Source organism: Vibrio sp. STUT-A11 (assembly GCF_026000435.1).
Classification (GTDB): Bacteria; Pseudomonadota; Gammaproteobacteria; order Enterobacterales; family Vibrionaceae; genus Vibrio.
Genome location: NZ_AP026763.1, coordinates 1,555,120 through 2,016,492 on the forward strand (window position 1 = coordinate 1,555,120; position 461,373 = coordinate 2,016,492).

Here is a 461,373-nt window from a genome sequence, read left to right on the forward strand (position 1 = left end):
TTACCGAAATGCTCTCTTCAGATTCACGCTCTTTAGCGATAGCTAGTAGTTCAAGATCTTCGAGTCTGTCCATCATCATTTCGTACGCTTCGGCAGGTACGCAATAAAATGCTGGCTCATTTCGGTTTAGTACAGCAACAGGTTCGCCGTAAGCACTAGTTGCAACTTTCATAGGGTTAGCTTTCAACTCAGTAATGCTTGCAGCAACATCGGCTAAAATTCTAGTAGTCATATAATAGGTCTCTTAAGTGGTCTTTATGTTGGTCATTTTAGCCTCAACCAAGCGGTATAACAAGGCGTTTAAGACGGATTCCCAACGCTCGGCATTTTCGGTTTGCTTCATCTTTGGTGTTTACGGCACAATACTTCAAATGTAGTGGTATGCGTTGCTCACCACTTAACGCGGCGTTATGCATTAATGAGGAAAATATGTGTTATATAAATGGTAAAAGTGGATTCGAGGATTTAGTTGACAAGAATGAGTTCGACGAAAAAGTGAAATTAGCATTGCCGACAGCAATTGATAGGTATAACGAAAGTCGGTATTTTGCACAGTTGCTTTCAGCATTGAAACCTAATGAATCGAACATACCTCAAGCTAATTGGCTGTTAAGTGCTTTCTTTTCTGCTGTTATTTCTATTCGGGAAGCGGCTGAAATAGATATAACGTCGCGAGGCATATCGAAAAGTGACTTTAATAAAATGGATATTGCTAAAGAGTTTTACCTACCATCGGATAGTCCTGACCCCTATGAAAATGACCCTCTAGCCGTAAACCGAATGTTTCGCGATATAAGAAATCTGAGAGTTCATTTTGCGGTGCCTTTAGTAGAGATAAAGGATGGGAAGTGGAATCTACTCAAGATTGAGCAAAATACTTTTTTGAAATTAAAGCGTCGACAGACCACGGAGCAAGAAGCTACCGCTTTTTTTGAGTATAAGGAATCGAGTAGTTTTATTAAGGGGTTGTTTCAGCACTTGTTTGTTTTGTCGCTGGTAATTTCTAAGACAATCAAAGAGATAAATGCATAACAAGCAATTTAAGAGGGATTCACAACGCTCGGAATTTTGGCTTCTACTTCAAATTTAGTGTTTATGGCACAATGCTTTAGGTTGAGTGGTAGCGTTGTTCACCCCTTAATTGGGCGTTATGTGCATGCGTCTGTTTGAACAAGCTCGCAATGATTCTAGGTTTAGGGTGGCACTTTTCGTATTTCATAGAACAATCATGAGTAAAGGAGGTTCTATCATGCGAAAAATTGAGTTTATGGGGTTTCCCCGAGCACTTTCTATGAGTCTTGCGTCATTGTTTGGCGGTGTATCAGTATTGCTAGTAATGCAGTTTGCCTTTTCGATAGAGCAAAACTTGTTTACCTATGGTGCAGTTCTAGTTGGTGCTATTTTTCAGTACGTAGGGACGGTGAAAAGAAGTGAAAGCAACCTGACAACGGATAACGACGATATTTATCTATTTGGCATTCCGGCTGCTTTAAGGTGTCAAAGTTCAATTTTGGGGAAGCGATATATTCGTATCACGCCTTTGACCTCAAATGGGTATCATAGGGTCAGGTCTATGAGTCTTGGGTATCAAAAAATGACTGGCAGTTGATGTTGGAAAAATGCACATAACAAAGCATTTAAGAGTGATTCGCAACGCTTGGCGTTTTCGCTTCGCTCAAGTATAGCCAAGCGCCGCTCACACCTTAATGCGGCGTTAGGAATTTGTGTTTCTTATAGCCTTCAATCTCCCTTGATAGACTGGTAAGCATAGCCTAATTTAAAGTAGTCTCTCGGTTTATTAATATATTAAGGGGGGGGGGGGGGATGGAAGTGATATGGTCAATACCTGTTCTAGTGATAATTTGGTGGTGTTTATTTCAACTCCAAAGGTTGGGTGCTCTTGATCCGCATCATGTCGAAGCAACTCCGGGTAAATGGAGTACTCTAGTCAAGTCAGGAATCACTTTGTTTGCTTTACTTTTAATTCCTGGGCTGCATGAAATAAAACCTGAATGGGTTCCTTTCTTCTCGATGTTTGTTCTCGCCCAAACTGTTGCAGTAGCCTTTACCTCTCCAGACAAGTTTAGAGAGGACGAGCAACCAGATAAACTATTGAGGATATTGGAACCATATAAAAGTGCAATTGCAGGTGCATTTATAGCTAAGGTTCTTTCGATTGTTTTAGCGTTCGTTTTAGCTTGGCTTGTAGGTGACTGGTGGTTTCTAGCCCTTATAATTATCGGTTTTATGCTGATCAGTGGGAAAGGAATGACAGCCCTATTAGTTATTCAGGCAGAAGATGGCGAGTTCTCATCTTTAACGGAAGAGGAAAGAGTAAGTAAAATGCACGAATGGGCCCCAGTGATTTCCAAAGGAAAACTAGCATATGCGGTTGGCTGCTCTGCATTTGGTGTGGTTTTATTTCAGTTTGCTAATTTAGAACCCGGAAATTGGATGGGCTGGTCAGGTTTACTTGGTGGAGCTTTAGTGAACGGTATCCTGTCGAGCATTCATTCCTAACAAAGCATTTAAGAGTGATTCCTAACGCTTGGCATTCTTCATTCCATCTTTGGGTTAAGTGTTTACGGTGGTATGGTTTGGTTTCGTGGTCGCGTTACTCACACCTTAATGCGGCGCTGGCGGATCCCCTCATAATTCACCTAAGCCACAAGTGTGTGTGAGACGTTGATATTCCAACATAGCCCAATGATATTGGGATCCTTTTATTTGGTATCTCCGATGACAACGTACCTCTTTACCCAGTCTAGGGATGGATAGTACTCGGCGATGTTTGATGGTGTTGGCTTGGAAGTCATAATGCCATTGAGCTTGCATGGCGATTAAGCCATTCCACCACATGATGATTTCTGCCATTAGCGCCATGAGCAGCAGGATATCGATACGATTCGTACAGCGAGTTCGATTGTGGCGCAGTGCCAATCCGTAAGCGGGGCTTTTTAGATCTCGAAACGACTCTTCAATCTGCATTCTTTTGGCGTATAAGCGAGTGATTTTAACGCCATTCAATACCTGATTGGGGATGTTTGTTACTAGAAGCCAAGGCTCTTTTGCACCTTTGTGGAATACTTTTCCTGCTGAATGCTTTTGGCAGGTTCGGCTGTGTCGATGGGGTTTTCTGCCTTTAGGTTGACTCTTGTATAAGTAGGCAAAGCATGTGAGCGGCGAACGCCGTGCTAATTGGCTTTCCCCTAAAAACTGCGGCGTGTCAGTTGCCTGAGGATAGAAGGTCTTGTTCCATTGCCAAGGTGCATCACCACATTTGATCGAGACTTCGCCACGTACGCGTCCCAACCAGAACCAACCTTTATTGGCGACTTGCCGAAACCATGTATTTCTAAATCCAGCATCCGAGACAATGATAGGAGTGCAGCCTTCGGGCAGGAGCGTTTGAAGCTTATCGAGAAAGTATTGATGGCTCTTTGGAGAGTTGTAGTTTTTGTATTCAAACGCCTGCTCATAAAGCGTGACGGCTCGACCTTTAACGGCGACTGAAGCGCGCAATGTCATATAACGTAGCTGCTCACGAACATCTGACCAATCAACGAGCACCACAGGAAAAGGGTTGGCACGGGTAATAAAGGACGCATGCCACCTATAAATGGCGTCTTTTTCACGGTGTAGGTTGCGATTACCGAGCAATCGGTCGATACGTTTAATCGCATGCTTTACGGTGGTATCGGTGTCGAGTGCGCGCCCAATTTTGGTCAATGTGAGATCAGAGCCGTCGAGTACAGTTTTGGTTGCAAGCATCAGAGATCTCAGTCGTTTTTTGTGAATGTCAGGGCATTGATTCTCGAGAGTTTGCTGTAGAATTTGAATGTCGCGCATCGTTAGGGTTCCCTATTAAATCCATTTAATCAGGTGTGTTTTTGGCGAAATTCATTAGATCAGAATGAGCGATGCGCGTCTACTCATTGTTTTATATAGAAATTATGAGGGGATTCGTAAGAATGCGGCGTTATGTTCTAGGGAGAAATCAAGTGGTTGAACGGATTACTTACGAAAGCTTACCTCAAATCGCAGGGCCTTATGTCCATGCAACAAAGCACGATAAAACGCTTTATATATCAGGGCTTACAGCTTATGGAACAGAAGCTCAAACCTTTGGTCTGAAAGAGCAAACTAAAGAGATCTTGGAGCAAATCTCAGAAGTCCTTAGGTTAGAGAAACGCTTAAAAAGCGATCTGGTGAAACTGACAATTTTTGTTCGTGACATGTCAATGTTAGGCAGCATCCGAGAGCTACTTTTCAATTTCTATGACGGCAATTTACCAGCATGCTCACTGGTAGAAGTATCCAAGCTAATTCACGCGGATTTACAGATAGAAATTGAGGCCGTCGTAGCGCTGTAAGTACGAACATAACAAGCAATTTAAGAGGGATTCACAACGCTTGGCATTTTTGCTTCTACTTCAAATTTAGTGTTTATGGCACAATGCTTTAGGTTTGGGAGGTGGCGTTGTTCACCCCTTAATTGGGCGTTATATTTTTAATCAATTTTCGAGTCAAAATTATGGATGAAAGAAGTAGAGTTTATCTGGAGCAATACCTGAATTCTTTACCTGATGAAGTTGCTTCCAAATACACTTCGTTCAGCTCAGACTATTTCTGTGCAGATGAACACAATGCTAATCTCTGTGCCGAGTTAATCCTTCATGGTGAAAAGCGTGCATCATGCAGCTTAGACTATTGGTACAGTGAAAAAGGCGATCCAATGCCAGTTGTTGGACACCTTCAAGTGGTGACAAACTGGGATGGTATGCCGATTTGTATTATAGAAATGACGTCTGTAACCAAGCAAAAATACAGGGAAGTAACACCGGAGTTCGCGGCTTTAGAAGGTGAGGGTGATAAGACTCTAGCTTGGTGGCGGGAGGCGCATTGGAATTTCTTCTCGAAAGAGTGCGTAGAGCTAGGAATATCACCGTCGGAAGATATGTTGCTGGTTCTAGAGCAGTTCAAAGTGGTGTACAAATAAAAATATAACAAACAATTTAAGAGGGATTCCCAACGCTTGGCATTTTTGCTTCTACTTCAAATTTAGTGGTTACGGTACAATGCGTTAGGTTGGGTGGTAGCGTTGCTCACCCCTTAATTGGGCGTTAGTACTGGATTGGCATCAACGGTAAAATTTTCGGAGTTTATCGGTTTCTTTTCCTAGCTTTACACCTGGTTAAATGTGCCTTTCACGTTCTTTCCGGTGGCACTATATGAGTTGTGTTCGCGTTGATTTCACCGTTTACGGTTTCTAACTTTCGGGTTATTTCTTTGGTGTGGTTTCTTTGATGCTGGGAAATTTTCGTCAAACACTGAGTTTCTTTGGCGCGGTTGTTTAATCCTGAAGACCGTATCCTTTGCTAATTTGAAAACGGTGAAAATAGGTCAGTTAAGCAAGTTTTTCTTCTCGCCAACTTGCGTTTTGAGATTGAGTTCTAGTTTGGCAGTTGTCCCTTTAGCTTCAGCGTTTTAAGTCTTAATTTTCGTGCTATATTTCAATATCTTGGCATGTACCAAAGGTTAACGGGCAGCGTACTAACAAACAATTCAAGAGGGATTCGTAACGCGTGGCATTTTTACTATGCGTTAATTTTAGTGATTAAGGTGGTTTGCGGTGGCATCGGTGTTGCGTTACTCACCCCTTAATTGGGCGTTATAACCTTAGAGGGAAAAATGGAACTTAGAGCATTTGAAAAAGAAGACCATGACCTGCTTATCGGGTGGATCGACTCGGATAAATTGAATTATCAATGGGGTGGTCCAAACTTTGAGTTTCCATTGGATTCAGTGCAAATTTCTAAACATTGTTCTCAAGCGCAAGTGTTTCCCTTTATCTTCGTTGTTGCAGGTCAGAGTGCTGGCTATGTTGAACTATTCAAAGTTTCAGCGTCACATTTTAGAATTTGCCGGGTATTTGTTTCGGACGGCTTTCGTGGAAAGGGCATTTCAAAGCTCATGCTTGGTCAGTTAGTCGAGCTAGCAAAAGAAAAATACTGCGCTAGCTTACTGTCATTGGCCGTATTTGAACGAAACATAGTTGCGAGAAATTGTTATGAGTCTCTTGGTTTTACCGTGACATCGCGTGAAAATGGCTCTCGTTCTTTCGACGGTGAGGTTTGGGGTCTTTTACGCATGGAAAAACGGTTATAACAAAGCGTTTAAGACGGATTCACAACGCTTGGCATTTTTGGTTTAATTTGGCTTAAGTGTTTACGGCACAATGGCTTAGGTCGAGTGGTCGCGTTGTTCACCACTTAATGCGGCGTTAGTACTGGATGGGCATCAAAGGTAAAATTTCCGGTGTTTATCGGTTTCTTTTCCTTGCTTTGCACCTGATCAAATGTGCCTTTCACGTTCTTTCCGGTGGCACTATATGTGTAGAGTTTGTTGTCACTTCACTGTTTACGGTTTCTAACTTTCGGGCTATTTCTTTGGTGTGGTTTCTTTGATGTTGGGAAATTTTCGTCAAAAACTGAGTTTTTCTGTCGCTGTCGTTTAGTTCTGAAGCCCTTATCCTTTGTTAATTTGAAAGCGGTGAAAATAGGGCGGTTAAGCAAGTTTTTCTTCTCGCCAACTTGCGTTTTGAGAGTGAGTTCTAGTTTGGCAGTTGTCCCTTTAGCTTCCGCGTTTTAAGCTTCAGTGTTCGTGCTATATTTTAATATCTTGGCGTGTGCCAAAGGCTTTAAGGGCAGCGTACTAACAAAGCGTTTAAGAGGGATTTGGCACGCGTGGCATTTTTGGTTTGCAGTGGGTTCAGTGTTAAAGGCGCTGTGCGGTAGCTTTGGTGTTGCGTGCCGGCACCCCTTAACGCGGCGTTATATGCCAGATGAAGAAAGCCTAAAAATTCAGGTTAATAACCTTGGTGTTCAGCGTTGAGTTTTGGCCTTTGGGCGTCGAGATTTTTCAGTTTCAATTCTAGTTTTCTTTGGTTCGTGGCTCGCTTTCGGGCTGCCGGTCGCAGATGGTTTTATTCTTTGGTGCTGGTAATGCCAGGTCAATTTAGGCAACACCTGCTGCTGAAATTCAGCTCTGTGAAATTGCCTTTCTAAAAGCGGATTTGCTTGCTGAGAGGGCGCTTTCTCTGTTGTGGTGAGTCCTTGTGGTTTCAGTGAGTTTGTTGAAAGATCTCATTGTGAAATTGCCGTTCCAAAAGCACTTTTTGGTGTCGTCAGTCCGTTTTCTGCGGCGTTGAAAATTCCAAGTGGTTTCAGTGGCAAGTCGCCGCAAGTCTAAGCCTGACTTAAGTGCATCAAGGCACATAAAAATCATGGTTTCAAAGCTGGGCTTGGCTTAAAATTTCGGCTTAAACGATCACATATAACAAAGCGTTTAAGAGGGATTTGGCACGCGTGGCATTTTTAATATGCGTTGAGTTCAGTGTTTATGGCGCTGTGCGGTAGCTTTTGTATTGCGTGCCGGCACCCCTTAACGCGGCGTTAGTTTGCAAGAGGAAAAACGCAGCTATATCGCAAGATCTAGTGGTAAAAGCTCAAAGTCGAAATTTTCGTATCGGCGTTCAATTTCAGTGTTAACTAGCGTGGTGAAAATCCAAAATTGGCATCGTTTCAACGGTTGATTTGTTCTTTGGTGCGGCGACTTTTGGGTTAACTGAGTTGAACTTTTTTGCTGAAACTCTGCTCGTTGAGTTTGTTGGTACAAAAGCCGATTTACTCGCTGAAATGACGTTTTCTCTGGTGTGGTGGGTTCCACGTGGTTTCAGTGACTTTGTTGAAAGTCCGCATTGTGAGATTGGTTTTCCAAAAGCGCTTTTTGGTGTTGTGAGTTCGTTTTCTGCGGCGTTGTTTGTTCCACGTGGTTTCATTGAGTAGCCGCTTTGAGACCACGCCTGACGTAAGTGCATCAAAGCACATAAAGTTTATTGTTTGCAAAGTTTAAAATAACGTAAAATCAACGCTTTGGGTCTGCAAACTAACAAACTGCTCAAGAGGGATTCGCAACGCGTGGCATTTTCACTATGCGTTGAATTTAGTGATTAAGGCGGTATGCGGCGGCTACAGTATTGCGTTGCTCACCCCTTAGCAGGGCGCTGGCGGATCCCCTCATAATTCACCTAAGCCACAAGTGTGTGTGAGACGTTGATATTCCAACATAGCCCAATGATATTGGGATCCTTTTATTTGGTATCTCCGATGACAACGTACCTCTTTACCCAGTCTAGGGATGGATAGTACTCGGCGATGTTTGATGGTGTTGGCTTGGAAGTCATAATGCCATTGAGCTTGCATGGCGATTAAGCCATTCCACCACATGATGATTTCTGCCATTAGCGCCATGAGCAGCAGGATATCGATACGATTCGTACAGCGAGTTCGATTGTGGCGCAGTGCCAATCCGTAAGCGGGGCTTTTTAGATCTCGAAACGACTCTTCAATCTGCATTCTTTTGGCGTATAAGCGAGTGATTTTAACGCCATTCAATACCTGATTGGGGATGTTTGTTACTAGAAGCCAAGGCTCTTTTGCACCTCTGTGGAATACTTTTTCTGCTGAATGCTTTTGGCAGGTTCGGCTGTGTCGATGGGGTTTTCTGCCTTTAGGTTGGCTCTTGTATAAATAGGCAAAGCATGTGAGCGGCGAACGCCGTGCTAATTGGCTTTCCCCTAAAAACTGCGGTTTGTCAGTTGCCTGAGGATAGAAGGTCTTGTTCCATTGCCAAGGGGCATCACCACATTTGATCGAGACTTCGCCACGTACGCGTCCCAACCAGAACCAACCTTTGTTGGCGACTTGCCGAAACCATGTATTTCTAAATCCAGCATCCGAGACAATGATGGGAGTGCAGCCTTCGGGCAGGAGCGTTTGAAGCTTATCGAGAAAGTATTGATGGCTCTTTGGAGAGTTGTAGTTTTTGTATTCAAACGCCTGCTCATAAAGCGTGACGGCTCGACCTTTAACGGCGACTGAAGCGCGCAATGTCATATAACGTAGCTGCTCACGAACATCTGACCAATCAACGAGCACCACAGGAAAAGGGTTGGCACGGGTAATAAAGGACGCATGCCACCTATAAATGGCGTCTTTTTCACGGTGTAGGTTGCGATTACCGAGCAATCGGTCGATACGTTTAATCGCATGCTTTACGGTGGTATCGGTGTCGAGTGCGCGCCCAATTTTGGTCAATGTGAGATCAGAGCCGTCGAGTACAGTTTTGGTTGCAAGCATCAGAGATCTCAGTCGTTTTTTGTGAATGTCAGGGCATTGATTCTCGAGAGTTTGCTGTAGAATTTGAATGTCGCGCATCGTTAGGGTTCCCTATTAAATCCATTTAATCAGGTGTGTTTTTGGCGAAATTCATTAGATCAGAATGAGCGATGCGCATCTACTCATTGTTTTATATAGAAATTATGAGGGGATTCGTAAGAATTGGGCGTTATAAGCTTTCATTAAAAAATAGTCTGGAGAGTATTTTGTTTGTAACTCGTCAAGCTGAAGTTGAAGATTACGATTTCTTGCTTAATCTCAAGAAAGCGGCAGAATATGAGCCTATCAAAGCCATTTTTGGTTGGGATGAAAGTGTTCAAAGAGAGATTCATCACTGTGAGTGGGAAGAGTCTAAGCCAACAGTTATTGAAATTAACGGCTCCCGTGTTGGTAGCTACTTAGTACAGTTAAAATCTGACCATTTGTATTTTGGTCGCTTTTCCTTACTGCCAGAATATCAAGCCAACGGTATCGGTAGCCAAGTACTGAAATCTGTCATTGAACTTTCGGAACAAAAGTCGTTACCGATTAAACTTTGTTACTTGCAAGGCAATCGAGTAGGGCAGCTTTACAAAAGGTTAGGCTTTGAGGTCATAGAGCAGGACAAACAGTTCGTGCACATGCTCAAGCCACGCTTATAACAAAGCGTTTAAGACGGATTCCCCACGCTTGGCATTTTTGGTTTGGGTTCAGTCCAGTGTTTATGGCGTCCAAATTAAGTGTTGTGGTAGCGTTGCTCACCACTTAACGCGGCGTTATGCGCCAAAGATTGGATTTACATCCATACTCTTATGCAAGATTCTTATGATCTGGATGTTTTGGCTACCAATTTGCTGATAAAAAATCACATGGCTTCCTTGTGGAAATTTTCGGTAGCCATCTTTGATTTCATCACAAGTTTTACCGATATCAGGATTTTCAGCGAGTAGCCAAAATGATTCATCGAATTGTTTGAGATAAATATTTCGTTGCTCGCGACCCCACCTGCGAGAGGTAAATAAGGCAATATCTTTTAAATCGGATTTTGCCTTGTTGGTTAGTTGGAATGGTTTCATTTTCTTTCTTCGCTATCTAGTTCACTGATAAACGAATCGAGGTCATAATCAGCCAGACCACTTTCTTCACCTTCAACGAGCAGTTGTCGTAAAGTGTTCATTTTCGTTTCTTGTGTTTCGAGTAAACGTAGGGCGGAACGAATTACTTCACTTGCTGAGCCATAGCGTCCACTTTGGATTTGGCTACTAATGAAACCATCAAAGTGGTCGCCGAGAGTGATGCTAGTATTTTTAGCCATTGTAATCTCCTAATACCAAATAGTACCTAATTATGGTGTTAATTTGAGGTAATCGCAAGTGGCGCATAACAAAGCATTTAAGACGGATTCCCAACGCTTGGCATTCTTGGTTTGATTCAGCTTTAGTGTCGACTGCACAATGGATTAAGTGTGGTGGCATGCGTTGCTCACCACTTAAGCGGGCGTTAGTACTGGATTGGCATCAACGGTAAAATTTTCGGGGTTTATCGGTTTCTTTTCCTTGCTTTACACCTGAAGTAATGTGCCTTTCACGTTCTTTCCGGTGGCACTATATGACTTGTGTTCGCGTTGATTTCACCGTTTACGGTTTCTAACTTTCGGGCTATTTCTCTGGTGTGGCTTGTTTGGAGTTGAGAGATTTTCGTCAAAAAACGAATTTCTTTGGTGAGGTTGTTTAGTTCTGAAGCCCGTCTTCTTTGCTAATTGGAAAATGGTGAAATAGGGCAGTTAAGCAAGTTTTTCTTCTCGCCAACTTGCGTTTTGAGAGTGAGTTCTAGTTTGGCAGTTGTCCCTTTAGCTTCCGCGTTTTAAGCTTCAGTGTTCGTGCTATATTTCAATATGTTGGTGTGTGCCAAAGGCTTTAAGGGCAGCGTACTAACAAAGCGTTTAAGAGGGATTTGGCACGCGTGGCATTTTTGGTTTGCAGTGGGTTTAGTGTTAAAGGCGCTGTGCGGTAGCTTTGGTGTTGCGTGCCGGCACCCCTTAACTGCGCGTTATATTTTTATCATACATATTAAGGAGTAGATGTGAAAAACAGTGTAAGTTTGTCAGTCATTTTTCTGACAGTCTTTTCTTTGAGTGGTTGTGTGGGCGTAGTTCACACTTATGAAGGTCCCCAAAAGCCTGTAGAAGAGGTAGCTATTCTAAAAGGTGAAGTTACAGAATTCGCTGGTAGAAATTATCGTGTTGTTTTTGCTAGCTACAGCGATTTATCCAAAGATGAAAATGACTTTAAGGATGTCGGTGATGAATTTGTTGGATATCCGAAGGAAATTCATATGTTGCCTGGTGATTATTTCGTATTTACTAAATGTTTAGTTGGTAATGAATATGGATTTCCAACGGTAAAGGCTAGTGTTAAAGCGGGTGAAATATATAAGGTAAAATGTGGTCCAATTCCGGGTAAGTTAAGCAGTGTTGGAGCGATGATACAATTAGTTGAGCAAGAAGCGGAACAATAAATATAACAAAGCGTTTAAGACGAATTCACAACGCGTGGCGATTTCAGTTCAAGTTAGGTTAAGTGTTTAAGGTGCAATTGTTTAGGCTAGGTGGTGGCGTTTTTCACCCCTTAACAGGGCTATATGGATTCCCCGGTTGTCAAACATCCGCTAAACTTCAAGTAATGGGTTTTGGACTGCCGCTCTACATTCGGTCTTTATATCAACGATTCGCATACGTTGTGACCCTGATGACTTTGCGCGACTGCGTTGCCTTATTCGTTAGATGACATTTGGTATGTCCGCTGCATTAACAGGCTCTCCGCAAGTGGTCTTAACCTATCTCCATCCATTGCGTCTGCAGTGACCCGGTGGGTGTGTTCTCGTTACGCTGCTTGAGTTAGTGTTAACTTAAGCAGCGTAATTCTCGTATTCCGTTTGGTTGTGCAGCAGTGACCATATGATTCGGGCATTCTTTGCAGCCAGAGCCACGATGGCTCGGTTCATGCCCCGACGTTCAAGAATGCTGCGGCACCACTGACTCAACCTATCTTGTTTATCTCCCAAGTTGGCCAACACCGTTCGGGCACCATGAACGAGCAAAGTTCGTAGATATTTATCACCGTGCTTGGTGATTCGGCCTAACCTTGGTTTACCGCCAGTTGAGTACTGTTTTGGGACTAACCCTAGCCAAGCGGAAAAGTCTCGGCTCTTGTCGAACTGAGAGCCATTCTCTATCGACGCTAGTATCGCCGTAGCGGTTTGAGGGCCAATGCCTCTCACCTTCATAATCCGCTGAACATTGTCACTGACTTTAGCAAAATTATCGAAGACCTGTTCTGTGTCAGCAATACGTTGGTTTAAAGCTTCAAGATGATGGTAAGCGTCAGCAATAACCGTCCTAGCTAAATGAGGCAGTTCGTTTTCGGCGTCTTCGAGCATGAGGGGAACTTGCTTCATCAAAGAAGAGCGTCCGACCGGAATGATGAGACCAAATTCAGAAAGTATTGCGCGAATACGATTCATTAAAGCAGTTCGTTCACGAACCCAATGTTCTCTCATACGGTGCACCGACAAAATGGCTTGTTGCGCAGGGGATTTCACGAGTACGAGGCGGGTAGATGAATGTTGTACAGCTTGGCAAATAGCAACAGCATCATTGAGGTCATTTTTACCTTTTTTACGGTGTGGGACGACATACTTAACCGCCATGATGCGAGCATCATGGCCAAGCCCATGGAGTGTCCTTGCCCAGTAATGCGCTCCACCGCACGCTTCTAAGCCTATACGCATAGGTGGCATATTTGCTAATGTAGGCAGTAGGTTAGAGCGGATAACGGATTTATGCAGGATGACTTTACCTTACGAGTTTACGACATGAATACTGAAGTGATTTTTAGCTAAGTCGATACCGCTAAAATAAGAATAATCAGACATGGTGCCTCCAGTGCAAATAAGTACCACCTAAGTGTGGTCGATCCTCGGGAGGGGGAATCCATGTCATTCGTTAAGCGTATTATGGAGGCGTTATTGAGCGTTAAAAAAGACAATTTGGTGACCACTACATGATCAATTAACGAGAACGTTCGAGTTCGTCCGGCATTAGGAGAGCAGTGGCCTTTTTTAGTATGGTGTAGTGATGTGATGGACGCCTCAGCACTCAAGTTTCGCGGTATCTGCCAAACTTGATGCTGATAGTAAACCTAAAGGGCTGCCATTATGGATATAAAAGTTGTTGGAATTGATTTAGCCAAAAATGTATTTCAGGTCTGTGTTTGTCTTGTAGATCATTCAATTAAGAGTAATCAAAAAGTTAGACGCAATAAGCTACTCGATAAAGTAAGGCAATTTCCTCAAGGAACTTTAATTGCAATGGAAGCATGTGGGACCTCTCACTATTGGGGGAGGAAGTTCAAAGAGTTAGGCTTCGATGTTCAGCTAATTCCAGCCCAACATGTTAAGCCATTTGTCTCAAGCCAAAAGAACGATGCGAATGATGCTCTTGCTATATGTGAAGCAGCTTTTCGACCTAATATCCATAAAGTGCCAATAAAAACGGTAGATCAACAAGATATTAAATCATTACGCTGTGTTCGGGCCCGCTTAGTCCAAAACAGAACGGCGACAGTAAACCAAATTCGCAGTTTAGCAGGTGAATCTGGCGTTATTTTTAGTGCCGGAAGAATAAAACTTCAAGCGTCCCTGATAGATGCTTTAGAAGATGGAAGCAACGATCTTTCGTATACTCTCCGTAGCCTTCTTAAATCTCTATATGATGATTTATGCGCTTTAAATTATCGAATAGAGCAAATCGAGCGTGATATTAAAGCTCTTTGTCAAAATCAACCTCGCTACGAAGCACTGCTTTCAATTCCTGGATTTGGGCCATTAGTAACAGCGAGCTTTATTAGTGAGATAGGTTCAGGTCTACAATTCAAAAATGGCAGGCAGTTATCTGCATGGTGCGGACTGGTACCAACTCAATCTAGTTCTGGTAGTAAAATCCGCTTAGGGAGCATCACAAAAAATGGCAGCGCCGATCTGCGTGTGTTACTTATTCATGGCGCGAGAGCTGTAGGGCGTTTTGCCAACAAACGGCAAGATAAACTTGGGCAATGGTTCAACGCTTTAGCTGTCAGACAAGGTAAACATAAAGCTGTGGTCGCACTTGCGAATAAACTAGCTCGTATAGCATGGAAAATATTAACAGGAAGCCATGACTTTGACGTAAACAAAGCCTTTGCATAATAACCTCAAGAAAGTTTACATACACTGATGAACAAACGGTTAACCGTACCTATTGTAACCTGAGTTGACCAAGGCATTAAATGCCGATGTAGTGATTAGGCAATAGGTTTCGGATTTACATCAAGGCGCAGGCGAAAGAGTCTATAACGACGCCGAATATATGGTAGTGAACCAATCATTCAAAAGTGTTGTAAAAGCTGAGGCGTCCATATATGGTCAACAAATTCCGGACACTATCTTAAGTCTGTTTTGGCACTTACTGGCGACAGACCTTCATTTGCTTGATGAGGCCGTTGCACGATTGTAGTAGTTCATCAAGTAATAGCTGATGTCTTTCTAGCTTGAGTTTGGGTCAAATAACCCGTGGCTGTTACCCACTCGGTTTTAGGCTTCTAAATAACCTCTCCATTGGTGCATTATACCAACAGTTACCTCGACGACTCATACTTGGAGTTATACGAAATCGCCAGAGCCTTTGACGAAATTTACGACTGCCGTATTGGCATCCTTGGTCTGAATGGAACATCACGTTTTTAGGTCTCCCTCGTTGTTCCCAGACCATATCCAAGGCTTTAGAAGCTAATTCAATGTCAGGTTTATCCGACAAAGAGCACCCCACGACGCGTCGACTAAATAGGGCTAACACTACAGCGATAAAACTCCACTTCAAATCTCACCACATATAAGCAATATCACCACACTCGAGCTAAGCAGGTATAGCCTATACTAAAACGGAAGTTGGAAACCACTCGCTAATATGATTGCATAAAGCAGATATGCCTAAGCTGAGGTATAAATATGGAGTTAGGAAGGAAACAAGTCCCGGTTGGTGTCATTACTGAGATACATGGCCCAGTAACAGTGGTTGCCTGTGATACCTTGCCCCCCTTGCATCAGGCTTTATGTGCCAATGTCGATAATGAAACCTATCTCTTTGAGGTTCACCAGCATCTTGATAAGCGGCATCTCCGCGCCATTATTCTACATAAAAATTCTTCCTTGCATCGTGGCGTGACCGTTTATGATACCGGAGCTTCTCTTCATGTTCCGGTCACGCCGGATTGCCTTGGTCGCCTGCTCAATATTTTTGGTGAGCCGCTGGATGGCGGCAGTGAACTTAAGGCGTCAATGTTTCGCAATGTTCATAGTGCCCCTGTCCCCATTCATGAGTCTGTTGGTGCCGGAAACGTATTAGAAACGGGAATTAAGGTTATTGATCTTCTCTGTCCTTTCATTGAGGGAGCGAAAACAGGATTACTCGGTGGGGCAGGGGTTGGCAAGACGGTGTTAATTATGGAGTTCATGCACGCGATGGCTTCATTACATCAGGGCGTGTCGGTTTTTTCCGGGATTGGTGAACGGATACGCGAAGGCCATGAACTTTGGCACGCTATCCGAGATGCAGGGGTTCTGCCACAGACATTAATGGTATTCGGGCAAATGGACGAGTCACCAGGCGTTCGTTTTCGGATCGGGTTATCGGCTCTGACCTATGCGGAATACCTGCGCGATACCCTGAAAAAAGATGTTCTGTTTGTCATGGATAATATTTTCCGTTTTGTGCAGGCGGGCAGTGAAGTATCCAGCTTACTTGGGCGGATGCCAGCTACCGTAGGCTATCAACCGACGCTGTCGACAGATATAGCAGAGATACAGGACCGTATTCTTTCAACCAATAATGGCACCATCACTTCAGTTCAGGCTGTTTATGTTCCCGCTGATGATATGACCGATCCAGCGGTCAGTACCATCCTTAGTCACCTTGATAGCACGGTTATGTTATCTCGGGCACAAGCGGGTAAAGGTATTTATCCTGCGGTCGATGTTTTGCAGTCAAGCAATAAGCTCATGGATCGCCATACATTAGGTGAACGTCACTACAGTATTGCTGAAGGCGTCCGGGAACATTTGGCTCGTTACCATGAGCTGGAGGATATTATCACTATGTTAGGTGTCGGGGAGCTGTCTCAGGCTGATCGCACCATCATTATGCGTGCCCGTAAACTCCAGCGTTATCTGACCCAGCCATTTTGTACAACAGCAGCACATACCGGTATGCCGGGAGTATCCGTGCCGCTGGAAAGTACGCTTAATGATTGTGAACATTTTCTGCTTGGTCACTACGATGAAATACCGGAAGAACGCTGTTATATGCAGGGGAGTATGGAGAAGCAACTATGATGAAAAGTTTTGTACTCTGCCTGTTGGATGCAACGCATTCTGAAGAGATTGAGGGTGTCACTTCTTTTATGGGTGAGGACCAAACCGGTAGCTTCGGGCTGTTGGCGAATCACAGCCGTTTCATGACGGTTCTTTCTACGGGAATTGCCAAGTACCGTATGGGTGATAGTGACTGGAAATATCTGGCAGCGGCTGGTGGGGTGCTCTATTTTAAAAATAACATCCTAACATTATGTACTTACCGTTTTTTTTTGGACGATGATTATAGCCGTATTAGCCAGGCTCTGGAGCAACAATTGTTTGCAGAAGAAGAGAAGTCACAGACGTTTAAAGACAGCCTGCGCCACATGGAAGAAGAGGTATTTATGCGGCTGTGGGAAATAGGTAAAAGAGAGACACTTTAGTGCCATGCATAAACTTGATGATTTGAAAAAGAAAACTGAGCGTCAGGTTGACCGTATGAAGAAGGCCGAGCGCGAACGGCATACCCTCATAGGCCAAACTATTTATCTTGGCACGTTGGGGTTATTGCTAGCGTTACCCATTGTGGGAGGTGCTTATCTCGGCCATTGGATAGACAGCATGATAGAGGGATATTCGGTTCGCTGGACAATCAGTTTTATCTTGCTCGGCGTGATCGTTGGGATGATCAATGTCTACCTTTTAATTCGGCAATAGTGTGATGGATTTTAACTGTGATTAGATAATACCAACGTAGTGGGACGGTCATTATGATAGATAATACGGTAGTCACAACATGGGGAATCATTGGCGTGATCGGGTTGTTTGCCTGGTTTTTGTCACACCAGTTATCTATCAAACCCGGGCTGGTACAGACGGCTATTGAAGGTATGATTGCCAGTATTGAAAATGTTATTAGAGAGGTTGCGCCTCAGCACGTTAAAAGCCTGATGCCATTTATTGGTAGCCTATGGATATTCCTTGTTATCGCCAACCTGTGTGGGCTTATTCCGGGCGTTCATTCCCCAACACGTGATTTATCTGCGACGTCTGCTCTGGCAATTATAGTTTTTCTTTCTACACACTGGTACGGCATTCGCCTGCAAGGGATAAAGCTTTACTTAAGCCATTATGTCAAACCCAGCCCAATTCTATTGCCATTTCACCTTATCGGTGAAGTCACCCGTACGGTTGCTTTAGCGGTGAGATTATTTGGCAACATGATGAGCCTGGAAATGGCAGCCTTGCTATTTCTCTTGGTGGCGGGATTTTTGGCGCCAGTGCCAATTTTAATGCTCCATGTGATTGAAGCCTTAGTTCAGGCTTATATCTTCGGCATGCTCGCCCTCATTTATATTGCGGGTAGCCTACAATATCAACAACAGAAACAAGAAGGAGCCACTAATGAATGAATTATCAACTTTTGTGCTGACTTCCACAACTGTTGCCATTATCGGTATTTCTATTGGTGTCCTGGCACCGGCGATAGCCATGGGGTGGGCTGTGAGTCGGGCGATGGATGCTCTGGCACGTCAGCCTGAGGCTGAAAAATCAATTATGCGGACGCTTTTTATCGGGCTGGCAATGATCGAGTCACTGGCCATTTATGTGCTCGTTATTGTGTTGATTGTGCTGTTCCGTAATCCATTGCTTGAATACCTTTTAAAATAGCGTCTGCTAGCCACTCTATGATGGTTTATCACCCACGTTGAGGAGCAATTACTGTGGAGTTTAGCTGGACTACTTTTGTGCTGGAAATCATCAATTTTTTGGTGTTGATCTGGATTCTCAAACGCTTTCTGTTTAAGCCGGTAAAGGCGGTAGTTAGTCAACGCCAGGCCGATATTGATCAACAGTTACTTGAATCGCAACGACTGAATGAAGAATCGGCAGCACTGAAAGAAGAATATGAAAATCGCCTGGTTAATTGGGAGCACCAGTGTCAGCAGGCAAGAGACGCACTGCGCCAGGAAATTGATGCAGAGCGGGCATCCCAGTTGGAGCTATTGAAGCAGTCGATTGAGCAGGAAAAGAAAAAAGCACAAGTAGTTGAATCTCGCCAGCGTATGGAAGCGATTCGTGATAGTGAACAGCAGGCGTTACACCAAAGCGCTCAATTTGCGGCTGCTTTGCTTAGCAGAGCTTCTGGGCCTGAGCTGGAGGTCAGGTTGTTGGATATCCTGTTGGAAGATTTAGTTTCTCTTTCTGAGGAGCAAGCAGCCAGTTTGTTACACCAGTGGGGTGTGTTGCCTGACGTTATTGAGGTAAGCAGCGCTTATCCAATACCTGAACAAAAGCGGCAAGAGTTGGAAAAAGCCCTGACGACAGTCAGCCAATTATCCATCCCTGTTCAATATGATGAAAACCCTGAGTTGATCGCTGGATTGTTTATCACCATAGGTGCCTGGTGCTTGCGTGCCAATATAAGGGATGATTTACAAGGGTTTATGGAGTTTGCCTATGTTACCCGATGAAGACAAACTCAATAGCCCATTGGCACAGCAGGCGATGTGGCTCAAGGACTATAAACCGGGGTTACGCCTTGAAGAGCGGGGCGTCGTGCTATCCATTGGAGATGGTATTGCCAGGATATCTGGGCTCCCTTCAGCAGCGATGAACGATATCTTAACTATGGAGGATGGCAGTCAGGCAATGGTGTTTGACCTGACGGAAGAGCTGGTCAGTGCGGTTCTATTGCATGAAACCAGTTTGTTGACCGCCGGAACCTCCGTACATCACTCCAGTCATCCTTTAAGTGTCCCGGTGGGTGACAGTTTACTTGGCCGGGTTATTGATCCCCTGGGCAGTCCACATGATGGAGAAGCAGCCCCAATTCCATCAACATGGATGCGTCTCGATACGTTGTCGCCACCGATTATCAGCCGTGACTTTGTTAACGCGCCTTTGTATACGGGGATCAAGATCATTGATACTTTAATCCCGATAGGCAAAGGGCAGAGGCAATTACTGATTGGTGATGAAGGTCTTGGGCGCAGTGCTCTCGCTCTTGATACCGTGATTAACCAACGAGATAGAAATGTGCGTTGTGTTTATGTGCTCATTGGGCAAAGGCGTTCAACGGTCATTAAGACGATTGAGATATTACGAGAGTTTGGCGCGCTTGAATACACCACTGTCGTCGTTGCTGAAGCGAGTAGCTTGCCGGGATTACAGCATATAGCGCCTTTCGCTGGTTGTGCTATTGCTGAATATTGGATGCAGCAAGGGCATGATGTCCTCGTTGTCTATGATGATCTCAGCACGCATGCCAAAATTTATCGGGAATTATCATTGCTTCTGCGTCGTCCTCCGGGGCGAGAAGCCTATCCCGGTGATATTTTTTCCGTCCATGCTGGTTTATTGGAACGCACTACCTGCCTGAGTCCGTCTCATGGTGGTGGCAGTATGACTGCGTTGCCCATCGTTGAGACCAAACAGGGCGAAATCGCCGATTATATCCCGACCAACTTAATTTCCATTACTGACGGGCAAATCTATTTGGAACGAGGGTTGTTTTCAGCCGGTTTTCGTCCGGCCATTGATATTGCTCGATCGGTGTCGCGTATTGGCGGACAAGCGCAACACCCCAGAATCAAAGAAGAAGCCGGAAGTATGAAGTTACACTACCTGCAGTTTCTGGAGCTGGAGAGTTTTACCCGCTTTGGTGCACGGCTTGAGGCTTCTATGGAGCAAGCGATTAACCGTGGTCTGGTATTGAGGGAGATTCTCAAGCAAGATCAATTTTCCCCGCTTCACGAGACTTTTCAACTGGCATGGCTCGTCGCTTTTAATGATGGACATTTTAAGGATTGTGAACGAAAAGAAGTAGCGTCGCGTCTGAATACTCTCCAACAGGAGGTGAAGTCTTCCAGCCTGACCCTTGATAGCCCCAAAGATGAGTGGAGTGTAGCGGTCGCCAAATGGTTATCGCCTAACAACCTACAGGACAGTAAGTAATGAGCCGACGCCTGGACCTGGACAATCACCATCATAGTCTGAATGAAATTATAAAAATCTTAGATGCGATGAAAATGTTAGCTTATATGGAAACGCACAAGTTGAGTGCCTTCCTTGATACTCAACATCGCGCGCTGGATGCCATCAGTTCAGCGGCTAACGACCTTGTTAGTTTTTACCCAGGAGCCCAAATAAAAGAGTCTGAAGTCTTCCCGGTTTATCTTTTAATTGGATCCGAACGCGGCTTTTGTGGTGATTTTAACCAGGAAGTGGTGGATTATATTGAGCAACTGTTAACGATTCCTTCTAATGTAAAGCCAACTTTAATTATTGTTGGCCGTAAGCTCTATAACTTAATGCAAGACGATGTCGATGTATATGCGCAGATCGAGGGGCCTAATGTGGTCGAAGAAGTGCCAGCGGTTCTCGAACAAACGGTTCAGATACTGACAAAGATCCAGCAGAAACAGCCGCTGATGGGCTTATACAGTGTTTACCATAGTGGTGAACAGGGGATTATCACAAAAAAACTATTGCCACCATTTCAGCAGAAAGACCAACAGCCAGCGAATTTTCGGACTCCTCCAGAGCTCAACTTACCGCCAGCAGACTTTTTACTCAAAGTGGCTGAACAGTTTCTTTTTACTGCTCTGCATGAAATCGTTTATACCTCTTTGTTAGAGGAAAATCACAATCGAATCATGCATCTTGAAGGCGCGGTTAAACATCTTGAGAGTAAAGCGGATGAATTGACCCAACAATGCAATATATTACGTCGGGAAGAGATTACCGAAGAAATCGAAGTCATGTTACTGAATGCGAGCAGTTTTGACGATTTGCCTACTGGTTGAATACTCATGTGGTATCGAGGGGACACGCATCGCAACAGAGCGGTTACGGTTAAGCCCCGAATCGGCGAGGTATACCAGGTTTGTTCGCTTTGCTTTTCTATCACGAGTAGAAATGAAAAAGCCGATGGTGAGCCATCGGCTTGTGTGTTGCTATTGCTCTGTGTTTATAGCGATTGGGCAGATTACGCTTTTGCCTCTTCTGGCTTCGCGTCCGCTTCAGTATGAGTTGATTTCAACAAGCGGCTTGTAATGGTACCTGCCGTCATTGAACCTGAAACGTTAAGTGCAGTACGTGCCATATCGATTAGTGGTTCGATAGAGATAAGCAGTGCAGCGATAGTCACTGGCAAGCCCATAGCCGGAAGCACGATTAGCGCAGCAAAGGTTGCGCCGCCGCCAACACCCGCGATGCCGAACGAGCTGATCGTGATAATCGCAATCAGTGACAGGATAAAGTTGAACTCTAGCGGGTTAATACCCATTGTTGGCGCAACCATTACCGCAAGCATTGCTGGGTAAATACCTGCACAACCATTTTGACCAATCGTTGCACCAAATGATGCTGAAAGGTTAGCAATCGCTGGTGGCACGTTTAACTTAGTGATTTGCGCTTCTACGTTCAGAGGAATCGTTGCTGCTGAGCTACGTGACGTAAAGGCGAACGTCAGTACTGGCCAAATTTTCTTGAAGTATTCTGCTGGGCTAACGCCAACAAAAGAAACAAGGATACCGTGGACAACAAACATCAATGCAATCGCAACGTAAGACGCAACGATAAAGCCAAGCAGATTCAGAATGTCCGCTGCGCTTGATGTCGCAACCACTTTGGTCATCAATGCTGCGATGCCGTATGGTGTTAGCGCCATGATCATCTTAACTAAGCGCATGACGATAGACTGAGCCGCTTCAACGAAAGTGCGAATCGGTGATTCTAGTTCTGCTTTTTCTGCCATTACTTTGCGTGCTGCAATACCCGTTAGAACACCGAAGATAACAACCGCGATAATAGAGGTTGAACGTGCGCCTGTTAGGTCTGCAAATGGGTTAGTTGGAATAAAGCTAACCAGCATTTGTGGAATGGTCAGGTCGCTTACCGAACCAGCACGGCTTTCTAATACCGCAATGCGTGCCGTCTCGCGAGCACCTTCCGTCAGGCCTTCTGCCGACAGGCCAAACGCAGACGTAACGAAAATACCAATTAATGCTGAGATCGCCGTTGTGATAAGCAGGACTGAAATTGTCAGACCAGAGATCTTACCCAGCGAGCCGCCTTTTTCCAGTTTCACAACCGCTGAGATCATCGATACCAACACAAGTGGCATGATAACCATTTTCAGCAGGCCAACATAGCCACTACCAACGATAGCAACCCAAGAAAGGGTTTCAGAAATGACGTTACTGCCTTCACCGTGGATCAGTTGAAGTGCAAGGCCAAAAAGTGAACCAGTGACAAGACCAATTAAAACGAGACGAGAAAGTGTGTTTTGTTTTTGTTGCTGGTTAAAAAGAAAGAATAATATGCCAACAAAGACTGCAAGTGAGGCAATTACTGCAAAATTCATACTCTTACCTTAGTACTCAGTCAATATGCTGAGGGTTGTATACGAGGTGATAAAGGGGGCAGTAAGATAGCTTTCAATATATAACTTTTAAAATGATTAACGGGCATTAGATATATCAAAATGGAATATGTTTTGACGTAAGTGACCCGTTAGACCCCAACTCAGTGCGTACTGCTCTTCGTTTTGGCTACTCGTAGTGTCGCAATAAATCGAGCATTTCTCGCCGCTGCAGATAAATTATTGAGTCTTCCTGATAGCTAAAAATCTGATAAATCATGGCCTTGGCGACCACTTCCGCATCGATTGGAATAAAGTTAGAGAGTTTCCCCAACATGAACGGACGAATCACTCGAAAAATCCATTGCACGAATTTTTCGTCGTTTCTTGGCTTTTCACGTTGGCCAACGAGTGGACCCGGACGAACGAAAACCAATTCTTCAAACCCCATCTCTTCAATGTTGGCTTCCATCTGACCTTTGCAAGCCAGGTAATGTGAGGGGGATTTACTGTTCGCACCTAGGCTAGAAACAACAGCGACTCGCTTCACGCCGATCATTTTCATTTGCCTGGCAACGTTTGTCACAAGGTCGACATCAACCTTGCGCAAGTTCTCTTTACTGCCAGCTTGTTTGAGCGTCGTTCCTAAACAGATAAAGCCGATTTCCGGCGTCAGGTGTTGCTCATCCCAATTTAGAATAGAAAGATCAGCGTCTATCATCGGAACGATTTTTTGCTCAGGGTCTGAGATATCGGTAAGAGGGCGTCTGGAAAGTAAATATAATGTGTGGATACCCGGTTGGGACACCAATTGAGTAATCACTTTGCTGCCAACTAAGCCAGAGGCTCCAGCAATGATCACACAGGTATTATTACTCATGCCTCTTCTCCTCTATGGCTATGGCTATGGCAGCAGTGTGAGTTAATAGTAGCCGATTTCAATCACTTATACCCAGCTTTTACGTGGCTTGAGTGTAACAACACACATCGTTTTTGAAATAAGTTGGCTGCTTGTAAACACGGCATTACGGCTTTACCGAGCAAATCGACATTATTTGGCGAAAAGTCTTCGTAATTAGGAGAAAGTAGGTGAATTACCTTTAGAGAAAGGTACACTGTTTCTCTTTATCGTTTGAATTTGCGATATTATTTCGGCACACGCGAATCAAGGAAGAAAAATGAATGTAGACGTAAGCACACTTGCTCCTCTTGTTCGTTTAGGCGAGAGTGAATACGCCACTTTCTCGCTCGCTTGTCCCAATAAAATAAATACAAGGAACCAAACACATGGACCGCACTTTCGCCGCTGATATTCAAGCGCGTATTGATAACAAAACCAAACCAGTAGGATCATTAGGGCTGCTTGAAAAAGTCGCTCTGGAACTGGCACTGATACAAAGCCAAGATCAAAGCGCAGCGGTAGAACAAATCACAATTCGTCAGCCAACCATGCTGGTATTCGCTGGTGACCATGGCGTAGCCGAAGAGGGCGTAAGCATTGCACCTAGCACAGTCACACAGCAAATGGTCGCTAACTTTCTCGCTGGCGGTGCGGCAATCAACTGTTTTTGCGAGCTTAACCAAATTCAATTCAAAGTGATCGATTGTGGCATGTTGTCACCGATAGATACGCTGGTACCGGACTTTAAATCGCATCCGAATTTGATAGAGAAACGGTTGGGTAATGGCACTGCGAACTTTTCCAAACAAACCGCGATGTCTTTAGAACAAGTGGCACTTGGTTTGGAATATGGCGCGAAAGTGGCAGAACAAGCCATTTTGTCGGGTTCCAACCTGCTTATGTTTGGTGAGATGGGGATAGGCAACACAAGTTCTGCGTCGGCATTGTTAACCGCACTTAGCCCACTGGAAGTGGATCACTGTGTTGGATTGGGTACTGGCATCAATCAAGAACAGTTAAACCGTAAGATTAGAGTCGTTGCTCACGGTGTGGCGCGTTGCCATGAGCTCAGCACGAAAGAAGTGTTAGCCCAAGTTGGTGGTTTTGAAATTGTGCAAATGGTGGGGGCATTTTTAGAAGCAAAACGCCAGAAAACACCAGTATTAGTCGACGGCTTTATTGTTTCAGTTGCAGCATACATAGCCACGCTGCTTGACGAAGAGACGCGCGATTTTATGTTGTTTGCTCATTGTTCAGAGGAAGCTGGGCATAAGTTTGTTCTGGAGTATTTGCAAGCAGAGCCTTTATTGGACCTTGGTTTGCGCTTAGGTGAAGGAACGGGTGCAGCACTGGCTTTACCGTTGGTGAAAGCGGCAGCGCAATTTTACAACAACATGGCGAGTTTCGAGAGCGCGGGAGTAACTGTTTAGTGTCAGAAACACCACGCGATGCAAACAACGGTGGTTTGCGTTATCAATGGGAGCTATTTCTGTTAGCGGTTAGCTTTTTTAGCCGCTTACCTGTACCTGCAAACTTGCCCTACAGTGAATCTCGCATGAACCAGGCCGGGCGATACTTCGCGCTGATTGGTGTGGTGCTGGGCGTGCTGTGCGCAGCGACGTTTGCACTGTTGAGTTTGGTGTTTCCTGATCCTGTCTCGGTCGTCTTGACCATGGTATTTAGCTTGTTGCTGACGGGCGCATTTCATGAAGACGGCTTAACCGACATGGCAGATGGTATCGGCGGGGGTATGACCGTTGAGCGACGTCTGTCTATCATGAAAGACAGCCGTATTGGCACTTATGGCGCTGCAACTTTGGTTATGGCACTGCTGGCGAAGTTTGTTTTTTGGCGCGAGCTGGCTCATGAACCAAAATTTTTGCTCATGATTGTGGTCGCATACACCGCCAGTCGTGCTTTGGCGGCGACGCTTATTTACGATATGCCGTATGTCAGCGACAGCGATACCTCAAAAAGTAAGCCCCTTGCCAACCAACAGTCGTCATTAGAAGTGGCGATTCTACTGTTCACCGGTGGCCTTGTTACTTTGTTTCTTGGCGTTACTCAGGCCACAGTTATTGTGCTGATCTTAGCGGTATTTCGCTATGGTTTTAAACGATGGCTGACCAAAAGAATTGGCGGATTTACCGGCGATTGCTTAGGGGCTGCGCAACAGTTATCTGAATTGCTGGTTTATCTCACTCTCATTGCCTTTTGTCACACATCATGAAGCAACTAATATTAGGTGGAGCACGCTCCGGAAAATCCAAGTTAGCAGAACAAACCGCGCGGCAGGCTGCTGACGCTCAACACGCTTGCTTGCATTACGTCGCGACGGCGTTGCCGTTTGATGATGAGATGCCTGATCGCATTCGTCACCATCAAAAGCAACGTGGAGAAGGGTGGCAGGAACACGAATGTCCGCTGCATCTTGCTGATTTGCTATTAAGCTTTAATCACGATGATGTCGTTTTGATTGATTGTCTGACGCTGTGGCTGAACAACTGGATTTTCGAGCTGGGTGACGATTGCTCAAATGAAAAGTTAGAAGCAGAAGTTCATAAACTGGTGGAAGCGGTGTCTCACTCACAAGCGACGTTGATCTTTGTCTCTAATGAAGTCGGGATGGGCATCGTTCCACTTGGCGCGATTAGTCGCTATTTCGTCGATAATGCCGGCCGAATGAACCAACAACTTGCGCACGTGTGCCAGCGAGTTTCATTTGTTGCTGCTGGCTTACCACTGGTACTCAAAGCATAGGGCTCAATATCATGGAAACGCTTAACATCTATCTCATGCGTCACGGTAAAGTCGATGCCGCACCTGGGTTGCACGGTCAGTCTGATTTAAAGGTCAAAGAGTCCGAGCAGCAAGCCATTGCTCAGGCTTGGAAAGAACAGGGGCGTGAAGTCAGCGGTATCATTACGTCTACACTTTCCCGTTGCAGCGACGTGGCAGAAATTATCGGCGAGCAGCAAATGCTCCCTGTGAACGAAAATTCTGAACTAAGAGAAATGAATTTTGGCGACTTCGATGGTGTGCCGTTCGACATGCTGAACGATAACTGGAAAAAACTTGAGTCCTTCTGGCAATCTCCGTCACAACACACCTTACCCAATGCTGAGAGCCTTAACGCATTTTCACAGCGTGTAACTAGTGCTTGGTCTCAAATTATCAATGATATCAATGACAACCTGCTGATTGTCACGCATGGTGGCGTTATTAGAATGATTCTCGCTCATATATTAGACGTTGACTGGCGCAACCCTCGTTGGTATTCGACATTAGCGATCAGTAATGCGTCAATCACACATATAACAATCACTATTGATGACCAAATCTACGCCTCCGTTCGTTCGATAGGTGTACCTTTGATTGAGCATAGATAGTAAAAGTCACGGAAGAGGCCAATTTTATTTCCTAAAACAATTAAAATAGGGAAGGGTTGGCCAGATTACATAAAAAGGAAAGATAAATGACCACTCCAAGTTGGGACTTATCCATCGCATATCAGGATCTCGCTGATCAGCGAATTCAAGATGACATTGCTTTGGTAGAGCAATGTATTGAACTTCTCAATAAGCAGTCATTGGATTGCCAGAATGTTGAAGTGATGCAAAACGCCATTTTAACCAACGAGGCAGCAAATCGCTTATCACGTACTATTTTTAATTTCGCTAATTGCTATTCATCTGTTGATTCAAGAAACGCGGAAGCAAAAGCGTTGTTAGGGCGTATGACTCGTATTTTTTCTGAGTTATCGCAAGCATTCAGCGCATTTGAGTTAACGCTAACACACGCGGATGATGATTTTATTACGCGTGTTTTGAATCATGAAAATACAGATGTTAGTGGTCAGGCGTTCACCATTGAGAACTTAAGAAACCTGGCCGATACTCGTCTAAGCACCGAAGAAGAAAAACTGTTGGCAGCAATGAGTGTGGATGGTAAGTCTGCATGGGGTAAGCTGTACGACAACCTGACAGGCTCTCTGAAAGTGACCTTGGATTACGATGATGGAAGCAGTGAAGAACTTGGGTTTTCTCAGGCAGCCAGCATTCTTTATGGGTCTGAATTTAACCGACAAGAAGCGGCGTGGCGCGGTGTTCAAACTGCGATGGCCACACATCAAGAGTCTTTTGCTGCCATCCTCAACGCGCTTGCTGGTTGGCGCCTGACTGAAAACAAAAAGCGCTCGACAAAGCGAGAAGTCCATTTCCTTGATCCAAGTTTGCATGGCAGCCGCATTCAAGCGGAAACACTGGATGCGATGATGTCTGTGGCAAAACAAAGCCGCAGTATTGGTCAAAAAGCGGGTTTACTGATGGCTCAAGTGCATGGTTTAGATGAAATGAAACCGTGGAATCACCTTGCTGCGATGCCTGCCCTGAGTGGTAACGCTAAAGTCTACGATTTTGACGAAGCCATCAATGTGATTTGTGAAGCGTTTGAAACGGTAAACCCTGACATGTCAGAGTTTGTTCGAATGATGGTCAAGAACGGTTGGATTGACGCGAAGCCACACGCAAATAAGCGCTTAGGAGCTTACTGCACTAAGTTACCCGCAACGCGCACTCCATTGGTGTTTATGACCTGGAGTGGCAGTCGCTCAGACTTGATGACGCTAGCACATGAATTAGGTCATGCGTTCCATAACTGGGTTATCCGTGATTTACCGCTTTGTCAGACCTATTACCCAATGACGCTGGCGGAAACCGCTTCAATTTTTGCGGAAAACATCGTTCGCGATCATCTGATTTCAAAAGCTGAAAGTGTCGATGAAAAGCTGGAAATGCTATGGGAAGAACTCTCATCGACGATTGCGTTGATGATCAATATCCCAGTGCGATATGAATTTGAAAAAGCATTCTATGAACGCCGCCAAAACGGTGAACTGACTGCGCAAGAGTTTTGTGAGTTGATGTCTGAAACCTGGAAAGATTGGTATGGCGATGTGATGAGCGAAGCCGATCCGTATTTCTGGGCGAGCAAATTACACTTCTCAATCTCAGGTGTGAGCTTTTACAACTACCCATATCTGTTTGGTTTCTTATTCAGTAAAGGTATTTATGCTCAGCGTGAATCAAAGGGCGAAAACTTTTACACCGATTACATTAACTTGCTTCGCGATACAGGCAACATGACCGCCGAAGAAGTGGTTGACAAGCACTTGTCGATGGACCTGACACAACCTGATTTTTGGCATCAGAGTGTTGCTTTGGTTCAGCAGAAGGTAGATGAGTTTGAATATCTGCTTAATCAACGAGCCCAGTCAGCATAGTATTGTGATGGTGCATGAGCTCGACGCGAAAAATATCGTGAAATCATAATGATCTTGATCAGGGCTGTGTTAAAGTTCACAGCCTTATACCCAAGTGACTTGAGATGCCATTTGCACTAGGTTACTTGGGTATAACAATTTGTAATTGATTAACAAATAAGCGGTTTGTTGCTTGGTTTGAGTGTATGGCTCGAAACGGTATTGGATTTTCGTTGAAAATGTCGATTTCTACTCATAAGTGGGATCGCAGCAACAAAAATTCTTTGTACAATTTATTAACATACCCGCCGTGCAATTAAGGAGTAACGCATGACGAAGTCTTTCTTTCGCCAATCGTTTTTAGCTGATACGTTAGATATGCATATTGATGTAGAACCAGCAGAGCTGGCGCTATCTAATGGAGTGACACTAAAACTCTATCAGCGTGGTGTGCTAGAAGTGGTCCCTGAGAACTACACTCAGGAGACGAAAAACATCATTATCTCAACAGGTGTTCACGGCGACGAAACGGCACCGATGGAACTGGTCGATTCAATGATTAAAGACATTGAATCCGGTTTTATGAAGGTCGATGCCCGTTGTCTATTCATCATCGCTCACCCTGAGTCTACCTTGGCGCATACGCGTTTTCTTGAGGAAAACCTCAACCGCTTATTCGATGATAAAGGTCATACGCCAACCAAAGAGTTGGCTATAGCAGATTTACTGAAGTTGCACGTCTGTGACTTCTTTAAAGGTACCGACCCAGAAACGCGCTGGCATCTTGACTTGCACTGTGCAATCCGTGGTTCTAAACACTACACGTTTGCTGTGAGTCCTAAGACACGCCATCCGGTTCGAAGCCAAGCTTTAATGGAGTTCTTGGATAGTGGCCACATTGAAGCGGTTCTATTATCAAACTCTCCGGCGAGTACATTCAGCTGGTACAGTGCAGAAAACTTTAGCGCGCAAGCTCTGACAATGGAGCTTGGACGTGTTGCTCGAATTGGTGAGAATGATTTAGATAAGCTGACAGCGTTTGATTTAGCGCTGCGCAATCTAGTTTCAGGTACTAAAGCTGAGCATTTGCCTAAGCCATGCATTAAATATCGTGTTAGCCGTACCATTGTGCGTTTGCACGAAGATTTCGATTTTATGTTTGACGACAATGTTGAAAACTTTACGTCGTTTGTCCATGGCGAGGTGTTCGGTCACGACGGTGATAAGCCATTGATGGCTAAGAATGATAACGAAGCCATTGTATTTCCAAACCGCAAGGTTGCCATTGGTCAGCGCGCCGCTTTAATGGTTTGCGAAGTGAAAACCCGCTTTGAAGACGGCGAATTGGTATACGATTAAAGCAAAGCTTTCGGGCATAACGCGAAATATTCAGTGTAACGCTTCGAAGTCGTTGCAATTTACCGAGGCTTAACTGTAAGGTTAGGCCTCGTTTGTTTTTATCGGCTATTATGGATTTTCAACAACTTATCCTGAACAAGGAGCGTCGCTGGCAGCGCAATCTTTTGATTATGTCCGCCGTGCTCATACTACTCTCTGCCATACATTTGATGGTCGGAGAGATTTTCCTTTCTCCTTTTCAATCGCTTTCCGCATTCGAGCACAAGTTATTAGTGGATTTACGCTTACCAAGACTGTTGTCTGCTGCCATTATTGGCGCTGCGCTTGCTGTTTCTGGTGCAACACTGCAAGTGCTGCTAGGAAATGTCCTCGCTGAACCAGGTGTGCTTGGTATTTCCGGTGGCGCTAGCCTCGCCATGGTATTGGTGATGTTTGCGATTCCTACCTTACCGACGCCGCTGATCTTTATGCTGGCCGCCATCGCGGGCTCGATGTTGTTTACCTTAACCCTGGTTTCTATCGCACGAGTGATGCACCTGACAACCGCACGCTTGTTGTTGGTTGGTGTGGCGTTGGGAATATTCTCCAGTGCAATTGTTACTTGGGCATTCTATTTCAGCGATGATCTCAGCCTTCGCCAGTTAATGTATTGGCTGATGGGCAGCATTGGCGGAGCGAGCTGGTATCAGCATTCGGTGACTTTGGTGATGTTGCCTGTTTTGATTTGGCTGTGCTGTAAGGGCAAGCCGCTCGATAAGCTGATGTTAGGTGAGATCCATGCCACTCAGCTCGGCATCGATGTTCATCAAATGCGCTGGAAATTGATATTAGCGATTTCAATCCTTGTTGGTGGTTCGGTCGCTCTTGGAGGAATCATCAGCTTTGTTGGATTAGTTGTGCCTCATCTGCTGCGCTTGGCATTTGGTACCGAGAATCGATACTTGCTGCCGTTGTCTGCGATAGCGGGTGCTGCGTTGTTGGTGTTTGCGGATATCGGTGCGAGGTTATTACTCGACTCTGCTGAACTGCCACTAGGCGTAATGACCACGTCGATTGGTGCGCCTATTTTCATTTGGATGCTGGTGAAGAGTCATGATGCACGTTAAGCACATTGCGGTAGGAAACCGACTATTACCATTGTCGTTTGAATGCAACGCAGGGGAGATCGTGCATGTCGTCGGGCCAAATGGGTCGGGGAAAAGTACGTTACTAGCCGCGATTTCCGGCACGCTTACCAGTCACGATTCCGTGAGTGGTGAAGTGAGCGTTAAGAGCGGGGATTTACTCGCGATGCCTCTGTCGGAGCAGGCTTACCTGAGAGGGTATTTATGTCAGCAATCCAGACCAGTATTTAACGTCGATGTGTTTCAGTATCTCGCGCTGTCTTTACCTAGTGGGGTGAAGATCAGTGACAGCAAAGTGCGCGACGCGGTAAACGCAGTGATTGAGCTTGTTCAGTTACAGGATAAGTTACACCGTAGCATTCAGACGTTATCTGGCGGTGAGTGGCAACGCGTAAGACTAGCGGGCGTCTGCCTGCAGGTTTGGCGTAATATCAACCCGTATTCACAGTTACTGATTTTGGATGAACCTGCTGCTCCGTTAGATATCGCCCAAGAGGGGCTGCTCTATCAGCTGATTGCTGAAGTCGCTGCTCAGGGGATCGGGGTATTGGTCGCAAATCATGATTTAAACCGGACACTGAGGCATGCTGACAAGGTGTTGTTGCTTAGTAATGGCGTGCTGCACTCATCAGGTAAGGCTGAGGATGTGTTAACAGAAGAGGGGCTGGGTGAGGTTTTCAACACTCAGGTAAAAAGGGTGATGGTTGAAGAGAAACCGTATCTGCTTTTCGAATAGTTCCTTGGCTCTCAACTAAAAATCTATTGCAGTCATTCCAGCGAGCCTTAGCGAGACTAGGAATCTAGTATAAGCGCGCAGAGAAGCGTTATAAGTGTGCTAGCAACAAAACACCCAGTCATCCTGAACAGCGACGAAGGAGCCTGATTCAGGATCTCATTAACGAATGTGCTTGTGTTAGGGGGGGAGTTGTTTCTACTATGAGCTTGCTGTCAGGAGATTCCTGATGTCGCTAAGGCTCCTCGGAATGACGGTGACTGGTGAAAATAGATCGCTTATCAATCGATAGAATTAATAAGCGATTATCATTCCCCATCAGGTTCGTTTTGACTCTATCTAACCGTGGAGGCTTAGTTGGTCAGCGGCTTAAGGTCAGCCGGACGGTAGTAAACCGATTTTAGTACTTTGCCTTTACGTACCGTTTTGCCTTCAGATACAAAGTCTTCTGCACATTTGGCGATGATGTACTCACCCTGATGTACCGCCATCAGTTTGATGCCTTGTTCTGCGTAGAATGCTTCTGTTTCTGTGTATTCTTTTTCGTTGCGGCACACTTTGCTCATGTTGCTTGAGTGCACTTCGTCCCAGCAAGGGATAAAGTCGATACCACGGTTTACTGCAACGTTTAATAGCAGGTCAATCAAGTAACTTATCGCTAGGTTGTCTTCCACTTTGCTGTTACCAAGGTGTACAAGACGACCCATAAGAACGTAAACGCTGTCTACGATCGCGTCTGCTTGTTCTGTTTTACAATCTGCTTCTGCCAGCTCAGTCAGCTCTTCGATCGCCAAAGATGTGTGCAGCGTATCCGCCTGTGCATCCAGACTCGCTTCGTCAGCGACTGGAAGATCGAACGTGCTACGGAACTCGGTGATGTCACGGTATAAGTGATCAAAAATCTCTTGGGTTAGCTTTGACAGTTGCATTCTGATATCCATTGAATCGATTGAAGCGGTCATGATAACAAACCGCTCTTTATTCCCCAAGAGACAAGAGTCTAACTGACTATTAAATCTGCCGCTTGGAGTGAAGTAGGGTGCTGCTCTGAAGGTTATAAGCCGTAACTTATCTAAATAAATACGGGAACAACGTTTTGCGCTCTTCCTCTGAAAGGGCAGAAACACGCGCGATGTTGGTATCTGGGATTGACTCAGGATCAGGGTAGTGTTTCAACACCTTTTCCATGCTCTCTTCACGAATAAGATGGAAGATCGGATACGGCGAGCGGTTCGTCAGGTTCTCGTCGTCTTCTGGCTCGGCACCACCAAAACAGTAATCTGGATGGAACGTAGCCACCTGGAAAATACCTTCCCAATTTTGCTGCTTGATTAAGCCTTCAACCCAATCAATAAACAAGTTGTAGTCCCAGAAATCGTCGAGCATATTTGGAACAACGACTAAGGTCGTTTCCAGCTTCTCTGGCTCTGTGTTACTGAGTTCAATTAACTGCAACAAAATATCTTCCAGCAAGGCTTCTTCTTGAGACGCCTCACTAACGAAGATTTTAATTTGTTTTTTACGTTGAGGTTTGGCAGCAAACGGGCATAAATTCAGTCCGATAACGACATCATTCAGCCATTGATCCACTTGTTGGGTGATCGCGTTTAAATCTGTAGTTTGGTTTGTTGGTGTTGAGCGCGTTGACATACGATTTTTAAATCATTTTGAAAGTGGCGCAAGCATAGCAGATATACTAGGGGCTGTTGATCTTTTGAGCTGATTTTTGCAGCAGTTTGTGGGTTATTTATACAAGGCAGAGGCTTTGAAATGTAGTTGACCTACCTGATAAGCCGATAACGCAGTAGAAAGGAGCCACAAACGCTGCCCGAAGGGTTCGGCTAAAAGCGTTTTACTCTTTGTTGAGAGGTGTTTTGCTTAGAGTGACTAGGCTACAAACCTCTCGCCGCGATTAAAATGCTGTTATCTCGAACAAAATTTAACCGCAAAAGATCAACAGCCCCTAGGGTCTGTTGACCCTAATTAACTTCTTCTCAAGCTGGCTACTTCTTCCCTTTCCTTTGTGTCGTGTGTCTTTGTAATGCGTTTGAGATAAGCTATCGCGCTAAACATCGCTAGATAGACCACGCTACCGCCGATAAGTACTGTTGACCATCCGCCATGTTGCCAGCAGTAAAGCAGTAAGAATCCACCAAGACTGCCGCCCACATAGTAATGCACAAGGTATAGAGCCGTTGCGGTCGCTTTCGCGGTTGTCGCTTTTTGGCCAACCCAACCGTAAGCCAAAGTGTGGGTGAAGAAGGCTCCAAAGCTAATCAGAAGCAAGCCAAACAGCATGGCAGCCACACTTTCAATTGCCGCGATCCACATGCCGCTCATGCTGAGAATGGCACCTAAGAACATACCCAAAATAGACGAATAACGTTTACTCCAGTGGCCAGCGCAACGGGACGAGAACGTACCACCTAAATAACAAACGAAGATAAGTGATGCCAAGCCGACCGGCATGTTGTGCGGTTCACTAACCAATCTAAAACCCATTACTGAATACAGGTTAACGAATAGTGCGAAATTAAGGCCACCAACTAACATGGCGAACCATATACGCTGATTTTTGAAGTGACCTAAAATGGCGCGGTTTTGTTGTCTTAATCCACTCGAAGAAGGGGTGAAGTTACGTTGTTTTGGCAGCAAATAATGTACGAAAATTACGCCTAACAGGGTCACTACCATTATGGCTTCAATCGCTACATCCACACTGAAATTGTCAGCCAATAAGCCACCACTAATACGACCCACAATGCCACCTAATGAGTTGGCTGCAATATAAGTCCCTATCGCCATGGAGAAGGCGTGTTTATCGAGTTCTTCTGCCATATAGGCGACCGCTACGGCAGCAAACGCCGCCAATGCAACACCAATAAGGGCGCGGCAGATAACCAAAAACAGGAATGAATCACCAAGTAGCATCAGTGCAGACAGAACCGGGATAGCGAATAAGCCAGCCATCATGACCGGTTTTCGCCCAATGGTTTCAGACAATACTGCCATTGGTACCAGGCTGAAAGAGAGCGCCAGCGTGGATGAGGCAAACAACCAGTTTACCTGCGTTTCAGAAATGGCAAACAACTGAGCAAAGGTCGGCAACATAGGCTGCAATTGATATAAATTAGAGAAGACTAAGAATGAACCCAGCGCAAGCGCGAGCGTGATTCGTTTGTATTCTGGCGTGCCGAAGATGACCATTTGTCCTGCCTGCTGCGAGAGCGCAATATAAAGAAACTGTGATCAATCTATCAGCTAATCGTAAATTAAAAAAATATATTAAAAATATGGATACCATATATTTTTGATCTAGTGGAATCGAAGCAACTGAAACATTTCCTTGCTGTTGCAGAGCAAGGCAACATCACCCATGCCGCGAAGGTGCTGAACATTGCTCAGCCTGCCTTGAGTATCTCTATTAAAAAATTCGAGCAGTCTCTGGGAGTCACGCTGTTTCGGCGAGAAGATAAGAAGATTAGCCTAACCCAAGAGGGCGAAACCTTGTTGGTGCACGCGAAGCGGGTCATTCAGCAATTGCACGATGCACAGCTCGCGATTAACGAACTGAAAGGGTTGGCTAAAGGTGAGGTGCGCTTGGGTACGCCGTCGATGATGGGAAGTTACTTTTTCCCACGTATCGTTATGGCGTTTAAGAGCCGGTTCCCGGATTTGAAATTAACGCTGGTGGAAGCGGGCACGCATTCGATAAGAAGTATGTTGCTTGATGGGCGGTTAGATATCGGGGTGATAAGTTGTGACAATGTACCTGACGATCTTGAGACCGATCATCTGTTTACCAGCCAGATGGTTGCCGTTGTCGCGCCAGAGCACGAATTAGCACAGCGTGAATCACTCTCCTTTGATGAGTTTTTTGAACATGAATTGGTGATGTTCCAGCGTGGCTATTTCCATCGTGAGTTTTTAGACCAGGTGAGCGAGGAGCACGGCTTTACCATGAAGTCGTCATTTGAAACCAACTTATTGCCATTGATCCTCAGCATCGTAAAACATGAATTTGCGATTACGGCGTTACTCGAACTGGTCACTCAGCATGAAAAAGATGTGGTGGGGATTCCGTTTAATCCGCCAGTGACGCTCGATCTGGCGCTAGCATGGCGGAAAGACGGTTATTTATCGATTGCCGACAGAACGTTTATTGATTTTGTTAAACGTTATTTGTAGCCGGGTAAAAACTAGGAGCTGTCCCTAGTCACCTTTATACATCTTTTCGAAGTTTTTGGTGTTCCAGCCAATCATCAATTGGTCGCCAATTTTCAAGACTGGAAGCGAGCGGGCACCCAGCGCATCCAGCTCTTTACGGCCACGTTGCATTTTCGCGTTGCACAGGCGATAAGTGATGTTTTTCGAATCCAGATAACGTTGAGCATCTTTGCAGTGGGGGCATTTATCTTTGACGTAAAGAACGACACGTTTCATTGAATTTCTCTCCATTATCTTTGGGATGCGAAGTTTAACGGCCTTTATCGACAATTGAAAGGCGAAATCTATTGTCAAAGCGAGGGTGAAAGTGCTGATTATCTCAGGTATATTTAGCGCCTTTCCCTTGTCATAGCAGACTTTATACCATGCATCCGTCACTTCGATACATTCAGGGTTACCCTCCACACATTGTTGAGCAAGTTAGCTCGCTGGTTGACAGCGGTAAACTGGTTCCTTGGTTTGAAAAGCGCTATCCAGAACGTCATCAAATTAAAAGTGAAAAGGCGCTGTATGAGTACGCCATAGCGATAAAAAATCGTTACATGAAGAAAGCAGCACCGATCAGTAAAGTGGTCTACGATAAGAAAATTCACTTGATTAATAATGCGCTAGGGCTGCACAGCGTGATCAGTCGTAATCATGGTGGCAAGCTCAAATCGAAGAACGAGATTCGCATTGCGAATGTTTTTAAAGAAGCACCGGAGCCACTACTGAGAATGCTGGTGGTTCATGAACTGGCTCATACGCGAGAGAAAAACCACGATAAAGCGTTTTACCAACTGTGCTGTTATATGGAACCCGAGTATCACCAGTTAGAGTTTGATGCCCGTCTGTTTATGATTTACCTTGATTTAAAAGCGAATTTGAATGAAGAACAATAACCACACCGCTAAGCCAGAAAAATCTAAAAAAAATGCCAAGCCAAAGCAGAGTAGAGGCGATGCAAAAGGCGAAAAGCGCGTGAAGCAAAAAAACTCTACCAAAGCAAAGTCGCCAGTGGCAGCGAACAGCGATGTAGACTTCATTAAAGTAGCTAAAAGTGGATTACACGAACGTAATCAGCATCGTGGCCGCTATGACTTTAAAAAATTGACGGCAAGTGAGCCTCGATTAAAAGCCTTTGTGATTAAAAATCCGAACGGGGAAGACTCAATTAACTTCTCTGACCCAAAAGCGGTCAAAATGCTTAATAAAGCCTTGTTAGCCGCGCATTACGATATTGAATTCTGGGATATCCCCGAACACTATCTTTGCCCACCAATTCCAGGGCGTGCAGATTACATTCACCGTGTCGCTGAGTTACTCGATGGGGAAGTGAAAGGTAAATACCCGCATCACGATGTGCGAGCGTTGGACATTGGCGTTGGTGCAAACTGTATTTACCCAATTGTTGGAGTGACAGAATACGGATGGCACTATACCGGAAGCGACGTTGATCCTAGGTCAATTGAATCGGCTCAGGCAATCGTCGATGGCAATGTGTCACTAAATAGCAGAATCGAACTGGTTCGTCAGATGAGTCAAGCAAACATCTATCGCGGGGTAATTCAGCCGAATGAGCGTTACGATGTCACAACTTGTAATCCACCATTCCACCGTTCGGTAGAAGAAGCAGCGATGGGAAGTCAACGTAAAGTGGACAACCTTAGAGCAAACCAACGTAAGAAAGGCGTGAAACCAGCGCGTGCAAACACGACAAAACCAACGCTTAACTTTGGTGGTCAAAACGCAGAGCTTTGGTGCGAAGGCGGGGAAGCGGCGTTTATTCGTAAAATGGCTAACGAAAGCCAAGCATTCAGCGCCCAAGTGCTTTGGTTTACTACGCTGATTTCGAAAAAAGAGAATGTTCGTCCTATGCGCAAGCAGCTTGAGAAATTGGGCGTAAAAGCCATTCGAGTGGTAGAGATGAGCCAAGGACAAAAAATAAGCCGGTTTATTGCCTGGTCTTATATGGATAAAGAACAGCGAAAGGCGTGGCGAGCGCTTAAGTAGCCAAATAAGTAATGTAGCTCCCCTAAATCTTTCAATCTGTCAGTTCTTCATTCTCTCTGTAATCAGAGCTGACAGATTCTACTCAGCTATTCCCTGCGCATACTCCATTTTTGCTTTAAGCCTACAACACCACTTTCTATTTTGACGAACTTTCAGGGTGTTACTACTATTCAATAAACTCCCTTATATGAGTGAACAAACATGAAAGTAGGAATTGTTAGAGAATATTCTTCAACGGATAAAGTTGAAGAAGACGAATGTGTTGTGATGTTGGGGAAGGCGGAGCTAGTCGCTGGTGAGATCCGCATAAGTGGTAGCGGTGAAAGAGATCCAACCTCCAAACATGATGGGTATGCTTTGACGGGGTATGTCATGCTTCATCCTTCCGAATTTCAAAAGGTGGTCGATATGGCGCTTGAAGCTGGTGTGATCACGATAAATGTTGCTGATGGTAAATAGATGAGATTTGAAATGTGAGATTTAAGGTTTCGCCTTATCTTTATTTAACCACTGCCTGTTTCCACCCGTCAGCTCGAACTTACTTCGGTATTTAGAACTGACGGACTGCTTTATTTCAGCCATCCCTCTGTCATTTCGCATCAACACTCCCTCACAAGTAGATTATGTGTCTTCCCGTAGCAAAAGTTCCCAAAATGGCCTCTTCAAATCGAAAATCCAGAATAATGCAATATTGTATAGTCAAATTCGTAGTGTCGATCGCTAACTTACTGATTATCCTTTGAAGTACTCAAAAAAAGACGACATCATATTTGACAGAAAATGCAGGCTTGGTGACGTCTGAAAAATGTGGGTTGTTAGTCAGAGAGGAGTCGTAGTGAGATGAAACAAATACTAGCTTCAGTGTTACTCATTTTCGGATTATGTTGGGACTCTCTGAGTAGTACTCTTGACCTACCAGAATGTCAAATGTCACGTACTCTAGAAACACCAATTACATTCTTTATCTCAGATTCAGTTCAAAAAGATTACGAGTCATTTGTCATCGAAGATCACATTCAACGATGGATAACGTTTTCGAATAGCGCTTTGAGAAACTCATGTATTCCTATAAAACGGACGTTGGACAAAATTATCTATACTCCCAAAATTCTTGGGGAAGAAGCGGAAGAATTTAGCGTAGTGCACGATTTTTTAGCATATTACTACTCTAAAGAAGTTGAGCGGGTCAATGGCAGTAAAACGGGTTTTTATGGTCTGGTTTTCAAAAAAAACATCTCGCAATTTACAACCGATTGGTGTGGTGAAACTCATCCATCAGTGTATCCTCAGTTTTTTACAATTGGACTTACATGTAAAGATCATGTGTTAGAACATGAGTTAGGTCATTTGGCGTGGGCAAGCCATGATATGGAAACGCTATCGAACCAAACTGGTGGAATGCCATTTGATCTTTCAAAGCGACTCCCCTTAAGCTTAGCGAGTAAAATTACAGAGTATTCATATGGTTATATTTGTGGTGGCAAAGGTACCATCATGGCTTATGCGGATGAAACGCATCCTTTCTATTCATCACCAGAGATTAGTTATGAAAACATTGTTTGTGGCAATACGGCTTATGCAGACAATGCCAGAGTTCTTCGTGAGTATGCCATCGGTCTCATGGGTGAATAAAATAGCTAACAGTGTTTAAAGCAGATTCGCAACGGATGGCACTTTATCTGCCTTTTCTTCTCCCTTAACAGGGTTGTTATACATCTAGAGAGTTAAAATGAAAAATTTACGCAAGTTTATAGTGGTAGCTTTACTTGTGGCTAGCCCAATTAGTGGTATGGCAGCTGATAAACAGGAATCAGTAGAGCGTTTACTAGAGGTTATGAAAATTGAGGAACAACTTTCTGGTAGCTTTGATACAACAATGACACCAATCATCGAACAATTAACCAGTAACCTTCAGTTGAACAAAACTCAACAGGAGGAACTCGTTGACATTATTAGATATTGGTTCATCAATGATCTTGATCGGAAAAACATGATAGTTGAGATGGGTTCGCTTTATTCTCAGGCTTTCAGCCAACAAGAAATAGAATCAATTATTGAGTTTTACTCGACACCTGTAGGACAAAAACTTGTAGAAAAATCGCCAGCATTGATGCAAGCAGGCACTCAACTAGGATTGCAAGAAGCTGAGCGAGCTCGACCACAACTTATTGAGAAACTAAATCCTTTCTTCGAAAAGCACCAAATAAAATAGGCGTTGCCGAACAGACGGATTGATAATGCATCGTACTGGGTCGGAAACGTACACGCACTTTCACGCTAAAAATGGTTGCTAGATAAGTGTTCTCTAGCAACCAATCAATCCATACCAACTAGTCGTATTTCTTCGCCTAACTAGCCTTCATCGTTCTGACGAATGGTACGCCGTCGTTGTCACGATGAACACTCGCTTCCACTTGATAGATGTCTTTCACTAACTCTGTGGTTAAGACGTCTTCTGGCGAGCCTACGCTAACCAGTTCACCCTGTTTTATTACCAATAGATTATCGGCGTACTGCGCGGCGAGGTTGAGATCATGCAGTACCATGATGCTCACGTAGTTCTCGGCACGGGTTTGAGTTACAAGGTGATCGAGCAAAACATGTTGGTGATGAAGATCAAGCGCGCTGACCGGTTCATCAAGCAGCATAATTTGTGGGTTACGCATGATCGCTTGCGCGAACAAGATCATTTGACGCTGACCACCACTTAACGAGCTTACGTTACGGTTCGCTAAATGCGCCATACCAATACTGTTTAGTATTTGTAAACCTTCACCAAGTAATTTGTCATCGATACGCAGGCTTAAACTGTCTAAACGTCCCATCAGTACAACCTCAAGAACGGTCAAACTAACCTGTAAGCCGATGTCCTGTGGCATGTAGCCAAACTTGGCACGCCATGAAGAGAGAGACTTGTGATCCAGTTCATCACCGTAATGAGAAATAGCACCACTGGCCAGATTCACATCGCCAAAAATAGCTTTAAGCAGGGTGCTTTTACCTGCGCCATTTGGCCCTAGAACGGCCGTTACCTGACCTGGTTCCAGTTTGAAATTGAAGTTGTTGGCAAGGGTGAGTGACTCAATCTGAATATTTACGTTGTTCGCTACCAGCATTGTTAACCTCGCTTCACTAAAATCAACCAGAAGAAGAAAGGCACGCCAATAATCGCCGTAACGATACCGATCGGGAATAGTGCTCCCGGTACGATGATTTTTGACAAAACAGACGCACCAGAAAGTAAGAAAGCACCGATCAAGAAGGAGAGAGGCAAGAAGAAGCGCTGATCTTCACCCACCATAGATTTGGCCATGTTCGGCGCGACGATGCCTACAAATCCGATGATCCCAACGAAACTGGTGACAGTAGCCGTGATGACCGCGACGATAAACAGTGTTTTCAAACGTAAGCGAGTGATGTTCACGCCGACGCTTTTCGCTCGCTCTTCACCCAATCGAAGGGCGGTGAGTTTCCAGGCATCTTTAAGTAATAGAATCCCACCGACGAAGACAACAGCCGACGTAATCGCGACGGTGTTCCAGGTTGCTTTTGTTAAACTACCAAACAGCCAAAACAGGATCTGCTGGCTAAGCTCTGGAGACGATACAAATTGAACCAGAGACAAGAGTGACTGAAACAAGAACAGCAGAGCAATACCCGCCAGAATGAGTTGTCCCGAGCTGATATGACGTGCTGAGGCTAACGAGAAAAGAAAACACGCCGAAAGCATACAGCATAAGAATGCGCCCATCGGCACCGCGTAATAGCTGCTTAAGCCAAATGACCCCATATATAGAGTAATCGCAGCGCCAAAACCAGCCGCCGCAGCCATACCCAAGGTGTACGGACTGGCCATGGTATTATTGAGCAAGGTTTGCATCTCTGCGCCGCCCATACCGAGTGCGCCCCCAACAACAATCGCCATGATCGCGATGGGAAGCCTTAGCTCGGTCACAATGATTTGGGTTGATGGTTCAACTTGATATGGCAAACCAAGAAATTCAAAAAGAGAATGAAGAACTTTGGTCGCATCGAGTAAAGACGGACCTGTCATAATATCAAGAATGAAGGTTGTCAGAATGAGTATGGCGAAAACACCGATAACCAATATTCGACGTTTTTCACTCTTACGTTGCTGCTGGATGAGTTGTTCTAAAACTGCAGATTGCACGACTTACTACCTAATTACTATTTCGTTACGACCAGTAGAGAAGCCTACAGAGCTCGTGATAAGTTCGCAATACTAGCATTAATGATAGTTAGTTGCATTACTGTTAATAAAAGAATTACTATACGACGCGAGGGCGGGAGTGGCTCCGCCTGGGATATAGAATAAAAAGGAACCTTCTTGATGTTGAAATACTTATTAGCGCTTGCTGCTGTCTGCGTTAGCACGCTGTCTTTTGCCCAAACAATTACTGTTACAGATGTATTGGGTCGTGAAGTTACGTTTGAATCGCCAGCGAAAAGAGTAGTAGTCGGTTTTTACCCAGAAGATTATATGGCGATCGGTACCGAAGCGGCATATGACAATGTTGTAGGCATGTCTAAGTACATTTGGCAGGCGCGTTCATCTAGCTGGCAGGCGTATGTGTTACATCGACCATCACTTGATGATATTCCAGAAATTGGCCGTGTCGATACCAACGCGTTTTCCGTTGAGAAGGTAATAAGCCTAAGCCCGGATGTGGTAATGCTTGCGGATTGGCAGTTCAAAGCACTGGAATCAGACGTCGAGCGTATGAAAAGCGCTGGTATTGCGGTTGTGGTAGTGGATTACAACGCTCAAACGGTAGAGCGCCATGTTCAGACGACTAAGCTTATTGGCGAAATTACTGGCCAGCAAGAGCGAGCAGCTACGATCGCGAATGAATACCAACAGAATGTTGAGATGATCAGCGAGCGATTGGCAAAAGCAAATCTGGATAAACCGAAAGTTTATACTGAATATGGTGCGTCTGGAGTTAACGAAGTTGGCTACACATTCGGTAAAAACATGTGGGGCGCTATTGCGACAATGGCAGGTGGTGACAACATCTCTGCTCCATTCGTTGAGTGGTGGGGCAAACTGAACCCAGAACAGATCATTGCGGCAAACCCAGATGTAATCGTAATGACTGGTTACGAGTCTGGCAGTGCGGATGATTCGATGATCATGGGCGAAGGTGTTGACGAAGCGTTGGCAAAACAGAGATTAGCGGGATTTAAAAATCGTATTGGCTGGTCTTCTATTTCTGCGGTAAAAAATAATCGCATGTATGCGGCTTACCATGGTGCTTGCCGTACCATCATTGATGGCGCGATGATCCAGTTTTATGCCAAAATCATGTACCCAGATGTATTTAGTGATTTAAATCCAGAAGGCGCTTACAAAGATTTTTATGAAAAGTACCTGCCAATTAAACCCGCTGGTACCTTTATGACTGAGCTTTAATCTGAAGCATTAATCTCTATTGGGCCGAAGTGAGTCTTTCTTGATTCACTTCGGCTTTTTACTTTTTCAACTGACTTAAATTGAAATACCTGCAAGATCAAAACGAGCCTTTAACGGCTTTTCATGTCCCTGATACCAGCTTGCTGGCATATTTGGCTTGAGCTTTGCGTGCTCTTGTTTACTCACCACCACATAGTGCAAAAACGTGTCTAGTGTTTTCGCCATGGCGTCGAAAGACATTTCCCCATCTTTGCTCAGCGTTTTGAGCAAACCAACGACTGCGTCTTCCGGAACCAGAGGATCAATCACACTGTTTTTGCGAGCTTGAATTGAGCGTGATGCAGGTAATTCGTTACGCGCGGTTTCCCAACACGGCTTATTCGTTTTACTAACGAGGTTGTGTTTGTAGCAGTAAAAACTAAACAGGAAACGAGGGATGTTGTGCCAGCGTTCTGCCTGAACTTCCAGCCAAATGTGTTGAAGCTCGATATCAGCGTCGGTCATAGAATTCTACGAAGTTATCAAAAGTAGCACATTTTAGCGTGGGGTGGAGAGTCACGTCCAGAATGTGTTGGAGAATAGCGAATAGAAAGCCCTCGACTAACTCGGTCAGATTAACGAGTCATTCTGAACAGCGAGGCACGAGCGTGATTCAGAATCTACACTCCACGCTCTTTTTGCTAGAGTAATGATGAAAATTTCTCAGCACGCTGATACTAGATTCCTAGTCTCGCCAAGGCTCGCTGGAATGACGACGATGAATACAAATAGAACACATTCAATCTATCTAACCTTAAAGCGAGCGGCATTACCAACTAGTCCGAGGGCCTTTACATTAGGTAAGCGACACTTGCGTGACGTTATTTCACCAGGTAGTGCTTGATGAACTGAGTGATTTTCACCATATCGTCGACGGCGATGTACTCTTCCGTGGTATGCACTTTTGCCATCCCAGTAGAAAGGTTAACGGTAGTCAGGCCTTTCTTGTTGAAGTTGTTCGCATCGCTACCGCCACCTGTGCCTTTGGTAAACGCTTCGATGCCCATATCCGCGAATGCTGCTTTGATATCAGTAACGTGTGCATTGTCTTCTTCAATAACAAACGCGTCGTATGCACGTTTAGATTCGATGTCGACTTCTGCACCGTGTTTTTCTGCAACAGACTCAAAGGTCGAGATCATGTGGTTGACTTGTGTGTCCAATTTGTCGCCATTTAGCGAGCGCGCTTCGGCCACAATTTTTAGCTCAGGCATAACAATGTTGGTCGCCTGACCGCCATTTACCATACCGATGTTAGCCGTAGTTTCTTCGTCGATACGAAGGAGTTTCATCTGATTAATTGCATCTGCCGCTACCATGATTGCGCTGATGCCTTCTTCTGGCGCCAGACCTGCGTGCGCCGGGCGGCCTTTGATCGTCGCAACGATCTTTTGCTGGCCCGGAGCCGCCGTAACGATGGTTCCGATTGGGCCACCTGTATCAAGTACGATTGCCTCTTTTGACGTTACATGGGTCATGTCGAAGTACTCAGAGCCAAACAGACCACCTTCTTCATGCACGGTGAAAGCAAGTTCTAACGTTTTATGTTCAAGATTTTCAGCTTGAATGCAACGTACGGCTTCCATAATTGCGGCGATACCGGATTTGTCGTCACCACCAAGGATTGTATTGCCTTTGGAACGAATAATGCCATCTTCGATAATCGGTTCAATACCGATACCTGGAGTGACGGTGTCCATATGGCAGCTCATCAGGATCGAGCCTTCTTTTTTGCCTTCCAGGCGAGCATAAACATTGAAGCCATTCGAAATATGCTCCGGAACAGGAAGTTTGTGAACCGTAAAGCCTAACTCGCCCAGTTGCTCAGCCAGAGTTTCTGCGATTTGTTTTTCATTCATCGATTCACTGTCAATGCGAACCAGTTGGCAGAAGTGTTCAACTAGACGTTTTTGGTTAATTTGTGTCATTTGGAGGTCTCATCTTTCAGGGGCGAGGGCGCTAACGATGAAGCCAGACAACGTCCTCGAACGGAACAGAGTCGTTGTTATTACATACTGGAGAGTGATGGATACTGAGATGAATCAAAAAAGTTGGGTGCTTGACAGAACTATAACCAGACGTGCTGAGAAACTAGTCGCATTGTCATGTTCTTGAGGAAAGCAAGTATGAGATAAATGCGCTGGTTTAATCATAAGTGAATGATTTGTTTAAAACATCACCAGACTGCCAATAAATATCGCCACGGTAACAATCTGTTTACATGTAAGTGAAGTGCTTGAATTTAACATTGATAGTTTAATTTACTGAAAATTATGTGTTTTGTTGCGTTGTTTATACGTGATTGCTGATGAGGGTTTGTGCGTAACAAATATTTTACATTTGCAGCTTCGGAACCTGAAAACAGAGATTTTGGTTGATGTATTCCAATTTTCTTCCACCTGCGCCAAGTTAGAAAAATAGTTTAGAAACGCTGTAAACAAATTAATGACGCAAGGAGAAAGTCATGGTGGACGCATACAACCCATTAGGTACAGACGGATTTGAGTTTGTGGAATACACAGCTGCAGACAGTAAAGGCATTGAACAACTCAAAGCACTGTTTGTATCGTTAGGCTTTGCAGAAATCGCGAAGCACCGTTCGAAAGAAGCATGGTTATATCGTCAGGGTGACATCAGTTTTATCGTCAATGCACAACCTCATAGTCAAGCGGAAGGGTTTGCTAAAGTACATGGCCCGTCAGTGTGTGGTATGGCATTTCGCGTAAAAGACGCCACAGCGGCGCTTGAGCACGCAATACAAAACGGTGGTATAGAATACAAAACCGAAATTGGCCCGATGGAACTCAGCATTCCAGCGATTTACGGTATTGGTGAGAGCTTGCTCTATTTTGTTGACCGATACGGTAAGCAGAGTATTTACGATGTCGATTTCCGTTTTTACGATGATGCGCAAGAGCGTCTGGAGAAATCTGATGTGGGTCTTTACGAGATCGATCACCTGACCCATAACGTTAAACAGGGCAACATGGACGTATGGTCTGGTTTCTATGAGCGCATCGGTAACTTCCGAGAAATCCGTTATTTTGACATTGAAGGTAAACTCACAGGCCTCGTCAGCCGTGCGATGACCGCACCTTGTGGCAAGATCCGAATTCCTATCAATGAGTCCTCTGACGATAAATCGCAAATCGAAGAGTTTATCCGTGAATACAATGGCGAAGGCATTCAGCATATCGCTCTGACAACGGATGACATCTACCAAACCGTTCAAACGTTACGCGACCGTGGTATGGACTTTATGCCAACTCCAGATACCTACTACGAGAAGGTCGACCAGCGTGTTGAAGGGCATGGTGAAGACGTTAATAAGCTTCGTGACTTACAAATTCTGATTGATGGCGCACCGACGAAAGACGGCATCTTGCTGCAAATCTTTACCCAAACCGTGATTGGCCCGGTGTTCTTCGAGATCATTCAACGCAAAGGTAACGAAGGATTTGGTGAAGGTAACTTCAAAGCGTTATTTGAATCGATTGAAGAAGACCAAATTCGCCGAGGAGTACTGAACGATGCATAAATGGATCACATTCCCTCATCGGGAGGGAGTGTGCTCAAAGCAAGCACATGCTGATTTCCCGGAAGAGGCAATTTATGAACGTGAAGCGGGTCGAAGTGGATTCTTTGGCCCTGCTGCACATTTTCATCATCAACACGCGCCAACAGGTTGGTCTGAGTGGGAAGGCGAGTTGCGTCCACGAGCGTTTGATTTCAATCTCGTAGAGAAAGCCAGCCACATAACGCCTTGGGCGGTGCCACACTTACTGCATAACGCCAACTGTAAAATCCGTGTTTGGCGCATGGATGAAAAGATGGATTTTCTGGTACGAAATGCAGACGGCGATGAGCTGCTGTTTATCCACCAGGGGACTGCCGATCTTTACTGTGACTACGGGCACTTAAAAGTGAGTGAAGGGGATTATGTCATGATCCCGCGCTCCACGAGCTGGCGCTTAGAGCCAAGCGAGCCGATGTTCATTCTGATGATCGAAAACACCGATGCGGCTTATACCTTGCCAGAAAAGGGCATGGTGGGAAATCACGCTGTGTTTGATCCTGCGGTACTCGAAACACCGTCGATAAACGACCAATTCCGCGCGCAGTATTCAGAGAACAGTACTCAGGTACAGGTGAAGCGTCACGATAAAGTTAGCGTGATCACTTATCCGTTTAATCCGTTAGACGCGATTGGCTGGCATGGCGACTTAGCCGTAGTAAAAGTGAACTGGCGTGATATTCGTCCACTTATGTCACATCGTTACCACTTACCACCGTCCGCACATACTACATTTGTAGGAGCAGGATTTGTGGTGTGTACCTTTGTTCCTCGTCCGATAGAGAGTGATCCTGGCGCGCTTAAAGTACCGTTCTACCACAACAACGATGACTATGACGAAGTCTTGTTCTACCACGCAGGCGATTTCTTTAGCCGTGACAATATTGAAGCGGGCATGGTGACATTCCACCCAGCTGGATTTACGCACGGACCTCACCCAAAAGCCTTTAAAGCGGGTCAGGAATACAAGAAGAAGTTTACTGACGAGGTGGCGGTGATGATAGATACGCGCCACGCGCTTCAGCTCTCGGATGAACTGGAAAAGGTAGAAAACAAAGAATACGTCTACAGCTGGCAAGAAAAATAAGAGGCAAGGATGAAATTAGCAACCAAGAAAAATGGTACTCGCGATGGCCTGTTGATGGTCGTGAGTAAAGACTTAACTCGCTGCGTTCCAGCGACAGAAGTGTTCCATCCAAAAAATTTAGCGCCGACGATGCAAGTCGCACTGGACAACTGGGAAGCGGTAGCGCCGCAATTGGAAGAACTGTACACCGCACTTAACAGAGGAACGGTCGCAGGATTCGAAGAATTCGAGGCACACTATTGTGAATCTCCTTTACCAAGAGCATATCAGTGGGCAGATGGCAGCGCGTACGTAAACCACGTGGAGCTGGTTCGTAAAGCTCGTGGAGCAGAAATGCCTGAGAGCTTCTGGACAGATCCTTTGATGTATCAGGGTGGCTCAGATGCGTTTATCGGCCCTTGCGATAACATCGAATTTGCCAGCGACGAGTGGGGCATTGATTTTGAAGGCGAAGTCGCGGTAGTGACGGGTGATGTGCCAATGGGTGCGAGTATCGCCGAGGCGCAAGAATCGATCAGGCTCATCATGTTGGTGAACGACGTCTCGCTGCGCGGCCTGATTCCTGCAGAGTTGGCGAAAGGGTTTGGCTTCTTCCAGTCTAAGCCGTCATCCGCATTCTCTCCTGTTGCGGTGACACCAGATGAGCTCGGCGATGCATGGTACGAAAACAAAGTCCATTTACCATTGGTTTCGACCTACAATCACAAGCCATTTGGTTGTCCGAATGCTGGGGTAGACATGACATTCGACTTTGCGGATCTCATCGTCCATGCTACTAAAACGCGTCCGCTGTCTGCTGGAGCGATAATCGGCTCTGGTACCGTGTCTAACAAACAAGGTACTGAACATGGCACATCGATTGAAGAAGGTGGCGTCGGTTACTCTTGTATTGCTGAAGTGCGCATGATTGAAACCATACGCGATGGTAAACCGTCGACGAACTTTATGTCGTTTGGTGATGCAATCAAACTTGAGATGTTTGATGCAGATGGCAACAATATCTTCGGCTCGATTGATCAACAAGTTAGCCAGTACTTGAAGCATTAATACAGGGAAAATGAATGAGCGAACAGATCACGCTTTATGGATATTGGCGATCCTCTGCGGCTTATCGTGTACGCATTTGTCTGAATCTTAAAGAGATCCAGTATGAATCAAAATCGGTGCACTTGGTGCGTGAGGGAGGAGAGCAACACAGCGAGGAGTATCACAAACTGAATGCCTCTGAGCTGGTGCCAGTGCTGGTGGATGGTGAACTTCGATTAAACCAGTCTCTGGCTATTATTCAGTATCTCGATGAAAATTATCCGGATGTTGCTGTCATTCCAAAGCGTTCACCTTTGCGATATCAAGCGCTTTCCATGGCACAGGATATTGCCATTGAGATTCACCCTTTGAATAATTTGCGCGTCTTGCAGTACCTGGAAGGGGAGTTGGCGTGTGATGCAGAGCGTAAAGTCGCCTGGATTCATCACTGGATTAACAAAGGCTTTGCTTCATTAGAAGAAAAACTGGCAAACCATAGAAAATTGCATGGTGATTGTAAGTTCAGTCTGACCGATTCACCGTCTATCGTTGATATTTGCTTGGTACCGCAAGTGTATAATGCGTTGCGCTTTGGTGTTGATTTGGCCGCTTATCCGATAATCAACTCGATTGTTGAAGCCTGTTATCAACTTCCGGCTTTCATTGATGCCATGCCAGAGCATCAACCGGATGCCAATAGTTAGATCTTAGAGCTTAACAGATGCCTCTGTTAAGCTCATTTCCTACCCTGAATCTCACCATTATTGCAAAATTGTGCCGTTTTGTTGCTCTGGTCAACGTTTAGATTTAGGCTTGATCAACTTGTTGTTTTCGGCTCGTTTTATCTATGACCAACATCTTTATCATCGTAGTTCTTCTGGTTGTTTTTTTCTTCATTATTCAAAAATATGTGCTCAAGCATGATGACACCCGAGACTACTCATATTGCTCAAAAGGCGCTTTGTTAAGAGGGCAAGAAGCTGCGTTTTTCAATGCCTTAAGAACCGCTGTTGGCGATCACGCGGTGATATTTAGTAAAGTCAATATGTCCAGTTTGGTTGCGCCGAAGGATATTAAAAACAAACGGCAGCTTTTTGTGGCGAGTAACCGTATTTCCAGAAGCTATTTTGACTATGTAATTTGTGACCCGCGCACGTTAGAACCGCGAGTGATTCTAGAGCTGGATGATGGAAAGCCTCTTCATAAAGGCAAGGCTGCGCGACAAAAACTGCTGATTCACGTGTGTAAAACAGCCAATTTGCCACTAATTGGTACTTCGATAAAGCACAGTTACCAGGTAGGGCGATTGCGTCGTTTACTTGCGGCGCACATAGAATTGATCGAGCCGGGTAAAGAGGTGCGTTTTTGTAAAAAGTGCAGCAGCCCGATGATAATTAGGACAGCCAGTCAAGGTGAATTAAAAGGCCGACGCTTTTTCACTTGTAGCCGTCAACCAAACTGTACTTACACCGAGAACTACAACGTGGTGTTTGATGCTCCAGACGAATAACGATGGACGATTAGCAATCAACAAAATGATGAGTAAAAATTTTGCTTGTCTGGGGCTTTGACTTGTTTGAGTCAAAGCCTTTTTAGTAATTTGGAGCCAAGCATTCAGAGGTGATTTGGGTATAAGTCCTATACTTGGAAAAGAGAAACAAAAGTAGGTTAATGCTATGCGATATGGATGGATTTTTGCTCTGCTGCTGTTCGTTTCAAATGCCAATGCTTTTCCTAATTTAAAGCCGTTGGAATGCCAGCTTACTGATACACCAGAAGACCATTTTTTGTTTTATCGAGATCAAATGGTTTACCACAGCGAACAGTTTGTGATTTTTCAAAACTTCAAAGGGCGAGTTACAACTCAAGTGGATCTTAAAACTGGCGAGCTGATTCGCACCACTTATATCGGTGAACCTTTTGAGCCTAAATACCAAATTCTGTTCGGTTCTTGTCCTGATGTTTCCTATACCTTGCAGCTTTGGATGTTGAGTGAGGTACCTTATGATAACTAAGCAAAAATTCAAAAGTTACCTAGATCACATTTTTATACCCGTATTGGGTACGTTTCGCTTATAAATACGCCTGAAAACGGGTGTTGAGTTTACATTTTCGCCAAACGATTCAAAGTTAGTGAATTTATGCTTGCACCCCAGATAGCTTATGGCTAATATCCCTCTCGTTCCAGAGAAATGCGTCCGTAGCTCAGCTGGTTAGAGTACCGCCTTGACATGGCGGGGGTCGGTGGTTCGAGTCCACTCGGACGCACCATTCTGATTTGAATGGTAAGTAGGAACACAAAATTTGGGTCCGTAGCTCAGTTGGTTAGAGTACTACCTTGACATGGTAGGGGTCGGCGATTCGAGTTCGCCCGGACCCACCAAATTTTATGCAAAGCCCGCACCTCAGCGGGCTTCGTTGTATCTGGAGTTTACCTAGTCTCAGCTTAAATTTCCTCATCTTAGTTTTGCATATTTATGTACGCGATATGCAGTGAACCATACCTTATCGGGCACAATTGTGCCCATCTGTGCCCACGAGTTTGTCGATAAAATAGCCAATCAGGTCGTTTACGAAGATATCTGTGCATGTCGAAAAGCCTTTATTAATATCGTTGGATTAACTCCACAAGAATTTCGAAAGAGATTTTGCTTATTCACATTTTCCTGATTCTGGTTGAAACGAATCTGACCATGTCCGTTTCAGCTAGTTCTGTGTGATTACCAAGGGAGCCTGACACATAAATGCCCCATTCGGCGTTACACCTGACTCGTCTCTCTGTTCAACAAAGCATCATTTGACTTACTTTTTCTGATAACTGCCATGTGCTCTATATAATTAAGATAACCTTAATTTTTAAGTAAAGAGGCAATGGAATGTTTAGCTTAATACTTGGCTTAGTCTTGTTTCTTGGTGTTCACTCGATTTCTATCATCGCACCAGTGTATCGGGAGGCATTGGTTACGAAAAATGAGAAAGCGTATAAAGCTGTTTATACTTTGCTGTCGTTTTTAGGTCTCTATTTCATTGTTACCGGATATGGAGATCTCAGAGAAAATCCGAGCATTATTTATTTTGGTACTCAATCTTTCAAGCCGTTAGTGTCTATCCTGATGCTCGGTGGGTTCATCTTATTTTTAGCTCCTTATTTCCCCGGAAAAATTAAAGCTACCGCAAAAAATCCACAGCTTCTATCTGTGGTACTTTGGGCATCTTCCCATTTGTTAGTGAATGGGAATTTGGCAGATATACTGCTGTTTGGCTCGTTTTTAGCGTGGGCTATCATCGATATTGTTTCGATGAAAAAACGCAAACCAAGAGTCGTTTCACCTTTAAAGGCTTCTTGGATCAATGATGTGATAGTGATTGTGGTTGGAACGGTTGTTTATGCCATATTTGTTATGTTTTTGCACAGTTACCTAATTGGTATTCCATTAATGCACTGATGTTCGCTATTCCGGTTACTAGAGCCAAAATCAGTGTGAAAGGCAATGAAAAGCAGTTTATTGCCTAATTAGCAGAATGTTCCATAGGTCTATTCAATATCTGCTGGAGCCTTGAACTATAAGAAGGGAATTGTGAAATAGTATTGTGACCCGCTCCCGCAATGACAACCACATCTACCAGCTGAACGTCAAACTTAGCGATTAGCTGATCGGTTCTGGCCCGCAGGATCACCCGATCCTCTTCTGCAATGAAGATATAGGTTAGAGCCGTAATATCTTTTACCCTATCGGCAGAACGGTATTTGTCTTTGATTAGCCAGGAAATGGGGAACATCCAATAAATATCTTTTGCTACATTTTCAATGCTATCAAATGGCGTCACCAATATAAGCTTGTCCACTTTCTGATTAGCCGCCACGTATGTGGCAATACCTGAGCCCAGGCTCCGGCCCATCAAGGATATTGAATCATGGTTACCTTCAACTGACAGAAATATCTGCACAGCATCGTTATATAAAACCTTCTCCGTGGGCGTACCTAAATTAATACCATAACCCCGGTAAGGGATGAGGTAGATGGTATAATTGGGGGCTATTGCCTTGAAGAGTGGAATATTGGCTTCGATACTTTCAGCGTTTCCGCCGTAATAGATTAGCGCCTTAGTTTGGCCTTCATTGAGCACCCAACCACAAAGCTGTGCGCCATCAACTACGAAGCAGGTGTTCATCTCGCCATAAACTTCGCTAGCAAGCTGAGGGAAGTACAGAAACCGACGTTGCAGTGAGTAAAAGGTAAGAGTAAAAAGTGTGTAGCACACCACCAAGGCAACCAGCATGCTTTTCATTCCCATCACCTATCTTGTTTGATCTTATACCTATGATAGACGAGCCCATAAATAACGATATTGACCCCTACAGCCACAAGAGCCAGTAAAACCTGGACATCAAAGCGCAACCCTGCCGGATAAATAACAGGAATGAGATAGTGTTCGACAAACCCTCCCGGATAACCTTCGCTCCCTGCCGCATTCCTCAATTGGTTTTCCAAGGGGGTCAGAGGGCAGATCCAGCCTTTGAAACTGATCAGTGCAACCCACAGTGCCGCAGGAATATGGACAAACAGCATATAGACACGCCATAGCACCAGCAGGCCTCCGAGCAACGCGAAGATGATAAATAAAAGGTGAAGTATTGCGACAAGATCTGCCAGCGTTCGATAAATCATAAGCTATCCCTCCTTGCCTTGGTCAAGCGTAGCGTATCAAAGCGATAACCGTTAGCCACATTCAGATTCAGGGCTGGAAGTTATACCGAACAGTAACTTCTGGTTGTTAGATGTTGTCAACAATATTTGGGGACAGTAACAGCATCGAGACTAAATTTTTAGCCCACTCAACTTAAATCTATATTGCCCGATTCGAAGTTAGAAACAGTCATTGTCCTCATGTCGAATATCAGTTTTGTAATAATGGTAATGTCGATTTGAATGGGACTAAACTTTATTTTTTACTAGAGTAGGGTTTATAAGTGTTTGATTTGATGGTAAATAATAATTAAATGAAGAAATACATATCTATTATGTTTACATAGTGTATAGTGTCGGCAGCTCTCATCGTGAGCTATTGATAAAATATTTAGTTTAAGTTCTTCTCAGTTTCTTCGATTAACTTCGTCATACTTATCCTGCGATACCTTTTTCTTCATTCCTTATTTAGTAGCTTTCTTTTTAATTTAATCAATGTATCGAGATATAGATGTCAAATAAAACAACTGGTTCAGTAAAATGGTTTAATGAAACAAAAGGCTTTGGATTTATCACACCAGATAACGGTGGTGCAGATCTATTTGTTCATTTCAAATCAATTGCTAGCGAAGGTTTCAAAACGTTAGCTGAAGGCCAAAAAGTTTCATTTAATGTAGAACAAGGTAACAAAGGCCCACAAGCTGGCAACGTTACTTTAGTATAAACATTTCTAAAAAGATCTCTCCTATCTGGTGAGATCTTTTTTATTTAAAGATTTAATGAATATTCCAACGAATCAAGAAACCAATCGAAAACGTTGTGCTAGCACGAGAATAATAAAAGTTTGGGATCTATAAGGTAAAGAGCGATATGAAAAAGCCAGCAAGAAAATCGAATAATAAAACACAAAAAAACAACTTTGAAGAGCGATTTGCTCTTATGGTTAAACAATATCAAGAAGCTAAAGAAGTTCTTGAATCTATGGAAGAAGGTTCTTCAGAATATATAACTCAGAAACGAGTATGTGATAAACTATTTGCCAATGCTGAACGATATATTAATAGAAATTAATAAGCTTAAATAGTTTCCTTCTATTTTATATAAAATTGATCCAAATTATTTCTACTAATAAGTACTATCTCTATTATCCACTTAGTGTAAATGTTACTAAGTGCCACACGGATGTTGACCATACCCTTCAGCAAGGAGGTCAACATGAAAAGCTATGTTCAACCAAAATCCAAAACTGTGGAAGAAAACGACCGTTCAAGCTTGAAAAAACCTAAAGAATCAAAACGCAGCTAGATTGAAAATAGCGTAATTCAATTTGCGTTGTTGAACCTAACTATAGGCGGTAAGCAAAGGACAAACGGTTTATTGAGATTACCGTACCTCAACTAGGTACTGTATTAGAAAATGCTTTAACACTCACAGATCAGATTTCTCTTCTAGAAACACAAACTGAGGCTATTCTAATTCAGAAAAGCCTGTGCTCTTTTTGAACTAAAAACGTTGCTGTAGACGGAAACCTTTCTTAGCTGCCTAAATCAAATATGCCCCCAAACTTAGTTAGAACAAATGCTATTAGGACCTCTAAAAACTCATATTTGAATAAATTTATCTAATGTATTCTCTAGTAAGTGACTATTAGGACGCTTATCTGATTGTTCCGATGAAATCAATTGACACTCACTTTTCGAATTGAAAAGTTGAGCACCCTGGTAATTGAGTAACGAAGTCAGCACCCATCAACTTTGACGGTGTGTATACTCCTGCTGCTGAATGAGATTTTAATAGGTGTTCAGCAATGGCGAGCGAGCCTGTAACGGTCAGGTCGTAACCATTCGTTGTAAGGATACGTACGGTTTTCTTCATTCCCTCTGCATTTGTTGCTTCTCCCCATACATAAGTTTTGGTCTCTCCACGTTGGGCTTCGTCAGGTGGCATTAAAAGGCCATTCAAATTAGAAGAGATCTGGCGAATCAGAACTCGTCTAGAGCTATCACAGGAGTTGATGCAGCTTGCACTATTGAACCTAGCCATCGATAGCAAGTTAAGAGCGAGTGATTTACTAAAGTTACACGTGCACGATGTTTCTTCGCAAGGAGTGATTTATGAAAGGGTTCAATGCATCCAGCAAAAAACGGGCACCGATGTACACTATGAAATTACTCCGAGAACGCAACAAAGTATTAGCCGATGGATCTACTCAGCGCACTTACAGGCAAACAATTTTTTGTTTCCAAGCTATAGCCGTATAGGGCAACCTATCAGCTACTCATTTTATCGTTCTATTATAAGGAGCTGGGCGGTAAAACTCGGTTTAAATGCGGACTATTATGGTACACATTCCATGCGTCGAACTAAAGCTACTTTGATCTATGCCAGAACAAAAAATATTAGGGCGGTACAAATCTTACTTGGGCATTCGAAACTAGATAACACTGTTCGATACTTAGGAGTGGAACTGGAAGATGCTCTGAGGCTCTCAGAGCAAACGGAGTGCTGAAGTACTGATACAGGCTTTTCTTGCCTCTGAAAAGCCTGTGCCCCATTTCAATTCAGACCTTTCACTCACGATGTTCCTGAGTATCGAAGTTTGCCCTAATTTACCTAATGACTTATTCCCAGTTTAGATATATCTGAGTGCTATAGGTTTGGGCATATGACTACTGGCTAAACTATTCGGTAGGGAAACAGAGCTTATCTTTCTATTCGATAATTCTAGATAAGTTCGTTACATTATTTTTTCATTCGGTATAAGTGTATGAGAGTAATAAAGTATTGAACCGGAGAAAAAATTACCATACAGATAATGTGATAAAATTTTATACCAAAGAAAAATCAATGGATTAATATTTTTTTCTAAAGTTTTTATGCCAAAAGTATACGTTTATTATGATACTTAATTTTTTAAAATTGAATGTTCGGCAAATAATATCAATAAGTTATGTGATGTTAACGTGTAATTCTTTTAAGCTATCCGACAATAAGGATTTACTCGAGTATTTATGAAGTTTTGTGACGAAACGTTGGTTCCTCCAATACTGGCATTTTCTCATGGGGATGTAGAACCCCCTCATACTCATCAGTGCGCTCAATTTTTACATTCTTTAAACGGTGTTATTCGAGTGGATACACAACCAGAGTCGTAGGTTGTGAAAACGAATCAAGTGATCTGAGCAACAACTCTCCACTTTTTCGCTCAAGAAGTAAGAAAGAATTGTTAATTAAAGTGATAATGATTGTTGTTTGCATATTTTGGATGATCGAGTACTTTATGAGTTCTATGTCATATGTGTACTAATAAAGGAAAACCATGATTAAGGACTTGTTCATTGTTTTTTTCTTGGTGGTATTTGCAAATCAAGCAAAAGCTTCTATGGAGATTTTTGATGACTGTAATCATTTGGATGCAGGTGTTCACTACCAGTTAACACAGGAGAAGGGGTACTGTTTAGATACAAACTCTAATCAAAAGATAATCACTTTTGTAAACTTGTCATCAAAGCCTATCGAATCTGCAGATAGGCAGCTGAATGTCAGTTACCTTCTCCCGAATGAGTATGTCTATACGACCAGCAGGCTTGCTGTTTATCAATCAGAAAACATTGTGTTTTCGTTAGAACAGGAGGGTATTCTCATTGCACGAGACCGCGGGACAGATAATGATATTGTGCCTATGGCTCTTCCAGTAATACCTGTCATCTTTATTAGAGCTGCTGCTGCAGGAGCGACATTGGGGATAATGGATGCAGTAGCGACCGCACCCAACAACGATCCCACATTTCGTGATGTTGCTATTGGCGCTTTCTCAGGAGCATTAGGTGGTATAGCTGCACCGATTATGGGAGGGGGTTTTTTTGGTATTGTGTCAGCTGGTTCAATAGGTCTTTCTGCAAAGGGTGGATGTACATCATGCCACGATAAGTGACGTAAGAGATAAAAGGCAAAAAATGAATATTACAGTTATAATCCAAAAGATTTATGAGAAGCGTAGAGCCGAATGGGAAGCTCGAATGCTGCTGCCTTTTAGTAAAAGAGTAGTACGTTATAGTTTACCGTTTACTGTGGTTTTCTGCTTAGGAAGTAACGTTCTATTTTATGAAGGTAGTTGGGATATATCTAGGGTTATTAATCTGACGTTATTAATCATAATAGGTTCGATAGTTGTTGAATTGATAATGAGCAAAAAAAGTAAATACTAACCCTACGATTTCAGGAAAAGTGTAGAGTGTTCTGCACTTGTAGTAGTTTAGCAAAACTGACCACTACTTTGTAGTTATTTGGCGTGTTTGACATACAATATGTTATTTGAAAATTTGGCTGATTCCGTCCCATCGCAACTCGGAAATGTCCAATTTCGAGCTAGCTGAGGTGGGTCAATTCTTGAGGTGGGTCAATTCTGTGATAATGTCAAAGGCCCTAATTAGAAAAGGCCTCTGAACTTATGGGATTGTCACGATGCCATACGGATTAAGGGGAGCAGGTCAATCCCTCCAAGAGAGGGGCTGCCTTCTGGGAGAATGGCCACCCTCGGAATTTAGCGATAGTTTGCCAGAAGCTCTACGGCTCCAACAAGAAGTGGAAAAAGCGTTATGGTTATCACAAGCGTTCACACTCAGAAACCGCGATGTATCGAGTGAAGCAGTTGCTAGGTGGGGGTTAAGCCCGACACGTGAGCGAGTGTCACAAACCCCGTATTGAGTTATTTGTTGGTGCTCCAAGCCTAGTTCAAAAAAAGCCCCTCACTTCATAAAGTGAGGGGCTTTTGCGAGAGAATGCCTACTATACGGCTATCCTTCTAGCCTGTAATCCAAGCTCTAACGAACTTGATGTAGGAAGTAAAGGTGCTTCTCGTACTGATCGATAATATCTGCAATCAATTGGTTCTTGCTGTAACCACAGATATTGTATTGCTGTGAACCTTCTTGAAGGTAGACCTCAATGTAAAATTGCGAGTTAGTTTTTTGTTCACTGCGTTCGCCAATGAAAGATGGTGTCGTGGTTTCACGAGCCCAAGCACCGTACATAAAGTTTCTCTCATCGCCATGATCCACAAGCAACTCACAATGGTTATCGTTGATGTTGATATTCGTATCCAACCCTTTATTTTTGAATACATTGGCAACGTCATGCATAGCTTCAACGATATCATTGCGCAAGAATTTCATCACTTCAGGTTTTTGAGGCATGGTAATCAGTCTTTCTAGCTGCTGTTCCCAGCCGATTTCTTGTATTCTTGCTAGGCTGCTTGGTGTTGCCTGATTCAAGTGTTGTACGCTGTCACGTTTTATCATTTCCAAGCGTAGAGATTTGAATAAGCCGAATCCAACCAATAGTAACACTGGTGCAAATGGTAGGGCAGATGCTAATGACGCCGCTTGCAGCGCAGATAAAACGTTTTGTCCGCCCGCGATAATAAGAGCGGCTGCAACAAGACCTTCCGACACAGACCAAAAAATACGTTGTTTTACTGGTGCTTCGTCGCCATCCTTTGCGGTTAGTGTATCGATAACCAATGAGCCTGAGTCCGACGAAGTGACAAAGAAAGTAAAGATCAACAGCGTCGCAATAACAGATGAAATACTCGAAAGTGGTAATGCATCTAAGAAGCGGAACAGTGATGTCGGCGTATCTGCAAACACTTGGTCAACAAGCTCTGGCATACTTCCAGTCATGATTCCGTGTAAAGCTGTGTCACCGAAAACCGTGAGCCAAATAATAGTCACGCCAACAGGAACAAACAGAACACCGAGTACAAATTCTTTAATCGTCCGGCCACGTGAAATTCGAGCAACGAACATGCCTACGAAAGGAGACCATGCAATAAACCATGCCCAGTAGAATAGCGTCCACCCACCCAAGAATGAGTTGGTTTTATCACTTCCAACGTACGCAAAGCTATTGAATGTCATATCAGCAATCGATGCGATATAGCTGCCGACGTTTTGTGCCAAAGACTGGAATATAAACAGTGTCGGCCCGACAACCGCAACAAATACCAAAAGAACAACAGCAAGATTTAGGTTCCACTCTGATAAACGACGGATACCACCATCCAAACCTAAAACGACAGAGCACGTTGCCATCGTGGTGACAATAGCAATCAATACAAGTTGTGTGATTGTGCTAATTGGAATATCGAACAAGTAATTCAGGCCTGAGTTGATTTGTAAAACACCAAGCCCTAAAGATGTCGCGATTCCAAACATGGTGCCGAATACCGCCAAGATATCCACGGCGTAGCCAATCGGGCCGTAAATGCGGTTACCAATTACCGGATATAACGCAGAGCTTATTCTCAGCGGTAGGCCATGACGAAAGCTAAAATACCCTAGAGCGAGTGCAACAATCGAATATACACCCCATGCGTGAACGCCCCAATGGAAAAAGGTTTGTGTCATCGCATTGCGAGCAGCTTGGACGGTTTCAGGGTCACCGACAGGAGGATTAGCAAAGTGAAATACAGGTTCGGCTACGCCATAAAAAATTAGCCCGATACCCATACCAGCAGAGAACAGCATCGCGAACCACGACATGTAGCTATAATCAGGCTTGCTGTGATCTGGGCCTAGCTTAATTTTGCCGTAGCGGCTAAAAGCAAGGACGAGGGTAATGATAAGGTACAGTCCCATCGCGAGCAGGTAAAACCATCCAAATGTGTCGATGATCCATGATTGTAATGAGCCAAACCACTCGCCCGCAGTTTCAGGCATCATGATAGTAAAAAGAACAAACAGGACAATAAGGCCTGCCGATGGATAGAATACGGGAGGATTTATTCCTGCCATTTTTGGTTTTGTTGCTTCAGTAGTATTACTCATAATCAGAAGATTTCGTGAACCTCTTAGTTAATTAATGTAAACCTTTCCCATAAGCCACTCATGAGCGACGGCTTTTGTTTTTATATCGTTGTTATTGGTGTCTGCTTTTGACTGCGGAGAGGGTACAAGCTTGAATAGCCTTTAATAATTTGAGTTATCAACCAAACCGACAGCGATAGACTTATGTTCAGGAAGGTGCCTGATATAGCGGGTGGTATTGTGAGAGAAGAGGATATATTATGAAAACGATAAATTTTGATATGAGTATTATGAATCGTGATAGTAGATGCTGATAAGGCCCGGCCACTTGACCTAGTGTTGTTAAAAACTTTTGTACAGGTCATTGATAGTCAGGGATTTTCCCTAGCTGCTGAAGAGTTACATTTAGCGCAGTCTACGGTAAGTGCGCATATTAAACGACTTGAGACTATCATTGGCGAGGCGATTCTGGACAAAAAGAAACGTATCCCGACACCCACACCTTTAGGTATTAAGCTGTTGGCTCACTCCCGTCGGCTGTTGAATCAAAACTTATTAGCTTGGCAGGATATTTTTGAACGAAAGCTCGAAGGTGTCGTACGCTTGGGTATACCCGATGATTACTTGGTTTACATGCCCAAGGTGCTATCTGAGTTTGAACATCGTTTCCCTGATGTAGAGCTGCAGGTGTATTGTGGTCTCAGCGTTGAACTGCTGGATAAAATGCACGCCAAAATGTTGGATTTAGCCATAACAACAAGGCAACCGAACAGCCCCGGTGGAGAAGTCTTAAGTCGAGAGAAAACCGTCTGGGCTGGCGCTCAAGGTTTTCAAATACCGAAAAAAAAGCCTATCCCATTGGCAGTTTCTAAAGATGGAATGTGTACCTTTCGTCAGCGCGGGATTGAAGCGTTGAATAGCGCGGGTATCCCTTGGAGAATAGCCTACACAAGTGCAAGCTTATCTGGGCTAACCTCTGCGGTTGAGGCTGGGCTAGCGGTGACGATAGTTACACCTTCAATGCTCACCTCTGGCCTTCAAATATTGACCTCGAGCGACGGAATGCCCGAGTTGCCTGCCACAGAAATTGCTCTTCATATGCAACCTAGCACTTTCTTGAATGATGCCTCAGTAAAATTAGCTCAGACCATTAGGGAGCACATCAGCAGTACTAGCAAAGCTTAGGGGTCGATGCTAGAAACTTATAAAAGCTTATATCTTGATAAGTGACAAATTGGCCTTGTGAGTATTCAAGTTTTAGCTGAATGTCTCACATCGAAAAAGTTGTCATGTGTTACTGATTGTTTATGTATTTAACAATATTGACATATTATCTAGAAAGTAGGTAACTTGACGCTGTTAGTCGTGTTAGCGAATAATCAACTTGGAATAATTGTATGTGGTCAATAAAAAGACATATTTTAAAACAATTATTATGACAAAATTTTCAAGTGCTTATGGGCGTGTTCATGAAAATTAAACCATTGCCGCCACTTAATAGCTTGGTTGCGTTTGAAGCTGCGGCACGAAACTTGAGCTTCACTTTAGCTTCAGATGAACTTAACGTGACTCGAGGAGCAATAAGTCGTCAAATTCGTCAACTGGAAGAATACTTGGGGAAAGGGCTTTTCACGCGCGCGAACCGCTCTATCCACCTTACATCAACGGGCATCCAGTACTATCAAACAATCAGTGGCGCGCTGCTCGATATTGCTCAGGTCACTGGCGAAGTTAAAAAATGGCAAGGCGATCAGAAGATCACTGTAGTAACCACTAACGCTATGGCATCGCTTTGGCTTCTTCCTAAAGTAGCTGAGTTTCAAAAACATTATGACGACATTGACTTACGTATTCTGGCTTCTGATAATATTCTCGATTTACGTCGTCTTGACTCTGATTTCGCGCTTTATTATTGCCGAACACCGCCACCAAATATGAAAGCGACGTATTTGTTCCCTGAAGAGGTGTTTCCTGTCTGCAGCCCAGCCTATTTCGAGCGGATTGGTTCTCCAACAAGGTACGAAGAAGTGTTTAATAAAACGTTACTTTACCATGATGAATTGCAGAGTGATTGGTTAAGTTGGGAAGGCTGGTTTCCTGCGGTTGGTCTGGATGAAGTAAAACCTAAAAACCGAATTAATATTAACAATTATCCCATGTTGATACAGGCAGCGATCAATGGTCAGGGAATCGCTTTGGCATGGGGGTCTCTGGTAGATGACTACTTGAAATCTGGAGCTCTTGTAAGGCCTGTGGACCTTGTGTTGAAGACTCCATCTATGTTTTTAATGCTGGAGCCTGAAAGTAAAGGGTTAGTACCAAGCTCTGTTAAGCTATTTCGAGATTGGTTACTCAAGCAGTTGCCTGAAGAAGTTGGGGATAAAGGCTTAGTCTAGAGAGCGTTTAAGCGAATTATCCATATGGCCGAAGTGTGATCACTTCGGCTTTTTTATTATCTTGTAACTAGTTTTCAGTGCAGTAGTCACGACCGTCGGTACTACGCATTGCCCAGCAGAGCCATACTGTACTTAGATTCAACTGATTGGATAACAACAGGTTACTATTTGACCTTATAAAAAGTCATTTTATCGACCCACAAGGTAGTGTTACCACAGTAGGGTTAAGAAAGTGTTTCTTTGGTGTTTAAATTGTGTGGATCTTTCAAAGGCCTTCTTTTTGTATCAGGTTAACTTGTTTAATTTGATTTTGAAGGTGTTTGGATCTGTGCCGTTTATAACACTGCTCTTTAGTTAGTGGATTTAATTGTGAGTAAAGGAATTAAATAATGGCACTTAGTTACCCATCATTGAAAAACATAAATAGAAAAATTGGACCAGCTTTTGATAAGGATAATCAGTATAAGCCTGATGGTTCAATGAACGACAACGATAGGGTGGAGATCGGACCCACAGACTTGGCGTTCGATGAGTGGGCGAAACTAGGATTAACTCCCCCAAACTTGCAGAGAATGCGTGAATATCGATTGAGAAGAATAGTAGAGCAACTACAGGAGAGAGAGCTTGCAGGTGTATTGCTATTTGACCCTCTTAATATTCGTTATGCAACCGACTCAACTAACATGCAACTTTGGACAACCCACAATTTTGCAAGAGCATGTTTTGTTTCTGCTGATGGTTATATAGTGCTTTGGGACTTCCACAATTGTGAGCATCTCTCTGCGCATTTGCCTCTGGTGAAAGAAGTTCGCAGTGGCGCTTCATTTTTTTATTTTGAAAGTGGTGAAAAAACCCATCATCATGCAACCCGCTTTGTCACGGAGCTCAGAGGTATTGTTAAGCAGCACGCCGGTAACAATCGACGCTTGGCGGTAGACAAAGTTGAAGTTGCCGGTTTACGTGAGCTCGACGCTGCAGGTTTTACACTTGTGGATGGACAAGAAGTCATGGAGTTGGCCAGGTCGATAAAAAGCAACGATGAAATTAACGCAATGCGCTGTTCGATTGCTGCAACAGAACAGGCAATGCACCAAATGCAAATCATAGCTCAACCGGGTATGTGTGAAGCGGATATTTGGTCTGTGCTACATGCGGAAAATATTAAACGCGGAGGAGAATGGATTGAGTGCCGAATTCTCTCCTCTGGGCCTCGCACAAATCCTTGGTTTCAGGAGTGTGGTCCAAGAAAGCTTCAAGTAGGAGAGCTATTAGCGTTTGATACTGACTTGATAGGTCCATATGGTTTCTGTGCAGATATATCGCGAACTTGGTTAGTTGGGGATGGAGAGGCGACCGAGGAACAAAAGTATTTGTATCGAACTGCTTATGAGCACATTCAGCACAACATATCCGTACTCAAGTCTGGTATGAGTTTTACTGAAGTCACACAAAACGGTCTGTTATTACCAGCAGAGTTCCGTGCTCAGCGATACGGAGTCATGATGCATGGTGTTGGACTTTGCGATGAATATCCATCAATTCGTTATCCGGAAGATGTTGAGCAGTGGGGTTATTCTGGACAAATAGAGGCAGGGATGACATTGTGTGTTGAGGCGTATGTTGGTGCGGTTGGCGGCAAAGAAGGCGTAAAACTAGAAGAACAAGTACTGATTACTGAACAAGGTGCGGAAGTACTATCGACTTATCCGTTTGAGGCTAAATTACTCAGTTAGTATGAGACGGATTATCAAAAAAGCTGGAATCCAAGATTCCAGCTTTTTATGTTTTGAGTTTAAAGCAGCTTTCTGGTCTAGTTTGATGTTGCAGGTATTGTATGTTCAGTTTCAGCTGATTCACTACCTTGAGCAACGGGGGCATCAAGCTTTTCCTCTTCTGGCTGGACATGTTTCGGTAGCATCGCCCATGGTATCGGTTCACGACGGATACTGTAGAACAGAGTGATAGACATAACTGCCATAAAAATACCGATTGGGAAGCCTGCCAATATGGATGCGGCTTGAATGGCCTCTAAACCCCCAGCGTAAAGTAACACTCCAGAGATTGCTGCGATTAAGCATCCCCACAATATACGAATGAATCTTGGAGGCTCCGTCGCGCCGGCTGAGTCCAAAGTACAGAGGATTAGAGTGCCGGAATCTGCTGAGGTAATAAAGTAAGTCGCAAGTAGTAGGCATGCTAATACACTCAATACTTGGCCTAACCCTTCGGTGTCCATCGTTTTAAATAGTGTGAATAAGGCACTTGTCGTCTCTTTCTTAGTGGCTTGGAGCACCGGCCCACCAGTGAACTCTTCTGGCATCACTTTGTGATCTTTTATCGCACTTGCGAGTTCTTGTTCATACTGAATTCGCGCATTTTGTTCTTCTTTCAGCGCTGCGCCACCGAATACTGACATCCAGATGAAAGTGATTAATGTCGGAACAAGAAGCGCGCCACCAATCAGTTCACGAATGGTGCGACCCCGTGAAATCCTAGCGATGAACATACCAACGAATGGAGCTGTAACCATCCACCAAGGCCAGTAGTATGCGGTCCAGCTATTCTGCCATCCTGAATCGTTTTGTGTGTCACTCCAAAAACTTAGGCCGACGATATTTTGCATATAGTCGCCACTACTTTCTAACATGGTATTGATGATGTATCGGGTTGGCCCGACGAATAACACGACTAGAACGAAAATGAGTGAAAGAAACATATTCCATTCAGACAAGCGGCGAACACCACGCCCAACACCTGAAAGTACGGAGACTACGGCACAGCTACACAAAATTAAAATAGTGAATAACTGCGTACTGAGGCTCATGTCAAAGCCAAAAGCATGATGGAGCCCCGAATTAATTTGAATCACGCCCATACCGAGAACTTGGGCGATACCGAATGCGGTGATTGCAACGCTGAGTATGTCAACCGTATGACCTATTGGACCATATATTCTATCCCCTATAAGTGGGTACAGAACGGAACGAAGTGTGCAGGGTAAATTTTTGCGATAGGAGAAGTAAGAAAGTGCTAACGCAACAATAATGAAAATAGACCAAGGGTGTAAGCCCCAATGAAAAAAAGTCAACAGCATGGCTTTAGATGCTGCTTGATTGGTCAATCCTTCGGAGAATGGATTACTACTGTAGTGCCACATTGGTTCTGCTACGGACCAGAAAATAAGCCCTATTCCCATTCCGCCTGAAAAAAGCATCGCTATCCAAGCAAGATATCCAAATTCTGGTTTTTCTTCATCTCTTCCCAGACGAATATGCCCATATCGACTGATCATCAAATAGAGTAAAAAACCTACGGTTAACGATACCAGTGATATATAGAACCACTTAACGTTCTGTAGTAAAAGAGCGGATGATTTTTCGAAGTACTGTCCTGCTTGGTTAGCTAATATTGCACAAAAAAGCACAAACCCAATTACAATTAATTTTGAAGCGATCGTAACGGTGGGATTGAGTCCTTTTAGTATCCCTGACTTTGCTCGCATATGGTATCCCTCACATAGCGTTTTGAAAGAATTATTCTTTTGTTGTTTATTTGTTAAGCTTTTTTGAAGGTTAGAGACGTGCAATTATTGTGACAAGTGATTAATTGTCACGCATTGGTGATAAAAACTCACCGAATTAGTCTGTACAGGCGTTAATAAAGCATTCGCCGAGTTTTAATTTCTCATTGATAACTACAAGTGTTCGTTTATTAATCTTAAAAGTTATTTTACCCGTGAAATGTTAATAAATATACTGAAGTTTATTATCCAATTGTTGTTGCGATGTTCTTGGTTTATGCTGATAGATCAGGTGACGTTATTAATGTGATTTAGTTAATACGCTCTGACTTGGGGATAGATTGGATTCTCAAGTTCCTTATCCCAATTCTTATCTACCTTCATTAAATAAACATACTTATGGAACAAGTGTGTTACGAGTACGCCGCTGATGAACACTCCTGTATACGATCATTCTCCATGTAACGTGGCTTTCATTCTTACTCCTGGCTTTGCTTTTACTTCCTTTGCTTTGACGCTTGAGGCGCTAACGGTTGCAAATGAGCAAAGTAATGGTCAGCGTTACGAATACCACCTCTATAGCGGGGACCCAGATAAGTCTAAGCGTAATGTAACCAGTTCAAATCATGTTCCGATTGAGGTTGAAGGGCATTTCAGTGAGTGCGACACCGCTAGTCATGTAATTGTTTGTGCGCATAAAGGGGCATCAACGTATGACGATTCATGGCTATTGTCGAAATTACGTTCTTTACGTAAATCTGGAACCCAGATAGCAGCTTTGTCGGGTGGAAGCTTTATTCTTGCTCGAGCAGGACTTTTAGATGGACAGACCTGTACGTTGTTCAGAGATCAGTTACCTTTGTTCAAAGAGCTTTACCCTCATATTGGTATTCAAGAAAATATCTATACCGTTAATAAACAAATTTATACTTGTGCGGGAGGGATGACGGCTCTTGATATGATGTTGTACATCATAGGTAAAGACCATGGGCCAGAACTGGCAAAAGACGTAGCGAATCAATTTTGTTATGACAGCATTCGATCACCAGAAGACATGCAAAATACTCGGCGCTACTTAGAGTTACGTATGTTGTCACCTTCTTTAGGGGCGGCAATAGAAATTATGGAAAGTAATATTGAACATCCATACAGCATCCAGCAAGTAGCTGAGAAAGTTGGGACAACACCAAGAACACTCGAACATGTCTTCAAAACACACAAGGGAACCACGCCTGTCAACTATTACCTTCAATTACGTATAGATACGGCAAAGAAAATGATCGAGGAAACCCGTTTGCCCTTAAATACCGTAGCACAAGCGACGGGGTTCACATCGCAGAGCTATTTCACTAAGCGCTTCAGAGAGCGTTATAAAATAGCTCCAGGACAGTTACGTGCAATACTCGCATCACAATGATCTAAATCAACTTAAAACTCATAAATTTTTTCGTTTTTGTTATATAGAAACCTTGAAGGTGGCGACAGAATAGACAACACAACAAAGCCTCTCTGCAATAAGGACATTAAAATGAGTCAGCTATACGATATCCGTTTATCAAGTAAAGAAACCTCTTTCGATGAAATACCGTTAATTGATGTTGCTCCATTAATTGATGGTAGTAACCCAGCAGCTGTTGCCCGACAAATTGGGGAAGTATGTAAAAATGTTGGCTTTTTCTATGTAACGAACCACGGTGTTGCCAGTGCGTTAGTCGAGAAAACCTATGATATGGCAAAGCGGTTTTTTGAACTCCCGGAAGAGGAAAAAAATCAACTTAATGTGGCCAACTCTGGAGAAACGCTACGTGGCTATATTCCTCTCTATGGTGAGAATGTCGATCCGGAAAATACTCGAGATGTGAAAGAAGGCTTTGATTATGCAAAGCATGAGGAACAGGTATCGCCGTTCTTTGGTCCGAATCAAATGCCACACCAAATAGCTGATTTTAAATATATATGTGAGGAATACCACAGTGCGATGTTAACATTGGCTCATCAACTTATTGGCGGTATCGCATTGAGTCTTGATTTGCCAATAGATTACTTTGCAAAGAGCCAGCGCAAACCTATTACCATCCAGCGACTACTACATTATCCCACTCAACAAGGACAAGTGTATCAAGAAGAAATTGGTATTGGTGCACACACGGATTATGGTTTTCTAACAATATTGTCGCAAGATGATGTGGGAGGGCTACAAGTACGTAATCGCGCCGGAGAGTGGGTTGGTGCGCCGCCGGTTAAAGATGCGTTTATCGTTAATATTGGTGATTTGGTAGAAACGCTAACTAACGGGCGTTATACCTCGACTATGCATCGAGTGATTAATACCAGTGGAAAGCAGCGTTACTCATTACCTTTCTTTATGGATATGGATTTTGACGCGGTTATTGAGCCGGTCCCGACGTGTATCACTGACCAAGACACAACATTTATTCCTTATACTTGTGGTCAACACAAATTTAATCGATTCGCAGCTAGCTATACTCACCTCCAGCCAATGAGTGTTGCGTAATCTCTCCATTCCTCTAAAGCCAACTATTCTACTCCCTTTACCGGTTTGACATGTCTCTCTTCGTGTCAGACCGGTATTTTTACGCAATTATCTATTAGCATCTCTTTTTAAATCACTTTTTATCTATTACTCAGTGGCCACATTCATTGTTTTGGTGCATATGCAGCTATTGAGTTGACAAAAAGTCATAGGTAGCCATTAGAAAAGTCACGTAAATGCTTATTTTTGCACTGTCGATGGGCAGTTTTACTTATATTTCGTTTTGATGACAAAAACTCACCCATACCCTGCAAAAAAGTCGCTTGTTTGTTATCTGGTTGTTAATCACAATCAAAATTAATGTAAGGGGGCTGATTTTGGCTTTTTTAAAACCGCTGAGTTGAAAGGAAATTAAATATCCTATAAAGACAATGATTTATTTTTTCATTGGTAGAGTTATGGATAACCTGGCGTTTTTAAATACCTTACAAAAATGTAATTTTACCTATAACTTTTTACACAATACACTCGGTCTAGGTTAATAAAAGGTTGCATTTATCTTACTGGAACAAGTCTTTAGGAATATAAGTTCCGATGACAAATTAGATAGTGTCAAACAAATATATTCGATCGACCGGTCAAACACAGGGAGTGATTAATATTATGAGCAAGGTCAAAACACTAGAATTGATTAATCAACGCAAAGCAAGACATGCTCTTGACCGCGGTCTATATATTAACGATGAGGTATTTCAGCAAGACCTAGAACAGATCTGGTACAAAGAGTGGATATTCGCTGGTCATACTTTTGAAATCGGTAAAGCCGGTGAATATATGACGCTACAAGTAGGCCAGTTTCCAGTTCTTGTCGTTCGTGGAGAGAAAGGAGAGATACGTGCTTTCCATAATGTATGTCGTCACCGCGGCTCACGCTTATGCCAAAACTCGAAAGGTAAAAACGCAAAATTGGTTTGCCCTTACCATAAATGGACATTTGGTTTAGACGGCAAGCTGCTTTATGCGGGTAATATGGGTGAAGATTTCAACACGGCGGATAACGGACTAAACCCTGTTCATTGTGAAGTTGTTAACAGCTACATCTATATCTGTGTCGCCGACAATGCTCCGGACTTTGAACCATTCCGTCAAGCCATGTCACCTTTCACCGAACCACACAACTTAGAAGATTGTAAAGTTGCCTTCGAGTCGAACCTTATAGAGAAAGGTAACTGGAAACTGGTATTCGAAAATAACCGCGAGTGTTTCCACTGTGATGGAAACCACCCTGAGCTACTTAATTCATTCGTTGAAAACTTGTCGGTCGCTGGTGTTGGCGGTGCCGAAGACCCTGAGTTGGCTGAGCACTGGGATAAATGTGAGTCCGCAGGTTTGCCAAGCCGCTTAGTTATGGACGAAGACGGTCAATACCGTATGACTCGAATTCCACTTTCTCGCAAAGCAGTAAGTTACACGATGGACGGTAAGCCAGCGGTGTCCCGTCGCCTTGATAATACTGACGTTGAGAATATCGGTGCGCTACTTTACTTCTTATACCCATCGAACTGGAACCATTTCTTGGGCGACCACGCACTTAGCTTCCGCGTTCTACCACTTAGCAGTGGAGAGACACTGGTGACAACTAAATGGTTGGTACCAAAAGATGCGGTCGAAGGTGTTGACTACGATGTAGACAATCTCACTAAAGTTTGGTTAGCAACGAACGATCAAGACCGTGAACTGGTTGAAGAGACATTCCGTGGCGTTCAATCACCAGCTTATGTTCCGGGACAATTCTCCTCTGTTGCAGAAAATGGTGTTTGTCAGTTCGTTGATTGGTATTGCGAGACTATGAAACGTCGCTTGAGTGAAGACTAGTACATTTAATGCGTAGTTAAGCCGGGCGAGTGAGCATTCGTTTACTGGCCCGGAAAAGATGAAATACATGCCCAACATAAATTAGAGGCATAGAGACAGCAGAGTGACTGTCGGTGAGGATCTCCACATGATTGAATTCAATACATCAGACTTCATGAATCCCATGAAAACTCAAACGTGGGACAACGGACGCCACTTAGTGCGTTGTGTAAAAATTATTCCGGAAACGCATGATGTTAAAACGTTTACGTTTAGCATGAACCAGCCGGTACTATTTTTCTTTAAACCTGGTCAGTTTGTTACGTTGGAACTTGAGATTGATGGTGAACGTGTCATGCGCTCGTATACTATTTCTAGTTCCCCATCAATTCCATACAGTTTTTCGATTACCGTTAAGCGTGTTGAAGGAGGAGACGTTTCTAACTGGCTTCATGATCATTTACAGTCTGGTGATCAAATTGCAATTCACGGCCCAGTAGGTCAGTTCAACTGTCTTGATTTCCCTGCTGAAAAAGTATTGCTGTTGTCGGGTGGTGTGGGTATTACACCAGTTATGTCAATGGCACGCTGGTGGTTTAATACGGATTCTGAAGTGGATATGGTGTTTGCACACAGTGCTCGGACACCTAAAGACATCATCTACGCGAAAGAGCTCGATTACATGTCGACTCGCATTGATAACTTCAAGTTACACCTTATTTGTGAAGGAACTGATATTGGTGAGAGTTGGGGTGGCTATCGAGGTTACCTAAACCATCATATGCTGAAGTTGATTTCGCCGGACTTCATGGAGCGCGAGATCTTCTGTTGTGGCCCAGATCCATATATGAAAGCCGTGCGTAACATGCTAACTGACCTTGGCTATGACATGGAACATTACCACGAGGAGTCTTTCGGTTCGACACCTGTTAAAGATGCCAAAGTGGCTGAACGTCATGCAGATGAAGCGGAAATTGAAGAGATGTTACCTAAAGAAATGGTATCTCTCAGAATTCCTGAATCAGATATTCAAATCCCAGTTGAAGTTAATACCACTATTAATGAAGCCGCAGCGGAAGCTGGCGTCAATATTCCAAAAGCTTGTGGTCTGGGTATTTGTGGCGCATGTCGAGTGAAGGTCGTATCGGGTGATTGTGAAATGACTCACAACGGCGGAATATCTCAAGACGAGATAGATGAAGGTTACGTTCTTTCATGCTGTACAACGATTACCGGAGATCTTGAAATAGAAGTATAAGTGTTTTAATAAATATCAGCCCTTTCCTGGTGAATATAATAATTCCCTATAATCAGAGGCTGATTTAAATAGAGTAATCATAGAGCAAATAAATAAAGGGATTTATTATGGCAACTAAGATCAACACGTTTAAACATCGTCTAGCAGCGCTGTCTGCAGTGGTAATGGTGTCTTTATCAGCAGCAAACCCTGCATTTGCCAGTGAGGAAAAGCCTGGCGAAGGTGTTACCGTCAAACCAATATTTCCGCCAATCGCTGAAGAACGATTCCGTGGTGAAATTGTGGTTGCGGGTCTAAAAGAGCTTGGATACGAGGTTGAAGAACCGAAAGAGTCTGAATACCCGACTATGATGCTAGCTTTGAGCTACGGGGATGCGGATTTTACTGTACACCTATGGAATAACTTACACGACAACTTTTATCAAAGAGCGGGTGGCGACGACACCATGGTGAAATTGGGTACCATGATGCCAGGCGTGTTACAGGGATACTTGATCGATAAAAAGACCGCAGATAAATATAACATCGATTCTTTGGACGATTTTAAAGACCCAGCGATCGCTAAATTGTTTGACCGCAATGGTGACGGCACCGCTGATTTGACCGGTTGTACACCAGGTTGGGGGTGCGAATTGGTTATCGATCATCATATCGAGGCTTACGGTTTAGAAAAAACAGTAACTCATGATCGCGGGTCATATTTCGCCTTAATGGCAAATACTATTTCACGCTACAACGATGGCGAACCTATCTTTTATTACACTTGGGTACCGCAATGGATTTCTGGTGTTCTCAAAGAAAATCAAGATGTGACTTGGCTTTCGGTTCCGTTTACGAGCCTGCCAAGTGGTAAGAATGATATCAATACAAGTTATCAGGGAAAGAATCTAGGCTTTGCGGTTGATAGTGTTATGACGGTTGCTAACAAAGATTTTGTCGAAGATAACCCAGTTGCGGCTAAGTTTTTATCACTGGTGCAAATTCAGCCGGCTGATGAAAGTAAAGAGAACCTAGCGATGCGAAACGGCGAGAGTACAATTGAAGACATTCAGACTCACGCAGAAGTTTGGATCAGTCAAAACCAGGACAAGTTTAATCAGTGGATCAAATTAGCCAAAGCTGAACAAAAGTAATCTTTAATTAACACTCAATAAAAAAATTACACGGCTTATTATTATTAAATTGGCTTCCATGCGTAGGACTAAAATTAATTTAATAGGCCGTTTTTTAAACATATAAGTTAAATGCGATGCACTTATATTAAAAGGAGATTTTGTTATGAATTTTGAAGGAATATATACGCCGGTTATTACACCTTTTAATGCGGATAATACAATTAATTACGATGCTTATGTTGCTCAGGTAAAATATCTATCTGACTCAGGCGTGCAGGGTGTTGTCGTTGGTGGTACGACAGGCGAGTATTATGTGGAGTCTCTAGAAGAGCGCATCAAATTACTCCAGTTGGCAAAAGAAACCGTTGCAGAAAACGTACATGTTGTATTTGGCACTGGCTCGATTGATCCGGAAGATTCTATCGTTTTGGCAAAAGCCGCTGCAGAAAACAAAGCGGATGCAATTCTCGTTGCAACACCGCCATATTCGTTACCAACGCAACAAGAATTGGCAGAACACGCGCTGAACGTTGACCAAGCTGCAGGTCTGCCAATCATGCTGTATAACTACCCAGATCGCATGGGCGTTAATATGGAAAAAGAGTTTTTCGACATCGTATTTGCTAAGTCGTCTAACTTTATTTCAATCAAAGAAAGCTCGGGTGATATCAACCGCCTACATATGTTGGTTAACGATTACCCTGAATTACAAGTATCTTGCGGTATGGACGACCAAGCACTTGAGTTCTTCGCATGGGGTTGCAAAAGCTGGGTATGTGCAGGGTCAAACTTCCTGCCAACTGAACACTTAGCACTGTACCAATCTTGTGTCGTTGAAAACGACTTCGTTAAAGGACGCAAAGTAATGGCTTCAATGATGCCATTGATGAGTGTTCTAGAGCAGGGCGGTAAATTCATTCAGTGTGTTAAACAAGGTGTTGAAATTGATGGTCGCTTTGCTGGTGAAGTTCGAAAACCACTTAAAGGTTTAAGTGAAGAAGAAAAAGGTCAAATGGCTGACGTAGTAGGGACGCTAAAAGGTGCAATAGCAGCACTTTAATCGATAGGTTTAGAGCAAAGGAGACTGATTATGTCAGAATTATTGAGCCATTTAGAGTATCAAGCGATTGCAAAGCAGTTGCAGGTACCGACACAAAGCTTCATCGATGGTCGTTTCTGTGATTCATCCACTGGCAAGACTTACGCAACCGTAAACCCAGCAACGGGCGAAGAAATTGCTCAGGTAGCGGCTTGTGAAGCGGAAGACGTAGATAAGGCCGTTGCCGCCGCACGCCGTGCTTTTGATAGTGGTGAGTGGAGCCAGCGTCACCCTGCAGAGCGCAAAGAGGTGTTGAAAGCATTCGGTGAGTTGGTGCTCCAGCATGCTGATGAGCTTGCTGTGATGGAATGCATTGATTCAGGTAAACCAATCCAGGACTGCGTGACTATTGATGTTCCTGAGTTTGTAAACACGGTGAACTGGCATGCAGAATCAATTGATAAGATCTATGATCAAACTGCACCAGTAGGTAGCGAGGCGATGGCCATGATCGTTCGTGAACCAATCGGTGTTGTAGGCGCTGTGCTTCCTTGGAACTTCCCAATGTTGATGCTGTCTTGGAAAATTGCTCCTGCGCTAGCCGCCGGTTGTTCAGTTATCGTAAAACCTGCAGAACAGACTTCACTAACATCACTGCGTATTGCCGAGCTAGCGTCACAAGCTGGTATTCCTGATGGTGTATTCAGCGTCGTCACAGGTGGCGGTGCGGAAGTAGGTGAACCATTGGGCCGTCATGCAGACGTTGACATGGTGACCTTCACAGGATCTACTGTTACAGGACGCCGCTTCCTGAATTACTCTTCTGAGTCTAACCTCAAGAAAGTGGTACTAGAGCTTGGTGGTAAGAACCCTTGCGTTGTACTAAATGATGCAACTAACCTCGATAAAGTAGCAGAACATGTATTGTCTGCGGCATTCTGGAATATGGGAGAGAACTGTTCAGCAGCTTCACGTCTCATTGTTCAATCAGAAGTGAAGCCAGCTCTGATGGAAGAAATCTTGGCACAACTAAAATCTTGGAAGATGGGTGATCCGCTCAACCCTGAGAACCAGTTAGGTGCGATGATTGACAAGCGTCAGTTCGATAAAGTTTGCAGCTACTTAGAGCAAGGCAAACAGAAAGGCTATGAAGTATTGGCTGGTGGCAACAGCCAAGATGGTGCTTATATTGAACCAACGATTTTTGAAGGTGTCGACAACCAAGACGCAATTGCTCAAGAAGAAATCTTCGGCCCTGTTTTAGCTGTTATCACCGTTGATAGCGTTGAAGAAGCACTTCGTATTGCGAATGAAACCAGCTACGGACTCGCCGCATCGGTGTTTACTTCTAACAACGGTCAGGCGCTACGCGCAGCAAGAGCAATCAAAGCGGGTACCGTGACAGTGAATTGCTTCGGTGAAGGTGACCTCACCACGCCATTTGGCGGCTACAAGCAATCTGGTTTTGGCGGACGCGATAATTCAGTTCACGCTCATGATCAATACACAGAGCTTAAAACTATTTGGGTTGACCTTACACACGATCTGTAATGATTCTAACTAGGATTATATAGGTTATTAAAATGAAGACTCAGTGGCCAGAAGGCCACTGAGCACAATGCTTGATCAGCAGGCATGCGAGCAGGGAATAACGTATGCAAAAAAACATTAATGTGAAAAAGCTGCCTAAGGACACAGGGTTGGCAGCCTGGAACTCTATTCTTGGTGACCAAACGGTTTATCCGACTGTAGATAAAGATCTTACATATGATTGGGTTATCGTAGGCGCTGGGTTCGCTGGTATGGCGGCTGCACGGAGACTGACACAGTTAGTCGGACGCAACGAGACCATCGCAGTATTAGAAGCAAGTAAATTAGCTCATGGGCCAGCAGGTCGTAACAGCGGTTTTATGATTGATCTACCACATGAACTTAATTCTGAAACTTACTCAGGCGGTATGGAAGCAGACCAGCGTCAGATTAAACTGAATCGATTAGCCATTACGTTTGCCAAACAACTAGCTAACGAAGAGGGGTTTGATAAACAGGTTTTTGATCCATGTGGAAAAGTGACGGCGGCATGTACCAAAAAAGGCATTAATCACCTGAACTCTTATCGTAAGCATTTAGAAGCACTAAATGAATCTTATGAACTACTGAATGCATCACAATTACACGACTTAACTGGCTCCGAGTTTTATCAGCAGGGGTTATATACTCCAGGCGCGGTGATGATTCAGCCTGCTGCATTTATCCGTAATAGTGCCAGGGTTCTGACTAATAGTAGGGTCGATATTTTTGAGAATAGCCCTGTGACATCAATGTCTTTAGGCGACTTGCATACACTGACCACTCCTGGTGGTAAAGTTAAAGCGAAAAGAGTGATTTTGTCTGTGAATGGACATATTCAATCTTTTGGTTTTTTCCCTCGCCAGCTACTACACGTTTTTACCTATGCTTCAATGACCCGTAAGCTTACGCGTGATGAACTAAGCCGTCTCGGAGGCGCAGATGATTGGGGGATCTTGCCTGCGGATCCACTTGGTACGACAGTACGTAAAATTTCTGACTATAAAGGTTCAGGTGATCGTATCATTATTCGCAATCAAGCCACTCTCAATCAGTCTATAGTTACCAGTCAAAGTGACATGAAACGAGCCCAGGAGTTGCAAGATAAAGCATTTAATAATCGTTTCCCAACACTGGATAACGTAGATATGGAATATCGTTGGGGAGGACGACTATGCCTAACTTGGAACTCGGTGCCTGCATTTGGCGAAGTAGAAGATAGAGTGTACTCAGCAGCGTGTCAAAATGGTTTAGGAACCGTAAAAGGAACCTTATCAGGTATGATGGCAGCAGAGCTTGCTGTTTTGGGACACTCACATACACTGAATGACTTTTTAGAATATGACAAACCAAAGAAATTACCGCCAGAGCCTTTTCTAACCTTAGGTGCAAATGCGACTATGCGATGGAAAGAGTGGCAAGCTGGGTTGGAACTTTAATCTTTTGAGTATTTCTGTCTGCTTGTGTCTTCTTTAAGGGTAAATTTAGCAGAGCGAAAGCTCTGCATTTTTTTATGTGACGATCTGTTTATCAACCGTTTTTGTATATTTCTGAGTCATAAACATCGCTTTTTCTATAATTAAGTTGAAAAGTAAAAACAAAAAGGAGTTTTGAGTTTATAAATTTATCTAATTTGATAAATAGTGATTGATATCCAAATTTTTATTATTTGTCTTTATATCAAAGAAGTGAGAAATAAATGCAGTCTACGTCCCCGCGTCTTATTCAGCCAAAAACAGGCTCCTTACCTATCAGGATTGGTTTTATTCTCCAACCTCATTTTTCCTTAATGGCATTTACGGCAGCAATGGATGCTCTTATTACTGCGAATCTTGTGCATGAAACTGAACTATTTCAAATCCAAACATTTGGCATAGATTCGCGTAAGGTACTGAGTGATATAGGCATTGATATAGCGACCGATGCGACCGTACCATCATTAAACCTACATAATAGAGGCACATTAGACTGGGTCTTTGTTTGTGGAGGCTATAGATGTACTACTGAAGCCTCTTCAGCGCTTAGCGACTGTTTAATTTCGCTTAAAAAGCAGAATATAAAACTTGGTAGTTTGTGGAATGGGACGATTGCTTTAGCACATGCTGGTGTCGTTGAAGATAATACGATTTCTGCTGTCCACCCTAACAACCATCCTTACATCAATGATCATTTTCCAGAGATAAAATTATCTACGCATACTTATGAGGTTGATGAAGAGAGCGCTAGTTGTGCTGGGCCAAATAGTGCTATGGAAATGATGCTTGCGATGATAGATTCGCTGTTTAATAAGGAGTTAGTTCGAGCGATTCGAGAGATCTTAAGCTGCGATCAGGCTTCGGAAGGTCGACAGGCTATCTTACGTAGCACAGCAGATAAAGAGCAACCAGACGAAAAAGCGTATCCAGCACCGTTACAGGAAGCAATATCATTAATGGAATCCAATATTGAAGAGCCATTGACGCCAGATGAAATTGCAAGGTTTTCGTCTATGTCGCGAAGACAGTTAGAGAGGCTTTTTCAAACCCATTTGGATATTTCGCCATCACGCTACTACTTAAAATTGCGTCTAGTATTCGCCCATAAAGAGCTAGAAAATAGCAGCCAGTCTATCATCCAAATAGGGCTAAGCTGCGGATTTGTAAGTAGTAGCCACTTTAGCAATTGTTTTAAAGATTACTTTGGATACACTCCAACGAAACTTAGACAACGCTCAAGGCATTGTTGACCGAGTTCGTTGTCGCATAACGTGGCTTTTACCCTAATATCTTCAAGGAAGTCATCGAGATAATGCTAGTGCTGTACTACTGACTGTACTTGCTATAGGTGCTACTTTGTAGAACTCTGTCCTCAACAATCGAGGTAGGTAATTGGCTCACGGAATAGAGCAACCAGTCTCTAAAAGCGGCAAATGCTGCGTTTTGAGTTTTGGTTTCATCGTATACTAAGTAATGACACTTCTCGCGATAGATCAGCTCTTGTTTACCTACCTTTACTAACTTACCCTGCTTGATTAGATCGTCTACCAAGTGGTGCCAACCTAGGCAAATACCCTGATGGTTAAGCGTACTTTGTATCAGTAAGTTGTAGTCATTTGAGGTAAAACTATAGCTTCCTTGCAGTGGTGGCTCATTACCGGATTCTGTCAGCCAAACATCCCAATCAACATGTTCTGCAAGCTGGGCTCGACCATATGGGCTTAGGTTAAGTAGCTTTGAATTAGCCAAATTATTGGTATTCTCACAATCCGCGTGTTGCTTCAAATATTCAGGGCTACATACTGGATAAATGACGTCGTAAAACAGTGGGATGGAGGCATAGCCTTCACGTGGTGTGACTGTCTTGCTAATAAACAGATCGGGATGTGCACCAGGCTCTAAATTTAAAAAGTTGTTTGTGCTGATGACATTTACCTTAACTTCGGGGTGTTGAGCGCAAAATTGAGGTAGGTTTGATGTTAACCAAAGTGCTGAAAAAGCCGGTGAGCAGCAAATAGTCACTTCCTGATGCTGATCGTTGTGCTGATCGATACGTTGTGCTGCCTGGGCAATATTTACAAAAGACAAGTACGCAGCATCATAGAAAATACTGCCTTCTTCAGTTAGCTCTACAGTTCGACCAACTCTATTAAATAATTTAATGCCAAGCGTTGCTTCCAGTTCTCTAATTTGACGACTGATAGCCGCTTGTGTGACGCAAAGTGATTCTGCTGCACTAGTGAAGCTTTGATATTTAGCTGCCGCTACAAACGATCTAATCGCTCTTAGTGACGGCATCTTCATAAGTATTCTGTCAGGTTCTGTATGTTTCGCCATATGCTACTAATTCCAATCCTTGGCTAGTGTTTCGCCATCAACTCCTGAGGCCACCTTTCACGTTTAAAACGTACTAGAAATAGGTGGTCTCGGCGAAACTATATCTACGAACATATAATGCTTTTGTTTCTAGCGCAACAGGACTACCGCTCATTAAGAGAAAATAAAACAATGGGTTGAATGCGTTAATATTTGTGAGAATTCAAAGAACTATTAAGTAAATGATTACTTGCAGTTATGTTTTGCCTCTACGAAAAGTAGTTCGTCCTCAAATAAACATTTATGTAACATCAGTAACGGGTTTGACACATTGGATGTGTTTTAGCATGGGTTCGTAAAAACCATGGGCTAAAAAATCGATTGAAATAATTGAAGAGGGAACGGAGATGAATGATGAACAAGAAATTCTCGCTATAAAAGATGTTTTTAAGATATTTGGCGACAAGCCGGATATCGCGAAACAGATGTTAGATAGTGGGATGGGAAAAGACGAAATCTTTGAGAAAACTGGGCAAACCATCGGCGTTCTGAATGCCAACTTTTCTGTTAAGCGTGGGGAGATCTTCGTCATAATGGGGCTCTCCGGGTCCGGAAAGTCTACCATGGTGCGGCTGCTCAACCGTCTGATCGAACCAACTTCAGGAACCATAACGCTCAACGGTAAAGAAATAACTTGCTTAGGTGACCATGAATTGCTTGATGTGAGACGCAAAGAAATGAGCATGGTATTCCAATCATTCGCACTAATGCCTCATATGACCGTTTTGGAAAATGCGGCGTTTGGTTTAGAAGTCTCTGGAGTTGGAATCAAAGAACGTACAGACCGAGCAATAGAAGCTCTTGCTCAAGTAGGCTTAGCCGGACATGAGAAAAGCTATCCTCATCAACTATCTGGTGGTATGCAACAACGTGTGGGATTAGCCAGAGCCCTAACCAATGACCCAACTATCCTCCTCATGGATGAAGCTTTCTCAGCCCTCGATCCACTTATCCGCTACGAAATGCAAGGCGAACTCATTCGCTTACAGAAAGAGCAGCAACGCACCATTATTTTTATCTCTCACGATTTAGACGAAGCCATTCGCATTGGGGATCGGATCGCCATTATGGAAGGTGGTCGTGTAGTCCAGGTAGGTACGCCAAAAGAATTGATGATGAATCCTGCCGATGACTACGTAGCAACCTTCTTTAAAGGCGTTTCAAACACGAAATTACTCAAGGCAGGCGATATTGCAGACCAACAAAACAGCTGTACGATCAAAGTTAACGGCAAGGTTCATCCATTTGAAAATCTCGGTCAGGAATTTGGCTATTTAGTTGACGATGAGAACAAATTGAAAGGGGTGATATCGCTGGCAAAGGTTAAATCTTCGCCCGCTGAGGATACTAATCAATTACTCAAGTTAGCTGAAAAAGACTACCTATCGGTTCATACAGATACATCATTAGAAGATGTTATGAAACTGGCGACAAGCACATCATATTCACTGCCTGTTATCGCCGAAAACGGTGAGTTCCGTGGGTCTATATCGAAAGACCAATTGCTGAATTCATTAAGCCATTAACAGGGAGAATCTATTATGTTTGATATCAGTATACTTGACCCGTTCCAAGATCTTTCCTTACCCGTTGGCCAGTGGGCAGAAAGCATCCTTCAATATTTCGTACAAAACTTTCGTCCAGTGTTTCAGGCTATTCGATGGCCAATTGACATGGTCCTAGATTTTTCAGAAGACTTTCTTCAGGCGATACCACCTCTTATTGGTATTATTCTATCGTCTTTGCTTGGCTGGCAAATCGCGGGCAAGCGAATGGGGGCATTTTGCTTTGTAACGTTATTTTTCCTTGGCTTAATAGGCGTTTGGTCTGAAGCCATGACGACGTTGTCCTTGGTGCTAACTGCATTATTCTTCTGCGCTATCACTGGCATTCCAATTGGCATTTTGTGTGCACGCAGTGATCGTTTAGAAAAGGTCGTGCGGCCCGTTCTTGATGCGATGCAAACATTACCCGCTTTTGTTTACTTGGTTCCTGTTGTTATGTTGTTTGGGATCGGTAACGTACCTGGAGTATTAGTCACGATTGTTTTTGCATTGCCGCCTCTTGTACGCCTGACTAACCTTGGCATTCGTCAGGTTCCAGAAGATAAAATTGAAGCTGCACGTGCCTTTGGTTGTACGCCGCGTCAGATGCTGTTTAAGGTACAGTTACCGTTATCAACACCAACCATCATGGCCGGTGTGAACCAAACATTAATGTTGTCACTCTCTATGGTGGTGATTGCTTCGATGATTTCGGTTGGTGGTTTAGGGCAAATGGTTTTACGTGGAATCGGACGTCTTGATATGGCGCTTGCAACCACTGGTGGTTTAGGGCTTGTATTACTTGCGATTTATCTTGACCGTCTAACACAAGCCATGGGCGAGCGCTCAAACATTACAAATACGGGTCATTGGTATGAAACAGGGCCGGTGGGTTTATTGGTTCGTGCTTACCGCTCTGTATTTTCAAATCAGCCGGTTAAGTCTGTGCAATAAACATTTTCTAATCAGATGAATACATGCAGAAGCAGGGCCAAACGGTTCTGCTTTTTTCTGTCATTAGCTTGGGTAGATTGGTTGGAATACACTCAAAATTGTCAGTTTAACGCAACCTTAATCATTCCGTTGTTGTTCAGTCACTCAAGTGATCCAAACAGCACTAAATCGTACCTCCTTCAAAATTGGTTTCTTAACCTTGGTGATTCTATCTTGATGTAAAGACGAGTGAATTGTTAGTGTTTTTAACACTCAAACATCAAAAGCAAAACTTTAAAAACCTGGCTTGATGTATAAACGGTTCGAAAAGGAGAGAAATGAACATGAAACGCTTCGAAGGAAAAGTCGTATTGGTCACCGGTGGCCGGACAGGTATTGGCCGCGCGATTGCGATGAGGTTGTCTGACGAAGGCGCCATTGTAATCACGGCTCAAAGACGTAAAGATGAAGGCTTTGAAAGTATCGCTGCAGATTTCTCCGATCCTAACTGCCCGCAAAAGCTTGTTGAGGAAGTGGTGAGCCGCCATGGAAAATTAGACGTGTTGATCAATAATGCAGGCATGATGCAAGAAGCTAGCATCGAAGAGACGACGCTAGAAGACTGGCAGCGCAATATTACTGTTAATTTGACTGCGCCGTTTCTATTAATCCAGGCGGCGTTGCCGTATTTAAGACAAACAAAAGGCAATATTGTTAACACCGGCTCGATAGAAGGTTTAGCCGCGAATCCAAATCATACTGCGTATTGTACAACGAAAGCGGGGATTCACGGATTGACACGAGCAGTCGCTGTAGACGCCGGTAGTGATGGTGTTCGCTGCAATGCAATCGCGCCAGGGTGGATTAATACTGAACTAAACCAAGACATGATTAATAACTCCGCTGATGCCGAGTTATTTGCAGAAACGATCGGTCGCATTCATCCGCTTGGTCGCGCGGGAGAGACCGAAGAAGTCGCATCAATGGTCGCAATGCTCGCCTCTTCCGACGCTAGCTTTATCACAGGACAAATCTTCACCGTTGATGGTGGTCGGATGGCAAAGCTCAGCCTTCCATAACTGCAAGTTGGAATTAGAGAAAGTAGGGTTTACTAGCTGTTCAAAGTGCTTGTGATACTAACCTCTAAAACCCTTCTACGTAACGTAAATCGCTATTGGCCCATTGATTGCTTTAAGTGCAGAAATGGCCATATTGTCCCAATAGCATGCTTATCTGTCCCTATGGACAGTTTTAGCATTCTGGGAGATTCTTATAATGCTCCTATCAAAACAAAACACATAATGATTAACCTGGAGCAAAGTCATGAAAATCACTCAAATTCGCAATGCGACACAAATTATCGATTACGCAGGCAAAACGTTTCTAATCGACCCAATGTTGGCACCAAAGGGTATGTACCCTGGATTTGAAGGGACGGCAAATTCACATTTACGTAACCCAACAGTAGAGTTACCACTTTCTCTAGATGACATCATCAATGTAGACGCAGTTCTGTTGACTCATACTCACCCTGACCATTGGGATGAGACTGCTGTAAATGCAATCCCTAAAGATAAGCTATTGTTTGTACAGCATGAAGGGGATGAGGCGATTGTTCGTGGACAAGGCTTTACCAATGTACAAATTTTCTCAGAAGAGACAGATTTTCACGGTATTTCATTTACTCGTACCGTATGTCAGCACGGTCCTGAAGCGGCTTTTCAGCATGAGCAAATGGCAGAAATTTTGGGTGAAGTAACCGGCGTTATCTTCTCCCATAATGATGAAGAAAAACTGTATGTTGTTGGCGATACGATTTGGATCCCAAGCGTTGAAGAAACAATGAAAAAAGAGCGACCAGGAGTTGTCGTTCTTAATACAGGTTGGGCACATGTACTTGGCTTTGGTCCGATCATCATGGGCAAAGAAGACGTGTTGAAAACGCACCAAGTTCTGCCAGAAGCTAAAATTGTTGCGACACATATGGGTGCAGTGAACCATGTTTTGGTTACTACGCAAGAAATGCGTGATTACGCTCAAGCAAACATGATTAGTGATTTCGTCTTCGTCCCAGAAGATGGCGAGACCGTATCGTTATAAGCTTTATATTAGGGGGTAAGCATGAGCGCAGAAAAAAACATTGAACTGGTCAAATCTTTTTACCAGTCTATTGAGGATAATGATTATGACGCTGTGGCATCTATGTGTCATGAGCAGTTTACTTTTTATTCTCAAGTAGATACACCTTTAAATATTGATGGGTTCCTTGCTCAAGAGAAGGGAAATATGGATGGTTACCCAGGTTTTACTTTTCGCATACATGACATTTTTGCGCATGATGACAAGGTAGCCTGCTACATGATATTTGAAGGCGTTCATTCAGCGCCAATGCATGATATTCAGCCAACTCATAAGAAGGTGCGTTTCTCTTTAATGATGTTATTGACCATTAAAGACGATAAAATCATTGAAAAACGAGCGCACTTTAATGAGTCAGAGATAATGAAACAATTAGAAGTCTAGCGCTTGAGTATATAATTACAGAGTCGTGCATTATCGCGACTCTGTTTCTTACTTTGGAAAGCTTTCATGCACTCATCAGAAAATCACTCGATTCCTTCCGTAGCGGTTATTGTTATTAACCAATTCAGTCCATTTCATATTTCTGTTCCAAGCATTGTTTTTGGGCGTGATACGCTGAATGAAACGTTTTTCGACCTCAAATTTGTCGCGGGGGAGGAAGGTCCGATTTGGTCAGATATCGGGATGGAAATTCACACGGATGAAGATCTGAGCGTATTGGAACATAGTGATATCATCGTTGTACCTTACTGGCGAAGTGTGGATGAGCGCCCTAATCAAAAACTGATTGATGCTTTATGTGATGCGCACGCACGAGGTGCACTCATTGTCGGACTGTGCCTAGGTGGTTACGTGTTGGCATATGCAGGGTTGTTGTCAGGGAGAAGAGCAGCAACGCATTGGGAGTTAGAGCAAGATTTCATCCAGCGCTTTCCTGAAGTTTCACTCGATCCCAACGCACTATATGTTGAAGACCGTGGTGTTATTACTTCTGCTGGCACAGCTGCGGGGATTGATTGCTGTTTGTATGTCTTTCGGAAGTATTACAGCAGTGCGATAGCGAATCGAGTGGCGAGAAGAATGGTGGTACCGCCATACCGAGATGGAGGCCAAGCACAGTTTATTGAGCAACCTATTCCCGTGAGCACTTCCGACGCTCGTATTAATGCTTTAATGGATGAGATTAGAAGGAACATTAGTCACAAGTATACGCTGGATGAACTAGCGGATTCTGTGATGATGACGCGTCGTACTTTTACTCGAAAGTTTCACAAGGCGACGGGGATGGCATTTGGTGAATGGCTGACGTCTGAGCGACTCAACTTAGCTCAAGACCTTCTTGAGTCTACAGACTTATCAATTGACCAAATTGTTGCGAAAACCGGTTTTAGTTCTGTTCTCATTTTCCGTGATAAATTTAAAGAACGCTATGCAGTCACACCTACTCGATGGCGTAAAACGTTCCATCAAACGGTTTAGACTCAGAAAATCACTCACGCATGTTTAGGTTAGAAATCCTTTTTTGATATTGAAAGATAAGCCGCTGTTTTTTCCACCGTATTCAAATTCGGATACAAATCTAACCATTCTTTGGACTGGAATATGCTGCGTTTTCCTTCGTCTCTTTTGAACCAATTTCGCAACAAGAAACTGATTTTTTTTGCGTCACTAATGAAACATTTGTCCATCTGATTATTCGTTAAATCGAACTGGATTATTTGTTTTCTGATGTCCTGATTGAACTTCTCAAATATGTCCATATTTCACCACTGCGAGCTATAGAGTAGGGCAAGCAAAGGGTAATCTATATCCTAGATAGGAACTTTATGATTTGTGACCAGGTTGTGCTCATTTATCAACTGGTTATTTAATGACCCAATATAGGTAGAAGTCATTTTCAAGTTAACATACTGATTTTTCTTTTATACGATGTTCTCAAGCTTTTTAAATAAAACTAAACATGTCTTGACATGGTAGGGGGCGGCGATTCGAGTTCGCCCAGACCCACCAAATTTAGTTCTTCGTGAACAAACACAAAGCCCGCATTCGTGCGGGCTTTGTCGTATCTAGGTTTAACCAAATCCAGCCCAATGTTTCCCATCTGAACTTTGTCTATTTATAGGCGTAATGTGCACTGAGCCATTCCTTATTGGGCACAGTTAGGAACAATTGCGCCTATCTGTGCCCACGAGCTTGTCGCTTTTATCAACTATCGTTCTTTCTGTGTGCAGTATGTTTTGACTGATACTAGCTCTTTGCTTTCAGAAGCATTCGGCTTCAATAAACTGCCGATAACGAACGTAAGCATGCCCGTAATCATCGTCGGAACGATGGGGTGAACACCACCCATATCGGGTTTGATCCAAACTAAGCTGATGTATACACCAAGCCCAATGACCATGGAGCTAAACGCGCCGGTTGCCGATGCTTTTGACCAGTACAAACCAAGTACCAGCGGCCATAAAAATACGGCCTGCAAACCTCCTAATGCGACAAGGTTCAGCCAGATGATCATATCTGGGGGATTCGTCGCAGCAACAAAGACCAGACTGGCGAAGATAGCCGTCGTCCACAGTGAAATGCGGTTCAGTTTACTGTCTGCACGCTTGTCTTCAACAATCTGAGGATTGATATAGTTTATATAAAGGTCTTTCAGCAGCGTCGATGATGCCTGAATTAGCTGTGAATCGATAGACGACATAATGGCCGCCATTGGCCCTGCGAGAAAAATTCCGGCAAACATTGGGGTCAGAACCGTCATCATCAGTGTTGGCATTATTTGATCCGGGCTGGCAATCTCTGGCACGATCGCTCTTCCTAAGGCCCCGGTCAGGTGAGTCCCAAACATCAGCAATGCAATCATAATTGTACTGATCACCATACCTTTATGCAGAGAAGGGCTGTCTTTGTATGACATGCATCGAACAGCAGCCTGAGGTAACCCGATCACGCCAAAACAGACCAGAACCCAAAAGCTCAGGATAAACGGCTGGCTCAGGAAATGATCCGGACCATATGGTGTCACCAGAGCAGGGTCAATGGAGTGAAGTTTGGTGACCAGGTTTTCCAGACTCCCACCAGCATGAATAACACCAGCCAGCAGAACGATGGTGCCGATGACCATCATCACCCCCTGAACGGTGTCTGTCAGAACAACAGCCCGGAAACCACCAATAGTCGTGTATATGCCGACTGTACAGGCGAATAACAGTAGCCCATTCTGATAGCTGATCCCAAGCACAGTTTGCAACAGGCGGGCACCCCCAACAAATTGCACTACCATTGTTCCGAAAAAGGCCAGAAGCAGAGCAAGTGAAGAGAAGATCACGACTTTTCGGCTCTTAAAGCGGGCATATAACATATCATTGATCGTCAAAGCGTTATGGCGTCTTGCTTCTATCGCAAATTTTTTCCCCAGAACGCCCAGAGTCAGCCAGGTCGCTGGCAGCTGGATCATTGCCAGTAACACCCAGCCCAAGCCCATTTTGTAAGCCGCCCCCGGTCCGCCGATAAAGCTACTGGCGCTCGCATAGGTAGCGGCAAGCGTCATCGCGAGGACAAATCCTCCCATACTGCGGCTTCCCACGAAGTATTCGGTAAGAAAGTTCCCCGGCTTGTGATAACGGCGAGTCAGGAATGCCAGAGAGAAAACCGCAAAAAGGTAAATGCATAAAGGAATAATAAGCTGGCTATTCATAATGTTCGTCGTCGTATTTATCGAGAGGGATATCCTTATAAAGGTATTTAACCATTAGCGCGCATAGCACGGTAAAAAGGATTGGGCCAAGTACACATGACAATACAAACCACAGTGGCATGCCCCAGTATAATTGAGGGAGTTGCAGTTCGTCTTTTGGCGCAGAGAAAACATAGGCACCACAGTACCACCAGGCAAAGTAGCCCAGAGCAAGAAGTATCGCCCAACATGCTTCGCGATTAGCCTGATGGATAAGATCAGAGTTTTTTTGCATAAATTCACTGTTTAGTTAAATCGACTACCGTAGGAGGCATACTCTAAAACAATTGGACTAGAACATTAACAGGTGAGGCCTAATTTTCCATTTTTCAGTGGCTGAAGCTAGTAATGCTCATCGTCAGCCATCAATCAGGTGAACCTAGAGCGAATGCTCGATTTTGTGAACCAACCTTCTTTTATCAATTCAACCTGTTGATTATAAAATATAAGGTGGCTTAATAAAGCTTCAGCATTATGCTACTCACCCCATAACAAGGTGTTATATTTTACAAGGAGTGTAAATGAGAATTGTGAGTTTATTATCGATAAGTCTTTTAGCTTTAAGTGGTTGTGCATCAAAGCAGGAAGTTTATCTGACACAATCACCAATTAAAGTTGAGCGACAGGACTTAGAAGATTATTGGGTTCAGACATCTGAGGATTTTAGGTTCAGTTTAAAGCCACATATTGATGTGCCAAAAATAGATGGTTATGTACAAATTAACTATTTAATAGATTCGAATGGAGAGATATTTAACCCTACAATTGTAGAATCATCTCCCGAGGGGAAGTGGGACTTCATCGCGTTAAAGGCTTTGAGTAAACTAGAATATGTTTCGGCTGAATCTAACACATTAAAAGTACCTGTTTACGTGACTACTGAAATCAGTTTTCAAAGTAGATAAACTTGCCTAAAACGTTTAAGCCTTCTTTTATTAGACAATAGTATCGCTTTGGCTGTGTCAGCAGCCAATTTTTCGCAAACAGCAAAGTTATCGGATCGCGACGGCATTGCCCTAGTGCTATGCCAAATCTTTTCAAAGTTTATTATCAAGGTTAATTCCGAGCAGGGGTTTAGTTTTTATACCTAAAGGTATTACTATCATCAATAATTTCAATTTTTATCGGCACGGCGCCTTTTTTGATGTTGCCTATTTGCTCAAATGCTTCTTGTGAAAGGTCAATGACTCTGCCTTTTACAAAAGGACCTCGATCATTGATTTTGACATCTACCTTTTTGGCGTTTGCTGTATTGGTAACTCTCACGATTGTTCCAAAAGGTAAGCTTTTATGAGCCGCAGTATAAGCTCCTTTGTTATACCGCTCACCACTAGCTGTACGCTTTCCGTGAAACTTTTGACTATACCATGAAGCTTTACCAGTAAGCTGATGTGATCTTGAATAACTTGTCGTTTTATCCTGGCTTATGGCCGAGGCTGAGGAACACCCAACTAACAAGTTAAGGATCAAAGCGACAAAAATGAGGTTAAGTTTTTTCATGCGTTTTAGCTTGTTACACAACATGGTCAGGCTTGCCACTATTACATTAAGTCAGTAGAAAATTGAATGAGACAAGCGCTATCATTCAATACGATTACTGATTCTTTCATAGACTGCATTTAGTTTGGTCATGGGTAAGAAAATTTTTGGATCTTAAATTACCAACGTTAGGCCCTTTTGACGATTGAACGAGATGATTATTCAATTTGACCTATTTCAAGCTCCTCATCATTCGAACGCGTGACATAGTTTGCAGCCGCTTTCGTCTCTTCAAAAGCATTACGCATGGCAAAGCTAAAGTGAGCACGTTCCATTAGCCAATTTATATGGAGAGCTATGCATTTCGATAACACGCAAATAGACAGCAAGGAAAAGACATTTAAGTAAAGTGATCACTAGATAGATCAGTAACAATGAGATTCTTATTGAGCATTTGGTTAATAGTTAGCAATTTGATTATTTTTTGTGCTATAAAGGTGCTCGAATGACTCCCAAGCTGATTCCGGGAGTAGAATTGGAGTAAAGATATGGTTAAATGGTATAAGTTTTATAGTCTAGGTGCGCTGATTGTTTTGACAGGATGTAACCCTGTTGAGCAAGACATTTCCCAAGAAAGCTCAACCCGAAATGAAAAACAATTAGTTTATCCAGCTATGGCTGTACCGTTGCAACCGAATGCAATGGCAGAGGCTAATATTGCAAAACTAAATCATCTCCTGACAGATAAAGAACTCGACGATGAGGCTCGTGCAGAAATCTATTTAAAACGAGGTCTCTATTATGATGAGATAGGGTTAAGAGATTTGGCGAGTACAGACTATGCCAAGTCGCTGCAGATCAACCCTCAACAACCTGATATCTATAATCTGCTTGGGATGTACTACACCCAACTGAGTCAGTTTGATGCTGCCTATGACGCATTTTATTCATCTCTTGAATTGGATCCGAATAATAAGCAGGCCATCTATAACCGTGCAATTGCACTTTATTATGGTGGAAGACCGGAACTTGCACTGGAAGATATGAAAACTTTCCATGAGGACAACCCGAATGATCCTTTCCGTGCTATCTGGTTATACATTATAGAATCGGACGTTGATAAAACTGCAGCAAAGGCAAAGTTACAAGAGAGCTATAAAAACCGCACCGATGAATGGGGTTGGGTGTTAGCGGGTATACTGCTAAACGAAATAACTGAAGAACACGCTGTCAAACTGGTTACTAATAGCACAACAGATAATAAAGTGATGGCACAGCAACTTACCGAAGCTTATTTTTATTTAGGTAAGTATTATATGGAACATGGCGATATGAGCCGAGCGCTATCAGTGTACAAGTTAGCGATATCTTTGAACGTATGCAGTTATAATGAGCATAGCTATGCATATTTAGAGTTAGAGCGTATTTCAAAAGATTTTAAAGCTGCGAAAGAAACGGGTAATACAGAAAAATTTGTTAGTTTAAACTAAGTACCATTTGAAGATACCTAAATAGAAAAGGCGAACAACTCAATGAGTTGTTCGCCTTTTATTAATTCATATCAAAACCTGTCGTTTAGCGACCGTCTTCATTAACTCTGTAGTTGAAATCAACGTCAACAATGGCACGATACTCAACAGTACCTCTAGATACTGGGACTTCCTCAACCCTCACTTGAGCACTTTCTACATTCATACTATGTCCGACAACGCTTTGACCAGTAGGATTCAGTTTCCAACGTAACTGGTTGTCATTTGCGCTCGCTAGTGAATCGTACATATTGAAACCAGCATTGATCGCTTCTTCTTTACTAGCAAATGTATCTGAGTATAGTTTTTTGTTGTTTTGAACCATCCGTTCACCAGCGGTAGCGGTAAACGCAAAAAACATACATAAGATTGTAATTAACGCTTTCATAACAGTACCTTTTAATGAACAGGATATTAGGCACACACAAAGACTAAGTTCCCAATTCATTAGTTCTTGATATCATCCTGATAGTCATCTTCTTAAAACCTTCAAGCTTTCTGCTGTCTGAAAATGAAAAATCAGCTTTGACTTGCATGGATGTACTCCCAAAACAGAGGATCCATACTTAAAAAGTAGCACTAATTTGACCTCGATCAAGTTTTGTTGCTCATTAGTTGAGCGTTCTGTCATTAATGAGTATGGCGATAGGTGGCTATTTTTATTCTTATGTTCTTAGTGATGGCTTTTTAGTCGCTCAATGAGCCCACAGGAGCATCTGGTTTTAGAGTGAGAAGTGCAGTGAGTTTATGTCAGGCTCAGGCTTTTCCTTACCTTTCATACATTTGAAGAACAAAAATACCGCCCTTTACGGGCGGTATTTTGGTTATGGAAGTTGAGTAGAATAGGAGAATAAAACGTTGAAAACCGCAGGACATTAAGCCCTGCAAGCAAAAACCGGTTCGTTTTGCTCAACTATGTTTTCTTTACTTGAGCGAACCTCGAGTAAGTCCAGCTCTAAGTGCAGGGTTTCACTCGTTTTAAGTAAAATTTCTTGATTCAATTGAGGATGTTCGATTAAAGACAACCCATATGACGGAATCATCTCTCTAATCTTCTGCTTCCATTTATCCGAAGCCATCTCGTTACTGAAACAACGTTCAAGTAATTGAAGCATAATCGACGTTGAAACTGATGCACCTGGTGATGCGCCTAATAAGGCGGTGAGGCTACCATCTTCAGCGTGAACAAGTTCGGACCCAAGGTGTAATTCACCACCTTTACCTGGCACATGCTTTATGATTTGTACGCGCTGACCAGCTTGTACCAAAGACCAATCCTTGATGTCTGCCGACGGAAAAAATTCGCGCAGCGCATTCATTCGGTCTTCATTACTCTGTGTTAACTGGCCGAAGAGGTATTTAATAAGATCGAAGCTCTTCATTCCGACTTGCGTCATTGGCAGTAAGTTTGATGGGCGTACGGAATTAAACAAGTCTAATAAGGAACCTTTTTTCAGGAACTTACTTGAGAAGGTTGCAAATGGGCCGAATAGAACCACTTCTTTTCCATCTATGACTCGGGCATCCATATGTGGCACCGACATAGGCGGGGCACCGACAGGCGCTTTGCCATATACCTTTGCTTTATGGGCTCTAACGATGTCAGGCTTTTCGCTTACTAAGAATTGACCACCTACAGGAAAGCCACCATAACTTTTGGCTTCTTTAATCCCTGATTTTTGCAGCAGGGTAAGCGATGCTCCGCCTGCGCCTATAAATACATATTTGCTATGTATGGTGCGAGTTTTGTTATTGCTGAGATCCTTTACTTTTATTTTCCAGGTGCCATCGGGCTGGTGTTTCAGTGAACGGACTTCGTGTTGCAAGTTGAGTTTGAAGTTTTGATTTCTTTTCAGGGAATCAACCATGTGATGCGTCAGAGCACCAAAGTTCACATCGGTACCGAAACGGGAACGAGTGGCTGCAACAGGCTGGCTTGGATCGCGGTTTTCCATCAATAATGGAGCCCAAGAGCGGATCTGTTGTTTATCTTCGGAATAAACCATGCCATCAAAAAGAGCAATAGTTCGAAGCAATTTGAAACGTTTACGCAGAAACTCGACATTGTTTTCGCCAGTGACGAAACTCATATGGGGCACGCTTTTGATAAAGCTACCCGGGTTACTAATTGTGCCTTCCTCAACCAGATAGGACCAAAACTGACGAGATTGTTGAAATTGTTCATAAATATCAACAGCTTTACCTATCGTTACCTGGCCATTTGGCTTCTCTGGTGTGTAATTTGATTCCGCTAGAGAAGCATGCCCCGTTCCGGCGTTATTCCATGCGTTGGAACTTTCTTGAGCGATGTCATCAAGACGCTCAAACATTTCTATTGTCCAGTTGGGCTCTAATTGTTGGATGAATGTACCAAGCGTCCCGCTCATGATACCTCCTCCGATCAAGACAATATCAACCATTTTTTCTCTGTCAGAACTGAGCTGGTTTAATTCATTTATACCAGTTACGTTGTTCATTGGGGTGTAATCTCTCTCTAAAATAACAAGTAGTTGAAAGCGAGGGATACGTTATTGTCTTCAAAGTATTTTGTTTTCATTTTTTGTTGTTATTAACGATTGTGAAAATCGCTTGGATCGCTAAGTTTACTAGGTGCCTCCTGATTGAGCTCTGTTTAAACGTTTTACGATAAATACAGCCCGAAGATAAGTGATCGAGAATAATAAGGGCACTGACTGTACCACGTTGGGTAGTGAGATCGCCACCGTTGTAATGCTTGTGCAATGAAAAATTTGGCGGGCTAGCGGTAATGGTACAAGGGCTATGTGTTTTATTGCTGACTCGTGTGCAACTGAGCGAAAGTAGGATGTTGAATGGTTTTACCTGAGGGTTCAAAAAAGGCCCGGTTGAGATGCGGACCTTAAACAAGACAACGAAAATTACCGTTCAGGAGTTTCGAGTAATTTGATGACGCTCTCTACGGTGTTGTTAAGCGCCTCGCTGTTGTCGAGTTTACCAGAGCTTGCCGGACCAAGTGCACACGTATACAAAATCAGCTGCTTATCGAAAGGCAGATCGAGCTGCTCGTATAAGTCTTGACGGATTTTGGCGTGTTGTTCTGGTTCCTGGCTTGCAAGGCTAACTAGTGTGTCATAAATAAGATTTTTCATTGTAATTACGTTTCTTATTGTTGGGGGTGCATATAGTTTAGTGGTTTGCAAGACGAAAATCCGACGCTTCGGTCACATATCAACGGGTTTAACAGGTATTGGTGTAATTAGCTGGATGAATAATTTGGTGTGTTTTTTATTACTAGCAGTTTTCACTGCCCTAGTGGATTCGTTTGCACTAAAGCTCAAGGAATCATTAAAGTTTTGAGCAAAATCCACCTTGAGAAGCTTCTTATAAGCTTTAATGTACTGAGGTGAGCGAAACAAAAGGTGGCAATATGTTAAGTAAACTAAACAATCGTCTTTCTACCGTGGCAGAGCACATGGCAGACCTTGAATATCAGCTTGGCACTTACCTTCAACCGGGGCAGTATTCTTGTGTCGTGCAAGGTGAAGAGGTATTTCTCGAGTATCAGCACGATCTAGGGTTTGAGAACGCTTCTGGCCAAGCGGAATCGCTATTGAGATTGTTTAATATCCCGTTGAGCGGTGACGAGAGAAAGTTGCTGGTTGAGGTGACAGGTAAGGGCAACACAACCAAACTGCACTTGAATCTATCCTGCGAGAATGAAACTGACCTCTTGCTCAAGTATGTCTGCTCCGAGCTTTTGTCTGCGTTCCGTTCATTAGCAACGTGATAAAGAGAATGCTCAAAAATAAATGAAGGCACTGCAACAGAAAGAGTCATCGAGAGTGATGTAAAGCTCTCGATGAACAGAGTGGCTAGCGAAATTATTTCGCTCTTTTTGATACTTATTTGGTCAAAACCCAATTACGCTGGTGGATGGTTCTCAATCCAGTGTCTTGCAATGTCTTCACGGGTTGCTACCCAAACTGCGTCATGAGATTGAATGTAATCTAAGAAACGTTTTAACGCTTTGAAGCGACCTGGCTTACCAACCACACGACAGTGCAGACCGACCGACATCATTTTCGGAGTTTCTGAGCCTTCTTCGTACAGGCAGTCAAAGTGGTCTTTCAGATATTCAAAAAACTCGTCCCCGTGACTGAAGCCGTAAGGGGAGGAAAAACGCATATCGTTGGTGTCTAATGTATACGGGACCACAAGGTGTGGTCGTGTGCTGCCTGCGTTATTTTTGTCTGACACTTGTGTCCAGAAAGGCAGGTCATCACCGTAATAATCAGAGTCGTATAGCATGCCGTTTTGTTCCGCGACAAGTTCACGTGTATTTGGTGAATCACGTCCGGTATACCAACCAATTGGGCGTGTGCCTGTCAGCTCTTCGATGATATCCAGTGCTTGAATCATATGCTCGCGTTCAACGTCAATTGGCGTGTTCTGATAGTGCAACCATTTCAGGCCGTGACAGGCAATTTCATGCCCTTCTTCAACGATCGCTTTGGTGACTTCTGGGTTACGCTGCAATGCAGTAGCAACGCCAAACACGGTTAGTGGAAGCTCGCGACGTTTAAACTCGTTTAAGATTCGCCAAACACCGACACGGGAACCGTATTCGTAGAGTGACTCCATACTCATGTGTCGGTCATTATACGCTTCTGCTCCTGCGATCTCAGAAAGGAATGTTTCTGAATGCTCATCACCATGAAGTACGCAGTTTTCACCACCTTCTTCATAGTTAAGTACAAATTGCACGGCAATCTTAGCGTTATTTGGCCAGTTGGCGTGAGGAACGTTATCTCTTCCGTAACCGATATAGTCGCGAGGGTTATTTTCTTCCATAAAGTAAACCTTGATATTAAAAATATTTAGTGAAGTGTGGGATAGTTTTCAAAATCGCCCGCTTAATACAGAGCAACATATTCAAACCATCCCGTCATTCTGAACAGCGACGGAGGAGCGTGATTCAGAATCTAGTTTAAGAGTGCATTAATGTTAGGGTAGTTCTAAAACCTCACAGCATGCTGATATTAGATTCCTAGTCTCGCTAATGCTCGCTGGAATGACGAGATGAGCTAAAATTGGGGTTTCAACTCATAGGCTCGTTAAGCGATCAAAATCCGATAGCTGCTGTGTTGTCTTTATTATTGCGACCAGTGCTTGAATATACCGTGGATTGGCTTCACCAAAGGCGCTGCGTATTGGCCACTTTTCGATGTTGTTAGTTTGAGTTGGTGCAGAGACTCTGCGAGTTTCACTGCAGCAACAACGCCATCGATCACAGGTACGTTCAGTTGTTCTGAAAGCTCGTTGGCTAAGTCAGACATGCCAGCACAACCGAGTACGATGGCTTCGGCACCGTCTTCTTTGATCGCTTTACGGCATTCTTCAGCAAGTAGCTGATAAGTGTCCATACTTAGAGATTCAAGTTCCAATACCGGAATATCTGTCGCTCGAACACCGCTGCACAAGTGGTGGTAACCGTAACGTTGAAGAAGATGTTCACTAGCAGGTAACGTTCTGGTCATGGTAGTGACGACACCAAAACGGTAAGACACCAAACTCGCTAGCTGGAATGCGGCACCTGCAATACCAATCACTGGCTTGGTAGCAATTTCACGTGCCGCGTCAAGAGCAGGATCACCGAAGCAGGCGATAATGTGTGCATCGACACCTTGCTCTTCGCCAGTGCGAATCACATCAAGGAGCGCTGCAGCAGCGAGCGTTTCGTCAAATGCACTTTCAATACTTTCCGGGCCGTCAACGGGTGAAGACGCAATGATTTCTGTGCCAGGTAAGGCAACGGTTTGTGCGCTGACCGCGATTTTGTCTGTCATTCCCTGACAAGTATTAGGGTTGATCAAATTGATTTTCATTTTGTATTAGTCCGTTTCGCAAAAAAGTTGATGAAAATTAACCGGCTCTTTAGATTTCGATTCCAACTCCAATGACGATTTGATCACGACCAAGTGATGCTTCATCCATTGCTGAGCTTTTTCATCCTGAAAGTTGTCGAGCAGTTCTATAAGTTCTGAGTGAGAGCCACAGTCGCAGCTCACGCTATGTTTTGAGCCATACGCAGCGATGACCAGTGAAGAGCGGTAACAAAGCTGTTCAACAAACTCGGCCAATACGGAATTACCTGATTGTTTGGCCAGTTCATAGTGAAACTTAGCGGTTAGTTGGATAGATTCGGCTAAATCACCATGCTGGGTCGCTTTATCTTCCTGAGTAACAATGGAGCGCAAGTAATTAGACTGCTTTTCGTCCCAGTTACGAAGAATATCGGTGATCAGTAATGGCTCGAGTAAAATGCGGCTATTCAATACCTCTTCGGCTTCCTGTTTGCTTGGGCTGTTCACATGAGCGCCTTTATTAGGTTGAATAACCACAAATCGTTCAAGTGCTAACCGTTGCAACACTTTACGAATGCCAGTTCGGCTTACACCAAAAGCTTCTGACAGCTTGTCCTCAGGAAGACGCTCCCCAGGTTCAAGTTTGTGCTCAACAATTGCTTTCAATATTTGTTGATAGATTTTTTCATCGTTTGACATAGGTAATCGACCCAAATTTTTTATCCAACCCAACAAAGCAATATGTATACCACTAAACAAGTCTGCATGCACTATTGTATACAATCTTATTATAAATGTTTGCCTGTTATAGCCTCTTTATTGTTTATCTATTCAAATTACTTGACCAAAAGGACAGGTGAGTTGAGTATATATGCACTGCTTGTGGCACCAAAAATGTGCACTATGGTCAAATCTGGTGCGCTATAAGGGCGATTTCATGGGGCAAGTTTCACCAATTCGTTGTATGGCGGGGGGTTTCAGAATTGGCACGCTAATTGTATTTGGGATTGTATACAATTAGTAATGGAGATAAGCACATGAAAAAGGAATTACCTGTTAGCCCAAGGCTAAGCAACGAGGACCTAGCGCCAGAGAAGGAACAGAAGTGGGGCTGGTATAGCATCTTCGCGTTTTGGATGTCAGACGTGCACAGTGTAGGGGGATATGTATTTGCAGCGAGTTTATTTGCGCTTGGATTAAATGGTATCCAAGTGTTCATCAGTTTGTTAGCGGGGATATCAATTGTATTAGTATTTGCCAACTTGATGGGTAAGCCAGGACAGAAAGCGGGTGTTCCGTTCCCTGTCGTCGCTCGTATGTCGTTTGGTGTGTTTGGTGCGAATATTCCAGCTGTGATTCGAGGCATTATTGCTGTCGTTTGGTACGGTATTCAAACTTACTTAGCATCAAGTTCGTTCATTATCTTGCTGCTGTACTTCTTCCCATCGATGGAGAGTTTAGCAAATGACTCGTTCCTAGGTTTATCTTACTTAGGTTGGGTTGGCTTTAGCTCAATGTGGGTACTGCAAGCAATCGTATTTATGTTCGGTATGGACATGATTCGTAAAGTAATTGATTGGTCTGGCCCTGCGATTTACATCGCGATGTTTGCCCTTTGTGCATACATGATCAATCTGGCAGGTTGGGAGAACATCAGCTTTAACCTAGGTAAAGAAACACTGGTTGGTTCTGAAGCAATCATTCAGATGGTCATCGCTACAGCATTGGTTGCAGGTTACTTTGCGGGTCCAACACTTAACTTTAGCGACTTCTCTCGTTACTGTTCAAGCTACAAAGACTTGAAGATTGGTAACTTGTTGGGTCTGCCACTGAACTTTATTGTGTTCTCTCTGTTCAGTGTGGTTATTGTGTCAGCATCGATTCCAGTTTTTGGTGAGATGATTGTTGACCCGGTTGAAACAGTTAAACGCCTTGATTCTGGCTTAATCACGGTTCTTGGTGCATTGACCTTTATTTTCGCGACAGTCGGTATCAACATTGTGGCGAACTTTGTTGCACCAGCGTTCGACTTCTCGAATGTGTCACCACAGAAAATCAGCTTTAAAATGGGTGGTTTCATTGCAGCGTTTGGTTCAATCCTACTGACTCCTTGGAACCTGTTTAACAACCCAGAAGTGATTCACTACACAGTTGACGTTCTGGCCGCGATGATTGGTCCACTATACGGCATCATCATTGTTGACTACTTCATTGTGAAGAAAGGACAAATCGATGTCCCATCGCTTTACACTGAATCGCCACAAGGTCAGTACTGGTACAAAAACGGCGTTAACATGAACAGTGTTTACGCGCTAGTGATAGCAAGTGTCGCTGCCATTATTGCGACCTTCTTTGTCACTGAATTAGCGAACTACGCGTTGTTTATCGGTGGTCTGATTTCAGCAATCGTTTATAAGCAGCTGATGCAAAAAAAATTGTTTTGGGTATCAAAATCAGCTTTAGCAAAGCAACAATAAAGAACTTTATGCGTGGCTTTAATTTGAATTAAATCGCCAACCTAAAGATAAAGTAAACAAGTAACTCATTAGCTGGTTACTTGTTTACTTCAAAGGAATGAGAAGAATGGAAATCGATCAACGTATTTATTGTACCCAAGGGCCTGATTACCTGCCGGCTTTAAAACAAGGCTCACTGAATGGGTTGAGTTTTGTCTTTAAAGATCTGTTTGACGTAGAGGGTTTTGTCACTGGTGCAGGAAATCCTAAGTGGCTAGAGACGCACAACAAAGCAGAAAGCTCTTCTCCACTTATCATCTCGCTTCTGAACGAGGGAGCAGAGTGCAAGGGCCGAGTTCAAACTGATGAGTTGGCTTACAGCCTGAATGGTATTAATGTTCACTATGGCACGCCTGTCAATCCTTTGGCACCTGACTGTTTACCGGGTGGTTCTTCAAGCGGCAGTGCTGTTGCGGTAGCGAAAGGCGATGTTGATTTTTCTATCGGAACAGACACTGGTGGTTCAGTACGTGTTCCAGCGAGTTACTGCGGCCTTTTCGGCTTACGCCCAACCTTGGGGCAGTTGTCATTGGCAAACAGTTTCACTCTGGCAGAAAGCTTCGATACTGCTGGTGTATTTAGCCGAGACCTATCAACGCTGAAAAACGTGTATGCATGTCTTGGCCCTGAAACTCAGACTCAAACTGTCGCGAAAACACTGATTTTGGATCAAAGCTTGTCAAAAACTCTGGGAAATGAACGCCTAGAGGAACTGAAGCAGTGGGCTGACAGTGCAAATATTCAGCTTGAATTCAGCAATGCTCTGCAAGACGCAGGCTATGACTTGGGTGACTTGAGTGCATTATTCAGAACTATTCAAGGTTATGAAATTATTGACCGCCATAGCGCGTGGCTTGATGAGTGGCAACATACACTGGCACCTGCAATACAAGAACGAGTTGTATGGGCGCGTACCATTTCGGCTCAGGATTATCGTGAAGGGAAAGAACAACAAGCGAAGTTTACCAGCTGGCTGGCTGAGCAACTTGCGGACAAGGATACGTTGTGGGTATTACCAACCACCCCAGGAAAATCACCTAAACTCACGACTCCAGACGCAGACTTAGCGCAATATCGCTCTGATCTTATGGGTCTAACCAGTCTCGCGGGTTTAAGTGGATTCCCTCAACTTCATATTCCAATGACTAACATTACAAATGGACCTTGTGGTGTGTCATTGCTTGGTTCTACTAACAGCGAATACGACCTGATTGCGACGGCGTCGTCTTTAATCAAAGGAGAGTCTTAATGGTGTTTCAAACCGCATTTACCGCCCCACATCACAAAGCAACGGAAGTGGGAAAACAAATCTTAGAAAAAGGCGGAACGGCTGCTGAAGCAATGGTCGCGGCTGCATCAATGATTGCAGTGCAGTACCCGCATATGAACAGTATTGGCGGTGACGGTTTTTGGTTAATCAGTAAACCGGGAGAAGCGCCAGTTGCAATCGATGCGTGTGGAGCGGCGGCACTATCAATCGACCCTGACTACTACCGCTCACTGGGAAGTGAACTGCCTGAAAAAGGTGGCGAAGCCTGTATTACCATGGCAGGTACAGTCGCCGGTTGGCAAAAAGCGCTGGAAATCGACGGTGGCAAACTGCCTTTAAGCACTCTGTTACAACCTTCTATTGACGCTGCACGAAACGGCATTGAAGTTACACAAAGCCTTGTCGATGCGAGTGTAAAAACCTTTGAGCGCTTAAAAGATGAAGCTGAATTCAGCCGTTTGTTCCTTGATAACGGTGAAACCTTAAAACTTGGTGCAACAGTGGTCAACCCAGCTCTGGCAAAAACGCTGGAAAGATTGGCAGAAGTAGGCTTGGATGACTTCTACCAAGGTGAAATTGCAGCGCAAGCAGCGAAAGAATTGCAAGAGGCAGGAAGCCCGTTAACCATCGAAGACTTTCACCAACACGATGCGCTGGTTACCACACCTTTGACTGTCGAGACATCAAAAGGTCAGCTTTATAACCTGGGTGCACCGACTCAAGGATTGGCATCGTTATTAATTTTAGCGATATACGATCGCTTAGCATCGCAAGCAAACTCAGAACTAGACCATATTCATTTGCTCGTCGAAGCGACAAAGCAAGCATTTATCATCCGCGACAAGGTCGTTACCGATGAGCGCTATTTAACTAAGCCACTGCAAGAGTACTTAGATGAAAGTGTGGTGGCTGAGTGCGCAGAGCGTATCTCATTAACCCAAGCGCAGCCATGGCCTTATCAGGCAAAACCGGGCGACACTATCTGGATGGGCGCAACCGACCAATACGGCACAATGGTGAGTTTCATCCAGAGTGTTTACTGGGAGTTTGGCTCTGGTGTGGTACTTCCATCAACCGGAATTATGTGGAACGTCAGAGGCAAAAGCTTCTCGCTAGATAGCGAAAATCACAATGCTTTAGTACCTGGCAAAAAGCCGTTCCATACCCTGAACCCAGCTTATGCTGAGCTTAAAGATGGCCGCCGCATTGTATACGGAACCATGGGCGGAGAAGGGCAACCGCAAACTCAGGCATGTTTATTCAGCCGCCACATTTACCAAAACATGTCTCTGCAACAAGCGGTGTCTATGCCACGATGGCTACTGGGCAGAACTTGGGGCGATGCGACAAACAACTTAAGACTTGAAGAAGACTTGTACAGCGAATACGGGCAAACATTAACGCAGATGGGCCACCAAGTGACTCAGGTTGAAAACTTGAGCGAGCTGATGGGACACGCGGGAGCAATAACCCTAGATCAGCAAGGACAGGCAGACGCAACGAGTGACCCTCGCAGCGATGGCGATATATTTTTAGGAGAGAGATAATGACAACTCAAACGCTATTTGAAACTTTGAACCCACCACAACGTTTGCTAATGGGTCCAGGCCCAATTAATGCCTATCCACGTGTGCATCAAGCCATTTCACAGGCTTTGATCGGTCAGTATGATCCGGTTATGACTGGCTACATGACGCAGGTTCAGTCGCTATATCGCGGTGTATTCGAAACTCAAAACCAACAAACTATGCTGGTAGATGGCACGGCTCGCTCAGGTATCGAAGCGGTACTTGTCTCAGTCATTAAGCCGGGCGACAAAGTACTTATCCCTATTATTGGTCGTTTTGGTCACCTGTTGGCTGAAATCGCGAACCGTGTTGGCGCAAAAGTACAAACCATCGATGTTGAATGGGGTGAAGTGTGTCCACCGGAACTGGTTGAAAAAGCGATCAAAGAGTTTCAGCCAAAACTACTGGCGACGGTCCAGGGTGATACTTCAACAACCATGAATCAGCCTCTGGCAGAGTTTGGTGAAATCTGTAAACGTCATGGCGTGTTGTTCTACTGTGATGCCACTGCATCGATTGCTGGTAATGAGCTTAAAGTCGATGAATGGAATCTTGATGCGGTTTCAGCTGGCCTACAAAAATGTCTTGGCGGTCCTTCTGGTAGTTCTCCAATTACGTTGAGCGATCAATGTGCGGACCTTATCAACCGTCGTAAACACGTCGAAGCAGGCATTCGTGCAGATCACCACACCGCTGGTGAAGAAGAAATCATTCGTTCTAACTACTTCGATTTGTCGATGATCATGGATTACTGGGGTCCTGAACGTCTTAACCACCACACAGAAGCAACCAGTATGCTTTACGCAGCACGTGAATGTGCCCGCATCTACCTTGAAGAAGGCGCTGATAACGTGATTGCTCGCCACAAGCAAGCGGGTGAGGCAATGGCGTGTGGTCTGCAAGCGATGGGCTTAGAGCTGTTTGGTAACCAGAAGTACAAAATGAACAACGTTGTCGGTGTCTACATCCCTAAAGAAGTGGATGGCAACAAAGTGCGTCAAGAGTTGCTTAATAGTTTTGGCATTGAGATTGGTACGTCATTTGGTCCATTGGACGGCAAAATCTGGCGCATCGGTACCATGGGCTACAATGCACGCCAAGAAGCGGTATTAACCACACTTGCAGCGCTGGAAGCGATCCTTATCCGCAATAAAGCCAAAATCATTCCGGGCCAGGCAGTGATTGCCGCGATGGAAAAATATGTTTAACGCCATTGGAGGGTGAATCAAGGATGAGCAAATTGGATGCCCAACGCATTATGGAACGTGCCGATCAACTGGCTACGTTTACCTCGATGCAAGATGGATTAAAGCGTACTTACTTATCGCTGGAGCATAAGCAGGCGCACCATCAACTCGGCGAATGGATGCAGCAAGCCGGGCTTGAAACATGGCAGGACAGTGTTGGGAACCAGTGGGGAAGGAAGGTATCTTCCAACCCTACCATGCCAACGCTAATTATCGGCTCTCACAGTGATACTGTTGCAGATGCGGGAAAATATGATGGAAACCTGGGGATACTCGTTGGTATTTCCTCGTTGGCGCAGCTCAAGAATGTTGAGCTGCCATTTCATGTCGATGTTGTCGCGTTTGCCGATGAAGAGGGCACCCGCTTCAACAGCACATTGATTGGTTCGAGCGCAGTTGCGGGTGTATTTGACCAAAACTGGCTGTCCCTGAAAGACAGCGATGACGTGACAATGTCACAGGCTATGGTTGAATTTGGTCTGTCTCCGCAAGAGGTCGGCAAGGATAGCCGTTCGCCAGATGAAGTGATGGCTTACCTGGAAGTGCACATTGAGCAAGGCCCTGTACTTGAAGCTCAGAACCAGCCTGTTGGTGTGGTGACTGGTATCGCCGGTGCGAAACGTTTCCAGTTTCAAGTAAAAGGCTTAGCAGGTCACGCAGGTACAGTTCCAATGGACATGCGTTTGGATGCCTTGTGTGCTGTGGCTGAAATGATCACTGCCATTGAGCAATATGGCAGTGAAAACAACGTCGTAGCGACAGTCGGTAAATGTGAAGTCGCACCTGGTTCTGTGAATGTTATTCCTGGTGAGGTTAACTTTACTTTAGACGTTAGAAGCCTGGAACAGTCAGATCTTGAGCGTGCTTGTGATGACCTACTGACGTCACTTAACGCGATTGCTGAGCGCCGTGAAGTAAGCTTCTCGGATAAACTGCTGTACCAAGCGAGTGCCGTGCCGTGTAACGCTTCACTACAAAGCCAGTGGGGTGACATTGTTGAGGAAGTGACTGAGTCTGAACCGGTATTTCTACCAAGTGGTGCTGGACATGATGCACTTGCGATGGTGCACTTAACGGACGTTGCAATGCTGTTTGTCCGTTGCGATAAGGGCATTAGTCATAACCCACTGGAAAGTGTTCAAGAGGATGACGTCGCGGTTGCTCTGCAATGTTTGACGCAAATGATCCTCGCTCAGCAGGAGCGCGAAACCGATGGAAACTAAACAACCACTGACGCATTCCGTTGTGCTGGGGATCGCAGGAAACTCGCCGGGTTATTTGGCACAGACCGGAGAGATCGCCGCGTTCAGCGAACAGCAAAAAGCCCAACAGCAGGAAGCACAGCGCCCACGAGCGCTGTTTCCTATGTTTGTTCGTCAACTTAGCGACTCTTATCTCGGACAGATGCCTTTCAGCTCATCTAAATTGGTGTTGCCTGAAGAGCAAGATGCCAAGGTTCAGATGGAGCCTGAGGTTGCGATTAAATGCAGCGTTACCTATACAGAGCAAGGCTTGGTTGCCGCTCTTACCCCTTTTGCGCTGACGTTAATCAACGATGCAACCTACCGCAACAAAACGGTATCTAAGCTAGCTGAGAAGAAGAACTGGGGCGCTTTTAGTAAGGGGATTGCCGAACTAGAGCTTCCTGTTGACTCATTTTCTGAGCAGACACCGCTTGATCATCTCAGATTGTGCGGCTTTCATAGCCGGAATGGGCAATGGCACTTGTGCAGTCAAGATGTGTCGGTGACGGAGTATAACGTTTTCTACCACTCCCTGACGGATTGGCTGGTGGAGACGATCAATAACCAAGCCGATGATGGCGCTATGCATAATACGCACAGTTTGTTCGTTGAAGCGAATCAACCAAGTGAAATTACTATTGCGATTGGCGCACCGTGTTATACAGCGTACGGTGAAGACCATCAGTTGCTTGATGGTGACCGGGTAGTTGTTTGTGTATACGATGACAGAGAGCACCAGTTAAGTGATATTGAGGCCATGATAGACTGTCCACCAGATCAGTGGCTAACTGCTTCGAGTATGATGTGGTTAGCGCAAACGGTTTATAAGAAACAATAAAATAATTAGCAAGGTAACAAAGAACGATGAAAACACAACGAGATCTGGCCAGCGCATTCTTTCGCATTGGCTTGTTTGGATTCGGCGGCGGCCCCACGATGATCCCTTTGGTTCATAAAGAAGTGGTCGACAATTATAAGTGGATGAGTGACGACGAGTTTGCCAACGTACTCGCCATTGGCAACACGCTACCTGGCCCAATTGCGACTAAAATGGCGGGTTATATCGGCTATAAAGTGGGTGGCAAGATAGGCTGTATCAATGCAGTTTTCATGACAATTATCCCACTGATTATCGTCATGATTGCGGGTTTAGGTTTACTCAACGAGTACCGCGATAAGCCATGGGTAGCGGGTATGGCTCAAGGGGTTTTACCGGTTGTGTCGTGGATGATGGCCAAGCTGACTTATGATTTCTTGCTCAAGGGTTATAAAGCACTCGGTGCAATTGCAACCGGTATTGGTATTGCGCTGTCTGTTTTGTTTATTGTGGTATTGGGTGTTCATCCGGGGCTGGTTGTAGCGGCAGTGCTACTTGCAGTATTGGTGAAACCAGACCCAAAGCCTAGTGCCGCAGAGCAAAACCTAAAACCAGAAAATAAAAAGGGATAAGCATGCAACTTTATATCGATATCTTCTTAGCATTTTTTATTCCTAACATTGTCGGTTATGGCGGTGGTCCTGCAATCATTCCTCTAATCGAGGCACAAGTGGTTGGCCAGTATGGTTGGATGAATGCCAGTCAGTTTGCCGAAGTCCTCGCTTTAGGTAACGCGCTTCCAAGTCCGATTGCGACAAAAATGGCGGGCTACATCGGTTATGAAGTTGGTGGAACGATTGGCGCATGTATCGCCGTGTTCGCGACGGTAGCACCTACCATCATCATCATGGTACTTGCGATGAGTGTGCTGTACAAATACCGCAACTCGCCAAAAGTAAAAGCGTTAGGTGCATGGGTACTGCCGATCATTTTCACTTTGATGCTATTGCTGAGCTACAAGCTGATCATGTCTGGTGGTGAGGCTGGCTGGGGACATTTTGCGTTGCTATTTGTCGTCGCGGGTCTGTGTCTGGAAAAATTCAAAGTCCATCCAACTTATGTGATTTGCGCAAGTTTAGCCTATGGTGCCTTCTTGCTGTAGTTTGCGCTTGTTTAAACAGACTGTGTAAATATTTAACTGGGCCGATACAAACGTGTATCGGCCCAGTTTTTAACGCATCCTTAATTCTTATCTTCAAAACTCACTTCATCGCCAATCCGACAAACTTTTTCACCACTTGCTAGTCTTTCTAACAAAACTGACACTTCTGCTTTAATACCAGGCACTTAAAGACTCTTATAGAGTCATTCCAGCGAGCCTTAGCGAGACTAGGAATCTAGTATCCGCGCACTGAGAATATAGAGAAATACCTTTGATCACCAAGTGCTCTGCTAGAAGATCCTGAATCACGCCTCTTCGTCGCTGTCCACAATAACGGTAGACTGGAATATTCTGCTCACTATTAAGTGAACGGGATTACACCTCCCTTTGCATTACAACTTCTCATCATTATCTGTCTCCTTGCTGTTACAGACATGTAACTTGCTCGCTTAAAAATCGAGATTTGCATCACTAAATATTGGCGAAATCTGCTCAATTTAGCTGTGCTCATAGCCCAATTTATCGAGGTGTAATTATATAAAAACAAGTTAAAACAACATAGTGCACTATGTGCACCTAAAGTTGAGTTGCGGTTGTGGATATAGCCGCTCTGCATGTACGTTTCAGTAACAAAATAAAAACATTTACACGGCCTGACTCCTTCAGAACGCGAATGGGTAGGCTTTTCCCTAGCGATCTACGTGATCAAATAGGGTTCCGATAACTTGAACGTACCTGGAGAATTCAAAGTGACAGTATCCACTTCCCAAAGCACAGTCTCGACTGCCTATTATGATTCAGAAGTGATGATTATTGGGGCTGGTCCAGTTGGTTTAATGATTGCGAACTATCTTGGCGCCCAAGGCATTAACGTAACGGTAATTGAACAACTGCCTACACTTATCAATTACCCACGCGCGATTGGTATTGATGATGAGAGTCTAAGAACGTTTCAGGCAGTAGGGTTAGCTTCAGAAGTAGTCCCTTACACAACGCCATATCATGCCATGCGCTTCCTCACCCCGAAAGGCCGTTGTTTTGCCGATATTCAACCAAATACTAACGAGTTTGGTTGGTCGAGAAGAAACGCTTTTATTCAGCCAAAGGCCGATCGAGCCCTTTATGATGGCTTAGAGCGATTTTCGAATGTCAATGTGCTGTTCTCACGTGAATTGGTTAATTTTGGTCAAGATGATGAACGTGCATGGGCAAACCTTACTAACGATAAAGGTGAAGAAGAACAAGTCTCTGCCAAGTACATGATTGCATGTGATGGCGGTAATAGCTTTGTCCGTCGTAACCTAAACATCTCGTTTGATGGTGAAACCGCCCCAAACCAATGGATCGTTATGGATCTGGAAAATGATCCAATTGGTACGCCTAACATCTATCTATGTTGTGACGCCGAACGTCCATATGTATCCGCAGCATTGCCACAAGGCATTCGTCGCTTTGAATTTATGGTCATGCCGGGTGAAACTGAAGAGGAACTCAGCAAGCCAGAAAACATGGATCGCCTGTTGAGCAAAGTGTTGCCATCAACAGAAAACATCAAATTTATCCGTCAACGTGTTTACACCCATAATGCTCGTCTTGCGGGAAAGTTCCGTGAAGGTCGAATCCTGCTAGCAGGCGATGCGGCGCACATTATGCCAGTTTGGCAGGGGCAGGGTTACAACTCAGGTATGCGTGATGCGAATAACCTGGCGTGGAAACTGTCTCTAGTGGTTAAAGGGCTGGCGGCCCCAAGTTTATTAGACACCTATCAACAAGAACGTCGTGACCATGCGAAAGCGATGATCGATCTGTCAGTTTTAGCCGGTAAGGTACTGGCTCCAGCTAAAAAATGGCAGGCAACGTTACGTGATGGCGTATCCTGGCTGTTGAATTATGTGCCACCAGTTAAGCGTTACTTTGTCGAAATGCGCTTTAAACCAATGCCTAAGTATCATCAGGGTGTGGTTGTTGAAGCTAAGCCTGCACTTAAAGACTCACCGGTGGGCAAACTGTTTATTCAGCCTATGGTTCGAGTGGGTAATGAGATCAGCAAACTTGATGATGTCATCGGTCAAAGCTTCGCAATCATCGCATGGGGCACCGACCCAATGCAGGGATTGAGTGAAGCAGAGATCCAACACTGGCAGCAACTCGGTACCAAGTTTATTCAAGTAGTTCCTTCAGTGCAGCTTAAGTCTCAGATCCAGACACATCCAGATGTGCTTTGTGTTGGAGATGAAACCTATGCGCTGAAAGATTGGTTCGGTCGCTACCCAGCTTCTGTCGCCATTATCCGACCTGATCGATTCGTTGCGAGTATTGCTATTCCACAGTCGATCAACTCAGTCTGCCAACAAGTACGTAAAGCGCTCAGCACAACTACTGTTCTGCGTGAAACTGCATCGAAAGTAGGTGCGCACGACAAGAAGGTAGCGTGATATGAGTAACGTCTATTTGCACTGTTTGTCGCATACACCGTTGGTTGGTCACTTTGACCCGGCACCAGAGGTTCTCAGTGAGGTTAATAGCGTTATTGAGGACGCTAAAAAGCGCATTGATGAGTTTGAACCAGAGTTGGTGATCTTGTTTTCCCCTGATCATTACAACGGATTTTTCTACGATGTTATGCCGTCGTTTTGTATCGGAACGGCCGCTCATGCGATTGGTGATTTTGGTACTTTAGCGGGACCGTTAAACGTACCTCAAGAGCTTGCTGAAGGGTGTGCGCAGTATGTATTAGCGAAAGGGGTGGACGCAGCGGTTTCTTACAACATGCAAGTAGACCACGGTTTCGCTCAACCTCTGGAGTTTCTGTTAGGCAGTCTTGATCGCGTTCCGGTTATCCCAGTGTTCATCAACGGTGTTGCGCCTCCAATGCCTGGTTTTCAGCGTGCTCGCTTATTGGGTGAAGCCATCGGTGAATACGCCAAGAGCTTAAACAAGCGCGTGCTATTTCTGGCTTCCGGCGGTTTATCGCACCAGCCGCCAGTACCTGAGCTAGCCACTGCCAACGAGCATATCGCAGACCGATTAAAAGGCAGCGGTCGCTATCTTCCTGAGGATGAGCGTATTGCACGAACCCAACGAGTCATTAATGCCGCCGTTGAATTTGTTCAAGACCAAAACACGTTACATCCACTAAACCCCGATTGGGATCGCACCTTTATACAGGACCTAGCCAATGGGCACATAAGCAAACTGGATGCGATGAACAATCAGGATCTATCAGATATTGCCGGTAAGTCCACTCATGAAGTGAAAACCTGGGTGGCGGCATGCGCGGCACTGTCTGTCTACGGACCTTACAAACCTGAAGGTTGCTATTACCGCGAGATACCAGAGTGGATCGCCGGATTTGGCTCTATGAGTGCAACCACAACAAATAACACAAAAGCAAAAGCTGTAAACGAGGAGTATAGCAATGTCTAATCTAGTTTTTACTGAACAAGAGACAAGCAAATTTGTTCATATTGAGGAAGGAGACCTCAACCTCAAACTGCATTACAACGATTGTGGCGAGGGAAGTGAAGTCGTGGTCATGCTACACGGCTCAGGACCAGGAGCGACAGGTTGGGCGAACTTTAACCGCAACATACAGCCTTTAGTTGCAGCGGGTTATCGCGTCATCCTTCTTGACTGTCCGGGTTGGGGCAAGAGTGACTCGATTGTTAATACTCAATCTCGTTCCGACCTCAATGCGACAGCATTGAAAGGTGTGCTGGATGCACTGGATATTGAGCGCGCGCATATAATCGGTAACTCCATGGGTGGGCACTCGGCGGTCGCATTCACTCTCTCGTACCCAGAACGCGTAGGTAAATTGATTCTGATGGGTGGTGGTACTGGCGGTGCTAGCTTGTTCACCCCTATGCCAGCAGAAGGTATTAAGCGCCTAAATCAACTTTACCGCGAGCCAACTATCGAAAATCTTAAAGAGATGATGGATATCTTCGTGTTTGATACCAGCGACCTGACTGAAGAACTATTCCAGACGCGTTTGAACAATATCCTGGCTCGCCAAGATCATCTTGATAACTTCGTTAAAAGCATCGAAGCCAATCCAAAACAGTTCCCGGATTTCTCTGCTCGATTAGGCGAGATTAAAGCCGATACTCTGGTCGTTTGGGGTCGTCAGGACCGTTTTGTTCCGTTTGATACCAGCTTACGTTTGATGGCAGGCATCCCTCAGGCGCAACTGCACGTTTTCAACCAGTGCGGTCACTGGGTGCAGTGGGAGCATGCTGATACGTTCAACCGATTGGTTGTCGACTTCATTAAGCATTAAGGAGAGAACCATGTCTGACAAGATAGAACAACTGGCACAGAGACTGCGTGAAGCAGAGCTGCAAAACCTGCCAATCTCTCCACTGCGTGACGAGATCGAAGGCGCTGGTGTACAGCAAGCTTACGCTATCCAACGTATGAATGTATCCGTAGCGGTCGAGCAAGGTCGTCGCATCGTCGGGCGTAAAATCGGTCTGACTAACCCTAAGGTTCAGGCACAGCTGGGCGTTGATCAACCGGACTTTGGCACTCTGTTTTCCGACATGTGTGTCGGTGACAATGAAGTGGTGCCATATGAAGCGGTCTTGCAGCCAAAAATTGAAGCGGAAATCGCACTGATTTTGGCGAAAGACTTACCGCAAAGTGACCCGACTATTGCCGAAGTGATGGACGCGATTGGCTGGGTAGTACCGGCTTTAGAAATCGTTGGTAGCCGTATTCGTGACTGGGATATTAAGTTTGTTGATACCGTGGCGGACAACGCTTCCAGTGGCTTGTATGTGTTGGGCGGACCAGCGCGTACAGTAGACGGTCTGGATTTTCGCGGCGCAACCATGACGATGTCACGCAACAACGAAGTCGTATCTCAAGGTGATGGCTCAGAGTGTCTTGGTAACCCATTAAATGCAGCAGTTTGGCTGGCTCGTACCATGAGCGCATTCGGTGAGCCATTACGTGCTGGCGATGTGGTATTGACAGGCGCGTTAGGTCCGATGGCAGCGGTGCAGCCAGGTGACAGATTTGATGCCGAAATAACAGGAGTTGGTCGAGTGTCAGTCTCCTTTACCGAACAACAGGAGAGTGAAAAATGAAAACCATGAAGGTAGCGATTATTGGCTCAGGCAACATCGGCACAGACTTAATGATAAAAGTGCTGCGCAATAGCCAACATCTAACCATGAGTGTCATGGTCGGGATTGACCCAGAATCTGATGGCCTGGCGAGAGCCCGCCGAATGGGAGTCACCACTACGCATGAGGGTGTGGAAGGTTTGATCAAATTGCCAGAGTTTAATGACATCGATATCGTTTTTGATGCGACGTCGGCTAACGCGCACGTCAGTAATGATGCCCTTCTGCGTGAGGCAAAACCGGGAATTAAGCTGATTGACTTAACCCCGGCTGCGATCGGTCCTTATTGCGTACCCGTCGTAAACCTTGAGCAAAACCTATCGAAGAACAACGTGAATATGGTGACGTGTGGCGGGCAGGCAACGATTCCTATTGTCGCGGCTGTAGCACAAGTGGCCACCGTGCATTATGCAGAGATTATTGCATCGATCAGCAGCAAATCGGCAGGGCCGGGTACTCGCGCTAACATTGACGAGTTTACCGAAACCACTTCTCAAGCCATTGAAACGGTGGGCGGCGCGAAGAAAGGCAAGGCGATCATCATTCTTAACCCGGCAGAGCCTCCTCTGATGATGCGCGATACCGTACACGTATTATGCGATAGCCAGGATGAAGACAAAGTCCGTGCATCAATCGAAGAAATGGTCAGCGCGGTTCAAAGCTATGTGCCGGGTTATCGTCTAAAACAAGCGGTTCAGTTTGAATCGATTTGCGAAGACAAGCCAGTTACGCTTCCGGGTTACGGTAAGTTCAGTGGGCTTAAAGTCTCCGCCTTTATTGAGGTCGAAGGTGCTGCTCATTATTTCCCTGCTTATGCTGGCAACCTCGATATTATGACTTGTGCGGCCATGGCGACCGCAGAACGTATCGCTCAATCTTGTCTGAACCAATAAGGAATACCCTCATGAATGAACAAAAACTGTATATCTCAGATGTGACATTGCGTGATGGTTGCCATGCGGTTCGTCACCAGTATTCCATTGAGCAAGTTAAATCGATAGCGCGTGCGCTTGATACCGCCAAAGTTGACTCTATCGAAGTCGCTCATGGTGACGGCTTACAAGGCTCTAGTTTTAACTATGGCTTTGGCTCTCATACCGATCTCGAGTGGATTGAGGCGGTTGCTGAAGAGTTGAGTCACGCTAAAGTCGCGACGTTACTTCTGCCGGGAATTGGTAGTGTTCACGATCTTGATAACGCTTATAACGCAGGGGCGCGGATCGTACGTGTTGCGACGCACTGTACCGAAGCGGATGTATCCCGTCAGCACATTGAACATGCCCGCAAGCTAGATATGGATACGGTTGGCTTTTTAATGATGAGCCACATGACCTCGCCACAGAACTTAGCGCTGGAAGCGAAAAAAATGGAAAGCTACGGCGCTACCTGTATTTACGTGGTGGACTCGGGCGGTGCGATGACCATGCAGGACATTCGTGATCGCTTCCGCGCACTGAAAGAGGTGTTGGACCCGCAAACCGAAACCGGTATTCACGCTCATCACAATTTGAGCTTGGGTGTCGCTAACAGTTTGGTGGCGGTTGAAGAGGGCTGTAACCGGATCGATGCGAGTTTATCAGGCATGGGCGCGGGGGCAGGTAATGCGCCACTAGAGGCCTTTATCGCTGCGGCAGACAAACTTGGCTGGAACCATGGCACCGATTTATATGCATTGATGGATGCTGCGGATGACATTGTGAGACCACTGCAAGAGCGCCCGGTTCGTGTTGACCGTGAAACGCTTGCACTTGGCTATGCCGGTGTTTACTCGAGTTTCTTGCGTCATGCTGAGCGTGCTGCAGAACGTTACGGTCTGAATACCGTGGATATTCTGGTTGAGCTAGGTAAGCGACGCATGGTCGGTGGGCAAGAGGATATGATCGTCGATGTTGCGCTTGATTTGCTGAAAAAACGATAGTCGTTCCCTCTGTAACAACACTCATTAAATAATAAATATTAAGAGCCGGTACTCCATGCCGATACCGGCCATCCCTACATGGAGTGAGGAATATGTCTGATCCAAAACGTGAAGCAGAGTTGAAACAGAAAAAACGTGAAAGCCGCCGAGCGGTGATTTCAAGTTATCTTGGTTCAACCGTCGAATACTATGACTTTCTGTTATACGGAAGCGCAGCAAGTCTAGTGTTTCCAGCATTGTTCTTTAGCGACTTAGACCCAAGCATGGGTATTATTCTGTCGTTTCTTACCTTGGCAACTGGCTATATTGCCAGACCAATAGGCGGGCTGCTTTTTGGTCACTTTGGCGATAAGTACGGCCGAAAGCAAATCCTGTTCATTACCCTGATGGTGATGGGGATCGTGTCTATCCTGATTGGCTTGCTACCGACGTACCAAACCATTGGTATCGCAGCGCCTATCGCTCTTCTTGCACTGAGAATTTTGCAGGGTCTGGCTGTTGGCGGGGAATGGGCTGGTGCAACCCTGATGGCGATGGAGCACTCGGGTAAAAAGTCCAAAGGTTTGGGCGCCAGTATCGCTGTTTCAGGTGGACCTTCAGGCGCTGTACTGGCGACTCTGGTTTTAGGTGGATTTTCATTAATGCCAGAAGAGCAGTTTATGAGTTGGGGCTGGCGTATACCATTCCTATTGTCGGCATTACTGGTTGTGATTGGCTTGTACATGCGTCACAGGGTCACAGAGTCACCTGACTTCGAACAGGCAAAGGCTAAAGAAGCACAACAATCAGAATCCGCTAGCGTACCTATTGTTGAGCTGTTCCGTAGTTCATCGAAAGAGATTGGCTTAGGCACTTTATCTGGCATCGCTCCACTTTTTATTCAATCCCTGTTGGCGACCTTTGCGCTTACTTACGCGGTATCCATTGGTCACAGCCGCAGCGATGCCTTATTAATGCTGACGATTGCCAATACGCTGCATATATTCACCATTCCTTTAATGGCTGCCGTTTCCGATCGCTACGGTCGTCGTCCAGTCATGCTTACTGGTGTCGTACTGGGTATGATTCTGATTTGGCCGATGTTTGAGCTGATCAGTCATGACAACCCATGGATGATGTTGCTTGGCTTTATCATCGGCAACCCAATTATTCAAGCCGTGATGTATGGACCAATGGGCGCCTTTATCAGTGAGAAGTTTACTACCCGTACTCGTTACACTGGGTTGTCGCTAACTTATCAGTTAACTTCACTCATTGGTGCTGGTTTTACGCCAATTATCGCTCAGGCCCTACTTGATCAAGCCGGTGGTGGCACAAATACACACTACATCGCGATGCTGTTCTGTGTGTTGTGTGCAGTAACGGGTATTGGTGTTTACTTATCTAAAGAAACGGCCAACGTTAAACGAGACCCGGTATCAGTACACACTAAGGCGAAAGAAGCGATATAAACACCCCAACAATGTTGTGTGCTTAAAAACCAGTCATGTGACTGGTTTTTTATTGCTGTACGGGATAACCAAAACGAATGGTATTTTCTGAAACGCCTGATTCAATTTGTTTAGCAACATCTTGTAAATCTGCCAAATAGTTTTCTGCCGCTTTCTCTATCGACATCGCTTTAGCTATGTAAACCAGGTTCAGACAGCCAAGCAAGCGGTCCTCGTCATGGATAGGAACGGCGATTGCCGCGATTTTATTTTCCTGCTGCCAGCTCTGGTTATTCTCGCCATAACCCTTTTCTCTGATATGTTGCAGTATCTTGTCTAACTCTTGTGGCTCTCTGGCCAATTGATATTCAGGGCCATCGCGTTCAGCGAGAATGGTAAGAATATTGCTCCGTTCGTTTTGCGGACAAAAAGCAAGATACGTCAGCCCGCATGCAGTTTGTAAGATAGGCAAGCGGCGTCCTACCATTGCGCGGTGAAATGATAAACGGCTGTAACGGTGTGTCGTTTCGCGGATGACCATGGCATCGACATCCAAAGTCGTAATGTCGGTGGGCCAGACCACTTTTTCTAGTAAACCTCCAAGTAAGGGAGCAGCGACTGCAGAGATCCATTGTTCATCTCGAAATCCTTCACTTAACTCTCGCACCTTCATGGTCAAACGGAAGCTATTATCCGAGTCGCTGTAACGGACATAACCCTCCCTTTTGAGGGTTTCGAGTATACGTTTGGCGGTCGTTCGGTGAATTCCACTTAACTCAGAGAGCTGACGTACGCTTGCACCACCATCAAGACGGTTAAGTATATTGAGCAGGTATAGCCCACGGGTTAACCCCTGGACGGTTTTATAGTTAGATGATTGGTCTTGGCTCATGAAAGATTACAGCTTGTTTGACGTTGCGTTCCAGAATAAATGATTTTACTGGCTAGGACGTTGCGCTATGTGGCGTTAATCCATCTTCATCTATCGGCAAAGTAGGGGAACTTGTTCGTACGGTTGCAATGCAGGATTCCCTGAAAGAGTCACTCAACGATACCTGATACCAGCGTAAAGTAATAAATCAGGATGTCATTGATTGGCATCGAGTTTAAGAAATAAGCATTGTGTTGTTAACCATGGGTTAAAACTAATTTAATGATTGCAATGACTTGGGTTAGTATGGATATAAAACAGTATAAAGGATTAATCGTTTTGTCGAAACAAGTGGTGATTTTGCTTCACGGTGTCGGAAGCAATGGTAAAGACTTAAGTGCGCTGGGTGATTTCTGGAAGCCTGTACTGCCGGATACGGTATTTTTGTCTCCTGACGCGCCGTTTCATTTTGATCAGGGTGGAGAAGGGTTTCAATGGTTTAGTCTGATTGGAGTGACGTCTGAAAATCGCCCGCAACGAATTTATCAAGCCAGAAAGAGTTTTGATGAGACGATTAACCGGATTTTCTCCGAGCAAGGCATTGATCCGGACAGAGACAAGGTCGTGTTTGTTGGCTTTTCACAGGGATCGATTATGTCTTTAGATGCGTTGGTGCGTAGTCGCTATCCGCTGGCGGGAGTTGTCGCGTTCTCGGGGCGTCTTTCTTCTCCTCAACCTCATGAAAAAAATTACCAGACACCCGTGTTTCTTGTGCACGGAAAAAGTGATCCTGTTATTCCATGGTCAGAAAGTGAAAAAGCGAAACAGCAATTGACGGACTTAGGGTTTAACGTGGAAGCTCGTTATGAAGATCACACGCAACATACTATTTCCCCAGAGGGAGCCAAGGCTGCGGCGGAATTTATTCAGAAGTGTTTTAGCGAATAATCCGTCATTTCCCAGATAACGTCGGCACTTTTACTGTGTTAGTAAAAGTGCTCAAGGGTAGGATAGTCAGACTGACTTATGCTCGCTCTAATATTCTAATTGATACACTTGCCGCAGAAGTTCGATTATCGACATCGAGCTTCTTATAAACCTGTTCGAGATGCTTGTTTACGGTTCGAGGACTCATCTCTAAAATTTGCGCGATTTCCCAGTTTGTCTTTCCAAATGAAAGCCAGTAAAGCACTTGTGATTCTCTTCTGGTTAAACCCAAATGGGTTTGAAGATCTTTCTCTGAACCGTTTTGCTTGGGCGTCGAAATACGAACCAGCGAATGGATACGGTTGTAATCACCCGCGTAACTGGCTTCTAACGGAGGAGAAAACTGTTTTAAGGTGAGTGGGGTATCTGCCGGGGACTGCATCAACCAAATGGCAATATCTTGTTGGATCTTTTGCCATGTTTCTGAAAAGTCGTCACCCAGTGAAGAAAGTAACTCCTGAGCATGAGGCGTCGCCCATTCCAGGTTCCCGTTACTGGAGACACAAAAAATATATTGTCCTGCATAATCTAAGGCAGCTTGGGCCGACTTTGCCAGACGGGCAGATTGGCTATGGACCTTGATTCGGGCGAGTACTTCATCGGGAACGACGGGTTTGGTGATGTAATCGGTGCCGCCGGATTCAAAACCACGCATGACATGTTTCGAGTCATTTAATCCCGTCATAAAGATAATAGGCGTCGAGGGTAAAAGTTCTTTTAGCCGAACACAGGTATCAAATCCATCCATCTCTGGCATGATGGCATCAAGCAAGATCACGTCGGGCTGGACTTTTTGAACAATAGTCAGTGCCTGAACACCGTTAAGCGCGACGAGTACCGTAAGCCCAGCCTGATTCAACGTGGCGTTTAACATGCTGAGAGATTCAGGCGAGTCATCCACGACCAACACTGTGATGTTATTGCTTGTTATAATGCTCATTAATCATTCCGTTTATTTGCTGGATAATATTGTTGAAGTTACATTCCTGCAGTTGTTGTTTTAGCTTCTCGAACCAATCGCTATTCCTAGTCAGACCTTGTTCAATCTTTTCTAGCTCGCTGCTCACTCCAGACATAAAACCAATTTCTGCGTATTCACGTAGCTTAACCAATTGCTCATAAGCCGGGATTGCTTGGTGCTGTACGTGCACGGTCTCCTTATTGATGTCTGATGCTTGATTACTGGTTTCATCATAAAGCCAATCAATGTCGAGTAAGCGATTGAGCTTGGCAAGCAGCATGGGTACAGAAACCGGCTTAGTTAAATAGTCATTATGGTAACGTTGTAGCTGGTTATTGGTTTCCAGTTCTTGAATGTTAGCGGATAACATCAGGATTGGTTGGCGGAAGTCTTCCTTGCGCAATTGGATCGCCAGTTGCCAGCCATTTACTTGTGGCATAAAAATATCCAGCATAAACAGATCGACATGATGCTGTTTCACCAGCTTGAGAGCCTGTGGCGCATTCTCTGCCAACAAAACATTAAAGCCCAGAGGCGTCAGAATTCGAGACATCAATTGACGTTGATCTTCGATATCGTCAACGATCATGATCGTTTTTCGGTCCCCGTTGTAGCCAATCACGGCATCGCTTAAAAGCTCCGGCTCAGGACGTCCATCTTTTACTTCTGGAAGCATCAGCTTTAATACAAATGCACTGCCGTAGTCGACTTTACTGGTGCAGGAAATTTCACCGCCCATGATCTCCGCTAAAGCATTCGAAATAGTTAATCCCAGCCCGGAGCCATGAATCGCTTCGGTCTTTTGGTTTTTAATCCGTTCGAATGGTTTAAATATCAGCCCCAAATCTTGCTCAGATAAACCAATGCCTGTGTCTTGCACTGTAAAATGCACCACCTGATTGCGATAGCTCACTTTGAAAATAATGGTGCCTGTTTCGGTATATTTGATCGCGTTGCCCAGAAGATTGATGAGTATCTGGCGTAAGCGTTGTTTGTCTGTTGCAACGAACGTCGGTAAGTAACCGAAGGTTTCAAATTCAAACTCCAGCCCTTTACGTTTTGCTTGCATGGAAAACATATCGACGAGCTGTTCCAGCAGTGCGGTGAGACTGAACTCGTCACGGTGCAGTTCTAAGCGTCCCGCTTCAATTTTTGAAATCTCTAACAAGCCTTCAATCATGTCCGACAGGTGTTTGCCATTACGTTTTAACACCTCGGCATATTGTCTTGTTTGCTTGTCCAGTTTGTTGTCCGAGCTCAGCAGTTGAGCATATCCAAGCAGGATATTTAAAGGTGTGCGTAGTTCGTGGCTTAGGCTCGCGAGGTATCGGCTTTTGGCGTTATTCGCCGTTTCTGCTGAACGTTTCGCTTGCTGCAATGCCTGAGAGGTTTTGTGGTGCGCGTTCACCTCTTTAGTCAGTAGCGCGGTATGCGATTTTAACTCTTTGACTGCAGTTCGGTTACTTGTACGAGCTAAAACGAACAACCAACTGATGATGCCAATGGGAATAAGCAGCAGAGCAAACGCATTAATTAATCCATTTGAAATGGAATCCATGTGCACTTGTTCTAGCTGTGGGATTTGAGAATATGCCAGTGCCAGAATACTTCCCATCGCTAAGCTTACTGTCAGCATAACAATGACGAAGTGTGCAATGGTTGATGAAAGCCGATTTACCCAGGTGGAAGAAAAGTAGGGCGAAAGTATCTGCTTTAATTGTGCACTAAAGGTTGCATCAGGACGGCAGTTATCATGACAGCGCACATCCAACGAGCAGCATAGTGAACAGATATGACCCCCATACGCTGGGCATAGTGCCATATCTTCATGCTCAAAGGTGTGTTCACAGACTGAGCATTGGTGTTCCTCGTCGCCACTGGATACGATGATATCGTTACGTACCAAGTAATAACGGCTCTTGGTAAGCAATGCGATGATTGGCACCGTCAGAAACGGCAACGCAAAAGCGATGTATGAGGCAAAGGCTCTGGTGGTTTCTCCGTAGAAATCGAGGTGTGCCGTAATACCGAACACGGATGCAATCAGCATAGAACCCACGCCGACTGGATTAATATCGTAGAGTTTAGAACGCTTGAACTCGATGGTTTTTGGACTCAACCCCAAAGGCTTATTGATCACCAAATCTGCGACGATTGACCCTATCCATGCCAGTACCAACACAGAGTAGACTTGCAAAGTTTGTTCAATGAGCAGATAAACGCCAAGCTCCATCAGAAGTAGGGCGATCAAAACGTTGAACACCATCCACACTACTCGGCCGGGGTGATGATGGGTGAGGCGAGAGAAAAAGTTGGACCAGGCGAGAGAACCTGCGTAAGCATTCGCCACGTTGATTTTTAACTGAGAAATAATCACGAACAGACCAGCGGCCAGTAAAGCCAGTTGGGTGTTGTCCGAGGTATAACTAAACACAGTAAAATACATATGTGCAGGATCGCCGGCAAGATTAGGCAGCACGCCGTGACTGATGGCTAACCAGGCTAGAAAGCTACCCAACACGAGCTTCATTGATCCAAAAATCATCCAACCGGGGCCGCCTAACAGCATGGCGCTCCACCATTTCAGCTTTCCGCAACGCTCTTTAGCTGGAAGGAAACGTAAAAAGTCCACTTGCTCGCCGATTTGAGCCACAACCGCAAGCAGTACTGCTGAGGCTGAGCCAAAAAGCAGCCAGTTGAACTCGACGCCAACATCGTTTACCCCTGTGTAACTCAGCCATTTATCAATCTTGGCGTCTTCATGAGTAAAAACGTAGATCAAAGGTATGATTTGCAGCATCAGCCAAATGGGTTGAGACCACATTTGAAAGCGCCCGATATTGGTAATCCCAAGTACGACAAGAGGAATAACGAGGACGGAGCTGATCACGTAAGCGATCGCCAGAGGAATATCGAACAACAATTCGATTGCCATCGACATGATCGCCGCTTCCAAAGCAAAGAAGATGAACGTGAATGAGGCGTAAATGAGCGAGGCGATGGTAGAGCCGATATAACCAAAACCCGCCCCTCGGCTAAGTAGATCAATATCAACACCGTGCTTCGCGGCGTAATAACAGATAGGTATACCAGAAAAAATGACGACCAAAGCAACAGCGAGAATCGCCCAGAGTGAATTGGTGACACCGTAATTGAGGGTGATCGTTCCACCAAGTGCTTCGAGCACCAAAAACGAAACGATACCGAGTGCGGTATTCGCAATCCAACTGGCCGACCATTTTCGTGCACGCTTAGCAGTAAAGCGCAACGCGAAATCTTCGAGTAGCTCGTTACCGACTAATTTATTGTATTTACGTCGGGTTACGGTGACTTTTTGTATAGAGATAACTCTTCATCCTTGAGAATTAACAGTGTCGTTTGAGTACAAGCACTTTTCAATTTGGTGGCTCAAACTATCAAATGCACGTCCTGTGCACCTTGTACGCGCGCAATTATAGCTCGCATTTATTTTTCCACCTATGCGTAATTATACGTAGTTTTTATGCACGAACCGCGCATATTCAAACTTTCCATTCTGGTCAATACTCAAACTCGTTCATTTAGTCAGCAGGATTTATCCATTGGATAAGTAACATCGCGACGTGAATTAGTATTTGTTATCAACAAATTAGTGAAAGGAAGAAGACAAATGAAACGGAATTTCTTGGCGACTTCGGTATTAGCGGCATCATTACTGAGTGGATACGCAATGGCAGAAGACACCATCAAGGTCGGTGTACTTCACTCTCTATCAGGCACCATGGCAATCAGTGAAACAACACTCAAAGACACGATGTTGATGCTGATTGATGAACAAAATAAAAAAGGTGGCTTACTAGGTAAAAAACTTGAGGCGGTGGTTGTGGACCCAGCTTCTGACTGGCCTTTGTTTGCGGAAAAAGCGCGCGAATTAATCTCGAAAGACAAAGTCGACGCAGTATTTGGTTGCTGGACGTCAGTGTCTCGTAAGTCTGTCCTTCCTGTTTTTGAAGAGCTCGATAGTCTATTATTCTACCCAGTTCAGTACGAGGGTGAAGAGTCTTCGAAAAACGTATTCTACACGGGAGCCGCGCCAAACCAACAAGCGGTTCCAGCGGTTGACTACCTACTTGATCAAGGCGTAGAGCGTTGGGTTTTAGCTGGAACAGATTACGTTTACCCGCGCACTACCAATAAAATTCTTGAAGCATACTTAAAAGAAAAAGGCGTGGCTGAAGCCGATATTATGATCAACTACACTCCATTTGGTCATTCTGATTGGCAGTCAATCGTTTCAGATATTAAAAAATTCGGCTCTACAGGTAAGAAAACAGCAGTGGTTTCTACCATCAACGGTGACGCTAACGTACCGTTTTATAAAGAGTTAGGTAACCAAGGTATCTCAGCAGATGACATTCCAGTAGTGGCATTCTCTGTGGGTGAAGAAGAGTTGTCCGGTATGGATACCTCCGCTTTGGTTGGCCATTTGGCGGCATGGAACTACTTCATGAGCGTTGAATCCGACGTGAATGACGAGTTCATCGAAAAATGGCACAAGTTCATCAAGAACGATGAGCGCGTAACCAACGATCCAATGGAAGCGCATTACATTGGTTTCAACATGTGGGTTGAGGCAGTGAAGAAAGCAGGTACAACCGACCCAGCTGTTGTTGGTGATGCGCTTGTCGGCGTGACCGTTCCTAACCTGACTGGCGGTTACTCCGCAATGATGCCTAACCATCACATCACTAAACCCGTTCTTATCGGCGAAATCCAAGACGATGGCCAGTTTGAAACGGTATGGAAAACGTCGGGGTTAGTGGCTGGTGATGCATGGTCGGATTTCCTTCCGGGTTCAAAAGATCTCATCTCGGATTGGCGTCAACCGTTATCTTGCGGTAACTACAACACCAAAACTGGCAAATGTTCTGGTCAAAACTTCTAAGTTGACCATCACGCTCTCATAGCAGAGTTCAATCGTTAAACGTTAGTGACAGTGCCTTTAACTCATACGTGGCACTGTCACTTATTCGAGTCTTTTGTTTATTTTTCCGTTCACTCGAGAAGAATATTCGTTTAACCAGAGGTTTGCCTACGATGTTTTACGCATCCATCTTTCTGCGACTTACACGATTTTTATATTCGACATTTTATTCAGCGTCGAGCGTTATCGTTGTTCTTTTTAGCCTTTTTTTATCTTCTCAAACTCTAGCCTCAACGACAGGGTTAGAGAGCGAGCTACAACGCCTAGCGACACGCGACTATAATCAAATCAGTCAAGCGGTTACCAACATTGGAGAGAGTGGCGACGAACGTTCAATCCAAGTTCTCGAACTCCTATTCAGTGGCGATATTTATCTTGATAAAGAATCTAAGCAACTGGTCAAAGTTGTGGAGAAAAAGGGCAGTAAATATTTAATCACGCCACTTTTTGCTGAAGAGACAGCAGAACCTCAGTTAGTCAAACGCCGCTCAGTTAAGAAAATTGGCATTAATAACCAAATTCGTGGCGAGATCAAAGCCCAGTTGGCTGCGCTGAATATTCGCCATCCCGAGCCAAGTACGCGTATCAACGCGGTCACACAGTTGATGGGTGACTTGAACGAACAAACGTATACCTTGCTAGAAAAAGCGAGACTTAGTGAAGAAGACTCGGATGTCCAACAAGTTTTAGATACAGCGCTAGCGATATATCAATTAGAACATTCGAGCGACCAAGCGGCACAAGAAAAAGCCATAGCAACGCTGGGTGATAGCTATCAGCCAACCGCGCGTAATGCACTTACCCAATTTTTAGCGACAGAGCCCAATGAAGCACTAACCAATGCGACAAACAAAGCGCTCGGTTTAATAGAACAACGAGTCAGTCTGGCACATTTTGGTGAAACCTTGTTTTTTGGTCTGAGCTTAGGTTCCGTTTTGGTGCTTGCCGCGATTGGTCTGGCGATTACGTTTGGTGTCATGGGCGTGATTAACATGGCACATGGTGAACTGATCATGCTTGGCGCTTACACAACTTATGTGATTCAAACGTTGATGCCGAATCATATTGGCTGGTCGATCGTTGTTTCGATACCTGTGGCATTTTTAGTTTCTGCAGCAGTGGGCATATTGATTGAGCGAGGTGTGATTCGCTTCTTATACGGACGACCGTTAGAGACCTTACTCGCTACATTTGGTATCAGTCTGGTTTTGCAACAGACTGTACGCACGATTTTCTCTCCACTTAACCGTTCAGTATCAACACCGGACTGGATGCAAGGTGTGATTGAAATTAACCCTCTTCTGAGTCTGACCCTTAACCGTTTCTACATCATCATCTTTTGTTTGATCGTGTTTGCGCTGCTATTTGCGGTGCTACGTTACACCCGATTGGGGATTGAAGTTCGCGCCGTTTCACAAAACCGCAGCATGGCAAGAGCAATGGGCGTGAAGTCAGAATGGGTTGATGCTATGACCTTTGGGCTTGGTTCAGGCATTGCAGGTATTGCCGGTGTCGCGCTAAGCCAACTGACCAACGTGGGACCAAATTTAGGCCAGGCGTACATCATCGATTCATTCATGGTGGTGGTATTCGGGGGCGTTGGTAACTTGTGGGGAACACTGGTCGCTGGCATGTCGTTGGGTATTGCTAACAAAGTAATGGAGCCGTGGGCAGGGGCCGTTCTGGCGAAAATCCTGGTGCTGGTATTTATCATTCTATTTATTCAGAAGAAACCCCGAGGCTTGTTCCCTCAGAAGGGTCGCTCGGCGGAGGGTTAATCATGGATCATCAATCAAAATTGTTCGATCGTTCTACACTGATGTTTTTGATTGTATTGGGCGCAGCGCTTTGCTTAATTCCAGCGCTGAACCTGTTCTTTGCAGAAGGATCTGCACTTCATATTTCGACTTACACCGTGACGTTAATGGGTAAGTATCTGACCTATGCGTTGCTGGCCGTCGCAGTGGATCTGGTTTGGGGCTATTTGGGTATTCTCAGCTTAGGTCACGCCGCCTTTTTCGCGCTGGGTGGTTATGCGATGGGTATGTATCTGATGCGTCAGATTGGCGACCGCGGTGTGTATGGTAACCCAGAACTACCGGACTTCATGGTTTTCCTTAACTGGCAGGAGTTGCCATGGTTCTGGCATGGTTTTGACCAGTTCTGGTTTGCAATGTTAATGGTGGTATTGGCACCTGGACTTCTCGCATTTGTATTTGGCTGGTTTGCATTTCGTTCTCGTGTAACGGGTGTTTATCTATCCATTATCACTCAGGCACTGACGTATGCCTTACTGCTGGCGTTCTTCCGTAATGAGATGGGCTTTGGTGGTAACAATGGCTTAACTGACTTTAAAGATATCTTAGGCTTTGATTTGCAAGCAGACGCGACACGCTTGACGCTGTTTGCGTTATCAGGCATTGCTCTTGGACTAGGGTACATGGCTTGTCGATTCATTGTTGTTAGCCGACTAGGCCGAGTAGCCATGGCCGTTCGTGATGCTGAAGCACGTACTCGTTTCACTGGCTACAAAGTGGAATACGTAAAGTTAGCTATCTTCACTTTTTCTGCGGTACTCGCTGGCATTGCCGGTGCGTTGTATGTCCCTCAGGTAGGCATCATCAACCCATCAGAATTTTCTCCGATTAACTCAATTGAACTCGTCGTGTGGGTGGCACTTGGCGGACGTGCAACATTGTACGGTGCAGTGGTTGGTGCGTTGGCAGTCAATTACGCTAAAACCTACTTAACCGCAGCGCTTCCAGAAGTGTGGTTGTTTAGCTTGGGGGCAATGTTCGTTCTGGTCACGCTGTTCCTGCCTAAAGGAGTAACCGGCTTAATCAAACGTAAAGAGGTGCATTCATGAGTATTTTAAGCCTTGCCAAAGAGCTCACTGACCGCGAGCACGTTTATGAGTTTATGAAGCCACAAGTTAACCCGATGCTCAAGGTCGGCCACGGTTGCTTGTTGTATCTAGAAGGTATTAGCGTGTCGTTTGATGGTTTTAAAGCAATCAATGACCTTAATCTCTACATCAAAGAAGGTGAGTTACGCTGCATCATTGGCCCTAATGGCGCAGGCAAAACCACCATGATGGACATCATTACGGGTAAAACCCGACCGGATACCGGCACCGCGTGGTTCGGGCAAAACATTAATTTGTTGCAAATGAGTGAGCCTGAAATTGCACAAGCAGGTATCGGCCGTAAATTCCAGAAGCCGACGGTGTTTGAGTCTCAATCGGTATTTCACAACTTAGAGTTGGCGATGGCTGGGGCAAAAACGGTGTTTTCAACGCTGTTTGCCACACTAACGCCAAGCCAGGTGGATCACATCGATCACGTACTCAAGCAAATAGGTTTGTACGATCAGCGTGCTTTATTGGCTGGCGCATTATCTCATGGTCAGAAACAGTGGCTGGAAATCGGCATGCTGCTGATGCAAAACCCGAAACTGCTGCTGGTTGATGAGCCTGTAGCGGGGATGACCCACCAAGAGATGGACAGAACGGGTGAACTGCTAACGTCATTAGCGGGTGAACGAACGATTGTGCTGGTTGAACACGATATGGATTTTGTCCGCTCGATAGCGCGTGATGTAACGGTTTTACACCAAGGAAGCGTATTGGCTGAAGGCACGATGGATCAAGTTCAAAGCAACCGCAAGGTCGTTGAAGTCTACCTTGGAGAAGAAGCATGATTGAGATTAAAGGATTAAATCAGTTCTATGGACAGAGCCACACGTTGTGGGACCTCGACATGCAGATACCAGAAGGTAAGTGCACCGTTCTGATGGGACGCAATGGCGTAGGTAAAACGACGTTGTTGCAATGCATCATGGGCTTGCTGCCAACCAAAAGCGGTGAGATTAACTTCTTAGGACAAAACATCACCAAAATGGCCGCAGAGAAGCGCGCGCCAATCGGGATAGGTTATGTACCGCAAGGTCGTCAGATCTTTCCGTTGCTGACGGTAGAAGAGAATCTACGTATTGGCTTACCGATGCGCAAAGATGGAGCCAGACAAGTTCCGGAATTTATCTATGAGCTTTTCCCTGTATTGAAGGAGATGCTTCACCGTCGTGGTGGCGATTTATCCGGCGGACAACAGCAACAGCTTGCGATTGGTCGCGCCTTGGTAATTGACCCTAAGCTACTTATTCTGGACGAACCAACGGAAGGTATTCAGCCCAATGTCGTCGCTGAAATTGGCGATATCATCCGCCGTCTGAATAAAGAAATTGGCCTGACCGTGTTGCTCGTTGAACAGAAATTACCATTCGCGCGTAAAGTTGCAGACAACTTCTGCATCATTGATCGTGGTCGTCAGGTAGCGATGGGTGAGATGGACGCACTCGATGATACGTTAGTTAAGAAATACCTGACGGTGTAAGCGGATGAACAGTGTATTTAACATGTCGACCCAAACGCAGCGCCATTGGCCAGCTTATCTGTCCCTAGGCTTTAGTAAGTCCGATGACAAAACGCAGATGAAGCGCATGGAGTTTCAAGGACCTTTGCGCGTGCAGCGACCATTTTACCCAGAATTGGATGTCTGCCACGTTTATCTGCTTCATCCGCCGGGTGGGTTGGTTTCGGGTGACGATTTGAGTATTCAGATTCATTGCCAAAACGATAGTCATGCGCTGATCACCACACCGTCTGCGGGCAAAATTTATAAGGCTGACAGTAAAAACATCGAGCAAAAACAGCATGTCGATATCGAAGTTGATAATGCCGCGTGTGAGTGGCTACCCATGGAAACCATCGTTTTCAATGGCGCTCACGGAAAATTGACCACCAACGTAAATCTCTACGGTGACGCGAAGTTTATCGGTATCGATGTTTTTTGTTTAGGGCGGCCAAAAAGCCACTTTCCGTTCATTCAGGGAAGTGTTGAGCAGCGTTTATCCATCTATCAAGACGGCACGCCTCTGTTACTTGAACGCCAATATCTGGCAGCAGACGATCCGCTTTTGACCGCGATAAGTGGTTTCAACAGCAATTTAGTCTCTGGCACCTTAACGGTTGTTGGATTGAATGACGCTCAAACTACGGTTGAAACGCTGCGAGAACACTTTTCCGCAGATACATATGGCACGTTGAGCATCACTTATCGACTCAATATTTTATTAGTTCGTTACCTTGGTGATTGCAGTGAACAGGCTCAGCAGCAACTGCGAGCGTGCTGGCAACTTATTCGTCCAGACCTGCTTCGGCGTCCGGCATGCCCACCAAGAATTTGGAACACCTAAATAAGCTGTAGTCTGCATCGTAAAGCAGAAAAAAGTAACAACGTAACGTAGAGGTTAGAGGGTTTACAAATGGAATTATCTCCAAGAGACAAGGACAAATTATTGCTGTTTACCGCGGCGTTAGTGGCAGAGCGTCGACTCGCTCGTGGCGTAAAACTCAATTATCCAGAAGCGTCTGCTTATATTTCCGCAGCAATCATGGAAGGCGCTCGCGACGGTAAAACGGTCGCCCAGCTTATGAGTGATGGACGCACACTGCTCACCAAAGATGACGTGATGGAAGGTATTCCAGAGCTGTTAGAGGAAGTGCAGGTAGAAACGACGTTCCCGGATGGCACAAAGCTGGTCACCGTGCATAACCCGATTCAATAGGAGTAACCATGAAGCCTGGTGAATACATTTTAAGTGACGTGCCAATCGAGCTGAATAATGGACGTCGCACTGAGCAACTGGCAGTGATCAATCATGGTGATCGCCCGATCCAAGTTGGCAGTCATTACCACTTTTTTGAGACCAATCCGGCATTAGATTTTGACCGCGAGAAAGCCAGAGGAATGCGACTCAACATTGCGGCTGGTACCGCAGTGCGATTCGAGCCGGGGCAAACTCGCAACATTGAGTTGGTCGAGATTGACGGAACGAAAACCATCTATGGCTTCCGCGGTGAAGTCATGGGAAAGGTCTAATACAGATTTAGCCAGCTTTAGTGAGATGCTAAGCATTGAAGGTTAAGGAGAACTAAACAATGGCAGAAATTTCTCGTCGCGCCTATGCCGATATGTATGGCCCGACAGTAGGCGACAAAGTACGCCTAGCCGACACTGAGCTTTTTATTCAAGTTGAGCAGGATTACACCGTATACGGTGATGAAGTGAAATTTGGCGGCGGTAAAGTCATTCGAGATGGTATGGGGCAAGGCCAGCTATGTCGTGATCAAGTGATGGACTGCGTGATCACCAATGCGTTAATTCTTGATCACTGGGGTATTGTTAAAGCGGATATTGGCATTAAAGATGGCAATATTGCGGCGATCGGCAAAGCAGGTAACAAAGACATTCAACCTGATGTCACGATTAACATCGGCGCAAGTACCGAAGTGATTGCTGGCGAAGGTCATATCGTCACGGCAGGTGCTATCGACGCTCACATCCATTTTATTTGTCCACAACAGATCGAAGAAGCGTTAATGGCAGGCACCACGACCATGATTGGTGGCGGTACTGGTCCTGCAACGGGAACGAACGCTACGACGTGTACTCCAGGTGCTTGGAACATGGCGCAAATGCTGCGCAGTACGGACCAAATGCCGATGAACTTTGGCTTTTTGGGCAAGGGTAACGCAAGTTTGCCGGAGCCGTTGGCTGAGCAAATTGAATCTGGCGCTTGCGGGTTAAAACTGCACGAAGACTGGGGTACAACACCCGCATCGATAGACAACTGTTTGTCCGTTGCGGAAAAATACGATGTGCAAGTCGCCATTCATACCGACACACTAAATGAGTCTGGCTTTGTGGAAGACACACTTGCAGCGTTTAAAGGACGTACGATTCATACTTACCACACCGAAGGTGCAGGTGGTGGTCACGCTCCTGACATTATTGTTGCCTGTGGTCAGCCAAACGTACTGCCATCATCAACCAATCCCACACGTCCTTACACGGTGAATACCGTTGACGAACATCTGGATATGTTGATGGTGTGTCACCACCTTGACCCAAATATTCCTGAAGATGTGGCGTTTGCCGATTCTCGTATTCGCAAAGAAACCATTGCAGCAGAGGACATTCTCCATGATTTAGGGGCGTTCTCCATGATTGCCTCGGATTCACAGGCGATGGGGCGAGTGGGTGAAGTGATTACCCGTACCTGGCAAACCGCGCACAAGATGAAAGTGCAACGTGGTTACCTGGAGCAAGACAAAGAGATTCAGGCGGATAATTTCCGCGCTAAACGTTACATCGCGAAATACACCATTAATCCCGCAATCGCGCATGGTGTTGACCATACGGTCGGCTCTCTTGAAGTCGGTAAGCTCGCGGATATCGTTGTTTGGAAACCAGCATTCTTTGGTATTAAGCCAGCGTTAATCATTAAAGGTGGCTTTATTGCTGCAGCACCAATGGGCGATGCGAATGCGTCAATCCCCACACCTCAACCTGTTCATTATCGCCGTATGTTTGGCGGTTTTGGTAGCGCTGCTTCTGCAACGTCCGTCACCTTCACCAGCAAAGTCGCCAGTGAGAATGGACTGAAAGACAAACTGGGCTTACAGCGAGCGCTGATAGCCTGCAAGAATTGCCGAAGTGTCACCAAGAACGACATGATTCTGAACGACTATATGCCGACTGTAACAGTAGACCCACAAACTTATGAAGTTCGAGCAGATGGCGAGCTATTAACGTGCGACCCAGCGGCAGAGTTGCCTCTCGCACAGCGTTACACCTTGTTCTAATCGCTCAGTTTAAAGAAGGAATTTTATTATGTACCGAGTAATTAGTCGCTCCGATCATCATCATGGTGAAATCGATGACTCGATTGTATTGGCCTATGAAGTACGTCAACGTGGGCGTTTTCGTGCATCAAGCAAGACGGGGATGGACGTGGGCGTTTTTCTACCACGAGGCGATGTTATCCAAGATGGCGACTGCTTGTTTACTGAATGCGGAAAAGTGTTTCTGGTCGAAGCCCAAGAAGAAGACATCGTCACGGCGTCAGCTAAAGACTGGTTAACGTTTTCCAAAGCGTGCTACCACATGGGGAATCGCCATGTACCAATGGAAATAGGCGAATTGTGGCTGCGTTTTCAACCTGATCATGTGCTTGAAGAGATGGTCGAACTATTTGGTCTGGAGTGCAACCATCATCAGGCGATGTTTAATCCTGAATCTGGTGCGTATCACGGTAGTGGCCATAGTCATTCACACTCTCATGGTGAACATCAGCACAGCCATGGGGAGCACAGTCACTAATGAACGTGCAGTCATTACTCTCTCTATTGCACCTTAGCAGTCCGAGTCTGCCAATTGGTGCGTTCGCTTACAGCCAAGGGCTGGAAACAGCGGTGGACCTAGAGTGGGTGACCGATGAGGTGACACTACAAACCTGGCTTGAGCCAATTCTCAATCATGCTCAAGCCAATTTGGAAATACCACTTTTGGTGCGCAGTTATCAAGCGTGGCAAACAGACGACTTGGCAGCTTTGGAGCATTGGCAAGCGGTGCTATTGGCAAACCGAGAAACGGCTGAGTTGGTGATGGAAGAACAAAAGCTTGGACAAACCTTCCATCGTTTGTTGGCGAGCTTAGAAGTGGAATTACCTCCACAGGCAAAGTCGATGACTTATTTGCCGCTATTTGCCAAAGCATGCCAGCATTTTGGCGTCTCAATCGAACAAGCAGCGACGGGCTGGCTTTGGTCTTGGCTGGAAAATCAAATCACGGTGGCATGTAAAACGGTTCCGTTGGGGCAGACGTCTGCGCAACGCGTGCTGATTGCATTGATGCCACAAATTGAACAAGCAATTACGACAGGGTTTGCGGTGGAAGATGAAGCCATTGGGCTGACTTTACCGAATTTTGCGATGGCCTGTGCATGGCATGAAACCCAATATTCTAGATTATTTAGGAGTTAGTGATGAGTACACAATGTTTACGAGTGGGTGTCGGCGGCCCAGTTGGTTCAGGGAAAACAGCACTGTTGCGCCAGTTATGTTTAGCGATGCGTCAACACTACGATTTAGCGGTCGTAACCAACGACATTTACACCAAAGAAGACGCAGAGTTTTTACTGCGCAATGAAGCATTGGAATCCGACCGTATTCTGGGCGTGGAAACTGGAGGTTGTCCACACACTGCAATTCGCGAGGATGCATCTATGAATTTGGCAGCGATCGATGAGCTGCAAGATCGTCACCCCGGCTTAGAGTTTGTGTTAGTCGAAAGTGGTGGAGATAACCTGAGTGCGACCTTCAGCCCTGAGTTATCTGATTTGACGCTTTATGTTATTGACGTGTGCGCGGGAGATAAAATCCCTCGTAAAGGTGGCCCGGGTATCACTAAGTCTGACTTATTAATCATCAATAAGACCGACCTGGCACCCATGGTTAATGCATCGTTAGACGTTATGGACCATGACGCGAAAAAGATGCGTGGCGAAAAACCATTTGTATTCACCAACCTGATTCGTGGTGATGGCTTACAGGAAGTGATCAATTTTATTGTTGAGCGCGGCATGCTGGAGAAGCGTGACGTCAAAATTGAAGTAACGGAAGCATAAGGAATAGTGATATGAAAGGATTAATCAAAGGATTGACGGCAAGTCTGGTGTTAGTGAGCGCGAGCAGTTTTGCCCATACTGGTCATCATATGGAGGCCAGTTTTTCTGAAGGCTTTCTTCACCCATTAACAGGCTGGGATCACTTAACTGCGTTAGCATTGGTTGGTTTGTTTCTGTCTGCGTTTGCTATTCGCCGTGCGAGCCAAATATCGGCAATCATCATGGTGGCGATTGCTGGAGGGTATGCGATTGGTCTTGAGTGGGCAGCCGCCAGTTCTGTAGAGGCCCTTGTTGTCAGTTCGCTTATCGGTTTGCCATTGGCTTTTATCGCATTAAAAAAAGGTGGAGCGAGAAGTGTGGTTGCATCGGTAGCTATTATTCTATTCAGCTTGTCTCATGGGTTAGTTCAGGGCGCAGAGGCACAAGGTTCGTTTGTCCAATTTGGTTTGGGCGTGATGCTAGCGAGCGCATTGGTGATTAGCGTGACGTACGCTATCGCTCGACAGGTTATGGCGCTAAAAACGCGTCTTGCTCGTCAATAATTGACTTTGACTTAGTGGTTAGAATCTCGTCATCTAAAACTACAAGAAATATCAACATGCCGACGAAAGTCGGCATTATTGTTTTCAGAGAATAAGGTGCTTCTTGTGGTGAATTATCACGAAAATTATTATTTATGACACGCATTTAGTGAGGTTGAACACATCTCGCGGATGTTTTCTTATGTGAATACAAGTTCATTGATCTAACACCAAATCTTTGTCCTCTAACAGTGCGCATAATCCCGAATCGGAGTCGTAATCAGCTACGTTGGCTTATTTCGGATTTACATCTTCTACAAAGCTCGTGTTCGAAACCGCAATGCGTTGGTTTATTAACGAAACTCCTAACGTCTTAACACCGTCTCAGGAAGAGAAGTAGCACTATGCGTCCTTATCTTAAATACATCATCCCAACGGTAATCCCGTTACTCATTTGGCTGATGCCGTTATCTGCGTTTCCATTTGATGGCATCACTATTGTTCAACAGCGAGTCATTGCGATTTTTTTGTTGGCGGCATTATGCTGGGTATTCGAACCTATTCCAATTTACGCAACTTCGGTGGTGATTATCGTTCTTGAGCTACTGCTTGTTTCGAATAAAAGTGTTGTTTTGTTTCGGTCTCAAGAAGGGCAGCCGCACTTTGGCGAACTGTTGCAATACAACGAGATCATGGCGACCTTTGCCAGCCCAATTATTATGCTGTTCTTAGGTGGTTTCTTTCTGGCGATGGCGGCGACCAAGTACCGTTTGGACGTGAACTTAGCACGGGTACTATTGAAACCATTTGGGCAAAATCCCAAGTACGTCATGTTGGGGTTGATGTTGATTACCGCTATTTTTTCCATGTTTATGTCTAACACGGCAACTACAGCGATGATGTTATCTATCCTGACTCCCGTCATTGCTGTGTTCGGACCGAAAGACCCGGGTAGAATCGCATTTGCTTTGTGTATTCCAGTTGCAGCAAATATCGGCGGCATCGGGACACCTATCGGGACGCCACCTAACGCGATTGCACTTAAATATTTGGTCGGAGAGAACCTGATTACTTTTGGTGAATGGATGGTGTTTGGTGTGCCGTTCGTCGTGATTATGATGGCTCTAGCTTGGGTGCTTATCGGGGCAATGTATAAAGCCGAACAAACCACAATCGACCTGAATATTAAAAGTAAATTCCTGAAGACGCCAAAAGCGATGATTGTGTACATTACGTTTGCAGGTACGATCATTCTCTGGTTAATGGGCTCCGCACATGGCATGAACTCATACACAGTTGCATTGATTCCGGTCGCGGTTTTCTCTTTAACAGGCATCATCAATAAAGAAGATTTAAAGAAAATTTCCTGGGACGTGCTCTGGTTAGTTTCTGGTGGTATTGCCCTTGGCTTGGCACTGGATAAAACCGGATTGGCGAAGTTAGTGGTACACAGCATTCCATTCGATCAATATTCACCTTATGTGGTGTTGTTTGGTGCGGCATTCCTTTGTTTAGCGATGGCCAACTTTATGTCACATACGGCCACAGCAAACTTGTTGATGCCTATCATGGCGGCGCTAGGCACATCGATGACATCACTAACGCCACTCGGTGGTGAAGTAACCTTGATTCTGGTAGTGACGTTTGCTGCATCGCTTGGTATGTCTCTGCCTATCAGTACACCACCTAACGCGCTTGCTCACGCGACCGGGCATGTACAAAGTAACCAAATGGCTCGAATTGGTGTGGTACTCGGTGTTGTAGGTGTGCTGCTAAGCTTTGTTATGGTTTGGATACTGCACTCTGTGGGGCATATTGGTTAATCCATGTATGAAAGCAAATTAGATGCGTTGGTAGAACGCTATTTCGATAATAACGACCGACGAATTAATGTGTCGGCAGGGGCGGTACTGATTGAACAAGCTGGCTATAACGATCGTCTATATTTCGTTATTTCGGGTGAATTGACGGGCTACTACTCAGAAGATGACAAAAAGCCGATTAAAGTTTTCTCTGCTTCGGAAGGGGCTTTCATCGGGGTGCATAGTTTCTTTTCTGGTACTTGGACTGCGTCTTCGACGGTGGTCGCTCAAACCGATGCAGAGCTAGCTTGGATAGAGCGCAGTACGCCAGCGGTGCAAGAGTCACAATTTGGCCCTCTGACAACGCAATTTATGCCGGTAATGGTCAACGAGTTATCTCGTCGTCAGCACCGTGCAATGGAAGAGGCGCTCGCAAAAGAAAAGGCATTGCAAAAGCTTCATACCGCAGAACAGATGACAACATTAGGTCAATTAGCCGCGGGCATCGCTCATGAGCTGAACAACGCCATTGGGGTGGTGAGCAGTAAATCCGAACGGTTAGAAACGGTGATTATGGAGCTGCTAGAAGAAGTGCATCCGGAGGCTAGCCAGTTTTTTGATTTTGGTTTGCTACAAGGACAAAAAGTCTCCTCTAGTGAAGCACGTAAACGAGGCAAACACTTTGAGAAGTATTATGGACTGCCGAGAGATATCGCGAGAGACTTAGCTCGCGCGGTACCAGAAGATTATCTTACGGAGCATTGGTTGAAACGCCCGGAAGAAGCCATCAGGTACTGGCAGGTGGGAAGAGACCTGCATGATTTGCGTCTCGCTTCCAAACATACGGTTGGCATCGTGCGTTCTGTTAAGCAACTGGGTCGAACCGATATCGATCTGGATGAGGCTTTGAATATCAATGATTCGATTAACCGAGCGATAGCATTGCTACAGAGTGATTTAAGACGAGTACAAGTTCGTTTTAGTCCTGCGGAACTGCCTTTGTTTGTTGGTTCGCAAACTGAGCTTGTACAGATTTGGGTGAATATCTTAAAAAACGCTTGTGATGCGCTCATTAGCGTAGATTCGCCAGTCATCGAGATACAAACTCGAGCCAGCAAAGGCAAAGTCCTTGTCACTATCGCGAATAACGGTCCGGAGATAGATGAAGCGACGCGTAGAAAAATCTTTCGGCCAAACTTTACCACCAAGAAAGGTGGGTTGTCTTTTGGGCTTGGGTTGGGGCTGTCGATTGTGAAGAGAATTATCGCTGGATACAACGGCTCAATTGTCGTCAAGAGTGACAGTGACAAAACTATTTTTAGAATCAAATTACCGGTAGAGGGTGAACATGGAGAAGCTTAATTTAATTTGCGTTGATGACCAACGAGAGGTGTTAAGCGCGGTTTTACTTGATCTAGAGCCATTAACTCAGTGGCTAAACATAGAAGATTGTGAGTCGGCAGATGAAGTTCTGGAACTGATGGACGAGCTTGATGCAGAGGGTGAAATGATTGCTTTGATCATCTCTGATCATGTTATGCCAGGTAAAACAGGCGTAGAGCTCCTGGCTGAAATTTCAAAAGACAGTCGTTTTACTGATACCAGAAAAGTCCTGTTAACCGGTCAGGCGACGCACACAGATACGATTAATGCGATTAACACTGCTGGAATTGATCGTTATTTTGAGAAGCCGTGGCAGGCAAATCAGTTGGTGGAATGTGTGAGAAACTTAGTTACCAAATACATCTTTGATAAAGGGTTGGATTACACTCAATACCATGAACACTTAGATCAAAGTGTGGTTTTTGAACGGCTTAGATAACAGAGCCATGTTATTCAAAAACTTATTCCGCGGCTACGGTATCAAAATCGTAGCTGTGTGAATTCAGCTCACTTACAAATAGAAAATCGGCTCTATAGCTAACTCTATAATTTCTATATTGGAAATATGTCGTACTATTCCTACGATAAAACGTAGTGAATGAAGAGCCTAGAGAAAATCGGCGATTATCACTTTCTGCCATGACAAAGTTTTGCTGCTCAGCTCTTTTGTAAAAAGGACTCTGCATCGTTTATGGTCTGCAACGGACATATTTTTCTATTATTGAACAACTTATCATTCTCTTTAATTATAACTTAATTAATTTCATGAAATAACTACTAATGTTTCTAAAGCAACTGAGTATCAAAGATTAATCAACAGCGTAGATGCTCTTGTTTTGCGTTGTGCTAATTTAGAAATAACTTATTTATTTTTTGGAAATAATATGTTTGGGTTTTTTCATTAGTTGCAACTTGTTCGCTGGAGTAAACTCCTCGTGTAGATTCACACGAGAATTCGTTAACCTCGGTGTATGAAGTTCGAAAAAACAACAACGTTGTTTGGCTTAAAAAGGAGTGAACCCACTGCGTTCACTGTAACAGAGATAGATCAGCGTAATCTAATTTAATAATGACTGGCTACTCTGTAAAACAGTGTGCGATTTGATGATGTCAAGACGTTTTACCACGTAGTGACGGCATCCGGTGGGGAATCTACCTCAACTCTCAAGACTACATCGTCATATTTATGCCTTTCACTTGCTTATCATGTTACTCAAAAGCGCTGAGCACTTTACATGCATCAAGTAATTGCTGTTGTAACCAGCTTAAAGCAGGATCATTCAAGCTCGCTTTATTCCAGACCAAGCTGTAAGACACTTGCCCAAAATCGAATGGAAGAGGTTGCTCGACCAAATCTTTCGTTTGCAGCGCGATTCTCGCCCAACGCTTGGAGCAGGTAAACAAATAGTCTGTATGGTGGCACATGACCGCCGCGGAGCCAAAATCCGCGACGCGTATAGCAACGTTTCGTTTTTGGTGCCTTTGTCGCAAATTTTGCTCAAAATACGGTCGAGAAAGATCTTTGTCATGAATACCGATATGCCGAGCTGACAGGTAACCTTCAATCGTCAGCGATTGTTTTGCCAGTGGGTTAGATTTATTCATCAGACAGATCAGTTCGTCTTTCAAAATGGTTTGCCAAACAAGATCTTTGTTATGAGTAGGTGGCTGACTGAGATCGTGAGGCAACAACAAGAAATCAATTTGCCCTCTGACTAATGCATCAAAACTCATCTCGTCTTTAGAGTGTACGTTCAAATAGGCATGGTTGCCTAGCTGTTGTGACAGGTGAACCAACATCGGTGCAAACAATTCAAATGAGCTTTCACGCATTGCAATGGAAAAATCGCCTTGATAGCAAGCCGGACTGAATGACCCTTGGTGCAACAAGCCGTTCATACTCGACAAAATACCGTGTATAGACGGGCCTATATTGATTGCAAATGGCGTTGGAACTAAATGGGTACCGTCACGGTAAAAAAGCTCGTCTTTTAGAGTTTCACGAAGTTGACTAAGTGTTTTGCTCACACTCGAAGGCGTGACACAAAGTCGCTCAGCAGTTTGAGTGACACTATGTGTTGTCAGCAACATGTGCAATACAGTTAAGTGTTTCAAACTGATTCTAGATAGAGTGATATAGTCCATTAGTCAGATTCGTACTTTGTTTTATTCGAAAGTAACAGTAATTTTGTGTTTTATCATGTTGTGAATATAAACTTTTTTAGTATTTATAACTACCCTTACTTGATTTTAAAGAAGGTCGTTCGTCCCATTTCGTCCAGTTTGAGTGTTGCGAAAGAGGAAATATTGATAGGCGGTTTGCGCTCAATGTTATTAGTAAAGCAGAGGACTTCTGTTTTCGTAAGGCGTAATGAGTAACACAAAGCGAAAATGAAAAAGGATGAGTTATAAAAACTAAATAGTTGTCGTCTCGACAAAATATCACATTTGTCGTTGTTGGTTTAATTACATATAAGACGCTCTCAACCACACGATTGAATAGAGTAAATGAACGAACTGATCGATGCTATAGCGACTCATGGATACTATATTTGGGATGATTTCCTTTCAGAACAAGAGGTTGTTGAGCTAAGGGCTTGCGTTCCCGACAATTGGAAAAAAGCGCGCATTGGTCGTAATGAAGACGTGACACGCATAGAGTCGATTCGCAGCGACAAAATTCAATGGCTAAAATCTGACATGGGGAGCCCGATAGCCGCTTACCTTAATAAGATGGAAAACATTCGCGAAGCGATGAACCGTCATCTATATCTCGGTCTGTTTGAATATGAATCTCACTTTGCGAAATATGAGAAAGGCGATTTTTATAAAAAACATCTCGATAGTTTCAAAGGCAATGAAAATCGTCGTTTGACCACCGTGTTTTACATGAATGAAGCCTGGAGTGAAGAAGACGCTGGCGAACTGGTCGTTTATGATCTCAATGATGCTCTAATTGCCACAATACCACCTCGAGGAGGGCGTCTTCTTGTTTTCTTGTCTGAACAATTTCCACATGAAGTACTCCCAACAAACGCGGAGCGATTCAGTATTGCGGGTTGGTTCCGTATCAATGGCGTCAGAGACAATTTGTTAGATATCGCAAGCTAACTGACTTAATGCCAATCGCTTAACGATTTTATCTGTGTCATTCCAGCGAGCTCTAGCGAGACTAGGAATCTAATAGCAGCGCGCTGAGCAGTTAATGAAATAATTTCGGCCATAAAGTGCTCGGAAATTAGATCCTGAATCACACTCCTCCGTCGTTGTTCAGGATGACTGGAGGCTTAAACATGCCGTTAGCTGCTAAACGAACGGCATTTAGCTAACTGACTCGATTTAATCCCTTTTATTAAAATCAGGTGAGGTGTAATCTTTACGTCTCACCATCTTGCTATAACAGAACGTTTCCAACCATGTTCTGAATCCTTTGTAGTTACTCCCAAGTCTTCATCACAAACCTACCAGAAATCATATGATTAAGTTTGGCCCTGATAGTAGTGATGAGCCTCACCAGATCGGCATGAAATTATTTGGTCGATATTCCAGTGTAAATAAAATTATACAATAATGGATTTTTATTCTTACACTTTGCTTGATCTTATCGTTAATATCCTACAGTATCGTGCTAATAACAAAATATGGTGTCATTTAGGGTCCTAGTTGCCCGATCTGGTGCTGCTAATATTCAATAAGATGTAAAGAATAATATACAATGAGTCGTTCTAAAGTATTTGGTAGTACCCTAATTATTGCAGGGACTACAATTGGTGCCGGAATGCTGGCGCTTCCTCTTGCTTCTGCTGGTATCGGTTTTTCCACTTCCCTCATCATTATGTTGGGGCTTTGGGCTCTAATGGCATTTACTGCCTTGCTGATGCTCGAGCTTCATCAGTATGCTGAAAGCAGTGCAACACTTCATACCCTGGCGAAACAAATTCTCGGCCAGAAAGGCAAATGGGTTGCCAGTTTTGCAATGCTTTTTCTGTTCTACTCTTTGTGCGCAGCATACATTGCTGGTGGCGGTGCACAATTTGGTGATCGCTTAACGCAGTGGTTTGATCTCGATATTTCAGGATCGACTTCAACTGTTATCTTCACACTTATCGTGACTTTGGTTGTGACGATTGGCACGGGTACCGTAGATAAAGTTAACCGCGTATTATTTGCAATGAAGCTTGTTACCATGGTTGCGGTCTTATCATTCCTGGCACCCAACGTGACACAGTCTTACCTGTTGAGTATGCCAATTGAGCAGGGTCTTATTGTCGCGGCGATTCCTGTGATTTTTACTTCATTTGGTTTTCACGGCAGTATTCCGGCTATTGTGAACTACCTTGACGGAGATACTGCTTCATTGCGTAAAGCGGTGATCATTGGATCAACCATTCCATTGGTCATTTACATCTTTTGGCAAATCGTAACGTTGGGTGTGGTCAGTCAAGATACCCTTATCGAAAATGGCGGGTTGAGTTTACTTATTGGCCAGTTGTCACTGACGGTTCATCAATCAAACTTGGGTAATATTGTTGGCGTGTTTGCAGATTTAGCGCTTTTGACGTCTTTCCTGGGCGTGAGCCTTGGGTTGTTTGAGTTCTTGGGTGATACGATCAAAAGAAGCAGTGATAAGCCGAACCGCTTAGTTGCTGCGTTAATCACTTTCATTCCACCGTTAGGTTTTGCTCTGTTCTACCCTCAAGGCTTTATCATGGCGTTAGGATATGCGGCTATCGCACTGGCTATTCTGGCTATATTTTTACCGCTAGTTATGGTGATTAAAGTGCGTCGCTCTAACGATTTTACCGGAGAATATCGCGTAGCTGGCGGGCAGGGCGCGTTAGTGATCACGGGTATTGCGGGTACGGGGATAGTCGGCGCACAGGTATTAATTACTCTTGGAGTTTTACCTGCCTTAGGTTGATCACTGACTCTAAAATTTATCTCTTTAAAAGCCAATGGGTACTGCTCATTGGCTTTTTTAATCTGGATCAGGTGACTTGAATATTTCCGCGAAAAAAGTTGGCGGATGTCTGGTTTTGTTTCGTACACTTATATAGAGGTATATCAAAATTTTGAGTGGAGAAAAGTTGCTCTAATAACTAACGTAAACACTGAGAATAATGAGCTTTTTCGCCTAGTACCTAGCTTGGCTGGGGGAGTGGAAGTATGACACACCGTAGTTTTTACCCGTTTGCAAAACCGCTTAATGAGCAATTGCAAGCGTTGAAAAATAGGATGCAGGCACACCTGCCATGCATTGACAGGGTGTCGTTCGCAAAATATCACCCCAGACAAGATATGCTTAAATCTTTCGCAGATACTGAGTTCGATAACTGGGATTTAGCGCATTATGAAGCCCCATTTCGTAAACTACCCAATCTTTGTATTGCTGCTCAGAATGGAACCCCGCGTGTGATTGATGATCTCAACGAGCTTAGCCATAGTGCTCGCGTTAGAGTTTTGCTGGATCACGGCTATCGATCATCTGCCGCCATTCCTTGTTACGAAAACAAAGCGTTTACTGGCTTTGTCTTTCTAAACTCCACAAAGCCCAGTTCATTTAAGGTAGAAACGCTCAATAACTTAAAGCCATATTTTGATATGGTTGAGTTTGCTGTTGAGTCGGAAGATCACGTCGTGCATGAGATAGAAAGGCTTTCAGAGCGCAAGCAATGCGCGATGCCAAGCTATTGCCCTGAGTGTTACGCACATACCAAGCGTATGCGCCTTTATGCCCACTTACTTGGCGTTCATCTTGCAGAACGTCATAAGTTGACGGATGAAATGGTTGAACAAATTGGTATTTTCGCGCAGTTTCATGCTGTGAGTGAAATTCAGTTACCCATAGATATTGCTTGTCGTCGCAGTCACTTCAACAAAGAACAAGAGGCGATAATCATTCAGCATATTGAGCAATGTATAGAATCAGCGGATGACATTGTTGCCCGTATCGGTAACCCCGTTCATCCAAGTGTCGTACTCTTCATGCAGATAGTGACTTATCAATATGAAAATCTAAATGGATCAGGATACCCTTATGGACTGGAAGAAAAGGATATTCCAGTCGCCGCTCAGATTGTTGCGGTTGCGAATTCGTTTGATGTATTAACCACGCACCACCCAAACCGTCAGGCTTGGTCTATCCCGTATGCGCTTATCGAATTAGAGAAATGGGTACATGACGGTTTATTGTCTGGTGAATGTGTCAATGTCTTGCGCGATAACCAAGTTTATCTAAAACAAATAATCCATAAATACCCAGAACACTGCTCTGTCGAATAGTGGTAAACAATGAAGGAGATGAAAATTTGACTAGGAGGATTTTATAAACAATACTGTATTTATGTACAGTATTGTGGCTTCGATTAAGTTTGGAGGTGAAGTATGTTGTGGGAAACCCTAGAAAGAGTAAACCGCTTACGCCAACAAGCCCTTGCGAACGCTGAGTTTGTTCAGTCAGCAAAAGAGCATGAACAGGCTTTGCAGGAGCAAGAATATCATTATTAACCAAAGAGTGCGCGTTCAGCCAAAGACAGACAAGGTAAAAAATCGCTGGCTGATATCTACAAAGAAGTTGAGTTTAGCACGGATTCTCGTCATTAATTCTTTTCATTGCTGCTGCGGCTTACACCTTATAAACGCCGCAGCACAACGACTAATACTAGATTATTGACGGAGTGGAATTAAAAATCCGCTTTACGAACGTAGTGGGGGTTTTTATATTTCTTGGCTGGGCCAAACGAAGAAACAACCAGTTTGTTCCAAAGTGTCTTATCAAACTCACCTTTCGGAATCGAAGGGTAGAGAGTCTCTTCTTCTTCTCTGGAAAAGGTCATGTACTGCTTTTTTTTAATCTGATTGTACTTTTTCGCTATTTGATTGTGCTTTCTTACCCACTCTAATTTGTAGTCACGAAGCACTTGTTCACCTTTGTCTTCGCTCATACGAGAAAGGAAAAGCCTTTTATAAGAAACTTTCCTGTCCAGCATGGTTCTCATGACAGTCTGAATATATTTGCCATGATGCGTTACCGTGATGTCTTTTTCATCAATAGGCGTAATACACCAGCCTTTGGGTAGAAAGTCTGGTTTCTTAAATTGTTTGTTACGTTCTATTAGAGCTTGATGCAAAACCAAATCTGAGGTTCCGCGGAACGTTTTTTGCCATTTACCAATGCGAATTTGAATCGAGCCTGGTAAACGATAGATATTAGTAAACTTATCTTTATCCATGGACTTCAGTCATGAGATTAATATGCAATATGAGTATGTGATAACCAGCCTATCGCGCTGTAGAGAATAAATAGGCTGAATTTAATGGTGATTTTACAACGACATCGCGTTACTTAGCGAGGGATTATGTCAATAATTGGTGAGGAAATAGAAAATTATTATAATTTGCGACTGTTTGTAACGCTAAATAGCATCGAAATGGAGAGTTTGTCTCTAAAGATACGATTACTGCACCAAAATAGTACGCCCGTAAACTGGCTACGGGCGCATACTCTAAACCGCTTCTTCTAATTGATTCGCTTCCTCTTCCTCAATTTCTTGTAAATGTCTGCTAGCCTGTTGCAATTGATACATTTGCGCATAGCGGCCATCTTGTGCAAGAAGTGATTTGTGCGTACCTTTTTCAACTAAATCACCATGATGAAGAACCACAATCTGATCGGCATCCAAGATCGTAGACAATCGGTGAGCGATTACAATCAAAGTCATATTCTGACGTAATACCGCTAAACTCTTTTGAATCAAAGCTTCAGTCCCGGAGTCAATGTTTGCCGTTGCTTCATCCAGAATGAGAATTTTTGGTTTCGCCACTAATACCCTTGCCAAAGCAAGCAGTTGCTTCTGACCTGCGGAAAGGTTAGTTTCCCCCTGACCTAACTGAGTATCCAGCCCGTTAGGATAACGACGGATCTGCTCCGATAAACCTACCTTATCTAATGCATCCCATATTTCAGTGTCTTCAACGGGGCGACCCAAAGAAACGTTCTCCCTAACTGAGTCGGGAAGTATATGAGGGTCTTGTTGAACCATTGCCACGTCTTTACGCAGCACATGCTTGGCTAGCGTATTGAGCGGACGGCCATCAATTAGCAATTCGCCAACTTCTGTTGGGTAAAATCCCATTAGCAGCGAGGCTAGGGTACTTTTTCCGCTTCCTGTATGACCAACTAAGGCAATAAAGTCTTGATGATCGGCTTTAATAGAGATGTCTTTTAATACGTCTTGCTTTCCATCGTAGCTAAACGTCAGGTTTTTAATCTCGATAGAGCCAGTTTTGATCGCTTTTTGATCATCGCCATACGTTTGCTCTTTTGCATCAATGAGTTCAAATACTCGCTCACTTGATACTAATGCCTGTTGCAACAAAGCAAGCTGTTGGGTCATTTCAATCAAGGGTTCAGTAACACGAGCCAAGTAACTGATGAACGCATAAAGTACACCGACACCAATCACCTCGACGCCATTGAAACCAAAGATAGCAACCAGACTCATCAAAGCAAGACCGGCTAACAGATCCATTAATGGACGTAATAGATAGCCGTTTAAACGAATGACTCGCTTAGAAGCGACTAGGTGCTCTGCAGTAAGGTCATTAAACTGTTGGTTAAAACGTGCTTCTTGTTGCATTAACTGAACAACGCTCATCCCTTGGATTGACTCACTTAAGTTAGCGTTAATGTCAGTAAGCAAATCCCGCATTCTGCGATAACTTTCTGTGCTGAGCTGTTTAAACAGATACATAAAACCAATCACGATTGGAAGCAGTACCAAAACAACCAGTGTTAGCTGCCAGCTCATAAAGAACATGACGCCCAGCATCACGAGGATCATTACGGCATTTTTTACCACCGTCGCAATCAAGAGCTCATAGAACTGCTGGAGAGACTCGGTATCGTTAGTAATTCGCGAGACCAACTTTCCCGCAGGTGTGTAATCAAAGGCAGAAAGTGGTTGCTTAATCACGCCAGCGAATACTTGCTTACGAATCGTTTTAATGGTGTTGGTTGCGACCATACTGAACTGCAATGACTGAAAGTATTGGAAAGTCGCTGAAATCACCTGAAGTGCAATGTAGCCAGCAGCTAACGTGATCAAGACACCTTGTGAGTAATCCCCTTTGGCAATGTGTTCATCGATAAAGTATTGAATCAACCAAGGCCCACCTGCGCTGGCTAATGCGGCGATAAACAGCAGACCTAGCCCCTTTAGCATCGGCTTTGGTTGTGACAATGGGTAAGACAACAACCGCCTAAATGTACTTGTCTGTTTCATCTATTCCTCCTCCATTGCCTGTTCTAGTTTCTGGTACTGAAGCATTTCCGCGTACCATCCTTGGTTTTGCTCTAATAGATGATGGCGACCACGCTCTGTAATGTGACCGTGATTGAGGACGATAATCTCATCAGCCGATTTGAGGGCTGTTAAACGATGAGCAATCACGATTAAGGCTTGATCACGATAGTGTGTTTCCAGGTTCTTCAAAATCTGGTGCTCAGTGCGTCCATCAACAGCAGACAATGCATCATCCAGAACGAGGACCTGAGCATTGAGTAACATGGCTCGCGCAATCGCAATACGCTGTTTTTGGCCACCAGAAAGCGTGATGCCTTTTTCGCCCACTTCGGTGTTGTATCCATCTGGAAACTTCTCAATGTCATCGTGAATACAGGCCAGTTTTGCTGCTCGGTACACTGCTTCTTTGGATGCATTTGGATTACCCAATGCAATATTGTCAAAGATCGATTTTGAGAACAGGAATGGACTTTGATTAACCACAGCAAAGCGGTTTCGCCATTGCGGAAGTTGAGCGTCTTTAATTGATACATCACCAAATTTAATCGTGCCGTTTTCCAAATCATGCTGACGGAAAAGTAGCGTCAATAATGTCGATTTGCCGCTTCCAACCGGGCCAGCAATACCTAACATTTTTCCTGGCTCTAACGTCACATTGATATCCGCTAGGGCAGGCGGTAAATCTCTCGACCAATAAAACGAATCGATATTGATTTGCAGGGGCAGAGGCTTATCTTGCAGCGGAGTATCGCCACTGACAATTTCAGGTTGCTCATCAAAGATTTCTTGCAGACGATTCCATGCAGCCGAACCACGTTCCAAAATGTTGAATAGGAAAGCAAACGCCAACATTGGCCAAATCATAAGGCCTAGATACATAGTGAAAGCGGTTAAGTCACCAAGAGAGATCTCCCCCTTATCGACAAGGTACGCACCTGCAGCGACGCTGAGTAAAAAGGAGAGGCCAATCGTCAGTTGGATAGCAGGGTCAAAACGCGCATCCACACGCGCAACTGCGATATTCTTCGCGCCTGTGTCGTCCACTACATCTTCGAAACGTTGTTGCTCTTGCTTCTCTAAGCCGAATGCACGCAACATGCGAACACCATTCAATGACTCTTGAGTCATATCTGACATTGTAGAAAAAGCTTCTTGCGCTATGCGGAAGCGTTGGTGAAGGATACGCACAATGTAGAAAATGATGATGGCAAGAAACGGCATAGGCAAAAGCGCCATAACCGTTAACTTCCAGCTTACTTGAGTCACCATCACGATAAGAACCGCAATGCCTGTAATTAACGAGTCTGCGGCGGTAAGTACACCTTCGCCAGCAGTCATTACAATGTTTCTGACATCATTGGTACCACGAGCCATTAAGTCGCCAGTTTTATAACGTTCAAAAAAGCGCGGTGGTTGAGTTGAAAGGTGGCGGTACAGCTTGTTACGCAGGATGGTTCCTAACTCCCAACTCGCGCCAAACAGCCAAATGCGCCACAATATTCTGCATACGTAGATCGTAACGAATATTGCGGTAAGACCTAACAACCACATAATTAACGTGCTTGTTTCTAAAGTGTTATCGACGACACCATCAACAATCACGCCTACCGCTTTTGGCGGTATCAGTTGGAGGACAGAGATCAGTGCCAATAGTAAAATAGAGCCAACGTAGTGTTTCCATTTCTGTTTGAAATACCAACGTAGCTGCCAGAAAATTCTCATTCCGCCTCCCAACTTAACTGATTGAAATTATTATGGAACCATTATTGGGCGAAATGAAAAGTTTACAAGCACAAATATTGAGCAAGCATAAATACGATATTTTGTATTGATTTTAAATGTATGCTCTATCGAATTTCTCACTTTATTACTGCAAGCCGCTAATGTAACAAAATTATGTGAAATTGATGTTAATTGAGTGGTTTTAGTGGTTAAGAGAGTATTGGTAACTTAAAGCGTTAAAACATAACTTTAACTGAGTTTAATCAACGCTTTAATCCGGAATAAACTTGTGTTTTGAGAGAATAGCGCGGCGTCAACCGAAGCTAACAGACCAAACTTAGACTAAAAAAGATAAGCACAGTCGTTGCCAATTAGATGCGATTATCACCCGTGCTAAATGCGATGATCTGACTGATTTCCGTTAAGCTTCGGCCACTCTCTTTTTGCAACTGAATAAAGGCTTTATTGGCTGCATCCAGAGACTTCTTAGTGTCTTTGCCACCTTCGATGATCTTGCAGTTACGCAGGTAAGCCTCTACATCGTTAGAGATAATAAATGTATCTGCACCCATCTGGCGTAAGGTATATGGTCCGGTATTTCCGCCCAAGCGTTTACCGTGTTTTTTTAAATAAGCCCACAGTTCCGTGATGTTTTCCTGGGGCCAATCCGCCACCATTTTGCCGAATGATCCGTATTCAATGCTCGCTTCATGAATCATGCGAGCGTTCGCGGGAATCGACATCACTTTCGTCAAGTGGCGAATAATGCGTTCGTCTGTCGCTTTTGTTTCCCACTGTTCATCGGAAAGCATAAGTAATGGCTCGATTTTGAAACCAAAAAAGACCTCTTCAAAGTTTGGCCATTTTTTACGCACCACACTCCATGAAATGCCACTTTGAAATACTTTCATTGAAAATGCAGCTAACCAACGGTCATCAGGAATAGCGGCTAACTCTGTTTTACTTAACGGATGAGTAAGCAGGGCTTCAAGTTGGTCTTTACCGCCTTTACGTTCGGCGGCGCGTTGGTAAATCGCGTCAAATTTTTCAATGGTCATAAAAGAAGTTAGCCTTAGTAGATGTCGATGTTTGCCAAACATACTACGCTTAAGTTGCTGAATCGTAAATTGATGGAGTGTCACAAATGAAGAAGGTCACATTAACGTTTGTTGGAGAAGGTTCGGAGCGCATCGCAGAGAAATTTTATACTTGGTTAGCTGATGGCGGATTAGAAGACAGTATCATCGAGACGTTATCGGATAGGGAAGTCTCGGTAGTCGGTATCAGTGATATGGATAATGAAACGCGCGATGTGGTGATTACGACCGAAATGAACTAACCCGCGGTTTGTTGAGAATTCAGATAAAACAAAGCCCTTCAACGAAGGGCTTTGTGCATTTTTTTAGCATTTCTATGGAGAAAAAGCCTAGTGATGAACCAGCGTTAAGCCGCTTGGGAGTGCATCACCGAAGACACGCTTCGATTCACTATCAGAAAGTTCTTTAACTTCTTCAACCAAAGAGACCCAAGACTCAGGCACTTTACTTTGTTTCAGCTTCGCCAGAACCAGCTCGCGATAGTCATCTGAGATGTCAAACAAGCGGTCTCCTGTTTTACGACAAATCATCACGGCGGCAAACGCGATCATTGGTTCTTTTTGCCAGTTTTGTTCTAACAGTTTTGGAAGCCACTGTTCTGCTTGCTCACGGGGAATAACACTGTGTTGGCTGCCGTACAGTGGAGTACGAGATGCAAGTCGGCCCATTGCCCACCAGTGTGCTTGTTGGAATTGATTATGGTTAATGGCTTTACTGAGGAACCACGTTGCCAAAAGCACTTTATCTTCGACTTCCAGATTTTCCAGCGACGCTGACAGTCGAACCATTGACTCGTAGCCCATGTCTTGCGCAGTTTTGGCGGATTGTGGATTCTTCATTGCTCCTGGATGCAAATATTTAGCAATGTCAGCCAAAATCGTTTCTTGTTGCTCCTGGTTTAAGCCACCAGCAATACGACGCCAGAATACCCACCAGTCTGTCCATCCTTGATGGTTTTTAAACTGAATGTTTTGTTGGTAAAGTCCCCAAATCTGTTCGATACGCCAAGAATCGGTTGGATCACCAAACCCCGGGCGCAATGCAAAGCCCGCAAGTCGAAGCCAGTTCTTTTCATGTTGCTCTGAACGACGGCGGCGTTTTCTGCCTTGAGCAAATGCATCGAATAGCTGACGAAGCGTTGTGAAGTCCCATTCATCACGCTTACCTAGTTTCTTCTCAAGATCTTTGGCTAAGGTTTTGATCTCTTTACTGTCGGCGCTTTTCTTATTACCGCTGTAAAGACGAGCCACCAGCTCCTTACACTCATTCAACTTTGGATGAAGTTGTACTTCTTCGTTGTCGTCCGCTTGTTTGTTACGTACTTCAAACTCTAGCGCCCAACGTTTAGTGTCGTCTTCTGCGCTGACACATTCCATTTTGAGTGTGCCCACTTCCGTTAACTGGCAAGCGAGTTGTACCTCGACACGCTCTTTTTGGTTTGCGTGCAGCTCAGCACCTTCGCCTTCTAATGTGGTGATGTATGGCGGAAGTGGAACAAATAAGTCAGGATCAACGTCAACCATCACACCATTTTGAATCGCAGTGTTGTTGCTCAGCGTATCGTGGGTGGAGGTAAGAAGATTAAATCGAACCGGCTCGCCAAGTGTGAGAGAGAATCGACGACCACTTAAGCGAATCTCATGGCCTTCTTCCGTCCCTTTTGCCAGTAAACAAAGCGCTTTGCCCATTTTGTTTTTTTCTTGCAGATGAAGGAAGTAAGAACGAGCAGCACCACCACCGATTTTTAGCTGTGCTCCACGACGCGCTTTACCAAAGGCAACGGCGCCAAGTGCGACAGACCAATCAGGATGCGGGTTATCCAAAACCGTGACGGGAGCGCCGCGCCAGTCTGAGAGTAGGGTAGTGACACGCTCAGTGACAAGGTCACTGTTAAACACACCACCATTGAGTAGTAAGCCGACTGGAATCGCGTTTTGTTTTTCGTCTTCTATGCCTAGTGCAGATCGCGACACTTGCTGATGCTGAGTTAGGAACTCGGCTACGTGTTTACTTACTGCAGGATCTGCGACGTAAGGCAGCCCAAACTCGACAACGGCACTGCGTCGTTTGTCGGGTACTTCATTAAATTCAGAAAGCGGGAAGAAGCCATCCAGGGCAATTTGGTGTACTTCTTGTTTACTCAGCGCGATGCTCTTGGTACCACCAAGTAGTTTTGAGCCGCTACCCAGCATGGTGATTTTCACTTCTTCAGGTGCGTTTGAAGAAAGCAGGTTCTCTTTCGCTTTTCGGGTTTGCTGAATCAGCTTAGTCAGGCTTGCTGCTGTCAGCTTTTTGTTTTGATTGAAACGGCTTTCTGCTAAGTGCGCCAATGCCAGGTCGAGGTTATCACCACCCAGCATAAGGTGTTCGCCAACGCCTATGCGGTCCAACCCTAACTCATCATTGTTAAACTTAGCTTCAATCAAGCTTAAGTCGGTCGTACCACCACCTACGTCGCAAACTAAGATAAGAGGTAGTTCTCTGAGTTCATCGGCCGCCGTTTTTTGGTGGCGAGCATACCAGTCGTAACATACCGCTTGCGGCTCTTCGAGCAGGACGATCTTCTTCAATCCGGCAAGCTCGGCTGCTTCAAGGGTGAGTTTACGTGCCGTTTCATCGAACGATGCAGGGACAGTAACCACGACGTCTTGGTCTTCCAGTTTGTTACTCGGATGACGATAGTTCCATGCCTGGCGGATATGGTTCAGGTAACTGGCGCTGGCAATAACCGGTGAGACTTTATCAACGTCTTGCGCGCCAGCCCAAGGAAGAATGTCTGAGCTACGGTCGACCGCTTGATGGGAGAGCCAACTTTTTGCGCTCGATACCTGACGTCCTTCGACTTTCGCGCCTAGTTCACGTGCCCATTCACCGACGATGACATTTTTAATGTCGCCAGAAACAGGCTGATTTTCCCAAGGCAGGGTTAAATCAGACGGGGAAACTTGTCCCTGAGCCGGGTGGTAACGGAAAGAGGGTAACAGCGGTTTACGAACCACTTCACCAGGACCAACTAACTGGTCGATATCAAATAGGGATACTTCGGATTGTTCAAGGTTGTCGGTGATTTCACAATAGGCGACCACAGTGTTTGTCGTGCCAAGGTCAATACCGACTAGAAAACGAGGAGATGCCATACAAACCTTCGTGTATTTAAAAAACGGCACCTGATTGGATGCCGTTTGATTTCTATTTATTCTTCTTCGTTTGAGTCACTTTTTGCGTCTTCACGCACATCGAACTCAACGTGCCATTTTTGACCGTTGTCGGCGGCAATTGCTTCCAGGTAAAGCGTACCAAGCTCAGTGACGCGAGATGCCAGAGTGACAGGAACCACTTCGCCTTCACGACGACCTTCGGATACTGGTAGAGTGACTTGAATTTCTGGTAACTCTTCAAGCTCTTCTGGTGCCCAGTGATCAAGATGAGTACCTGCCAGATCATCACGGCGTACTGTCGAACCGAAGAACTGGAAGTTTACTGGCTGGCCGATAATCAGACCAAACTCCTGGCTTGGTACGTCAACACTTGAGCCTTCTTCCATACCAAATGGTGCCACACATAGGGCTTCCATTGGAGGTGCCATACCCGGAATCGCTGGCATTGCACTTTCGATACCTACGTAGTAAGCCGAAGCGATACCACCGCGAATACGGACGCCCTGACCACGACGAACTGAGCCGTAGTAAGCCGCGCCGCTTGCTACCGCAAGATCGAGATCAACACCAGTCAGACGTTTTGCCATTTCGGTATCTGCTTCAAGCAACCATTCGTTAATGGTGTCTTCTAAGCGAGAGGCCAGTAGCGTTGACTTCAGCACACCGCCGTTAAACAGAATCGCGGTTGGTTTGATGAAATCTGCTGATTGAGCGGCATCAGCGCCCGGCATGCCCGGCATATTCGCAAATGGATTGTAGTCTTGCTCTGGAGCCGATTCTGCGCCACTTTGTGCGTTTGCTTGCTTAGACAAGAATGCCGCAATGTGACGCGTGATACCTGCGTCCTGAGCGTAAGGAAGACCCATTTGCGTTAGTGCACCACGGTTACGTTGAACAGGGTGATCAGTAATCGCAACTTGTGGGAAGAAACCATCAACCAGCGTTTGCTGTACTTCTTCCTGCGTCAGTTCGGTCTTAAGCGTTGCGCCAAGCAGTTTAGAACCACGGCTAGGAACAACGATTGGCACAGATTGCAGCTCGCTGTCGTTCAGAAGCGCTTCTTTTGCATCACGGCAAGCGTGTGTCATTGCCTGAACTTGCCACGGTTGTAGATCTTTGCCTTCTTGCGCAAGCTTCATTTTTAAGCGGTACGCAAGGGCAAGGTCCATGTTGTCACCGCCAAGCAGGATGTGCTCACCGACGGCAATACGGCTAAGTGACAGGTTACCGTCATCTTCAGTTACTTCCACCAAAGAAAGGTCGGTTGTACCACCACCGATATCAACGACCAGAACGATGTCGCCCACTTCAACTTCGTCACGCCATTTGTCGTTACTGTTGTCGATCCAGTTGTAAAGCGCAGCCTGAGGCTCTTCTAGTAGTGTCAGATGCACAAAACCAACGTTGCGCGCCGCTTCTGCCGTCAGGTCACGTGCCGCTGGGTCGAACGATGCAGGAACAGTAATCGTCACCTCTTGATCAGCGAGCTTATGATTAGGATGAGTGTGGTTCCAGGCGTCTTTAAGGTGCTCAAGGTACAACTCGGTTGCACGAAGAGGGGATACTTTTTCGACTTCTTCAGGGCTACCAGCTGGCAGGAATGCATCACGACGGTTTACGCCGCCATGACAAAGCCACGATTTAGCACTGGCAATCAAGCGAATTGGCGTTTTTGAACCTAAGTTACGAGCAATCGCACCAACCAGTGCTTTAGGCTCACTAGACCACGGCAGTACGCGTGATTGCGGATTCATTTCGTGTTCGTGAGGTTGGTACAGGAACGAGCCAAGTTGGCTGCGAGTTTCTACTGTTCCAGGTGCCGTTAATTGCGGGATTGGCATGACTTCTACACGAGCATCTTCATCGTGAGTATCGACAAAAGACATCACACAGTGTGTTGTACCCAAGTCAATACCAACGCTGAACTGAGGAGACTGCTGTTCAGCCATCTCTTGGATGTTTTCTTCTTGAGAAGTGTTATCTTGGTTCATGTGTTCCATTACAACTCAACCTCAGCTGGTGCGATCACAGATGCATCGTAATTATCAGCCAGTTTAGGCAGGTTCATTGATGTTGCCTTCCAGCCCTTGTGAACCAGTGTTCCGTGGAATGGTGCACTGCCTGTTACATTGCCAGTTAGGCGAATTTCTTGTGGGTTAAAGTTTTCTTCAACTGTGATGCGGGTTTCTTCATCTTCATTGCGTACGTGAGCAAGTGTCACGTAATCACTTAATACTTTTTGTCCACCAGTGTGGATTACACGAGCGGCCGCGCCAACTTCTTCATCTGAGAATGACGTTAAGTCTTCTTGTAGGAAGTCAATTAGGCGAGCTTCTTGCTGCATAATAGAAAGCAGTTGCATTGCCGAGTCAGTAGAAGCGGTTGCCAGTTTTGATTCAACCTCAACCACTTTTTCTACCACTTTCTCAACTTCAACCACTTTTTCAACTTCAACGATTTTCTCGACAGGTTTTTCAACCTCGACGATTTTCTCAACCGGCTTTTCTACTACTTTCTCAATCACTTTCGATTTACGTGATACAGCAACCAGTAAAAGCAATACGCTCGAAGCAGCAAGACCAGCGTGAAGCATATCGAACGTTTGAGGAATTAGGTTCAAATCAATGTTCATGACGTTTTTTCTCTTTCTATTGATTCATTGGTGCATAGGCTCAATGTGTTTATTAAAATGATCGTCTTTGCGATCTTGCACCAAGTTTAGACACTAAAATGATGTCGGATGTTAGCATATTCAAGGCTTAACGCTGTAATAATTCGTAAATTTAGCGCACGATTAGCGCGAAAAACCAACGATTGGAACACGCTTTAAAGGCCATGGGCTGCCAGACGTACGATATTTCCGCGATTAATGACACCTTGTCTCCTTTTTCATCGACGTTATATATCGTGTTTGTACACCAGTATAAGAATCCAAATTGGTCGTATCACTTTATAAAATAGCGTTAAACCAGTGCAATCGGTGATTAAATCGGCAAGCGCATTCGAGTTTTACCTGGCGTTGAGGTAGAATCTCTCGCTTTAAAATCTACGTTAGGAATCAAGACAAACTATGAACCATAACCGTATCGTCTGCTTCGATTTAGAAATGTGTTGCTGGAACGAAAATGGCGTCGGCCGTACTGGCGAGATCATCGAAGTCGGGTTGGCTGAAATAGATTTGTCTAAAGGTGAGATCGTTAAACGTGCTCAATACTACGTTAAGCCTGAGCATGATGAAGTCTCACTGTTTTGTGCCGAGTTAACGGGGATTACACCGCGTAAAATTGAAAAACAAGGTCGACCACTTGAAGAAGTGTTGAAGTCTATGGTTAAGAACTTCGGCGGGCGCAACAAAATTTACGCTTCTTGGGGACGAGATGACACGATTTTACTTGAAGAGTGTAAACAAAAAGGAATTGAAGCGCCCTTTAACGAGTTTATTAACCTGGCAACGCTTTATCGTATTCAAAACCGGCTTAAAGATAAGCGTATTGGCCACAGAGCCGCGCAAGAAGCGAAAGGGATTGACTGGGAAGGCCGTCAACACTCTGGTTACGTTGATGCTTATAATTTAGCCAAACTTGCCCTGGTTATGCTGTAAGAGTTAATCTGGGCTCTGTAATGATTGTTTAATCCAACCGTTGTTTTTCTGTCACGTAGTGACATTAAATTAGGTTCTGTCAAGCAGATTGATATCTTAACTCGTATTTATAACAACACGTTGGCTTCAACTTAAAAACGCGCTTTGATAGCGCGTTTTTTATTGCACGTTTAAAATTTTCGTAACGTAATTACTGAGATTGAAGCTTCGCTCTGATGAAATCGTGGTGGTCGACATACAGCAGTTCTGCAGTTTTACGAATCACAGCGTCTTCTAAAGGATCTATCTCACCATCGGCGTAGGCCACCTCCCACATACTTTTTATCAAGTCGTAGCGCGTTTCCTGCGTTAACTCCCGTAACTGGGAAGTGAAATCATACAAAGAAGTCGCATCCTTTGTTTTTTGTGCGGCTTGTTCCAGTAAATGTGTGGCTTCTTCTGAGCTCAATTCAAGTAACTTCATGAGTAGAGAGTGTTTCGTCTCTTGCTCTTTTTCATCCACTTGATGGTCAGCGCCAGACACTTCACAAAGTAAGCATGCAATCGCCATGTTGGGAGACACGGTATGAGTCTGTGCCAGATCCTCGCCATCGAGAAGCTGTTTAAATAGAGATGTGAGAGAATTGAACATAGTAAACACCAAACTGATAATTATCTTTTAAACATGGTTATATGTGACTTAAATCTCAAGGGGTGAAACCTGAAATTACGAATTCTTTACATTTAGAATACGACGCTATCAATCAAGGTGATCAATTTTCTATTCTCGTCGGTGGAAAATGAATTTCTTCATTATCACTCGTCAATATACTGATTTGGTTAGGCTTACCGTCATCATCGAGATGTAATTCTCCGATCGCACTGTGGTTAACCAAACGATAAAAGTTATGACTACTTGGCGCACGCTTATAAATTTTGAGTCGCTTACGCTTAGTGAACCAGTTTAGTGGCGAGCGAGGGCTGTATAGCATTCTGTCCAGCGCATCACAGATAGTGAGTAGTCTTGTCGGAAATTGATTTTTAATGCCGCTACAGGTGATTTGATAAATATTCGGGCTGCTTTTTCGAAAGCGTAATTTGATGTCGTAAGCAAAAGAGTAATGGACATCCCCCGACAAAATCACAAAGTTAGTCGGTGTTTTAGTATGAGTGAAAATACTGACGAGCGTGTTCGCACTGCCCGGGTGTGCCATCCAGTTTTCGGCATCGACTAATAATGGCTTACCAAACATGGTAAACACGCGTTGCAGCGATTCTATAAATTTCACACCGAACATCGGCGCTGCAGAAACGATGATCACTTTATCTTCGTGGACTAATTCTTGATGAAATTCGATTAAGGCTTCCCAATCCATTAAGCCAGACGGCTTGTTCATTTTAGATTCTGACCGCCAGCGACGAGTTCGGGTATCCAGAACCACGACTTTGGGGGAGGTCGGAATGGTGTAATGCCAGTTCTCGAAGCGATAGAGATACTGAATCAGGTCATCTTGAGCTTCGGTAGTGCGTTGCTCAAGAAAGTCTTTTATGTGAGCCATAAAAGCATCATCGAACTTTTCCGGTGCGTTTCCCCAGCCCTGACAAAACCAATAGGCGATCAGGCTATTTCCGATTATTCGTTTTGCAAAAAGGTTGGTGTATGCCGCTTGTTCCCAGCCAATGGTTAAGTTCCAGTCGTCCGTCACATCGTGATCATCAAAAATCATGTAAGTCGGAAGGTGTGCAAGAAGGCGTTGTACGCGTTCTAATCCGCTGACAAACTTATCTATTTGCGTTTTTTCCTCACGCCACTTTTGTTGCCAGTTGGGGGCGAGTGTGTTGCCTCCGACAAGGAATTGATTCTCCAGTAATCGGTCACGCTTGATGAGATGCCAAAGCGTCGGCGACCAAACCAAGAGGTACATGGCAAAACATTCTGCAAAACTGATCAGGTGATTTTCACACTCTTTAGAGCTGAAAATAGGGGTGCCACGGCGAGGAAAAAACTGACTGAGCAGGCTACCGTCATCAACGTAATGTGGCAGCAACTGGTCGCGGCCATAAAAACACGCAGGGTGTTGATAAAGCGCTGTGGTGTCGGTAATCGATGCTTGTTGAAACTGCTCATCAGGCAAGCCCAGTAACTCGATTACTTGTTCAATCGCATCTAACGTTGGCCCGGCTACATGGTCAACATAAACTTGATCGCCGCTCATGATAAGCATGTCCGGACGAGATTCTGCGCTTTGCTGAGCCACTTTTTCATCTGCTGCAAGTAAAGCATCGTCACTAAAATGCTGTGGGTTACGGCAAGAACCATGAAGGACATAATCGGCTTTTTCACTGATTAAAAATTCAATACCCTTATGCATATGGTTATCGTGCTCATAACACAAGTGAGGCAGCAGCTCTGTTAGCAGACCGTCTTGCGTGTGGAGCTGATATCGAAGTGGCTGATGAGTAGGAAAATCGGCTTTTAATGATAGTAAACAAACCCAAGCTTGCTCACCAACCTGAAGTTGAGTGAGCTTCTCAAAGTCCTCAGAGTGATACGAAGTCGCAGAGTTTGCATCGTTGACTTCGATGAACCCTTCTAATGGCTTGGTTGTGACCAGCCAAATATTCACTTCTGATGCGGTCACTTTGCGCAGAATAGGGCCCGCAATGATAAGAGGAAGGTGAGGATGTTGGATTTTGTCTAATGATGCAGCCAAACTGGTTCCTTATTTGTCTGATTCTTCTAATATTTCTACCACTTGAGCGCTACTCAATTCGTGACCAGCAAGAAACAAACCTAGCATCGCTTCTGTCTTCGAATCGTTATCGCTGTCTTCGTCCAGAACCTGTCGTAATCGAGTACGAATTAAGTCAATTTCATGGTCAACGAAACCCCGACCTTCTTCTTCCTGGCATTCTTCAGGCGCATTGTCGAAGCTCAAAAATAACAGTTTGCCGTCGAGTTTTGTTTCCACCAATCTTTCCGGTAGCCACTCTTCTCCCATCACAATATCTGGGTCAGTGTTGGTCGGCAAATTATTAAGGATGGAAATGAGTTCTGATACTTTCACTTTTTATTCGTTATCGTTAGGGCTAGCGACATAACTGGTACAACTCGTTAGGTAATTTCATTCTATTTCAACGAGATTCAATGCCAATTTATCAAAGCATAAGATTTATTCTGTCACGTATATGACAACATTCCACATTGTAACGGCCCATTTAGAAAGAACATAAGCGTAAAGTTTCAATTAACGAATGATTGCTTTTTTATCGACCAATTTTATAGAAAACACGTGAAATGGCTTCGGTATGCCTCACTTCTGGCATTTATGTTTGGGGCTTGAACGTCTTTCCATTTTAGAACGAGATCAAAAGGTCGGATTTGTCACCACGTAAAATATCACCCATTCTCAGTGAGATGAAAACTAATACACTATTATCCCAGCTGAAATTTGTTTATCGCGCAAAGGTTAAAGCCATTTGTAATGCATCTGAAGAGTGTGATGGCTTGAGTACCATGAGCATCGATTCTTCATTTAACATTCAGATTGAGGGAACAAACTGCACTAATGATGAGTTCGCCAAGCGATTCTTTGTGGTTAACGGAGAAGGGCATATGGAAGGCGACGGATGGTTAGTGCTTTACGTTGACTCAATAGAAGTGAGTGTGGGTGAAGAAATAGCGATACCCAGTGATGTCGCGTTCAATGCAATGATAGAGAATAGGGTGCAGGAAGCCGAGGAAGTGTTAGAACGACTGTATGAGAATGCCATGGAAAAAATAGAAAAAGGGACGGTTCATCATCATACAGAAGACTCGTAAACCAGAATCGGCGTATTCCCGTTGTTTAGTTAGATGTGGAAGCTTAGTTAGATGTGAAAACCGTTTAGCTGTGACAGTCTCGAAATGAAAAAGGGACGGCAATGAGCCATCCCTTAAGTACCTATTTGCTTTTAGTGACGCTTACGCCAAAGTTGCTAACTGACTTTGCGCTTCAGTGATGCCTTTTGCTGCCGCATCTTCACCCATGTTTAGCGCTTCTGCGTAAACAAATTCCACATCGGCGATACCAACAAAACCAAGTACCGTGCTTAGGTAAGGTGTGATGTTGTCTGTCGGAGCGTCTTTATGAATACCGCCACGAGTCGTTACAACAATCGCTTTTTTGTTTTCAAACAGACCTTGAACGCCATTTTCTGTGTATTTAAATGTCACACCTGCACGAGCAATCAAGTCAATCCAGTTTTTAAGCTGAGTTGGAATCGTGAAGTTGTACATTGGCGCTGCAATGACTAGCGTATCTGCTGCCTTCACTTCTTCAATAAGCGCGTCTGACAAGTCAACAACTTGCTGCTGCTCTTGAGAAAGGTCACCTGCCGAGCGTAGTGCTGTCGCTACCGTCAGATCAAGCACTGGCAGTGGGTTCGCCGCTAAATCACGAACCGTTAGTTTGTCTTGAGCTACGTTTTTGATGAACTCTTCAACCAACTTGTTTGATTGTGAGTGGTCGCCAAGGATGCTTGATTTTAGAGCTAGTACACGAGACATAATGGTTATTCCTTAAATAAGTGCTTTCGACTATGTGATGCATTATAAGCAATGGGCTGAGGTTCTAAACCCGACTTGTTTGCTTAAGTTGTTCGAAAAAATTGAATGAGCTTTCAGTTGTCTTGTCTTAGCCCTGTTGTGATACAATTCGCGCAGTTTTATGTAATGAAAAGAATAGGAAACGCTTTGACTTCGTCACAGCCTACAAAGAAAACCTCCGCTGAAGCGCAATCTGCGCCAGAAAATGGAGCAAAGAAAGTTCAAGCGCCTCATGCTCAAGTGAACAATGCCGCTTCGCTACGCAAAGCACTCAATCAGTGCATGATGCGCGACCGTTTTCGCTTAAGTAAACGTATATCTGGCGCAAGTAAAATTAAGAAAGATGCATCGCGTAATGTCGTGTTTGATGAAATCGCGTTAGACATTGCTAAATCGATGATGGAAGTCGAGCAACGCGGCAATTATCAGCCAAAAATCGAATATCCAGCCATCCTGCCTGTTAGTCAAAAGAAAGACGACATTGCAAAGGCGATTGATGAAAACCAAGTGGTCATTATTGCGGGTGAAACGGGCTCAGGTAAAACCACCCAGATACCAAAAATCTGTGCAGAGCTTGGCCGTGGTCAATTTGGCCTGATTGGCCATACTCAGCCTCGTCGTCTTGCTGCACGTTCTGTAGCAAACCGCATCGCGGAAGAAATGGAAACCAAGCTCGGTGAATTTGTTGGTTATAAAGTTCGATTTAACGATCAAATCTCAGAGAACACCCAGATCAAATTGATGACCGACGGCATTTTGCTGGCTGAGATTCAGCATGACCGTTTCTTGAATCAATACGACACTATCATTATCGATGAAGCGCACGAGCGTAGCCTGAACATCGATTTTATTTTGGGCTACCTAAAAGAACTTCTGCCACGTCGTCCAGATTTAAAAGTCATCATTACGTCGGCAACCATCGATCCGGAACGTTTTTCCAAGCACTTCAACGATGCCCCAATTATTGAGGTGTCTGGTCGAACTTACCCAGTAGAAACGCGTTACCGTCCGTTAAGCGGCGATGAGGATAACGATCGTGATCAGCTAGAAGGTATCTTCGAAGCCGTCGATGAGCTGTGTGACGAAGGTTTGGGCGATATTCTGATCTTCATGAACGGTGAACGTGAAATTCGTGACACTGCGGATGCACTTTCCAAACGTAATCTTAAGAGTACAGAAATTGTACCTTTGTATGCGCGTTTGTCGGCTGGTGAACAGAACAAGATATTCCAACCACACGCTGGGCGCCGTATTGTATTGGCCACCAACGTCGCAGAAACATCATTAACTGTACCGGGTATCAAATATGTAATTGACCCAGGTACCGCGCGTATCAGTCGATACAGTTACCGAACTAAAGTACAGCGTCTTCCGATTGAGCCTGTTTCTCAGGCAAGTGCGAACCAGCGTAAAGGTCGTTGTGGTCGTGTGGAAGAGGGTATCTGTATTCGCCTCTACTCAGAGGAAGATTTCGAGTCTCGTCCTGAGTTTACCGATCCAGAAATTTTGCGTACTAACCTTGCGTCGGTAATCCTGCAGATGACGGCACTTGGCTTGGGCGATATTCAAGCGTTCCCATTTGTTGAAGCGCCAGACAAACGCAACATTCAAGATGGTGTGCGCCTGTTAGAAGAGTTGGGGGCGATTAATTCAGATGCGAAAGATCCAAAGAAACGCCTTACACCAACAGGTCGCCAACTGGCACGATTACCAATCGATCCTCGTTTAGCGCGCATGGTGTTAGAAGCGCCAAAGTATGGCGCTCTAAAAGAAGTGATGGTTATTGCGGCGGCTTTGTCTATTCAAGATCCACGTGAACGACCTTCGGACAAAAAGCAATCTTCAGATGATAAGCACCGTCGCTTTTTCCATGAAGAGTCAGACTTCCTGACGTTTGTAAATCTTTGGGATTACATTCAGAAGCAGCAAAAAGCGCTGACGGGTAATCAGTTCCGTAAACAGTGTAAGCAAGATTACTTGAACTACTTACGTGTTCGTGAGTGGCAAGACGTTTATTTCCAAATCCACCAATCCATGCGTGAAATGGAATTTAAGCTCAATGACGAGCCTGCTTCATATCATGGAGTGCACAGCGCAATTCTGGTTGGCTTGTTATCTCACATCGGTATGAAAGATCAGGAGAAGAGTGAATATCAAGGGGCGCGCAATGCCCGTTTCCATATCTTCCCAGCGTCTGGCTTGTTTAAGAAGCAGCCTAAATGGATCATGTCAGCAGAGTTGGTAGAAACCTCAAAACTTTGGGGTCGAATTATTGCAAAAATTCAGCCTGAATGGATTGAGCCATTAGCCAAGCACTTAATCAAACGCAGTTACAGCGAACCGCACTGGTCGAAGAAACGCGCTGCGGTAATGGCGTACGAAAAAGTCATGCTGTATGGAGTGCCAATCGTCCCTAAACGTCTGGTGAATTATGGGAACATCGATGCATCTATCAGTCGTGAAATCTTCATACGCAGTGCCTTGGTTGAAGGTGAGTGGGAAACCAAACACGCGTTCTTCAAGCAAAACCGCAAACTATTGCAAGAAGTCGAAGAGCTGGAACATAAATCTCGTCGCCGCGATATTTTGGTCGATGACGAAGAGCTATTTGATTTCTACGACCAACGCGTCGGTACCGAAGTAGTTTCTGGTAAACACTTTGATTCATGGTGGAAAAAAGCGTCGAAAGAAAACAAGGAACTGCTCAACTTTGAAAAAGAGATGCTTTTTAAGGGCGATGCGAGCCATGTTACCGACTTAGACTACCCGAACTTCTGGCACCAAAATGGTTTAAAACTCAAGCTTAGCTACCAGTTTGAACCGGGCGATGATAGTGACGGCGTAACGGTTCATCTGCCGCTACCAATCCTTAACCAGGTGGAACAAGCTGGCTTTGACTGGCAGATCCCTGGTTTGCGCCATGAGCTGGTTGTTAGCCTGATTAAGTCATTGCCGAAAACTATCCGTAAAAACTTTGTGCCAGCGCCAAATTACGCTGACGCTTTCTTAGCTCGCTCTACGCCAATGGAAGCACCACTTCTTGACTCACTTGAGAAAGAGTTACGCCGCATGACGGGCGTAGAAGTACTGCGTGAAGACTGGAATCTGGATCAGGTACCGGAACACTTGAAAGTGACATTCCGCGCCGTCGATCATCGCAATCGTAAGCTTAAGGAAAACAAAGACCTGCATGAGCTGAAAGAAAGCCTCAAAGATAAAGTTCAGGAAACGCTTTCAAAAGTTGCTGACGATGATATCGAGCAGCAGGGCTTGCATACGTGGAGCTTTGGCGAATTGCCAAAAGTGTATCAACAAAAACGTGGCGGTTATGACGTGAAAGCGTACCCAGCTCTTGTTGACACCAAAGATAGCGTTGAAATCAAACTGTACGAGACAGAATACGAGCAAATCTCGGCGATGCGTGCTGGTCAGCGTCGTCTAATTCTATTAAACGTTCCGTCGCCAATTAAATACTTGCACGCCAATCTGCCGAATAAGTCGAAACTGGGCTTGTACTTTAACCCGTACGGCAAAGTACTGGATCTGATTGATGACTGCATTGCTTGTGGCGTCGATAAGCTTATCGAAGAGCAGGGTGGTTTAGTTTGGGAACCAGAGCAGTTTGAAGCGTTGAAAGAACACGTTCGCGCTGAACTCGGTGATACCGTGGTTGAAATTGCAAAGCAAGTAGAGACCATTTTGACGACCGCCTTTAACATCAATAAGAAGTTGAAAGGTAAGATCGACTTTACCATGGCGTTTGCTCTTTCAGACATCAAAGCTCAAGTTGAAGGATTAATCTTCAAAGGATTTGCTACTGAGTGTGGCTGGAAACGTCTACCAGACATTCTCCGTTACATGCGTGCAATTGAACGCCGCATGGAGAAGTTGCCGATCGATCCGAATAAAGACCGCTTACACATGCTGAAAATTGAATCGGTGACGAATGACTATAAAGAGTTACTGAACAAGATTCCTAAAGGCATGGTCATTCCAGAAAACGTAAAAGAAGTACGTTGGATGTTAGAAGAGCTGAGAGTGAGTTATTTTGCTCAGCAATTAGGCACACCGTATCCGGTTTCTGATAAACGAGTCAAAAACGCAATTGATGCGTGTTAGTCGTACCGTACAATCGTAACCGAGATTTATATCAACGTGCGTGCGGTTACTGGTACGGTAATTGCTAGTAATTGATAAATGTGTTGTTTTTAGTTCTAGGGAGGCAATGGTTTGCCTCCCTTGTATTTGCAGTGTCTACGTCAGATTAAGAAGACGTAGGAATGAAAAGAGTAAAAGGTAAATGATGAAAAAAACTCTATTAGCAGTGGCACTACTTGGCGCATCTTCTGCGGCAATGGCAGATTCTTGGATCTACGGTGGCGCATCAGTAGGTCAATCTGACTACAAAGGTGAAACTGATACGTCATACTCTGTACACGTAGGTACCGGTATTCTTCCAATTATCGGTATTGAAGCTGGTGTGACTCAGCACGGTGAATTTAACGTTGACGGTCGCGATACAAAACTTACCTCTTACTACGCAGCGCTAAAGCCAAGCATCGATTTCGGCCCACTGCACATTTACGCTAAAGGTGGTATCCACCAGTGGGATAAAGAAGTAAAAGGCGGTAGCGATGATGATGACTTGGATCTAATGTACGGTGTTGGTGCTGAGTACTTCATCTTTGGTCCACTGTCTGTAGGTGCAAGCTACATGAACTACACGGCAGATAAAGATGATGTCGGTACGTTCTCTGTGAATGCGTCACTGCATTTCCTATAATTTTCGAACCTATCGATAGTTAAAAAACACCGGCTAATGCCGGTGTTTTTGTTTCAGCTCTTTAGCTTAAGTGGACTCTCAGCCTGAATTGATGTCACACTACAACGAATTGAATATCAATTATTCATTTTTTGATCTTAATTTCCTCACACTTTCCAATATATAGTGATCACTCTGCAATGAGCTAGGGGCGTGATGTCACGCAGAATTACAAAGGATGGTATAACTATGAAAACAAAACTCTCGTTATTGGCTTTGGCGTTGTGTTCAACGTCTGCGTTTGCTGATTCATGGCTTTATGCTGGTGGTCAAGTAGGTCAATCTGATATTGAAGGCGAAAGTGATACAACTTACGGTGTGCACGTTGGTACGGGAATTCTGCCGTTAATCGGTATTGAAGCTGGCTACTTTAACCATGGTAAAGTCGACCTTTCTGTGGATGGCACGAACGGAGATGGTGATTTCTCTTCTCTCTATTTAGCGGTTAAGCCAAGCATTGATTTGGGGCCTTTCCATATCTACGCCAAGGGCGGCATCAATGCTTTTAATGTCGACTATAAAGGCTCACTGAGTTCTATCGATAAAGATGATGGCGTTTCTTATATGTATGGCGTAGGGGCAGAGTACTTTTTGTTAGACAACATGTCCATTGGCGCGAGCTATCAGGCTTTTGGTGTCGATATCGATGGCGACAGTGATTCAGTTAGTAGCTTTACCGGCAACGTTACTTTCCACTTCTTATAAACATTTCACCCAAGCAAATTCACTTCTTAGTTTTTGCGACAGCCATAAACATAAAGTGGTCACATCCGATTCAGGGAGGGCCACTTTTTTGTATCGCGCCTACCCACAATATGAGAGCTATAGTTATTAAAGCAAGAGATAATCATTAGACATCATAGTGTTTATTTTACTGTCATTGAAAACAATTCGTCTTTTAAATGCAATAAAAGCATCACTTTTGCATAAATTTGTGACTAATGTTAATATACGCCGCGATTAAAAACTTTAGAGCTCAAATTATTGGAGGGCGGTATTGGAGTTCTTCTCTGTTGAGGAGCGTTTCAAATTAACGTTAAATTTGTATTTATGGATAAAGCTTCATTTAAAAAATATAGTATCGAGACTACAGATTATCAGGTAGGACAAGATAACGTACAGAGGTGGGGGTTCGATGTTCACAACCCTGTATTCGGAATCAGCGCCGGTCTTATCGTGTTGTGTCTTGTTTCACTTCTTTTAGTTGACCCAAATACCGCTCGTGACGCTTTAAACGGTGTCAAAAATGGAATCATCGAGCAATTTGATGCATTTTTCATGTGGTCAGCCAACTTCTTCGTACTATTCGCCGTTGTCTTGTTGTTGTCTCCTCTAGGTAAAATTCGTTTAGGCGGTAAAGACGCAACTCCAGATCACTCAAGAGCATCTTGGTTGTCCATGCTATTTGCTGCAGGTATGGGTATTGGACTTCTGTTCTGGAGTGTTGCAGAGCCAACCGCGTACTTCACTGACTGGTGGGGAATGCCGTTAAACGCCGAACCATACTCTGAAGAAGCGAAATCGTTAGCAATGGCTGCGACCATGTTTCACTGGGGTGTACATGGTTGGGGTATCTACGCGCTTGTTGCACTTGCGCTTGCTTTCTTTGCTTTTAACAAAGGTCTGCCGCTGTCGCTACGTTCTGCTTTTTACCCAATTTTTGGTGACCGTGCATGGGGTTGGTTAGGGCATGTTATTGACATCCTAGCAGTACTTTCTACTCTGTTTGGTCTGGCGACGTCATTAGGTTTGGGAGCACAGCAAGCGACGAGCGGTATCAACCATGTGTTTGGTTTTGACGGTGGCATCGGTACACAAATGATTGTGATCGCTTTTGTTACTTTTATTGCAGTACTCTCTGTGATTCGTGGTATCGATGGTGGTGTTAAGGTGCTAAGTAATGTCAATATGGTGGTTGCTTTTGCACTGCTTGTTTTCATTATTTTCATCAGCTTTGATACGGTATTTACGTCTATTTTTGATACGACCAAAGCGTATATCGAATACATTATTCCTCTGAGTAACCCCCACGGCCGTGAGGATGAAACGTGGATGCAAGGTTGGACAGTATTCTACTGGGCTTGGTGGGTTTCTTGGTCACCATTTGTCGGTATGTTTATTGCCCGAGTATCCAAAGGCCGTACGGTACGAGAGTTTATTTGTGCGGTTATCATCGTGCCGACTGTGGTAACTCTCATCTGGATGGCGATCTTTGGTGGTATTGCACTTGATCAGGTAGTTAATAAAGTTGGTGAACTGGGTACGAACGGTCTGACCGATATTTCTCTGACGTTATTCCATGTCTATGACCAACTGCCATACAGCTCAGTGATCTCGATTCTGTCTATCGGGCTGATTCTGGTCTTCTTTGTAACGTCATCGGATTCAGGCTCTCTGGTTATCGATAGTATTACCGCCGGTGGTAAAATTGATGCGCCAGTACCTCAGCGAATTTTCTGGGCATGTATTGAGGGTTCGATTGCAGCGGTCATGCTTTGGGTCGGTGGTAAAGAAGCCTTACAAGCACTGCAGTCAGGCGTTGTAGCAACTGGATTGCCGTTTACATTAGTTCTTCTGGTCATGTGTGTCAGCCTGGTTAAAGGTTTAAGAACTGAGCTATCTGCGTACAAATAGTCAAACTAACACAAGTAAATGCCGAGTTTTATAAGCTCGGCATTTTTATTTGTTCTTCCCTTTTTAATAAATTCCTTTAGAGTTTGAGCGTAACCAACTTCAAATTTGTCAAATCATGTCTATCAATAAGCTTATTCTAATTCGTGGTCTTCCTGGGTCTGGTAAAACAACGCTGGCTAAGCAGTTGGCGAGTGATCTCGATGCGAAACATTTTGAAGCCGACATGTACTTTGAAACTAAAAGTGGGGAATATCACTTCAATCCGCAACAACTTCCTCAAGCGCATGAATGGTGCTTCCGGCAAGCTCGAAAATGGTTAAACCAAGGGAAAACCGTCATCGTAAGCAATACCTTTGTTCGCCATTGGGAGATGGATCGCTACCTCGAATTGTGCAAAAAGAAGGGGGTTGAGGTTGAAATAAGAGTTTGTGATGGTGAATATCAGAGCATTCACAATGTACCACTCGCAACTATAGAGAAGATGCGTCACCAGTGGCAGGATTAAGCACAAGCAACAATCAAACCTTGTCTAAAGATCATTCTTAAAGTTGCAGAGTATTACTGACAATCATTGTTATGAGTCGAAGAATAATTACTGACAAATAGGTTATCGACGGAAGTTGCGCTTCAATATAGGAGAATTTTTGAACAAGGTTCCTTCCTATGCCCATAAAAATGACATTGATCGCACTCGCCGTTATGGCATCCACTCACGTTCAAGCCGAGCCAGTTTTTTCTCCTTTAGTCTGTCTTGCAGAAAACTATCAAGAAGGGATTGATGTGTCGGAATACTGGTACAGTGAAAAACTGGATGGTATTCGCGCTTACTGGACTGGGCAACATCTTGTAACACGTAATGGAAACCGGATACACGCTCCTAAGTGGTTTACAACACCATTGCCAGATTACCCTCTGGATGGTGAACTTTGGGCGGGGCGGGGGAACTTTCACCTTGTTCAGCAAACGGTTCTGGACAAAAAACCTGTCGACAATGCGTGGCAAAAAATTGATTTTATGTTGTTCGATATGCCTTACTCTGCGGGCGATTACCGAAAGCGCTATTACAATATCCAAAGTTTAGTGTTTGAACTGGATGAGCCTCACATCAAATATGTTGAACACATGATCATTCAAGATGAAAAGCACTTGTTCAACCAACTGGATAAAATATCACTGTCGAACGGGGAAGGTGTCATGTTGCGTAAGGTGTCGAGCCGTTATCAGGCAGGACGTGGTAGTGATTTACTCAAGCTAAAACATTATGCAGATACCGAAGCTCAGGTGATTGGCCACAAGCCAGGAACGGGCAGACTGTTAGGAATGATGGGGGCTTTATTGGTTCGTATGCCTGACGGTACAGAGTTTTATATTGGCAGTGGATTTACCGATCAGTTGCGTCGCAATCCACCAGAACTTGGTTCCATCATTACGTTTAGATATAACGGATTCACTCATACTGGAAAACCCAAGTTTGCGCGATTTTTACGCGAGCGTGTTAAGGAGTAGACCAGATTAACTTAAAGTACGCGGATTACCCACCGACACACCACAGCGCTTGAAAAGACCCTGCCAGAACTTGACATGCTCTAGGGTCTTTTCTCTGAATGTGTGATGAGCATCAGTCAGTCCATACGTCTCGCCATGCAGCGCTAATCTTTCTTCAACCAATGTAACGCCACTATTCAGTCGTTGATAGGTACTGTCTAAATAGGCCAGATACGGTTGTACTTCTTCTACATAGATGCTTTGAAACACATTGTTCAAGTAACGAAACTTGGTGATATCTCGATTTTTGCCGCAAATGAGTGTGCTCTGGTTTTTTTCCAGTAATTGGGTGGTTTCATTCAGCCAGTGGGACGCGTTCGAGATAGAGTAGTAAAGTCGGCCTATTAGGCGAGATTTCTCCAAAACTTCTTGGTATTCAACCATACCACTATCCGGTAGTCGTGATATTACTTTGTATGGCGTTTCATACATACCTTCTAACATGCCAAAGGCATCACTAACACGAGCAATTTGGCTTTGGTAATCAACAGATAGCCAATCAGAAGCGGTGAGCTGCTTTTGCATTGTATCACTAGCGAGTAGCAAGTTATCCAGGTGAGTGAGAAGGTGATGCCATTTCTGTCCGTATAACTTCTCTAACTTTACGCTCTCATCAGCACTGATTTCAAACTCAGACAGGCACGTGTTTAGCGTTCTGAGTAAAGACACCTGATAATCTAAATCGTGAAAGGCATCCTGTACTTTACCTAGTGGCGAGTTTTTGTCTGCCAAGAGATTAAACAAGCCACACTGACGAAGTTGGTAGCTCTCTAACAGCCCAAGTGTCAGTCTGGGTAATGGCTGAAACAGCTCTCGTCGAGGAGGAATGGTGATGACTGGCAGGGGAGTTATTTCTGTGCCTGAAACGTCCAATACATTCGCCAAGCGTTGATGGTATTTATCCATCAGCGCTTGTTCAGGGTTGAATAAGTCAGTGCAACCTGAAAGTAATATTATTGATAATAATAGTGTTAGACGCACACTGTTCCTTTCTCATCAATTAGTTGGCTTGGTATAAAAGTATACCTGACTGAGGTTTGATTCGATCAAAAAAGCCAGCGATTGCTGGCTTTTACAGGAGATTATTGTACCGAAAAGTTCAATTGAACCTCAGGCTTTTGGTGGTGCATCCAACGTAATCTGACGCCAAGTAACAGAGCGGCAGACGATAGCCCGATGATAAAGCCGATCCAGAAACCTTGTGCTCCCATTGGTTCAACGATCCAGTTGGTACGACCAAGGATGTAGCCCATTGGTAAACCGCAAATCCAATAAGCAACAAAAGTACGATTAAAGATAGCACGCATGTCTTTATATCCACGCAATGCACCTGCCGCGATCACTTGTACGGCATCAGTAAACTGGTATATCGCAGCGAGTAACAGTAGTTCCATTGCCAATTTGATAACTTCTTGGTTACTGGTATATAACTCTGCGACAAATTCACGGAATACGACCGTTAGAAATGCAGTAACAACTGTCATCGCGGTACCAACCATGATACCAACACGCGATGCCACTCGGGCGCCTGCAACACTTTCTTCCCCAAGTTTATGTCCGACTCGAATACTAACAGCGGCACCAATACTCATTGGTAGCATGAACACAAGAGTCGAAAAGTTAATCGCAACCTGGTGGGCAGCAACAATAATTGGGCCAAGAGGGGACACCAAAAGTGCAACGACAGCAAACAGTGTTACTTCAAAAAATAGCGCAGCAGCAACAGGAAAGCCGAGTTTAAACAGACGAATTTGTGCTTTTAATTGTGGTGGATGGAATTCAGCGAAGATATTGATGTTCTTTAATCGCTCAGACGTCATCACGTAGAATAAAAGCAGCGCAAACATAATCCAGTAAACGATCGTTGTTGCGACACCGCAACCTACACCACCCAGTTCTGGCGCCCCAAACTTGCCGTAAACGAAAATCCAGTTCAATGGAATATTCAGCAGTAAACCAATAAATCCAATCACCATGGCTGGTTTAGTGAGTGACATCCCATCGGTAAAACTTCTCAAAGCCTGAAACAGGAGAAAAGCCGGCACCGCTAAAATGACAGCGTGAATATAACCTATGGTTTTTTCAGCCATCAAAGCTTCTATATCCATAAACCCAAGAATCAGTTGAGTTTGCAATAGCACCACAATGATAGGGATGCTAACAAATAGCGCCATGGCGATGCCTTGCTGAATCTCGAAAGGTATTTTAACTCGGCGACCAGAGCCGTTAAGTTGCGCGACCACAGGCACTAACGCCATTAACAAGCCAATACCAAATAAAATCGATGGAAGCCAAATACTTGAAGCCACAGACACGGCTGCCATGTCAGTAGCGCTAACGCCACCTGCCATTACAGTATCAACGAAACCCATGCCTGTCTGAGCGACGGAAGCGATCAATACAGGGGTAGCCAATTTTATAAGACTCGACGCTTCTTCTTTATAGTGCTGCACGAAATACTCCAAGGCGCAAAGAGAGATTGAAAGAATGAGAGAGCTCGAGAACAAAAGGTGTGATGGACTGACCTAATGGTTGATCTTAACCATGATAAGGTGAAAAAATGTTTCAGAGAGCCTCCGCGCAAATGATAAACAATTGTATCTTTATATGCCATACCTTTAACTGCATATTAACTTGAAAACAGTTTATAGTAGTCCGATAGACGAAAGATAAACGCGTAGAAATGAACATCTCTCGCGCGTCGTTTTAGTAGAGATCAGATAAGTAGGTATAAACCATGTTTACTGGAATAGTACAGGGCACGGCAAAAGTCGTGAAGATCGAAAAGAAAGAACGTTTTCAAACTCATGTGATCGAGCTAGATGGTTCCCTTCTTGACGGGTTAGAGATTGGGGCTTCCGTCGCACATAATGGTTGCTGTTTGACCGTCACTCAAATCGACGGGAAGCACATTAGTTTTGATTTGATGCAAGCGACACTAGCATTAACCAATCTGGGTTTTCTCAGTGAAGGGGGGAGCGTCAACATAGAACGAGCAGCTAAATTCGGTGATGAAATTGGTGGTCACAACATGTCTGGTCATATTAGTTTAATGGCCACTATTGTTGACGTCATTGACACGCCAAATAACCGAACCATCTGGTTCGAATTACCTCAAGATTCAATGAAGTATGTGTTGGCTAAAGGGTATATTGGTATCGATGGCTGCTCGTTGACGATTGGCGAGGTAGAAGACAACCGTTTCTCCGTACATTTGATTCCTGAAACGTTGCAGAGAACACTATTTGGCGTTAGGAAAGTGGGTGATCGTGTCAACATCGAGCTTGACCCACAAACTCAGGCGATTGTCGATACTGTTGAGCGCGTATTGGCAGCAAAACAAATTTAAGCACAGTAATACTTATAGCCAACTAAAAAGGAGCATTATTGCTCCTTTTTACGTTTTAATTTATTCGTAGTTATCGTCAACAAACAGCTCTACTTTGTCGTTTAATTCATCCACATGCATGTTGAGATGAATCGCGTGACAACAAGCCGGGCAGTCATCATAAAATTCTTGGTCACCATTACTGGCGTCTAAAGTTATGCCTATTGAGTGCCCACAATGCGGACACTGTACGTGTCTTTCAGTGTAGTTTTTCATACAACAACTCCTGCTATTGAAGGGCTTTTAAAACGATAGATTATGGAAGCGCAGCCCTTTCACTTACTTTGTCTCGACATCGAGATATACTTAAATATTAAGTGTAGTTGTTGCTATTTGAATCGAAATAAGTACAAAGTTTGACCCCAAACTCAACCCTGAATCTGGGGGGGATTTCTAAAGTGATATGCCTCGAGGTTTTACATTATGCAACGTTTATACTATTTCAAGTTAGACAGACATAATCTTGTTGATTGTGAGTTGCGCTTGCTCTAAATAATGCCCGCCAAACAGATTACAATGGTTGAGGACGTGGTAGAGGTTGTAGATTTCTTTACGTTCCTCATAGTCTGGATTTAGCGGCATAACTGATTCATATCCTTGATAAAACTCAGGTTTGAATCCACCAAATAGCTCAGTCATCGCGATGTCGCACTCCCTGTCACCCCAGTAGCATGCCGGGTCATAACAAATAGGTCCGACTGGCGTTACGGCAGCATTGCCATTCCATAAGTCACCATGCAATAAAGAAGGCTCTGGTGTGTGATTCGACAAAAGCTGTTTCACGACATTAACAAAGTCCTCAATATCGACCAAAGTGACACCTTTTTCTTTTAGCAATTGTAATTGCCATCCGATACGCTGTTCAGCAAAGAATGTGCACCACTTTTTATGCCACTGGTTAGGTTGTAATGTGGACCCCAAGTAGTTGTCAGTATCAAATCCAAACTCTTTCTGTTCGCCCCATTGGTGTAATTGAGCCAGCTGTTGACCAAACAAGAAACTGTTTTGCGTATCTTCAAGTGGCTTAGTTGGAAGGTAATTCAGAATTAAGAATGAAGTATTTTTGGTTTTACCGACCAGTACGACTTCAGGGACGAAGACGGTGGAAGTTTCACGTAACAGATGCAGACTTTCAGCCTCAACTTGGAATTTAGACAAAAAATCACGATCGTTAATCTTTACGAAATAGCGTTGCTCGCCGTCATTGATCATATAGCTTTCGTTAATATCTCCACCGGAAAGACGAACTTTTTCGATGATTTGATATTCAAATAATAGCGTATCAGAAAGCTGTTGCGATATTGCTTGCCACATACAAAAACCTCGTGAATCTGTTTAACCACCAATAGTTTAGGATAAACGACGAGAATTTGGCGCGGAGCTGCGCATACTTGAACAATAAAATTTTGAATCAGTGAACGAAATTTACATAAGTGTGAATCATATCGCTCATAAGTTTATGATTTATCGTCTTAACAGATGGTTATGTATCTACACAACATGTATTATTATTTTTTTGACTTTAGTTCCATTGATAGCATGAAAATACTGATATGTGATGACTCAGCGATCGCGAGAAAACTGATTATACGAACCATAGTGCAACATGCCTCAATGCAGCTGATTGAAGCCCAAGATGGATATGAAGCACTGAAAATTCTGGCGGAACAAAAAATTGACATCATGTTCCTCGATCTCACGATGCCTGTCTTGGATGGTTTCGAAGTTCTAAAGTCTTTACCTGTCAGCAGTTACCAAACTCAAATAGTGATCATCTCCGGGGATGTCCAACAAGAAGCTCAGCAACGCTGCATTGAATTAGGCGCTAAAGCGTTTATTGCCAAACCACTGTCTGAAGAGCAAGTCGCCCCACTGTATGAACAACTGGGGATACAATACGCATTTAAGCCCATCGTAGATGTCACGCCCAAACAGCAAGTATTCGATGATCTCTCTTCACTTGCTAAATTTCGAGAAGTCGCGAATATTGCCCTAGGGAAAGGGGCTTCTATTATGGCCGACCATCTACAGGAGTTTATTCAGTTGCCTGTTCCACACGTTGGGCCGCTAACCTATGGGGAGCTCCATATGACGCTTGTTGATGTGATTCGTCGAGACGGTTCGATTGCGGTGGCACAGCGATTTGTTGGTGGAGGTATCCATGGCGAAGCTTTGGTTTGCCTTAGAGGAAAGCACATCAATCAGATTGGAGAAAAATTAGGCTTTCAATTGGAGTTCACTGCTTGTAACGAAATTATTTTGAATGTCTCCAACCTATTGGTATCTTCTTTCTTAACCTCGTTAGGTAGCCAGTTAGATAAACAGTTCTCTCTTCGCCAGCCTAGTATCATAGATACATTACCTACTTACAGTGAACAACAAGGTACAAAAGGGGAACTTTTTACGATTGAATATACTTATATGGCGGAATCTCTGGACTTTGAATGTGAAGTGCTGTTTTTGCTAGACAAACCGTCTGTAGAAATCATTTATGAAATCATGGAGTTAATCTGATGTCCGAAATCACGCTGGACATGGCAGACTTTCACTGGGTCACACAAATCTTAGACACAATGGATTCTGGTCTTATTGTGCTCGATCGCCAGTACAATGTATGCGTCTGGAACAGCTTTATGCAATCTTACAGTGGTGTATTGTCCCAAGACATTATTGGACAGTGTTTATTTGATCGCTTTGAAGAACTGCCTAGAGCATGGCTCGAGACAAAATTAAAAACGTCAGCAGATTTGGAAACTCGTTCATTTTCTAGCTGGGAAAACCGTCCATACCTTTTTAAGTTTACTAACTTTTCTCCTGTTTCGAACAGCTGCGCATTTATGTATCAAGACATTGTAATTACGCCGTTACGTTCTCTTTCTGGGGAGATCAGCCATATTGCCATCCAAATAAATGACGTGTCCGAAACAGCACGTAACCGTATTTATCTCAAAGAAACCAACCAACACCTTTCAGAAATCAGTCGTAAAGACGGGCTAACAGGTTTGTTTAATCGAGCTTATTGGGAACAATCTCTCAAAGAAGAATTTACCCAAATAAAAGTCAGTGATGGATCGTGCTCACTGGTTATTTTCGATATTGACCATTTTAAACTGGTTAATGATACCTATGGCCATCCTGTTGGGGATGAAGTGATTCGTCGAACATCGAGTTTGCTGAGAAAAACTGCCCGAAGTAGCGACATTTGTGGACGTTTTGGTGGGGAAGAGTTCACGGTATTGTTACCAAACACGAACCAAGCACAAGCTAGTTATTTTGCAGAACGGCTACGCAAGCGTGTTGAGCAAGAGGCTGTGAAAGTTGAAGATTTTGTTATTAACTACACAATCAGTATCGGCGTTTGTGAATATAAGCCTCATTTCGCAAGTCATACACAATGGTTAAAAAGTGCCGACTCCGCATTATATCGTGCCAAAGAGAATGGGCGAAACCAAAGTTGTGTATATGATAACGAGTAAATAAAAACTCAGGACTCGTTTCTACTTTGTTGATTACTACCTGTCCAGTTGAGTTGAAAATACAAATTTCTATGACATAAGTTAGTGAAATTTCTTAGCAATGTCTTACTATTGATACAAATTCGCCCCAGCTTTCAAGTCTTGACGTTAATGGAGAAATATAGTGGTTGTAGAAACGGATGGTTACCTTGCTCTTATCGAACACTTGTCGCTTAACTTAAATATCTTTACAACCGAGCGCGGTGATACTGGGTTGGAAAGTATCGAAGATGTCGTTACCGACATGGTGGCATCAAATATCATGATGATTTTTGAGCAAAACCCTGAACTTCATTCAAGCGTGCGTTTTAAGTTATTAAAAGAAGCAGATGCTGTCGTAGAAGATTTAAGTGAGGTCCTTGCGGGGGTCTGGAGTAAGAAAGCAACCAATGAACAGATCGCTTTCCTGGAAGAATACGTCGCATTAGTAAAAAACTTGTTTGATAACGCAGTAGCGATTTACGACTAGAGGCTTATGTTGTTTGATTCGTGAAAGCTTACCGTACCAAACTCTCGTGGCGTTACAATGTCACTCTTCTGATTTGCCAGAATTTTGATGCCCAGTATGGGTTATCAATCCGAGAAATAATGACGCCTTTCGATGTGGACGCGTGCATAAACTGCTTGTTCCCCAGATAGATACCAACATGGTAGGTGGTTCTTCTGGTCTTAAAAAAGACGAGATCCCCTTGTTGGGCTTCATTCCATCTTAGTTCGACACCTTGTTTAGATTGTTGCTTTGTTGTTCTTGGCAAAGCAAGTTGATACGCTTCCACAAATGCCTTTTGCACAAAGGCAGAACAATCTATACCGGACTTCTTTGTGCCCCCTAATCGGTACGGAGTACCGTGCCACTCGTTGTAAAACTCCAGCAACTCAGGTTGGCTAGACAAAGTCTTAGCAGCAGGTGTTGTTACTGCCACTACCTCTTCAGCAGGTTCGGGCCCTGAAGAGCACCCGGTCATTAGTGCACTGATTATCAAAGGGAAACAAATACGACGCAAATCATCCACCTACCATTCAAGCGACTCACAAATGAAATATTATTGTCATAATCAATCCATACTATTGAACGCTTATCACGGTTTTATCGACTTTATCTGAAGGATACGCAGTAAAACCGTTCAAACCCAAGAAAGAATAAAAATTGATTATGGCAACGCGCAAACGCTCACGCTTTTCACTCTCACTGATTCAAACCATCAGTGCCACATTTTTAACTATTATTGCACTTGTTATAGCTCTTTCTGCTTCAAGTTTCAAAGGAATGGAGCAGATTGGAGAACAATTTGAGGAGTTGTCTCAAAAAGCATTACCCATGGCAATGGCCAACGCAAAGTTAACCAGAAATGTTCTAGAAATAGTTAAGTTGCTCAACTATGGGATGCAAATAACCGAACCTAAAGAGCTCCCTATGGTCGAAGCGCACATAGCCGCACTAGCCACACAAACTGAAGGGTTAGCAGAAAAAAACTCTGGTGTTGCTAGATCACTTTCTAATGAATTGAAAACCAAGGTAGAGACCTTGCATCAGGTCACTCAGTCGATATTGTTGAAACAGTCGGCAGTAATCCGAATTCAGTCGGAGATAGACTCTGCTGTGGGCGGATTTCGCTACGGCCTAAGCTCTATTGGCCCGGAAATGAACCGAATTAGTTCTTTTTTGAGTGGAGATAATCCCGAATCAAGTGACGCCGCCAATCGGTTTATTGCTTCGGCCAGTTCAATGGAAAGCACGTTTTTAATGATGCTCATGCACACTGATCTCACTAAAGCGGAAGCAGAGTTTCGTGAGATGAGAAACAGAATTGCTGGTATTAACCTCGCCTATGAAGATTTTAAAGCTCTCCACCCTGAAGTGAGTGGCTATGCCAGTCTAACTGCCCCGTACGATATGGTGAAAGCGGGTTTTGCCGACAAAGGTATTCTCCATTTGATTCTCGCTAAACTTGAACAAAGCGAGCAACAAAGCACAGAATTTAAACAAGCCTCTCTAATCGCTGACGAATCCATGCTTTTGCTGGACCAAGTTTCACTCACCGCTTCTGACTTAATCGATGAGCGAGAGACCATAGTCAATACGACCATAGAGTCCGTGAGTTTGATGGTTCTTATCGCTACTGCCGTTATCTCAATCATTATTCTCGTAACATGGATTGGTCTAAGAAGCTGGACCAACCGTGGCCTAAATGCAGTACTCACCCGGCTATCGGCTTTAACCGAACACGATTTCCGTGAAAAAGCGCAAGAAGTGGGACCATATGAACTGAAAGAGGTAGCGCGTAAGTTGAACATGGTTATTGATTCAACTTACGATTCTATCTCCACTGTGACCCGAAACTGTGAGACGCTTTACCAAACCGCTGAAATTAGCCACGCTGCTGCTGAACAGACTAATGAAGGTCTCAGTAAACAGAATGAATCGTTGGTGAGCATGGTAACGACCATCACACAATTAGAAGCGTCCATACGTGAAATCGCAATGGTGACTAGCGCTTCATCTGAGGATGCCCTTTTGGCAACAACCCATACCCAAAAGGGGCTTGAGGTTGTTGAACAAAACCGCGAGAGGTTAGAGTTATTAGACTCGTCGCTGAATATCAATGAGCAGTCGATACTAGAGCTTGATCACCGAGTCAAACAGATTCGAGAAATGGTCGATATGATCAGCGGTATCGCAGATAACACCAACTTATTGGCGTTGAATGCAGCTATAGAAGCCGCGCGCGCCGGCGAGCAAGGGCGCGGGTTTGCGGTAGTGGCAGATGAAGTGCGCAAATTGGCCAGCGACACATCTCAACAAACGACCAATATTCGGGAAATGATGAGTGAGTTGACTACTGCTGCTGAACGCTCACGGCAAGCGGTCAGTGATTCGAGAGATGAAATGGCTTGTGCATTGCAATCCAGCCATGATGTCAGACTGGCATTTTCTGATATTAATAATGCGGTTAAGCATATCCAAGAACGTGTGGAACAGATTTCTGTTGCAACCGAAGAGCAGGAGCGAGCGACAGCGGATGTATCACAATCGATCGCACAAATATCGGAGCAAGGCGAGCAAACCAAACAACGACTTGAGTCTATGGTTGAAAGCTCTGAACAAGTCGCAGAAATTGCAGGTCATCAACAAGCGATGTTGCACAAATATGAGCTTTAATTCTTAACCAGATTCATGACAAGCCTGGATAGTCTATCGACTATCTTGGCTTGTCATCTTTCCTATCTCACTTCCAATCACTCTTGCTGAGCTAAGTTATTTGAGAATACATACGCTCGTAACCGTGCGAAGTAGAAAACAAGTAACTATCCTTGCAGTAGCAGCATGTTCGTAACCGAATACATTTCCACATACTTGGCTATGCATTAGGGCATGGTCGGTCTCAAAAATTGCCACAAAATTATAATTTGTTCGATTAGTTCTATATGCTCTTCGCTATTCACTAAAATAAGGAAACGATGATGGATAAATTCGTAGTGTTTCTCTTATGCCTTTTTTTGGCCATTGGTGGTGTTGTCCACATTTACGACAATATTATCGATGGTTTATTACCTTATGATTTTGCACCGCGTTGGTTAAATATCTATTGGAGTATATTGGGCATTTTTGACCTGTTGGCGGTTTACCTTTTGATTCGATACCGCAGGGCTGGTCTGGTATTGATGTTGGTAATCTTGTTGACCAATGTGATTTTTAACTCTCACGCACATTACTCGTTGGAAATATTAGATAACAACACTGCTTTACAGATGAAGACGCTATTTTTAGGTTTTGCTATGGGCGTATCTATATGGCTTTGGAACGCTCGTAAGAATCGACAGTCGCGCCAGATTTTCCGGTAAAATCGTCATAATCAGTTTGTAAGGGAATGACCAAGAAAAACCAGTGTCATTCCAAATCAATGTTATTTTTTGTCTTAACACGATAGCGGAATGGTTGGGTAAGAAGCTTATCCAGCCTCTGTTCTTGTTTGTCTCTGATGTCAGGTAAACCAATGACAACATGCTCATGCCCAAGCTCTGGTTGAGCTCGGTACGTCGAAAACATTCGATCCCACACAGACAAAAAGAACCCAAAGTTAGAGTGCGTTTCTCTCGGAATAACGGAGTGATGGACTCGATGCATATCCGGAGTAACAATAGCTTTTCGTAGCCATGCATCTACAGGTAACGCAAGCTTCGCATTACTGTGATTGAACATAGCACTCGCGTTGAGAATAATTTCAAACATGACAATGGCGATTGGAGAGACACCGAGCATAAACACCGCACCAATTTTAATCACCATGGAAATCAAAATCTCAATTGGGTGGAAGCGGGCACCCGTCGTAACATCAATATCCAAATCAGCATGGTGCATCCGATGAAGCTTCCACAATACAGGGATACGATGGAAGATAACGTGCTGTACATAAATAATAAAATCTAGCAGGATGATTGAGAGTAGTACGTTTAACCAAATCGGCAACGACAGTACTTGGAATAACCCCCACTGATTTTCTGTCGCAATGATGGCAGCCTGAAATGCAGCGATGGGCATGACTAAAGCAACAATGACGCTGTTTAGTGCGACAAGAGAAAGGTTATTGATCCAACGAAAAGTGCGCGACACCGTTAATATTTTTCTGGGTAGTGCGTTTTCCCATAACGTGCAAAGCAGTAACACGCCGACAAAGCAACTGAGTCTTATCCAAGAGGGGTCGTTAAATGCTGTTTCTGTCACAGAAGTTCCTCTCAATTATCGATTCTGTCTGAACAGACCAAATTCAGCGTCAATTTCTTTCGCTGTCTATACCTTACCTTGAGGCTTAGCGGTTATGCCAGTAGAATCGCGCTCTACTTTTTATTTGGCATTGCTACTTATGAGAATTCACGCTTTTCACCGTTTATATCAGCACCGTCAGTCTATCTCGACAAAGACTTTTAACGCGCGAGGCTGCAAAGTTGTTCGCTGCCAATATTGTCAGGTCTCGCAAGATCACTGCCTGTGTGAACTACAGCCAACTATTAAATCCAACCTCGCTTGTATGTTGATTGTATCGGAAAACGAAGTGTTTAAGCCGAGCAATACGGGTCGCCTGATTGCCGATACCATTGAGGAAACCTACGTATATCAATGGAACCGAACGGAGCCTTCTAATGAGATGCTCTCGCTTTTAAAAAGTGATGACTATCAGCCAGTGATCATATTCCCGGCAGATTATGTCGATGACACTTCACGATTAATGGACAGCCTGAACCCTAAGCTCTTAAAAACACCGGAAAGCAGCAACAAGAAATGGCTGTTGATTTTTATTGATGGCAGTTGGCGTGAAGCGAGAAAGATTTTCCGCCGTTCTAACTACCTACAATCGTTACCCGTGTTGTCGATACAACCAGAAACACTGTCTGAATACATCATGCGACGTTCTGAGAACGAACAACATCTCTCCACGGCTGAAGTTGCCACTTTAGTGCTCAAGCAGGCTGGCGAGTATCAAGCTTCAGAGTGTCTTCAATTGTGGTTCGAAGCGTTCAGAGAAACCTATATGTTGACTAAAACACGAGTCAAAACGGATCCCAATAGGCCACACCTGAAACGCTTCAAAGCGTGGATAAAAACTGAGAACTGACTCTAAGGAATGAATTTTTGTTGATCGCTTGTTGTTCAACTGGCTTGAGTGAGAGGATAAATCTGGATTTGGTCACGGTTTGTAGGCGTATAGATATGGATAATGCCAGAAGTTTATCTTTTTGACTCCACTAAATTTTTGGGGGTCTTTTTAGCACTTTTTAGGAGAGAATTGCATGTATTATGGCTTTGATGTCGGTGGCACAAAGATTGAGTTTGGTGCATTTAACGAAAAGCTTGAGCGTGTAGCAACTGAGCGTGTACCAACACCAACTGATAACTATGAACTACTGGTTGACACTATCGCAGAACTCATTAGTAAGTACGACGCTGAATTTGGTTGCGAAGGTACCATTGGTCTGGGTCTTCCTGGAATGGAAGATGCCGACGATGCGACTGTCTTGACAGTAAATGTACCAGCAGCGAAAGGCAAATCTCTACGTGCCGATCTTGAAGCGAAAATCGGTCGCTCTGTGAAGATCGAAAACGACGCAAACTGTTTCGCGCTTTCAGAAGCTTGGGATGAAGATCTACAAGGTGAGCCATCGGTACTGGGCTTAATCTTGGGTACGGGTTTTGGTGGCGGCTTTATTTATGATGGCCAAGTATTTTCTGGTCGTAACCACGTAGCAGGAGAGGTTGGCCATATGCGCCTTCCTCTCGATGCATGGTTCCATCTAGGTGACAACGCGCCACTGCTTGGTTGTGGATGCGGCAAGAAAGGTTGCCTAGATAGCTACTTATCAGGCCGAGGTTTTGAGCTAATTTACGCGCATTACTATGGTGAGAAGAAAAAAGCGATCGATATCATCAAAGCGTATGGCGAAGGTGAAGAGAAAGCAGTTGAACACGTTGAACGGTTCATGGAACTACTTGCTATCTGCTTTGGTAACATCTTTACCGCAACTGACCCACATGTCGTTGTACTAGGTGGTGGCCTATCTAACTTCGAACTCATTTACGAAGAGATGCCAAAACGTATTCCTAAATACCTACTTTCTGTAGCTAAATGTCCTAAGATCATCAAAGCAAAACACGGTGACTCGGGTGGCGTTCGCGGCGCAGCATTCCTAAACATCAAGTAAATTCCGTAGCATCAAGTGGATACAAAAAAGCTCGCGTTTCATCGCGAGCTTTTGCTACTTGGTGCAATTTACTTATTCTTTTTCCCGACGCCCAAATTTTCTTTTTGAGCCAGAGTAATTTTACTAAAGCCAAGTTTTTTAAAGTGATTATCACGGTAGTTTCGAACCGCTTTGGTATCAGAAACCGCTTCGATTTGCTGTTCCATCTTTAGGTATTCAGAAATATCAATACCTTCTGCTTCAGCAACCGCTTCCTGAATATTGCGATGTTGCTGGTAAGAGAACGTCAGTTGTTTGTCTTCGTTCTTGTATGTGTAAAGGATGGTGCGAGCCATAGTAATCTCTCGAATTGTTTGTTGATGCTTTTAGTGAACAGGAATCATATCTACCACAAGGGAAGAAAGGTAACCGACTTCAAGCTTCACTAAAAACGAAAGGTCAGCACTGCTGACCTTTATGAAATCGTTGCTAGTAACCTATTAGGGCTAGATTCTGCCTTGAAGAGGGATGATTGTCACGCTTTCTCCCACTTTAACTGTGTCAATAGCAGGGGATATTTCGATTAGACAATTCGCTTCACTCATCGAACGCAAAATACCAGAGCCCTGTTTACCAGTTGTACGAACGGTGAGGCGGCCTGTTTCGTCGAGCTGATAAAACCCTCGGCTGAATTCAGTTCGACCCTGGCGTGAGCGTAAGTTTTCAGTTGCAACCGCGTTGACTTTTAACGGTCGCCAGCCTTGCTCACCCTGCATTTTGCGGATTGCTGGCTCAACGAAGTTGATGAACGAGACCATCACCGCAACCGGGTTTCCCGGCAAACCGAAAAACGGTTTGTTGTTGATCTGACCAAAAGCAAGTGGGCGACCAGGACGCATGTTGATACGCCAGAAGTCAATTTGACCCAACTTGTCCAAGGCTAACTTAATGTAGTCCGCATCACCAACAGACACACCACCAGACGTCATCACCATGTCTGCTTGCTGCGATGCTTGCTCTAATGCTTCGATCATCTGCTGTTCGTTATCTTCCAGAATACCGAAATCCAGAATGTCACACCCGAGCTGTTCAAGCATACCCATAATGGTAAATCGGTTTGAGTCGAAGATTGAATTAGGCTTCTGCTCGGTGCCTGGCGCTTGCACTTCGTCACCTGTAGAGAATACAGCGACTTTCAATTTTCGGAATACATTCGCTTGTCCAAAACCAAGAGAGGCGATCATCCCCATTTCTGGAGAGGTCAGGCGAGTACCAGATTGAAAAACGTTACTGCCAATTTCAAGGTCTTCACCGGCTTGACGAACGTTCTGACCTGCTTTGATGCTTGATGCACTAAACGTTACCTTGTCACCATTCTGTGCAGCTTGCTCACGCATCAGCACAGTACCAGCGTTAATTGGGGTAGGCGCGCCAGTCATGATTTTAACCGCTTGCCCCATCTCCAAAGGTTTATCGTAAGCATTGCCAGCAAGCACTTCAGCCATCACTTGATAACTCTCTCGTTCAAGATCGTCACTGCGAATGGCGTAACCATCCATTGCCGAGTTTGTGTATTGAGGCACATTAACCGGAGAAACGATGTCATCAGCCAACACTCGGCCATAACTACGCTCAACATCGCATACTTCAATGTCAGTCAGCGGATGAACTAATGATAGAATTTTCTCCTGACCTTGTTCTACAGAAAGATAAGCAGGGGATAAAGTGTCGCAACACGCGGCTTCTTTGTCTTTTGATTTCGGTTGTTTCGCTGCATTGACATACTGAAGAACAAACTCCGCGATAGCATCCAGATCGTTGATGCTCATTTGTGGTAATTCGGATTCCAGCTCACTGGTTTCGGAGGCAATCGCAATAATGTTCTCGTCGTGAGGGTGAAGCCAAGGTTTGCCGACTTCCTCACGGTGAAGTTCGATTTTTGGGAAAGCGATGTTTTTACAACCTTCAACCAGAATGACGTCCAGTTGGTTTTCATCAAAACGAGTCAACAGGTATTCGAACTCTGCCTCAGTATCCGGAGTTTCTGTCATCAAAGCAAAACGATTGCGGGATGCGATCAACATTTGTGAAGCGCCTGCTTTGCGTAAACGATAACTGTCTTTACCTGGTTTATCGATGTCAAAATTGTGGTGCGCGTGTTTTAACATACCTATACGCAGGCCCGCGTCGGTCAGTTTTGGTAACAAGGCTTCCAATAACGTAGTTTTACCAGTACCCGAGTAAGCGGCAAAACCAAGAATAGGGATATTTAGCGAGAGTTTCATGATTCTAATTGTCCAAATTGCGCCAGTTCTTCCGGAGTGTTTAAGTTGACGAAACAGTTTGGTGAGTCACTGAAATCAACGTAGCTGGTGTGACACTCTTTATAAAGCAGAATGATCTTTCTATCACCACGCTCTAAAAATGCCGTCAGTTTTGGCAATACGCGTTTGTGATACATAGTGAAAACTGGTTGCTGGTGATCACCATCATGAGCGACCAAAATATCAGTATCGTCTTCGACCGCCTGACAAAAACGCTCAACTAAGTCGGTATTAATCTGTGGGCTGTCACAGGGAACAAATCCAACCCAGTCGGTATCGGCGTGTACTAATCCAGCATGAATGCCGCCCATCGGGCCAGGGTAATCTTTGAACTGGTCACTGAAGACAAAGCCAAACTGACGGTAGGCGTCTTGGTTTCGATTAGCATTGATTAAAATGCTTGGTGTTTGTGGAGATAGACGTTCTATGACGTGTTTGATGAGTGGTTTCTGATTTAGCTCTATCAGGCCTTTATCTTTTCCACCCATGCGGCTGGCTTGACCACCAGCCAAAATGACCCAACTAGTTTGTGTTGGTTGAAGCATATGCGTTCTCTTGGGAGTTTTCTTTTGGTATGACATACAACAGTGGAGACTCTATCAAAGTCTTATTTTTAATCCACCACTGTTTTTTACATAAGTCGGTTAGCGCGTTGGTTTGATGGCTGGTGATCACGATACTCGAACCGCGATCCAGCAGATCTTTAGCCATCATAACCAATCGTTGAATTGATTCGGCGTCTAGTGATGCACTTGGCTCATCCATCAATAAAATGGATGGTTTTAAGATCCACGCCCTTGCCATGGCCACGCGTTGCTTTTCGCCACCTGACAATACCGAAATATGTTCATCGGCTAAAGTTTCCAAACCTACCATGCGTAGCGCGTTGATAACTTGCGCTCGCTTATCTTTTGCGTTGTCGCGCTGGTATTTCACGCCATAAACAACGTTTTCGTAAACGCTGCCGTCAAATAGATAAGGAGATTGGTGGAGATAAATAACATCGACACGACCATTTCGACGGGTCAGTTTTTTCAGCCAAGTATCTTTCGGTGCCTCTACTTTACCAGTTGATGCTTTTAGCAGGCCAGCCAGAATTTTAAGTAGTGTTGTTTTTCCGACACCATTATCGCCTTTCAGATAAATTGCATCGTTCGGTCCAATCGTTAACTCGGGAATGTGGAAGAGCACACGCTCTTTAAAACGCATGGACAATTGCTCGGCGGTAATTTTTATTGTCATAATACGTCTCTACATCGAATTGAAATTGAGTCGATCATTAGCTTCATGTTCTAAGATAGCCTTTACCTCTCATACTCGATAAGAAGAAGTTTAGGGCCAATGCTAAAGATAGTAATACAATTCCTAATGCAACACCTTGCGCAAAAGCACCTTTACTGCTTTCCATAGCGATTGCTGTCGGAATATTACGTGTTACACCCATAATGTTGCCACCTACCATCATCGAGCAACCAACTTCTGTGACGATCCGCGAAAACCCTGCGATGACTGCTGCGAGTAACGGAAAGCGCGTTTCCCAAATCATCGTCGCGGCAACACGAGGAAGGGATACACCTAGGGTGAGCGACGTTTCTATCATACGGCGGTCGCTCGATTGCAAGGCACCATGCATCATCGAGACTAACACCGGAAAACAGATCAGCATTTGACCGAATATCATCGCTTTCTGCGTAAACAGCATTTGCCAACCACCCCAAGGCCCCGCTCTCGATAAAAGCATGTAGAGCAATAGGCCGATAACAACCGTTGGTACCGCTTGAAGCGTATTGATGATAGACAGCAAAAGCCACTTACCACGAAAATCGGTATAAGCGAGCACAAAGGACATCAAAATTGCCGGTAATACCACTAAAGATATTGCCGTAATAGAAACACTAAAGGAGACCGCAACGATCTCCCAAAGCTCTGCATCGAAATTCACCAGTAGCTGGAGTGCTTCTAGTGTTGTTTCAGCAAGATTCATCGTGTCTTATTTACTTTCCGCGTTTGCTACAAACAGTTGCTTACCATTAAGGCGGAAGCTGTTAATCAACTCCTGCCCATGCTGGTTAACCAACCAATCACTGAATACTTGAGCGCCTTTATGATTGATGGTCGGGTAACGTTCAGGGTTAACTAAGATCACCTGGTAAGGGTTAAACAGCATTTGATCACCCTGGAACAGGATTTCCAGATCCAATTTGTTTTGGTAGGCCAACCAAGTACCACGGTCTGTCATTGTGTAGCCTTGCATCTCTGACGCCATGTTCAGAGTAGGGCCCATGCCTTGACCTACGCTGCGGTAACCACCAAAGTTTGGTTCAATTTGTGTTTGCGCCCAAAAGCCCATTTCTTTCTTGTGAGTGCCAGAATCATCGCCACGAGAAATAAAAGTCGCGTCTTTGCTTGCGATTTCTTTAAACACTTCAAGAACGCTTTCATCATCTTTGATTTCAGCTGGATCGGCCTTTGGACCAACAATCACAAAATCGTTGTACATGAGCTTACGCGGCTGAACGCCGTATCCTTTCTCTACGAACAGGCCTTCTGCTTTGGGCGCGTGTGTCATTACCAAATCTACATCGCCATTTTCACCCATTTTGAGTGCTTTGCCGGTACCTGCAGCAATGATGTCGACTTTATAGCCTGTCTCTTTTTCGAATTCTGGTAGTAGGTAATCCAGCAGTCCTGAATGGTACGTGCTGGTGGTAGTGGCTAAGCGAATGTGTTCGCCATCTTGAGCGGAAAAAGCAGAGTAACTTACTAGTGTGATTGACGTTGCAGCCAATGTTAGCGCAATTTTTTTCATTTTTATTCGTTTCCTTTCCAATGATGTTTCGGTTTCTGGCGCTTTTAAGGCGCTTGAAGTTCCTGGACGATCTTGATTGCTCAAATCACAAGCCTTCCTTGAGTAGCAGGCTCAAAGTACCTAACGTATTGACGACTTGGATACCCCTTATAGCAAACAAGATGCCAACAATATTCAACCTAAAATTGTGCGATTTATGCGCCATTTCATAGACTTGTTTGCATAAATCCTTCCCTTGGTACAAAATGTCCCAATTATTGCGCAGGCTTATCCTGTAGCGTTGGTACACTCTGTCCCACCTAAAACCGTCTGGGGTAAATATGTCCGCTCAATCCCATATTAGTACAAAGCAACAATACAACGCCTTTTCAGTTCTGGTCGTTGATGACGAGCCAGGCATGCAAGCCATTTTGAAAAAAGCGCTGGGAAAACTCTTTTCTCAGGTTGATACGGCTGGCTGCATTGAGGAAGCTGAGCAACTAAGAAGCTCGCGCCATTATGATCTGATTTTACTCGACATTAATTTGCCCGGTCGTTCGGGGATTGAGTGGGAAGAAGCGTTTACCGATGATGATAAAAGAGCGGATGTAATCTTTATGACTGGTTATGCTGATCTTGAAACCGCGATTCGTGCGCTTCAGCTTGGTGCCTCAGACTTTATTCTCAAACCCTTCAACCTAGAACAAATGTTGAAATCGGTAACCCGTTGTATGGATCGTCGTTTGAACGAGCGCATGCAATATGCAATGAAACGTGATTATCAACGTTACAACAGCTCAGAAATCATAGGTGGTTCAGAGAAAACCCGTCAACTTAAGTTATTGATAACTCAGTTTGCACCATCACGTGCGTCGGTTTTGATTGAAGGGGAGTCGGGTACGGGGAAAGAGCTGGTTGCTCGCGGTATTCACCAGGCTAGTGATAGAAGTGGTCCATTTGTTCCGGTCAATTGCGCTGCGATCGCGCCAGAGCTATTAGAAAGTGAGCTTTTTGGTCATACTTCAGGCGCATTCACCGGTGCGAAGAAATCTCGTGAAGGTCTGTTTAGAGTGGCCAACGGCGGGACCCTTTTTCTTGATGAAATCGGTGAAATGCCATTATCGATGCAAGCATCACTTTTACGTGTGTTAGAGCAGCGTACAATCCGACCGGTTGGCTCAGAGAAAGAAATTAGCATCGATGTCCGTGTCGTCGCTGCGACGAACCGAAATCTTCAAGAAGAAGTGAATCAGGGTAACTTCCGTAGCGATTTGTATTACCGCCTTAACGTTCTGAAGATTGAAGTGTGTCCACTTCGTGAACGTAAAAGTGATCTCTTTGAACTCATTCCTTTCTTTAGCAACATGCTAACCCGCGAGCTAGGAATGCCAGCACCCAAGTGGGCGCATGAAGATATGGAAGCAATGAGCGAGTACGATTGGCCAGGTAATATTCGTGAGCTAAAAAACCTGATTGAGCGCTGTATTTTACTTGGAAAACCGCCTGCTCATCATTGGCGCGAAATAAACGGCTCTCACACCTTGCCAAATGTTTCTATGACTGTTTCACATACCGCCGAGCTTCCAACGCTTAAGGAAAGTAACGAGTTTTTAGGCGAAGGCTATCCCAATAACTGGACGCTTAAAGACGTAGAAAAAGCGCACATTCAACAGGTAGTTAGTTTGCATGATGGTAACAAATCAGCAGCAGCGCGTGATTTAGGCGTGGCACGCAAAACGTTAGAGCGTAAGTATAAAGAGTGGGACGCAGAGGATGAGGAATATGCCAACTAAATGGCAGCAACACAAAGGATTGTCGAAATGGGCGCACCGGTTTAAAACCATGGTACGTTACCGGCTATTAATTCTCACATCTGCTCCTATCTTTATGACGCTGTTCGCGTTGATTGCCATCACCATTTATTGGTCTATTCAGTACACGTGGCAGAATACGCTGCTGGATGTCTCCGAACGTTTAGGGGTCGCAGAAAACAGCGTCGAGTTGTTGCAACAAAAGCAAGCCAACTACGTTAGGGCGTTCGCAGATTCTTATGACTTTCACAACCGCATCAACCAGAATATGCCAACGGAAGAACTCCAAGATTGGGTCTCTACGCAAAAGCATCGTTACGGGTTAGATTTTCTTTCTTTCCAATACGTAAATTCAGTAGAAAACAAGTTCCGCTTTCTGGACTTGACCAAACGGGAGTCGTTCTTCGATATTTTGGATAAAGAAGAGCTAGAGCAACTCGACCCGGAATTGGCGAAACGAGCCGAAGTTCCGATTCAGAGTCAGGGTGGTGGGACTGAAACCCACGGGTTAGTGAGCCGTACGGTTATCCCTGTATATAGTCGATCTAACAACTTACTCGGCTTTCTGGACGGTGGGTTACTCCTCAACAACAGTACTGTGTTGGTCGATCAGATCCGTGACTTAATTTATCCCAATGTGAATGACCGATTACGTCCTGTCGGTACGCTGACACTATTTCTGTCTGACTTAAGGGTGAGCACCAACGTGCCATTGGATAGTGATCACCGCCTTGGTAGAGCGATTGGCACCAAAGTAAGTAACGAAGTCTCTGAGCAAGTTCTAACCAGAGGTGAGGTATGGGTAGGTAAGGCATACGTCTATGATGCCTGGTATATCACGGCTTATCAGCCCATTAAAGACCAGTATGATAACGTGATTGGCATGCTATACACCGGGTATTTAATGTGGCCATTTGTCAAAGCGTATATGACGAATATCGCCGAAGTCAGCCTTATGACCCTAATGCTACTATTGGTGTCCGGAGCGATGGTGTATCGAGGTTCGCGCGATCTATTCCGACCGATAGAACGTATTCATAAAGTCGTAAAATTGGTACAACTGGGTAAAGAAAAGCGGATTGGCCCTTTGGGGCTTAATGACGACCATGAGCTGGCACAATTGGCGAAGCAGTTTGATAACATGCTGGACGCACTGCAAGAACGTAAGGTAGAGCTGAAGAATGCTGCCGCGCAGTTAGAGTGCAAAGTTCAAGAACGTACAGCGAGTCTGAGAGAAAAGACCCAAGAGCTAGAATTGCACATTCAGCTACTCAATCAAACCCGAGACAAGCTGGTGGTTCATGAAAAACTCTCTGCCCTTGGAGAACTGACAGCGGGTATCGCCCATGAGATCAACAACCCGACCGCGGTGATCCTCGGTAATATCGAATTGATTCATTTTGAACTTGGTGAGGACGCAAGTCGGGTTCAAGAAGAAATTGACGCTATTCACGCTCAAATCGATCGCATCAGAAACATCACCCGCAGTTTGTTGCAATACAGCCGGCAGGGCGGCGTACAGGACGAGATCACCTGGCAGCATGTTAACCCGATCATTGATGAGAGTATCACCTTGGTTAAAACGGGCACCAAGAAGCGTGATGTTGAATTTGTTACCGACCTTCAAGCTCATACTTCAGTCGAGATTAATCGCCACCATTTACTACAGATTCTGGTTAACTTGCAGATGAATGCGATTCACGCCATGAACGGTAAAGGTAAGTTGGTTGTCACTAGTGATGATTGGATGGAAGGTAACGAGATCAGAGGTGCGGTTATCCACGTCGCAGACGAAGGCTGTGGTATCAAGCCAGAAAACGTGGGTCGTATATTCTCACCGTTCTACACCACCAAACGTGATGGCACGGGATTGGGGCTGTCAGTGTCTCAAAGTATTCTTAGCCAAACGGGCGGGGAGCTAAAAGTAGAATCCGAGTGGGGCAAAGGCAGTGTGTTCAGCATTTATTTGCCTAAAAAAGCCGAGTTAATGTTGGAGGTTACAAATATCGCTTAATCTGGCCTGGAGATTTAGTGTGATATGCATCAAACAAAGGTTTTATAATAATTAATAAAAACAAAACTTGCAGAGTGTAGCCTTAACAAGTACCGTTGCCCGGTTTTTATAAATACACTCAAATTGCTAAGGTAAAGGTTTTGATCTCCACAGCGAATATTACTCAACAATTCGGCGCTAAGCCGCTATTCGAAAACATCTCAGTTAAGTTCGGCGAAGGTAACCGCTATGGCTTAATTGGCGCTAACGGTTGTGGTAAATCAACCTTTATGAAAATCCTCAGCGGCGAGCTTGAGCAAACCAGTGGTAACGTGAGCTACGACCCGAACGAACGTGTTGCAAAGCTAAACCAGGACCAGTTTGCCTACGAAGAGTTCACGGTTATCGATACGGTAATCATGGGTCACAAAGAGTTATGGGAAGTTAAGAAAGAGCGTGACCGCATTTACTCTCTGGCAGAGATGAGTGAAGAAGACGGTATGAAAGTCGCTGACCTTGAAGTTCAGTTTGCAGAAATGGACGGCTACATGGCAGAAGCAAAAGCGGGTGAGCTTCTTCTTGCTGTAGGTATTCCAATGGAGCAACACTTTGGTTTGATGAGCGAAGTGGCACCTGGCTGGAAACTGCGTGTGCTTCTTGCTCAGGTTCTGTTTGCAGACCCTGACGTTATGCTACTTGACGAACCAACCAACAACCTGGATATGGACACTATCCGTTGGTTGGAAGACACGCTAAACGCGCGTAACTGCACCATGATCATTATCTCGCACGACCGTCACTTCCTAAACTCAGTATGTACCCACATGGCAGACTTGGATTACGGTGAGCTGCGTATTTACCCAGGTAACTACGACGAGTACATGACAGCGGCTTCGCAAGCTCGTGAACGTCTGCTCAACGACAACGCGAAGAAAAAAGCACAAATCGCTGAGCTACAAACGTTCGTTGCACGTTTCTCGGCAAACGCATCGAAAGCAAAGCAAGCGACATCTCGTGCGAAGCAAATCGACAAAATCAAACTGGACGAAGTGAAAGCGTCTAGCCGTCAAAACCCATTCATTCGTTTTGAGCAGTCTAAGGAGCTATTCCGTAACGCTCTGATTGTTGAAAACCTAAGCCAGGGTTTTGAAGATGATCTGTTCGCAAACTTCAATGCAATCTTTGAAGTGGGTGAGCGCGTCGCCATTATTGGTGAGAACGGCGTTGGTAAAACCACACTGTTAAACACATTGGCTGGCGTTCTGGAACCACGTACAGGTATGTACAAATGGTCTGAGAACTCAAACATTGGTTACTACGCGCAAGACCACGCACACGACTTCGAACAAGACATGAACCTAACGGATTGGATGGGTCAATGGCGCCAAGAAGGCGACGACGAGCAAGTGGTTCGTAGCTTCCTAGGTCGTATGCTGTTTGGTCAAGACGACATTAAGAAGTCAGTAAAAGTGCTATCTGGTGGTGAACAAGGTCGTATGTTGCTTGGTAAGCTAATGATGCACAAACCAAACATGCTGCTGATGGACGAACCAACTAACCACATGGACATGGAATCGATCGAGTCATTGAACACGGCACTAGAGCAGTACAAAGGCACATTGTTCTTCGTATCTCACGATCGTGTATTTGTAGACTCGTTGGCAACTCGTATTCTTGAAATTCGTGACGGTAAAATTACAGACTTTAAAGGCACTTACTCTGAGTACCTTAAGTCGCGCGGTATCGACGGTTAATATCACACCTAACGCGATGTTTTAAAATGAAAAGACCTCACAACGAGGTCTTTTTTACGTTTGTGTGTTTATTCCTTAAACTGACCGGTTAGGTATGCATATATCCCAACAACACCGAATGTAATAATCATCGAAACCATGATGCCACTAGGCGTAAGCAAAAAGTTCCAAAGCTGGTCATTGTCCATAGTTCACATCCTTTGTGAATAAACGGTATTAATGATGCTGGTTGCAGTGGGTATTGATGCGTTAAATACTGGGTATTCCGAGTTTGTTACAACGCCCAACACATTCCGACTGCGACCTGTATAAGTTTACACCATACTTTGCGTTCGCGAATTATTCGTTGTTGCTGCCTTTCACATCAAACTCAATTTTTTCTGCGCCAGTAAAGACCTGAAAACGCAACCCTTTCGCGCGGGCAATAGTTGTAATGCCGTATTGTCGAGCCAGATCCAAGCCCATTTGAGTCACACCGGATCGAGAAAGCAGAACAGGGATGCCCATTTGAGCGACTTTAATCACCATCTCAGATGTCAGACGTCCGGTTGTATAAAATATTTTGTCATCGCCCGTTTGCTGATTTAACCACATCTCTCCGGCAAGCGTATCCACGGCATTGTGACGACCTACATCTTCCACAAACGACAACACTTCGTTTCCTTTACAAATAGCGCATCCATGAACGGCGCCTGCTTTTCGGTATGTATCGTTGTAATGAGTCAGCGCTTCAAGCGTGGCATAGATTTCTGACTGCTTAAGCGGCACTTGCGGAACCTGATAGTTCTCCAATTGCTTCATCACATTGCCATACATGGTGCCTTGACCACAACCCGAGGTGACGGTTTTCTTTTTCAACGCACCTTCTAAATGCTCGATGTTTTCTTTGGTGATCACTGCTGCAGAATGGGTTTCCCAATCGATGATGACAGACTCTATCGCTTCCGGGTCAGATAAGAAGCTTTGATTCTTTAAATAGCCTAAAACTAACGCATCTGGACGGGACCCTATCGTCATCAGCGTTACAATTTCTTTCCAGTTCAGCATAACGGTAAGAGGTCGTTCGCAGGCAATCTGTTTCGTCAGCTTTTCACCATATTCGTCGTAAACATCGACTTCGATGGTCTGCAGGGGATTTTCACTGGTTTTAATAATATTTGGTTTTACCACAGTCTTGTCCTGTTCAGTGAAGGAGCTACTTGCTCACAAGGATTGTTCTTTTTAACGCGAGGTTGAAATAGCAAATCTCATTCCAACATAGCGGTTGAGGAAAAAAATGCGAGAGATTCAGACTACTTAATATAAAAACTGAGAGTTCGCAGGAATGACACATACAAGTCATTGAGTTTCGACTAATTTGGTATTTATATCTATACCTTATCTTAATAGAGACAAGGGTTGATTTGGCTCGTTTATTGCTTAGTGAACCTAACATGGTTTGAAGGCATGGGTCAGAATGTCCTTTCCGCTGATCAAAGCAAATAAAGAAAGTTGGGTGAGTTATGTCGGACAATAGTAAAAGCTTAGAAAACATATATGAGAAAACAGAAGATTCATGGCCTATTGGCATAGAGTTGGTTGAACATGAAATTACCACTGGAGTCTGGGTAACAACCCAGTGGCAACTAACACGATTCGTTCTGGCTCCTACTGAAGACACCTCTGATGTTTGCCTTCTACAACTTCATAGAGATGAACGTACTGACTACCGATTTAATCTAAGCTCGCAAAACCCGAAACTCTTTCTTGTTATGGATAACCTTGATTCTAATGAGAAGCCAGCAATACAACTTATCACCGCCTCTCAAGCCGTCGCAGCGCGATATATGGATGGAGATAATCTCGTCTTATCTAATGATATGCCTTTACCTGTACAAGCTTGGATGGAGGCCTTCATTGGACGCCATGGTGAGATGCTAGAAGTGAAAGGTAAGAAACGTAAAGGAGCGGGTAGAGCAAATGGCAACTAGTCGTGATTTTTTAAGTCGCTGGTCACAGCGGAAGTTAGGAGAATCTCAAAGCATTCATCAAGACGCCAAGCTAAGCGACGAGACTGAAGTGGAAGTGATACAAAGCCTTTCCGCTGAAGAAGCCCTTGAAAACGAGGTATCTGAACAGACTTCAACAGCAGAACAAAGCGAAAAAACTACCGCTGCTGATGAGCAAAAACCGGAAGAGATGTCGATAGCGAACCTATTGGTTTCAGAAGCATCAGAAAGCGTGAAAAAAGCCGCGTTACGTAAGTTGTTTCTATCAGAAGAGTTCAATGTCCGTGATGGGTTAGACGATTACGATGACGATTACAGTAATTTGAAGTCACTTTCAGAAGGTGTAGCAGAAACGCTGCGAGACTGGGTGAAAGATAAAACTGAAGACGACGCAACAATTGAAGACAATGAGCTGGCTGTGGTTCAAATAGAGGCTTCAGATGCTGATGAAAATGAGCAAGAAATCGTCGAACCTTCTCAAAATGAAAATGAACTGTATAAATATACAGTATCTGGTAAAAGTGGCACTTCAGAGTCAGAATCGCTATCAGAACAAGTAGGACAAAATATACCACACTCAAAATAGGTACATTTTGACTAAACACTCAACAGGCCGGGTGGGACATATTGTCTCATCCGGCTTTTTTATCAGATATAACTTACCCAAACCAAATTAAATCATTGAAAATATTAACAATTAAAATTGGCATGACGCTTGCTAATTAGCTGAAATAACCAATCTTCTTGTAAACGTATCGGTTGTCTGAATTTTGCTATCGGCCGTGATGCTCCATGCAAATCAGCTTATTTATAAGTTAATCAGCAGAATCTACCGCGCTAACTACAATGAAAGATGGAAGATTATCCATGTTGATAAATGGAAACGAGCAATGTTAAAACAACTATTAGAACAAACGACTTCCAGTAACGGTAACGCAAGGCTATATGCTTTTGAAAATACCATCGAGTTGACAAACCTGATCCCACCGACGGTGAGCTACGAAAGTGGCGGTAACACTTTAATTGTCGGTCCGACGGCGATCATTGAAAGTGCCGCAGCTCAATTATCACAAATGAACAGCCTTACGTTGCTGTCTACTGACGGAGAAAAGGGAACTCACAGTGCACTGTATTATGCGAACTCTGTGCAGGTGTCTGGCTTCCTGGGTACATTTGAAGTAATTATTGAAAACAATGGTTCGACAAACAATCTCGCTAAAGTAGCGATTAATACGGATTGTTTCGACGTCGTTCTCGATCTTTGCCTTAACAGCTGTATGTCTGAGGAAGTGCCAGCTCCGGGTTATTACCCAGTCGGTCGCGGCTATCCGAAACTCGCAGAAGCGCTGGAAGAGATCCCTACGTTAATGGGGACGTTTGATAAACCCAAGTTTTTCCGTTTAGATACCGACTTGTGCGCGCACAGTTCTCGAGGCGTAAAAGGTTGTGAGCGTTGTGTTGATGCCTGTCCGGCGGGCGCACTATCCAGTGAAGGTAGTCCGAAAACTGGACATCGTATCGAGATTAACCCGTACCTGTGTCAGGGTGTCGGAACTTGTGCAACCGCATGTCCTACAGAAGCGATTCATTACGCACTCCCAAACCCAGAAGATACCCAAAAGTTCATCGAACGTACCTTAGCTAATTATGAAAAAGCAGGTGGCGTCGATCCTATCGTGCTGATTTGTAGTTCACGCCATGAAACATACAACGTGATGGCTTTAAAAGCGCTTCCAGACAACGTCATTCCTATTGTGGTTGAAGAGTTGCCATCTGTTGGTATCGATACTTGGTTTGCTGCGCTTGTGAACGGAGCGACTCAGGTTCTGTTTGCGGCTTCACGTTTTATGCCGCCAACCATTTTGCGCGTACTTAATAGTGAAGTCGGGATAGCACAAGAATTGCTCGATCAACTTGGCATTGCAAAAGAAACCATCGATATCTTGTATTTGGAATCTCTGCGTGAAGGCGCACCGACATTGTGTACAGATTCCTTCGATTTAGCGGTAGGAGAGCTCCAAGGCAATAAACGTCAGCGCCTGTTTACTGCGCTAGATGCGTTATCTGCCTCGCGTATTCCTGTCAATAATACCGTTGAACTCCCGGGCAATGCACCTTATGGCTCAGTTTCTTGTGAAAGTAAAGACTGTACCTTATGTATGAGCTGTGTCGCTGTGTGTCCGACTCGCGCATTACATACAGATGGTCAGTCTCCGTCTCTTAAATTTGTTGAACAAGATTGTGTTCAATGTGGCTTATGTGAAAAAGCGTGTCCAGAAAATGTGCTTACGCTAACGCCTCGCATGAACTGGGTGAAAGAAGAACGTCAGAAAGCAGTCGTCATTCACCAAGAGAAAGCGGCCGAGTGTCTTCGTTGCCACAAACCTTTCGCACCTCAATCCATGATCGACATGTTGCAAAACAAGCTACGTGGACATTCTCATTTTACTGATGAAGCCGCTATCAACCGTATCGCCATGTGTGAAGACTGCCGCGTGGTAGATATGTTTGAGTCGATGGCCTCTGATCCAATGAAACAACTCAAGTATTAGGAGATCACAGTGGAAAAACAGCAAGAACAAACACTGAGAACAGAAATATACCTGATTTTATCAGCGCTTTTTCGTAGTGCGCCAACGGAAGAGATGCTTGAGTTTCTTAAGTCTCTGGAAGTGGAACCTTCGGCAAGTGTAATGCAACAAGCATGGACTGCGCTTCAGCTAGCGGCTGAAAAAGCCGATCGAGAAACACTTGAAGATGAATATCAAGATCTCTTTATCGGTATTGGTCGTGGTGAAGTCGTTCCATTTGGATCATGGCACCGCACAGGCTCAATGATGGAAAAACCGCTAGCGGAAATTCGTCACGATTTAGATTTACTGGGCATAGAGCGCGCTGAAAACGTGAAAGAACCTGAAGATCACATTTCAGCACTTTGTGAAGTCATGGCCATGCTGACTGACGAAGAAGAGGGCTTGCAACAAGCAGTGTTTAACAAACATCTCGCCCCTTGGTTTAGCGCATTCACTCGCCAGTTAGAAAATGCAGAAAGTGCAAACTTTTATAAACCAGCCGCTCAGCTTTGCAACGCGTTTCTGACGCTTGAACAGGTTCGATTTAGCGAGAATACAAAGAGCAGTAAAGCCAAATTAAAAATTGATGTGAAAAACGTCACTGATTATGAGTAATCAAGCAGTACAAAGTCATATCGATAGAGAGGCATGATCCTCCAAAGATCTACCGGAAGGTAAGGAAGCAATGATGAAAGATAATAAAGAAATAAACTCAAGCCGCAGGGAGCTATTGAAAGGCTTCACAACCGCTGCCGTTGCTGGTGCCGTCGTCGCAGGAACCACGAAAGTGGCAAACGCGTCGGAATCCGTTGAGTCTTCTGAAAAAGACGTGAAGCAGAAAGGGTACCGTGAAACTCAACACATTCGTGATTACTACGACACACTTTAGGAGGTAAGAGATGAAACTTGTCAAACGCTCCGACAGTGTGAGCAAAGAAACCAATCAACTTGGTATTTCGCGCCGTGCATTTATGAAAAACACCTCATTTGCTGCTGGTGGCGCTGTTGTCGGTGCAAGTCTGTTTGCGCCGGGCATGATGAAAAAAGCGCAAGCGAAAACTGTCGACCCAGAAGCGAAAACGGAAGTGAAACGCACCATCTGCTCTCACTGTTCGGTAGGCTGTGGTATTTACGCTGAAGTTCAAAATGGAGTTTGGACCGGTCAGGAACCAGCTTTTGATCACCCATTTAACGCTGGTGGACACTGTGCGAAAGGAGCTGCGCTGCGTGAACATGGCCATGGTGAACGTCGCCTAAAATACCCAATGAAGCTTGAAAACGGTAAGTGGAAAAAGCTGTCTTGGGACGAAGCAATTGAAGAAATCGGCACCAAGGTATTGGATATCCGTAAAGAATCCGGCCCTGATTCTGTTTACTTCCTAGGTAGTGCGAAGCACAGTAATGAACAGGCATACCTATTCCGTAAAATGGCATCGCTTTGGGGTACCAATAACGTTGACCACCAAGCACGTATCTGTCACTCAACCACGGTAGCGGGGGTAGCAAATACCTGGGGTTACGGTGCAATGACGAACTCTTTCAATGACATGCATAACTGTAAGTCTATGCTGTTCATTGGCTCTAACCCTGCAGAAGCACACCCAGTGGCGATGCAACACATTCTGATCGCAAAAGAGAAAAACAACTGTAAGATCGTAGTGGCGGATCCTCGTCGTACTCGTACTGCAGCAAAATCCGATCACTATGTATCTCTTCGCCCAGGTTCAGACGTCGCTTTCATTTGGGGTGTATTGTGGCACGTGTTTGAAAACCAATGGGAAGATAAAGAATTTATCCGTCAGCGTGTATTTGGTATGGATGAAATCCGTGCTGAAGTCGCAAAATGGACACCAGCAGAAGTTGAGCGCGTATCAGGCGTAAGCGAAGAAGACGTTTACCAGACTGCAAAACTACTATCTGAAAACCGTCCGGGCTGTGTTGTCTGGTGTATGGGTGGTACTCAGCACACCACAGGTAACAACAACACTCGCGCTTACTGTGTACTAGAGCTTGCGCTTGGGAACATTGGTAAATCAGGCGGCGGTGCCAACATTTTCCGTGGTCACGATAACGTACAGGGTGCAACAGACCTTGGTGTTCTAGCCGATACATTACCAGGCTATTATGGCCTTTCTGAAGGCTCTTGGCGTCACTGGTCAAAAGTTTGGGACATCGATTACGAATGGATCAAAGCCCGTTTTGATGACAACGAGTACGGCGGTCAAAAGCCAATGCACAGTGCTGGTATTCCGGTATCGCGTTGGATCGATGGTGTGTTAGAAGACAAAGACAACATTCGTCAGCGAGAAAACATTCGCGCCATGTTCTACTGGGGACACGCTGTAAACTCTCAAACACGTGGTGTTGAGATGAAGAAGGCGATGCAGAAACTGGATATGATGGTCATCGTTGACCCATACCCAACCGTAGCGGCGGTAATGAACGATCGCACTGATGGTGTTTACCTGCTTCCTGCAACTACCCAATTCGAAACTTACGGCAGTGTTACGGCTTCTAACCGCTCTTTGCAGTGGCGCGATCAGGTTGTCGAGCCTTTGTTTGAGTCAAAGCCTGACCACGAAATCATGTACCTGTTATCGAAAAAGCTTGGCTTCGACGATCTGCTTTTCAAAAACATTCGTGTAGAAAACAACCAGCCTTTGATTGAAGACCTGACTCGCGAATTCAACAAAGGTATGTGGACGATCGGTTACACAGGTCAGAGTCCGGAGCGTCTCAAAGCGCACCAACAAAACTGGCACACATTCCACAAAACTACGCTGGAAGCAGAGGGTGGACCAATCAATGGTGAAACCTACGGTCTACCTTGGCCATGTTGGGGCACGCCTGAGATGGGGCACCCGGGCACTCACATCCTGTACGATACGTCGAAGACCGTTGCTGAAGGTGGTGGTAACTTCCGTACCCGTTTCGGTGTGGAGTTTGAAGGTAAAAACCTGCTCGCTGAAGACAGCTACTCGAAAGGCAGTGAGATCAAAGATGGTTATCCGGAGTTTACCGACAAGTTGCTAAAACAACTTGGATGGTGGGGTGACCTGACAGCCGAAGAGAAAGTCGCAGCAGAAGGTAAAAACTGGAAAACCGACCTCTCTGGCGGTATTCAGCGTGTTGCTATCGCGCACGGTTGTATCCCATTTGGTAACGCAAAAGCTCGTGCGATTGTTTGGACATTCCCAGACCGCGTACCGCTGCACCGTGAGCCTCTCTACACACCTCGACGTGACCTTGTAACGGATTACCCAACTTGGGAAGACAAAGACGCGATTTTCCGTGTTCCAACGTTATACAAATCGATTCAGGACCAAGACAAATCTGGCGAGTACCCGATTGTTCTGACTTCTGGTCGTTTGGTTGAATACGAAGGCGGCGGTGATGAAACTCGTTCGAACCCTTGGTTAGCCGAGCTTCAGCAAGAGATGTTCGTAGAAGTGAACCCAAAAGACGCAAACGATCTTGGCTTTAAAGATGGTGATGATGTTTGGGTTGAAGGTGCGGAGAAAGGCCGAATCAAGGTCAAAGCGATGGTGACTCGTCGTGTGAAACCGGGACTGGCATTTATTCCGTTCCACTTTGGTGGTGAGTTTGAAGGTGAAGATCTTCGCCCTAAATACCCTGAAGGCACACAACCGTATGTAAGCGGTGAGTCTGCCAACACGGCAACCACTTACGGTTACGACCCGGTTACCCTGATGCAGGAAACCAAAGTAACCCTATGTAACATTCATAAAGCGTAAGGAGTCCGACAATGGCACGAATGAAATTCCTATGTGACACCAAACGCTGTATCGAGTGTAACGGCTGTGTTACTGCATGTAAAAACGAAAATGACGATGCGCTCGAGTGGGGTATTCAGCGCCGCCGAGTTGTTACGCTCAATGACGGTGAAGCGGGTGAAAACTCAATCTCTGTTGCTTGTATGCACTGTACCGACGCACCTTGTATGGCAGTGTGTCCTGCAGACTGCTTCGAGCATACTGAAGATGGCATCGTACTTCACAACAAAGATCTGTGTATCGGTTGTGGTTACTGTCTGTTTGCGTGTCCATTTGGTGCGCCTCAATTTCCGAAACAAGAAGCGTTTGGTGAGCGAGGCAAAATGGACAAATGTACCTTCTGTGCTGGCGGCCCTGAGACAGAACCTGGTTCGGTTGAAGAACGTCAGAAATATGGTGCAAACCGTATTGCTGAAGGCAAACTGCCGATGTGTGCGTCTCTGTGTTCAACAAAAGCATTGTTGGCAGGTGACGCCGACAGAGTATCGGATATTTTCCGTCAGCGTGTTGTAGAGCGTGGCGCTAAGAATGCAGGTTGGACAGACGGAAATGACCTTTCTTACGACGCAACCAAAAGCTAAGTAAGGAGAGACACATGTTACACACTATAAAACGTGCGTCTCTGGTAATGCTGTCGTTAATGACAGCATTACTGCTGACTTTTTCACTGCCAACATCCGCAGAAGAGCAATCTTCCAAAGTTGTACAGCAGGAGATGACGCAACTTGCCGGAGCGGACTATTGGCGTCAGATCAGGCAGGGTGAATCGGGTTACACCACGTCTCAATCACCAGAACATGGCGTGCTTATCAGTAAGCCGGGCGAAACCTGGTACATCCTGAAAGAAAAATGGATGTCTCCAGCTGGTGCTATTGCCATTTTCGGTAGTATCGCGCTTGTTGTCCTGGCTTATATCTTTGTTGGTCCGTTGATGCTAAGTAAGCCTCGCACCGGTAAAAAGATCAAACGCTGGTCTCGACTCGATCGTGCACTGCACTGGAGCATGGCGTTTACCTTTTTAACCCTGGCGTTCAGTGGGTTGATGCTAGTTTACGGCAAACACTTCCTGAAACCTTACGTGCCTAGTGAGTTCTGGGGTTTCATCGTTATGCTGGCGAAGCAATACCACAATTACGTGGGGCCACTGTTCTTCATCTTGTTGATGTTAATTCTGCTCAAATGGTGGCGTAAATCGATCCCGAACATGACAGATGTACGTTGGTTCATGAAAATGGGTGGTATGGTGGGTAAACACAAAGGCACTCATCCATCGGCTGGTTTCTCTAACGGTGGTGAGAAAGCGGTTTACTGGTTACTCATCTTTGTCGGTGCTATTACGGCTGCAAGCGGGTTGGTTTTGGATTTCCCAATCTTCGACCAAACCCGCCGTGATATGGAATTGTCTAACCTAGTTCACGCACTTTCGGCGCTCATTCTTATCTGTGGGTTTGTTTTCCATATCTATATCGGCTTGTTCGGCATGGAAGGCGCACTGGAAGGCATGGTGACAGGTGAGGTTGACGAAACATGGGCAAAAGAGCATCACGACCTTTGGTACGAAGAAGTGAAATCTCAACAGGCAATGGGAGAATCAGACGAGGTTGAAGTAACAGATAAAGGAGCGAAAGCGAATGAACAAACATCATAACGGGATTTGGATTGCGTATATCCTGAGTTGTTTCACCCCGTTCACTTTTTTGATCTCAGGCGTTGTCGCTATTATCTATGCTGGTTATCGTTTGGATAAAGGCGAAGATAGTGATGTGGTTATCTCGCATTACTACGGGCTAATTCGTACTTTCTTCCTGTACCTCACGTTCTTTGTTGTCTTAATCGTGACCGTTGCCACCACAAATGGTGTGTTAAAAGGGGTCAGTGACTATTGGGTGCGTAGCACAATGTTAGATAACATCGCGTATGTTATTCCATACATTGGCAGTGTGTTCGCCGTTGTAGCGATAGGCGTGTGGCTATGGCGGATGCTTCAAGGCATGCATCAATTACGTAGTAACAAGCCGCACAGACCTTCTACAGGTCCTAACTTGTAGGTCTCCTTAGCGTCATTCTTATTAAGAGTAGGAATGACGCTAATATTATAAATCAGTGTGAAGATTTTCATTTCATTCTAAACCTTATCCCACTCCCAGCAGTACGATGAAAATATCACTACGGTTAACTCAAACTGTTGCCAACCAACATTCACGTTAAACTTCTTTTTAACGCTAGAATGATAGTTTCCTGCAAAGTCATGCGAGTTTATCCAACAGTCAGTCCGTTTGATTCTACTTATAATAAAAACGTTGGCTAGTTGAGCCAGTTCTTGTCGTATCAAGGGAGGTTGTTATGCACACAACAATGGATGATTTCAGTACGTTAGAACCATATAACGCATCATTTCAGGCGAGAGTTGATAAAGCACAGGATCTACTGTGGCAGATTAATCACACTCATCCCAGGGAAAAAGAAAAACGCCATCAACTGTTCAGCCAGTTGCTGGGCAGCTATCACAACAATGAAATTGTGCCGCCATTCCACTGTGATTTAGGTGAAAAAATCTTTTTTGGTCAAGGTGGATTTGTTAACTATGGCTTAGTGGTAACCGATATTGCCGAGGTGCATATTGGTGACAATGTGCTGATAGGACCAAGAGTCCAGTTATGTGCCGCTGGCCATCCTATATTGGCTGAAAACCGGGTTGCTCCTATCTCTTGCGGCGAGCCGATTCATATTGGTAACCGAGTTTGGATTGGTGCTGGTGCCATTGTGTTGGCTGGGGTAACCATAGGTGATAACACGGTGATTGGTGCGGGCAGTGTGGTAAACAAAGATATTCCGGCTAACGTAGTAGCGGTAGGCTCTCCATGCAAGGTGATAAGGCAACTATCGGCCCCTGACTTTTAGCCGTTTAACCATGAGCAACAACCTTAGCAATTAGGCCTCAGAGCCTATTGCAGAGGCTGACTCGCTGCAATTTGCAATTCGCTGCACGGCACCTGGTGCCACGCCAAAGTGTTTTTTAAACCGATTAGAAAAATAACTGACATCAAAATAACCAAGGCTATGTGCTACTTGCTTAATACTAAGGTGCTGACCCTGTAGCAGTTGACGAGCTCGGGTCATTCTTAGCGCAAGTAGATACTGCTTTGGACTCTGCTCAAAATATTTCAGACATATTCTGTGAAAGTGTGGTGGCGAATAGTGCACTCGCGCTGCCAGCTCCTCGATAGACCAAGGATAATGCAGCTGATTTTCAACCTCACTAAACAGTTGTCTAAGTTTTACCTCTATTGGATCTACGACGGCTCTTCGCTGCAAGGACCTACGGATCAAATCCACCAAAAGTTGGCCACAACTTCCTACGCTACCATCATTTACGTGAATGGATTTGAGTTCATGATGCAACAAATGCATCAAGTGATAAACAGACAAAGCTTGTTCACAGTGCATCACTTCGGGAGCACTCCCAGAAAGTGTTTGCCACTGCCTAGTATTATCGACACTTAGCCAAGCACATTCCCATTCATCACCCACCAGTTCATATCCACATATGCTATCAGCGGGCACCAGACTTAACGTATTAGCTTCTATGGAAAGTGTGTTATTGGGAGTAAACAAGCGCGCTTGCCCATGAATAGTATAAAGAAAAACATGAAAACCAGGCCGTGTACGGCAGACACGATAGTGCTTCTTAGCCTTCATAACTCCACATAAGTGCACGTCATTTTTGGCCAACGGCAATACATTCTCAGGGCTTATAAATCGCTCTTCGGTAGCGTCGTCTACTTCTAAACAGTCTCGCCATGGTGTTGTCATGCCTTGATTTTCCCTTCCCCTGATAGTTTTTCCCATCCTGATGCGAGTTTATCCTATTTCCTGATAGTGGCCTACTTCTTATAGTGGGATTCTCTATTTTGATTAGCCCGTTCTCAGGGCCGCAGGCAATGATATGAGATCAAAATCACTTTACGATAGCACCTTTTTTCCCAGACTTTTTTCCATTGCTTTACCATTTGCGTTACAGCTGTTGCTGTACGCGGTATTAGGCCTGGTCGATATCATGATGGTCGGTCAACTCGGGGAGACTGAAGTGGCTGCGGTAGGACTCAGCAACCGGATTTTCTATTTTAATCTGGTATTGATCCTTGGAATCACAGGTGGCGTGAATGTACTGGCAGCACAGTATTATGGTAGTGGAGACGATGCAGGGATCCGTCGTTGTGTTGTACAAGCCGTTATGGCTGCCACACTGATATCGTTGCCATTTATTGCGCTATATAGCATCCATCCCAGACTGTTTTTGCACTTGGCGAGTGAAGACGCCCCGTTGGTATTGCTGAGCGCGGAATACATGCAGATAACCGGGGTATCATTGTTCTTTACTTGTTTGGTCGTACCCATTGAAGCAGCGCTTCGCGCAACAGGAGATAGTAAAACACCCACCATAATTAGCCTAATCTCAGTAGCTCTGAATATTGCACTAAATTGGTTGTTAATTTTTGGCAACTTAGGGTGCCCAGAGCTTGGTGTTGCAGGCAGTGCTTGGGGAACAACCATCGCGCGATTGCTGCAAACTGTATGTATTGTGGGGCTCATTTTGAGGAGAAAACAATGGTTGATACCAACACAGAACGATGTTGAAAATGCGCTTAGTTGCAAGAACATTAAGCTGTTTGCTGCCATCGCTATTCCCGTGATGTTGCATGATGGAGGCTGGGCTTTAGGTACTTTAGTTTATGCTTTTATCTACGGCCAAATGGGCGTTGAAGCTTTGGCGATAATGAGCCTCTTGAGCCCACTCGAAAATTGCCTATACGCGTTTTTCCTTGGCTTTGCTTTAGCGTGTTCGACCATGCTCGGACATGAGTTGGGCGCAAACCGATATCATCAGGCATGGTCACAATCAAAAGTGTTTTTATGGCTGGGCACTGGCGTTGCTGTGTTGGTCGGTATTGTCCTTTATTTACTGAGAGAGGAAATTGTGCCGCTGTTTGGTAAGCTGAACGAACAAACCCTAACAAATGCAATTTACGTGTTAGCCGTTCTCGCATCAGCACTGTGTATTAAAGTGTTTAATACAGTGGCAGTCATTGGTGTATTACGCAGTGGTGGTGATATCAAGTTTGCAGCGTTATTTAACCTTTTCTGTATGTGGTGTATAGGTATTCCATTGGTGTACCTTAGTGCTTTGCAATGGCTATGGCCTCTGTATTTGGTTTATCTGATCTCTATGACGGAAGAAGTGGTAAAAGCCGGGCTAGCCATCTATCGAGTGTTACAGCGTAAATGGTTAAATAATCTAATATCTGAGGAGAGAACGGAGCTCTCTGAGCCGGAACCCAGTAAACAAACCGTAACCTTCAACTAAATTCCTTATTGATTAATTATTGTGCCATTTAATGGCGCGCACCAAATCGGTACTTTTGTACCAATTTGGTGCGCTTTTTTCGTTTCTGCATTGACCAAACCTTACCCTTAAAGCTCTTTAAAATTTATAAATATTATTAATATTCATATGATTAATAGGTGTTCGCGTAACAATACAAGCTAGTTTAAACAGTCTGGAACACATTTTGCTAAGCAGTGTACAAACATAATAAATTCACCATTTTTGTGAATTGATAATTTTTAAGCACCTGCTTGGTGCGATTATTTATATTGCTGCATGGAGTGTAACGAGAATGACTCAAACTGTAAGTCAGGTATACGGAGCTGTACAAACCCTGACCCAAAGTTCCGACACCTTATTTTTATTGCTTGGCGCCATCATGGTATTTCTGATGCATTCAGGTTTTGCTTTTCTTGAGGTAGGGACCGTACGTCAAAAGAACCAAGTTAACGCGTTGGTTAAAATTTTGGCCGATTTTGGTGTTTCTGCCATCGCCTATTTCTTTATTGGATATTGGATCGCGTATGGCGGTACTTTCTTTGCCGATGCGCAGACACTGTCTCAAGGCAATGGATATGAGCTTGTTAAGTTCTTCTTCTTGCTAACATTTGCTGCTGCTATACCCGCGATTGTCTCTGGCGGAATCGCCGAGCGTGCTCGCTTTTATCCTATCCTCATAGCGACATTTTTCACCGTAGGTATCGTTTATCCGCTGTTTGAAGGCATAATTTGGAACGGTAATTTTGGTGTCCAAGATTGGTTTGAAACCAGTTTTGGTTTTGGCTTTCATGACTTCGCAGGTTCGGTCGTTGTCCACGGAGTGGGTGGCTGGATTGCTCTCGTTGCCGTCATTTTCTTAGGTATGCGTAAAGGGCGCATTCGCGCAGGCAAACATACCAACTTTGCACCATCAAACATTCCATTCTTAGCGCTTGGTGCCTGGATTCTTTGTGTGGGCTGGTTCGGCTTTAACGTCATGTCGGCTCAAGCTATTTCTGGAATCAGTGGTCTGGTCGCAATGAACTCATTGATGGCCATGGTTGGTGGTATTATTGCATCACTTATCGCGGGTAAAAATGACCCGGGCTTTATCCACAACGGCCCTCTGGCTGGATTAGTTGCCGTGTGTGCGGGCTCTGACCTTATGCATCCAATCGGTGCGCTGGTGACGGGTGCGATTGCGGGCGTGCTCTTTGTTTACCTGTTCACACATCTACAAAACAAAACCAAGATTGACGATGTGTTGGGTGTTTGGCCGCTTCATGGCATTTGTGGCGCATGGGGTGGCATTGCTGCGGGCATCTTTGGCCAAACAGCGTTAGGCGGGTTAGGCGGTGTTAGCCTTGTTGTTCAGCTTATGGGAACTGTATTAGGTATTTCTATTGCTGTATTAGGTGCGTTGGCTGTCTATGGCGCAATTAACGCAGTAACGGGAATTCGACTTTCTGAAGAAGATGAATTTAATGGCGCCGACCTGGCTATTCACAAAATTTCTTCCACTAACGAAGACTAATAAAAAATGTAAAAGAGCGGCATTAAACCTAATGCCGCTCTTTTAACATTAAGCAGAATACTCCAGTCATCTTGAACAGCGACGAAAGAACGTGATTCAGGATCTTCTATCCGGGTGCTTTGTTATTAAAGGTATTTTTCTCTATTCTCAGCACGCTGATACCAGATTCCTAGTCTCGCTAAGGCTCGCTGGAATGACTCTATGGAAATACTTAAGTGACTAACATTAGGCATCAGCCACTCTTTTTAACAATTGCCTTTCTTCGCTTGACCTGGAGGGCAGAATTTACCATGACCATCGTGCCTATCATGATCATTGGTACCAACGCTCACTCTCACATCATCAATTTCACCTTCAACATGCGTCAATTGGCAAGCCGCTAACGTTGTAAGCAAGACAAGAGCCAGAGAGACGTGCTTCATTGTTCTTCCTCTCAAAATATCACTTTATTATTGTTCATTACTACTATTGTCTAATCCATATTACTACAGCTGATATTGTTTCAGTGTTAAGCTAATGAAAAAGAACAACAAGGATCAGTTATGAATTTCCCGTATAGAAACATTGTAGTACTTACTGGGGCAGGCATCTCCGCGGAGTCCGGAATACAAACCTTTCGTGCCCAAGATGGCCTTTGGGAGAACCACCGTATTGAGGATGTGGCAACACCTGAAGGATTTGAGCGTGATCCCGACCTTGTTCAGGCATTTTATAATCAACGTCGTAAAAAGCTACAGGACGAGGCGATCCAACCAAACGCAGCGCATCTCGCTTTAGGTCGCCTTGAGGCAGAGCTGGATGGTAAAGTGACCGTCATTACGCAGAACATCGACAATCTGCACGAAAGAGGCGGAAGCCACAATGTCATCCACATGCACGGTGAACTGCTCAAAGCCCGCTGTAGCAAATCGCATCAGGTGATAGAACACACTGAGGATATCGAAACGGGTGAGCTTTGCCACTGTTGTCAAATTCCGTCCCAAATGCGCCCTCACATTGTTTGGTTTGGTGAAATGCCGCTCCGCATGGGTGACATATACGAAGCACTAGAACAAGCGGACTTGTTTATTTCTATTGGTACATCGGGTGTGGTGTATCCTGCGGCTGGGTTTGTCCACGATGCAAAAATGCACGGCGCACATACCATCGAGATTAATCTGGAGCCAAGTGCAATAGAAAGTGAGTTCGAAGAGAAACGCTATGGTAAGGCGAGTATTGAAGTACCAAAGTTGGTGAATGAAATTTTATCTTTGGAAGAACAATAAAGCCTTCAAAAACAATAAAAGCGGCCAGTTTAGTTGGCCGCTTTTTTCTTTATTACTTTGACTGGTATTAGTTGTTTACTTTTAGCTTTTGGAAGTACTCATCGTACATCACACTCGCTTCACCAACTTCATCTTGCCAAGTGCCGCTGTCCATCACTTCTTGCGGAGGGAAGATGCTTTGGTCGTTAACAAATTCTTTTGGAAGCAGGTCAAACGCCGTCTTAACTGGAGTAGGGTAACCAATCTCCAGAGCAATCTTAGCCGCATTCTCTGGACGTAGCAGGAAGTCGATCATCTTATGTGCGGCTTCCACGTTTTTAGCACCAGCAGGAATCGCAAGACTGTCCATCCAGAAGATTGTGCCTTTTTCTGGCCAGATAATATCAATGTTCGCGCCTTCCTCACGTGCCATGTAAGCAGAACCATTCCACAGCATGCCAAGAGAAACCTCACCTGCTAAGTATGGGTTTGCAGGGAAATCAGAGTTAAACACCAATACATTTGGCATCAGCTTTTGCAGTTCTTCGTAAGCGGCTTTGATTTCATCAGGGTTTGTCGTATTTGGAGAGTAGCCCAGTTTTGTTAATGCAATGTGGAAAACTTCGCGAGAATCATCCATCAGCATTAGTTGACCTTCCCACTTGCTGTCCCAGAAATCATCCCATTTAGTGACTGATGACTTATCCAACATATCTGCATTAATACCAATACCCGTAGCACCCCAGATATATGGGATAGAGTAATTGTTATTTGGATCAAAAGGTTTGTTTAAAAAGTTAGGATCGATGTCTGCAAAATGGGATAACTTCTCTTTGTCGATCTCCTGGAGCATACCTTCTTTGCGCATTTTAGATACGAAATAGGTAGACGGTACTACCAAGTCGTAACCAGAACCTTGCGTTTTCAGCTTAGCGTACATGCTTTCATTAGACTCGTAAGTCGAGTAAAGCACCTTGATTCCAGTTTCTTTTGTAAAGTCTTCAAGAACTTCGTTTGGAATGTATTCCGACCAGTTGTAGAAGTACAGTTCTTGATCAGCCGCCATTGCAGGAGTAGCGAACAGAGTCGCTGCATATAGAGCGCTTGCGTAGAATTTACTTTTCATTTGTTTTCCGTTTTGTTTAGCGATTGGACAAATCAATACTAGTGGTAATGATCAAGTTGAACCAAATTGCATTAAGTACAATTCTGTTTATTTAACCCGGTGCCTCTCATTCCATTGAGATGAAACGAGTTGAGCTAAATAAACGTAGCAAGGCATAATTATATCAGTCAATTATAAAAATAGGCAGCCATTGCTGCCTATTTTCACTTAGGGAGGTTTGTCTTAGACAAATTCGGTTACTGGCTGGCTTTTAATTTAAGGAAGTAACCTTCGTATTTCACAGTCAGATCGCCAACGGCATCTTGCCACTCAACGCGGTCTAGATCTTCTTGAGAAGGGAACAATGGAGCCACATCTTTAAACTTTTCGTTCGATGCTTTCACTGCGGTCAGGTAACCAGTGTCACGAGAAATCTGCTCTGCGATTTCAGGACGCAATAGGAAGTCGACCATCTTGTGCGCCGCTTCTACGTTTTTCGCACCAGAAGAGATAGCGAAGTTGTCTACCCAACCAATACCGCCTTCTTTCGGAAATACCAGTTTAAGGTTTAGACCTTCGTTTTGCGCAGCTGCTGCGCTGCCGTTCCAAAGCATACCAACACCAACTTCACCAGACATGTATGGCGCTCCTGGGTTGTCAGAGTTAAATAGAAGCACGTTAGGCATCAGCTTTTGTAGCTCTGCATACGCTTCGTCGATCTGTTTTGGATCCGTTGAGTTGCCTGAATAACCTAGCTTACGCAGTGCAATGTGGAATACTTCACGCGTATCGTCCATTAGCATCACCTGACCTTCAAGCTCTGGCTTCCATAGGTCAGCCCAGCTTTGGAAGTCGTTTGGATCGTACATGTCGGTATTGACAGCCAGACCAGTAATTGCAACAACGTGAGGAATAGAGTAGTCATTCTTTGGATCGAATGGCTTGTCCAGGTAGTTCTGGTCAAGATTAGCGAAGTTTTTCAACTTAGATTTATCGATCTTTTGTAGCATACCTTCATCGCGCATTTTCGCCACGAAGTAAGTAGAAGGTACCACTAAGTCATAACCTTCGTTATGAGTTTTTAGCTTTGCATACAAAGTTTCGTTCGACTCGTAAGTTGAGTAGATCACTTTGATACCAGTTTCTTCAGTAAATTGTTCCAGGAGGTTACTGTTGATGTAAGGCCCCCAGTTCATAAATACCAATTCATTATCGTCCGCTACCACTGAACCTGAGAACAGAGAAAGCGCACATGCACTACCAGCTAATAAAGTAGCCCATTTTTTCATTGACGTTAGCTCCAAACCAAACGTTGTCCAAACTATTTTGGACGATAGATAGAAAAACAGAATGGCATGTAACCATTCTGTTTCGTGATGTTAGCGGGTGTTAATTTTACTTTACTTTTTCTCTTGCAAGCAACTGAGAAATCACAACAAGTAACAAAGAAACAATCAACATAACCGTTGCTAGCGCATTCACTTCCGGTGAAATGCCCACTTTCACCATTGAGTAAATTTTCAATGGTAAGATTTCGTAGGTTGGGCCTGTCACAAACGAACTGATAATCACGTCGTCCAGAGACAGTGTAAAGCTTAATAACCAACCGGCTGCAACCGCTGGTTTCGCCAGAGGAAGGATGATCTTCTTCAAGATAATCCACTCACTTGCCCCTAGGTCTTTTGCCGCTTCCAACATTTTTACATCAAAGCCATTTAGGCGGCTGTACACTGTCACCACAACGAAGGGTAAACAGAAGGTGATGTGCGCAATCAACAGTGTAAAGAAACCAAGCTGTGCACCCAATACTAAAAACAGCGCCAACAAAGAAATCGCCATCACGATGTCTGGTGACATCATGACAACAAACAGCATGCCATTTACTGCCCCTTTTCCTTTAAAGGAATAGCGGAATAGGGCTACTGCCGTCAAGCTACCAATAATAGTAGCAGCTGTTGCAGAAAATACGGCAACATTTAGCGAGTGCCACGCCGCCTGCATCAGACTGTCGTTGTGCACTAACGTTTCGTACCACTTGGTGGTAAATCCGCCCCATTTCATGCCAAATTTGTTCGCATTAAATGAGTTCACGATAAGCACGATAATTGGTAAATACAAAAACGCATAGACCAGTGCCATAAAGCTAAATCTAACTGTGCGTCCCATTAGTCTAGCTCCACTTTCTTGTTCAAGAACTTACCTGTTCTATAGTAAGCATAAAGCATAATTGCCATTGCAATGGTGAGTGCAATACTGGTTGCTGCACCAAATGGCCAATCACGTGCATTCAATACTTGGCTCTTAATGACGTTACCGATTAGCAAGTTCTTCGCGCCGCCGAGAAGGTCAGAGATATAGAACATGCCAAGCGCAGGGAGCAGCACCAACAAACAGCCGCCGATGATGCCAGGCATTGTCAAAGGCAGGATAACTTTTGTAATCGTCTGAAACTTGTTTGCGCCCAAATCTTTCGCCGCTTCGATGTAGGTGTTGTCCAGCTTCTCAATTGCCGAATAAAGCGGCAGAATCATAAATGGAAGCAAGATATACACGAGACCAATCATGACTGCCGTTTCGGTATACATGAGGCGCATTGGCTTATCGATGATCTCCATTGCCATCATCGATTTGTTCAAAATACCTTGAGTACCCAAAACAATCTTTAAGCCGTATGTACGGATTAACGAGTTTGTCCAGAAGGGAACAATAACCAAAAACAGCATAAACGGACGCCATTTTTCTGGCATTTTCGCGACAATATACGCAAATGGGTAACCAATCACTAAACACAATAACGTCGCAATGATCGCCATGTAGAAAGAGTGCATGAGCACTTTCGCATACAGCGGATCTAACAGACGAACGTAGTTGTCCAACGTAAAGGTGAGTTCGATTAGGTTCGCTTCGTCACGCGTTAAGAAACTTGTACCAATAATCATCAAGTTTGGCACCAACACAAACAGTGTTAGCCAACCAACAATTAGAGTAATGATTGCGTTCTGAAGATTAATCTTCTTGGTTATCATTGAGGACAACCTCCCAGCTCTCAACCCAAGTAATCGTGACTTTCTGGCCGAGCGAGTGGTCCACATCAGGATCATCTTCGTTAAAGAATTCGCTTACCATTACACGCATGCCTGAATCTAGTTCGATAACAGAATCGAGCGTCATACCTTTATAGGTACGTTCCGTCACGTGACCAACAATGCCTTTTTCTTCCGACTCTTTGATTTCTTCAATACGTAAGTCTTCAGGGCGGAGTAGAACTTGGAGTTTATCGCCAGCTTGTGCTTCGTCGTCGTAATAAACCACTGACTCAACACCTTCAATGTCAGCGCGAATGCGTTTTTCATCGATGCGCTCTAACATGGTGGCATTGAATACGTTGATCTCGCCGATAAAGCGCGCAACAAACAGGTTTTTAGGCTCTTCGTAAATTTCACGCGGAGAACCATCTTGCTCAATGACACCGTCACGCATTACGATGATACGGTCCGACATTGATAGCGCTTCTTCCTGATCGTGCGTCACAAAGATGAAGGTGATGCCGAGTTGGCGCTGTAGCTGTTTAAGCTCAATCTGCATTTGCTTACGTAATTTGTAATCCAGTGCAGAAAGCGATTCATCAAGCAGCAGTACTTTGGGCTTATTCACGACTGCACGAGCGATAGCAATACGTTGTTGCTGGCCACCTGAAAGTTGATGCGGTTTGCGCTGAGCCATTTTTTCAAGGCGAACCATACGTAACGCTTCCATCACGCGCGGTTCAATCTCTGCTGCAGGCGTTTTCTGCATACGAAGACCAAACGCAACGTTTTCAAAAACAGTCATGTGCGGAAAGAGTGCGTAACTTTGGAATACGGTGTTGACGTGTCTTTGTTCAGCAGGAACCTGAGTAACATCTTGGTTATCCAAAATAATTTGACCGTTATCTACCGCTTCAAAGCCCGCGACCATGCGCAAAACGGTTGTCTTGCCACAACCTGATGGACCAAGAATCGTTAGAAACTCACCATGATTAACATCCAGATTTAAATTGCTGATGATTTCCTTACCATCAAAACTCTTACTAATGCCAGATAAACGAATAACTGGATTTCCTGCTTGCTGTTTAGCGTTCAACGTCTGTATTTCTCCCACGTTCAAATTTGGGTTTACGCCAATTGATGTGACTTTAGCCATTCACTTTTGAGGCGCGCATCATAATCACCAAAATTGTGAAATCAAAGCATTTTTTAGCCTCGATTCAGAAAAAATTTTACAGGCAAAAGTAATCATTCCTTACCATACTGTTTTTATAAGACTACTCCAATTATCAATAGCGTATTGTTAAGAGTTACCGCGCTGCAACAAATGTTTTCAATTTCATGGCCTTGTGAGTGGCTAATTATCAACCAAATAGTGGATATTGCAAGGATTGAGAGCGAGTTATGATTTTAGACGTGGCAAGAATTCTTTATAATGACAGGCACACTAATTGACTGGTATCCCAGTAAAAATTTTACAAGTGAATCTTGGATAATATATGAACAACGACTTTGAGAACGATTTTAACCTTGGAGGGAGTGTAGAGCGAGCTTTGTCTGGCAACTACGAGCTGAAAGCCGGCGCGGTTTTTAGCGAAGCATGGCGCGCCACTATTCAGCACTTTTTGTCATTTTCTCCCGCGATTATCGTCTTGCTTTTGGTTCAGGTAGGCATTTTCTACATCGCATTACAGCTACAACTGGGTGACCCAAGCGTAATTTTGGATGCAATACAAAACCCAGATTCCTTTTCAACCGACATCGTGTCAGCTATTTATGTAGCAAACTTTAGCTATGAAGTGATCAGCGCCCCAATTTATGCAGGCATCAGTTTGATGGCAATGAGTCACGTAGCAGGGCTCAAAACAAAACTTCGCCACGTAGGGAAAGGACTACAATTCACCGTTCCGGTGATCTTGGCAACGCTAGTGAGTCTGGTGCTTCAAGGGCTGGTTGGAATGCTCCTGGCACCACTATCGTTATACCTTTCCCTTGCATTCAGCCACTCCATTTTACTTATTTGTGAGAAACGAGTGTCACCCATGCAATCGCTCTTACTTTCATTGCGAGCAGTAAATAAAAAGATTTTTGTCGTTGCAACCCTGTATCTTGGCGTGATGTTCATGTTTATTTTTGCGGCAATGTTCTACGGTATCGGGCTAATTTTGGTGCTGCCTTTCTTTTTCCATTTGAAGGGCATCCTTTACCGCGAGATGTTTGGTATTAAACTCAAGATTGTAGCGAAACAGAAAAATAATAATGATAACGATCACGACGGTAAGTCTCAGATTTTTGATGCTTAACGTATCGCTTCAATAACATTCAATGGCGGCTTACGAAGAGTCGCCATTTTTATATCGTCACCAAACCGATGCAGAAGGCTTTATCAGAAACACAAGCTACATTTCAATTAGAATAGGATTCTGCGTGGGGAACCTCTCGTTTTGTTGCTAATCACGTAACTTAAAGCGGTAAAGGTGTTATAAGAATGCTCAGCATTGCTCAATCCAATTTTGAGCACAAACACAATGATACAAACTAAAACAAATCAACGGTTCAAATGAAAAAGTTAAGCCTAAGTCTACTGAGTACTGCGGCGCTATTGTTAGCGTCCCCAGCAGCACAAGCTCAAGAATACATGTTTACCTATTCGAAGCTTTACACTCAGCTGAAGAATAATAATAAGGAAGGCCACGACGATGTAAAAGTCGGCGTATTTTTCGTTAACGCAGATACTCAGCAGCTGTGTAACATTGAAAAAGCCTGGATGGAGAAAGAGGAGCACTACGAAGAGTTCGTGATCCCAGCATCCAAAGAACTTCCGCTTCCAATCGATAAAAACCTTAAATCTGCAAATCCTTTAGTCTTCGTTCAGACTCCTATAGACACTCGCTGCGATTACTCATTGGTTGTTATGACAAAACAGCCATTACAGGGTAACGTATCTTATGACCAGCTGACGCCATTAATACCTCAGATGCAAAGTATGCTAGAAGATTTGGGCGGTATGTTTGCTGGCTGGTTTACGCCTGATGTTCAAGGTGTCACCATGGAGTTTGCTAACGGGCTGAACAGTACTATTTCTTTCTCCAATGGGGCAGAAAAGCCGATCGTTAACGGCAAGGTTCAGGTCGCCTTAGACGAAATAGGTGAGGGTGGATATATGAGCCTACCAGAATCGACAGTGCGAGTTTTACCGTATTTGCCGAAGGCGAAATAATCTGCATCCATCTTATTGAAGAGCCGCAACAGCGGCTTTTTTCGTTTGAGGGTAAACAAAACATTGGATTTATCCGTTCTCAATAAAGACAAATATTTAATCCTGAGTAAAAAGACCGTATAATCCACGCCCCATAGAAAACCACCTTAGGAAGTCCTACCGTCGATTTATCGGCGATGTGAGAGCCCGCAATGAACCAGAAAGATACAAGAAAAGAAACCCTTGAATTCAACAAGCTTCAGAAACGCCTGAGAAGAAATGTTGGAAATGCCATTACCGAATACAACATGATTGAAGAAGGTGATGTTGTCATGGCATGTATAAGTGGTGGTAAAGATTCATTTGCGATGCTCGATATCCTGCTGAATCTGCAAAAAGCCGCTCCAATTAAGTTCGAAGTGGTTGCAGTCAACCTCGATCAGAAACAGCCAGGCTTCCCAGAACATATTCTTCCAGATTACTTTGAGACACTTGATATCCCTTACTACATCGTAGACAAGGACACTTACTCGGTGGTTAAAGAGAAGGTGCCAGAAGGTAAGACAACCTGTGGACTGTGTTCACGTCTTCGTCGCGGCACGCTTTACTCGTTCGCTGAGAAGATTGGCGCGACTAAGTTGGCCTTGGGCCACCATATGGATGATATCGTAGAGACCATGTTCCTAAACATGTTCCACGGTTCGCGTCTTAAAGCGATGCCACCAAAGCTACGTTCCGATGACGGCCGTAATGTGGTTATCCGTCCGCTGACGTACTGTCGTGAAAAAGATTTAATCAAATACGCAGAACACAAAGATTTCCCAATCATTCCTTGTAACCTGTGTGGTTCTCAAGAGAACTTGCAGCGCCAATCGATCAAAGCAATGTTGATTGAATGGGACAAAAAGACGCCTGGACGCGTCGAAGCGATTTTCAAATCAATCCAGAACGTAAGTCCAAGTCAGTTGGCTGATAAAGAGTTGTTTGATTTCGTTAACCTTCCACTTGACCGCGAAGGTAACCGTGAAGAGTACGAATTCAGTGAAGCGGTCGTCTCTTCAACTAACATTGATGAATCCATGTTCATTGATGTGACAAACATTTAATTAAAAAAGCTAAAGTAGCGCAGCTCACTGGAATGCCAGGTGAAATAAAAGACCCGAGACCAAAGGTTTTAGGAATACGGAGCGCTGCGCTTACAGATTACGGAGAATAGGATACAGACAGGGAAATATGATCCGTAGTCTGTATTCCGTACTCCCAATACTCTTTTCCTAGAACCTTTCTTTCTATTACGTCGCCGTATTCGGATCCAGAGGGCTGATGTAACCTTTTGGTTTCAATGCCAGGACATCGCAGTTAATTTTATCAATGACATGCTCGGCCGTATTACCAATAAAGACGGCTGACAGTCCTGTACGGCCAGTTGTGCCCAAAATTACCATCGCCGCGTTTAGACGTTCCGCAGTAGCAGGGATAACATCTTCTGGCAACCCTTGCTCAACGATGGTTTGTTCTTCATCCAATCCATGCTTTTGGCGCAGTGCTTTCATTGCTGTAAGATGGTGGCCGCGAACAGCATCTGTGTAAGTCGTAGGGTCAAATTCAGGTAACTCGATAGTAATATTCGCGGGCGTTACAGGGTAGGCGTTCACAAGAAACGGATCCGCGTTCAGACGACCTGACATCTCTTTTAAGCGTTCTACCATAGAGTCGTTAAGATCAATGTGTGTTGGGTTTTCCGAACCGATATGAACAGATGCCAGAATATTCGCATGCTCTGGCCAGTCCGCATTCTTAATCAACAATACCGGAATTGGGCATTTACGCAGCAGGTGCCAGTCTGTCGGTGTGAAAATAACCGACTCTAAGACATCATGTTTTCGAGTGCCCTTAATCAGCAGATCGTGGCTGCCTGAGAACACTTCTCCTATGATTGCTTCGTAAGGACGGTTGTGCCAAACCACACACACCTCAAAGTCAAAGCTGTCGTTTAAGTATGGTTGAGCGATTTTTCGCATCCACTGTTCACGCTGATGGATAACACCACGACGCATTGCATCTCTTTCATCCACTGACAGCATTGAAGTCATGTCATACGAGAAATCATAGATGGATAAAAAGAAAGTAATTCGGCTTCTTGATACGCTTTTTTGAGCCAATTGAACTGCTCTCGCGAGTGCCGGTTGTTCATCACTATTGATGTTAGCAACAACTAAAATTTTACTGTATATACTCATATCTAAGCCCACTTATATTGCAAGACCAACTACTGAATATAAAGTAAATCAGTATATTGGAGTACTTACCGCATATTTTTAATGTAGCTCAGTTTGCAGAAGATTTTGAGGACTTTCGAAGGGAATTTGTGAGAAATATGATGTGGCTCAGCTTAAAGCCACATCAATAAATAGGAGAGGTTATTCTGCCGTTACGCCTGCAAGTTCCATCAGCGCATCGTGATCTAAGATAGTGATATATTTACCTTTAACACTTAAGATCTCAGATTTTTGAAAACGACCAAGAAGACGGCTGATTGTTTCAACGGTCAGACCAAGATAGTTACCGATATCACCACGAGTCATGGTTAGGCGGAATTCTCTAGGACTAAAGCCACGTTGAGAAAAACGCGTTGATAGGTTGAACAGGAATGCAGCAAGACGCTCTTCAGCATTCTTCTTAGAAAGAAGCAGGATCATTTCCTGATCGCCTTTGATTTCGTTACTCATCAGACGCATAATTTGCTGGCGCAGCTTAGGCATTTTACCTGACAAGTCATCGAGAATTTCGTATGGAATTTCACATACCATAGACGTTTCTAAAGCTTGGGCAAAACTTGGGTGGCAGTCCCCAGTAATTGCGTCAAAACCTACGAGATCACCCGCTAAGTGAAACGCCGTTATTTGTTCGTCGCCTTGCTCAGTGATTGTATAGCTCTTGATTGTGCCAGAGCGGATAGCGTACAAAGACTTAAGCTCATCGCCTGCTTTGAATAGCTCTTGGCCTTTTTGAATCGGCTTTTTGCGCTCAATGATTTGGTCAAGCTGATCAAGTTCAGATTCATTCAGAGTGAATGGGATACACAACTGACTGATGCTACAATCTTGGCAGTGAATTGCACAACCACCTGATTGGACACGCTTTGTTGCAGGTTTTTCAGAAATCATAACAACCTTTCACTATTTGATATACATCAATATTTTAGCACTGCTTAATCCTAAAGGATAGCAAAAATATTGTGGGTATAGACTTTCAAGTTATATGAAACCAAGCATTTGTATGGCTCCCGCAGCAGTATACGTTCCATAACCTATAAGAATTAATGCAGATATGTTTCTAAATATTAATGATTTTTGCAGTTTCTGAAAATAACTCGCCCCGTAACTAACAGCAAGCATCGAAGGGAGGGTCCCCACACCAAAGGCTAGCATGATCAAACCACCGTTCATGGCGCTTCCTGAAACGGCCGACCAAGTTAATGCTGAATAGACTAGACCACATGGCAGCCATCCCCAAACAAAGCCGAATGGCAGAGCATGAAACGCGCTTTTCAACGGTAGCAGGCTTTTCCCCGCTGGAGATATGAACTTCCAAAGTGTCTGACCCAGCTTTTCTATTATGAGCAAACCTTGCCACCATTTAGCGATGTATAGGGCAACTAAAATCATAAATATTGCCGCGACAAAGCGCAGCCATGCAAGTGAGTGAGCTAAACCACTTAATTCCGACAGACCAGAAATAGCACCACCAATTAGGGCGCCAAACAACGCATAGCTGGATATTCGGCCCAGATTGTAGAACATTGGAACAAGAGGAGAGCTTTTGGTTTGTGGTGAGCCCATTGACAGCAAGGAGGCAATACCACCGCACATGCCCATACAATGACCGGACCCTACAAGTCCGATCATTAACGCACCGATAAAATCAGGATTCATATACAAAGGCTACGATTTTTTATTTTCAGACTGGTCTTCTTCATCTAGCAGAATGTTGTGACCCTGGCGCTCGAGATCTTCAAACTGATCACTTCGAACAGCCCAAAGAAAAATAGCGACAGCAACACAAACTAAAACAATGGCGATGGGAATTAAGATATAAATACTTTCCATGTTAGCTTTCTCTATTTATTTCTCTTTAAGCAGTCGCAGCGAATTGGAGATCACGATTATCGAGCTGGCTGACATACCAACCACCGCAACATACGGCGCAACCAAACCAGAAACAGCAAGGGGCAAAATTAGCAGGTTATAACCTAAAGACCAAGCCAAGTTTTCCCTGATGATTTTTCTCGTACGAAGTGCCAGCAGGCGTGCTTCTAACAATTTCTCTAGATTATCACCCAATAGCGTCATGTCAGCGGATGCTTTTGCTACGTCAGTACCACCGCCCATAGCAACCGATAAGTGAGCTCCGGCGAGAGTAGGAGCATCATTGATACCATCACCAACCATCAGGGTAATGTTGTCGCTATCCAAACTCTTAAGATACGCGAGTTTGTCTTCCGGTTTTGCCGATGCGATCACATGGTCGATGCCGATTTCATCCGCTACAGGCTGGGCATTTTGAATTGAATCACCAGTAAGTAGCGTTGTCTTTATGCCGGCCTGTGCAAAACGCTGGATAAATAGCTGACTTTCTTCACGAATAGGGTCGCGATAATAGAAGGTTGCAACATGCTCATCGTTTACCGATAAATAGACTGCGTGACTCTCATCACTGCCTTCACCGACGACAAAAGAGGCACTGCCGATTTTCACACGTTTTTCGTTCCATATGCCTTCGATACCAGAGCCAATGATATTCTTCACATCTGAGACAGCAACATCTTCATTTACGTAGCGCGAGAATGAACGGGCTATAGGGTGGTTAGCGTGGGCTTCCAGTGCAGCAGCCAGCGCGAGACTATCAGCCTCTGAGAGCACACCAAAAACGCTCGTGCGGCTAATTTCGATATCACCTTTTGTCAGTGTGCCGGTTTTATCAATAACAAGGTGATTCACTTTGCACAAGGTTTCAAAAACATGTCCTTTGCGAAGCAAAATACCGAAGTTACCCATTCTTGACGTCGCACAAGTCAGCGCGGTTGGTGTCGCCAAAGAGAGTGCACAAGGGCAGGTTGCAACTAAAACTGACAGCATGATCCAGAATGCATCATCAGGTTTAGTTTGGTGCCAGTAAAACCACGTACCTGCCGAAATAATAAGTATCGCGCCAACAAAGTAACGCGCTACCACATCTGCGATTTCGGCAATTTTTGGTTTCGAATGCTGAGCTTCATCTTGCAGGCGTACAATGTTTGAAATGACTGAGTCCGCTTTAGAGCTGGTCACTTCAAGTTCAAACGATTCATCGCCGTTGAGCGTACCTGCAAAAACCACATCGCCTTCTTTCTTAACAACATGAACTGATTCACCGGTTAGCATGGATTCATCGATATGAATACGACCAGAAATAACTTTACCATCCGCAGGAATGTGCTCACCTGGAAGAACGCGGATGCGGTCACCAATTTTCAGTGTCTTCACTGGGATTTGGTCGCCATCTAAGGTCGTCGCAATCGCCGGAATCAGTTTAAGCAGGTTACCACTAGCCGCTGCTGCTTTACGACGAGCACGCATCTCCAGGAAACGCCCGACAAGAAGGAAGAAGGTAAACATCGAAATCGATTCGAAAAAGACTTCACCTTGCTCTGTAAACGTCGCTACGAGACTGGCGACATAGGCAAAAATAAGTGCAATCGAGACGGGCACGTCCATACCCAACGTACGGCCTTTGATGCTTCGCCAGGCATTTAAATAGAAAGGAAGCGCAGAGTAGAGAAGCACCGGCGTCGCAAATATCAGACTGACCCAGCGAAAGTAGTTTTTAAACTCTGGCTCCAGATCACCAAAAACTTCCAGATACAACGCCACGGCAAGCATCATAACCTGCATGGTAGCAAGACCTGCAATCCCAAGGCGATAAAGGTATTGCTTCATCATTCGATGATAAGAAGCTTCTTGTGCGTCCGCTTCAAATGGCGCAGCCTTGTAGCCTAGTTTATGAATCACCGAAAGTAATTCACTTAAACGAACCTGTGTTTTGTCCCAAGCAAGCAAAGCGCGGTTTGTCGTTGTATTAACACGAATAGAAACCAAGCCTTTGGTATTGGATACCTGCTTTTCGATCAACCATGCGCAGGCCGCACAGGACACACCATCTAAGGAAAGTGTCACTTCAGAAACATTATCGTGATGACGAACAAACTCAGACTGAACGTCTTCATTATCGTAGTGAATCAGCGCTTGAAGCTGCTCTGGAACGAGATCTGCCTTTTCAGCAGGTGCAGTCCGGTATTGGTAGTAAGAGACGAGACCACTATCAATGATCGTTTGTGCCACGGTCTGACAACCAGGGCAGCACATATCACGGACTTCACCGAGTATTTCTACCTTAAAATCCGTGTTGGCTGGTACATCTTCACCGCAGTGATAACAGGATTTACACATAAGATTACTTCATCAAAACGGTGTCAGCGGTAGGAAACTCAACTTTACCTTGAATCATCCATTGTTTGTCGTGTGGTTGTAACTCAATAAACCAAGGACCTAGGATATCTTCGTCTGGCGTTAATCGGTAATTACCAGAAGCGTCCGCAGTAATTAGCTTCGAGAAATCGCGATCAGGAAGAGTACGGTGAGTAAAAGTGGCAGTTAGCGCTGGGTAGTGGGCCAACTCACCTTTATCAAAGTGAATAACTACCGTGTTGCTATTAGACGAAACATGCGCGTTTAGACTCAGGTCACGAGCGACATTCATTTTACTGATGTCAATGTTAATCCCTTTCCCTTTTTTATAGTAATCCTCAGCAACTAAAGAAACAGAGTTGTTCGAGAAAATGACCACAGTCACGATTGTCCAACCAATAACAATAAGAGGAAGGATAATCAGGAACCACGGCCAAAATTGTTTATACCAAGGCTTTACCATAAAAAAGTTCTCAACAGCTAAATGAAAAAATAGGAGGCGTTAAATTTAAAGGAAAGACAGCCCCTATGAAAGGGGCTGTTATTGCAATGTTACTGAATATCTTGGTTATTTACTCTCGGAGTTGCTTAAGCTCCAGACATATGATGCAACCAACTGGATCTTGTCTTCACCTAGAATATCTTTCCAGGCAGGCATGACACCAGAACGGCCATTCATAACAGTTTCAGTAACTGCTGCACGTGAGTCACCAAACAGCCAGTCTTGGTCAGTCAGGTCAGGCGCACCCACTGCTGGGTTACCTTTACCATCTGTACCGTGACACGCCGCGCATACAACAAAGCGTGCTTTACCTGCTGCTGCTTCACGAGCATTCACTTTACGACCAGAAAGGCTAAGCGCGTAGCTCACCACTTCTTCAACACCTTCTTCACCAAGCGCATCTTTCCATCCTGGCATTTGGCCAACACGACCATGCATGATGGTTGTTACGATTGCTTGCGGTTCACCGCCATACAGCCATGCATTATCAGTCAGGTTAGGGAAACCTTGCTGACCACGTGCATCAGAGCCGTGACATTGTGAACAGTTTTGCAAGAACAAACGTTGACCAACTTTAAGCGCTTCAGGATCGTTAGCAATTTCCGGAATAGGGCGTAAGCCGTTTTCGTTGTGTGCTAGCTTACGGAAAGCTTCACCAAAGTAAGCATCCGCATCATCAAGTTCTTTAGCGTATTGGTTAAGTTGTTTGTTCTCTTGTGCCGCAGCGATGGCTTGTTTTGATTCCTCAAGTGAGCGTACTTCTTGAGCCGAGCTCTCCCAATTCAAAAAGCCTTTAAAGCTTCCTAAACCCGGGAACAAAGCAAGGTACACCGCAGAAAACACGAAAGTACTCACAAAAAGGTAAGTCCACCACTTAGGCAGCGGGTTGTTTAGCTCGCGAATACCATCGTACTCGTGGCCCATGTCAGCCCCTTCCTCGACGCCCATTTTATCTTTGGCGCACCAAGTCAGGAGGATTGCACAGCCTACTAGCGTACCGATAGTAATCACGATAATCCAGAGACTCCAGAATGTAGTCATTACTTCTTCACTCCTTGGTTATGTGGGGTCGCTTGTTCTTCGTCAGCAAAGACCAGGTAAGCATCTTCTTCGAAACGCGATTTACGTTTCTTGCTAAATGCCCACCATACAATGCCGATAAAACTGGCGAAGAGCACAACGGTATAAACACTATGAATCGTACCGAAATCCATACGTCCCCCTTACTTCATTGCATGACCAAGAGACTGAAGGTAAGCGATGATTGCATCCATCTCTGTTTTACCTTCTACTTCTTTAGCCGCATTCGCGATCTGTTCATCTGTATATGGAACACCGAACTGATCACGGAACAACTCAAGCTTCTTCTGTGTCAAACTGCCGTCTAAGACGTTTTCAGCTAACCATGGGAAACCAGGCATGTTTGATTCTGGAACAAGTTCACGTGGATCGATTAGGTGAACACGGTGCCACTCGTCAGAATAACGACCACCTACGCGAGCCAGATCTGGACCAGTACGCTTAGAACCCCAAAGGAAAGGGTGTTCCCAAACGCTTTCACCAGCGACAGAGTAGTGACCGTAACGCTCTGTTTCTGAACGGAAAGGGCGTACCATCTGGCTGTGACAAACGCTACAACCTTCACGGATGTATAGATCACGACCTTCCATTTCAAGAGGCGTATAAGCGCGTAGGTTTTCTACAGGCTCAGTAGTTTGTTTTTGGAAAATCAGCGGCGTGATTTCAACAAGCGCGCCCCAACTGATAGCAAAAACGATAAAAATAGCCAACAAACCGACATTACGTTCTAGGAATTCATGGCGATTATTAGAATTATTACTCATTCTTTAAATCTCCTTATGCCGGATGCGGGATAGCCTTAAGGCTCTCTTTAGGTGCAGATACTGTTTTGTACGTGTTGTATGCCATTAGAATCATACCTGATAGGAAGATTAAACCACCTAGGAAACGTACAAAATAGAATGGGTATGACGCTTGTACCGACTCAACAAAGCTGTAAGTCAGAGTACCGTCAGAGTTAACTGCGCGCCACATTAGGCCTTGCATAACACCAGAGATCCACATCGCTACGATGTATAGAACCGTACCGATTGTTGCTAACCAGAAATGCACGTTAACCAAACCAACTGAGTACATACGCTCTTGGCCGAACAGACGAGGTACCAAGTGGTAAACCGAACCGATAGACACCATAGCTACCCAACCCAAAGCACCAGAGTGAACGTGACCAATGGTCCAGTCGGTGTAGTGAGAAAGCGCGTTTACTGTCTTGATTGCCATCATTGGGCCTTCGAAGGTAGACATACCGTAGAAAGACAACGAAACAATTAGGAAACGTAGGATAGGGTCATAACGAAGTTTATGCCAAGCCCCAGACAGCGTCATAATACCGTTGATCATACCACCCCAAGATGGAGCAAATAGAACCAATGACATCACCATACCCAAAGACTGAGTCCAGTCAGGTAGAGCAGTATAGTGAAGGTGGTGAGGGCCAGCCCAAATGTATAGAGAGATCAATGCCCAGAAGTGAACGATAGATAAACGGTAAGAATAAACAGGACGTTCAGCTTGTTTAGGGACGAAGTAGTACATCATACCTAGGAAACCAGCGGTCAGTAGGAAACCTACCGCATTGTGTCCATACCACCATTGAACCATCGCATCCACTGCTCCAGAATAAATCGAGTACGACTTAGTCAAGGAAACAGGAACTGCCATGCTGTTCACGATGTGAAGTACTGCTACGGTGATGATAAACGCGCCGAAGAACCAGTTGGCCACATAAATGTGGGAGGTCTTACGTTTTACCAATGTTCCGAAGAACACCACTGCGTACGAAACCCATACAATCGCAATCGCGATATCAATAGGCCATTCCAGCTCAGCGTACTCTTTAGAGGTAGTCATCCCCTGTGGTAGAGTAATAGCCGCAGCTAAGATAATTGCTTGCCAACCCCAAAAGGTGAAGGCAACGAGTGGGCCACCAAAAAGACGTGTTTGACAAGTACGCTGAACAACATAATAAGATGTTGCGAACAGGGCACTGGTACCAAACGCAAAAATTACCGCATTAGTATGCAGCGGACGTAAACGACTGTACGTCAACCACGGCGTATCAAAGTTTAGCTGTGGCCAAACTAATTGAGCGGCAATCAAAACACCAACAGCCATACCAACTATGCCCCATAAAATGGTCACTAGGGTAAATTGGCGAACGACTGTATAGTTGTAGTTTTGTTCAAGCTGCTTTACTTGGCTCATTATGCATGCTTCCAATTTCTAATTAACTACACTTTTACTTCCAACACGACTTGCGTCGTAACACCACCCAAGTAAACTCTAGAATTCAAGTGTTATCATCACTTTATTTCCATTGCTGACTTTAATAAAAAGTGGCATTTTCAGCTCGACACTATACTTGAATTAACAATTCAATGACAGGGTAGTAACCTTAATGAAGCTCGGTAACACATTTTTTATTTAAAAAGTTTGAAGTTTGTAACAAGGATATTGGTATTTATGCCGGCACAAAAGTTAACAAAGGCGAGACTCGCACAAATCTTAATCATGCTCAGTGTTTTAGTTGGCGCATTTTTATGGCGAACCTTTACACACGAGTCGCCTAAAAGCGTCGACTGCTCACAAAAAGAGCGATGTGATGTAACAATTTCAGGGGAAAGAATCACTATTAATCGTGACTCGGAGGGAATTGCTATCGAAACGCCGAAAAGTAACACTCTGAAAATTGATCTAGATCAATCGGGGCAATTTATTAATGTAGAGGGTATTAATAATAAATTTGAATGGAAGTCTATCTCACCAAGCAAAATTATTCAGCTTCGAATAGATCAAAATATTGTCGTAGTTCAATTATAAATTGGATATGAACCGAGATAATTTGAACTTCTTTTAGAAAATTGAAACTTCTTACTTAGTGATAATTGGTGGGAGTGGTATAACAATAAAGTCATGAACAAATTTAAAAGCGTATGCAGTGCCAATCAGTTTTTACTCATATTACAGATGAACATTTAGCGGTTAAAGAACTCCGTTCTGAGCTGATCCTAAATAATCCAGCATACGTCATATGTTATTACACAGAAGAGTACAACTTTGAGTTAATACGCAAAGCGCTACTCCAGTACTTTCCTGATACGCCTTTCCATGGCGCGAGTTCTTGCCAAGCAGTAATGACGGACCAGGGTTTTCATTCCGGTCCAGTCATTGCCGCACTTGCTATTTACGATCACGGTCCACATGCGTACGGGACTGGTATTTCACACTGTACTCAAAACGAAGGCGTCATGAATGCACTGGATATGGCACTTCAAGATGCCAATCGAGTAGGGGAAATACCCGACTTAATCCTACTCCATGCCACTCCTGGGAACGAAGAATCAATCATCGAATCTATCGATGAAAAGTTTGGAACATTGGTACCGATTATTGGTGGTTCTGCAGCCGACAACAACATTGAAAGAAAGTGGTCCGTCATTACCGCACAAGGTCAACAGCAGTCAGGGGTGAGCCTCACTTTATTTTATTCGTCACAACATGTTGATATCGCTTTTAGTGCAGGGCACACCTCGACAAACATAAAAGGTATTGCCACTAAAACCAAAGGGCGTTGTTTACTAGAGATTGATGGAGAGCCTGCATTAGAACGCTATAGACAGTGGACCAATCATCAGCAAAATCAAATAGGTATCGATAACCTGCTATTCACGAACTCCAGTGCTTATCCTATAGGAAGAATCGCTGGCTATTTGTACGACAGGCCATACTACAAACTATCTCATCCTATAAGAGAAACAGCAGAAGGAGGCATCGAACTCTTTACTAATATTGCTGAAGGAGAAGAGATCACTTTAATGAAAGGCAGTCGCGAACACTTGATAGCGCGAGCGGCAAAAGTTGTGAATATTGCGTTCAACCAAAAATTAGAAGATTCTCGTAAAATTGGTGTGATCAACATCTTTTGCGCAGGCCCTATGTTGCACTTAAAGCAAGACATGAACAGCGTTTGTGAACAAATCAACCAAGAACTGGAACACCTACCATTTATATGCCCATTTACCTTTGGTGAACAAGGAAGATTTATTGGTGGCGAAAATGGACATGGGAACCTCATGATCTCATCAGCGATATTCCACAAGCCTTATGAAAGATAAATATTTAGAAACCTACCAACAAGAAGCGCTACAGGAAGCGTTGGTTGAGTTACAGCAAGCAAAGCAGAGAGAAAAATTACTGGCTGATGAAAACAAAGCTATTCTCTCGGCAATATCAGCGATGAGCGAAGCCAAAAACCGTAATGAGATTTTCTCTGGGTTAAACACAGTCTTAAAAAAGTACATTCGCTTTGAAGATTTTATCGTAATCACCCGCGATGACAACAGGCAACCTTTTAAAACCCTAATATCAACAAATCAGGTCTTCAACAGAGTCAACTGGTTACACGGTAACACGTTGGAACGCGCGTTAAATGGTGAGTGTATTTTACTGTTCGAGCCATTAAAATTGGGTGAATTTGCTAACCTAAACATATTCGTTAAGAACCACGTGAACTCAGTCATCATGACTGGTATTCGCTCGGAAGTAACGCAAAATATCATCCTACTGATTGGGGGACAAAAAGGGCACTTCAGTATTGAAAACAGAGAAACACTTCGACGCTTTCGCCCGCTCATAGAACGAGCGGTCATTGATATCGAGACGAAAGAAAAGTTACAACGTATCGTTGATGTACGGACGACAGAGTTAGCGAAAGCGCGAGAAGAAGCCGAACTCGCGAACCAATCCAAGTCCGAGTTTCTAGCCATGATGAGCCACGAAATCCGAACCCCGCTAAACTCCGTGCTTGGTATGCTCGATATTTTAAGACAATCGACATTATCCAACGAGCAGTTCGAAGCACTATGTCAGATGGAGAGCTCTGCCGAACTGCTTCTAGCCATCATCAGTGATATCCTCGACCTCTCTAAAATAGAATCGGGCAGCTTTCAGTTACATGAGCAGTGGACCAATCTTGGTGACGCTGTCACCTTTGTCATTTCCCAGCAAAAACAGATAGCTAGAAGTAAAAATTTAGCTTTCCACCTGGATTGTAGTATACCGCCTGACAAACAGTATTGGATTGACTCAACCCGATTATCTCAAGTTTTATTTAACCTTATTGGTAACGCAATTAAATTCACTGATCATGGCAATGTAAATGTCTCAGTATCAGAACAGAAAGACGAGCTAATTATTTCCGTCTCTGACACGGGTATTGGTATTTCAAAAGCCAAACAATCACGCTTATTTACTGCGTTTGATCAAGGCGATAGATCGATAACCAGACGTTTCGGAGGAACAGGATTAGGTCTGGCGATTACCAAACATTTAGTAGAGATGATGCGTGGATCTATCTCAGTAGAAAGCGAAGAACATGTGGGGTCGTCATTCACAATAAAGATTCCAGTGCTAACCAGGCTTCATCAAAATCGTCCCGTTAAAATCGAAGTAAATAGTCCAGTCAAAGCATTGAATTTACTAGTGGTCGAAGACACGCATTCAAACCAGCTCGTGATTAAATTAATTCTGAATAAGCTAGGTCATAACGTTCACATCTCAAGTCACGGTGAAGAAGCGCTGATGTTTCTGGAAGAAAACAGTGACTCAATCGACATGATACTGATGGACGTGTCGATGCCAGTAATGGATGGTATTACCGCAACGCGCTTGATCCGAGAAAAAGGCATCACGATTCCAATCATCGCATTAACAGCGCACGCTTTAGAAAGTGACCGTGACAAATGCTTAGAAGCCGGTATGGACAGCTTCATTTCCAAACCAGTCCGTAGACAAGACATCTACGAAGCCATTCAAGTGTTTGTAGAAAATGATTAGCCTTAATATAGATCTTAACAATCGATAGATTATTAAGATCTATATTAAGTATTTTATGGTAAATAGTCATTATGTTTAATCAAAGCCTTAAATCCCTAGATTACATCAAAATAAGAGAGGGATAGGCTAGACTAAGAAAGATTTGGCGTAGCGTCATACGTTATTTAACATAATATACATAATGCGTAGTAGAGCTGTAGGAGCAAAGTTGTAATGTCACGTTTTAGCAAAGTTAAAATGTCTCTTTTTTGGGTTCTGCAGCTAGCCTCATTCTTATGTGAACTTATTTAAGGGACATTGGGATGCTGGTAACTATGAGTGACAAAGACCTTTCACGTTACAAAGTGATCAATGATGTTTGTGAACATCGTTTACGCCGTGCAGATGCGGCAGAGATCCTCAACTTGAGTGAGCGCCAAGTTCAACGCCTAATGAACCGGCTACGAGAGTCCGGTGCGGCCAGTTTGGTGCATGGTGCTCGCGGTAAGCCAAGTAATAATCGTATCTCCAGTGATTATCGTCAGACTATCTTAGCCATTGTTCGAAAGCATTATGCGGATTTTGCTCCAACATTAGCACAAGAAAAATTGTTAGAGCTCCATAATTTACCTCTTTCCAATGAGACCTTACGCCAGTGGATGATCGCCGATGGTCTCTGGGTTCCACACTCACAACGTCAACCTCGCGTTTACCAACCTCGTTATCGTCGTGACTGTTTAGGCGAACTGATCCAGATTGATGGCTCACACCACGATTGGTTTGAAGGACGCAGCCCTAAGTGCTGTCTCTTGGTCTACATCGATGATGCGACGGGACGTTTGATGAACCTACGCTTCAGTGATACCGAATCTGCCTTTGATTGCATGGTGGCCACACGGGAATACCTAAATCAACATGGCAAGCCTGTGGCTTTTTACAGCGATAAACACTCGATATTTCGAGTCAACCAAGAGCATCTCAAAAAAGTGGGATTAACCCAATTTGGTCGTATTCTTGATGAGTTCGGGATTGAACTGATTTGTGCGAACAGCTCTCAAGCCAAGGGACGTGTTGAGCGAGCGAATAAGACGCTACAAGACCGATTAATCAAGGAGATGCGTCTACAAGGCATCAATACCATTGAAGAAGCGAACGCATGGCTTCCCTACTTCATTGCCGATTTCAATCGACGTTTTGCCAAGCCTGCAATGTATCCGAAAAACATGCATCGAAAAGTGCGCGAAACCCCGCAGGAACTTGACGATATTTTCAGTTGGCAGGAAATACGTAAGCTCTCTAAATCACTGACATTTCAATATGACAAAGTGGTTTACCTCATTGAACCAACTGAAGAAAACAGCCGATTGGTTCACGAGCAAGTAAAAGTCTTAGACTATCCCAACGGAGACATTGCGATAGTGTATGGTCACAGAAAGTTGGAATTTAAAATCTTCGATAAGCTTGAACATGTTCAGCAAACCCAAATTGTAGACAACAAGCGATTAGGTCAAGTACTAAAGTTTGCTCAGCAGCAGCAAGAGGAATTCGAGCAACAACAGAAGCGAACCAGGAGCAAAAAGGCCCCTAAACGCAGAGCTCAACAAAGAGCGCTTCAGGAACAACTAAGGGCGATAAACCCAGTCCTCATCACACCAGAAACTTTCAAAGCCTCTAACAGTAAAACTTAACTCACCCACTCTATTTAACTCACAGAGGGACATTTCTACTTGGGGAAAAAAGAGGACATTTTAAAATGGGATTGACAAGAGCTGTAGGAGCAAAGTTAAAATGTCTCTTTTTTGGGTTCTGCAGCTAGCCTCATTCTTACGTGAACTTATTTAAGGGACATTGGGATGCTGGTAACTATGAGTGACAAAGACCTTTCACGTTACAAAGTGATCAATGATGTTTGTGAACATCGTTTACGCCGTGCAGATGCGGCAGAGATCCTCAACTTGAGTGAGCGCCAAGTAATAGCCATGAATGATCGCGAACTACAACGATTTTCTGTCATCCAAGATGTCTTGCACTGTAATCTTTCTCGTCAAGATGCGTCGCGAATTCTTGGTATTAGTTATCGGCAACTTTCCCGGCTGATAAAATCTTTTGTCAGGTTCGGTGCGGCTTCATTTCTATTGGGAACTTACCACCAGGATGTGCGTACGCTATTTGTTCGTAGAAAGTTCCCCGTTTTTAACTAGTGTGGCATGTGACAGTCGTTACAGCACCAATAACAACCATTTGACTGGGGATATTTCTTTTTTGCTTCAATGACTGCTTCAGCACAATTATCAAATAAGCCTAGATAAGTCTTAGATTGGATTTTATCAAAATGAGGACAGCCCGAGTTATGGACCTCATGATCACCATTATTATGGACTTCATGGTCGCTATTATCTTGAGCTATATCGTTTACGTAATATGCTAGTTTCATTGTCTAGCCCATCTTGTTAAGTGTGATATTCAAGATAAATATAGCTGAAAAACAATCTTCGGGTACGTTGGCCATTTAGACAATAAAAAAGCCGACCCCCATAGTTAAGGTTCGTCTTTATTTTTGTATAAATACATGGAGGAAAAGCTCCAAGCACCCTACTTCACTTGGTTTTGTAGGCTATAACGCAAAGCATCTTGAACGCCACCAGCTACCATAAAATTGAGTGTATCGCTTTAAAATGCCGTGCGTAGTGAATCTATAACGCTGGCTTAGCCCATCACACATTGGCTGATGTGTTTGTTGAAAGTGATCAGATCAAAAGATCCTTTAATCTCAAACAGCACTTTACCAACCTCGCTAAGGTAAAGCTCGATCTCACAATCGAGATCCAATGTGCCTGAAGTTTCTACAGAGAACGCGTTTACCTTGCTATACGGTAACGATGTATAGTCCACTTTTGAGCCGGTAATCCCCTGAACGTTCGCAGCAATAACTCGTTTATTGGTGAAAACCACTTGATCGCGAATACTTTTGAAAGCGGCGATGATTTCTTCGCCATCAATCAGAAACTTGTAGAAATCTTCTCTCACCTTCGACTCTTCAATCGGCTTTAGTTTAAACACCGATGAGTTTTCAAAATCGATCATGACTATCTCCTATTCAGGTATGCGTTTTAAAGCCATTTGCCCTCTTGTATTCATCTTTCCTGCCCATGTTTATGGTTTGGGGAAAACGAAATAGGCAAAGCCTCGCTTGATAAAAAGTAGGTCGCAAACAGAAGTATCTAAAATTGCTTTTCCATACGTAACAGCTTCCACGACTTGCCGTTAAAGTATCTGGTACCGGATTCAACCGTCAAAGTCTTAAAACCCAGAGATTCATAACACTTCCTAGCCGCCGTATTATGCTCAAATACCGCTAAACTGAGCATCTCTGCAGACAAGTCATTCCTTGCTTTATCAATCACTTGCGCCATCATCTTCTTTGCGAGTCCTTGACCACGAAACTCTTCGCTTATAAAAACTCGACAGATGCGATAATGATCTTCTGTTATCTTGTACAGTTCGATAAACCCTACATTGTCATTGTTCAGGGTGACAAGATAAGGATGCACTTCAGCTTGAGCGCAGTGTCGTTTGATCTGTGTTTGAGTCAATGGAAAAGAGTATGCTGGTCCGCCCCATAAGTAATTCAACTCATCGGTCTTAATCCATTCCACCAGCTGCTTAAAATGAGATTGTTTAAACTCGGTTAACTGCATACTTCTCCAGAAGATCCAAAGCGTTATCGTTAATCAACAGGAAGAATAATACAGCTTGCTAGTATTCGTCACAAACTTCTCGTTTATAAACCGTTTTAGACTCGACAAAACAGTCACGCATTTCATTTGGTGCTTTTTGATATTCAGACCCAACACTAAAAGCCGAACCCCATCGCTAAGGTTCGGCTTTAGTGTTGGCTTCATATTAGAGTAATTAATACGACTCTAATGTGTAAGCCAGTCGAGGCCAATCGACTTCGCTATGTTATGAGCAGTGAGCTCATTGTGTAAACCGTCATTTGTAGGGTTACGAAGCGCGTCGCAAGGTTTTACATTCGCTTGCATTGTTGCCGCGAACCTATGGAGCCAAGGTAAAATGATCCGGTGTTCTTAATTCGTTGTAATATGGAGTCGGATATACTTCTCGGGAAACTTGTATCTAAATCGCTTCCCAATTTTTAAATTGGATTTCACGTATCGGCATACGGTTTGATCGCCAGTTCCAGATACTCGCTTAATGGATGCTTTACTTCCCTTGTGCTCCATTTCTATCATTACATCGCAATAGCCCTGATAATCATCGAACTGCTTACTTACTTTTCGCTGAAGCTTATTTTTGATCTTTTTCGCAACTGGATTGGTTTGAGAATCATCTGCAAACGCTGGTGTATTAAAGAGTGATAAAGCCAATAAAGTGACAACGTATCGCATGAAAAACTCCATATAACTATCTGACAAATATGGAATTATGTTAGTTTCTTGCGTTTTAAATACAAAAATAGGACGCGATTTTGCGTCCCATTTAACATGCAGAAGTAATTGATATGTAGGCTAAGCGCGTTTTTTGCCTTTAGAGGTTTTAAAGCCTTGGTGAGGAAAGACATTGCGAATTCTTTGCTGGGTTTTCTTCGGTACGTCTTTAGAAAAGACCAATCGCATACCTGTGCGCTGGCTATAAACTTTCATTTCACCAGTAAACGGATTGTGTTCACTGATGTCTTCTAAGTTGTGTTTAAAAGAAGGCGGAATATGACCTTTCACTTTACTGATGTGCCCTTCGTCAAACGAAACCTTGAGTACCGGCCGGTCAACCGCAATCAGCCAAAAGATAACAACAGCAGCAATCAATATTACGTATAACATTTAATACTCCTTAACTGGATAACAGCTTACTCAAGTCTTCTTTAAGTGAACTAACCTTCTGACTTGCCTTTTCACTTCGTGATGCTTCGGAAAGTAGATATTCAATCGCATCAGATAATGTACAACCTAAATCATTTGCTCGGCTGGACAGCTTTTCCCAAACCCGGTAATCCAAATCGATGGACTTCTTCTTAGTATGAACTTGCTCAGCGTTGAAATGACGTTTGCGTTTTGCGCGTATTGCTTGTTTGAGCTTGTTCTCAAGTGCTTCTGACATGTGATTATCTATCCATGCCAGTACTTGTGTAGGTTCGTGCTCAAGGCCTCGTAACTCAGCGACTGCGGCATCTGCTTCACTGGAGTCAATGTGACGCGTTATCGCCTCTCCATCCTTCCATTTCTTAATCAGATAGTTCCACTTCCATCCACATTCCAAATTTTCAAGTTGCTGATATTTCATCCTTTCCGACCCGTAGCTTTCACCTAGTGACAGCGTAACCCAGTTATTCTAAATCAGCAAACAAATCTCTAAGAAGTATCGATGCTGATCACTCATTTGTCTAAGTCTTACTCAGGCTAAACATCTCTTTGACGTGATTGTAGAAATTGGGACTAGGGAGTTATTGGCAGTTTCGCTATAATGGCGCCAAATTAAATGATGATGAATTTTAATGAACCAACTTAACTGGCAAGACGTTACGCCTTCGTTCGATGAATACGAAGCATTATTGAAGTCCGCTTCGACATTACCAAACAAGACATTTGTTGATCTGCAACCTCGAATGTCAGCCACAATCTCTCGCTTCACTAAACTTGGTGGCCTTACCCGCATCCTGCTGATTAATTGCGTCGATAACTCTATATACCGTGGGTTTATCAGTAAGGCAGTCGAACATAACGCATCTTCGCCAGTGGTTACGACCGAATCGCTCGACGCGAAACACTTATTTGATCGTTACAGTCTCTCTGAAAATGGCGAAGTGACGTCAGAACAGGGACTCATTGCTCAAGCCCATGGCGGTTATCTCATGGTTCCTGCCAATTTGATTCTGGCAAACCCTGGTTACTGGCCAAGCATTAAGTCTGCAATTCAAAAACAACCTTTTACACCAATGAACATGAGCCCTACACGTATTGCAGCCTCTGCCGTGGCAACAAATAGCTATGACGTTAAGCTTATTGTTACTGGTGACAGAAGCCAGTTAGCGGAACTCGAATATGTTGATGAGGATTTCTCGTCTGGCCTTAGTATGTATACCGAGGTTGAGGAAGACATCCATTTGTCTCTGGACAATTTGTCTCCGTACTTGGGTTTTGTGAATTGGTTATGTACAGAATACAACCTACCAAGTTTAGATACAGACGCTTATAAAAGACTGATGCTCGCTGGCATGCGCGAAATGGAAGATCAGCATTATCTTCCTCTTGGTATCATGTGGCATTGTCAGCTTTTAACGCTGGCTAGCCAACACCGCGACGGTGAGAGGATTGATTTCAAAGCAATAGACCAGGCGATTGATGACAAATACTATCGCGAATCTTACCTGCCACAACGCGCTGTATACGATATTCTTGATGGTCAGGTGATCATCGAGACGACAGGTGAACAAGTTGGACAAATTAATGGTTTAACGGTCATTGATATGGCGGGTCACCCAGTTTCTTACGGTGAACCTGCGCGTATTTCCTGTGTAATTCACTTTGGTGACGGTGATGTCTCTGATGTAGAGCGTAAAGCTGAACTCGGCGGCAATTTACACGCGAAAGGTATGATGATCATGCAAGCGTTCCTGAGTTCTGCGCTAAACTTTGATGAGCCATTGCCCTACGCCGCTTCTATTGTGTTTGAACAGTCTTATAGTGAAGTTGATGGCGATAGTGCCTCCCTTGCTGAATTATGCTGTTTGGTGAGTGCGCTGTCTGAATGTCCAGTGGATCAGCAAATTGCGGTCACAGGCGCAGTCGACCAATTTGGTCGAGTTCAGGCCGTTGGTGGTTTGAATGAAAAAATCGAAGGCTTCTATCAGGTTTGTAAGCATCAGGGCTTTACTGGACATCAAGGTGTGATTCTGCCTAAGACTAACCTGAAGCATTTGGCCTTACATAAAAGTGTCATAGAAAGCATTCAAAATGGAGAGTTCAACATTTGGTCGGTATCGACTGTCGATGAAGCCATTCCTATCTTAATGGGTAAACCATTCCGCGGTGAAGACGACAGTATTATTGGAAAAATTGCTGAACGTATTGAAAATTTTGAAAGACATGAACATGCGGAAGGAATAGTGCAGCGTATCAAAAACTGGTTTGTTTAGAACTGATCGGAGTTGTTTAGCGTACACGTGTTCACTAAGATGCATCTGTCAAAAATTGGAGTGATTGATAATGCAAAACAAACGTGATTCTTATAATCGTGATGATCTTCTAGCTTCGAGCCAAGGTGAGCTTTTCGGCCCAGGTCGCCCACAACTACCTGCGCCAAACATGCTTATGATGGATCGTATTACCAAAATGTCAGAGACGGAAGGTGACTTTGGTAAGGGCTTAATTCTAGCGGAATTGGATATTACTCCAGATCTTTGGTTCTTTGATTGCCACTTCCCTGGCGACCCGGTAATGCCTGGTTGTCTTGGCTTAGACGCAATGTGGCAGCTTGTTGGTTTCTACCTTGGCTGGATTGGCGGTGAAGGCAAAGGCCGTGCTCTGGGTGTTGGTGAAGTGAAATTTACAGGTCAGATCCTGCCAACAGCGAAGAAAGTAACCTACGAAATCCACATGAAGCGCGTTGTAAACCGTAAGCTTGTTATGGGTCTGGCGGATGGCCGTGTATTAGTAGACGGTAAAGAAATCTACGTAGCGAAAGATCTGAAAGTTGGTTTGTTCCAGGACACTTCTAACTTCTAAGTACAGGTTTTCTGCAGTTTCATTAAAGGCTCCGGTTGGAGCCTTTTTTATTTCGCGAAACCTAATCCTGTAAATTTTCTCATGCGCTGAATGCAGAAAAGGCTCTTTAAAGAGCCCTTTCAAATCCTTCTAGTTGTATGTGGGAGTTATTATTTATAGAGACCAGAGTTCTTTTCGTCTCTGGCATCACGCCAACCACCTAACCAATACGACCGAGCATCAACTTGTTGATATGGGCAAGCCTCTTGGGACCTTCCATTCAACCCAGCTTTATAGCCTTGAGATTGAGCTCGTTCTAGGCGATCACGCTTTTGTCTCTTCATAGTTAATTCCTCATACAGATCCATTTTAAAAATTGCTTCTGTTTTTGTGAAACTTTAGTGGAGTTTTTATGACTCCAACTACAAGAATCGATCAACTTTGACATTTTCTCAAGACATAAAAAAAGCACAGACTCATTTCTGTGAATCTGTGCTTGAATTGAAAATTTTTAACTATTTTCTACGGAACCCAAATAAGCCTAGCATGGTCAAAGCTAACCAACCAAGCCCGGCACCTTCACGCGTTGCATTTTCTTCTTCGATGCTTCGAGAGACAATATCCTCCTGAGTTTGATCAGGGATTGGCAGGAGTTTCACCGCAACGATCTCTTCTGTCACGTCACAAGATGCGTTGTGCGCTGTAGAATTATAGCCGCCAGCACATTTCAATGCCGTGCCAGATACAACGCCAGCATCGTTAATGTCGGTTGCATCGATGATGCGGAACTCGTTGTTCGCTTCAGAGTATTCACCACCGTTAGTCAGTGCATCTAAAAGCCATGGCTGACCGCCAAATAGTGATTCAGCACGCTCGCTCGCTGTACCGTCTGCACTATATGGGTAAATGAAACCGCGCTTACGGCGTGGCTTACCATCATCCTCACGGGTAGAGTCCGTATCTATCTGACCAACAATTTCATTATAGGCGTTGATGCCACCCATTTTACCGCCAGCACCATTAAAGAAGATGCCAGAAGTTGGGTACACTGCGCTTAGAGAGTCAGAACGAACATCAGGTACGATAAACAAACGATTTGGGTATGCACCCGCTGTCGGGATACTGCGTTTTGCCTCACCGATACCGACAAAGTTTGCGTTAACCGCTGTCAGACGCGAGTTCGAGTGAATGGTATCACCGTCTTCTCGTTGACGTGCGCCACTTACCACTTTATTCGACCATGTAACGTTTTCAATTGACGTTTCAGACTCTAGCGTCCCCACAAACACGGTCGCGTTCATGTAGTTGTTGTCAGAATACGTATTGTAACCAACGCCATATACTGTCGTACCATCAACGATGAAGTCACGCATGCTACCTTGCGCTAGGCGGTTGTTATCGCTGGAAGTATTACTTGGCCATGATAGCTCAGATACGTTACCTGCCTGATCCCAGATTGCGGCTTTAGAGGTGTGGTGAGTACCATTATTGTTACTCGCTCTACGTGAAACGCTACCCGATGTGAACACACCGTCTGTTTTCCACGCATGGCTCTCGACAACTGTTGCCTGATCTTCTTCCGTAATGATGTTAGGAAGAACAGGAGCGACAACCGTGTTACGCGTGTCCAGCGTAGATGAATCATCTGCACTGATTACGCTTTGGTTACCAACTGCTTCACCGGTTGACGTTAAGCTATTGATAACGTTGTTGTACTCATTTACGTACGCCGCACTATCACCTTCGACAAATGCCAACGCATTAGAGGTAAAGTCTTTGTAGCGTTCGTTATCCCAAGGCACGACGTTTACCGCAGCCCATGTCTCACAGGTGTTGTAACCCAGGTTGTAATAACAGTAACTTTCAAAGTCATCGCGATCATCTACATAAGAAAATCGAGAGTCCATACCAAATGGCACTTCTTCTCGATAGCTAATACCGTCTACTGCCTGGCCAGCTGATAAAGGCGTTGTACGACTCTCAACGGCGAGCTTAAATTGATCTTGCGTACAGTTGGCTGTTGAATCAAAACACCCTAGAGCAAATGGAGAACTCGTAGATGCGTCCTCAACATCACCCTGCTGAATCGCAACACCATAAGCCGTTTCATAATCGACAACGTCACCATTTACCTCAGGTGAAACTTCGATAACTTGATACAATGCAGCGTTTGCACTCATTGATGAACCTACCATCATCGCGATGGCAGTTAGTTTGAATTTGTGACTACAATTCATTGAATTCTTAACTATCCTGTTGCATTGCTTCGAGTTCTTCCCATCTCTCGAATGCGATTTCCAACTCCTGCTCGAGAGCAGTAAGCTGTTCCAATACCGGTTGAGTTTGTTCTACAGATTTAGTGAAAAATTCCGGATCATTCACTTGTTCTTGCAACGTCTCAATATCCGACTCTAATTGTTCTAGTTTAGCTGGAAGAGCTTCTAGCTCTCTTTGCAGCTTATATGATAATTTCTTCGAGTTGTTCTTAGGCTGAGGTGTTTTGGGAGTTTCCTCAACCACTTTTTCTTTACTCGCTGCTTTTTCAGCCGACTGACGAGCGACCAATACCTGCTCACGTTGCTGTCTTGCATCGTGATAACCACCAACAAATTCTTCTATAACGCCATTTCCTTCGAAGATCCAACTTGTTGTCACCGTATTATCAACAAACTCACGGTCGTGGCTTACTAACAGTAGCGTACCCTGATAGTTGGCAAGCATTTCTTCTAAAAGTTCCAACGTTTCGATATCCAAATCGTTGGTTGGTTCATCAAGAATAAGTAAGTTGTTTGGTTTCAGCAAGATACGCGCTAATAATAGACGGTTTTTTTCGCCGCCGGAAAGTGCTTTAACTGGTGTTCTTGCTCGTTTTGGCGCAAATAAGAAATCTTGTAGGTAACTCAGAGCATGACGTTGGCGGCCACCAACCATCACTTCTTGCTTACCATCCGCCAAGTTATCAATCACCGTTTTTTCTGGGTCTAATATCTCACGGTACTGGTCGAAGTACGCAACTTCAAGCTTAGTACCACAATGTAGACGACCAGACTGTGCTTCTAACTGGCCTAAAAGTAACTTAAGTACCGTACTCTTACCGCAGCCGTTTGGACCAATTAGTGCGATTCGATCGCCGCGCATAATATTGAAGCTGAAGTTATCAACGATTTTTTTGCCTTCATAAGCAAAGGATACGTTTTCAGCTTCAAAGACGATTTTACCGGAGCGAGAGGCATCATCGATATTCAGGTTAACTTTGCCCTGCACATCGCGGCGGTCACGCCGCTCTTCACGGAGTTTCTTCAGTGCGCGCACACGGCCTTCATTACGAGTACGACGTGCTTTGATGCCCTGACGAATCCATACCTCTTCTTGAGCAAGTTTCTTGTCGAATTCTGCATTCTGCATTTCTTCAACACGAAGCATCTCTTCTTTTTCTGTCAGGTAGCCTTCGTAATTACCCGGAAATGAAGCAAGCTGACCTCGGTCGAGATCCACGATGCGTGTTGCCATCGACTTAATGAAAGCACGGTCGTGAGAAATAAAGATGATCGAACCTTTAAAGTCTTTCAGGAAGTTCTCTAGCCACTCGATAGTTGTCACATCAAGGTGGTTAGTTGGCTCATCAAGAAGCAGTACATCAGGATCACACACAAGCGCGCGAGCAAGTGCTGCTTTACGTTGCCAGCCTCCAGATAAATCCGTCAGCTTTGTTTCAGGACTCAGCTTCAGTGCGCCTAACACATTGTTAACGCGATCATCAAAGCGCCATGCATTGGAATGATCAAGTTGCTCCTGAACCTTAGATAAGCGATTAATGTTCTTTTCACTTGGGTCCTGAGCGACAAGATCAAGAAGATCGTGATAGATCTTCAACTGTTCACCGACTTCGGCTAAGCCACCCGATACGTATTCGTAAACGGTGCCTTCCTGGTTGCGTGGTGGATCTTGCTCTAAACGAGAGACGACGACGTCTTGAGTGATCTGGATTTTTCCGTCATCCAGTACAATGTCGCCAGCAAGCACTTTCATCAACGTGGACTTACCGGCACCATTTCGCCCTACTAAACACACTCGTTCGTTTTCTTGTAAGGCAAATTCTGCATGGTCGAGTAACGGATGATCGCCAAATGCCAACTGCGCATTATGAATGGTAAGTAATGCCATTATTTTCCAACCAATTTGTAAGTTGCTCTGAGTCAAACGGCCAGTTCAGCTCAGAATCTTGATATTTGAGTACGGGTATCGTGACACCGTAACGAGAAAATAGTTCATCATCGAACGCTATGTCGACGATATCAGTCTGTTCCGCCAGACCGACCTCAGTTATTAGAGAGAATGCCATCTCACAAAGATGGCAGCCCTCTGTGCTATACAATGTCAGCACATCAAAATCCTTTTTTACTCTGCGTGTGTAACCAACCAGCAGTTATGAATGTGTTTGTTACGAGCAAAATCCAGCGGTAGCGTTTGAGAAGAGATGTTTTGAGCCTTCAGACCTAATTCAGCTAATGCTTGTTCATCCATCTTGAAATGACGCTTGTTGTTTGAGAACACGATAGTGCCTTCATTTCTTAATAGTCGCTTGAGGTTTTTCATCAATTTAATGTGGTCACGCTGTACATCAAACGACGTTTCCATACGCTTAGAGTTTGAGAACGTCGGTGGATCAATAAAGATAAGATCGTACTCGCCTTTTGCATTTTCTAACCACTGCAGACAATCCGCTTGCTCATAGCGGTGCTGGCGCCCTACACAACCGTTAAGCTGCATATTGTCTTTCGCCCAGTTCAGGTAGGTGTTAGACATATCAACCGTCGTGGTTGAACGAGCACCACCAACGGCTGCGTGAACGGTAGCGCTACCTGTATAAGCAAACAGGTTTAAGAAATCTTTCCCTTTTGCCATTTCACCAATGCGACGACGAGTGATTTTATGATCAAGGAAAAGACCCGTATCAAGGTAGTCGTGAAGATTTACGATCAGCTTCACACCATACTCATGAACTTCCAGTGTTTCAGAGACTTGTCCCAGTTTCTGGTACTGATTGCGGCCTTTTTGCTTCTCACGAACTTTAAGTACGACTTTGTTCGCTTCCACACCCGTGACCTGAATGGTTGCACGGATGATGTCGGTTAAACGACGTTTGGCTTTTTCTTCTGGGATGTTCTTAGGTGCAGCGTACTCTTGAATAACGATTTGATCGCCATATACATCAATTGCAACGTTGTATTCAGGAAGATCGGCATCGTAGATTCGGTAGCAGTCTAGCTCTTCTTTACGAGCCCACTTACCAATCTTACCCATGTTCTTTTTCAGGCGGTTAGAGAAGTCAGGTGCGATTTGTACATTGGTATCTGCGCCTTTCACTTCATCAACACTGCGTTCTGCAATGCTGTAATTCTTCTGGTGACACTGTAACGCACCATTGTTTAACTTGAACTGTTTATCCGCACGCATGCGAAGACAGCTAAGCAATTCATCAGAGCTAGAAAAAATCGACGCTTTGCAGCCACCAAACTCAGACTTAAGTTGCCCACCAAATGCAGTGTATAGCGCAATCAAGCCAGGCTCTGTACCTAAACGCTCACCATATGGAGGGTTAGAAACAATAACGCCATGCTCAAATCCTGCTGGACGAGTGATGGTTGCCGCGTCACCTTGTGCAAATTCAATCAACTCTTCAACACCTGCTCTGCGAGCATTATCTTGAGCGACTTTCAATACTTTAGGGTCGTTATCAAAGCCGAAAAACTTTGCGTCAACTTTTTTGACACCACGGCGAGCCTGAACATTGGCCTCAGATTTAATCTCGGCCCACAGCTCAGGTTCGAAGTCTTCTAGTGACTCAAAGCCCCATTGCTTACGCTTCACACCAGGCGCCATATTGGCTGCCATCATCGCCGCTTCGATAAGTAGCGTGCCTGAACCACACATTGGGTCGAGTAAAGGCTGATGGCCATCCCAACCACAACGCATGATGATCGCAGAAGCTAATGTTTCACGCAGAGGGGCGCGGCCTGATTCCGGACGGTAGCCACGCTGATGAAGTCCACTACCCACCATATCCACACCAAGCAATGCTTTGTCTTTGTGCAAGCGAACATGAACACGGATATCCGGACGCTCTTTACTGATATTTGGACGAGGTAATCCTTTCTTTTCAAAGCAATCGACGATGCCATCTTTTACTTTCATCGCACCGTATTGGCTATTGCGGATTTCACGGTTTGTACCGTTAAAGTCGACAACGAAACGCTTTGAACTATGGAATTGGTTCACCCAGTTAATGGCCATTGTAGAAAGGTACAAGTCCATATCATCGTTACAGGTGAATTCAGATAAAACACGTACAAATCGAGACGCCAAACGGCTCCACAAACAACAGCGATAAACTTGTTCGTTTGTCGCTTTAAATTTTACGCCTGCCTGTACTGGTTTCGCATTTTCGATGCCTAGTTTAGTCAGTTCTTCAACAAGCAAATTTTCCATGCCATTTGAAGTTACCGCGAGATATTGATTCATAGTGTTCTTTCGCTGATAAAAAATGGCTTCAATTATACCTGACTTTACGATCAATGCCTCGTTTTTAAAGGTATTTTCCCTTCCGTTAGCACAAACACTCACCAGTTAGCTGATCTAAAAGTTACTACATTTTGCACTTCAATCAACTTTCATCTCGTTTTCCTTTTAACCATTAAACGGTTTCTACTGCGATAGTGAATACTTATTTACCATTAAATTGGACTATACCAGTATGGGTTTATAGTTGTTATAAAATTACATTCTGTTGATATAGGGGAATAAATGGGTAAATATTAAGCACCAAGTTGCCTAACATTAGAAAAAGCTAAGTTAAAAAAAGTGGAATAAAAGTGACCTACCTCATGATTAAGTGCACGAAAAATGTACAGTTACAGAGGCATTTATGTGGAAAAAGTGAAGTGTGAAGATAAAAAAATCGACCTGAAGCGGTCGATTAAGGCAAACAAAGGAACGAAATAAAGAAATTAAATCGGTTATCCAACCATGGCCATTGGAGCCATCACAAATAGGTGGCTTGCACATGCCATACGGTCATGCATCACTTTAATCGGTTGACCAAATGGTAGGGATTTGTTTCCATCAAGAACAAACTCATCTTGTCCTACATAAAGGCACAAGCTAGACGTTTCTCCTGGCTCAAGTACAATGAAGACACCTTCAGAGTATTGGTTAGTAAGGAAGACCATATCCCCTTCTTCTGGTTCATATCCAGAAGACTGAGCATCGAAAAACCAACTTTTAGGTTGTACTGGCTTATGGAAGCGTTTAGCAGCTACGCAGTATAGGGTTAGTTCTGCTTGACGGTATTCACTGATATCGAGACAGCGAATACGTTCATTAAAGGTCTGAAACGCACTAGCATCATCGACAGTAAATTCGTTGTTTGAGAAGGCGCAGTTGACTAACAGCTTTCGGGTTAGATTGGTTTGGAAAATCATTTCCTCCCCTAAATCCAGCATTAAACAAGCTTTATGCTCGTCATAATACCAATTCCATTTGTCGCTGGGTTTAAGCATTGTTCCGTTCTCTCTTGACTAGTTAAATCAGTGGTAAAGAGGTAAGACGCTTAATTACCTACTCATGATTTTTTAAATTTTACAAATGAACGAATAAAAAAAAAGAGGAAACAAGGTCCTCTTTTTTTGTAATAACTAATGTAAACTCAGCGAGTTGTTAAAATATTTTAAAGATTTTTAACAATATCGCATACTAAACCTGGACCGTGATAAATAAAACCTGTATAGACTTGGACCAACTTTGCTCCGGCCATCATCTTCTCTTTTGCCGCAACATAAGAATCAATACCGCCTACACCAATGATCGGCAGTTTGTCGCCAAGCGCTTCATGAAGTTTACGAACCACTTCGGTAGAACGAGACTGTACCGGACGACCACTTAACCCACCCGCTTCATTCGCGTGTTTCATACCTTCAACAACGGTTCGATCCAACGTGGTGTTGGTTGCGATTACGCCATCAATGTTGTTCTTAATCAGAGACTCACAAATCTGAACGATTTCATCATCACTCAAGTCAGGTGCGATCTTCAGTGCCAGCGGCACGTATTTATCGTGTTTTTCTGCTAGCTCAGATTGTTTTGCTTTCAATTCAGCAAGCAACTCATCCAATGCCTCGCCGTATTGAAGCGAACGTAATCCTGGCGTGTTTGGAGAAGAAATATTCACCGCAATGTAACCTGCGTATTCGTATACTTTTTCCATACAAATCAGGTAGTCTTCTGCCCCTTTCTCAATCGGCGTATCTTTGTTTTTGCCGATATTGATACCAAGTACACAGTCGAACTTCGCTTTCTTCACATTCTCAACCAAGTGATCAACACCTAGGTTGTTAAAGCCCATACGGTTGATGATGCCCTCTGCTTCCACTAGACGGAACAGACGTGGTTTATCATTGCCAGGTTGCGGACGTGGTGTTACGGTACCGACTTCAACGAAACCAAAACCCATCGCATCAAACGCTTCGATACATTCGCCGTTTTTGTCTAAACCAGCAGCAAGACCGACAGGGTTACGGAACGTTAGCCCCATGCACTCTACTGGACGATTTGGTAATTGTTGACGATAGAAAAGATCGAGAGGTGTGCCGTTAAAGCGTTGGAAATTCTTAATTGCAAGATCATGTGCCTTTTCGGCATCAAGTTGGAAAAAGCCAGTTCTGGCTAGACGGTAAAGCATTGTGCCTCCGAAAGAAAAAAGCCCCGTGTAAACGGGTCAATATTATTTACTGTTTTTAATCGTAATTCAATGAAAATGAACGAATTAAGTAAAATCATATTTCTCATAATTAATTATCTATTAAAAACAGTTGGTTACAATGAATAATCGATCGCAAAATTCATAATCATTTATAAAAAAGCAATCGATTTCAGTACATATAAAGTTAAATTCATGGTGACAGCGTAACTTAAATTTCGCTAAGGCCTGGTAATCAGGTACAAAAAAGCCCCGTATCTCTACGAGGCTTTGACTAAAACGCTAACTCTCCTACTCGCTTGGTGAGCAGTTTAAGTTAAGCAATACCAACTCACGCAGTGCAACCGAGAATTTCGCGAACTCATGGACTGAGCCAACTTTAAACTCGTTTAGGATACTTTCCCAACGTTGCAGTGACGGCTCATTGGATTCCATCCAGTTATCAAGCGCTTCCATCACATCAAACTCTTCTGACGCGCAGTTGCAATTTAGTACCTGAGCGGTTAGCTGACGTTGCTGCCAATCTAAGTCTTCACGGAACGCTGCTCGAGCCAACGCTTGCCAGTTGTTGTCTACAGCTTGGTTATTGATTTGCTTCAAGAACCAGTGCAGAGACAGACGGTCACCTAAGTTGAAGTACAACTTAGATGCTTGCTCAACCGTTTTGCCTGTTTCACTTGCCACTGCTGAAATATCCAGTGCAGATTGCAGACTTGATAAGCGCGCGACTTGATGAGCCAGTTTCTCTTCAACCCCTCTTTCCATCCAAACTTGTGCGAGTTCGTTGTGCTCTTCAACTTCTGACTCAACAAGCATGCTATCTAGCGTTTCGCTGATAACGTTCACATCTTGTTTGTAAAGATTGATCAATTCACCCACAGTGTATTTGCCGCTACGATTACGCAGTAGCCAACGAGCAATTCGGCGTAGAGCACGACGAACATAGAACATGATTTCGTATTGTGCTTGCGCTGTCGCTACGTTATCCAGCTCACGAGTCTGTTTTAGAATCGATTCTAGTTCGAAGATTTCACGTGCTGCACTGTAAGCATTTGCGATATCAACAACACTTGCCCCCGTCTCTTCTTGCAAGCGAGTGACGAAGTTACAGCCCATCTCGTTAACCATTTGGTTCGCCAGCGCTGTCGCGATAATTTCTGCACGTAGCGGGTGGTTAACCATTTGATGTTTATAGTTACGGCGTAACTCACTTGGGAAATACGCAACGAGCTGTTTCGCATGGAACTCATCATTGGCGATTTCGTCAGAAACAAGCTGCTGCTTCAATACCATCTTGCCGTAAGCAACCAGAACAGAAAGCTCTGGACGTGTCAGACCCAAGCCCTGCTTTTCACGCTCTAGAAGCGTTTCATCATCAGGGATGTATTCCAGTGCACGATCCAAGAACCCTGCTTTCTCCATAGTATGGATGAAGCGAATCTGTTCTTTAACGATACCGACGCCCTGCTGCTCAGTAACAGAGATTGACTCTGATTGACAGTAAGCATCATCAAGAACGATTTCACCGACTTCATCTTCCATCGACTCTAGGATTTGGTTACGTTGTTTAACAGTCAGATCACCATTTGAAACCAAACCATTGAGAAAGATCTTGATGTTTACTTCGTTATCCGAACAGTCAACACCACCTACGTTATCAACGAAGTCGGTGTTCACGCGGCCGCCGTTAAGTGCGTATTCGATACGACCTTGCTGAGTCATACCCAAGTTACCGCCTTCACCGACAACCTTCGCTCTCAGATCACGACCGTCGATACGTAGCATGTCGTTTGCACGGTCGCCAACGTCAGTGTGCGTCTCGTTAGAAGCTTTAACGTACGTACCAATACCACCATTCCATAGAAGATCCACTTTCATTTTCAGGATCATCTTAATCAGATCGTTTGGCGCCAGAGAAGCTTTCTTAGTACCCAACATTTTCTGAATTTCAGGTGTTAACTGGATCGATTTCGCACGGCGAGAGAAGATGCCACCACCTTCGGAGATCAACTCTTTGTTGTAATCTTCCCAGCTTGATCTTGGCAGATTAAATAAGCGGTTACGCTCTTCCCAGCTTGACGCTGAATCTGGATTTGGATCAATGAAGATGTGCATGTGGTTAAATGCAGCTTGTAGACGAATGTGCTTAGAAAGCAGCATCCCGTTACCAAACACGTCCCCTGCCATGTCACCAACACCGATAGCAGTAAAGTCCGTGGTTTGACAGTCAATGCCCATTTCACGGAAGTGACGTTTCACTGACTCCCAACCACCTTTCGCTGTGATACCCATTGCTTTGTGGTCGTAACCGTTCGAGCCACCAGATGCGAATGCATCACCCAGCCAGAAGTTGTATTCCTCAGAGACTGAGTTCGCTAAGTCTGAGAATGTTGCAGTACCTTTATCTGCAGCAACAACCAAATATGGGTCGTCTTCATCGTGACGTACAACATTTTGCGGATGAGCGACTTCGCCTTCAATGATGTTGTCTGAGACATCAAGCAACGCGCGGATAAAGCGTTTGTAACAACGTTGACCTTCCGTGAAGATCTCATCACGTGTAGTAAGAGATGGTTGACGTTTACAAACAAAGCCACCTTTCGCTCCAACAGGAACGATAACCGTGTTCTTAACTTGTTGTGCTTTAACCAGGCCAAGAATCTCTGTACGGAAATCTTCTTGGCGATCAGACCAACGCAAACCACCACGTGCTACTTTACCACCACGCAAGTGAACACCTTCGATATCCGGTGCGTAAACGAAGATCTCAAATGCCGGTACCGGTTGTGGAATCTCTGGGATTTGACTCGGCTTCATCTTCAATGACAACCAAGGCTTAGGCAGTTTGTTCTCGTCAGTTTGGTAGTAGTTGGTACGTAGCGTCGCCATGATCATTTCCATGTAACGACGAATGATACGATCATCATCCAAGCTTTCTACACGATCCAATTGCTCAGTCAGTTTCTTGATAAGATCATTCTGACCTTTCTCGCTACCTTTGTGCTTAGGATCGAAACGCTTGGTAAACAGCTTAACTAGACCTGTTGCTAGGTCTGGGTAGTGGCTTAGCGTATCTTCAATGTATTGTTGACTGAATGGGAAACCAACTTGACGCATGTAGCGCGCGTAAGCACGAAGAATTGAGATTTCACGGCCAGTCAGTGAAGCACCTAAAACAAGACGGTTAAAGCCATCACTCTCTAAGTTACCAGACCAAATCGCTGCAAATGCTTGTTGGAAACGATCTCGCGCTTCACGAAGATCTACCGTTTTCTCGCTCTTATGCAGCATTGAGAAATCAAGGATCCAGAATGTCTGACCGTTGGTTTTCTCGATCTCATACGGAGATTCACCGATCACGCGTAGACCCAAGTTTTCTAACATTGGCATTACGTCAGAAAGATGGATCGGCTCGTCTCGGTGGTAAAGTTTCAAACGTACTGCTTTTGAATCTGCCGCTTCTTCTTGAGGACGGTAGAACAACATTCCCAGTTTGTTGTCATCGCTTAATGCTTCCAAGCGTTCAATATCTGCCACTGCAGAGCTAGGCATCATGTCTTCTTTGTATGAACGCGGGAATGAACTCATGTACTCTTTTGAAAGTGGAAGACCTTTGCTTTCACCAAAGTTAGCGATGATGGATTCTTTAAGTCTGTCGTCCCAAGAGGTGGAAACTTCCATTAGGTTTTGCTCGATCTTTTTCACGTCTACATCAATGTTGTTATTGTCTACACGAACAATGTAATGCGTTCTGGCCAAAGGACTTTCTGAGAAGTAAGTGGTGAATTCAACTTCTTGCTCACAGCCAAAGTATTGTTGGAATATACGTTGAGTCTGGCGACGCAATTCTGTGTTGTAACGGTCTTTTGTTACGTAGACCATGCAGCTAAAGAAGCGGCCAAACGGGTCTTTACGTACAAACAGACGAATCAAGTCGCGATCTTGCATTTGCACCACGCCCATGCCGACTTCCAGCAACTCTTCTTCGTTTGCTTGAAGCAGCTCATCACGTGGGTAGTTTTCTAAAATATTGTGCAGTGCTTTGTATGAGTATGATCCGTGACGGTAACCACTTGCAGTTAGGATACGATCCACTTTTTCACGAATCAGTGGAATGCTTTGAACCGCTTGGTTGTATACCGCCGACGTGTAAAGGCCAGTGAAGCGGTGCTCACCGATCACTTTGCCATTTTCATCAAACTTCTTGATGCCAATATAGTCAGTGTAAGCAGGACGGTGAATACGACATGGTTTATTGCCTTTTGTCATGATCAGCGCGTATGGCTTTTTCGCTTCTAGTCTTGCTGAATCAGACAGTTCGGACAGTTTCACGCTGCGAACTCGCTTGTCGTCCGCAAACAGACCCAAGCCTTTCTCTTTTACAGGATTTAGTTCTGTATCACCATTGTTTTCAACAAGGTCATATTCTTTGTAACCCATGAAGGTGAAGTTGTGCTCACCTAACCAACGCAAAAATGCAATAGTTTCATCCATACGATCCTTTTGGATCGTTACTCGTTCTTTATTCTGTTCAAGTTGATCAGTAACGACTTTCAGCTTGTCGACCATCTTTTTCCAGTCGCTTACGACAAGGCGCGTATCAGAAAGGATGTCTAATAGCTCAGCTTTAAGAGCCAGCATCTCTTCTTTACTGGTAAGACGGTCAACTTCGATATGGAACAAAGACTGAAGAACACCACCTTCACCGTTTACATCGATAATGTGGCCCTTCTCATCTCGTTGAAGTTGAGTTGGATTGTTCAACATAAGATGAGACACCAAATCTAGACGAGCTAAGGCCATCTTGATTGAGTCCACTAAGAACGGGCTATCTGGAACAACAATTTCTACGATTGTGTGAGTCGATTGCCAACCTTGACGACTGACGGTCGGGTTGAAGACTTGTACAGAAACATCTTCAGGTTTTTTTTCGTTGATATGGTGCCAAAGGCTGATTACGGCACCATAGAGATCGGATTCATTTCGCTGGACCAGGTCATCATCGGAAATATTACTAAATAAGTGTTGAGCAAGTTTAGTTACAAGCGTCTGGTGAGAAAGCTCGAGTTTGTCTTGAATCAGTTGGTACACTTTTTCAAGCAGAACCGGCACTACATTTTCACGCGCGGTCATATTCACACTCCACAGAATAATTGTTGTTTTGTAGGGGGACTTAGCAACAGGAAAACTTCCGGAAACTAAGCATTGGTAATGCATACGATCCATTGTAAAAGGATAATTACAAATGTTTAACAACTATTAGCAGTGATATGAGGTGAAATGTCTGATTCTGTGACTAAGATTCCTATTTAAACATCTAGAAATACCTTTCTTCACAGAGTTTCCAACTTGATAAACTTATTATTTTGGTCAGTTGTTAGTCTAAACTGCCCTCTAACCCCGAGTTGGCTAAGAAATGGTCGAAATTTAGCTGCAGGTAACTGAAGTCTTAAACCGTGATGTGTCACAACCTGGATAGCGTTTGAAACACCAGAGTAATGGGAAACAAATGTTTGATATGGAATGTTGAGAGAAAAATAATAATGCTTCATGGAAAATAAAATGTCATAGAACAAGGACAAGTGTCAATCGCTTAACAATATATCTACGTCATTCCGAGGAGCCACGGCGACATCAGGAATCTAGTATCAGCGAGCTTCAGTTCACAACAGCAAATCACCACATCAGTGCACTGGGAAAGTAGATCCTGAATCACGCTCCTTCGTCGCTGTTCAGGATGACGGGAAACTTGGACATGGCGTTCGCTGTTAAACAAATGGCATTCACGAAAAAGGGCGGCCGTTGAGACCACCCTATTCGTTTGTCGACTATTCGTCTAGCGCCTTAGTGACTTTTTCAAACAAGTCTTTGGCAAGATTATCCATCGCTTTAAGCTTTTCAAGTTCTGCACGAATCAACGCTTGGCGACTTTCATCGTATTTACGGAACTTAAGTAACGGATCAATCAGACGAGATGCCACTTGCGGGTTGGTGTCATTCAACTGACGCAGAATCTCACCCGCAAACAGATAACCTGAACCTGACTTATGGTGAAAATGCACCGGGTTTGCACTCAAGAACGAACCGATCAAGCTACGAATACGGTTCGGGTTTTTCAAACTGAATGCTTCGTGTGACATGGTTGCTTTCACTTTCTCAAGCGCATCTTCAGCTGGATTGCAACCTTGCAGTACAAACCACTTGTCCATAACCAGACCATCGTGTTTCCACTTGTCGCTATAATCCGCCATGAGTGCTTCACGGCATTCAAGCTGTGCAGTATTCGCGGCCGTCATCGCAGCAATCGAATCTGTCATGTTGTTTGCAGATTCATACTGCGCCAGAACAAGTTGGTTGCCCTTCTCAGTATGCGCCAGGAACTGAAGACACTGATTACGTAACGCACGTTTACCAATAGCATCGTGATCGATTGAGTACTCTGTTTGCTTTAACGTATGGTAAGTCGCACTCAGCTCATCTTCTAACTCTTTAGAAAGTGACAGTGTCATACTATTCAATACGGTATCAACCGCATCGATATCAATCTGTTGATACCAACCAGTGATTTCATTAATCGAAGGTAGAGACAGCACGTGCGCGATGAATGCCGGCTCAAGGTTCGCATCAAGCAGCACGCCACGGAACGCGTCAAGCAGCTCTTGAGAAAGTTTTACTTCCTCACCTTCTTGAACGTTAGTCACATTTTGACGGATGTATTTCGCCAGCAACATTTGGCTTGCATCCCAGCGAGCAAAATCGTTCGTCGCATGTTTCATCAGGAAGATGAGTTCTTCGTCGCTGTAATCGTATTCCAGTTTTACTGGTGCGGAGAACTCGCGTAGTAATGATGGCACTGGTTTAACAGCGACATTTTCAAACACGAAAGTTTGTTTGTCTTGTTTGATGTCCAAAACATTGTGAACAGGTTCTCCATTGATAATTAATGGAATTACCTGACCTTTGTCGTCGTACAGTTCAATATCAAATGGAATATGCAGCGCTTGTTTTTCCGCTTGATCAGGTGTTGCCTCAGTAAACTGCTCAACAGTTAAGGCATAAGTTTTTGCTTCTGCGTTGTACTCGCTGTTCACCCGCAATGTTGGCGTACCCGACTGGCTGTACCATAGGCGGAATTGTTGTAGGTCGACGCCTGTTGCGTCTTCCATCGCCGATACAAAATCTTCACATGTTGCGGCTGTGCCATCATGACGCTCAAAGTAAAGCTTCATGCCTTTTTGGAAACCTTCCTCGCCTAGCAATGTGTGATACATGCGAATGACTTCACTGCCTTTCTCATAAACAGTGAGCGTGTAAAAGTTATTCATCTCGATAACTTTATCTGGACGAATTGGGTGTGACATTGGGCTTGAATCTTCAGCAAACTGAGGACCACGAATAATACGAACATTATCGATACGGTTAACCGCACGAGAGCCAAGATCAGACGAAAATTCTTGATCACGGAAAACCGTTAAGCCTTCTTTGAGACTGAGCTGGAACCAATCGCGACAAGTCACGCGGTTACCGGTCCAGTTATGGAAGTACTCGTGACCAATCACAGCTTCAATACCCAGATAATCGCGGTCTGTCGCCGTTTGGTCATTGGCTAGAACGAACTTCGAGTTAAAGACGTTCAGACCTTTGTTTTCCATCGCGCCCATATTGAAGAAATCAACGGCCACGATCATGTAGATATCAAGATCATACTCAAGGCCAAAGCGTTCTTCGTCCCACTTCATGGAATTGATCAGTGACGTCATTGCATGCGGAGCACGGTCAAGGTTTCCTTTATCAACAAAGATCTCTAACTCGACATTGCGACCAGACATTGTGGTGTACTTATCGCGTAGCACATCAAAATCACCAGCGACCAGTGCAAACAAGTACGCTGGTTTTGGATGCGGGTCTTGCCATTGAACCCAATGACGACCGTTTTCCGCTTTGCCTTGTGCAATACGGTTACCGTTGCTGAGCAAGTAAGGGTATGTCCCTTTATCGGCAATCACTTTCGTCGTGTATTTTGCCAATACGTCTGGACGATCCAGGTAGTACGTGATACGACGGAAACCTTCGGCTTCACACTGAGTACAGAAAGCACCACCAGATTTGTATAAACCTTCAAGTGCCGTATTCGCTTCAGGATCAATCTTAGTAATGATCTCAAGTTCAAATTCAGCTGGTAGATCAGAAAGAACCAGAGATGCTTCTTTCACTTCATGATGAGCCCAGTCTTCGCCATTCACTTTGACAGAGCGAAGCTCCAACCCCTCACCATCTAACTCTAACGTTGTGAGCTTACCTTTTTGAATGACTGTTGATACCGCGGTAACGATCGTGTCGTTATCAAATAGATCAAACGTGAGATCAATGTCGGTAATGGTATGAGATGGCGCTTGATAATCTTTGCGATATTTAGCTTGGGGAGCTTGGGACATGTCCATAAATCCTTGTCTGTCGAAGAATAAAAAACCACTTCTTTGAGGACTAAAATGTCGAAGTGGTATCACTATATAAGCTATTAGTAGTGCTTGTGGTATCAAAACACAAGCCTTTACGCTAAAAAATAGAGCTAATAGTGTACTAGCTCTACTTTCTGGTTAACATATGTACAACATAACTTGTATTCACGAGGGTTACTACACGGTTAACATTTATCGATGATTATTATTGTGTCACCCTATTTAAAACCGCGTACATATCACCATTTGAATCTTCTATCGTCAATTCGTTTTTGTTGAGCTTATATGTTGTTCCGTGCTCGCCATTTTCATACAAAAGAACGAGATACTCATCTTCAGTATAAAATACGCCTTGTTTTATTGACTCTTTGCCTGCCTCATTAGAAACGCGGAACAAAAATACGAAGTCAGGCTGAAGTATTAAATCCATGTGGTTGATATTACTCGCGGCAAGGCCATCACCAGACACATGAGAGCTAGACCAAATTCCAGCAAGTGCATTTGAGAGTCCTTTGGTGAAGGTGACGCCATTGAGGTCAAGCGTGTTGTGGTTATTCTGGTACGCATATATTTGAGGCTCGTCCGTATTCAGGCCAAGCACAATCGTTTCTTCGTTGACATTGTACAATCCCTCCCAGTGATCAACGGAATAGTCCTTTTTCTGTATATCGATGGAAAACATATAGTCAGAGCCCAAAGACAATTTGATGGCACGAAAATTTTCTGCCGAATCTCCTGGGTTCTGATTCAGCAAGTACCAATCCCCGATCAAGAACGGGGTGTCAAAGTGACTTAATTCTTCTTCACGAGTGTTGTCTGCGCTAAACACACTAAAACAAAAAAAACTAAGTAAAATAAAGAACCATTTCATACCGGCATCCTTATCGTTTTCTTTTAGCTTAGGCTTTAGTCACCTGTTTCGCGAAATATTTGAACTTCATCACGTAAATTGTTGGTACAAAAAAAGCGAATATTTATCTCAATATGGCTTGAAATTAGCGATAAAAAGACATAAAAAAAGAGCGAGTCACAAGGACTCGCTCTTATTGTATTGAATTTTTAGTCGTTATGACTGATTGGTTGCTTTTAACATATCAATCATAATTGAGACAGATTCATCGAGATAAACATCAGGAGCTTCGTAGTCTTTAGGCACATCCTCTAATGATTTAAATGCCTTTTTACCCAATGATGCCTGGCGTTCATTAATGCGTTTCAGGCGAAGCTTGTCTTCCGAGTCTTGTTCATCTTTACGCACTTTTTCATTAAGCGACAGGAAGTTATTGTCTTTTTCCTGACGATACTTCTCTATATCTTCTTTGATGAAGCGGAATTCCATTTCATCTGCGATACGCTTGTTGTGCAACTTAGCCAAACTATCTACTAATGTATCCTTACTCGGGTACATTGTGTAATTTGCCTTATCGATGCTATCCCATGGTAATGCGTTCTCTTCAACACTTTCACCAGTTTCGGACGCTTCAATTGGCGTTGGATAAGCGATATCCGGCGCTACCCCACGATTCTGGGTACTACCACCATCAATGCGGTAGAACTTCTGGATGGTGTATTGAACATATCCTAGTTCTTTATCAAAAAGATCGTAAATATGGTTCAACGAGCGGTGCTGCTGAACAGTGCCCTTACCAAAGGAGTTCTCACCAAGAATGATCGCACGATTATAATCTTGCAACGCTGCTGCAAAGATCTCGGAAGCGGATGCACTGTAACGGTTGATTAAAACCGTTAACGGGCCATCGTAACTGATTTGTCCATCGGTATCCGCATTGACTTTAATTCGACCGTAACTATCACGAACCTGGACAACCGGACCTTCTTTGATGAATAGTCCCGTTAGTGCCGTGGCTTCTGTTAAAGCACCGCCACCGTTGTTACGTAAGTCGACGATCACACCGTCAACATTCTTAGTTTTAAACTCTGCCAACAGTTTGTCAGTATCTTTTGACAACCCGACATAAAAGCTCGGCACTTCCAAAACGCCAATTTTCTTGCCGTCTTTCTCGATGACTTCTGACTTAACAGCTCGGTCTTCCAAACGAACTTTGTCACGAACAATGGTGACAATGTGACTTTTTGCTCCAGCACCCTCTGGTAAGATCTGGAGGTTAACCTTGGTTCCTTTCGGGCCTTTGATTAACTGCACCACATCGTCTAAACGCCAGCCAATAATGTCGACAATTTCTTCGCCATCTTGACCCACACCTATTATTCTATCACCTTCACCAAGCTGCTTACTTTTTGAAGCTGGCCCACCAACAACGAGCGAACGAATAACCGTGTAATCATCCGTCATTTGGAGAACAGCACCGATACCTTCCAAAGATAGGTTCATTTCTGACTGGAACTGTTCCGCGTTACGAGGAGAAAGGTAGCTGGTATGCGGATCAACTTGTCGTGAGAAGGCATTCATATAGAGCTGAAATGCGTCTTCGTTATTGGTTTGAGTAATTCGCTTCATCGCATTGTTATAACGCTTCTCTAAAACTTCTTTGATTTCTGGCCACTCTTTGCCAGTCAATTTCAGATTGAGCGCGTCATACTTAACACGTTTTCGCCATAACTCATTAATTTCCGACTCATTTTTTGGCCATGCTGCTTCTGAACGATCAAGTTCGAGCTCGTCGTCGTTATCAAATTTGATTTCTTTGTCTAGCAAGGTCAACGCGTAAGCAAAACGTTCAAAACGTTTTTGCATAGACAGATTATAAACATCGAATGCGATCTGATTGTTGCCAGCTTTGAGCTGATCATCCAGTTCAACAGACCAATTTTTGAAGGCGTCTATATCTGCTTGAGTGAAAATATTTCTATTGTAATCAAGCAACTCTATGTAGCGTTCAAAAATCGCTTTAGAGAAATCATCGTCGAGACTGAAATGCTTGTAATGTGAGCGGGTGAATCGAGAGGTGACTCGTTTGCTGGCCGTTTCGTGCTGAACTTCAGGAGTAAGCACCGGCAAGTCATCTTTGTGTAGTTTGGCTTCTAGAGCCTGAGCTGATGCTGCTAGCAATAAGCTAGCAGCGATCAGGGTCACTTTTGAACGGCAATTCATGCGTAGGAGTATCTCCCTTATGCGCGCAAGTGCTCCGCTTTCACAACCATTTGTAGGCCGTTAGCAAGTTGAACACGTACATCATCCTTATTGATTTCAACAATGGTCGCTGCCATGTTTCCTTTACCCATGTTCACGTTAACTGCATTGCCTACTGTGATTTCGTCAGCATTGAGCGCGCGTGTTTCTACAGGCTGAGTTGGTTTTTGTGCTTTCGGTTTATTAGTACGACGAGGCTGTTGAGGCTTTTTAGCCGCTGGTTTTGCTTTCGCCTTACCCTCTTCACGAGCTTTCTGTGCTTGTTCTTTACGACGAGCTTGAACTTTCGCTTTGCTTTCTGCAAGTGTTGCTTTAGCGTGTTCTACGTGTTCTTCTTCTAGCTCACCACATGGGTTGCCATCCAGATCAACACGTACCGCACCTGGTTTTACACCATGTAGGTAACGCCATGAAGATGTGTACTGTCTTAACGCTGCACGAAGCTGAGTTTTGCTTACTTTTTCGTCTTCATTTAGACGTTCCGCAAGATCTTGAAAAATACCAATTTTCAGAGGTTTTGCTTCACCTTCTAAAGTAAAGCACTTAGGGAAACATTCAGCAATATATGCGATAACTTCTTTGCTGTTTTTTAACTTTTCAGTCATGAGGGTTCCTGGTTTGAGCGGATTTCCGCAGAGCATTAAGAAAAAATATTCTCGTATTATAGTGAGATGCCAACGAAAAACCACACTCGTGGACGAAATTATGCGTTGTTCGCGTGTGAATTAAGCAGCTTTTCTACTTCAGACATAAAATGAGTAAGCCCTGCTTCATCTGTTTCATTGAATCGACCAATACTTGGGCTATCAATATCTAACACTCCGGCGACTTTTCCATTAATAGTAAACGGAATCACAATTTCAGAATTACTTGCCGCATCACAAGCAATATGGCCTTCAAACGCGTGAACGTCGTATACTCTTTGGGTAGTGTTAGTTTTTGCTGCGGTACCACAGACACCTCGCCCCATTGGGATGCGAACACAAGCTGGCTTCCCCTGGAACGGACCCAAAACCAGTTCGTCGCCTTTAGTCAGGTAAAAGCCTGCCCAGTTGAGGTCTTCTAGTTCCATGAATAGAAGCGAGCTCAGGTTTGCCAAGTTGGCAATAAAGTCTGGCTCTGACTCAATAAGTGCAGCTGCTTGCTTGGTTAGTCTTTGATACTGTTCTATGTTCATATTAACTTCCTAATTATTAATAACACTTCCATTCTTAAGGGATAGCGCTAAAATGCTGACCTACTTTATAATAGGACGTATTCTCAATAACGATGATTCAGAAAGATGACACTATTAGCCGTTCTTGGTTGATAACACAAGTAAAAAAGCACAAGTCCAAGCTAATTTTAGCGAACTTAATTGCTGTTTTAGCAACCTTGATTAGTGTTCCAATTCCTCTTCTTATGCCTTTAATGGTGGATGAAGTCTTATTGGATCAACCGGCCTCTGGCCTAGCTGCTATGAATACCGTGCTTCCGGAAGCGTGGCACACACCTATCGGCTATATTTTCTTTACGCTTTTTTTGGTCGTGCTCATGCGCGCCGCCAGCCAGGCGCTCAACATCGTTCAAAGTCGTCAATTCACGCTGGTATCAAAGACAATTACCTTCGAAATGCGCAGCAAGATGATCGACAAGCTAGGCCGAATCAGTATTCGTCAATACGAGACGAAAGGCAGTGGCGGTATCAACGCTCACTTGATCACTGATATTGAAACCATTGACCAGTTCATTGGCTCTACTCTGGCGAAATTTGTCGTTAGTTTACTGACCGTAATCGGGACTGCAATCGTTCTTCTTTGGCTGGACTGGCGATTGGGCTTATTTATCTTGCTGGTTAACCCTGTCGTTATCTATTTTTCTCGAAAACTTGGTAGCATGGTTAAGCACCTAAAACGCAAAGAGAACCACTCTTTTGAGTTATTCCAAACGCGTCTGGTCGAAACGTTAGATGGTATTTATCAGCTTAGAGCCGCCAATAAAGAACGAGAATTTCTCCAACAACTGAAAAATAGTGCCGATCAAGTTCGTGTCGACGCGGATAAGTATGCCTGGCAATCTGAAGCGGCTGGACGAGTCTCTTTCTTACTGTTCTTGGTCGGTTTTGAGCTATTCCGAGCTGTTGCTATGCTGATGGTGCTATTCAGCGACCTGACTATTGGTCAGATCTTCGCCGTGTTTGGTTACCTTTGGTTTATGTTGTCTCCTGTTCAGGAGCTACTTGGTATCCAGTTCTCCTGGTACAGTGCCAAAGCCGCGTTAAAACGCATTAACGATCTGCTTATGCTGGAAGAAGAACATCGACCACCATCAAAAGTGAACCCTTTCGCAGATGACCGAGAAGTAGACGTCAAAATAGAAAACGTTAATTTCTCTTACAATAATGAAAACCAGGTACTGGACAACCTCTCTCTACACATCCCTGCAGGTAAAAAAGTCGCTTTAGTTGGTGCAAGTGGTGGCGGTAAATCTACCTTAATTCAACTGTTGATCGGTGTTTATCGTCAAAATTCAGGTGGCATCCGTTTCAATGATGAATTAACAGAAGATATCGGTTTTGAAGTTATCCGCGATAAGATTGCTGTTGTATTACAGCAACCTATATTATTTAACGATACCTTAAGGCATAATCTGACTCTCGGTGGTAACTTTGATGAAATGTCGTTGTGGCGTGCGTTAGATGTCGCTCAGCTACAAGATGTGATTTCTCAGTTAAGCCACGGGTTAGACACGCAAGTTGGCCGTAATGGTATTCGATTGTCGGGTGGTCAACGTCAGCGTCTCGCGATAGCCAGAATGGTATTGAGTAACCCTCAATTTGTTATTCTGGATGAAGCAACGTCTGCATTAGATACAGCGACTGAAGCTGCTCTGCACAAGGCGTTAACTGAGTTTTTGCGAGGCCGGACAACATTAATTGTTGCGCATCGTCTGTCTGCTGTGAAACAAGCGGATTTGATCTATGTGCTTGAAGATGGAAAAGTCACACAAACCGGGACCCATGGAGAATTAGTTGAGCAGGAAGGCTTATATCAAACCTTATATGGTGGCATTCAGTCCCACGCTTAAAGCATTCTGTTTAGAGAGGTCGTTGTAATGACCTCTCCGTCTAAACACGCAATGACACCCAATAAAGTGCGACTGTGTCAGGGTTGTGAACTTCCGGTCGATATTGTTGAGTTACCCAAAGGTCGACATGCCTACTGTCCTCGTTGTGGCACGCAATTGTATCGCAGTGGACAGCACAGTTTATCGGGGAACTTAGCCATTGCCGTAACGTGCATTCTTTTATTTATTCCGTCTCACTTTTTCAATTTCATCAGTATCAGACTATTTGGTGTTATGATTCCGGCAACCTTACCGTCAGGAATGATAACCTTGATGGAAGAAGGCTTCGTGCTTCTATCTCTTCTGATCATGTTTTGTAGCTCTTTAGCACCACTGACGGTCTGTGTGTCTGTTGTTACGGCGCACCTTTCCATTCAAGTTCGGTGGTTTAAAGGACTGCGTGTTTCTCTTTGGCTTATTCAGCATCTCAAACATTGGGTAATGCTGGATGTGTTTCTGGTCAGTATTGCTGTTTCTTGTTTCAAACTGCAGGACTACTCAGATATTTTTGTTGGCCCTGGTTTAATTGGTCTCGCTTTACTGCAAATATTCACGGTTCTACTCGTTTCCCGAATCAGCGTGCGGCGCTATTGGGAAGTATGGCAACCAGAAACAACTTACACCTTTGGACACAAAGACATCCACTGCCATGAGTGTCACTTGTCTCAACCAGAAAATAAACACTGCCAACGTTGCGGTCATGAGCTTTATCATCGCAAGCCCCACTCTATTCAGAAAACTTGGGCTTATCTGGTTGCTGCAACGATTGCCATTTTCCCGGCAAACCTTATCCCAATATCAATTTTAATCACTAACGGTCAACGCCTGGAAGACACTATTTTTTCTGGCGTCGCATCTTTGGTCAACAGCGGCATGTATGGGATTGCGGCTATTATTTTTGTCGCCAGTATTGTGGTGCCTGTGGTCAAAATCCTCAGCCTCGCCTATATCATGCTGTGCATCAGATTCAAACGTTCGGTGTTTAAGCGCCAGCGAATGATGGTCTACTTTGCTGTTAAATGGATAGGTAAGTGGTCTGTGATGGACTTGTTTGTTATTTCTATCATGATGACCTTGATTGACCGTGGTCAACTACTCGACTTCACACCAGGGCTTGGCGCTGTCGCCTTCGGTTTAGTCGTGGTATTTACTATGCTAGCAGCTGACAGTATCGACCCAAGGCTAATCTGGGACCAGCCCCAAAAACAATCACAAAAAGAGTCAATGAATGAGTGATCAGAACAGTTCTCAAACGTCATACGTGCCAGACATCAAGAGGAGTAAAGGCATATCTCCTCTGTGGCTGCTGCCGATTTTGACGATGGTATTAGCTGGCTGGCTGGTGGTGAAATCGATCCACGACGCTGGTCAGCGCATTCAAATCTACTTTTCCGATGCGGCGGGGTTAGTCGCAGGGCGGACCACCATACGCTATCAAGGGTTAGAAGTGGGTATGGTTCGCGACATTAACTTAACTGAAGATCTTGGTAGCATTTACGTTGACGCAGATATCTACCCTGAAGCAAGTAAACTACTCAACGAGAACACACGATTTTGGCTGGTAAAACCAACCGCAAGCCTCAGTGGCATCTCCGGTCTGGACGCGCTTGTTTCGGGTAACTACATTTCGATTCAGCCGGGTGAGAGCGACGAGTTTGAAACCGTTTTTCATGCACTCGACACCGTCCCGACCGATCTGCGCGTAACACAAGGTTTGAATATAAAACTGACAAGTCGGGATTTAGGTGGTGTCTCGATTGGGTCCCAAATCGTTTATAAGAAAATTCCTATTGGCGCGGTATACAGCTACCAATTAGATGAGGATGCCAAATCCATTACTATTCGCGCCAACATACAAGATCAATATCGCCACATCATTAATGATCGTAGCCGTTTCTGGAACGTGAGTGGCATAGGAGCAAATATTGGCTTTGGCGGGGTCGACGTTCGTTTAGAAAGTATGAGCGCCCTCATAGGAGGTGCTATCGCGGTAGACTCTCCTGATGACGGTGAACCTGTAGGTGAAAATACTCAATTCCGTTTATACAAAGATTTGAAGACAGCGGGACGAGGTATCGCGGTTAAAATTGCATTACCTGATGACAACAAAGTGAGTGCTGAAGGTGCCCCTATCATGTATCGCGGGCTCGAAATTGGTCAGGTGACCGACTTAAACCTTTCTGAAGGCCGTGAAGTCATCATCGCCTCTGCGGCTATTCAACCCGCTTTCAGTGACATGCTGACAACGGGAACTCGCTTTGTATTGGAAGAAGCCAAGGTTTCGCTTTCAGGCGTCGAAAATATCTCTAACCTGATCCGTGGTAACTATCTGACCATTGTTCCGGGTGAAGGGGAACGCTCTCGTCAGTTCACCGCTATCCGTAAAAATGTATTCAATCAACAACAAGAAAAATCGATAGCGATTAGGCTGATTTCTGATAATTCCTTTGGCTTGGACAGTGGCGCAAATGTGCTCTACAAAGGTATTGTGGTTGGTTCAATCATTAAGGTGGGGCTGGTTGAGGAAGGCCAAAAGGTACAGCATGAAGTGTACATGGATGTATTGATTGACCACGAGTACAAACACTTGCTCAAATCAAACAACCGATTCTACGTCACAGGCAGTGCTTCTGCAGAGCTAACTGAGTCCGGGCTCAGCGTCACCGTGCCACCGGCCAAACAGTTGCTTACTGGTTCAATCAGCTTTGTCAGTGAAGGCGAAACTGGCATTCAGAAAGAGTATCAACTGTTCCAAAGTGAATCATTAGCAGAACTGGCGCAAAACAACCGCCGCGGATCTCAAATTCTTACCCTATTTGCGCCTGAATTACCTTCGGTCTCGAAAGGCAGTCCTCTGCTATACCGTAACCTTCCGGTCGGTAACGTGGCTGATTTCCATTTGGTAGATGGTGGCGTAGTTATTCAGGTGAGTATAGAAAACCGTTTCGCACACCTTTTAACTTCGCAGACGGTATTCTGGAACCGTTCAGGCATTGAAATTGATGCTTCGCTAGCAGGCGTGAGTGTTAAAGCTCACCCTTTAAAATCGATCATCCAAGGGGGCATTGCCTTTGATTCTGTTCCTGGGGTTGAAAACAAAATAGGTGAACGCTGGAAGCTCTATGTGGACCAAAAAACAGCGCGTAAGTTCGGCCGTGTGATATCACTGACAACGGATGGTAGTCAAGAAGTCGTAAAAGGCATGCCGATTACCTATCAAGGCGTGACGGTGGGTGAAGTGACACTTGTCGTACCAAATTTCAGGCGCAATTTGGTGGAAGTCACAGCGCGCATTTTGCCCGAGTACGTGACTGATATTGCCGTGGAAGGCTCTCGTTTTTGGCTAACAGAGCCAGAGATTGGCCTTGGCGGAGTGAAAAATCTCGGCGCTTTGGTTGCAAAATCCATCAGTGTACAACCTGGCAAAGGTAGCGGTGCTTTTAGTTTCAAATTAGAGAAGCAGTTTGATCAAGTCGATGGTGTGATGTTCACGCTGCAAAGTGAGCAACGCGGTTCGGTACAAGCAGGAACCCCTATCCTTTACCGTCAAATGGAGGTTGGGCAGGTAACTGATGTTCGCTTAGGAGAGTTCGCCGATCGCATTGTCACCACAATCAAACTCAAACCGGAATATGCCTATCTTGTGCGCCAGAACAGCGTGTTCTGGAATGTATCTGGTGTTGACGTATCGATAGGCCTTACTGGTGCCAACATTAAAGCAGGCACCATTGATAGTATTGTGCGTGGCGGTATCGCCTTCTCGACCCCGGAACAATCGCAAACTCCACCGGCTGCAAAAAATGGCCAAACCTTCTTCCTCTACCCTCAGGCAGAAGAGAGTTGGCTGCAATGGCGCACAGCGATACCCAAGCCATAACTACAAAGTAATCAAAAAGAGCAGCACTCGCTGCTCTTTTTTCATCCCCATGTCTGGTGGCTATTCGTTTCTGCTTCGCTTTCGTATATTATTTGCGGAAAATTCTGCAAGCGAGACTTCACATTGCATCCTAATGTATACATCCCAGACGAATTTCTGGAAAAAATCCAAACCATCCTGCCTGACGGCCTCAACATGGAAGACTTTGTCTCTGCCTGTCAAAAGCCATTACGTAAAAGCATTCGCGTCAACACACTGAAGATCAGCGTCGAATCATTTATCCAGCGAGCAGAAGAAAAAGGCTGGAAACTTTCACCAGTTCCATGGTGTGAGACTGGTTTCTGGATTGATGCCGATGAGTCTGGAGTACCGCTAGGTAACACTGCAGAACACATGTCTGGATTATTCTACATTCAGGAAGCAAGCTCGATGATGCCTGTGTCTGCACTTTTCATGAATGATGAGGCATACCATGCGGTCCTTGATACCGCCGCCGCGCCGGGGTCAAAGACGACACAAATCGCAGCGCTAATGAACAATGAAGGCGTATTAGTTGCGAATGAGTACGCTGCAAGCCGTGTGAAAGTACTGCATGCAAACATTGAACGTTGTGGTGTGCGTAACACCGCGCTCAGTAACTTTGATGGACGAGTGTTTGGAGGCTGGTTACCAGAACAGTTCGATGCGGTTTTGCTTGATGCGCCTTGTTCCGGAGAAGGCACCCTTCGTAAAGACGAAGATGCGATGAAAAACTGGACCCAAGAATCGGTTTTAGACATTGCGGATACACAGAAGGATTTGATTGAAAGTGCCTTTCACGCTTTAAAACCCGGCGGTGTCCTGGTTTATTCAACCTGTACGCTAAGCACGGAAGAAAACCAGCAAGTTTGCCATCATCTAAAAAATACCTTTGATGATGCGGTGGAGTTTGAGAGTTTGGAAAACTTATTTGAAGATACCAACTCTGCTCTAACCGAAGAAGGCTTTTTGCACATTTTCCCTCAGGTTTACGACTGTGAAGGCTTCTTCGTCGCCCGCATTCGTAAGCACGCTTCAGTGGAAGCGCCAAAGGTCAAAAAGCGCATGGGTAAATTCCCATTTACCAAAGCATCAAAGAAAGAGTCTACCGAGATTGCTCATCAGCTTCATAAAGTATTAGGCATTGAGCTTCCCGATGAGGGTACGGTTTGGTTACGTGATAAAGACGTTTGGTTATTCCCGAATGCACTAGAGCCAATGATTGGTGAGCTGCGTTTTTCTCGGATGGGGATAAAATTAGCTGAAACACACAAAAATGGTTACCGTTGGCAGCATCAGGTTGCGACCGCTCTGGCCACAGGTAAAGAAACCAATGCTATCGAACTTACCATCGATGAAGCCCGAGAGTGGTATATGGGCCGTGACATTCGTCCGCAAAATATTCCTGAAGGCGTAACAACCGGAAAAGGCGAAGTGTTTGTTAAGTATCAGGACGCCATCATCGGTTTAGGTAAATGGGTCAGTAATCGTATAAAAAATGGCTTACCCAGAGAATTAGTACGAGACAAGAACTTATTTTAATGTTTTCGCCATCGCGATAACTCTACGTTAAATAAAAGAAAAGCCATCGTAAATTCGATGGCTTTTTTGATGTGAGTATTAAAGCAGCCCAGCGCTCTAGCGTTCCGAGAGGCCTGTACTAAACTAAATATATTAACTCAGAGCATTATTACTGCATCTTATATCGAACTTCAGAAATGAACGCTCAAAAAACACGCAATTAATAAGGTTTTAGCGTAGGCTCCTCGGAGCCATTTCCCCTAGGCCCAAAAAAAGGAAGCATTTGGGCCGATTTTTTTTGTCCGTTATTTCACTCTGCGTTTGGCTAAAGTACGAAGCGGAGCACTATGCCAGGCGGATACCGTCTTTTTCGATCACGATTTTGCCTTGCTTATACAGACCACCAATAGTCTTTTTATAAGTACCTTTACTGGTGCGAAATGCTTCAAAAATTGCTTCTGGAGAAGATTTATCATTAAGTGGAAGAAAACCACCCTTCTTCTCTAGCAAAGCGATGATCTTGCTTGAAAGGTCGTCCATCTTAGCGACACCCACTTTTTGTAACGCCAGATCAATCTTGCCATCTTCACGAATTTGCTTAATAAATCCTTTCAATTTTTTGCCAATATACAATTTGCCGAAAACATCTGAAGGAAAAATCATACCCCAATGTTTACCGTTTACGATCGCTTTAAAGCCAAGCTGACTGCGCTCAGCAATGATTAAATCGACTTGCTCGTTTACTTCATAGTTGGCTGGTGTTTTATCCAACCATTTATTGAATTTCGTCGTACCAACAATTCGACCCGATGCTTTATCGGTGTACACGTAAACTAAGATCGTTTGACCAGCAGAAAAACGCGTGCGCTGTTCACTAAATGGAATGAGCAAATCTTTTTCTTTGATACCCCAATTGACAAAAGCACCGGTCTTATTGACGCCTTCGATCTTCATCAGGCCCCACTCACCCACTTGAGCGATTGGTGTTTCAATGGTCGCAGCCAGTTGGCTTTCTGAATCAAAGTACAAAAATACGTCGATCTTATCGCCAATTTCTGTGCCTTCCGGGACATGTTTGCTTGGCAGCAAAACAGAACCGTAATCATCACCATCCAGAAATACGCCAAAATCCGCCTTTTTAATGACTTCCAGGCTGTTAATTTGACCAATTTTAATCATTGATTTTGTCTCTTTTTAAATTTACGCGGAATTATACCTAAACTAACAAGAAAATCAGAGAGAAAAGCATATCGCTCTGTTATGCTGTTATTGTCTACCCCAATCATTCTCTTAGCAATCTGGTACTTATATGAACCGCACAATTTTCGGGGTAAGGATGCTTTAGCAAAGTCAGGAGCTTTTTTTGGTCACCGTTGATAAACAAGACTCAATCACATTAAAAATCAGCCATGAGCTAGCAAAAAGTAAAAGTGTCGACCTTGATATTTACTTCTTTGTCCCTGGTGAGTTAGGCCTCAATGCCGACATCATCAGTGAATCAGAATTCTATTATACCTCTATCACACAGCAGCGTTCCTATTACAGTAAGGAGATTCTGCTGCCTTTGGTTCACAGCCGACTGGCCAAGCGCGGCCGCCTCTCGAATCAACAGTACCGTGTCAGTTTGAGTTTGTTCGCTTATCAATACGTCATCGCGTTGGACAAAGCCGTTGCCAGTTTGAATAAGCTAGAAAGTAACTCCGTCACAGAAGATGAAGTTGATGAAGTCATCGAATTGGCGATTGCGATTCTAAAACGGCTTCGTCGTGGTATCCCTTTTGAAGAGAACCTAAAACGTTACTACGTTAACATCGACAACTATTTGTCGTGGTACACAGAGCAAAAGTTCTTGTCGCTCGTTGCCCACTTACCAAGAGAAGGCGATTACAGCACGATCAAGAAACGACTGGTCACTCTATGTGAAAAAGAGCAAGCGCACCGTAAATTAAATCAATATAACTCGACAAAAGTCGTCGACGACGTGACGCGACTCTCCAATAAAATGCGTCTTTTGAGGCGTCTTATTGAGCACCCTGTCGTCTTACGTGAACAGACAATCTCAATGGGGAAAAACGTTAAACGGGCGATAAAAGGCATTGCGACAGGGTTAGTGATGGTTGTCGTGACATCGACCGTGATCCTAGCTCGAGACTACTTAGGAGAAATTTCTGCATCCTTTATAATTGCAATGTCTTTCATTTATGCCTTACGCGAGATTTTTAAAGATGATCTTCGCGATGCCATGTGGCGCTGGATACGCAAAGGCAAGCCCAAATGGCGTAAGAAGTATATAGATCCTACCACCAAGAAAGTGGTTGGTAAAAAGTTAGAGTGGCTTGACTACAGAACGCTCTCTAGCCTGCCGGACAAGATTCAACAGATCCGTAAAAAACGTGTCGTTCAGAGAGAAGAGAAAATTCTTCACTATCAGGAAAAGACGGAAATGGCGACATCGATGTTTTTAAGTGGCTATGAGCAAACGCGACAAACCATGAATATTAGCTTGAGACCCATTATTCGATTGATGGATAAAGGCTCAAACCGCGTGTACCGCCTGAATGAAGGGCAAGTTACCAAAGAGTCCGTTGAGAAACGTCACCTCATCAATGTGATCGTCAAAGAAGACAACCACACTGATGACCCCGTGTACTACCGCTGGAAAGTGGTATTGAACCGGTCGAAGATAGTGTCGATTGAAAAAATCGAGCTGAGCTAACGGAAATAGTTAGCGATTAAGCAGCCTTCTTTGATTGTTGTGTTGCTTTTTTAAGCGAAAGCGTCAGATAAAACTCTGCCATTGGCTCATCGCCATGGAGAGACGGACATAATGCTGTGATTTTCACATCACGATTCACACGCTCACCTGTCTCGAGGGTGTAATCCAGCATCTCGTCGATTAAAGGACCATCATCACATACAAAATGTACATCGGCTTCTGGTCGTTTTAAAAACTCAGCCTTAACGCCTTTAAAAGCCAATGAAATCGGCTCTCCTTTCTCTTTTGCTTTACTCATGGCTAAAAAGGCCCCCGCGACATCAGCACCAACCGCCAACGCACCGAAATACATGCTGTTAAGGTGGTTTTTGGTTCTTTTGCGCAGAGGAATTTTTACTTCAACATGCTTATCGTCGATATCAATGATTTTTGGACGACAAAGCCAGATTAATGGAACTTTAGTGAAACCGAAGACTTTCAAGTAAAGGTTTGCACGACGTACTGCAGATAACATTTTGGTCTCCTTACCAACCTAACTCAGCCAGTTAATCAAACGCTCGTTTTAATGTCAAAGAATTGTTAATGAAACTTGATCTGCCTATTAAATTATTCGTCATAAACACATTAAAGGTGACAACGTCACCCAATCAGACTATCGTTTATTTTCTGACATAGGTTATTTGTTGACATAAGTTATGGCTGGCAAGGCGCAGCGTACTATTGCGGCTTTCTCACTTTGCTCACTGCCTAACCCTAGTCAATGGCGTAACTATCGCGCACTAGAATATGTGTAAAGTATGCCCTTAGGTTGTTATAAAAAAGTAATAACAATATAGAGCTTTCAGGCTATTTGGGATTTAGAGGCGAAGAATACTGTGAAACAGTTTATTCCTGCCATTAATTCCGTTATCTTTATCCCTTCGCAACAGAGAATAAAGCTATAAGATGCCTATAAAAACAGATGAATTGAGAACCCAGCCTTTGGGTCCAATGCCTACCCCAGCGGAGCTAGGTAGTGAGTATCCGATCACGGATGACGTTGCAGATCGAATTGCTCAATCTCGCCGTCAGATCGAAAAAATCTTGACGGGTGAAGATAAACGCCTTCTTACTATCGTGGGTCCTTGCTCTGTCCATGATACAGAAGCCGCGATTGACTACGCAACGCGCCTTAGCGCCATCCAGGACAAGTACAAAGACGAGCTATTTATCGTCATGCGTACTTACTTTGAAAAACCGCGTACAGTAGTGGGTTGGAAAGGCTTAATAACCGATCCAAACCTAGACGGGTCTTATGCGCTAGAAGCTGGCCTTCATAAAGCACGTAAATTGCTACTGGATATCAACAAGCTTGGTCTTGCCACAGCTACTGAGTTTCTTGATATGATTACCGGTCAATACATTGCGGATTTGATTACTTGGGGCGCCATTGGTGCACGTACTACTGAATCTCAAATTCACCGAGAAATGGCATCTGCACTCTCGTGTCCGGTTGGCTTTAAAAATGGTACCAACGGTAACGTGAAAATAGCGATTGATGCAATTCGTGCATCGAAAGCATCACACTACTTCTACTCTCCAGATAAGCACGGTCGTATGACGGTTTATCGCACAAGTGGTAATCCATTCGGTCATATTATTTTACGTGGCGGCGAAAAAGGTCCAAACTTTGACCAAGCTTCAGTCAAGAAAGCTTGTGACGCGCTAGCAGAGTTCGATCTACCGCAACGCTTAATTGTCGATTTCAGTCATGCTAACTGCCAAAAGCAACATCGAAAGCAGCTTGATGTCGCAAAAGACATCTGCCAACAAATCAAGGCAGGCAGTACACACGTTGCAGGCATAATGGCAGAGAGCTTCATCGTTGAAGGTAATCAGCCAATGACTGACATCAACAACCTGACATACGGTCAATCAATCACTGACCCTTGCCTGAGTTGGGAAGATACAGTGACGATGCTAGATATGCTGGCAGATGCTGTAAAATCCACTAAGTAATTAATAACAAGATAATCAAGGAATCTTCATGCCATCGTTTGATATTGTTTCAGAAATCGATACGGTTGAACTACGTAACGCCGTTGATAACGCTAACCGTGAATTGTCTACTCGTTTCGATTTCCGCAATGTAAATGCGAGCTTTGAGCTAGTAGAAGAAAATGTAAAAGTGTCCGCTGAAGGTGAATTTCAGCTTAAACAAATGCGTGACATTTTACGAGGTCACTTAGCAAAGCGTAATATCGATGCTAATGCAATGGACTCTCAAAAACCTGAGGCAACTGGCAGAAACTGGCATCAGAACATCTTGTTCCGCCAGGGTATTGATACGCCGACGGCTAAAAAGGTAGTCAAGCTAATTAAAGACGCGAAGCTGAAAGTACAAGCTTCAATCCAAGGCGATAAAGTACGTGTCACGGGTAAAAAGCGTGATGACCTACAGGCGACAATGGCTACCATTCGTGAAGCCGAACTAGGATTGCCTTTCCAGTTCAATAACTTCCGCGATTAATCATTAGTGCAATAAACGAAAAACGCCAACGATCACTCGTCGGCGTTTTTGTTTGTGCTAAAGGGGATTAGATCACGAGATCTTGTCCCTGTAGCAACATAAATTCACTCGTGCCTTGTGGAATAAATACACAGACGCGTAAGTTGTCTTGTTTAGCCTTGGCAAGCATGTCTGACAACTGAGCTGCGTTTGTAAATGAATCTCTCTCGGCGTCTCTTCTCACTAACTCCATTGCGTCTGACTCACATTTTGTCGAGTACAACGCCAATTCCGCTTGCTGCATGTAACGAACCGCTTTGATTGGCAACATTTCAACGTCTTTACCAACATGAATCCAAGTGCAACTGCCCTTTTCTTCGAGTGGATCAGCCATAGTTGCTTGGTAAATAGTTTCTAAATCTCGGTTATCACTCGCATTTTCAACGTCAGGATTCGAAAAGAACTGCTCCCAGAACTTACGGCGTAAATCGACACTTGGTAACGCTTCTTTGATGGAATTGCGTTTGGAATTCGCAAAGTCTGCCATTAAGCCCATATTCTGTGGAAGAATCATTTCTAGCTTCTCACGAATATTACGAATCAATACTGGAGATGCACCACCACTCGAAATGGCTATCTGGATACGGCCACGATTGATCATTGAAGGCGTGATGAAATCGCAGTATGGCTTATCATCAACCACATTCACTAGGATCCCAAGCCCTTTCGCATCTTTATAAACCTGATGATTCAAGTCTGGATTATCTGTGGTCGCCCACACCTGAACAAAGCCTTTTGTGACAATGTCACTTGAATAAAAGCGCTGAATCCATCTTAGTTGGTGATCCTTTGCAAGCTTGGCCAGATAGTCAACCAAGGTGGGAGAGACGACCGTGATATCAGCTCCCGCCTTCAGTAAAGCTTCGACCTTGCGGCTCGCGACTTCCCCGCCGCCAACAACGAGAACTGGTTTGTTGATTAAATCTAAGAACAGAGGAAAATATCGCATCTCAACCTTTGATTATACTAATTAACTATTAAAACCATGCTACCAAAAATGGGGCATGGTCATCACCTTGTTTCGCTGACACAAATAATTTTTGTTCGAATTTTAACTGAACTTAGCCGAGGTCCGCTAATGACAGTTTTGATAACGACGTTTTATTCTCTATTTGCGCCTACTTGTTCGTTGAATATTCTGATGCACCAACTTGATCACCAGTTGCACTATTTACAAACAATTAACATTTCGTCATTCTAAAACCTGAGGAATTTTGTAGGTTCTCTTAAAATTCCATTTAAATTATATATTTGAGAATTCACAGATCCTTTTCTAAGCTTAGATTTGATTGATTACTCGATTACCGTTTCCTCGAAAATCAATCACGTAGGACACAACACAACACAAAATTGGACACGCTAACTTTAAGTTACATTGATTTAACATGGATCATACAGGAAGGACACAAATGGCAAATAAACTAACAATTCTTGCTTCCGTCGTAGCGGCTTCTACTGCAATGATGGCAACATCAGCTCAAGCTGCAGACTCTACTTTGGACAAAGTAACAAAACAAGGTTTTCTTACTTGTGGTGTAAGTACTGGTCTTCCAGGTTTCTCAAACCCAAACTCAAAAGGTGAATGGGAAGGTATCGACGTAGAATATTGCCAAGCAATGGCTGCAGCCGTTCTTGGGGACAAAACGAAAGTTAAGTACGTTCCTCTAACCGCCAAAGAACGCTTCACTGCACTCCAATCTGGTGAAATTGATGTTCTTTCACGTAACACTACTTGGACACTACACCGCGACACCGCCCTTGGCCTAAACTTCGTCGGTGTTAACTACTACGACGGTCAAGGCTTCATGGTGAAAAAAGAGCTTGGCTTATCAAGTGCAAAAGAACTTGACGGCGCGTCTGTTTGTGTTCAATCAGGCACGACTACTGAGCTTAACCTCGCGGATTACTTCCGTAACAACAGTATGAGCTACAAGCCTGTCGTATTTGATACAGCGGCGCAAACTTCAAAAGGTTTCGACTCGGGCCGTTGTGACGTGTTAACCACAGACCAATCTGGCCTTTACGCGCTGCGTTTGAACCTTCAAGACCCTTCATCAGCAGCCGTTCTTCCTGAAATCATTTCAAAAGAGCCTCTCGGTCCTGTTGTACGTCAGGGTGATGACCAGTGGTTTAATATTGCTAAATGGACACTATCCGCAATGATTAATGCGGAAGAGTACGGCATCACTTCTAAGAATGCGGATGAGATGTTGAAATCTGAAGATCCAAACATCAAACGTATCCTTGGTGTAGACGGCCCTCAAGGTAAAGGCTTAGGTATCCGTGACGATTGGGGCTACCAAATCGTTAAACAAGTGGGTAACTACGGTGAAAGCTTTGAGCGCACAGTAGGTAAGGGTTCGCCTCTCGATATTTCTCGTGGTGTTAACGCACTATGGAACGAAGGTGGCTTCATGTACGCGTCACCAATCCGATAGAAGCGAGAAAATCAGGGCGGTTTAGCCGCCCTTTTTCGTATCTATAATCTGGATGAGTAAGGAAACTCAATCGCTGGTGTTAGCTGAGTTAGTTGTAAACATGGATTTTTATCGGCAAAGCAACGCTTACGATCTATGATTGCCGGAGCACCAGATTTACCTGCCAGTAACACCCCTTGCTCATACAGAATGATAACTATAACTAAGGTTTGAGGTTAACGCTGTATGGAACCGATTAAAGACGCATCGCTAAGTACGATGTCCAAACCAAGTGGAAGTAAAAGCCTAATTTATAACCCTGCTTTTCGTTCCGCTCTTTTTCAGATCATTGCTGTAGCTGCATTGGTATTTTTCTTTTACACCATCATCAACAACGCGCTAAATAACTTAGATGCCCGAGGTATCGCTACGGGTTTTGATTTTCTTGATCAGGAAGCAGGCTTCGGTATTGGGCTTACGCTGATTGAATATAACGAAACCTACTCTTATGGCAGAACTTTTGTCATTGGTTTACTAAACACCGCACTAGTTTCAGTGTTAGGTATTATCCTGGCTACTGTAATTGGTTTCACCATGGGTGTTGCTCGTCTATCTTCTAACTGGTTAGTTAGCCGCTTAGCAGCGGTATATATTGAGACATTTCGAAATATCCCTCTTCTTCTACAAATCTTCTTTTGGTATTTCGCCGTTTTGCAGGCATTGCCTTCAGCAAGACAAAGTATCAGCCTTGGCGAAGCTATCTTCTTAAACGTTCGAGGACTCTACCTTCCTGCTCCAATATTGGAAAACGGCAGTAGTGTTGTTATCGCCGCGTTTATTGTCGGGCTCGTTGCGACTATCTCCATCTCTATTTGGGCGAAGAACAAACAGCGCCTGACCGGCCAGCAAACTCCGATGGGACGAATTGCTTTAGGATTAGTCGTTGGCTTACCTTTGGTCGTTTATTTCCTTGTTGGTATGCCTATCTCTCTGGAATACCCGGCTCTGAAAGGCTTTAACTTCCAAGGCGGCATCAGCATTATTCCTGAGCTTGCAGCGCTTCTGATTGCACTAAGTGTTTACACCGCAACATTTATCGCCGAGATCGTACGTTCTGGTATTAACGCTGTTAGCCATGGTCAAACCGAAGCTGCAATGTCGTTAGGCCTACCAAGAACCAAAACACTAAAGCTCGTGGTTATTCCTCAAGCGCTGCGAATCATTATTCCTCCATTAACCAGTCAATATTTGAACTTAACCAAAAACTCTTCATTGGCAATGGCTATCGGCTATCCGGATCTTGTGTCTGTGTTTGCTGGCACGACCCTAAACCAAACGGGCCAAGCCATTGAGATCATCGCGATGACAATGGGCGTGTACTTAGCGTTAAGTTTGATTACTTCTGCGTTAATGAACCTGTACAACCGTAAAGTAGCACTGGTGGAGAGATAATATGAGTACACATCAATTTCAGCCTGATCTCCCACCGCCATCAAACACGGTCGGTGCGGTAGGTTGGATGCGTAAAAACCTGTTTAATGGACCAGTAAACTCTATTGTTACCATTATTCTCGCCTACTTAGCATTTACTGCTTTGTGGAACATCGTCGATTGGGCGTTCATCAACGCGGATTGGGTAGGAACAACACGTGATGCATGTAGCCGAGAAGGCGCGTGTTGGGTATTCATCAGCGTACGTTGGGATCAGTTCATGTATGGCTTCTATCCTGAGGCTGAACTGTGGCGCCCTCGCCTGTTTTATATCTCACTCGCCATCCTGACTGCGCTTGTTGCCTATGAGAAGACACCAAAACGTATGTGGATCTGGCTATTTTTAGTCAACGTTTATCCATTCCTTGTAGCAGGTCTTCTTTACGGTGGCGTATTTGGTCTGGAGGTGGTTGACACACATAAATGGGGTGGATTACTTGTTACCTTAATCATCGCGCTTGTGGGTATTGTTGTCTCGTTACCAATTGGTGTGGTTTTAGCACTAGGTCGACGCTCCGAGATGCCAATTATCCGCAGTATGTGTACTGTCTACATCGAAGTTTGGCGTGGTGTACCGCTAATCACCGTCTTATTCATGGCGTCGGTCATGTTGCCACTGTTTATGTCTGAAGGTTCGGAGACAGATAAACTCATCCGTGCACTCATCGGTGTGGTGATGTTTGCCGCAGCCTATATGGCAGAAGTGATTCGTGGTGGTTTACAAGCGATTCCAAAAGGGCAATACGAAGCAGCAGATGCGCTTGGATTAAGCTACTGGAAGAAAACAGGGTTAATTATTTTACCGCAGGCTCTGAAAATCACGATTCCTTCTATCGTGAATACCTTCATCGGCCTGTTTAAAGATACCAGCCTGGTACTGATCATCGGTATGTTTGATGTACTGGGTATTGGGCAATCCGCAAACACCGACCCAGAATGGCTCGGCTTTGCGACGGAAAGTTATGTATTTGTCGCGTTAGTGTTTTGGGTATTTTGTTTCGGCATGTCTCGTTATTCGATATGGCTCGAAAACAAACTTCATACCGGTCACAAACGATAACTCATTAAGATCAAGGACGTATTATGACGCAACAACAAAACTATATGATCCAGTTGAAGGACATGAACAAGTGGTACGGTGAGTTTCACGTACTGAAAAACATCAACTTAAACGTGAAAAAAGGTGAAAAGATCGTTATCTGTGGGCCTTCTGGTTCAGGAAAATCGACCATGATTCGCTGTATTAACCGATTGGAAGAGCATCAGGCAGGTGAAATCTTCGTTTCAGGAACCGAACTGACGGAAGACTTGAAAAACATCGAAGCGGTTCGTCGTGAAGTTGGCATGTGTTTTCAGCATTTCAACCTGTTCCCTCACCTGACCGTGTTGGAAAACTGCACACTTGCTCCGATTTGGGTTAAGAAAATGCCTAAAGACGAAGCAGAAGCCATTGCGATGAAGTATCTTGAGCGCGTTAAGATCCCTGACCAAGCGGATAAATACCCGGGTCAGCTTTCAGGTGGTCAGCAACAACGTGTGGCAATCGCTCGTTCTTTGTGCATGAATCCAAAAGTAATGTTGTTTGACGAACCAACGTCAGCACTCGACCCAGAGATGGTACGTGAGGTGCTGGATGTTATGGTGGAACTGGCAGAAGAAGGCATGACCATGTTGTGTGTAACGCACGAGATGGGTTTTGCGAAAGAAGTGGCAGACCGGGTGATCTTTATGGATGCCGGTGAAATCATCGAAGAAAATAATCCGAAAGATTTCTTCGAGAACCCGCAATCTGATCGTACGCAAAACTTCCTATCGCAAATTTTACACCATTAATATTTTGCGCTAGAGACACTCAAAAAAGGCACTGATTTCAATAGGAACGGTGCCTTTTTCAATTCGTAGTCAGTTATGGTAACGTAGTCGAGTTTGCTATTTCTGGCAGTAATATTGTGTTACAAGTTCTCGCATACATAACGCCTTATTTCTATTATTATTTTGTCATAGCGATACATGGTTAGGGCTTGATTTTTTGAACTTTCAACCCCATAAATGTACTTAAAAGAAAGTCTCTTATCGAGGAAGAATATGAACAGTCCAATGTTTACCCGCACTTCTACACAAGAAAGTGCTCTGCAAACCAACAAAGTATTGCGTAATACTTACGCCCTACTTTCAATGACTCTATTGTGGTCAGCCGTTGTTGCTGGCGTATCGATGGCGTATAACCTACCACGCCCAGGTCTTATCCTGATGCTGGTTGGTTTCTATGGCCTTCTTTTCCTAACAGAGAAAAACCGCAACAACAGCCTTGGTCTGGTGTTCACATTCCTGTTCACAGGTTTCCTTGGTTACACAATTGGTCCAATCCTAAACATGTACATCGGTGCAGGTATGGGTGATGTGGTGCTTACCGCTTTGGGTGGTACAGCGCTATCGTTTATGGCGGCGTCAGCATACGCATTAACCACTAGACGTGACCTATCTATGATGGGCGGTCTGATGTTGTCTCTGTTTGTTGTACTTGTCGTCGGTATGATCGCGAGCATCTTCATTCAATCAACGATTCTGCATCTTGCAATGAGCAGCTTGTTCATCGTTTTCTCAACCATGGCGATTCTGATGACCACTCAAGGCATCATCCGTGGCGGTGAAACAAACTACATCTCTGCAACAGTTACGCTGTACGTATCAATCTACAACATCTTCATCAGCCTACTAAGCATTCTAGGCATCATGAACGACGACTAATCCGTCAGATTGAATAGAGCTCAAAAGCCCGAAGGTTAACCCCTTCGGGCTTTTTGTTTGCTCACAGCTTGCTATTGCACCTGCACTATTTTTCATACCAACATAAGTAAGAAAGTGGTCATACTTAATGATAGAGAACCAGAAAACAGGCATCGAACACAAACACGCATGAACCCATCCATGGGGCTTCGATTTGCCATCCATGGCAAATAGAGTTTGTTTATCGTGCCCTGTTCCATGACGGGTTAATTTTCCGGATTGGTATTACTCACCCAACCTCAACAAAAAACAGCCATTATTGCATATCCATGCAAATCTCTTTGTTTGCCCTACGAAGATTTTCTAACACAGTGAATGAATAGCTAAATTTCTGAATAAACAAATAAAAACAACCTACGTCATAATTTGGTTGCTTTTACTCCGCTTGAACGCATGGTGAGATTATTTAGTTGAGAAGTTCCACACCTGTACGCTAATCTATAAACATCAAAGATTACTTAACGGATAGAAGGTTATGTTCGTTTATAACGGCAAAGAAATTGAAACCGATGCTCAGGGTTACTTGTTGGACCATACTCAATGGGAAGAAGGTATGATTGAGTTATTGGCAGAAGAAGAAGGCATTGAGCTAACCGACGCGCACTTAGAAGTCGTCCACTTTGTTCGCGACTTTTATGAAGAGTTCAACACCTCCCCAGCAGTAAGAATGTTGGTTAAGGCGATGGAAAAAGCGCACGGGCCAGAAAAAGGCAACAGCAAATACCTGTTTAAGCTATTCAAAAAAGGCCCTGCAAAACAAGCGACCAAACTGGCTGGACTCCCGAAACCAGCGAAATGCCTTTAATCATAAAATTTTGAAGCCGCGGTATGGTTTATAAGACGCGTTCTCATGCGATACGCTTTCGACAGTTGCCGTCCGTGGCCCCTCTTTCAACCACTCAGTAAACTCATCAATTTGCGTCTCAGTGCCGCAGGCAACCACTTCTACATCACCATTGTTTAGATTTTTAGCGTAGCCAGTCAAACCTAGCTTCAACCCCTGATGTGAGGTTTGATACCGAAACCCAACCCCTTGAACAAGACCTTTTACTACATACTTTTCACACTTTAGATTCATCGTTATTTCGCTTCTTATAATGGTTATTGCAGACCCATCGAGCCTTCAATAAGCGTAGCGGGTTCTAAATCAATTATGGAAGAAAATCCGACAGGCGGGATTGATAAGTCTCTCATTCACCTAAATTTCAAATAAAGTGGGCTTGATTTTAAGTAACAAACCCAAGCGTGACGCCGTAACTCTCAATAAAACCAACTGATTCCCAATGGTTATTGCTTTTGCCAGCAACATCCCGGACAATACGCCCCTTTCAAAATTCAACAAGAGCTAAAGAAATGACAGCTGCTATCTATTTGGTTAAAGGTCGTGAGAAATCGGTTAAGCGTAAGCACCCATGGATCTTCTCTCGAGGCATCAATAAAGTTGAGGGCGAACCCGTTCTTGGCGAAACGGTTGATGTATTCACTCACGACGGAAAATGGTTAGCAAAAGCAGCGTATTCGCCGGAATCTCAAATCCGTGCTCGTATTTGGAGCTTTGAAAAACAAGACATCAACAAAGCGTTTTTCGTCAAACGTTTTAAAGATGCACAGCTTCTACGTGAAGATGTGATTGATCGTGATGAGCTAACCGGCTACCGCTTAATCGCGGCTGAGTCTGATGGCTTACCAGGCGTCACTATTGACCGTTACCAGAACTTCTTCGTCTGTCAGTTATTAAGTGCTGGCGCTGAGTACAATAAACAGGCAATCGTAGACGCGCTTGTTGAATGTTTCCCTGACTGTAACGTTTACGAGCGGTCTGACGTTGCCGTGCGTAAAAAAGAAGGCTTGAAAGAAACGACAGGCGTTTTACACGGTGAAGAGCCACCAAAATCGGTGGTAATCGAAGAGAACGGCGTCAAAATCAGTGTGGATATCATTGGTGGTCACAAAACGGGTTTCTACCTGGACCAACGCGACAGTCGTCAGCAAGCGATGAAATACATGAAGGATAAAGAAGTCCTAAACTGCTTCTCTTACACTGGCGGCTTTGGTCTTTATGCACTTAAAGGTGGAGCAAAGCGTGTTATCAATGCGGACGTTTCTCAGCCAGCTCTGGACACGGCAAAATTTAACGCCGAACTGAACGAGTTCGACATTTCTAAGAAGCGCGCTGTTTTCCTCAATGCAGACGTGTTTAAGTTGCTGCGTGAGTACCGCGATCAAGGTACTAAATTTGATGTGGTGATTATGGACCCACCAAAGTTCGCCGAGAGCAAAGCGCAACTTAATGGTGCATGTCGCGGTTATAAAGACATCAACATGCTAGCGATGCAAATCCTAAAGCCTGGTGGCACTCTGCTTACTTACTCTTGCTCTGGCTTAATGGACCAAGTCCTATTCCAAAAAATCATCGCGGATGCGGCAGTTGATGCGAATCGCCAAGTTAAGTTTGTTGAGCGTTTTGAACAAGCGGCAGACCACCCAACTGACACGGCCTACCCAGAAGGTTTCTATCTGAAAGGCTTCGCTTGTAAGGTGCTTTAGACCTCATTCAAATATCAAATAAAAAACGGAGCTCTCGCTCCGTTTTTTAAAACTTAACTCCATCTACTCTCTGAACTGCTCGAGATTACTAATCAAGCTATTTGCGATATCTGCAGCAGATGCGCCATCAAAATTGACCTCTAATTGCTGCCCACCTTTGTTGATAGTCAGTGTAGAGTTTCCGTTTAGCTCAGTTACGGAGAGCGTAACATCATCAACTTGGCCATTGTAATCACCCGATTCGAAATCATCCAAAAGTGTGGAGATATCAGAGCCGGACATGTCATCAAACAGATCTCTGAACTCGAGTTTATCGCCTTCAGCAGCGTTAAAGTCCGTGACCTCATCGACAGCAGTCTCCATTTGAGTCCATACAAAAACATCGCTGTCTGCTCCGCCAGTGAGAATATCAGAGCCAAGGCCACCAACAATGATATCATCGCCTGCATCTCCAGATAGCGTATCGTCTCCTGCTCCACCGAGTAATATGTCAGCATTTGCAGTACCGACGAGTACATCATCAGAATCACTACCGACACCTGTGGCATTACCCGTACTCGCCGTAATTGACACGTTAAGCGCACCGATATCGAAATCACCATTCGATGATTCAGTTCGATAAGAGATTCGCACACTATCCCCATCATCTAGGTTGTTAGACGGGACGAACACAATTTGGTTATCGACTATCAAAACCTGTCCTTGACTTGGGTCGACCACTGCGTCAGCAAGCATTAATGTCTCACCATTACCGCCACTCGTATCATTGGATAATACGTCAACAAGAACTGGAGTTCCTTCAGGCGTAGACGCGATATCATCAATTGCCTGAACAGAGTTCGGTTCGAGCTCAAACGTGACGGTTTCTGCCACTTTATCCCCATCTAAATCGGTTAACACATAATCAAAATCAAACTGTGTTTCGGTTGTGATAGAAGAGGCAAAGAACGTATATTCACCGGTGTTGAGATCAAGAACCAAAGAGTTTTTCTCATCCATGACAAATGTTACGCGATTCTCAACATTGTCGACTATCGTGGTGACACCAGTACTGTTTGAGGAGTCATCTACGGTAATCGTCGTACCATCAAATGTAACTGTGATACCAGTAGAGCCTCCATAGTTAACCGAAGCCACATAACCACCATCCGCGCCAAATAATGACGAACTAGCACCGACCGCATCGGTGCCTAGCACACCAGTGATTGGAGCGACAATCGATTGGATCAGTACCGCAGGCAAGGTACTAATATCCTCTACAACAACAGGGTCTATTTGTTTTCCTACCTCTCTGGTGGCATCGTAAGCGACGGGTTCCAAGTATTCGGTAGATGTGCCAGTACCAACGCCATACGCCAGTGCTGTTACATCATGTTTTTCGAGCTGTGATTCCCACTCTCCTTGTTCCACTGAGTTAATTTGTCCAGTACTTGGGTTAGGCGCACCATCAGATAAGAAATAGCTGACATTATTGGCGTTTTCAATCACCTCAGCATTCCCCCAGATTGCATCGTCCCCAGCCAAACGTACTGCATCATCGTAGTCAGTATTGCCGTCAGCAGTTAAACCGTTAATCAGTGCTATAGCTTGATCAATGTCCATCCATATCGAGGCCAAATCATTTGGTAACGAATTATCTGCCGATAAAATGCCGTTTTCTGTGAGTATATTGGCGTTACTATCAAAGAGCGTGATTTGCACTTTGGTTTCACCAAGTAGTTGATATTCAAGTAACAAGGCAATCGCAGCACTTTTCAGTACATCTAGCCGTGAAGTCTCGACATTATTATAAGAACCCGTGACAGAATCTCGGTTCATTGAGCCGGATACGTCTAGCACAAGCTGTACATTTGTCCCGTTGGTTTGCGTTGCGTTGACATTTTCAACCACGGCTTCTGCATAAGGTGAGTCATCTTCAATAACGATGTTGAGGCTTTCAGTTGTGGTTGTTTGACCATCACTAACGGAAATACCCAGATCGAAGCTGATGATGTCTTCCTGATCATTTTGCGGATGATCCAGTGGTTTATGCAAAGTTACGGTGTAATCCCATGTACCTTGCCCGGAGTTTGATGGTTCAGTTAACACAACGGTAGCAACAACATCCGATGCTTCTGGCCCTGTTGAACCCGTAAGCGTTTGTGTACTGTTATCCCATACCCAACTCACCACTTCTCCTCCTGAGGTAAGCGTGCTTGGGGCAGAAAGAACAACGGAGACGTCGGCCGTATCTGGATCTGCAACAGTAAATGAACCGGTAAAGCTAGCTGAATTTGTCGTATCAGTGGCTGGAACCGTATTCGGTTTATTATCAGGGTTAGCGAACGAAAGCCCTTCTTCTGAAACAACCGCATTAATAATATTAGAAATCGAAGGCGGAGTATCGTCGTCCACAATCGTTGTCGCCGCAGAATCGTCGCCTTGCACTGGCTCTATGCCTTCCACACTCACACTGAATTCTTCCGGACCTTCGTAGACCTCATCCGGCTCAGTTTGAATACGCAGCGCTAAGTCCGTCTGATTCGCATAAATGGTCACCACACCATCAGGCGGAACCACTTTCCAGCTGTTATCCTGCACGTCCAAGTATTCAAGGTTGCCTAAATCATCCGCTTCGGTGTCGACATGATTAAGTTGAAGCTTCACTTGCACATCAACGTCTGATTTGTGGCTCAGCGTCACCGTAAACTCGGCAATGTTACCTTCATCCACAAGATCATCACCTTCAATCGAGACCGTTGGACGGTCATCATCGATTAAAGTGCCATCATCCACAATCGTTGTCGCCGCAGAATCGTCGCCTTGTACTGGCTCTATGCCTTCCACACTCACACTGAATTCTTCCGGACCTTCGTAGACCTCATCCGGCTCAGTTTGGATACGCAGCGCTAAGTCCGTCTGATTCGCATAAATGGTCACCACACCATCAGGCGGAATCACTTTCCAGCTGTTATCCTGCACGTCCAAGTATTCAAGGTTGCCTAAATCATCCGCTTCGGTGTCGACATGATTAAGTTGAAGCTTCACTTGCACATCAACGTCTGATTTGTGGCTCAGCGTCACCGTAAACTCGGCAATGTTACCTTCATCCACAAGATCATCACCTTCAATCGAGACCGTTGGACGGTCATCATCGATTAAAGTGCCATCATCCACAATCGTTGTCGCCGCAGAATCGTCGCCTTGTACTGGCTCTATGCCTTCCACACTCACACTGAATTCTTCCGGACCTTCGTAGACCTCATCCGGCTCAGTTTGGATACGCAGCGCTAAGTCCGTCTGATTCGCATAAATGGTCACCACACCATCAGGCGGAACCACTTTCCAGCTGTTATCCTGCACGTCCAAGTATTCAAGGTTGCCTAAGTCATCGGCTTCGGTGTCTATGTGCTCCAGCGTAAGCTTAACTTGCACATCGTCTTCCGACTCATGGCTCAACGTTACCGTAAACTCGGCGACATTACCTTCATCCACTATACCGCCGCCCTCAATCGAAACCGTTGGGCGGTCGTCATCTGTAAGGGTGCCATCGTCCACAATCGTCGCTGTCGCAGCATCTTCACCTTGCACAGGATCTAAACCGGTCACACTGACACTGAACGCTTCTGGACCTTCGTAGACCTCATCCGGCTCAGTCTGAATACGCAGCGCTAAGTCCGTCTGATTCGCATAAATGGTCACCACACCATCAGGCGGAACCACTTTCCAGCTGTTATCAGCCACGTCTAAGTATTCAAGGTTGCCTAAGTCATCGGCTTCGGTGTCTATGTGCTCCAGCGTAAGCTTAACTTGCACATCGTCTTCCGACTCATGGCTCAACGTTACCGTAAACTCGGCGACATTACCTTCATCCACTATACCGCCGCCCTCAATCGAAACCGTTGGGCGGTCGTCATCTGTAAGGGTGCCATCGTCCACAATCGTCGCTGTCGCAGCATCTTCACCTTGCACAGGATCTAAACCGGTCACACTGACACTGAACGCTTCTGGACCTTCGTAGACCTCATCCGGCTCAGTTTGAATACGCAGCGCTAAGTCCGTCTGATTCGCATAAATGGTCACCACACCATCAGGCGGAACCACTTTCCAGCTGTTATCCTGCACGTCCAAGTATTCAAGGTTGCCTAAATCATCCGCTTCGGTGTCGACATGATTAAGTTGAAGCTTCACTTGCACATCAACGTCTGATTTGTGGCTCAGCGTCACCGTAAACTCGGCAATGTTACCTTCATCCACAAGATCATCACCTTCAATCGAGACCGTTGGACGGTCATCATCGATTAAAGTGCCATCATCCACAATCGTTGTCGCCGCAGAATCGTCGCCTTGTACTGGCTCTATGCCTTCCACACTCACACTGAATTCTTCCGGACCTTCGTAGACCTCATCCGGCTCAGTTTGGATACGCAGCGCTAAGTCCGTCTGATTCGCATAAATGGTCACCACACCATCAGGCGGAACCACTTTCCAGCTGTTATCCTGCACGTCCAAGTATTCAAGGTTGCCTAAGTCATCGGCTTCGGTGTCTACGTGCTCCAGCGTAAGCTTAACTTGCACATCGTCTTCCGACTCATGGCTCAACGTTACCGTAAACTCGGCGACATTACCTTCATCCACTATACCGCCGCCCTCAATCGAAACCGTTGGGCGGTCGTCATCTGTAAGGGTGCCATCGTCCACAATCGTCGCTGTCGCAGCATCTTCACCTTGCACAGGATCTAAACCGGTCACACTGACACTGAACGCTTCTGGACCTTCGTAGACCTCATCCGGCTCAGTCTGAATACGCAGCGCTATTTCTGTCTCTCCTGCTCCAACGGTCACCACTCCGTCATTCGGAACAACTTTCCAGCTGTTATCAGCCACGTCTAAGTATTCAAGGTTGCCTAAGTCATCGGCTTCGGTGTCTACGTGCTCCAGCGTAAGCTTAACTTGCACATCGTCTTCCGACTCATGGCTCAACGTTACCGTAAACTCGGCGACATTACCTTCATCCACTATACCGCCGCCCTCAATCGAAACCGTTGGGCGGTCGTCATCTGTAAGGGTTCCATCGTCCACGATGGTTGCTTGTCCCGTATCTTCACCCTGAACTGCGTCTAAACCAGTGACGGTAACGCTGAAATCTTCCGGTCCCTCGTACACATCATCAGGCGTGGTTTCAACGCGTACATCAAACTCAGTCATGCCCGCTGGCACGGTAACAATGCCATCCTCCGGTACACTCACCCAGCCTGAACCAGTGTTGTATTCCAAGGTGCCAAGATCATCCGCTTCAGTGTCTCCTGGATTTAACGCCAGTTGCACCTGTACGGTGTCTTTCGACGCATTGCTTAGCGTCACGGTAAAAGTGGCCGTGCTGCCTTCATCAACGTTGCCCACATCGGAAATCGACACAATTGGTCGATCATCTAAAACAGTCGCAACGCCCGAAACCGGCGTTGATTGGTTTTCGGTAGTACCGGTCAAGGTAAAGGTTTCTGGGCCTTCATAAACATCATTACTTAGAGTATCCAAGCTCACGGTGAATGACTGCTCTCCGATTGGGAGAGAAATGGTAAACGTGCCGTCGTCATTGACCTCAACTTCCTGAGTCGTTCCATCTGACAACGTAACGAGTACCGTTGAATTTACGTAGTCAGTGCCCTCTTCTCCAGCAGAACCGCCGACCGCGGAGCCATCGTCCAATGACAATTCAATGTTAGTTATTTCTTCGGTTGGCTGATCTAAAGTGACTTCAAAAGTAACCTGCTCGCCTTCGTTAACGGTAGGGCTAGATATATCTTGAGCGACCACCTTCGCTGGGGTTGGAGTATCGGTTGGTTCTGGCGTTTGAGGTTGGAAGATATCAAACAGGGTCTGAAGCTGTGTACTCGAGAATCCAGTTCCGCTTATCCCAACTGTCTCAAAGTTAGTGCTGGCTAATGTCTCAGCGCCAGTTCGGTTAATCGCCCCAGTTGTTTGAGGGCTAGAGCCATTCGCTTCACCAGCTGCGGTATCAAACTCTTCTCCTAGTTGAGTCGGGTCCTGTCCTTGTGCTATTGCTTCTATCAGGTCGGTAATATCATCCGTTACATTGATCGAGCTACCTTGCGGAGTGACTTGCTCAACAACCAGCTCAGAAGTATCTGAAATTTCTTCGATTATTAATTCACCAGGCTTTGGGGACTCTCCTTCTGCAAGGGTCCTTACATTTCCATCAAGCCCGATCACCACTATGTTGCCCACTAAAGCGCTCAAAGTTACTCGATCCATACCTACCTCGCCCCAATTCAAACTATTCCAAAAGTTTGTCACCTTTTAATTTACGACTATAGTTTAGTCAAAATCCGCATATTTTCGTTATAACTTTAATACTTATGGTGCTTTCGTGATCTATTTCGTGATCTGAGAGTCGAGGTTTTAAAAAGCGGGTAACAATGGGCCCGACTGATTCCTATCGCGTTGAAAAAATAAATCATTTTACTTGATTTTGCATAGTGGCCAGCCAAGCAACTTCAAACCTATGTGCTAAAGTTTATATAAGTGCATCCGTGGATTTTTTAAGTAAAAGCCTCGGTTTAACAGAAGGTTGATCTATTCCCAACTCAAACCCTGTTAATTGTGGCGACCCGTCTCATAACTGAGATACAACAACAAAAAGCAACACGATTTTTAGGAGAACTACCGTGAAATGGAACCGACTCACATACGCCTGTTGTTGCAGCTTAATCGTGTCTATACCCGTTTTCGGTCAAACGCTAGAGCAAGCAGTGACATTGACGTTACAAAATAACCCAGATATAAAAAGTGCATTCAACGAGTTTACGAGTAAGCGCTACATAAATGACGCATCTACGGGCGCTTATCTTCCATCCATTGACTTAGATGCTGGGATTGGTTACGAAGGCCTAGACCCGTCAGATGAGGTATCTCGAGGAGATACAGATTACACCAGAAAAGAAGCGTCAATCACCTTGACTCAATTGATATGGGACGGTAGTGCTACGCTGAATGATATTGATAGAACGGCTGCTGATGCAGAGTCGGTACGATTCCAACTATTAGCTGATGCGTCAGACAAAGCGTTAGAGGTCGCAAAAGTATATTTAGATTCCGTGAAAGCTTACGAGGTATTGAAACTCTCAGAGGATAACCTCGCGGTTCACAAAGACATCTATTCAGACATTTCAAAGCGTGTAAAATCTGGCATCGGTTCAACAGCAGATTTAACTCAGGTTGAAGCTCGTATTGCGAAAGCACACGGCAACCTTGCTGCCGCACAAAACAACCTCTACGACACCCATACGATGTTTACCCGCCTAGTTGGCCAAACACCACAAGGGCTAATTTTTCCACGAGCAGACGAAAACTTTCTCCCTTACACTGTGGGAGAGGCTATAGATACAGCGTATGAATTCCATCCTGTTATTCAAGTTGCTCTCGCGGATGTCGACTCAGCCAAGTTCCAGTACAAGCAATCAAAAGGCGTATTCTACCCAACGATTTCGATAGAAGCATCGCAAGCTTGGAGAGATGACGCTGATGGTCTTAAAGGACGAAGTGACGAAACCTTAGCCATGCTTCGACTTCGCTATAACTTGTTTAATGGTGGAAGCGATTCCGCAAACGCAGATAGTTACGCCTACCAACTCAATAAAGCCAAAGATTTACGTGAAAGCGCCTACAGAAATGTAGAAGAAGGCTTAAAGCTGTCATGGACAGCGCTGGATTTAACACTCCAACAAAAAGAGTTCTTGTCGGATCACGTAGACTCTGCGTCTGAAACCGTGATTGCTTACGAAAAGCAATACAAAATCGGTCAACGAACTCTGCTCGATGTATTAAATACACAAAACGAGCTGTTTGAAGCGCGCAAAGACTACCTAGACGCGAAATATGCTGAGCAGTTCGCAAAGTATAGAGTGATGAACGCAACTGGCCAACTTCTCAGTGCATTGAGAGTTAGCGTACCACAAGAATGGCTAGATAAAGTGGAGTACTAATTATGAAATACATAACTATTATTGCACTGTCGTTTGTCGTGGCTGCATGTAGTTCTTCTCCTGATGAAAACGGTGACGAATATGAATACATGGATACACCTATCGCTGAGCAAAGCGCCGACCACCTTGATGATGATAGCGATGGTGTGATCAACGAAAGAGATCTATGCCCTGGCACACCAGAAGGAGCCGATATAGACAACGATGGCTGTGGCATGTACGAAAGCACCTCAAAGAAAATGCAGCTTCGTGTGTTGTTCGCCAATGATTCAGATAAGATCAACCCAGTGTTTGCGCAACAAATTCTCCAACTGTCTAACTTCTTGAAAGAGTACCCTGAAACCTCTATTGAAATTCAGGGATACGCAAGCCGAACTGGTACCGCAGAGCATAACCTGGACCTTTCCAAACGACGTGCTAATAACGTGAGAAGTGAGCTACTCCGAAACGGAATTAGTCCGGGAAGAGTCACTATTGTCGGGTATGGCGATACCGTTCTGGCAACAAGTGGCACCGATGCAGTGAGCCATGCTCAAAATCGACGTGTGACAGCAACGGTGATCGGTTATAAAGGTGCGGTCAAACAAGAGTGGACTGTCTTTACTACGCTACCAAAAAATTAACCACATTCCTTCCTTATTATTGTCAGTCTTAAATCGTAAAAAGGAGCTTCGGCTCCTTTTTTAGCAAGGATGCAAAGCCGTATTATGCTTTAGGAATCGGTCCTTTAGTGTTAACCTAGCTTCGTCATAACAATGAGAGTTTTGAAATGAGCAAACTTACATCAGATATCCAAGAAAACCTTGACCTTTTCGTGTCCGAAACTAAAGAAAACCAGCTAGTTTGGGGGTTGCGTAACGAAGAAGGTTGGCTATCCTGCGATTCGACTGAATTCGAAAATAGTGAAGTTATGCCTTTTTGGTCATCGAAAGAAGATGCAGAGACACATAACGTTGAAGAGTGGGCTGACTTTGAGGTCCTGGAAATTCCTTTGGATATTTTTGTAGAAGATTGGCTTCTTACTCTTGCTGAAGATGGTGTTCTTGTTGGCACTAACTGGAACGCACAGTTAGAAGGTAAAGAAATGGAGCCACAAGATCTAGCCAAACTTTATGTAGACTAATTGATGAGACCTCAGCTCACAAAGCTGGGGTCTTTTAGTTTCCTACTTTTACAACTTTTACTCCGAATATCGACGAAGCGCATAGTTTTTGTCACTCTTTTCGCCTTTACATACTTCACTGATTCATACAACTTATTAGATAATGAGTATTCTATCCATACAAAAATAATATCGATAACACCATAATATGCGCACGCTGTATCTCCTGCTCTGCCTCTTGCTTTTTTGTAGTCCGGCCTATAGTCACCCTCACTACAGCCAACAAAATCAGAACGTTACTCAATGGCATTCGGTTTACCAGGCCACATTAAAAACCAACGCGAATTCTGCCCTCACACTACTTCAAAGCCGTTATCACTCCGCAAAATATGACAGTGAGAAGCTATATGTGAGTGGATTGATTTATGAGTACATGGATAACATTCAACAACCCTACTATGGAAATAGTCAGAGTCTCAACAATGAGTTTGCCAGCCTTGAGTCAGAGTACATCCTCGCTTTAAATGAGAGAAAACAAGGCAGTTATGATGCGTCTGTAAAGAGCTTTATTTCGCTAAGAAATAAGATGAAACAGAGCACTAACATCGAGGGAGAAGCCCTGATGAACTACCAACTCTGTTACACTTTGAATCAGCAAGGCCGTTACCATAAGGCACACTTTTTCTGTTCCTCTTTGGAGAGTCATCTTGATAATGAACATCAGGAGAGTTTTCCAAAAGACCTCTCACTACGCATCATCGCCAATAACTACAACTTTCGTGGCGATTATGAAAAGTCAATAAGTGTATATCGCCGCCTGCTCGCGAATATGCCCTATCAGAGCGACCCGTCTGGAGTCTATAACGACGTAGGTAATTTGTTGGCAGAGCTCGGACAATTTGAACAATCAGAGCAGTACCTGGTACAAGCGCTGCTAGCGCGTCAGCAAGATGGGACTCCAGTACAAGTCGCACAGGTCGAGCACAGCCTGGCGGCCATGTATGCCAAATCTAAACAATTTGATAAAGCGATTACACACTATAAGAACTCACTCATTATTCTTGAGCAGGTTGAGTATCCATATGGACAAGGGTTAGTTTATCTGGGTCTTTCGGCCGCGGAAGTTGAATCAGACAATGTGGAAGAGGCGCTAAAGTACATTAATCAAGCCTTAGGACTTGGTGAACGGTACGAAAACAACCACCTTCAAACCGAAGCACACTTAGCTGCAGGTTTTACCTACCTGAAAAGTTTGGAGGCAGAAACTGCAATTGAACACGCTAACTCAGCGCTAAGATTATCGACCGACAACTCGCACCCATTGCTACAAGCAAAGGCGCAACTGCTGCTTTCTAAGGCCTATCAGCTGCTACAAAACTATCAAACGGCACTGACTCATTACGAAGTATATTCGACACTAGAATTAGCCAACCGAGATTCAAAAAACATCAAAGCGATGGAAGCGCTCAATCTCTCCAAAAATGAGTATGAGTACGACCTTAAACTCGATCGATTAAACACTGAACGCAATCTAAAACAAAGTGAATTTGAGAAACTTACAGAACAAAAAATTATCTATAACATTATTGTTTTCTGTTTGGTGCTTTTACTGGTTCTGACACTTATATTACAGCGACAGGCTCGGAAAAAAGCGCGTTTGGATGGTTTAACCCGCTCCTTGAATCGTACAATCAGTATTGAAACGATTATGAAGCAGACAACGAAAACAAATGGAGAATTACAGTACGTCCTCGCGCTGATTGATTTAGATAACTTTAAGTCAATAAACGATATTTACGGACATCCGACAGGAGACTTAGTACTCAAGCAGGTTTGTCAGAAACTCAACGCTAAGTTAAACAAAGATGAATTCATTGGGCGATTAAGTGGTGAAGAGTTTGTTCTACTGCTCAAGAATGTTGATGAAATAGATGTCCCATTCCGAGTTCAGAGCCTACACAAAACGATTTCAGAGCTACGAATCAAAACAGAAAAAAACGAAGAAGTCGGTGTGACAGCAAGCTTGGCTTATCTCGCAACATCAAATCCGTTAACTCATTTTGATGAACTTTACTCGATTTTAGACCAAGCGCTATCTTGGGCAAAAAAAAGTGGCAGCAATGTATTTGTCGATGCTTACGACGTACCTGCTAATCTGAGTAAGGGGTAATGCCAGTAACACTGGAGTTACCCCTTAAGTATCAAGCTTCTGTATTTTGTTTTTCAACCAGCGATTGCATAACCGCATTTTTTTTATTCAGGTAGTCCTCTAAACCTGCTTTACGCAAATCACACGAAGGACAATCACCACAGCCATCGCCAATGATGCCGTTGTAACAAGTAAGTGTATTTTCACGAACCAGTTGCAGCGCATCATACTGGTCAGCCAGCGCCCAAGTTTCCGCTTTGTTCAGCCACATCAATGGCGTTTTAATGGTCAACTCACGATCCATACCTTTTACCAAAGCGGCATTCATTGCTTTAACAAAATCATCACGACAGTCAGGGTAACCACTAAAGTCGGTTTCACACACGCCAGTGATAACCGTCTCTGCGCCAATCTGATAGGCATAAATGCCCGCTAGTGTTAAAAACAGAATGTTGCGCCCAGGAACGAACGAGTTCGGCAGACCATTTTCTTGCAGTTCATGTGAGACTGGAATGTCATCACGAGTCAGAGAGCTGATAGCCAGTTCGTTTAATAAGCTCACATCCATCACTTTATGCGCTGCAACACCCAAGTCTTTCGCTACCTGCTGAGCTACCTCGATCTCGAGTTTGTGACGCTGACCATAGTCAAAAGTGATCGCATGTACTTCATCAAATTCTTTCAGTGCCTGAACAAGACAGGTAGTCGAATCCTGCCCTCCACTAAAAACAACGACGGCTTTTTTCATGTTACTCTCCGAGCTTAAGCAATACTTAGGTATTTATGAGTTTGAATCGACAAACGCCAATTGCGAGCAACACAGGTATCAATACACAATTGCGTCGCGCGAGGCTTCTGGCTGATCGGCTGTAGAGCAATGATCGTCTGCGGCGTAATTTCAGCAGACGCTAAAAGCTCATCAAGATGGTCGATATCTTTCTGAGTCCCTACCGGATGCTTGATTTCATTCGCTCTTTCCAATGCACTTTTCAACACGGGTAATTTGCCTTTCATTGCCACTTTTGGTGACACGGTCACCCAAGTTTTGTCTGTCGTCACGACTTCTGACGTACCGCTGGTTTCAATTTGGCACTGACACCCCATATCTTCAAACGCTTGTGCCAACGGACGCAAATCGTAAATACACGGCTCACCACCAGTAATAACGATATGCTTTGCATTGAAATCTTGCTTTTTATATTGCTCTACGATGTCTTCTGCCGTTGCTACACACCATGTTGGAGAATCTTCCGTCTTCACCAGAATATCACCAATCGAACGTTGGTCCTCTTCTGCCGCATCCCAGGTCTGTTTCGTGTCACACCATGAACACCCAACCGGACATTCTTGAAGACGAACAAAAACAGCAGGAACGCCAGTAAAGACCCCTTCTCCTTGGATGGTTTCAAACATCTCATTTAGCTTATACAACGTAGAACTCACTCACTCATAATACTTCGAGGCGAAGACCTTAATGGAGAGCTGTGCCTAGGTCAATTCAAACCAAAAATTAATTGTTAAAATAGACCATTTTGTAGTTTCATAGGCAGGACACGTTTTTAGTGGTTGTTAATAAAAAGTTGTTAATAAAATCACGCCGCAACTTTGAATTTTTAAGGTAAGTAATATGTATAAACTGATCGCCCTGGACATGGACGGTACGTTGTTAAACAGCGAAAAAGCAATTTCAGATGAGAACAAACAAGCGATCGCCAAAGCTCGAGAAGCAGGCGTAACCGTTGTTCTGGCCTCTGGTCGTCCAATCGATGGCATGCAAGATAAGTTAGATGAACTGGACATTCGTTCAGACAAAGATTTCGTTCTCTACTATAACGGCTCAATGGTCAAAAACATTGGTACCAATGAAATCATCCACCAGCAAATCATTGATGGTAAAGCGGCGAAGTTGGTCGCTCGAAAAGCAAAAGAACTCGGAGCCTACGTACACGCATTTAGTCAGGTTCACGGCCTGATCACTAACGAAAACAATCCTTACACCGATATTGAAGCAAACATTAACGGCCTTAATGTCACCGAGATGTGCTTTGAATCCCTGGAAGATGACCACCCTATTATCAAAGCCATGATGGTTGCAGAGCCAAGCAAACTTACTGAAGTTATCGCTGCACTACCGTCTGAATTGCGAGAGACCTTTACTGTCGTGCAAAGTGCTGCATTCTTCCTAGAATTTCTAAACCCATTGAGCAATAAAGGCATTGGCATCGCTGCGATTGCTGAGCACTTGTCTATTAAACCAGAAGAAGTGATTTGTATGGGTGACGCAGAAAACGACCATCATATGTTGGAATTCGCGGGCTTAGGCATCGCGATGGAAAACGCCATGGAAGAAACCAAAAAGATCGCCGACTACATTACGGCAAGTAACGATGACCATGGTGTCGCCAGAGCGATCGAAAAGTTTGTTCTGAACGCTTAATTATCTCAATAAGCAAAGCACCAACCAAAGGCTTAAGCAATAAACGGTACCCGACTAAGAGTAGTACAAGTCACTTAACCGCTCTTAGAGGGTCATTCCAGCGAGCCTCAGCGAGACTAGGAATCTAGTATCAGCGCGCTGAGAATATAGAGAAATACCTCCGAGAACAAAGTGCTCTGATGGAAGATCCTGAATCACGCTCCTTCGTCGCTTTTCAGGATGACGGTAGACTGGAATATTCTGCTTACTGTTAAGTAAACGGCAACCTACTAAGGGTGCCGTTTTAACCTTGTAATGCCCATAGTAGTTGATAACGCAGACCTACTCTGATTTCTGAGGCCATTGAATACATAGCGGCCGGCTTTTCCTCTGAAAACACAAGCGATGGCGCTGTATTTCTATTCTCTTTCTGAAATAAACTTACTCGCCTCTTTTTGACTATTACCCCTTTTAAATGAGCAAAATCCTACATACTTACAGCCATTTAGTTCATGTTTGAGTTCTGAAGCCTTCTCTATACTGTCTTAAATAATTTATCACGAGGCTATGTGAATGACGGACTACGAAAAAATGGTGGCTGGGGAGCCGTACTTAATTAACGACCCTGAACTAGTAGAAATACGCTATCAAACCAGAGATAAAACGGATCACTTCAACCAACTCAGCTCGCGCCAGACAGAAGAAAAAACACAGGTTATCAAAAGTATCTTTAAGCACGTGGGAGAAAACGTGCATATAGAGAAAGGCGTAAGAATTGACTACGGTATCAATACAAGTCTTGGAAACAACGTTTTTATTAACTATAACTTTGTGCTGTTAGATTGCAGTCCAACGACGATTGGTGACAACGTTTTTATTGCGCCCAACGTGCAACTTTATACCGCCATTCACCCGCTAGACCCTCGTGAACGCAAAGAACACATTGGACAAGCACGGCCAATTACCATAGAGGATGACGTTTGGATTGGTGGTGGTTGTATTATTCTGCCTGGGGTGACAATAGGAAAAGGCAGTACAATCGGTGCAGGTAGCGTGGTAAACAAATCTATCCCAGCAAACAGTGTGGCGGTAGGCAATCCATGCAAAGTAGTTCGCTCACTCGAATTTGTAGGGTAAGCGTATAACTAGGATAACCATGATTTAGGGGAGCCTCGGTTCGCCATGCGAGGCTTGCTTTATCTATAAATCCGTTTAGTGTACACCATGGTATTACGGAGTTGACCTAATGTTTGTTATGCTCGTAGCCATTTATACATAACTAAACTGTCCACATACCCCAAACGACCATGTCTGTAGGCTTTAGGTATCGTACCTATTATACTGAAGCCAAGTTTTTGCCACAGCTCAACCGCGACTTCATTCGTCGAAACAACGCTATTGAATTGCATCGCTTCAAAACCAAATTCTTCTGCCATCTGTTGCGAATGCTCGCACATTTTCCGAGCGATACCTTTTCCTCTTGCCTCACTTGCAACCATATAACCACAATTACAAATGTGATTGCTTGGCCCCATTGCATTAGGCTTCAGGTAATAGGTCCCTAACACTACTTCGTTTTCCACATAAACGTACGATTTCAACGGAACTTCACACCAGATATGGTACGCCTCTTCCTGCGTCATTTCTGGGTCAAACGCATAGGTTTCCTGAGCGCGAATAACGGCTGAAAAGGTTGGCCAAAATAACTCAAAATCAACCTTGGTTGTTTCCCTGAACATTCAATTTCCTCTCGAACATAATACTTAGCGAAGACGTACGCGACGCAATATCAAACCTTTATATACCTTTCGGTAGAGTGAACAACCGGCTAGCAATAAACACGGAGTATACCAAGACATTGAGGTTACACTATATTTAAATGCCAGGCATTGGTAGTCTGTCTTAAACGCTTGCCATGATGCATTACTCGTAGTTTCGCTTACACCAGTTTTCCCAGTTGTTTTCACCCAATCTCTTTCTAACCTTGTTAATTCTAAATATGGTGATAAGTCCCATTAAAATACCAAACAAGGCGAAGCCAATAAGATAGACCCTCCAATGTTCAGGCTGTTTATGCCAAGAGAATGTCCACATGAACGCTCCCCATAGTGGCCCCAAAAGTAAGCTATACATTAAAAATACTTTTACAAGCGACTGGAATACTAGTGGCTTTTTCGAGAGATCTCTGTATTTTGACCAAGCAAATATTGTTGGTTTAGTTAAGTCCACGGGAACACCTTTTTCAATCAAGTGCAACCGGATGAATTCTGCCTTTTCCATACCCCCCCACTAACTATATGCCATTGGAATTTTAAGGCCATCACGCAATTCGCCTGAAAGGATAATCTAGATGTTACGACAGACTTCAAAATTTGATTATTTCATCGCTGCATAAAGGGGGGAGCAACGCAGGGATAAAAATATGGGCTTTCGTGAACCACCGGACTCAATATCAGCAATTCTCTTCATGGTGCTCTGTAGTCTTCATCCAGACATATCAACTCGTATAAGGTGAACTCGTCCACGACAGGACAGAATCGCTGGCTTGCTTTTGGGGATCTTGGCAATACGAGAGCATTTCTTTATACGATACTGGCTTGCTGTACAGATAGCCTTGGTAAAAATCAATGTCGTTTTGTGCTATAGAATTTAGTTGATCTTGTGATTCAATACCCTCTGCGATCACTTTGGTACCGATCGTATGAGCCATCTTAGTCACCGCAGAGACTATGCTTTGTTCTTTTTCATGCAGACTAATGTTATCAATGTATGATTTGTCGATTTTTATATAATCTATTTTTAGATTTCTAAGCACGGAAATAGAAGAGAAACCAGTTCCAAAGTCATCGACTGATATCATTACACCAATCTCTTTTGCACTTAAAATGCTTTGAGTTAGCTTCTCGATATTAGTGATCATTGCGGTTTCTGTGATTTCCAGATGAACATTGTTTGGATTTACAGAATATTGAGAAATGAACAGTTTTAAACTATCCAAGAAGGTTTCATCTTCGAACTGAATAACCGAAACATTGATTGATATTGAAATGTACGGGTGCATCTTGTTGACCACAGATAATGCTTCAATGGACATTTTTAACACTAACCGTCCAAGATCTATTATCAATCCATACTCTTCAGCCACCTTTATAAATTCGTCTGGCGAGACTCGTTTCCCTTTTAAATCCCACCTAACTAATGCTTCAAAAGAGTGTATTTTATCATCTCTTACGCTTGCTATTGGCTGATATTGCATATAAAAACTATCATCGTGAATCGCTTTTTTTATAGCTTCACATAGATACTCTTTTCGTTCATAACTTTCTTGTATATTCTTGCCAAAACAACTAACACGTAGGTTATTTCTTTTCCCATGGCTAACAGCTAAATACGCATTTCTGATCGCAGTATTGATTGGGACACTATCATCACAAATATAATAGCCAATATGATAGTCAGGTTTAACACGAATACTTCCCGACTGAAAATACACGGTTATCTGTTTCTTTAGATCACTAATAAATTGTTCTAACTCTACTTTTGATAAAACGTAAGTGTGGATAATAAATTCATCACTTCCATACCGGGCAGAAATTGAACCGTGAAGTTTATCATTATTTAATAATATCTTCCCAACTTCAGAAATAATAAAGTCACCATACTCATGACCATAGTTATCGTTAATAAGATGTAGATTTTCTATATCAACATGTATAAAGCTATTGAGTAGTGCAGGATTGTTTTTATGAATGCGTTTTATAGCAATCGCTGGGGCGAAATTATTTCGGTTATATAACCCGGAAAGCATATCACGACGTTCTAATGTAAGTATTCTGCTTGTCCTAGAGTCAACCTCACTTTCAAGGCTCGATACTAAACTTTCAATTTTAGTTTGATTATCGATTGATGAGTAAACAAAGTTGGCACTTCTTATGGCTGTTAAACATAATGCAATTCCATAAACTATCCCCATTACCCCAAAGTTTCTTAGCGTAACATCATCTCCGGTGAGTAATATCAAACTGTATGGAAAGATAGTAAGAGAGACATACACCAGCGCGGAACGCCGATCAACAGAGAGTAATGTGACGCTACCACCCGACATCCCACAAAAAATAACTAATGTGAACATGACTTCTTCTAACGTCATTGTTTGATGAAATATATACGGGTAAGCAGCCCATATAATTGCTGAAATAGTGACCCCAATAAAATGAAAGTCTAATTTATATTTGTTGTCATTAGAAATGCCATAATGAACCCAGCAGCGTATACCAGTAATTACATAGACCAGTAACAACCAATAAATTTTTCCATTAGTTACATGAGGCCCATATACATTAGTCATTACTAAAATTGATGCAATGCAAACATTGATCGCCAGTAAGGTGACAATATTAGATGAAAAGACTAATAAGTGACTGTGTTTGTTCATACAAAATACTAAGCAATTAATTGCACTGTTTTATGTAAATTAGCGTGTCTGAGCGAATAAGTCTATATATTTACTCGCTTTAATTGCACAAATCATAATTTACAGAGGAAATGATGGTATGGAAGAAAGAGGCACTCCTCACGTTTGCAATCGTCAGAACACTATCAGATAACAATACCTAAAAGCCATTAATCTTCTCTATCAGGCTGGCAAAAATTGCCCGTCCAACAGGGGTCAGCTCATCAGGAAAATCATAATCAGGATTATGCAGTTGCGGCCTCTCCCGACCTGAGCCTAATACAAACATAGCGCCCTGTTTCGCAACTTGAGTAAACTGACCGAAATCTTCCGACCATCGCATTGGCTCATCAAGCAAAGTATAAGCCGTCCCAGTATCGTGGCAAGCCTGCACGACGAGCTCACAACCCTGCTGCGAGTTCACGCTGGCCTGAAATACATCTTGCCATTCCAGTGACCAACTTAATCCATGTCTGTCTGCATTTTGCTCGGCCAATGCGCTTGCTGCTTCGACTAAGGCTTGCATCGTCTGGTTACTTTCACTACGCAGTGTAGCCATCACGACCGCTTCCCCAGGTGCAGTGCCAAACGCGACTTCCCCTAATTTTGCATGAATCACAGTTACCCAGCAGCGCTCGTTAAGAGATTCGGGCAGAGTATTCAGTTGCGAGATAATATTACACATCGCCAGAGCCGGACTGACGCCATTTTCCGGGTGTGCAGCGTGTGAAGTTTTGCCCTGCAAACGAATGATCATTCCCCTCGATGCGCAGTTAAACGGGCCGGATTTTACGGCGACGTGTCCCAAAGGCAGACCGGGGTAGTTGTGCAGAGCAAACGCATAATCGGGCATCATATTGGTAAATTTCGGATCATTAACCATGTTGATCGCCCCCTCACCCGTTTCTTCCGCAGGTTGAAAAGCAAGAATCACCCTCCCACTGGCAGGACGGTTTTGACTGAGCATTTCCCCCAGCGAGGATACAATCGCCATATGCCCATCGTGTCCACATTTATGAGAAACGCCGTGATGAACAGAGCGATGATCGAAAGTATTCGTTTCATCAATCGGTAGCGCATCCAGTTCGCACCGAATCAGTGTCGTCGGTCCCGGTTTATTGCCTTGGTAAATAAACGCCAAACCACTTCCACCAAGGCCAGTGACGACTTTATCCGGTACAAAATGGTGGAATTGTTCCATAATGCGCTGCGAGGTTTCGGTTTCCTGATTGGATAACTCCGGAAATTGATGCAGAGTGTGGCGAAACTGGGTCCAGCAAATACCAGCCATAAAACAATGTCCTCCGTGACCATGGCATAAGATTGAGTAAAACCTGAGAGTAGCGTAACTCAACCTACTATATCATTCCGCACATTTCACCTATCGTCACGTTTAACGTTAAGTATTCCTATGCCATGGGTCGGAATAACGGTAATGCTCAGTTCCCAATTATCGTCATCTCACTGCTTTGAAACTTTGTATTTATGCTGCGAAAACACAATTTATAGTAATCAAAGTCATTTGTGGCTACCATTAAGTCAAATGTACCTACCGCGTTTTAACTCTATGGACACAATAGTAATCACCCAACTCCAACAAGACTTGTTATTCAAAGTTATCGCGAAACTGAAAGCTGACAATGCGCTTGCTGGTTGTAGTTTGAATGAATCATCGTTAGCGCAACAGTTCGACGTATCCAGAACACCAATCCGAGCAGTGCTAAAATATATGTCTGCTCAAGGCATCACCAAAGCGGTACCTAACAAAGGCTTCGTATTGCTCATCAATGCTGTACAAATTGAGCAGAAAGAGCAAAGCGTCAGTCAACAGTCTCGTGAAGAGAAACTCTACCTTCGGATACTTATGGATCTGTTTTTTGGTGAGCTGGATTGCCCTATTTCCGAAAAAGATCTTCAAGTGCGTTATGATGCTAACCGCGGTGAGATCCAAAATGTCCTGCGGTTGCTGGAAAGTGACGCCATTTTTCACCGCAGTCCGGGCTACAAGTGGCAACTTGACGGTGTGCTAAATACACTTGATAGACACACAGAAAGTTACCGGTGTCGTCTTATTTTCGAACCTGCAGGTCTGCTCGAACCAAGCTGGAATCTGGAGCGCGACAAACTGGAATCCTTACGTGAACGCCATCTGAAAGCCATTTCTGAACCACAATCGATATCGGCAAGCCAGCTATTTAACCTGAGCGCCGAGTTTCATGAAGTGCTCGCGGCTTGCTCAGGAAATCGTTTTTTGTTGGGTATCATGCAGCAACACAATCGTCTGCGTAAAGCCACCGATCTGGTATCCATGCATATTCAATCCTCAGTGACTACATCTTGCCAACGTCGCGTCGAGATCATTGAACTATTGTTAAAGGAAAATAACGCTCAAGCGGCAACAAAGCTTGCTCAGTTGCTGGAAAACTACATTCGCGTTATGAAACGAACCTATAAAGATGTAATGAATGTACCTCGTGCGCAGAGAGAGAGCCTATTAAACAACATTGCTCGCAAATTCAATTAGCCTTGACTCTGAGTTCAACACTTGGTCCCCTCTCGCTCCAACCTTCCATTTTTCCACTAGCTAAACATGCGGTTGAGCCTGACTAACTGTGTACAGGCTCTTTCACCTATCCCATATTTTCGCTTGTTCATTCTTATTTTGACCAACGCTAGCGTAAACAAAAGTTTCACTTCCTTATTGTATTTTTGCATCAAAAATACAATAATAATGATTCTTATTTAGAATGAAGAGCAATCGCAATGAGATTATTCGGTTTGATGGCATCCACTGAACCTGTCATCTCATAACGACTTTGTCCGCTTTGACACAATCTAAGTTACTTTGCCTTTAATTAACCGTTTAAAGACAAGAGCTTATTTCATTAAAAATCAAAGGTCAGAACGCCTATCAAAGGATTTAAGAATCCTTTTTGTTGATTAACATAGAGAAGAAAATGAACATTAAAAAAGGAAGTTTAAATATTTCCACTGTTGCTCTTGCCGTTGCCGCAGCAAGTACAGTGTTTGTAGCTCAAGCAGAAGAATACATCGCTGATGAAAAAGTAGTGGTTGTTTCAAGCCGCACTCCGAAAGCGATCAGTGATATTCCAGGCACGGTTTGGTACATCGACTCAGAACAAATCGAACAAGATTACCGCGGTGGAAAATCGCTTGGTGAGATCCTGGCGTCGAGCATTCCATCGTTAGATGTAAGTAGCGGTGCAAGAACCAATTACGGCCAAAACCTGCGTGGACGTAAGATGCTCGTCATGATTGACGGTGTCTCTTTGCAGTCATCCCGACAAATCAGTCGCTATTTAGATTCCATTGATCCATTTAATATTGATCGCATTGAAGTGCTTTCGGGGGCAACCTCTTTGTATGGTGCTGGCGCTTCAGGTGGCGTGATTAACATCATAACGAAAAAAGCCCAGAGCGACGATATTGAGTTTGAATCCTTTGTTGGTGGATCTTCAGGCTTTAACTCCGGCGAAGATTTTGATTATAAGATAGGTCAAGCCATCTCTGGCGGCAGCGAAAAAGTTCAAGCCCGCGCTGCTGTTATCTACAGCGAAACACAAGGCTACTTCGACGCCAGCGGGGACATCGTGACGCCGGACATTTCGCAGGGTTCGTTACAGTTTAATAAAACCATTGATTTTCTCACTACAGCTGGCGTTAATATTTCTGAGACAAAAAAACTGAATCTATTGGCACAATACTATGACAGCCAACAAGACTCTCCGTACGGTCTATATATTGTTGGCCGCGATTTTGTCGATGTACGAGATGGTTTTGATTCCGACCGAGAGCATGGAACTGAGCGTATGATGTTCAGCGCCTCTTTCGTCGACGAACAGTTCCTGGGTCATCAGTTGATTGCAGAAGCTTCCTACCGTAAAGAAGACCAAACTTATACGCCTTATTATCAATCTTCTGGTCAACAAATCACCGATGTCATTTCGTTAAAAGCAGCGCTAGCGAAAAGCTTTGACCGATTAAACATTGTTTATGGCATCGACGCATATCAGGATAAGCTCGAAAGTAATCAAGCGCTGTACGATCCAACCATTGCTAACAATTCAGGCAACCTGATTAACAAAATCTACGCCAAAGTTGGCCGATATCCAGGTATCGAAGTCAGCTCTATTGCAGGCTTTGTACAAACCGACTATGCAATCACGGATGACTGGATCGTTGAAGGTGGCATTCGTTACCAATACATCTCAAACGAGATTGACGATTTTGTCGGTTACAGCCAACAGAAGAAAATAGCAGCAGGCAATGGCACGTCTGCCGATGCTGTGCCAGGAGGCGAAACCGACTACAATGTTAGCCTGTTTAACGTTGGTACTGTTTACCATCTCAATAACGACTCTCAAATTTGGGCTAACTTCTCTCAAGGCTTCGACCTGGCAGACCCAGCTAAATATTATGGACAAGGAGACTACACCCTTGTTGGCGATCACTGGCAGCTTAACGATAGTATCAACGTGAATAAATCTAAGATGTCAGGCATTAAAACCAACAGCTTTGAACTTGGTTACCGCCTGGATACTGGTGTTCTGAATGTACAAACCGCCGCTTATTACTCTCAGTCTGATAAGTCAGTGACATATAACAAGACAACCATGCTCATCGATGAAATTGACGACAAGAAGCGTGTCTACGGTCTGGAAGCAATGGCGTCTTACTGGATGAATGACAATATTCAGCTCGGTGCATCGGGCCATTACGTTGTTTCTGAAGTAAAAGGCGACGACGGTTGGCAAGACTTTACCGCAGGCGAAGCAAGTACCTCTAAAGCGAACGCTTGGGCGGGTTGGGTTGACTCGGATATGTCAGTAAAAGTCCAAAGCCAAACCATGTTTGACTACAAAGACGACGATCAAAACCAACTAAATGGCTACACCGTGTTTGATCTCGTCGGCAATTATCAACTTCCTGTTGGCAACCTCGGCTTTGGTATTCAAAACCTGTTCGATAAAGATTACACCACAATCTGGGGGCAGCGAGCTCAAATTGTGTATTCGTCTCATTACGAATCAGCAGCCTACGATTACAAAGGCCGTGGAAGAACGTTTGTTCTGAATTATCAAGTGAAGTACTAATCCGTACAACTTGAAAAAGCGTTCAAATAGAACAACGAAAAAGCCTCACAAAGATGTGAGGCTAAATTGTATCTGGTTGCAAGTGAGTCCTATTCGGCGTCCAGTACTCTGCTTTTCAAACGCTTGCCTTGAGTCAATTTTCTTACCAGAAGCGTGAATAACAGCATCAACATTGGGTATTGCAGCGTGATAAATACCAGCGACCAAAAGCTGCTATACGATACGCTCGTTGCTGAATACAGGTACAACTGCTGTGCCAATATCAAAGCCAAAATAACAAAAACGGTCTGTCTGGCACTTAACTGCACTTGGGATTTATCAAACGTCAAAACGATCACGGAGGCCGCCATCAGAATAGCTAGCCAGTTGCCAAATACTGGTAACGGCCAAATGACACAAATCACCGCAGTAAATGCGGTCATCGCCAACCACACACCTTTCGAGGTAAGCAACTTATCAACGTGTATCTCCGGGTTTACTTCCAAACGCAAAATATGCCAAGCAACCAAAATACCCAATAACGCCCCCAGCAACATATCCAATATAAAAGCCGTACCAAGGAAGAATTTAGCCAGCACAACCAACAACGTCATGCCAATAATCAGCCCCGTTGAGCCATTAACGCCAAAGTTACCTGTTTTGTGGAATAGAAAAGTCAGCACACAACACCACACGGCAATTGGCAAGCTTGGAAAACTAAAGCCGAAGCTATGTGAAAGCTCGACCATTGGCATATAAACATGTGGTCTTGGTAATGAAAACCCCTGTTGCGCGACAAGGCTCATCACTGAAGTTACTGAAATTGCGAAAAATAGGCGAAAAACAAACCGGCTTCCAAATCGCATCATCACGAAGGGAATCAGAAACAGTAAAATGGTTGGTTTTGTGAGCTCTAGAACTAAATCAGCAACCTGATAAGCCGTCTGAAAACTGGTTGCTGACAATGAGCCGACCCAGTTTTGTAACCCCATCATCCAATCCAGTTCGATCTGACGAAACGACGGAGCAGACTTGATCAGATGTCGAATATAATGGACTGGTTGATGCGTCGCATCACTGAAATAGCCGACCACCGTTTGCCACTGCGCGGGATAACGATACGCAGAAGCGGAGAGTTGTTCAGGTGCCAACAACATTGCTGATGCGATTTCGACACCATAATGTGGCGCAAACCAAATTGGTAGCTCATCTCCCCCCATTGAATTATTCATTGAGTAAGAAATGATCTCCGAATCTGATACACAGTTAAAGAAAACGGCCGTCTCAGTGCGGCCTAGCTCTTTGCCCACCGTTACGACTAGCCCGGTTTCTTCCCAAGTCTCCCTTTGAGCAGCAGCTTTTGGAGACTCACCTGGAACTATCGTCCCACCGGGTAATGAAATTCGGTTGGTTAGAATCTCGTGGACCAGGACCAATTTGTCATCTGCACGGACAATACATAGCGCACCTTTTACTTGCTCTGTAGACGACGTCGCAACAGTAGCAGGTGAAATCCCCAACAACACGGAGTAAAGAGTGAGGAAAAATAGTGGTCTCAACACAAAATATAACCTTTAATAATAACCGACGAGTGAAAAGCAGCAATACTGATAGATTTTGAAGAAAACTAAGTGATGCCTAATGCATATGATACATAAGGATAAGGGAGTTAGAGATAAAAACTTAGTACAACCCTGACAATCCCCGGACATAATGCACAATAGTGATTGCGATTTTGACAGTTATATAAGGTTAGTGTCAGGAAAATTCACCATCCTTGTTTAAATTCTCAGTTCTGATACTGAAAATTAGAGACTTTTGTTAGCAAAAAATAGTCAACAGAAATAATTCAATAGCTAATTGTTAAATCCACTATGCAATTGACCGCATTAATTTTGTGGAAAGACATTTTTGCTGTGAGCAGAAAACATCTTACGTATTAGGTTTTGATAGTGGCTTTCTTAGACAATGAATGTGGTGACCAAAGCCCTGCTTCTCGTAAAGCGCCAACGCTTGTTGATTGAAGCTCCACACCTCAACAAACATCTGCTTCGCACCATAATTGATGAAAGTGGATTCAATTTTATCAAGTAATGCTTTCGCGATCCCTTGCTTCCTGAATTCAGGCAGCACGTACAACTCATCAACACTGCCCATCATGACGGGCTTACTGACAACAGAGGTGAGTTCACAAAAGTGTCCGGAAACAAACCCTATGATCTCATCCCCTATTGATGCGATATAAACCAGACACTCTGGGTTATCAATATAACGCCCAATGCTTTTCTCTTGTTCGATTTCTTCCGCCGTTTTAAACAGTTCCGGTGACTGAACATGATGCTCATCATGCAAGTCGAACATAAGTTCATTAAGAATATGGATATCGTCAAAACACGCAGATTTGATTACAAATGCACTCATAAAAAAGCTTACCAAAAATTGAACCTTTGTAGTTTGTGACCAAAGTGAAAGGATGGCAAGTAGGTAGGATCAATAAAATAACCATTCGATTATTCTTGCTGCAAATAGAGTGAAACTGACCAGCTCATTAGCAGAAAAAAGCCCCTGCGGGTATTGCAGGGGCAAAACATTAAACAAGAAACAGATTAAATTCTATCGACGAAGTACACGCTCGATTTCACTTAAGCTCGTTGGGTCATCGATAGTCGATGGCACCGTGTATTTCTCACCATCAGCAATTTGGCGAATGGTTCGACGCAGGATTTTACCGGAACGAGTTTTCGGTAAGCGATCAACGACCAGGGCATGCTTAAAGCAGGCAACTGCACCGATCTCACTACGTACTTTTCCAACCAACTCACCTTCCAGATCCAACTCGTCCACTTTGACACCGTCTTTCAGTACCACAAAGCCAAGTGGAAGCTGCCCTTTCAGATCATCGTGGATACCAACTACTGCACATTCTGCAATGGCTGGATGACCACCAACGATCTCTTCCATCTCACCAGTAGACAAGCGGTGACCAGCGACGTTAATCACATCGTCAATACGTCCCATGATGAATAGGTAGCCGTCTTCGTCGAGATAACCACCGTCACCCGACACATAGTAGCCTGGGAACTGGCTCAGATAACCTGTCTCAAAACGATCATGGTTACGCCATACGGTCGGTAAGCAGCTTGGCGGTAACGGACGTTTTAGCGCAACGAAACCTTGCTGATTGGCTTTCACTGGCTCACCAAGTTCATCAAGAATTTCAACTTGATAACCCGGAATTGGCTTGGTCGAAGACCCCGCTTTTACAGGCAACATTTCAATGCCCGTTGGGTTACCCGCAATAGCCCAACCCGTTTCTGTTTGCCACCAATGGTCGATAACCGGTTTATCGGCTTTGCTCTGTACCCATTCCAGTGTTGGCGGATCCAGACGCTCACCAGCCATAAAGATGGTTTTTAAGTTAGACAGATCGTAATGTTTTAAAAACTCACCTTCCGGGTCTTCTTTCTTAATCGCGCGGAATGCGGTAGGTGCAGAAAACAACGCATCAACCTTGTACTCATCACAAACTCGCCAGAATGCACCCGGATTAGGCGTTCTAACCGGCTTGCCTTCAAACAGTATCGTTGTACAGCCATGGATGAGTGGCGCGTAAACAATGTAAGAGTGCCCTACTACCCAGCCAACATCAGATGCAGCCCAGAACACGCCGCCCTGTGGAATATTGTAAATTGTACTCATTGAGTACTTCAGCGCTACAGCGTGGCCACCGTTATCACGCACCACGCCTTTCGGTTTACCGGTCGTACCTGATGTATAAAGGATGTAAAGCGGATCTGTCGCCAACACAGGGACACAAGCGTGTGGCAATGCCTGGCTGTATTCTTGCTGCCAATCCAGATCTCGTTCCTGATTTAGCTCGGCTTCGCATTCTGGACGCTGGAAAACAAAGACTTTCTCAGGCTTCCAGCGGCTATCCATGATGGCTTTGTCCACCATTGGTTTGTACGGAATGATTTTGTTTATCTCGATACCGCACGACGCCGTCATGATGACTTTCGGCTCCGCATCTTCGATACGCACCGCCAGCTCATTTGGCGCAAAACCACCAAACACTACTGAGTGAATCGCGCCTAAACGTGCACACGCAAGCATTGCCATAGCAGCTTCTGGGATCATCGGCATGTAAATAACGACTCGGTCGCCTTTTTCGACACCTTGAGCAGACAACATTCCAGCAATTTTCGCTACTTGATCGCGCAGCTCATTGTAGCTGTAAGTCTTTTTATTTCCCGTTACTGGCGAGTCATAAATAATAGCAGCGTTTTCACCTCGACCCTGTTCGCAATGGTAATCCAATGCCAGCCAAGATGTGTTCATCACGCCATCCGGGAACCAACGCTCGATGCCATTTTCATCGGGCTTCAAGATGGTGTTTGGAGACTCAAACCAGTCGATATTCTCCGCTTGAGCGCGCCAAAAACTCTCCGGTTCGTTTTTCGCCCATAAGTATTCTTTTTCGTATGAAGACATATTGCTTCCTCCAGTATGTCCTGATATTGCTCTCGTTCTATTCAAAGACCATTCTTTTCATTCAAAGACATTGAAGGGTACACGCACAAATCCCTCCATCAGTATTCTCGCACTTCGGCTCATGATGGCTTTTTGTACCACCCAGCCCTGTTCAGTTTGCTTCGCTTGTGCCCCAACTTTTAACGTTCCTGACGGGTGGCCAAACGTCACCGACTCTTTTTCACCGCCACCAGCAGCCAGGTTAACTAATGTACCAGGCACACAAGCTGCGGACGCGATAGCAACGGCTGCAGTTCCCATCATTGCGTGGTGTAGTTTGCCCATCGATAAGGCGCGAACCAACACGTCGATATCCGTATCAGTTACCGCTTTTCCACTTGAAGAAAGGTAGCTTTTCGGTTTGGATACAAAAGCGATTTTCGGTGTGTGCTGACGCGTCTTAGCTTCTTCCAGATCAGAAATCAGACCCATTTTTAACGCGCCATGCGCACGGATAGATTCAAACATTGCCAGCGCAGCATCATCGTTGTTGATATCATCTTGTAGCTCAGTGCCCTGATAGCCAATCGACTCTGCATCAATGAAAATGGTTGGAATGCCCGCGTTGATAAAGGTCGCGTTGAAGGTACCCACATCAGGCACCACCAAATCATCGACTAAGTTTCCGGTTGGGAACATACTGCCTTCACCGTCTGCCGGGTCAACGAAGTCCACTTGAATCTCAGCCGCAGGGAACGTCACACCATCGAGCTCAAACTCTCCGGTTTCTTGCACAAAACCATTCACAATAGGTATGTGAATCAAGATGGTTTTGCTGATGTTTACCTGCCAAACTCGTACAGTCACGATGCCATTTTCTGGAATGCGCTCTTGTGGAATCAAGCCAGCATGAATCGCAAACGGCCCTACTGCGGCAGACAAGTTGCCACAGTTACCGCTCCAGTCTACGAATGGTTTGTCGATCGACACCTGGCCAAACAAGTAGTCAACATCGTGATCGTCTCGGCTACTGCGCGAAACAATCACCGTTTTACTGGTGCTTGATGTCGCGCCGCCCATGCCATCGATTTGCTTTGCATAAGGATCTGGGCTGCCGATAACACGTAACAGCAATTTGTCACGTGCTTCGCCTGCCACTTGTGCTTGTTGAGGCAAATCGTCGAGGTTGAAAAAGACCCCTTTACTCGTGCCTCCACGTATATACGTCGCAGGCACTTTGATTTGGCTCATTTGATTCGGAGTATTGTTTTCCATAACCACTCCTTATTGCGCCAAGAAATCTTGCGCGAAACGCTGCAGTACGCCACCCGCGTTGTACACGTGAACTTCATCAGCGGTGTCTAGACGACAGGTAACAGGAACGTCGACTTTCTCGCCGTTGCTGCGTGTGATAACCAAGGCTAAATCCGCTCCTGGTTTAATCTCACCCACTACGTCGTAAACCTCAGTACCATCCAGTTCTAGCGTATTACGGTTAACACCCGGCTTGAATTGCAGCGGCAGTACGCCCATACCAACCAAGTTAGTACGGTGGATACGCTCAAAGCCTTCAGCAACGATTGCTTCTACCCCTGCCAATCGAACGCCTTTTGCAGCCCAGTCACGAGATGAACCCTGACCGTAGTCTGCGCCAGCTACAACGATAAGTGGTTGCTTACGATTCATGTAAGTTTCAATTGCTTCCCACATGCGAACCACCTGACCTTCTGGCTCGATTCGAGCTAGAGAACCCTGTACGACTTCGCCGTTTTCTTTCACCATTTCGTTAAACAGTTTCGGGTTAGCAAAAGTCGCACGTTGCGCCGTTAAGTGGTCGCCACGGTGGGTCGCGTAAGAGTTGAAGTCCTCTTCCGGAACCCCCATTTTTGCTAGGTATTCGCCTGCCGCACTGCTCGCCATGATCGCGTTCGAAGGTGATAGGTGGTCAGTGGTGATGTTGTCACCCAGAACTGCTAAAGGACGCATTCCAGAAAGCGTTCTTTCACCTGCTAACGCACCTTCCCAGTATGGTGGGCGGCGGATGTAGGTACTCATCGGACGCCAATCGTATAGCGGGTTAGAGTTTTGCGCTGCATCGTCCAGTTTGAACATCTGGATGTAAACTTGATTAAACTGCTCTGGTTTAACGTGTTGACCAACAACCGCATCGATCTCTTCGTCGCTTGGCCACAAATCATTTAAGTAAATTGGTTTGCCATTTTGGTCGGTGCCAAGTGAATCACGCTCGATATCAAAACGAATCGTACCGGCTAACGCATAAGCCACAACCAGTGGTGGTGAAGCTAAGAAAGCTTGCTTCGCGTAAGGGTGGATCCGGCCATCAAAGTTACGGTTACCCGAAAGTACCGCTGTCGCGTACAAATCGCGATCGATGATCTCTTGCTGAATTTTTGGATCCAACGCGCCGCTCATACCGTTACAGGTGGTACATGCGTAACCAACAATACCAAAGCCAAGCTTCTCTAATTCTGGTAGTAAGCCTGCTTCTTCCAGGTAAAGACGCGCAACCTTAGAACCCGGAGCAAAAGACGATTTCACCCAAGGCTTACGCACAAGGCCAAGTTCGTTGGCTTTCTTCGCCACAAGGCCCGCAGCAACCACGTTTCGTGGGTTACTGGTGTTAGTACACGATGTGATCGCAGCGATGATCACCGCGCCATCAGGCAATTCGCCTTCTTTCTCTTCCCATTCACCAGAAATACCACGTTGTGCCAGCTCAGAAGTAGGCAAACGGCGGTGAGGGTTTGAAGGGCCAGCCATGTTACGGCTTACTGATGACAAATCAAACTCAAGTACACGCTCATAAACCGCAGTATCAAGATCGTCTGCCCAAAGGCCAGTTTGTTTTGCGTATTTCTCTACCAGGTCAACTTGCTGTTCATCACGGCCAGTCAGTTTCAAGTAGTTGATGGTCTGTTCGTCAATGTAGAACATACCTGCGGTCGCACCGTATTCTGGTGTCATGTTGGAGATGGTCGCGCGGTCACCGATAGTCAGGTCTCGTGCACCTTCGCCAAAGAATTCTAAGTAAGAAGAAACAACACGCTCATTACGCAGGAACTCAGTGATCGCAAGAACGATATCCGTTGCGGTAATGCCCGGTTGACGTTTACCCGTCAGTTTTACACCGACAATATCCGGCAGGCGCATCATCGATGGTCGGCCAAGCATTACAGTTTCTGCTTCCAGACCACCCACACCAATCGCGATAACACCTAGCGCATCAACGTGAGGTGTGTGACTGTCAGTACCTACACAAGTGTCCGGGTAAGCAATGCCCTGCTTCGCCTGCACCACTGGAGACATTTTTTCCAGATTGATTTGGTGCATGATGCCGTTGCCCGCAGGAATCACACTGACGTTTTCAAATGCGGTTTTACACCACTCGATAAAGTGGAATCGGTCTTCATTTCGGCGCTCTTCAATCGCACGGTTTTTATCAAATGCATCAGGCTCAAACCCTGCGTGTTCTACCGCAAGTGAGTGGTCAACAATAAGCTGTGTTTCAACCACTGGGTTTACTTTCGCAGGGTCACCGCCCTGATCCGCAATCGCATCGCGAAGACCAGCCAAGTCAACCAAAGCCGTCTGGCCTAAGATGTCGTGACATACGACACGTGCAGGATACCAGGGAAAATCCAGATCTCGCTTACGCTCAATAAGCTGTTTTAGGCTGTCGGTTAAAACGTTTGGATCGCAGCGTCGTACAAGCTGCTCGGCAAGAACGCGTGAGGTGTAAGGGAGCGTTTCATAGGCTCCAGGAGTAATAGTATTTACGGCTTCGCGGGCATCAAAGTAATCAAGTTGAGTCCCCGGAAGCGACTTACGATATTGGGTATTAATAGTTGTGCTCATGGTTTGCTTCCATTCAATCTGTACATCTTGGCCTTCTCCCCATCACTCTAGAAACATTACCCTAGAAAAGTTGTTTGGAGACTTGATTGGAGAACCTTTTTTGAGATGTAGTCGTTCTAGTAACCTTAGTGATGAGAAATACTCCTTCCCCCATGTGGAGAGAATCGCATAGAGAAAGGAGTAACGCGCTAGCGTTTTTCGATAGGTACCCATTCCTGATGGTCTGGACCTGTGTAATCTGCACTTGGGCGAATAATGCGGTTATTCGCGCGTTGCTCGTACACATGTGCAGCCCAACCGGTTAAACGGCTCATCACGAATATCGGTGTGAACAGTTTGGTCGGAATGTCCATAAAGTGGTACGCCGATGCATGGAAGAAGTCCGCATTACAGAACAGACCTTTTTCACGCTTCATCACCGACTCAACACGCTCAGATACCGCATATAGGTGTGTGTCACCTACTTGCTTAGAAAGCTCTTCTGACCAGCGCTTGATCAGCGCGTTGCGAGGGTCGCTTTCGCGATAGATCGCATGACCAAAGCCCATGATCTTGTCTTTGTTAGCAAGCATTTGCATGATGTTCGCTTCTGCTTCATCTGGCGTCTGCCAATCTTCAATCATTTCCATCGCCGCTTCGTTTGCGCCGCCGTGAAGTGGACCACGAAGCGTACCGATTGCCGCAGTAATACAAGAGTGGACGTCTGACAATGTTGATGCACAAACGCGCGCTGCAAATGTTGACGCATTAAACTCATGCTCTGCGTAAAGGATCAATGAGCAGTGCATCACTTGTTTGTGCAGTTCGGTTGGCTCTTTACCAGTGAGTAGCTTCAGGAAGTAACCACCGATGCTGTCTTCAGTCTGATCTTCAGTGTCGATACGCACACCGTCATGACTAAAGCGGTACCAGTAACAGATCATTGCAGGGAATAGCGCGAGCATACGCTCCGTTGATTGCAGCTGCTCATCAAAGCTCATTTCCTGCTCTAAGTTACCCAACATTGAACAACCTGTACGCATTACGTCCATTGGGTGCGCAGTCGCAGGAATCAGTTCAAGAGCTTGTTTTAGCTCAGTTGGCAAACCACGAAGACTTAACAGGTGCGTCTTGTAAGCATCGAGTTCTTGTTGATTTGGTAAGTGACCACGTAACAGCAGGTGCGCCACTTCTTCAAATTGAGCATTATTGGCAAGGTCAGTAATATCGTAACCGCGATAAGTAAGACCTGTTCCCGTTTTACCGACAGTACATAAAGCTGTGCTTCCAGCGCTTTGACCACGTAGGCCTGCGCCACCTAACTCTGCTTTCTTTGCTTCAGTTTGAGGCATTGTTTGAACTCCTTTTCTGTCTGGCTTTGCTCTCTTTGGAGCGTTTTTATTCACCAGACAATTTTCACGTTATTGGATTTGATAAATTCCGATTATCTTTTCTTGGGCTTCCGTTTATTCTCTACTTCCCCGCTATTTTCCTTCTGAGAATAGCTGGTCAAGTTTGTCTTCGTAGTCGTGGTAATTCAGGTGCTGATACAACTCTTTACGTGTCTGCATCGAATCAACCAGCGCTTCCTGATTGCCTACTTCTAGCAGATGCTTGTAAACCGTTTCTGCGGCTTTGTTCATCGCACGGAACGCACTGAGTGGGTAAAGCACCATGTCCACTTTCGCTTTCGCCAACTCATCACAGCCGTAAAGTGGCGTTGCACCGAACTCGGTAATGTTCGCCAGAATCGGAACATGTTTGCCCGTTGCTTGTTCAAGCGCATTTGAGAACTGTAGGTATTGATCCAGTTTGTTCATCGCTTCTGGGAAAATCATGTCCGCGCCCGCTTCCACACAAGCAATCGCACGTTCAATCGCGCTGTCCATGCCTTCAACTGCAAGTGCGTCAGTACGAGCCATAATCACGAAACTTTCGTCATTACGCGCATCCACCGCCGCTTTAACACGGTCAACCATTTCTTGCTGGCTAACAATCGCTTTGTTTGGACGGTGACCACAACGTTTCTGCGCTACCTGATCTTCCATGTGTACCGCAGCTGCGCCCGCTTTTTCCATTTGTTTGATCGTGCGAGCGATATTGAATGCACCGCCAAAACCCGTGTCGATATCCACCAACAATGGCAAATCACATGCGTTTGTAATGCGGTTAACGTCCACCAACACGTCATTGAGTGTGGTGATGCCCAGATCTGGCAAACCGTATGAAGCATTTGCAATACCGCCACCAGACAAGTAAATCGCTTGATGCCCCAGGTTTTTCGCCATCATGGCGCAGTAAGGGTTAACGGTACCGACAATTTGTAGCGGATTGTTTTGTTCAATGGCGAGTCTGAACTTCGCCCCCGGTGTTAAGCTCATGACGAATTCCTTCTAGTCTTTATCTAAACTTTCAGTTTCTGTATGAATAATCTGCGATTGGATGAGTTTTCGACTCCCAGAGATGTGTCGTCTCATTAACATTTCTGCAAGTTCTTCATCGCGATTACGAATGGCTTCCAAAATATATTTGTGTTCGTTGAGTGCTTCGTTTGGACGAGATTGCGAACGTGGTGACTGATAACGATACATGCGCAGTAAGTGGTACAACTCATCACACAACAAAGTAATCAACTTGCTATTTCGGCTTGCCTGAATAATGCGATAGTGGAAATCAAAGTCACCATGTTGGTGGAAATAGGAAGAGCCTTCTACCTGGTCAATATGCTTCGAATGTGTCGACAATAGCATTTCTAAGCTCAATAGCTCTTCTTGGGTAATATGGCGAGCCGCAAGCCTTGCTGCCATCCCTTCTAGCGCTTCTCGTACCGAGTAAAGCTCAATCAGCTTTTCTGGTGAAAAGGTTGTGACTCTCGCTCCAACATGCGGGATACGTTCAATCAGACCCAAACCTTCCAAACGCATCAGCGCTTCACGTAAAGGCCCTCGGCTGACTTGATATTTCCTTGCAAGCTCTGGCTCTGAGATTTTACTCCCCGGCGCAACATCACCGTTTACGATAACTTCTATCAAAGACTCCGTCAGTGTTTCAGACTTGGTGTGTTCTTTCTCAGAAGCTATCACTTTATAACGAGCTTTTAACTCAGAGTTCATATTCAGGCACTCACATCAATGACACCGAAATGTCTACAATTCCTTAACCTAAATATAAAATAAACGATCAAAGTGTCGACAATCAAGTAAATTGTCGACAATTTAGACTAAGGTCTTATTAAAAGATCATGTATAAAGCCAATAAATGGCAGTTATCAGCCATATTCCTCATAAAAAACTCACAGCTGTCGACAACTTAAAAATACATAACTAATTGATTAGTTTATTTTAAAATTAAAATTTGCAGTAAAATTTAGCTCTAAAACTGATGCTCCCGTTACCAATCAGTCAAAGACTTCGTGTTCGGCGGTTGTCTTCGAGCTTGGTTTGTACCCGTAATAATTTGATTTTCCATCGCTAAACACCGCTAAGGTCATTTTTAGTTCTTTGAGTTCCGCACTACATCCCTCTCCGTGAACTTTATGAACAAAATCCCCGTTATGCTCAATATTCTCTTTATCTACCTTTTGCAGACAAGCATTTAACACTTAATTAACCTTTCAACAAAGTTCAGATTCAAAGCTGAAACGACAATAAGACTCATCAAAAAATAGAGTCACTCACATAAGGAACGTGAACATGTTAAAGGTAATCAAACCAACGCTCGCCGCATCTATCATCGCTGCTTCATTTTCATTTAACACTTTCGCAGCTGATGTAGAAAAAATGCATTTCCTCATTCCTGGTGGCGCCGGTGGCGGCTGGGATATGACCGCACGCGGTACGGGTGATGTACTCGTGAAATCAGACATCGTTGAAACTGTATCATTCCAAAACTTATCTGGTGGCGGCGGCGGTAAAGCCATTGCTCACTTAATTGAAACGGCGGATCGTCAAGAAGACACACTCATGGTGAACTCAACACCAATCGTCGTGCGTTCTCTTAGCGGTATTTTCCCGCAATCCTTCCGTGACCTAACCCCGGTTGCTGCTACTGTTGCAGACTACGGCGCCATTGTTGCGTCTGCAGACTCGCCATTTAACTCGTGGGAAGACGTAGTCAAAGCGTTTGAAGAGAATCCACGTGAAGTGAAAATTGCTGGCGGTTCAGCCCGCGGTTCTATGGATCACCTTGTCATTGCAGCCGCATTCAAAGGCGAAGGTTATGACGCACGTAAAGTCCGTTATATTGGCTACGACGCGGGTGGTAAAGCGATGGCTGCGCTACTTTCTGGCGAAACTCAACTCCTTTCCACTGGTTTAGGTGAAGTGCTTGAAATGTCTAAATCTGGACAAGTTAAAGTACTGGCCATTACTGCTCCGAAGCGATTAGAGGCAGCGCCGAACATTCCAACGCTAACTGAATATGGTAATGAAACGGTATTTGCCAACTGGCGTGGTTTCTTCGCAGCGCCAGGCGTTAGCCAAGAGAAAATCGACGAGTGGAATTCTGCATTGACGAAAATGTACAACACCGACGAATGGCAAGTTGTTCGCGACCGCAATGGTTGGATCGACAACTATAAAGCCGACAAAGAGTTCTTCGCGTTCCTTGAAGAGCAGGAGCAGCAAATGGGCGATTTGATGCGCGAATTAGGTTTTCTGAAATAACCAGGTTACCTGAAACAAACAGTAAACGGGGCTAATTCTCCAATACCAAGACGGAGAAATCTGACTTGGTATTAGCCCCAACTCTGTATTTGCACTCTAAGTTTCACCGTATATGGGCATTGTCGACATTCGGCATACCTACTCCTTTGTTTATAGATTGATAAGCGGCTCGACTAGCAGCGAAATGCTTAATTGTTAATGACTTACCTTGCACATTAACGCCCATATACGGTCTTTTTTACCTTCGTTAGGAGTTGAATATGTCTCATTCAACCAACTTTTTTACCAAAGAAAACTTGCTCTGCCGCGATCGCGTCGGTGCGATGATCTTTTTACTTTTCTGTCTGGGCTACGGATTCCAAACTTCTCAAATCGCATTGTTCCCCGGTGATGAATATGAACCGTTCACTGCACGCACATTGCCGACAATTCTAACTTACCTTGGTATTGGTTTAGCGCTTCTACTGATGGTAACCGGCCAGCCAGATAAAAAGAGTGGCGCCGTGTTGACATTCAACTGGAAGCTGCTGATTGCGTTCTTAGTGTTAATGGCGCTGTACGGTCTGGGGCTCACTTATCTGGGCTTTGTGCTGGCGACCAGTTTCTTCCTTCTAGCAGGTTTTTACCTATTAGGTGAAAGACGTAAGTCCATACTATTTGGCGCTTCTTTCCCTTTTGTTATCGCCTTCTATTTATTGCTGACTCAAGGTTTAGATATCTATCTTGAGCCGGGTTTAATTTTCATCATCTGGTAGCCAAACAAAGGAAAGAATTATGTTAGATGGAATTCTACAAGGTTTATCCACGGCGGTGATGCCAATGAACATCATGATGGTGATTGTTGGCTGTTTTGTCGGTACATTTATCGGAATGCTGCCAGGTCTTGGGCCTATTTCAGCTATCGCGTTGATGATCCCAATCACTTACGGTCTCGAACCTTCTTCTGGTTTGATTTTGATGGCTGGCGTTTACTACGGCGCGGTATTTGGTGGTTCTACGTCTTCAATTCTGATTAACGCACCAGGCTGTTCTTCAACGGTGGTAACGGCTTTTGACGGTTACCCAATGGCGCAAAAAGGTCAGGCGGGTAAAGCGTTAGCACTTGCTGCCTACTCTTCTTTCACTGGCGGCACGTTATCGGCGATCATGTTGTTAGTCGCGGCTCCTGCATTAGCAAAAGTATCGCTAAGTTTTCAATCCTCAGACTACTTCGCGTTGATGCTGCTTGGCTTGTCTGCAGTAGCGGCATTCGCTGGTAAAGGTCAGGTAATTAAAGCGTGGATGATGACCATTTTGGGCTTGATGCTGTCTACGGTTGGTATCGATAAAGGCGTGGGTGTAGAGCGCTTTACCTTCGGACTAACAGACTTGATGGATGGCTTTAGCTTCTTGTTACTTGCCATGGCGACCTTTGCACTAGGCGAAACGCTAATGGGCATTCTTAAGCCTTCTGCAGACACTCGTGATGAAGAGCAAGACAAACTGAGCAATATCGGCTCGATGAAAGTCACCAAAGAAGAGATTAAAGAAGTTGCCCCAGTTTCTATTCGTTCTTCGATTCTGGGCTTCTTTACCGGCGTACTTCCGGGCGCAGGCGCAACGATTGCCGCGTTCCTGAGCTACGGTTTGGAACGTAACCTGGCGCCAAAAGACAAAAAGGAAGAGTTTGGTAAAGGCAGCATCCGTGGTCTGGTAGCACCAGAATCGGCGAACAACGCCGCATCAAGTGGCTCATTTGTACCCTTGTTGACACTTGGTATTCCAGGTTCAGGTACCACAGCCATCATGTTAGGTGCATTAATCGCGTACGGTATTCAGCCAGGTCCACGTCTGTTTGTTGAGCACCCAGATGTATTCTGGTCAGTCATTATCTCTATGTACTTTGGTAACATCGTACTGGTTATTCTTAACTTACCGCTTATTCCGTACATCTCAAAGCTGCTGGCGGTACCGAGAACGGTACTACTTCCGATGATTTTGTTCTTCTCAATCACGGGCGTGTATTTGGTCTCATTTAACACCATGGATGTGTTTGTGATGCTGCTTGTGGCGATGGCTGCTATCGCGCTCCGATTAGCGAACTTCCCTCTTGCTCCGTTACTACTTGGCTTCATCCTTGGTGGTTTAATGGAAGAGAACTTACGCCGAGCATTGATGATTTCTGATGGTGAGTTGAGCTTCTTATGGGAACGCCCTATTACACTAACCTTTACAGTATTAGCTGTACTGGTAGTAGGCAGCCCAATGTTTGTGAAACTGTTTCAAAAGCTACGAGCTCAACCAGTCAAAGTTGAACAATAAATAAGCCATCCCCCCATGATTGACTTCTAAAAAAGCCACCAGCTCGGTGGCTTTTTTTAAAAGGTATAGATTATTTGATCAACCCGACCTCTTTATAGTACTTCAATGCGCCCGGGTGAAGTGGCGCAGACAAGCCATCTTTTACCATTTCTTCTTTCTTCAGGTTAGCGAATGCCGGATGCAGACGACGGAAGTCATCAAAGTTCTCAAATACCGCTTTAACCACGTTGTAAACTACCTCTTCTGGTACCGACGTCGAAGAGACAAAAGTTGCACCGACACCAAATGTTTTCACATCTTCATCCGATCCGCGATACATACCGCCTGGTACGGTAGCGACACGATAGAAACTATGGTCAGCGATCAACTTGTCTACGTGAGAACCTTCAATCGCAACGATGTTACTGTCACAAGAGGTGGTTGCCTCTTTAATCGCACCACTTGGGTGGCCAACGGTATAAACCATTGCATCGATTTTATTATCACAGAGTGCTTTAGACTGCTCAGAGGCTTTCAGCTCAGAAACCAGTTTGAAGTCATCATTCGTCCAGCCGTATTCGTTCATCAGCACTTCCATCGTACCGCGCTGGCCTGAACCAGGGTTACCAATATTCACGCGTTTACCTTTTAAGTCATCAAACGATTTAATATTGGCGTCTTGACGTGCAACGACGGTAAATGGTTCAGGGTGAACAGAGAATACGGCTCTAAGCTCTTTGAACGGACCTGCATCAGCAAATTGACTGGTACCGTTATAGGCGTGATATTGCCAGTCTGACTGAGCGATACCTAAATCTAATTCACCGGAGCGGATCGTATTAATGTTGTAAATCGAACCACCGGTACTTTCAACAGAACAACGAATACCATGGTCCGCACGTGACTTGTTCACAAGACGACAGATTGCACCACCCGTTGGATAGTAAACCCCGGTTACCCCACCCGTACCAATCGTTACGAAGGTGTCTTCAGCAGCGACAGAGAAGCTCGCACTCAGTGCCGCAAGAGATGCGGTTATTGCAACTTGCTTAAACTTTAACATTGAACATCCTTTTTCCTTTTGTTTGTGACGGTTCAAGTATAGCAAGCGTTAATCGATTGATTATGCATGAGTTCACAGCATATAAAATTCGTTTACATGTTTGTATACAACAAATTTATTAATTGATAACAAAAGCCCCAAATATACGGGGCTTGAGTTAATACTGCTTTTTCTTAGTTACTACAGCGCTCTCTGATTAGAAGAAGCGAATTAGAAGAATCCTAGCGGATCAACGCTGTAACTGATCAGAAGGTTCTTAGTATTTTGGTAATGACCCAACATCATCTTGTGCGTTTCACGTCCAATACCAGATTTCTTGTAACCACCGAACGCTGCGTGAGCTGGGTAAGCATGGTAACAGTTGATCCAAACTCGGCCCGCTTCAATGTTACGCCCCATACGGTAAGCCAGGTTTTGATCGCGTGTCCAAACACCAGCACCTAAGCCGTACTCAGTGTCGTTAGCAATCGCTAGTGCTTCTGCTTCGTCTTTAAAGGTCGTAATTGCGATAACAGGTCCAAAAATTTCTTCCTGGAAAACACGCATCTTATTATGACCTTCCAACAGCGTTGGCTGAATGTAGTAACCTTGCTCAAGGTCACCTTCTTGTTTGGCAATGTCACCACCAAAGACAACTTTAGCGCCCTCTTCGCGACCGATTTCCAGGTAGCTTAGAATCTTATCGAATTGCTCTTGCGAAGCTTGTGCACCAACCTGAGTTTCGGTATCTAACGGGTTGCCTTGCTTAATTGACTGCGCACGTTCAGCCACTTTAGCAACAAACTTGTCATAAATTGACTCATGAACCAACACACGAGATGGACAGGTACAAACTTCACCTTGGTTGAAGAAGCCCAACAGCGTACCTTCAATACACTTGTCGACAAACTCATCCTCGTGATCAAACACATCTGCGAAGTAGATATTTGGCGATTTACCACCCAGCTCAACGGTTGAAGGAATTAGGTTGTCAGCTGCACATTTTAGAATGTGGTTACCCACTTGCGTTGAACCTGTAAATGCCAGCTTCGCAATACGGTTGCTGGTTGCCAGTGCCTGACCCGCCTCTGAGCCATAACCATTTACCACGTTCACAACACCTGGTGGTAGTAAATCGGCGATTTTTTCCATCAGAACCAAAATCGACGTCGGCGTTTGCTCTGCAGGTTTGAGTACCACACAACACCCTGCTGCTAACGCTGGCGCGAGTTTCCATGCCGCCATCAAGATAGGGAAGTTCCAAGGAATGATCTGACCTACCACACCAATTGGTTCTGGAAAGTGGTACGCTGCCGTTGTCTCATCAATTTCAGCGGCACTGCCTTCCTGTGCTCGAATACAACCTGCAAAGTAGCGGAAATGGTCGACAACAAGTGGAATGTCTGCTGCCAGTGTTTCACGGATCGGTTTACCGTTTTCCCATGTCTCCACCAACGCCAGCTCTTCAACGTGCTGTTCAAGGCGATCTGCAATTCTTAAAAGAAGATTAGAACGCTCTGCAGCGCTGGTTTTCGCCCACTTTTCTCTGATGTTGTGTGCTGCATCCAATGCTAAATTGATATCAGCTTCACCAGAACGAGCAACTTTACAATACGGCTTTCCGTTAATTGGCGAAATATTGTCGAAGTACTCTCCACCTGTCGGTTTCACCCACTCTCCGCCGATAAAGTTGTCGTAATGTGATTTGAAGTTCACGATGGCATTTTCACTACCTGGTTGTGCGTAAATCATAACTCTTCCTTTTGTTTCTCGTTCAGTTAGTGTTTGAAACACTTTGTTTTTTGACAGTGTCATAGGTCACTGTTAACGAAGAGTAATACGCAAGTCACAGGCCAAGTAAGACAGACTTGTTGTTAATTAAATGCAACACTATGATTACCAAGCGATAACAATTTAAGTGAGTGTTGTTTGAATAGATGTATGGTGTGAACACCAGTGTTCAAGTGTTCCAAAATGGCACATGCTCACTGTGACAAAATGGTACAGTCATGGAACTTCAACATATTACCGATAATAACTGGCTTTCAACTTCTTGGCTCAGAAGCGAACAAGCGGGTCTAAAACAGCGCCGACTCCCGGAAGATGTCCGTGTCAACTCGGCGACACTTAAGGACAGACGTCACCAATTGAACTTCCTGATCGATGCAGTTAAGCAATTTGCGCTGCCTCTGTTTAACCAGCTTTTCGCACACAGTAGTAGTCGGCTAATTCTTACCGATGCAGATGGCGTGATCATCGGTAGCTGGGGAAAACCAAGATTTAGAGAAAAGCTGACCGAAATTGCCCTTAGCTCAGGTGCCTGTTGGCAGGAAAAGCTGAAAGGAACCAATGCCATCGGTACCGCTTTAGTCGAGGCTAAACCAGTCTCGGTCATTGGCGATCAACACTTTATTCAGCAACATCGTTTTATCAGTTGTTCGGCGAACCCTATATTCGACCATCTAGGTCATCTCCTTGGGGTCTTGGACATCACCAGTGAACAGGAAAAGCATGATTTGTCTACCCAAGTACTCGTGCAGAATATGGTTCAGCTGGTCGAAAACCAAATGTTAAATCAGATTCCGAGCGGTCATATTCGGGTCGATTTGGCGTGCGATAAAGATCTATTAAACAGCGGCTGGCAAGGCATTATTATCGCCGACGAAGCAGGTGAAATTTTGGCACACAACCAAGTCGCATCGCAGTTACTCGACTGCAGCACAGTGGTGGGTCAATCATTAGACGAGATTTTAGCGTATCAGAATTCAGACCAACCTATCGTATTCAAAACGGCACCACTCTCAAAAACAAAAAACCAGTCCCGCTCCTTAAGTGCCTCCAATGATCTTCATTTTGGTGACGCTAAAGTTGAACACTGTTGGCAACAAGCAAACCGCGTCATCGATAAAGACATTAGTTTATTGATACTGGGTGAAACTGGCGTCGGTAAAAACGAGTTTGTAAAAGCACTGCATAAAAATAGCCAGCGAAAAAGCGGCCCTCTGGTGGCAGTCAACTGTGGTGCACTGCCTAAAGATCTTATTGAATCCGAGTTGTTTGGCTATGTTGCGGGAGCGTTTACCGGGGCAAACAGCAAGGGCTATCAGGGTAAGATTCGTCAAGCACACAAAGGCACCCTATTTCTCGATGAAATTGCTGACTTACCCATCGCTGCGCAAAGCCGCCTTCTACATGTACTTCAGGACAAAACCGTACTTCCTGTTGGGTCCAATCAAAGCGTTCAGGTTGATACTCAGATTATTGCGGCAACACATAAAGATCTTGAAGCCTTGGTTGAACAGGGCGAGTTCCGACAAGATTTATATTATCGACTGAATGGGCTGATCATCGAGTTGCCTAGATTGGAAGAGCGACAAGACAAGCAGAAGCTGATTGAAAGTCTTCACCGCCGACATGCGGAACCAAATCAACACTTGTGCCCTCACCTGTTATCTCTGTTGCTCACTTATTCGTGGCCAGGTAATTTGCGAGAGCTCGATAGCCTGATAAAGGTTTCTGCACTAATGGCACAAGGTGAGGCGATGTTAGAACTTGCTCATGTCCCAACTCACTTATCTAAGAAACTTAGCCAGATGCAACAACAGGCAAGCGCAGAACCGACTACGGATATACGTACTACAGTCGAAGACAAACTGGTAAAAACCTACCAAGCCAATCAAGGGAACATCAGTAAGACATCTCGAATGCTCGGTGTGAGCCGGAATACGATTTATCGGAAGCTGAAGAGCATGGGAATGATTAAATAATCAATCATCGTTAATGATGGCTATGAAGGCGTTTTGAAGAGCACCCGCAATGGGTGCTCTTTCTTTTTTATCGTTGGCGTTAGAGCCCGCCAGCTTGTTGTGCCTGTTTAACCAATGCCTGACGTTGAGTTTCCTTTTCAGATACCACTTTATTGTTCTTTTGAGTGTCCTGCTCCAATTTGGCAGGGTTGAAAACAAAGTACTTGTTAAGAGTCATCTTGAGAACCTCAATGAGTTGTGATTGTTGCCTTTAAGCCTTTATAAATAGAACCAGTGAAAACGGCTTTCTCTGGCGGCTTGTGGCTGATGTTGAAGATAGTGTGTATTTAACAGTGACACATCCTCCATTTACGAGAATATTCCGGGCGTAGTTCAAAGGCTTACCTAATACGACTCTCAAAGTAATAGCACTAATAACAGCTGGCTGTGATAACGGTTCTTATTACTTGTTTGGCAGCAACTTATTGTCTCAAAAAGAAAAAAACAGGCCTCAACGCCCAGACGTAAAGGATGAGTTTTTCTCTGGATTGAAAGTACACTTGCCCTGCATATCTCTTCATTTCAATGAAAATTTTGTCTACAGGTTCAACATTCAACCTTTTTTGAGAAATATTTAGCTGTTTTTTTAGGCGCTAAAGCAAAGAAATGGAGACAATCACAATGAAGTGAGAGCTCTCTTGACTCTACCCACTAAAATTTGGGAGGCGTTATGAAAAGTAACAAGCTAGGTCATATCATGTCATTTAGCAGAATGTTTTCTTTTATTGCGTTTTTGACCGCCACATTCGCTTGGATCCTGAGCATGTATGCGTTATTTACGGTCTCCGCGGCAGCGCTGGTTATCAGCGTAATCCTGTACTTAAAAGATAAGTTTCTCCACCCTAAAAGTCACACCAAAGGAAAGAGCGGCTGAAGACTCTCGCCTTGGTTTGTCCAACACAAAATGGATGCCACTTGGGCATCCATTTAGATTGTGTCGGTGTACTTAAAACGTATTAAACGTCGTAAGTTGTAGACGCTGTGTCACCGCCTGTACCCGTCCAGTTAGTGTGGAAGAATTCACCACGCTCACGGTCGATACGCTCGTAAGTGTGAGCACCGAAGTAGTCACGTTGAGCTTGAAGCAGGTTAGCAGGTAGACGAGCTGTTGTGTAACCGTCTAGGAAAGTAAGCGCTGAAGTCGTACATGGCATTGGGATGCCTGCTTCTAGAGACTTAGCTGCAACTTTACGCCACGCTACCAGGCTGTTTTGTAGGATGCCTTTGAAGTAATCATCAGAGCCTAGGAACGCTAGATCTGGGTTCGCTTCGTATGCATCACGGATGTTGCCTAGGAACGCAGAACGGATGATACAACCACCACGCCACATAAGAGCAACGTTACCGTAGTTTAGGTCCCAGCCGTTTTCGTTTGACGCTTCGCGCATTAGCATAAAGCCTTGAGCGTAAGAGATGATCTTAGACGCTAGAAGTGCCTGACGTAATGCGTCAACCCACTCTTGCTTGTCACCTTCAACTGGCGTGATTGTCTTGCCGAATAGTTTTTCAGCTTCAACACGTTGGTCTTTCAGTGCAGACAGACAACGAGAGAATACAGACTCAGAGATAAGCGTTAGAGGAATACCTAGGTCTAGCGCGTTAATACCAGTCCATTTACCTGTACCTTTCTGGCCAGCCGTGTCTAGGATCTTCTCAACTAGTGCTTCACCGTCTTCATCTTTGTAACCAAGGATGTCAGCTGTGATTTCAACCAAGTAGCTGTCTAGCTCAGTTTTGTTCCAGTCAGCGAATACGGCTTGCATCTCGTCAGCAGACATACCAAGACCGTCTTTCATGAACTGGTAAGCTTCAGTGATCAGCTGCATGTCACCGTATTCGATACCGTTGTGAACCATCTTAACGAAGTGACCTGCACCGTCGTTACCAACCCAGTCACAACAAGGCTCACCCGCGTCAGTTTTTGCAGAGATACCTTGGAAGATAGGCTTAACCGCTTCCCATGCTTCTGCTGCGCCACCAGGCATAATAGATGGACCAAAACGTGCGCCTTCTTCACCACCAGATACACCAGTACCGATGAAGTGAATGCCTTTTTCACGTAGTGCTGCAACGCGACGGTTAGTATCTGGGTAGTTAGTGTTACCACCGTCGATGATGATGTCGCCTTTGTCTAGCAGAGGAACCAGCGCGTCGATGAACTTATCTACAACGTCACCTGCACGAACCATCAGCATCACTTTACGTGGTGCTTCTAGTTTTTCTACCAGCTCTTCAAGAGAGTATGCGCCAACGATGTTAGTGCCTTTTGCCGGGCCTTCCAAAAACTCGTCTACTTTTGCTGCAGTACGGTTGTGAGCCACAACTTTAAAGCCGTGGTCGTTCATGTTTAGGATAAGGTTCTGACCCATTACCGCAAGGCCAATTACACCGATATCACCTTTCATTGTTTCTCTCCAATTGTGTTCCATTGACGAGCAGCGTATTAAGAAATTTTTGCTGCTGCGTCTAAATCTAAATACCACTCCGTGTCACCAGTTTTAGACTGGATTTTTGCTGCAGGATAAGGCAGCTCGCTTGCCGGAGTCGTGTGAATTTCGTGAACGATTTCAACTTTACCTGAGCCTAGTACCAGGTAGCTGATTCGTTTTGCTGCTTCTAGCACTTTCGCTGTCTTAGACACGCGAAGCTGACCAGACTCAGGGTGAGATGCAACCAGAGATAAGTTCTCGTCTGCGTAGTTAGTCTGACCAGGGAACAGAGAAGCAGTGTGGCCATCAGCGCCAACGCCTAGCAGGATCCAGTCAAATACTGGCGTGCCGTTTTCACACGGGATCACATCTGCCATTTCTTTTGCAAAGCGCTCCGCTTCAGCTTGTGGATCGTTTTCACCCAAGATACGGTGGATGTTTTCTGCCGGGATGTTTACCTGGCTAAACAACAAAGTGTTTGCTTCACCGTAGTTGCTTTCTGCGTCATCTGGCGCGACACAACGCTCATCCCCCCACCAGAAGTGAAGGTTTTGCCATTGAATTGACTCTGCATATGCATCGCTCGCCAGAAGCTTAAACAACATTTTTGGTGTGCTACCACCAGACAATGAGATGTGAATAGGTCGTCCTTGTTCGCTCAGCGCTTGCATGTCATTGGCTAAGCTTTCCACAACCTGCTGTGCTGTGTTGAAGATCTTATGGTTGATCATAGTTCGCAGTAGTCCGTATCTGTTAAGTTTTTACATGGGAAACGCCATGCGCGGCTGTCGCGTTGCAGCAAATCATCGGCTTCTTTTGGTCCCCAAGTACCACATGCGTAACCAAAGAGCGATTGTGGATCTTGCTTGAAGTCCAGAATTGGCTGCACGTACTGCCAGCATGCTTCCACAGCATCGCTGCGTGCGAATAGTGTCGCGTCGCCGTTTAGTGAATCAAGCAGCAGACGTTCGTAGGCAGTCAGCATTTGCGTTTCTTCTAGAGAAGTGTAGTGGAAGTTCATCTTCACTTCTTTGGCTTTGAAACCAGCACCTGGTTCTTTCAAACCGAAACTCATCTGGATACCTTCGTCTGGCTGAATTCGGATGATCAGTTTGTTTTCTGGTGCATTTTGGCCAAACACTGGGTGTGGCGTCGCTTTAAAGTGGATAACCACTTCCGTCACGCGTGTTGGCAGGCGTTTACCTGTGCGCACGTAGAAAGGAACGCCGTTCCAACGCCAGTTATTAATGTAGGCTTTCAGGCCGATGTAGGTCTCTGTGCGAGAGTCATCTGCTACGCCGTTTTCTTCACGGTAACCTGGTAGATGCTGTCCACGTACATCAGATGCCGTGTACTGACCTAAAACCAGGTCGTTGCGAAGTGCTTCTTCATCCAGAGGCTTCAAACACTGTAGGACTTTTACGACTTCATCACGCATAGAATCAGCATTGATTTGTGCTGGCGGCTCCATACCAACCATCGCTAATACTTGTAGCAGGTGGTTTTGGAACATATCGCGCACTGCACCCGAGTTATCGTAGTAACCGCCACGCTCTTCTACGCCTAAGAACTCCGCGCCTGTGATTTCAACGTAATCAATAAAGTTACGGTTCCACAGTGGTTCGAACATTGCGTTTGAGAAGCGGAACACTAACAGGTTTTGTACCGTTTCTTTACCCAGGTAGTGGTCAATACGGTAGATCTGGTGCTCTTGGAAATGCTCGTGGATTTCTTGGTCCAGTTTGCGTGCAGATTCAAGATCGTAACCGAAAGGCTTTTCAATGATCAGACGTTTCCAACCATCTTCTTCGTTGTTCAGTCCATGTGCTGCAAGACTAGCAGGAATAACGCTGTATAAGCTTGGAGGGGTCGCTAGATAGAAAAGCGTATTACGCTGCTCTAGCTGGTATTCGTCGGCTAGTTGATCTAAACGAGTCACCAACTTGCCGTAATCTTGGGTATCTGAGGTATTGATAGCTTGGTAGTGCAGATGGTTAATAAATGCATTGAGCGTTTCTGGCTCTGTTTTTTCCATCTCCTGAAGCGATTTCTTCAGCTTTTCACGATAAGATTCATCACTGTATTCAGTTCGACTTACGCCCAGAATCGCAAAGTTATCTGGAAGCTGCTTATTCGCATAAAGGTGGTATAAAGCAGGAATTAACTTACGGTATGTAAGGTCGCCTGAAGCACCAAAAATAACGATGCTGCTGTTTTCTGGTATTACCATCATCTTTCCCTTAAAAACGAGGTACTTATTGTGTGCCTGGATATGGCTAAAAAGATGAGCCTACCCTATCAACGGCACTTCAAAATAGAAAATTGCTCTTACCTATTACGTTGATAGGTAAGTCAAATTAGGTCCAAAGAACCTCAATAAGTCGTACTCGTTTAATGTATCAAAGCACGAAAAGCACGAAAAGCACGACTTGTTGAGGTCATTTAGGTCAAGGAGCACTCCGTCACTTAGGCTGAAAGAGAGTCCGACACGGTGCAGTATTGTCTACGACAATTTGATTTACATCAACACTTGCCAGTGCAAACGTTTAAATAAGTTGCAGGAAAACGATTAACTACTTGTATTTTATAAATAAAAAAACTCAAGCAAGATCTACTTACAATTTGAGTTAAAACTCTACATTGAATGAAAAACATTCATTTAGTAGTCAAGTCAGTGATAACTGCAATCTAACGCCGACAAATTTTTACTCCTCATTATTGATAATCATTCGCAATATTAGATAATGGCGCTTATGTCTACACACAACGATAATGTAATGAACTCTGGCGTAACCCACACGTACCCCATTAAGCGTATTCAGAATGTGCTTGATTACATCCATAACAATCTGGAGTTGCCTCTCAATGTTAACAACATCTCGCAGAAAAGTTGTTGGTCACGCTGGCAGTTACAAAGGGTTTTTCAGCAACATACCGGCATGTCAGTAGCTCACTACGTTAGAGAGTTAAAGTTAAGCTTTGCTGCCGAAAGGCTGATAAACAGTTCTGAACGCTCACTGGATATTGCTCTTGAACTTGGCTTCGCCTCAGAAAATGCGTTCAGCCGCGCTTTCAAACAAATGTTTTCTCTGAGTCCAAGGGAATATCGCCAAAAACGGCAGTTGTATGGCGTTAGACAACCTTTCGTCTTGCTACCCGTATCCAAGACTTCAAGGTTAGGTGTGCGCTTCGCTGACGTTAAAATAGAAACAAAACCGGCATTTAGACTCAAAGGCGTTCACCAATCCATTAATGGCCTGTTCTCCTCCGAGCCAGATTTTCAATCGACAGTGCCGAGACTCTGGACAAAACTTACTTCTATTGAGGACAACTTAGACCAACACGCCTGTCTTGGTGTTATCGATGTAGCGAACGCTCATTCAGGTAGCTCTCAACTTGAGTACTGGGCGGGTTTCCAATTAGAAACAGAACCATCCTCGGCACCGAACGATGATTCTCTCACTCTATTGGAAACGTTGTTGGTTCCGGAACAAAGCTACGCTGTTATCACCCATTCTGGCCGAGTCTCCAAGCTAACTGAGACTCTAGAATGGTTTATCCTACATTGGCTACCCAACTCGAACTATCGCGGTATCGACGGTTACGAACTGGAAATTTACCCTCCAGATTACCAACCCGAAAGTGAAAATGCTCAGATGCAATATTGGCTCCCAGTAAAATCGATAAGCTCAAAATGAATACAACCTAAAAACTTGTATCTTCATCGCTATATTTGCACCAAATTGTTAACTTTTCGCATTCCCCACTCTATAAAATACAAATAACAATCATTATCAAATAATAACTAAGTAGTGGAACTCATATGAAAAGCTCAGTTCGATTTCAACGCTCAGTACTTGCTGTCGTTGTTGCTGCATTTGTCTCAGGGCCTGTCATTGCCGATGAAGACCAATCTCAATACGAAACCATCACTGTTCTTGGTGAAACCTATCGAAACACAGCAACAAAAACCGCTCTGGCTCCAGAAGAAACACCCCAGGCGATAACTGTTCTAACCAAGGAAGACATGGATTTACGTGGTGTCAGTACCGTAGGTGAGGCGTTACGTTATGCTTCGGGCGTAAATACGGAACTGCGCGGTGGTGCCGTCTCACGTCTCGATCTTTTTAATATTCGTGGTTTCATTAACTACACCAATTTTTACGATGGTCTTCCCCTACTTTTCAATGGCTGGAATCTTCAGCCACAAATTGATGCGGTTGCCTTAGAACAGATTGAGGTTTTCAAAGGACCAACGTCGGTTCTGTACGGAAACATCCCGCCAGGTGGCATGGTGAATATCATTGCTAAAACGCCACAATCTGAACCTGAAAATAGTCTCGCCATAAGAACTGGCTCTAATCATCTAAAAGAGGTCAGTTTCGATACAACCGGTCAGTTGGGCGATTCTAACGTGGATTACCGACTAGTTGGTCTGGCGAAGCAACGCGACGGTCAGGCCGATACTTCAGAGGATGAGCGCTACGTTCTCGCTCCTTCATTCAACTGGCAAGCGACCGAAAACACGCTGGTGAACGTGAATGTATATTACCAAAATGATCCATCGGCAGGCATTTATACCACCGTTCCGGCAGCGGGTTCAGCGTCGAGTAACCCCCTCGGTTCAATGTCACCGAATACTTTTTTAGGCGATGAGAACTGGAACACATACGAGCGTGAAGTTCTTATGGTGGGATATAAAATTCAGCATGATTTCAATCATAGCTGGCAGTTTTTGCAAAACGCTCGCTACATGACAGCGGACGCGTATCAGGAAAACACCTATAACAGTGATCTCGCTGATGATAACCGCACCGTTGGACGCAACGCTTACCTCACCGATGAACAGTCAACCTCATTTGTTGTCGATAACCAACTGTCAGGCTTGGTCAAAACAGGCAACTGGGAACATAACCTGCTTCTTGGTTTGGACTATCAATACTTAGACTCGGATGTGAAGTACAAAGATACGCTTGATTACTCGCTGACACAGGACATCTTTAACCCAAACCACAATCAAATTGATAGAAACTCTCTTAATTTCCAATATCAACAAGATATTGATATCAAAACCAGGCAGATTGGTGTCTATCTCCAGAACCAAGCGCGCTATGACAAACTGGTGATGATTGCTGGCCTACGCTGGGATAAATACGAGTCAGATACGGATACCACCAGTGATTACCTTGGCTCAGTATCCAACAGCAAAGAAGAGTTAGATGACACCAATCTTTCGTTCCGTGTTGGCGGTCTATACGAACTTGATTTCGGAATGTCACCCTACCTGACCTACTCCGAAAGTTTCGAACCGATTGCCGGAGCGGATGCGAATGGCAATGCATTTGAGCCTTCAACAGGTCATCAATGGGAGCTGGGCTTTAAATATGCACCATGGGAAAGTAACATTTCGGGCAAATTAGCGTTCTTTCATATCACCAAGAAAAATACCATCTTGAACGACCCGAACAACCCTTATGCGCCCAATTATCAAGCGGGTGAAGTCGTCTCTCAAGGTGCCGAGTTAGAAACTAAATGGCAGGCAACGCCACAAGCTGACTTGACGCTGAACTACACCTACATTGACATGGAGATCACCGAAGACAGTTATTACGGTCAAGAAGGCAAAACTCCCGTCTGGGTGCCAGAGCAAATGGCATCGTTGTGGGCGAATTACTACTTTGAAGGCGCATTGTCCGGACTGCAAACCAGCGCAGGCGTTCGCTATGTAGGAGAATCACAAATGGACGCACAGAATAGTGAACAAGTGCCTGACTATACGCTGGTGGATGTATCAGCAAGCTATGACTTTTCTTCTGTGTCTAAATCACTTGAAGGTGCCGCAGTTACGCTGTCTGCATCGAACCTGTTTGATAAAGAGTACTACTCTTGCTACGACAAAAGTAATTGCTGGTTTGGCGCAGAGCGCTCTGTTGAAGCCAAGTTAGAGTACAAGTTTTAGTTCGCTGGCAAGGTTTCAACTTTGAAATAAAAAACGGTGGCTTCAATGCCACCGTTTTCGAAGGTCTAACTGGTCAGAAAAAGTCACCTTGTCACTTTTTTATAGCAGCGTTCAGGGCGCCCTACCGTGCCGTAATTTAAATCCGCTTCTAATTCACCAGAGCTAATTAAGTATTCCAGATATCGTCTTGCCGTGGTTCGACTGGCTCCGATTTTTTCTCCAGCCTCATCCGCAGTGAGCATTTCTTCACCCGGGAACAAGTCTCGGATTTTATCCAGCGTGACACTATCAATCCCTTTCGGCAGACGCTTTGCGCCTGAGTCTGCAATATTGTTCGACTGAAACATCTTATCAACCTGACTCTGATCCAAGCTGCCTGCGACATCAAATCGCTCACGCTGCGCAAGGTATTTTTTCAGTGCAACTTCTAACCTCGGAAACATGATCGGTTTTAGTAGATAGTCAACGACACCGCCTCTCATCGCCGTTTGCAGCGTATCAACATCTCTCGCAGCGGTAATCAAAATCACATCACAAGTTTGATTTCTTGCGCGCAGTGTATTGAGGATCTCCAGCCCTGTCCCATCTGGTAGATACACATCCATCAGCAGTAAATCGGGTTTGAGTATCTCCAATTGCATTTCTGCTTCCATTCGCGTTGTGGCTATGCCCACCACCTCTAAGCCGGACAATTGGCTGAGGTATTTATGGTGGAGTTCTGCAATAGCGAGATCATCTTCGATGATCATGACACGCGTCGCCGTCTTCATATTTGTTCTTCCTTAGGCAAATACACGGTTATTCTCGTTCCATATTGCGTATTCGGCAGCATCTCAACATGACCGTGATAGCGTGTGGCAAGTTGATTGACCAAGTGCAACCCCACCCCCCGATTATGGAGCGCTTTTGTTGAAATGCCTTTTTTGAAAAGTGTTTGTGGTTCGATGTGTTCTGGCAGTCCACAGCCCTGATCGCTGACTTCCATGATCACTTCGTTCCCGTAGTCACTCAGCGATACTTCGATGTCTCGGCGTTCAATCGCCACCGCGGTCTCTTCACGAATCGTCGATAACGTCGCATCAAAAGCATTGTCAATTAAATTACCTAAAATGGTCACCAAATCTTCTGCGTTTAACCATTCAGGCAGCGGCTCTAAGCGGCTCCCTTCTTCCACAACCAGATTTAAACCAAGCTCGCGAGCACGTTCTGTTTTTCCCAACAACATACCCGCAATCAGAGGATCTTTTATTGTGTCGCGTAAAAACTCAATCATGGTTTGGTAATGCGCGGTTTCTTGACCTATCAGTTTTTGCACGGCTTCAAGCTCTCCCATTTGGACAAGACCGCTGATGGTGTTGAGTTTATTTCTGTGTTCATGTGTTTGAGAACGCAACAGTTCTGCATACTCTTTGGTTTGTGACAACTGCTCTGTCAATTCACTGATTTCATCACGCAGACGAAAACTGGATACCGCCCCCACCACTTTTCCATCAACGTATATTGGAGAACGATTGGCAATTAAGCGTTTGTGATTGAGGTAAATTTCAATATCGTGATCTTCTTGACCCGTTTCAAGCACGGTATATAAATCGCTATCACGTAAAGTGTCTGTTAACGGCTTATTAAGTGCTGTTTCTCTGTCTATCCCTAATATCTGACACGCGCTGCGGTTTATTGAACGAAGCACACCATCAGAATCTATGCTCAGTATCCCTTCCTTAATGGTACCCATCGTAACTTCGAGTTCGCCGTACAAACGGCCAATTTCTTCTGGTTCAAAGCCCAGAATTGCCCGTTGAAACTTTCTTGAGGCATAGTTCGAAACCACCGCATTGGCGATAACTACAACAATTACCATGAGAATTAAGAAAGTTAAAAAAGGCTCGATGCGATCTTGTAACCGCTCCAGCAAATAACCGACCGACACGACCCCAATAACTTGGCCTTGTTCGTCAAATATCGCGGCTTTCCCTCGAATCGAGTAACCCAATGAGCCCTTCGCTGTCGATATATATGACTTGCCTTCATCAAGTGCTCGTTGGTTATCACCGCCTTTCATCGGCTTTCCAACTCGCTCATCAATAGGGTGGATGACACGCACACCTTGATGATCACCAATGACGATAAATGCCGCACCAATAGCTTGGGTCAGGTCGCGAAAACGATCTTGATAATGCTCTGAATTGTCACTCTGTATGATTTCTCGGACCATCTCCGAGTTTGCTAAGAATTGAGCGACTCCGAGTGCTTTCTCACCCATTTCTTGCTCTTGATTCACTTTCAGATAGGTAAACCCAGCGGCAACAAGTAGCAACAACTCAATCAAGCCAGAAAGTGTCATAATAATGAGCATTCGCTTACGAAAGCTAATGGTGCTCCAACTCATTATTTACTCCTCATCAACACCTTCCAAGCCACATAAGTTAACATTGAGTTAACAGTCAGGCTGTTATCAGATAGTAAATCTGTGAACAACGCAAACAAACAGCGATAGTTGTGGTCAAATAATAGACGGAACAAAATGGTTAAACTCAATAATTCACAAAACGACACGCAATCATTATGTATTCAATAACATACATATAATCAATTCGAAAACATGAATTCGATCACGCCAATTTAGGCGATTTTTAAAGCGTCTTCATACTTTCAAGCGTATAATTTTTAGTCAGGGAGACCGAACAGAGCCTCTCATTTAAAAAGCAGTGAAACCGGAAGTCTATAAAGAGCTCAACATCATTGTCAGTAAATTCGAATAAAAATTCATCACAAGAACTACTGCGATATGACAAATAGTTAGACACCCTCTGAGTACTAAAAAACCATAAACAGAGGTGTATTTATAGTTAGAAGGAACACTTAAAAATGGAACGTGATAATTTTGGAATTTGTCTTAATAAGGCCATGTTGTCAGAAAATATGTATTCAACTTTCACGCATGTCCGTGCTTATGAGAAAAATGGAGGTAGCGCGTCAGAACTTAAAGTGCTGCTGTCATTCCCTCAGATGAGTGGAAAGGATCTATTGAATACAATGTGTGGCTCTCGCCAGTTAGAGTGGAGAGCTGAGTTCCACTGCCCGTACCAAAAATAAAGTTATGCTAAGTTGGCGTCTGTAAGCACTATTCAGACGCCGTTGTAGCCCGCTTTTCTCGCTTTAACCACTTAACATCGAACGATTATTCCTCTATATTAGAGCTAATACTCTACAATAAAGCAGCCACTATGAAACAAACTGGAAAGTTTTGGGTACTTACTCTCATCAGTAGCTCGATTTCTTTCGCCTGTCATTCCACTCCTATTACCCTAGATAGTGCATGGCAACTGCTATTAGAAAACAACTATTCTCTCAAAGCACAACGCTCGAATGTTGAAAGTTATCAATATCAGGAGAAAGCAACAGGCAACCTTAATTTGCCGCAAGTTTCTCTTGGCGCAAACTACACTCGCTTAGATACCGACATCACCCTTTCTGGCAAGCAGATTTTCGACAGCACAGGTGCTGAGATCGCGGTTCCACCTGCCTTTCAAAACATTCTGGGTACGCTAGCGAACACCACGTCGACCATTACTGAGCGTGATATTTTTTCTTCTTCTATTCGCGCAATCTGGCCTATTTTTACTGGCGGTCGTATTTCTGCCGCGCAGACTGCTGCTGAAGGAAAAACTGACGAAGCAAAAAGCCAACTCGCGATGGAACAGCAAGCGCGTTTTGAGGATCTGTCGAAGTACTATTTTTCAGTTGTGCTAGCCAAAGAAGTTCTGGCCACTCGTCAAGCCGTAGAACAAGGGCTGAGAAAACACCGCGACTTCGCGATTAAACTGGAAGAGCAAGGACAAATTGCCCGAGTGGAACGCTTGCAAGCTGAAGCGTCATTAGATAAAGCCTCGGTTGAGACTCGCAAAGCCTTGAGTGATCTCACCATTGCTGAAGCCGCGTTGGGAAAAATTCTCGCCCAAGAGCAATCTGTTGAGCCAGCAGAAACGTTATTTATCAACACGAGCCTTCCGCCACTCAATGCCTTTATTGAGCAAACATTACACACCTACCCTGGTTTGGATCTTCTCGATGCTAAAGACAAACAAGCTCGAAGTTTAATCAAAGCGGAAAAAGGCAAGTACTATCCCGAAGTCTTTTTGTACGGTGACTACACCCTATATGAAGACGACTCTCTCGCAAGCCAAATGAAACCCGATTGGTTGGTCGGCGTTGGCGTGAGTGTCCCATTGATTGAATCAACTGGCCGGAGCGAAAAGACCAAAGCGGCACAAAGTATGGTTTCGCGAGTCGACGCATTGAAATCTCAGGCGAAACAAGACTTATCACTATTGGTTCAGAAAACCTATCTGGAAGCTCAACAAGCCATTGATGAAGTGCAAGGGTTAGAATCCAGTATCGCGCTTGCAAACGAAAATCTGCTTCTGCGTGAAAAAGCGTTTACCCAAGGCCTGTCTTCTTCGCTCGATGTTGTTGATGCGCAGCTCTATGTCGCCAATATAGAAACGCAACGTTCGGCAGCGAGATTCCGCTATCTGATCTCTTTGACCAAGTTATTGGCTTTAAGTAGCGAAATCGATAGTTTCCAACAGTATAAAAACACCGCCTATACCCCAGCTTTACCGTCTAAAGAGGTGCGATAAACCATGGTAGCAAAATCATTAAAACCCATTTTATTATCACTTTGCGCTGTAGGAGTTACCGCTTGGGTTGGCTTTCAGTTTTATAAGGCTTATCAGCCAGAGCCGGTTCGTCTGCAAGGCATGATTGAGGCACAGCAATACAGCATTTCCTCAAAGGTGCCAGGTCGTATTGATCAAGTCATGGTCCGTAAAGGGGATGACATTGAAAAAGGCCAGCTAATTTTCACGCTTCACAGTCCAGAAATCGCAGCAAAATTAGAACAAGCCAAAGCGGGCGAGAAAGCCGCAGATGCCTTGGCACAAGAGGCAGAAAAAGGGGCTCGTGAACAGCAGATCCAAGCCGCTAAAGATCAATGGTTAAAAGCGCAAGCCGCCGCTAATCTCATGGAAAAAACCTATAACCGAGTTAATAACCTGTACAGAGATGGTGTCGTTGCTGAACAGAAACGCGACGAGGCATTAACTCAATGGCAGGCAGCTAAATACACAGAAAGCGCGGCTTTCCAAATGTATGAGATGGCGAAAGAAGGTGCTCGCAGTGAAACCAAAGTCGCAGCGGCAGAAAAAGCGCGCATGGCGTCTGGTGCGGTTGCTGAGGTGGAAGCTTACGCCAAAGACACGCAAATACACAGCTGGTTTAATGGCGAAGTGTCTCAGGTTCTACTGCAAAGTGGAGAACTTGCACCACAAGGTTTTCCTGTCGTTACGGTTATCGATACCCAAGACGCGTGGGCAACACTCAATGTACGGGAAGATCTTCTGAAGTATTTCAATGAAGGGGCAACCTTTCAGGCTTACTTACCCGCTTTGGATAAGAAAGTAGAATTTAAAGTCACGCATGTTGCGGTTATGGGCGACTTCGCGACTTGGCGTGCAACGGATTCTGCTCAAGGATTTGATTTACGTACTTTTGAAGTCGAAGCGAGGCCAGTCCAGCAAGAGTCTAACTTGCGTATGGGCATGAGTGTTGTGGTTGAACTCTGAACACGGCCTTAGGTTAACGTTATGACGATTCAGATTTCACAACGCCATATAATACGACGTGATAAATGGTTGGCATCCTGCCTTACTTGGGTGCCCATCCTACTTGCTCTAACGATTTGGGGAGTCTTCTCTGCTGGTATCGCCCGCGATTTGCCCATCGGTATCGTGGACATGCAGCACTCGCAGCTTTCACGTAAGCTGATTCAGTCCTTAGATACTTCTTCGACTTTGTCCGTGGATTACCATTACACCAGTACCACCGATGCAAAAAATGCCATGATTGAAGGTGGTATTTACGCTTACGCAGTCATTCCTCCTCAATTCGATCAAGATATTTTGCAGCATCGTCAGCCTCAGCTGTCTGTTTTCTTCAACAGCCAATATATTCTGGTAGCGAAGTTAATAAACTCGGCCGTTGCACAAGCGCAAGGCTATTTTGATGCTCAGGTGCAAACCATGGGTAATCTCGCCAAAGGCAATATCACTTCGCTTGCTGCTATCGGGCAGGCCGTGCCTGTTTCGACACAAATTACTGCGCTTTTTAATCGCAATACCAACTATGCACAGTTTCTGGTTACGGCTATCGTGCCCGCTATCTGGCAGATTTGCATCGTAGTAAGTACGATTTTAATTCTTGCTGCTCATTTTCGTATCTATGGCAGTAAAAATAAGTTCGAGTTTCTCGGCGAAAAACCTTGCTTACGACTGGCGTCAATTCTAAGCCATTACATTCCTGTATTTATGATCCAAGGCGCCCTTTACCTCTACTGGTTTTATGCTCTGCTTAACTGGCCAATGGAAGGCAACGTAGTAGTTATATTACTGGCGCAACTGGTGACGGTTATCGCCTGTATTATTATGGGTGCTCTGTTTTTCTTTCTGTCCATGGATCCCGCTCGCGCGATGAGTTTCGCTGGTGCGTTTACTGCGCCAAGTTTTGCCTTTATGGGCATTACTTTTCCAGTCACAGACATGAGCACGCTTGCTACAGCCTGGCGCTCTCTATTGCCAATCAGCCATTACATTGAAGTTCAAGTAGGCCAGGCAAGCTACGGTGCGCCAGCGGCTCAATCTCTGAGCTCACTTTGGACAATGATCGGTTACATCGTGCCGTTGCTACTCACTGCTACGTTAATTCACAAACACCGAAATGCCACAAGCCTTAATCAGGAGATCGCATGACGCTCTGGCAACTGATTAAAGCGGAAATTCGCTCAGTTTTTACCAACCCTGTCGTCACACTAACCGTCTTCGGTGGTGTGATATTTTATTCATTCCTATACCCACTGCCCTATACCCAGCAAACCCCACGAGAGCAGCCGATTACAGTTGTTAATTTGGATGGCAGCCAGACCAGTCTGAAATTAGAGCGTATGGTAGATGCGACACCTCAGGTAAAAATTGTATCCAGGCTACATACCATCGAAGAGGCCAAACAAGCCTTTTTGAACCGCGACATCACCGGTTTTTTAGTCATTCCCGAGCACTTTTATAAAGATTTGATGTTAGGTAAAAGCCCAACTCTTGCCTATGCCGCGGACGCTTCTTACTTTTTGGTATATGGCACAGTCGTAGAAGGTTTAGCGCAAGCTGGCGGGACGCTAGGTGCGCAGGTAAAAGTCAGTAAGCTAGTGATTGAAGGTGTGCCTTTGAGTATGGCCAGCCACAACTACTCGGCGATAAAACTTAATATGAAACCGACCTTTAACCCCACCATGGGTTATATCGAGTACGTGGTACCTGCGGTGTTCGTGCTGATTCTACAACAAACGTTGATCATGGCGGTTGGGTTGCAAACGGGATCACAGCGACATGGTCGAGGTTACTGGTCACAAGTAACAACGCCTTCATTACTGCTGGTAAGGACGCTTATCTTTGTCGCGATTTATTTCCTGCTTAGTACGTATTATTTTGGTGCCAGCTTTGAAAGGTTAAGCGTTAATCACATCGCTCAGGCAACTGAACTGCTTTCCTTGCTGGTTCCGTTTCTGTTGAGCTGCTGTGGTTTGGGTTTTTGGCTCGGTTACCTTTTACCACGCAGAGAACTGGTCACCTTAGTCGTATTGGTCAGCTCAATGCCACTTATCTTCCTTGCCGGTTTCATTTGGCCAGTAGAATCCATTCCTGCCCCCCTACTTTGGATAGCAGATTTGAGCCCAAGTACCTGGGCAATCAAGGGCTTTCTTGCTTTAAACCAGATGGGTGCAACATGGCAGCAAGTGGCTAAACACTGGACTGCCCTTTGGCTGCTAACAGTGTTCTGGGGGGGTATCGCGTATTGGATAGCTAGACGCCATTCAGCGCCCGTCGTGACTGAAAGTTAGAAACAACAAAGGAGCCTAAAAAGGCTCCCTTTGTATCACGTCTTATTGAGTAGTTGACTTACGCAACGTCTTCTATTGATTCAGCGTTTTCTACTGGCTCGAAGAACTCATCGTGCAGTGCACAAATTGCTCGCTGATACTCTTTATCACCCACAACAAATTGTACGTTAACATTTCGTAGTGATGAGTGTAGAGCAACTGGAGTAACACCATTATTCATTAGCGCCAGTACACCTTTCGCCAAGGTTTTGTTGGTGTCGATCTGAGAACCAATCGCCGAGATCAACGCGACCATACGGCCTTTGATTGATGCTTTCGGGTAACGTTTTTCCGCTTTATACAGAACTTTATTCAGGCTGTCCGCATTGCCGCCCAGGTAGTAAGTAATCGAGTTGGCGTTCATTTCTTTACCAACCAATGTCACATGGGCATCAAAGATGATTTCCATCAACTCATAACTCACGTTGTCTACTTTACCAACCATGGCTTGGTCAAACAGATGTAATGCAAACACTTTCTGCTTACCCGCAATGATCTCTACTTTGTCTTCCTCTGGACGGTAACCAGAAGAAATCAAAGTACCTTCATGTTCAGGTTCAAATGTGTTTTTAATTTGCAGTTCGATACCACTTTCGCGCAAACCCGCAGCAGCATTAGGGTGGATCGCTTCCATTCCCAGGTTAGCTAACTGGTCAGCCACATCGTAGTTAGTGCTGCCAATTGGCAATACTTTTTCAGGGCCAACAACGCGTGGGTCAGCAGAACTTAAGTGATATTCCTTATGGATGATCGCTAAATTCGCTTTAGTGATCGAAGCGACTCGGCTGAACGTCATCTCACTGTAGCCTCGGTCATAAGTATGCATTAAGCCTTCTTTACAATATGCATAACCAGTAACAATAGGCAGTTCTTTTGTGACATCGATGTCTGCAAACGCTTCACTAATCGATTCATCGAGCGTTCTCGGCTCTGTGGTATCCCAACCTGATAAATCAACGAACTTAGCGTTAATACCCATATTTTTCAGTTTCAGTGCGGTATTGTAAGCACTGTGCGCTTCGCCAATAGAAGAAAGAAACTCGCGAATTTGAGGCAAGTAGTGGCGCAGTGAAAACTGGCCGTACTGACAAGTCTCTAGGATATTAGCGATACAGTTTTTTGCTTCTGAGATACGAGATCGAATGAACTTATCCGCTCGCATTCGATTCATTGGATCGGCGAAAATATTTTCGTTGGTCAGTAACATACGGTTTTCTACGTATGCCAATGCTTCTTCCCATTTGTCGTCGCGCTTAGCAACCAGTTGGTAAACGCCCGCTTTGCTGGTTTTTTTACATTCTAATAGCGCGTCAGTCATACCACCGTAAGCCGATACAACAAAAACTCGGTTGTATGGTGTCTTGGGACGAAGAATAATATTGTCTAGAACAGCATCAAATGCTGTCATTGAAGTACCGCCGATTTTTTCTACGGTAAAAGTCATGTTAAGCCTTTTTTGATTGGTAACTTAAAAGTAATAACGAAGAGAGAATTGAAATGTGAGGTGGAAACCCACCTCACAGTGACTATTTAGTTTTAGTCAACAAGAGGGTACACGCCGTTCTCATCGTGTACTTCCGCACCTGTGATAGGTGGGTTGAATACGCACGCCATTACCATTTCTTTGTTTTTATATGCTCTGAGGTAGTGCTCGTCGTTTTTATCCAGAATGTACAGTGTACCTGGTTTGATTGGGTAGGTTTCACCGCCTACTACTTCAATCTCGCCTTCACCACTCATACAGAAAACTGACTCTAAGTGGTTTTTGTAGTGGATGTGCGTTTCCGTACCTTCGTAGATAGTTGTGATATGGAAAGAGAAGCCCATCTTGTCGTCTTTCAACAACATACGGACACTTTCCCAAGTATCTGAAACTACACGTCGCTCACTGTTGCGACACTCTTCGAGTGTTCTAACGATCATTATTAATTTTCCTTATTAAGATGCTTGTTTGAAGTGTTTCGCAGCAATAGTTTCTACTGCATTTTCAAAAATGCTTAGTCCTTGATCCAGCTCTGATTCACTAATCGTTAGTGGACAGAAGAATTTAACCACTTCGTCGTCAGGGCCAGCAGTCTCGATAACCATGCCACTTTCAAAACACGATTTGGCAATTTCTGATGCCAGGTCACCGCTGTTACACTCGATACCAACCATCATGCCGCGACCTTTTTTCTGCACGAACATTTGTGGGAATCGACGTACACAACGCTCAATAACGCCACTTACACTTTCTGAACACTGCTTAATGTGTGTTTCAAAGTCGTCGTTCGCCCAGTAAATTTCCAGCGCTTTAGCGGCAGTAATAAATGCATGGTTGTTGCCACGGAATGTACCGTTGTGCTCGCCTGGTTTCCATTGGTCAAGCTCAGGTTTAAGCAGCACAACCGCCATTGGTAAACCATAACCACCAATAGATTTCGACAAGGTTACGATATCTGGCTGAATACCTGATGGCTCAAAGCTAAAGAACGTACCCGTACGTCCACAACCAGCCTGAATATCATCGACAATCATAAGGATGTCGTTTGCTTTACAAATTTTGCTTAGACGTTGTAGCCACTCGTTTGAAGCGACATTCAAGCCACCCTCACCCTGTACCGTTTCAAGAAGTACAGCGGCAGGCTTGTCCATACCAGCAGAGTTGTCGTTTAGCATGGTTTCAAACAGCGCCAGACCATCAACGCCTGCGTAACCTTCAAACGGAATACGAGACACGTTGTGAAGGCTAGAACCATTACCTTGTCTATGGTGCTGGTTACCTGTTGCTGCCAATGCGCCAGCTGTACAGCCGTGGAAACCATTGGTGAAAGCGACAATGCTACTACGGCCCGTTACTTTTTTAGCCAGCTTAAGTGCTGCCTCAACAGCGTTAGTACCAGTAGGCCCAGTGAACTGAACTTTGTAATCCAGTTTTCTTGGCTTAAGAATGTAGTTGTCCAGAGCTTCAAGAAACGTTGCTTTCGCTTCTGAGTGCATGTCTAGACCATGTGTAATACCGTCCATTTCAATGTACTCAAGTAATGCTTGCTTAAGTACAGGGTTGTTATGGCCGTAATTTAGAGATCCCGCTCCAGCAAGGAAGTCTAAATAGCGTTCGCCCTGTTCTGTTTCCAGCCAGCAGCCTTTCGCTTTGCGAAATACGACTGGAAAATTGTTTGAATATGAGCGTACGTTGGATTCCTGCTTTTTGAAAATATCCATGATAAGACCGTTTTTTAATTCCTATAGTTAGAGGATTATTTTAGGGGAATGCGATACAAGTACTCTGTATCGTGTTTGCCTTTAAAGTGGGCTTCTTCATCCAAAAATGTGCTTACTTGGCCAGAATTGCCGTTCATCGCATCTAACTTTTTGAATAACGCCCAAGAGGCTTTGTTGTCTTCCGTGATAGTCGTTTCTACCATTTTCACGCTACTCAGACCTTCTCTGGTAAGAAGTTCTTTTAACATGCGAAACGCTAAACCGTGACCTCTGTAACGAGGTGAAACTGCAACCTGCCAGACAAATAACACTTCTGGTTCATCTGGTTTCTGATAGCCCGATATGAAACCGGCGATATCTTTATTGCTTTCAACCAGAATACTGGTTTTACTAAAATGTGTTGACTGAAGGAAATTGCAATAAGAAGAATTCATATCTAACGGTGGACAGTCTGCAATTAAGCTGTAGATGTCGTCACCATCAGAGATCTTAGGTTCACGAAAAATCCATTTGTTTCTTGTTTCCTCTTCAATTTCTGGATAGAGGACCCAAGGTGCTGATGTGATCATGTGAAAATTCATATCCTTTGAGGTCTAATTAATTTCGCTATTATTATGGGCACCTCTCGCCACCAAAAATCAAATATTCGCAGATTATAACCGCATTTATGTGATATAGATCACACTTTATAACCAATTAACCATATATTAAAATATTTGAGTTCTAATCTTCTCCAGAAGCTGTTAATGGCGCGGAAAAGCACAAATTAGCAAATATAATTTTGTACATGTCCTACTTTTCGAGAGAACATAAAGCCTACCAATGAATTAAGGCGTGCTTTTTGACCACTTCAACGCAAAAAAGCAATCAAACTCGTTTTTTGCTGAGCAATTAATCCAATCTTTCAAACAATTCTCCTAAGAATGCATCTCAACTCTGACCTTCACACCATCAATTTGGCATCTAAACATTTGACCTCTAAATTTAAGGTCAGGGTGATAGATCTCAAAAACTGGTTACGATGTAGACACAATATCTACATAAAAATGTCTCATAAACTTCAAACTTAATTTACGCTTGCGTTAACGGCCAAACAAAAGGCAAAATAAACACATTAACATTCTGTTTTTAAACAACAAAATAACCCAAGGCGCGTTACTAGCAATAAGCTCAATACAGTTGGAACCAAAATCATATTTACACCTAGTTCGTTGATATTTTTTCAAAAATTAATTAGAGTACAAAACGTTAGACACAAAAAAGGACGATTACATGGACCCCATACTGGAAGTTAAGGGACTTTATAAAGTGTTTGGTGAAAACCCAGAACGTGCTTTCTCACTTATCGACAAAGGTGTCGATAAAGACAACATTTTTGAGCAAACTGGTTTAACTGTCGGTGTAAACGATGTTTCTCTTACCATTAACGAAGGTGAAATTTTTGTAATTATGGGCCTTTCTGGCTCAGGTAAATCCACTCTTGTCCGTCTCCTAAACAGACTGATTGAACCAACCAAAGGGAGTGTTTTCCTTAAAGGTAAAGACATTGCCCACATCTCTGAAGACGAACTAAGAGAAGTCCGTCGTAACAACATCTCAATGGTTTTCCAAAGCTTCGCACTGATGCCACATATGACGGTGATTGAAAACGCAGCGTTTGGCCTTGAATTAGCTGGCGTTAGTGTGGAAAAACGGCATGCCAGTGCGCTTTCCGCTCTTGAACGAGTAGGGTTAGATACTTACGCTGAGTCATTTCCGGATGAACTGTCGGGCGGTATGAAGCAACGTGTAGGCTTAGCAAGAGCTCTTGCCTGTGACCCTGATATCCTTTTGATGGACGAGGCGTTCTCAGCCCTTGACCCATTAATTCGAACTGAAATGCAAGATGAGCTTATACGTTTACAGAACGACGATAAGCGAACAATCGTGTTCATTTCTCACGATCTTGACGAAGCGATGCGAATCGGTGACCGAATTGCGATCATGCAAAATGGTGCGGTTGTTCAAGTTGGTACACCGGATGAAATCCTTCACAACCCGGCTAACGACTATGTGGAAGCGTTCTTCCGCGGCGTAAACATAGCCAGTGTTTTGACGGTTAAAGATATCGCTCGTAAAAAGCCAGCAGCCGTGTTTAAAAAATCGGATAACGACGGTCCGGGATCTGCAATGCAGATACTCATGGACCATGATCGTGAATACGGTATTGTCATCGATAAATCCAGCCGCTACTCCGGCATTGTTTCGCTCGAATCATTACGTTCAGCGCATAAAGAGAATCGCTCTTTGGCCAGTGCACAGCTAGAGAACGATGTCACGCTCCAACCACACCAATCGATTAACGATATTTTGGGCGTGGTTGCAGACGTTCCTTATGCCGTACCTGTTGTCGATGAACAAGGTACTTACTTTGGCGTCGTGACGAAATCTCGTCTTCTGCAAACACTAGACAAGGAGTAAGGCAATGTCATCAGAAGAAACAAATAACGATCCATGGGCACAGCCTGCTCCTGCGCAAGATGATCCCTGGGGTCAAACTTCGGACGCAGCCACCAATAATGACTGGCTCAGCTCAGAAACCGTTGAACATGCACCGTTCGATATCATGAACCCATTTGAGGAAGCCGTACTTCCCCTCGATGACTGGGTAGAAACAGGGTTAAACTGGTTAGTGGAACACGGTCGCCCGGTTTTTCAGGCGATTCGAGTTCCTATTGACTTTATTTTGACCTCGTTTGAAACCACACTAGTGTCAACGCCAGCACCAATTATGGTACTGGTTCTGTTTCTACTCGCGTGGCAATTCTCTAACTTCAAGCTGGGTGTCTCGACTGCTTTATCTCTCATACTCATCGGATTGATTGGCGCGTGGTCACAAGCGATGACAACACTGGCTCTGGTATTAACAGCAGTATTCTTCTGTTTGTTAATCGGGTTGCCGTTAGGAATATGGCTAGCAAGAAGTAACACCGCAGCAAAATTTGTTAGGCCAATCTTAGATGCCATGCAAACCACGCCTGCGTTCGTTTATCTGGTACCTATCGTTATGCTGTTCGGTATCGGTAATGTGCCTGGTGTTGTGGTTACGATTATTTTCGCGCTTCCGCCCGTTGTTCGTTTGACCATTCTGGGCATTCAACAAGTGCCAGAAGAGCTGATCGAAGCAGGTCACTCTTTCGGGGCAAGCAAAAAACAGATGCTCTATCGCATCCAGTTGCCGTTGGCACTGCCAACCATCATGGCGGGTGTAAACCAAACTCTGATGCTTTCGCTCTCTATGGTGGTGATTGCCTCCATGATTGCTGTTGGAGGTTTGGGCCAAATGGTACTGCGTGGTATCGGGCGACTTGATATGGGCCTAGCAGCCGTTGGTGGTATCGGGATCGTAATCCTCGCAATTCTGTTAGACCGAATCACTCAGGTTTTAGGCGTAAATGCAGGTAATACCAAGCTGCGCTGGTATCACACAGGTCCTGTTTCATACCTATTAAAACTGAAAACGAACCAAGACGATAAAAAACTTAGGAGAAAAACGAATGAATAGTTCATGGAAGACAACCCTTTCAATTGGGGCACTAAGTACCATTGCTTTTTCGACAAGTGGTATTGCAGCGGATCTACCAGGTGAAGGTGTGACTGTTCAACCAGTACAATCAACCGTAGCAGAAGAGACGTTTCAAACCTTAATCGTGAATCGTGCGTTGGAAGAGCTTGGCTACGACGTCAAACCGACCAAAGAAGTGGACTACAACGTTGGTTACACTTCCATTGCTAAAGGCGATGCGACGTTCCTAGCTGTTGGCTGGTTCCCTCTTCACGCCGACAAGTACACCATGTCTGGTGGTGACGACAAATTCTATCGCAAAGGCCAGTACGTTAGCGGTGCGGCTCAAGGTTACTTGATCGACAAGAAAACCGCCGAAAAATACAACATTACCAATATCGGCCAGCTAAAAGATCCAAAACTGGCAAAACTGTTTGATGCCAACGGTGACGGCAAAGCCGATCTAACGGGTTGCAACCCAGGTTGGGGTTGTGAAATGGTGGTTGAACATCAACTGGATACTTTCAATCTTCGTGACACTGTCACACACAACCAAGGTAACTATGCAGCGATTATCGCGGACACCATTTCTCGTTACAAAAAAGGCGACCCAATTCTTTACTACACTTGGACACCATACTGGGTGAGTGGTGTGTTAGTTCCGGGTAAAGACGTCGTTTGGTTAGAAGTACCATTCTCTTCACTTCCTGGCGAGCGTGACGATATCGACACTACCCTGCCAAACGGTAAGAACTACGGTTTCGAAATGAACTCTATGCGCATCGTTGCGAATAAAGAGTTTACAGAGAAGAACCCAGCGGCTGCTAAGCTGTTTGAAATCATGAAGCTCAACATTAATGACGTGAGTGCACAAAACATGATGATGAGCCAAGGTAAAAACAGTACCGCGGATATCGAGTCTCATGTTAACGGCTGGATTAAAGCGCACCAAAAAATGTTCGATGGCTGGGTAGCCGAAGCTAAGAAAGCGGCGATGTAAACCATCAGATAACGACTTTTTGAGTGCTATCTAACAGCACAAATCACGATAATAAGAGCCATTGGTTGATCCAACTGGCTCTTATTTTTTGACCTTTCCAGCCTCAACATGCCACTCCCTACTTCTTCTAAGCCACTGAAACTGCATTTCTAAGATAAAATTCAGCTAAATTTCATTCCTTAAGAGTTTCTTAAGTTTCGCGTTTTATTTTGTTGGTGACTAAACAACAAATGGAAGCGCTAATGAAAAAACATGAACAGACTTCTATTCAGGGTTTTACTTTAGACATCGTAAGCCCTACTCATCCTCTTTGGCATGATGTGATCGAGCATGTTTCTCTGCGTTATCAAGAAGCATTTTTTGCCGAACTTAAAGTTTTCATGCCTGCGTATTTAACGCTCATCGATAACGACAATATTATTTCAGTTTGTGGGTTTCGTATTGCAGAGCAAGAGCCTCTGTTTCTCGAACAATATTTAGAGGACGAAGCGCAAAACCTTGTCTCAACCGTTTTTCAGTGTGACGTAAAACGATCCAATCTGGTTGAGTTTGGACACCTTGCCTCATTTGCGAAAGGCATGTCTGCCCTGCACTTTTACCTGATCGCTCAAATGCTGGTAGATCTCGGCTTTGAGTGGTGCATTTTCACCGCGACAGATCCTCTTCACGCCATGATGGCTCGTCTTGGATTAGAACCACAAACCCTTGCTCAAGCCGATCCAAACAAGGTTCCGGATTCACTGTCGACTTGGGGTTCTTACTACGATCATCAACCGCGTGTGCTCGCTGGAAACTTGCTCAAAGGGTTAGAGCGTCTTCGTTTGGTCCATGAACGCATAAGCAAACAAGCGTAGGTAAAATATGAATATTCTTTTCGATACTCTTAACCAGTTGGCTAGCACAAAACCCAATCACATTGCACTTGTTGGTACCGATGGACAGGGACAAAGCGTTCAATTTACGTATGCTGAAATGCAGGAGGAAATAGAACAGACCGCCGAATTATTGAAGGCTCTGGATATAGAAGCACTAGCACTACGTGCTGAGAACAGCGTGAACTGGGCCATTATCGATTTGGCGGCAATGGCAGCGAATATCGTCGTTGTCCCTATTCCTACTTTCTTTTCTAACGCACAAGTGGCGCACACGTTAAAAGAGTCTCGCGTAGACGCACTGATTGGCTCCTGGCAAGACGTTTCACTTCCAGCATCTATCGAGCCTCAAGCGAACCAGAATACAAGCACCAAAGTCGCTGGCTTGAATGTCTTACGCATAAAAGCGCAAGGCCCCACTTCTTATCTGGCAGGAACCGGGAAAATCACCTTCACGTCAGGTTCAACAGGTCAGCCAAAAGGTGTCTGTTTAAGTAATGACCATCTCTGCCAAGTGGCTCAATCGCTAGCAAAAAGTGTTGACGGTTTAGCCAAATCACATTTGGTTTTACTTCCTCTATCGACATTGCTGGAAAACATTACAGGGATTTATGTACCACTTTTATTGGGCGCGACTTCCTATATTCTGCCTGGTGGAAAAACCGGTTTGTTGGGCTCCAGTCAGTTCGACGCGGGATTGTTTGCCAAGGTGTTAGCAGAGATTAAGCCAGACAGCTTAGTACTCACTCCTGCGCTGTTGCTCGCGCTTATCCATATTGTCAGACAGCAGCCAGATCTTGCTGCTTCGCTGAAATTTGTCGCCGTTGGAGGAGCAAGAGTGTCGTCATCTCTGATTAACGCGGCTCACGCGCTGAACATTCCCGCATTTGAAGGCTACGGCTTATCGGAATGTGGCTCGGTCGTTTGTTTAAACACGCCTTTGTCTTTCAAAGCGGGGACGTGTGGAAAACCACTACCACATACACAAATCCGTATCGCAGAAGATGGCGAACTGCATGTTAAGGGCAACATCGCGCTGGGCTATTTAAATGAACCTTTTAGCCAAGAATGGCTCGCAACGGGCGACTTAGCGCAGCTTGATGAACAAGGGTTTGTCACCTTATCTGGTCGCAAGAAGAACCTTATCGTCACCGCTTATGGGCGAAATGTGTCACCTGAGTGGATTGAGTCTGAAGCATTGGCATTTCTGCCTAATGTTCCGCTCATTGTCACTGGTGACGGACGGCTTGCGTTGTGCGCCATTGTCGCCAGCAGCGATAACCTGGTAGAAAAAGTTTCTGCGTTAAACAGCACGCTGCCTGATTACGCGCGAATCCAGACTTTGCTGGTCATCAATAACCCTAGAGCCATCACAAGTTGGTACACCGAAAACGGCAAACTCAAACGCAGTGAAATCGAACACAGCGTTAATCAACTAATCACGAATACGAATCCAGAATTCATGCTGCAAGGTCAAAAGGTTCAAAAACTTGACCTGCCTTTACCGCAGCCCATCGCATCTTAAGGAGAAGGTTATGACCCTTTTTTTCGAACAACTAAAACAACAAACTTCGACAGCTCAAAAAGTTATGCTTAGTGCACCAGTGATTGCTGACGTGCAACAAGGTCAAATTTCTAAGCAGATGTATATTGCCTTTCTTACGCAGGCTTATCATCACGTTAAACACACCGTGCCACTACTGATGGCTTGCGGAGGCAGACTATCTTCTGAGTATGAATGGGTTCGTGAAGCCATTGCTGAATATATTGAGGAAGAGAAAGGCCACCAAGAATGGATTCTCAATGATATCCAAGCCTGTGGCGGTAACACCGACGCTGTGCGCAACAATCAGGAAGAAGGCCGAGTCGGACAAGCAATCGAGTTGATGGTGTCTTACCTCTACCACAACATTGATCGAAATAACCCATTAGCCCTGTTTGGCATGGTTTGGGTTCTTGAGGGTACAAGTGTTGGCATCGGCGGGCAGATGGCAGAAAAAATCCAGTCTGTGCTGGGCCTTCCTCCTTCTGCAATGACCTATCTCGTTTCCCATAGCATGTTGGATCAGGATCACCTGCAGTTTTTTGAGTCTTTGATGAACAAAATCACCAAAGAGGAAGATCAGCAAGTCATCATCGACTCAGCAAACATGGTGTTTTCTCTTTATGGCCAGATGCTTAGAGCATTACCACCTTACTCGAATCAGCAAGCAGCGTGAGGTAAACAATGAACATCAAAGACAGCAAAATTCTACTCACTGGCGCAACTGGTGGGATTGGTCAGTCTATTGCGACCGAGTTAGCCAATCGCGGTGCGACATTGATTTTAGTTGCAAGAAATGAAGAAAAGCTAAACGCGCTGAAGGCTTCGCTAGTCAATCCAGAATCCCACGACGTGTTAGTCGCAGACATTACCACTACCGATGGGCTGAATGCCGTACGAGAACTAGCCCGACAAAAACAAAAAGTGGATGCGCTAATCAATAACGCCGGATGTAACGACTTCTCTTTATTAAGTCAAAAACGTCCGACACAGATTGAAGCGGATATTCAACTCAACTTGGTCGCACCTATACTGCTTTGCCAGTCTGCACTCTCCTGGCTAAAACAACCGGGTATTATCCTCAACATTGGTTCCACATTCGGCTCTATTGGTTATCCAGGTTACACCTCTTATTGCGCGGCAAAAGCGGGACTGCACCGTTTCACTGAAGCGCTGGATCGTGAGTTGTTTGCGACTGGCATTCGGGCTTTGTACCTAGCGCCCAGAGCCACCGAGACCTCATTAAACAGCGATACCGTTAATGAACTGAACCAGAAACTAGGGAACAAAACCGATTCACCACAGGTGGTCGCCGAACATGTCGTTACCATGCTGGAGAAAGAGATTTCAGCGAAATGGATCGGCTGGCCCGAAAAGCTGTTTGCTCGCATTAATCAACTGCTACCCACCGTCGTTTCATCGGCGATTAGAAAACAGCAAGAAACCATCCATCAGTACGTAAACCGCGTTAGCCATTAAAAGGACAGAAACGATGAATACCAAACAAATCCTATGCACATTAACTGTATGTTCAGCGTTAGCCTCAACCGCGGCGTTGGCAGGAAACACCCCACTCCAAGATGTGCAAAAGAAATGGGCAGAATGCCAGTACAGCACGCCTAGCGGTGATGAAAAAGAATATTGCTTTAACCGTGCGATTGCCAAAACCAGTATTTACTTGGACAGAGAACCAGGTAACCCAGAGCTGACCGTTTGGCTGGCTATCAATAAAGCGTCTCTTGCTGGCGCTAAAGGTGGCTTGGGTGCACTGTCTTTAGCCAAAGAAGCCAAGTCTCTGCTTGAGCAAGTCATTAAAACCTCGCCAGAAACTCTGGGTGGATCAGCTTACACCAGCCTAGGTTCGCTGTATTATAAGGTTCCCGGATGGCCAATTGGCTTTGGTGATGATGATAAAGCAGAACAAATGTTGAAAAAAGCTTTAGAGATCAACCCAAACGGTATCGATCCGAACTATTTTTACGGTGATTTCCTTGCAGAGGAAGGACGAGATCAAGAAGCAAAAGTGTATCTGACTCAAGCGATGAAAGCCTCTCCTCGACCTGACCGACCTTTAGCGGATAAAGGCAGAAAACAGGAAATTGAAGCAACGCTAGGGAGACTAAAATAATTTATGCGCTTATTACTGGTAGAAGATGACAAGCTACTCGGACAATCTATGGTGACTTCTCTCAGTCGCCATGGATATACCGTAGACTGGCTGGAAAAAGGGGCTGCGGTGACTAGCGCGCTAAAAACAGAAGCATTCACTGCTGTTATTTTAGACCTCACCTTACCCGATATAGATGGATTAGAGGTGCTACGTAATGTTCGAAAAAGTGGGTATAAGCTACCAGTGATGATACTCACGGCAAGAGATGACATCCGCGATCGTGTTCAAGGCCTGGACAGCGGCGCAGATGATTACCTCGGAAAACCCTTTGCTCTTGAAGAATTACTCGCCAGATTGCGTGTCGTGATTCGACGCCAATCTGGAAGTGCTGATGAACTTATTCAAGTTGGATTATTATCACTTTCTCTGTCTGAACAGAATATTCGTTATGACGGTGTGCCACTGAAACTCACCCGCAACGAATTTAAAATTCTAACGAGTTTGATCACTAATGCAGGGCGAGTACAAAGCAAAGAGCAATTGCAGCAATTTCTGCACGGCTGGGATGAAGGTGCGAGTGACAACGCCATTGAAGTACACATACATAACTTACGAAAAAAAGCGCCGAAAGTAGTCATTAAAAATATTCGTGGTGTGGGGTACATTCTTGAAAAGTAACAAGCCATACTCTCTTAAACGTCAGCTTACCATCTCCGTTTCTATCCTAGTCTCAACGCTGCTGCTGATATCGTTATTTTTCAGCTTTCAATCTGCCAAGCATGAAGTGGAAGAGGTCTATGATGCAAGGCTCGGGCAATCCGCAAAATTGATGTTCCTCACCCTTTCAGTATCGAAGGAAGAGAGCACGCTTACTAACCATAGAGAATTATTCCAGCAATGGATGGAGAACATCGAGCAATTAGCCAAAGGAGGTCGTGATGAAGCCACAACATTCGGCCATCCCTACGAGCAAAACCTCGTGTTCCAGTTTTTCAGGAATGATGAACTCATTTGGAGTTCGTCCCCCAGCCTACCTCCGCTTTCGTCTTCATCAAATAACAACGGCTACTTTGACATTAAAGTAAACAGCACAGCGTGGAGAACCTTCCAGCTCTCTTTCCCGCATACTATCCATAACAATGAATATGTCGTAGTCGCTGAGAAACAGAAAATAAGACAAGAGATCATTCGTGAAATTGCTCTGTCGACATTAATTGAACAGATATTGCTGATCCCAACGTTATTGCTCCTGTTAATCTGGTTGATTCAGCGTTACTTTCGCCCAATTAACGAACTCCGCAGCGCTATCACACAAAGAAATGTACATCGTCTGGACCGAATTCATGTTAAAGATAACACCGTCGAACTGGATCCTTTGGTTGCAGCGCTAAACACATTGCTGTCTGAACTTGAACAAGCTTGGCTACGTGAAAAGCGCTTTACTCGCGCCGCAGCCCACGAACTAAAAACGCCGCTCACAATACTCCGTCTAAACGCGGAGAATGCACTGCAAAGTAATGACCCTGACCAGCAACGCGGTGATTTAGAGAATATCCTCAAAGGTATAAAACGCACGGATCGCCTGATTCATCAACTGCTTACCTTAGCGAAAGTAGACAGTCTCTCAGAGCGTGCCTTTAATACTGTTGAGTTGACTCCTCTGCTACAAACGGTAGTTGCCGAACTGGCCCCGTTAGCATTGAGACAAGAGCAAGACATCAGCCTATTCTCAGCTGACGTTCAGTTGTCAGGCGATCCGATATTACTTGGTGTTCTTTTCCGTAACCTGATCGACAACGCCATTCGATATTCTGGCGCGAAGAGTGAAATCCAAGTGCAAGTTTCACAGAATCGGAATGCCATCAAAGTATCAGTATCCGATACAGGACCAGAAATCCCACAAGAAACTCGTGAAAGAATTTTTGAGCAATTTTATCGTGGTCGTTCAGAAACCGGTGATGGTGCTGGTCTCGGTATGTCAATTTGCAAAGACATTGCATTGCTGCACAATGCCACTATTGAGGTTACTCCTCGGGAAAACGGGATGAATACATTTGTGATCTCATTCCCTAGTACCTAACAAACCAACCACCCGCGCCAAGTTGCACATAGCCTGCGCGGTTATTGACCTAATTATCAGTGACGCCCGTCGCATTCCCCAGCAAAAGCCAAAATACTTCTCCCATGACCGATAGATAAGGATTATGTTTCACGTTTATTTCACACCCTGCGTGATAACGTTGCAACGCACAATTATTAAATCTATCAAATAAGTAAATATGAGAAGTAACTTTCATCGAGCCGTTTTTGGACCACTACAGCCAATTGCTGTTTTTTCTTTATTTTCAATCACTTTTTTATCTCTTTCACGAATATTATTACTCTTTTGGCAATCTGACCGAATCGAATCAGTTCAAGATTTAATCTATATTCTCAGCCAGGGCGTACGAGTTGATGTCGCCACATTGTGTTGGTTATTTATTCTCCCTGCTCTTCTCTCTGCGCTGCTACCTTTAAGCGGAAAAATAGGTAATGGCTGGAAATGGATACTACGCCTGTGGATGGTCGCAGGCCTTTGGATTTTGGTCTACATGGAGTTAGCCACCGCACCGTTCATTCAAGAGTATGACCTACGCCCTAACCGCCTGTTCGTCGAATACTTAATTTATCCTAAAGAAGTCATGAGCATGCTCTGGACAGGATATAAACTAGACCTGTTCATTGGGGCAGCTGGTACGGCTATCACTCTCATTTTAGGTTGGAAATGGAGTAGAAAACTGACTGATTCTGCACAGCAGATCAACTGGAAGTGGCGTCCTTTGTTGGCGATTCTGGTTGTACTTATTGGTGTCGCAGGCGCACGCTCTTCTCTTGGTCACCGTCCTCTCAACCCAGCGATGGTTGCCTTCTCTAGCGATCCTCTCTTGAACGATTTGACCCTCAACTCCTCATACTCACTGCTGTTTGCCGTCAACAATATGAAATCGGAAAAGAGTGCTGAGCAGTTTTACGGCAAGATGGATAGCCAAAAAATGCTGGAGATTGTTCGTGGATCGTCGAAGAAGTCGGATTTTAACCCTGAACTATTGCCAACAATGAATCACAATGCTGCGACTTACAAAGGAAAACCTAAAAATTTAGTTATCCTGTTGCAAGAAAGTTTGGGTACGCAGTTTGTGGGCGCTTTAGGTGGCCTCCCATTGACACCAAATCTGGACAAATTAACAGAGGAAGGCTGGTTATTTACCCAAATGTACGCCACGGGTACGCGATCAGTACGAGGCATTGAAGCGGTGACGACTGGTTTTCCACCATCCCCTTCACGTTCGGTTGTGAAATTGAGCAAAAGCCAAACCGGCTTCTTTACCATTGCAGATTTGTTGAAAAATCAAGGTTACCACACCCAGTTTATCTATGGCGGTGAGGCAAACTTCGACAACATGAAGACCTTCTTCTTTGGTAATGGTTTTGAACAAATTGTTGAAGAAAAAGATTACCGAAACCCCGGCTTCGTTGGGTCATGGGGCGTAAGTGACGAAGACCTATACAACAAAGCTGATGAAGAGTTTGAACGGCTGTCTAAGGATGACAAACCATTTTTCAGCTTAGTGTTCACATCAAGTAACCACAGCCCGTACGAATACCCTCAAGGTAAAATTGAGCAGTATGACGAGAACTACATGACGCGTAACAATGCCGTGAAGTATTCAGATTACGCGCTTGGCACCTTCTTTGAAAAAGCAAAGAAATCTGGCTACTGGGATGACACCATATTTATCGTGATCGCCGACCATGATGCTCGTGTATCGGGTGCTAACTTGGTACCAGTAAAACACTTCCATATCCCTGCATTAATCATCGGTAAAGGGATTGAGCCTCGAAAAGACAATCGGATTTCTAACAACATCGACATGCCACCAACACTGCTTTCGCTGATTGGCGTTGATGCCAAAAGCCCGATGATTGGACGCGATCTGACCAAGCCGTTAGCACGAGAAGACGAACGCGCTATGATGCAGTACGACAAAAACTTCGGTTACCTAACGCGAGATAACCTCGTCGTGTTTTCTCCTGGAGAAAAAGTGACCACGTTGTCATACAACTTTGAGAACCAGACAATGAAGCCGATGGATGTTGACGCATCTATTGTTGAAAGAGCAAAAGCAAATGCGCTGTTTGCATCCAAAGCGTATAAATACGGTTGGTACACTTCCCAATACTAGACGTATCTTGGGTAACATTGTTTCAAAGGGGAGCTATTTCGCTCCTCTTTGTACATTTAAAATGTAGTCAGCTTTTCAACATGACGAGTATAGGGCGTATAGAAAAACAACATTTTTTATGCACGAAACTCAAAGTGCATTATTATTCACTATAAAAGACTAAAAATATCATTTTAATTTCCATTCAGCCATTCCCATTAGGACTTCAATAAATTAGACTCAAGTGAAAACCAACAGCTGTGTAGAAGACAAAAAAGGAATGGCAATGAGCTCAAGTATGATCCTTAGCGAGTCCCTGATCGAAAGCGGACGAGATATCCCACTAACAGAACTCCTGTACGCAAAACGCGTGCTTGATAACTACATGGCAGTGGCGAAGGATAGTAGCCCTCTTGAACTGCTTGCAGAAATGAAAACTGCCGCACAACAAGTTGAATACTTCAAAACTGACGATAACCCTTGTGAAGCTCGTAATGTCATCAGCAGTATGATCGATGAGATTGAAAAGGCGACAACTTTCTCTGAGTTCAAAACTTTCGCGAGTAAACCATCCCTGGCGTTAAACGAATTAATTGAAGATCGTGCACAATTAATTAAACGTGAAAGAGAGCTGCTACTGGCATCTGGCTACGACGCGTCACGCATTTAATTAACATTTCAGCCGGATCAAAAAAAGGAGCGCTCAGTGCTCCTTTCTCTGTGATATAGAGTTGTCAGATCGGCTTATAACCCCATATCTTCACTCATTTCTTTGATCTGTTTTAAGTCCATTTTATGAACTTCAATAAGTTGATCAATCTGACTTAATCGTGATGTGGCCTCGTCATGTTTATTACACGCATCAGATTTCACATCCCAAGATTTGCCTTCTAAGTACACATCGCACTCTTTCTTTAGCTTGCTAATTTTCGGCAGCAAACTTTCACGCTCTTTTTCTAAGGACTCTAACTCTTGTGAGACTTTAAGCTCTTTTTGGAAGACTTCGCGCGAACGCTCAAGCATTGTCGCCTGTATACCACTCTGGCGAGTCAGTTTTTCGTTCTCGGATTTAGTGGAACTAATCTTGTCGTTCTGCTGCTTCACCTGTGACTCAAGTGACAGGTTAACCTTTTCAACTTCGGTCAATTGCGATTGGAGCGCTTGCAACTCTTTTTGATGCTCGGCTTCTTGTTCTGCAAGAAGTGCTGTTACTTTGTCTTCGACTTCTTTATCCAAGCCTTCTTCACGGACTTTCACTTGCGAGACTAGCTGCGTTTTGTCCTGAGCAAGTGCCTGGTATTTTTCTTCTAAGACTTGGTAAGTCGATTCCCATTTGTTTGCGGTCAAAACTGAACCAACTAAGCCACCCACAGCTAAGCCTAAGACCGCAGCAATTGCGATATAAACCTGAGTGCGCTTGTCACGCTGTTCTATCACAACCACGTCTTCATGTTCTTCACTGTTATTCTGAGAACTCACCGTATATTACTCCAAGGAATCTTGTTATTTTGCTAGCGAATCAGTTCCGCGACCATTATCGATGCGGTGTAAATCAGGAATGCGCCTATCAAAATAATGATGGTCGCTTTTTGGACTTTTTCATTGGTTCGATAACGAAATAGCACAAACGCTAACGCAATCAAAACCGCTATGGCTAACAATCTGGTCATACAGCCTCCTTGTCCGATTGTGGTTTTGTCTCTCTACGGCTAAAACCACAAAAGTTTATTGTAACCTATTTATTTATTCCTCAACGTCAACATAACGTAGATTTTAAAGTGAGTGCGGGTGTTTTGATCAATTTTGTGGTCTTAATTGAACTACTTACCTAGAGTCACAGAATAACCATTCCCTGACGCTATGGAATATTCTGTCAGCATTACTCTGCAAAATAGTGCAGTTTATACGATGTATAGCGCAAAACGACTGGCTACTCATGATTAGAAGCGCTCTTTGCGAATAATTATTTGAAAAATAAATCCGCATTGGGTGTTGAAATGGTCAAAAAACATGATAGAGTTCTCACGTTAATGGTGACCAGCATCATTAACTAACCTTTACTCACATAATTGAGTAATTGTTCCGAAGAAGACTGCAGGAGAGTAGTTACCAACCAATATTTAACATTTGGTTAGCATAACTCGCCGAAGAATTAACTATTTCAGGTGCTACCTAGGTAGCGGGGACTGTAGTTGGAGGAACCTCTGGAGAGAACCGTTTGATCGGTCGCCGAAGGAGCAAGTCCTGTGTCATACACAGGGTGAAACTCTCAGGCAAAAGGACAGAGGAGTGGAAAGTTGTAACCTAACTATTTGGCGTTCCCGTCTTTTAAATAGCTTAGTTCTATTAGAGATCTTGTATCTCGCCCTTTCCCTCTTCTCCTTATTAGTTGTTTTTTTAAGGGGAAATCATGAACGACCTACAATCTTTACTGCAAACCATTGATAACTTTGTCTGGGGCCCACCACTATTACTTTTGCTCGTGGGTACCGGTGTTTACTTCACTTTTAGCCTAGGCTTGATCCAGTTTAAACATCTGCCGACCGCATTAGTGATGGTATTTAGTAAAGATAAGTCATCTGATAAACAGGGTGACGTTTCTAGCTTTGCAGCGTTGTGTACTGCACTTTCAGCAACTATCGGTACTGGTAATATCGTTGGTGTTGCAACTGCAATTAAACTTGGTGGTCCGGGTGCGTTGTTCTGGATGTGGCTTGCAGCCCTATTCGGAATGGCAACCAAATACGCTGAGTGCTTGCTTGCCGTGAAATACCGCCAAGTTGACGATAAAGGCCAAATGATTGGCGGCCCGATGTACTACCTACAACATGGCGTTGGATCTAAAGCACTGGCGATCATGTTCGCGGTATTTGCATTAGGTGTGGCTTGTTTCGGTATCGGTACTTTCCCTCAAGTGAATGCGATTTTGGATGCGACAGAGATTTCTTTCGGTGCTGACCGTGAGCTATCTGCCTTCATCCTGACTCTGTTAGTCGCTTTTGTTACTTTAGGTGGTATCAAATCTATTGCTAAGGTCGCGGGTAAAGTTGTACCAACTATGGCTGTATTCTATGTCTTGGCGTGTCTTAGCGTGATTATTATGAATGCAGACCAACTACTGAATGCGATTGAATTGGTGTTGGTATCAGCCTTCACTTCTACTGCAGCAACTGGTGGTTTCCTGGGCGCAAGCATCATGCTGGCTATCCAATCGGGTATCGCTCGTGGCGTTTTCTCAAACGAATCTGGTTTGGGTAGTGCACCAATGGCAGCGGCTGCGGCGAAAACTGATTCTTGTGTCAAACAAGGACTGATTTCCATGACAGGTACCTTCTTCGATACCATCATCATTTGTACCATGACTGGCCTTGCTCTGATCCTGACTGGCGCATGGCAAAGTGACTTCTCAGGTGCAGCAATGACGACTCACGCGTTTGCCGTTGGTCTGAACGCAGAGACATTTGGTCCAATGCTGGTATCAATCGGCCTGATGTTCTTCGCTTTTACCACCATTCTCGGTTGGAACTACTACGGCGAACGTTGTGTTGTATTCTTGTTCGGCACTAAAGCGGTACTGCCATACAAACTGATTTTCGTTGGTTTAGTCGCTTCAGGCGCATTCCTGCATCTGGATATGATTTGGATTCTGGCTGACATCGTAAACGGACTGATGGCAATTCCTAACCTGATTGGTTTGATTGCTCTACGCCATGTTGTGGTAGAAGAAACTAAAAGATTCTTTACGCCAGTGACATCGACTCAAGGTGATAAAGTGACTGCATAATTCTTTACCATTCTAGAAACACTCACAACTCAATGCGAAGCCTAACAGCTTCGCATTTTTTTGTTCCAAATTACTCAGGCTGAAACAAATACTTCACCTCACCGCCAATTAAACCGTTCTAAACTTATGTCTGTCTGAATAAGTAGATGGTTTAGTTGTTATGCAGGAACAAGCAATAAGGGTAAAAGCATCAAGATGACTGGACACATTCCTCGTGAAATACAGCACATAGAGCAACTCGCGGAGCAATACCCTCAACAACTACGCCTGCACCTTCTCGATGACATTTACCATAAAGGGAACTCGCAACCTATTTACGCACTGGAATTAGGTTCAACTGACAGCAATGCACCTTGTCTGTTTTTTACCGGCGCGATCCACGGTGTAGAACGAATTGGTAGCCAGATAATTCTCGCCTTTCTAAAAAGTTTGCTGAGACGGCTGGAATGGGATCGACAACTTAAACAATCTCTGAATAACTTGCGTATTATCGCGATTCCCGTTGTTAACCCTTGGGGTGTGGCACTTAAAAAGCGTGCAAATCACAATGGCGTGGATTTAATGCGTAATTCACCGATCAATAGTGATAACCCTGTTTACCACCTTTATGCCGGACAAAGTTTTAGCTCATGCTTGCCTTGGTATCGAGGAAATCCAAACGAAATGGAACAAGAGCTCCAGGTATTGTCGCGCTACGTTCTCAATTACGCTAAGCAATCTCGTACCACCATTGTTTTGGATCTGCATAGCGGATTTGGTACCCGCGATCGACTGTGGTTTCCTTATGCTCATCAAATCAACCCGCCAAGTAATCTCGCTCAATATTATTTACTGTACAGGCTATTTCGCAAAAGCTATCCGCATTATGAACTCTATCAGTTTGAGCCTCAGTGGCATCAATACACGACGCACGGCGATTTCTGGGATTGGATGCTGCACCAACATCAAGCGCAATCAAAACATCACTTCTTGCCGCTTACTTTGGAATTAGGATCATGGCTGTGGGTGAAGAAAAATCCAATTCAAATGCTGCGATTTAGTCAGCTTTTTCATCCAACTAAATCCCACCGTATCAAACGGGTTCAGCGCCGTCATAGCACTTTTTTAAGCTATTTAATTCAAGTGCTTAATAATGATTTGATAGCCAACATGGATGCGAATGTAGAAAAGAAATATACGGAAAAGGCAAAAAAACTATGGTACCGATAGTATTAGTGAGAGGGTTGTTAAGAGAGAGTGGTCATTGGCAAAGTATGCTCAATATACTGACAAAAGTCTCGCCAGAGCTGATTCTCATTACGCCTAACGTACCTGGTAATGGAGAAAAGTATCGTGAACTCAGTCCGCTGAAGATTGAACAGATGCTTCCATCCATGCTCGAACAAATCCCTAGCCAGTGTGAGCGGTATCACCTGGTCGCCATTTCAATGGGCTCCATGCTTGCCAGCCACTGGGCACATACCCTACCCGATAAAGTTGCCAGCTTAACCCTGATCAATCCGAGTTTTTCTCGTTACAGTCCGTTTTGGCGCAGAATCAACATCAAGGCGCTGTTCAGCATCGCAACTTCTAGGTTAAAAGGAAGCAATGCTTTCCAACAATCGATTCTCAAATGGACCAGTCCAGTCAGTGTCATCCAGCCTGACGTTCTCGCGCACCATATCAAGCTCGCTCGACAACACCCCGTCAGTTTCAGCAATACTATTCGCCAGCTTTGTGCGGCAGCTCAGTTTAAAGGCCAAGGTTTACCACCCGCTTGCCCGAGTCAAGTTATCGTCAGCACAGCAGATAAACTGGTTGATAGCCGATGTGGGGAAGCAATCGCTAAAGCCTGGCAAATCGAAATAGTACATTTTGATTGTGATGCGCACGACTTGCCATTAGCAAAGCCCCAAGCACTTACCGATTACCTACTCCATTGGCTAGAGAGTGTTGAACTGGCGAAAAATGATTCCTAATTGGATTGTATTGATTACCCAGCGGTTTTCTTCTAAACATATGCCTTAGTAATAACCTGATTTCGTTTCATTGACGAATTAGGGGTTTATTTCGTATTACAAAGGCTCCACTTAATATGAACAAAGAAAGAATCTCTGAGGTCATATGCCATTCCCACGAATCTCCATCTTAGATCTAGCGCCCGTTGCAGAAGGCTCCAACTATACGGAAACCTATAAAAAGTCGGTATCCCTAGTCCAGCATGCAGAAAAACTGGGCTACCACCGTTTTTGGCTGGCAGAGCATCACAACATGCCGGATATTGCCAGCGCAGCGACTTCTGTGCTGATGAGTCATATTGGCGCTCAAACTCAAAGCATTCGTCTTGGTTCTGGCGGCGTCATGCTTCCTAACCACGCACCTCTAGTCATTGCGGAGCAGTTTGGCACATTAGAAGCTCTGTATCCAGGGCGCATTGATCTCGGACTCGGACGAGCGCCGGGAACCGACTACCCGACCATGCATGCCCTGCGCCGAGACCCAGAAAGAATGGACCCAGAGTTCGCTGAATTGCTCGAAGAGTTACAGTTCTTTATGGGCCCAGTCTCCAAAGCCCAACCTGTAAAAGCCTGCCCTGGCGCAAATTCATCGGTTCCAATTTGGTTACTGGGCTCAAGTACGTATAGCGCGCACCTTGCCGCCGTTAAAGGACTGCCCTTTGCCTTTGCTGCACACTTCGCACCAGATGCAATGCTACGCGCGTTGGATATTTATCGAACTAATTTCCAACCATCAGAGCAACTTGATAAACCTTACGTGATGATTGGCGTTAATATGGTCGTTGCCGAGACCACTGACGAGGCAAATTATTTAGCGACGACGGAATATCAGAAATTCTTGCAGTTGATTCGCGGTGGTCAAGGTAAAATTCCTGCCCCTGTTACCGACATGGATCAGCTCTGGCAACCACATGAAAAGAATCAGGTCACTCATCAGCTAAGAGAGTCGATTCACGGTGACAAAGCCCTTGTATTGGAGAAACTCAACTCGCTGCTAGAACGTACTCAAGCGGACGAAATCATTGCCCACTCGATTATCTTTGATCACGAGAAAAAACTGCGTTCCTATGAACTGCTCGCTGAGCTAAAAAGCGAACAAATGCAGTAACCAGAATAAAAAAGAGCGACTAACCAGTCGCTCTTTCACTCATCTGTATGAAGACTACTTGTCTTCTAACATCAACTTAATGCCAAGCCCCACCAGCACTACGCCAGTCGTGCCTTCCATCCAGTTCATAAAGCGTGCACTCTTGAGTAAGTTTTTCGCCGACGTTAATGCTCCAGCCAAACCACATTGCCAAACCATGGCGATAACAAAGTGGATTGCTGCCATAAAGGTCGACTGTAAAAATGCCGAGCCTTCAGGGTTAATGAACTGTGGTAAAAATGCGAGATAGAAAACCGCAGTTTTTGGGTTTAAAACATTAGACAAAAAACCCTCTCTCAATGAACGAGAGAAGCTGAATTCGTGACGGGTAATTCCCCTAGAAGCATCTTGCGGTGCTGCCGTGTTGTTCCATAACCCTTTCAGCGTCGTAAAGCCTAAGTAGATAAGGTAAGCCGCACCGACCATTTTAACCAGATGGAACAATTCTGCAGACTGGGCAAGGATCGCAGAAATACCGATCGCGGAAAATGTCGCGTGAACAAATAATCCAAGGCAAATACCAAGGCTAGTGACCGCTCCATCAGTAAACCCACCCCGTGACGAATTACGAATGACTAACGCGGTATCCAATCCCGGAGTGAGCGTCAGTATGGTTATAGCGATTAAAAACGCTTCAAAATTTTGTATCAAGCTTACATCCACCAAGCAAAGAGAGAAACTTCTCCTTTATTGTCATATTTACGCTGTTATTTCAATGAATTTTGACTGCTTACCCGTAAAATCCTTTCGCAGATGTTGATAAAACAAATTGGAATAAATCCAACTTTCTGCGTGAATCACTTGGTAAGCCTTTGTAGGGTTGGTAAACTTTTGTTTTCTATAGTCATGGAAGGCGGCACATGAGCGCATTCGAAAAACTCAAAAAACACTCATTAAAACTCTCAAACTTTCAACACCTCGCGGCAATCTGCGGCTGGGATCAAGCGGCTGTAATGCCAAACGGAGGCAGTCAGGCTCGCTCGGAAGCTATGGCAGAGTTGTATGTTCATATGCATAACCTACAAACGCAGCCACAACTCTCAGACTGGTTTGCGCAGGCAGAGCAAGAGACGCTAAACGCTCAAGATAGCGCGACACTTCGCGAGCTAAAACGTAACTGGCAGCAAGCGAATGTTCTGCCAGAAGACCTGGTGCAAGCAAAATCCCTAGCAGGTTCTAAGTGTGAACATGCTTGGCGTACTCAACGTGGTGAAAATGATTGGCAAGGTTTTGAAAAGAACTGGGCCGAAGTCGTAAAACTGTCTCAGGAAGAAGCCCAAATCCGCGCTGAAGTAACGGGTCTTTCCGCTTATGATGCAATGCTTGATATTTATGAACCGGGCACAACCACTGCATCATTAGACGTTTTATTCAGCGACGTAACAACTTGGCTTCCAGAAATGATTGACCAAGCGATCGAAAAGCAATCTGCAGAGAATTTCATTGAGCCTAAAGGCACCTTCTCGAGCGATACACAAAAAGTCCTGGGCTTGGATGTGATGAAGCTTCTGCAATTCGATTTCGAACATGGCCGACTCGATGAAAGTGTCCACCCATTTTGTGGTGGCGTTCCCACTGACGTTCGTATCACCACACGCTATGATGAAAGTGAGTTTGTTCAATCTCTGATGGGTATTGTCCACGAGACAGGTCATGCTCGCTATGAGCAAGGCTTGCCGAAATCTCTCGCTGGGTTACCGTCTGGCCAGGCTCGTTCTATGGGAATTCACGAATCTCAATCTCTGTTCTTTGAGATGCAGATTGGTCGTAGTAATGCGTTTATTGAGCATTTAGCACGCCTTGCTGGCGCTCACTTCACCGAGCACGATCCTAAGTTATTCTCTCAAGACAATTTCCAAAAGCTGTACACGCGTGTGAAGAAAGACTTCATCCGTGTCGATGCCGATGAGATGACCTACCCTGCTCACGTTATTTTGCGCTACGAGATAGAGCGAGATTTAATGAATGGTGACATCAAACATACTGATGTACCGGAGTTATGGGATCAGAAAATGCAAACCTACCTGGGCTTGTCGACCAAAGACAACTTTAAGAACGGTTGCATGCAAGATATCCACTGGACAGATGGCGCGTTCGGTTACTTCCCGAGTTACACATTAGGTGCGATGTATGCGGCTCAGTTCATGGCGGCAATGAAGAAAACGGTAGACGTTGACGGCGCTATCCAAAGTGGTGATTTAAGCCCTATCTTCACATGGCTTTCAGATAATATCTGGAGCAAAGGCAGTCTTTTCACAACTGAAGAATTAGTGCAACAAGCAACAGGTGAAACTCTGAATCCAACCCACTTCAAACATCACTTGGTCAATCGATATTTATAAGAGCCAGTAGTTAGGTGTCCGAATGGGCACCTAACTCAGAAATCACATTAGGCTTGAACCAAATACTGACTCTCCACCCCAATAAAATGGCGTACGCCGGAGCTTTCTTTCGGTCGATGCTCTGGATGAAAATCGATTCAGAAAAATACTGAAATTACAAATACAACAGCGTTAGTAAAAAGGAAATACCATGAAATTTGCGATGTTAGGTGCAGGAGGCATCGGTTGTTATTTTGCAGCCCGACTCATTGATGCTGGCCATGAATGTGTATTAGTTGCAAGAGGTGAGCACTTAGAAGCTTTGCAGACTAATGGTCTGCACCTGGAGCACCCTGATTTTCAGTATCATGGCTCAGTTGAAAGCACCGACGTTGCGGGTTTATGCCAGAACTATGATTGTGACCGTTTTGATTTGTTAATCCTTGCAGCAAAGAGTGGCGCAACAGCATCAATACTCGATGAAATGAAATCTTGGTTAGCACAAGGAAATACGCCCGTTTTGTCGATTCAAAACGGAGTAACCAATGAAGAATTGATTAAGCTTCAGATTGGTCAGGAGCGGACAATTGGTGGCCTGGGAAATTATATCAGCGGCCATATTGAAAGTCCGGGTCATATCAAAGTGCAAGGAGCAGGACAAATTGAGTTTGGTGCCTGGCCGAACATGGAAAGCAATCCAACAATGGCGGAGTTTTGTCATACATTGGAGGCTGTTTTTATTAATGCCGGTATAAAGACTCGTCTCTATGATGATGTCCGTTATGCGCTATGGCGAAAACTCGTTTTGAATAATGGTGTCAATCCTCTGACCGCATTGACTGCGCAGAAAACAGGCCTAATCACCACAGATCCCATTTTAAGTCGTACAGTTCGTAAGATGATGGAGGAAACAGCGAGAGCGGCAAATGTGGCTGGCGTAAAAATATCTGCTAAAGATGTGGAAGAGATGTTTGATTTGATAAGCAATTTTGGAGATATCAAAACGTCCATGCAAGTCGATATGGAACGTGGCCGTAGTTTGGAAGTCAACGAAATCTGTGGCCCTGTGATTGAATATTGTCGAAAAATCAGCCAGCCTGCAGAAACGACTGAACTGATTTACAGATTGCTGGTCAACGCCGACGAATTAAGCATAAAGCCCGTACAATTCTGACGTAAACCTTTTGCGCTAGTTAACGGCAACAAAGCCCGCAACATCATGTGCGCCGATATCGCATTCACAAAATCAGGCCGGTAGTAATTTGAGGGTAAATTCCTCCTGTGTAACAAAGGACATCCAATAATGTCCTTTTCCTTACACATCTCTATTTAGGCTTTTTCTGCCGCAATGGCTTGTGCGCTACGTTCAAGAGTCAGTTGAATCCGTTCACACATACCAGCCAGTATGTCTTTCTGTTCCGGTAAAAAATCAAACTCATCTAATCTCGATAACAGTGACTCATTAGCAATCTGGAGCACTGGGTCTTCTTTACCATGAAAAGCATTGAGGTACGCATTTGCCAGTGCCTCTTGCCAGTATGTCAGTTGTGGATCCAATCCCCGGTCAGCCACTCTTCGTACAATGCGATGCAAACGCATGGAGACATGACCAAGGTTTAATCCCGTTAATGCCAGATCGGTAATATTTCGTTCTGAATATAGTGCTTTATCATAAGTCGAAATCCTTAATAACCGATCCCCCATACGTGCATTGAACCATTGCTCTGGCGAGGAGTGTTTGTCCATATCAATTAAGTCACGCAGAGTCGCTTTCATCAGGCGAGACTGCATGAGTGGCAAGCTTGGGCCTGTGACTAGTTTGAAAATCCAGTAAAGCACCGTTACACCAACAAAAACGGCCAACCCGTTACTCATCGTTGTACTAATGTTGAGTGATCGTGTCATATCTGTACTTGGCATAACGAATCTCGATTTTTGATGTTGGCGTAATTGAAACAGTTTGTTAGGACAGTTTAGTACATTCACTATACAACCCAATGAACGTAAAAAAAATAGCGGGTTAAACAGGTTGGAAATGACAAGTTTTAGAGAGCTATCCTCCCGAGTGAAAAGAGGCCCAATCCCCGTATCGCTTCACTTATCCAAATAAAAAGCCCCCAATAACCGTGTACTATTGGGGGCTTTCTAAATGTGAAGCGACTACTTAGAAGTAGAAGCAAAGAATAGAAATGACCGTTAAAAGTAACGCACTAATTAAATTGCTGGAATTAACCGTGGATTATATAAGCAGGCTTCACCTTGAGGCCTGGTTTTAAATCGGCGGTGTAACCACATGTATTGGCTAGGGCTCACCATAATCGACTCTTCAACAATTTTATTGATAAAAATCGCCGCGTTTCTGGTGTCACCTTTGGGAAATCCGTCCACAGGCTTCCTGATTGTTAGCGTGTAGTGCCCATCATCCCCTCTTACCATAGTAAACGGCACAATGGCACAATCTGTTGCATCGACAAGTAAACTGGTTCCTGTTGTGGTACAGGCGTTCTTAACAGCAAACAACGGTGCAAAGGTCGATCTTCTGGTTCCATAATCATGGTCTGGAGCATACCAAACTCGGTGTCCTGAGTTCAGAGCTTCAAGCATACCTCTGACATTTTTTCGACCAATCAAAGTACGATTAGAGCGAGAACGTCCTTTGTATTGAAAGTAGTCAAAACATGGATTGTTATTCGGCCGGTAAACACCTGTTCCTGATTTTTTAATGCCAAACGCACGTGCTCCTAGCTCTAAATTCATAGAGTGGACAGCAAGCATTAATACCCCTTTACCCTCTTGTTCTAACGCTTCTAGGTGCTCCATTCCTTTTATCGTGACATGCTTATTAACTCTCTTATCTGACCAAAACCAAGCCATTGCTGTCTCAAACAGGGCAATACCAGAATTATCGATATTTGCGTTGAAAATGGCTTCGCGCTCATTCTCCTGCATAGATGGAAAACAGAGCTCTAGATTTCGCTTTATCGTGACTTGACGCTTTTTCATTATTCGCATCGCTAAGCGACCTATATTGCGCCCCAAAGCCAACTGAACTTTAAATGGAAGCAGGCTTAGTAAATACATCAACCCGATTGTGAGTAACGTTCCCCAGTAACGTGGAAGTAGGAACTGAGCCTGAAATTTGGGCTTTTTTTGTTGGTTCATGAGAATATCATCAGATGTGTCCATCTATAAGTGATTAAAAATTCAAAATATAATTGCATGTACATTTATCATTGATTAGGCGTACGGTCACAGTTCTAGCACGCGTATTTTATGCTTCTCCGACACACTACACAGTAAAACCATTACAGAATTAGGAAGGGTATGTGAACGCGCTAACCACGATAAGGCACGTTAACATTGAATAGAGTAATTAATCTACTGACTTTTATGAACTTTTTGCATAAACAGAACTTTCCTACCCCAAAATTCGGTAAGCAGAAAAATAACAACAAACATTATCGCTATTAGTTTCAACCGATAAGATAGTTTTCTAGAGTCTCCATTGGGCGGATTATTACAATATCCCACGGCAATCTCGTTTTGAGTTCAATTGCGATGTAGGACTAATGTAGTCACTCTCTCTTTGGGGCAAGACCAGTAGTAGTAAGAGCTGAACATGAATGATTGGAACACCAGTAGGAAACGATGCCGTGCTCATGAAGGTGAGACGGCAACGTCAAAGTGAAGCGTTTAATGCAGCGTTTTCGCCGCCTTATGATGTTCTTCAGAAATAACAAAATAGATATGCATATCAATAGGTTCAGGTGTGTTGAGTAGCATTTTCCCAACCTCACGCTGAAAGTGTCTATAATCGCCAAGCTCGTCAGTTAAACCTAATTGCAGATAGCTCGATTCACTGCTAAACATGCCGTAAGCATAATGATGATCGTGGATATCTTTTTGTTTATCGTAACCAAGTTGTAGTAAAGCAAAATCAATTTCATCGGGAGCATACGTGCTTTTATCGCCAAATTTGCTAAGCAATATACTGGGAACTTCTTGAGCGATGCTCTGGATTTTCGTTTTTCGCTTAAAAATACCGAACATAATGTCCTCCAATGACGACTCATCTCAAACTGCAATCACCATGCAGTTTAGAGATGGATAAGTTCTACATGACTCGAATTTTCCTAAACAGTCATCAGGCCATATTAGCGTGATCACATAATAACCTTCAAATGAAGTTAGATGTGTTTCAATAATGTCTCATCAAAAACCCTAATTTAGTCACAGTTATCCAGTCACGAACGTATTCCAAAGACAAAAAATCGAGGATGTATTTATTGTTCATATCAATGAGCAGACATTAAACTTGTTTAAAGTCACATTTCGTATCGACATCTAAATCGATTTGAGTTAGCTTTAGATGTATAGACGTCTAGATGACTAGAATTAGGGAGAGAAAGTCGTGCCAATTAGAATTCCAGATCAATTACCTGCAACTGACATACTAAGGACAGAGAACATCTTCGTGATGAGCGAAACTCGAGCGGCAAGTCAGGAGATTCGTCCGTTGCGAGTACTGATTCTGAATTTGATGCCTAAAAAGATTGAAACTGAAACCCAGTTTTTACGTTTGCTCTCGAACAGCCCTCTTCAAGTCAATGTCGAGTTGCTACGAATTGATGACCGTCCAAGTAAAAATACGCCAACCGAACACTTAGATAATTTTTATCGTCAATTTGAGATGGTCAAAAATAAAAACTTTGATGGTTTAATCATCACTGGTGCGCCACTTGGGTTAGTACAGTTTGAAGATGTGCTTTATTGGGACCATTTAAAGACCATCATGGAGTGGGCTAAAGATCATGTGACCTCTACCCTTTACGTGTGTTGGGCAGCACAAGCCGGGTTAAAATTGCTTTATGATCTGCCAAAAAAAACGCGTAAAGAGAAACTTTCAGGTGTTTACCACCACCAAATTCATCATCAATTTCACCCAATTTTACGCGGCTTCGATGACACATTTTTGGCGCCACACTCTCGCTATGCAGATTTTTCACCTCACTTCCTTGAGGAACATACCGACCTAGAAATTTTGGCGACGTCCGACGTGGCCGGAGTTTATCTAGCGACAACCAAAGACAAGCGCAACGTATTTGTTACTGGTCACCCTGAGTATGACTCTCATACTCTCCACAATGAGTACATTCGTGATTTGGGTGAAGGAATGGAACCGGCAATTCCTGTGAATTACTACCCGAACAATAATCCGGACAACCCACCTACAGCAAGCTGGCGAAGCCATGGACATTTGCTGTTCGCGAACTGGCTTAACTACTGTGTTTACCAACAAACACCGTACGATCTTGATCATTTTAGTGAGTCTGCTTTCACTAAAGACGACTAATTCAAAGACTTAACTTTGTGAACCTAGCCGCCATACGGCGGCTTTTTCATATCAGTTTGCAAACCCGCTCGCATAGTAATTTTTCGTCAATAGGTTTTTATTTCGCAATTCTTATCATGCTGTGAGATATAGGCTTATAGGCGCGGGAAATGAAAACGATTAAGCTGGGCACACTTTTGCTGATGACTCAATTTTCACTGCTGGGATGCGTTACCGTAAAAGAAGACGGGTCTCCGATCGTTAAGCCTGACCCTATCGCTATGGCAGAGTCTCGTATCGCTCTAGGCTTGGGTTATCTGGAAGGTGGCAGCACTATCCGTGCTCATGACAATTTACAACAAGCACTTATCCATGCACCTAACTATTACCGCGCACAACTTTCCATGGCGCACTATTACGAGTCCGTCGGTGAAGAGTCAAAAGCTGAACAGATGTACAAACGAGCACTTCGTCAACATAACAAAAATGGTAACGTGCTCAACAACTACGGCACGTTTTTGTGCAAACGCGGAGAATATACGAAAGCAGATCGCATGTTTACACAAGCCATTGAGCAACCCTACTACTATTTGATTCCGGCGAGCTATGAAAACGCAGCGTTCTGTGCTCTCAAATCAAAAGAAAACGACAAAGCAAGATACTATTTTACTCGTGCTATCGAGCACGATCCCCACAGACCCAAATCGATACTACAGCTAGCGAAACTAGAAATCGATTCTGGTGAATTTACTGATGCAAGAATTCGGTTAATGCGCTTTAATCAAATGTATGGAGTAAAAAAAACGTCACTAAAACTGATGGTTGAGCTGGAACGTGTAGCCGGAAACGAAGCTCTAGAACTGAGATATAAAACACAACTCGATCAAATGTAGCATACCGGTAGAATACGCCCCTAAATTCTACCTTTAATGCCAACAAGGTATGGCGATATATTGTAGTATCCAACTTTGTTTTCTAGCTTTTATTTCGACCTGCATTTTTCTGCTTCATTTTGAGTTGCTTATCTTTTCGCCGTAACGCTCTAAAAAATTTAGACTCTTCGTGGTACCAGCCTAATACGCTGACAGGGAATCCCACCAGCATCATGATGAACAGATCCGCTGGTAACTGTTCTGTAATATCCTTAAAGGAATGCAAGTCGCCAAAAATGAATAAACCAATCACTTTACCGACCAGCAACGCACAACAAATCATAAAAAACGACTTAAATATATAGTGCCATTTGCCTTTTTTACGTTCCTCTCGCCAGTAACTGTATTTATGCTCGCGGTTATACATTCCCCCTCCCAACGTGACATTGTCACTCAGTACATAACCACTTGGTTTCAGTGCACTGTTGCACTTTAAGCATAGTTTGAATCACAGCGCATTGCTGTCCAAACTCGCTGAACAGCCTAAAACTTAAAATTGACTTGAGGTACATGATCAGGATGAGCTGGCTATTGAAAAACGTGCAACCGAAGCCGTGGCTCATACTGGAGGGGAGCGCTGATGTGAGTGGGCTATTGCTTCCTAAAGACCCAGATAGGACCAATCAGGAGAAATTGTAAGTCTTCGTAAAATGAAGGCTTGGTCCCTTCTATTTTATGCCCGATGAATTGCAGCATCCAAAGAACACCAAACATGAGAAGCGATAAATACAGAACAGGAAGTTGTAGGATTTCTAATGACCAAATTAAGCCAATACACGCCAATGTATAACCCAACATCATCATGAATACACTGAGAGAAAGCCGGTAATAAAACACCCAAACGGGTATAACAGCTAGCCACACCCAGTTTATTTGAAAGCCGAAAACTGGGATTTGAGGAATCGACCAAACCAACCCAACCACAGAGAGATAAATACCCGGTACCGCTACAGCGTGGATTTTTCGATTGATTGGGTTTTGATGACTTTCTCCATAGGCTTTGAGCCAGTCAGATAGTGCTCTCATATTGTTCCCCTTTTTACCCTAATACTTTTTATATAGTCCGTAGTTAAAAAAGGCGCGAGTTTTTCAGCAACACGAGCTCTAAATTCGTTTCAATCTTTGTGGCAAGAGGTTATACAAACTATTTTACCTGCCGAATAGTCTATGTTCCCTCTCCATTACTCAAACTGTGGCAACAAGCTCTTTAATGCCTCATTAAGCTTTAACTTTTCTTCATCAGACAAGCCATGCATAAAGCTTCGTTGAACCTCAACATGTTCAACAATCAACTTATCAATAAGCATCAAACCCTTAGCCGTCAATTCAACCGTAACACTGCGTCTATCTTCCTTACTATGTTCTCTGACAATTAAACCTTTCGTTTCCAGCTTATCTAATCGGTTGGTCATCGCTCCGGACGTGAGCATCATTGACTCGATCAAGGCTGAAGGCGTCAAACAGTATGGCGCTCCTGCTCGGCGCAACGTAGCCAGTACATCAAATTCGCCCATTTTAAGGTCATACTGTTTATGAAGCTCTGCGACTCGAGTCTCCATGTGTTTGGCAATTCTCATTAGTCGCCCCATGATGGCCATCGGCTGTGTATCGAGCTCTGGCTTTTCTTTAAACCACTGCTCTACCAGTCTATCAATTGCGTCCATTTCTCACTTCTCTCCAAAGCAACGCGGCTTGTCTAATTACTTTAACATGAAGATACTTTACAAAAAGTAACCTAAGGCGTATCTTTGCACTTAATTATCTTAACGTAAAGATATTTGACATGAACATTTTACTCGCCATGATCCCAGCGTTTTTCTGGGGCACGACTTATGCGGTTACGCAGTATACGGTGCCAGATTGGCCTCCTATTCTGCTGGGTGTCCTGCGCGCGCTGCCCGCGGGCTTACTGCTGCTGGCGATAAAGCCGACATTGCCGAAAAAGCACGAATGGAAAGCCCTGCTTGTATTAGGCACGATCAACATCGCGCTGTTCTTCTGCCTTGTCTTTGTCATGGCACTCACACTGCCTGCGGCGATTTCAGGCGTGGGTATGGTTTCATTACCCGTATTTGCGATGCTGTACAGTTGGGTGGTCTATAAACGCCGACCTAACGCGTTACAGGTATGCCGAGGCCTTGCTTTGGTTGTACTCGCGTGGCTGCTATTTAACCCGGCAACCATCACACTCAATCCGGTTGGTTTGATCGCCATGCTTTCTGCAATTATGTGTATTGTGATCGGCAGCAGCGTTACTAAAGCACTCGGTACAAGAATGCATTGGTGGACGGTCCTGACTTGGCAGTTGATCATTGGTGGCGTGATTCTGACCATTGTTTCTGGTGTGATGGCGAGCCTCGATCCGGAGCCATATCTCAGTGCGGTACGAAATACGTCGCTTACTAACATCCTGGGGCTGCTTTGGGTGATCATTCTTAATACCGCATTAAGCTACACCATGTATGTTTGGCTACTACAAAGAATGTCGGTCGTTGACTTTACCTTTGGCAACATCATTAATCCGATTGCCGGTATTTTATCTGGCTTGTTATTGCTTGGAGAAAGTTTCACACCGCTACAATATAGCTTAATGCTGGGTATGATCCTTGTGTCGCTGCTGCCACAGCTCGTGATGAAGTTTTTCAAGTAGGCATGACCAACCTTATTTCGGACAGTACAGATTGATCAAAAAAGAGGAAGTCACTGACTTCCTCTTTTTAATTAAGGCTCGATTTGTTTACCGGGTATTACGCCAGCTCAAGAATGATTTTTTCCAGTTTGTCTAAACCTTCGTTCAGTACTTCTGACTCGATAGTTAGTGGCGGAAGTAGACGAATAACGTTCGCTTTTACCCCACAAGAAAGCAGAATGAGACCGTTCTCTTGCGCTTTAGCAATGACCGCTTTAGTCATATCTTGCAGAGGCTTGCCAGTTTCTGGATCAGTAAATTCAATCGCCATCATCGCGCCAGTGGTACGGATTTCACCAATCGCAGGTACAGATTTTTGCAGCTCAGTCATACGTGCATTAACCACTTCGCCAATGCCCATTGCTTTCGCACACAAGTCTTCTTCTTCGATGATTTTCAGCACTTCCAGACCTGCAACACAACCCAGTGGAGAACCAGCATACGTGCCACCTAAGCCACCTGGAAGTGCAGAGTCCATGACATCGGCTTTACCAACCACAGCTGAGATTGGGAAACCACCCGCAATGCCTTTCGCCATGGTCATTAGGTCAGGTTCAATACCCAGGTATTCGGTCGCAAGCATCTTACCCGTACGGGCAAAACCTGTCTGGATTTCATCGGCAATCAGCATGATACCGTGCTTGTCACATAACTCACGCAAGCCTTGTGCAAACGCTTCAGGCGCTTTGTAGAAACCACCCTCGCCTTGTACTGGTTCAAAAATGATCGCTGCAACGCGTGAAGGTTCGATATCACAAGCAAACAGATCATCGATCGCTTGTAGGCTTTGCTCAACGCTGATGCCGTGGAACGCATTTGGGTATGGTGCGTGGTAGATTTCATTCGGGAATGGACCAAAGCCTGCTTTGTATGGCGCGACTTTACCCGTTAGACCCATTGTCATGTTAGTACGACCATGGAAGCCACCTTTAAACGCAATCACGCCGCTACGGCCAGTGTGAGCACGTGCTACTTTCACTGCGTTTTCTACCGCTTCTGCACCTGTTGTCAGGAAGATGGCTTTCTTCTTGGTCTCACCCGGAGCGAGTTCTGTTAGCTTTTCAGCTAACTCGACGAATGATGCGTAAGGCGTCACCATTGCACAAGTGTGCGAGAAGTTGTCCAACTGAGCTTTTACCGCTTCGCTGATGCGCTTGTGAGAATGACCGGTATTAGTCACCGCAATGCCCGCGGCGAAATCGATGTACTTGTTACCTTCAATATCCCAAACATGCGCGTTTTCTGCTTTCTCTACGTAAAGCGGATATAGGGCGCCCATGCCCTGAGCAATTACCTGGCTTCTTCTTTCATGTAGTTGTTGGTTAGTCATTGTTTTGTCCTTAATTAGTTGCCGCCAAAGCAGAGATATTTCACGTCCATGTATTCATCGATACCTTGTTTTGCTCCTTCACGTCCGATGCCGGACTGTTTAACACCACCGAAAGGAGCCACTTCAGTAGAGATCATGCCTTCGTTAATACCCACCATGCCGTATTCAAGCGCTTCTGCGATTTTCCAAACACGGTGAATGTTTTGGCTGTAGAAGTACGATGCTAAGCCGTAGATCGTGTCATTTGCCATTTCGATCAGTTGTTCATCAGTTTCAAAGCGAATCACGGGAGCAACAGGGCCGAAGATTTCTTCAGACACAATCTTCATGTCATGAGTCACGTCTTTTAGCACCACTGGCTGCATGAACAAGCCATCAAGTTCTTTCAGCTCAGTAACGGGGTTCGCACCTTGCTCGATTGCACCATCAATTAACGCTTGAATACCTTGCTTCGCTGACTCGCTGATCACTGGGCCGATATTCACGCCCTCTTCCAGGCCATTGCCAACTTTAAGCTGCTGTACCGCTGCATCAAACTTAGTGACAAACTCGTCATACACTTTGCTGTGTACGTAGAAACGGTTAGCACAAACACAAGTTTGACCCGCATTACGGAATTTCGACGCCATTGCACCAGTTACTGCGGCATCGATATCTGCATCATCAAATACGATGAATGGTGCATTGCCACCCAGCTCCATTGATGTACGTTTAATATCACCCGCACTTTGCTGCATTAGCACACTGCCAACCTGAGTTGAACCAGTAAACGAAAGCTTACGAATTAGTGGGTGTGACGTAAAAATCGCACCAATCTGACGAGAGCTTTCCCCAAGAACAACTTGAAGTACGTCTCTTGGAATACCCGCTTGGTAAGCGAGTTCGGCCACTGCAAATGCAGAAAATGGCGTGGCTTCTGACGGTTTCACGATAAAAGTACAACCTGCCGCTAATGCCGGACCCGCTTTACGCGTGATCATTGCAATCGGGAAGTTCCAAGGCGTGATGGCACACGCAACACCAATTGGCTGCTTGATGGTCACCAATCGCTTGTCTGCACTTGGCGATGGAATGGTTTCACCATAAGTACGTTTCGCTTCTTCTGCAAACCATTCGATAAAGCTTGCACCGTAAAGAACTTCGCCTTGAGCTTCAGCCAACGGCTTGCCTTGCTCTAGCGTCATCAGACGTCCAAGATCTTCTTTATTTTCTAACAGAAGTTGGTACCAACGATTAAGTAAGCCAGAGCGAGTTTTCGCTGGCAGCGCCGCCCATTCTTTTTGTGCAACGCTAGCGCGTTCAATACCGTCTAGAATGTCGGTTTCAGTCGTCACTGGCGCGTAGCCAAGCACTTCGCCCGTGGCTGGGTTGGTTACCGCTGTGCCTTGCACTTCACTCGCCACCATGAACGAAAGAAGGCTTTTGTTTTTAATCTGTTCCATGGTTATTCCTTTTAACCGCTTTCAACAGCGCCACGCTAACGAAGGAAGTCGTGGCGATGTATTTCGCTTTTTAAGCTGGGATCTGCTGTGTAATGCAGTGAATATTTCCACCGCCAAGCAGCACTTCTCTTGACGGTATAGCAATGATTTGATGCTCTGGCATCGCGTTTTGCAAAATTTCGATTGCGATCGCATCCGTTTCTTCATCGAGCATCGGCAAAAATACATGGTCGTTAACAATGAGGAAATTCGCGTATGACGCACTGAGGCGCTCACCTGCTTGTCGGCTCATTCCTGCACTCACATCAATGCCACTGGCCTCTGTTTCGCTGTAATGTAGCGGACCTGGTAAAGGTAAACGAACAATCTCGATATCGCGTCCCTTTGCATCTTGCTGTGATTTCAGCGCTTTTTCAGCTTGTCTGGAAAGCTCGTACTGCGGATCACTAGGATCGTCAGTCCAACTCAACACGACTTTACCCGGTGCAATCACATGCAGCAGGTTATCCACGTGGCCATCAGTTTCGTCATTGAATAAACCATTTGGAACCCAAATGACTTTTTCGATGCCTAGATATGCTTTTAACTGCTGTTCGATTTCCGTTTTGCTCAAGTGTGGGTTGCGACCCGGGCTAAGCAGACACTCTTCAGTCGTATAAAGCGTCCCTTCTCCATCGGTATGAATCGCGCCGCCTTCAAGTACAAACGGGGCGCGGTAGTAATCAATACCGATGATGTCGCACACGGAACCTGCAACTAAATCATCTTGCTGCCAGTTTTCATACAGGCCATTGTATTCCCCGCCCCAAGCATTGAACTTCCAGCTAATACCTCGGCGATCGCCCATTTGATTCACAACAACCGTTGGGCCAATATCTCGCATCCACGCATCGTTAAATGGGATTTCTACCAAACGAACGTCGGGATGAAGCAACTTTCGCGCGCGGTCAAAGTTGTGAGAGCACACTGCAACACTCACTTTGGTCACGTCGACAATTGCGTTGGCGATTCTGGCAAACGTCTCCTGAGCAGGAACCGCACCGTCACGCCAGTTATCACGTCTTTCGGGCCAAGCTAGCCAGACTTCACTTACCGGCTGAAATTCAGCCGGAAAATAGAAGCCATCTTGTGCTGGAGTTGTAGATAACTTCATAGTAATGCCTCTTTAAACAGCTAACTTTCCAACGCTTGTGTATAGCTCAGGACGACGGTCGCGGAACAGACCCCAAGCGTGACGAGCTTTTGCTGTTGCTTCTAGGTCGATCTCTGCGTAAATGATTGTCTCGCCTTCACGTGGTGCTTCCGCAATTTTTGCACCCGTGTGGTCAGTAATGAAAGAAGATCCGTAGAACGTCGTTTCAATGCCGTCATCCACTTCTGTACCAACTCGGTTTGATGCGATCACCGGCACTAAGTTTGCCGCAGAGTGACCTTGCATCGTACGCTGCCAGTGGTCACGAGAGTCCAATGTTGGATCTTGTGGCTCTGAGCCAATTGCCGTTGGGTAGAAAATCGCTTCTGCGCCATGCAGAGCCAGACTGCGTGCCAACTCTGGGAACCATTGATCCCAGCAAATGCCTGCTCCAAACTTACCAAACTTGGTTTGCCATACTTTGAAGCCAGTATCACCAGGGCTAAAGTAGTACTTTTCACTGTAGCCCGGACCATCAGGGATATGAGATTTACGGTAGTTTTCCAGAACCGTGCCGTCTGCATCAATCATCACTAGCGAGTTAAAAAAGGTGTTACCCGCTTTTTCAAAATAGCTAACAGGAATAACCACACCCAGCTCTTTAGCCAAAGCACTCATCTCTTTGATAAGGCGGCAATTCTCTGTTTCTTCCGCTAATTCAAAATATTTTGCTTCTTGTTTTTTGCAGAAGTAAGGCGCTGCGAAGAGTTCCTGAGGAAGAATCACATTCGCACCATTTTGTGCCGCTTCACGAATCGCCTTTTTGGCTTTTTCTAGGTTATCTTCCAGATCCCAGCTCTTAGTCAGTTGAAGAGCTGCAAATTTAACTACTTTGCTCATTGGATATTCCTTATCTCTTAAATCGCTAGTTTGTCACGTAGGTTGTAGTAAGCCGCACCCATTGCTGTAAATGGAATTTGGAAATGACGGCCACCCGGGAACGAGTAGTGTTTTAGTGCTGCAAACGCATCAAAGCGTTCTGCATGTCCGGTTAACGCTTCCGCTAAAAGTTTACCGGCAAGGTGCGTACAAGTAACACCGTGGCCACTGTAACCTTGTAAGTAGTAAATGTTGTCCGCAAAAGAACCAAACTGAGGCATACGTGAATAAGTCAGCAGGAAGTTACCTGTCCATGCATAATCGATCTTAATGCCTTTTAATTGCGGGAATACTTTTTCCATGTTCGGACGAATAAGCGCCTCGACGTTTTCTGGGTCACGAGCACCGTAAACAACGCCACCTCCAAACAACAGACGTTTGTCGGCTGTTAGGCGGAAGTAGTCTAATAGGTAGTTACAGTCTTCAACACAGTAGTCGCTGGTCAGTACTTGCTTAAGTTGATCTTCGCTTAGAGGCTGAGTTGCGACTACTTGCGTACCACAAGGGATCGCTTTGTTACTGATATTTGGTGCCAGACCGCCAAGATAAGCGTTACCCGCTAGTACAACGTACTTACTCTTAACACTGCCTTGCGCTGTTTTCACTACAGGGTTTATGCCTTTTTCAATCGACACCACCGCAGACTGTTCAAACAGTTGACCGCCAAGTGAGATAAACGCCGCCGCTTCACCTAACGCCAATTTAAGCGGATGAATATGACCACCACGCATGTCCAGTAAACCACCGGTATAAGCTTTAGTGCCGACCGCTTTTTCCACTTCACCTGCGTCTAACATAGTGAGCTGATCGTTGCCGTAGCGTTCCCAGTTTTTCTTATGCTCTTCAAGACCTTTAAGCTGTTTCTTATTCAGCGCTGTGAACAAGCCACCTTGTTTCAAATCACATTCAATGTCGTATTTATCAACCAGACCACGGATGATGTCGCCGCCTTCAAAGATCATGTCGCACAGCGCTTTTGCCTGGCGTTGGTCGTAACGGCTTTCAATAACATCAACATCTCGGCTGTAACTGTTGACGATCTGGCCACCGTTACGACCAGTTGCTCCAAAACCTACTTTTGCACTTTCTAGCACAACGACTTTGAAACCTTTTTCTGCAAGATGCAGTGCAGAAGAGAGACCTGAGAAACCTGCGCCAACCACACACACATCACACTCGATGTTGTCTTGAAGTTGTTGGTAGTCCGGCATGTTTGGCACAGAGTGCGCGTAGAACGAATCCGTATGCTTGTTCATATTGATATTCCTTTATTAATCGTCAGCTGGGTTAGAACGTGTGCCTTTTTAGGCGTGAAGGCGAATCCATGTAGTTTTGGTCTCTGTGAATTTCTCAATGGCGTGCAGCGATTTATCTCGCCCATTTCCGCTCATTTTGAATCCACCAAATGGAACCGTCATGTCGCCTTCGTTGTAGTTGTTCACCCATACCGAGCCAGCTTGTAGTCGTTTAGCGACTCGGTGAACACGGTTGATGTTGCTGCTCCAAAGTGCCGCGCCCAGGCCGTACTTAGAGTCGTTGGCAATTTCGATAGCCTGCGCTTCATCCTTAAATGGAATGACACACAGTACTGGTCCGAAGATCTCCTCTTGAGCAACGCGATATTGGTTATCCACGTTATCCAAAATAGTTGGCTCGACGAACGCCCCCTGACCTTCAACATTGCCACCGCAGCGTAAAACAGCGCCTTCAGACTGGCCTAATGTAATGTATTCCAACACTTTTGATTTGTGGTCTTGGTCGATAAGTGCACCCATAGAAGAACTAGGATCCATTGGATCTTTTGGTGCAAAAGCTTTGGCAGCTTCGATAACTTTTTCAATGAACTGATCTTTGATGCTTTCATGCACCAAAAGACGTGTAGCTGCTACACACACTTCACCCTGGTTATAGAAGCAACCCGCTGCCGTTTCAGCCGCCGCGTGCTCTAAATCGTCACAGTCTTCGAATACGATGTTGGCGTTCTTACCACCCGCTTCTGCATAAACACGTTTTAGGTTACTTTCGCCAGAACGAACCATCAGCTGGCCCGCAATGCGTGTGGAACCAGTGAAAGCGATACAGTCCACGTCTTGGTGCGTTGCCAACGCGTCACCCGCTTCATGACCAAAACCTGTGATGACCTGGAACACACCCTCAGGCAAGCCTGCTTGCTTAGCAAGTTGACCTAAGAAGATAGCAGTAAGAGATGACTTTTCTGACGGCTTAAGGATCACGCTATTACCCGCAGCAAGAGCAGGACCAAGCTTCCAGCAAGCCAGCCAAAGTGGGAAATTCCAAGGAACGACTGCAGCTACAACACCAATTGCTTGATGGGAAATAAAAGCGTGCACGTCTTTTTCTGTTGGTGCGACTTCGCCGTAGACTTTATCGATCGCTTCAGCGTACCAGCGTAAAGATGAGGCTGCGCCAGGGATATCTGTAGAGAAGCTGTGAGAAATAGGTTTACCGGTATCAAGAGTTTCAAGCAGAGCCAGCTCTTCACGGTTTTGGTCTATCAGATCAGCGAACTGTTTTAGAATCGCTTTACGATGTGCAGGGCTGCTTTCACTCCACTGACCTGATTGAAATGCTTTACGAGCGTATGACACCGCAAGATCGACATCTTCACTTTCACAACGAGCAATTTCGGTAAATATTTCGTCTGTTGCCGGATTAACGACAGGGATCGTTCTTCCACTTAATGCTGCGCTGTATTCACCGTTGATGTACGCCCTGTTTTCGATGTTTAGATTGTTTTTAAGTTCAATCCATTGTTCTTGAGTTTTCATACGCTCTCCTTGTTATCACACAAGGCAAGCACCACTTAGAATGTGGTTGGCGTATGCGCGCTTATCATTCGACAAGCCTTGTCTGTGTGATTCGTAAATCTGTGTGGCTGCGTCGTATCAATAACGTACGACTCGCCTTCTTTGATGACAAATGATCGACCTTTGTATTCCAGAGTGATTTCACCCTCTAGTACCGTGCCAATTTCTTCGCCTTCGTGTTTTATTTCAGCAGAACCTGTTGTTCCGTGCGGTGCATATTCTTCGATCAGGAATCCAATCACCTGCTCTTTCGTGCCGTTGGTCACCAGTTTCATCGAAACGGTTTCACTGCCCATTTCAACCAGCTCTTCTGGTGTAACGACAACTTTCACTTCATCATTCTGAGTTTGTTCAAAAATGAAAAACTCTGACAGAGATAAAGAAAATACGTTCACTATTTTTTGCAACGAGCTAACCGAAGGGCTCACTTTACCATTTTCAATCGATGAAATAGCACTGTGAGTAATGCCCGCTCGCTCGGCTAGCTCTCGTTGTGACAATCCATGTTTTTTTCTTAACTGAACAATATTTTTACCAATCTCTTGATTGTCCATTCATGTGGCTCCAAAAATTAAAGAGAAGCCGCCATAATAAATTCTTTAAATAAAATTTGTGAGAAATGATTGGTTTTTGCTTTCCATTCTGGGTGCCACTGCACGCCAACGAAATATTTTTGCCCAGCCAGACTAAAAGCTTCTATCAAACCATCGGGTGCTTTTGCTTCGACTTTAAGTTGTGGTGCTAGCTGATCAACCCCTTGATTGTGCAGCGTATTGACTTCGAAGAAGGTCGTATTTTCCCAATGATTTTCAACTAACCATTGTTCAAATAAGCTCTCTTTTTGAACTAAAACTGCATGTGCTGGCGCATATTTCTGTTCGAAATCATCAACAGGTGCTTCGCGGTGATCATTAAAACCAGAATCGTGAACCGCAGGGTTAAGGGTGCCACCCAATGCAACGTTCATTTCCTGGAAGCCGCGACAGATACCAAGACAAGGAATGTCTTTATCTACCGCGTGGCGAATCAGGTTCAATGCCAATTCATCACGCGCTTCATCTTTCTTATTCTCTATATGGCTAGCGTTGTAGCGATGCGGTGCAACATTTGAGTGGCTACCCGGGAACAAGAAACCGTCACATAGATCCAAGATTGTGGTGATTTCATCACTCGACATATCCGGCGCTAACATAACAGGTAGACCACCGAAACCTTTAACTGCGCGTAGGTAAAAGTCATTAACAGCCTGAATTTGGTAGCCACCTAACTCCTTGGTGCAGCTAACAACGCCAATGATAGGTTTGCGTGTCGTTGTCATAACATATCCGTGTTCAATTTATTTAACATCAACACTACAAACCGTGTACAAAATTATCAACATCGACGTTCGATATTATCGCCATAATGTGACACAGAGCACTTTTTAGCCCATTAAATTGAATATTTATGCTCATTATATTGAACAAAACAAAAACGACTGTTACAAAATAGTTAACAACAAAGCACAAAAGCAACCCATTAAAAAGCCAGAACACAAGATAAGTAATTGTTTAAATTAAATATAACTAAATTGACATGGACATTAATTAACGCTTTGTAATTTAATTGTTAATTTAGCTATCTCTAATTTCTACTCATCTGGCTATTGGAGAAAAAAATGGAATCGTATCTACAGGAAGTTCAAAATTTTAAACAACAGTGGCCCAACATTGAGTTTGTCGACCTCATTTTTACCGATATCAACGCGACACCAAGAGGCAAACGTATCCCGGTAGAGGCGCTGGAAAAGCTTAACAAAGGTGTCGCATTACCGCTTTCAACGATTACGCTCGATACGAAAGGCAACGTGGTAGAAACAGCTGGATTAGGCGAAGACTTGGGTGAACCTGACAATCTTTGTTTCCCGATCAGCGGTACATTGATGCCAACTGCGAAAGAACAAGTTGGGCAATTGCTGCTAAGCATGATGGATGACTCCGGAACGCGACCAAATCCTTTGTTCATTCGCAATATCGTCGCTTCGATGCTTGAGAAGTTAGAGGCTAAAGATCAGTACCCTTGTGTTGCTCTGGAACTGGAGTTTTACTTAATTGATAAACAGCGCGGTGAAAATGGCACACCTTTAACCGCAATCAACCCTACTAAGAAAACACGCGAGAAAGATACCGAGGTGTATGACTTAGATGGGCTGGATGACTATGCAGACTTCTTGTCTGATCTCAACAAAATCGCATTGGAACAAGGCTTAAATACCTCTGGCGCACTTTCAGAATCTGCCCCAGGCCAGTTTGAGATCAACTTTAACCATTCAAAAGATGTCCTTCGTGCGTGTGACGAAATCATCATCGCTAAGCGCTTGATTCGTCAGGTTGCCCACCAGCACGGATTCGATGCTACGTTTATGGCTAAGCCTTTCGGTGATCAAGCTGGTAACGGTATGCACATCCACTTAAGTTTGATGGATAGTGTTGGTAACAACCACTTTAGCCAACAAGACGGGAAAGCGAGTCCCCTCTTTTATCAAACTATGGCGGCAATGCTCGAACAGACATCAGGCGCTATGGCATTAATTTGTCCAAATGTTAACTCTTTCCGCCGCTTTGTTCCTGGTGCTTACGTACCTACGAGAGCAGACTGGGGCGAAAACCATCGTGGTGTTGCGCTACGCGTACCTATCAGTGACAGCAAAAACCGTCGTATAGAGCACCGTATCGCAGGAGCTGACGTTAACCCTTATATCCTCGCGGCAGTAGTACTTTCTGCAGTGCTAGCAAGCGAAAACTATTCCAAAGAACAATGTCCATCAACCTTAAGTGATGATGCGATTGACTTACCTGTGCGTATGTCAGAAGCTCTAGAACAGCTGGAACACAGCGAGCTGGCTCAATACATTTCAAGGGACTTTATCGATTTGTATTTGGCTTGCAAACGCAGTGAACTCGCTGAATTTGAGCGCGCTATCACACCACTGGAAATTGACTGGATGTTGCACTCGGCATAAACAAAGGAAATGTATTTATGACTACGCAAACAAAGGCGATGGATGCGCCGTTAAAATTCAATATGCAACACATTATTATCTCTTTAATTTGTGTTGCTACATTCGTACTATTTACGACTATCGGATTAAATCACGAAGAGGGGCAAACCTACGGATGGATGAGCCTTCTACCAACCGCATTGGTGTTAGTCTTCGCGTTGACGACGCACCGAACGGTAGAAGCGCTGTTTAGCGGCGCAATTGCCGGGGTTCTATTGCTTAACCCAACTGAAGCGGTAGAACAAATCGTTGATATCTCAATGACGGTGATGATGGACGAAACCATTGCTTGGATCATCCTGGTATGTGGCTTGATGGGCGGCCTGATAGCTATCCTTGAGAAAGGTGGCAGCATCCTGAGCTTCTCAGACATGTTAGTGACAAAGGTTAAGAGCCGTAAACAGTCGATGGTAATGACGTTTTTACTTGGTATTGTTATCTTTATCGACGATTACTTAAACGCCATTGCTATCTCTTCATCAATGAAGAAGGTAACCGACGGCTACCAAATCTCTCGAGAAAAACTATCGTACCTCGTTGACTCAACTGCAGCACCGATCTGTATTCTTGTACCAATTTCGACTTGGGCTATCTTCTTTAGCTCTCTTCTAGAGTCGAATGGCGTTGCTGAAACAGGTAAAGGTATTCAAACCTATATTGAAGCGATCCCATACATGGCTTATGGCTGGGTAACGTTAGCCATCGTTCTGTTGGTTGCGATGGAAAAGATTCCAGATCTAGGTGCGATGAAAGCAGCAGAACAACGAGCGAAGAATGGTCAAGTTCGTCCTGACGGCGCAACTGATGTAGATTTTGGCTCTGATATTGCGGCTCATACCAACCCTACAATGGGTCTGATCAACTTCCTACTTCCTATGGTTGTTCTGGTTGCTGCAAGCTGGTACTTCGGTATTGACCTATTAGCAGGTGTGTTTGTCGCGATCATTTTCACGGTATGCTTCTACGGTCTACAACGACTCATCTCGATGAACGATATGTTTGAAGCTGTTTATGATGGCATTAAAGTCATGTTACTACCGCTTGCGACAGTAATCGGCGGCTTCATGCTAAAAAATGTCAACGACTCTTTAGGTGTAACTCAATACGTTATCGAGACAGTTAGCCCATACCTGAGCGCGTCTTACTTCCCTGCTATCATCTTCCTGATTACAGGTGGTCTGGTATTCGCGACAGCATCTTCTTGGGGTACCTTTGCAGTAGCAATGCCAATCGTTCTGCCTTTGGGTGAGCAACTAGGCGTGCCACTACACCTAACCGTTGCAGCTTTGCTTTCTGCCTCTGCTGCTGGTAGCCACTCGTGCTTCTTCAGTGACTCAACGGTACTTTCTGCACAAGGTTCTGGTTGTACTGCAATGCAACACGCAACAACTCAGTTCCCTTATGCACTGATCGGTATTATCGCGACAGCAATTTTCTTCCTTGTTATTGGATAATCACTGACCGCAAATACCAAAAGCCCTGCTGATAAACAGCGGGGCTTTTTTATTAAATCTTCAACAGTCAACTGATGGAAAGTCGTCCCCTACGCTCAGGTATCGAGCTAGCAATAATTATTTAATCAAACCTATGTGTCATGCCCCGCTACCATCAAGTTCATTTTCCTACTATTTCATACTTATTTTAATAAATGGTAATTTTATTATTTAATTTAAAACATCTAATGACAATTAACGTTATAATTTCATTTTAAACACAAATCGAGAAACAAGGTTAAATTACAATTAATAAAACATTTCTTAGTCAGCAACCAACTAACGTCAACTGTTAGTCAATAACTTGACGTTCTGATTTTAAAACTGAAGATAAATGTGTATTATTAACTCAAAATATACATACAATAATATTGCTCAATATGAAATTTTCAGATTTTTTAAAAACGCTGCGTAGAGATTATCACCTTTCCCAACTGCAGATGATAAACAAACTAGCATTGCACAATGCTCTGTTCTCGGACCTCACAGTCGTGACTTATAGTCGTTGGGAAAGAGGAGTCTCTACTCCTCCACTTGTAAAAATGTTAAATATTGCAAAAGTATTCAATTTGGATATTTTTGAGTTTTTAACGACTATCACATTCAAACCATCACAAAACCAGATTAGTGCTTTTGATAACTTATTGAAATACTATGACAATATAAATAATCATTATCGAATATTGAACATGAAACTCAATAACGAAACATTTCACTACTTCAATAGTGAAAGCGAAATGGTGCCTGAAGAAATACTTATACAGACAAAAAAGCGCTGGGATGTCATCTTAAAACTGATGCAAAAACCAGACGACGTCTACAAAGTCGATTGTTTAGAGAGCCTACGTAAGAGTGGTACGATACATATTTCCTCATGTATCGATCCAGAAACAAAAGAAATATTGGCACAAGGAATTTATGTTTTACAAGATATACAAGAAGAAAAGTGTTTACTAGAAAATTTTGAAAATAAAGACATGAGCATTGATAAATTAGTACATGTCGATGATACATCAGAAAAGTTTCTATTTATTCCGATTGTGGCTTTTCATAGCTCACCATGGTTAAGCTTTAATATTTACAATCTTGTCAAAAACTTTACTAAAACAAACGAGGTTAAAAAGATCTATCTACTCGCATCACAGATAAAAACCTTCTCTAAACTAAGATACTTAGGTTTTGATATAGAACGAAGCATTAAGTCAGAAATAAAAAACAAGATCGGGAATTCTTATGTAAAATCAGAGGTTTCTTTACACCTTATATCTTGTGATTTTGATACATTTATATGTAATCATGGTTTAATAAACTTAATCAAGAGCTACAAAGATTATTAATCATTGGGTATTTAATGCTACCTCTATTAGTAACGACCTTAGCGTTAACTGACACTAGCCTCTACTTTATACCTAACGTAATAAGCGTAGAGGCGTCATCTAGTCAGTCAGCTTTCAAAACTCCAAATTAAATGTCCAGTTATTGAGCCCGAGACATTCGGTAATCTACTGTAATTTCAACCCGTCGATTATTCATTCTACCTTGTAGGCTATCATTACTTGCAATAGGTTGAGTTTCGCCTTTACCTTCTACCGTAATGCTCACGTCTGCCAAACCAGACTGGACAAGGAAGTCTTTCACCGCTTGGGCGCGTCTTTCAGACAACTTCATATTATATTCTTCTGGTCCTGACGAATCAGTATGTCCGACAATGTTGAACACCGCAGTAGACTGTTCAGGAATTTGGCCAATAATATTCAACAAATGTTCTTTACCCGCTGATGTCAGTTCAAAGCTGTCAAATCCAAACAAGGTTGAGTCTTGTAATTCAATCACCGTAACCGCTGTCGCTATTGGCTCCTGTGTGACTACCTCAACCGTTTCGTACTTAAAGCGGTTAGTGAAGTTATAGGTCAGCGACAGGTTAAGACTGTTCGAGTCCAAGTCCAAGTCATCATGGCCCCCTACCGCACGAATGTACTGGTAACTTAAGCCCGTAGAAAGCTTGTCGCTCAACCAGTAGTTGATGCCGACTTCCGCCAGTGATGAGACACCGTCATAATCTTTATCGCCTTGTGCTGACGCAGCATCCACGAAGGCGTACCCAATACCAGCGCGTCCATACAAGCTGACTTTTTCATTAATGTACGCGTCGTAACGCAACGCACTTTCAATCATGTCTACGTCTATTTTATGCGCATCGAACTTTGTGCTTTCCCAGTTCTGGTAACCCAAGTCCCAGCTTAGGTTATCACTGAGGCGAACCCCACCATACACGCCCAATTTAGTGCCGTCTGGACTGCTGGCGTGAGACTTGTCATCATCCAGTACTTGGTAGCCGCCTTTTACACCAAAATAGAAGGTGTCAGTCGGTTTATTTGCTTCTGTTGCCATGGCTTGTGTTGCAAACAAAGACACAAGAATCATTAATTTTTTTGTATTCAATGGAGTCACCATGATTGGTTGTATGCCCTTGTTAAAGCAAAAGCACATCATACAGCTGAGATAACAGCCAATAGGATGATCTCTGGCTGCGCATTACATTCAAAGTAGGTCAATGGGGCGGGTACCATTGCCAGCCCCTATCGCGTCATTACAGGTAAATCATCTCTACCGTGATATTGGCTTCAAACTTACCGGCTTTTAATTCGCCCATAACTACCGGATCTGGTTTGAAAAATGCGGCCTGGAATTTGAGGGTTGGGTTGGCGTCAGAAGACAGGTCAAACGTTTGTTCGTAATTAGTAACTGTATTAAATGCAGGAATCACGGCTCTACCGGCAGGTAAGTCTTCATATATCACAATACCAACGTTTTCTGCCGCATTTGCACCTATATACTCATTTTTCAAATAACCAATCGCTTCTCCCCCAATCATTTCCATGCCGGTTTCAGCAGCGGTTGTGATATTGATGTAAGGCATATAATCAGTTTGCGTGCCGGTACAAGACAAACCTATTTCAAACGGTTTCATTGACGATTCCACCACACCGTGGTCAACATCGCCTGCCCATACCGTACCAAGGTCCACCGTCTGCTCTGGCTGGGTCACTTCACAAGACGCGGCTATTGCCTCAAAGTTAGTGACAATAAACATGTTCTTCACGCCTTGGTCTTTCATATCTTGAGCACCTACACCAGGCTTATCACCGTCTTCATATTCAACATTAAATGGATGAAGATTATTCAGTGCCTCTTTGGAAAGCGAAGGTTCGCTGTATTCTGAAGGATGCAAAATCGCCCACGTGACATTAACACTTAGGTCACCAAAGCCTCCCGTATGTGAACGATAGAGGCCGTTACCCTGTCGGCAATCCAAAGTCAAACCGCTACATCCCTCATCAAGATCATCAATTGGGTGAGGTCCATCGCCGACGTTATTAATGGCTGACTGGTTTTCGACATTAAAGTGGTCGTTATATACAAATTCTTCGCGTTCGCCACCTGACGTAAAACTGTCTTTATTTGCAAAGTTAATTTCAGCTTTTACGCCTGCACCAGGAATGGAAGGGTGCGTGCAGTACTCACCTTCTGCTGTCCACCCCTCTGCACAAGTGAGTGTGATATAAACAGACTGCTTCTCAACGATTCGGCCAGCGCCGTACGGGGTGGCTTCCCAAAACACATTGGTTTCAGTGACGTCACAACTGATAGCCTCACCATTCACCGTTGGGCCTTTGCTACGACATTTCGCCGCATGAGGCGTACGCATAAACAGCGGAACATAGCTCCCCCCGGTACTATCACCCATGTTTTGATCGGCTTGGTGTAGGACATCACTCAGACCATCAAACAGTTGGTATAAATCCGAACCCAACATGGTATCGCTGTAGATGCTGTCGTTGATCGCAGTCGCTAAGTTCCCAAACAGGGTAGACAACTCGTCCAATGACATGTCTTTTAAAGCAGTAAGAATATCATCACCAGTGACGCCGTACGTGACTTCGCCAATACGACCAACGGCGGCGCTCAAAATGTGCAGTCGTTGTTGTGGTGTCGTTGCTTGTTTTAAATCCGTATATAACACCTTACGGGTTGCAGTTGGCATTGCATGCAACTTGTTTTCAACGCGCTGTATTATTTGGTCAACAATGCGCTGTTTGTCAGCTTCGCTCAGTTTATCTACCACCGCTCTCAGTGCTTGTGGATGAGAAACAACGAATCCAGAGAGTTTGCTTTTTAAGCGCGCTTTGTCTTCATCACTCAGTTCGTTGTATTTCTCTTTTAATGTTTTTTTGATTTGCGCTTTTTGTTCTGGCGTAAGTTGCCTTATGGCCTGACGCGCCGCTTGCTTTTGTTCATGACTCATCGAAGAGAGATGTTTAGCGGCCAGATCAAGCTTGCTACGATCTGTAGATGACGCGAAAGTATTGAAACTAAATAAACCACAAAGAAGTAACAACGCGCCACAGGTTTGTTTCGTTGACTGTTTCATAATGGGATCTTTTATTCTGTTTGGAATTGCAGATTCAGTAGCGCGTGAATACCACACGCTACCAATCTGGCTTATTATCGAAAGAAGTTAAAGGTTAACGGCAATCGACCGTTTGCTTGATGATGCCTGACTCGGCACTCAGTAGCTCTGCGTCTTGCGTTAAGTCGTAGTGAGCCGTACAGGTGTTACCGCCCCACTTCACTTCAAGTTCACCTTTGTCGTTGAGTCCCGACAAATAAACGACGCTGTTATTGCCCACAAAGGCGGCTTCGTTGGCGATATCATCCATCACTTTGACGACAGAGCCAAACGGGATATTTTGACCTTTGTAACGCAGCGTTAGCAATGCTTTGTAACCCGTTCTGATGTTGAAATCCGCTTTAACCACCGCGCCCGCGGTTGGTGACACTTTCTGTACCGCATTGGTTGCTTCCATATTGCCGCTGAGTGAGTTGGTATCAATCGATACTTCGTTCTCTCGGTAGCTGTTTACATACGGAATCACCGCGTAACCTTCACCATCGGTATCAATACCGGTACCGTTATTAACGTGGATGTCTTCCGCTTCGTTGGTATCAACAATCACAATCCCGTTATATTCAGCGCTGTTGATCGGTTGTGACAATGTCACACCACCGGAGTGAGCGATGATAGCACCACTCGCGCCATAGCTTAGCTGCGTACCACCACGTCGTTTACTCACGGTTGCATTCATGTCGGCGTGGCTGCCTGTGTAACTGACACTTGCAGAAGCGGCGTTATTGTCTTCGCCATCTTGTACCGTTGCAGCAATGCTGTAGTTTAGATTGTCATCGTCTAACGCACTGTCAGAGTATGACATGCGACCGATAGTGTGATGGCTATTGTCTTCAGTAACCGATAAATCAACGTAACCACTGTCTCTCCAACCCATCAGTGGAATACTTGCGTTGACCATAAATTGGCGATCGTCGGAGTAACGATCAGAGTCCATCATCGAGTAAGACAATGAGTAGGATACACGGCCAATATTGTTGTTGTAACTCACTGATAAGTTACGATCTTTATTGTCGGTGTCCCAATATTCCTGCTGATAACCATAAACCGACAAGCTGCCCCACTCACCATCTTTGATTTGTTGGTTGAAGCTGACTTGTAAACGCTCTTTCTTGTGATCTTCAAAACCGAAAGCAACATGATCTGAGTTCGCGGCTAACAAATCCTCAAGACTGTAGAAGTCTTCTGTTGAATAGCGGTAACTTGCCAACGTGAAAGAAGCGCCAATTTCTTCAATGTCTTTTGAGTAGTTAAGGCTGTATGACTGTCCTTGGGTGTAGCCGTCTTGATCAACATCAGCGATAGAGTGGGTGACATCGGCGGTTAATGCACCAAAGCGACCAAGGCTAATACCTAAACCCAGAGCAAATGCATCGTAGTCTTCTGATAACTGCAAGCCACCGTAAACCGTCAATAAGTTTGAGAGACCATACATCGCACTCATCTCACCGACAAAGTCATCGGCATCTATCGACGATGAATCATACTCACCAGCGCTTAACGTGTACTTAAACTGTCCTTCACGCACCATGTTTGGCACGCCGGAGAATGGCTGGATGAATGTTCGTTCTGTGCCATCTTCTTCTGTGATGGTAACGAGCAAGTCGCCACTCAGTGACGTTGGGTACAAGTCGTCAATTACAAACTGACCAGGCGATACCACCGTCTGGTAGATTATTGAGCCGTCCTGCTCTACCGTGACTTTGGCGTTCGAATTTGCAATACCATGAATCACAGGCGCAAAACCTTGTTGGCTGTTCGGTAGCATCGAATCATCCGATACCATTTGCGCGCCAAGCAGTTTTACGCTGTCGAAAATATTGCTGCGTGTACTGATATTACCTGCTTCAAAACGACTGCGTATGCTCTTAACATCACGGAATACTTTCGTGCCAAGGTTATCCCAGTTATCTGTGCCCAAGTCAGCGTCGTAAGTGAAGGTGCTGTAATTTCTTACGCGCCATGCGCCAATGTTAAATCCACTGCGAAAGTTGCCGTAATAATCATTACTGACACTTTCGCCATCGGTCCAACTGTTGATGCCTTGTAGATTGTAGTTCAACATCAATGCCGGAACACCGTCATCCCAGCTTGCAGGATCAACCCAGCCTTGCTGTTTGCGCTCAACATATATTTGTGGAACGAACAGGTCTAAACGTTGTTTTTTTGCGTCAAACTTATAAATGAAATTAGGAATGTAGTTTTCCCATTCAGCAACAGCCTCATCATCTTTTAGCTTTTTCGCGGTTGGCAGCTCATCCATCTTGACGCCATAACGAGACAACGTACTTTTGCTAACAAGAGGACGAAGTTCATCTTTGCCTTCGACCGATACGAACTTGACGTCTGACAATGCCATGTACTGATTGTTGAAATACACATCGACTCTGTAAGTACCCGGCAGCATACCGTGTGTCGAGTTTATAAAAGCGTCTAAATCTTGCGGGAGCGTGGTACCTTGATCAAGTTCAAGAGCATTGAGGTTGAAGTCGCCGTCTGCTGCATTGGCGATAAGTGGGCTACAAAAAATGGCTACAGCTAGGGCAACCTTAGTCATTTTGAACATTATTACACACCTTGAAACATGGCTGACTGGTTCAGCCATGTACAGAATCTAGAGGAGAGTAACAGGAAAAGAATAAAGCAGATTTAACGGAGTGCTTGATTATAAATCTTGTACTTTTTCTTCTGTGATACCGCCGAAATCGTTAACGGCTTTCCATGTTACTTTTTTGTGGCTATCGCCATTATTTGGTAGCGAGTATTGGATCTGCCCTTTTGGTGGAACCATGTCATAACCCGTTTCGATTTTTACGTCATCGACTTTCAGTTCAAATAAAGAAACATAAAATGGTGTTGGGTTGTTAATCACCAACTTGTGGTTGTTATACGAGAACCCTAACTGTTCGTAGCCAGCATTACCTTGTTGGTATTCAGCCATCACAGAAGACGGACGGTAGAATAACTTGATACGGCTTTTAACCGCGATGTTCATGCTATTGCCCGAAGCGGTATCGTGCACACGAGGAATCGCCTTGACGTTAATCCAAAAGACAGACTCTCGGTCTTGAGGTAACGTTTGTGCACCAGTAGAAACCACTCGCAGCTCGTTCTTGCTATTGGCGTCAGACTTCACTAATGGTGGTGTAATAATGAACGGGGCTTTAATTACTTCTTTTTGATCCCCCGCGGGTCCTTTGTTATCAACCCAACTCTGAACCAAATAATCACTATTTTCGGTACTATTGCTAACAACAAATTTCGCTTGTTCTTGGCTACCATCAAAGATAACGCGAGTACTACCAAGGCCAAAACCACCAGCATGTGCAAAAGAACTCAATGTAATCAACAGACCGGAAATAAGTTTACATTTCATTAGATTTCACCTTTGAAATCGCGTCCCTGCGAATTATATTCATTAAAAAAATACAGGCTTATTTGGCATTATTTGTAGTTAATTGAGAAAGTTGCATCTAGGTTTGCATTACCCGCAGTCATTTCAGTGCCAGCAACAGTTGCTACGTATTGAGCTTCGACTACAACGTCTGCAGCACCGCCAGTCACTTCCCAAGTTTTACTTTCTTCGCCGTAAGCAATTGGCTGACCTTCGTCATCGTTTAGACGGATTGCAACACCTGCTGCGCTGCCTTCTGTGATTGCGTAGTCACTAGCGTAATCATCTGCGCCTTCAGTAGAAGTGATACGCAGTGAAACACTTGATACTGATTCTGGGCAGTCGGTCAGTGAAAGGTTTAGAGGTACAGAAGTTGATACATCACCTGCCGCAGCGAAATCTGTTGTTAGGTAAGTACCTAGGTCTAGGCTTTCGTCAAATGGGTTGTCTTGACCGTTCACTGCACAAGTTGAATCTGTGATAAAGCCAGTAAAGTGAACCACACCACCAACGGCTTCAGCACCTTCGATTGTTGCTGCAAATGCAGACGTTGATAGAGTTAGTGCGATTGCTGTTGCTGCGAATACTGATTTCATGAGGAATCCTCTTATTTAATTTTTTTAATGTTAAAACACTTGGGGTAATGTTTGACTTCCCCTTAAAGACAGGCACATTATCTACACAGATCACAAAACAAGCGTTATCAGTTAAAAAAACTTTTTTTGAAAACGTTAATTACCAGAGCATTCCTACAACACCATCTAATCAATCTCACAGACAAACGTATGACGATATGGTCTCTAGCAGTGACAAATACGTACAGACCGTTATAGTTTTAGAGTTGACCACGTATTGAAGACATGGCTCTGAGTAGCCAATAGCATTTATAACGCTTAGTCGATATGAGAAGAATTTTAGGAGTACAGCGATGGAATATAGATTGAGTTTACAGCGGTTGCTTAAGGCTATTTGCTTAACTTTCTGTGTACTGGTAAGCGGCTGTACTCAGAGTGACTGGCGTACAGCAAGCCGTGAGCCAGCAGGTATAGCTCCTAATCCTTCTAATGTTAAGCAGGCCGTCATTGAGTTTTATGCAGCCGATGCATTTGGATGGCGTGGCTGGTTTGCGGTCCACACCTGGCTTGCGATAAAGCCAGAAAACGCAAATGAATATACCGTCTATGAAGTGGTTGGATGGCGAGTCGGCCGAGGACAACCAGCACTATATACGTATCAAACAGCTACGCCTGATCGTTATTGGTATGGTGCTCGTCCAGAAAAAGTGCTTTCGATTCAAGGTGAAAAAGCACAGCAGCTAATCCCTCAAATTCAGCGTATTGTAGAGAACTACCCTTATGCAAATGAATATACGCTATTTCCGGGGCCAAACAGTAACACCTTCCCTGCCTGGGTGGGTCAGCAAATCCCCGAGCTAAACTTAGACATGCCGTTTCGTGCTATTGGTAGTGGCTACATCAACTGATTGTTAAACAGCCAAACTAAATACAGTTGAAGAGTTTAGAACGTATAAAGAAGGTCAACTCGTCTACACTCAATAATGATTAGACCTAAAAGCTCAAAGAGCTAATTATCAAAACGGCACTAGATACTGGTGCCGTTTTCATTTATCACACCACCAATACAGAACTCACCGCGCATCACTGGATGACTAATCCAACAAAAAATTGAGTGCCTTAAGCTTAGTGAGTGAAGCATTCGCCTCACAACCTGTTCTTAATTTACTAAAGTGAAGTTTAAATTAAAATTTAATTCAAACTTGATCACGTCAAAAAACCAAACTACGTTTTAATCATACCAAATGGTAATTTAATTACATTAAAGGGAGTTGTTATGTTGTCAGCTATCAAGGAAATGTTGGTTCATCCCAAAGATTACTCTGGTCACGATGTAGATACGGTGATCTCACAACTCGCCGCTCAAACAAGCACAGAGCCTTATATCTGGTCTTATATCGAAGAACAGTCTGTCTACGAAAACACCTCAAATGGAATGCGCGTGTACCCGCACGAACTTCGAAGATATATTTACTAATACTCTACCGTCTCCACAACATGTGCCCTACGGTGTACTTCGGTTGTAGGGCACATTCTCGCTTTTGCAAAGGATGTAATTAAGAAATGAAATGTTACGCCGATAACTCGCACAACGCTTCAATCGCAGCGTCTGCTTTAGAGGATTGGACAAAGATATGATCGTGGTAAAAGGCCGCGATGACATTAGCACTGATGCCTTTTGACGCCAGTTTAGTGGCTACCGCAGCGGTCAGCCCAACCGCTTCCAGGCTTGAATGAACTGTCAGTGTTATTTGCTTGAACGAACCTTCAAACGATAAACCCGCTTCCAACGCAGAAGATTTTTCAAGCACCAGCGTTAATCCTTCTGCCTCCATAAATGTACAGATAGGATTGAGCGCCAGATAATCCCCAAGCTCACCGGAAACGGTACAAAAGACAAACTCAGAGTTGACGAGCTTAGGGCGTAGTGATGTAAGCAACTCATCTAATTCGGTTATCCCTGCCATTCAGATATTCTCCATAACGCTTAATAAATGATGAAACTCAAGCTTTCTTGACAAATTTCGCGGTGACCATCATTTCACCAGCACCATCTACTTTGCAATCCAGTTGATGATCTTTACCTTCGACGATGCGTCTAATCACGGCTTTAGTACCAATCTTTAAAACAAGAGAACTACCTTTAACCTTGAGGTCTTTCGCCAGCGTTACTTTATCCCCTTCGGCTAGCAAAGAGCCATTAGCATCATTGACACTAAACACTTCTTCGACTTCAGATGGGTTCCATTCATAAGCGCACTCTGGACAAATCAAATGGTTTTGGTCTTGATAAACATATTCGGATTGACAGTTGGGGCAAGGAGGGAAAGACATAGCTAACTCTTATTAATTGATAACTTTCCACATATGTTAATACCTCAGCCCGAAATTGCACGTAATAACTCAATGTTATACCAAAACAGCCACGAGCATTCTGACTGCTAATAAAGTGAGTAAGATTTTGATTACCAGTATGATTTTATTATTACCCGCCTTAAACCTAGCCTTAGTACCAATAAATGATCCTAGGATGGATCCGATAACCATATAGACGATGAGATTCATGTTTGAAACTAAGTCACTCGATACTGCAGCATAGACTGGGATCTTAGCTAGATGGCTAAGCGTCAAAAACATGGAGCTTGTTGCAATGACTTCATTATTCGATTTCAACTGTTTAGTCAGTACTGATAGTGACAGCGGCCCAACTGCACCAACGATAAGTCCCAAGCCCGTTTGCAGAAACCCAATTAGATAATAGCTTTCATAACGACGTATAAAGTGCGCAAATCGCTGGCTCCAAAGGTTCAATAATATATAGGTTCCGATTGCAGCTGGAACATACTCAAAAGAAATATTGGAAAGGAACAACCCAAACAACAGCATACCTACTAGTGAACCAGCCAGAAATTTGGGAAGCAACGACCATCTCACATGGGATAGCGAGAAAAACATGCGAGATGAGTTACTGGCTAACTGTGTTACACCATGTATCGGGATAATTAAACTAGGGCTAAGGAAGTTGGGCAAAATGGCGATCAGTAGCATCCCTCCACCAAATCCAATCACACCCGCAATGGCGGACGTGACCATCGAAATTAACCCTAAAATCAATTCTACTGACACAACTGTCCCTTAGCACTAACGCTGGATGCTTAATTCTGACTTTGCTCTGGGAGCTCTTCAAAGCTTGGTATTTGGGCCAAGTTTTTGGTCCAAGTCGAACAGCTAGCAACAAAAATTTTTGCCGTGGGTGACATTGGTACTGGACTATCAAGACTACCAGCAGGGACGACAACACAGTGAATACTTTCCATTGCCGTTGGCAATGCTGAGCCACAGTTTTGACAAAAGCTTTTACTGTGTAACGTATTCGGGTGTTGGTAAGTCTTAACCTCGCTTTCCCCCTGAGTCCAAACTAACGTTGAATCTTGAGCAAAAAGGTTAGCAGCGTGCGCTGTCCCTGTATCCTTCTGGCAGCGAGTACAGTGACATAAAAAGAATTGCTGGAACGCGCCCGTAAGCTCGTATTTCACAAGGCCGCAAAGGCAAGAACCTTTATGTACACTTTCCACAATACGCTCCTCTGAATTTACATATCTACACGAGTTACGCCAAACGCTTCTGCCCACTGATTGGGTTCTGCAATAATAAACTCGTAAGTGCGTTCGTCAGATAATGTAATGCGTATTGCATCATTCGTAACTGGCATCAGACCAGCTCCTTTTCCTATGCACTTCTCGACCGAAACGATTTCATCACGTTGCAATATGTATGGCCCAAGTGCAATTTTTTGATTATAGGGTTCAAAAATGACCTCTGCGTCTGTAAGAGACAGCTTTCCATCCGCTCTTGCCACACCAACCTGTATTGTAGCAACAGACGATTTAATAATTTCTCCCGACATATGATCTCCTTATACTATGATTGATTCTTTTTAATGCCTTGCTAAACACCACCAGTGACCACTCCCATTCGAGATATCAAGATAACCTTGTCGTCAAATCCATCATCAAACGCATTAACTATAGAGTATCAAGCGATTAATAGAGACATGTAGTAGAACCTTTCGTCTTCCTTCTCAACGATAAAACCACTCCTCTGATACAGAGGATAAGCAGGACTAATTTTAAATACCTTCAACCTGACCCGTTGTGCGCTGGACTTAATCGCCAATCTTGAAGTTTCAGCCAGTGCCGCTGCGCCAATTCCCTTATTTTGAAACAATGGGCTGACTTGAAGATCTCGCAGATAACAGTGCCCGTCATCGTACTCCAATCGAATTGCACCAACGACCTCACCATCAAACAAAATATCCCAGCTTTCCAGTTTGACAATGTGTTCCAATATCTGCCGCTGATCCCAATCAACCGAATATTGCTCATAATAAGATCGCATATTGTCGTAAGTGATCGCGGCTGATTTAGAGAAATCAGCCGTTGGCCGAAATGAAATGTTCATAACTCTCCTTTCTCTCGCTAACCACTAAAGATAGACAACTGCTTCAACATTATTGCCATCAGGATCTAACAAAAACGCGGCGTAATAGTTAGGCGCGTACTTTTTTCTCAACCCTGGTTTACCATTACAACTGGCGCCATTAGTTAAGCCTGCTTGATGAAACTCGAAAACTTGTTCTTTATTAAAAGCAGAAAAAGCGATGTGGCTTTTCGCCTTGTTGTCACCTTTTTCAATTAGAAATCTGACGTTAGGCTCCGTGGTTAAGCCAAAGCCAGCTGCAGCGTCATCTGCCCATTTTAACTCAATACCAAGTGGCGCTAATGCACGTTGGTAAAAGTCACGGCAACTTTCAAAATCAACGACTTTAATTTCAAAATGATCGATCACTAGAATTCCTTGTGATGTAGTCTTAAGTGTCCTTGTGTATTTTAACGTACCTCAAAGACTCAGCTTAACCCCCTACCACTTAAAACGTTAACCCAAGCGACTTCAAATCCGCCTCACACTGCACAGCATTTTCAAACTGAATGGCCGCGATACCAACAGCTTCAGCGCCTTCGACATTATATGGCATATCATCAATAAACACGGTTTGCGTCGCTTCCAATGAGTGCTGAGTTAACATTAACTGATAAATCTCTGGATGGGGCTTTAACAGTCCAACTTCAGCCGATACCGTCGCGCCTTCAAACAGATTCCAAAACGTATAAGTTTCTTTCAAGTACGAGACAATTTCATGCACATTATCCGTAAGAGCAAACACGCGATAGCCAGCCGCTTTAACTCGCCTGATCAGCTCGACTGAGCCATAAATTAGAATCTGGGTTTGTTTCACATAATAAAACAATCGCTCGCAATCAAGCTCAGAGAAACCAAGAAGTTGTTGATATTGAAGTTTTGCTTCACTTTCAGAAATAATGCCTTTGTTCAGATCTAACCAAGTGTCTGACTGAAAGATACTTTTTACTTTTTCTTCAGGAGATTCCACGTTTCCAAACGTTAACCTGACGATTTCTAGTGGCGCCCAGCGAACAACCACATTTCCGATATCAAAAACAACATTTTTGATATTTTTCGATTCCATTTCTCTTTCATACCAACTTACGAAATTAGTTTTATTATCTTTACTTATTTAAACAGAGCAGGCTTAAAATATTTTTCGTTGAGCCAAAACTAAATACACAATTCATCATCAAAGAAACTGCAGCACCAAACAAGTCACGAATGCTGGTAAGCCTGCGATAAACAACACTAGCCCTGTTTGATAGTTAAGTCGACGATGCAATTGTTGTTCTTTGTCAAAATCATGCTCTTTGACCATTTTGTAGACTTTATCCGTTCTGGGATTGGCGAGTCTGGATGCTTTACTGTCTACACTCGGCTCCCACATAAGCTTTGCCAAGACCCAAATTACGATGACGACAAAAAACAAAAAATCGACCAGTTGTGTTGTGGCAAAGAAAGGGAAAAACTTCGATAGAACAAACACAGTTAATGCGGCAATCAAGTTGATGAGCAGCACTTTTTTAATCAAATCAAGCAAAACACCCTCCTAAGGTTAAATCCGTTTCAAGTGAAGTAAAAAAGTCGCTACGAATCACAGTTCAAATAGATGCACAACGCGCCATGAGTGGCAAATCATGTTTAGACCGCTACTCTCTAGTTTCTATGCGATACTGCATTTCGATGAGCTGATGTTCACCAACAATTTCAACCTCTCGAATAAACTCAAAACCAAATTTCTCATAGTAATTTCGTAAATAACCATGAGCGTGAATTTCGATACAGCTTACCCCATCATTTCGAGCGTAATCCATTAGCGCTTGGACAACTTTAGACGCGATTCCCATTCCTCGATAAGGTTCTGTTACCGCGACTCTGGCCATAACGGAAGAGCCGCCTTCTTTTATCGTTAAACGTGCCGTTGCAACTAAAGCGTCCTTATCCTCTACCAATGCATGAATGGAACCTTCATCTAATCCATCTAGGTCTAACTCTCTCGGTATCTGCTGCTCAACAGTAAACACCTGATAACGAATAGCTTGTGCTTTTTTAATGATCTCTGAGCTGTTCCCAGTAATGATTTCCATACTAACTTCTTTTAATTACCTAATGCCCATTCAACGCCGTGCGCTGCATGGATTTCCGTGGTGTCATACAAAGGGACCGATGTGTCACTTTGCTTGACTAATAATGCAATTTCAGTACATCCCAGAATCACCGCTTGGGCGCCCTGAGCGTGTAAATTGGCAATGATTTTCAAGTAACGGTCTCGGGACTCGCTTTTTATTTCACCCAGGCAAAGCTCTTGATAAATAATATCGTGAACGACGGTTTGCTCATCGGCAGTAGGAACAACCACGTCTATGCCAAATTTCTCTGAGATCCTGCCCTTGTAGAAATCTTGCTCCATTGTAAAACGCGTTCCCAACAGACCAACTTTGGTGACACCGTCTTGAACCAGGCTCTCTGCGGTCGCATCCGCAATATGTAAAATTGGTATAGATATCTGCGACTCAATTTCTGGTACAACTTTATGCATTGTGTTCGTGCATATCATTAAAAAATCTGCGCCACCACGTTCTACTGACCTCGCTGCTTCGGCAAGGATCAAAGCGGTTTCTGACCATTTCCCTTGATGCTGGAGTTTTTCTATTTCATCGAAGTCGACACTGTATAAGCAGATCTTTGCTGAGTGTAAGCCACCTAACCTTGACTTAACGCCTTCATTCAGTGCTTTGTAATAACTGGCGGTGGATTCCCAACTCATTCCACCTAACATGCCTACTGTCTTCATTTATCTTCCTTTGTTATCGATAAATTTCTGGATATTCATTGTGCCTCCATGCGCATAACTCCCTGCTAGCACTTTAACTTTTTGCCCACTGTTTAAGCAAGCCTTGCATACTTTTCCCTACAAGAACAATGAGGACCGCACCGACCAAAACTGGCGTGATGATAAAAGCCCACCCTTGCCCAGATAACATAATCAACAACGGATTTGCCCCTGCTGGCGGATGCGTGGTTTTCGTCACTAGCATCAGACTCACTGCAATACCAGTAGCCAGTGCCAGAGTCAGAGGTGAAACACCAATATATTGAGTAAAAAACACTCCTACAAATGCAGTAATTACATGCCCAAATATGACATTTTTAGGCTGCGCCAACGGACTCTCGGGTACGCCAAAAACCAGTACAGCCGTCGCTCCAAAAGGTGCCATAAGCAGCGCTACATCACTCATTGTGGAATCAAAAAATGAAAGTAACCCTATTGCCAGAAATGCCCCAATGCCTGCGATAACAGATAAACCAAAATTCTTCATACTATTCCCCTAATGAAAGTAGACCAAATTGTCTACCAAACTAAAATAGACAAATCGGTCTACTTTTGTCAAACTACTTTTACAGGAGGAGCCTTATGAGTAAAAAACGTCAGTTATTAGTGGATACCGCGTTATCGCTTTTTTATGCCAACGGAATTAACACTATTGGCATCAATGAAATTTTGAGTGTCTCTGGCGTGGCTAAGCGCACGCTTTACACCCACTTTGCAAGTAAAGAAGCGTTAGTACTGGCTGCTTTGCAACAAAGGCACGACACGTTTTCTAACTGGCTGGATCAAAAACTGTTCGGGGCTAAATCAGACAAAGAAGTAATAGATAAGTTATTTTCAGCGCTTGCGAGTTGGTTCAATAGTCAAGAACCTGCGTTAGGAAAGTTTAGAGGCTGCTTTTTTATCAATACTTCGGCAGAATTCAGTGATTTGAATAGTGAGATCGCACGTTTCTGTGGGCATCACAAAGAAGAAGTCCGACAAATCATCGCCAGTCATCTAAAAAGTACGGAGAGTACGTTGCTAAATGCCATTTGCATTTTAAAAGAAGGCGCGATTGTCACTGCGCATGTAAGTGGAAATAGCCAAGATGTTACCCATCAATGTATTCAAATTCTGAACAAAATGATTGACGATTAACAGCAGTTGGAGAGAGTAAATAAAGTACGCGAGCTTATTGAGTTGTGACGATTCGAACGATGCCCCATCGCAAAAACACGGCATCATCAAGGAATAACTAACCTATAGAAACTTTACTCTCTCATCAATACACTCATAAGACCCCATTTCGAACTCGCGACATATCCAGGGACGGTTTTCATATATTGAGCACATGTACGTTTCTCTGTCTAAAGCCGCACACCAACCATCATCAAGCCTCATCATGGTTTCACCACCATACTGGTCGCGGGAAATGAATTGCTCTGGAACACCTGTATCGGAAATGATCATCACTTCGAGGCGGCAGCAACACGCTTTGCAGTTTGAGCAAGACGGTGCTTCAGGAGAGGTATTTTTAATCGGTATATTCATGAGTAACTACAATTTCGTCAATTGTGCATGATACCTTAAATCTAATATGACTTTCGGAACTTTATAAGGAATATTTACGCTAGCATTGATTAAGAATGGCTAATTTATAAATAAACTGCACAGCAAACACGCTTTTAGGCTCGCTCTACCTTAGTGACAACAATTCTTTACTTGGTTTGTCAGAACTTACCTGAGACAATGGTCACAACTTACTACAGGCGAAACAATATGAAACTTTTAGTCCGCAATCTTGCGCGAACCACGACCGAACATGAAATTCGTGTTCTTTTTTCAGCCTACGGCACCGTCACTGAGTGCAATCTAGTATTAGACCAAGAAACTGGGCAATCTAAAGGCTTCGCATTCGTTGAGATGCCAGATAAAGATGAAGCGAAAAATGCACTTGAAAACCTTCATCACACTAGCGTAGCCAAAAACAAAATCCGAGTTAAATTCGCTCAAAACTAAGCAGCTTTCGGAGCCTGGTTAACCAGGCGTTATGGCAGGTTCCGAACTTTAATCTCACCAGCTTAACCCTTACCCCCTGTCCAATATCTTCGCTAGACCAGATAAAAAACGCAACGCAGATCCAAATGATGTACGTTGCGGATATCAATTAATTTACTGACTTTTAGCTGATATTACCTAAGCCATGATATGGGTAGCGCAAAGCTTATTACCCGCAGGATCACGTAAGTAAGCAAGGTACATCTCACGCGGCCCCACCGTTCTTACACCTGGAGGATCTTCACACTCAACGCCACCACTTTCCAGGCCAGCTTTATGCCATAACTCGACTAACTCTGGGCTATCCACTTTAAAGCCGATAGTCATGCCGTTTCCTGACGTTGCTGCTTCGCCGTCGATTGGCGCAGTAATAGCAAAAGTCCCCTCAGGGTGAAAATAGAAGCAACGCCCGTGAGCATCTAAGACACCTTCTTGGTAACCGAGCACCGACAAGATAGCATCATAAAATTGTTTGGATTTATCGACATCATTTGAGCCAACCATAACGTGACTAAACATTTATACTTCCTTTTTAGAGTGTTGTTGAACTAACCTACTTTGCTATATCAACTTTCTTATGTCTATTGATGCATTGTTAAGGTGTGAAGCACGTAATATGGTATTTTATATCTTGCTAATATAAACAAAATTCAAAGGGTGAATACGGAGAAACCACCGAACCTGCTTCCTCCGATTGAGCGTCGTATTAACCACCGATGTGGCAGGCAAATCCCATGGATTCTACTCTACGTTTGAGTTGCTGGATTTTTTCATCAGGGTTCGATGCCGTATCTTGCATAGGGTAAATACGCCCTAAAAGAGAGTATTTGTTTTCACCAAAACTATGGTACGGAAGAAGATGAATGGTATCGACATTTGACATGAGTTGAGCGAATTCGCCAATCGCCTGGATTTCTTCTTCGTTATCATTAAACCCTGGAATAATAGGCACACGGACCACGACTTTAGTAATAAATGAAATACGCAGGATGTTTTCAAGAATGATTCGATTATCAACACCTGTGCCCTCTTTATGAACATGAGGATTAATGGCTTTAATATCGACTAATGCTAAATCAATCCAAGGGAAAACATCTTCAATGGCTTGTTTTGAACCCAGCCCAGTAGTTTCTATCGCAGTATGCCAACCTTTCTCTTTGCACCCTTTAAGTAACTCTCGGGCAAATTCAGGCTGAGCTAAAGGTTCACCACCTGACAAAGTAATCCCGCCACCCGCTCTGCGAAATAAATTTTCGTCTTTTTTGAGTTCAAGCAACACTTGCTCAACACTCATTCGCTTTCCTTTGATTTCAAGCGCACCAGTAGGGCAAACATCAACACAAGCACCACATTCATTGCATTTTTCACGATCAATGAAATGTGGGTTTGAGCGAGAAATCGCCCCCGCTTTACAAACATCAATGCATTTACCACAGCTCACACAATCATTTGATTTAAAAATCAATTCTGGCTTAGCTTGTTGTGATTCAGGGTTGCTACACCATTTACAAGAAAGTGGACATCCTTTAAAAAAAGAAATGGTTCGAATTCCTGGTCCATCATGTAACGAATATCGCTGTATATTAAACAAGACCCCTTCAGCAGTGTAATCGACTTTATTCATGACAGTCTCTCGTTATTTTTGATAAAAATAGGCCGCTTACTTACGTCACGGCCTATTTATTATTTTTAGAAATTACAATTGCTGCTCTGTACGACTAATAATGTCGTCCTGAACTTCTTTCGCTAGTACCACGAATTGAGCACTGTAACCTGCAACACGAACAACCAGATCTTGGTGTAGGTGTGGTTTTTTCTGTGCATCGAGTAAACGTTCACGGTCGATAACGTTAAACTGTACATGCATACCTTTACGGTCAAAGTAGTTTCTTACCAAACCGCTGAAGTTACGTAACCCTTTCTCACCAGCCAATGAAGAAGGCAGGAATTTTTGGTTGTACAAGGTACCGTTTGAAGCGGTGAAGTGGTCCAGTTTCGCTACTGAGTTCGCCGCAGCCGTTGGACCAGAAACATCTTTACCTTGGCGTGGAGAAACACCATCAGCCAAAGGCTTAGTCGCTAAACGACCATCCGGCAGTGCCGATACATTCTTACCAAACAGAACATTAGCGGATACCGGGTAGATACCAGCCTGGAACTGACCACCACGAGTATTGGTGTATTTCTCTACTTCGTCACAGTAAATAGATGCACAACGGCGAGCCACATAGTCGACATCATCAATATCGTTACCGAAGCTAGGCGTACTCTCTAAGATAAGACGAATTTCTTCGTGACGAGAAATGTTACCTGACGTTGGAGCAGCTTGTGCAGATGCGTTCGATAGCTGACGAAGCACTTCTTCTTTGATGGCTTCAGGGCTTAGCGATCCTTTTTGCGCAATAATCTGCTGAACCACGTTGTAGACGTCTTGTTCATCTAATGACATGCGTCCAGCCGCTGGTGCGCAACCACCTTCTGCATAGCCAAAGTTTGCATCTAACGCATCTTTAAGCTCTGTCATTGTCAACTTGCGCTCTTCAAAGACTTGCTTCTGCATGGCGTAAACAGAGTCACCCGTATCTGCGACACCGAACGCCTGAGGACCTGTATAGTTATAAATTGCACCGCCATCTTGCAATGACTTACCGCGACCAATACAGTCGTCAACCAAGGCAGAAAGGAAAGGCAACGGGCAACGTTCGGCGTGTGCGATATCGACACTATTACAAGCTTCAACCAACTTGCGAACGAAGTACTTAACTTGCGCTGTGAATGCATCAAAGAAGTCTTCAATATCGGTAAACTGAGTCATATCTTTGGTCACAGGGCCAACTTGTTTGTTGTCTGCTCGACCGCTGTTTAGCGTGATTTCTAATACCTTGGCCAGGTTAAAGAACGCAGCGTCGTGCCAACCTTCAGTACGGTGTGGTGCTTGTGGTTCTACACAACCTATGATGCAGTAATCACGAGCATCAGCCAGCGACACGCCACGGTTTTGTAGTGACGGGATGATAACTTCATCGTTATACATTGCCGGAACACCAAGACCAAGGCGAACCACTTCACAGGCACGGAACAAGAACTCGTCCGGTGTACCCTGCCATACACGAATAGAAAACGAAGGGGCAGGTAACTGAACATGCGCGGTCGCTTCCATACACATGTAGCTCAGTGCGTTCGTTGCGTCTTTACCCTCTGAAGTTTGACCACCAACACATAGGTTTTGGAATACCGCGTAACCGGCGAATGCCTGCGCTGAGACTTCATCACGTGTTTTGTTGATGTCGTTGAGTTTTATCCAACAGCAATCCACCAGCTCTTGAGCAAATACTGGGTCAATCGATTTGTCTGCTTCTAAATATGGATACATGTATTGGTCAAATCGTCCTGGAGAGATAGAGTGACCGCTTGATTCAATTTGCAGCATGCTTTGCAGGAACCAGAAGGTTTGACATGCTTCCCAGAACGTTGTGGCACCGTGCTCAGGTACACGACGACAGTTTTGGCTGATTTGTTCCAGTTCGCGTTTGCGTTGTGGATCAGATTCGACTTGAGCTAGACGCGCGGCTTCATCTGCATAACGGTGTGCGTAAACAATCCCTGCTTCATAACTGATGATGATCGCGTGATAGAACTGTTCTTTTTTAATAAAATCTGGCTCTGTGCGATCGAGTTTAGATAACGCTTCTTTGACTTGCTCAATAACGCCACGGAAACCAACTCGCAAGACTTTACCGTAATCGACGCAGACGTGGCCAACGCCACCATAGAAGTAGTTACCTACGCTGAATACGCCTGCACCCATTGCTTCATGGGTTTCTTCAGACATGTAAGATGCGGCAAGCTCACTGGTTGTTTTACCTGGCCAGTATTTGAATGCTTCATGTAGCTCTTGCGCGGTCTTTTTCTCAATAATGAATGGATCCGCTACGCGGTGTTCCATTGTTTCGAATTCTTTTTCTACCCAATCGTAAGAGAACTCAGGGCAAATTTCCGTTGAACGAGGGTTAATCGTTACCGCACCAACAATCAATTCATCTTTACGAATGGTCACAGGTAGTTCAGTAAAAATCTTTTCAACAACTCTTGCTCTTCTCATGATCGCTGGAAGATGCTCATTCGCTTTATAAGCTTCAGTTGCCAGAACTGCACGCTCAGATTCAACGTACGGCTTAGCGTCAAGAATCATTTGTTTTAAGCGCAGAACGCGATCAGTTGGATTAGAAAAACCTTTCTCTAACATAATGTTACTCCGTAATTATTATTCAGTAAGATCACGAGATCAGACTTCAATTATTTTGTCGTGCGGCAATTTCTGTATTTGGGTAAATATTGCTACTGCTTCGTGAACGAAAAACGAAAGAAATTGCGCAATATTGAAGGATGTGCTTTCCGCATTGATGCCTTCACCTATTTCTTTATCGTTAATCCATTAAAAGCTGCTCAAGTCATCTTCAATAGTGCGCATCGCTTCATTCACCGCTGAAACTTCCCCAAAGACGGCAAGTGCGGTGACGTGCTGAGGGCATGTACCCGTGATTTCCGTCACCGCGACATCCGCACACTTACTCGCCAAATCGGCACAGTAGTAAAGATCAGGGATGGGCAACATGATTAATCCAATCGCATCAATACGGATCAGACCCAAGCGCTGACGAAATTCCGAGGACACACGGCGTTTGAGCATGGCAAGAGTATCTGGCCCTGGTGCGTTAATTATGCGTGTTTTCATCGTTCTATTGCCTATCTCTTAACTTAGTCACATTAATATTCAATCAGTTAACGAATATTCAATGCTTCAACCATGACACATCGACGGTAGCGGGCAAAAGAGCGAGCTGATGTAATGCCTTCGCCCGTTGGCCCTGCGATAGTGAATGTTGTATGACCTTCACCACCAACACCGATACCTGAATAAGATGGACCGTTTTTCACAAAAATTGTGGTTTGAATTGAACGAGCCATTTTGCTTAGTTTCTCAACGTTAGTAGAGTGCATGATTGCGGTATGACGGTTGCCATGCTCCACTTTAATTGCCAAGTCTATCGCTTCATCTACGTTTTCAACTCGAACAACGGGCAGAATCGGCATCATGAGTTCATGTACAACAAATGGGTGATTTCTTTCTGTTTCGATTAAAATCACTTTAATATCGTCGCTCACTTGAATATTCAATTTATCCAGGATGTAACGAGCACCTTTACCGACGAAAGAAGTATTAGGGCCTGTCCCCTTTTCGTTCAGAACCATCGATTGCAGTTGTTGAATCTTCTGTTTGTCACACAGTAGATAAGCGCCACTTTTCTTCATGCAATGAATCAAGTAGTCAGCGACTTCATTGACAACAATGACTTCTTTCTCAGCGATACACGGCAAGTTATTGTCGAACGCACAGCCGTTAATAATGTCTTTTGCTGCTTTTTCGATGTTCGCGGTCTCATCAACCACAGCTGGAGGGTTACCTGCACCAGCACCGATCGCTTTCTTACCAGTAGACATCACGGTTTTCACGATCGACGGGCCACCAGTCGCAACAAGCATATTGACTCTAGGGTCGTTCATCATTGCGTTTGTGTTATCAATCGACGGCTCTAAAACCGTCACCACCAAGTTTGCCGGAGCGCCGAGTTCAGCCAGTTTTCTATTGATCAGATCAACAGCTACGAGTGAGACGTTACGAGAACGTGGATGTGGGCTGTAAACAACCGTGTTCCCTGCTGCCAACATACCAATACTGTTGTTAATAATGGTCTCAGTTGGGTTCGTCGTTGGTGTGATTGAACCGATCACGCCGTAAGCAGAAAATTCAGTCAATGTCAGGCCTGAATCACCGCTTAATGCTGAAGTGACAAGATCTTCTGTACCTGGTGTTTTGGTTGCTGCAATACGGTTTTTCGTAACCTTATCGGCGTAATTGCCCATGCCCGTTTCTTCGACAGCCATGCGAGAGATTTTTTCAAGAACATCCTCTTGAGTGAACACTTCTCTAATACCTTGGACGAAGGCTGCGCGATCGCCCATGGTACAATGACGGTATTGGACTTGAGCATGTGAAGCTGCGCTGATCGCCTCTTCCATTGACGCAAAACACCCTAAGTATTCTGCCGAGCCATGATTAGCACTCTGGCATTGAACACTCTGAGGCTTAGCCTGATTTTCAGCCAGTATTTGAGAAACGATATTCTCAATATTGCTGTTTAAATCGGGTGCAGTTTGAGTTTCTGGTTGTTTCACCATATTAGCGGCCAAAGCTTGAGAAACGATGCTCTCTAAACTGGCGTTGGAACTGGATGAAACTGGCTCTGCGTTCTGCACCGTAACGTTTGTATATTTGCTCAATACATTTTCAACGGCATGAGCAATTTCTTGTTCATTCATTCTTCCTACTCCTTACAACAAAATTGAATTTCAGGGATCGCTTGAAATTTAAATGTAAGGAGTTGTAGATGACTGAAGCGGCGCTGAGTCCATAGTACCAAGTAGCTGTAGGCCCACATCACGAGCGGTAAGTACTGCCTGACGAACGGCACCTGAGTCTCCGGCAAACGTAAACGTCACTTCGTTACTAAAACAAGTGCCTTTGGCTGGAGTTGAATAACCGATTGGATCAATCACAGCAGATTTCGCCGCAGCATCCGCAATAACAACGCCGATCGCTGCTGGTGACGCACAAGTCATACCAAATGATTTGCCAATTGGCGCACCAAACGCTTTGTTAAGTGCGAAGCTTGCACGCGCGGTATATTGGAATTCTAGGTGGCCTGCAACGTTGCCATAAACATCACCGAAAGTGCGGTTGATTTCAGACAGTGTTACTTCCACAGCGCGACGTACATCGGATACATCATCAGCACCGAAAATGATTAAGCACCCATGACCACCGCCGCCTTCTGTATCGCGAGCAAGTTCGACAGCAACAACTTCACTATTGGTTGCTTTTACCGCTTCATCTGCCGCAAAAATATGAGGACCGGCACCATTACGAGCACCAACGATACCGATAGAGCGATATTTCTTATCGATGTTCATCACTTCATGTAGCTGGCTATCAACACTAGCAACAACAAGACCAATAGTGCGACCTAGGTCAGTGGTTCCAACAAATTCAGTCAGACCACAGCTGGCGACATGTGCCACTGCGTGTGCTGCTTGTTCTTGTTGCGCTGGCTGTTGTTTGTTCATGACCTCAGAAATGATCTGTTCAACAAAATTATCTTTCATCGTCAATTTCCTTCCGTTCTATTACTGAACTGTTTTTGGCAAGATTTTTTCAACTTCAGTATGGGGGCGAGGAATAACATGAACAGAAACAAGTTCACCTACTTTGCTAGCAGCAGAAGAGCCAGCATCCGTTGCCGCTTTGACCGCACCAACATCACCTCGAACCATCACTGTGATTAGGCCTGAACCAATTTTCTCGTAGCCCACTAGTGTTACGTTTGCTGACTTAACCATGGTGTCCGCAGCTTCAATTGCAGAAACCAAACCTTTTGTTTCAACCATACCTAGAGCTTCTTGTTGCATAAATACCTCGAGTTTTTTAAATGATGACTTTTCTGGCAAAGTATCCCTATAAGAGCGTGTAGGCTTTGCCTTATTCATTAAGCGATTTCATAGTAAAAGTACTGAGACAAAATGTTTTGCCTCGAATGAGGATTCTTTTGTTGAACAAAGAAGAGAAAGGCAATAATTTACAGCGATCTATCTCACATTAAACTTTTAATTAAAGGAAGGAGTTAGATGAGATAATGGAATGAGTTGGATTTTTCGCAGTTGTAACGGGGAATAAGAGAAATAAAGTGGTGATCGACGGTTACGCTTATCAATAAAAATTAGATTTAATATTTACTGACGATAAAAAAACAGGACAAATTTGTCCTGTTAATAATGGCGAGATTAATTCAGAGTGACCGAAAGTCAAAAATAAATAACAGAACAATGATATTTTACCGTTCTCATTGAGACGAAAAATAAAATAGACAAAACGGTAACAGTCAGCAGTAACAACCTTAAATAAGGTGCTGCCACATATCTGGATGTGGCTTAGCCACCACCATACTATGTACCAGTAGCCCTTTATCTCCGGCGCTCTTACAGCCGACTTTGACGGCATTATTAACATCGCCAATGTCGCCATTGACAACAAAATAACACTTACCACCAATGCCAAATGCCATATGCACTCGAACTAAGGTCACATTTGCCGCTTTCATTGCTTCATCTGCCGCTGCAATACAGGCTGCGACACTAAAGGTTTCGACAACCCCGACCGAGCCTTTTGCTTCAACAGGTGTTACTCCTGAAATGGCGGGTAAAATACTAGGATCAATTTTAGGTAAAATAAAGCTGTCCACCTTTAAGTGCCCTGCTAACATTTCACCATGATCGATCGCTTGTTGAACAGCACCCACATCACCGGTAATCATGACAATATACTTACCAGGGCAAATCGTTTTCGAACTCAACACTTCTACACTCGCACTTTTTAACATGCTATCTGTGACTTCGACGCCTTTTGCAATGCTGCTCAGTTCAAGTAAACCAATGGTATCTTTCATCATCTACCCCTTTGAATCGTAATATATTGAGCGTCAACCGAACTTACGGTGCCACTGCAACTTGCGTGTACACCTAAACTCAAGGCATCAGGCTTCGCTTCGACAAGCTTTTGCCCGGCTTCCACTTTATCGCCAACCGTTACAATCGGATGACCTGCGGCACCAATATGTTGGCTAATCGCGACCTTGACTTGCTCGTAAGGGAAGTCAAACGGAAGCATCGGTGCATCTTGGTAATACGGTGTTAAATTCAGGCGAGAAACTAAGCGCGACGTTGGCACGAGACGGTATTCTGCCATCGGATCGGCGTCTCTGAGTTCTCCACTATATCGAGCGCCCTGAGCACGCAATTGCTGCTTCAATATTTTGTTCACTCGCATCGGAGAAATATTGACCGGACAGGCATAACCCTCACACAAGCTGCACTCTGAACACGTTAATGCAGATAAGAAGGTGGATGGCTTGGACAAATCCTTATAATTCGTTGCTCTGATCACCAGATTTGGGGCGATTTCATGGCCAATTAAGTGACGCGGACACAACTCGGTACAGAGTGAACACTGCTCACAGACCATCTTCGCCATATTAAGAATTTGCTCATCCGTTTTCAGACGACGCTGAATTAAAATGTGATCACGCGGCAGAACTAAAAGTGCCCCGGTCGTTTTCGTCACGCATTGATTTAAATCTTCAACTAATGCGCCCATCATTGGCCCACCGTTAATCACCGCAAACTCATCAACGGTTGCCCCTCCTGCGTAATCGAGCAGTTCTTGAAAACGGATGCCTAAAGGGACAGTGATGGTCATTGGATTTTGCACACAACCATTAATCGTAAGTGTACGCTCGAAAACACCTTGTTCATGCTCTACCGCGTGGCATACGTTAATCAGGGTTTGTACATTATTGACAATCACGCCGACCGTTATCGGTAACTGTGCAGGCGGAACACGACGACCAGTTGCCATCCAAATGGTAATGACTTCATCACCCGCTGGATAAACATCTTTGAGAATATGGATACGCATATTCGGTGTTAATAAAGGGGTTAATGCCTCAATCGCCTTTTGATATTTGGCTTTTAATGCGATCACGCCCTCTTTGGCCCCTGTGGCTTTCATCGCATAACTGAGTCCACGGATCATGTCAGCCGCTTTTACGACCATCAACTGTTGATCCACTTTTAGCATCGGTTCGCATTCTGCCGCATTGACGAGGAAAATTTCCGCCTCAGATTGCAGTTTTACATAGGTAGGGAAGCCTGCGCCACCGGCACCGACAACCGCTGCATTTTTTACTCTTTCAACAATGGTATTTTTATCATACTGGTCTAGATACGACTGGCTGATAGTGTGTTGTTCTTTCATCATATTGCCTCAACGATTAAGCAATTTTTTTGACCGTTTCTTTTACCTGTTGCTTGGCTAAGTCTGCAGCATCTTGCGCAATCATTTTTTCTTCATTGGTTGGCAAAACAACAATCGCAGGTGAGTCTTGTGTCGATACAACGCCCCATTTACCTCTTGTTGTTGACGCGTTTTTCTCTTTATCTAATTTAAAACCAAATACCGCGAGTTTTTGTATCGTCAGCTCTCTGATCAACACTGAGTTTTCACCAATACCACCAGTAAATACCAAGGCATCAATACGATCTAACGACGCTAAATGACCACCGATATGACGCGCTAAACGGTGAACGAGAACATCTATGGCTAACGCTGCTCGTTCGTTACCTTCTAAGCGGGCCTGCTCCAACTCACGACAGTCACTTGAAAGACCAGAAACCCCCAATAAACCAGACTGGCTATTGGTTAAGCTATACACAGAATCCAGTGATTGTTCGGTACGATTCGCGATATAAACCGCCGCACCAAAGTCCAAATCACCGCAGCGCGTGCCCATCGCTAGGCCTTCCAGTGGTGTCATTCCCATTGATGTATCAACACTTTTGCCGTTTTTAACCGCACAAACAGAGGAACCATTACCAAGATGCGCGACTATGATGCCGTGATTATTTGCATCAAGTTCCAGACGCTTAACAGTTTCTAAGGCAATGAAACGATGAGAGGTACCATGGAAGCCATAACGCCTCACTTTATGCTCGTCTCTAAGTTCAAGAGGAATCGCGTAGGTATACGCATCTTCTGGCATCGTTTGGTGAAAAGCGGTATCAAATACCGCGATATTTGGAATATTCGGCAATAGCGACATCGCTGTTTTAATCCCAACCAGGTTTGCTGGGTTATGCAGCGGAGCCAGTTCAGACAACTGGTTTATTTGCTCAATGACCTCATTTGTAACAAGAGCAGAGTCACTAAATTCGCTACCACCGTGCGCAACTCGGTGACCGATGGCGCATAACGAGTCCATTAGTTCTAAGCTCGTCATCGTTGCAAATAGTTTTTCTAGTGCCGCGGCATGAGTACCTTGTTGTAATTCAAAGAGCGTCTTGTTTCCTTCAGAATCTTTGATTGAAATAAACGCATCGGACAAGCCTAACTTTTCTGCAATACCCGACAAAACAGGCTCATCATTTCCTGTTGGTAAAACAGAGAATTTCATCGAAGATGAGCCACAATTAATAACTAAAACACGAGATTCTGACGACATGATTACCTCAAGAGCGAATAAATTTTGAAAAACAATGGGGGATGAAATACTGTAATTTTTTATTAGCTCACGGCTAATTATCGAGTGAAAAGTGAAATCGCTACCTGAGCAATAGCACAATCTTGTTCTACGGTTCCGCCACTAATACCGATGGCACCAAGTAGCTGAGTGTCTTTCCAGATTGGCACCCCACCTCCGATACAACATGCTTTGGGCGTATTTTGTAATCCGTATAAACTTTGGCCTGGCAATATTTTCTCAGCCAAATCTGATGTAGGCGTCTTTAATGCAACCGCTGTCCAGGCCTTTTGTGTTGCCAACTCATGGCTAATCAGAAGCGCATCATCCATGACAAAGAAATACCGCTCTGCCCCAACCTGATCGACAAAGCTGAAAACAATATCAATGCCTACTCTTTCTGCTGCCTGAAAGGCAAATTGCCCGAGTCGCATGATATCCTGCAAACTCAGGTGAGTATTTTTGCCACCGTCACCGAGTGTTATTGCTTGGGTGCTCTGACTCTCTGAAAATGTATTACTCATATTTGGTCCTCACTCGACACACTTCACACGCTTACTGCTCTAAAGAATCAACGATGCCAACAATGGCTGCATCGGTAACAGAATTAGAGTGCGTACTGCTATTACGGGCGGAGCTTCCTGTCGTTACGACAACAATGTCACTATTACCGGCACCGACACAGTCAATGGCAATTTCCGTTTCGCTGGTTGGGTGGTTTTGTTCATCTAAACGCGTGACCATGAGCAACTTATTGCCGTTCAATGATTCATGTTTAGTGGTTGATACAATCGCTCCGGTGACTTTTGCTAAATACATAATGTTTTCCCCTTAATTGATTCTTTCAATAAAGATACGACGACGGGCAATTTCTTCTTTAGCTGACGGCGTAATGATCGTATTTTTTTCAATGAGTAAAGCTTGGTGTTCTGGCAGTAACTTTACGTCTTTTAGCGTTATTAATGAGTAATTCGCAAGAGAAGACACATTAGGCTTGCCAATAAAACGGAAGCCATAATCTTCTACCTTATTTAAATAAGTTGAAAACTGCTCAATTAATGGACTTGCTGCATTTTCCATTATGGTTTGATATTCATGATTTAATGTTGCGGTTATCGGCTTTCGATTTAATAAAGCGTGAAAAGCCCAACTCGTTGCTAAGTTATCTCGAATACATAACGCCAGCTTCGTTAAGCTGTTCATTGATATGGCCGGAAAAAAGAGACCATAATAATCGTCTGATAATTCATCAGGTAAATATGAGTCCATCGAGAACTCAATATCCCCTTCTTGCTGCCAACGTAAAAATACAGATTTGATAACTGAGTTATTAGCGGAATGGGAAAGCGTTACAGCAATACCATAACCTGAACGATATAGTGCTTTAATGCAGTTGAGCGTATCGAGCAATGATTCCTTTTCACTACCAGTTAAAATCACTCGAATCACTTTGGCGCGTTGGCGTTTTTTCTCTAGAATGTCATCAACAATCTGACTGATCATGACGGTTAAGTCTTTCATCTCCATAACGCCTTACTCCGTCGCTTTCATTGCTATCCCTAACGGAGTAACCAGCAATGGCTCAGGAACGGAGAGAGACTCAATACCAGTCACTTTTGTAAACACTTCTGAAAATTGACTGAAGCTGGTTGCGCCACCAACGAGCCATAAACAATCGGCAGTGTTGGTCTGTAACCATAACGAAACCAAACTCGCCATTTTTTCTACCACAGGCCGCACGACAGAAAATACTTGTTGTTCATGCTGTGAGTCTTTCTTCATTGTTTCGGCTTCATCATATTCAAGCCCCATCGCACCCGATAAAACTAATGTCATATGAGAGCCACCCGTCGGTTCATCAGCACTGAAAATGACATCACCTTTATCTAAAATACTCATCCCCGTCGTACCACCACCGACATCGACCACCGCTCCGCTTTCCAGATTTAAAGCACAAGCGGCTGCCACCGGCTCATCGACGACATTGGTTACAATAAACCCTGCAGATTCAACCACATTCACAATGACTTTTACGCTGCCTTCAGAGACACCAGGAGGAATGGCTGTAGCGGCTTTTTCTAATGTGCAGCCTAGCCCTTGTTCAACCTTCTGCTTTAACATCGAAACCACTTGAGTTGCGGTGATGTAATCCACCACTATGCCATCTTTGACAACTTTGGATGGATAACTCGCTCCTGCTACCGGGTTATTGTTGCTATCGACAACCACGATCGCAATATTCGCAGTGCCAAGATCAACACCGACTTTAAATGGCCCCTTTTTCTTCAAACATTTTTCGTCCTTGACCAGTTTGGCGAGCTTTTTTAGTCGTTTGTAAGAAGTTGAATCAGACATGGCTTATCCTACTAGGTAGCGCGTTACACAATCGTTATTTTTCAGGCCAAATGCATTCGCTTCTTCAACGTCAATATGCATTTCCATCACTGCATCGTTGCTCACGCGAACCACAACGTTACGCAGAATTCCGGCACGATCTCCTTGAGTTTCAACATCGATGTCCATGCCGTCTTTGAGACCGAAGGATTCGGCATCTTGTGGAGAAATATGGATGTGTCGCCAAGCTACGATCACGCCATGATCCTTAATAACCTTTCCTCTTGGACCAATAAGTTCGATGCTCGGTGAGCTTTCTAGATCACCTGACATTCTCACGGGCGCTCTCACACCCAGCGCAAAACCATCGGCAATAGAAATTTCTACCTGTGTTTCACTGCGCAATGGGCCAAGTACTCGAACACGTTGGAGTTCACCTTTAGGACCTTTTAGCGTGACCACTTCTTCAGCGGCATATTGCCCTGGTTGCTTCACCGCTTTAAAACGAGTAAGTTCTGAACCAACACCAAACAGCGCATCCATATCTTCTCTGCTCAAATGGACATGTCGATTTGAAATACCAACAGGTACAACTAATTGATTACTTATATTATGCGCTGCCACATTCTGGTTCGGAGATTGAGTAGCCGATTGTCCAAATAACTCTTTCATTATTTGCTGAGTAATTAATTCTGCCTGTTCCCTAATTGCGTCCATAATAGATTTACCATTCTTACAAGAAACTTTCTTAGCCTTACAATAATTTGTAATCAGCCATATTGTTTGCCTTTAATAAGGACTTTTTTGCGAACAAAAATCAGCTGTGACAAAACGATCCAGATCAACCAATTATTTTTGTGAGCAACTTATCAATGTCACTTTCTGAAGGCTTTCTAGGATTAGTTGCCGTGCAAGCATCTGCCAATGTTGCTTCAATAATTGTCTGTCTTACGTTCTCTATTTCATATCGATTTTTGCCAAGCTCGGTTAAGGATGAAGGAATTTGAAACTGTCGGTTTAAATCACGAATAGCCGCCGATAGTTCTTTGGGTGCTAATGACGGAATGTCGACATCGATATTCATTAAACGTCCACACTTATGGTATTTATGCTGAATGTCTGAATCACCCGCTTCAGCGTTGAAGTCGATAATTAAAGGCAATAACATAGCGTTAATCTTGCCGTGCGAGATATGTAAAACGCCTCCCAAAGCATGCGCCATTCCATGAACTAAGCCTAGTCCTGATGCATTGAATGCCATACCAGCCATGCACGATGCATTGTGCATATGTTCCCGAGGCTCAATAGCCGTCTCATTCTCAACGACCTGCGGTAAATAAGTCGCCACTAATTGAATGGCCTTTTCAGCAAGTGCATCACTAAAGTCATTCGCATCAGTAGAAACGACCGCCTCAATTGCATGAGTTAAAACGTCCATACCGGTATCAACAGCAACTGGACGAGGAACACTTAACACTAACTCTGGATCTAATATGGCGGCATCAGGTAATAGATCAGAAGAAACAAGCGGATATTTTTTACCACTGGACGCATCTGAAATAACCGCATACGAAGTTACTTCAGAACCCGACCCACTGGTCGTTGGAATCGCAATCAGTTCAATTTTATTGCCTTGGTAAAGCTCTTCTAACGTCACTTTTATGCCCTTCGCTGCGTCTAACGAAGAACCGCCACCTAAAGCAATGATGACATCAGGCTGAAATGACTTAAGCTGCTGTACACCAGCAATCACAACAGTTGTGTTTGGGTCTGGCTTCACCTCACCAAACACTGAAACCGTCGCATAAGGCATGGCTTTAATAAGTGAACGAGCCTTACCCGAAGAAACCATAAAAGCGTCCGTCACAATAGCGACTTTTTTATCATTTAAACGATCTAAAGACGAAATAGCATTTGTACCAAAGTACACATCAGGTACGGAAAAAAATCGACGAGTCATTAAATTCTCACTTTCCATTGAGCTTTGAGTTATTTTTAATTTAACACCCATCGATATAACTACACTTATAAGAACTTGACTATATCTAGGACAATTTTGCTGTCCAAAGTAGTAGAAAGACAAAAAAATATAGCGTTGTAAAAAGTTAGCGAACGATAAGAGTAAAGAACAAATTATTCATATAAAAAACCATAAATAGACAATATTTTACTCCTAGCCATAGATATACTGAATTGGTGATAATTCAAACACAAATGTTTGGTAATACCCTACCTACTAATTTACAAATTAAGGTTTAATTATGGATAAAAAACTAAGAGGCCAGTGCATTGCTGAGTTCTTTGGCACTGGATTATTTATATTCTTTGGTGCGGGATGTTTATGTGCGACAATTCTGGCTGGTGCTGATTTTGGTCTATGGGAAATCGCGATTGTTTGGGGCTTAGGCATTGCCTTGGCCGTTTATTTAACTGCGGGAATATCCGGGGCGCATTTAAATCCAGCTGTGACGCTTGGTTTATTCTTATTTGCAAGTTTTGAAAAAAGGAAAGTCCTTCCATATATCATTGCCCAAACAGCCGGTGCATTTTTCGGTGCTACCGTTTGTTACTTCATTTACCAAAATTTATTTTCGGACTATGAGGCTGCACATAATATCGTGAGAGGTTCTCAAGAAAGTCTCGCACTAGCAGGTATTTTTACCACTTTTCCTCACCCTTCTATCTCTGTGTTTCATGCTGCAATAGTTGAAATAATCCTTACGGCCACATTAATGTCATTGATATTGTCATTGACTGATGACGGTAACGGCGTACCAAAAGGCGCTTTAGCACCATTGTTGATCGGTATTCTAGTAGCCGTCATTGGTGCAGCTGCCGCACCACTAACAGGCTTCGCCATGAACCCTGCTCGTGACTTTGGACCTAGACTGTTCACTTTCTTTGCTGGATGGGGTGAAATGACACTCACTGGCGCACGAGATATCCCTTATCTGATCGTCCCAATTGTCGCTCCTCTTATCGGTGCATGTATTGGTGGTGCTGGTTATCGCTATTTGATCGACCAATATGTAGCTAAACCATCGAGTGAAGTACAAAATACAGAATCAGAGTCCGCTAGTTGAAATATCTAAACATTGATAATCACAAACATTGATAATTAGCATCTTTCCTATAATGCCCAAGTTTTGAACTGTGTTTTTACTATAAATCTCATTCATAAAGACTTGGGCACACTCAAATATTTCCCTATGATACCTACCCTTTCCGACTTGTCATTTACCTGTCTCATTCGACAGCGGAAAACTACACAGAATAGCAATTACAGTTAGCGTGTTTTCGGGGGTATTTTAGATAGGTATTTGAACGTAATACGGGCTTTGGAATATAGGCAAACTACACTCGCATTTAAAATATCGGACTTTTGAAACTTTAATTTTGAAAGTTAATATGACTCACCCCAATCACAAAGATAATATGTTCATGGGGTGGTTTTACAAGATATAAAAGGAGGAGGATTTAATTGGATGCAGTACGACGGCTTGTTCTTGATTTAGTTCTGTTACTTGTAGTCGCAGCTTTGTTTGCCGTCGGTGTTATAGTTTTAGTTACTTTTTTTGCTGTCGCCGCTTCTGCCTCTTGAGGCGTCGTTACCGCAACGCTTTGATTTTCTGTTTCCGCTTTAGCAGCACTTTCTGACGATACAGACTTCACCTCCTCAGGTTCTACTGATGGTTTTTCTTTTACGACGACCTCTTGCTCTGCTCGCACTTGCTCCGCTTCCTGGACTTTTGTACCAACATTTTCACTAGCAGTAATAACAGATTCTAACCCTTCTGCAGTTCGGGCCAATACCTTATACGCATACACCTCCCCGATACGCGACGCAGCCGCAACACCCGCATCAACAGCGGCTTTGACTGCGCCGACATCACCAACAAGTTTTACCGTGTGCATGCCATTACCTTTGGCGGCTTCATAACCTAGTAGCTCGACGTTTGCTGATTTAATAGCAGCATCTGCAGCTTCGATTGCCGTCGCTAAGCCTATCGTTTCTATTAAGCCTAAGCTTTGGCCAGACATAGACATACCTTTCTCCTTAATATTGAATTAGATTTAATCGGCTGAAGTTATTTATGTTCTACTTCGTAATCGTTCTGATATCGTCGTATCCTCCCAAGGGAAATCGTCTCGGCCAAAGTGGCCATAGCACGCCGTTTTACGATATCGAGGAACCAGTAAATTTAAGTGCTGAATCATTTCATACACGCGAAGATTAAAATGTTCGTTAACGAGCTGATATAGTCGAGAAATTGGTACGGTTTCTGTACCAAAGGTGTTTATTTTCATTGAAATGGGTTCAGAAATACCAATCGCCCACGCAAGCTGGATTTCACATTTTTTAACTAGCTCTGCCGCAACCAGGTTTTTGGCAATATACCTCGCCATATACGCAGCAGAACGATCAACTTTTGACGGATCTTTGCCTGAGAACGCTCCGCCGCCATGACAAGCCGCGCCACCATAAGTATCAACAATGATTTTTCTACCAGTAAGGCCGCAATCTGCAGTTGGACCTCCAATAAGAAACTCTCCAGCTGGGTTAACTAAGAATTGAGTCTTAGGTGTTATCCAAGCAGTCGGAATAACTGGTTTAATAATTTCTTCAATTACAGCCTCGCGCAGATCTTTTAAAGAGATAGAGGGTGAATGTTGTGTTGAAACTAAAATGGTATGGGCTTGCTGTATTCTATTGTGATTGTATTCAAGCGTAATTTGAGCTTTCGCATCGGGAAGTAGAAAAGGCAAAATATTTTCCTTTCTTAATACGGCTTGTCTTTTCATTAATTTGTGTGAATAGCTAATCGTAGCAGGCATTAACTCTGATGTTTCATTGCAAGCATAGCCAAATGTGATGCCTTGGTCACCCGCACCTAATTCTGGAAAATTAGAGCTTCGAATCCCCTCTGCTATATTGCTAGATTGAACGCCAAGTAAGTTGATAACGCCACAGGTATTCCCATCGAATCCAGCTAAAGAGTTATTGTACCCACAGCTTATTATGGTACTTCGAACAATAGATTCCACATCAAGCGTAGCCGATGAGTTTATCTCGCCGGCAACAATAACCACGCCTGACTTTATCAAGCATTCACATGCGACTTTTGCAAAAGGATCTTGGAGTAAAAAAGCATCTAGAATCGCATCAGAGACCTGATCAGCTAATTTATCAGGGTGACCTTCCGAAACGGACTCAGAACTAAATAGGTAGCTTTCCATCATCTATACTTTCACACTATCATTCATTTATATTGATAATATAGATAGATAAATAAACTTTCTTGCCCGTGTAGTGGACTATTTTGTTATAACCTCTCCCTCCAAGAGCAAGATAATGCGATTAACTCCATGTTCATCCTTCAAGTCTACTATGCTTCTCGGTAATCAGAAGGAGATATGCCAATCTCTTTTTTAAAGATTCGACAAAAATAGTTCGAGTCTTTCCATGCAAGTTCTAAAGATATTTTATTTATTTTCAGGTTACTGTATTTTAATAATGAACTTGCAATTGTGAGTTTTCTTTTTGTTATATAGTTAGAAAACCCAATACTCTCGTTCTTTTTAAATGCTCTACTTAAATAGCAAGAACTGACGAATGTTTTTTCTGCAATTTCATCCAAAGTAATATTTTGAAATATGTCTTTTTCAATATGGAATTTGGCTCTGTTTATAAAATCAATACTAGATGGCAGTTTTTTAAGTGAGTTGGTAAAAATAATACCACCAACTTTAAATAAAGAAAAAACAAGTTTAGGGTATAGATCTTCTCTTAACCCAGAGCGGCTTACCTCTTCTGATAATGCGTATAATTTTGAACAACTGGATGAATAATCATCACTTAGAGAGTCAAGATAGGTACATAGTGTATCGATGAAGTGTTTAACATTGTCTCTATCATCAACACCTTCTTTATTTTTTAAGTAACTTTTATTCATTATATTTAATACAAAATCATTCCAAATAGCGTAATTTTTCTGTTCAATAATACTCTCTATAGAAACCTTTATTTCTTTAGACTTTTTAATGATATCTTCATCGAATCCTAATGCCTTTTGAATTGTATCAACTAGAATTTTTTGTCGAACAGGTTTCAACAAGTAATCTTGAATCTGCAAATGGAACATATTATGCAGCATGTCAAAATCATCATTCGCTGTCGTAACAATAACTTTAGCTTCTTTATGTTTAGATCTTAAATACTCAATGACCTCCTTGCCATTTGGAAGAGGAATATTTATATCAACGAGCATCATATCTATATTCTTAACATCATCAATTAATTCAATTGCTTTTTTACCTGTTGATGCTTTATGAATAAAGGCATTGTTGACACATTGTAATACAATTCTCTCAATGGACTCCATCTCAATAAGTTCATCTTCGACTATTATTATATTATACATGAAATCTCTCTTTTATTTATCGACCATTGGGAATCTTAGTGTAATCTTCGTTCCTTGCATTGGCTTATTTGGGCTAGACATTTTAAGCCTATATCTATCGCCATATAACATTTGAGATCTATTTATTATGTTATAGATACCTATGCTGCCATTGTTTGAATTTTTCTCTCCGGTGACAATTTCTTCTATTTTAGTATCACTAATCCCATCGCCGTTATCCTGCAGCTCAATAAACACATCTTCACCATCATCAAACGCGACAATTTCAAGGCGACTAACCGTATCTCTTGGCTCAACAACATAGTTAAAGAAATTCTCCACCAATGGTTGGAGTGTCAAGAAAGGGCATGGGATATTTGAATATTTTTCAGGAATATCGCAGGAGTACTCAAATCGATCGCCCATCCTTACTTCTTGAATCGACATATAGTTTTTAACGTAGTTTATTTCCTGACCTATTGTTATTACACCACGAGAACTTTTCCTTAACAAATATCTCATCATATCTGAGAAATTATGCAGCATAGCCTCTGTTCTTTGAGCTTCCTCCAAATAAGCTAAGCGGCCAATAGTATTGAGTACATTAAACAAAAAGTGTGGCCTTACCTGATAAGAAAGCGCTTTAAACTCGGCTTCACGAAGCGCTCTTTCCATTTCCATACTTTTTTGTAGTTCATTCTTGAGCTCTAACTCTTTGTAATGTAACTCATCTTGTACGATTCTTGAGTGTGCTTGTTCTACCAAATAAGATGCCACATCGAATAAGGTATTTGCTGTCGATACAAACCTCTCGTAACCCATCTTTTTTGATTTATCATACAACGCAGTCAATTCAGCATTATCTTCCCAAACTTTGTTGTTCTCTAAAATATACGGTATTGTGCTTTTGTCACAGTCTTCAACCCTGACTTGACCTGAAATCATCGCGCCCAGATAGTGGCCGTTGACCATAATTGGAACAGCACACTCTACAAAACCACAATAGCAGCGATAAACAACAGGTTTGCCAGTTTGCATCGCGACACGACCACCAGCATCATCACTCTCGTAACATCGCTTTTGCTTTTGTGGATCTTTTCTAGATCGAGCACAGTAATCACAAAAGCCACTAGGTTTAGTTACCGGTTCCCCATAGGCATCAACAACAACCAATGCTATTTCCATTGACTGACTGAAGTTGTTTTGTAATGTTTGTATGCGGTCGATATCTAGGTACTCATGGAGGGTATACTGCATAATTCTCAACACATTTTGATTTGCGATATTGAGGAATTATAAATTTACGAATTGTTCACAACCTGACACAGATCAATCAAGCAATGTATCATTAGTGGTAGATCGCTGTTTTGAGATATTGGTTATGTATTACTGAATTTCTTTTTCCATCGTGGTGGGTAACACTACACCTCACTTTTTTTCTTTTTCATATCGTGCCTCTTGGATGATCCATGAGCACCAAAATGAAAAGGGTAGAACTAAAAGAATGACTACCATCTCGAGTGATTGTTCGAAAATAAAGTCTATCATTGACACTTCATCACTATTTATAGAATGCACGATAAAACGAATAGCGAAGACGACGAATAAAATAGAGATGCTATTAAATAATACATATTGGAGAAAACCTTTGGTTCGCGTTTTTGACCAATACTCAAACTGTGATTTATTCATTTCTAAACATCTTTAGCAACCTGAAATAAAAGACATGCTAGTAAGTTATTAGAAAATCACTACTACAAAATTCCAAATATTCGACCGGGTTAAAAAAGTGATAACTCCGAATAACAACAGATGATTTAAATGATAAAATCAAATATTTATTTTTAATTACATAATCATTTAGTAATTGGAAATATTTGAAGTCCGTCGCATTCCCCACAGACTGAGATAAATCATCCATAAAGGACGAGCTTTTTGACATTCCCACCACCTTGATCACCGTAGTCTTATTTTCAAGCAAGCACGTATGTGCTGACAACATCGACTGAACATTTGTTGTATCAGGCGATGGAATTTAAAAGGATGCGATCAGGTTATGGGTCGCTAAGAAACTATGCTCTTGTTTGTACTTACTTTTTATATGACCATACAAGCATATCATTTATCAATATCTAAAGAATGGTCTTGAGCAAGCGGGATGGTTTTTGAACACGCGAATAGTGACTCCGATTTGGTGGTTTTTAAATAATAAGGTTATACGACGTTTAAGGTATTCCACATGAATGTAAATATTAGTGCCGTTGCTACTGCAGTTTCACTGTCTCTTTTGGCAGGTAATGCTTATTCTTCAGAACAAAATCAACAAAAGACAGAAGTAATACAATCGGTAATCGATACTGTCGCATCTTCGCTTGAAGTTCACATCGCATCAATTGAGCATCAACCAGCTGATACCAAGGCGAAATGTCCCGGAGGATATTGCTATCGCGCTGAGATCACCCTCACAAATAAAGGCAAAAAAGAGATTAGTGGAGACTGGGAAATCTACTTCTCCAACCTTCGCCGTATTTTGGATACAAAATCAGATTTATTCGAAATTACGCACGTGAATGGCGATCTTCATCGAATCGTACCAACCAGCAAATTTAAAGGTCTGAAACCAGGTGGTTCCGTCGCTATTCAGTTTGACGCCGAGCACTGGAAAATCGTCGATTCTGACTACATGCCTCGCTACTACGTGGCAGCACAAGGAGCTGAAGCTCGAGTTATTCCAAATACTATTCCGCAGGAAAGGGATGGCTTAGCCGACTTGTCCGGTTACCTGGATTTGATCAGTACCGCACCCGAAGATGCCAACATGTGGCAACGTTACCCAGAAGACAGCAGCATCATGGCAACCGCTGGAACACGATATGAAAGAAACCTTACGGTAAAAGATCTTGGCTTATCATCCGTCTCTGCCAAAATCATCCCTTCCCCTATCGATATAAAGGTGCATAACAGCAGTGTTAACATCAGCTCCGGGCTAAATTTGAAAATAGAAGAAGATAGCCTGACGGCTGGCCAGCTAGACGCGCTCGAACACCGCTTTAGCCAGCTTGGCGTCACCCCGAATAAAGGTATTCCAGTTGTAATTTCTGTCGACCCTAAACACAAGGCATTTAAAGGAAAGACAAAGCAGGAAGCCTATACCCTGAAGGTGACACCAAAAGAAGTCCGGGTCGTTGGGGCTGATCCAGCAGGCGCATTTTATGGTGTGCAGTCATTAGCAGCACTCATCAAAGTTGGCAGTCCGACTATCGATGAAATCACCATTGATTATGATGCACCACGATTTGAGCACCGAGGTATGCATATAGATGTAGCCCGTAACTTCAAATCAAAAGCTGAGATCATGAAAATTTTGGATCAAATGGCCGCTTATAAAATGAATAAATTTCACTTCCATCTCGCAGACGACGAAGGTTGGCGTCTGGAGATCCCGGGCTTGCCAGAGCTCACCGAGGTTGGCGCGCAACGTTGCCATGATTTAAGTGAACGTCAATGTCTGTTACCACAAGTTGGATCTGGACCAGATATATCAACCTCTGGCTCCGGCTACTACAGCGTTGACGATTATGCGGAAATCTTAGCTTTCGCTTCAGCACGGAATATTCAGGTTATCCCATCTATGGATATGCCGGGCCATGCTCGAGCTGCCGTAAAATCAATGGAAGCACGTTACAATAAATATGCTGAACTTGGTGATATGGATGCGGCTGAAATGTATCTGCTTACTGACAGGCATGATGGCTCAAAATATTTCTCCGTTCAAAACTATACTGACAATACGATCAACCCTTGTATGGAATCGAGCTTTGTCTTCATGGATAAAGTCATTTCTGAGATAGCCAAACAACATAAAGATGCGGGCCAACCTCTGGTTGACTATCATATCGGGGCAGATGAAACCCACGGGGCTTGGGTTGATTCTCCTGTTTGTCGTGCACTGTTTGTCGATCCGACCAATAATATCGATAACGTGGCCGACCTTGGTGGGTATTTCATTGAACGGATCAGTCATATCCTGGAAGCCAAACAACTAAACCTCGCCGCATGGAATGACGGCTTAAAACATGGCAGTTATATGGACCCAACCAAACTTGCTGGTGACGCCTCAGCCTATACCTGGTCTGCCCTATTCTGGGGTGGTGCAAATGAAGCCCACTCCCTCGCCAATGCGGGTTATAACGTTATCTTGTCATTGCCTGAGGTCACCTACTTTGACCACCCATACGAAGCCGACCCAAGAGAACCGGGGAATTATTGGGCAGGACGTTATACCGATACGCAAAAAGTCTTTAATTTTATGCCGGAGAACTTACCAGCCAACGCCGAAACCATGACGGACAGAGACAATAACCCATTCGAAATCCCTGCCAGCACAGTAGCCCTTCAGGATGGTAAGCGCTTTAAAGGCATGCAAGGCCACGTATGGACAGAAATGGTTCGTACTGATGAACAGTTGGATCACCGTGTTTTCCCTCGCATTTTAGGCATTGCAGAGCGAGCATGGTCGAAAGCAGACTGGGAACTGGAGTACGATGCTAGAAAAGCGTATCGAACCAATACCTCTGGATATAAAGGCACCGACCATATGGGTAAGCGGATAGCAAATCGTGATAACGACTGGACCGTATTTGCTAATACTCTGGGTTATAAAGAGTTTGCGAAGCTGGATGCGGCAGGTGTGGCCTATCGCCTTCCGGTACCTGGCGCGAAAATCGATAACAGCGGAAAGTTGTCAATTAATAGCACATTCCCTGGCGTTACCGTTCAATACTCGGTAAATGGCACCAACTGGCAAAACTACGATCGCTCGAATAAGCCAACAGTGAAAGACGGCGTGAAAATACGATCAATAGCCAGCACAGGTCGTACAGGCCGGGAGATTGTTGTTAACTAACCGATATTAGGCTACCTGTTGGTTGATCCCTCAGGTAGCCTTTTACAATGAATATCATTTGATCTTCGGAGGAGATGGATGCGCGTATTAATCGTCGAAGACAGTATTCAAATCGCGGCGAATATTGGTGAATATCTTGAAATAATGGGACACTCGGTAGATTTCTCTTACACAGGACAAGCAGCTCTCGAGTTATTATCCGAGAACCAATTCGACGTGATGATCTTGGATATTATGATGCCTGGCTTAGATGGGCTATCTACGTGCAGGAAAATACGGGAGCAAGGTCGTGAACACCTGCCTATCTTATTCCTCACCGCTTGCGATACGTTGGAAGATAAACTGGCTGGTTTCGCAGCAGGTGGCGATGATTACTTAGTCAAACCATTTGCTATGCAGGAGTTACTGGCAAGGCTCGAGGCGCTAACATTAAGATCCAAAGGTGGCAGAAGTCACGAGATCACTTTTTCCGGTTTAACCCTTTCCACCGAAACAGAACAAGCTTTCTTTCAAAACAATCGGCTAAAGCTGGACCCATTGCTGTTCAAACTATTAAAAACCTTACTGCTGTCCGCTCCCCGCGTCGTGCATAAACAAGATCTTGAATATGAACTTTGGCATGGCGAGACCATCGATAGTAGTGTTCTGAGAACACATATTTATCGGCTGAGAAAGGTTCTCCCTGAAGGATTGCTGGAAACCGTACGAGGAAAGGGTTATCGCCTCAATGAGATTAACTAGTCAGTTTTTTCACAAACGGCTTTATAACCGGGTTTTCGCTTTGATTATGGGGCTGGTCTTATTATTAACCCTTAGCCTTTTACTAATGGCTTGGGTTAACGCGCAACTGCACACAGACAGCCTGGTCAATCAAAAGTTGAATCAGCAAATGCGCTTCTTATTAGATGATTCCATCAAAAAAGGTCGCCTGGTCAAAGTTAATTCTCCGATGTTTTCCAGCTTTGTGGGGTCGGATAAAGGCTTACCACTTTATTTGTCAGGCTTAACAGAACAAGGGGTATTCGAAATTGAACACCCTAAAGTGCACGTGCAAGTGGTCAGTTCTCCCTTTTCTGATGGTTTGCTTTATCTGCTCTATTTCCCTGAGAAAGATCTAGAGCGAAGCCTTTATCAGAGTAGGCTCAAATACTATGTTGTTATCGGCGTAATGGCGTTAATGGGCATAGGACTTATTGCCAGTCTTTACATCACCCGGATTATTGTTAAGCCCATCACCACTCTGCAGAAAAATATTGAATGTGCCAGCCCTGATTCACCTCCTGTCGTGTTGGACCGGCAAGATGAGCTAGGTCAGTTGAGTCGGAGTTTTACTAACGCATTTCAGCGAATACGAGCATTCGTCGAGCGAGAGCACAACTTTACCCGGTTTGCCAGCCATGAGCTAAGAACGCCAGTCACTATTATACAGGGGGCATTGGAAGTCATCGCCTACTCACCGGATCTTGCTAAAGCGCAGCCAGCGTTGAGTAGAATTGAAAGTGCAAATAAAGATATGCAGGCATTAATTCGTACTTTTCTTTCTATTAGCCGAGAGTCCAAAACCGAGCAGGTAGAATTGTTGTCGTTACAAGAAAGTCTGGATTACTGCTTACAACAGTTAAGAACAGGCAAGACTGACATACTGTCGGTTCAATACAGTCTCAATTCAAAATCGGTGAATAAAATACTGGCCCATGTCGTGATACAAAATGTGTTAAGAAACGCCTTTAGTTATAGCGCCAATAGTGTGGCAATAGAATTAAAGTATGATCGACTGGTGGTTTCGAATGACATCGACCCCGACTGCCACTCCGGCTATGGCCACGGCATCGATATTATCAATGCCATATGCGAGAAAGCCGATTGGTTGGCTTTCTATCGATGTAATACCAATAGGTTTAGCTGGCTAATCTATTTTTGATAGTGGTGAAGTAGACATACCACCTAACCCTTTGATATTTAGACAAATAAATTTTGGCACATTACCTGCTATCCTGCTGTAAACACTAGCAGGAGATACGATTATGGAACTTCGTAAAATTGATACAAACGACACTATCGTGACATGGGTGATCAACGGGAACCTTGACGCAGACGGTAGCCGCCAGGCGCAGCCACACATTGATGAGATTTTAGCTGAGCCATCAACTCGAGAAATAGAAATTGACTTCAGCAAAGTTCAGTTTCTTGATTCATCAGGCGTAGGTGCGATCGTCTACCTATATAAACGGCTTGTCGAGAGCCAGAGAAGTATGCGCATTGAAAACGCCTCAGGCCAACCTCTCGATATAATGAATCTGTTGCGTATTAACCAAGCGATTCCAGTTAACTCTCGTAGTTACTAAATAATAACCCCTCAGGAGCAGGCGAAGCTAGAGAAAATCTGTCAGTTCTTCGCCTACCCTGCTGAACCCTATACACAGGAAGAAGCACTACAGTCACTGATCCACCGTGTTTATAGCGAAATTCCAGTGATTCAAACGCAATTGGGCAAATGCAGTAAGTGCGGAGAACAGCTCCCAGAAGGATGCGCAAAGCTAAGCGAAGGCGGTTTGTTTAAAGGTGACGCGACTTGCTGGCACACCGCTAATCGAGTTCGTATTTATCAACCTTCGGAGAAAGACAATGAAAGCAGACCAAGTGGCAGTTAAGGCCAAGGAAGAATTTGACGACATGGTAGATGAAACCGCGCTGAGTGATTACGCAGTCAACGAAGTCGACCTTGGAGAGATTGAAATCAACGGCAAGAAAATGACTGTCTATTTAGGCATTCGCCAGAACTAACTAACGGCCAACCATTACTGGAATTAAGGAACTGTGTGCAATGAACTACTCTGACTTTAACCAATCACCAATGAACTTCACCTACTCTGCTCCTGCTTTCGTCCGTGAGTCAGCGAAACAAACAGAAAAGCCTGTCTATGACGCAGAGCGTTACCCAGAATCTTCCAACAAGATCATGTGCCACCAAGAGGTATTAGATTTCTTCAATAAGAAACGAACCACCATTATCGCATGGCGTAAGAACCGCAACTTCCCAGAGCCAATTAGCAAATCACCGCTGCGTTGGATACGCGCAGCGGTGATGGAATGGGTCGAGCATGAAGGCGGGTTTAAAGTTAGCTAATGTTGATCAAGATCGGTTCTTTCCCATTCTTTCTAAGAAAATAAGACTGTAATCACTAAACAGTACACGTAACTATTTTATTCCCTTACATTTTGTCATAAATTAAATTCCACTATTTGCTATAAAACTAATGGAATAAAAATGGGTGTAGTACAACAATTCTATGGGTCTGGTGTAAAAGCTATCCAACACATCATAGAAACTCGAATCCAAACAGGGAAATCCAGCTTCCAACGTTTGGATGAAGATAAACATGTTCCCTTTGTTGTCCCAGCCATAACGTGGGATAACGATACTAAACAAGGCTCTTTAAACAACGATCATTGGTGCTTTAAGGTTGGTTATGGTTTCAGAGAAGCTCTCGACCTACGCCTCATAGAGCGAAAAAGAAATAAGACGATTGTTAACCTTTGGAGCCAAGGTTGCATTATCTCCTTTCAAGAAGGAGACTTAATTGATTCTCGATGTGGGAAACGAGCAGTCCAAGTGACGTTTGCTTCACCTATGGGTTGGGACGAAGCAAAAAATGAAATGTTCTACGGTAGCGTCACTTATAAGGAACTGGATTTAGTTAACAACTCATCAACGGTTCACACCCTAAATCAACTCGAATTTTTAAACATGTTGATTGAGGGGTGATAGATGCAAGAGATGACTGTTTTTGAACTCTTAGGAATTAAGTCCGGCGATGCGATAACTGTTGATAATCCTCATTCAGATCAAGGGCCAAGAGAAGTGATTCCCCTTGCATTGTCTAGAAATGGAATATCTATTCGTGCGATTGATTGTCGCCACGGGGATATTCGCTACGTTAGTGCTGAATGGACGATTTTCATGTCCGATGGTGAAACGTTAGAGCTGCAAGATTTTCCTTATATCGCTCAAAAAATGGACGAGTTTTATTCAGGTAAAATCAAACCAAAAGAAGTTAATAAAGAAATCTGTTTAGACGAAATTGAGCGTGAGTTTGCTTCTATAAATGAAGTATTAGACACACTAAATATCGACGGTTTGAAAGTAGCTATTACAGGAACTCTACCACTCCCACGCTCGGAAGCTAAAGCTCTACTTGAAAGTAAAGGGGCCATCGTGGGCGGTTCTGTAAACAAACACACTTCGTTCTTGTTCATGGGCAATACGGGGCGTTATGAGATTACCGAAAAGATGAATAAGGCACATAACCTAGGCGTAAAAATTATTACAATATAGTCCCTGCTTAAGGTGAGCAACGCATTGTAAGAGTAACATGCGTTGCGATTCACTCTTGAAAAGTTCTCTATTTTTATGATGCCAAATCTTCTTTTATGTCCAACCAAGCTTTTTCAAGTACTTTCTGACACTGCTCCTCTAACGCCTGACAAAAAACACTAGTATCGGCAACAGTTTCTAGCTCAGGCTTCCCCATATTATCAATTACGTCATTGATGAGACTCTTAAGTATGAGTGTATATTCTTTGTTGGTATCCAACATCAAGATAATTTTAGTTTTATAGAAGAACAAGTCCTGATAGTGTTCGCCCGCCTCACCTGTCAAATGATAATCTTTCGCCACTTTACTACGGACCGCAACAATGTGAGCAATTGATACGAATTTAGACATATTTTCACGTAGTTCTGCTAGCCATTGCTGCCGTAGTTCTGCTACTTTTTCTTTGCTTTGACTTTGTTGGTTTCTGCGACTGATTTTTACGACCGCAATTGAAGTCAAAATGCTTCCTAGACCAATTAATCCAGTAACTAATATTGATGGCCAGTCAGGGCTCATTGACAAGAGTATATGTTCACTACCACTACTCAAAATCAACTTTTCAGCGCTCACGCTTACTCCTTAGTAAATTAAGAATATCCACGATTTGTTAAGTAATGTAATACCACAATACACAAGCCGCCTTACCCACTAAAATCGACGCATATTAGAAATACCACGCGTTACGAATCTCTCTTGAACAGTTTGTTAAATTATGAATATTCCTCGTAATCATCGTAGTCGTCCGGATCTGGCTCTTCGGGACATCCGGACCATTCCGAACACACATCATTGAGTTTACTAACTAGCTTATCAATTACTGAGTCTTTCACATACCCACCAAATTCTGAAATTAGTTCTTCTTCTGCATCATAAGGACCACCCCAGATATATTGATATCCCCCCTCTCTACTTTCAAAAGGACATACATCTGCAGGGTCAGCATAAATCGAGTAGAACCACATTTCCATTTCAACTAGTGCTTCCTCGTTGCTCCAGTTACTGTAGGTAGTTTCTTTGCGCTTTTCTTGCACCTTTCTAGCAGTTTCAAGAAAATTCTTCAGGAAAGCCTTACGCCATTTTTCTGCATTTACTGTTTCTTGAATGAGTTCTTTTTGAACACTAAACAACTCAAGTAATTTCGACAATCGCACAATGTGAAGAGTACATCCGTCTGTATCTCTTCTGAATTCGTCGATTAGCTCAAACCTAGGTAGGAATTCACTTCCGTTAGACTGATTCCACCAATCCGGTTTCACATCTTCAGTTACAAAAATTATATCTTTTACTTTGTCACGACCTAATTTTGTAAGTGAAAGCCAAATTGCTAGGTCACCAACTCCACCGTCATCTTTCTTTGCATCTTTATAACCAGGTGGAATCTGCAACTTAAAGCGTCGTTCAAGCTCTGCAACTAATTCATCATTACTTTTTTCATGATCAATAAACACTTTTTCTTCAAATAACTCTGAGTACATAGAGCTAACTGGATCCCCCCATTCCCATGACCTTATTGTGCTTGCCAATTTGCTGATGGAAGAATAAAACTCTTTCTCGGCTTCTAATAATTTCTCATATTTTTTATCAAGCTCTTGTTTTTCATCTAAACTCTCTAGTATAGGGTATTTTAACTCATTCTTAGTTTTCCCCTTTTTCTGGCTCAATACCGAATTATAAATTTCGCCTAGTTTTTTATTACGATTGTTAGCAAATTCTCTAGCCACTCGATTAGGTATAAATAAACGCTCACTATCGATAAGACTTTTATACAAGTCTTTGAGTAAGCTTAGACTCTCGTTTCTCATAGAGTAAGGTAGAAGAAGCACATTTGTATCAAAAACAATAAGCGCATTATCATAACACTCGTTAAGTTTTTTATATTTTGCAGAAAAGAGCCCTGATGCATCAGGAAAAATCTCTTCTAACACAAATATGTTTTTTTCGTTTTTGTTATCAGTCATTTTTCACCAATATCTAATAATAATTTAACGCTAAGCTAAGTGGCTGCAAACAGCACCAAACCCAAATTAACCACGGTAATCACATTCCCAAATTGAACCAAAACCGCCACAGGTTTGCAGTCCGACTTAAGCGCCTTGTTAGGTATTTTAATGAAGGAGCTCAGGATGCTTTGACAAATAATCCCATGCCCAAGGCTGGATATTAAAAGGAAAAACATCGTGATAATGTGCCAAGTTGGAAGCTCTGCGAATAATCCGAGCTGACTCGAGTTCGTTGGCTACACCATCCGAGTAATTTAAAGAGATAGTTCGCGTATTTTGATTTATATACTGTAATAAAACTTCTTTCTCACCCACTGTCAGTTGATGAAGCCTTTTTTGGTAACCCTTGAGATTAAAGTACCAAGTAACACGCTGTGCTACAAAGCCGTAAACAGGGAAAACTATCTCCGCTGCTAAAATAGCAACTGAAACTAACCATACTAAACCAATCCAAATTTGCCACGAACCAATTGCCTCTGAAACACCAAGTTTTCCTAGAACTTCATCGTTAGAAAACAGCAAAATACTTGTAATGACACTCAGTATAAATGCCTGTTTACCTGACAACTTTACCCAGTCAATTATTTGCTTGGGATCAAACATAGATCCTCCAAATACCTAACGCTTATTAAGTGGCTCGGAGCCGTATTTTCTTCCATTATCATGCCGCCTTTTATTAAGAGCTTCAAAGCATAATCAGCGAGTTAGTGATCTATCCTACTAATTGGTCAGCAATAAGCATACTAGGTCACAGCAACTTTTTCATGTTCCAGTTCTTTTTGCACTTGGGCAAACAACGCTTCTGCGAACTTCTCGTATGCTTCTTTTTGGTCTGATAGCCAGTCGTGCTTGTTGTAGATTGCCATTACGCCTACCAGCTCATGCCCGAGCATTTTTTCGGTTACGTGTGGCATGGTGCCCAGTTCTGAACAAGTGGTAGAAATACTGCGGCGGAAGTCGTGAGTTCGCCAGTGAGGTAGGTTCAGGTTATCGCGTAACCTTCTTATGTAGCGGTTTGCTGCGGATATAGTGATGGGTTTATGAAGGGATGCACCAGGGAAAAGGTATTCATCATAGATGTTCATCAACCTTTCTAGCATCGGTTTGATGTGTTTAGGGATGGGTCTGCGAATGGTGTTACCCATTTTGCTTAGTTCTGGTGGTACCGTCCAAATGTCGTTGACCATATCGAAATGTTCACGCTTGGCCAAGCGAAGCTCTGATAATCGGTTACCCCATAACATTGTTATAAGGTGCAGGTTCTTGGTCGTTGTTCCTGCTTTGCTGCGTTCTATGGCTATCCAAACTTTGGCAAGTTCAGGGAGCGATAACACTCGGTCACCGGCTTTGGCCGACTGACCGACATCTTGTTGTCTGATCTTTTCAAAGTGCGTCCCATCGATAAGGAACTTGGATTTACAGAAGTTAAGACAAGCGCGCATTTTGGAAAACGCTGAGTTGGCCGTCTTTGGGTTCTTCTTAGCGATTTCATCGAACCAACACATCCATTCTCGTGCAGAGATCTTCTCTACATCGACATCAGGAAAGGCATTGTAAAAGTAGTTGTTCGCCACTGAACGGTAGAGTGTCTGCGTCCCCTCTTTTTGAGTCGAGACTTTGTGCTCAAACCAATAATCCAAACAATCTTTTAGGGTGAGAAAGTCAGTATCACCAGTAAGGGCAATCTCTGGGTTTCTCCCCTCTTCTTTAAGCTCAAGCATCCTTTTATGGATTTGCCTTGCATTCTTGAGGGTGGTTATCGGATACTTGCCTATACGGATGCGTTTGTTTTTGCCATTAAACCTGCAGCGGTATTGGAAAGTGATGTTTGCTTTGGGCGATATCTTCGCTACTAAACCTTCACCGTCGTTCAGTTCTGCCGGGCCGCTATATTCGCTTAGCTTTGTAATAGCCTTTAGCTGCTTGTCTGTAATACTCAAGTTGTCTACCTTAAAAATTAGGACGCAGCACTTACAAAATTTGGACACATATTTGGACGCAAGTGCAAATGTGAAACGCGTAAAATCCATAAAAACCTAATGAAAAGATAGCACAATGAACAACGCTAATCGACTGATAAACAAGGATAGTTTTGAAGAACAACGAACAAAAAAAGAATCCTATGAATAATTCAGAACAGCCGACCTTCTTCTTCTTTGACTACGAAACTTGGGGTACAAACCCTGCAAAAGATCGTCCGAGTCAATTCGCTGGTGTTCGCACAGATGAAAATTTCAATATCATCGGCGAGCCTTTAGTGATGTATTGCCAGCCACCTGCTGATTACCTTCCTTCTCCTGAAGCAGCATTGATTACCGGGATTACTCCGCAAAAGGCGGTTCAGGAAGGCCTGCCTGAGCCTGAGTTCATTGCCAAAATTCATGCCGAGTTGTCTAAGCCAAATACCACCAGTTTGGGTTACAACAGTATTCGTTTTGATGATGAAGTCACGCGTTACACCTGTTACCGCAACTTTATAGATCCGTATGCGTGGAGTTGGCAGAACGGCAATTCGCGCTGGGATTTACTTGATGTGCTGCGCGCTTGTCATGCCCTTCGACCAGAAGGCGTTGAGTGGCCAGAAAATGAAGATGGGTTTACCAGCTTCAAACTCGAGCATCTGTCTGTTAAAAATGGTATTGAACACAGCAATGCGCACGATGCCATGGCTGACGTTATCGCAACGATTGAGATGGCGAAGAAAGTGAAAGCTGCTCAGCCTAAGTTGTTTGATTACTTCTTCTCAATGCGTCAAAAACGTAAGCTCAATGAATTGGTTGATATCGTCAACATGACGCCTCTGATGCACGTTTCTGGCATGTTAGGACGCGAGTGTCAGTACACCAGCTGGATTGTGCCTGTTGCCTGGCATCCGACAAACAACAACGCCGTTATCACGATTGATTTAGCCAAAGATCCACAACCAATCCTAGAGCTGTCTGCAGAAGAGCTGCACGAAAGGTTGTACACCAAGCGAGAAGATCTCGGTGATTTGCTGCCTGTGCCAGTTAAACTTGTTCACTTGAATAAGTGCCCAATTCTGGCACCTGCGAAGACGCTGACCGCTGAAAACGCAGAGTCTATCGGTATTGACCGTCAACAGTGTTTGAACAACCTGGCTTTGTTACGTCAGCATCCAGAGATTCGTGAAAAACTGATCAGCCTGTTTTCTGTTGAGCGTACATTTGAAAAAAGTGATGATGTGGATACTCAGCTTTACGATGGGTTCTTCTCACCTGCGGATCGCGCTGCAATGGATATTATTCGTGAAACCGATCCGAACAATTTGGCGGCGCTCGATATTGAATTCGATGACAAACGCATTAAACCACTGTTGTTCCGTTACCGTGCTCGAAACTTCCCTGGCACGCTAGACGAACAGGAACAAAGACGTTGGGCACAGCACTGCCGTGAAGTGTTTGAAAGCCAAATCGAAGAGTATATGCTGAATTTAGAAAACTTAGTTCACGAACATGAAAGTGACGAAAAGAAAATAGCACTATTAAAATCCGTTTATCGTTACGTCGAGAGCCTAGCCTCTTAATTTCTTACTTAAACAAGGGCACCGTATGGTGCACTTGTCGTTTTTATATGCTGCCAAAATGATAAAAAATCGATTATTACAACTGACCCAATTGCTCGTTTCCCTCTTTCTCATCATGGGAGCACTTGGGATTGGAGTTACTATTCAAAGATTTACTGACACTTCCGTCCCAGGCAGTGTTATCGGCATGATCCTGTTGTTCCTTTCTATGGCAACCGGACTTGTCAAAGTTGAGTGGGTGAAAACTGGCGCAACTCTGTTTATTCGCTACATGATCTTATTGTTCGTTCCAGTTAGTGTTGGCCTGATGGATCACTTCGACATGCTTTTCGCCAACGCACTACCCATTCTTGCCAGTGCGGTCGGCGGCACATTGATTGTGCTGGTGAGTCTCGCATGGCTGCTGGATTATTTGCTAAAGGAGAAACACTAATATGTGGATTTTACTCACTATTGTTGTTTTCCTTGTTGCACGTCAGATTGCGATTAAAGCGAACCACCCAATTGTTAACCCACTGCTTATTTGTATTGCGGTCATTATTCCGTTGTTGACCTACTTGAACGTGCCGTTTGACACTTACTACGCCGACAACGAAGTGTTTAGTTTCCTGCTACAACCAGCCGTTGTGGCGCTAGCTTACCCGTTATATGAGCAGCTTCCTCAGATCAGAGCAAACTGGCGCATCATTACCTTCGCTTGTGTTCTGGGCAGTGTTATGTCGATGATGACGGCAACTCTCATCGCCGTCGCTTTTCACACCGAGTTAAGTTTGATCGCGAGCTTGGTTGGTAAATCAGTGACCACCCCTATTGCGATGGAAATCTCCAGCCATCTTGGTGGTGAAGCGGCAGTTGCAGCGATTTTAGTACTTCTGGTTGGCTTATTGGGTGCGATTGTGGCTTACCCTATCTACAACCTGATTGGGATTAAACATCCTATTGCCCGCGGTTTAACCATGGGTACGGTGTCCCACGCACTGGGTACTGCGACGTGTGTTGAGAAACAACCAGCAGACGCAGCATTCTCGTCTTTGGCATTAGTGTTGTGCGGTATTATTACGTCGGTTCTGGCTCCGAGCTTTTTTGCACTAGCTGTCTGGTTATATCAATAAGAAATGCTTTTCGGCCTGCCTATTATCTGGGCAGGTCATCCTCTATTCTCTCCTACTCTCCTTCTAAAGATTGAAGTCCATTCACAACCTAGGCAACCTCTTGTGGAATAAATAGAAGCGACTCTCAACTACCCATTACTTGTCGATATGAGTGTGAGTTAATATATTTAAGAGATCGAAGTAACATTCAACGCCTGTGCAATCGAATACATGTGTGACCTCACTCTAAATATGTAACGTGAATTTTAGTTACATCATTTAATGTGATCTAAAGCACGGTACGTTTCTCCACTTTGCATAGAATAACTGTCCATGCAATAACAAGGATTCAACATGAAAAGTCGCATTGAACAAGCGCTAGCAAGCGCACCAGAAGCACTTTCAAACCAACTTGCTCCTATCATTTTAGCCGACGATTTTGATGCTACTCTTTCAGTACAGCAGTTTGAGCAGTTACTGTCTGCTACCGCTCTATCTGACAAAGAGCTGCGTGTTGCTCTGCTTCCTTTTGCCGCTGCTTATTCTTACGCGCCTATTTCTGAGTTTTATGTTGGTGCCATTGTTCGCGGGCTTTCAGGCCGTCTCTACTTCGGCGCAAACATGGAGTTCCTTGGTGTTCAACTTGGTCAAACTGTTCACGCAGAACAATCTGCAATCAGCCACGCCTGGATGAAGGGCGAACGCGGTGTTAAAGACATCACGATTAACTTTAGTCCTTGTGGCCACTGTCGTCAGTTCATGAACGAGCTGTCTACAGCGAAAGAGTTAAAAGTCCAATTGCCAGAGCGTGAAGAAAAATCGTTACATGAATATCTGCCTGAAGCATTTGGCCCGGCCGATTTGGGTATCAAATCTGGCTTAATGGCTGAAGTTAAGCATCAATTCGAATGTGAAGATAACGATGTGCTAATTCTAAAAGCCGTCGATGCGATGAACATGAGCCATGCCCCTTACACTAATAACCTCAGTGGCTTGGCGTTAGAGCTTGCTGATGGTCGCGTTTTCCAAGGCGCTTATGCAGAGAATGCGGCGTTTAACCCTAGCCTTCCTCCTCTTCAAGTTGCTTTGATTCAGGTACTACTGGCGGGTGAAACCTTTGATAACATCAAAGCGGCCGCTTTAGTGGAGAATTCAGAAGGTAAGATCAGTCATCTTGCTGATACGCAATCAACGTTAGAAGCGTTGAATCCCGACATTCCACTAAGTTTCGTTAACGTGTAATTTACATAATGATGTCGCTGAAAGCTCTACATGATGTAGAGCTTTTTTATTAGCAAAAAACCACACGCAAACGTTTGCTTTACGGTAAAAATTCAGTATGATCCCCTGCAAATTCTGTCTCATCACTTTATTTTGTAAGGGAACGATATGTTCGGTACTGCAACCAGCGCAAATGCTACTCGTGTATTACTTTTAGGCTCTGGCGAGCTTGGTAAAGAAGTCGCAATTGAATGTCAACGTCTGGGCCTGGAAGTCATTGCTTGTGACCGTTATGCGAATGCACCTGCAATGCAAGTCGCTCACCGCAGCTATGTGCTTGATATGCTGGATGGTCAAGCATTAGAAGAAATCATCAATAAAGAGCAACCCGCTTATGTTGTTCCTGAAATTGAAGCTATTGCAACCGAGAAGCTAGTCGAGCTTGAAGCAAAAGGTCTGAATGTCGTTCCAACGGCTAAGGCAACTAAACTTACGATGAACCGTGAAGGTATTCGTCGTTTAGCTGCTGAAGAGCTTGAGCTTACTACCTCCCCTTACCGATTTGCAGACAACTACGATGACTTTAAAGCAGCCGTCGAGTTCGTCGGCACCCCTTGCGTCGTTAAGCCAGTGATGAGCTCGTCTGGTAAAGGCCAGAGTGTCATTAAATCAGAAGCTGATATTGAAAAAGCATGGAACTACGCTCAAGAAGGTGGCCGCACTGGTGCTGGTCGTGTCATTGTTGAAGGCTTTATCGACTTTGATTACGAGATAACCTTACTAACCGTTCGTGCGGTTGATGGCGTACACTTCTGCGCACCAATCGGTCACCGTCAAGAAGATGGTGACTACCGCGAGTCATGGCAGCCTCAAGCAATGTCAGAAAATGCAGTAAAAGCCGCGCAATATGCAGCGGAAAAAGTCGTCAATGCATTAGGTGGCTATGGCATTTTCGGTGTAGAGTTGTTTGTGAAAGGTGACCAAGTGATCTTCAACGAGGTTTCGCCTCGCCCACACGACACAGGATTGGTCACCCTGATTTCTCAGGAAATGTCTGAGTTTGCACTTCACGTTCGTGCATTTACCGGCATGCCAATCAACAACATTGTCCAGTACGGCCCTTCTGCATCAGCAGTCATTCTTGGTCAGGGTACTTCTACCAACATTCGTTTTGATAATTTAGCTGACGCTTTAACGCAGCCACAAACGCAAGTTCGTCTATTTGGTAAGCCAGAAATCGACGGTCGCCGCCGCTTGGGTGTTGTTGTGACTCGTCGAAACAGCACAGAAGAGTCCGTTCAAGATGCGGTAGCAAATGCATCGAAGGTAAACATCGTTTACTAAGTCCTTTGTGACGGCCTGAAATAGCAAAAAAGCGCAGCTATATCAGCTTAATACCGTTCGTTTAACAGCGAACGGTATTATCATCCGTCATTCTGGACAGCGACGAAGGAGCATGATTCAGAATCTTCTATCCGAGCACTCTGTCGCCAAAATAATTCCTATATTGTTTTAGCTCGCTGATAATAGATTCCTAGTCTCGCTATGGCTCGCTGGAATGACCCGATTATGATGGCCGTTAAGCGATGAGCATTAGCTAAAATAGCGGTGCGCCATTATCCTAAGATCAATATTTAAGACGCTTCAATCAAATACACTTCTTCAGAAAAACGACTTAAGCCTTGCTTAGCAATTTTCGGGTGATTTTCATCCGCTTCGTCCACGTTCAGGCAAGTCACTTTGTAGCCCGAGAATAACTGTTCGATTTCATTCACTGGTACGCTAAATGGAGGTCCCGCCATTTCTTGCTGAGGGTAATTGAGTGTAACAAGCAGAATACGACCACCCGGTTTAAGCAGCTGTTTTAAACGATCAGCGTATTCTTCTCTCATTTCTTGCGGCAATGCAACCAATGCTGCTCGGTCGTAAACGATATCAACCTGAGAAACCGGTGCGGTAAAAAAGTCACCAGTGTAAATAGAAAGCTCGTCAAACTGATACAGCTCATGCATTCCATTTAGCGGCGTGACCATCGGCGTATAAAAATGCTCAGCAAAGAATGCACGTACCGCAATTTGACTTAATTCAACACCAATAACTTCATCATGTTTGGTCGCCAACCATGCAAGGTCTTCCGACTTACCACAAAGTGGAACCAATACGGTGTCTTCGCGCTTAGGGCTTGTGTGATGCCAATGCTGAGGCAGCAATGGGTTTACATCTTCCAAATGGAATCCGATTTTGTTGCTGGCCCACTTATTGTGCCAAAACTCTGGGTCTCTCATTTTATTTTCTACTTATCGGCTGAATTACGTTTTGTGGAGTAAGACTAATGATTTTTTCGAATTTGTCTATGGCGTTCATCTTTCGTTAATCCTCAAATGCTACGATGCATTCACGATATACGAAATGATACTGACGTTGAATTAACAGAACAATGAAAATGTAAATAGTGATCTAACGCATAATTCCACTGTAAACATGAGAGTTAACCTTGGAATATTTCAAAAGATCCCCATTTATGAATAACAACCTGATTTGCAAATCTTAGCGACTTCTTTGTCCCCATTTTCTAAGTGCAAGCAAGTTAAGGAGAGTGAATGAGCTTATTTTTACGTACAACAGCATTGATGCTTTTGGTACTAAGCCGTGCACCTGCATTCGCCGCGATGCCTATTGCGCCAACAAGTAGTGAACAGAATCGTTCTGCAAGTCAAAACGAGGTTTGTTCAAAACTATTCAAACACAGCCTAAGCGGCTTATATGGTATTCGAACTATCGACTCAAACCCAACTCAGCCATATTCTGATTTTGATATTCTTTACTCCAAAGCACACCAAGCTCAATTCGAACTTGAAACCATCTGTAAAAGTACCGCCCTTCTCAACGACGCCCAACCTCACTTCGCTGGCGTAAAATCTAAACAACGTGCAGAGGAAAAAATTGCTTACGAACTGGATGGTAAGGTTGAACGCATTACCGATCTAGCACGTGCGACGATAGTTGCGGAAGATGTGGCAAGTTTGGTCTCTATCTATGAAACACTAGAACGCGAAACAACGATCGTTAAAGTGAAAAACAGATTCAAAAAGCCGGGGCCTTCGGGTTACCGAGATTTAAACTTACTGGTTCGTTTGCCGAAAACAAACCTCATTGCAGAGGTCCAACTACACTTGAAAGCCATTGCCGATGTGAAAAGTGGCCCAGAGCATGACCTTTATGAAAAAATCCAAAAGCTTGAACGTCAAGCAATGGCAGAAAAACGCCCTCTAACTGAGTTTGAAACGGCGACGGTCAGAAGTATGCGCAGCCAAGCTAAGAACTTGTACCAGCACGCATGGCAACCATACTTAACAACTCACTTAGAAGCGGCATAAAAATTTGCTTCTCTGAAAATAACAAACCACCGCAATGCGGTGGTTTTCTTTTGCGTGTCGACACTAAAATGCACGTACAACAATAGATTACGAGCAAGCGTGATCTATTGGGTTTATTTACTGTTCTTTTCTGAGATTTTCTACGCGAGCTTTTAATTTCTGACCCGGGCGGAAAGTCACGACACGTCGAGCAGTAATTGGAATATCTTCACCAGTTTTCGGGTTACGACCAGGCCGTTCATTCTTGTCACGAAGATCAAAATTACCAAAACCTGACAGTTTTACCTGTTCGCCACTTTCTAGTGCCTTGCGAATTTCTTCAAAGAACACTTCCACCGTTTCCTTGGCGTCCCGTTTACTAAATCCCAGTTTATCAAACAGGTTTTCTGCCAATTCGGCTTTTGTGAGCGCCATAAAACTTTCCTCAAAGCTATGTTAAACAATGCTACCTAGTGTAGCGCCAGAGCAGTTTTACCCTACCAATTCAAGAACATATCGGGGTTACATCAGGAAGTGTATGACAAGCTTATGATTTTCGCCAACTTTTTTCTTTGCGAATAAATGGAATATGGCTGTACAAATTATTGTTAAATACCAACATTTTAACATTTTTTATTTAGAGAGTTCTTAAATACAAAACTCAACCAGTCAATTAAACCAATAATCTGTTAAATTTTGAAATAAAAAACCATTTAATAAATTTATCAGGTATGGGCTATTTTACAAACACCTGACATAGAACTTGTCGGTATTTCATTGATTTGTAAGTAACTAGGTACATAAACATCCGCTAAGAAGTATGACCACTTACCAGTAATTTTACGTTTAGAAAGCTTGATAAACGCCAAGATTCTCACTGTTTTACGATGACTCAGTAATCAAAGGTTGTTAGTGTGAACCTAGATTCATTACTTAACGAAACAATCACATATTTTACCATTAATTAAAGTGCGGTCATGATTAATCAAGTCATCAATATTCTTTTTCCCGTCTTCGCTCTTGTCGGCGTCGGCTATTTAGTCGGTCGGCATATAAAGCCGGATTTTCGCCCAATCAATCGAATCAACATTGATGTCTTTACCCCTGCGCTAGTTTTCTCCTCTCTGGTTAGCATGCCACTGGACAATGCTCAAGGCCCTCTACTTTTTGCCGCCGTGATTGCGGTCTTGGTACCAGGATTGATCATGATTCCAGTTTGTAAAATAAGTGGGTTGACCTTTAAAGCATGGGCACCACCGCACATGTTTCGTAACAGCGGTAATCTAGCCATACCTTTGTTTACTTATACGTTTGGCGATATCGCCCTTTCTTCGGCGGTTTTGCTGTTTGTTGTGTCGGCTTGTCTACATATTAGTGTGGGAATGATGCTATTGAGCAATGGCAACCCACTAAAACAGATCATAAAAATGCCAATCTTTTTATCGGCTTCACTCGCGCTGGGCCTGAACTTATCAGGGATTGGCGCCTGGGCACCGCTTTATGAAGCGACAGCATTATTAGGTCAGGCCGCGGTACCGGTAATGTTGCTCTCTCTCGGCGCACAAATGTGCAACTTGCGTTTGGATGGTCTAAAAGTTGGCGTGATATGTACGGTACAATCGCTGACCACAGGTGCGGTTGCCTTTGCACTTATCTATTGGTTTATTCCGTTACCCACGATGCAGTTGCAGATGATGGTACTTTTCACCATGTTACCACCTGCGGTAATGAACTATTTGTTTGCAGAGAGACTCAATATAGAACCGATGAAAGTCGCTTCGATGGTGTTATTTGGCAACTTTTTTAGTGTCTTGACCCTGCCCCTTCTCCTCTCTTATACGTTGTCGCTCTCTTAGCGCTGAGATTAGCTAGCTCAACGATAGTGTAGTTTCGCAGGAAGAATCAGATGCTCGGCTTTACGATCGGGTGAACCTATCGATGCCGTCGCTTGCTCAAACAAGGTTTTAGCAATGAGCTCGCAATCTTGTTCGATAGAGTCAATGTTGATCGGTAAGCAATCTAAAATCGCTGAGTTATCGAACGTTGCTATTTTCACATCAGCATCCAATAACTTATGCTCAGTCAGGTAACGCAAAACACCTTCGAGAATCGAATAAGAAGCGACAAATAGTCGTGTTGGCAAACGCCCAATATTCTGGTGGATTTCCTCAATCATGGCGTAACCGGATTCAGGTTGATAATCTTTGTGTTTTACTAACTCCGTATTCAACTCCACTCCAGCGGCTTGCAAAGCGGCCTGATAACCAGAGAAACGATCTTTACTCGGTGAGAGTTCTAACTGTCCGCCTAAATAAGCACATTCTTCCGCTTGCTGACACAGTTTTTCTACCAGTTGCTTGGTCGCGTTATAAGCATCCGTTTTTATCGTCGTTAACGAAGTGGCGTCGAAAATACGGTCGAACACCAACACGGGTGTTTGCTCGGTGACTTTGCGATAGAAGGTGTCTTCAGTCATCGCCGTTGCGACCATTAACACATCAACTTGTCGTTCCAACAGGCTCTTAACTGCCGCTTTTTCTTGTTCTGGATTATCTTCCGAAGAGGCAATCAAAAGCTGGTAACCATGGCTACGCGCCAACTTCTCCAAAAACTTCGCCGTTGTAGCAAAGCCCATATTGGCCAAATCAGGAATAACAAGGCCCAGCGTGTAGGTACGATTTGCCTTTAGAGCGCGAGCGTATAAGCTCGGAGCGTAATTGTGCTCCTCTACCACAGCTTGAACACGCTTTACGGTCTCTTCATTAATGCGATGTTTCTTTGCATGACCATTGAGGACAAAGCTAACGGTGGACTTTGAAACTCCGGCGAGCTCAGCGATATCTGCTAACTTTAGTTTTTTCTTCTTCACCTTACCCTTCCGAGATGAGTTTCGCTCTGGCTATTTGGATTCACCACATCGGCGGTCATCATACCGATGAAAACGTCGAAAACCATCACTTTTAGTATCTTGGGACCAAGGCTGCATTGTCGACTCGCGGCGTAGATCACAATCAGCGGCATTTCTGCTTCTGACAAGATTATTTTTATTGATTAGCTAAATCGTTTTAGCTAAAAATACTCTCAGTGAATTTAAGCTGTTTTAAGGTATAAGTTATGAGCACAATTTGGGTGACTGGTGATGCGGTCGTTGACTTGATTCCGGACTCCGATTCCACGTATCTGAAATGTCCTGGGGGCGCCCCTGCCAATGTTGCGGTAGCAATCGCTCGATTGGGCGGCACGGCTGCATTTTTTGGCCGTGTGGGGCTTGATCCTTTGGGTCGCTTTATGAAAGAAACGTTGACCAATGAATCCGTAAATACCGATTTTATGTTGCTTGACGAGGCACAACGAACGTCTACTGTCATTGTTGATTTGGATGATTCTGGCGAGCGTAGCTTTACCTTTATGGTCAAACCAAGTGCTGATCAGTTCTTGCTTCCTACAGACATTCCTTCTTTCACAAAGGGAGACTGGCTGCATGTATGTTCGATAGCTCTGGCGAATGAGCCAAGCCGAAGCAGTACATTAAAAGCAATGCGAGACATTAAAGAGGCAGGCGGTTTTGTTAGCTTTGATCCTAATCTTCGCGAAGAGGTATGGGCCGATCCAGAGCAACTTAAACCGGTCGTGCGCCAAGCGGTAGAACTGGCAGATGTTGTTAAGTTTTCAGACGACGAGCTGCTTTTCTTAACCGATACCGGCTCTTTAGAACAAGGTTTAGACGCGATTAAGTGTTTCAATAATACGCTCGTGTTGATCACTCAAGGAGCAAAAGGTGCACTAACCGTATTTGAAGGAGAGCAAGAATTGATTGCAGGGCAAGCGGTGAAACCGGTAGATACAACAGGTGCAGGAGATGCATTTGTCGGCGGTTTACTGGCGAAATTGGCGCAACAATCAGAATGGGCGAACAAAGAGACCATTCACGCCGCGGTAAATTGGGCGAATGGTTGCGGTGCGCTTGCCACAACTCAAAAAGGCGCAATGACGGCTTTGCCGACTCAGGAAGCGCTGCTCGCTTACATTTAATAGTAATGACAAAATTAAAAATCCCCGCTCACTTTTGTGGCGGGGATTTTTATAACTGGCGTTTTATCGTTGCTGAAATGGCGCTTTCGCTGCTCTGAACCGGTGTAATGTCGCATTGGTAACCTGGCCACTGACGGATATTCTGGTTGCATCTTGATCGGTAAATATACGCGATGTCATAACCGCAGCACCGCCGTTTACAAAGACTTCAATCGAAGAATTATCGGCAAGAATACGAAGTTCAATACGTTCACTCGCCAATGGCAGCTCACGAATCGTATCTTGGGCACGATTAAGTGTTTGTGAACGGTCCATTATTAGACATCGGTTTTCTTCATCCGCTCGTAATACGAATTTCTGCACGGAGTTTTCAAATAGATTCAGTTCATCGCCCCAATCTAACGTAACCGTCAGATCGAAGGACTTAGTTCCAATATCCAGCCCATTTGCATCAATATTGATCTCAGAAGAAGACTCAATAAGAGATTCCATCTCCGCAATAGGCCACTGGTATAGAGTACCATCTCGATAAGTCAGCTCTCTCATCGCAGTAAGCTGATGTACCCAGCCATTATCTCTGCTTGGCTGGTCAACTTCATCCGGCAACCCCATCCAGCCGCACATGACTCGTCTGCCATCTGGAGTTTGCATACTTTGTGGGGCGTAAAAATCGAAACCGAAGTCTAAATGTTGAAAATCCCCCAGTTTCAGACCGTTTTCTCCGCTCCAGTGCGCTTTCACAATACCGTTATGATGAGGAATGGTATTGTATTCCGAGAAAGATGGTATGCCTTGCGGCCCAATCACCACATACATCTGTTCATCCAGAGTAAACAAATCCGGGCATTCCCACATATAGCCAAAATCACCCATCTCTTCACCAAACAAACCAACGAACTCCCATTGGTACAGATCTTCAGACTGGTAAATAGCCAGGCGCCCTTTCAGCTCGGTTGTCTGTGCACCGAGCAGCATTAGCCACTTATCATTGTGTCTGACGACTTTCGGATCTCGAATATGAGGCGTGACATTAGGCGGCAGAGCGTCAATAACCGGGCCATACTTAGTAAAGCTCACCCCGTCACGGGAAGTCGCCAAACATTGGGTGGTCTGTCGGTCCCGCTCTTGCCCTATACGGGTGTTGCCCGTGTAGAACAACATCAACTCTTCACCCTGACTCAGCGCGTGTCCAGAAAATACACCATGGCTGTCACACCAAAGAGAAGGCGTCAGAGCAACAGATTGCCACTCCCAATTAACCAGATCCTGGCTGGTCAAGTGTACCCAGTGTTTATCTTTATGTTCACAACTGTATGGGTACCACTGATAGAAAAGATGGTATTCACCGTTATGATAAATGAACCCATTTGGGTCGTTGAGCAACCCCTGAGGTGGGGAGATATGCCAGGATGGACGATATTCGCACTCAACAGGGTCTTGTAAAGCAGAAAAATGTTTAGATTGCTGTGCAGAAATAGCCTCTCCCACTTCAAGCAACGCTTCAGTGCTTAACCCAGTTGGTCGGGAGAATGTTAACTGAGTCTCCCCCTGAACCTCTTCTCGCTTTTCGATCAGAGCGGAATCCTGAACCAGATCGATATTCCGGACTTCTATCATAAGATCTTTTTCTGTAAGCAGTGTGCGAGAGATATTTTCAATACCTCCACAAAGAGAAAGAATTGGTGTTATGGACATCAGTTTACCTAAACATTTAAAATTGGGAACGTTTGCAAATTAGCACACCCGCCTTTAATTTCCTAGTTTACCTTGTATTTTAAGCACTCATAATTGAGGTAGATCTTATTTTCAAATCAAACACTGGCTTTTAACTGGCTAAAAACGACTAAAAACCACCTATAAAATGGAACGTTCCCTAAAGATAATGGGTGTGAATTCTTCAACCATTAACTTGGAGTATAAAAAAACCCTGTCAAGTTGACAGGGTTTTTAGACTCTCTAATTAGAGAAGAATCTCGATACGCTTAGTCACGCAGAGTCGCACCAAACTTCTCAGATACGTGAGCAACGATAGCGTCTACCGCACCCGCGATGTCTGCATCTTCTAACGTACGCTCTACAGACTGTAGAGTCAGAGCGATTGCAAGGCTCTTCTTGCCTTCTTCAACGCCTTTACCTACGTACACGTCGAACAGTTTCGCATCTTTCAGGAACTCACCGCCCTGCTCTAGACAAGCATTAACAATGTCACCTGAAGCAATTGCGTCATCAACCACTAGCGCGATATCGCGACGGTTTGATGGGAACTTAGAAAGCTGAACCGCTTCTGGAATCACTTTCGAGTTGATTGCAGACCATTCGATTTCAAATACGATAGTACGGCCATTTAGACCAAACTTGCGCTCAAGCTCTGGGTGAACCGTACCTATTACACCGACTTCTTTGCCATCTACGATGATTGCCGCAGATTGGCCTGGGTGAAGTGCTGGGTTAGCTTTTTTGCTTTCAGGTGACAGTGCTGCGAAAGAGTACGCTTTTTCATTTGCAGATAGCTCAAGAATCGCTTCTAGATCACCTTTAAGATCAAAGAAATCAACTGTGTTAGTTTCGATGTCCCAGTGCTCTTCGCTACGAGTACCAGCGATAACACCTGCTAGCATAGGCTCTTGGCGCATACCGTTTTCAGCAGATTCACATGGGATGAAACGCAGACCGTATTCAAATAGACGAACGCGTGGCTGTTGACGTTTCTGGTTGTGAACAACCGTGTTCAACAGACCTTGGATGAGGCCAAGACGCATTGCTGACATATCTGCTGAAATTGGGTTTGGAAGCACTAGCGGCTCAACACCCGGAACAACCAGTTTTTGTTGCTCAGGCTCAACGAAGCTGTAAGTAATTGCTTCGTGGTAACCACGGTCAACAAGAAGATCACGCACGCGTTTAAGTGGAAGATCCGCTTCAACGTGATTGTGCATCTTAAGCGCTGCCGCCGGATGCTGGTTAGGAATGTTGTCGTAACCGTAGATACGACCCACTTCTTCAATCAGATCCTGCTCAATAGCGATATCAAAACGCCATGTTGGTGCTACTGCAACCCAGCCTTCTTCTGTCGCTTCTACCGTCAGGCCAAGACGCTCTAGGATTTCTACTACATCGCTATCTGCAATGTGGTGACCCAGTAGGTTGTCCAGTTTAGTACGACGTAGTGCTACTTGGTTTGGCTTAGGTAGATCAGCTTCAGATTCTACTGAAACAACAGGTGCGACTTCACCGCCACAGATTTCAACCAGAAGCTGAGTTGCACGCTCCATTGCACTTACTTGCAGTGCGTAATCCACACCACGTTCAAAACGCATTGAAGAATCTGTGTGCAGACCGTAGCTACGAGCGCGACCACGGATGTGGTCAGGTGCAAAGAATGCACACTCAAGTAGCACGTCTTTAGTTTCTGATGTTACACCAGAATCTTCGCCACCAAAGATACCAGCAATAGCGAGTGCTTTGTTGTGGTCAGCTACAACTAAAGTATCTGCGTTTAGTTCTGCTTCGCTACCGTCAAGAAGCGTTAGCTTTTCACCTTGCTCAGCCAGACGAACAACGATGCCGCCTTCGATCTTCGCCAGGTCAAACGCGTGCATTGGTTGGCCTTGCTCAAGCAGTACGTAGTTCGTGATGTCTACTACAGGGTCGATAGAGCGGATACCACAACGACGCAATTTCTCTTGCATCCAAAGTGGTGTTTCAGCTTGAACGTTTACGTTCTTAACTACACGGCCCATGTAGCGTGGACACGCTGCTGGCGCTTTTACGTCGATAGATACTGTGTCTTCAATTGAAGCGGCAACCGCTTCTACTGCTGGCTCAGCAACGTCAGCACGGTTAAGTACGCCAACTTCACGAGCCATACCACGGATGCTGAAACAGTCAGCGCGGTTTGCTGTTAAGTCTACGTCTACCGTTACGTCATTTAGACCCAGGAATTCGCGGAAATCAGTACCGATAACTGCGTCTTCTGCCAGTTCCATGATGCCGTCTGATTCTACGTCGATACCTAGTTCAGTGAATGAACAAAGCATGCCGTGAGATGGCTGACCACGTAGTTTTGCTTTCTTGATTTTGAAATCACCAGGAAGCACTGCGCCTACCGTTGCAACTGCAACTTTTAGACCTTGACGACAGTTAGGCGCACCACAAACGATGTCTAGAAGTTCTTCTTCGCCCACATCGATTTTAGTGACGCGTAGTTTGTCTGCATCTGGGTGTTGACCACATTCCACAACGTGACCAACTTTTACGCCAGTAAATGAACCCGCTACAGGAAGAACGTCGTCTACCTCAAGACCGGCCATTGTAATTTGGTGAGTTAGCTCGTCAGTAGTAACCGCAGGGTTTACCCACTCACGAAGCCATGATTCGCTGAATTTCATGTTAATGAACCCTCTGGATTACTTGAACTGTTTTAGGAAACGAAGATCGTTCTCGAAGAACGCACGTAGGTCGTTCACGCCGTAACGAAGCATTGTTAGACGCTCAACACCCATACCAAATGCGAAACCAGAGTATTTTTCAGGATCGATGCCTACGCTACGTAGTACGTTCGGGTGAACCATACCGCAGCCTAGTACTTCTAACCATTTACCGTTTTTGCCTTTCACGTCTACTTCTGCTGAAGGCTCAGTGAACGGGAAGTAAGATGGACGGAAACGTACTTCAACTTCCTCTTCGAAGAAGTTACATAGGAAATCGTGCAGAATGCCTTTCAGTTGAGCGAAGTTCACGTTCTCATCAACCAGCATACCTTCCACCTGGTGGAACATTGGCGTATGCGTTTGGTCGTAGTCGTTACGGTATACACGGCCCGGAGCGATGAAACGGAATGGTGGTTTACCATTTTCCATCGTACGGATCTGTACGCCTGACGTATGAGTACGAAGCATCAAATCTGGGTTGAAGAAGAAAGTATCGTGATCAGTACGCGCTGGGTGATCAGCGGCAATGTTAAGTGCATCAAAGTTATGGAAAGCATCTTCGATTTCTGGACCAGACTCAGTGTTAAAACCAAGTTCGCCAAAGAACTTCTCAATACGCTCAACGGTACGAGTAACTGGGTGTAAACCACCGTTTTCAATACGACGACCTGGCAGGGTTACGTCGATAGTTTCAGCGGCGAGTTTCGCTTCAAGCTCTGCACGTTGTAGTGCGTCTTTACGAGCAGCGATTGCTTGCTGAACGGCACCTTTCGCTTTGTTGATCTCTTGACCAGCTTCACGGCGCTCTTCTGGTGGTAGTTTGCCTAGGCTTTGAAGCTGAGCAGTTAGCTCACCTTTCTTACCTAGATACTGAACACGCACTTCATCAAGTGCGACTAGCGATTCGGCAGCTTCAATTGCAGTGCTCGCGCTAGCAATGATCTCTTCTAGATGTTGCATCGTTTCCTCATCTACCTGCTGGTAGTGTCCATAAGGGAGTGATTGGTTTTTTGATAGCTGTACATAGTAGCCAAACCAGACACCAATGCCAAATTGAATTACGAAAAGAAGGGGTTATTGAATAAAAAGAACACAAAAACGCAAAAAAAGCATTGTTGTGATTCATTTGAGGCTGATTGAACTGAATTATTTACCGAAAACAAAACCTCGAGAAGCCGTGGTTTTCATACAGAGCAACAGGTACTGCTGGTAAAACATACGGAAAAGTTATCGCGAAGAGCGGGCTAGATACCACTACCATTTCTAGCCAATGCTTATTTCAAACATCCAATGGTTTAAGAAATAGTAGCGATACTGATAAGCAAAATAATGAATGTAAGCTAGTCAATGGAAGCTAGATAGATAAGCTTGGCTTTTCACCTGCTGATGCAATGGCATAACGAATATCATCAATAAAGTGCGTGTTTGTCTCAGTAATGCCATCAGAGAATGTGACGGGCTGATGCGGTCCAGCTAGCACGACGATATTGGTGAAATCTGAGACGTTATAGTTCTCAGCGACAACATTCTTTGAGTGAAAATCAAGCACTGTCTTGGCGACGAGTTCTTCAAGCTGCAAAAGCTGTTCTTCTGTAATCTTCATCCTTGCCAAAGCAACACGAACACAGTTTTCAGCCGCAGTGGCCTGCTTTTTAATAATTTCTGTGTATTTATCGTTGAGCTTCGAGTTTTCAGCGTAGCTGTAGAAAAGCGGACCATGAAGCGTAATATTATTCTCTTCATCAACATAGACAAGATCCAACAGCTCCAGCGCTTTGAGATAATCGGACATACTCTGTTTAGACAGCTCATACTTTTTCTTTAAAATTGAGTAGCCATCTTTACCACGTAACATTCTCAGCTCACGATAGAAATCGTAAAGGTGTGGGAACTGGAAGAACACTTCATCTTGAGTGCGGCTAAAGTAGTCTTCATCTTCACCTTGAAGCTGGTCGGCTAACTTTTGCAGCTCATCTAACGTGCAATCAATCGCTCGGCAGTATTCGAGTAATTTATCTAAAGCCAGGTTGGTACTGGTTAAGTGTCTTTTAAAAGTGGACAACGGCATGCCCATTTTTTCAGATAGCTCTCGATATGTTAGCCCTTTTGTCTTAATCGCTTGTCTTAAAGCGGCTAGCAAATACTCGGGAGTCAAATCTCTCATCTACGATTCCTTTTGGCAAAGTTACAGCTGTACAAAACCTGTCACAACTTAGAACCACTCGGCTGGTCAATAGTTCATATTATTATCATAAAAATATGAATTAATATACCGATCTTTACATTCACATGACAAATGAAAAATAAAAACTGCTGTTGATTTCATTGTGCCTTACAGTTTTCATTGACAATAAAAACAAGTAAATTAGACGTTTATTTAGATAGTTACAATATAAGCATTAAAAACATCAGTATGTTCCACCAACAAAGTCGCACCAATTCAGAATGTTGGACTTAAAAAATCAACGCAACAAATCGAATATATATTCATTTAGCATGCAGTAAAATACAGTTTATTAGACAGGGAAATATCTTGCCTATCCCACTTTATGACATTAAAAACGTGGGCTATGGTAAAACCAGCAGCGAGTTGAATTAACCTTCCATGATAAGCACTGAGTAAGCAGGTTTAGAAGGCCGTATAGGTTTTAACTACGGAGGCTTGATCGCTGTAAAAAGTGGAGATAAGGGAATTGAAACAAATAGAAGGATTTTAATTGTAGAGGCAATAAAAAAGGAGAGCGAATGCTCTCCTTTTCTTAAACCTAAACTGCTAATTAAAGAGCAGCTTTCGCTTTTTCAACTAGAACTGCAAATGCAGATTTGTCGAATACTGCGATGTCCGCAAGGATCTTACGGTCGATCTCGATAGATGCTTTCTTAAGACCGTTGATGAAACGGCTGTAAGATAGACCATTTTGACGAGATGCCGCGTTGATACGTGCAATCCATAGTTGACGGAATTGACGTTTCTTGTTGCGACGGTCACGGTAAGCGTATTGACCAGCTTTAGTAACTGCTTGGAAAGCTACGCGGTAAACACGTGAACGTGCACCGTAGTAACCTTTAGCTTGTTTTAGAACTTTCTTATGACGTGCACGAGCTTGTACACCACGTTTTACGCGAGGCATTATGCTTCTCCTAAACTAAACGATTGATAAACTAAAAAGAATTAAGCGTATGGTAGACAACGTACGATGCCCGCAACTTCACACTTAGGAAGAATTGCGTTTGGACGTAGTTGACGCTTGTTCTTAGTAGTACGCTTAGTCAGGATGTGACGTTTTGTAGCGTGCTTGTATTTAAAGCCACCAGCAGTTTTCTTGAAACGCTTAGCAGCACCTTTGTTGGTTTTCATCTTAGGCATGATGAATAACTCCGCATTGTAGTAGTTTAATAAACAATGTAATTAGGGCGAACAAAACCCAACCGCTAACCTTCTATTCAAAGGGAATCGGCTAGGTTTAAATTACTTTATGAGCCGTTAATTACTTCTTTTTAGGGGCTAGCACCATGATCATCTGACGACCTTCAATACGGCTAGGGAAGGATTCAACTACAGCTAGTTCTGCAGTATCTTCTTTCAAGCGGTTTAGAACGTCGACACCGATGTCTTGGTGTGCCATCTCACGGCCACGGAAGCGAATTGTTACCTTCACCTTGTTGCCTTCTTCTAGGAAACGCACCAGGTTGCGTAGTTTTACCTGGTAGTCTCCAATATCAGTTCCAGGTCGGAATTTTACTTCCTTGATCTGAATCTGCTTTTGCTTCTTCTTCTGCTCTTTCGCAGCCTTGCTCTTCTCAAAGAGGAATTTACCGTAGTCCATCACACGACAAACTGGCGGCTCAGCGTTAGGACTAATCTCAACAAGATCCATACCTGCTTCTTCAGCAGCAGCAATCGCTTCTTGGATCGATACAACACCAACTGATTCACCGTCAGCGCCTGTTAGTCGAACTTCACGAACGCCACGAATTTCACCGTTTAAACGGTGTGGGTTTTGTTTTACCGGCTGTTGGCCGCGTCTTCCGCCTTTAATAGCTTATTCCTCCAGATTGAGCTTACGGCTTGAAATCTCGTCTTGGATGTAAGAGATAAAATCATCCACCTTAAATTTACCGAGATCTTTACCTTTACGAGTACGTACTGCGATTTCGCCAGCTTCCATTTCTTGGTCACCAACGACAAGCATATACGGTACACGCTTCAAAGTGTGTTCGCGGATTTTAAAGCCAATCTTCTCATTTCTCAAGTCCGCTTTAGCTCTAATTCCACTTTTTTGTAATTTTTGTACTACTTCTTGAACATAATCTGACTGTTTATCAGTAATATTCATAAGAACAGCCTGTTCTGGTGCCAACCAAGTTGGGAAGAAACCAGCATATTCTTCGATAAGGATACCGATGAAACGTTCTAGAGAACCTAGAATTGCACGGTGAATCATTACCGGAACTAGACGTTCGTTGTTTTCACCTACATAAGTTGCACCTAAGCGACCAGGTAGGTTGAAGTCTAACTGAACCGTACCACACTGCCATGCACGATCTAGACAGTCGTATAGCGTGAATTCAATCTTAGGACCGTAGAATGCACCCTCGCCTTCTTGAATCTCATATGGAATTTCCATTGATTCTAGAGACAGTTTCAATGCTTCTTCAGATTGATCCCAGATTTCATCCGAACCTACACGTTTTTCTGGACGAGTAGACAGTTTCACGACGATGTTGTCGAAACCAAATGTTTGGTACGTATCGTAAACCATCTTAATACAGCTGGTTACTTCCTCTTGGATTTGGCTCTCTGTACAGAAGATGTGAGCGTCATCCTGAGTAAAGCCACGTACACGCATGATGCCGTGTAGTGCGCCTGATGGTTCGTTACGGTGACATGAGCCGAACTCTGCCATACGTAACGGTAGATCACGGTACGACTTTAGACCTTGGTTAAAGATCTGTACGTGACCCGGGCAGTTCATTGGCTTAATAGCGTATTCACGGTTCTCTGAAGAAGTCGTGAACATCGCCTCTGCGTATTTGTCCCAGTGACCAGAGCGTTCCCAAAGAACACGATCCATCATTAGAGGACCTTTTACTTCTTGGTAACCGTATTCATTTAGCTTAGCGCGGATGAATACTTCTAGATCACGGAAGATAGACCAACCATTGTGATGCCAGAACACCATACCCGGTGCTTCTTGCTGCATGTGGAATAGGTCTAAATGCTTACCAATTTTACGGTGGTCACGCTTCGCCGCTTCTTCTAGGCGAGTCAGGTGAGCCTTAAGTGCTTTCTTATCGTGGAAAGCCGTACCGTAAATACGCTGAAGCATTTTGTTGTCGCTGTTACCACGCCAGTATGCACCTGCAACATTTAGTAAAGTAAAATGTTGACAGAAGCCCATGTTCGGAACGTGAGGACCACGACACATGTCGATGTATTCTTCATGGTGGTAAAGACCTGGACGATCATCACGAGATACGTTTTCGTCTAGGATTTCCACTTTATATGGTTCGCCACGTGATTCAAATGTATCACGCGCTTCCTGCCAGCTTACTTTTTTCTTAACCACTTCGTACTTGGTTTTCGCAAGCTCTTTCATACGCTTTTCAATCTTCTCAAGATCTTCTTGCGTTAGAGACTCATCTAAGTCGATATCGTAGTAGAAGCCGCTGTCGATAGTTGGACCAATCGCCATTTTAGCTTGTGGGTAAAGCTGTTTCAGAGCGTGACCAAGAAGGTGAGCGCATGAGTGACGAACGATCTCCAGACCGTCTACCTCATCTTTTGCTGTGATGATCTCAAGGCTTGCGTCTTCTTCGATTAGATCACACGCATCAACACGATTACCGTTAACACGACCAGCG

Annotated in this window: 415 protein-coding genes, 2 tRNA genes, 8 pseudogenes and 1 riboswitch (2 of these 426 cut by a window edge); of the genes and pseudogenes, 227 read left to right on the forward strand and 198 right to left on the reverse strand. The window is 44.3% G+C overall.

What is annotated here, in order from left to right; all coding sequences use genetic code 11:
* Positions 1-232: the 5' portion of a type II toxin-antitoxin system Phd/YefM family antitoxin gene (locus OO774_RS07395; RefSeq protein WP_005377003.1), read on the reverse strand. It extends 17 nt beyond the left edge of the window; only the first 232 of its 249 coding nucleotides appear in the window; it begins with the start codon at positions 230-232; the stop codon falls past the left edge of the window.
* A gap of 197 nt (positions 233-429) precedes the next feature.
* Here OO774_RS07395 and OO774_RS07400 point away from each other — a divergent pair, with 197 nt between their 5' ends.
* The 3 genes from OO774_RS07400 to OO774_RS07410 all read left to right on the forward strand — a co-directional run bounded on the left by OO774_RS07400 (position 430) and on the right by OO774_RS07410 (position 2,520).
* The gene (locus OO774_RS07400; protein WP_264905894.1) at positions 430-1,032 is read left to right on the forward strand and encodes a hypothetical protein; all 603 of its coding nucleotides are present in this window, start codon (positions 430-432) and stop codon (positions 1,030-1,032) included.
* A 217-nt stretch (positions 1,033-1,249) separates the two neighbouring features.
* Entirely contained in the window at positions 1,250-1,609 is a 360-nt protein-coding gene (locus OO774_RS07405) for a hypothetical protein (RefSeq protein WP_264905895.1), read from the forward strand.
* 215 nt (positions 1,610-1,824) lie between these two features.
* Positions 1,825-2,520, forward strand: coding sequence for a hypothetical protein (locus OO774_RS07410; protein ID WP_264905896.1), 696 nt, complete (start codon positions 1,825-1,827; stop codon positions 2,518-2,520).
* Positions 2,521-2,649: 129 nt separating this feature from the next.
* On the opposite strand, the gene OO774_RS07415 is transcribed toward OO774_RS07410, so the two are convergent.
* Positions 2,650-3,849 carry an IS4 family transposase gene (locus OO774_RS07415; protein WP_263837029.1) on the reverse strand — a complete coding sequence of 400 codons (1,200 nt, stop codon included), beginning with the start codon at positions 3,847-3,849 and terminating at the stop codon, positions 2,650-2,652.
* A gap of 152 nt (positions 3,850-4,001) precedes the next feature.
* Between OO774_RS07415 and OO774_RS07420 the strand changes: the two genes are divergently transcribed.
* From OO774_RS07420 to OO774_RS07440, 4 genes are all read left to right on the forward strand, one after another.
* Complete coding sequence (locus OO774_RS07420) at positions 4,002-4,373, forward strand: RidA family protein (protein WP_264905898.1); 372 nt, start codon at positions 4,002-4,004, stop codon at positions 4,371-4,373.
* 161 nt (positions 4,374-4,534) lie between these two features.
* Positions 4,535-4,999 carry an ASCH domain-containing protein gene (locus tag OO774_RS07425; protein WP_264905899.1) on the forward strand — a complete coding sequence of 155 codons (465 nt, stop codon included), beginning with the start codon at positions 4,535-4,537 and terminating at the stop codon, positions 4,997-4,999.
* 692 nt (positions 5,000-5,691) lie between these two features.
* Complete coding sequence (locus tag OO774_RS07435) at positions 5,692-6,168, forward strand: GNAT family N-acetyltransferase (RefSeq protein WP_031812414.1); 477 nt, start codon at positions 5,692-5,694, stop codon at positions 6,166-6,168.
* A 1,463-nt stretch (positions 6,169-7,631) separates the two neighbouring features.
* Entirely contained in the window at positions 7,632-7,847 is a 216-nt protein-coding gene (locus OO774_RS07440) for a hypothetical protein (protein ID WP_228841545.1), read from the forward strand.
* Between the two features lie 231 nt (positions 7,848-8,078).
* On the opposite strand, the gene OO774_RS07450 is transcribed toward OO774_RS07440, so the two are convergent.
* A complete protein-coding gene (locus tag OO774_RS07450) occupies positions 8,079-9,278 on the reverse strand; it encodes an IS4 family transposase (protein WP_264905900.1) in 1,200 nt (399 codons plus the stop codon).
* A gap of 167 nt (positions 9,279-9,445) precedes the next feature.
* On the opposite strand from OO774_RS07450, the gene OO774_RS07455 reads away from it, so the two are divergent.
* Positions 9,446-9,880 carry a GNAT family N-acetyltransferase gene (locus OO774_RS07455; RefSeq protein ID WP_264905902.1) on the forward strand — a complete coding sequence of 145 codons (435 nt, stop codon included), beginning with the start codon at positions 9,446-9,448 and terminating at the stop codon, positions 9,878-9,880.
* 114 nt (positions 9,881-9,994) lie between these two features.
* Here the strand turns inward: OO774_RS07455 and OO774_RS07460 are convergent, their stop codons facing one another.
* Complete coding sequence (locus OO774_RS07460) at positions 9,995-10,294, reverse strand: type II toxin-antitoxin system RelE/ParE family toxin (RefSeq protein WP_264905903.1); 300 nt, start codon at positions 10,292-10,294, stop codon at positions 9,995-9,997.
* Positions 10,291-10,533 carry a type II toxin-antitoxin system ParD family antitoxin gene (locus OO774_RS07465; protein ID WP_264905905.1) on the reverse strand — a complete coding sequence of 81 codons (243 nt, stop codon included), beginning with the start codon at positions 10,531-10,533 and terminating at the stop codon, positions 10,291-10,293. Before OO774_RS07465 ends, OO774_RS07460 begins: the two co-directional genes overlap by 4 nt.
* 767 nt (positions 10,534-11,300) lie before the next feature.
* On the opposite strand from OO774_RS07465, the gene OO774_RS07475 reads away from it, so the two are divergent.
* Positions 11,301-11,735: a hypothetical protein gene (locus OO774_RS07475; protein WP_264905906.1), complete on the forward strand. Its 435-nt coding sequence runs from the start codon at positions 11,301-11,303 to the stop codon at positions 11,733-11,735.
* Positions 11,736-12,125: 390 nt separating this feature from the next.
* Here OO774_RS07475 and OO774_RS07480 read toward each other — a convergent pair.
* Positions 12,126-13,151: pseudogene (locus tag OO774_RS07480) on the reverse strand (IS110 family transposase).
* A 282-nt stretch (positions 13,152-13,433) separates the two neighbouring features.
* Here OO774_RS07480 and OO774_RS07485 point away from each other — a divergent pair.
* Positions 13,434-14,462, forward strand: a complete 1,029-nt coding sequence (locus OO774_RS07485) for an IS110 family transposase (protein WP_264905110.1) — start codon at positions 13,434-13,436, stop codon at positions 14,460-14,462.
* A gap of 300 nt (positions 14,463-14,762) precedes the next feature.
* Here the strand turns inward: OO774_RS07485 and OO774_RS07490 are convergent.
* Positions 14,763-15,168 (reverse strand): annotated as a pseudogene (locus OO774_RS07490) (DDE-type integrase/transposase/recombinase); the annotation flags it as partial.
* A 92-nt stretch (positions 15,169-15,260) separates the two neighbouring features.
* On the opposite strand from OO774_RS07490, the gene atpD reads away from it, so the two are divergent.
* Genes atpD through OO774_RS07530 form a run of 8 tightly spaced genes read left to right on the forward strand, consistent with a single transcriptional unit; the run spans position 15,261 to position 21,412 of the window.
* Positions 15,261-16,643 (forward strand): F0F1 ATP synthase subunit beta, encoded by a 1,383-nt coding sequence (gene atpD / locus OO774_RS07495; protein WP_264905907.1) that lies wholly within the window; start codon positions 15,261-15,263, stop codon positions 16,641-16,643.
* On the forward strand, positions 16,640-17,047 hold the full coding sequence (locus OO774_RS07500; RefSeq protein ID WP_264905908.1) for a F0F1 ATP synthase subunit epsilon: 408 nt from the start codon (positions 16,640-16,642) through the stop codon (positions 17,045-17,047). The genes atpD and OO774_RS07500 overlap by 4 nt, the downstream gene beginning before the upstream one ends.
* Positions 17,048-17,051: 4 nt before the next feature.
* On the forward strand, positions 17,052-17,321 hold the full coding sequence (locus OO774_RS07505) for an AtpZ/AtpI family protein (RefSeq protein WP_264905909.1): 270 nt from the start codon (positions 17,052-17,054) through the stop codon (positions 17,319-17,321).
* 53 nt (positions 17,322-17,374) lie between these two features.
* On the forward strand, positions 17,375-18,016 hold the full coding sequence (locus OO774_RS07510) for a F0F1 ATP synthase subunit A (protein WP_264905910.1): 642 nt from the start codon (positions 17,375-17,377) through the stop codon (positions 18,014-18,016).
* Complete coding sequence (gene atpE, locus OO774_RS07515; protein WP_264905911.1) at positions 18,009-18,275, forward strand: ATP synthase F0 subunit C; 267 nt, start codon at positions 18,009-18,011, stop codon at positions 18,273-18,275. The genes OO774_RS07510 and atpE overlap by 8 nt, the downstream gene beginning before the upstream one ends.
* A gap of 53 nt (positions 18,276-18,328) precedes the next feature.
* The gene (locus tag OO774_RS07520) at positions 18,329-19,078 is read left to right on the forward strand and encodes a F0F1 ATP synthase subunit delta (RefSeq protein ID WP_264905912.1); all 750 of its coding nucleotides are present in this window, start codon (positions 18,329-18,331) and stop codon (positions 19,076-19,078) included.
* A complete protein-coding gene (locus OO774_RS07525; protein WP_264905913.1) occupies positions 19,065-20,561 on the forward strand; it encodes a F0F1 ATP synthase subunit alpha in 1,497 nt (498 codons plus the stop codon). The genes OO774_RS07520 and OO774_RS07525 overlap by 14 nt, the downstream gene beginning before the upstream one ends.
* Positions 20,561-21,412 (forward strand): F0F1 ATP synthase subunit gamma, encoded by an 852-nt coding sequence (locus tag OO774_RS07530; RefSeq protein ID WP_264905914.1) that lies wholly within the window; start codon positions 20,561-20,563, stop codon positions 21,410-21,412. The genes OO774_RS07525 and OO774_RS07530 overlap by 1 nt, the downstream gene beginning before the upstream one ends.
* A gap of 182 nt (positions 21,413-21,594) precedes the next feature.
* Here OO774_RS07530 and OO774_RS07535 read toward each other — a convergent pair whose 3' ends face one another.
* Together OO774_RS07535 and OO774_RS07540 are read right to left on the reverse strand one after the other, a co-directional pair.
* Positions 21,595-22,974, reverse strand: a complete 1,380-nt coding sequence (locus OO774_RS07535) for an L-cystine transporter (protein ID WP_065302263.1) — start codon at positions 22,972-22,974, stop codon at positions 21,595-21,597.
* 187 nt (positions 22,975-23,161) lie between these two features.
* Positions 23,162-23,851: an NAD(P)H-binding protein gene (locus tag OO774_RS07540; protein ID WP_264905916.1), complete on the reverse strand. Its 690-nt coding sequence runs from the start codon at positions 23,849-23,851 to the stop codon at positions 23,162-23,164.
* 407 nt (positions 23,852-24,258) lie between these two features.
* On the opposite strand from OO774_RS07540, the gene cobT reads away from it, so the two are divergent.
* From cobT to btuD, 8 genes are all read left to right on the forward strand, one after another.
* The gene (gene cobT, locus OO774_RS07545; RefSeq protein WP_264905917.1) at positions 24,259-25,302 is read left to right on the forward strand and encodes a nicotinate-nucleotide--dimethylbenzimidazole phosphoribosyltransferase; all 1,044 of its coding nucleotides are present in this window, start codon (positions 24,259-24,261) and stop codon (positions 25,300-25,302) included.
* Entirely contained in the window at positions 25,302-26,102 is an 801-nt protein-coding gene (locus tag OO774_RS07550) for an adenosylcobinamide-GDP ribazoletransferase (RefSeq protein WP_264905918.1), read from the forward strand. The genes cobT and OO774_RS07550 overlap by 1 nt, the downstream gene beginning before the upstream one ends.
* Positions 26,099-26,632 carry a bifunctional adenosylcobinamide kinase/adenosylcobinamide-phosphate guanylyltransferase gene (cobU, locus tag OO774_RS07555; protein ID WP_264905919.1) on the forward strand — a complete coding sequence of 178 codons (534 nt, stop codon included), beginning with the start codon at positions 26,099-26,101 and terminating at the stop codon, positions 26,630-26,632. The genes OO774_RS07550 and cobU overlap by 4 nt, the downstream gene beginning before the upstream one ends.
* A gap of 11 nt (positions 26,633-26,643) precedes the next feature.
* On the forward strand, positions 26,644-27,261 hold the full coding sequence (gene cobC, locus OO774_RS07560; protein WP_264905920.1) for an alpha-ribazole phosphatase: 618 nt from the start codon (positions 26,644-26,646) through the stop codon (positions 27,259-27,261).
* Between the two features lie 86 nt (positions 27,262-27,347).
* Positions 27,348-29,153 carry a M3 family oligoendopeptidase gene (locus OO774_RS07565; RefSeq protein ID WP_264905921.1) on the forward strand — a complete coding sequence of 602 codons (1,806 nt, stop codon included), beginning with the start codon at positions 27,348-27,350 and terminating at the stop codon, positions 29,151-29,153.
* A 309-nt stretch (positions 29,154-29,462) separates the two neighbouring features.
* Positions 29,463-30,491 carry a succinylglutamate desuccinylase gene (locus OO774_RS07570; RefSeq protein WP_264905923.1) on the forward strand — a complete coding sequence of 343 codons (1,029 nt, stop codon included), beginning with the start codon at positions 29,463-29,465 and terminating at the stop codon, positions 30,489-30,491.
* Between the two features lie 110 nt (positions 30,492-30,601).
* Positions 30,602-31,597 (forward strand): vitamin B12 ABC transporter permease BtuC, encoded by a 996-nt coding sequence (gene btuC, locus OO774_RS07575; protein WP_264905924.1) that lies wholly within the window; start codon positions 30,602-30,604, stop codon positions 31,595-31,597.
* The gene (gene btuD, locus OO774_RS07580; protein WP_264905925.1) at positions 31,584-32,351 is read left to right on the forward strand and encodes a vitamin B12 ABC transporter ATP-binding protein BtuD; all 768 of its coding nucleotides are present in this window, start codon (positions 31,584-31,586) and stop codon (positions 32,349-32,351) included. Before btuC ends, btuD begins: the two co-directional genes overlap by 14 nt.
* A 350-nt stretch (positions 32,352-32,701) precedes the next feature.
* Here the strand turns inward: btuD and OO774_RS07585 are convergent, their stop codons facing one another.
* The 3 genes from OO774_RS07585 to OO774_RS07595 form a co-directional block, all read right to left on the reverse strand.
* A complete protein-coding gene (locus OO774_RS07585) occupies positions 32,702-33,277 on the reverse strand; it encodes a nucleoside triphosphate pyrophosphohydrolase family protein (protein WP_264905926.1) in 576 nt (191 codons plus the stop codon).
* A 139-nt stretch (positions 33,278-33,416) separates the two neighbouring features.
* Positions 33,417-33,998, reverse strand: a complete 582-nt coding sequence (locus OO774_RS07590) for a DUF1415 domain-containing protein (RefSeq protein WP_264905928.1) — start codon at positions 33,996-33,998, stop codon at positions 33,417-33,419.
* Between the two features lie 333 nt (positions 33,999-34,331).
* On the reverse strand, positions 34,332-35,555 hold the full coding sequence (locus OO774_RS07595) for an MFS transporter (RefSeq protein ID WP_264905929.1): 1,224 nt from the start codon (positions 35,553-35,555) through the stop codon (positions 34,332-34,334).
* 111 nt (positions 35,556-35,666) lie between these two features.
* Here OO774_RS07595 and OO774_RS07600 point away from each other — a divergent pair, with 111 nt between their 5' ends.
* Complete coding sequence (locus OO774_RS07600; protein ID WP_065296735.1) at positions 35,667-36,536, forward strand: LysR substrate-binding domain-containing protein; 870 nt, start codon at positions 35,667-35,669, stop codon at positions 36,534-36,536.
* Between the two features lie 24 nt (positions 36,537-36,560).
* On the opposite strand, the gene OO774_RS07605 is transcribed toward OO774_RS07600, so the two are convergent.
* Entirely contained in the window at positions 36,561-36,791 is a 231-nt protein-coding gene (locus tag OO774_RS07605) for a glutaredoxin family protein (protein ID WP_264905931.1), read from the reverse strand.
* A gap of 149 nt (positions 36,792-36,940) precedes the next feature.
* Here OO774_RS07605 and OO774_RS07610 point away from each other — a divergent pair, with 149 nt between their 5' ends.
* The 5 genes from OO774_RS07610 to OO774_RS07630 all read left to right on the forward strand — a co-directional run bounded on the left by OO774_RS07610 (position 36,941) and on the right by OO774_RS07630 (position 40,779).
* Positions 36,941-37,456, forward strand: coding sequence for a M48 family metallopeptidase (locus OO774_RS07610; protein WP_263838542.1), 516 nt, complete (start codon positions 36,941-36,943; stop codon positions 37,454-37,456).
* Positions 37,443-38,567 carry a 23S rRNA (adenine(1618)-N(6))-methyltransferase RlmF gene (rlmF, locus tag OO774_RS07615; protein WP_264905932.1) on the forward strand — a complete coding sequence of 375 codons (1,125 nt, stop codon included), beginning with the start codon at positions 37,443-37,445 and terminating at the stop codon, positions 38,565-38,567. Before OO774_RS07610 ends, rlmF begins: the two co-directional genes overlap by 14 nt.
* Positions 38,568-38,768: 201 nt before the next feature.
* Positions 38,769-39,026 carry a hypothetical protein gene (locus OO774_RS07620; protein ID WP_176293581.1) on the forward strand — a complete coding sequence of 86 codons (258 nt, stop codon included), beginning with the start codon at positions 38,769-38,771 and terminating at the stop codon, positions 39,024-39,026.
* Between the two features lie 468 nt (positions 39,027-39,494).
* On the forward strand, positions 39,495-40,199 hold the full coding sequence (locus OO774_RS07625; RefSeq protein WP_264905934.1) for a hypothetical protein: 705 nt from the start codon (positions 39,495-39,497) through the stop codon (positions 40,197-40,199).
* Between the two features lie 97 nt (positions 40,200-40,296).
* Complete coding sequence (locus tag OO774_RS07630; protein WP_264905935.1) at positions 40,297-40,779, forward strand: DUF2059 domain-containing protein; 483 nt, start codon at positions 40,297-40,299, stop codon at positions 40,777-40,779.
* A gap of 136 nt (positions 40,780-40,915) precedes the next feature.
* Here the strand turns inward: OO774_RS07630 and OO774_RS07635 are convergent, their stop codons facing one another.
* Both OO774_RS07635 and OO774_RS07640 read right to left on the reverse strand, forming a co-directional pair.
* Positions 40,916-41,683: an ABC transporter ATP-binding protein gene (locus OO774_RS07635; protein ID WP_264905937.1), complete on the reverse strand. Its 768-nt coding sequence runs from the start codon at positions 41,681-41,683 to the stop codon at positions 40,916-40,918.
* A gap of 2 nt (positions 41,684-41,685) precedes the next feature.
* Entirely contained in the window at positions 41,686-42,738 is a 1,053-nt protein-coding gene (locus tag OO774_RS07640) for an iron ABC transporter permease (RefSeq protein ID WP_264905938.1), read from the reverse strand.
* A 180-nt stretch (positions 42,739-42,918) separates the two neighbouring features.
* Here OO774_RS07640 and OO774_RS07645 point away from each other — a divergent pair, with 180 nt between their 5' ends.
* Complete coding sequence (locus tag OO774_RS07645) at positions 42,919-44,001, forward strand: ABC transporter substrate-binding protein (RefSeq protein WP_264905939.1); 1,083 nt, start codon at positions 42,919-42,921, stop codon at positions 43,999-44,001.
* A gap of 75 nt (positions 44,002-44,076) precedes the next feature.
* On the opposite strand, the gene OO774_RS07650 is transcribed toward OO774_RS07645, so the two are convergent.
* Together OO774_RS07650 and OO774_RS07655 are read right to left on the reverse strand one after the other, a co-directional pair.
* A complete protein-coding gene (locus OO774_RS07650) occupies positions 44,077-44,505 on the reverse strand; it encodes a hypothetical protein (protein ID WP_264905941.1) in 429 nt (142 codons plus the stop codon).
* Positions 44,506-44,861: 356 nt separating this feature from the next.
* A complete protein-coding gene (locus tag OO774_RS07655; protein ID WP_264905942.1) occupies positions 44,862-45,968 on the reverse strand; it encodes a M20/M25/M40 family metallo-hydrolase in 1,107 nt (368 codons plus the stop codon).
* 536 nt (positions 45,969-46,504) lie between these two features.
* Here OO774_RS07655 and hppD point away from each other — a divergent pair.
* The 9 genes from hppD to OO774_RS07705 all read left to right on the forward strand — a co-directional run bounded on the left by hppD (position 46,505) and on the right by OO774_RS07705 (position 53,173).
* Positions 46,505-47,578, forward strand: a complete 1,074-nt coding sequence (gene hppD / locus OO774_RS07660; RefSeq protein ID WP_264905944.1) for a 4-hydroxyphenylpyruvate dioxygenase — start codon at positions 46,505-46,507, stop codon at positions 47,576-47,578.
* The gene (locus tag OO774_RS07665; protein ID WP_264905945.1) at positions 47,571-48,701 is read left to right on the forward strand and encodes a homogentisate 1,2-dioxygenase; all 1,131 of its coding nucleotides are present in this window, start codon (positions 47,571-47,573) and stop codon (positions 48,699-48,701) included. Before hppD ends, OO774_RS07665 begins: the two co-directional genes overlap by 8 nt.
* Before the next feature lie 9 nt (positions 48,702-48,710).
* Positions 48,711-49,748: a fumarylacetoacetate hydrolase family protein gene (locus OO774_RS07670; RefSeq protein ID WP_264905946.1), complete on the forward strand. Its 1,038-nt coding sequence runs from the start codon at positions 48,711-48,713 to the stop codon at positions 49,746-49,748.
* Positions 49,749-49,762: 14 nt separating this feature from the next.
* Positions 49,763-50,431, forward strand: a complete 669-nt coding sequence (maiA, locus tag OO774_RS07675) for a maleylacetoacetate isomerase (RefSeq protein ID WP_264905948.1) — start codon at positions 49,763-49,765, stop codon at positions 50,429-50,431.
* A gap of 143 nt (positions 50,432-50,574) precedes the next feature.
* Positions 50,575-51,237, forward strand: coding sequence for a DUF2726 domain-containing protein (locus tag OO774_RS07680; RefSeq protein WP_264905949.1), 663 nt, complete (start codon positions 50,575-50,577; stop codon positions 51,235-51,237).
* Between the two features lie 166 nt (positions 51,238-51,403).
* Entirely contained in the window at positions 51,404-51,742 is a 339-nt protein-coding gene (locus OO774_RS07685; protein WP_264905950.1) for a hypothetical protein, read from the forward strand.
* A gap of 179 nt (positions 51,743-51,921) precedes the next feature.
* Positions 51,922-51,998 (forward strand) — tRNA-Val (locus OO774_RS07690).
* A gap of 35 nt (positions 51,999-52,033) precedes the next feature.
* Positions 52,034-52,110, forward strand: a tRNA-Val gene (locus tag OO774_RS07695).
* Positions 52,111-52,603: 493 nt separating this feature from the next.
* On the forward strand, positions 52,604-53,173 hold the full coding sequence (locus OO774_RS07705; RefSeq protein WP_264905951.1) for an NnrU family protein: 570 nt from the start codon (positions 52,604-52,606) through the stop codon (positions 53,171-53,173).
* Positions 53,174-53,237: 64 nt separating this feature from the next.
* Here OO774_RS07705 and OO774_RS07710 read toward each other — a convergent pair whose 3' ends face one another.
* A complete protein-coding gene (locus OO774_RS07710) occupies positions 53,238-54,017 on the reverse strand; it encodes an alpha/beta hydrolase (protein WP_264905952.1) in 780 nt (259 codons plus the stop codon).
* Positions 54,018-54,022: 5 nt separating this feature from the next.
* Positions 54,023-54,397, reverse strand: a complete 375-nt coding sequence (locus OO774_RS07715; RefSeq protein WP_264905953.1) for a DUF2784 domain-containing protein — start codon at positions 54,395-54,397, stop codon at positions 54,023-54,025.
* Between the two features lie 529 nt (positions 54,398-54,926).
* On the opposite strand from OO774_RS07715, the gene OO774_RS07720 reads away from it, so the two are divergent.
* Entirely contained in the window at positions 54,927-55,139 is a 213-nt protein-coding gene (locus tag OO774_RS07720) for a cold-shock protein (protein WP_264905954.1), read from the forward strand.
* Positions 55,140-55,285: 146 nt separating this feature from the next.
* Entirely contained in the window at positions 55,286-55,486 is a 201-nt protein-coding gene (locus OO774_RS07725; RefSeq protein ID WP_264905955.1) for a hypothetical protein, read from the forward strand.
* Positions 55,487-56,104: 618 nt separating this feature from the next.
* Here OO774_RS07725 and OO774_RS07730 read toward each other — a convergent pair.
* The gene (locus tag OO774_RS07730; RefSeq protein ID WP_264906126.1) at positions 56,105-56,362 is read right to left on the reverse strand and encodes a hypothetical protein; all 258 of its coding nucleotides are present in this window, start codon (positions 56,360-56,362) and stop codon (positions 56,105-56,107) included.
* Here OO774_RS07730 and OO774_RS07735 point away from each other — a divergent pair.
* From OO774_RS07735 to OO774_RS07745, 3 genes and pseudogenes are all read left to right on the forward strand, one after another.
* The gene (locus OO774_RS07735; protein WP_264905956.1) at positions 56,328-56,924 is read left to right on the forward strand and encodes a tyrosine-type recombinase/integrase; all 597 of its coding nucleotides are present in this window, start codon (positions 56,328-56,330) and stop codon (positions 56,922-56,924) included. The genes OO774_RS07730 and OO774_RS07735 overlap by 35 nt on opposite strands.
* 810 nt (positions 56,925-57,734) lie before the next feature.
* Positions 57,735-58,349, forward strand: coding sequence for a hypothetical protein (locus OO774_RS07740; RefSeq protein WP_264905957.1), 615 nt, complete (start codon positions 57,735-57,737; stop codon positions 58,347-58,349).
* 520 nt (positions 58,350-58,869) lie between these two features.
* Positions 58,870-59,078, forward strand: a pseudogene (locus OO774_RS07745) (IS5/IS1182 family transposase); the annotation flags it as partial.
* Between the two features lie 160 nt (positions 59,079-59,238).
* Here OO774_RS07745 and betT read toward each other — a convergent pair.
* Positions 59,239-61,242, reverse strand: coding sequence for a choline BCCT transporter BetT (gene betT, locus OO774_RS07750; protein ID WP_264905958.1), 2,004 nt, complete (start codon positions 61,240-61,242; stop codon positions 59,239-59,241).
* 276 nt (positions 61,243-61,518) lie between these two features.
* On the opposite strand from betT, the gene OO774_RS07755 reads away from it, so the two are divergent.
* The 3 genes from OO774_RS07755 to dddP all read left to right on the forward strand — a co-directional run bounded on the left by OO774_RS07755 (position 61,519) and on the right by dddP (position 65,350).
* The gene (locus OO774_RS07755; RefSeq protein ID WP_264905959.1) at positions 61,519-62,406 is read left to right on the forward strand and encodes a LysR substrate-binding domain-containing protein; all 888 of its coding nucleotides are present in this window, start codon (positions 61,519-61,521) and stop codon (positions 62,404-62,406) included.
* Between the two features lie 284 nt (positions 62,407-62,690).
* Positions 62,691-63,617: a LysR substrate-binding domain-containing protein gene (locus OO774_RS07760; protein WP_264905960.1), complete on the forward strand. Its 927-nt coding sequence runs from the start codon at positions 62,691-62,693 to the stop codon at positions 63,615-63,617.
* Positions 63,618-64,006: 389 nt separating this feature from the next.
* The gene (gene dddP / locus OO774_RS07765) at positions 64,007-65,350 is read left to right on the forward strand and encodes a dimethylsulfonioproprionate lyase DddP (RefSeq protein ID WP_264905962.1); all 1,344 of its coding nucleotides are present in this window, start codon (positions 64,007-64,009) and stop codon (positions 65,348-65,350) included.
* A gap of 77 nt (positions 65,351-65,427) precedes the next feature.
* On the opposite strand, the gene OO774_RS07770 is transcribed toward dddP, so the two are convergent.
* Complete coding sequence (locus tag OO774_RS07770; protein ID WP_264905963.1) at positions 65,428-67,119, reverse strand: BCCT family transporter; 1,692 nt, start codon at positions 67,117-67,119, stop codon at positions 65,428-65,430.
* A gap of 448 nt (positions 67,120-67,567) precedes the next feature.
* On the opposite strand from OO774_RS07770, the gene OO774_RS07775 reads away from it, so the two are divergent.
* The 9 genes from OO774_RS07775 (at position 67,568) to OO774_RS07815 (ending at position 79,191) form a co-directional block, all read left to right on the forward strand.
* Entirely contained in the window at positions 67,568-68,554 is a 987-nt protein-coding gene (locus OO774_RS07775; RefSeq protein ID WP_264905964.1) for a GlxA family transcriptional regulator, read from the forward strand.
* Positions 68,555-68,665: 111 nt separating this feature from the next.
* Complete coding sequence (locus OO774_RS07780; RefSeq protein WP_264905966.1) at positions 68,666-69,652, forward strand: 2-oxoglutarate and iron-dependent oxygenase domain-containing protein; 987 nt, start codon at positions 68,666-68,668, stop codon at positions 69,650-69,652.
* Between the two features lie 642 nt (positions 69,653-70,294).
* Complete coding sequence (locus OO774_RS07785; RefSeq protein ID WP_264905967.1) at positions 70,295-71,506, forward strand: aromatic ring-hydroxylating dioxygenase subunit alpha; 1,212 nt, start codon at positions 70,295-70,297, stop codon at positions 71,504-71,506.
* Positions 71,507-71,633: 127 nt separating this feature from the next.
* A complete protein-coding gene (locus OO774_RS07790) occupies positions 71,634-72,743 on the forward strand; it encodes a hybrid-cluster NAD(P)-dependent oxidoreductase (RefSeq protein WP_264905968.1) in 1,110 nt (369 codons plus the stop codon).
* 107 nt (positions 72,744-72,850) lie between these two features.
* On the forward strand, positions 72,851-73,876 hold the full coding sequence (proX, locus tag OO774_RS07795) for a glycine betaine/L-proline ABC transporter substrate-binding protein ProX (protein WP_264905970.1): 1,026 nt from the start codon (positions 72,851-72,853) through the stop codon (positions 73,874-73,876).
* A 145-nt stretch (positions 73,877-74,021) separates the two neighbouring features.
* Positions 74,022-74,918, forward strand: coding sequence for a dihydrodipicolinate synthase family protein (locus OO774_RS07800; RefSeq protein WP_264905971.1), 897 nt, complete (start codon positions 74,022-74,024; stop codon positions 74,916-74,918).
* Between the two features lie 30 nt (positions 74,919-74,948).
* Positions 74,949-76,448 carry an aldehyde dehydrogenase gene (locus tag OO774_RS07805; RefSeq protein ID WP_264905972.1) on the forward strand — a complete coding sequence of 500 codons (1,500 nt, stop codon included), beginning with the start codon at positions 74,949-74,951 and terminating at the stop codon, positions 76,446-76,448.
* Between the two features lie 104 nt (positions 76,449-76,552).
* Positions 76,553-77,905, forward strand: a complete 1,353-nt coding sequence (locus OO774_RS07810; RefSeq protein WP_264905974.1) for an FAD-binding oxidoreductase — start codon at positions 76,553-76,555, stop codon at positions 77,903-77,905.
* 260 nt (positions 77,906-78,165) lie between these two features.
* The gene (locus OO774_RS07815; RefSeq protein ID WP_264905975.1) at positions 78,166-79,191 is read left to right on the forward strand and encodes a helix-turn-helix domain-containing protein; all 1,026 of its coding nucleotides are present in this window, start codon (positions 78,166-78,168) and stop codon (positions 79,189-79,191) included.
* A 76-nt stretch (positions 79,192-79,267) separates the two neighbouring features.
* On the opposite strand, the gene OO774_RS07820 is transcribed toward OO774_RS07815, so the two are convergent.
* Positions 79,268-80,278, reverse strand: coding sequence for a LysR substrate-binding domain-containing protein (locus OO774_RS07820; RefSeq protein WP_264905977.1), 1,011 nt, complete (start codon positions 80,276-80,278; stop codon positions 79,268-79,270).
* Between the two features lie 386 nt (positions 80,279-80,664).
* On the opposite strand from OO774_RS07820, the gene OO774_RS07825 reads away from it, so the two are divergent.
* The 6 genes and pseudogenes from OO774_RS07825 to OO774_RS07850 all read left to right on the forward strand — a co-directional run bounded on the left by OO774_RS07825 (position 80,665) and on the right by OO774_RS07850 (position 86,355).
* Positions 80,665-81,843 carry a glycine betaine/L-proline ABC transporter ATP-binding protein gene (locus OO774_RS07825; protein ID WP_264905978.1) on the forward strand — a complete coding sequence of 393 codons (1,179 nt, stop codon included), beginning with the start codon at positions 80,665-80,667 and terminating at the stop codon, positions 81,841-81,843.
* A gap of 33 nt (positions 81,844-81,876) precedes the next feature.
* Positions 81,877-82,815 (forward strand): annotated as a pseudogene (gene proW, locus OO774_RS07830) (glycine betaine/L-proline ABC transporter permease ProW); the annotation flags it as partial.
* A 323-nt stretch (positions 82,816-83,138) separates the two neighbouring features.
* Positions 83,139-83,873, forward strand: a complete 735-nt coding sequence (locus tag OO774_RS07835; protein ID WP_264905981.1) for an SDR family oxidoreductase — start codon at positions 83,139-83,141, stop codon at positions 83,871-83,873.
* 244 nt (positions 83,874-84,117) lie between these two features.
* Positions 84,118-84,894 carry an MBL fold metallo-hydrolase gene (locus tag OO774_RS07840; RefSeq protein ID WP_264905982.1) on the forward strand — a complete coding sequence of 259 codons (777 nt, stop codon included), beginning with the start codon at positions 84,118-84,120 and terminating at the stop codon, positions 84,892-84,894.
* A gap of 21 nt (positions 84,895-84,915) precedes the next feature.
* Positions 84,916-85,317: an ester cyclase gene (locus tag OO774_RS07845; protein WP_264905983.1), complete on the forward strand. Its 402-nt coding sequence runs from the start codon at positions 84,916-84,918 to the stop codon at positions 85,315-85,317.
* Positions 85,318-85,383: 66 nt separating this feature from the next.
* Positions 85,384-86,355, forward strand: coding sequence for a helix-turn-helix domain-containing protein (locus OO774_RS07850; RefSeq protein WP_264905984.1), 972 nt, complete (start codon positions 85,384-85,386; stop codon positions 86,353-86,355).
* Positions 86,356-87,085: 730 nt separating this feature from the next.
* Here OO774_RS07850 and panF read toward each other — a convergent pair.
* Positions 87,086-88,573, reverse strand: coding sequence for a sodium/pantothenate symporter (gene panF, locus OO774_RS07855; RefSeq protein WP_264905985.1), 1,488 nt, complete (start codon positions 88,571-88,573; stop codon positions 87,086-87,088).
* Positions 88,566-88,847, reverse strand: a complete 282-nt coding sequence (locus OO774_RS07860; RefSeq protein ID WP_014231677.1) for a YhdT family protein — start codon at positions 88,845-88,847, stop codon at positions 88,566-88,568. Before OO774_RS07860 ends, panF begins: the two co-directional genes overlap by 8 nt.
* Before the next feature lie 286 nt (positions 88,848-89,133).
* Here OO774_RS07860 and OO774_RS07865 point away from each other — a divergent pair, with 286 nt between their 5' ends.
* Positions 89,134-89,517 carry an energy transducer TonB gene (locus OO774_RS07865; protein ID WP_264905987.1) on the forward strand — a complete coding sequence of 128 codons (384 nt, stop codon included), beginning with the start codon at positions 89,134-89,136 and terminating at the stop codon, positions 89,515-89,517.
* A gap of 169 nt (positions 89,518-89,686) precedes the next feature.
* Here the strand turns inward: OO774_RS07865 and OO774_RS07870 are convergent, their stop codons facing one another.
* Together OO774_RS07870 and OO774_RS07875 are read right to left on the reverse strand one after the other, a co-directional pair.
* Positions 89,687-90,112, reverse strand: coding sequence for a septal ring lytic transglycosylase RlpA family protein (locus tag OO774_RS07870; RefSeq protein ID WP_264905988.1), 426 nt, complete (start codon positions 90,110-90,112; stop codon positions 89,687-89,689).
* Positions 90,113-90,309: 197 nt separating this feature from the next.
* Positions 90,310-90,426 carry an HAD hydrolase family protein gene (locus tag OO774_RS07875; RefSeq protein ID WP_264905989.1) on the reverse strand — a complete coding sequence of 39 codons (117 nt, stop codon included), beginning with the start codon at positions 90,424-90,426 and terminating at the stop codon, positions 90,310-90,312.
* A 213-nt stretch (positions 90,427-90,639) separates the two neighbouring features.
* Here OO774_RS07875 and nlpI point away from each other — a divergent pair, with 213 nt between their 5' ends.
* On the forward strand, positions 90,640-91,581 hold the full coding sequence (gene nlpI / locus OO774_RS07880; RefSeq protein ID WP_264905990.1) for a lipoprotein NlpI: 942 nt from the start codon (positions 90,640-90,642) through the stop codon (positions 91,579-91,581).
* Between the two features lie 85 nt (positions 91,582-91,666).
* On the opposite strand, the gene OO774_RS07885 is transcribed toward nlpI, so the two are convergent.
* From OO774_RS07885 to OO774_RS07895, 3 genes are all read right to left on the reverse strand, one after another.
* Entirely contained in the window at positions 91,667-92,008 is a 342-nt protein-coding gene (locus OO774_RS07885; protein WP_014231685.1) for a DUF3316 domain-containing protein, read from the reverse strand.
* A gap of 487 nt (positions 92,009-92,495) precedes the next feature.
* Complete coding sequence (mqo, locus tag OO774_RS07890; protein WP_264905992.1) at positions 92,496-94,097, reverse strand: malate dehydrogenase (quinone); 1,602 nt, start codon at positions 94,095-94,097, stop codon at positions 92,496-92,498.
* 420 nt (positions 94,098-94,517) lie between these two features.
* A complete protein-coding gene (locus OO774_RS07895; RefSeq protein WP_263838582.1) occupies positions 94,518-94,748 on the reverse strand; it encodes a PAS factor family protein in 231 nt (76 codons plus the stop codon).
* Positions 94,749-95,026: 278 nt separating this feature from the next.
* Here OO774_RS07895 and OO774_RS07900 point away from each other — a divergent pair, with 278 nt between their 5' ends.
* Positions 95,027-95,386 carry a hypothetical protein gene (locus OO774_RS07900; protein WP_264905993.1) on the forward strand — a complete coding sequence of 120 codons (360 nt, stop codon included), beginning with the start codon at positions 95,027-95,029 and terminating at the stop codon, positions 95,384-95,386.
* 134 nt (positions 95,387-95,520) lie between these two features.
* On the opposite strand, the gene puuE is transcribed toward OO774_RS07900, so the two are convergent.
* The 3 genes from puuE to OO774_RS07915 all read right to left on the reverse strand — a co-directional run bounded on the left by puuE (position 95,521) and on the right by OO774_RS07915 (position 98,162).
* The gene (gene puuE / locus OO774_RS07905; protein ID WP_264905994.1) at positions 95,521-96,450 is read right to left on the reverse strand and encodes an allantoinase PuuE; all 930 of its coding nucleotides are present in this window, start codon (positions 96,448-96,450) and stop codon (positions 95,521-95,523) included.
* Between the two features lie 302 nt (positions 96,451-96,752).
* On the reverse strand, positions 96,753-97,484 hold the full coding sequence (locus OO774_RS07910) for an aspartate/glutamate racemase family protein (RefSeq protein WP_264905996.1): 732 nt from the start codon (positions 97,482-97,484) through the stop codon (positions 96,753-96,755).
* Positions 97,485-97,490: 6 nt separating this feature from the next.
* Positions 97,491-98,162 carry a GntR family transcriptional regulator gene (locus OO774_RS07915; protein ID WP_264905997.1) on the reverse strand — a complete coding sequence of 224 codons (672 nt, stop codon included), beginning with the start codon at positions 98,160-98,162 and terminating at the stop codon, positions 97,491-97,493.
* Positions 98,163-98,500: 338 nt separating this feature from the next.
* On the opposite strand from OO774_RS07915, the gene OO774_RS07920 reads away from it, so the two are divergent.
* The 15 genes from OO774_RS07920 (at position 98,501) to OO774_RS07990 (ending at position 115,788) form a co-directional block, all read left to right on the forward strand.
* Entirely contained in the window at positions 98,501-99,940 is a 1,440-nt protein-coding gene (locus OO774_RS07920; protein WP_264905998.1) for an NCS1 family nucleobase:cation symporter-1, read from the forward strand.
* Between the two features lie 106 nt (positions 99,941-100,046).
* Positions 100,047-101,228, forward strand: coding sequence for an amidase (locus OO774_RS07925; RefSeq protein ID WP_264905999.1), 1,182 nt, complete (start codon positions 100,047-100,049; stop codon positions 101,226-101,228).
* Between the two features lie 2 nt (positions 101,229-101,230).
* Positions 101,231-102,796 (forward strand): gamma-glutamyltransferase family protein, encoded by a 1,566-nt coding sequence (locus tag OO774_RS07930; RefSeq protein ID WP_264906087.1) that lies wholly within the window; start codon positions 101,231-101,233, stop codon positions 102,794-102,796.
* Positions 102,796-104,025 carry an alanine--glyoxylate aminotransferase family protein gene (locus tag OO774_RS07935; protein ID WP_264906001.1) on the forward strand — a complete coding sequence of 410 codons (1,230 nt, stop codon included), beginning with the start codon at positions 102,796-102,798 and terminating at the stop codon, positions 104,023-104,025. The genes OO774_RS07930 and OO774_RS07935 overlap by 1 nt, the downstream gene beginning before the upstream one ends.
* Positions 104,026-104,048: 23 nt before the next feature.
* Positions 104,049-105,287, forward strand: coding sequence for an allantoate amidohydrolase (locus OO774_RS07940; protein ID WP_264906002.1), 1,239 nt, complete (start codon positions 104,049-104,051; stop codon positions 105,285-105,287).
* Positions 105,277-106,146 carry a DUF5718 family protein gene (locus OO774_RS07945; protein ID WP_264906003.1) on the forward strand — a complete coding sequence of 290 codons (870 nt, stop codon included), beginning with the start codon at positions 105,277-105,279 and terminating at the stop codon, positions 106,144-106,146. Before OO774_RS07940 ends, OO774_RS07945 begins: the two co-directional genes overlap by 11 nt.
* Before the next feature lie 26 nt (positions 106,147-106,172).
* A complete protein-coding gene (locus OO774_RS07950; protein WP_264906004.1) occupies positions 106,173-106,757 on the forward strand; it encodes a chromate transporter in 585 nt (194 codons plus the stop codon).
* Positions 106,758-106,759: 2 nt separating this feature from the next.
* Positions 106,760-107,287: a chromate transporter gene (locus OO774_RS07955; protein WP_264906005.1), complete on the forward strand. Its 528-nt coding sequence runs from the start codon at positions 106,760-106,762 to the stop codon at positions 107,285-107,287.
* Positions 107,288-108,036: 749 nt separating this feature from the next.
* Positions 108,037-109,722 carry a bifunctional 3-(3-hydroxy-phenyl)propionate/3-hydroxycinnamic acid hydroxylase gene (locus OO774_RS07960; protein WP_264906006.1) on the forward strand — a complete coding sequence of 562 codons (1,686 nt, stop codon included), beginning with the start codon at positions 108,037-108,039 and terminating at the stop codon, positions 109,720-109,722.
* Between the two features lies 1 nt (position 109,723).
* On the forward strand, positions 109,724-110,713 hold the full coding sequence (locus tag OO774_RS07965) for a 3-carboxyethylcatechol 2,3-dioxygenase (RefSeq protein WP_264906007.1): 990 nt from the start codon (positions 109,724-109,726) through the stop codon (positions 110,711-110,713).
* Entirely contained in the window at positions 110,706-111,569 is an 864-nt protein-coding gene (locus OO774_RS07970) for an alpha/beta fold hydrolase (RefSeq protein WP_264906008.1), read from the forward strand. Before OO774_RS07965 ends, OO774_RS07970 begins: the two co-directional genes overlap by 8 nt.
* A 10-nt stretch (positions 111,570-111,579) precedes the next feature.
* Positions 111,580-112,380 carry a 2-keto-4-pentenoate hydratase gene (mhpD, locus tag OO774_RS07975; protein WP_264906010.1) on the forward strand — a complete coding sequence of 267 codons (801 nt, stop codon included), beginning with the start codon at positions 111,580-111,582 and terminating at the stop codon, positions 112,378-112,380.
* Complete coding sequence (locus tag OO774_RS07980) at positions 112,377-113,312, forward strand: acetaldehyde dehydrogenase (acetylating) (protein WP_264906011.1); 936 nt, start codon at positions 112,377-112,379, stop codon at positions 113,310-113,312. The genes mhpD and OO774_RS07980 overlap by 4 nt, the downstream gene beginning before the upstream one ends.
* Before the next feature lie 11 nt (positions 113,313-113,323).
* Positions 113,324-114,337, forward strand: a complete 1,014-nt coding sequence (gene dmpG / locus OO774_RS07985) for a 4-hydroxy-2-oxovalerate aldolase (RefSeq protein WP_264906013.1) — start codon at positions 113,324-113,326, stop codon at positions 114,335-114,337.
* A gap of 92 nt (positions 114,338-114,429) precedes the next feature.
* Entirely contained in the window at positions 114,430-115,788 is a 1,359-nt protein-coding gene (locus OO774_RS07990) for an MFS transporter (protein WP_264906014.1), read from the forward strand.
* A gap of 49 nt (positions 115,789-115,837) precedes the next feature.
* Here the strand turns inward: OO774_RS07990 and OO774_RS07995 are convergent, their stop codons facing one another.
* Positions 115,838-116,659: a DNA-binding transcriptional regulator gene (locus OO774_RS07995; RefSeq protein ID WP_264906015.1), complete on the reverse strand. Its 822-nt coding sequence runs from the start codon at positions 116,657-116,659 to the stop codon at positions 115,838-115,840.
* A 285-nt stretch (positions 116,660-116,944) separates the two neighbouring features.
* Between OO774_RS07995 and OO774_RS08000 the strand changes: the two genes are divergently transcribed.
* Entirely contained in the window at positions 116,945-117,586 is a 642-nt protein-coding gene (locus OO774_RS08000; protein WP_264906016.1) for a dienelactone hydrolase family protein, read from the forward strand.
* Between the two features lie 76 nt (positions 117,587-117,662).
* Here the strand turns inward: OO774_RS08000 and OO774_RS08005 are convergent, their stop codons facing one another.
* Together OO774_RS08005 and OO774_RS08010 are read right to left on the reverse strand one after the other, a co-directional pair.
* Entirely contained in the window at positions 117,663-118,565 is a 903-nt protein-coding gene (locus OO774_RS08005) for a response regulator (protein ID WP_264906017.1), read from the reverse strand.
* Positions 118,543-121,854, reverse strand: a complete 3,312-nt coding sequence (locus tag OO774_RS08010) for an ATP-binding protein (protein WP_264906019.1) — start codon at positions 121,852-121,854, stop codon at positions 118,543-118,545. Before OO774_RS08010 ends, OO774_RS08005 begins: the two co-directional genes overlap by 23 nt.
* Before the next feature lie 381 nt (positions 121,855-122,235).
* On the opposite strand from OO774_RS08010, the gene urtA reads away from it, so the two are divergent.
* The 16 genes from urtA to OO774_RS08090 all read left to right on the forward strand — a co-directional run bounded on the left by urtA (position 122,236) and on the right by OO774_RS08090 (position 137,222).
* On the forward strand, positions 122,236-123,510 hold the full coding sequence (urtA, locus tag OO774_RS08015) for an urea ABC transporter substrate-binding protein (protein WP_264906020.1): 1,275 nt from the start codon (positions 122,236-122,238) through the stop codon (positions 123,508-123,510).
* A 152-nt stretch (positions 123,511-123,662) separates the two neighbouring features.
* Complete coding sequence (gene urtB / locus OO774_RS08020; protein ID WP_264906021.1) at positions 123,663-125,327, forward strand: urea ABC transporter permease subunit UrtB; 1,665 nt, start codon at positions 123,663-123,665, stop codon at positions 125,325-125,327.
* Between the two features lie 2 nt (positions 125,328-125,329).
* Positions 125,330-126,415 (forward strand): urea ABC transporter permease subunit UrtC, encoded by a 1,086-nt coding sequence (gene urtC / locus OO774_RS08025; RefSeq protein ID WP_264906022.1) that lies wholly within the window; start codon positions 125,330-125,332, stop codon positions 126,413-126,415.
* Entirely contained in the window at positions 126,412-127,248 is an 837-nt protein-coding gene (urtD, locus tag OO774_RS08030) for an urea ABC transporter ATP-binding protein UrtD (protein WP_264906023.1), read from the forward strand. The genes urtC and urtD overlap by 4 nt, the downstream gene beginning before the upstream one ends.
* Entirely contained in the window at positions 127,245-127,940 is a 696-nt protein-coding gene (urtE, locus tag OO774_RS08035; RefSeq protein ID WP_264906025.1) for an urea ABC transporter ATP-binding subunit UrtE, read from the forward strand. The genes urtD and urtE overlap by 4 nt, the downstream gene beginning before the upstream one ends.
* A 4-nt stretch (positions 127,941-127,944) precedes the next feature.
* Entirely contained in the window at positions 127,945-128,802 is an 858-nt protein-coding gene (locus OO774_RS08040) for an urease accessory protein UreD (RefSeq protein WP_264906026.1), read from the forward strand.
* A 69-nt stretch (positions 128,803-128,871) separates the two neighbouring features.
* Positions 128,872-129,174 (forward strand): urease subunit gamma, encoded by a 303-nt coding sequence (ureA, locus tag OO774_RS08045; protein ID WP_264906027.1) that lies wholly within the window; start codon positions 128,872-128,874, stop codon positions 129,172-129,174.
* An 8-nt stretch (positions 129,175-129,182) separates the two neighbouring features.
* Positions 129,183-129,488 (forward strand): urease subunit beta, encoded by a 306-nt coding sequence (locus OO774_RS08050; RefSeq protein WP_263838606.1) that lies wholly within the window; start codon positions 129,183-129,185, stop codon positions 129,486-129,488.
* 59 nt (positions 129,489-129,547) lie between these two features.
* Positions 129,548-131,254, forward strand: coding sequence for an urease subunit alpha (ureC, locus tag OO774_RS08055; RefSeq protein WP_264906029.1), 1,707 nt, complete (start codon positions 129,548-129,550; stop codon positions 131,252-131,254).
* A 28-nt stretch (positions 131,255-131,282) separates the two neighbouring features.
* Positions 131,283-131,771: an urease accessory protein UreE gene (gene ureE, locus OO774_RS08060; protein ID WP_264901400.1), complete on the forward strand. Its 489-nt coding sequence runs from the start codon at positions 131,283-131,285 to the stop codon at positions 131,769-131,771.
* Positions 131,771-132,433 carry an urease accessory UreF family protein gene (locus OO774_RS08065; RefSeq protein WP_264901401.1) on the forward strand — a complete coding sequence of 221 codons (663 nt, stop codon included), beginning with the start codon at positions 131,771-131,773 and terminating at the stop codon, positions 132,431-132,433. The genes ureE and OO774_RS08065 overlap by 1 nt, the downstream gene beginning before the upstream one ends.
* Before the next feature lie 2 nt (positions 132,434-132,435).
* Positions 132,436-133,077 carry an urease accessory protein UreG gene (ureG, locus tag OO774_RS08070; RefSeq protein ID WP_264901402.1) on the forward strand — a complete coding sequence of 214 codons (642 nt, stop codon included), beginning with the start codon at positions 132,436-132,438 and terminating at the stop codon, positions 133,075-133,077.
* Positions 133,078-133,088: 11 nt separating this feature from the next.
* Positions 133,089-133,619, forward strand: coding sequence for a HupE/UreJ family protein (locus OO774_RS08075; RefSeq protein WP_264901405.1), 531 nt, complete (start codon positions 133,089-133,091; stop codon positions 133,617-133,619).
* A 383-nt stretch (positions 133,620-134,002) separates the two neighbouring features.
* The gene (locus tag OO774_RS08080; protein WP_264901407.1) at positions 134,003-135,421 is read left to right on the forward strand and encodes an SLC13 family permease; all 1,419 of its coding nucleotides are present in this window, start codon (positions 134,003-134,005) and stop codon (positions 135,419-135,421) included.
* A gap of 3 nt (positions 135,422-135,424) precedes the next feature.
* A complete protein-coding gene (locus OO774_RS08085) occupies positions 135,425-136,762 on the forward strand; it encodes an ATP-binding protein (protein ID WP_264901409.1) in 1,338 nt (445 codons plus the stop codon).
* Positions 136,749-137,222 (forward strand): response regulator, encoded by a 474-nt coding sequence (locus OO774_RS08090; RefSeq protein ID WP_264901411.1) that lies wholly within the window; start codon positions 136,749-136,751, stop codon positions 137,220-137,222. Before OO774_RS08085 ends, OO774_RS08090 begins: the two co-directional genes overlap by 14 nt.
* A gap of 770 nt (positions 137,223-137,992) precedes the next feature.
* Here the strand turns inward: OO774_RS08090 and OO774_RS08095 are convergent.
* The gene (locus OO774_RS08095; protein WP_264901413.1) at positions 137,993-138,928 is read right to left on the reverse strand and encodes a LysR family transcriptional regulator; all 936 of its coding nucleotides are present in this window, start codon (positions 138,926-138,928) and stop codon (positions 137,993-137,995) included.
* A gap of 363 nt (positions 138,929-139,291) precedes the next feature.
* On the opposite strand from OO774_RS08095, the gene OO774_RS08100 reads away from it, so the two are divergent.
* The 4 genes and pseudogenes from OO774_RS08100 to OO774_RS08115 all read left to right on the forward strand — a co-directional run bounded on the left by OO774_RS08100 (position 139,292) and on the right by OO774_RS08115 (position 143,386).
* Positions 139,292-139,894: a 2OG-Fe(II) oxygenase gene (locus OO774_RS08100; RefSeq protein WP_264901415.1), complete on the forward strand. Its 603-nt coding sequence runs from the start codon at positions 139,292-139,294 to the stop codon at positions 139,892-139,894.
* Between the two features lie 604 nt (positions 139,895-140,498).
* Positions 140,499-141,704: an aromatic amino acid transport family protein gene (locus tag OO774_RS08105; RefSeq protein WP_264901417.1), complete on the forward strand. Its 1,206-nt coding sequence runs from the start codon at positions 140,499-140,501 to the stop codon at positions 141,702-141,704.
* A 245-nt stretch (positions 141,705-141,949) separates the two neighbouring features.
* Positions 141,950-143,065 carry an HD domain-containing phosphohydrolase gene (locus tag OO774_RS08110; RefSeq protein ID WP_264901418.1) on the forward strand — a complete coding sequence of 372 codons (1,116 nt, stop codon included), beginning with the start codon at positions 141,950-141,952 and terminating at the stop codon, positions 143,063-143,065.
* Between the two features lie 102 nt (positions 143,066-143,167).
* Positions 143,168-143,386: pseudogene (locus OO774_RS08115) on the forward strand (hypothetical protein).
* An 80-nt stretch (positions 143,387-143,466) separates the two neighbouring features.
* Here OO774_RS08115 and OO774_RS08120 read toward each other — a convergent pair.
* The 4 genes from OO774_RS08120 to OO774_RS08135 form a co-directional block, all read right to left on the reverse strand.
* Positions 143,467-144,015: a hypothetical protein gene (locus OO774_RS08120; RefSeq protein WP_264901420.1), complete on the reverse strand. Its 549-nt coding sequence runs from the start codon at positions 144,013-144,015 to the stop codon at positions 143,467-143,469.
* 273 nt (positions 144,016-144,288) lie between these two features.
* Positions 144,289-146,067 carry an ABC transporter transmembrane domain-containing protein gene (locus tag OO774_RS08125; RefSeq protein WP_264901421.1) on the reverse strand — a complete coding sequence of 593 codons (1,779 nt, stop codon included), beginning with the start codon at positions 146,065-146,067 and terminating at the stop codon, positions 144,289-144,291.
* Positions 146,068-147,810, reverse strand: coding sequence for an ABC transporter transmembrane domain-containing protein (locus tag OO774_RS08130; protein WP_264901423.1), 1,743 nt, complete (start codon positions 147,808-147,810; stop codon positions 146,068-146,070).
* Positions 147,811-148,181: 371 nt separating this feature from the next.
* Positions 148,182-148,868, reverse strand: a complete 687-nt coding sequence (locus OO774_RS08135) for a DNA-3-methyladenine glycosylase I (protein ID WP_264901425.1) — start codon at positions 148,866-148,868, stop codon at positions 148,182-148,184.
* A gap of 86 nt (positions 148,869-148,954) precedes the next feature.
* Between OO774_RS08135 and OO774_RS08140 the strand changes: the two genes are divergently transcribed.
* Positions 148,955-149,149, forward strand: a complete 195-nt coding sequence (locus OO774_RS08140) for a hypothetical protein (protein WP_237316658.1) — start codon at positions 148,955-148,957, stop codon at positions 149,147-149,149.
* Between the two features lie 87 nt (positions 149,150-149,236).
* Here OO774_RS08140 and OO774_RS08145 read toward each other — a convergent pair whose 3' ends face one another.
* From OO774_RS08145 to OO774_RS08155, 3 genes are read right to left on the reverse strand one after another with little or no spacing between them, the layout of a single operon-like run.
* Positions 149,237-152,044 carry an Hsp70 family protein gene (locus tag OO774_RS08145; protein WP_264901428.1) on the reverse strand — a complete coding sequence of 936 codons (2,808 nt, stop codon included), beginning with the start codon at positions 152,042-152,044 and terminating at the stop codon, positions 149,237-149,239.
* 56 nt (positions 152,045-152,100) lie between these two features.
* Positions 152,101-154,065, reverse strand: a complete 1,965-nt coding sequence (locus OO774_RS08150) for an Hsp70 family protein (RefSeq protein ID WP_264901430.1) — start codon at positions 154,063-154,065, stop codon at positions 152,101-152,103.
* Positions 154,065-154,697, reverse strand: coding sequence for a DUF2760 domain-containing protein (locus OO774_RS08155; protein WP_264901432.1), 633 nt, complete (start codon positions 154,695-154,697; stop codon positions 154,065-154,067). The genes OO774_RS08150 and OO774_RS08155 overlap by 1 nt, the downstream gene beginning before the upstream one ends.
* 438 nt (positions 154,698-155,135) lie before the next feature.
* Between OO774_RS08155 and OO774_RS08160 the strand changes: the two genes are divergently transcribed.
* Positions 155,136-155,666 (forward strand): 3'-5' exonuclease, encoded by a 531-nt coding sequence (locus tag OO774_RS08160; RefSeq protein WP_264901434.1) that lies wholly within the window; start codon positions 155,136-155,138, stop codon positions 155,664-155,666.
* Between the two features lie 190 nt (positions 155,667-155,856).
* On the opposite strand, the gene OO774_RS08165 is transcribed toward OO774_RS08160, so the two are convergent.
* The 3 genes from OO774_RS08165 to OO774_RS08175 all read right to left on the reverse strand — a co-directional run bounded on the left by OO774_RS08165 (position 155,857) and on the right by OO774_RS08175 (position 158,713).
* Complete coding sequence (locus OO774_RS08165) at positions 155,857-156,297, reverse strand: TerB family tellurite resistance protein (RefSeq protein ID WP_264901436.1); 441 nt, start codon at positions 156,295-156,297, stop codon at positions 155,857-155,859.
* 121 nt (positions 156,298-156,418) lie between these two features.
* A complete protein-coding gene (locus tag OO774_RS08170) occupies positions 156,419-158,359 on the reverse strand; it encodes an alkaline phosphatase D family protein (protein WP_264901438.1) in 1,941 nt (646 codons plus the stop codon).
* Between the two features lie 9 nt (positions 158,360-158,368).
* Positions 158,369-158,713, reverse strand: a complete 345-nt coding sequence (locus OO774_RS08175) for a hypothetical protein (RefSeq protein ID WP_264901440.1) — start codon at positions 158,711-158,713, stop codon at positions 158,369-158,371.
* A 350-nt stretch (positions 158,714-159,063) separates the two neighbouring features.
* On the opposite strand from OO774_RS08175, the gene OO774_RS08180 reads away from it, so the two are divergent.
* Positions 159,064-159,468 (forward strand): hypothetical protein, encoded by a 405-nt coding sequence (locus OO774_RS08180; RefSeq protein ID WP_264901442.1) that lies wholly within the window; start codon positions 159,064-159,066, stop codon positions 159,466-159,468.
* 141 nt (positions 159,469-159,609) lie between these two features.
* Here the strand turns inward: OO774_RS08180 and OO774_RS08185 are convergent, their stop codons facing one another.
* Positions 159,610-160,194 carry an FMN-dependent NADH-azoreductase gene (locus OO774_RS08185; protein WP_264901444.1) on the reverse strand — a complete coding sequence of 195 codons (585 nt, stop codon included), beginning with the start codon at positions 160,192-160,194 and terminating at the stop codon, positions 159,610-159,612.
* Positions 160,195-160,380: 186 nt separating this feature from the next.
* On the opposite strand from OO774_RS08185, the gene hrpA reads away from it, so the two are divergent.
* The 6 genes from hrpA (at position 160,381) to OO774_RS08215 (ending at position 169,195) form a co-directional block, all read left to right on the forward strand.
* A complete protein-coding gene (gene hrpA / locus OO774_RS08190) occupies positions 160,381-164,352 on the forward strand; it encodes an ATP-dependent RNA helicase HrpA (RefSeq protein ID WP_264901446.1) in 3,972 nt (1,323 codons plus the stop codon).
* A 184-nt stretch (positions 164,353-164,536) separates the two neighbouring features.
* The gene (locus OO774_RS08195; RefSeq protein ID WP_264906088.1) at positions 164,537-165,016 is read left to right on the forward strand and encodes a porin family protein; all 480 of its coding nucleotides are present in this window, start codon (positions 164,537-164,539) and stop codon (positions 165,014-165,016) included.
* 228 nt (positions 165,017-165,244) lie between these two features.
* The gene (locus OO774_RS08200; protein ID WP_264901448.1) at positions 165,245-165,760 is read left to right on the forward strand and encodes an outer membrane beta-barrel protein; all 516 of its coding nucleotides are present in this window, start codon (positions 165,245-165,247) and stop codon (positions 165,758-165,760) included.
* A gap of 345 nt (positions 165,761-166,105) precedes the next feature.
* Positions 166,106-167,689 carry a BCCT family transporter gene (locus OO774_RS08205; RefSeq protein ID WP_264901450.1) on the forward strand — a complete coding sequence of 528 codons (1,584 nt, stop codon included), beginning with the start codon at positions 166,106-166,108 and terminating at the stop codon, positions 167,687-167,689.
* A 115-nt stretch (positions 167,690-167,804) separates the two neighbouring features.
* A complete protein-coding gene (locus tag OO774_RS08210; protein WP_264901451.1) occupies positions 167,805-168,194 on the forward strand; it encodes an ATP-binding protein in 390 nt (129 codons plus the stop codon).
* Between the two features lie 158 nt (positions 168,195-168,352).
* Entirely contained in the window at positions 168,353-169,195 is an 843-nt protein-coding gene (locus tag OO774_RS08215) for a DNA ligase (protein ID WP_264901452.1), read from the forward strand.
* 6 nt (positions 169,196-169,201) lie between these two features.
* Here OO774_RS08215 and OO774_RS08220 read toward each other — a convergent pair whose 3' ends face one another.
* Together OO774_RS08220 and OO774_RS08225 are read right to left on the reverse strand one after the other, a co-directional pair.
* The gene (locus tag OO774_RS08220) at positions 169,202-170,215 is read right to left on the reverse strand and encodes a DUF3080 domain-containing protein (protein ID WP_264901453.1); all 1,014 of its coding nucleotides are present in this window, start codon (positions 170,213-170,215) and stop codon (positions 169,202-169,204) included.
* Positions 170,216-170,316: 101 nt separating this feature from the next.
* A complete protein-coding gene (locus tag OO774_RS08225) occupies positions 170,317-171,687 on the reverse strand; it encodes an MATE family efflux transporter (protein ID WP_264901454.1) in 1,371 nt (456 codons plus the stop codon).
* Between the two features lie 284 nt (positions 171,688-171,971).
* On the opposite strand from OO774_RS08225, the gene OO774_RS08230 reads away from it, so the two are divergent.
* Complete coding sequence (locus tag OO774_RS08230; RefSeq protein WP_264901455.1) at positions 171,972-172,583, forward strand: riboflavin synthase subunit alpha; 612 nt, start codon at positions 171,972-171,974, stop codon at positions 172,581-172,583.
* A 60-nt stretch (positions 172,584-172,643) separates the two neighbouring features.
* Here OO774_RS08230 and OO774_RS08235 read toward each other — a convergent pair whose 3' ends face one another.
* Positions 172,644-172,838 carry a CPXCG motif-containing cysteine-rich protein gene (locus OO774_RS08235; RefSeq protein WP_264901458.1) on the reverse strand — a complete coding sequence of 65 codons (195 nt, stop codon included), beginning with the start codon at positions 172,836-172,838 and terminating at the stop codon, positions 172,644-172,646.
* Between the two features lie 231 nt (positions 172,839-173,069).
* Positions 173,070-173,936, reverse strand: coding sequence for a fructosamine kinase family protein (locus tag OO774_RS08240; RefSeq protein WP_264901460.1), 867 nt, complete (start codon positions 173,934-173,936; stop codon positions 173,070-173,072).
* A gap of 225 nt (positions 173,937-174,161) precedes the next feature.
* On the opposite strand from OO774_RS08240, the gene OO774_RS08245 reads away from it, so the two are divergent.
* The 3 genes from OO774_RS08245 (at position 174,162) to OO774_RS08255 (ending at position 176,606) form a co-directional block, all read left to right on the forward strand.
* Complete coding sequence (locus tag OO774_RS08245) at positions 174,162-175,136, forward strand: response regulator (protein WP_264901461.1); 975 nt, start codon at positions 174,162-174,164, stop codon at positions 175,134-175,136.
* The gene (locus OO774_RS08250) at positions 175,136-176,098 is read left to right on the forward strand and encodes a diguanylate cyclase (RefSeq protein ID WP_264901462.1); all 963 of its coding nucleotides are present in this window, start codon (positions 175,136-175,138) and stop codon (positions 176,096-176,098) included. The genes OO774_RS08245 and OO774_RS08250 overlap by 1 nt, the downstream gene beginning before the upstream one ends.
* A gap of 163 nt (positions 176,099-176,261) precedes the next feature.
* Complete coding sequence (locus tag OO774_RS08255; RefSeq protein WP_264901464.1) at positions 176,262-176,606, forward strand: DUF3802 family protein; 345 nt, start codon at positions 176,262-176,264, stop codon at positions 176,604-176,606.
* 52 nt (positions 176,607-176,658) lie between these two features.
* Here OO774_RS08255 and OO774_RS08260 read toward each other — a convergent pair whose 3' ends face one another.
* The gene (locus OO774_RS08260) at positions 176,659-177,150 is read right to left on the reverse strand and encodes an NlpC/P60 family protein (protein WP_269469164.1); all 492 of its coding nucleotides are present in this window, start codon (positions 177,148-177,150) and stop codon (positions 176,659-176,661) included.
* A gap of 140 nt (positions 177,151-177,290) precedes the next feature.
* Here OO774_RS08260 and OO774_RS08265 point away from each other — a divergent pair, with 140 nt between their 5' ends.
* Both OO774_RS08265 and OO774_RS08270 read left to right on the forward strand, forming a co-directional pair.
* Positions 177,291-179,297 (forward strand): methyl-accepting chemotaxis protein, encoded by a 2,007-nt coding sequence (locus OO774_RS08265; protein WP_264901466.1) that lies wholly within the window; start codon positions 177,291-177,293, stop codon positions 179,295-179,297.
* Between the two features lie 302 nt (positions 179,298-179,599).
* On the forward strand, positions 179,600-179,980 hold the full coding sequence (locus OO774_RS08270; protein WP_319554924.1) for a hypothetical protein: 381 nt from the start codon (positions 179,600-179,602) through the stop codon (positions 179,978-179,980).
* 46 nt (positions 179,981-180,026) lie between these two features.
* Here OO774_RS08270 and OO774_RS08275 read toward each other — a convergent pair whose 3' ends face one another.
* Entirely contained in the window at positions 180,027-180,860 is an 834-nt protein-coding gene (locus OO774_RS08275) for a sterol desaturase family protein (RefSeq protein ID WP_264901468.1), read from the reverse strand.
* Between the two features lie 139 nt (positions 180,861-180,999).
* On the opposite strand from OO774_RS08275, the gene OO774_RS08280 reads away from it, so the two are divergent.
* Both OO774_RS08280 and nagK read left to right on the forward strand, forming a co-directional pair.
* Complete coding sequence (locus tag OO774_RS08280; protein WP_264906090.1) at positions 181,000-181,749, forward strand: tRNA-uridine aminocarboxypropyltransferase; 750 nt, start codon at positions 181,000-181,002, stop codon at positions 181,747-181,749.
* Positions 181,750-181,924: 175 nt separating this feature from the next.
* On the forward strand, positions 181,925-182,833 hold the full coding sequence (gene nagK, locus OO774_RS08285; RefSeq protein ID WP_264901469.1) for an N-acetylglucosamine kinase: 909 nt from the start codon (positions 181,925-181,927) through the stop codon (positions 182,831-182,833).
* A 68-nt stretch (positions 182,834-182,901) separates the two neighbouring features.
* Here the strand turns inward: nagK and OO774_RS08290 are convergent, their stop codons facing one another.
* The 6 genes from OO774_RS08290 to OO774_RS08315 all read right to left on the reverse strand — a co-directional run bounded on the left by OO774_RS08290 (position 182,902) and on the right by OO774_RS08315 (position 187,945).
* Entirely contained in the window at positions 182,902-183,168 is a 267-nt protein-coding gene (locus tag OO774_RS08290; protein WP_264901471.1) for a DUF2960 domain-containing protein, read from the reverse strand.
* A gap of 150 nt (positions 183,169-183,318) precedes the next feature.
* Entirely contained in the window at positions 183,319-185,097 is a 1,779-nt protein-coding gene (locus OO774_RS08295; RefSeq protein WP_264901473.1) for a bifunctional molybdopterin-guanine dinucleotide biosynthesis adaptor protein MobB/molybdopterin molybdotransferase MoeA, read from the reverse strand.
* Positions 185,094-185,681 (reverse strand): molybdenum cofactor guanylyltransferase MobA, encoded by a 588-nt coding sequence (mobA, locus tag OO774_RS08300; RefSeq protein ID WP_264901474.1) that lies wholly within the window; start codon positions 185,679-185,681, stop codon positions 185,094-185,096. Before mobA ends, OO774_RS08295 begins: the two co-directional genes overlap by 4 nt.
* Positions 185,659-186,378 (reverse strand): energy-coupling factor ABC transporter ATP-binding protein, encoded by a 720-nt coding sequence (locus OO774_RS08305; RefSeq protein WP_264901476.1) that lies wholly within the window; start codon positions 186,376-186,378, stop codon positions 185,659-185,661. The genes mobA and OO774_RS08305 overlap by 23 nt, the downstream gene beginning before the upstream one ends.
* A gap of 43 nt (positions 186,379-186,421) precedes the next feature.
* On the reverse strand, positions 186,422-187,120 hold the full coding sequence (locus OO774_RS08310) for an ABC transporter permease (RefSeq protein ID WP_264901478.1): 699 nt from the start codon (positions 187,118-187,120) through the stop codon (positions 186,422-186,424).
* Positions 187,121-187,126: 6 nt separating this feature from the next.
* On the reverse strand, positions 187,127-187,945 hold the full coding sequence (locus tag OO774_RS08315; protein WP_264901480.1) for a substrate-binding domain-containing protein: 819 nt from the start codon (positions 187,943-187,945) through the stop codon (positions 187,127-187,129).
* 320 nt (positions 187,946-188,265) lie between these two features.
* On the opposite strand from OO774_RS08315, the gene OO774_RS08320 reads away from it, so the two are divergent.
* The 3 genes from OO774_RS08320 to OO774_RS08330 all read left to right on the forward strand — a co-directional run bounded on the left by OO774_RS08320 (position 188,266) and on the right by OO774_RS08330 (position 193,482).
* Positions 188,266-189,717: a sigma-54 dependent transcriptional regulator gene (locus tag OO774_RS08320; protein WP_264901482.1), complete on the forward strand. Its 1,452-nt coding sequence runs from the start codon at positions 188,266-188,268 to the stop codon at positions 189,715-189,717.
* Positions 189,707-191,749 (forward strand): cache domain-containing protein, encoded by a 2,043-nt coding sequence (locus tag OO774_RS08325; RefSeq protein WP_264901483.1) that lies wholly within the window; start codon positions 189,707-189,709, stop codon positions 191,747-191,749. The genes OO774_RS08320 and OO774_RS08325 overlap by 11 nt, the downstream gene beginning before the upstream one ends.
* Positions 191,750-191,889: 140 nt before the next feature.
* Entirely contained in the window at positions 191,890-193,482 is a 1,593-nt protein-coding gene (locus OO774_RS08330; RefSeq protein ID WP_264901485.1) for an ABC-F family ATPase, read from the forward strand.
* 339 nt (positions 193,483-193,821) lie between these two features.
* Here OO774_RS08330 and OO774_RS08335 read toward each other — a convergent pair whose 3' ends face one another.
* Positions 193,822-194,652, reverse strand: coding sequence for a formate dehydrogenase accessory sulfurtransferase FdhD (locus OO774_RS08335; protein WP_264901487.1), 831 nt, complete (start codon positions 194,650-194,652; stop codon positions 193,822-193,824).
* Positions 194,653-194,984: 332 nt separating this feature from the next.
* Between OO774_RS08335 and OO774_RS08340 the strand changes: the two genes are divergently transcribed.
* From OO774_RS08340 to OO774_RS08385, 10 genes are all read left to right on the forward strand, one after another.
* Complete coding sequence (locus OO774_RS08340) at positions 194,985-195,452, forward strand: DUF3305 domain-containing protein (RefSeq protein ID WP_264901489.1); 468 nt, start codon at positions 194,985-194,987, stop codon at positions 195,450-195,452.
* Positions 195,442-196,056: a DUF3306 domain-containing protein gene (locus OO774_RS08345; RefSeq protein WP_264901491.1), complete on the forward strand. Its 615-nt coding sequence runs from the start codon at positions 195,442-195,444 to the stop codon at positions 196,054-196,056. The genes OO774_RS08340 and OO774_RS08345 overlap by 11 nt, the downstream gene beginning before the upstream one ends.
* Before the next feature lie 304 nt (positions 196,057-196,360).
* A complete protein-coding gene (locus tag OO774_RS08350) occupies positions 196,361-198,022 on the forward strand; it encodes a 4Fe-4S dicluster domain-containing protein (RefSeq protein ID WP_264901492.1) in 1,662 nt (553 codons plus the stop codon).
* Positions 198,023-198,031: 9 nt separating this feature from the next.
* Positions 198,032-198,658 (forward strand): molecular chaperone, encoded by a 627-nt coding sequence (locus tag OO774_RS08355; RefSeq protein WP_264901494.1) that lies wholly within the window; start codon positions 198,032-198,034, stop codon positions 198,656-198,658.
* A gap of 73 nt (positions 198,659-198,731) precedes the next feature.
* Complete coding sequence (locus tag OO774_RS08360; RefSeq protein WP_264906091.1) at positions 198,732-198,932, forward strand: transcriptional initiation protein Tat; 201 nt, start codon at positions 198,732-198,734, stop codon at positions 198,930-198,932.
* 10 nt (positions 198,933-198,942) lie between these two features.
* Positions 198,943-201,798 (forward strand): formate dehydrogenase subunit alpha, encoded by a 2,856-nt coding sequence (locus tag OO774_RS08365; RefSeq protein WP_264901496.1) that lies wholly within the window; start codon positions 198,943-198,945, stop codon positions 201,796-201,798.
* Positions 201,799-201,809: 11 nt separating this feature from the next.
* Positions 201,810-202,418, forward strand: coding sequence for a formate dehydrogenase FDH3 subunit beta (gene fdh3B, locus OO774_RS08370; RefSeq protein ID WP_264901497.1), 609 nt, complete (start codon positions 201,810-201,812; stop codon positions 202,416-202,418).
* Between the two features lie 14 nt (positions 202,419-202,432).
* Positions 202,433-203,485: a formate dehydrogenase subunit gamma gene (locus tag OO774_RS08375; RefSeq protein ID WP_264901499.1), complete on the forward strand. Its 1,053-nt coding sequence runs from the start codon at positions 202,433-202,435 to the stop codon at positions 203,483-203,485.
* On the forward strand, positions 203,469-203,885 hold the full coding sequence (locus OO774_RS08380; RefSeq protein ID WP_264901501.1) for a hypothetical protein: 417 nt from the start codon (positions 203,469-203,471) through the stop codon (positions 203,883-203,885). Before OO774_RS08375 ends, OO774_RS08380 begins: the two co-directional genes overlap by 17 nt.
* Before the next feature lie 295 nt (positions 203,886-204,180).
* Positions 204,181-204,738: a sugar O-acetyltransferase gene (locus OO774_RS08385; RefSeq protein WP_264901503.1), complete on the forward strand. Its 558-nt coding sequence runs from the start codon at positions 204,181-204,183 to the stop codon at positions 204,736-204,738.
* A gap of 30 nt (positions 204,739-204,768) precedes the next feature.
* Here the strand turns inward: OO774_RS08385 and OO774_RS08390 are convergent, their stop codons facing one another.
* Entirely contained in the window at positions 204,769-205,650 is an 882-nt protein-coding gene (locus OO774_RS08390) for an AraC family transcriptional regulator (RefSeq protein WP_264901505.1), read from the reverse strand.
* A 133-nt stretch (positions 205,651-205,783) separates the two neighbouring features.
* On the opposite strand from OO774_RS08390, the gene OO774_RS08395 reads away from it, so the two are divergent.
* Positions 205,784-207,202, forward strand: coding sequence for an MATE family efflux transporter (locus tag OO774_RS08395; protein ID WP_264901507.1), 1,419 nt, complete (start codon positions 205,784-205,786; stop codon positions 207,200-207,202).
* 313 nt (positions 207,203-207,515) lie between these two features.
* Positions 207,516-208,736 carry an ammonium transporter gene (locus tag OO774_RS08400; protein WP_264901509.1) on the forward strand — a complete coding sequence of 407 codons (1,221 nt, stop codon included), beginning with the start codon at positions 207,516-207,518 and terminating at the stop codon, positions 208,734-208,736.
* 245 nt (positions 208,737-208,981) lie between these two features.
* On the opposite strand, the gene OO774_RS08405 is transcribed toward OO774_RS08400, so the two are convergent.
* Positions 208,982-209,158, reverse strand: coding sequence for a hypothetical protein (locus tag OO774_RS08405; protein ID WP_264901511.1), 177 nt, complete (start codon positions 209,156-209,158; stop codon positions 208,982-208,984).
* A 120-nt stretch (positions 209,159-209,278) separates the two neighbouring features.
* Here OO774_RS08405 and cobB point away from each other — a divergent pair, with 120 nt between their 5' ends.
* The gene (gene cobB, locus OO774_RS08410; RefSeq protein WP_264901513.1) at positions 209,279-210,001 is read left to right on the forward strand and encodes a Sir2 family NAD+-dependent deacetylase; all 723 of its coding nucleotides are present in this window, start codon (positions 209,279-209,281) and stop codon (positions 209,999-210,001) included.
* A 67-nt stretch (positions 210,002-210,068) separates the two neighbouring features.
* Here the strand turns inward: cobB and OO774_RS08415 are convergent, their stop codons facing one another.
* From OO774_RS08415 to potA, 5 genes are all read right to left on the reverse strand, one after another.
* On the reverse strand, positions 210,069-211,106 hold the full coding sequence (locus OO774_RS08415) for an extracellular solute-binding protein (protein WP_264901514.1): 1,038 nt from the start codon (positions 211,104-211,106) through the stop codon (positions 210,069-210,071).
* Positions 211,107-211,342: 236 nt separating this feature from the next.
* Positions 211,343-212,374: an extracellular solute-binding protein gene (locus OO774_RS08420; protein WP_264901516.1), complete on the reverse strand. Its 1,032-nt coding sequence runs from the start codon at positions 212,372-212,374 to the stop codon at positions 211,343-211,345.
* A gap of 106 nt (positions 212,375-212,480) precedes the next feature.
* Positions 212,481-213,251 carry a spermidine/putrescine ABC transporter permease PotC gene (potC, locus tag OO774_RS08425; RefSeq protein ID WP_264901518.1) on the reverse strand — a complete coding sequence of 257 codons (771 nt, stop codon included), beginning with the start codon at positions 213,249-213,251 and terminating at the stop codon, positions 212,481-212,483.
* A complete protein-coding gene (potB, locus tag OO774_RS08430) occupies positions 213,251-214,111 on the reverse strand; it encodes a spermidine/putrescine ABC transporter permease PotB (protein WP_264901520.1) in 861 nt (286 codons plus the stop codon). Before potB ends, potC begins: the two co-directional genes overlap by 1 nt.
* The gene (gene potA, locus OO774_RS08435; RefSeq protein ID WP_264901522.1) at positions 214,092-215,267 is read right to left on the reverse strand and encodes a spermidine/putrescine ABC transporter ATP-binding protein PotA; all 1,176 of its coding nucleotides are present in this window, start codon (positions 215,265-215,267) and stop codon (positions 214,092-214,094) included. The genes potB and potA overlap by 20 nt, the downstream gene beginning before the upstream one ends.
* 343 nt (positions 215,268-215,610) lie before the next feature.
* Between potA and OO774_RS08440 the strand changes: the two genes are divergently transcribed.
* From OO774_RS08440 to ttcA, 3 genes are all read left to right on the forward strand, one after another.
* Positions 215,611-216,414 carry a hypothetical protein gene (locus OO774_RS08440; protein WP_264901524.1) on the forward strand — a complete coding sequence of 268 codons (804 nt, stop codon included), beginning with the start codon at positions 215,611-215,613 and terminating at the stop codon, positions 216,412-216,414.
* Between the two features lie 257 nt (positions 216,415-216,671).
* Positions 216,672-217,331, forward strand: coding sequence for a DUF2987 domain-containing protein (locus OO774_RS08445; RefSeq protein ID WP_264901526.1), 660 nt, complete (start codon positions 216,672-216,674; stop codon positions 217,329-217,331).
* A 191-nt stretch (positions 217,332-217,522) separates the two neighbouring features.
* Positions 217,523-218,416: a tRNA 2-thiocytidine(32) synthetase TtcA gene (gene ttcA / locus OO774_RS08450; RefSeq protein ID WP_237316764.1), complete on the forward strand. Its 894-nt coding sequence runs from the start codon at positions 217,523-217,525 to the stop codon at positions 218,414-218,416.
* Positions 218,417-218,602: 186 nt separating this feature from the next.
* On the opposite strand, the gene uspE is transcribed toward ttcA, so the two are convergent.
* The 10 genes from uspE to ccoN all read right to left on the reverse strand — a co-directional run bounded on the left by uspE (position 218,603) and on the right by ccoN (position 227,603).
* The gene (uspE, locus tag OO774_RS08455; RefSeq protein ID WP_264901530.1) at positions 218,603-219,550 is read right to left on the reverse strand and encodes a universal stress protein UspE; all 948 of its coding nucleotides are present in this window, start codon (positions 219,548-219,550) and stop codon (positions 218,603-218,605) included.
* 180 nt (positions 219,551-219,730) lie between these two features.
* Positions 219,731-220,477: an FNR family transcription factor gene (locus OO774_RS08460; protein WP_264901532.1), complete on the reverse strand. Its 747-nt coding sequence runs from the start codon at positions 220,475-220,477 to the stop codon at positions 219,731-219,733.
* Positions 220,478-220,567: 90 nt separating this feature from the next.
* Complete coding sequence (locus OO774_RS08465) at positions 220,568-221,245, reverse strand: sulfite exporter TauE/SafE family protein (protein ID WP_264901533.1); 678 nt, start codon at positions 221,243-221,245, stop codon at positions 220,568-220,570.
* Positions 221,246-221,254: 9 nt separating this feature from the next.
* Positions 221,255-221,419 carry a cbb3-type cytochrome oxidase assembly protein CcoS gene (ccoS, locus tag OO774_RS08470; protein WP_264901534.1) on the reverse strand — a complete coding sequence of 55 codons (165 nt, stop codon included), beginning with the start codon at positions 221,417-221,419 and terminating at the stop codon, positions 221,255-221,257.
* A 15-nt stretch (positions 221,420-221,434) separates the two neighbouring features.
* Positions 221,435-223,798 carry a heavy metal translocating P-type ATPase metal-binding domain-containing protein gene (locus OO774_RS08475; protein WP_264901535.1) on the reverse strand — a complete coding sequence of 788 codons (2,364 nt, stop codon included), beginning with the start codon at positions 223,796-223,798 and terminating at the stop codon, positions 221,435-221,437.
* Positions 223,799-223,802: 4 nt separating this feature from the next.
* Positions 223,803-224,279 carry a FixH family protein gene (locus OO774_RS08480; protein WP_264901536.1) on the reverse strand — a complete coding sequence of 159 codons (477 nt, stop codon included), beginning with the start codon at positions 224,277-224,279 and terminating at the stop codon, positions 223,803-223,805.
* 105 nt (positions 224,280-224,384) lie between these two features.
* Positions 224,385-225,359: a cytochrome-c oxidase, cbb3-type subunit III gene (gene ccoP, locus OO774_RS08485; RefSeq protein WP_264901538.1), complete on the reverse strand. Its 975-nt coding sequence runs from the start codon at positions 225,357-225,359 to the stop codon at positions 224,385-224,387.
* Positions 225,359-225,532: a CcoQ/FixQ family Cbb3-type cytochrome c oxidase assembly chaperone gene (locus OO774_RS08490; protein WP_014231840.1), complete on the reverse strand. Its 174-nt coding sequence runs from the start codon at positions 225,530-225,532 to the stop codon at positions 225,359-225,361. Before OO774_RS08490 ends, ccoP begins: the two co-directional genes overlap by 1 nt.
* Positions 225,533-225,541: 9 nt before the next feature.
* On the reverse strand, positions 225,542-226,162 hold the full coding sequence (gene ccoO, locus OO774_RS08495) for a cytochrome-c oxidase, cbb3-type subunit II (RefSeq protein ID WP_020333286.1): 621 nt from the start codon (positions 226,160-226,162) through the stop codon (positions 225,542-225,544).
* A 13-nt stretch (positions 226,163-226,175) separates the two neighbouring features.
* Positions 226,176-227,603 carry a cytochrome-c oxidase, cbb3-type subunit I gene (gene ccoN / locus OO774_RS08500; RefSeq protein ID WP_264901540.1) on the reverse strand — a complete coding sequence of 476 codons (1,428 nt, stop codon included), beginning with the start codon at positions 227,601-227,603 and terminating at the stop codon, positions 226,176-226,178.
* 258 nt (positions 227,604-227,861) lie between these two features.
* Between ccoN and OO774_RS08505 the strand changes: the two genes are divergently transcribed.
* The 5 genes from OO774_RS08505 to OO774_RS08525 all read left to right on the forward strand — a co-directional run bounded on the left by OO774_RS08505 (position 227,862) and on the right by OO774_RS08525 (position 233,413).
* Positions 227,862-228,218 carry a hypothetical protein gene (locus OO774_RS08505; protein ID WP_264901541.1) on the forward strand — a complete coding sequence of 119 codons (357 nt, stop codon included), beginning with the start codon at positions 227,862-227,864 and terminating at the stop codon, positions 228,216-228,218.
* Positions 228,219-228,331: 113 nt separating this feature from the next.
* Positions 228,332-229,513, forward strand: a complete 1,182-nt coding sequence (locus OO774_RS08510; RefSeq protein WP_264901543.1) for an FIST N-terminal domain-containing protein — start codon at positions 228,332-228,334, stop codon at positions 229,511-229,513.
* A complete protein-coding gene (locus tag OO774_RS08515) occupies positions 229,503-231,233 on the forward strand; it encodes an ATP-binding protein (RefSeq protein ID WP_264901545.1) in 1,731 nt (576 codons plus the stop codon). The genes OO774_RS08510 and OO774_RS08515 overlap by 11 nt, the downstream gene beginning before the upstream one ends.
* 314 nt (positions 231,234-231,547) lie before the next feature.
* Positions 231,548-232,900, forward strand: coding sequence for an ISNCY family transposase (locus OO774_RS08520; RefSeq protein ID WP_264906092.1), 1,353 nt, complete (start codon positions 231,548-231,550; stop codon positions 232,898-232,900).
* A 165-nt stretch (positions 232,901-233,065) separates the two neighbouring features.
* Positions 233,066-233,413, forward strand: a complete 348-nt coding sequence (locus tag OO774_RS08525; RefSeq protein ID WP_264901547.1) for a helix-turn-helix domain-containing protein — start codon at positions 233,066-233,068, stop codon at positions 233,411-233,413.
* Between the two features lie 505 nt (positions 233,414-233,918).
* Here the strand turns inward: OO774_RS08525 and OO774_RS08530 are convergent.
* The 5 genes from OO774_RS08530 to matP all read right to left on the reverse strand — a co-directional run bounded on the left by OO774_RS08530 (position 233,919) and on the right by matP (position 236,513).
* The gene (locus tag OO774_RS08530) at positions 233,919-234,296 is read right to left on the reverse strand and encodes a PH domain-containing protein (protein WP_264901548.1); all 378 of its coding nucleotides are present in this window, start codon (positions 234,294-234,296) and stop codon (positions 233,919-233,921) included.
* Between the two features lie 137 nt (positions 234,297-234,433).
* Positions 234,434-234,910, reverse strand: a complete 477-nt coding sequence (locus OO774_RS08535; RefSeq protein ID WP_264901551.1) for a GNAT family N-acetyltransferase — start codon at positions 234,908-234,910, stop codon at positions 234,434-234,436.
* A gap of 390 nt (positions 234,911-235,300) precedes the next feature.
* Positions 235,301-235,621 carry a hypothetical protein gene (locus tag OO774_RS08540; protein ID WP_264901552.1) on the reverse strand — a complete coding sequence of 107 codons (321 nt, stop codon included), beginning with the start codon at positions 235,619-235,621 and terminating at the stop codon, positions 235,301-235,303.
* Between the two features lie 120 nt (positions 235,622-235,741).
* Complete coding sequence (locus OO774_RS08545) at positions 235,742-236,053, reverse strand: DUF3634 family protein (RefSeq protein WP_264901553.1); 312 nt, start codon at positions 236,051-236,053, stop codon at positions 235,742-235,744.
* A 10-nt stretch (positions 236,054-236,063) separates the two neighbouring features.
* Entirely contained in the window at positions 236,064-236,513 is a 450-nt protein-coding gene (matP, locus tag OO774_RS08550) for a macrodomain Ter protein MatP (RefSeq protein WP_264901555.1), read from the reverse strand.
* Between the two features lie 211 nt (positions 236,514-236,724).
* Here matP and OO774_RS08555 point away from each other — a divergent pair, with 211 nt between their 5' ends.
* The gene (locus OO774_RS08555) at positions 236,725-238,365 is read left to right on the forward strand and encodes a Lon protease family protein (protein ID WP_264901557.1); all 1,641 of its coding nucleotides are present in this window, start codon (positions 236,725-236,727) and stop codon (positions 238,363-238,365) included.
* 70 nt (positions 238,366-238,435) lie between these two features.
* On the forward strand, positions 238,436-238,954 hold the full coding sequence (gene fabA, locus OO774_RS08560) for a bifunctional 3-hydroxydecanoyl-ACP dehydratase/trans-2-decenoyl-ACP isomerase (RefSeq protein WP_264901559.1): 519 nt from the start codon (positions 238,436-238,438) through the stop codon (positions 238,952-238,954).
* A gap of 149 nt (positions 238,955-239,103) precedes the next feature.
* Here the strand turns inward: fabA and rmf are convergent, their stop codons facing one another.
* The 14 genes from rmf to OO774_RS08630 all read right to left on the reverse strand — a co-directional run bounded on the left by rmf (position 239,104) and on the right by OO774_RS08630 (position 260,436).
* Positions 239,104-239,277 carry a ribosome modulation factor gene (gene rmf, locus OO774_RS08565; RefSeq protein ID WP_014231881.1) on the reverse strand — a complete coding sequence of 58 codons (174 nt, stop codon included), beginning with the start codon at positions 239,275-239,277 and terminating at the stop codon, positions 239,104-239,106.
* A 171-nt stretch (positions 239,278-239,448) separates the two neighbouring features.
* Positions 239,449-241,170, reverse strand: a complete 1,722-nt coding sequence (locus OO774_RS08570) for a DUF3466 family protein (protein ID WP_264901562.1) — start codon at positions 241,168-241,170, stop codon at positions 239,449-239,451.
* A gap of 7 nt (positions 241,171-241,177) precedes the next feature.
* Entirely contained in the window at positions 241,178-243,097 is a 1,920-nt protein-coding gene (locus tag OO774_RS08575; protein WP_264901564.1) for an ABC transporter ATP-binding protein, read from the reverse strand.
* Positions 243,075-243,317, reverse strand: a complete 243-nt coding sequence (locus tag OO774_RS08580; RefSeq protein ID WP_014231884.1) for a glutaredoxin family protein — start codon at positions 243,315-243,317, stop codon at positions 243,075-243,077. Before OO774_RS08580 ends, OO774_RS08575 begins: the two co-directional genes overlap by 23 nt.
* Before the next feature lie 14 nt (positions 243,318-243,331).
* Entirely contained in the window at positions 243,332-245,455 is a 2,124-nt protein-coding gene (gene rlmKL / locus OO774_RS08585; RefSeq protein WP_264901566.1) for a bifunctional 23S rRNA (guanine(2069)-N(7))-methyltransferase RlmK/23S rRNA (guanine(2445)-N(2))-methyltransferase RlmL, read from the reverse strand.
* Between the two features lie 494 nt (positions 245,456-245,949).
* On the reverse strand, positions 245,950-246,492 hold the full coding sequence (locus tag OO774_RS08590) for a cell division protein ZapC (RefSeq protein ID WP_264901567.1): 543 nt from the start codon (positions 246,490-246,492) through the stop codon (positions 245,950-245,952).
* Positions 246,493-246,659: 167 nt separating this feature from the next.
* A complete protein-coding gene (gene pyrD, locus OO774_RS08595) occupies positions 246,660-247,670 on the reverse strand; it encodes a quinone-dependent dihydroorotate dehydrogenase (protein ID WP_264901569.1) in 1,011 nt (336 codons plus the stop codon).
* A gap of 309 nt (positions 247,671-247,979) precedes the next feature.
* Complete coding sequence (locus tag OO774_RS08600; RefSeq protein WP_264901571.1) at positions 247,980-252,821, reverse strand: NAD-glutamate dehydrogenase; 4,842 nt, start codon at positions 252,819-252,821, stop codon at positions 247,980-247,982.
* A 200-nt stretch (positions 252,822-253,021) separates the two neighbouring features.
* Positions 253,022-253,240, reverse strand: a complete 219-nt coding sequence (locus OO774_RS08605; protein ID WP_264901573.1) for a DUF2835 domain-containing protein — start codon at positions 253,238-253,240, stop codon at positions 253,022-253,024.
* Positions 253,241-253,516: 276 nt separating this feature from the next.
* Positions 253,517-256,123, reverse strand: a complete 2,607-nt coding sequence (gene pepN, locus OO774_RS08610) for an aminopeptidase N (RefSeq protein ID WP_264901575.1) — start codon at positions 256,121-256,123, stop codon at positions 253,517-253,519.
* A gap of 229 nt (positions 256,124-256,352) precedes the next feature.
* The gene (locus OO774_RS08615) at positions 256,353-257,018 is read right to left on the reverse strand and encodes a hypothetical protein (protein ID WP_264901577.1); all 666 of its coding nucleotides are present in this window, start codon (positions 257,016-257,018) and stop codon (positions 256,353-256,355) included.
* Positions 257,019-257,213: 195 nt separating this feature from the next.
* Positions 257,214-259,220 carry a carboxy terminal-processing peptidase gene (gene prc / locus OO774_RS08620; RefSeq protein ID WP_264901578.1) on the reverse strand — a complete coding sequence of 669 codons (2,007 nt, stop codon included), beginning with the start codon at positions 259,218-259,220 and terminating at the stop codon, positions 257,214-257,216.
* A gap of 17 nt (positions 259,221-259,237) precedes the next feature.
* Positions 259,238-259,864: an RNA chaperone ProQ gene (gene proQ, locus OO774_RS08625; RefSeq protein WP_014231893.1), complete on the reverse strand. Its 627-nt coding sequence runs from the start codon at positions 259,862-259,864 to the stop codon at positions 259,238-259,240.
* Between the two features lie 98 nt (positions 259,865-259,962).
* A complete protein-coding gene (locus OO774_RS08630) occupies positions 259,963-260,436 on the reverse strand; it encodes a GAF domain-containing protein (protein ID WP_264901581.1) in 474 nt (157 codons plus the stop codon).
* A 92-nt stretch (positions 260,437-260,528) separates the two neighbouring features.
* Here OO774_RS08630 and OO774_RS08635 point away from each other — a divergent pair, with 92 nt between their 5' ends.
* The 4 genes from OO774_RS08635 to rsmF all read left to right on the forward strand — a co-directional run bounded on the left by OO774_RS08635 (position 260,529) and on the right by rsmF (position 267,801).
* A complete protein-coding gene (locus tag OO774_RS08635) occupies positions 260,529-262,325 on the forward strand; it encodes an ABC transporter ATP-binding protein (RefSeq protein ID WP_264901583.1) in 1,797 nt (598 codons plus the stop codon).
* A 27-nt stretch (positions 262,326-262,352) separates the two neighbouring features.
* Complete coding sequence (locus OO774_RS08640) at positions 262,353-263,600, forward strand: paraquat-inducible protein A (protein WP_264901585.1); 1,248 nt, start codon at positions 262,353-262,355, stop codon at positions 263,598-263,600.
* Positions 263,593-266,241 carry an MlaD family protein gene (locus tag OO774_RS08645; protein WP_264901587.1) on the forward strand — a complete coding sequence of 883 codons (2,649 nt, stop codon included), beginning with the start codon at positions 263,593-263,595 and terminating at the stop codon, positions 266,239-266,241. The genes OO774_RS08640 and OO774_RS08645 overlap by 8 nt, the downstream gene beginning before the upstream one ends.
* Positions 266,242-266,364: 123 nt before the next feature.
* Positions 266,365-267,801, forward strand: a complete 1,437-nt coding sequence (rsmF, locus tag OO774_RS08650) for a 16S rRNA (cytosine(1407)-C(5))-methyltransferase RsmF (RefSeq protein ID WP_264901589.1) — start codon at positions 266,365-266,367, stop codon at positions 267,799-267,801.
* A gap of 324 nt (positions 267,802-268,125) precedes the next feature.
* Here the strand turns inward: rsmF and OO774_RS08655 are convergent, their stop codons facing one another.
* The gene (locus OO774_RS08655) at positions 268,126-268,959 is read right to left on the reverse strand and encodes a S1-like domain-containing RNA-binding protein (RefSeq protein WP_264901590.1); all 834 of its coding nucleotides are present in this window, start codon (positions 268,957-268,959) and stop codon (positions 268,126-268,128) included.
* A 184-nt stretch (positions 268,960-269,143) separates the two neighbouring features.
* On the opposite strand from OO774_RS08655, the gene OO774_RS08660 reads away from it, so the two are divergent.
* Complete coding sequence (locus OO774_RS08660; protein ID WP_264901592.1) at positions 269,144-270,496, forward strand: hypothetical protein; 1,353 nt, start codon at positions 269,144-269,146, stop codon at positions 270,494-270,496.
* Between the two features lie 16 nt (positions 270,497-270,512).
* Here OO774_RS08660 and OO774_RS08665 read toward each other — a convergent pair whose 3' ends face one another.
* A complete protein-coding gene (locus tag OO774_RS08665; RefSeq protein WP_264901593.1) occupies positions 270,513-271,010 on the reverse strand; it encodes a DUF4442 domain-containing protein in 498 nt (165 codons plus the stop codon).
* 431 nt (positions 271,011-271,441) lie between these two features.
* On the opposite strand from OO774_RS08665, the gene OO774_RS08670 reads away from it, so the two are divergent.
* The gene (locus OO774_RS08670) at positions 271,442-272,494 is read left to right on the forward strand and encodes a 3-deoxy-7-phosphoheptulonate synthase (protein WP_264901594.1); all 1,053 of its coding nucleotides are present in this window, start codon (positions 271,442-271,444) and stop codon (positions 272,492-272,494) included.
* Between the two features lie 28 nt (positions 272,495-272,522).
* Entirely contained in the window at positions 272,523-273,005 is a 483-nt protein-coding gene (locus OO774_RS08675; protein ID WP_264901596.1) for a YajQ family cyclic di-GMP-binding protein, read from the forward strand.
* A 67-nt stretch (positions 273,006-273,072) separates the two neighbouring features.
* On the opposite strand, the gene OO774_RS08680 is transcribed toward OO774_RS08675, so the two are convergent.
* On the reverse strand, positions 273,073-273,993 hold the full coding sequence (locus OO774_RS08680; protein WP_264901597.1) for a siroheme synthase: 921 nt from the start codon (positions 273,991-273,993) through the stop codon (positions 273,073-273,075).
* Positions 273,994-274,453: 460 nt separating this feature from the next.
* Between OO774_RS08680 and OO774_RS08685 the strand changes: the two genes are divergently transcribed.
* The 6 genes from OO774_RS08685 (at position 274,454) to OO774_RS08710 (ending at position 280,544) form a co-directional block, all read left to right on the forward strand.
* A complete protein-coding gene (locus tag OO774_RS08685; protein WP_264901598.1) occupies positions 274,454-275,482 on the forward strand; it encodes an amino acid ABC transporter substrate-binding protein in 1,029 nt (342 codons plus the stop codon).
* A gap of 225 nt (positions 275,483-275,707) precedes the next feature.
* Complete coding sequence (locus OO774_RS08690) at positions 275,708-276,913, forward strand: amino acid ABC transporter permease (protein ID WP_264901600.1); 1,206 nt, start codon at positions 275,708-275,710, stop codon at positions 276,911-276,913.
* A gap of 1 nt (position 276,914) precedes the next feature.
* Complete coding sequence (locus OO774_RS08695) at positions 276,915-278,012, forward strand: amino acid ABC transporter permease (protein WP_264901602.1); 1,098 nt, start codon at positions 276,915-276,917, stop codon at positions 278,010-278,012.
* 23 nt (positions 278,013-278,035) lie between these two features.
* The gene (locus tag OO774_RS08700) at positions 278,036-278,785 is read left to right on the forward strand and encodes an amino acid ABC transporter ATP-binding protein (RefSeq protein WP_176293138.1); all 750 of its coding nucleotides are present in this window, start codon (positions 278,036-278,038) and stop codon (positions 278,783-278,785) included.
* A 252-nt stretch (positions 278,786-279,037) separates the two neighbouring features.
* Positions 279,038-279,700 carry a Bax inhibitor-1/YccA family protein gene (locus OO774_RS08705; RefSeq protein ID WP_264901605.1) on the forward strand — a complete coding sequence of 221 codons (663 nt, stop codon included), beginning with the start codon at positions 279,038-279,040 and terminating at the stop codon, positions 279,698-279,700.
* Between the two features lie 514 nt (positions 279,701-280,214).
* A complete protein-coding gene (locus OO774_RS08710; RefSeq protein ID WP_065299691.1) occupies positions 280,215-280,544 on the forward strand; it encodes a TusE/DsrC/DsvC family sulfur relay protein in 330 nt (109 codons plus the stop codon).
* Here the strand turns inward: OO774_RS08710 and yccX are convergent, their stop codons facing one another.
* On the reverse strand, positions 280,545-280,817 hold the full coding sequence (yccX, locus tag OO774_RS08715; protein WP_014231913.1) for an acylphosphatase: 273 nt from the start codon (positions 280,815-280,817) through the stop codon (positions 280,545-280,547).
* 275 nt (positions 280,818-281,092) lie between these two features.
* Here yccX and OO774_RS08720 point away from each other — a divergent pair, with 275 nt between their 5' ends.
* Positions 281,093-282,286 carry a class I SAM-dependent methyltransferase gene (locus OO774_RS08720; protein ID WP_264901608.1) on the forward strand — a complete coding sequence of 398 codons (1,194 nt, stop codon included), beginning with the start codon at positions 281,093-281,095 and terminating at the stop codon, positions 282,284-282,286.
* A gap of 63 nt (positions 282,287-282,349) precedes the next feature.
* Here OO774_RS08720 and OO774_RS08725 read toward each other — a convergent pair whose 3' ends face one another.
* Positions 282,350-288,541: a Calx-beta domain-containing protein gene (locus OO774_RS08725; RefSeq protein WP_264901610.1), complete on the reverse strand. Its 6,192-nt coding sequence runs from the start codon at positions 288,539-288,541 to the stop codon at positions 282,350-282,352.
* A gap of 413 nt (positions 288,542-288,954) precedes the next feature.
* On the opposite strand from OO774_RS08725, the gene OO774_RS08730 reads away from it, so the two are divergent.
* From OO774_RS08730 to OO774_RS08745, 4 genes are all read left to right on the forward strand, one after another.
* Positions 288,955-290,271, forward strand: a complete 1,317-nt coding sequence (locus tag OO774_RS08730; RefSeq protein ID WP_264901611.1) for a TolC family outer membrane protein — start codon at positions 288,955-288,957, stop codon at positions 290,269-290,271.
* 2 nt (positions 290,272-290,273) lie between these two features.
* On the forward strand, positions 290,274-290,894 hold the full coding sequence (locus OO774_RS08735) for an OmpA family protein (protein WP_264901613.1): 621 nt from the start codon (positions 290,274-290,276) through the stop codon (positions 290,892-290,894).
* Between the two features lie 146 nt (positions 290,895-291,040).
* Positions 291,041-291,394: a DUF2750 domain-containing protein gene (locus OO774_RS08740; protein ID WP_264901615.1), complete on the forward strand. Its 354-nt coding sequence runs from the start codon at positions 291,041-291,043 to the stop codon at positions 291,392-291,394.
* Between the two features lie 187 nt (positions 291,395-291,581).
* A complete protein-coding gene (locus OO774_RS08745; RefSeq protein ID WP_264901617.1) occupies positions 291,582-293,543 on the forward strand; it encodes a tetratricopeptide repeat-containing diguanylate cyclase in 1,962 nt (653 codons plus the stop codon).
* 31 nt (positions 293,544-293,574) lie between these two features.
* Here the strand turns inward: OO774_RS08745 and queC are convergent, their stop codons facing one another.
* Together queC and queE are read right to left on the reverse strand one after the other, a co-directional pair.
* Positions 293,575-294,270 (reverse strand): 7-cyano-7-deazaguanine synthase QueC, encoded by a 696-nt coding sequence (queC, locus tag OO774_RS08750; RefSeq protein WP_264901619.1) that lies wholly within the window; start codon positions 294,268-294,270, stop codon positions 293,575-293,577.
* Between the two features lie 14 nt (positions 294,271-294,284).
* Positions 294,285-294,935 carry a 7-carboxy-7-deazaguanine synthase QueE gene (queE, locus tag OO774_RS08755; protein WP_264901621.1) on the reverse strand — a complete coding sequence of 217 codons (651 nt, stop codon included), beginning with the start codon at positions 294,933-294,935 and terminating at the stop codon, positions 294,285-294,287.
* Between the two features lie 214 nt (positions 294,936-295,149).
* Between queE and OO774_RS08760 the strand changes: the two genes are divergently transcribed.
* Together OO774_RS08760 and OO774_RS08765 are read left to right on the forward strand one after the other, a co-directional pair.
* Positions 295,150-295,959, forward strand: a complete 810-nt coding sequence (locus tag OO774_RS08760) for a Cof-type HAD-IIB family hydrolase (RefSeq protein WP_264901623.1) — start codon at positions 295,150-295,152, stop codon at positions 295,957-295,959.
* A 552-nt stretch (positions 295,960-296,511) separates the two neighbouring features.
* Positions 296,512-297,075, forward strand: a complete 564-nt coding sequence (locus tag OO774_RS08765) for a sugar O-acetyltransferase (protein ID WP_264901625.1) — start codon at positions 296,512-296,514, stop codon at positions 297,073-297,075.
* A 116-nt stretch (positions 297,076-297,191) separates the two neighbouring features.
* Here OO774_RS08765 and OO774_RS08770 read toward each other — a convergent pair whose 3' ends face one another.
* The 4 genes from OO774_RS08770 to OO774_RS08785 form a co-directional block, all read right to left on the reverse strand.
* On the reverse strand, positions 297,192-297,677 hold the full coding sequence (locus OO774_RS08770; RefSeq protein WP_264901626.1) for a GNAT family N-acetyltransferase: 486 nt from the start codon (positions 297,675-297,677) through the stop codon (positions 297,192-297,194).
* 184 nt (positions 297,678-297,861) lie between these two features.
* The gene (locus tag OO774_RS08775; RefSeq protein WP_264901628.1) at positions 297,862-298,218 is read right to left on the reverse strand and encodes a DUF6404 family protein; all 357 of its coding nucleotides are present in this window, start codon (positions 298,216-298,218) and stop codon (positions 297,862-297,864) included.
* Positions 298,219-298,435: 217 nt separating this feature from the next.
* Entirely contained in the window at positions 298,436-300,373 is a 1,938-nt protein-coding gene (locus OO774_RS08780; protein WP_264901630.1) for a bifunctional diguanylate cyclase/phosphodiesterase, read from the reverse strand.
* Positions 300,374-300,551: 178 nt separating this feature from the next.
* The gene (locus tag OO774_RS08785) at positions 300,552-301,682 is read right to left on the reverse strand and encodes an amidohydrolase (RefSeq protein WP_264901632.1); all 1,131 of its coding nucleotides are present in this window, start codon (positions 301,680-301,682) and stop codon (positions 300,552-300,554) included.
* Between the two features lie 276 nt (positions 301,683-301,958).
* Between OO774_RS08785 and OO774_RS08790 the strand changes: the two genes are divergently transcribed.
* Together OO774_RS08790 and OO774_RS08795 are read left to right on the forward strand one after the other, a co-directional pair.
* A complete protein-coding gene (locus tag OO774_RS08790) occupies positions 301,959-302,915 on the forward strand; it encodes a GntR family transcriptional regulator (RefSeq protein ID WP_264901634.1) in 957 nt (318 codons plus the stop codon).
* A gap of 433 nt (positions 302,916-303,348) precedes the next feature.
* Positions 303,349-305,505 (forward strand): TonB-dependent receptor, encoded by a 2,157-nt coding sequence (locus tag OO774_RS08795; protein WP_264901636.1) that lies wholly within the window; start codon positions 303,349-303,351, stop codon positions 305,503-305,505.
* Positions 305,506-305,594: 89 nt separating this feature from the next.
* On the opposite strand, the gene OO774_RS08800 is transcribed toward OO774_RS08795, so the two are convergent.
* The 8 genes from OO774_RS08800 to OO774_RS08835 all read right to left on the reverse strand — a co-directional run bounded on the left by OO774_RS08800 (position 305,595) and on the right by OO774_RS08835 (position 316,922).
* Complete coding sequence (locus OO774_RS08800) at positions 305,595-307,046, reverse strand: bifunctional NUDIX hydrolase/phosphatase PAP2 family protein (RefSeq protein WP_264901637.1); 1,452 nt, start codon at positions 307,044-307,046, stop codon at positions 305,595-305,597.
* Positions 307,047-307,416: 370 nt separating this feature from the next.
* On the reverse strand, positions 307,417-307,905 hold the full coding sequence (locus OO774_RS08805) for a GNAT family N-acetyltransferase (RefSeq protein WP_264901638.1): 489 nt from the start codon (positions 307,903-307,905) through the stop codon (positions 307,417-307,419).
* A gap of 192 nt (positions 307,906-308,097) precedes the next feature.
* Entirely contained in the window at positions 308,098-309,975 is a 1,878-nt protein-coding gene (locus tag OO774_RS08810; protein ID WP_264901639.1) for a propionyl-CoA synthetase, read from the reverse strand.
* 57 nt (positions 309,976-310,032) lie between these two features.
* Positions 310,033-311,229, reverse strand: a complete 1,197-nt coding sequence (gene prpF / locus OO774_RS08815) for a 2-methylaconitate cis-trans isomerase PrpF (protein WP_264901640.1) — start codon at positions 311,227-311,229, stop codon at positions 310,033-310,035.
* 9 nt (positions 311,230-311,238) lie between these two features.
* Positions 311,239-313,830: a Fe/S-dependent 2-methylisocitrate dehydratase AcnD gene (acnD, locus tag OO774_RS08820; RefSeq protein WP_264901641.1), complete on the reverse strand. Its 2,592-nt coding sequence runs from the start codon at positions 313,828-313,830 to the stop codon at positions 311,239-311,241.
* Between the two features lie 188 nt (positions 313,831-314,018).
* A complete protein-coding gene (gene prpC / locus OO774_RS08825; protein ID WP_264901643.1) occupies positions 314,019-315,161 on the reverse strand; it encodes a 2-methylcitrate synthase in 1,143 nt (380 codons plus the stop codon).
* A gap of 132 nt (positions 315,162-315,293) precedes the next feature.
* Positions 315,294-316,190, reverse strand: a complete 897-nt coding sequence (gene prpB, locus OO774_RS08830; RefSeq protein WP_237316967.1) for a methylisocitrate lyase — start codon at positions 316,188-316,190, stop codon at positions 315,294-315,296.
* 12 nt (positions 316,191-316,202) lie between these two features.
* Positions 316,203-316,922: a GntR family transcriptional regulator gene (locus OO774_RS08835; protein ID WP_014231938.1), complete on the reverse strand. Its 720-nt coding sequence runs from the start codon at positions 316,920-316,922 to the stop codon at positions 316,203-316,205.
* A gap of 579 nt (positions 316,923-317,501) precedes the next feature.
* Between OO774_RS08835 and OO774_RS08840 the strand changes: the two genes are divergently transcribed.
* The 3 genes from OO774_RS08840 to OO774_RS08850 all read left to right on the forward strand — a co-directional run bounded on the left by OO774_RS08840 (position 317,502) and on the right by OO774_RS08850 (position 320,774).
* Positions 317,502-318,473 carry a tripartite tricarboxylate transporter substrate binding protein gene (locus OO774_RS08840; protein WP_264901646.1) on the forward strand — a complete coding sequence of 324 codons (972 nt, stop codon included), beginning with the start codon at positions 317,502-317,504 and terminating at the stop codon, positions 318,471-318,473.
* A 260-nt stretch (positions 318,474-318,733) separates the two neighbouring features.
* Entirely contained in the window at positions 318,734-319,228 is a 495-nt protein-coding gene (locus tag OO774_RS08845; protein WP_264901648.1) for a tripartite tricarboxylate transporter TctB family protein, read from the forward strand.
* A gap of 19 nt (positions 319,229-319,247) precedes the next feature.
* Entirely contained in the window at positions 319,248-320,774 is a 1,527-nt protein-coding gene (locus OO774_RS08850; RefSeq protein ID WP_264901650.1) for a tripartite tricarboxylate transporter permease, read from the forward strand.
* A 70-nt stretch (positions 320,775-320,844) separates the two neighbouring features.
* Here OO774_RS08850 and OO774_RS08855 read toward each other — a convergent pair whose 3' ends face one another.
* Both OO774_RS08855 and OO774_RS08860 read right to left on the reverse strand, forming a co-directional pair.
* Positions 320,845-321,816 carry a TAXI family TRAP transporter solute-binding subunit gene (locus tag OO774_RS08855; protein ID WP_264901652.1) on the reverse strand — a complete coding sequence of 324 codons (972 nt, stop codon included), beginning with the start codon at positions 321,814-321,816 and terminating at the stop codon, positions 320,845-320,847.
* Between the two features lie 210 nt (positions 321,817-322,026).
* A complete protein-coding gene (locus OO774_RS08860; protein ID WP_264901654.1) occupies positions 322,027-323,547 on the reverse strand; it encodes an aldehyde dehydrogenase family protein in 1,521 nt (506 codons plus the stop codon).
* A gap of 257 nt (positions 323,548-323,804) precedes the next feature.
* Between OO774_RS08860 and OO774_RS08865 the strand changes: the two genes are divergently transcribed.
* The gene (locus tag OO774_RS08865; RefSeq protein ID WP_264901656.1) at positions 323,805-325,562 is read left to right on the forward strand and encodes a sigma-54-dependent Fis family transcriptional regulator; all 1,758 of its coding nucleotides are present in this window, start codon (positions 323,805-323,807) and stop codon (positions 325,560-325,562) included.
* A gap of 79 nt (positions 325,563-325,641) precedes the next feature.
* Here the strand turns inward: OO774_RS08865 and OO774_RS08870 are convergent, their stop codons facing one another.
* Positions 325,642-325,779, reverse strand: coding sequence for a hypothetical protein (locus OO774_RS08870; protein ID WP_014231947.1), 138 nt, complete (start codon positions 325,777-325,779; stop codon positions 325,642-325,644).
* 492 nt (positions 325,780-326,271) lie between these two features.
* On the opposite strand from OO774_RS08870, the gene OO774_RS08875 reads away from it, so the two are divergent.
* Complete coding sequence (locus tag OO774_RS08875) at positions 326,272-326,475, forward strand: hypothetical protein (protein ID WP_263836905.1); 204 nt, start codon at positions 326,272-326,274, stop codon at positions 326,473-326,475.
* Positions 326,476-326,557: 82 nt separating this feature from the next.
* On the opposite strand, the gene gnd is transcribed toward OO774_RS08875, so the two are convergent.
* From gnd to zwf, 3 genes are read right to left on the reverse strand one after another with little or no spacing between them, the layout of a single operon-like run.
* The gene (gene gnd / locus OO774_RS08880) at positions 326,558-328,006 is read right to left on the reverse strand and encodes a decarboxylating NADP(+)-dependent phosphogluconate dehydrogenase (protein ID WP_264901658.1); all 1,449 of its coding nucleotides are present in this window, start codon (positions 328,004-328,006) and stop codon (positions 326,558-326,560) included.
* 38 nt (positions 328,007-328,044) lie between these two features.
* Entirely contained in the window at positions 328,045-328,761 is a 717-nt protein-coding gene (gene pgl, locus OO774_RS08885; RefSeq protein ID WP_264901659.1) for a 6-phosphogluconolactonase, read from the reverse strand.
* Entirely contained in the window at positions 328,758-330,260 is a 1,503-nt protein-coding gene (zwf, locus tag OO774_RS08890) for a glucose-6-phosphate dehydrogenase (RefSeq protein WP_264906093.1), read from the reverse strand. The genes pgl and zwf overlap by 4 nt, the downstream gene beginning before the upstream one ends.
* A 523-nt stretch (positions 330,261-330,783) precedes the next feature.
* Between zwf and OO774_RS08895 the strand changes: the two genes are divergently transcribed.
* Together OO774_RS08895 and OO774_RS08900 are read left to right on the forward strand one after the other, a co-directional pair.
* Positions 330,784-331,728, forward strand: coding sequence for an AraC family transcriptional regulator (locus tag OO774_RS08895; protein ID WP_264901660.1), 945 nt, complete (start codon positions 330,784-330,786; stop codon positions 331,726-331,728).
* Positions 331,729-331,853: 125 nt separating this feature from the next.
* Complete coding sequence (locus tag OO774_RS08900; protein WP_264901661.1) at positions 331,854-333,989, forward strand: TonB-dependent siderophore receptor; 2,136 nt, start codon at positions 331,854-331,856, stop codon at positions 333,987-333,989.
* 83 nt (positions 333,990-334,072) lie between these two features.
* Here the strand turns inward: OO774_RS08900 and OO774_RS08905 are convergent, their stop codons facing one another.
* The gene (locus OO774_RS08905) at positions 334,073-334,759 is read right to left on the reverse strand and encodes a response regulator (protein ID WP_264901663.1); all 687 of its coding nucleotides are present in this window, start codon (positions 334,757-334,759) and stop codon (positions 334,073-334,075) included.
* Entirely contained in the window at positions 334,756-336,375 is a 1,620-nt protein-coding gene (locus OO774_RS08910; RefSeq protein ID WP_264901664.1) for a sensor histidine kinase, read from the reverse strand. Before OO774_RS08910 ends, OO774_RS08905 begins: the two co-directional genes overlap by 4 nt.
* Positions 336,376-336,854: 479 nt before the next feature.
* Here OO774_RS08910 and OO774_RS08915 point away from each other — a divergent pair, with 479 nt between their 5' ends.
* The 5 genes from OO774_RS08915 (at position 336,855) to OO774_RS08935 (ending at position 341,937) form a co-directional block, all read left to right on the forward strand.
* Positions 336,855-337,082, forward strand: a complete 228-nt coding sequence (locus OO774_RS08915; RefSeq protein WP_014231956.1) for a hypothetical protein — start codon at positions 336,855-336,857, stop codon at positions 337,080-337,082.
* A 131-nt stretch (positions 337,083-337,213) separates the two neighbouring features.
* The gene (locus OO774_RS08920) at positions 337,214-338,629 is read left to right on the forward strand and encodes a TolC family protein (RefSeq protein ID WP_264901666.1); all 1,416 of its coding nucleotides are present in this window, start codon (positions 337,214-337,216) and stop codon (positions 338,627-338,629) included.
* Positions 338,630-338,632: 3 nt separating this feature from the next.
* Positions 338,633-339,613, forward strand: coding sequence for an efflux RND transporter periplasmic adaptor subunit (locus OO774_RS08925; RefSeq protein ID WP_264901668.1), 981 nt, complete (start codon positions 338,633-338,635; stop codon positions 339,611-339,613).
* Between the two features lie 21 nt (positions 339,614-339,634).
* Positions 339,635-340,795 carry an ABC transporter permease gene (locus OO774_RS08930; protein WP_264901669.1) on the forward strand — a complete coding sequence of 387 codons (1,161 nt, stop codon included), beginning with the start codon at positions 339,635-339,637 and terminating at the stop codon, positions 340,793-340,795.
* Positions 340,792-341,937 (forward strand): ABC transporter permease, encoded by a 1,146-nt coding sequence (locus OO774_RS08935; protein ID WP_264901671.1) that lies wholly within the window; start codon positions 340,792-340,794, stop codon positions 341,935-341,937. Before OO774_RS08930 ends, OO774_RS08935 begins: the two co-directional genes overlap by 4 nt.
* Positions 341,938-341,995: 58 nt before the next feature.
* On the opposite strand, the gene OO774_RS08940 is transcribed toward OO774_RS08935, so the two are convergent.
* The 4 genes from OO774_RS08940 to ectA form a co-directional block, all read right to left on the reverse strand.
* The gene (locus OO774_RS08940) at positions 341,996-343,420 is read right to left on the reverse strand and encodes an aspartate kinase (RefSeq protein ID WP_264901673.1); all 1,425 of its coding nucleotides are present in this window, start codon (positions 343,418-343,420) and stop codon (positions 341,996-341,998) included.
* Between the two features lie 92 nt (positions 343,421-343,512).
* Positions 343,513-343,899 carry an ectoine synthase gene (locus OO774_RS08945; RefSeq protein WP_020336355.1) on the reverse strand — a complete coding sequence of 129 codons (387 nt, stop codon included), beginning with the start codon at positions 343,897-343,899 and terminating at the stop codon, positions 343,513-343,515.
* A gap of 15 nt (positions 343,900-343,914) precedes the next feature.
* A complete protein-coding gene (gene ectB / locus OO774_RS08950; protein ID WP_264901676.1) occupies positions 343,915-345,180 on the reverse strand; it encodes a diaminobutyrate--2-oxoglutarate transaminase in 1,266 nt (421 codons plus the stop codon).
* A gap of 35 nt (positions 345,181-345,215) precedes the next feature.
* Entirely contained in the window at positions 345,216-345,749 is a 534-nt protein-coding gene (ectA, locus tag OO774_RS08955) for a diaminobutyrate acetyltransferase (RefSeq protein WP_264901678.1), read from the reverse strand.
* A 703-nt stretch (positions 345,750-346,452) separates the two neighbouring features.
* On the opposite strand from ectA, the gene proV reads away from it, so the two are divergent.
* From proV to OO774_RS09015, 12 genes are all read left to right on the forward strand, one after another.
* Entirely contained in the window at positions 346,453-347,640 is a 1,188-nt protein-coding gene (gene proV / locus OO774_RS08960) for a glycine betaine/L-proline ABC transporter ATP-binding protein ProV (protein WP_264901680.1), read from the forward strand.
* A 4-nt stretch (positions 347,641-347,644) separates the two neighbouring features.
* Positions 347,645-348,724 carry a glycine betaine/L-proline ABC transporter permease ProW gene (proW, locus tag OO774_RS08965; RefSeq protein ID WP_264901683.1) on the forward strand — a complete coding sequence of 360 codons (1,080 nt, stop codon included), beginning with the start codon at positions 347,645-347,647 and terminating at the stop codon, positions 348,722-348,724.
* On the forward strand, positions 348,717-349,724 hold the full coding sequence (gene proX, locus OO774_RS08970) for a glycine betaine/L-proline ABC transporter substrate-binding protein ProX (protein ID WP_264901685.1): 1,008 nt from the start codon (positions 348,717-348,719) through the stop codon (positions 349,722-349,724). Before proW (OO774_RS08965) ends, proX (OO774_RS08970) begins: the two co-directional genes overlap by 8 nt.
* 242 nt (positions 349,725-349,966) lie before the next feature.
* On the forward strand, positions 349,967-350,578 hold the full coding sequence (locus OO774_RS08975; RefSeq protein ID WP_264901686.1) for a thermostable hemolysin: 612 nt from the start codon (positions 349,967-349,969) through the stop codon (positions 350,576-350,578).
* A gap of 7 nt (positions 350,579-350,585) precedes the next feature.
* A complete protein-coding gene (locus OO774_RS08980) occupies positions 350,586-352,121 on the forward strand; it encodes an AMP-binding protein (protein ID WP_264901688.1) in 1,536 nt (511 codons plus the stop codon).
* Between the two features lie 10 nt (positions 352,122-352,131).
* Positions 352,132-352,815, forward strand: coding sequence for an iron-containing redox enzyme family protein (locus tag OO774_RS08985; RefSeq protein ID WP_264901690.1), 684 nt, complete (start codon positions 352,132-352,134; stop codon positions 352,813-352,815).
* An 8-nt stretch (positions 352,816-352,823) separates the two neighbouring features.
* Positions 352,824-353,618: an SDR family oxidoreductase gene (locus OO774_RS08990; protein ID WP_264901692.1), complete on the forward strand. Its 795-nt coding sequence runs from the start codon at positions 352,824-352,826 to the stop codon at positions 353,616-353,618.
* Positions 353,619-353,631: 13 nt separating this feature from the next.
* Positions 353,632-354,267 carry a hypothetical protein gene (locus OO774_RS08995; protein WP_264901694.1) on the forward strand — a complete coding sequence of 212 codons (636 nt, stop codon included), beginning with the start codon at positions 353,632-353,634 and terminating at the stop codon, positions 354,265-354,267.
* A gap of 3 nt (positions 354,268-354,270) precedes the next feature.
* The gene (locus tag OO774_RS09000; RefSeq protein ID WP_264901695.1) at positions 354,271-354,927 is read left to right on the forward strand and encodes a response regulator; all 657 of its coding nucleotides are present in this window, start codon (positions 354,271-354,273) and stop codon (positions 354,925-354,927) included.
* Positions 354,917-356,329 carry an ATP-binding protein gene (locus OO774_RS09005; protein ID WP_264901697.1) on the forward strand — a complete coding sequence of 471 codons (1,413 nt, stop codon included), beginning with the start codon at positions 354,917-354,919 and terminating at the stop codon, positions 356,327-356,329. Before OO774_RS09000 ends, OO774_RS09005 begins: the two co-directional genes overlap by 11 nt.
* Positions 356,330-356,528: 199 nt before the next feature.
* Complete coding sequence (locus OO774_RS09010; protein WP_264901699.1) at positions 356,529-358,472, forward strand: LTA synthase family protein; 1,944 nt, start codon at positions 356,529-356,531, stop codon at positions 358,470-358,472.
* 265 nt (positions 358,473-358,737) lie between these two features.
* Entirely contained in the window at positions 358,738-359,121 is a 384-nt protein-coding gene (locus OO774_RS09015; protein ID WP_264901701.1) for a hypothetical protein, read from the forward strand.
* 74 nt (positions 359,122-359,195) lie between these two features.
* Here the strand turns inward: OO774_RS09015 and OO774_RS09020 are convergent, their stop codons facing one another.
* Both OO774_RS09020 and OO774_RS09025 read right to left on the reverse strand, forming a co-directional pair.
* Positions 359,196-359,930 (reverse strand): chromosome partitioning protein ParA, encoded by a 735-nt coding sequence (locus OO774_RS09020; protein WP_264901704.1) that lies wholly within the window; start codon positions 359,928-359,930, stop codon positions 359,196-359,198.
* A 32-nt stretch (positions 359,931-359,962) separates the two neighbouring features.
* A complete protein-coding gene (locus OO774_RS09025; protein WP_264901706.1) occupies positions 359,963-360,121 on the reverse strand; it encodes a hypothetical protein in 159 nt (52 codons plus the stop codon).
* Between the two features lie 524 nt (positions 360,122-360,645).
* Positions 360,646-360,746: riboswitch (glycine riboswitch) on the forward strand.
* Positions 360,747-360,861: 115 nt separating this feature from the next.
* Between OO774_RS09025 and OO774_RS09030 the strand changes: the two genes are divergently transcribed.
* The 4 genes from OO774_RS09030 to OO774_RS09045 all read left to right on the forward strand — a co-directional run bounded on the left by OO774_RS09030 (position 360,862) and on the right by OO774_RS09045 (position 365,340).
* Positions 360,862-362,235, forward strand: coding sequence for a sodium:alanine symporter family protein (locus OO774_RS09030; protein WP_264901708.1), 1,374 nt, complete (start codon positions 360,862-360,864; stop codon positions 362,233-362,235).
* A 195-nt stretch (positions 362,236-362,430) separates the two neighbouring features.
* Positions 362,431-363,444, forward strand: a complete 1,014-nt coding sequence (locus OO774_RS09035) for a DUF2817 domain-containing protein (protein ID WP_264901710.1) — start codon at positions 362,431-362,433, stop codon at positions 363,442-363,444.
* Entirely contained in the window at positions 363,432-364,193 is a 762-nt protein-coding gene (locus tag OO774_RS09040; protein ID WP_264901711.1) for an alpha/beta hydrolase, read from the forward strand. Before OO774_RS09035 ends, OO774_RS09040 begins: the two co-directional genes overlap by 13 nt.
* 145 nt (positions 364,194-364,338) lie before the next feature.
* The gene (locus OO774_RS09045) at positions 364,339-365,340 is read left to right on the forward strand and encodes an LLM class flavin-dependent oxidoreductase (RefSeq protein WP_264901713.1); all 1,002 of its coding nucleotides are present in this window, start codon (positions 364,339-364,341) and stop codon (positions 365,338-365,340) included.
* Positions 365,341-365,394: 54 nt separating this feature from the next.
* Here the strand turns inward: OO774_RS09045 and OO774_RS09050 are convergent, their stop codons facing one another.
* Positions 365,395-366,030 (reverse strand): LysE family translocator, encoded by a 636-nt coding sequence (locus OO774_RS09050; RefSeq protein ID WP_264901715.1) that lies wholly within the window; start codon positions 366,028-366,030, stop codon positions 365,395-365,397.
* A gap of 209 nt (positions 366,031-366,239) precedes the next feature.
* On the opposite strand from OO774_RS09050, the gene OO774_RS09055 reads away from it, so the two are divergent.
* Positions 366,240-367,721 carry a carboxypeptidase M32 gene (locus tag OO774_RS09055; RefSeq protein WP_264901716.1) on the forward strand — a complete coding sequence of 494 codons (1,482 nt, stop codon included), beginning with the start codon at positions 366,240-366,242 and terminating at the stop codon, positions 367,719-367,721.
* A 190-nt stretch (positions 367,722-367,911) separates the two neighbouring features.
* Positions 367,912-368,874, forward strand: coding sequence for a 2-dehydropantoate 2-reductase (locus OO774_RS09060; RefSeq protein ID WP_264901718.1), 963 nt, complete (start codon positions 367,912-367,914; stop codon positions 368,872-368,874).
* Between the two features lie 155 nt (positions 368,875-369,029).
* Here OO774_RS09060 and OO774_RS09065 read toward each other — a convergent pair whose 3' ends face one another.
* The 3 genes from OO774_RS09065 to OO774_RS09075 form a co-directional block, all read right to left on the reverse strand.
* The gene (locus OO774_RS09065; RefSeq protein WP_264901720.1) at positions 369,030-369,605 is read right to left on the reverse strand and encodes an FUSC family protein; all 576 of its coding nucleotides are present in this window, start codon (positions 369,603-369,605) and stop codon (positions 369,030-369,032) included.
* A gap of 309 nt (positions 369,606-369,914) precedes the next feature.
* The gene (locus tag OO774_RS09070; protein WP_264901722.1) at positions 369,915-370,862 is read right to left on the reverse strand and encodes an LpxL/LpxP family Kdo(2)-lipid IV(A) lauroyl/palmitoleoyl acyltransferase; all 948 of its coding nucleotides are present in this window, start codon (positions 370,860-370,862) and stop codon (positions 369,915-369,917) included.
* Between the two features lie 531 nt (positions 370,863-371,393).
* The gene (locus OO774_RS09075) at positions 371,394-371,750 is read right to left on the reverse strand and encodes a hypothetical protein (protein ID WP_264901724.1); all 357 of its coding nucleotides are present in this window, start codon (positions 371,748-371,750) and stop codon (positions 371,394-371,396) included.
* Between the two features lie 361 nt (positions 371,751-372,111).
* Here OO774_RS09075 and metA point away from each other — a divergent pair, with 361 nt between their 5' ends.
* Together metA and pilW are read left to right on the forward strand one after the other, a co-directional pair.
* Complete coding sequence (gene metA, locus OO774_RS09080; protein ID WP_264901726.1) at positions 372,112-373,053, forward strand: homoserine O-succinyltransferase; 942 nt, start codon at positions 372,112-372,114, stop codon at positions 373,051-373,053.
* 149 nt (positions 373,054-373,202) lie between these two features.
* Positions 373,203-373,925 (forward strand): type IV pilus biogenesis/stability protein PilW, encoded by a 723-nt coding sequence (gene pilW / locus OO774_RS09085; RefSeq protein WP_264901728.1) that lies wholly within the window; start codon positions 373,203-373,205, stop codon positions 373,923-373,925.
* Positions 373,926-374,007: 82 nt separating this feature from the next.
* Here the strand turns inward: pilW and OO774_RS09090 are convergent, their stop codons facing one another.
* The 3 genes from OO774_RS09090 to OO774_RS09100 all read right to left on the reverse strand — a co-directional run bounded on the left by OO774_RS09090 (position 374,008) and on the right by OO774_RS09100 (position 375,628).
* Positions 374,008-374,331: a hypothetical protein gene (locus OO774_RS09090; protein ID WP_264901730.1), complete on the reverse strand. Its 324-nt coding sequence runs from the start codon at positions 374,329-374,331 to the stop codon at positions 374,008-374,010.
* Between the two features lie 224 nt (positions 374,332-374,555).
* Complete coding sequence (locus tag OO774_RS09095; RefSeq protein ID WP_264901732.1) at positions 374,556-374,990, reverse strand: Mpo1-like protein; 435 nt, start codon at positions 374,988-374,990, stop codon at positions 374,556-374,558.
* Between the two features lie 155 nt (positions 374,991-375,145).
* A complete protein-coding gene (locus tag OO774_RS09100; protein ID WP_264901734.1) occupies positions 375,146-375,628 on the reverse strand; it encodes a MarR family transcriptional regulator in 483 nt (160 codons plus the stop codon).
* A gap of 119 nt (positions 375,629-375,747) precedes the next feature.
* Between OO774_RS09100 and OO774_RS09105 the strand changes: the two genes are divergently transcribed.
* On the forward strand, positions 375,748-376,614 hold the full coding sequence (locus OO774_RS09105) for a DMT family transporter (RefSeq protein WP_264901736.1): 867 nt from the start codon (positions 375,748-375,750) through the stop codon (positions 376,612-376,614).
* Positions 376,615-376,711: 97 nt separating this feature from the next.
* On the opposite strand, the gene gabT is transcribed toward OO774_RS09105, so the two are convergent.
* The 8 genes and pseudogenes from gabT to OO774_RS09145 form a co-directional block, all read right to left on the reverse strand.
* Positions 376,712-377,983: a 4-aminobutyrate--2-oxoglutarate transaminase gene (gene gabT / locus OO774_RS09110; protein WP_264901738.1), complete on the reverse strand. Its 1,272-nt coding sequence runs from the start codon at positions 377,981-377,983 to the stop codon at positions 376,712-376,714.
* A 14-nt stretch (positions 377,984-377,997) separates the two neighbouring features.
* On the reverse strand, positions 377,998-379,425 hold the full coding sequence (locus OO774_RS09115) for an NAD-dependent succinate-semialdehyde dehydrogenase (protein WP_264901740.1): 1,428 nt from the start codon (positions 379,423-379,425) through the stop codon (positions 377,998-378,000).
* A 70-nt stretch (positions 379,426-379,495) separates the two neighbouring features.
* A complete protein-coding gene (gene aguA, locus OO774_RS09120; protein WP_264901742.1) occupies positions 379,496-380,578 on the reverse strand; it encodes an agmatine deiminase in 1,083 nt (360 codons plus the stop codon).
* 12 nt (positions 380,579-380,590) lie between these two features.
* On the reverse strand, positions 380,591-381,457 hold the full coding sequence (gene aguB / locus OO774_RS09125) for an N-carbamoylputrescine amidase (RefSeq protein WP_014232021.1): 867 nt from the start codon (positions 381,455-381,457) through the stop codon (positions 380,591-380,593).
* 17 nt (positions 381,458-381,474) lie between these two features.
* On the reverse strand, positions 381,475-382,752 hold the full coding sequence (locus OO774_RS09130) for an FAD-binding oxidoreductase (RefSeq protein ID WP_264901746.1): 1,278 nt from the start codon (positions 382,750-382,752) through the stop codon (positions 381,475-381,477).
* Positions 382,753-382,800: 48 nt separating this feature from the next.
* Positions 382,801-384,285 (reverse strand): aldehyde dehydrogenase, encoded by a 1,485-nt coding sequence (locus OO774_RS09135; protein ID WP_264901748.1) that lies wholly within the window; start codon positions 384,283-384,285, stop codon positions 382,801-382,803.
* A gap of 35 nt (positions 384,286-384,320) precedes the next feature.
* Entirely contained in the window at positions 384,321-384,878 is a 558-nt protein-coding gene (gene puuR, locus OO774_RS09140; RefSeq protein WP_176293115.1) for an HTH-type transcriptional regulator PuuR, read from the reverse strand.
* Positions 384,856-385,642, reverse strand: a pseudogene (locus OO774_RS09145) (gamma-glutamyl-gamma-aminobutyrate hydrolase family protein). Before OO774_RS09145 ends, puuR begins: the two are co-directional and overlap by 23 nt.
* A gap of 339 nt (positions 385,643-385,981) precedes the next feature.
* On the opposite strand from OO774_RS09145, the gene OO774_RS09150 reads away from it, so the two are divergent.
* From OO774_RS09150 to OO774_RS09160, 3 genes are all read left to right on the forward strand, one after another.
* Complete coding sequence (locus OO774_RS09150) at positions 385,982-387,325, forward strand: glutamine synthetase family protein (RefSeq protein ID WP_263836959.1); 1,344 nt, start codon at positions 385,982-385,984, stop codon at positions 387,323-387,325.
* Between the two features lie 17 nt (positions 387,326-387,342).
* On the forward strand, positions 387,343-388,818 hold the full coding sequence (locus OO774_RS09155) for a Na+/H+ antiporter NhaC family protein (protein ID WP_264901749.1): 1,476 nt from the start codon (positions 387,343-387,345) through the stop codon (positions 388,816-388,818).
* Between the two features lie 419 nt (positions 388,819-389,237).
* The gene (locus OO774_RS09160; protein WP_264901751.1) at positions 389,238-390,194 is read left to right on the forward strand and encodes a helix-turn-helix transcriptional regulator; all 957 of its coding nucleotides are present in this window, start codon (positions 389,238-389,240) and stop codon (positions 390,192-390,194) included.
* Positions 390,195-390,333: 139 nt separating this feature from the next.
* On the opposite strand, the gene OO774_RS09165 is transcribed toward OO774_RS09160, so the two are convergent.
* The 5 genes from OO774_RS09165 to OO774_RS09185 form a co-directional block, all read right to left on the reverse strand.
* On the reverse strand, positions 390,334-391,299 hold the full coding sequence (locus OO774_RS09165; protein WP_264901753.1) for an OmpA family protein: 966 nt from the start codon (positions 391,297-391,299) through the stop codon (positions 390,334-390,336).
* Between the two features lie 148 nt (positions 391,300-391,447).
* Positions 391,448-393,289, reverse strand: a complete 1,842-nt coding sequence (locus OO774_RS09170; RefSeq protein ID WP_264901754.1) for a fimbrial protein — start codon at positions 393,287-393,289, stop codon at positions 391,448-391,450.
* 94 nt (positions 393,290-393,383) lie between these two features.
* A complete protein-coding gene (locus tag OO774_RS09175; protein ID WP_264901755.1) occupies positions 393,384-395,891 on the reverse strand; it encodes a fimbria/pilus outer membrane usher protein in 2,508 nt (835 codons plus the stop codon).
* Between the two features lie 99 nt (positions 395,892-395,990).
* Positions 395,991-396,701, reverse strand: a complete 711-nt coding sequence (locus OO774_RS09180) for a molecular chaperone (protein WP_264901757.1) — start codon at positions 396,699-396,701, stop codon at positions 395,991-395,993.
* 68 nt (positions 396,702-396,769) lie between these two features.
* Positions 396,770-397,315, reverse strand: a complete 546-nt coding sequence (locus OO774_RS09185) for a fimbrial protein (protein WP_264901759.1) — start codon at positions 397,313-397,315, stop codon at positions 396,770-396,772.
* Positions 397,316-397,647: 332 nt separating this feature from the next.
* Here OO774_RS09185 and OO774_RS09190 point away from each other — a divergent pair, with 332 nt between their 5' ends.
* Both OO774_RS09190 and OO774_RS09195 read left to right on the forward strand, forming a co-directional pair.
* Positions 397,648-398,202 carry a DUF3750 domain-containing protein gene (locus OO774_RS09190; RefSeq protein ID WP_264901760.1) on the forward strand — a complete coding sequence of 185 codons (555 nt, stop codon included), beginning with the start codon at positions 397,648-397,650 and terminating at the stop codon, positions 398,200-398,202.
* A gap of 368 nt (positions 398,203-398,570) precedes the next feature.
* The gene (locus OO774_RS09195) at positions 398,571-398,771 is read left to right on the forward strand and encodes a hypothetical protein (protein WP_014232029.1); all 201 of its coding nucleotides are present in this window, start codon (positions 398,571-398,573) and stop codon (positions 398,769-398,771) included.
* Positions 398,772-398,865: 94 nt separating this feature from the next.
* Here OO774_RS09195 and OO774_RS09200 read toward each other — a convergent pair whose 3' ends face one another.
* The 12 genes from OO774_RS09200 to OO774_RS09255 form a co-directional block, all read right to left on the reverse strand.
* Positions 398,866-399,261, reverse strand: a complete 396-nt coding sequence (locus OO774_RS09200) for an ACT domain-containing protein (protein ID WP_264901761.1) — start codon at positions 399,259-399,261, stop codon at positions 398,866-398,868.
* A 37-nt stretch (positions 399,262-399,298) separates the two neighbouring features.
* Positions 399,299-399,628 (reverse strand): zinc ribbon domain-containing protein YjdM, encoded by a 330-nt coding sequence (locus OO774_RS09205; protein WP_263836970.1) that lies wholly within the window; start codon positions 399,626-399,628, stop codon positions 399,299-399,301.
* A gap of 75 nt (positions 399,629-399,703) precedes the next feature.
* Entirely contained in the window at positions 399,704-400,420 is a 717-nt protein-coding gene (locus OO774_RS09210; protein WP_264901763.1) for a sulfite exporter TauE/SafE family protein, read from the reverse strand.
* A gap of 29 nt (positions 400,421-400,449) precedes the next feature.
* Positions 400,450-400,869 (reverse strand): GFA family protein, encoded by a 420-nt coding sequence (locus OO774_RS09215; RefSeq protein WP_264901764.1) that lies wholly within the window; start codon positions 400,867-400,869, stop codon positions 400,450-400,452.
* Positions 400,870-400,886: 17 nt separating this feature from the next.
* Positions 400,887-401,201, reverse strand: a complete 315-nt coding sequence (locus OO774_RS09220) for a hypothetical protein (RefSeq protein ID WP_264901766.1) — start codon at positions 401,199-401,201, stop codon at positions 400,887-400,889.
* 128 nt (positions 401,202-401,329) lie between these two features.
* The gene (locus tag OO774_RS09225; RefSeq protein ID WP_263836974.1) at positions 401,330-401,755 is read right to left on the reverse strand and encodes a GNAT family N-acetyltransferase; all 426 of its coding nucleotides are present in this window, start codon (positions 401,753-401,755) and stop codon (positions 401,330-401,332) included.
* Between the two features lie 24 nt (positions 401,756-401,779).
* The gene (locus OO774_RS09230) at positions 401,780-402,142 is read right to left on the reverse strand and encodes a VOC family protein (protein WP_264901768.1); all 363 of its coding nucleotides are present in this window, start codon (positions 402,140-402,142) and stop codon (positions 401,780-401,782) included.
* A 79-nt stretch (positions 402,143-402,221) separates the two neighbouring features.
* Complete coding sequence (locus tag OO774_RS09235) at positions 402,222-402,839, reverse strand: HAD family phosphatase (protein WP_264901770.1); 618 nt, start codon at positions 402,837-402,839, stop codon at positions 402,222-402,224.
* A gap of 108 nt (positions 402,840-402,947) precedes the next feature.
* Positions 402,948-403,298 (reverse strand): hypothetical protein, encoded by a 351-nt coding sequence (locus OO774_RS09240; RefSeq protein WP_264901772.1) that lies wholly within the window; start codon positions 403,296-403,298, stop codon positions 402,948-402,950.
* A gap of 109 nt (positions 403,299-403,407) precedes the next feature.
* Positions 403,408-403,845 carry a GNAT family N-acetyltransferase gene (locus OO774_RS09245; protein WP_264901774.1) on the reverse strand — a complete coding sequence of 146 codons (438 nt, stop codon included), beginning with the start codon at positions 403,843-403,845 and terminating at the stop codon, positions 403,408-403,410.
* Positions 403,846-403,856: 11 nt separating this feature from the next.
* Complete coding sequence (locus tag OO774_RS09250) at positions 403,857-404,552, reverse strand: aspartate/glutamate racemase family protein (RefSeq protein ID WP_264901776.1); 696 nt, start codon at positions 404,550-404,552, stop codon at positions 403,857-403,859.
* Positions 404,553-404,625: 73 nt separating this feature from the next.
* Positions 404,626-405,078, reverse strand: coding sequence for an HPP family protein (locus OO774_RS09255; RefSeq protein ID WP_264901778.1), 453 nt, complete (start codon positions 405,076-405,078; stop codon positions 404,626-404,628).
* Positions 405,079-405,173: 95 nt separating this feature from the next.
* On the opposite strand from OO774_RS09255, the gene OO774_RS09260 reads away from it, so the two are divergent.
* Entirely contained in the window at positions 405,174-405,728 is a 555-nt protein-coding gene (locus tag OO774_RS09260; RefSeq protein WP_264901779.1) for a TetR/AcrR family transcriptional regulator, read from the forward strand.
* A gap of 102 nt (positions 405,729-405,830) precedes the next feature.
* Here OO774_RS09260 and OO774_RS09265 read toward each other — a convergent pair whose 3' ends face one another.
* Complete coding sequence (locus OO774_RS09265) at positions 405,831-406,121, reverse strand: YkgJ family cysteine cluster protein (protein WP_014232048.1); 291 nt, start codon at positions 406,119-406,121, stop codon at positions 405,831-405,833.
* A gap of 228 nt (positions 406,122-406,349) precedes the next feature.
* Here OO774_RS09265 and OO774_RS09270 point away from each other — a divergent pair, with 228 nt between their 5' ends.
* On the forward strand, positions 406,350-406,589 hold the full coding sequence (locus OO774_RS09270; RefSeq protein WP_264901780.1) for an RNA-binding protein: 240 nt from the start codon (positions 406,350-406,352) through the stop codon (positions 406,587-406,589).
* Positions 406,590-406,766: 177 nt separating this feature from the next.
* Here the strand turns inward: OO774_RS09270 and OO774_RS09275 are convergent, their stop codons facing one another.
* From OO774_RS09275 to OO774_RS09350, 16 genes are all read right to left on the reverse strand, one after another.
* Positions 406,767-407,147: a VOC family protein gene (locus OO774_RS09275; RefSeq protein ID WP_264901782.1), complete on the reverse strand. Its 381-nt coding sequence runs from the start codon at positions 407,145-407,147 to the stop codon at positions 406,767-406,769.
* Between the two features lie 187 nt (positions 407,148-407,334).
* A complete protein-coding gene (locus tag OO774_RS09280) occupies positions 407,335-408,219 on the reverse strand; it encodes a glycyl-radical enzyme activating protein (RefSeq protein WP_269469165.1) in 885 nt (294 codons plus the stop codon).
* 105 nt (positions 408,220-408,324) lie between these two features.
* Positions 408,325-410,874, reverse strand: a complete 2,550-nt coding sequence (gene grpM, locus OO774_RS09285; protein ID WP_264901785.1) for a glycyl radical diol dehydratase GrpM — start codon at positions 410,872-410,874, stop codon at positions 408,325-408,327.
* A gap of 189 nt (positions 410,875-411,063) precedes the next feature.
* Positions 411,064-411,363: a BMC domain-containing protein gene (locus tag OO774_RS09290; RefSeq protein WP_014232053.1), complete on the reverse strand. Its 300-nt coding sequence runs from the start codon at positions 411,361-411,363 to the stop codon at positions 411,064-411,066.
* Between the two features lie 47 nt (positions 411,364-411,410).
* Positions 411,411-413,009 carry an aldehyde dehydrogenase family protein gene (locus OO774_RS09295; protein ID WP_264901787.1) on the reverse strand — a complete coding sequence of 533 codons (1,599 nt, stop codon included), beginning with the start codon at positions 413,007-413,009 and terminating at the stop codon, positions 411,411-411,413.
* 48 nt (positions 413,010-413,057) lie between these two features.
* Positions 413,058-413,852, reverse strand: a complete 795-nt coding sequence (gene pduB, locus OO774_RS09300) for a propanediol utilization microcompartment protein PduB (protein WP_264901789.1) — start codon at positions 413,850-413,852, stop codon at positions 413,058-413,060.
* Between the two features lie 21 nt (positions 413,853-413,873).
* Complete coding sequence (gene grpH / locus OO774_RS09305; RefSeq protein WP_014232056.1) at positions 413,874-414,155, reverse strand: propanediol utilization system shell hexameric protein GrpH; 282 nt, start codon at positions 414,153-414,155, stop codon at positions 413,874-413,876.
* 485 nt (positions 414,156-414,640) lie between these two features.
* Complete coding sequence (locus OO774_RS09310; protein ID WP_269469166.1) at positions 414,641-415,192, reverse strand: BMC domain-containing protein; 552 nt, start codon at positions 415,190-415,192, stop codon at positions 414,641-414,643.
* Entirely contained in the window at positions 415,189-416,559 is a 1,371-nt protein-coding gene (locus OO774_RS09315) for a 4Fe-4S dicluster domain-containing protein (RefSeq protein WP_269469167.1), read from the reverse strand. The genes OO774_RS09310 and OO774_RS09315 overlap by 4 nt, the downstream gene beginning before the upstream one ends.
* 13 nt (positions 416,560-416,572) lie before the next feature.
* Positions 416,573-417,799: a propionate kinase gene (gene tdcD / locus OO774_RS09320; RefSeq protein WP_264901791.1), complete on the reverse strand. Its 1,227-nt coding sequence runs from the start codon at positions 417,797-417,799 to the stop codon at positions 416,573-416,575.
* A gap of 77 nt (positions 417,800-417,876) precedes the next feature.
* Positions 417,877-418,341: a heme-binding protein gene (locus tag OO774_RS09325; RefSeq protein WP_264901793.1), complete on the reverse strand. Its 465-nt coding sequence runs from the start codon at positions 418,339-418,341 to the stop codon at positions 417,877-417,879.
* A 31-nt stretch (positions 418,342-418,372) separates the two neighbouring features.
* On the reverse strand, positions 418,373-418,636 hold the full coding sequence (locus OO774_RS09330; protein WP_264901795.1) for a EutN/CcmL family microcompartment protein: 264 nt from the start codon (positions 418,634-418,636) through the stop codon (positions 418,373-418,375).
* 12 nt (positions 418,637-418,648) lie between these two features.
* On the reverse strand, positions 418,649-419,344 hold the full coding sequence (locus OO774_RS09335) for a flavoprotein (protein ID WP_264901798.1): 696 nt from the start codon (positions 419,342-419,344) through the stop codon (positions 418,649-418,651).
* 6 nt (positions 419,345-419,350) lie between these two features.
* Positions 419,351-420,172 (reverse strand): ethanolamine utilization protein EutJ, encoded by an 822-nt coding sequence (gene eutJ, locus OO774_RS09340; RefSeq protein WP_264901801.1) that lies wholly within the window; start codon positions 420,170-420,172, stop codon positions 419,351-419,353.
* Positions 420,173-420,175: 3 nt separating this feature from the next.
* Positions 420,176-420,868, reverse strand: coding sequence for a phosphate propanoyltransferase (locus tag OO774_RS09345; RefSeq protein ID WP_264901803.1), 693 nt, complete (start codon positions 420,866-420,868; stop codon positions 420,176-420,178).
* A 124-nt stretch (positions 420,869-420,992) separates the two neighbouring features.
* Positions 420,993-422,162 carry a 1-propanol dehydrogenase PduQ gene (locus OO774_RS09350; protein WP_269469168.1) on the reverse strand — a complete coding sequence of 390 codons (1,170 nt, stop codon included), beginning with the start codon at positions 422,160-422,162 and terminating at the stop codon, positions 420,993-420,995.
* Positions 422,163-422,412: 250 nt separating this feature from the next.
* Between OO774_RS09350 and OO774_RS09355 the strand changes: the two genes are divergently transcribed.
* Positions 422,413-423,234, forward strand: a complete 822-nt coding sequence (locus OO774_RS09355) for an MIP/aquaporin family protein (RefSeq protein WP_264901805.1) — start codon at positions 422,413-422,415, stop codon at positions 423,232-423,234.
* A 718-nt stretch (positions 423,235-423,952) separates the two neighbouring features.
* Here OO774_RS09355 and OO774_RS09360 read toward each other — a convergent pair.
* The 4 genes and pseudogenes from OO774_RS09360 to OO774_RS09375 all read right to left on the reverse strand — a co-directional run.
* A pseudogene (locus OO774_RS09360) lies at positions 423,953-424,192 on the reverse strand (BMC domain-containing protein); the annotation flags it as partial.
* Between the two features lie 51 nt (positions 424,193-424,243).
* The gene (metK, locus tag OO774_RS09365; RefSeq protein ID WP_269469169.1) at positions 424,244-425,392 is read right to left on the reverse strand and encodes a methionine adenosyltransferase; all 1,149 of its coding nucleotides are present in this window, start codon (positions 425,390-425,392) and stop codon (positions 424,244-424,246) included.
* 146 nt (positions 425,393-425,538) lie between these two features.
* Positions 425,539-426,573, reverse strand: a complete 1,035-nt coding sequence (locus tag OO774_RS09370; protein WP_264901806.1) for a response regulator — start codon at positions 426,571-426,573, stop codon at positions 425,539-425,541.
* A 12-nt stretch (positions 426,574-426,585) separates the two neighbouring features.
* Complete coding sequence (locus OO774_RS09375) at positions 426,586-427,809, reverse strand: PocR ligand-binding domain-containing protein (protein ID WP_264901807.1); 1,224 nt, start codon at positions 427,807-427,809, stop codon at positions 426,586-426,588.
* Between the two features lie 982 nt (positions 427,810-428,791).
* Here OO774_RS09375 and OO774_RS09380 point away from each other — a divergent pair.
* The 9 genes and pseudogenes from OO774_RS09380 to OO774_RS09420 all read left to right on the forward strand — a co-directional run bounded on the left by OO774_RS09380 (position 428,792) and on the right by OO774_RS09420 (position 435,794).
* Positions 428,792-431,458: a beta-N-acetylhexosaminidase gene (locus OO774_RS09380; protein WP_264901809.1), complete on the forward strand. Its 2,667-nt coding sequence runs from the start codon at positions 428,792-428,794 to the stop codon at positions 431,456-431,458.
* Between the two features lie 78 nt (positions 431,459-431,536).
* Complete coding sequence (locus OO774_RS09385; RefSeq protein ID WP_264901811.1) at positions 431,537-432,199, forward strand: response regulator transcription factor; 663 nt, start codon at positions 431,537-431,539, stop codon at positions 432,197-432,199.
* Positions 432,200-432,284: 85 nt separating this feature from the next.
* Positions 432,285-433,379: a HAMP domain-containing sensor histidine kinase gene (locus tag OO774_RS09390; RefSeq protein ID WP_264901813.1), complete on the forward strand. Its 1,095-nt coding sequence runs from the start codon at positions 432,285-432,287 to the stop codon at positions 433,377-433,379.
* A gap of 103 nt (positions 433,380-433,482) precedes the next feature.
* Complete coding sequence (locus OO774_RS09395) at positions 433,483-433,803, forward strand: STAS domain-containing protein (protein WP_264901814.1); 321 nt, start codon at positions 433,483-433,485, stop codon at positions 433,801-433,803.
* A 3-nt stretch (positions 433,804-433,806) separates the two neighbouring features.
* A pseudogene (locus tag OO774_RS09400) lies at positions 433,807-434,109 on the forward strand (hypothetical protein); the annotation flags it as partial.
* Positions 434,084-434,242 carry a hypothetical protein gene (locus OO774_RS09405; RefSeq protein ID WP_020333055.1) on the forward strand — a complete coding sequence of 53 codons (159 nt, stop codon included), beginning with the start codon at positions 434,084-434,086 and terminating at the stop codon, positions 434,240-434,242. The pseudogene OO774_RS09400 and the gene OO774_RS09405, both read left to right, overlap by 26 nt.
* Positions 434,243-434,282: 40 nt before the next feature.
* Positions 434,283-434,585, forward strand: coding sequence for a hypothetical protein (locus OO774_RS09410; protein WP_264901817.1), 303 nt, complete (start codon positions 434,283-434,285; stop codon positions 434,583-434,585).
* A 141-nt stretch (positions 434,586-434,726) separates the two neighbouring features.
* Positions 434,727-435,224: a hypothetical protein gene (locus OO774_RS09415; RefSeq protein WP_264901818.1), complete on the forward strand. Its 498-nt coding sequence runs from the start codon at positions 434,727-434,729 to the stop codon at positions 435,222-435,224.
* A gap of 3 nt (positions 435,225-435,227) precedes the next feature.
* Positions 435,228-435,794 carry a BRCT domain-containing protein gene (locus OO774_RS09420; RefSeq protein ID WP_264901819.1) on the forward strand — a complete coding sequence of 189 codons (567 nt, stop codon included), beginning with the start codon at positions 435,228-435,230 and terminating at the stop codon, positions 435,792-435,794.
* A gap of 73 nt (positions 435,795-435,867) precedes the next feature.
* Here OO774_RS09420 and OO774_RS09425 read toward each other — a convergent pair whose 3' ends face one another.
* The 4 genes from OO774_RS09425 to OO774_RS09440 form a co-directional block, all read right to left on the reverse strand.
* Entirely contained in the window at positions 435,868-436,404 is a 537-nt protein-coding gene (locus tag OO774_RS09425; RefSeq protein ID WP_264901820.1) for a hypothetical protein, read from the reverse strand.
* Positions 436,405-436,544: 140 nt separating this feature from the next.
* Positions 436,545-437,792, reverse strand: coding sequence for a PIN domain-containing protein (locus OO774_RS09430; protein ID WP_264901822.1), 1,248 nt, complete (start codon positions 437,790-437,792; stop codon positions 436,545-436,547).
* Positions 437,793-437,939: 147 nt separating this feature from the next.
* Positions 437,940-438,437, reverse strand: coding sequence for a superinfection exclusion B family protein (locus tag OO774_RS09435; protein ID WP_264901823.1), 498 nt, complete (start codon positions 438,435-438,437; stop codon positions 437,940-437,942).
* Positions 438,438-438,577: 140 nt separating this feature from the next.
* Complete coding sequence (locus tag OO774_RS09440; protein ID WP_264901825.1) at positions 438,578-439,774, reverse strand: site-specific integrase; 1,197 nt, start codon at positions 439,772-439,774, stop codon at positions 438,578-438,580.
* 182 nt (positions 439,775-439,956) lie between these two features.
* Here OO774_RS09440 and sbcB point away from each other — a divergent pair, with 182 nt between their 5' ends.
* The 5 genes from sbcB (at position 439,957) to purT (ending at position 445,034) form a co-directional block, all read left to right on the forward strand.
* On the forward strand, positions 439,957-441,378 hold the full coding sequence (gene sbcB, locus OO774_RS09445) for an exodeoxyribonuclease I (protein WP_264901827.1): 1,422 nt from the start codon (positions 439,957-439,959) through the stop codon (positions 441,376-441,378).
* Between the two features lie 58 nt (positions 441,379-441,436).
* Positions 441,437-441,811, forward strand: coding sequence for a CidA/LrgA family protein (locus OO774_RS09450; protein ID WP_264906098.1), 375 nt, complete (start codon positions 441,437-441,439; stop codon positions 441,809-441,811).
* A 1-nt stretch (position 441,812) separates the two neighbouring features.
* On the forward strand, positions 441,813-442,490 hold the full coding sequence (locus tag OO774_RS09455; RefSeq protein WP_014231625.1) for an LrgB family protein: 678 nt from the start codon (positions 441,813-441,815) through the stop codon (positions 442,488-442,490).
* Positions 442,491-442,823: 333 nt separating this feature from the next.
* Positions 442,824-443,711, forward strand: a complete 888-nt coding sequence (gene cdd, locus OO774_RS09460; RefSeq protein WP_264901832.1) for a cytidine deaminase — start codon at positions 442,824-442,826, stop codon at positions 443,709-443,711.
* Between the two features lie 147 nt (positions 443,712-443,858).
* Positions 443,859-445,034 carry a formate-dependent phosphoribosylglycinamide formyltransferase gene (purT, locus tag OO774_RS09465; protein WP_264901833.1) on the forward strand — a complete coding sequence of 392 codons (1,176 nt, stop codon included), beginning with the start codon at positions 443,859-443,861 and terminating at the stop codon, positions 445,032-445,034.
* Between the two features lie 290 nt (positions 445,035-445,324).
* On the opposite strand, the gene OO774_RS09470 is transcribed toward purT, so the two are convergent.
* Positions 445,325-445,975, reverse strand: coding sequence for a thiopurine S-methyltransferase (locus OO774_RS09470; protein WP_264901836.1), 651 nt, complete (start codon positions 445,973-445,975; stop codon positions 445,325-445,327).
* Positions 445,976-446,290: 315 nt separating this feature from the next.
* On the opposite strand from OO774_RS09470, the gene OO774_RS09475 reads away from it, so the two are divergent.
* The gene (locus OO774_RS09475) at positions 446,291-447,067 is read left to right on the forward strand and encodes a RelA/SpoT domain-containing protein (RefSeq protein WP_264901838.1); all 777 of its coding nucleotides are present in this window, start codon (positions 446,291-446,293) and stop codon (positions 447,065-447,067) included.
* A 117-nt stretch (positions 447,068-447,184) separates the two neighbouring features.
* On the opposite strand, the gene ihfA is transcribed toward OO774_RS09475, so the two are convergent.
* On the reverse strand, positions 447,185-447,481 hold the full coding sequence (ihfA, locus tag OO774_RS09480) for an integration host factor subunit alpha (RefSeq protein ID WP_264901840.1): 297 nt from the start codon (positions 447,479-447,481) through the stop codon (positions 447,185-447,187).
* A 542-nt stretch (positions 447,482-448,023) separates the two neighbouring features.
* Between ihfA and OO774_RS09485 the strand changes: the two genes are divergently transcribed.
* Positions 448,024-448,902 (forward strand): AEC family transporter, encoded by an 879-nt coding sequence (locus tag OO774_RS09485; protein WP_264901842.1) that lies wholly within the window; start codon positions 448,024-448,026, stop codon positions 448,900-448,902.
* A 17-nt stretch (positions 448,903-448,919) separates the two neighbouring features.
* On the opposite strand, the gene OO774_RS09490 is transcribed toward OO774_RS09485, so the two are convergent.
* On the reverse strand, positions 448,920-449,915 hold the full coding sequence (locus OO774_RS09490; protein ID WP_264901844.1) for a LacI family DNA-binding transcriptional regulator: 996 nt from the start codon (positions 449,913-449,915) through the stop codon (positions 448,920-448,922).
* Between the two features lie 245 nt (positions 449,916-450,160).
* On the opposite strand from OO774_RS09490, the gene OO774_RS09495 reads away from it, so the two are divergent.
* Positions 450,161-451,078, forward strand: coding sequence for an aminoimidazole riboside kinase (locus tag OO774_RS09495; RefSeq protein WP_264901846.1), 918 nt, complete (start codon positions 450,161-450,163; stop codon positions 451,076-451,078).
* 63 nt (positions 451,079-451,141) lie between these two features.
* Here the strand turns inward: OO774_RS09495 and OO774_RS09500 are convergent, their stop codons facing one another.
* From OO774_RS09500 to thrS, 8 genes are all read right to left on the reverse strand, one after another.
* On the reverse strand, positions 451,142-452,773 hold the full coding sequence (locus tag OO774_RS09500; RefSeq protein ID WP_264901848.1) for a glycoside hydrolase family 32 protein: 1,632 nt from the start codon (positions 452,771-452,773) through the stop codon (positions 451,142-451,144).
* A 287-nt stretch (positions 452,774-453,060) separates the two neighbouring features.
* The gene (gene pheT, locus OO774_RS09505) at positions 453,061-455,466 is read right to left on the reverse strand and encodes a phenylalanine--tRNA ligase subunit beta (RefSeq protein WP_264901850.1); all 2,406 of its coding nucleotides are present in this window, start codon (positions 455,464-455,466) and stop codon (positions 453,061-453,063) included.
* Between the two features lie 18 nt (positions 455,467-455,484).
* On the reverse strand, positions 455,485-456,468 hold the full coding sequence (pheS, locus tag OO774_RS09510) for a phenylalanine--tRNA ligase subunit alpha (RefSeq protein ID WP_014231614.1): 984 nt from the start codon (positions 456,466-456,468) through the stop codon (positions 455,485-455,487).
* A 394-nt stretch (positions 456,469-456,862) separates the two neighbouring features.
* Positions 456,863-457,672 (reverse strand): helix-turn-helix domain-containing protein, encoded by an 810-nt coding sequence (locus OO774_RS09515; protein WP_264901854.1) that lies wholly within the window; start codon positions 457,670-457,672, stop codon positions 456,863-456,865.
* A 613-nt stretch (positions 457,673-458,285) separates the two neighbouring features.
* Positions 458,286-458,639: a 50S ribosomal protein L20 gene (gene rplT, locus OO774_RS09520; protein WP_021019837.1), complete on the reverse strand. Its 354-nt coding sequence runs from the start codon at positions 458,637-458,639 to the stop codon at positions 458,286-458,288.
* A gap of 41 nt (positions 458,640-458,680) precedes the next feature.
* Positions 458,681-458,875, reverse strand: coding sequence for a 50S ribosomal protein L35 (rpmI, locus tag OO774_RS09525; RefSeq protein ID WP_264901861.1), 195 nt, complete (start codon positions 458,873-458,875; stop codon positions 458,681-458,683).
* Positions 458,876-458,996: 121 nt separating this feature from the next.
* Positions 458,997-459,548, reverse strand: a complete 552-nt coding sequence (infC, locus tag OO774_RS09530) for a translation initiation factor IF-3 (protein WP_076633413.1) — start codon at positions 459,546-459,548, stop codon at positions 458,997-458,999.
* 3 nt (positions 459,549-459,551) lie between these two features.
* A protein-coding gene (gene thrS / locus OO774_RS09535) for a threonine--tRNA ligase (RefSeq protein WP_264901863.1) crosses the window boundary here: on the reverse strand, positions 459,552-461,373 show its 3' portion. 107 nt of this gene lie beyond the right edge of the window; 1,822 of the gene's 1,929 nt are visible here — the last part of the coding sequence; its start codon lies beyond the right edge, outside the window — the gene reads right to left on this strand; it ends in the stop codon at positions 459,552-459,554.

Coding starts and splice junctions, on each gene's coding strand:
- OO774_RS09515 (WP_264901854.1), bottom strand. CDS start 457,672: ATGAGAGATTTGACTCCCGAGTATTTGCTAGCCGCTTTAAGACAAGCG.
- OO774_RS07910 (WP_264905996.1), bottom strand. CDS start 97,484: ATGAAAATCAATTTGATCAACCCTAATACTTGTCAGGGAATGACAGAC.
- OO774_RS07710 (WP_264905952.1), bottom strand. CDS start 54,017: ATGAAAAGCATGCTGGTTGCCTTGGTGGTGTGCTACACACTTTTTACT.
- OO774_RS07415 (WP_263837029.1), bottom strand. CDS start 3,849: ATGCGCGACATTCAAATTCTACAGCAAACTCTCGAGAATCAATGCCCT.
- betT (WP_264905958.1), bottom strand. CDS start 61,242: ATGAGTAATACTACTGAAGCAACAAAACCAAAAATGGCAGGAATAAAT.
- OO774_RS07845 (WP_264905983.1), top strand. CDS start 84,916: ATGAGCGCAGAAAAAAACATTGAACTGGTCAAATCTTTTTACCAGTCT.
- OO774_RS09370 (WP_264901806.1), bottom strand. CDS start 426,573: ATGTATAATATAATAATAGTCGAAGATGAACTTATTGAGATGGAGTCC.
- OO774_RS08510 (WP_264901543.1), top strand. CDS start 228,332: ATGCAGTGCCAATCAGTTTTTACTCATATTACAGATGAACATTTAGCG.
- pheS (WP_014231614.1), bottom strand. CDS start 456,468: ATGCAACATCTAGAAGAGATCATTGCTAGCGCGAGCACTGCAATTGAA.
- OO774_RS08940 (WP_264901673.1), bottom strand. CDS start 343,420: ATGACTTTTACCGTAGAAAAAATCGGCGGTACTTCAATGACAGCATTT.
- puuE (WP_264905994.1), bottom strand. CDS start 96,450: ATGGAAGAAAATAACCCTCGCGACTATATCGGTTACGGAAGAGATAAC.
- OO774_RS08000 (WP_264906016.1), top strand. CDS start 116,945: ATGGATATAAAACAGTATAAAGGATTAATCGTTTTGTCGAAACAAGTG.
- OO774_RS07535 (WP_065302263.1), bottom strand. CDS start 22,974: ATGAATTTTGCAGTAATTGCCTCACTTGCAGTCTTTGTTGGCATATTA.
- rlmF (WP_264905932.1), top strand. CDS start 37,443: ATGAAGAACAATAACCACACCGCTAAGCCAGAAAAATCTAAAAAAAAT.
- OO774_RS08290 (WP_264901471.1), bottom strand. CDS start 183,168: ATGGCTCGCACCATCCTTTACACATACAAGAACGAAGACAAACAACTG.
- OO774_RS09035 (WP_264901710.1), top strand. CDS start 362,431: ATGACTGGACACATTCCTCGTGAAATACAGCACATAGAGCAACTCGCG.
- pepN (WP_264901575.1), bottom strand. CDS start 256,123: ATGTCCCAAGCTCCCCAAGCTAAATATCGCAAAGATTATCAAGCGCCA.
- yccX (WP_014231913.1), bottom strand. CDS start 280,817: ATGAATCTAAAGTGTGAAAAGTATGTAGTAAAAGGTCTTGTTCAAGGG.
- OO774_RS09200 (WP_264901761.1), bottom strand. CDS start 399,261: ATGGCAGGGATAACCGAATTAGATGAGTTGCTTACATCACTACGCCCT.
- OO774_RS08480 (WP_264901536.1), bottom strand. CDS start 224,279: ATGGTAAAGCCTTGGTATAAACAATTTTGGCCGTGGTTCCTGATTATC.
- OO774_RS07945 (WP_264906003.1), top strand. CDS start 105,277: ATGGAAACTAAACAACCACTGACGCATTCCGTTGTGCTGGGGATCGCA.
- OO774_RS08915 (WP_014231956.1), top strand. CDS start 336,855: ATGGAACGTGATAATTTTGGAATTTGTCTTAATAAGGCCATGTTGTCA.
- OO774_RS07780 (WP_264905966.1), top strand. CDS start 68,666: ATGAGTCAGCTATACGATATCCGTTTATCAAGTAAAGAAACCTCTTTC.
- OO774_RS08690 (WP_264901600.1), top strand. CDS start 275,708: ATGGAACCGATTAAAGACGCATCGCTAAGTACGATGTCCAAACCAAGT.
- OO774_RS09420 (WP_264901819.1), top strand. CDS start 435,228: ATGCAAGAGATGACTGTTTTTGAACTCTTAGGAATTAAGTCCGGCGAT.
- OO774_RS08310 (WP_264901478.1), bottom strand. CDS start 187,120: ATGAATCTTGCTGAAACAACACTAGAAGCACTCCAGCTACTGGTGAAT.
- OO774_RS07790 (WP_264905968.1), top strand. CDS start 71,634: ATGATTGAATTCAATACATCAGACTTCATGAATCCCATGAAAACTCAA.
- OO774_RS08415 (WP_264901514.1), bottom strand. CDS start 211,106: ATGAAAAGTAAATTCTACGCAAGCGCTCTATATGCAGCGACTCTGTTC.
- OO774_RS08130 (WP_264901423.1), bottom strand. CDS start 147,810: ATGAGAATTTTCTGGCAGCTACGTTGGTATTTCAAACAGAAATGGAAA.
- OO774_RS08365 (WP_264901496.1), top strand. CDS start 198,943: ATGAAACTTGTCAAACGCTCCGACAGTGTGAGCAAAGAAACCAATCAA.
- ccoN (WP_264901540.1), bottom strand. CDS start 227,603: ATGAGCCAAGTAAAGCAGCTTGAACAAAACTACAACTATACAGTCGTT.
- queC (WP_264901619.1), bottom strand. CDS start 294,270: ATGAAAAAAGCCGTCGTTGTTTTTAGTGGAGGGCAGGATTCGACTACC.
- btuD (WP_264905925.1), top strand. CDS start 31,584: ATGATGCACGTTAAGCACATTGCGGTAGGAAACCGACTATTACCATTG.
- OO774_RS08700 (WP_176293138.1), top strand. CDS start 278,036: ATGACGCAACAACAAAACTATATGATCCAGTTGAAGGACATGAACAAG.
- OO774_RS08400 (WP_264901509.1), top strand. CDS start 207,516: ATGACTCAAACTGTAAGTCAGGTATACGGAGCTGTACAAACCCTGACC.
- OO774_RS09090 (WP_264901730.1), bottom strand. CDS start 374,331: ATGTATAACCGCGAGCATAAATACAGTTACTGGCGAGAGGAACGTAAA.
- OO774_RS08080 (WP_264901407.1), top strand. CDS start 134,003: ATGCGTCCTTATCTTAAATACATCATCCCAACGGTAATCCCGTTACTC.
- OO774_RS09095 (WP_264901732.1), bottom strand. CDS start 374,990: ATGAGAGCACTATCTGACTGGCTCAAAGCCTATGGAGAAAGTCATCAA.
- sbcB (WP_264901827.1), top strand. CDS start 439,957: ATGAATAATTCAGAACAGCCGACCTTCTTCTTCTTTGACTACGAAACT.
- OO774_RS07605 (WP_264905931.1), bottom strand. CDS start 36,791: ATGAAACGTGTCGTTCTTTACGTCAAAGATAAATGCCCCCACTGCAAA.
- cobB (WP_264901513.1), top strand. CDS start 209,279: ATGAATTTCCCGTATAGAAACATTGTAGTACTTACTGGGGCAGGCATC.
- OO774_RS07465 (WP_264905905.1), bottom strand. CDS start 10,533: ATGGCTAAAAATACTAGCATCACTCTCGGCGACCACTTTGATGGTTTC.
- btuC (WP_264905924.1), top strand. CDS start 30,602: ATGGATTTTCAACAACTTATCCTGAACAAGGAGCGTCGCTGGCAGCGC.
- OO774_RS08105 (WP_264901417.1), top strand. CDS start 140,499: ATGAGTCGTTCTAAAGTATTTGGTAGTACCCTAATTATTGCAGGGACT.
- OO774_RS07530 (WP_264905914.1), top strand. CDS start 20,561: ATGAGCCGACGCCTGGACCTGGACAATCACCATCATAGTCTGAATGAA.
- pgl (WP_264901659.1), bottom strand. CDS start 328,761: ATGATCAACCATAAGATCTTCAACACAGCACAGCAGGTTGTGGAAAGC.
- OO774_RS07485 (WP_264905110.1), top strand. CDS start 13,434: ATGGATATAAAAGTTGTTGGAATTGATTTAGCCAAAAATGTATTTCAG.
- OO774_RS07590 (WP_264905928.1), bottom strand. CDS start 33,998: ATGTCAACGCGCTCAACACCAACAAACCAAACTACAGATTTAAACGCG.
- dmpG (WP_264906013.1), top strand. CDS start 113,324: ATGAATGAACAAAAACTGTATATCTCAGATGTGACATTGCGTGATGGT.
- OO774_RS09345 (WP_264901803.1), bottom strand. CDS start 420,868: ATGGACGCAATTAGGGAACAGGCAGAATTAATTACTCAGCAAATAATG.
- OO774_RS07820 (WP_264905977.1), bottom strand. CDS start 80,278: ATGGCGAAACATACAGAACCTGACAGAATACTTATGAAGATGCCGTCA.
- OO774_RS08670 (WP_264901594.1), top strand. CDS start 271,442: ATGCCTATAAAAACAGATGAATTGAGAACCCAGCCTTTGGGTCCAATG.
- OO774_RS09250 (WP_264901776.1), bottom strand. CDS start 404,552: ATGAAGACAGTAGGCATGTTAGGTGGAATGAGTTGGGAATCCACCGCC.
- urtC (WP_264906022.1), top strand. CDS start 125,330: ATGGATCATCAATCAAAATTGTTCGATCGTTCTACACTGATGTTTTTG.
- OO774_RS08570 (WP_264901562.1), bottom strand. CDS start 241,170: ATGAATTGTAGTCACAAATTCAAACTAACTGCCATCGCGATGATGGTA.
- OO774_RS08440 (WP_264901524.1), top strand. CDS start 215,611: ATGAACAACGACTTTGAGAACGATTTTAACCTTGGAGGGAGTGTAGAG.
- OO774_RS08525 (WP_264901547.1), top strand. CDS start 233,066: ATGCTGGTAACTATGAGTGACAAAGACCTTTCACGTTACAAAGTGATC.
- OO774_RS09060 (WP_264901718.1), top strand. CDS start 367,912: ATGAAATTTGCGATGTTAGGTGCAGGAGGCATCGGTTGTTATTTTGCA.
- urtA (WP_264906020.1), top strand. CDS start 122,236: ATGAAACGGAATTTCTTGGCGACTTCGGTATTAGCGGCATCATTACTG.
- OO774_RS08090 (WP_264901411.1), top strand. CDS start 136,749: ATGGAGAAGCTTAATTTAATTTGCGTTGATGACCAACGAGAGGTGTTA.
- OO774_RS08390 (WP_264901505.1), bottom strand. CDS start 205,650: ATGACAACACCATGGCGAGACTGTTTAGAAGTAGACGACGCTACCGAA.
- OO774_RS08210 (WP_264901451.1), top strand. CDS start 167,805: ATGTCTATCAATAAGCTTATTCTAATTCGTGGTCTTCCTGGGTCTGGT.
- OO774_RS09170 (WP_264901754.1), bottom strand. CDS start 393,289: ATGAAACAGTCAACGAAACAAACCTGTGGCGCGTTGTTACTTCTTTGT.
- OO774_RS08835 (WP_014231938.1), bottom strand. CDS start 316,922: ATGAACTCTGAGTTAAAAGCTCGTTATAAAGTGATAGCTTCTGAGAAA.
- OO774_RS09130 (WP_264901746.1), bottom strand. CDS start 382,752: ATGAACAAGCATACGGATTCGTTCTACGCGCACTCTGTGCCAAACATG.
- OO774_RS08160 (WP_264901434.1), top strand. CDS start 155,136: ATGAACCATAACCGTATCGTCTGCTTCGATTTAGAAATGTGTTGCTGG.
- OO774_RS08380 (WP_264901501.1), top strand. CDS start 203,469: ATGAACAAACATCATAACGGGATTTGGATTGCGTATATCCTGAGTTGT.
- rplT (WP_021019837.1), bottom strand. CDS start 458,639: ATGCCTCGCGTAAAACGTGGTGTACAAGCTCGTGCACGTCATAAGAAA.
- OO774_RS09470 (WP_264901836.1), bottom strand. CDS start 445,975: ATGAGAGACCCAGAGTTTTGGCACAATAAGTGGGCCAGCAACAAAATC.
- zwf (WP_264906093.1), bottom strand. CDS start 330,260: ATGGTAATACCAGAAAACAGCAGCATCGTTATTTTTGGTGCTTCAGGC.
- OO774_RS08545 (WP_264901553.1), bottom strand. CDS start 236,053: ATGTTATACGTAATATTGATTGCTGCTGTTGTTATCTTTTGGCTGATT.
- OO774_RS09430 (WP_264901822.1), bottom strand. CDS start 437,792: ATGACTGATAACAAAAACGAAAAAAACATATTTGTGTTAGAAGAGATT.
- OO774_RS07505 (WP_264905909.1), top strand. CDS start 17,052: ATGCATAAACTTGATGATTTGAAAAAGAAAACTGAGCGTCAGGTTGAC.
- OO774_RS07740 (WP_264905957.1), top strand. CDS start 57,735: ATGATTAAGGACTTGTTCATTGTTTTTTTCTTGGTGGTATTTGCAAAT.
- OO774_RS08465 (WP_264901533.1), bottom strand. CDS start 221,245: ATGAATCCTGATTTTATCGGTGCGTTAATGATCGGACTTGTAGGGTCC.
- queE (WP_264901621.1), bottom strand. CDS start 294,935: ATGTTTGAAACCATCCAAGGAGAAGGGGTCTTTACTGGCGTTCCTGCT.
- OO774_RS09260 (WP_264901779.1), top strand. CDS start 405,174: ATGAGTAAAAAACGTCAGTTATTAGTGGATACCGCGTTATCGCTTTTT.
- OO774_RS08640 (WP_264901585.1), top strand. CDS start 262,353: ATGACCTCTCCGTCTAAACACGCAATGACACCCAATAAAGTGCGACTG.
- OO774_RS08775 (WP_264901628.1), bottom strand. CDS start 298,218: ATGGAAAAGGCAGAATTCATCCGGTTGCACTTGATTGAAAAAGGTGTT.
- OO774_RS09310 (WP_269469166.1), bottom strand. CDS start 415,192: ATGATGAAAGATACCATTGGTTTACTTGAACTGAGCAGCATTGCAAAA.
- OO774_RS08360 (WP_264906091.1), top strand. CDS start 198,732: ATGAAAGATAATAAAGAAATAAACTCAAGCCGCAGGGAGCTATTGAAA.
- OO774_RS08805 (WP_264901638.1), bottom strand. CDS start 307,905: ATGAGTGCATTTGTAATCAAATCTGCGTGTTTTGACGATATCCATATT.
- OO774_RS08490 (WP_014231840.1), bottom strand. CDS start 225,532: ATGGATTTCGGTACGATTCATAGTGTTTATACCGTTGTGCTCTTCGCC.
- OO774_RS08845 (WP_264901648.1), top strand. CDS start 318,734: ATGTCTCATTCAACCAACTTTTTTACCAAAGAAAACTTGCTCTGCCGC.
- pyrD (WP_264901569.1), bottom strand. CDS start 247,670: ATGCTTTACCGTCTAGCCAGAACTGGCTTTTTCCAACTTGATGCCGAA.
- gabT (WP_264901738.1), bottom strand. CDS start 377,983: ATGACTAACCAACAACTACATGAAAGAAGAAGCCAGGTAATTGCTCAG.
- OO774_RS08725 (WP_264901610.1), bottom strand. CDS start 288,541: ATGGATCGAGTAACTTTGAGCGCTTTAGTGGGCAACATAGTGGTGATC.
- OO774_RS08860 (WP_264901654.1), bottom strand. CDS start 323,547: ATGATTTACGCACAACCAGGTAGTGAAAATGCCATCGTGAACTTCAAA.
- OO774_RS08985 (WP_264901690.1), top strand. CDS start 352,132: ATGACCCTTTTTTTCGAACAACTAAAACAACAAACTTCGACAGCTCAA.
- OO774_RS08770 (WP_264901626.1), bottom strand. CDS start 297,677: ATGTTCAGGGAAACAACCAAGGTTGATTTTGAGTTATTTTGGCCAACC.
- OO774_RS08900 (WP_264901661.1), top strand. CDS start 331,854: ATGAAAAGCTCAGTTCGATTTCAACGCTCAGTACTTGCTGTCGTTGTT.
- OO774_RS07885 (WP_014231685.1), bottom strand. CDS start 92,008: ATGAAAGCGTTAATTACAATCTTATGTATGTTTTTTGCGTTTACCGCT.
- OO774_RS07825 (WP_264905978.1), top strand. CDS start 80,665: ATGAATGATGAACAAGAAATTCTCGCTATAAAAGATGTTTTTAAGATA.
- OO774_RS09495 (WP_264901846.1), top strand. CDS start 450,161: ATGAGCACAATTTGGGTGACTGGTGATGCGGTCGTTGACTTGATTCCG.
- grpM (WP_264901785.1), bottom strand. CDS start 410,874: ATGTTAGAGAAAGGTTTTTCTAATCCAACTGATCGCGTTCTGCGCTTA.
- OO774_RS09040 (WP_264901711.1), top strand. CDS start 363,432: ATGGTACCGATAGTATTAGTGAGAGGGTTGTTAAGAGAGAGTGGTCAT.
- OO774_RS08110 (WP_264901418.1), top strand. CDS start 141,950: ATGACACACCGTAGTTTTTACCCGTTTGCAAAACCGCTTAATGAGCAA.
- OO774_RS07800 (WP_264905971.1), top strand. CDS start 74,022: ATGAATTTTGAAGGAATATATACGCCGGTTATTACACCTTTTAATGCG.
- OO774_RS08705 (WP_264901605.1), top strand. CDS start 279,038: ATGAACAGTCCAATGTTTACCCGCACTTCTACACAAGAAAGTGCTCTG.
- OO774_RS08630 (WP_264901581.1), bottom strand. CDS start 260,436: ATGAACATAGAACAGTATCAAAGACTAACCAAGCAAGCAGCTGCACTT.
- OO774_RS08760 (WP_264901623.1), top strand. CDS start 295,150: ATGTATAAACTGATCGCCCTGGACATGGACGGTACGTTGTTAAACAGC.
- OO774_RS08615 (WP_264901577.1), bottom strand. CDS start 257,018: ATGAAATGGTTCTTTATTTTACTTAGTTTTTTTTGTTTTAGTGTGTTT.
- OO774_RS07900 (WP_264905993.1), top strand. CDS start 95,027: ATGTTAAGTAAACTAAACAATCGTCTTTCTACCGTGGCAGAGCACATG.
- acnD (WP_264901641.1), bottom strand. CDS start 313,830: ATGAGCACAACTATTAATACCCAATATCGTAAGTCGCTTCCGGGGACT.
- ureA (WP_264906027.1), top strand. CDS start 128,872: ATGGAATTATCTCCAAGAGACAAGGACAAATTATTGCTGTTTACCGCG.
- pduB (WP_264901789.1), bottom strand. CDS start 413,852: ATGAAAGATAATTTTGTTGAACAGATCATTTCTGAGGTCATGAACAAA.
- OO774_RS08975 (WP_264901686.1), top strand. CDS start 349,967: ATGAAAAAACATGAACAGACTTCTATTCAGGGTTTTACTTTAGACATC.
- OO774_RS09000 (WP_264901695.1), top strand. CDS start 354,271: ATGCGCTTATTACTGGTAGAAGATGACAAGCTACTCGGACAATCTATG.
- OO774_RS08850 (WP_264901650.1), top strand. CDS start 319,248: ATGTTAGATGGAATTCTACAAGGTTTATCCACGGCGGTGATGCCAATG.
- OO774_RS08895 (WP_264901660.1), top strand. CDS start 330,784: ATGTCTACACACAACGATAATGTAATGAACTCTGGCGTAACCCACACG.
- OO774_RS07895 (WP_263838582.1), bottom strand. CDS start 94,748: ATGAAAAATCTTATTTATGACACACTAGTTAGCCTTGCAAGCCAGGAA.
- puuR (WP_176293115.1), bottom strand. CDS start 384,878: ATGGACAATCAAGAGATTGGTAAAAATATTGTTCAGTTAAGAAAAAAA.
- OO774_RS08230 (WP_264901455.1), top strand. CDS start 171,972: ATGTTTACTGGAATAGTACAGGGCACGGCAAAAGTCGTGAAGATCGAA.
- OO774_RS07570 (WP_264905923.1), top strand. CDS start 29,463: ATGACGAAGTCTTTCTTTCGCCAATCGTTTTTAGCTGATACGTTAGAT.
- panF (WP_264905985.1), bottom strand. CDS start 88,573: ATGAATAGCCAGCTTATTATTCCTTTATGCATTTACCTTTTTGCGGTT.
- OO774_RS09385 (WP_264901811.1), top strand. CDS start 431,537: ATGCGCGTATTAATCGTCGAAGACAGTATTCAAATCGCGGCGAATATT.
- OO774_RS08945 (WP_020336355.1), bottom strand. CDS start 343,899: ATGATCGTTAGAACACTCGAAGAGTGTCGCAACAGTGAGCGACGTGTA.
- proX (WP_264905970.1), top strand. CDS start 72,851: ATGGCAACTAAGATCAACACGTTTAAACATCGTCTAGCAGCGCTGTCT.
- OO774_RS09295 (WP_264901787.1), bottom strand. CDS start 413,009: ATGAATGAACAAGAAATTGCTCATGCCGTTGAAAATGTATTGAGCAAA.
- OO774_RS09375 (WP_264901807.1), bottom strand. CDS start 427,809: ATGCAGTATACCCTCCATGAGTACCTAGATATCGACCGCATACAAACA.
- OO774_RS07565 (WP_264905921.1), top strand. CDS start 27,348: ATGACCACTCCAAGTTGGGACTTATCCATCGCATATCAGGATCTCGCT.
- OO774_RS09100 (WP_264901734.1), bottom strand. CDS start 375,628: ATGGACGCAATTGATAGACTGGTAGAGCAGTGGTTTAAAGAAAAGCCA.
- OO774_RS09395 (WP_264901814.1), top strand. CDS start 433,483: ATGGAACTTCGTAAAATTGATACAAACGACACTATCGTGACATGGGTG.
- OO774_RS07970 (WP_264906008.1), top strand. CDS start 110,706: ATGTCTAATCTAGTTTTTACTGAACAAGAGACAAGCAAATTTGTTCAT.
- OO774_RS09380 (WP_264901809.1), top strand. CDS start 428,792: ATGAATGTAAATATTAGTGCCGTTGCTACTGCAGTTTCACTGTCTCTT.
- OO774_RS07860 (WP_014231677.1), bottom strand. CDS start 88,847: ATGCAAAAAAACTCTGATCTTATCCATCAGGCTAATCGCGAAGCATGT.
- OO774_RS08745 (WP_264901617.1), top strand. CDS start 291,582: ATGCGCACGCTGTATCTCCTGCTCTGCCTCTTGCTTTTTTGTAGTCCG.
- prpF (WP_264901640.1), bottom strand. CDS start 311,229: ATGGAAAACAATACTCCGAATCAAATGAGCCAAATCAAAGTGCCTGCG.
- OO774_RS08515 (WP_264901545.1), top strand. CDS start 229,503: ATGAAAGATAAATATTTAGAAACCTACCAACAAGAAGCGCTACAGGAA.
- OO774_RS08785 (WP_264901632.1), bottom strand. CDS start 301,682: ATGGCTGGTATTTGCTGGACCCAGTTTCGCCACACTCTGCATCAATTT.
- aguA (WP_264901742.1), bottom strand. CDS start 380,578: ATGAAGTTATCTACAACTCCAGCACAAGATGGCTTCTATTTTCCGGCT.
- OO774_RS08305 (WP_264901476.1), bottom strand. CDS start 186,378: ATGACAATAAAAATTACCGCCGAGCAATTGTCCATGCGTTTTAAAGAG.
- OO774_RS08265 (WP_264901466.1), top strand. CDS start 177,291: ATGGCAACGCGCAAACGCTCACGCTTTTCACTCTCACTGATTCAAACC.
- prc (WP_264901578.1), bottom strand. CDS start 259,220: ATGAATTGCCGTTCAAAAGTGACCCTGATCGCTGCTAGCTTATTGCTA.
- ccoS (WP_264901534.1), bottom strand. CDS start 221,419: ATGGAAAGTATTTATATCTTAATTCCCATCGCCATTGTTTTAGTTTGT.
- OO774_RS08270 (WP_319554924.1), top strand. CDS start 179,600: ATGGATAAATTCGTAGTGTTTCTCTTATGCCTTTTTTTGGCCATTGGT.
- OO774_RS09065 (WP_264901720.1), bottom strand. CDS start 369,605: ATGACACGATCACTCAACATTAGTACAACGATGAGTAACGGGTTGGCC.
- OO774_RS07510 (WP_264905910.1), top strand. CDS start 17,375: ATGATAGATAATACGGTAGTCACAACATGGGGAATCATTGGCGTGATC.
- nagK (WP_264901469.1), top strand. CDS start 181,925: ATGTATTATGGCTTTGATGTCGGTGGCACAAAGATTGAGTTTGGTGCA.
- hppD (WP_264905944.1), top strand. CDS start 46,505: ATGGTGGACGCATACAACCCATTAGGTACAGACGGATTTGAGTTTGTG.
- potA (WP_264901522.1), bottom strand. CDS start 215,267: ATGGCTAAAGTCACATCAATTGGCGTAAACCCAAATTTGAACGTGGGA.
- OO774_RS08460 (WP_264901532.1), bottom strand. CDS start 220,477: ATGATTTCTGAAAAACCTGCAACAAAGCGTGTCCAATCAGGTGGTTGT.
- maiA (WP_264905948.1), top strand. CDS start 49,763: ATGAGCGAACAGATCACGCTTTATGGATATTGGCGATCCTCTGCGGCT.
- pheT (WP_264901850.1), bottom strand. CDS start 455,466: ATGAAATTCAGCGAATCATGGCTTCGTGAGTGGGTAAACCCTGCGGTT.
- OO774_RS09220 (WP_264901766.1), bottom strand. CDS start 401,201: ATGTCGGGAGAAATTATTAAATCGTCTGTTGCTACAATACAGGTTGGT.
- OO774_RS07620 (WP_176293581.1), top strand. CDS start 38,769: ATGAAAGTAGGAATTGTTAGAGAATATTCTTCAACGGATAAAGTTGAA.
- OO774_RS09270 (WP_264901780.1), top strand. CDS start 406,350: ATGAAACTTTTAGTCCGCAATCTTGCGCGAACCACGACCGAACATGAA.
- OO774_RS09485 (WP_264901842.1), top strand. CDS start 448,024: ATGATTAATCAAGTCATCAATATTCTTTTTCCCGTCTTCGCTCTTGTC.
- ttcA (WP_237316764.1), top strand. CDS start 217,523: ATGAACCAGAAAGATACAAGAAAAGAAACCCTTGAATTCAACAAGCTT.
- cobT (WP_264905917.1), top strand. CDS start 24,259: ATGGACCGCACTTTCGCCGCTGATATTCAAGCGCGTATTGATAACAAA.
- OO774_RS08645 (WP_264901587.1), top strand. CDS start 263,593: ATGAGTGATCAGAACAGTTCTCAAACGTCATACGTGCCAGACATCAAG.
- OO774_RS09475 (WP_264901838.1), top strand. CDS start 446,291: ATGAGCTTATTTTTACGTACAACAGCATTGATGCTTTTGGTACTAAGC.
- OO774_RS08505 (WP_264901541.1), top strand. CDS start 227,862: ATGCCGGCACAAAAGTTAACAAAGGCGAGACTCGCACAAATCTTAATC.
- OO774_RS08475 (WP_264901535.1), bottom strand. CDS start 223,798: ATGTGTAAATCCTGTTATCACTGCGGTGAAGATGTACCAGCCAACACG.
- OO774_RS09390 (WP_264901813.1), top strand. CDS start 432,285: ATGGCTTGGGTTAACGCGCAACTGCACACAGACAGCCTGGTCAATCAA.
- eutJ (WP_264901801.1), bottom strand. CDS start 420,172: ATGTCTGATTCAACTTCTTACAAACGACTAAAAAAGCTCGCCAAACTG.
- OO774_RS08180 (WP_264901442.1), top strand. CDS start 159,064: ATGAAAACTAATACACTATTATCCCAGCTGAAATTTGTTTATCGCGCA.
- OO774_RS08065 (WP_264901401.1), top strand. CDS start 131,771: ATGAACGTGCAGTCATTACTCTCTCTATTGCACCTTAGCAGTCCGAGT.
- OO774_RS08600 (WP_264901571.1), bottom strand. CDS start 252,821: ATGACCGCGCGTGAAAATGTAGTGCCGGTTCTGCTTGAAAAAGTGTAC.
- OO774_RS07450 (WP_264905900.1), bottom strand. CDS start 9,278: ATGCGCGACATTCAAATTCTACAGCAAACTCTCGAGAATCAATGCCCT.
- metK (WP_269469169.1), bottom strand. CDS start 425,392: ATGATGGAAAGCTACCTATTTAGTTCTGAGTCCGTTTCGGAAGGTCAC.
- OO774_RS08980 (WP_264901688.1), top strand. CDS start 350,586: ATGAATATTCTTTTCGATACTCTTAACCAGTTGGCTAGCACAAAACCC.
- OO774_RS08125 (WP_264901421.1), bottom strand. CDS start 146,067: ATGAAACAGACAAGTACATTTAGGCGGTTGTTGTCTTACCCATTGTCA.
- OO774_RS07730 (WP_264906126.1), bottom strand. CDS start 56,362: ATGCCACCTGACGAAGCCCAACGTGGAGAGACCAAAACTTATGTATGG.
- OO774_RS08685 (WP_264901598.1), top strand. CDS start 274,454: ATGGCAAATAAACTAACAATTCTTGCTTCCGTCGTAGCGGCTTCTACT.
- OO774_RS09105 (WP_264901736.1), top strand. CDS start 375,748: ATGAACATTTTACTCGCCATGATCCCAGCGTTTTTCTGGGGCACGACT.
- OO774_RS08840 (WP_264901646.1), top strand. CDS start 317,502: ATGTTAAAGGTAATCAAACCAACGCTCGCCGCATCTATCATCGCTGCT.
- ectA (WP_264901678.1), bottom strand. CDS start 345,749: ATGATCACATCAGCACCTTGGGTCCTCTATCCAGAAATTGAAGAGGAA.
- uspE (WP_264901530.1), bottom strand. CDS start 219,550: ATGAGTATATACAGTAAAATTTTAGTTGTTGCTAACATCAATAGTGAT.
- OO774_RS09160 (WP_264901751.1), top strand. CDS start 389,238: ATGAAATTTTCAGATTTTTTAAAAACGCTGCGTAGAGATTATCACCTT.
- OO774_RS08930 (WP_264901669.1), top strand. CDS start 339,635: ATGACGATTCAGATTTCACAACGCCATATAATACGACGTGATAAATGG.
- OO774_RS08205 (WP_264901450.1), top strand. CDS start 166,106: ATGGATAAAGCTTCATTTAAAAAATATAGTATCGAGACTACAGATTAT.
- OO774_RS08150 (WP_264901430.1), bottom strand. CDS start 154,065: ATGGAACACATGAACCAAGATAACACTTCTCAAGAAGAAAACATCCAA.
- OO774_RS07715 (WP_264905953.1), bottom strand. CDS start 54,397: ATGATTTATCGAACGCTGGCAGATCTTGTCGCAATACTTCACCTTTTA.
- ureE (WP_264901400.1), top strand. CDS start 131,283: ATGTACCGAGTAATTAGTCGCTCCGATCATCATCATGGTGAAATCGAT.
- OO774_RS08675 (WP_264901596.1), top strand. CDS start 272,523: ATGCCATCGTTTGATATTGTTTCAGAAATCGATACGGTTGAACTACGT.
- nlpI (WP_264905990.1), top strand. CDS start 90,640: ATGGTTAAATGGTATAAGTTTTATAGTCTAGGTGCGCTGATTGTTTTG.
- OO774_RS08935 (WP_264901671.1), top strand. CDS start 340,792: ATGACGCTCTGGCAACTGATTAAAGCGGAAATTCGCTCAGTTTTTACC.
- OO774_RS07760 (WP_264905960.1), top strand. CDS start 62,691: ATGAAAATTAAACCATTGCCGCCACTTAATAGCTTGGTTGCGTTTGAA.
- OO774_RS08075 (WP_264901405.1), top strand. CDS start 133,089: ATGAAAGGATTAATCAAAGGATTGACGGCAAGTCTGGTGTTAGTGAGC.
- OO774_RS08405 (WP_264901511.1), bottom strand. CDS start 209,158: ATGAAGCACGTCTCTCTGGCTCTTGTCTTGCTTACAACGTTAGCGGCT.
- OO774_RS09205 (WP_263836970.1), bottom strand. CDS start 399,628: ATGTCTTTCCCTCCTTGCCCCAACTGTCAATCCGAATATGTTTATCAA.
- OO774_RS07770 (WP_264905963.1), bottom strand. CDS start 67,119: ATGCGAGCAAAGTCAGGGATACTAAAAGGACTCAATCCCACCGTTACG.
- OO774_RS08555 (WP_264901557.1), top strand. CDS start 236,725: ATGAACCAACTTAACTGGCAAGACGTTACGCCTTCGTTCGATGAATAC.
- OO774_RS08990 (WP_264901692.1), top strand. CDS start 352,824: ATGAACATCAAAGACAGCAAAATTCTACTCACTGGCGCAACTGGTGGG.
- dddP (WP_264905962.1), top strand. CDS start 64,007: ATGGCACTTAGTTACCCATCATTGAAAAACATAAATAGAAAAATTGGA.
- OO774_RS07650 (WP_264905941.1), bottom strand. CDS start 44,505: ATGACCGACGCTGATATCGAGCTTCAACACATTTGGCTGGAAGTTCAG.
- OO774_RS08235 (WP_264901458.1), bottom strand. CDS start 172,838: ATGAAAAACTACACTGAAAGACACGTACAGTGTCCGCATTGTGGGCAC.
- OO774_RS08810 (WP_264901639.1), bottom strand. CDS start 309,975: ATGTCTTCATACGAAAAAGAATACTTATGGGCGAAAAACGAACCGGAG.
- purT (WP_264901833.1), top strand. CDS start 443,859: ATGTTCGGTACTGCAACCAGCGCAAATGCTACTCGTGTATTACTTTTA.
- OO774_RS07610 (WP_263838542.1), top strand. CDS start 36,941: ATGCATCCGTCACTTCGATACATTCAGGGTTACCCTCCACACATTGTT.
- OO774_RS08200 (WP_264901448.1), top strand. CDS start 165,245: ATGAAAACAAAACTCTCGTTATTGGCTTTGGCGTTGTGTTCAACGTCT.
- OO774_RS07670 (WP_264905946.1), top strand. CDS start 48,711: ATGAAATTAGCAACCAAGAAAAATGGTACTCGCGATGGCCTGTTGATG.
- OO774_RS09155 (WP_264901749.1), top strand. CDS start 387,343: ATGACTACGCAAACAAAGGCGATGGATGCGCCGTTAAAATTCAATATG.
- OO774_RS07500 (WP_264905908.1), top strand. CDS start 16,640: ATGATGAAAAGTTTTGTACTCTGCCTGTTGGATGCAACGCATTCTGAA.
- OO774_RS08135 (WP_264901425.1), bottom strand. CDS start 148,868: ATGACCATTGAAAAATTTGACGCGATTTACCAACGCGCCGCCGAACGT.
- urtD (WP_264906023.1), top strand. CDS start 126,412: ATGAGTATTTTAAGCCTTGCCAAAGAGCTCACTGACCGCGAGCACGTT.
- OO774_RS08320 (WP_264901482.1), top strand. CDS start 188,266: ATGTCCGCTCAATCCCATATTAGTACAAAGCAACAATACAACGCCTTT.
- OO774_RS08910 (WP_264901664.1), bottom strand. CDS start 336,375: ATGAGTTGGAGCACCATTAGCTTTCGTAAGCGAATGCTCATTATTATG.
- fabA (WP_264901559.1), top strand. CDS start 238,436: ATGCAAAACAAACGTGATTCTTATAATCGTGATGATCTTCTAGCTTCG.
- ccoO (WP_020333286.1), bottom strand. CDS start 226,162: ATGAGTAATAATTCTAATAATCGCCATGAATTCCTAGAACGTAATGTC.
- OO774_RS09265 (WP_014232048.1), bottom strand. CDS start 406,121: ATGAATATACCGATTAAAAATACCTCTCCTGAAGCACCGTCTTGCTCA.
- atpE (WP_264905911.1), top strand. CDS start 18,009: ATGAATGAATTATCAACTTTTGTGCTGACTTCCACAACTGTTGCCATT.
- OO774_RS08710 (WP_065299691.1), top strand. CDS start 280,215: ATGTTCGTTTATAACGGCAAAGAAATTGAAACCGATGCTCAGGGTTAC.
- OO774_RS08005 (WP_264906017.1), bottom strand. CDS start 118,565: ATGAGCATTATAACAAGCAATAACATCACAGTGTTGGTCGTGGATGAC.
- OO774_RS09070 (WP_264901722.1), bottom strand. CDS start 370,862: ATGAACCAACAAAAAAAGCCCAAATTTCAGGCTCAGTTCCTACTTCCA.
- OO774_RS08865 (WP_264901656.1), top strand. CDS start 323,805: ATGGAACTTCAACATATTACCGATAATAACTGGCTTTCAACTTCTTGG.
- OO774_RS07990 (WP_264906014.1), top strand. CDS start 114,430: ATGTCTGATCCAAAACGTGAAGCAGAGTTGAAACAGAAAAAACGTGAA.
- OO774_RS07725 (WP_264905955.1), top strand. CDS start 55,286: ATGAAAAAGCCAGCAAGAAAATCGAATAATAAAACACAAAAAAACAAC.
- OO774_RS07835 (WP_264905981.1), top strand. CDS start 83,139: ATGAAACGCTTCGAAGGAAAAGTCGTATTGGTCACCGGTGGCCGGACA.
- OO774_RS07540 (WP_264905916.1), bottom strand. CDS start 23,851: ATGAGTAATAATACCTGTGTGATCATTGCTGGAGCCTCTGGCTTAGTT.
- OO774_RS07815 (WP_264905975.1), top strand. CDS start 78,166: ATGCAGTCTACGTCCCCGCGTCTTATTCAGCCAAAAACAGGCTCCTTA.
- OO774_RS08100 (WP_264901415.1), top strand. CDS start 139,292: ATGAACGAACTGATCGATGCTATAGCGACTCATGGATACTATATTTGG.
- OO774_RS09330 (WP_264901795.1), bottom strand. CDS start 418,636: ATGTATTTAGCAAAAGTCACCGGAGCGATTGTATCAACCACTAAACAT.
- ihfA (WP_264901840.1), bottom strand. CDS start 447,481: ATGGCGCTCACAAAAGCCGAATTGGCAGAAAACCTGTTTGATAAACTG.
- OO774_RS07920 (WP_264905998.1), top strand. CDS start 98,501: ATGAAAAAGGAATTACCTGTTAGCCCAAGGCTAAGCAACGAGGACCTA.
- OO774_RS07635 (WP_264905937.1), bottom strand. CDS start 41,683: ATGCTGGTAGCGAACAACGTAAATATTCAGATTGAGTCACTCACCCTT.
- OO774_RS09180 (WP_264901757.1), bottom strand. CDS start 396,701: ATGAAATGTAAACTTATTTCCGGTCTGTTGATTACATTGAGTTCTTTT.
- OO774_RS09025 (WP_264901706.1), bottom strand. CDS start 360,121: ATGACCAGATTGTTAGCCATAGCGGTTTTGATTGCGTTAGCGTTTGTG.
- mobA (WP_264901474.1), bottom strand. CDS start 185,681: ATGCTTCAACCAACACAAACTAGTTGGGTCATTTTGGCTGGTGGTCAA.
- OO774_RS08765 (WP_264901625.1), top strand. CDS start 296,512: ATGACGGACTACGAAAAAATGGTGGCTGGGGAGCCGTACTTAATTAAC.
- OO774_RS07935 (WP_264906001.1), top strand. CDS start 102,796: ATGACAACTCAAACGCTATTTGAAACTTTGAACCCACCACAACGTTTG.
- OO774_RS07435 (WP_031812414.1), top strand. CDS start 5,692: ATGGAACTTAGAGCATTTGAAAAAGAAGACCATGACCTGCTTATCGGG.
- OO774_RS08385 (WP_264901503.1), top strand. CDS start 204,181: ATGCACACAACAATGGATGATTTCAGTACGTTAGAACCATATAACGCA.
- proX (WP_264901685.1), top strand. CDS start 348,717: ATGAATAGTTCATGGAAGACAACCCTTTCAATTGGGGCACTAAGTACC.
- OO774_RS07925 (WP_264905999.1), top strand. CDS start 100,047: ATGGAAATCGATCAACGTATTTATTGTACCCAAGGGCCTGATTACCTG.
- OO774_RS09410 (WP_264901817.1), top strand. CDS start 434,283: ATGAACTACTCTGACTTTAACCAATCACCAATGAACTTCACCTACTCT.
- OO774_RS08250 (WP_264901462.1), top strand. CDS start 175,136: ATGTCCGAAATCACGCTGGACATGGCAGACTTTCACTGGGTCACACAA.
- OO774_RS09150 (WP_263836959.1), top strand. CDS start 385,982: ATGGAATCGTATCTACAGGAAGTTCAAAATTTTAAACAACAGTGGCCC.
- OO774_RS07965 (WP_264906007.1), top strand. CDS start 109,724: ATGAGTAACGTCTATTTGCACTGTTTGTCGCATACACCGTTGGTTGGT.
- OO774_RS07865 (WP_264905987.1), top strand. CDS start 89,134: ATGAGAATTGTGAGTTTATTATCGATAAGTCTTTTAGCTTTAAGTGGT.
- OO774_RS09225 (WP_263836974.1), bottom strand. CDS start 401,755: ATGAACATTTCATTTCGGCCAACGGCTGATTTCTCTAAATCAGCCGCG.
- OO774_RS08165 (WP_264901436.1), bottom strand. CDS start 156,297: ATGTTCAATTCTCTCACATCTCTATTTAAACAGCTTCTCGATGGCGAG.
- OO774_RS07625 (WP_264905934.1), top strand. CDS start 39,495: ATGTCACGTACTCTAGAAACACCAATTACATTCTTTATCTCAGATTCA.
- OO774_RS09255 (WP_264901778.1), bottom strand. CDS start 405,078: ATGAAGAATTTTGGTTTATCTGTTATCGCAGGCATTGGGGCATTTCTG.
- OO774_RS08350 (WP_264901492.1), top strand. CDS start 196,361: ATGTTAAAACAACTATTAGAACAAACGACTTCCAGTAACGGTAACGCA.
- OO774_RS07400 (WP_264905894.1), top strand. CDS start 430: ATGTGTTATATAAATGGTAAAAGTGGATTCGAGGATTTAGTTGACAAG.
- aguB (WP_014232021.1), bottom strand. CDS start 381,457: ATGAGCAAAGTAGTTAAATTTGCAGCTCTTCAACTGACTAAGAGCTGG.
- OO774_RS09075 (WP_264901724.1), bottom strand. CDS start 371,750: ATGTTCGGTATTTTTAAGCGAAAAACGAAAATCCAGAGCATCGCTCAA.
- potC (WP_264901518.1), bottom strand. CDS start 213,251: ATGGGACGCACAGTTAGATTTAGCTTTATGGCACTGGTCTATGCGTTT.
- OO774_RS08575 (WP_264901564.1), bottom strand. CDS start 243,097: ATGGCATTACTTACCATTCATAATGCGCAGTTGGCATTTGGCGATCAT.
- rmf (WP_014231881.1), bottom strand. CDS start 239,277: ATGAAGAGACAAAAGCGTGATCGCCTAGAACGAGCTCAATCTCAAGGC.
- OO774_RS08395 (WP_264901507.1), top strand. CDS start 205,784: ATGAGATCAAAATCACTTTACGATAGCACCTTTTTTCCCAGACTTTTT.
- OO774_RS08995 (WP_264901694.1), top strand. CDS start 353,632: ATGAATACCAAACAAATCCTATGCACATTAACTGTATGTTCAGCGTTA.
- OO774_RS09435 (WP_264901823.1), bottom strand. CDS start 438,437: ATGTTTGATCCCAAGCAAATAATTGACTGGGTAAAGTTGTCAGGTAAA.
- OO774_RS09115 (WP_264901740.1), bottom strand. CDS start 379,425: ATGGAACAGATTAAAAACAAAAGCCTTCTTTCGTTCATGGTGGCGAGT.
- ureG (WP_264901402.1), top strand. CDS start 132,436: ATGAGTACACAATGTTTACGAGTGGGTGTCGGCGGCCCAGTTGGTTCA.
- OO774_RS07805 (WP_264905972.1), top strand. CDS start 74,949: ATGTCAGAATTATTGAGCCATTTAGAGTATCAAGCGATTGCAAAGCAG.
- OO774_RS08680 (WP_264901597.1), bottom strand. CDS start 273,993: ATGCGATATTTTCCTCTGTTCTTAGATTTAATCAACAAACCAGTTCTC.
- OO774_RS07685 (WP_264905950.1), top strand. CDS start 51,404: ATGCGATATGGATGGATTTTTGCTCTGCTGCTGTTCGTTTCAAATGCC.
- OO774_RS09045 (WP_264901713.1), top strand. CDS start 364,339: ATGCCATTCCCACGAATCTCCATCTTAGATCTAGCGCCCGTTGCAGAA.
- ureC (WP_264906029.1), top strand. CDS start 129,548: ATGGCAGAAATTTCTCGTCGCGCCTATGCCGATATGTATGGCCCGACA.
- OO774_RS07955 (WP_264906005.1), top strand. CDS start 106,760: ATGCAACTTTATATCGATATCTTCTTAGCATTTTTTATTCCTAACATT.
- OO774_RS08145 (WP_264901428.1), bottom strand. CDS start 152,044: ATGGCATCTCCTCGTTTTCTAGTCGGTATTGACCTTGGCACGACAAAC.
- grpH (WP_014232056.1), bottom strand. CDS start 414,155: ATGCAACAAGAAGCTCTAGGTATGGTTGAAACAAAAGGTTTGGTTTCT.
- OO774_RS07585 (WP_264905926.1), bottom strand. CDS start 33,277: ATGCAACTGTCAAAGCTAACCCAAGAGATTTTTGATCACTTATACCGT.
- OO774_RS09455 (WP_014231625.1), top strand. CDS start 441,813: ATGTGGATTTTACTCACTATTGTTGTTTTCCTTGTTGCACGTCAGATT.
- OO774_RS08155 (WP_264901432.1), bottom strand. CDS start 154,697: ATGAACATTGATTTGAACCTAATTCCTCAAACGTTCGATATGCTTCAC.
- rlmKL (WP_264901566.1), bottom strand. CDS start 245,455: ATGAATCAATATCTCGCGGTAACTTCAAATGGCATGGAAAATTTGCTT.
- ccoP (WP_264901538.1), bottom strand. CDS start 225,359: ATGACTACATTCTGGAGTCTCTGGATTATCGTGATTACTATCGGTACG.
- OO774_RS08340 (WP_264901489.1), top strand. CDS start 194,985: ATGTCGGACAATAGTAAAAGCTTAGAAAACATATATGAGAAAACAGAA.
- OO774_RS08925 (WP_264901668.1), top strand. CDS start 338,633: ATGGTAGCAAAATCATTAAAACCCATTTTATTATCACTTTGCGCTGTA.
- OO774_RS07595 (WP_264905929.1), bottom strand. CDS start 35,555: ATGGTCATCTTCGGCACGCCAGAATACAAACGAATCACGCTCGCGCTT.
- OO774_RS08875 (WP_263836905.1), top strand. CDS start 326,272: ATGAAAAGTAACAAGCTAGGTCATATCATGTCATTTAGCAGAATGTTT.
- OO774_RS09175 (WP_264901755.1), bottom strand. CDS start 395,891: ATGTTCAAAATGACTAAGGTTGCCCTAGCTGTAGCCATTTTTTGTAGC.
- prpB (WP_237316967.1), bottom strand. CDS start 316,190: ATGAGCTTAACACCGGGGGCGAAGTTCAGACTCGCCATTGAACAAAAC.
- OO774_RS08665 (WP_264901593.1), bottom strand. CDS start 271,010: ATGTTATCTGCAGTACGTCGTGCAAACCTTTACTTGAAAGTCTTCGGT.
- pilW (WP_264901728.1), top strand. CDS start 373,203: ATGAAAACGATTAAGCTGGGCACACTTTTGCTGATGACTCAATTTTCA.
- OO774_RS08540 (WP_264901552.1), bottom strand. CDS start 235,621: ATGCGATACGTTGTCACTTTATTGGCTTTATCACTCTTTAATACACCA.
- OO774_RS08420 (WP_264901516.1), bottom strand. CDS start 212,374: ATGAAAAAATGGGCTACTTTATTAGCTGGTAGTGCATGTGCGCTTTCT.
- OO774_RS08095 (WP_264901413.1), bottom strand. CDS start 138,928: ATGGACTATATCACTCTATCTAGAATCAGTTTGAAACACTTAACTGTA.
- OO774_RS08870 (WP_014231947.1), bottom strand. CDS start 325,779: ATGACTCTTAACAAGTACTTTGTTTTCAACCCTGCCAAATTGGAGCAG.
- OO774_RS08695 (WP_264901602.1), top strand. CDS start 276,915: ATGAGTACACATCAATTTCAGCCTGATCTCCCACCGCCATCAAACACG.
- OO774_RS07940 (WP_264906002.1), top strand. CDS start 104,049: ATGAGCAAATTGGATGCCCAACGCATTATGGAACGTGCCGATCAACTG.
- cobC (WP_264905920.1), top strand. CDS start 26,644: ATGGAAACGCTTAACATCTATCTCATGCGTCACGGTAAAGTCGATGCC.
- OO774_RS08040 (WP_264906026.1), top strand. CDS start 127,945: ATGAACAGTGTATTTAACATGTCGACCCAAACGCAGCGCCATTGGCCA.
- OO774_RS08920 (WP_264901666.1), top strand. CDS start 337,214: ATGAAACAAACTGGAAAGTTTTGGGTACTTACTCTCATCAGTAGCTCG.
- OO774_RS08375 (WP_264901499.1), top strand. CDS start 202,433: ATGTTACACACTATAAAACGTGCGTCTCTGGTAATGCTGTCGTTAATG.
- OO774_RS08245 (WP_264901461.1), top strand. CDS start 174,162: ATGAAAATACTGATATGTGATGACTCAGCGATCGCGAGAAAACTGATT.
- proQ (WP_014231893.1), bottom strand. CDS start 259,864: ATGACTGAAAAGTTAAAAAACAGCAAAGAAGTTATCGCATATATTGCT.
- OO774_RS08655 (WP_264901590.1), bottom strand. CDS start 268,959: ATGATTAAAATTGGTCAAATTAACAGCCTGGAAGTCATTAAAAAGGCG.
- OO774_RS09315 (WP_269469167.1), bottom strand. CDS start 416,559: ATGATGAAAGAACAACACACTATCAGCCAGTCGTATCTAGACCAGTAT.
- OO774_RS08735 (WP_264901613.1), top strand. CDS start 290,274: ATGAAATACATAACTATTATTGCACTGTCGTTTGTCGTGGCTGCATGT.
- OO774_RS09290 (WP_014232053.1), bottom strand. CDS start 411,363: ATGAAAACACGCATAATTAACGCACCAGGGCCAGATACTCTTGCCATG.
- atpD (WP_264905907.1), top strand. CDS start 15,261: ATGGAGTTAGGAAGGAAACAAGTCCCGGTTGGTGTCATTACTGAGATA.
- OO774_RS07995 (WP_264906015.1), bottom strand. CDS start 116,659: ATGAGCCAAGACCAATCATCTAACTATAAAACCGTCCAGGGGTTAACC.
- OO774_RS09015 (WP_264901701.1), top strand. CDS start 358,738: ATGAGCTCAAGTATGATCCTTAGCGAGTCCCTGATCGAAAGCGGACGA.
- OO774_RS07425 (WP_264905899.1), top strand. CDS start 4,535: ATGGATGAAAGAAGTAGAGTTTATCTGGAGCAATACCTGAATTCTTTA.
- OO774_RS07980 (WP_264906011.1), top strand. CDS start 112,377: ATGAAAACCATGAAGGTAGCGATTATTGGCTCAGGCAACATCGGCACA.
- tdcD (WP_264901791.1), bottom strand. CDS start 417,799: ATGTCGTCAGAATCTCGTGTTTTAGTTATTAATTGTGGCTCATCTTCG.
- OO774_RS08280 (WP_264906090.1), top strand. CDS start 181,000: ATGAGAATTCACGCTTTTCACCGTTTATATCAGCACCGTCAGTCTATC.
- OO774_RS09010 (WP_264901699.1), top strand. CDS start 356,529: ATGAGAAGTAACTTTCATCGAGCCGTTTTTGGACCACTACAGCCAATT.
- OO774_RS07525 (WP_264905913.1), top strand. CDS start 19,065: ATGTTACCCGATGAAGACAAACTCAATAGCCCATTGGCACAGCAGGCG.
- OO774_RS08325 (WP_264901483.1), top strand. CDS start 189,707: ATGCCAACTAAATGGCAGCAACACAAAGGATTGTCGAAATGGGCGCAC.
- fdh3B (WP_264901497.1), top strand. CDS start 201,810: ATGGCACGAATGAAATTCCTATGTGACACCAAACGCTGTATCGAGTGT.
- OO774_RS09415 (WP_264901818.1), top strand. CDS start 434,727: ATGGGTGTAGTACAACAATTCTATGGGTCTGGTGTAAAAGCTATCCAA.
- OO774_RS09275 (WP_264901782.1), bottom strand. CDS start 407,147: ATGTTTAGTCACGTTATGGTTGGCTCAAATGATGTCGATAAATCCAAA.
- OO774_RS07630 (WP_264905935.1), top strand. CDS start 40,297: ATGAAAAATTTACGCAAGTTTATAGTGGTAGCTTTACTTGTGGCTAGC.
- OO774_RS09335 (WP_264901798.1), bottom strand. CDS start 419,344: ATGGAGATGAAAGACTTAACCGTCATGATCAGTCAGATTGTTGATGAC.
- OO774_RS09500 (WP_264901848.1), bottom strand. CDS start 452,773: ATGTCCATAACACCAATTCTTTCTCTTTGTGGAGGTATTGAAAATATC.
- OO774_RS09325 (WP_264901793.1), bottom strand. CDS start 418,341: ATGAGTAATACATTTTCAGAGAGTCAGAGCACCCAAGCAATAACACTC.
- potB (WP_264901520.1), bottom strand. CDS start 214,111: ATGATAACCAAGAAGATTAATCTTCAGAACGCAATCATTACTCTAATT.
- OO774_RS07785 (WP_264905967.1), top strand. CDS start 70,295: ATGAGCAAGGTCAAAACACTAGAATTGATTAATCAACGCAAAGCAAGA.
- OO774_RS07655 (WP_264905942.1), bottom strand. CDS start 45,968: ATGACACAAATTAACCAAAAACGTCTAGTTGAACACTTCTGCCAACTG.
- OO774_RS07410 (WP_264905896.1), top strand. CDS start 1,825: ATGGAAGTGATATGGTCAATACCTGTTCTAGTGATAATTTGGTGGTGT.
- OO774_RS08240 (WP_264901460.1), bottom strand. CDS start 173,936: ATGTGGCAAGCAATATCGCAACAGCTTTCTGATACGCTATTATTTGAA.
- OO774_RS07875 (WP_264905989.1), bottom strand. CDS start 90,426: ATGGAACGTGCTCACTTTAGCTTTGCCATGCGTAATGCTTTTGAAGAG.
- OO774_RS08605 (WP_264901573.1), bottom strand. CDS start 253,240: ATGAAGCATTATTATTTTTCTCTCAACATTCCATATCAAACATTTGTT.
- OO774_RS08215 (WP_264901452.1), top strand. CDS start 168,353: ATGCCCATAAAAATGACATTGATCGCACTCGCCGTTATGGCATCCACT.
- OO774_RS07705 (WP_264905951.1), top strand. CDS start 52,604: ATGTTTAGCTTAATACTTGGCTTAGTCTTGTTTCTTGGTGTTCACTCG.
- OO774_RS09195 (WP_014232029.1), top strand. CDS start 398,571: ATGTTGTCAGCTATCAAGGAAATGTTGGTTCATCCCAAAGATTACTCT.
- OO774_RS08530 (WP_264901548.1), bottom strand. CDS start 234,296: ATGATCGATTTTGAAAACTCATCGGTGTTTAAACTAAAGCCGATTGAA.
- urtB (WP_264906021.1), top strand. CDS start 123,663: ATGTTTTACGCATCCATCTTTCTGCGACTTACACGATTTTTATATTCG.
- OO774_RS07950 (WP_264906004.1), top strand. CDS start 106,173: ATGAAAACACAACGAGATCTGGCCAGCGCATTCTTTCGCATTGGCTTG.
- OO774_RS08120 (WP_264901420.1), bottom strand. CDS start 144,015: ATGGATAAAGATAAGTTTACTAATATCTATCGTTTACCAGGCTCGATT.
- OO774_RS07810 (WP_264905974.1), top strand. CDS start 76,553: ATGCAAAAAAACATTAATGTGAAAAAGCTGCCTAAGGACACAGGGTTG.
- OO774_RS09190 (WP_264901760.1), top strand. CDS start 397,648: ATGGAATATAGATTGAGTTTACAGCGGTTGCTTAAGGCTATTTGCTTA.
- OO774_RS08590 (WP_264901567.1), bottom strand. CDS start 246,492: ATGCTTAAACCCAGCGACAAATGGAATTGGTATTATGACGAGCATAAA.
- OO774_RS08720 (WP_264901608.1), top strand. CDS start 281,093: ATGACAGCTGCTATCTATTTGGTTAAAGGTCGTGAGAAATCGGTTAAG.
- OO774_RS07915 (WP_264905997.1), bottom strand. CDS start 98,162: ATGTCAAACGATGAAAAAATCTATCAACAAATATTGAAAGCAATTGTT.
- OO774_RS09245 (WP_264901774.1), bottom strand. CDS start 403,845: ATGGAAATCATTACTGGGAACAGCTCAGAGATCATTAAAAAAGCACAA.
- prpC (WP_264901643.1), bottom strand. CDS start 315,161: ATGCCTCAAACTGAAGCAAAGAAAGCAGAGTTAGGTGGCGCAGGCCTA.
- urtE (WP_264906025.1), top strand. CDS start 127,245: ATGATTGAGATTAAAGGATTAAATCAGTTCTATGGACAGAGCCACACG.
- OO774_RS07680 (WP_264905949.1), top strand. CDS start 50,575: ATGACCAACATCTTTATCATCGTAGTTCTTCTGGTTGTTTTTTTCTTC.
- proV (WP_264901680.1), top strand. CDS start 346,453: ATGGACCCCATACTGGAAGTTAAGGGACTTTATAAAGTGTTTGGTGAA.
- OO774_RS09450 (WP_264906098.1), top strand. CDS start 441,437: ATGATAAAAAATCGATTATTACAACTGACCCAATTGCTCGTTTCCCTC.
- OO774_RS09135 (WP_264901748.1), bottom strand. CDS start 384,285: ATGAAAACTCAAGAACAATGGATTGAACTTAAAAACAATCTAAACATC.
- mqo (WP_264905992.1), bottom strand. CDS start 94,097: ATGAACAACGTAACTGGTATAAATGAATTAAACCAGCTCAGTTCTGAC.
- OO774_RS09235 (WP_264901770.1), bottom strand. CDS start 402,839: ATGGAATCGAAAAATATCAAAAATGTTGTTTTTGATATCGGAAATGTG.
- OO774_RS08795 (WP_264901636.1), top strand. CDS start 303,349: ATGAACATTAAAAAAGGAAGTTTAAATATTTCCACTGTTGCTCTTGCC.
- rpmI (WP_264901861.1), bottom strand. CDS start 458,875: ATGCCTAAGATGAAAACCAACAAAGGTGCTGCTAAGCGTTTCAAGAAA.
- OO774_RS08295 (WP_264901473.1), bottom strand. CDS start 185,097: ATGAAACTCTCGCTAAATATCCCTATTCTTGGTTTTGCCGCTTACTCG.
- OO774_RS07460 (WP_264905903.1), bottom strand. CDS start 10,294: ATGAAACCATTCCAACTAACCAACAAGGCAAAATCCGATTTAAAAGAT.
- OO774_RS07850 (WP_264905984.1), top strand. CDS start 85,384: ATGCACTCATCAGAAAATCACTCGATTCCTTCCGTAGCGGTTATTGTT.
- mhpD (WP_264906010.1), top strand. CDS start 111,580: ATGTCTGACAAGATAGAACAACTGGCACAGAGACTGCGTGAAGCAGAG.
- OO774_RS08905 (WP_264901663.1), bottom strand. CDS start 334,759: ATGAAGACGGCGACGCGTGTCATGATCATCGAAGATGATCTCGCTATT.
- OO774_RS07870 (WP_264905988.1), bottom strand. CDS start 90,112: ATGAAAAAACTTAACCTCATTTTTGTCGCTTTGATCCTTAACTTGTTA.
- OO774_RS07775 (WP_264905964.1), top strand. CDS start 67,568: ATGAACACTCCTGTATACGATCATTCTCCATGTAACGTGGCTTTCATT.
- OO774_RS08535 (WP_264901551.1), bottom strand. CDS start 234,910: ATGCAGTTAACCGAGTTTAAACAATCTCATTTTAAGCAGCTGGTGGAA.
- OO774_RS08050 (WP_263838606.1), top strand. CDS start 129,183: ATGAAGCCTGGTGAATACATTTTAAGTGACGTGCCAATCGAGCTGAAT.
- OO774_RS09185 (WP_264901759.1), bottom strand. CDS start 397,315: ATGAAATCAGTATTCGCAGCAACAGCAATCGCACTAACTCTATCAACG.
- OO774_RS08780 (WP_264901630.1), bottom strand. CDS start 300,373: ATGAACAAACACAGTCACTTATTAGTCTTTTCATCTAATATTGTCACC.
- OO774_RS08790 (WP_264901634.1), top strand. CDS start 301,959: ATGGACACAATAGTAATCACCCAACTCCAACAAGACTTGTTATTCAAA.
- proW (WP_264901683.1), top strand. CDS start 347,645: ATGTCATCAGAAGAAACAAATAACGATCCATGGGCACAGCCTGCTCCT.
- gnd (WP_264901658.1), bottom strand. CDS start 328,006: ATGAAAGGTGATATCGGTGTAATTGGCCTTGCGGTAATGGGTCAGAAC.
- OO774_RS08140 (WP_237316658.1), top strand. CDS start 148,955: ATGAAGAAGGTCACATTAACGTTTGTTGGAGAAGGTTCGGAGCGCATC.
- OO774_RS08185 (WP_264901444.1), bottom strand. CDS start 160,194: ATGTCTCGTGTACTAGCTCTAAAATCAAGCATCCTTGGCGACCACTCA.
- OO774_RS07645 (WP_264905939.1), top strand. CDS start 42,919: ATGTTGAAATACTTATTAGCGCTTGCTGCTGTCTGCGTTAGCACGCTG.
- OO774_RS08740 (WP_264901615.1), top strand. CDS start 291,041: ATGAGCAAACTTACATCAGATATCCAAGAAAACCTTGACCTTTTCGTG.
- OO774_RS09355 (WP_264901805.1), top strand. CDS start 422,413: ATGGATAAAAAACTAAGAGGCCAGTGCATTGCTGAGTTCTTTGGCACT.
- OO774_RS08445 (WP_264901526.1), top strand. CDS start 216,672: ATGAAAAAGTTAAGCCTAAGTCTACTGAGTACTGCGGCGCTATTGTTA.
- OO774_RS08315 (WP_264901480.1), bottom strand. CDS start 187,945: ATGAAAAAAATTGCGCTAACATTGGCTGCAACGTCAATCACACTAGTA.
- matP (WP_264901555.1), bottom strand. CDS start 236,513: ATGAAATATCAGCAACTTGAAAATTTGGAATGTGGATGGAAGTGGAAC.
- OO774_RS08635 (WP_264901583.1), top strand. CDS start 260,529: ATGATTCAGAAAGATGACACTATTAGCCGTTCTTGGTTGATAACACAA.
- OO774_RS08085 (WP_264901409.1), top strand. CDS start 135,425: ATGTATGAAAGCAAATTAGATGCGTTGGTAGAACGCTATTTCGATAAT.
- OO774_RS08195 (WP_264906088.1), top strand. CDS start 164,537: ATGAAAAAAACTCTATTAGCAGTGGCACTACTTGGCGCATCTTCTGCG.
- OO774_RS07840 (WP_264905982.1), top strand. CDS start 84,118: ATGAAAATCACTCAAATTCGCAATGCGACACAAATTATCGATTACGCA.
- OO774_RS07665 (WP_264905945.1), top strand. CDS start 47,571: ATGCATAAATGGATCACATTCCCTCATCGGGAGGGAGTGTGCTCAAAG.
- OO774_RS09030 (WP_264901708.1), top strand. CDS start 360,862: ATGAACGACCTACAATCTTTACTGCAAACCATTGATAACTTTGTCTGG.
- OO774_RS07720 (WP_264905954.1), top strand. CDS start 54,927: ATGTCAAATAAAACAACTGGTTCAGTAAAATGGTTTAATGAAACAAAA.
- OO774_RS08520 (WP_264906092.1), top strand. CDS start 231,548: ATGAGTGACAAAGACCTTTCACGTTACAAAGTGATCAATGATGTTTGT.
- cdd (WP_264901832.1), top strand. CDS start 442,824: ATGAAAAGTCGCATTGAACAAGCGCTAGCAAGCGCACCAGAAGCACTT.
- OO774_RS07405 (WP_264905895.1), top strand. CDS start 1,250: ATGCGAAAAATTGAGTTTATGGGGTTTCCCCGAGCACTTTCTATGAGT.
- OO774_RS09405 (WP_020333055.1), top strand. CDS start 434,084: ATGAAAGCAGACCAAGTGGCAGTTAAGGCCAAGGAAGAATTTGACGAC.
- OO774_RS08345 (WP_264901491.1), top strand. CDS start 195,442: ATGGCAACTAGTCGTGATTTTTTAAGTCGCTGGTCACAGCGGAAGTTA.
- OO774_RS09055 (WP_264901716.1), top strand. CDS start 366,240: ATGAGCGCATTCGAAAAACTCAAAAAACACTCATTAAAACTCTCAAAC.
- ectB (WP_264901676.1), bottom strand. CDS start 345,180: ATGGATATTTTCAAAAAGCAGGAATCCAACGTACGCTCATATTCAAAC.
- cobU (WP_264905919.1), top strand. CDS start 26,099: ATGAAGCAACTAATATTAGGTGGAGCACGCTCCGGAAAATCCAAGTTA.
- OO774_RS09350 (WP_269469168.1), bottom strand. CDS start 422,162: ATGGGTGTTAAATTAAAAATAACTCAAAGCTCAATGGAAAGTGAGAAT.
- OO774_RS08855 (WP_264901652.1), bottom strand. CDS start 321,816: ATGTTAAAGTTTAAGCAAGTTGCAATAACCGCATCTCTTGCGGCACTG.